This is a genomic window from Alteromonas sp. W12, from assembly GCF_001924945.1.
Classification (GTDB): Bacteria; Pseudomonadota; Gammaproteobacteria; order Enterobacterales; family Alteromonadaceae; genus Alteromonas; species Alteromonas macleodii.
The window spans coordinates 576,716-1,038,088 of sequence record NZ_LQXH01000001.1 but is presented as its reverse complement, the minus strand read 5'-3'; the positions used below and the strand labels follow the sequence as shown (position 1 = coordinate 1,038,088).

General features: G+C 44.8%; 391 protein-coding genes, 19 tRNA genes, 1 other RNA gene and 1 riboswitch (2 of these 412 only partly in view). Of the genes, 156 read left to right on the top strand and 255 right to left on the bottom strand.

The genetic code is table 11. The annotated features are described in order from the left end of the window. The 5 genes from AWH61_RS04355 to dapB form a co-directional block, all read right to left on the bottom strand. Positions 1–695, bottom strand: partial view of a methyl-accepting chemotaxis protein gene (locus tag AWH61_RS04355; protein WP_075176288.1) — the 5' portion only. It extends 76 nt beyond the left edge of the window; the window shows 695 of its 771 coding nt (coding positions 1–695); the start codon lies at positions 693–695; its stop codon lies beyond the left edge, outside the window. Between the two features lie 488 nt (positions 696–1,183). Next, positions 1,184–1,660, bottom strand: a complete 477-nt coding sequence (gene greA, locus AWH61_RS04345; protein WP_014948981.1) for a transcription elongation factor GreA — start codon at positions 1,658–1,660, stop codon at positions 1,184–1,186. A 117-nt stretch (positions 1,661–1,777) separates the two neighbouring features. After that, positions 1,778–4,999 (bottom strand): carbamoyl-phosphate synthase large subunit, encoded by a 3,222-nt coding sequence (gene carB, locus AWH61_RS04340; RefSeq protein WP_075176286.1) that lies wholly within the window; start codon positions 4,997–4,999, stop codon positions 1,778–1,780. A gap of 13 nt (positions 5,000–5,012) precedes the next feature. After that, on the bottom strand, positions 5,013–6,143 hold the full coding sequence (gene carA / locus AWH61_RS04335; RefSeq protein WP_014948979.1) for a glutamine-hydrolyzing carbamoyl-phosphate synthase small subunit: 1,131 nt from the start codon (positions 6,141–6,143) through the stop codon (positions 5,013–5,015). Positions 6,144–6,514: 371 nt separating this feature from the next. Then, a complete protein-coding gene (gene dapB, locus AWH61_RS04330) occupies positions 6,515–7,318 on the bottom strand; it encodes a 4-hydroxy-tetrahydrodipicolinate reductase (protein ID WP_014976121.1) in 804 nt (267 codons plus the stop codon). A gap of 404 nt (positions 7,319–7,722) precedes the next feature. On the opposite strand from dapB, the gene AWH61_RS04325 reads away from it, so the two are divergent. After that, on the top strand, positions 7,723–8,406 hold the full coding sequence (locus AWH61_RS04325) for a cytochrome b/b6 domain-containing protein (RefSeq protein ID WP_049586859.1): 684 nt from the start codon (positions 7,723–7,725) through the stop codon (positions 8,404–8,406). On the opposite strand, the gene AWH61_RS04320 is transcribed toward AWH61_RS04325, so the two are convergent. From AWH61_RS04320 to AWH61_RS04310, 3 genes are all read right to left on the bottom strand, one after another. After that, the gene (locus AWH61_RS04320) at positions 8,407–10,311 is read right to left on the bottom strand and encodes a propionyl-CoA synthetase (protein ID WP_075176285.1); all 1,905 of its coding nucleotides are present in this window, start codon (positions 10,309–10,311) and stop codon (positions 8,407–8,409) included. A gap of 189 nt (positions 10,312–10,500) precedes the next feature. Beyond that, entirely contained in the window at positions 10,501–13,089 is a 2,589-nt protein-coding gene (locus AWH61_RS04315) for a bifunctional diguanylate cyclase/phosphodiesterase (RefSeq protein WP_075176284.1), read from the bottom strand. Between the two features lie 305 nt (positions 13,090–13,394). Then, complete coding sequence (locus AWH61_RS04310) at positions 13,395–14,657, bottom strand: hypothetical protein (protein ID WP_075176283.1); 1,263 nt, start codon at positions 14,655–14,657, stop codon at positions 13,395–13,397. A gap of 101 nt (positions 14,658–14,758) precedes the next feature. Here AWH61_RS04310 and AWH61_RS20085 point away from each other — a divergent pair, with 101 nt between their 5' ends. Further along, positions 14,759–14,911, top strand: a complete 153-nt coding sequence (locus AWH61_RS20085) for a hypothetical protein (RefSeq protein ID WP_155279855.1) — start codon at positions 14,759–14,761, stop codon at positions 14,909–14,911. Between the two features lie 115 nt (positions 14,912–15,026). Here AWH61_RS20085 and AWH61_RS04305 read toward each other — a convergent pair whose 3' ends face one another. From AWH61_RS04305 to grpE, 4 genes are all read right to left on the bottom strand, one after another. Next, a complete protein-coding gene (locus AWH61_RS04305) occupies positions 15,027–15,512 on the bottom strand; it encodes a c-type cytochrome (RefSeq protein ID WP_075176282.1) in 486 nt (161 codons plus the stop codon). A 311-nt stretch (positions 15,513–15,823) separates the two neighbouring features. Continuing rightward, entirely contained in the window at positions 15,824–16,954 is a 1,131-nt protein-coding gene (gene dnaJ / locus AWH61_RS04300) for a molecular chaperone DnaJ (protein ID WP_014948973.1), read from the bottom strand. Positions 16,955–17,154: 200 nt separating this feature from the next. Continuing rightward, positions 17,155–19,083: a molecular chaperone DnaK gene (dnaK, locus tag AWH61_RS04295; protein ID WP_014948972.1), complete on the bottom strand. Its 1,929-nt coding sequence runs from the start codon at positions 19,081–19,083 to the stop codon at positions 17,155–17,157. Between the two features lie 119 nt (positions 19,084–19,202). Continuing rightward, positions 19,203–19,826, bottom strand: coding sequence for a nucleotide exchange factor GrpE (gene grpE / locus AWH61_RS04290; RefSeq protein ID WP_075176281.1), 624 nt, complete (start codon positions 19,824–19,826; stop codon positions 19,203–19,205). 401 nt (positions 19,827–20,227) lie between these two features. Between grpE and AWH61_RS04285 the strand changes: the two genes are divergently transcribed. Then, on the top strand, positions 20,228–23,743 hold the full coding sequence (locus tag AWH61_RS04285; RefSeq protein ID WP_075176280.1) for a hybrid sensor histidine kinase/response regulator: 3,516 nt from the start codon (positions 20,228–20,230) through the stop codon (positions 23,741–23,743). 80 nt (positions 23,744–23,823) lie between these two features. On the opposite strand, the gene AWH61_RS04280 is transcribed toward AWH61_RS04285, so the two are convergent. The 3 genes from AWH61_RS04280 to AWH61_RS04270 all read right to left on the bottom strand — a co-directional run bounded on the left by AWH61_RS04280 (position 23,824) and on the right by AWH61_RS04270 (position 28,208). After that, the gene (locus tag AWH61_RS04280; protein ID WP_075176279.1) at positions 23,824–24,717 is read right to left on the bottom strand and encodes an aspartyl protease family protein; all 894 of its coding nucleotides are present in this window, start codon (positions 24,715–24,717) and stop codon (positions 23,824–23,826) included. A 200-nt stretch (positions 24,718–24,917) separates the two neighbouring features. Beyond that, positions 24,918–25,586, bottom strand: a complete 669-nt coding sequence (locus AWH61_RS04275; RefSeq protein ID WP_014948967.1) for a response regulator transcription factor — start codon at positions 25,584–25,586, stop codon at positions 24,918–24,920. Between the two features lie 243 nt (positions 25,587–25,829). Beyond that, positions 25,830–28,208, bottom strand: coding sequence for a TonB-dependent receptor (locus AWH61_RS04270; protein ID WP_014948966.1), 2,379 nt, complete (start codon positions 28,206–28,208; stop codon positions 25,830–25,832). Positions 28,209–28,471: 263 nt separating this feature from the next. Here AWH61_RS04270 and AWH61_RS04265 point away from each other — a divergent pair, with 263 nt between their 5' ends. The 4 genes from AWH61_RS04265 (at position 28,472) to AWH61_RS04250 (ending at position 33,135) form a co-directional block, all read left to right on the top strand. Then, positions 28,472–29,767: a GntP family permease gene (locus AWH61_RS04265; RefSeq protein ID WP_014976110.1), complete on the top strand. Its 1,296-nt coding sequence runs from the start codon at positions 28,472–28,474 to the stop codon at positions 29,765–29,767. 104 nt (positions 29,768–29,871) lie between these two features. Continuing rightward, entirely contained in the window at positions 29,872–31,308 is a 1,437-nt protein-coding gene (locus AWH61_RS04260) for an E22 family MetX-like putative esterase (RefSeq protein WP_075176278.1), read from the top strand. After that, positions 31,305–32,375 carry an extracellular catalytic domain type 2 short-chain-length polyhydroxyalkanoate depolymerase gene (locus AWH61_RS04255; RefSeq protein WP_075176277.1) on the top strand — a complete coding sequence of 357 codons (1,071 nt, stop codon included), beginning with the start codon at positions 31,305–31,307 and terminating at the stop codon, positions 32,373–32,375. Before AWH61_RS04260 ends, AWH61_RS04255 begins: the two co-directional genes overlap by 4 nt. After that, positions 32,368–33,135, top strand: coding sequence for a 3-hydroxybutyrate dehydrogenase (locus tag AWH61_RS04250; protein ID WP_075176276.1), 768 nt, complete (start codon positions 32,368–32,370; stop codon positions 33,133–33,135). Before AWH61_RS04255 ends, AWH61_RS04250 begins: the two co-directional genes overlap by 8 nt. 88 nt (positions 33,136–33,223) lie before the next feature. On the opposite strand, the gene AWH61_RS04245 is transcribed toward AWH61_RS04250, so the two are convergent. Continuing rightward, positions 33,224–34,411 (bottom strand): iron-containing alcohol dehydrogenase, encoded by a 1,188-nt coding sequence (locus AWH61_RS04245; protein ID WP_249922599.1) that lies wholly within the window; start codon positions 34,409–34,411, stop codon positions 33,224–33,226. Between the two features lie 210 nt (positions 34,412–34,621). Between AWH61_RS04245 and AWH61_RS04240 the strand changes: the two genes are divergently transcribed. The 6 genes from AWH61_RS04240 (at position 34,622) to tmpT (ending at position 42,026) form a co-directional block, all read left to right on the top strand. After that, complete coding sequence (locus tag AWH61_RS04240) at positions 34,622–36,964, top strand: fatty acid cis/trans isomerase (protein ID WP_075176275.1); 2,343 nt, start codon at positions 34,622–34,624, stop codon at positions 36,962–36,964. Between the two features lie 90 nt (positions 36,965–37,054). Next, positions 37,055–37,930 carry an NAD(+) kinase gene (gene nadK, locus AWH61_RS04235; RefSeq protein WP_014948959.1) on the top strand — a complete coding sequence of 292 codons (876 nt, stop codon included), beginning with the start codon at positions 37,055–37,057 and terminating at the stop codon, positions 37,928–37,930. Between the two features lie 259 nt (positions 37,931–38,189). Beyond that, positions 38,190–38,699 carry a DNA starvation/stationary phase protection protein Dps gene (gene dps / locus AWH61_RS04230; RefSeq protein WP_014976104.1) on the top strand — a complete coding sequence of 170 codons (510 nt, stop codon included), beginning with the start codon at positions 38,190–38,192 and terminating at the stop codon, positions 38,697–38,699. Positions 38,700–39,100: 401 nt separating this feature from the next. Beyond that, positions 39,101–40,786 (top strand): DNA repair protein RecN, encoded by a 1,686-nt coding sequence (gene recN / locus AWH61_RS04225; protein ID WP_039225597.1) that lies wholly within the window; start codon positions 39,101–39,103, stop codon positions 40,784–40,786. A gap of 124 nt (positions 40,787–40,910) precedes the next feature. Then, the gene (locus AWH61_RS04220; protein ID WP_012517879.1) at positions 40,911–41,267 is read left to right on the top strand and encodes an outer membrane protein assembly factor BamE; all 357 of its coding nucleotides are present in this window, start codon (positions 40,911–40,913) and stop codon (positions 41,265–41,267) included. 105 nt (positions 41,268–41,372) lie between these two features. Further along, positions 41,373–42,026 (top strand): thiopurine S-methyltransferase, encoded by a 654-nt coding sequence (gene tmpT / locus AWH61_RS04215; protein ID WP_075176274.1) that lies wholly within the window; start codon positions 41,373–41,375, stop codon positions 42,024–42,026. Between the two features lie 133 nt (positions 42,027–42,159). Here tmpT and AWH61_RS04210 read toward each other — a convergent pair whose 3' ends face one another. Beyond that, a complete protein-coding gene (locus AWH61_RS04210; RefSeq protein WP_075176273.1) occupies positions 42,160–43,446 on the bottom strand; it encodes a DUF445 domain-containing protein in 1,287 nt (428 codons plus the stop codon). Between the two features lie 12 nt (positions 43,447–43,458). Further along, positions 43,459–43,953, bottom strand: a complete 495-nt coding sequence (locus tag AWH61_RS04205) for an arsenate reductase family protein (protein ID WP_075176272.1) — start codon at positions 43,951–43,953, stop codon at positions 43,459–43,461. 550 nt (positions 43,954–44,503) lie between these two features. Here AWH61_RS04205 and AWH61_RS04200 point away from each other — a divergent pair. Further along, on the top strand, positions 44,504–45,175 hold the full coding sequence (locus tag AWH61_RS04200) for a DUF4097 family beta strand repeat-containing protein (RefSeq protein WP_075176271.1): 672 nt from the start codon (positions 44,504–44,506) through the stop codon (positions 45,173–45,175). 40 nt (positions 45,176–45,215) lie between these two features. Beyond that, complete coding sequence (locus AWH61_RS04195) at positions 45,216–45,779, top strand: sugar O-acetyltransferase (protein ID WP_039225718.1); 564 nt, start codon at positions 45,216–45,218, stop codon at positions 45,777–45,779. Positions 45,780–46,002: 223 nt separating this feature from the next. Here the strand turns inward: AWH61_RS04195 and dkgB (AWH61_RS04190) are convergent, their stop codons facing one another. From dkgB (AWH61_RS04190) to AWH61_RS04165, 6 genes are all read right to left on the bottom strand, one after another. After that, the gene (gene dkgB, locus AWH61_RS04190) at positions 46,003–46,806 is read right to left on the bottom strand and encodes a 2,5-didehydrogluconate reductase DkgB (protein WP_039225720.1); all 804 of its coding nucleotides are present in this window, start codon (positions 46,804–46,806) and stop codon (positions 46,003–46,005) included. A 228-nt stretch (positions 46,807–47,034) separates the two neighbouring features. Further along, a complete protein-coding gene (gene rluB / locus AWH61_RS04185) occupies positions 47,035–47,931 on the bottom strand; it encodes a 23S rRNA pseudouridine(2605) synthase RluB (RefSeq protein ID WP_014948949.1) in 897 nt (298 codons plus the stop codon). Between the two features lie 40 nt (positions 47,932–47,971). Next, positions 47,972–48,565, bottom strand: coding sequence for an SMC-Scp complex subunit ScpB (gene scpB, locus AWH61_RS04180; protein WP_014948948.1), 594 nt, complete (start codon positions 48,563–48,565; stop codon positions 47,972–47,974). Next, on the bottom strand, positions 48,552–49,415 hold the full coding sequence (locus AWH61_RS04175; protein ID WP_075176655.1) for a segregation and condensation protein A: 864 nt from the start codon (positions 49,413–49,415) through the stop codon (positions 48,552–48,554). Before AWH61_RS04175 ends, scpB begins: the two co-directional genes overlap by 14 nt. Before the next feature lie 224 nt (positions 49,416–49,639). Next, on the bottom strand, positions 49,640–50,260 hold the full coding sequence (locus AWH61_RS04170) for an L-threonylcarbamoyladenylate synthase (protein WP_014948946.1): 621 nt from the start codon (positions 50,258–50,260) through the stop codon (positions 49,640–49,642). A gap of 226 nt (positions 50,261–50,486) precedes the next feature. Continuing rightward, positions 50,487–51,344, bottom strand: coding sequence for a PHP domain-containing protein (locus AWH61_RS04165; RefSeq protein ID WP_075176270.1), 858 nt, complete (start codon positions 51,342–51,344; stop codon positions 50,487–50,489). A 278-nt stretch (positions 51,345–51,622) separates the two neighbouring features. On the opposite strand from AWH61_RS04165, the gene AWH61_RS04160 reads away from it, so the two are divergent. The 7 genes from AWH61_RS04160 to AWH61_RS04130 are packed head-to-tail and all read left to right on the top strand — an operon-like array spanning position 51,623 to position 58,729. Next, complete coding sequence (locus AWH61_RS04160) at positions 51,623–53,359, top strand: anthranilate synthase component 1 (RefSeq protein WP_075176269.1); 1,737 nt, start codon at positions 51,623–51,625, stop codon at positions 53,357–53,359. Continuing rightward, the gene (locus AWH61_RS04155) at positions 53,356–53,988 is read left to right on the top strand and encodes an aminodeoxychorismate/anthranilate synthase component II (protein WP_014976092.1); all 633 of its coding nucleotides are present in this window, start codon (positions 53,356–53,358) and stop codon (positions 53,986–53,988) included. The genes AWH61_RS04160 and AWH61_RS04155 overlap by 4 nt, the downstream gene beginning before the upstream one ends. After that, entirely contained in the window at positions 53,981–55,012 is a 1,032-nt protein-coding gene (trpD, locus tag AWH61_RS04150) for an anthranilate phosphoribosyltransferase (protein WP_014948943.1), read from the top strand. Before AWH61_RS04155 ends, trpD begins: the two co-directional genes overlap by 8 nt. Then, on the top strand, positions 55,005–56,414 hold the full coding sequence (trpCF, locus tag AWH61_RS04145; protein ID WP_075176268.1) for a bifunctional indole-3-glycerol-phosphate synthase TrpC/phosphoribosylanthranilate isomerase TrpF: 1,410 nt from the start codon (positions 55,005–55,007) through the stop codon (positions 56,412–56,414). The genes trpD and trpCF overlap by 8 nt, the downstream gene beginning before the upstream one ends. A gap of 20 nt (positions 56,415–56,434) precedes the next feature. Beyond that, positions 56,435–57,616 carry a tryptophan synthase subunit beta gene (trpB, locus tag AWH61_RS04140; protein WP_014976090.1) on the top strand — a complete coding sequence of 394 codons (1,182 nt, stop codon included), beginning with the start codon at positions 56,435–56,437 and terminating at the stop codon, positions 57,614–57,616. Beyond that, positions 57,616–58,425 carry a tryptophan synthase subunit alpha gene (trpA, locus tag AWH61_RS04135; RefSeq protein ID WP_075176267.1) on the top strand — a complete coding sequence of 270 codons (810 nt, stop codon included), beginning with the start codon at positions 57,616–57,618 and terminating at the stop codon, positions 58,423–58,425. Before trpB ends, trpA begins: the two co-directional genes overlap by 1 nt. Before the next feature lie 4 nt (positions 58,426–58,429). Beyond that, positions 58,430–58,729, top strand: a complete 300-nt coding sequence (locus AWH61_RS04130) for a YciI family protein (protein WP_039225734.1) — start codon at positions 58,430–58,432, stop codon at positions 58,727–58,729. Positions 58,730–59,127: 398 nt separating this feature from the next. Here AWH61_RS04130 and AWH61_RS04125 read toward each other — a convergent pair whose 3' ends face one another. Beyond that, the gene (locus tag AWH61_RS04125) at positions 59,128–59,592 is read right to left on the bottom strand and encodes a pyridoxamine 5'-phosphate oxidase family protein (RefSeq protein ID WP_075176266.1); all 465 of its coding nucleotides are present in this window, start codon (positions 59,590–59,592) and stop codon (positions 59,128–59,130) included. 631 nt (positions 59,593–60,223) lie between these two features. Between AWH61_RS04125 and AWH61_RS04120 the strand changes: the two genes are divergently transcribed. From AWH61_RS04120 to AWH61_RS04110, 3 genes are read left to right on the top strand one after another with little or no spacing between them, the layout of a single operon-like run. Next, positions 60,224–60,493, top strand: coding sequence for a PepSY domain-containing protein (locus AWH61_RS04120; RefSeq protein ID WP_014948937.1), 270 nt, complete (start codon positions 60,224–60,226; stop codon positions 60,491–60,493). A 1-nt stretch (position 60,494) separates the two neighbouring features. Beyond that, a complete protein-coding gene (locus AWH61_RS04115) occupies positions 60,495–61,169 on the top strand; it encodes a response regulator transcription factor (protein ID WP_014948936.1) in 675 nt (224 codons plus the stop codon). Next, on the top strand, positions 61,166–62,497 hold the full coding sequence (locus AWH61_RS04110) for an ATP-binding protein (protein WP_075176265.1): 1,332 nt from the start codon (positions 61,166–61,168) through the stop codon (positions 62,495–62,497). Before AWH61_RS04115 ends, AWH61_RS04110 begins: the two co-directional genes overlap by 4 nt. A gap of 249 nt (positions 62,498–62,746) precedes the next feature. Here the strand turns inward: AWH61_RS04110 and AWH61_RS04105 are convergent, their stop codons facing one another. Continuing rightward, on the bottom strand, positions 62,747–63,787 hold the full coding sequence (locus AWH61_RS04105) for an AI-2E family transporter (protein ID WP_014948934.1): 1,041 nt from the start codon (positions 63,785–63,787) through the stop codon (positions 62,747–62,749). 73 nt (positions 63,788–63,860) lie between these two features. On the opposite strand from AWH61_RS04105, the gene folX reads away from it, so the two are divergent. Together folX and AWH61_RS04095 are read left to right on the top strand one after the other, a co-directional pair. After that, positions 63,861–64,229 (top strand): dihydroneopterin triphosphate 2'-epimerase, encoded by a 369-nt coding sequence (folX, locus tag AWH61_RS04100; RefSeq protein ID WP_012517852.1) that lies wholly within the window; start codon positions 63,861–63,863, stop codon positions 64,227–64,229. 23 nt (positions 64,230–64,252) lie between these two features. After that, positions 64,253–65,149 (top strand): TIGR01777 family oxidoreductase, encoded by an 897-nt coding sequence (locus tag AWH61_RS04095; protein WP_075176264.1) that lies wholly within the window; start codon positions 64,253–64,255, stop codon positions 65,147–65,149. 145 nt (positions 65,150–65,294) lie between these two features. Here the strand turns inward: AWH61_RS04095 and AWH61_RS04090 are convergent, their stop codons facing one another. Then, positions 65,295–67,817: an ABC transporter permease gene (locus tag AWH61_RS04090; RefSeq protein ID WP_075176263.1), complete on the bottom strand. Its 2,523-nt coding sequence runs from the start codon at positions 67,815–67,817 to the stop codon at positions 65,295–65,297. Further along, the gene (locus tag AWH61_RS04085) at positions 67,818–68,516 is read right to left on the bottom strand and encodes an ABC transporter ATP-binding protein (protein WP_075176262.1); all 699 of its coding nucleotides are present in this window, start codon (positions 68,514–68,516) and stop codon (positions 67,818–67,820) included. Between the two features lie 16 nt (positions 68,517–68,532). Here AWH61_RS04085 and AWH61_RS04080 point away from each other — a divergent pair, with 16 nt between their 5' ends. From AWH61_RS04080 to AWH61_RS04070, 3 genes are all read left to right on the top strand, one after another. Next, positions 68,533–69,189, top strand: coding sequence for an arylesterase (locus AWH61_RS04080; protein WP_049586851.1), 657 nt, complete (start codon positions 68,533–68,535; stop codon positions 69,187–69,189). Between the two features lie 45 nt (positions 69,190–69,234). Next, entirely contained in the window at positions 69,235–69,417 is a 183-nt protein-coding gene (locus AWH61_RS04075) for a hypothetical protein (RefSeq protein WP_075176654.1), read from the top strand. 286 nt (positions 69,418–69,703) lie between these two features. Beyond that, positions 69,704–70,678 (top strand): transposase, encoded by a 975-nt coding sequence (locus AWH61_RS04070; RefSeq protein WP_075176261.1) that lies wholly within the window; start codon positions 69,704–69,706, stop codon positions 70,676–70,678. A 29-nt stretch (positions 70,679–70,707) separates the two neighbouring features. On the opposite strand, the gene dusC is transcribed toward AWH61_RS04070, so the two are convergent. The 10 genes from dusC to gltX all read right to left on the bottom strand — a co-directional run bounded on the left by dusC (position 70,708) and on the right by gltX (position 76,195). Next, positions 70,708–71,646 (bottom strand): tRNA dihydrouridine(16) synthase DusC, encoded by a 939-nt coding sequence (gene dusC / locus AWH61_RS04065; protein ID WP_075176260.1) that lies wholly within the window; start codon positions 71,644–71,646, stop codon positions 70,708–70,710. A gap of 393 nt (positions 71,647–72,039) precedes the next feature. Further along, positions 72,040–72,228 (bottom strand): DUF1289 domain-containing protein, encoded by a 189-nt coding sequence (locus tag AWH61_RS04060; RefSeq protein WP_075176259.1) that lies wholly within the window; start codon positions 72,226–72,228, stop codon positions 72,040–72,042. After that, on the bottom strand, positions 72,225–72,446 hold the full coding sequence (locus AWH61_RS04055; RefSeq protein WP_075176258.1) for a hypothetical protein: 222 nt from the start codon (positions 72,444–72,446) through the stop codon (positions 72,225–72,227). The genes AWH61_RS04060 and AWH61_RS04055 overlap by 4 nt, the downstream gene beginning before the upstream one ends. Before the next feature lie 59 nt (positions 72,447–72,505). Further along, positions 72,506–73,411 (bottom strand): M14 family metallopeptidase, encoded by a 906-nt coding sequence (locus tag AWH61_RS04050; protein ID WP_075176257.1) that lies wholly within the window; start codon positions 73,409–73,411, stop codon positions 72,506–72,508. A 348-nt stretch (positions 73,412–73,759) separates the two neighbouring features. Next, a tRNA-Glu gene (locus AWH61_RS04045) sits at positions 73,760–73,835 on the bottom strand. Positions 73,836–73,992: 157 nt separating this feature from the next. After that, positions 73,993–74,068, bottom strand: a tRNA-Glu gene (locus AWH61_RS04040). A gap of 156 nt (positions 74,069–74,224) precedes the next feature. After that, positions 74,225–74,300: transfer RNA gene (locus AWH61_RS04035), tRNA-Glu, on the bottom strand. 156 nt (positions 74,301–74,456) lie between these two features. Further along, positions 74,457–74,532, bottom strand: a tRNA-Glu gene (locus AWH61_RS04030). A gap of 92 nt (positions 74,533–74,624) precedes the next feature. Continuing rightward, positions 74,625–74,700, bottom strand: a tRNA-Ala gene (locus tag AWH61_RS04025). Positions 74,701–74,785: 85 nt separating this feature from the next. Continuing rightward, positions 74,786–76,195: a glutamate--tRNA ligase gene (gltX, locus tag AWH61_RS04020; RefSeq protein WP_014948924.1), complete on the bottom strand. Its 1,410-nt coding sequence runs from the start codon at positions 76,193–76,195 to the stop codon at positions 74,786–74,788. 889 nt (positions 76,196–77,084) lie between these two features. Here gltX and AWH61_RS04015 point away from each other — a divergent pair. The 5 genes from AWH61_RS04015 (at position 77,085) to AWH61_RS03995 (ending at position 79,369) form a co-directional block, all read left to right on the top strand. Further along, positions 77,085–77,160: transfer RNA gene (locus AWH61_RS04015), tRNA-Val, on the top strand. A 38-nt stretch (positions 77,161–77,198) separates the two neighbouring features. Further along, positions 77,199–77,274 (top strand) — tRNA-Val (locus AWH61_RS04010). Positions 77,275–77,311: 37 nt separating this feature from the next. Then, positions 77,312–77,387: transfer RNA gene (locus tag AWH61_RS04005), tRNA-Val, on the top strand. Positions 77,388–77,424: 37 nt separating this feature from the next. Next, positions 77,425–77,500, top strand: a tRNA-Val gene (locus AWH61_RS04000). Between the two features lie 246 nt (positions 77,501–77,746). Next, positions 77,747–79,369: a response regulator gene (locus AWH61_RS03995; RefSeq protein WP_075176256.1), complete on the top strand. Its 1,623-nt coding sequence runs from the start codon at positions 77,747–77,749 to the stop codon at positions 79,367–79,369. A 45-nt stretch (positions 79,370–79,414) separates the two neighbouring features. Here the strand turns inward: AWH61_RS03995 and AWH61_RS03990 are convergent, their stop codons facing one another. Together AWH61_RS03990 and moaA are read right to left on the bottom strand one after the other, a co-directional pair. Continuing rightward, complete coding sequence (locus AWH61_RS03990) at positions 79,415–79,942, bottom strand: GNAT family N-acetyltransferase (protein ID WP_014948922.1); 528 nt, start codon at positions 79,940–79,942, stop codon at positions 79,415–79,417. A gap of 126 nt (positions 79,943–80,068) precedes the next feature. Continuing rightward, positions 80,069–81,037, bottom strand: coding sequence for a GTP 3',8-cyclase MoaA (gene moaA, locus AWH61_RS03985; RefSeq protein WP_014976074.1), 969 nt, complete (start codon positions 81,035–81,037; stop codon positions 80,069–80,071). A 324-nt stretch (positions 81,038–81,361) separates the two neighbouring features. On the opposite strand from moaA, the gene AWH61_RS03975 reads away from it, so the two are divergent. The 3 genes from AWH61_RS03975 to AWH61_RS03965 all read left to right on the top strand — a co-directional run bounded on the left by AWH61_RS03975 (position 81,362) and on the right by AWH61_RS03965 (position 83,787). Further along, positions 81,362–83,182, top strand: a complete 1,821-nt coding sequence (locus AWH61_RS03975; protein WP_075176254.1) for an ABCB family ABC transporter ATP-binding protein/permease — start codon at positions 81,362–81,364, stop codon at positions 83,180–83,182. Next, positions 83,183–83,398, top strand: a complete 216-nt coding sequence (locus AWH61_RS03970) for a DUF3820 family protein (protein ID WP_014948919.1) — start codon at positions 83,183–83,185, stop codon at positions 83,396–83,398. A 65-nt stretch (positions 83,399–83,463) separates the two neighbouring features. Further along, the gene (locus AWH61_RS03965) at positions 83,464–83,787 is read left to right on the top strand and encodes a hypothetical protein (RefSeq protein ID WP_075176253.1); all 324 of its coding nucleotides are present in this window, start codon (positions 83,464–83,466) and stop codon (positions 83,785–83,787) included. On the opposite strand, the gene AWH61_RS03960 is transcribed toward AWH61_RS03965, so the two are convergent. The 4 genes from AWH61_RS03960 to AWH61_RS03945 are packed head-to-tail and all read right to left on the bottom strand — an operon-like array spanning position 83,784 to position 87,499. Further along, complete coding sequence (locus AWH61_RS03960; RefSeq protein WP_075176252.1) at positions 83,784–85,148, bottom strand: TrkH family potassium uptake protein; 1,365 nt, start codon at positions 85,146–85,148, stop codon at positions 83,784–83,786. The genes AWH61_RS03965 and AWH61_RS03960 overlap by 4 nt on opposite strands. Next, positions 85,145–85,801: a potassium channel family protein gene (locus tag AWH61_RS03955; RefSeq protein WP_014948916.1), complete on the bottom strand. Its 657-nt coding sequence runs from the start codon at positions 85,799–85,801 to the stop codon at positions 85,145–85,147. Before AWH61_RS03955 ends, AWH61_RS03960 begins: the two co-directional genes overlap by 4 nt. Then, positions 85,801–86,496, bottom strand: coding sequence for a response regulator transcription factor (locus tag AWH61_RS03950; protein ID WP_075176251.1), 696 nt, complete (start codon positions 86,494–86,496; stop codon positions 85,801–85,803). Before AWH61_RS03950 ends, AWH61_RS03955 begins: the two co-directional genes overlap by 1 nt. Positions 86,497–86,500: 4 nt before the next feature. Then, positions 86,501–87,499, bottom strand: coding sequence for a sensor histidine kinase (locus AWH61_RS03945; protein WP_075176250.1), 999 nt, complete (start codon positions 87,497–87,499; stop codon positions 86,501–86,503). 312 nt (positions 87,500–87,811) lie between these two features. Here AWH61_RS03945 and AWH61_RS03940 point away from each other — a divergent pair, with 312 nt between their 5' ends. Next, positions 87,812–88,012 carry a hypothetical protein gene (locus AWH61_RS03940; RefSeq protein ID WP_014978804.1) on the top strand — a complete coding sequence of 67 codons (201 nt, stop codon included), beginning with the start codon at positions 87,812–87,814 and terminating at the stop codon, positions 88,010–88,012. Next, positions 88,009–88,410, top strand: coding sequence for a hypothetical protein (locus AWH61_RS03935; protein ID WP_075176249.1), 402 nt, complete (start codon positions 88,009–88,011; stop codon positions 88,408–88,410). The genes AWH61_RS03940 and AWH61_RS03935 overlap by 4 nt, the downstream gene beginning before the upstream one ends. A 154-nt stretch (positions 88,411–88,564) precedes the next feature. Here AWH61_RS03935 and AWH61_RS03930 read toward each other — a convergent pair whose 3' ends face one another. The 4 genes from AWH61_RS03930 to AWH61_RS03915 all read right to left on the bottom strand — a co-directional run bounded on the left by AWH61_RS03930 (position 88,565) and on the right by AWH61_RS03915 (position 92,549). Further along, a complete protein-coding gene (locus AWH61_RS03930) occupies positions 88,565–89,908 on the bottom strand; it encodes a class II 3-deoxy-7-phosphoheptulonate synthase (protein WP_069944011.1) in 1,344 nt (447 codons plus the stop codon). A 178-nt stretch (positions 89,909–90,086) separates the two neighbouring features. Next, complete coding sequence (locus tag AWH61_RS03925; RefSeq protein ID WP_014976066.1) at positions 90,087–91,022, bottom strand: ABC transporter ATP-binding protein; 936 nt, start codon at positions 91,020–91,022, stop codon at positions 90,087–90,089. 15 nt (positions 91,023–91,037) lie between these two features. Then, positions 91,038–92,015, bottom strand: a complete 978-nt coding sequence (locus AWH61_RS03920) for a FecCD family ABC transporter permease (RefSeq protein WP_014976065.1) — start codon at positions 92,013–92,015, stop codon at positions 91,038–91,040. Positions 92,016–92,072: 57 nt separating this feature from the next. Beyond that, the gene (locus tag AWH61_RS03915) at positions 92,073–92,549 is read right to left on the bottom strand and encodes a low molecular weight protein-tyrosine-phosphatase (protein ID WP_014948910.1); all 477 of its coding nucleotides are present in this window, start codon (positions 92,547–92,549) and stop codon (positions 92,073–92,075) included. A 93-nt stretch (positions 92,550–92,642) separates the two neighbouring features. On the opposite strand from AWH61_RS03915, the gene pepE reads away from it, so the two are divergent. Beyond that, the gene (pepE, locus tag AWH61_RS03910; protein ID WP_075176248.1) at positions 92,643–93,365 is read left to right on the top strand and encodes a dipeptidase PepE; all 723 of its coding nucleotides are present in this window, start codon (positions 92,643–92,645) and stop codon (positions 93,363–93,365) included. Here the strand turns inward: pepE and bioD are convergent. The 4 genes from bioD to bioB are packed head-to-tail and all read right to left on the bottom strand — an operon-like array spanning position 93,336 to position 97,673. Then, complete coding sequence (bioD, locus tag AWH61_RS03905) at positions 93,336–94,106, bottom strand: dethiobiotin synthase (protein ID WP_075176247.1); 771 nt, start codon at positions 94,104–94,106, stop codon at positions 93,336–93,338. The genes pepE and bioD overlap by 30 nt on opposite strands. Then, positions 94,103–95,185: a methyltransferase domain-containing protein gene (locus AWH61_RS03900; RefSeq protein ID WP_075176246.1), complete on the bottom strand. Its 1,083-nt coding sequence runs from the start codon at positions 95,183–95,185 to the stop codon at positions 94,103–94,105. Before AWH61_RS03900 ends, bioD begins: the two co-directional genes overlap by 4 nt. Before the next feature lie 2 nt (positions 95,186–95,187). Then, positions 95,188–96,549: an aminotransferase class I/II-fold pyridoxal phosphate-dependent enzyme gene (locus AWH61_RS03895; RefSeq protein WP_075176245.1), complete on the bottom strand. Its 1,362-nt coding sequence runs from the start codon at positions 96,547–96,549 to the stop codon at positions 95,188–95,190. Next, complete coding sequence (gene bioB / locus AWH61_RS03890; RefSeq protein ID WP_014976059.1) at positions 96,549–97,673, bottom strand: biotin synthase BioB; 1,125 nt, start codon at positions 97,671–97,673, stop codon at positions 96,549–96,551. The genes AWH61_RS03895 and bioB overlap by 1 nt, the downstream gene beginning before the upstream one ends. A 98-nt stretch (positions 97,674–97,771) precedes the next feature. On the opposite strand from bioB, the gene bioA reads away from it, so the two are divergent. The 3 genes from bioA to AWH61_RS03875 all read left to right on the top strand — a co-directional run bounded on the left by bioA (position 97,772) and on the right by AWH61_RS03875 (position 100,469). Next, the gene (bioA, locus tag AWH61_RS03885) at positions 97,772–99,037 is read left to right on the top strand and encodes an adenosylmethionine--8-amino-7-oxononanoate transaminase (RefSeq protein ID WP_075176244.1); all 1,266 of its coding nucleotides are present in this window, start codon (positions 97,772–97,774) and stop codon (positions 99,035–99,037) included. Between the two features lie 172 nt (positions 99,038–99,209). After that, complete coding sequence (locus tag AWH61_RS03880) at positions 99,210–99,731, top strand: DUF2937 family protein (protein WP_014948903.1); 522 nt, start codon at positions 99,210–99,212, stop codon at positions 99,729–99,731. A 456-nt stretch (positions 99,732–100,187) separates the two neighbouring features. Beyond that, entirely contained in the window at positions 100,188–100,469 is a 282-nt protein-coding gene (locus AWH61_RS03875) for a hypothetical protein (protein ID WP_170870494.1), read from the top strand. A 125-nt stretch (positions 100,470–100,594) separates the two neighbouring features. Here AWH61_RS03875 and AWH61_RS03870 read toward each other — a convergent pair whose 3' ends face one another. Both AWH61_RS03870 and AWH61_RS03865 read right to left on the bottom strand, forming a co-directional pair. Next, positions 100,595–101,869 carry a GNAT family N-acetyltransferase/peptidase C39 family protein gene (locus tag AWH61_RS03870; protein WP_014948901.1) on the bottom strand — a complete coding sequence of 425 codons (1,275 nt, stop codon included), beginning with the start codon at positions 101,867–101,869 and terminating at the stop codon, positions 100,595–100,597. Beyond that, positions 101,866–103,353, bottom strand: coding sequence for a RimK family ATP-grasp domain-containing protein (locus tag AWH61_RS03865; RefSeq protein ID WP_014976055.1), 1,488 nt, complete (start codon positions 103,351–103,353; stop codon positions 101,866–101,868). The genes AWH61_RS03870 and AWH61_RS03865 overlap by 4 nt, the downstream gene beginning before the upstream one ends. A gap of 252 nt (positions 103,354–103,605) precedes the next feature. Here AWH61_RS03865 and AWH61_RS03860 point away from each other — a divergent pair, with 252 nt between their 5' ends. Next, the gene (locus AWH61_RS03860) at positions 103,606–104,574 is read left to right on the top strand and encodes a calcium/sodium antiporter (RefSeq protein WP_014976054.1); all 969 of its coding nucleotides are present in this window, start codon (positions 103,606–103,608) and stop codon (positions 104,572–104,574) included. A gap of 182 nt (positions 104,575–104,756) precedes the next feature. On the opposite strand, the gene AWH61_RS03855 is transcribed toward AWH61_RS03860, so the two are convergent. Beyond that, the gene (locus AWH61_RS03855) at positions 104,757–105,245 is read right to left on the bottom strand and encodes a hypothetical protein (RefSeq protein WP_014976053.1); all 489 of its coding nucleotides are present in this window, start codon (positions 105,243–105,245) and stop codon (positions 104,757–104,759) included. Between the two features lie 325 nt (positions 105,246–105,570). Here AWH61_RS03855 and asnS point away from each other — a divergent pair, with 325 nt between their 5' ends. Beyond that, positions 105,571–106,968, top strand: a complete 1,398-nt coding sequence (gene asnS, locus AWH61_RS03850; RefSeq protein WP_014948897.1) for an asparagine--tRNA ligase — start codon at positions 105,571–105,573, stop codon at positions 106,966–106,968. A gap of 89 nt (positions 106,969–107,057) precedes the next feature. On the opposite strand, the gene AWH61_RS03845 is transcribed toward asnS, so the two are convergent. Then, the gene (locus AWH61_RS03845) at positions 107,058–107,831 is read right to left on the bottom strand and encodes a hypothetical protein (RefSeq protein ID WP_232379133.1); all 774 of its coding nucleotides are present in this window, start codon (positions 107,829–107,831) and stop codon (positions 107,058–107,060) included. 413 nt (positions 107,832–108,244) lie between these two features. Between AWH61_RS03845 and AWH61_RS03840 the strand changes: the two genes are divergently transcribed. The 7 genes from AWH61_RS03840 (at position 108,245) to AWH61_RS03810 (ending at position 118,005) form a co-directional block, all read left to right on the top strand. Continuing rightward, positions 108,245–109,387: a paraquat-inducible protein A gene (locus AWH61_RS03840; RefSeq protein ID WP_139308972.1), complete on the top strand. Its 1,143-nt coding sequence runs from the start codon at positions 108,245–108,247 to the stop codon at positions 109,385–109,387. Then, positions 109,384–111,036: an intermembrane transport protein PqiB gene (gene pqiB, locus AWH61_RS03835; protein ID WP_014948894.1), complete on the top strand. Its 1,653-nt coding sequence runs from the start codon at positions 109,384–109,386 to the stop codon at positions 111,034–111,036. The genes AWH61_RS03840 and pqiB overlap by 4 nt, the downstream gene beginning before the upstream one ends. 177 nt (positions 111,037–111,213) lie before the next feature. Continuing rightward, positions 111,214–111,825 carry a PqiC family protein gene (locus AWH61_RS03830; RefSeq protein WP_039227330.1) on the top strand — a complete coding sequence of 204 codons (612 nt, stop codon included), beginning with the start codon at positions 111,214–111,216 and terminating at the stop codon, positions 111,823–111,825. Between the two features lie 2 nt (positions 111,826–111,827). Next, positions 111,828–112,943 carry a GGDEF domain-containing protein gene (locus AWH61_RS03825; RefSeq protein ID WP_075176242.1) on the top strand — a complete coding sequence of 372 codons (1,116 nt, stop codon included), beginning with the start codon at positions 111,828–111,830 and terminating at the stop codon, positions 112,941–112,943. 139 nt (positions 112,944–113,082) lie between these two features. Then, positions 113,083–114,231, top strand: coding sequence for an efflux RND transporter periplasmic adaptor subunit (locus AWH61_RS03820; RefSeq protein ID WP_014948891.1), 1,149 nt, complete (start codon positions 113,083–113,085; stop codon positions 114,229–114,231). A gap of 9 nt (positions 114,232–114,240) precedes the next feature. Further along, entirely contained in the window at positions 114,241–117,420 is a 3,180-nt protein-coding gene (locus AWH61_RS03815) for an efflux RND transporter permease subunit (RefSeq protein ID WP_075176241.1), read from the top strand. 93 nt (positions 117,421–117,513) lie between these two features. Then, positions 117,514–118,005: a GNAT family N-acetyltransferase gene (locus AWH61_RS03810; protein WP_075176240.1), complete on the top strand. Its 492-nt coding sequence runs from the start codon at positions 117,514–117,516 to the stop codon at positions 118,003–118,005. A 94-nt stretch (positions 118,006–118,099) separates the two neighbouring features. Here the strand turns inward: AWH61_RS03810 and AWH61_RS03805 are convergent, their stop codons facing one another. Then, positions 118,100–120,181 (bottom strand): TonB-dependent receptor, encoded by a 2,082-nt coding sequence (locus AWH61_RS03805; protein WP_075176239.1) that lies wholly within the window; start codon positions 120,179–120,181, stop codon positions 118,100–118,102. Positions 120,182–120,690: 509 nt separating this feature from the next. Beyond that, positions 120,691–121,305, bottom strand: a complete 615-nt coding sequence (locus AWH61_RS03800; protein WP_014976048.1) for a TetR/AcrR family transcriptional regulator — start codon at positions 121,303–121,305, stop codon at positions 120,691–120,693. A 209-nt stretch (positions 121,306–121,514) separates the two neighbouring features. Here AWH61_RS03800 and AWH61_RS03795 point away from each other — a divergent pair, with 209 nt between their 5' ends. Together AWH61_RS03795 and AWH61_RS03790 are read left to right on the top strand one after the other, a co-directional pair. Continuing rightward, positions 121,515–122,597, top strand: coding sequence for an efflux RND transporter periplasmic adaptor subunit (locus AWH61_RS03795; RefSeq protein WP_075176238.1), 1,083 nt, complete (start codon positions 121,515–121,517; stop codon positions 122,595–122,597). 3 nt (positions 122,598–122,600) lie between these two features. Further along, the gene (locus AWH61_RS03790) at positions 122,601–125,642 is read left to right on the top strand and encodes an efflux RND transporter permease subunit (RefSeq protein WP_075176237.1); all 3,042 of its coding nucleotides are present in this window, start codon (positions 122,601–122,603) and stop codon (positions 125,640–125,642) included. A gap of 103 nt (positions 125,643–125,745) precedes the next feature. Here the strand turns inward: AWH61_RS03790 and AWH61_RS03785 are convergent, their stop codons facing one another. Together AWH61_RS03785 and AWH61_RS03780 are read right to left on the bottom strand one after the other, a co-directional pair. After that, on the bottom strand, positions 125,746–126,165 hold the full coding sequence (locus tag AWH61_RS03785) for a CBS domain-containing protein (protein ID WP_014948884.1): 420 nt from the start codon (positions 126,163–126,165) through the stop codon (positions 125,746–125,748). Positions 126,166–126,278: 113 nt separating this feature from the next. Next, complete coding sequence (locus AWH61_RS03780; protein ID WP_014976045.1) at positions 126,279–126,776, bottom strand: M48 metallopeptidase family protein; 498 nt, start codon at positions 126,774–126,776, stop codon at positions 126,279–126,281. A gap of 332 nt (positions 126,777–127,108) precedes the next feature. Between AWH61_RS03780 and AWH61_RS03775 the strand changes: the two genes are divergently transcribed. Genes AWH61_RS03775 through AWH61_RS03765 form a run of 3 tightly spaced genes read left to right on the top strand, consistent with a single transcriptional unit; the run spans position 127,109 to position 130,397 of the window. Further along, positions 127,109–128,353 (top strand): hypothetical protein, encoded by a 1,245-nt coding sequence (locus tag AWH61_RS03775; RefSeq protein ID WP_014948882.1) that lies wholly within the window; start codon positions 127,109–127,111, stop codon positions 128,351–128,353. Between the two features lie 9 nt (positions 128,354–128,362). Next, positions 128,363–128,806, top strand: a complete 444-nt coding sequence (locus tag AWH61_RS03770) for a hypothetical protein (protein WP_014948881.1) — start codon at positions 128,363–128,365, stop codon at positions 128,804–128,806. Next, positions 128,799–130,397 (top strand): sensor domain-containing diguanylate cyclase, encoded by a 1,599-nt coding sequence (locus tag AWH61_RS03765; RefSeq protein WP_039227315.1) that lies wholly within the window; start codon positions 128,799–128,801, stop codon positions 130,395–130,397. Before AWH61_RS03770 ends, AWH61_RS03765 begins: the two co-directional genes overlap by 8 nt. A gap of 137 nt (positions 130,398–130,534) precedes the next feature. Here the strand turns inward: AWH61_RS03765 and AWH61_RS03760 are convergent, their stop codons facing one another. Next, positions 130,535–131,101, bottom strand: coding sequence for a cytochrome b (locus AWH61_RS03760; RefSeq protein ID WP_075176236.1), 567 nt, complete (start codon positions 131,099–131,101; stop codon positions 130,535–130,537). 480 nt (positions 131,102–131,581) lie between these two features. Between AWH61_RS03760 and asd the strand changes: the two genes are divergently transcribed. Beyond that, positions 131,582–132,706: an aspartate-semialdehyde dehydrogenase gene (gene asd / locus AWH61_RS03755; RefSeq protein WP_075176235.1), complete on the top strand. Its 1,125-nt coding sequence runs from the start codon at positions 131,582–131,584 to the stop codon at positions 132,704–132,706. Positions 132,707–132,824: 118 nt separating this feature from the next. On the opposite strand, the gene AWH61_RS03750 is transcribed toward asd, so the two are convergent. After that, positions 132,825–133,184: a VOC family protein gene (locus tag AWH61_RS03750; RefSeq protein ID WP_069943988.1), complete on the bottom strand. Its 360-nt coding sequence runs from the start codon at positions 133,182–133,184 to the stop codon at positions 132,825–132,827. A 125-nt stretch (positions 133,185–133,309) separates the two neighbouring features. Here AWH61_RS03750 and AWH61_RS03745 point away from each other — a divergent pair, with 125 nt between their 5' ends. Continuing rightward, a complete protein-coding gene (locus tag AWH61_RS03745; RefSeq protein WP_249922598.1) occupies positions 133,310–135,835 on the top strand; it encodes an ATP-binding protein in 2,526 nt (841 codons plus the stop codon). A gap of 4 nt (positions 135,836–135,839) precedes the next feature. Here AWH61_RS03745 and AWH61_RS03740 read toward each other — a convergent pair whose 3' ends face one another. Beyond that, positions 135,840–137,030 carry an OprO/OprP family phosphate-selective porin gene (locus tag AWH61_RS03740; protein WP_249922597.1) on the bottom strand — a complete coding sequence of 397 codons (1,191 nt, stop codon included), beginning with the start codon at positions 137,028–137,030 and terminating at the stop codon, positions 135,840–135,842. Positions 137,031–137,193: 163 nt separating this feature from the next. Beyond that, positions 137,194–138,210 (bottom strand): 2-dehydropantoate 2-reductase, encoded by a 1,017-nt coding sequence (locus tag AWH61_RS03735; RefSeq protein WP_075176232.1) that lies wholly within the window; start codon positions 138,208–138,210, stop codon positions 137,194–137,196. Positions 138,211–138,430: 220 nt separating this feature from the next. On the opposite strand from AWH61_RS03735, the gene AWH61_RS03730 reads away from it, so the two are divergent. Further along, positions 138,431–139,600: a patatin-like phospholipase family protein gene (locus AWH61_RS03730; protein ID WP_075176231.1), complete on the top strand. Its 1,170-nt coding sequence runs from the start codon at positions 138,431–138,433 to the stop codon at positions 139,598–139,600. A 236-nt stretch (positions 139,601–139,836) separates the two neighbouring features. Further along, positions 139,837–140,271 (top strand): hypothetical protein, encoded by a 435-nt coding sequence (locus AWH61_RS03725; protein WP_039233464.1) that lies wholly within the window; start codon positions 139,837–139,839, stop codon positions 140,269–140,271. 188 nt (positions 140,272–140,459) lie between these two features. On the opposite strand, the gene AWH61_RS03720 is transcribed toward AWH61_RS03725, so the two are convergent. The 17 genes from AWH61_RS03720 to aspS all read right to left on the bottom strand — a co-directional run bounded on the left by AWH61_RS03720 (position 140,460) and on the right by aspS (position 152,783). Continuing rightward, a tRNA-Ser gene (locus AWH61_RS03720) sits at positions 140,460–140,550 on the bottom strand. Positions 140,551–140,672: 122 nt separating this feature from the next. Next, positions 140,673–141,728, bottom strand: a complete 1,056-nt coding sequence (gene nadA, locus AWH61_RS03715; RefSeq protein ID WP_075176230.1) for a quinolinate synthase NadA — start codon at positions 141,726–141,728, stop codon at positions 140,673–140,675. Positions 141,729–141,972: 244 nt separating this feature from the next. Next, positions 141,973–142,048, bottom strand: a tRNA-Lys gene (locus AWH61_RS03710). Between the two features lie 38 nt (positions 142,049–142,086). Further along, positions 142,087–142,162 (bottom strand) — tRNA-Lys (locus AWH61_RS03705). A gap of 24 nt (positions 142,163–142,186) precedes the next feature. Then, a tRNA-Lys gene (locus tag AWH61_RS03700) sits at positions 142,187–142,262 on the bottom strand. A 292-nt stretch (positions 142,263–142,554) separates the two neighbouring features. Further along, complete coding sequence (gene ybgF / locus AWH61_RS03695) at positions 142,555–143,349, bottom strand: tol-pal system protein YbgF (RefSeq protein ID WP_014948871.1); 795 nt, start codon at positions 143,347–143,349, stop codon at positions 142,555–142,557. Beyond that, on the bottom strand, positions 143,349–143,915 hold the full coding sequence (gene pal, locus AWH61_RS03690) for a peptidoglycan-associated lipoprotein Pal (protein WP_014948870.1): 567 nt from the start codon (positions 143,913–143,915) through the stop codon (positions 143,349–143,351). Before pal ends, ybgF begins: the two co-directional genes overlap by 1 nt. A 40-nt stretch (positions 143,916–143,955) precedes the next feature. Next, a complete protein-coding gene (gene tolB, locus AWH61_RS03685) occupies positions 143,956–145,311 on the bottom strand; it encodes a Tol-Pal system beta propeller repeat protein TolB (protein ID WP_014948869.1) in 1,356 nt (451 codons plus the stop codon). 4 nt (positions 145,312–145,315) lie between these two features. Further along, on the bottom strand, positions 145,316–146,209 hold the full coding sequence (tolA, locus tag AWH61_RS03680) for a cell envelope integrity protein TolA (protein WP_014978756.1): 894 nt from the start codon (positions 146,207–146,209) through the stop codon (positions 145,316–145,318). A 7-nt stretch (positions 146,210–146,216) separates the two neighbouring features. After that, positions 146,217–146,636 carry a protein TolR gene (tolR, locus tag AWH61_RS03675; protein ID WP_014948867.1) on the bottom strand — a complete coding sequence of 140 codons (420 nt, stop codon included), beginning with the start codon at positions 146,634–146,636 and terminating at the stop codon, positions 146,217–146,219. 29 nt (positions 146,637–146,665) lie between these two features. Further along, on the bottom strand, positions 146,666–147,355 hold the full coding sequence (gene tolQ, locus AWH61_RS03670) for a protein TolQ (RefSeq protein ID WP_014948866.1): 690 nt from the start codon (positions 147,353–147,355) through the stop codon (positions 146,666–146,668). Then, on the bottom strand, positions 147,345–147,743 hold the full coding sequence (ybgC, locus tag AWH61_RS03665; protein WP_014948865.1) for a tol-pal system-associated acyl-CoA thioesterase: 399 nt from the start codon (positions 147,741–147,743) through the stop codon (positions 147,345–147,347). Before ybgC ends, tolQ begins: the two co-directional genes overlap by 11 nt. A 587-nt stretch (positions 147,744–148,330) precedes the next feature. Then, complete coding sequence (gene ruvB / locus AWH61_RS03660; protein WP_014976035.1) at positions 148,331–149,335, bottom strand: Holliday junction branch migration DNA helicase RuvB; 1,005 nt, start codon at positions 149,333–149,335, stop codon at positions 148,331–148,333. 68 nt (positions 149,336–149,403) lie between these two features. Then, positions 149,404–150,024, bottom strand: a complete 621-nt coding sequence (gene ruvA / locus AWH61_RS03655; RefSeq protein WP_014948863.1) for a Holliday junction branch migration protein RuvA — start codon at positions 150,022–150,024, stop codon at positions 149,404–149,406. Positions 150,025–150,060: 36 nt separating this feature from the next. Then, on the bottom strand, positions 150,061–150,579 hold the full coding sequence (gene ruvC / locus AWH61_RS03650; RefSeq protein WP_014948862.1) for a crossover junction endodeoxyribonuclease RuvC: 519 nt from the start codon (positions 150,577–150,579) through the stop codon (positions 150,061–150,063). Continuing rightward, positions 150,579–151,019, bottom strand: a complete 441-nt coding sequence (gene nudB, locus AWH61_RS03645) for a dihydroneopterin triphosphate diphosphatase (protein ID WP_014948861.1) — start codon at positions 151,017–151,019, stop codon at positions 150,579–150,581. The genes ruvC and nudB overlap by 1 nt, the downstream gene beginning before the upstream one ends. A 3-nt stretch (positions 151,020–151,022) precedes the next feature. Next, entirely contained in the window at positions 151,023–152,783 is a 1,761-nt protein-coding gene (gene aspS / locus AWH61_RS03640; RefSeq protein ID WP_075176229.1) for an aspartate--tRNA ligase, read from the bottom strand. A 199-nt stretch (positions 152,784–152,982) separates the two neighbouring features. Between aspS and AWH61_RS03635 the strand changes: the two genes are divergently transcribed. Both AWH61_RS03635 and AWH61_RS03630 read left to right on the top strand, forming a co-directional pair. Further along, positions 152,983–153,882: a DUF72 domain-containing protein gene (locus tag AWH61_RS03635; protein ID WP_249922596.1), complete on the top strand. Its 900-nt coding sequence runs from the start codon at positions 152,983–152,985 to the stop codon at positions 153,880–153,882. 124 nt (positions 153,883–154,006) lie between these two features. Beyond that, entirely contained in the window at positions 154,007–154,492 is a 486-nt protein-coding gene (locus tag AWH61_RS03630; RefSeq protein ID WP_075176228.1) for a GAF domain-containing protein, read from the top strand. An 86-nt stretch (positions 154,493–154,578) separates the two neighbouring features. On the opposite strand, the gene AWH61_RS03625 is transcribed toward AWH61_RS03630, so the two are convergent. From AWH61_RS03625 to AWH61_RS03590, 8 genes are all read right to left on the bottom strand, one after another. Next, positions 154,579–155,919 carry a sigma 54-interacting transcriptional regulator gene (locus AWH61_RS03625; protein ID WP_014948857.1) on the bottom strand — a complete coding sequence of 447 codons (1,341 nt, stop codon included), beginning with the start codon at positions 155,917–155,919 and terminating at the stop codon, positions 154,579–154,581. After that, the gene (locus tag AWH61_RS03620) at positions 155,916–156,500 is read right to left on the bottom strand and encodes a hypothetical protein (RefSeq protein WP_014948856.1); all 585 of its coding nucleotides are present in this window, start codon (positions 156,498–156,500) and stop codon (positions 155,916–155,918) included. Before AWH61_RS03620 ends, AWH61_RS03625 begins: the two co-directional genes overlap by 4 nt. A gap of 1 nt (position 156,501) precedes the next feature. Beyond that, positions 156,502–157,899 (bottom strand): sensor histidine kinase, encoded by a 1,398-nt coding sequence (locus tag AWH61_RS03615; protein WP_014948855.1) that lies wholly within the window; start codon positions 157,897–157,899, stop codon positions 156,502–156,504. A 60-nt stretch (positions 157,900–157,959) separates the two neighbouring features. Then, entirely contained in the window at positions 157,960–158,241 is a 282-nt protein-coding gene (locus AWH61_RS03610) for an EF-hand domain-containing protein (RefSeq protein ID WP_223866688.1), read from the bottom strand. Between the two features lie 298 nt (positions 158,242–158,539). Next, the gene (locus AWH61_RS03605; RefSeq protein ID WP_075176227.1) at positions 158,540–160,612 is read right to left on the bottom strand and encodes a putative bifunctional diguanylate cyclase/phosphodiesterase; all 2,073 of its coding nucleotides are present in this window, start codon (positions 160,610–160,612) and stop codon (positions 158,540–158,542) included. A 181-nt stretch (positions 160,613–160,793) separates the two neighbouring features. Beyond that, positions 160,794–161,234 carry a tellurite resistance TerB family protein gene (locus AWH61_RS03600; RefSeq protein ID WP_014948851.1) on the bottom strand — a complete coding sequence of 147 codons (441 nt, stop codon included), beginning with the start codon at positions 161,232–161,234 and terminating at the stop codon, positions 160,794–160,796. Between the two features lie 251 nt (positions 161,235–161,485). Further along, a complete protein-coding gene (locus AWH61_RS03595) occupies positions 161,486–163,162 on the bottom strand; it encodes a fused response regulator/phosphatase (RefSeq protein ID WP_075176226.1) in 1,677 nt (558 codons plus the stop codon). Between the two features lie 43 nt (positions 163,163–163,205). Continuing rightward, positions 163,206–163,511: an STAS domain-containing protein gene (locus tag AWH61_RS03590; protein ID WP_069943977.1), complete on the bottom strand. Its 306-nt coding sequence runs from the start codon at positions 163,509–163,511 to the stop codon at positions 163,206–163,208. Positions 163,512–163,682: 171 nt separating this feature from the next. Here AWH61_RS03590 and yciH point away from each other — a divergent pair, with 171 nt between their 5' ends. The 3 genes from yciH (at position 163,683) to pheA (ending at position 166,416) form a co-directional block, all read left to right on the top strand. Beyond that, complete coding sequence (yciH, locus tag AWH61_RS03585; RefSeq protein WP_014948847.1) at positions 163,683–164,015, top strand: stress response translation initiation inhibitor YciH; 333 nt, start codon at positions 163,683–163,685, stop codon at positions 164,013–164,015. Positions 164,016–164,078: 63 nt separating this feature from the next. After that, positions 164,079–164,879, top strand: a complete 801-nt coding sequence (locus AWH61_RS03580) for a response regulator (RefSeq protein WP_014948846.1) — start codon at positions 164,079–164,081, stop codon at positions 164,877–164,879. A 283-nt stretch (positions 164,880–165,162) separates the two neighbouring features. After that, positions 165,163–166,416: a prephenate dehydratase gene (pheA, locus tag AWH61_RS03575; protein ID WP_170870493.1), complete on the top strand. Its 1,254-nt coding sequence runs from the start codon at positions 165,163–165,165 to the stop codon at positions 166,414–166,416. 58 nt (positions 166,417–166,474) lie between these two features. Here the strand turns inward: pheA and tyrA are convergent, their stop codons facing one another. The 4 genes from tyrA to AWH61_RS03555 form a co-directional block, all read right to left on the bottom strand. Then, a complete protein-coding gene (tyrA, locus tag AWH61_RS03570; RefSeq protein WP_075176225.1) occupies positions 166,475–167,629 on the bottom strand; it encodes a bifunctional chorismate mutase/prephenate dehydrogenase in 1,155 nt (384 codons plus the stop codon). Between the two features lie 75 nt (positions 167,630–167,704). Beyond that, positions 167,705–168,793 (bottom strand): 3-deoxy-7-phosphoheptulonate synthase, encoded by a 1,089-nt coding sequence (locus tag AWH61_RS03565; RefSeq protein WP_014948838.1) that lies wholly within the window; start codon positions 168,791–168,793, stop codon positions 167,705–167,707. A 259-nt stretch (positions 168,794–169,052) separates the two neighbouring features. Then, positions 169,053–169,316, bottom strand: a complete 264-nt coding sequence (locus tag AWH61_RS03560) for a hypothetical protein (RefSeq protein WP_249922595.1) — start codon at positions 169,314–169,316, stop codon at positions 169,053–169,055. After that, complete coding sequence (locus AWH61_RS03555; protein ID WP_039233408.1) at positions 169,297–169,596, bottom strand: hypothetical protein; 300 nt, start codon at positions 169,594–169,596, stop codon at positions 169,297–169,299. The genes AWH61_RS03560 and AWH61_RS03555 overlap by 20 nt, the downstream gene beginning before the upstream one ends. Before the next feature lie 218 nt (positions 169,597–169,814). Here AWH61_RS03555 and AWH61_RS03550 point away from each other — a divergent pair, with 218 nt between their 5' ends. Then, positions 169,815–170,531 (top strand): enoyl-CoA hydratase/isomerase family protein, encoded by a 717-nt coding sequence (locus AWH61_RS03550; protein ID WP_014948837.1) that lies wholly within the window; start codon positions 169,815–169,817, stop codon positions 170,529–170,531. A 32-nt stretch (positions 170,532–170,563) separates the two neighbouring features. On the opposite strand, the gene AWH61_RS03545 is transcribed toward AWH61_RS03550, so the two are convergent. The 6 genes from AWH61_RS03545 to AWH61_RS03520 form a co-directional block, all read right to left on the bottom strand. Beyond that, positions 170,564–171,208 carry a trimeric intracellular cation channel family protein gene (locus tag AWH61_RS03545; protein ID WP_039233402.1) on the bottom strand — a complete coding sequence of 215 codons (645 nt, stop codon included), beginning with the start codon at positions 171,206–171,208 and terminating at the stop codon, positions 170,564–170,566. Between the two features lie 174 nt (positions 171,209–171,382). Next, positions 171,383–171,742, bottom strand: coding sequence for a 50S ribosomal protein L19 (rplS, locus tag AWH61_RS03540; protein WP_024015986.1), 360 nt, complete (start codon positions 171,740–171,742; stop codon positions 171,383–171,385). 18 nt (positions 171,743–171,760) lie between these two features. Further along, a complete protein-coding gene (gene trmD, locus AWH61_RS03535; protein WP_014948834.1) occupies positions 171,761–172,522 on the bottom strand; it encodes a tRNA (guanosine(37)-N1)-methyltransferase TrmD in 762 nt (253 codons plus the stop codon). Beyond that, complete coding sequence (gene rimM / locus AWH61_RS03530) at positions 172,523–173,044, bottom strand: ribosome maturation factor RimM (protein WP_039233395.1); 522 nt, start codon at positions 173,042–173,044, stop codon at positions 172,523–172,525. A gap of 23 nt (positions 173,045–173,067) precedes the next feature. Then, positions 173,068–173,319: a 30S ribosomal protein S16 gene (rpsP, locus tag AWH61_RS03525; RefSeq protein WP_014948832.1), complete on the bottom strand. Its 252-nt coding sequence runs from the start codon at positions 173,317–173,319 to the stop codon at positions 173,068–173,070. 291 nt (positions 173,320–173,610) lie between these two features. Beyond that, entirely contained in the window at positions 173,611–174,285 is a 675-nt protein-coding gene (locus AWH61_RS03520) for a DsbA family protein (RefSeq protein WP_075176651.1), read from the bottom strand. Positions 174,286–174,476: 191 nt separating this feature from the next. Here AWH61_RS03520 and AWH61_RS03515 point away from each other — a divergent pair, with 191 nt between their 5' ends. The 3 genes from AWH61_RS03515 to AWH61_RS03505 all read left to right on the top strand — a co-directional run bounded on the left by AWH61_RS03515 (position 174,477) and on the right by AWH61_RS03505 (position 180,584). Then, positions 174,477–176,285, top strand: a complete 1,809-nt coding sequence (locus AWH61_RS03515; protein ID WP_075176224.1) for an ABC transporter transmembrane domain-containing protein — start codon at positions 174,477–174,479, stop codon at positions 176,283–176,285. Between the two features lie 131 nt (positions 176,286–176,416). Continuing rightward, positions 176,417–177,475, top strand: a complete 1,059-nt coding sequence (locus tag AWH61_RS03510; RefSeq protein ID WP_014948828.1) for an efflux RND transporter periplasmic adaptor subunit — start codon at positions 176,417–176,419, stop codon at positions 177,473–177,475. After that, positions 177,468–180,584, top strand: a complete 3,117-nt coding sequence (locus AWH61_RS03505; RefSeq protein ID WP_049585860.1) for an efflux RND transporter permease subunit — start codon at positions 177,468–177,470, stop codon at positions 180,582–180,584. Before AWH61_RS03510 ends, AWH61_RS03505 begins: the two co-directional genes overlap by 8 nt. Positions 180,585–180,786: 202 nt before the next feature. On the opposite strand, the gene AWH61_RS03500 is transcribed toward AWH61_RS03505, so the two are convergent. The 7 genes from AWH61_RS03500 to ffh form a co-directional block, all read right to left on the bottom strand. Next, positions 180,787–182,043, bottom strand: coding sequence for an alpha/beta hydrolase (locus tag AWH61_RS03500; RefSeq protein WP_061094604.1), 1,257 nt, complete (start codon positions 182,041–182,043; stop codon positions 180,787–180,789). A gap of 34 nt (positions 182,044–182,077) precedes the next feature. Further along, positions 182,078–182,470 (bottom strand): TerB family tellurite resistance protein, encoded by a 393-nt coding sequence (locus AWH61_RS03495; protein ID WP_039227263.1) that lies wholly within the window; start codon positions 182,468–182,470, stop codon positions 182,078–182,080. Between the two features lie 469 nt (positions 182,471–182,939). Beyond that, entirely contained in the window at positions 182,940–184,157 is a 1,218-nt protein-coding gene (locus AWH61_RS03490; protein WP_075176223.1) for a phosphoenolpyruvate carboxylase, read from the bottom strand. Further along, on the bottom strand, positions 184,154–184,789 hold the full coding sequence (locus tag AWH61_RS03485; RefSeq protein ID WP_014976014.1) for a condensin complex protein MksE: 636 nt from the start codon (positions 184,787–184,789) through the stop codon (positions 184,154–184,156). Before AWH61_RS03485 ends, AWH61_RS03490 begins: the two co-directional genes overlap by 4 nt. Continuing rightward, entirely contained in the window at positions 184,786–188,508 is a 3,723-nt protein-coding gene (locus AWH61_RS03480; RefSeq protein ID WP_075176222.1) for an ATP-binding protein, read from the bottom strand. The genes AWH61_RS03485 and AWH61_RS03480 overlap by 4 nt, the downstream gene beginning before the upstream one ends. A 352-nt stretch (positions 188,509–188,860) precedes the next feature. Then, positions 188,861–190,927 carry a YncE family protein gene (locus tag AWH61_RS03475; RefSeq protein WP_075176221.1) on the bottom strand — a complete coding sequence of 689 codons (2,067 nt, stop codon included), beginning with the start codon at positions 190,925–190,927 and terminating at the stop codon, positions 188,861–188,863. Between the two features lie 186 nt (positions 190,928–191,113). Then, complete coding sequence (gene ffh / locus AWH61_RS03470) at positions 191,114–192,553, bottom strand: signal recognition particle protein (protein ID WP_014948819.1); 1,440 nt, start codon at positions 192,551–192,553, stop codon at positions 191,114–191,116. A gap of 298 nt (positions 192,554–192,851) precedes the next feature. Between ffh and AWH61_RS03465 the strand changes: the two genes are divergently transcribed. Continuing rightward, entirely contained in the window at positions 192,852–193,643 is a 792-nt protein-coding gene (locus AWH61_RS03465; RefSeq protein WP_014948818.1) for a cytochrome C assembly family protein, read from the top strand. A 175-nt stretch (positions 193,644–193,818) separates the two neighbouring features. Beyond that, the gene (locus AWH61_RS03460) at positions 193,819–195,114 is read left to right on the top strand and encodes an HlyC/CorC family transporter (RefSeq protein WP_014948817.1); all 1,296 of its coding nucleotides are present in this window, start codon (positions 193,819–193,821) and stop codon (positions 195,112–195,114) included. 37 nt (positions 195,115–195,151) lie between these two features. On the opposite strand, the gene AWH61_RS03455 is transcribed toward AWH61_RS03460, so the two are convergent. Both AWH61_RS03455 and sixA read right to left on the bottom strand, forming a co-directional pair. Next, a complete protein-coding gene (locus AWH61_RS03455; protein ID WP_014978722.1) occupies positions 195,152–195,346 on the bottom strand; it encodes a hypothetical protein in 195 nt (64 codons plus the stop codon). 121 nt (positions 195,347–195,467) lie between these two features. Then, positions 195,468–195,983 (bottom strand): phosphohistidine phosphatase SixA, encoded by a 516-nt coding sequence (gene sixA, locus AWH61_RS03450; protein WP_014976012.1) that lies wholly within the window; start codon positions 195,981–195,983, stop codon positions 195,468–195,470. A gap of 171 nt (positions 195,984–196,154) precedes the next feature. Here sixA and AWH61_RS03445 point away from each other — a divergent pair, with 171 nt between their 5' ends. From AWH61_RS03445 to AWH61_RS20080, 3 genes are all read left to right on the top strand, one after another. Next, positions 196,155–198,902, top strand: a complete 2,748-nt coding sequence (locus AWH61_RS03445) for an insulinase family protein (protein WP_075176220.1) — start codon at positions 196,155–196,157, stop codon at positions 198,900–198,902. Positions 198,903–199,127: 225 nt separating this feature from the next. Continuing rightward, positions 199,128–203,684 (top strand): EAL domain-containing protein, encoded by a 4,557-nt coding sequence (locus AWH61_RS03440; protein ID WP_075176219.1) that lies wholly within the window; start codon positions 199,128–199,130, stop codon positions 203,682–203,684. Positions 203,685–203,984: 300 nt separating this feature from the next. Next, positions 203,985–204,152 carry a hypothetical protein gene (locus AWH61_RS20080; protein WP_170870492.1) on the top strand — a complete coding sequence of 56 codons (168 nt, stop codon included), beginning with the start codon at positions 203,985–203,987 and terminating at the stop codon, positions 204,150–204,152. 100 nt (positions 204,153–204,252) lie between these two features. Here AWH61_RS20080 and AWH61_RS03435 read toward each other — a convergent pair whose 3' ends face one another. The 3 genes from AWH61_RS03435 to fadI all read right to left on the bottom strand — a co-directional run bounded on the left by AWH61_RS03435 (position 204,253) and on the right by fadI (position 208,129). Next, on the bottom strand, positions 204,253–204,450 hold the full coding sequence (locus tag AWH61_RS03435) for a hypothetical protein (RefSeq protein ID WP_014948811.1): 198 nt from the start codon (positions 204,448–204,450) through the stop codon (positions 204,253–204,255). Between the two features lie 207 nt (positions 204,451–204,657). Next, positions 204,658–206,799 carry a fatty acid oxidation complex subunit alpha FadJ gene (gene fadJ / locus AWH61_RS03430; protein WP_075176650.1) on the bottom strand — a complete coding sequence of 714 codons (2,142 nt, stop codon included), beginning with the start codon at positions 206,797–206,799 and terminating at the stop codon, positions 204,658–204,660. 19 nt (positions 206,800–206,818) lie between these two features. Further along, positions 206,819–208,129, bottom strand: a complete 1,311-nt coding sequence (gene fadI, locus AWH61_RS03425; RefSeq protein WP_014948809.1) for an acetyl-CoA C-acyltransferase FadI — start codon at positions 208,127–208,129, stop codon at positions 206,819–206,821. 429 nt (positions 208,130–208,558) lie between these two features. Between fadI and AWH61_RS03420 the strand changes: the two genes are divergently transcribed. The 17 genes from AWH61_RS03420 to AWH61_RS03340 all read left to right on the top strand — a co-directional run bounded on the left by AWH61_RS03420 (position 208,559) and on the right by AWH61_RS03340 (position 230,023). Further along, positions 208,559–209,515 carry an AAA family ATPase gene (locus AWH61_RS03420; RefSeq protein WP_014948808.1) on the top strand — a complete coding sequence of 319 codons (957 nt, stop codon included), beginning with the start codon at positions 208,559–208,561 and terminating at the stop codon, positions 209,513–209,515. A gap of 3 nt (positions 209,516–209,518) precedes the next feature. Next, a complete protein-coding gene (locus AWH61_RS03415) occupies positions 209,519–210,493 on the top strand; it encodes a DUF58 domain-containing protein (protein ID WP_075176218.1) in 975 nt (324 codons plus the stop codon). Beyond that, on the top strand, positions 210,493–211,155 hold the full coding sequence (locus tag AWH61_RS03410) for a DUF4381 domain-containing protein (RefSeq protein WP_075176217.1): 663 nt from the start codon (positions 210,493–210,495) through the stop codon (positions 211,153–211,155). Before AWH61_RS03415 ends, AWH61_RS03410 begins: the two co-directional genes overlap by 1 nt. Next, entirely contained in the window at positions 211,148–212,224 is a 1,077-nt protein-coding gene (locus AWH61_RS03405) for a vWA domain-containing protein (protein WP_075176216.1), read from the top strand. Before AWH61_RS03410 ends, AWH61_RS03405 begins: the two co-directional genes overlap by 8 nt. Further along, on the top strand, positions 212,224–214,269 hold the full coding sequence (locus AWH61_RS03400) for a vWA domain-containing protein (RefSeq protein WP_075176215.1): 2,046 nt from the start codon (positions 212,224–212,226) through the stop codon (positions 214,267–214,269). Before AWH61_RS03405 ends, AWH61_RS03400 begins: the two co-directional genes overlap by 1 nt. After that, positions 214,270–216,090, top strand: coding sequence for a BatD family protein (locus tag AWH61_RS03395; protein ID WP_075176214.1), 1,821 nt, complete (start codon positions 214,270–214,272; stop codon positions 216,088–216,090). 205 nt (positions 216,091–216,295) lie between these two features. Continuing rightward, positions 216,296–218,149, top strand: a complete 1,854-nt coding sequence (locus AWH61_RS03390; RefSeq protein WP_075176213.1) for a DUF885 domain-containing protein — start codon at positions 216,296–216,298, stop codon at positions 218,147–218,149. Between the two features lie 116 nt (positions 218,150–218,265). Next, positions 218,266–218,823 carry a sigma-70 family RNA polymerase sigma factor gene (locus AWH61_RS03385; protein ID WP_039233340.1) on the top strand — a complete coding sequence of 186 codons (558 nt, stop codon included), beginning with the start codon at positions 218,266–218,268 and terminating at the stop codon, positions 218,821–218,823. Next, complete coding sequence (locus AWH61_RS03380; RefSeq protein ID WP_075176212.1) at positions 218,816–219,520, top strand: DUF3379 family protein; 705 nt, start codon at positions 218,816–218,818, stop codon at positions 219,518–219,520. The genes AWH61_RS03385 and AWH61_RS03380 overlap by 8 nt, the downstream gene beginning before the upstream one ends. A 413-nt stretch (positions 219,521–219,933) precedes the next feature. After that, on the top strand, positions 219,934–221,694 hold the full coding sequence (locus AWH61_RS03375) for a GGDEF domain-containing protein (protein ID WP_249922593.1): 1,761 nt from the start codon (positions 219,934–219,936) through the stop codon (positions 221,692–221,694). 116 nt (positions 221,695–221,810) lie between these two features. Continuing rightward, the gene (gene putP / locus AWH61_RS03370) at positions 221,811–223,316 is read left to right on the top strand and encodes a sodium/proline symporter PutP (RefSeq protein ID WP_075176210.1); all 1,506 of its coding nucleotides are present in this window, start codon (positions 221,811–221,813) and stop codon (positions 223,314–223,316) included. A 265-nt stretch (positions 223,317–223,581) separates the two neighbouring features. Then, positions 223,582–224,496: a sulfate adenylyltransferase subunit CysD gene (gene cysD, locus AWH61_RS03365; RefSeq protein ID WP_014948797.1), complete on the top strand. Its 915-nt coding sequence runs from the start codon at positions 223,582–223,584 to the stop codon at positions 224,494–224,496. Continuing rightward, positions 224,496–225,092 carry an adenylyl-sulfate kinase gene (cysC, locus tag AWH61_RS03360; RefSeq protein WP_014948796.1) on the top strand — a complete coding sequence of 199 codons (597 nt, stop codon included), beginning with the start codon at positions 224,496–224,498 and terminating at the stop codon, positions 225,090–225,092. Before cysD ends, cysC begins: the two co-directional genes overlap by 1 nt. Next, positions 225,092–225,883, top strand: a complete 792-nt coding sequence (gene cysQ / locus AWH61_RS03355) for a 3'(2'),5'-bisphosphate nucleotidase CysQ (RefSeq protein WP_075176209.1) — start codon at positions 225,092–225,094, stop codon at positions 225,881–225,883. Before cysC ends, cysQ begins: the two co-directional genes overlap by 1 nt. Before the next feature lies 1 nt (position 225,884). Next, a complete protein-coding gene (cysN, locus tag AWH61_RS03350; RefSeq protein WP_014948795.1) occupies positions 225,885–227,300 on the top strand; it encodes a sulfate adenylyltransferase subunit CysN in 1,416 nt (471 codons plus the stop codon). A 16-nt stretch (positions 227,301–227,316) separates the two neighbouring features. Beyond that, positions 227,317–229,041, top strand: coding sequence for an SLC13 family permease (locus AWH61_RS03345; RefSeq protein ID WP_014948794.1), 1,725 nt, complete (start codon positions 227,317–227,319; stop codon positions 229,039–229,041). 277 nt (positions 229,042–229,318) lie between these two features. Further along, positions 229,319–230,023, top strand: coding sequence for a YIP1 family protein (locus AWH61_RS03340; RefSeq protein WP_014948793.1), 705 nt, complete (start codon positions 229,319–229,321; stop codon positions 230,021–230,023). Between the two features lie 478 nt (positions 230,024–230,501). Here AWH61_RS03340 and AWH61_RS03335 read toward each other — a convergent pair whose 3' ends face one another. Next, complete coding sequence (locus tag AWH61_RS03335; RefSeq protein WP_075176208.1) at positions 230,502–231,371, bottom strand: DUF3025 domain-containing protein; 870 nt, start codon at positions 231,369–231,371, stop codon at positions 230,502–230,504. A gap of 70 nt (positions 231,372–231,441) precedes the next feature. On the opposite strand from AWH61_RS03335, the gene AWH61_RS03330 reads away from it, so the two are divergent. Together AWH61_RS03330 and asnB are read left to right on the top strand one after the other, a co-directional pair. Continuing rightward, a complete protein-coding gene (locus tag AWH61_RS03330; RefSeq protein ID WP_075176207.1) occupies positions 231,442–233,109 on the top strand; it encodes a M28 family metallopeptidase in 1,668 nt (555 codons plus the stop codon). 391 nt (positions 233,110–233,500) lie between these two features. After that, positions 233,501–235,171, top strand: a complete 1,671-nt coding sequence (asnB, locus tag AWH61_RS03325) for an asparagine synthase B (RefSeq protein ID WP_014948790.1) — start codon at positions 233,501–233,503, stop codon at positions 235,169–235,171. Positions 235,172–235,238: 67 nt separating this feature from the next. On the opposite strand, the gene AWH61_RS03320 is transcribed toward asnB, so the two are convergent. Both AWH61_RS03320 and queE read right to left on the bottom strand, forming a co-directional pair. Continuing rightward, positions 235,239–236,135: a type 2 periplasmic-binding domain-containing protein gene (locus AWH61_RS03320; protein WP_014948789.1), complete on the bottom strand. Its 897-nt coding sequence runs from the start codon at positions 236,133–236,135 to the stop codon at positions 235,239–235,241. Between the two features lie 76 nt (positions 236,136–236,211). Then, positions 236,212–236,886 carry a 7-carboxy-7-deazaguanine synthase QueE gene (queE, locus tag AWH61_RS03315; protein WP_075176206.1) on the bottom strand — a complete coding sequence of 225 codons (675 nt, stop codon included), beginning with the start codon at positions 236,884–236,886 and terminating at the stop codon, positions 236,212–236,214. 95 nt (positions 236,887–236,981) lie between these two features. Here queE and queC point away from each other — a divergent pair, with 95 nt between their 5' ends. Then, the gene (gene queC, locus AWH61_RS03310; protein WP_014975995.1) at positions 236,982–237,638 is read left to right on the top strand and encodes a 7-cyano-7-deazaguanine synthase QueC; all 657 of its coding nucleotides are present in this window, start codon (positions 236,982–236,984) and stop codon (positions 237,636–237,638) included. A 96-nt stretch (positions 237,639–237,734) separates the two neighbouring features. Here queC and AWH61_RS03305 read toward each other — a convergent pair whose 3' ends face one another. The 3 genes from AWH61_RS03305 to AWH61_RS03295 all read right to left on the bottom strand — a co-directional run bounded on the left by AWH61_RS03305 (position 237,735) and on the right by AWH61_RS03295 (position 242,429). Continuing rightward, complete coding sequence (locus AWH61_RS03305; protein ID WP_014948786.1) at positions 237,735–238,661, bottom strand: LysR family transcriptional regulator; 927 nt, start codon at positions 238,659–238,661, stop codon at positions 237,735–237,737. A gap of 273 nt (positions 238,662–238,934) precedes the next feature. Next, complete coding sequence (uvrB, locus tag AWH61_RS03300) at positions 238,935–240,950, bottom strand: excinuclease ABC subunit UvrB (protein WP_014948785.1); 2,016 nt, start codon at positions 240,948–240,950, stop codon at positions 238,935–238,937. A gap of 96 nt (positions 240,951–241,046) precedes the next feature. Then, positions 241,047–242,429 (bottom strand): MATE family efflux transporter, encoded by a 1,383-nt coding sequence (locus AWH61_RS03295; RefSeq protein ID WP_039226571.1) that lies wholly within the window; start codon positions 242,427–242,429, stop codon positions 241,047–241,049. A 998-nt stretch (positions 242,430–243,427) separates the two neighbouring features. Between AWH61_RS03295 and AWH61_RS03290 the strand changes: the two genes are divergently transcribed. The 9 genes from AWH61_RS03290 to AWH61_RS03250 all read left to right on the top strand — a co-directional run bounded on the left by AWH61_RS03290 (position 243,428) and on the right by AWH61_RS03250 (position 251,278). After that, positions 243,428–243,504: transfer RNA gene (locus AWH61_RS03290), tRNA-Asn, on the top strand. A gap of 27 nt (positions 243,505–243,531) precedes the next feature. Continuing rightward, positions 243,532–243,608: transfer RNA gene (locus AWH61_RS03285), tRNA-Asn, on the top strand. 193 nt (positions 243,609–243,801) lie between these two features. Continuing rightward, positions 243,802–244,383 carry an electron transport complex subunit RsxA gene (gene rsxA, locus AWH61_RS03280; protein ID WP_014975993.1) on the top strand — a complete coding sequence of 194 codons (582 nt, stop codon included), beginning with the start codon at positions 243,802–243,804 and terminating at the stop codon, positions 244,381–244,383. Continuing rightward, a complete protein-coding gene (gene rsxB, locus AWH61_RS03275; RefSeq protein WP_014975992.1) occupies positions 244,383–244,964 on the top strand; it encodes an electron transport complex subunit RsxB in 582 nt (193 codons plus the stop codon). Before rsxA ends, rsxB begins: the two co-directional genes overlap by 1 nt. 5 nt (positions 244,965–244,969) lie before the next feature. Beyond that, positions 244,970–247,861: an electron transport complex subunit RsxC gene (gene rsxC, locus AWH61_RS03270; RefSeq protein WP_075176205.1), complete on the top strand. Its 2,892-nt coding sequence runs from the start codon at positions 244,970–244,972 to the stop codon at positions 247,859–247,861. Continuing rightward, positions 247,861–248,943 carry an electron transport complex subunit RsxD gene (gene rsxD, locus AWH61_RS03265; RefSeq protein ID WP_061485157.1) on the top strand — a complete coding sequence of 361 codons (1,083 nt, stop codon included), beginning with the start codon at positions 247,861–247,863 and terminating at the stop codon, positions 248,941–248,943. The genes rsxC and rsxD overlap by 1 nt, the downstream gene beginning before the upstream one ends. Then, positions 248,943–249,827: an RnfABCDGE type electron transport complex subunit G gene (locus tag AWH61_RS03260; protein ID WP_075176204.1), complete on the top strand. Its 885-nt coding sequence runs from the start codon at positions 248,943–248,945 to the stop codon at positions 249,825–249,827. The genes rsxD and AWH61_RS03260 overlap by 1 nt, the downstream gene beginning before the upstream one ends. 1 nt (position 249,828) lies before the next feature. Then, positions 249,829–250,521, top strand: a complete 693-nt coding sequence (locus tag AWH61_RS03255; RefSeq protein ID WP_039233136.1) for an electron transport complex subunit E — start codon at positions 249,829–249,831, stop codon at positions 250,519–250,521. A gap of 34 nt (positions 250,522–250,555) precedes the next feature. Next, on the top strand, positions 250,556–251,278 hold the full coding sequence (locus AWH61_RS03250) for an endonuclease III domain-containing protein (RefSeq protein ID WP_014975990.1): 723 nt from the start codon (positions 250,556–250,558) through the stop codon (positions 251,276–251,278). A gap of 78 nt (positions 251,279–251,356) precedes the next feature. Here AWH61_RS03250 and AWH61_RS03245 read toward each other — a convergent pair whose 3' ends face one another. Further along, positions 251,357–252,166 carry a hypothetical protein gene (locus tag AWH61_RS03245; RefSeq protein WP_075176203.1) on the bottom strand — a complete coding sequence of 270 codons (810 nt, stop codon included), beginning with the start codon at positions 252,164–252,166 and terminating at the stop codon, positions 251,357–251,359. A gap of 203 nt (positions 252,167–252,369) precedes the next feature. Here AWH61_RS03245 and AWH61_RS03240 point away from each other — a divergent pair, with 203 nt between their 5' ends. Beyond that, entirely contained in the window at positions 252,370–253,788 is a 1,419-nt protein-coding gene (locus AWH61_RS03240) for a M20/M25/M40 family metallo-hydrolase (protein ID WP_014948778.1), read from the top strand. Between the two features lie 105 nt (positions 253,789–253,893). Here AWH61_RS03240 and AWH61_RS03235 read toward each other — a convergent pair whose 3' ends face one another. Together AWH61_RS03235 and cspE are read right to left on the bottom strand one after the other, a co-directional pair. Next, a complete protein-coding gene (locus AWH61_RS03235) occupies positions 253,894–254,073 on the bottom strand; it encodes a hypothetical protein (RefSeq protein ID WP_039233139.1) in 180 nt (59 codons plus the stop codon). A gap of 168 nt (positions 254,074–254,241) precedes the next feature. Beyond that, the gene (gene cspE, locus AWH61_RS03230; RefSeq protein ID WP_014948776.1) at positions 254,242–254,454 is read right to left on the bottom strand and encodes a transcription antiterminator/RNA stability regulator CspE; all 213 of its coding nucleotides are present in this window, start codon (positions 254,452–254,454) and stop codon (positions 254,242–254,244) included. A 337-nt stretch (positions 254,455–254,791) separates the two neighbouring features. Here cspE and AWH61_RS03225 point away from each other — a divergent pair, with 337 nt between their 5' ends. From AWH61_RS03225 to glpQ, 3 genes are all read left to right on the top strand, one after another. Beyond that, complete coding sequence (locus tag AWH61_RS03225) at positions 254,792–255,502, top strand: SDR family oxidoreductase (RefSeq protein ID WP_075176202.1); 711 nt, start codon at positions 254,792–254,794, stop codon at positions 255,500–255,502. A gap of 266 nt (positions 255,503–255,768) precedes the next feature. Then, entirely contained in the window at positions 255,769–256,164 is a 396-nt protein-coding gene (gene gloA, locus AWH61_RS03220; RefSeq protein WP_014948774.1) for a lactoylglutathione lyase, read from the top strand. A 135-nt stretch (positions 256,165–256,299) separates the two neighbouring features. Continuing rightward, positions 256,300–257,496 carry a glycerophosphodiester phosphodiesterase gene (gene glpQ / locus AWH61_RS03215; protein ID WP_075176201.1) on the top strand — a complete coding sequence of 399 codons (1,197 nt, stop codon included), beginning with the start codon at positions 256,300–256,302 and terminating at the stop codon, positions 257,494–257,496. A 37-nt stretch (positions 257,497–257,533) separates the two neighbouring features. On the opposite strand, the gene AWH61_RS03210 is transcribed toward glpQ, so the two are convergent. Further along, positions 257,534–258,406, bottom strand: coding sequence for a flagellar protein MotY (locus AWH61_RS03210; RefSeq protein WP_014975986.1), 873 nt, complete (start codon positions 258,404–258,406; stop codon positions 257,534–257,536). A gap of 341 nt (positions 258,407–258,747) precedes the next feature. On the opposite strand from AWH61_RS03210, the gene rnt reads away from it, so the two are divergent. Next, positions 258,748–259,383: a ribonuclease T gene (gene rnt / locus AWH61_RS03205; RefSeq protein ID WP_075176200.1), complete on the top strand. Its 636-nt coding sequence runs from the start codon at positions 258,748–258,750 to the stop codon at positions 259,381–259,383. Between the two features lie 73 nt (positions 259,384–259,456). On the opposite strand, the gene AWH61_RS03200 is transcribed toward rnt, so the two are convergent. Continuing rightward, entirely contained in the window at positions 259,457–260,062 is a 606-nt protein-coding gene (locus AWH61_RS03200; RefSeq protein ID WP_014948770.1) for a peroxiredoxin, read from the bottom strand. A gap of 275 nt (positions 260,063–260,337) precedes the next feature. On the opposite strand from AWH61_RS03200, the gene AWH61_RS03195 reads away from it, so the two are divergent. Next, positions 260,338–260,532: a bacterioferritin-associated ferredoxin gene (locus AWH61_RS03195; RefSeq protein WP_014948769.1), complete on the top strand. Its 195-nt coding sequence runs from the start codon at positions 260,338–260,340 to the stop codon at positions 260,530–260,532. Positions 260,533–260,793: 261 nt separating this feature from the next. On the opposite strand, the gene AWH61_RS03190 is transcribed toward AWH61_RS03195, so the two are convergent. The 5 genes from AWH61_RS03190 to AWH61_RS03170 all read right to left on the bottom strand — a co-directional run bounded on the left by AWH61_RS03190 (position 260,794) and on the right by AWH61_RS03170 (position 268,992). Next, a complete protein-coding gene (locus tag AWH61_RS03190) occupies positions 260,794–263,727 on the bottom strand; it encodes a TonB-dependent receptor (protein ID WP_075176199.1) in 2,934 nt (977 codons plus the stop codon). A 219-nt stretch (positions 263,728–263,946) separates the two neighbouring features. Beyond that, on the bottom strand, positions 263,947–265,002 hold the full coding sequence (locus tag AWH61_RS03185) for a FecR family protein (RefSeq protein WP_014948767.1): 1,056 nt from the start codon (positions 265,000–265,002) through the stop codon (positions 263,947–263,949). A gap of 1 nt (position 265,003) precedes the next feature. Beyond that, the gene (locus AWH61_RS03180) at positions 265,004–265,636 is read right to left on the bottom strand and encodes an RNA polymerase sigma factor (protein WP_014948766.1); all 633 of its coding nucleotides are present in this window, start codon (positions 265,634–265,636) and stop codon (positions 265,004–265,006) included. An 82-nt stretch (positions 265,637–265,718) separates the two neighbouring features. Next, complete coding sequence (locus AWH61_RS03175) at positions 265,719–268,307, bottom strand: TonB-dependent receptor plug domain-containing protein (protein WP_014975983.1); 2,589 nt, start codon at positions 268,305–268,307, stop codon at positions 265,719–265,721. Positions 268,308–268,641: 334 nt separating this feature from the next. Beyond that, positions 268,642–268,992, bottom strand: a complete 351-nt coding sequence (locus AWH61_RS03170; RefSeq protein ID WP_014948765.1) for a Grx4 family monothiol glutaredoxin — start codon at positions 268,990–268,992, stop codon at positions 268,642–268,644. 349 nt (positions 268,993–269,341) lie between these two features. Here AWH61_RS03170 and sodB point away from each other — a divergent pair, with 349 nt between their 5' ends. The 4 genes from sodB to AWH61_RS03150 all read left to right on the top strand — a co-directional run bounded on the left by sodB (position 269,342) and on the right by AWH61_RS03150 (position 275,008). Further along, on the top strand, positions 269,342–269,923 hold the full coding sequence (sodB, locus tag AWH61_RS03165) for a superoxide dismutase [Fe] (protein WP_014948764.1): 582 nt from the start codon (positions 269,342–269,344) through the stop codon (positions 269,921–269,923). Between the two features lie 241 nt (positions 269,924–270,164). Continuing rightward, positions 270,165–272,087: a PrkA family serine protein kinase gene (locus tag AWH61_RS03160; protein WP_075176198.1), complete on the top strand. Its 1,923-nt coding sequence runs from the start codon at positions 270,165–270,167 to the stop codon at positions 272,085–272,087. Positions 272,088–272,172: 85 nt separating this feature from the next. Continuing rightward, entirely contained in the window at positions 272,173–273,459 is a 1,287-nt protein-coding gene (locus AWH61_RS03155) for a YeaH/YhbH family protein (protein WP_069943940.1), read from the top strand. A 1-nt stretch (position 273,460) separates the two neighbouring features. Continuing rightward, a complete protein-coding gene (locus AWH61_RS03150) occupies positions 273,461–275,008 on the top strand; it encodes a SpoVR family protein (RefSeq protein ID WP_014978686.1) in 1,548 nt (515 codons plus the stop codon). Between the two features lie 28 nt (positions 275,009–275,036). Here the strand turns inward: AWH61_RS03150 and AWH61_RS03145 are convergent, their stop codons facing one another. The 3 genes from AWH61_RS03145 to prmB all read right to left on the bottom strand — a co-directional run bounded on the left by AWH61_RS03145 (position 275,037) and on the right by prmB (position 278,450). Continuing rightward, positions 275,037–276,254: an MFS transporter gene (locus tag AWH61_RS03145; RefSeq protein WP_075176197.1), complete on the bottom strand. Its 1,218-nt coding sequence runs from the start codon at positions 276,252–276,254 to the stop codon at positions 275,037–275,039. Between the two features lie 153 nt (positions 276,255–276,407). Next, positions 276,408–277,505, bottom strand: coding sequence for a chorismate synthase (aroC, locus tag AWH61_RS03140; RefSeq protein WP_075176196.1), 1,098 nt, complete (start codon positions 277,503–277,505; stop codon positions 276,408–276,410). A gap of 9 nt (positions 277,506–277,514) precedes the next feature. Continuing rightward, the gene (gene prmB / locus AWH61_RS03135; protein ID WP_039226525.1) at positions 277,515–278,450 is read right to left on the bottom strand and encodes a 50S ribosomal protein L3 N(5)-glutamine methyltransferase; all 936 of its coding nucleotides are present in this window, start codon (positions 278,448–278,450) and stop codon (positions 277,515–277,517) included. A 152-nt stretch (positions 278,451–278,602) separates the two neighbouring features. Between prmB and smrB the strand changes: the two genes are divergently transcribed. Then, on the top strand, positions 278,603–279,253 hold the full coding sequence (smrB, locus tag AWH61_RS03130) for an endonuclease SmrB (protein ID WP_014948757.1): 651 nt from the start codon (positions 278,603–278,605) through the stop codon (positions 279,251–279,253). 29 nt (positions 279,254–279,282) lie between these two features. Here smrB and AWH61_RS20280 read toward each other — a convergent pair whose 3' ends face one another. From AWH61_RS20280 to AWH61_RS03105, 6 genes are all read right to left on the bottom strand, one after another. Continuing rightward, positions 279,283–279,408 (bottom strand): hypothetical protein, encoded by a 126-nt coding sequence (locus AWH61_RS20280; protein ID WP_012517787.1) that lies wholly within the window; start codon positions 279,406–279,408, stop codon positions 279,283–279,285. A gap of 178 nt (positions 279,409–279,586) precedes the next feature. Beyond that, positions 279,587–280,000 carry a hypothetical protein gene (locus tag AWH61_RS03125; protein WP_014948756.1) on the bottom strand — a complete coding sequence of 138 codons (414 nt, stop codon included), beginning with the start codon at positions 279,998–280,000 and terminating at the stop codon, positions 279,587–279,589. 98 nt (positions 280,001–280,098) lie between these two features. After that, the gene (locus tag AWH61_RS03120) at positions 280,099–280,557 is read right to left on the bottom strand and encodes a hypothetical protein (protein WP_075176195.1); all 459 of its coding nucleotides are present in this window, start codon (positions 280,555–280,557) and stop codon (positions 280,099–280,101) included. A gap of 294 nt (positions 280,558–280,851) precedes the next feature. Next, positions 280,852–281,490: a transglycosylase SLT domain-containing protein gene (locus AWH61_RS03115; protein WP_075176194.1), complete on the bottom strand. Its 639-nt coding sequence runs from the start codon at positions 281,488–281,490 to the stop codon at positions 280,852–280,854. 67 nt (positions 281,491–281,557) lie between these two features. Then, positions 281,558–283,156 (bottom strand): glutamate--cysteine ligase, encoded by a 1,599-nt coding sequence (gene gshA / locus AWH61_RS03110; RefSeq protein WP_083605849.1) that lies wholly within the window; start codon positions 283,154–283,156, stop codon positions 281,558–281,560. 74 nt (positions 283,157–283,230) lie between these two features. Continuing rightward, the gene (locus AWH61_RS03105) at positions 283,231–286,116 is read right to left on the bottom strand and encodes a M16 family metallopeptidase (protein WP_075176192.1); all 2,886 of its coding nucleotides are present in this window, start codon (positions 286,114–286,116) and stop codon (positions 283,231–283,233) included. Between the two features lie 337 nt (positions 286,117–286,453). Here AWH61_RS03105 and AWH61_RS03100 point away from each other — a divergent pair, with 337 nt between their 5' ends. The 3 genes from AWH61_RS03100 (at position 286,454) to AWH61_RS03090 (ending at position 288,806) form a co-directional block, all read left to right on the top strand. Continuing rightward, complete coding sequence (locus tag AWH61_RS03100) at positions 286,454–287,020, top strand: Hpt domain-containing protein (protein WP_075176191.1); 567 nt, start codon at positions 286,454–286,456, stop codon at positions 287,018–287,020. Next, positions 287,020–287,772 carry a pseudouridine synthase gene (locus AWH61_RS03095; RefSeq protein ID WP_075176190.1) on the top strand — a complete coding sequence of 251 codons (753 nt, stop codon included), beginning with the start codon at positions 287,020–287,022 and terminating at the stop codon, positions 287,770–287,772. Before AWH61_RS03100 ends, AWH61_RS03095 begins: the two co-directional genes overlap by 1 nt. Positions 287,773–287,864: 92 nt before the next feature. After that, positions 287,865–288,806: a ketopantoate reductase family protein gene (locus AWH61_RS03090; protein ID WP_075176189.1), complete on the top strand. Its 942-nt coding sequence runs from the start codon at positions 287,865–287,867 to the stop codon at positions 288,804–288,806. Between the two features lie 40 nt (positions 288,807–288,846). On the opposite strand, the gene lysS is transcribed toward AWH61_RS03090, so the two are convergent. After that, positions 288,847–290,415 carry a lysine--tRNA ligase gene (gene lysS / locus AWH61_RS03085; protein ID WP_075176188.1) on the bottom strand — a complete coding sequence of 523 codons (1,569 nt, stop codon included), beginning with the start codon at positions 290,413–290,415 and terminating at the stop codon, positions 288,847–288,849. 23 nt (positions 290,416–290,438) lie between these two features. Further along, a protein-coding gene (prfB, locus tag AWH61_RS03080) for a peptide chain release factor 2 (protein ID WP_101563798.1) occupies positions 290,439–291,537 on the bottom strand; the annotation gives its coding sequence in 2 pieces (ribosomal slippage) (positions 290,439–291,461 and positions 291,463–291,537; 1,098 coding nt in all). 311 nt (positions 291,538–291,848) lie between these two features. Between prfB and AWH61_RS03075 the strand changes: the two genes are divergently transcribed. Further along, entirely contained in the window at positions 291,849–292,067 is a 219-nt protein-coding gene (locus tag AWH61_RS03075) for a hypothetical protein (protein ID WP_014948746.1), read from the top strand. Between the two features lie 225 nt (positions 292,068–292,292). Here the strand turns inward: AWH61_RS03075 and AWH61_RS03070 are convergent, their stop codons facing one another. After that, positions 292,293–293,378 carry an alkene reductase gene (locus AWH61_RS03070; protein ID WP_075176187.1) on the bottom strand — a complete coding sequence of 362 codons (1,086 nt, stop codon included), beginning with the start codon at positions 293,376–293,378 and terminating at the stop codon, positions 292,293–292,295. Between the two features lie 289 nt (positions 293,379–293,667). Between AWH61_RS03070 and AWH61_RS03065 the strand changes: the two genes are divergently transcribed. Together AWH61_RS03065 and AWH61_RS03060 are read left to right on the top strand one after the other, a co-directional pair. Continuing rightward, positions 293,668–294,726 carry a flavin reductase family protein gene (locus AWH61_RS03065; protein WP_249922592.1) on the top strand — a complete coding sequence of 353 codons (1,059 nt, stop codon included), beginning with the start codon at positions 293,668–293,670 and terminating at the stop codon, positions 294,724–294,726. Then, positions 294,723–295,877 (top strand): fatty acid desaturase family protein, encoded by a 1,155-nt coding sequence (locus AWH61_RS03060; RefSeq protein WP_083605847.1) that lies wholly within the window; start codon positions 294,723–294,725, stop codon positions 295,875–295,877. The genes AWH61_RS03065 and AWH61_RS03060 overlap by 4 nt, the downstream gene beginning before the upstream one ends. Here AWH61_RS03060 and AWH61_RS03055 read toward each other — a convergent pair. Next, positions 295,855–296,292 (bottom strand): DUF2177 family protein, encoded by a 438-nt coding sequence (locus tag AWH61_RS03055; RefSeq protein WP_075176185.1) that lies wholly within the window; start codon positions 296,290–296,292, stop codon positions 295,855–295,857. The genes AWH61_RS03060 and AWH61_RS03055 overlap by 23 nt on opposite strands. 143 nt (positions 296,293–296,435) lie before the next feature. Continuing rightward, positions 296,436–297,293, bottom strand: a complete 858-nt coding sequence (locus AWH61_RS03050) for an SDR family oxidoreductase (protein ID WP_075176184.1) — start codon at positions 297,291–297,293, stop codon at positions 296,436–296,438. Between the two features lie 107 nt (positions 297,294–297,400). Between AWH61_RS03050 and AWH61_RS03045 the strand changes: the two genes are divergently transcribed. Next, positions 297,401–298,312: a LysR family transcriptional regulator gene (locus tag AWH61_RS03045; protein WP_075176183.1), complete on the top strand. Its 912-nt coding sequence runs from the start codon at positions 297,401–297,403 to the stop codon at positions 298,310–298,312. 230 nt (positions 298,313–298,542) lie between these two features. Beyond that, positions 298,543–298,914, top strand: a complete 372-nt coding sequence (locus AWH61_RS03040; protein WP_014975967.1) for a hypothetical protein — start codon at positions 298,543–298,545, stop codon at positions 298,912–298,914. A 69-nt stretch (positions 298,915–298,983) separates the two neighbouring features. Here AWH61_RS03040 and AWH61_RS03035 read toward each other — a convergent pair whose 3' ends face one another. Further along, on the bottom strand, positions 298,984–299,442 hold the full coding sequence (locus tag AWH61_RS03035) for a hypothetical protein (protein ID WP_075176182.1): 459 nt from the start codon (positions 299,440–299,442) through the stop codon (positions 298,984–298,986). A gap of 263 nt (positions 299,443–299,705) precedes the next feature. Here AWH61_RS03035 and AWH61_RS03030 point away from each other — a divergent pair, with 263 nt between their 5' ends. Then, on the top strand, positions 299,706–300,584 hold the full coding sequence (locus tag AWH61_RS03030; protein WP_075176181.1) for a DUF417 family protein: 879 nt from the start codon (positions 299,706–299,708) through the stop codon (positions 300,582–300,584). A gap of 61 nt (positions 300,585–300,645) precedes the next feature. Here the strand turns inward: AWH61_RS03030 and AWH61_RS03025 are convergent, their stop codons facing one another. After that, positions 300,646–303,504: a ligand-binding sensor domain-containing diguanylate cyclase gene (locus AWH61_RS03025; protein WP_349642591.1), complete on the bottom strand. Its 2,859-nt coding sequence runs from the start codon at positions 303,502–303,504 to the stop codon at positions 300,646–300,648. A gap of 102 nt (positions 303,505–303,606) precedes the next feature. Further along, a complete protein-coding gene (locus tag AWH61_RS03020) occupies positions 303,607–304,821 on the bottom strand; it encodes an endonuclease/exonuclease/phosphatase family protein (protein ID WP_075176180.1) in 1,215 nt (404 codons plus the stop codon). Positions 304,822–305,129: 308 nt separating this feature from the next. On the opposite strand from AWH61_RS03020, the gene AWH61_RS03015 reads away from it, so the two are divergent. The 5 genes from AWH61_RS03015 (at position 305,130) to AWH61_RS02995 (ending at position 311,041) form a co-directional block, all read left to right on the top strand. Continuing rightward, positions 305,130–306,179, top strand: coding sequence for a PLP-dependent cysteine synthase family protein (locus AWH61_RS03015; protein ID WP_075176179.1), 1,050 nt, complete (start codon positions 305,130–305,132; stop codon positions 306,177–306,179). Between the two features lie 36 nt (positions 306,180–306,215). Next, entirely contained in the window at positions 306,216–307,472 is a 1,257-nt protein-coding gene (locus tag AWH61_RS03010) for a DUF2891 domain-containing protein (protein WP_075176178.1), read from the top strand. A 105-nt stretch (positions 307,473–307,577) separates the two neighbouring features. Further along, complete coding sequence (locus tag AWH61_RS03005) at positions 307,578–308,213, top strand: response regulator transcription factor (protein WP_014975961.1); 636 nt, start codon at positions 307,578–307,580, stop codon at positions 308,211–308,213. A gap of 243 nt (positions 308,214–308,456) precedes the next feature. Further along, the gene (locus tag AWH61_RS03000) at positions 308,457–310,307 is read left to right on the top strand and encodes a methanol/ethanol family PQQ-dependent dehydrogenase (protein ID WP_061485122.1); all 1,851 of its coding nucleotides are present in this window, start codon (positions 308,457–308,459) and stop codon (positions 310,305–310,307) included. Between the two features lie 65 nt (positions 310,308–310,372). Continuing rightward, positions 310,373–311,041 (top strand): pentapeptide repeat-containing protein, encoded by a 669-nt coding sequence (locus tag AWH61_RS02995; RefSeq protein WP_075176177.1) that lies wholly within the window; start codon positions 310,373–310,375, stop codon positions 311,039–311,041. 42 nt (positions 311,042–311,083) lie between these two features. On the opposite strand, the gene AWH61_RS02990 is transcribed toward AWH61_RS02995, so the two are convergent. The 3 genes from AWH61_RS02990 to prfC all read right to left on the bottom strand — a co-directional run bounded on the left by AWH61_RS02990 (position 311,084) and on the right by prfC (position 315,292). Beyond that, on the bottom strand, positions 311,084–311,650 hold the full coding sequence (locus AWH61_RS02990) for an NADPH-dependent FMN reductase (protein ID WP_014978661.1): 567 nt from the start codon (positions 311,648–311,650) through the stop codon (positions 311,084–311,086). Between the two features lie 288 nt (positions 311,651–311,938). Further along, positions 311,939–313,669 carry an arginine--tRNA ligase gene (argS, locus tag AWH61_RS02985; RefSeq protein WP_075176176.1) on the bottom strand — a complete coding sequence of 577 codons (1,731 nt, stop codon included), beginning with the start codon at positions 313,667–313,669 and terminating at the stop codon, positions 311,939–311,941. 33 nt (positions 313,670–313,702) lie between these two features. Continuing rightward, on the bottom strand, positions 313,703–315,292 hold the full coding sequence (prfC, locus tag AWH61_RS02980; RefSeq protein WP_014948726.1) for a peptide chain release factor 3: 1,590 nt from the start codon (positions 315,290–315,292) through the stop codon (positions 313,703–313,705). A gap of 346 nt (positions 315,293–315,638) precedes the next feature. Between prfC and AWH61_RS02975 the strand changes: the two genes are divergently transcribed. The 7 genes from AWH61_RS02975 to AWH61_RS02945 all read left to right on the top strand — a co-directional run bounded on the left by AWH61_RS02975 (position 315,639) and on the right by AWH61_RS02945 (position 326,150). Then, complete coding sequence (locus AWH61_RS02975) at positions 315,639–317,132, top strand: carbon starvation CstA family protein (protein WP_075176175.1); 1,494 nt, start codon at positions 315,639–315,641, stop codon at positions 317,130–317,132. Positions 317,133–317,254: 122 nt separating this feature from the next. Beyond that, positions 317,255–318,946, top strand: coding sequence for a sensor histidine kinase (locus AWH61_RS02970; protein WP_039233207.1), 1,692 nt, complete (start codon positions 317,255–317,257; stop codon positions 318,944–318,946). Positions 318,947–318,948: 2 nt separating this feature from the next. After that, on the top strand, positions 318,949–319,677 hold the full coding sequence (gene btsR / locus AWH61_RS02965) for a two-component system response regulator BtsR (protein WP_075176174.1): 729 nt from the start codon (positions 318,949–318,951) through the stop codon (positions 319,675–319,677). Positions 319,678–320,315: 638 nt separating this feature from the next. Next, positions 320,316–323,300 carry a TonB-dependent receptor plug domain-containing protein gene (locus AWH61_RS02960; RefSeq protein ID WP_075176173.1) on the top strand — a complete coding sequence of 995 codons (2,985 nt, stop codon included), beginning with the start codon at positions 320,316–320,318 and terminating at the stop codon, positions 323,298–323,300. Positions 323,301–323,583: 283 nt separating this feature from the next. Beyond that, positions 323,584–324,039, top strand: a complete 456-nt coding sequence (locus AWH61_RS02955) for a MarR family winged helix-turn-helix transcriptional regulator (protein ID WP_014948722.1) — start codon at positions 323,584–323,586, stop codon at positions 324,037–324,039. Then, entirely contained in the window at positions 324,036–325,109 is a 1,074-nt protein-coding gene (locus tag AWH61_RS02950; protein ID WP_075176172.1) for an HlyD family secretion protein, read from the top strand. Before AWH61_RS02955 ends, AWH61_RS02950 begins: the two co-directional genes overlap by 4 nt. 9 nt (positions 325,110–325,118) lie before the next feature. Next, positions 325,119–326,150 carry a DUF2955 domain-containing protein gene (locus tag AWH61_RS02945; RefSeq protein ID WP_020743114.1) on the top strand — a complete coding sequence of 344 codons (1,032 nt, stop codon included), beginning with the start codon at positions 325,119–325,121 and terminating at the stop codon, positions 326,148–326,150. Between the two features lie 266 nt (positions 326,151–326,416). On the opposite strand, the gene AWH61_RS02940 is transcribed toward AWH61_RS02945, so the two are convergent. From AWH61_RS02940 to AWH61_RS02925, 4 genes are read right to left on the bottom strand one after another with little or no spacing between them, the layout of a single operon-like run. After that, entirely contained in the window at positions 326,417–327,352 is a 936-nt protein-coding gene (locus AWH61_RS02940) for an alcohol dehydrogenase catalytic domain-containing protein (RefSeq protein WP_075176171.1), read from the bottom strand. Between the two features lie 30 nt (positions 327,353–327,382). After that, positions 327,383–328,219, bottom strand: a complete 837-nt coding sequence (dkgB, locus tag AWH61_RS02935; protein WP_014978653.1) for a 2,5-didehydrogluconate reductase DkgB — start codon at positions 328,217–328,219, stop codon at positions 327,383–327,385. Positions 328,220–328,240: 21 nt separating this feature from the next. Beyond that, positions 328,241–329,149 (bottom strand): TIGR03571 family LLM class oxidoreductase, encoded by a 909-nt coding sequence (locus AWH61_RS02930; protein ID WP_075176170.1) that lies wholly within the window; start codon positions 329,147–329,149, stop codon positions 328,241–328,243. Between the two features lie 10 nt (positions 329,150–329,159). After that, entirely contained in the window at positions 329,160–330,359 is a 1,200-nt protein-coding gene (locus tag AWH61_RS02925) for an MFS transporter (protein WP_075176169.1), read from the bottom strand. A 192-nt stretch (positions 330,360–330,551) separates the two neighbouring features. On the opposite strand from AWH61_RS02925, the gene AWH61_RS02920 reads away from it, so the two are divergent. Beyond that, a complete protein-coding gene (locus AWH61_RS02920) occupies positions 330,552–331,448 on the top strand; it encodes a LysR family transcriptional regulator (protein WP_014948715.1) in 897 nt (298 codons plus the stop codon). Between the two features lie 7 nt (positions 331,449–331,455). Here the strand turns inward: AWH61_RS02920 and AWH61_RS02915 are convergent, their stop codons facing one another. The 10 genes from AWH61_RS02915 to AWH61_RS02870 form a co-directional block, all read right to left on the bottom strand. After that, entirely contained in the window at positions 331,456–332,385 is a 930-nt protein-coding gene (locus AWH61_RS02915) for a DMT family transporter (protein ID WP_014948714.1), read from the bottom strand. A 228-nt stretch (positions 332,386–332,613) separates the two neighbouring features. Continuing rightward, entirely contained in the window at positions 332,614–332,910 is a 297-nt protein-coding gene (locus AWH61_RS02910; protein WP_014975948.1) for a 2OG-Fe(II) oxygenase, read from the bottom strand. Between the two features lie 128 nt (positions 332,911–333,038). Continuing rightward, on the bottom strand, positions 333,039–333,539 hold the full coding sequence (rimI, locus tag AWH61_RS02905) for a ribosomal protein S18-alanine N-acetyltransferase (RefSeq protein WP_014948712.1): 501 nt from the start codon (positions 333,537–333,539) through the stop codon (positions 333,039–333,041). Positions 333,540–333,547: 8 nt separating this feature from the next. Further along, on the bottom strand, positions 333,548–334,276 hold the full coding sequence (locus AWH61_RS02900) for an alanine acetyltransferase (RefSeq protein WP_075176168.1): 729 nt from the start codon (positions 334,274–334,276) through the stop codon (positions 333,548–333,550). A 329-nt stretch (positions 334,277–334,605) separates the two neighbouring features. Next, a tRNA-Trp gene (locus tag AWH61_RS02895) sits at positions 334,606–334,682 on the bottom strand. Positions 334,683–334,893: 211 nt separating this feature from the next. Beyond that, a complete protein-coding gene (locus AWH61_RS02890) occupies positions 334,894–335,745 on the bottom strand; it encodes a phosphotransferase (RefSeq protein WP_249922591.1) in 852 nt (283 codons plus the stop codon). Further along, positions 335,702–336,346, bottom strand: a complete 645-nt coding sequence (gene pnuC, locus AWH61_RS02885) for a nicotinamide riboside transporter PnuC (protein WP_014948709.1) — start codon at positions 336,344–336,346, stop codon at positions 335,702–335,704. The genes AWH61_RS02890 and pnuC overlap by 44 nt, the downstream gene beginning before the upstream one ends. Beyond that, positions 336,346–336,609 (bottom strand): hypothetical protein, encoded by a 264-nt coding sequence (locus AWH61_RS02880; RefSeq protein ID WP_014948708.1) that lies wholly within the window; start codon positions 336,607–336,609, stop codon positions 336,346–336,348. Before AWH61_RS02880 ends, pnuC begins: the two co-directional genes overlap by 1 nt. 17 nt (positions 336,610–336,626) lie before the next feature. After that, a complete protein-coding gene (locus tag AWH61_RS02875; RefSeq protein ID WP_075176166.1) occupies positions 336,627–338,717 on the bottom strand; it encodes a TonB-dependent receptor in 2,091 nt (696 codons plus the stop codon). A 55-nt stretch (positions 338,718–338,772) separates the two neighbouring features. Further along, positions 338,773–338,876: riboswitch (TPP riboswitch) on the bottom strand. Positions 338,877–339,006: 130 nt separating this feature from the next. Continuing rightward, entirely contained in the window at positions 339,007–339,432 is a 426-nt protein-coding gene (locus tag AWH61_RS02870; RefSeq protein WP_012517742.1) for an acyl-CoA thioesterase, read from the bottom strand. Between the two features lie 59 nt (positions 339,433–339,491). On the opposite strand from AWH61_RS02870, the gene AWH61_RS02865 reads away from it, so the two are divergent. Further along, the gene (locus tag AWH61_RS02865) at positions 339,492–341,753 is read left to right on the top strand and encodes a tRNA(Met) cytidine acetyltransferase TmcA domain-containing protein (RefSeq protein ID WP_075176165.1); all 2,262 of its coding nucleotides are present in this window, start codon (positions 339,492–339,494) and stop codon (positions 341,751–341,753) included. 229 nt (positions 341,754–341,982) lie between these two features. Here AWH61_RS02865 and AWH61_RS02860 read toward each other — a convergent pair whose 3' ends face one another. From AWH61_RS02860 to AWH61_RS02820, 9 genes are all read right to left on the bottom strand, one after another. After that, the gene (locus AWH61_RS02860; RefSeq protein WP_014978640.1) at positions 341,983–343,248 is read right to left on the bottom strand and encodes a tetratricopeptide repeat protein; all 1,266 of its coding nucleotides are present in this window, start codon (positions 343,246–343,248) and stop codon (positions 341,983–341,985) included. A gap of 2 nt (positions 343,249–343,250) precedes the next feature. Next, positions 343,251–343,862: an energy transducer TonB gene (locus AWH61_RS02855; RefSeq protein WP_014948704.1), complete on the bottom strand. Its 612-nt coding sequence runs from the start codon at positions 343,860–343,862 to the stop codon at positions 343,251–343,253. 1 nt (position 343,863) lies between these two features. Beyond that, positions 343,864–344,262 carry an ExbD/TolR family protein gene (locus AWH61_RS02850; protein WP_012517737.1) on the bottom strand — a complete coding sequence of 133 codons (399 nt, stop codon included), beginning with the start codon at positions 344,260–344,262 and terminating at the stop codon, positions 343,864–343,866. Positions 344,263–344,273: 11 nt separating this feature from the next. Beyond that, on the bottom strand, positions 344,274–344,798 hold the full coding sequence (locus AWH61_RS02845; RefSeq protein ID WP_012517736.1) for a MotA/TolQ/ExbB proton channel family protein: 525 nt from the start codon (positions 344,796–344,798) through the stop codon (positions 344,274–344,276). 1 nt (position 344,799) lies between these two features. Then, positions 344,800–346,158, bottom strand: a complete 1,359-nt coding sequence (locus tag AWH61_RS02840) for a MotA/TolQ/ExbB proton channel family protein (RefSeq protein ID WP_075176164.1) — start codon at positions 346,156–346,158, stop codon at positions 344,800–344,802. A 6-nt stretch (positions 346,159–346,164) separates the two neighbouring features. Then, entirely contained in the window at positions 346,165–346,926 is a 762-nt protein-coding gene (locus AWH61_RS02835) for a DUF3450 domain-containing protein (RefSeq protein ID WP_014948702.1), read from the bottom strand. 321 nt (positions 346,927–347,247) lie between these two features. Then, positions 347,248–348,162 carry a class I SAM-dependent methyltransferase gene (locus AWH61_RS02830; RefSeq protein ID WP_075176163.1) on the bottom strand — a complete coding sequence of 305 codons (915 nt, stop codon included), beginning with the start codon at positions 348,160–348,162 and terminating at the stop codon, positions 347,248–347,250. Positions 348,163–348,265: 103 nt separating this feature from the next. Beyond that, a complete protein-coding gene (locus AWH61_RS02825) occupies positions 348,266–350,908 on the bottom strand; it encodes a TonB-dependent receptor domain-containing protein (protein ID WP_075176162.1) in 2,643 nt (880 codons plus the stop codon). Positions 350,909–351,411: 503 nt separating this feature from the next. Continuing rightward, positions 351,412–352,500 (bottom strand): tryptophan 2,3-dioxygenase family protein, encoded by a 1,089-nt coding sequence (locus AWH61_RS02820; RefSeq protein ID WP_069943926.1) that lies wholly within the window; start codon positions 352,498–352,500, stop codon positions 351,412–351,414. A 236-nt stretch (positions 352,501–352,736) separates the two neighbouring features. Here AWH61_RS02820 and AWH61_RS02815 point away from each other — a divergent pair, with 236 nt between their 5' ends. Further along, positions 352,737–353,018 carry a late competence development ComFB family protein gene (locus tag AWH61_RS02815; RefSeq protein ID WP_014948691.1) on the top strand — a complete coding sequence of 94 codons (282 nt, stop codon included), beginning with the start codon at positions 352,737–352,739 and terminating at the stop codon, positions 353,016–353,018. 15 nt (positions 353,019–353,033) lie between these two features. Here the strand turns inward: AWH61_RS02815 and ffs are convergent. Both ffs and AWH61_RS02805 read right to left on the bottom strand, forming a co-directional pair. Beyond that, an RNA gene (ffs, locus tag AWH61_RS02810) (signal recognition particle sRNA small type) lies at positions 353,034–353,130 on the bottom strand. Positions 353,131–353,216: 86 nt separating this feature from the next. Beyond that, positions 353,217–354,275 (bottom strand): Glu/Leu/Phe/Val dehydrogenase dimerization domain-containing protein, encoded by a 1,059-nt coding sequence (locus tag AWH61_RS02805; protein WP_014948690.1) that lies wholly within the window; start codon positions 354,273–354,275, stop codon positions 353,217–353,219. Between the two features lie 308 nt (positions 354,276–354,583). Between AWH61_RS02805 and AWH61_RS02800 the strand changes: the two genes are divergently transcribed. Further along, positions 354,584–355,051 (top strand): Lrp/AsnC family transcriptional regulator, encoded by a 468-nt coding sequence (locus AWH61_RS02800; RefSeq protein ID WP_014948689.1) that lies wholly within the window; start codon positions 354,584–354,586, stop codon positions 355,049–355,051. A 45-nt stretch (positions 355,052–355,096) separates the two neighbouring features. On the opposite strand, the gene maiA is transcribed toward AWH61_RS02800, so the two are convergent. The 7 genes from maiA to pspA all read right to left on the bottom strand — a co-directional run bounded on the left by maiA (position 355,097) and on the right by pspA (position 361,550). After that, complete coding sequence (gene maiA / locus AWH61_RS02795) at positions 355,097–355,750, bottom strand: maleylacetoacetate isomerase (protein ID WP_075176161.1); 654 nt, start codon at positions 355,748–355,750, stop codon at positions 355,097–355,099. Between the two features lie 155 nt (positions 355,751–355,905). Next, positions 355,906–356,916, bottom strand: coding sequence for a fumarylacetoacetate hydrolase family protein (locus tag AWH61_RS02790; protein ID WP_014948687.1), 1,011 nt, complete (start codon positions 356,914–356,916; stop codon positions 355,906–355,908). Positions 356,917–357,332: 416 nt separating this feature from the next. After that, positions 357,333–358,889 carry a transcriptional regulator TyrR gene (gene tyrR, locus AWH61_RS02785; RefSeq protein ID WP_075176160.1) on the bottom strand — a complete coding sequence of 519 codons (1,557 nt, stop codon included), beginning with the start codon at positions 358,887–358,889 and terminating at the stop codon, positions 357,333–357,335. 215 nt (positions 358,890–359,104) lie between these two features. Then, on the bottom strand, positions 359,105–359,905 hold the full coding sequence (gene phhA / locus AWH61_RS02780) for a phenylalanine 4-monooxygenase (RefSeq protein WP_014948685.1): 801 nt from the start codon (positions 359,903–359,905) through the stop codon (positions 359,105–359,107). Between the two features lie 203 nt (positions 359,906–360,108). Continuing rightward, on the bottom strand, positions 360,109–360,555 hold the full coding sequence (gene pspC / locus AWH61_RS02775) for an envelope stress response membrane protein PspC (protein ID WP_014948684.1): 447 nt from the start codon (positions 360,553–360,555) through the stop codon (positions 360,109–360,111). After that, positions 360,552–360,791, bottom strand: coding sequence for an envelope stress response membrane protein PspB (pspB, locus tag AWH61_RS02770; RefSeq protein ID WP_014948683.1), 240 nt, complete (start codon positions 360,789–360,791; stop codon positions 360,552–360,554). Before pspB ends, pspC begins: the two co-directional genes overlap by 4 nt. A 75-nt stretch (positions 360,792–360,866) precedes the next feature. After that, positions 360,867–361,550, bottom strand: a complete 684-nt coding sequence (pspA, locus tag AWH61_RS02765) for a phage shock protein PspA (protein ID WP_014948682.1) — start codon at positions 361,548–361,550, stop codon at positions 360,867–360,869. Positions 361,551–361,772: 222 nt separating this feature from the next. Between pspA and pspF the strand changes: the two genes are divergently transcribed. The 6 genes from pspF to AWH61_RS02735 are packed head-to-tail and all read left to right on the top strand — an operon-like array spanning position 361,773 to position 368,369. After that, positions 361,773–362,894: a phage shock protein operon transcriptional activator gene (gene pspF / locus AWH61_RS02760; RefSeq protein ID WP_075176159.1), complete on the top strand. Its 1,122-nt coding sequence runs from the start codon at positions 361,773–361,775 to the stop codon at positions 362,892–362,894. A gap of 3 nt (positions 362,895–362,897) precedes the next feature. Then, positions 362,898–364,658 (top strand): ABC transporter substrate-binding protein, encoded by a 1,761-nt coding sequence (locus AWH61_RS02755; RefSeq protein WP_075176158.1) that lies wholly within the window; start codon positions 362,898–362,900, stop codon positions 364,656–364,658. A gap of 59 nt (positions 364,659–364,717) precedes the next feature. Continuing rightward, positions 364,718–365,686: an ABC transporter permease gene (locus AWH61_RS02750; RefSeq protein WP_080752378.1), complete on the top strand. Its 969-nt coding sequence runs from the start codon at positions 364,718–364,720 to the stop codon at positions 365,684–365,686. Next, positions 365,673–366,566 (top strand): ABC transporter permease subunit, encoded by an 894-nt coding sequence (locus AWH61_RS02745; protein WP_014948678.1) that lies wholly within the window; start codon positions 365,673–365,675, stop codon positions 366,564–366,566. The genes AWH61_RS02750 and AWH61_RS02745 overlap by 14 nt, the downstream gene beginning before the upstream one ends. A gap of 1 nt (position 366,567) precedes the next feature. Beyond that, on the top strand, positions 366,568–367,563 hold the full coding sequence (locus tag AWH61_RS02740; RefSeq protein WP_014948677.1) for a peptide ABC transporter ATP-binding protein: 996 nt from the start codon (positions 366,568–366,570) through the stop codon (positions 367,561–367,563). Continuing rightward, the gene (locus AWH61_RS02735) at positions 367,563–368,369 is read left to right on the top strand and encodes an ATP-binding cassette domain-containing protein (RefSeq protein ID WP_014948676.1); all 807 of its coding nucleotides are present in this window, start codon (positions 367,563–367,565) and stop codon (positions 368,367–368,369) included. Before AWH61_RS02740 ends, AWH61_RS02735 begins: the two co-directional genes overlap by 1 nt. A 170-nt stretch (positions 368,370–368,539) precedes the next feature. On the opposite strand, the gene AWH61_RS02730 is transcribed toward AWH61_RS02735, so the two are convergent. From AWH61_RS02730 to AWH61_RS02685, 10 genes are all read right to left on the bottom strand, one after another. Further along, entirely contained in the window at positions 368,540–369,670 is a 1,131-nt protein-coding gene (locus AWH61_RS02730) for a sodium ion-translocating decarboxylase subunit beta (RefSeq protein ID WP_014948675.1), read from the bottom strand. A 3-nt stretch (positions 369,671–369,673) separates the two neighbouring features. Beyond that, positions 369,674–371,494 (bottom strand): sodium-extruding oxaloacetate decarboxylase subunit alpha, encoded by a 1,821-nt coding sequence (gene oadA, locus AWH61_RS02725; RefSeq protein ID WP_075176157.1) that lies wholly within the window; start codon positions 371,492–371,494, stop codon positions 369,674–369,676. 19 nt (positions 371,495–371,513) lie between these two features. Next, complete coding sequence (locus AWH61_RS02720) at positions 371,514–371,801, bottom strand: OadG family protein (protein WP_014975922.1); 288 nt, start codon at positions 371,799–371,801, stop codon at positions 371,514–371,516. A gap of 219 nt (positions 371,802–372,020) precedes the next feature. Further along, complete coding sequence (locus AWH61_RS02715; RefSeq protein WP_039223004.1) at positions 372,021–372,497, bottom strand: acyl-CoA thioesterase; 477 nt, start codon at positions 372,495–372,497, stop codon at positions 372,021–372,023. 141 nt (positions 372,498–372,638) lie between these two features. Next, positions 372,639–372,715 (bottom strand) — tRNA-Arg (locus AWH61_RS02710). Positions 372,716–372,768: 53 nt separating this feature from the next. After that, a tRNA-Arg gene (locus AWH61_RS02705) sits at positions 372,769–372,845 on the bottom strand. A 37-nt stretch (positions 372,846–372,882) separates the two neighbouring features. Beyond that, positions 372,883–372,974 (bottom strand) — tRNA-Ser (locus tag AWH61_RS02700). Between the two features lie 565 nt (positions 372,975–373,539). Further along, complete coding sequence (csrA, locus tag AWH61_RS02695) at positions 373,540–373,731, bottom strand: carbon storage regulator CsrA (RefSeq protein WP_012517705.1); 192 nt, start codon at positions 373,729–373,731, stop codon at positions 373,540–373,542. A gap of 134 nt (positions 373,732–373,865) precedes the next feature. Beyond that, positions 373,866–376,463 carry an alanine--tRNA ligase gene (gene alaS, locus AWH61_RS02690; protein ID WP_039223010.1) on the bottom strand — a complete coding sequence of 866 codons (2,598 nt, stop codon included), beginning with the start codon at positions 376,461–376,463 and terminating at the stop codon, positions 373,866–373,868. 297 nt (positions 376,464–376,760) lie between these two features. Beyond that, complete coding sequence (locus AWH61_RS02685) at positions 376,761–377,219, bottom strand: regulatory protein RecX (protein ID WP_014948670.1); 459 nt, start codon at positions 377,217–377,219, stop codon at positions 376,761–376,763. Between the two features lie 118 nt (positions 377,220–377,337). On the opposite strand from AWH61_RS02685, the gene AWH61_RS02680 reads away from it, so the two are divergent. Both AWH61_RS02680 and AWH61_RS02675 read left to right on the top strand, forming a co-directional pair. Further along, a complete protein-coding gene (locus tag AWH61_RS02680; protein ID WP_075176156.1) occupies positions 377,338–378,651 on the top strand; it encodes a GNAT family N-acetyltransferase in 1,314 nt (437 codons plus the stop codon). After that, positions 378,641–380,716, top strand: coding sequence for a M13 family metallopeptidase (locus AWH61_RS02675; protein ID WP_075176155.1), 2,076 nt, complete (start codon positions 378,641–378,643; stop codon positions 380,714–380,716). The genes AWH61_RS02680 and AWH61_RS02675 overlap by 11 nt, the downstream gene beginning before the upstream one ends. Before the next feature lie 228 nt (positions 380,717–380,944). On the opposite strand, the gene betI is transcribed toward AWH61_RS02675, so the two are convergent. The 4 genes from betI to AWH61_RS02655 all read right to left on the bottom strand — a co-directional run bounded on the left by betI (position 380,945) and on the right by AWH61_RS02655 (position 386,573). Beyond that, the gene (gene betI / locus AWH61_RS02670) at positions 380,945–381,520 is read right to left on the bottom strand and encodes a transcriptional regulator BetI (protein WP_069943918.1); all 576 of its coding nucleotides are present in this window, start codon (positions 381,518–381,520) and stop codon (positions 380,945–380,947) included. A 73-nt stretch (positions 381,521–381,593) separates the two neighbouring features. Beyond that, the gene (locus tag AWH61_RS02665) at positions 381,594–384,017 is read right to left on the bottom strand and encodes a TonB-dependent receptor domain-containing protein (RefSeq protein ID WP_014948666.1); all 2,424 of its coding nucleotides are present in this window, start codon (positions 384,015–384,017) and stop codon (positions 381,594–381,596) included. Between the two features lie 253 nt (positions 384,018–384,270). Then, a complete protein-coding gene (locus AWH61_RS02660) occupies positions 384,271–385,908 on the bottom strand; it encodes a SulP family inorganic anion transporter (protein ID WP_014948665.1) in 1,638 nt (545 codons plus the stop codon). 11 nt (positions 385,909–385,919) lie between these two features. Next, entirely contained in the window at positions 385,920–386,573 is a 654-nt protein-coding gene (locus tag AWH61_RS02655; RefSeq protein ID WP_014948664.1) for a carbonic anhydrase, read from the bottom strand. A 158-nt stretch (positions 386,574–386,731) separates the two neighbouring features. Here AWH61_RS02655 and AWH61_RS02650 point away from each other — a divergent pair, with 158 nt between their 5' ends. Both AWH61_RS02650 and AWH61_RS02645 read left to right on the top strand, forming a co-directional pair. After that, the gene (locus AWH61_RS02650) at positions 386,732–387,700 is read left to right on the top strand and encodes a hydrogen peroxide-inducible genes activator (protein ID WP_014948663.1); all 969 of its coding nucleotides are present in this window, start codon (positions 386,732–386,734) and stop codon (positions 387,698–387,700) included. Between the two features lie 17 nt (positions 387,701–387,717). After that, a complete protein-coding gene (locus AWH61_RS02645) occupies positions 387,718–388,614 on the top strand; it encodes a LysR family transcriptional regulator (protein ID WP_075176154.1) in 897 nt (298 codons plus the stop codon). 1 nt (position 388,615) lies between these two features. Here AWH61_RS02645 and AWH61_RS02640 read toward each other — a convergent pair whose 3' ends face one another. The 20 genes from AWH61_RS02640 to flhA form a co-directional block, all read right to left on the bottom strand. Beyond that, complete coding sequence (locus AWH61_RS02640) at positions 388,616–389,626, bottom strand: M48 family metallopeptidase (protein ID WP_075176153.1); 1,011 nt, start codon at positions 389,624–389,626, stop codon at positions 388,616–388,618. A 5-nt stretch (positions 389,627–389,631) separates the two neighbouring features. Further along, complete coding sequence (locus AWH61_RS02635; RefSeq protein ID WP_249922590.1) at positions 389,632–390,855, bottom strand: YjgN family protein; 1,224 nt, start codon at positions 390,853–390,855, stop codon at positions 389,632–389,634. Between the two features lie 202 nt (positions 390,856–391,057). Further along, entirely contained in the window at positions 391,058–393,079 is a 2,022-nt protein-coding gene (locus AWH61_RS02630) for a methyl-accepting chemotaxis protein (protein ID WP_014948661.1), read from the bottom strand. Positions 393,080–393,567: 488 nt separating this feature from the next. Further along, the gene (gene ppnP / locus AWH61_RS02625) at positions 393,568–393,852 is read right to left on the bottom strand and encodes a pyrimidine/purine nucleoside phosphorylase (protein ID WP_039224887.1); all 285 of its coding nucleotides are present in this window, start codon (positions 393,850–393,852) and stop codon (positions 393,568–393,570) included. 34 nt (positions 393,853–393,886) lie between these two features. Next, the gene (locus AWH61_RS02620) at positions 393,887–394,477 is read right to left on the bottom strand and encodes a DUF938 domain-containing protein (RefSeq protein ID WP_061485050.1); all 591 of its coding nucleotides are present in this window, start codon (positions 394,475–394,477) and stop codon (positions 393,887–393,889) included. 23 nt (positions 394,478–394,500) lie between these two features. Continuing rightward, positions 394,501–397,125, bottom strand: coding sequence for a methionine synthase (metH, locus tag AWH61_RS02615; RefSeq protein WP_075176152.1), 2,625 nt, complete (start codon positions 397,123–397,125; stop codon positions 394,501–394,503). 9 nt (positions 397,126–397,134) lie between these two features. Continuing rightward, complete coding sequence (locus AWH61_RS02610; RefSeq protein WP_075176151.1) at positions 397,135–398,202, bottom strand: homocysteine S-methyltransferase family protein; 1,068 nt, start codon at positions 398,200–398,202, stop codon at positions 397,135–397,137. Between the two features lie 3 nt (positions 398,203–398,205). Further along, positions 398,206–399,144 (bottom strand): homoserine O-acetyltransferase MetA, encoded by a 939-nt coding sequence (gene metA, locus AWH61_RS02605; protein WP_039224879.1) that lies wholly within the window; start codon positions 399,142–399,144, stop codon positions 398,206–398,208. 111 nt (positions 399,145–399,255) lie between these two features. Beyond that, the gene (locus AWH61_RS02600) at positions 399,256–399,690 is read right to left on the bottom strand and encodes a DUF2802 domain-containing protein (RefSeq protein WP_075176150.1); all 435 of its coding nucleotides are present in this window, start codon (positions 399,688–399,690) and stop codon (positions 399,256–399,258) included. A gap of 59 nt (positions 399,691–399,749) precedes the next feature. Next, positions 399,750–400,241: a chemotaxis protein CheW gene (locus AWH61_RS02595; RefSeq protein WP_014948654.1), complete on the bottom strand. Its 492-nt coding sequence runs from the start codon at positions 400,239–400,241 to the stop codon at positions 399,750–399,752. A 17-nt stretch (positions 400,242–400,258) separates the two neighbouring features. Further along, positions 400,259–401,065, bottom strand: a complete 807-nt coding sequence (locus AWH61_RS02590) for a chemotaxis protein CheW (protein ID WP_014948653.1) — start codon at positions 401,063–401,065, stop codon at positions 400,259–400,261. A 7-nt stretch (positions 401,066–401,072) separates the two neighbouring features. After that, positions 401,073–401,837 (bottom strand): ParA family protein, encoded by a 765-nt coding sequence (locus tag AWH61_RS02585; protein ID WP_014948652.1) that lies wholly within the window; start codon positions 401,835–401,837, stop codon positions 401,073–401,075. Between the two features lie 28 nt (positions 401,838–401,865). Then, the gene (locus tag AWH61_RS02580) at positions 401,866–402,996 is read right to left on the bottom strand and encodes a protein-glutamate methylesterase/protein-glutamine glutaminase (protein ID WP_014948651.1); all 1,131 of its coding nucleotides are present in this window, start codon (positions 402,994–402,996) and stop codon (positions 401,866–401,868) included. Positions 402,997–403,024: 28 nt separating this feature from the next. Beyond that, positions 403,025–405,259 (bottom strand): chemotaxis protein CheA, encoded by a 2,235-nt coding sequence (locus AWH61_RS02575; RefSeq protein ID WP_075176149.1) that lies wholly within the window; start codon positions 405,257–405,259, stop codon positions 403,025–403,027. A gap of 12 nt (positions 405,260–405,271) precedes the next feature. Further along, positions 405,272–406,027: a protein phosphatase CheZ gene (locus AWH61_RS02570; RefSeq protein WP_014948650.1), complete on the bottom strand. Its 756-nt coding sequence runs from the start codon at positions 406,025–406,027 to the stop codon at positions 405,272–405,274. Positions 406,028–406,061: 34 nt separating this feature from the next. Next, positions 406,062–406,445 carry a chemotaxis response regulator CheY gene (gene cheY, locus AWH61_RS02565; RefSeq protein WP_012517682.1) on the bottom strand — a complete coding sequence of 128 codons (384 nt, stop codon included), beginning with the start codon at positions 406,443–406,445 and terminating at the stop codon, positions 406,062–406,064. A 36-nt stretch (positions 406,446–406,481) separates the two neighbouring features. Next, a complete protein-coding gene (locus AWH61_RS02560) occupies positions 406,482–407,213 on the bottom strand; it encodes an RNA polymerase sigma factor FliA (RefSeq protein WP_014948649.1) in 732 nt (243 codons plus the stop codon). After that, a complete protein-coding gene (locus tag AWH61_RS02555) occupies positions 407,210–408,076 on the bottom strand; it encodes a MinD/ParA family protein (RefSeq protein ID WP_014948648.1) in 867 nt (288 codons plus the stop codon). Before AWH61_RS02555 ends, AWH61_RS02560 begins: the two co-directional genes overlap by 4 nt. A 5-nt stretch (positions 408,077–408,081) precedes the next feature. Beyond that, a complete protein-coding gene (gene flhF / locus AWH61_RS02550; RefSeq protein WP_061485040.1) occupies positions 408,082–409,491 on the bottom strand; it encodes a flagellar biosynthesis GTPase FlhF in 1,410 nt (469 codons plus the stop codon). Positions 409,492–409,520: 29 nt separating this feature from the next. After that, positions 409,521–411,620, bottom strand: coding sequence for a flagellar biosynthesis protein FlhA (gene flhA / locus AWH61_RS02545; protein WP_075176148.1), 2,100 nt, complete (start codon positions 411,618–411,620; stop codon positions 409,521–409,523). Between the two features lie 242 nt (positions 411,621–411,862). Between flhA and AWH61_RS02540 the strand changes: the two genes are divergently transcribed. Together AWH61_RS02540 and AWH61_RS02535 are read left to right on the top strand one after the other, a co-directional pair. Continuing rightward, positions 411,863–413,470, top strand: a complete 1,608-nt coding sequence (locus AWH61_RS02540) for a L,D-transpeptidase family protein (RefSeq protein ID WP_075176147.1) — start codon at positions 411,863–411,865, stop codon at positions 413,468–413,470. Next, positions 413,463–414,437: a D-Ala-D-Ala carboxypeptidase family metallohydrolase gene (locus AWH61_RS02535; protein WP_075176146.1), complete on the top strand. Its 975-nt coding sequence runs from the start codon at positions 413,463–413,465 to the stop codon at positions 414,435–414,437. The genes AWH61_RS02540 and AWH61_RS02535 overlap by 8 nt, the downstream gene beginning before the upstream one ends. A 69-nt stretch (positions 414,438–414,506) precedes the next feature. Here the strand turns inward: AWH61_RS02535 and flhB are convergent, their stop codons facing one another. The 19 genes from flhB to AWH61_RS02440 all read right to left on the bottom strand — a co-directional run bounded on the left by flhB (position 414,507) and on the right by AWH61_RS02440 (position 433,948). Further along, positions 414,507–415,631: a flagellar biosynthesis protein FlhB gene (gene flhB / locus AWH61_RS02530; RefSeq protein WP_075176145.1), complete on the bottom strand. Its 1,125-nt coding sequence runs from the start codon at positions 415,629–415,631 to the stop codon at positions 414,507–414,509. A gap of 6 nt (positions 415,632–415,637) precedes the next feature. Continuing rightward, on the bottom strand, positions 415,638–416,417 hold the full coding sequence (fliR, locus tag AWH61_RS02525; RefSeq protein WP_014978604.1) for a flagellar biosynthetic protein FliR: 780 nt from the start codon (positions 416,415–416,417) through the stop codon (positions 415,638–415,640). A gap of 12 nt (positions 416,418–416,429) precedes the next feature. Beyond that, positions 416,430–416,699 (bottom strand): flagellar biosynthesis protein FliQ, encoded by a 270-nt coding sequence (gene fliQ / locus AWH61_RS02520; RefSeq protein WP_012517675.1) that lies wholly within the window; start codon positions 416,697–416,699, stop codon positions 416,430–416,432. Positions 416,700–416,707: 8 nt separating this feature from the next. Further along, on the bottom strand, positions 416,708–417,463 hold the full coding sequence (gene fliP / locus AWH61_RS02515) for a flagellar type III secretion system pore protein FliP (RefSeq protein WP_014948641.1): 756 nt from the start codon (positions 417,461–417,463) through the stop codon (positions 416,708–416,710). Beyond that, on the bottom strand, positions 417,456–417,908 hold the full coding sequence (gene fliO / locus AWH61_RS02510; RefSeq protein WP_014975907.1) for a flagellar biosynthetic protein FliO: 453 nt from the start codon (positions 417,906–417,908) through the stop codon (positions 417,456–417,458). Before fliO ends, fliP begins: the two co-directional genes overlap by 8 nt. Before the next feature lie 28 nt (positions 417,909–417,936). Next, entirely contained in the window at positions 417,937–418,344 is a 408-nt protein-coding gene (gene fliN, locus AWH61_RS02505) for a flagellar motor switch protein FliN (protein ID WP_014948639.1), read from the bottom strand. 17 nt (positions 418,345–418,361) lie between these two features. Beyond that, the gene (gene fliM / locus AWH61_RS02500; RefSeq protein ID WP_014948638.1) at positions 418,362–419,420 is read right to left on the bottom strand and encodes a flagellar motor switch protein FliM; all 1,059 of its coding nucleotides are present in this window, start codon (positions 419,418–419,420) and stop codon (positions 418,362–418,364) included. A gap of 27 nt (positions 419,421–419,447) precedes the next feature. After that, positions 419,448–419,987: a flagellar basal body-associated protein FliL gene (gene fliL, locus AWH61_RS02495; RefSeq protein WP_075176144.1), complete on the bottom strand. Its 540-nt coding sequence runs from the start codon at positions 419,985–419,987 to the stop codon at positions 419,448–419,450. A gap of 228 nt (positions 419,988–420,215) precedes the next feature. After that, complete coding sequence (locus tag AWH61_RS02490) at positions 420,216–422,531, bottom strand: flagellar hook-length control protein FliK (RefSeq protein ID WP_075176143.1); 2,316 nt, start codon at positions 422,529–422,531, stop codon at positions 420,216–420,218. Positions 422,532–422,882: 351 nt separating this feature from the next. Continuing rightward, positions 422,883–423,329 (bottom strand): flagellar export protein FliJ, encoded by a 447-nt coding sequence (gene fliJ / locus AWH61_RS02485; protein WP_014948635.1) that lies wholly within the window; start codon positions 423,327–423,329, stop codon positions 422,883–422,885. A gap of 72 nt (positions 423,330–423,401) precedes the next feature. Beyond that, the gene (gene fliI / locus AWH61_RS02480) at positions 423,402–424,736 is read right to left on the bottom strand and encodes a flagellar protein export ATPase FliI (protein ID WP_075176142.1); all 1,335 of its coding nucleotides are present in this window, start codon (positions 424,734–424,736) and stop codon (positions 423,402–423,404) included. Continuing rightward, complete coding sequence (gene fliH / locus AWH61_RS02475) at positions 424,729–425,511, bottom strand: flagellar assembly protein FliH (protein WP_075176141.1); 783 nt, start codon at positions 425,509–425,511, stop codon at positions 424,729–424,731. The genes fliI and fliH overlap by 8 nt, the downstream gene beginning before the upstream one ends. 39 nt (positions 425,512–425,550) lie before the next feature. After that, positions 425,551–426,591, bottom strand: coding sequence for a flagellar motor switch protein FliG (fliG, locus tag AWH61_RS02470; protein ID WP_014975903.1), 1,041 nt, complete (start codon positions 426,589–426,591; stop codon positions 425,551–425,553). 12 nt (positions 426,592–426,603) lie between these two features. Further along, entirely contained in the window at positions 426,604–428,298 is a 1,695-nt protein-coding gene (gene fliF, locus AWH61_RS02465; protein WP_075176140.1) for a flagellar basal-body MS-ring/collar protein FliF, read from the bottom strand. Between the two features lie 12 nt (positions 428,299–428,310). Further along, positions 428,311–428,646: a flagellar hook-basal body complex protein FliE gene (gene fliE, locus AWH61_RS02460; protein ID WP_014948630.1), complete on the bottom strand. Its 336-nt coding sequence runs from the start codon at positions 428,644–428,646 to the stop codon at positions 428,311–428,313. Positions 428,647–428,887: 241 nt separating this feature from the next. Further along, the gene (locus AWH61_RS02455; RefSeq protein WP_075176139.1) at positions 428,888–430,225 is read right to left on the bottom strand and encodes a sigma-54-dependent transcriptional regulator; all 1,338 of its coding nucleotides are present in this window, start codon (positions 430,223–430,225) and stop codon (positions 428,888–428,890) included. A 16-nt stretch (positions 430,226–430,241) separates the two neighbouring features. Then, a complete protein-coding gene (locus AWH61_RS02450; RefSeq protein WP_039224851.1) occupies positions 430,242–431,384 on the bottom strand; it encodes a sensor histidine kinase in 1,143 nt (380 codons plus the stop codon). A gap of 136 nt (positions 431,385–431,520) precedes the next feature. Then, positions 431,521–432,984 carry a sigma-54 dependent transcriptional regulator gene (locus AWH61_RS02445; RefSeq protein ID WP_075176138.1) on the bottom strand — a complete coding sequence of 488 codons (1,464 nt, stop codon included), beginning with the start codon at positions 432,982–432,984 and terminating at the stop codon, positions 431,521–431,523. Positions 432,985–433,147: 163 nt separating this feature from the next. Further along, on the bottom strand, positions 433,148–433,948 hold the full coding sequence (locus tag AWH61_RS02440) for a flagellin (RefSeq protein ID WP_075176137.1): 801 nt from the start codon (positions 433,946–433,948) through the stop codon (positions 433,148–433,150). 233 nt (positions 433,949–434,181) lie between these two features. Between AWH61_RS02440 and pseB the strand changes: the two genes are divergently transcribed. Then, positions 434,182–435,183 (top strand): UDP-N-acetylglucosamine 4,6-dehydratase (inverting), encoded by a 1,002-nt coding sequence (pseB, locus tag AWH61_RS02435; RefSeq protein ID WP_014975898.1) that lies wholly within the window; start codon positions 434,182–434,184, stop codon positions 435,181–435,183. Beyond that, the gene (pseC, locus tag AWH61_RS02430; protein WP_075176136.1) at positions 435,180–436,349 is read left to right on the top strand and encodes a UDP-4-amino-4,6-dideoxy-N-acetyl-beta-L-altrosamine transaminase; all 1,170 of its coding nucleotides are present in this window, start codon (positions 435,180–435,182) and stop codon (positions 436,347–436,349) included. Before pseB ends, pseC begins: the two co-directional genes overlap by 4 nt. On the opposite strand, the gene pseI is transcribed toward pseC, so the two are convergent. The 15 genes from pseI to AWH61_RS02355 form a co-directional block, all read right to left on the bottom strand. Next, positions 436,330–437,355 carry a pseudaminic acid synthase gene (gene pseI / locus AWH61_RS02425; RefSeq protein WP_014975896.1) on the bottom strand — a complete coding sequence of 342 codons (1,026 nt, stop codon included), beginning with the start codon at positions 437,353–437,355 and terminating at the stop codon, positions 436,330–436,332. The two genes, pseC and pseI, sit on opposite strands and share 20 nt — an antisense overlap. A 3-nt stretch (positions 437,356–437,358) precedes the next feature. Then, complete coding sequence (locus AWH61_RS02420; RefSeq protein ID WP_014975895.1) at positions 437,359–437,586, bottom strand: acyl carrier protein; 228 nt, start codon at positions 437,584–437,586, stop codon at positions 437,359–437,361. Continuing rightward, positions 437,576–438,514, bottom strand: coding sequence for a ketoacyl-ACP synthase III (locus AWH61_RS02415; protein WP_014975894.1), 939 nt, complete (start codon positions 438,512–438,514; stop codon positions 437,576–437,578). Before AWH61_RS02415 ends, AWH61_RS02420 begins: the two co-directional genes overlap by 11 nt. 1 nt (position 438,515) lies before the next feature. Next, the gene (locus AWH61_RS02410; RefSeq protein WP_014975893.1) at positions 438,516–439,106 is read right to left on the bottom strand and encodes a hypothetical protein; all 591 of its coding nucleotides are present in this window, start codon (positions 439,104–439,106) and stop codon (positions 438,516–438,518) included. Then, on the bottom strand, positions 439,106–439,750 hold the full coding sequence (locus tag AWH61_RS02405) for an acetyltransferase (RefSeq protein ID WP_075176135.1): 645 nt from the start codon (positions 439,748–439,750) through the stop codon (positions 439,106–439,108). The genes AWH61_RS02410 and AWH61_RS02405 overlap by 1 nt, the downstream gene beginning before the upstream one ends. Positions 439,751–439,759: 9 nt before the next feature. After that, complete coding sequence (gene pseG / locus AWH61_RS02400) at positions 439,760–440,881, bottom strand: UDP-2,4-diacetamido-2,4,6-trideoxy-beta-L-altropyranose hydrolase (protein ID WP_075176134.1); 1,122 nt, start codon at positions 440,879–440,881, stop codon at positions 439,760–439,762. A 2-nt stretch (positions 440,882–440,883) separates the two neighbouring features. After that, positions 440,884–441,579, bottom strand: coding sequence for a pseudaminic acid cytidylyltransferase (pseF, locus tag AWH61_RS02395; RefSeq protein ID WP_075176133.1), 696 nt, complete (start codon positions 441,577–441,579; stop codon positions 440,884–440,886). Positions 441,580–441,657: 78 nt separating this feature from the next. Beyond that, on the bottom strand, positions 441,658–445,020 hold the full coding sequence (locus AWH61_RS02390) for a motility associated factor glycosyltransferase family protein (protein WP_075176132.1): 3,363 nt from the start codon (positions 445,018–445,020) through the stop codon (positions 441,658–441,660). Then, positions 445,020–445,337, bottom strand: a complete 318-nt coding sequence (locus AWH61_RS02385) for a hypothetical protein (RefSeq protein WP_075176131.1) — start codon at positions 445,335–445,337, stop codon at positions 445,020–445,022. The genes AWH61_RS02390 and AWH61_RS02385 overlap by 1 nt, the downstream gene beginning before the upstream one ends. Continuing rightward, entirely contained in the window at positions 445,334–445,762 is a 429-nt protein-coding gene (fliS, locus tag AWH61_RS02380) for a flagellar export chaperone FliS (protein WP_014975887.1), read from the bottom strand. The genes AWH61_RS02385 and fliS overlap by 4 nt, the downstream gene beginning before the upstream one ends. Positions 445,763–445,783: 21 nt before the next feature. After that, on the bottom strand, positions 445,784–447,214 hold the full coding sequence (gene fliD / locus AWH61_RS02375) for a flagellar filament capping protein FliD (protein ID WP_014975886.1): 1,431 nt from the start codon (positions 447,212–447,214) through the stop codon (positions 445,784–445,786). Positions 447,215–447,225: 11 nt separating this feature from the next. Next, positions 447,226–447,726, bottom strand: a complete 501-nt coding sequence (locus tag AWH61_RS02370) for a flagellar protein FlaG (RefSeq protein ID WP_014975885.1) — start codon at positions 447,724–447,726, stop codon at positions 447,226–447,228. Positions 447,727–447,814: 88 nt separating this feature from the next. Beyond that, on the bottom strand, positions 447,815–448,654 hold the full coding sequence (locus tag AWH61_RS02365; RefSeq protein ID WP_014975884.1) for a flagellin N-terminal helical domain-containing protein: 840 nt from the start codon (positions 448,652–448,654) through the stop codon (positions 447,815–447,817). Between the two features lie 773 nt (positions 448,655–449,427). Next, positions 449,428–450,276: a flagellin N-terminal helical domain-containing protein gene (locus AWH61_RS02360; RefSeq protein WP_014975883.1), complete on the bottom strand. Its 849-nt coding sequence runs from the start codon at positions 450,274–450,276 to the stop codon at positions 449,428–449,430. A gap of 706 nt (positions 450,277–450,982) precedes the next feature. Further along, the gene (locus AWH61_RS02355) at positions 450,983–451,828 is read right to left on the bottom strand and encodes a flagellin N-terminal helical domain-containing protein (RefSeq protein ID WP_039224827.1); all 846 of its coding nucleotides are present in this window, start codon (positions 451,826–451,828) and stop codon (positions 450,983–450,985) included. A gap of 239 nt (positions 451,829–452,067) precedes the next feature. Between AWH61_RS02355 and AWH61_RS02350 the strand changes: the two genes are divergently transcribed. Beyond that, complete coding sequence (locus AWH61_RS02350) at positions 452,068–453,042, top strand: hypothetical protein (RefSeq protein WP_075176130.1); 975 nt, start codon at positions 452,068–452,070, stop codon at positions 453,040–453,042. A gap of 6 nt (positions 453,043–453,048) precedes the next feature. Here AWH61_RS02350 and flgL read toward each other — a convergent pair whose 3' ends face one another. The 8 genes from flgL to flgE form a co-directional block, all read right to left on the bottom strand. Next, a complete protein-coding gene (gene flgL / locus AWH61_RS02345) occupies positions 453,049–454,272 on the bottom strand; it encodes a flagellar hook-associated protein FlgL (RefSeq protein ID WP_075176129.1) in 1,224 nt (407 codons plus the stop codon). 7 nt (positions 454,273–454,279) lie between these two features. Further along, positions 454,280–456,322 carry a flagellar hook-associated protein FlgK gene (flgK, locus tag AWH61_RS02340; protein WP_083605846.1) on the bottom strand — a complete coding sequence of 681 codons (2,043 nt, stop codon included), beginning with the start codon at positions 456,320–456,322 and terminating at the stop codon, positions 454,280–454,282. 16 nt (positions 456,323–456,338) lie between these two features. Further along, positions 456,339–457,289: a flagellar assembly peptidoglycan hydrolase FlgJ gene (gene flgJ / locus AWH61_RS02335; protein ID WP_075176127.1), complete on the bottom strand. Its 951-nt coding sequence runs from the start codon at positions 457,287–457,289 to the stop codon at positions 456,339–456,341. 59 nt (positions 457,290–457,348) lie between these two features. After that, positions 457,349–458,461, bottom strand: coding sequence for a flagellar basal body P-ring protein FlgI (locus AWH61_RS02330; RefSeq protein WP_014948600.1), 1,113 nt, complete (start codon positions 458,459–458,461; stop codon positions 457,349–457,351). A gap of 22 nt (positions 458,462–458,483) precedes the next feature. Next, positions 458,484–459,164: a flagellar basal body L-ring protein FlgH gene (gene flgH, locus AWH61_RS02325; RefSeq protein WP_014948599.1), complete on the bottom strand. Its 681-nt coding sequence runs from the start codon at positions 459,162–459,164 to the stop codon at positions 458,484–458,486. A gap of 11 nt (positions 459,165–459,175) precedes the next feature. After that, positions 459,176–459,964 (bottom strand): flagellar basal-body rod protein FlgG, encoded by a 789-nt coding sequence (gene flgG / locus AWH61_RS02320; protein ID WP_014948598.1) that lies wholly within the window; start codon positions 459,962–459,964, stop codon positions 459,176–459,178. A 46-nt stretch (positions 459,965–460,010) separates the two neighbouring features. Further along, positions 460,011–460,754 carry a flagellar basal body rod protein FlgF gene (locus AWH61_RS02315; protein WP_012517630.1) on the bottom strand — a complete coding sequence of 248 codons (744 nt, stop codon included), beginning with the start codon at positions 460,752–460,754 and terminating at the stop codon, positions 460,011–460,013. 224 nt (positions 460,755–460,978) lie between these two features. Then, on the bottom strand, positions 460,979–461,373 hold the end of the coding sequence (gene flgE / locus AWH61_RS02310; protein WP_075176126.1) for a flagellar hook protein FlgE. The gene runs 985 nt beyond the window's last position; 395 of the gene's 1,380 nt are visible here — the last part of the coding sequence; its start codon lies beyond the right edge, outside the window — the gene reads right to left on this strand; it ends in the stop codon at positions 460,979–460,981.

The window sequence follows — 461,373 nt, the reverse complement described above, 5'->3', positions numbered from 1 at the left end:
AATTGTTGTCCAATGTGAAGTTCGTGCCGCGCCGCGTCCTCAACCGCTACTACATCTTTAGCTACCACTTCCGTGGTCACTGACTGTTGCGCGGCCGCAGACGACATATTATTCGCCATAAGCTCGAGCTCGCACGCTGCTTCTTTCACCTTTTCCGCAGTTTGCCGCCCTTCAATAGTTGTATTCATTGACGCTTCTATAGATACAACATTCTTGTTGATATCATCGACAACAATTACGCTGGCGTCCTTTAGGCTCACTAACAGCGTAGATATTTTATCTGACGATTCCCTGCTACTTTGTGCAAGCTTTCTTACTTCGTCAGCAACGACGGCAAAGCCTCGGCCATGCTCCCCTGCTCTAGCAGCTTCAATTGCTGCATTAAGTGCGAGAAGATTAGTTTGGTCGGAAAGGGTATTGATAGTTTCCAGTATATTTCCTATTTCGCTGACTTTCATTTCCATTTGAGCGGCATTAGATTGAACATTTCGAATATCATCAGAAAGCACTACCATGCTCTTTCGTATATTGTCGTTGGCTAAGAGCGAATGGTCAGCTAAACGATCTAGGCTTTGACTCGCATTAAGCGTTGCCAACGAAGAACTGGCAATCTCACGGCTTGTTACCGCCACCTCTTCAACCGCCGATGCAATATTAGTGGTGAGTTGCTGAGTACTCCCAGCGTCACCTAGCATTTCAGCGCACGCCGTTTCTAAATTGTTTGATAATCGAGAGCTTGTGCTTATCGACTGGCCTAACCCCCGAATAAGGTCACGTAAAGCTAAGATGGTTGTGTTAACAGTACGAGATGCATCACTTCTTTCGAAGCAACGGATTAATGAAAAGGTGATAAAACCGATACATCTACAACTGGTTCCAGAGCTAAGTATAGGCCTCTTTGTAAAAGCGCTGGATTTTTATACTAAAAATCGCATGTATTTTGGGATAGGAAAACGCAAAAGTGAGCTAACGGGACAGCGTCATCACTTAATTTTATTCTTAAAGTACGAGCGCAGCAGGAACTGGGCTAACCGTTGAGTTCAATCAATGCTTATTAAACAACAATACACAGGCAAGAAAATTAAAAAACGCTTTGGCTTAACAGATTACAAATCCATGATCGGATTCAGAAGTTTTGTGACGGAAAATATAGCCAGCAGAAGGACTCTGCTGGCTAGCGTAGTTAGATATATTCTACTTCGATGATTTCAACTTCAACTGCGCCGGCTGGCGTTTGAATCGTTACCATGTCATCAAGCTCTTTGCCTATTAGACCACGAGCGATAGGTGAATTAACCGAAATCAAGTTGTTCTTAATATCAGCTTCGTCATCACCAACAATACGGTAGGTGGTTTCTTCATCGGTATCGACGTTTAGAATGGTTACGGTAGTACCGAAAATAACCTTACCCGTATTTTCCATTTTGGTAACGTCGATAATCTGTGCATTTGATAGCTTGCCTTCAATATCTTGAATGCGGCCTTCACAGAAGCTTTGCTGCTCACGGGCCGCGTGATACTCAGCATTTTCTTTTAAGTCACCATGTTCACGTGCTTCGGCAATAGACTCGATAATACGTGGGCGTGTTTTGGTTTTTAGCTCATTTAATTCGTCACGCAGCATTTGAGCGCCGCGCGCTGTCATTGGATACTGACTCATGAATACCGTCTCACTTAGCTAGTAATTTAAACAGAAAAGTGCGCCGCGAAGGCGCACTTTTTATTCGTTCACACAAATGTAATATTGCTAGGATACCTCGTATCCTAGCGTATGTCATTAGTGTTTGAGTCTAGCGTGTAGTTCTTGAACTGACGCCACTTTATTGCGGTCATCAGCAGACTTAGCACGGATAGTTGCGAACGCTGCGTTCATTGTCGTGGTGTAGGTTACCTTGTTTAGCAAGGCTTCACGACGAATGTACACTGAGTCGGTGATGGCTTGACGACCTTCTGTTGTATTAATCAAATACGCGTATTCGCCATTTTTGATTGCATCAACAATATTAGGGCGGCCTTCAGACATCTTATTAACCACAGTACTCATGATGCCTGCATCATAAAGCTCGGTAGCTGTACCGCGGGTAGCTTCAATGCTGAAGCCCGCTTCAACCAACGCTTTTGCCAGAGCAATCATACGAGGCTTGTCGGTATCACGTACTGAAATAAGCGCTTTACCTTGCTTAGGTAGTGGCGCACCCGCACCTAAGTTAGCTTTAGCATAGGCTTCTTCGAAGGTATCGCCAACGCCCATTACTTCACCCGTTGAGCGCATCTCTGGGCCTAGCAGTGGATCAACACCTTGGAACTTAGCAAATGGAAGCACCACTTCTTTCACAGAGTAGAAAGGTGGAATCACTTCTTCTGTTACGCCCTGCTCGGCTAGGCTCACGCCAGCCATTACACGTGCTGCAACTTTAGCAAGAGGTACACCCGTTGCCTTAGAAACGAATGGAACGGTACGTGCTGCACGAGGGTTAACCTCGATTAGGTATACTTCACCATCTTTAATCGCAAACTGTGTGTTCATCAGACCGACTACGCCAAGTTCAAGCGCCATGGCTTTAACTTGTTCGCGCATGACATCTTGAATCTCTTTTGAAAGCGAGTGTGGAGGTAATGAACACGCAGAGTCACCAGAGTGAACACCCGCTTGTTCAATGTGTTCCATGATGCCGCCAATCACTACGTCTTTACCGTCGCAAATAGCGTCGATATCAACTTCAATAGCATCATCCAAGAAACGGTCTAGCAATACTGGCGCGTCGTTGGACACTTTAACCGCTTCATTAAGGTAACGCTTAAGATCTTTGAGGTCATACACGATTTCCATCGCACGACCACCTAGCACGTAGCTTGGACGAACCACTAGCGGGAAGCCAATCTCTTCAGCCATAGTTAGCGCTTGCTCAACGTTAGTTACCGTGGCATTCGCCGGCTGCTTGAGGTTAAGCTTGTTCACCATTTGCTGGAAGCGCTCACGGTCTTCGGCACGGTCAATCGCTTCTGGTGAGGTACCGATAACCGGTACACCCGCCGCCTCTAGAGCACGGGCAAGTTTAAGTGGCGTTTGACCACCATACTGCACGATAACGCCTTTAGGCTGCTCTTTAGCAACGATTTCAAGTACATCTTCCAACGTTACTGGCTCGAAGTACAGACGGTCTGATGTGTCGTAGTCGGTAGATACTGTCTCAGGGTTACAGTTAACCATAATGGTCTCGTAACCGTCTTCACGCATTGAAAGCGCCGCGTGAACACAGCAGTAGTCGAACTCAATACCTTGACCAATTCGGTTTGGACCGCCGCCCAAAACCATGATCTTGTCTTTGTCAGTTGGCGCTGCTTCACACTCTTCGTCATACGTTGAGTACATGTAAGCTGTACTGGTAGAGAATTCTGCTGCACAAGTATCTACACGCTTGTAGACAGGAGAAATACCAAAGTCACGACGAGTTTCACGAATATCGCTTTCTGCCACTTTGGTTAGCTCAGCAAGACGCGCATCAGAGAAGCCTTTACGCTTAAGTGCGCGCATAAAGTCAGCATCAATACCTGGTAAACCAAGCTCTGCTACTTTAGCTTCAAGAAGAATAAGATCTTCAAGCTGTACAAGGTACCAGCGGTCGATATTGGTAAGGTTAAATACCTCTTCAACCGTCATGCCCATACGGAATGCATCACCGATGTACCAAATGCGCTCTGCACCAGGCTGACGAAGTTCATAAACCACTTTATTGCGTGATTCAGGGTCTTCAAGGTCAACCATTGGGTTAAGGCCTGTCGCACCTACTTCAAGACCGCGAAGGGCTTTTTGCAGTGATTCTTGCTGGTTACGGCCAATGGCCATCACTTCACCTACCGACTTCATTTGAGTAGTCAGTCGGTCGTTAGCACCGGCAAACTTCTCAAAGTTAAAGCGTGGGATCTTAGTCACTACGTAGTCGATAGACGGCTCGAAAGATGCTGGCGTTAGGCCACCTGTTATGTCGTTTGCTAATTCATCTAGCGTATAACCTACCGCAAGTTTCGCTGCTACTTTCGCAATTGGGAAACCTGTTGCTTTCGAAGCAAGCGCTGATGAACGCGATACGCGAGGATTCATTTCGATGATTACTACACGACCAGTTTTCGGATCTACACCGAACTGTACGTTTGAACCACCGGTTTCAACACCAATCTCGCGCAGTACAGCCATCGCTGCATTACGCATTAGCTGGAATTCTTTGTCAGTCAGGGTTTGTGCTGGAGCAACTGTGATTGAGTCGCCGGTATGCACGCCCATAGGGTCGAAGTTTTCGATAGTACATACAATAATGCAGTTATCTGCTTTATCGCGTACTACTTCCATTTCATACTCTTTCCAACCTAGCAACGATTCATCGATAAGAAGCTCGTTGGTAGGAGAAAGGTCTAAGCCACGGTGACAAATTTCATTAAATTCATCAATGTTGTACGCGATACCGCCGCCGGTTCCACCCATGGTGAAAGACGGACGAATGATACAAGGGAAGCCGATGCGGCTTAGTACATCGTGCGCTTCATCCATGCTGTGCGCGATTTCCGCACGTGGACATTCAAGGCCGATGTTTTTCATTGCTTTGTCAAAGCGCTCGCGGTTTTCTGCTTTATCGATTGCATCTGCCGTTGCACCGATGAGCTCACAACCGAACTCTTCAAGTACGCCGTGCTTGTCTAGCTCTAGCGCACAGTTAAGCGCAGTTTGTCCACCCATTGTAGGTAAGATGGCATCTGGACGTTCTTTTTCAATGATCTTGCGAACTACTTCCCAGTGAATAGGCTCGATATAAGTCGCATCTGCCATTTCTGGGTCGGTCATAATGGTTGCTGGGTTAGAGTTAACCAAAATAACACGGTAGCCTTCTTCTCGAAGGGCTTTACACGCTTGCGCGCCTGAATAATCGAATTCACAAGCCTGGCCGATAACAATAGGGCCAGCACCAATGATAAGAATACTTTGTATGTCGGTACGTTTTGGCATAGCGGGCTAATTCCTACTGCTTGTGTTGTTCAATAAGTTCGATGAAGTGGTCGAATAACGGTGCCGCTTCATGAGGACCTGGGCTGGCTTCAGGGTGACCCTGGAAGCTGAACGCAGGCTTGTCGGTGCGGTGAATACCCTGCAGCGACTTGTCGAACAACGAAATGTGAGTTACTTCTAGGTTATCTGGCAAGCTAGACTCATCAACTGCAAAACCGTGGTTTTGGCTAGTGATCATAACTACATTGCGCTTAAGGTCTTTAACCGGGTGGTTTGCACCGTGGTGACCAAACTTCATCTTCACTGTCTTCGCACCACTTGCGATAGCAAGTAGCTGGTGACCAAGACAAATACCAAATACAGGCGTACCGGTTTCGACGATAGTTTTGATTGCGGTTACTGCGTAGTCACATGGCTCTGGGTCGCCCGGGCCATTTGACAAAAATACACCATCAGGATTCATGGCTAGTACGTCTTCAGCAGGCGTTTGCGCTGGTACTAACGTAACTTTACAACCGCGGTCAGCTAACATGCGAAGAATATTATTTTTAACACCGTAGTCAAAAGCAACAACGTGATATTTGAACTCGCTTGGTGTTACATAACCTTTACCAAGTTCCCAACTGCCTTCTGTCCATGTTTTTGGCTCAGTAATACTTACTACTTTTGCCAAATCCATGCCTTTAAGACCAGGGAAAGCTTTTGCTTGCGCTAGTGCGCTAGACTCGTCTAATTCATCAGAGCAAATAATGCAGCCGTTTTGTGCACCTTTGTCTCGCAAGATACGCGTTAAGCGACGTGTATCAATGTCGGCAATACCCACAACGCCTTTCGCTTTAAGGTATTCAGACAAAGTTTGCTGTTGACGAAAGTTACTAGCAACAAGAGGTAGGTCACGGATGATTAGACCTTTCGACCAGATTTTATCTGCTTCGACGTCTTCTTCGTTAGTGCCGGTGTTGCCAATGTGTGGATAAGTAAGGGTGATGAGTTGTTCAGCGTAGGATGGGTCGGTGAGAATTTCTTGATAGCCGGTCATGGAAGTATTAAAAACGACTTCCCCAACGGCGGAGCCTGTAGCGCCTATCGCCGTACCTTTAAAAACAGAACCATCCTCTAACACCAAAAGGGCAGAATTAGCCAAGTCAACCTCCAGATTAAGGATAACTATGTGTTTGTGCAGTTTTCTGCACAAACCCCACAAAAAACGGGAGTTATTGATAACAATACATCCCGTTTTACGATCTTTGCAGCTAATAAAACCGCACTCTTCAGCCATTTTGGCGGCCTCAGAATACGAAATTCTGGCAAATTCCGGCGAGTATACATCACTGACCGAAAATGGCAAATTTATTTGTAATAATTTACTAAAATACCGCTTATACCACCATTTTTGCGCAGAACCACCGAAAGTACGGCTTATTGCTCATTTAAAGTGCAACTTTAGTTTAACACTTTGATAACGCCCTCAAGCTCGCCTGCTAATTTAGCTACAGCATGCTGGCATAAAAACGCCTATAGCTTTAAATCAAGTACATCAACCATGGAGTATAGACCAGGTTCTTTTCCATACAACCACTTCGCTGCATGCACTGCGCCTTTCGCAAAAGTAAGTCGACTTGATGCCTTGTGCGTAATCTCCAGGCGCTCACCAATATCTGCAAATAAGGCTGTGTGTTCACCGACGATGTCTCCGGCTCGAATTGTTGCGAAGCCAATAGTACCTTGGTCGCGTTCAGGCTCTTTTCCTTCTCTGCCGTATACAGCGCAGGTTTTTAAATCACGGCCCAATTCGTCGGCAATGGCTTCACCAATGGCCATGGCTGTACCAGAAGGCGCATCTTGTTTAAATCTGTGATGTGCTTCTGTTATCTCGATGTCAGCCGTTTCACCCAGCACACTTGCAGCTTGTCGAACTAGGGAAAGCATTAAATTTACGCCCACACTGTAATTAGCCGCAAACACGATAGGTATATGCTTTGCTGCTTCGTCGAGTGCCGCCAACTGTGAATCGTTTAATCCAGTAGTTCCAATAACAACAGGCATTTTATTTTTAACGCACCACGTAAGATTACTTTCAATAACTGAAGGCAGAGTGAAGTCGATCATTACATCTGCATCATTACCACTTAAATCTGATAGCGCAGTACAATCAACGTCTTTTTTGCCAATGCCTGCAAGTTCGCCTACATTTAGTCCAACCCAAGGTGAATCATCGCGTACCGTTGCCACGCTAAGTTGTGCATCGTCACTTAAATCTAGCGCTTCAACTAAAACCCGTCCCATACGCCCGTTGGCGCCAAATAATCCTACTTTCATTTTTTCGTTTTACACTTTTTTAAACCTTCAACTGTGAGGCATTTTGCCAAATGCCGTCACTATTGCAATGTGAGATTCATATTAAATAGGCATAACAAGGAATCGGTAAGATTTAACCACTACCAATCTGCATAGTCCTTTGCCAAAACTTCAGGCTCGGATGTAAAAAAAATTCAGTACACGATGCTTAGGACATGTTGAGCTTTACTGCGCATTTTTGATGTAAAGATCAACATGTCCTAATTGCGACACTAAGACAAACAGAGGTTTTCTGCCGTTGGGCCTACTTGTTTTATAGAGTAAGTTAAGCGACGCTATGTCAATTAACAGATGACCGAGTACTTATGCGTCACCGCTGAACGGCGAGTGTGGATAAGTCAGAATACAACCCAACTAAATTTACTATGCAAAAAACTCTTATATGGGATATTCCCACCCGGCTTTTTCACTGGCTTATTGTAGCGAGCCTTTTAGCGCAATATGCAACAGTAGAATGGCTTGAAAACAAAGTGCAATGGCACTTTTACATTGGGTACTTCACCTTATTCCTTATCGTTTTCCGCATAATCTGGGGATTTGTTGGTACGCAACACGCCAAGTTCAGTAGCTTTATTACTGGTCCCAGAAAGGTTTTCAATTATATAAAAACCTTATTTAATAGGCAGTCCGAACCCGCTATTGGCCACAACCCTTTAGGCGGATGGTTTGTGGTCGTTATGCTAGTGTTGCTTGCCATACAAGCGGTATCGGGATTGTTCATGACCGATGATATTTTCTTAGACGGTCCCTATCGCCAGCTAGCCGGAGAAGAAACACTAGCGCTAATGAACACTCTGCATCACCTTGCCTTTGATGTGTTACTTTACGTTATCGCACTTCATATAGGCGCGGTAATATTTTACAGCGTGTATAAGAAGCAAAAATTGGTTCCCGCCATGGTGCATGGCAATAAGGAGTCAGCAACAGCAGGTATTACTGACTCGCGAATTCTACGTGCTTTTGTTGTGGCGCTCATCGCCGCAGCAGCTGTATATGTGGCTATTGAAGTATACCCGCCAGCCCCACAGGCAGATGAATATTACTACTAGCTAAACAGCCGTGGGCTTGTTGACCAAGCCCTTCTCTCGCATGAGCGTCTCAATCTCACTTACGCTTGACGGATCATCGATGGTTGAGGGTACGGCAACAGATTCATTGGCTGCAATTTGACGCAGCAGTTTTCGGAGTATTTTACCTGACCGTGTTTTGGGTAAACGATTGACGACGATGGCTCGCTTAAAGCACGCCACTGGCCCAATTTTATCACGAACCCGTTGAACCAAATCTTGTTCAAGTGCCTGTTCATCAACGGTAACGCCGTCTTTTAGCAGTACCAAGCCAACTGGCAATTGCCCTTTCAGTGCATCATGGATGCCTATTACACTACATTCAGCAATGGCAGGATGTCCTGCAAGCACTTCTTCCATTTCACCGGTAGATAACCGGTGCCCGGCAACGTTTATGACATCGTCGGTGCGACCCATAATAAATACGTAGCCATCTTCATCTACGTACCCGTTATCTCCGGTACTGTAATACCCTTCGAATTCTCGTAAATAGCCATCGACAAACCGTTGATGGTCTTGCCAAATCGTTGTCAAACAACCTGGGGGAAGCGGTAACTTGATAGCAATAGCGCCTTTTTCACCGGTTACTTGCTGTTCATCAGCACCTTGCAATACCTTTACGTTAAACCCAGGTGTAGGCACGCTTGATGAACCGGGTTTCGTAGCCATTGGCTCAAGCCCCATCGGGTTTGAACAAATTGGCCAGCCAGTTTCGGTTTGCCACCAATGGTCGATAACAGGAACACCTACTTTCTCGCTCGCCCAGAAATATGTTGGCGGATCTAGACGTTCACCCGCCATAAATAAGGTACGCAAGCTCGACGTATTGTATTTAGATAAAAACTCAGCATCAGGGTCCGCTTTTCGTATCGCTCTAAATGCTGTTGGAGCTGCAAAAAGCACATTCACTTTGTGAGACTCTATCATACGCCAAAATGCACCGGCATCAGGAGTGCCAATGGGCTTTCCTTCGTACAGTACCGTCGTTGCGCCTTTTATGAGCGGGCCATAGACAATATATGAATGACCGACCACCCAACCAACATCCGATGCAGCCCAAAAAATATCGTCCTCACTAATACCGTAAATCGCGCCCATTGAATAATGAAGAGCAACCGCGTGCCCGCCATTATCTCGAACGACTCCCTTGGGTTTACCGGTTGTACCTGAAGTATAAAGAACATAAAGCGGGTCAGTTGCATCGACGGCAACAGGAGAAGCTGGCACGCTAGCTTCAACCAGAGAGAGCCAATCGTGGTCAGTTGCTTCATTTAACTCAGCAATTAGCTGAGGGCGTTGATACAACACGCATGCCTGTGGTTTGTGCTCTGCCAATGATATTGCTTCATCAACAAGAGGTTTGTACGGTAGAACTTTATTGCCTTCAATGCCACATGACGCAGTAACAATAACTACCGGTTTTGCGTCATCTATTCGTACTGCAAGCTCATTTGCGGCAAAGCCACCAAACACCACAGAGTGCACAGCCCCCAAACGAGCGCAAGCAAGCATCGCGATCACTGCTTGCGGGATCATGGGCATGTAGATAATCACGCGGTCGCTTTTCGTCACACCCAAGCGGGATAAGCCGCCTGCGAACTCGGCAACACGGTTCAGTAGCTCTTTGTAAGTAAAGTGCTGAGTGGTTTGTGTAACAGGTGATTCATAAATAAGCGCGGTTTTATCGCCACGACCATTTTTTACGTGATGATCTAGCGCTAAATAGCTGGTGTTAAGCTGCCCTCCCCTAAACCAGTCGAAGTAGCCATTATCTGTAGGTTGGCATCCTTTTTGAGGAGGTTGAAACCACGCTAGCTTTTGTGCTTGTTCTAACCAAAACTCATCGGGGTGCTGGGTCGAGGCAATATATTCATCTTTATAAGTCATAACCATGTCCTGAGTAGGGTTTATCTTCACCCTACGATAGTTACATGACATCTACTAATAAGACTTCAGGCGTAGATCGACTAACAAATTGATTTACATAAATTTAAACTTTACCTCCCTATTTGATAACAAGAGGTACCGAAGCGGTTGTTTCAACGCATACTTGAATAAGCCCTCGACTGCGTAAGGTTAACTACCTTCTTTATATTGCTTCTCACTAATTTTACTTTTCCAATCATCTACACTCATGGGTTTATCTAAGTAATATCCCTGAAATGCTCCGCAACCACATGCCTTAGCTTGATCTAATTGACCCGTTGTCTCTATTCCCTCAGCTACGGTATTTATGTGTAACGCTTTGGCCATGTTGCAAATACTTGTAACCAATAATGTTTTTTCCTGCGAGCCTTCCATCGCTTCGACAAATACTCTGTCTACTTTCAGTTCGGTAATTGGCAAATCTTGAAGATAATTTAAATTTGAGTCACCAAGGCCAAAATCGTCGATAGACAAACTAAACCCTTGTTCCGCTAACTCTCTAACGCGACGTTGAATAACGCTCACCCCTCTTATCAATGCACCTTCAGTGAGCTCTAGAGTTAAATTTTTGTGTGACACGCGCCACTTATTTACTATTGCGACGAACTTCTTCACAAAATCAGCTCGCGCTAAGTGCTTTGCACTGATATTAACAGACAACTTAGTGTTAATTTTCTTTGACTGGCATTCACTAAGTAACCCGCAGGCTTCGTTACACACCCACAGCCCGAGTTCAGCAATAAAATCATTCTCTTCGGCAATAGGAATGAATTCAGAAGGGCTTACTGTACCCATATGAGGATGCTTCCACCTTAACAACACCTCTGAGCTTATAACGTTCTTCGTTGCATCGTATTGAGGTTGAAGCTCAATATATAACTCGTTGTTAGAAATAGCCCTGCTCAGAGAGTGTTTAATGTAATTGTACCGCTCGATATCAATTGCATTAACATGAAAATACTCGTGCTCCGACTTAAAAGTAGAAGTATTTTTTACCTCTCTTAAAGGTTTTCTCGACAATAGTTCTTTTATCTTTTTAAACGAAAAATGCTTCGTTGGAACCGTGCAACTTATGGTTTGCGTTTCAATATTTAAGAGGCTGTTGTGCAGGGTTATTGGCGCTAGCACGTGATCGTGGATAAGAATAGCGCAATCGTGTGCAGCATTTAGAGACTGTGCTTCTTCACTAAAATATTGATGAAGATGAATATAAAAAGCACCTCTCTCACATTTGAATATACTGGCTGAATTGCGCTTGTTAATTTCGAATATGCGAATGAAGCGACTGGCCAAAATTCTCAGAATATAGTCTATCGTTGGCTCCCCAAACGCATTTTCGTATTCTTTTATGTTACAGATAGCAACGCGCATAAACGTGGCAAATGGTTTTGATGACTTGTCGTCATGAGCTTTATCGCCAAGGTATCGCTCAAATTGGTGTAAGTTCGGAAGACCTGTCACCGTATCGATTAAAGCGAGTTGTTTGTAATGCTCAATTTCGTGGTTTTGATTAGTGATATCGCGCACTGAGGCGATAATTAATTGTTGATTATGTACAGAGCATTTCGACAAATTAACTTCACAGGCAATACGTTTACCACTTTTATGGCGAAGACATTCGTTTACCGAGCCATTTTCGCTACACCATGCTAAACCCGCTGGTATGTTTATGAAACAAGAAGGCGCATCGGTATTTTGCACCTTGGTTGATATTAATTTTATATCTTGCCCAATCAGCTCTTCGGGCTCAAAGCCTAATACAGAATAAACGCGTTCATTTGCAGTTAGAATAGTGCCATGTTCATCTATGCTTAACACCACGCTATCCACATTATTCAATAAACTGGTCAGATAATCTGTGTAGTTATGTTGTGAATCCGATAGACGCTGTATTTCCGTTTCATCCTGCACTGCGCCATAAAGCCGGGTTAATTTAATTCCGCTAGCATTTCCTCGCTGAACCTGTAAGAACACGGTTAGTTTTATACTTTTTCTGCGACCTTGCTTGTCGTGAAATTCAAAGTGCTTTACGAACTCTCTATCTTCTTTAAGCGCTTTAAAAACGCGCTGCTTTAAGTCTCTTCTATCACTCGAGGTAAGCATATCGAGCACTTCATTAAGGCCGACGCTTTTTACACGAGGTAAGCCTAATAAGGCTTTCATCACCTCAGTCAGAGAAAGTACGCCTGTGAATCTGTCAATCTCCCACGCGCCCACTTTAGAAATTGAACTCACCTCTTCTAACAAGGCAAGCTGTTCGGATAACTTGTCTGAATAGGGATGACGCGCCAGCTCGTATTGGTAACTAAGCTCTACTTTTTGGCGCGTAATATCTATCAATGTGTGTTGTAGAGGGCTCAATACACAGTGACGTACAAAAGTGAGAACAACACCCATTACTTCATTTTGCATATCTCGCACGGTAGCAACTACTACATAGCTATCAGCATAATGTTCGAGTGAAGGGGGAAAGATAAAATCTTTGCAAGGTATTGGAGCGCTCAAAGGTGTAAGCGGGAGCATGAGCAATACATGTGAAGGAAAAACAACACTCTCGGCTTCTAATGATAGGTGGTTTACGTCGCAAGATAATACCGTTGCTCTTCCATTGCTAGGGTTTACCGAGGCAAGTAATATACACAGAGCCTCTGTTTTCGTTCGACTTTCATTGAGCAACACAGAAATGTTTTGCTGTGTTGTGCGCATGGTTGACAACATGCGTTCACTGCGTAAATCCATCTAAGCAAACCTTTTGATATCTCTTCGAATTCAGCACAAACGATAGCAGCACGACAATAAAAGGATGAAAAGTTGTGTCGTGGTTTAAGCGCTTTACAAGTTTTGCTGTTTCAGTTGTCTACGAGCTGTTTTATATTTTTTAAAAGCAGGACCTGCGAAGATTGGGTACCTAAACGCGTACCTTCAGTCGAAGAAAATTATCGCCAAGCCTGAGTGTTTAACATAGCCAAGAATTGTACAAATTTCCAGCAAAAACCCGTTGAAACGTTTCGAACCCGTGGAAAGTTCTTATTATTACGAATTAACTATTTGAAATCCGGGATAGTACTTGCGAGCTCTTTTATCTGAACAGGATCTAACACTACTGAGCTTAGCGCGCTAGAAACAGTTTGCGTGGGAAGTGGTGTATTTTTGCTAAAAAATTCACGGTCACGCAGCTTGAATTTACGCGTTATTGTCGGATACAAGTAATTTTCTGTCAGCCAAAGGACTGCCGCTACTTCTGGACCCGCCGCCATAAGCCCCGCAGCAAAAAAGCCTACGCCAATAGCGACCCTCGCGACTGCAGATTCCGATTGCTTTTCACCAAACAACGATGACAACTGCTTCGAATAGGCACGAGCCTCAGCAGTTAAACACTCTTCTGTACCTTGCCCAGAAAAATAGTCATCTTGAGCTTGACGGTATGCTCTCAACTGTTTGCCGACATCGCTAAACGGAGATACTAGTTCCGCCCATTTTGGCCCGCTATTCATTGATATATTTTGCGGTACACGCAATCCGGGTATTGAAACGTGCTGCATTTGTAACTCTTGATCTACTTTGGATAAATCAGCAAACGCTGAGCTAAACCGTGTTTCGACCAAAATTTGCTGTTTCGACAAAGACGTCTGGCTGCCCAAGCAAACACCGAAATTGTAGTGATACGCCTCACAGGCCAGGTGCATCATAGCTAAACGCCCTTGATGGTTATCAGCTAAGCACTCAGTGACCGCAGACTCCCAACGGGTTCGGGTAGCCTCTTTGTCGTATCGATTTGATTGTTCATACAAATCAAACACTCGTCGCCACTGGTCATGACTGACACTGCCAATTGATAAGTCTTCTGGTGTGCGTTCAGCCAACCGCATGATCATTTGATCAAAGCCATGACTGATGTGTTTTTCTGGCCAAGGTATAAAATTATCCGTTTCTTCTAACAGTGGCTGCCACTTACGTAATTCTCGCTTCAAACTTGGCCATTCGGCAGAATTTTTCAAAACGTTGAAACTGGCAACACCTTGATCCGCCATTTTCTCTGGTAAGGAGACTAAATCGGCGTTCCGCGATAAGATCCTTACAAAACCTTGCTCGATTAGTGACGTGAGCGGAGAACAACTGGGGTTTAGAATAGCTTGCCTTGCCGCACTATTATTAAGTAAATACCCATCATTGATAAGTATCTTCTCTCCTAATATAGCCTTCCTCACTAGCAATTGATTAAAGTAGTTTATATCAGCGTCGAATTGCCAAGGAAAACGCTCTACAACATCGTCCAGTGTACCTACATACGTTAGCGAGGGTCGCATCTTATCTCCATATTAAAAATCTGTTGTTAAGCACTTATGAATATACCACAGCGTATGGGCCTTAACGATGTACTCTCGTAGACACGTTCTACAAGGCTATAATGAAGTCAATTTCTGAGGTGGCTAAGTGTGTGGCGATGCCTGATGCTTATTACCTACAAAGCCCTGGACGAAAAAGTACACTACTGTTTGAGGAAGGTTGCGAGTCTGCGCTTCAGCGCCACTCTCAATTTATCTGTATGATTGAATTATAAAATACTAATTAACACATCGAAGTACTAATCGAGGTTTTGGGTCAGTAAAATGCAATAGTACATTCTTACTGACCCGATATTAGAGCGCTTTCACGTGTTGAAAAACAAGCTTGGGCTAGTCCTTCTTATAGTCGTCATGGCATGATTTACAACTTGCACCAATTTTACCGATTGCACCTCTGTACGCGCTTTCATCACCCGCTTTAACAGCTGCTTGAAGCCCTTGTGCTGCCGTTTTAAGTGCCATCACTTTCTTTTCTACATCTGAGAAATTTTCCCAAATTTCATCTTTTGCGCCAGTTTCAACGTCAAACTTACGGGTATCAACTGATAAATAATCGCCCATCATGTCAGCAAGTTGTTCTAGACGTACGGCATTTGTTTCCATAACGCTTTCGTCAAATGGTAGAGCACCTTTTGCCATGCCACCTAACGGTCCCATGTTACTGCGTACTAACTGAAAAACGGCCTGGCGATATTGTGTTGCAGCTCCCGCGTGTTTTTCTGACGTTGCTTCTGTCACGTCAGCAGCTAATACCGAGCCTGATAAGATTGCGCCTGTCGTGGCAGCGCTCAGTAGCAATTTACTTGAAAATTTCATGCCTGTTCCCTTGTTAGATAAATATTATTCATTGGTCTCAAACGGGCTTTTAAGCCTTGTAATCAACAAGCTAAAAGTCCCGATACTTGGGTTATCGTGACGAATAGTCGGATGATGCGCAAGATTTTTAGCGGTAAAAGTAAGTAAAGAAAAGACTAACTCCCCCTTTCCTTCTTAAAGTGAGCACTTTCTATTACAAATAACAATCTGCATGGATAATTGGCCACTCATAAGAGCGCGTTTAAATGCCTTTCAAAAACAAAAAAGCCCTCAACTGAGGGCTTTCAAATGAAGTATGTACTACTAAGCAATTAGTTCGTTAAATCGTCAAAGAACTTTTTAACGCCGTCAAAGAAGCCTTGCGCTTTCGGGCTGTGCTTACTTGACGCTTTACCCATCGACTCTTCAAGCTCTTGAAGTAGTTCTTTTTGGCGAGATGATAAGTTTACTGGTGTTTCGACCACAACCTTACACATTAAGTCGCCCATGGCACCGCTTCGCACTGATTTAACACCTTTACCACGTAGACGGAACATTCGGCCAGTCTGCGTTTCAGGGCTGATTTTCAGTTTTACTTTTCCATCTAGCGTTGGCACTTCTAGCTCGCCGCCAAGGGCTGCCGTAGTGAAGCTTAACGGTACTTCACAGTACAAATTGTTGCCATCGCGCTTAAAGATATCGTGCTCACGTACGTGGACCTGAACGTATAAATCACCTGGAGGTGCACCGTTCTCCCCAGCTTCACCTTCGCCTGATAGACGAATACGATCACCGGTATCTACGCCAGCTGGAATTTTAACGTTAAGGGTCTTAGTCTTTTCTTTACGACCGTGGCCATGACAGCTATTACAAGGGTCTTCAATGATCTTGCCTTTGCCCGAACACGTTGGGCAAGTCTGCTGAACAGCAAAGAAACCTTGGCGCATTTGAACTTGGCCATTGCCGTGACAGGTTGGACAGGTTTTAGGTGAAGAGCCTTTCTTCGCACCAGAACCATCACAGACTTCACACTCGACCAAAGTTGGTACGCGAATATCTACGCTCTTGCCACGAACCGCTTCTTCAAGCGTTAGCTCTAAGTTGTAGCGAAGGTCTGAACCTTGACGTGCGCGAGATTGACGACCTCCTCGGCCACCGCCGAAGATATCACCAAATACATCACCAAAAATATCGCCGAAATCGGCACCACCACCGAAGCCACCGCCACCACGGTTAGGATCTACTCCCGCGTGGCCATATTGGTCGTATGCTGCACGTTTCTGCGAATCTGACAGAATTTCGTAGGCTTCCTGGATTTCTTTAAATTTATCTTCCAGGCCTTTATCGCCTTGCGTACGGTCAGGGTGATATTTCATCGCCAGCTTCTTATACGCCTTTTTAATTTCGCGTTCGCCTGCGCTTTTATCTACCCCGAGTACTTCGTAGTAGTCTCGTTTCGACATATCGTTTACATATCCTACTTTTTGTCGATAAGCATTTTATGCTCATCGAATCTACATCTGACTGTTGTGAAAATAACCTGAACACACATTCAATAAAGCCAAGTCATTTACACAACAAAGGCGCAACAAGAAATTCCTGCTGCGCCTGAACTGCTTACACGGCCCGCTAACATGCTAAGTAACGGGCCTGACACAACAGTTTACTTCTTGTCGTCGTCTTTCACTTCTTCGAATTCAGCGTCAACAACGTCATCGTCTGCTTTACCAGAAGATGCTTGCTGCTCTGCACCTTCTGCGCCACCGGCTGCAGCTTGCTGAGCTTGCGCCGCTTCCATCAGCTTGCTAGATGCTTGGATAAGCTCTTGCGTTTTCGCTTCGATGTCCGCTTTGTCTTCGCCTTTAACTGCAGTTTCAAGTGCTGAAAGTGCTTCTTCGATTGGCGCTTTGTCTTCTGCACTTAGTGCATCGCCAACTTCTTCAAGCTGTTTACGTGTGGCGTGAACCATACCGTCAGCTTGGTTACGCGCTTGAATCAGCTCTTCAAACTTCTTATCAGACTCTTTATTCGCTTCCGCGTCGGCTACCATTTTTTCTACTTCTTCATCGCTTAGGCCTGAAGAGGCTTTGATAGTGATCTTCTGCTCTTTACCTGTGTCTTTGTCTTTCGCAGACACGTGTAGGATACCGTCAGCATCAAGATCGAATGTTACTTCGATTTGCGGTACACCGCGTGCTGCTGGACGAATACCTTCTAGGTTGAACTGACCAAGAGACTTGTTGCCACTTGATTGCTTACGCTCACCCTGTAGTACGTGTACTGTTACCGCAGACTGGTTGTCTTCAGCAGTTGAGAACGTTTGCGACTTCTTCGTTGGAATTGTCGTGTTCTTCTCGATAAGCACAGTCATCACGCCACCCATAGTCTCGATACCTAGAGACAGAGGTGTAACGTCTAGAAGTAGTACGTCTTTAACGTCACCTGACAGTACGCCACCTTGAATTGCTGCGCCTACTGCAACTGCTTCGTCAGGGTTTACGTCTTTACGTGGCTCTTTGCCAAAGAATTCAGTCACGTACTTCTGTACTAGCGGCATACGAGTTTGACCACCAACTAGGATGATGTCGTTAATGTCGCCTACAGAAAGATCTGAATCAGCTAGTGCCTTCTTAAGCGGCTCAAGTGAATTCTTAACTAGGTCTTCAACCAAAGACTCAAGTTTTGCACGAGTAAGCTTAATAGCTAAGTGCTTAGGACCTGTTGCATCAGCAGTGATGTATGGCAGGTTAACTTCAGTCTGTTGTGAAGAAGAAAGCTCAATTTTTGCTTTTTCACCGGCTTCTTTAAGACGCTGCATAGCAAGCGGGTCTTTACGAAGGTCGATGCCTTGGTCTTTCTTAAACTCTTCGACTAGGTAGTTGATAACACGGTTATCGAAGTCTTCACCACCAAGGTGAGTATCACCATTAGTTGCTAGTACTTCAAACGTGTGTTCGCCGTCTACTTCATCGATTTCGATGATAGAGATATCGAACGTACCACCACCTAAGTCGTATACTGCAACAACGTTGTCGCCTTGCTTTTTGTCCATGCCGTAGGCAAGAGCAGCAGCAGTTGGCTCGTTGATAATACGCTTAACTTCAAGACCAGCGATGCGACCCGCGTCTTTAGTTGCTTGACGCTGAGAATCGTTGAAGTAAGCAGGAACAGTGATAACTGCGCCAGTAACTTCTTCACCAAGATAATCTTCAGCTGTCTTTTTCATTTTCTTAAGTACTTCAGCAGAAATCTGCGGAGGCGCCATTTTCTCGCCTTTCGCTTCTACCCACGCATCACCATTATCAGCACCTACAATTTTGAAAGGCATGATGTCGATGTCACGCTGTACTTCTTTATCTTGAAAGCGACGACCAATTAGACGCTTAATTGCGAATAATGTGTTAGTCGGGTTCGTTACCGCCTGACGCTTTGCAGACTGACCAACTAATGTTTCACCATCGTTTGTGTAAGCGATGATTGAAGGGGTTGTACGATCGCCTTCCGCGTTTTCAATTACGCGAGGTTTGTCGCCGTCTAGAACTGCGACACATGAATTCGTTGTACCTAAATCGATACCAATGATTCTACCCATTTCGTGTCTCCGAAAAAGTTTCTTAATTCTGTACTTTTAGTGGGGTTATTCCCCAGCCTTTTCAATAGATGCCAGTAAAAAAACTGACATTTTTGTGTGTTTATCGCAAAAAGCGTGACTTACACTTGCGTGTCCACACCACCACTTGGCGCACGCGATACCATAACCATGGCAGGGCGTAACAAGCGGCCGTTAATTTGATAACCTTTCTGCATGACCGCCATCACCGTATTTGGCTCGTGGTCTGCACTTTCTTGCATAGACATTGCCTGATGCAAGTCAGGGTTGAAGGTTTCGCCCTGCGGATCAATAAGGCTTAATCCAAATTTCTCAATAGTGCTTAAGAAAGTTTTGTGGGTCATTTCCACACCTTCTAGAAGCGGCTTAACCGCTTCATTGTCGCCATCGGTCATTTCGATAGCACGCTCTAGGTTATCGATAACCGGAAGCAACTCGCCAGCAAAGCGTTCAAGGGCAAATTTACGCGCCTTTTCTACTTCACCTTCAGCACGACGACGTGCGTTGTCAGCATCTGCACGCGCGCGAAGCACGCCATCTTGCTGCTCTTTGATTGTGGCTTGCGCCTCAGAAAGTGCCGTTTCTAGCTCGTAAATGCGTTGTGCATTTTCATCAAGCTCTACGCCTTCTGCTTGTGACGCTTCTACTTGCGCTTCTTCAGCATTTTGTACAGTTTGATCAACTGTATTTTCTTGTTCTGCCTGCACGTCGCGATTATCGCTCATGCCTACCTCCAAACGTTTTTCTTAATTAGGCATTGCCCAATAACGTTAAAATTATTGGGAATAAGTCTGTTGCGCTTAGTTATGGGGCTAGATTTAAGGTGATCAAGGGTATCCACAATATTTTTGTGGATGTAATGCTAAAAAATCTATAAGTAGGGAAATGAGACTAACGTACTCATGTTAATTCGCTAGCGCCAAGCTCAACCTAGGTACATTAACTCCGGCTCAAATGCGGTTCATATCAACCCGCTATTAAACCTATTGTTTGCCCAGAGAGCTCCAATATCTACTGCCCTGTTCCATGAACCTGTGACGAGTGTAAAAACCGTGTTAATGTAATTTCTAGATAAAAGCGCACTACTACCATTTCAACTCATTGAGCGCAACGACACGGAATATCTATGCTAAGTATTTGGACGGTTGGCACTATTGTTGGTTTTTACCTCCTCGCACTTTTCGCTTTAGCATTTTGGGGTGATAAGCGTTTGCGTGACAACCGGCAACATCCAATACTGTACAGCCTTGGATTGGGCGTGCATTGTACATCTTGGGCATTTTTTGGCACTACCTCGCAAGCGGCACAATATGGCTGGGCAGTCATCCCTACTTATTTAGGAATTATGCTAACTATGGCATTTGCGTTTCCTGTGGTGCTTCATATAAGCAGACTGTGTCAACAACACAACATCAGCTCTTTAGCGGACCTCATCTCACTCAAATACCAGCACTCCCACTTGATTGCCGCGCTTATCACTTTACTGTGTTTTTTCGGTGTAGTGCCCTACATTGCCCTGCAGTTAGACGCCATTACGAAATCAATAAATTTGTTGACTGACGACGCACATACAAGCACGCCATGGTTAAGTATCTACGTAGCTATCTTGCTCGCATTATTTGCCATTATCTTCGGTACCCGTACACTCAACTTGACCGACAAACACCCCGGCCTGCTACTTACTATAGCGTTTGAATCGGTTATAAAGCTTGTTGCCCTGTGCGCTGTAGGTGTTTTCGTTTGCTTCTATCTGTTCGATGGTGTGTTGGATTTGGTGTCTAACGCCGCTTCAAACGCCAGTGCTCGAGAAGTCATTTATGCTGATAGCGCACCCTGGGTTTATGTATCACATGTTGTTTTGGGCGTTTGCTCTATGTTCGTTTTGCCACGACAGTTTCATATGAACTTCGTTGAGCAGAACGGTGAGGGGGAGCTTAGAACAGCAAGGTGGCTATTTCCCCTCTATTTATTTGGCATGACCCTTTTTATTATTCCTATTGCACTTGCAGGAAAAATGCTGCTGCCAGTGGATACGAGCTCTGATGCGTATGTGCTTGCCCTACCTTTACATGCTGAAAATATCGCGCTGTCGTCATTTGCTTTCATAGGAGGCCTTTCTGCAACCACCAGCATGGTGATTGTTGCAACCTTGGCGCTGGGAATAATGATCTCGAACAATGTTGTTACGCCACTTTGGCTAAAAGCGCGACTAAAGACTTCGCCCAATCGTTCAATGCAGCCAAACAAAATACTGTCTATACGTCGTATTACCGTTGTGGTCGTACTTAGCATTGCGCTCTGGTATCACTTGAATATAAGTCAGGCTGCACCTCTGGTTAAAAGTGGGGTGATTGCTATAGCATTATTAGCACAGTGCATGCCTGCACTTATGTTTGGTCTTTACTGGACGAAAAGCAACAAAGCTGCCGCTATTTGTGCCTTATTAGTAGGGTTTACATGTTGGGCAGCATTCCTCCTCTACCCAAGCTTACTGTCGAGTTATTATTTCAACCCAGCACCCACTGACCAAGCGCTTGGTTTGGGCTTTGCCTTTTCCTTGTTGGCTAATTGCCTAACATTCGTTACGGTTGCATTGATTACATCAAGACGTGGCATGAAGCCAAATGATACGCTCCTCACAGATCACGACACACCTCGTTTACTGGTAAAAGTGAGGGACTTAATTGCACTCACCGAACGTGTGCTCGAAAGTGCCACGCACTCTCAACTGGTTAAGCAGCTATCAGTTGACGTCAATCGCGCCGCTAGCAGTGGTTATGCCAGTCAGGCGCTTATCGACAGGGTAAATAAGTTGCTTGCTGCACAAGTAGGAGCACCTAGTGCTCGTATATTACTGGGTGCCATAGCAGATACAGGCAGCGATAGCTTTCCAGAACTGGTTGACTGGGTAGAAGAAGCTTCTCAGTCATTTCAGTTTAACCACGAGGTACTTCAATCGTCAGTGCAAAACATTGAGCAAGGCATAAGTGTGCTTGATGACAAACTGCAGCTACTGGCGTGGAACGAACGTTACGTGGAGTTATTTGCCTACCCTAAAGGATTTCTAAAAGCGGGCATGCCCATTACCGATATACTTAGCTACAACGCAAACCGGGGGTTGTTTAGCCCCTCATCTATCGAAAAGCGCGTTAGCTACATGCTGGAAGGCACCCGTCATAAACATATTCGCAAACAGCCTGACGGAAAAGTGATAGAGCTCAACGGCGCGCCGCTGCCTGGTGGCGGCTACGTGACTACCTATAGCGATATCACTGAGTACATAGCCATTCAAAAAGAATTAGAAAGTGCAAAAGAAGACTTGGAGGCAAGGGTTGCGCAGCGTACAGCAGAATTAGAAGAAGCCAAACAACGCGCTGACAAAGCTAACGAGAGCAAAACCAAATTTCTGGCCGCAGCTGGGCACGATCTCATGCAACCCTTCAACGCCGCAACATTATTTGCCAGCATGCTCAGCAAAAAGACGCAAGGCAGTGAACTGGCCACACTATCTGAAGGCGTGGTGAATTCTTTGGACAATGCTCAGAGCTTACTTTCAATGCTACTTGATATGACGAAATTAGACGCTGGCGTGCTTACCCCTCAAAAGACTGAATTTCCAGTCAGTGATATGTTGTCTTCATTGGTGCAGGAATTTAGTGTCATTGCAAAGCAAAAAGGTATTGAGCTCAAGTATGTACCGACCAAAGTTATGGTGTACTCGGACAAAGTGCTACTGCGACGGGTGCTTCAAAACTTGCTGTCCAACGCAGTCCGCTATACCGCAAAAGGCCGTATTTTGGTGGGCGTGAGACGCACAAGAATCACAAATACCAAGCAGGTAATAAAGCTTTGTGTTTACGATACCGGGCTAGGTATCGCCGACCACCAACAGCATGAAATATTTAGTGAGTTCCATCAGCTAGAGAGCAACAACAAAGGCGAAGGAATTGGATTAGGCCTGACTATTGTAGATAAGATATGTCGACTACTCGGTCATGAAGTCGGACTGAATTCATCGCCAAATAAAGGAAGCTGCTTCAGTGTGGCTGTATCTAGAGCATTTCAAAGGGAAGCCTCGATACCCTCCGCGCACGTAAGCAACACTAACCATGTTGACTCTTTTTTTAATAACTCGGTATTAACGAAGAACCCAGCTAGTGCGCCAAATAATTCAGTAAGCGCTCAAAAAAGCGCATTAGACAGCCGTTCTCGCTCTGTCTCCTCGCGCTCCCATCAAATGCCCTCTTTAGACTCAGCGAATAAAAACAACAATTCATTTTTGAAAGACACCCGTTTTCTACTTGTAGAAAATGACGAGCAAGTGGCAAATGCAATGTGTACCTTACTGAGAGATTGGGGAGGGAGTACAACATTGATAGCGGGCGGAACTGAAGTATCGAGTATTTCACAAGAACACTTTGATGTGCTCGTCGCCGATTATCACCTAAATTATGGCGAAACCGGTTTTGACGTTGCAGCGATTCTTTCTGAAAATAACGTGAGTTTTGCCTTAAAGATTTTAGTCACTGCCAACAGAAGTAACGACATCAGAGAAGAAGCGGCGGAGCAACAATTTAGCTACCTGCCAAAACCCTTAAAGCCTGCGGCACTTAAGCGACTGCTAAAGCAATCGCTTGTTTAATAGAGAACTCGTGATCGCATTTGTAGTACGGCAATAAATATTTCATCTTCTTTTGGTAGTGGGTTTGCACAAAATACTTTTTACTTTTGCGGTAACGCGATGTGAAGCTTCCCGTAACGATAGTCGAGTGTTACCACGAAGTCTTTCAATAAATCATAGCCAATTAAGCCTACTACCCGCTTTCCTGCAATCCGGCTGCCTGTCCGTTCATACTGACTTTCTAAGTTTGTTTTTTGTCCTTCAGCAGGAAAGCTAACTTTCACATCGCCAATTTCATATGGGCCAAACTTCACTACATCAGACGTAGCGAACTCATTAACCCCAGAGCTATTCGCACCGAACGAGGTACTTGCGCCTTCCACTTTGTCAAGCAATCCAGCCTTTGATGCTGCGCGTCGGTCAATTAAAATTGTGCCTGAGTTACCCGTGTCGACAAGCAACCATAAAGCTACACCGTTAATCTCTATTTGAGCGATAGGCATACCGCTTCCTTGTTGGGAGTCTGCACGAACGTTCGCTACCTCCGACATATCCAGTGAATCACGTGTCACCAAACGAATTTTTTTGTGCGGGTAATCTAATTGAACAATGAAGTTATTGAAAAAACCTGCGCCTAATAACATACCATTAGAGTGATGGCCTAACCTGGATTCGACAAGTGAATCTAGCTCGAAACCAGTACCAAAGATTTCAACGTTTACATTATTGTAAGCGTTACGCCTTTCAACATCGTACACCCCTTTAACGGTTACAGGGCGTCCTTTATCAGGGTCTAAATCGTGCTTCCCTATAAACGCGCGGTTGATACTGTTTATTTGCGCCCCTGAGTCCAGCATGACCCGAGATTCGATGCCTTCTATAGTAACAGGCAAAAAAACGTGGCCGTTATCCAGAGTGAAATCTGTCCATGCTGTAACGGCACTAAACGCATTGAAAGAACTAAAAAGAAGGGAAAGTAAAATAAATCGCGTCATAAATATCCTTTTATGCCAGTAAGTTAATCCTTTTAACTTTTACGCTATCACAGGAATGTAAGAAGATCGATTGAACACGACGAGCTGCATTGTAAAAATGCCTTTTCAAAAAGGAAACAAGGCAAGTACGGGTGACTAACCGCGCACTCCTTCTCAAAAAATATGGGCTGTCTCGGCTTACTTCATGTTTTGCAGTGAGCTCAACTTAAATGCATTGCATTTTTGAACGCGATACCGGCCTTGGTTCTGTTAATAACACCAAGCTTTCTCAATACTGCAGATACATGCTGTTTAACGGTGGACTCAGAAATGGCCAGTTCGTAAGCAATCTGCTTGTTAAGCAAGCCGTCTGATACCATTCGCAACACTTTAAGTTGGTGAGGGGTAAGTTGCTTTAATCGGTTTGTGAAATCATCTTGGCCAGAGTGGCCATTCGCATTCGATGCAGTGGCATTTGGCATCGTAGCTGATGCATTGTGAACTGAAGGCGGGATCCAAGTTTCACCGTCTAACACCGTATTTACCGCGTCAATAATGCAATCGACCGAAGCTGATTTGGGTATAAAACCGCTTGCGCCTAACGCAAACGATTTTGCCATAACATCAGGCTCTTCTTGTGCGGTAATAACAACAACAAGTACATCAGGATAGAGCGCATGTACCTCAGCAAGGCCATTTAACCCTTCATTGCCTGGCATAGTAAGATCTAAGAAAAGCAGATCGATGTCGTCATTTTCTTCAAGACTAGTGAGCGTATCGGGGAACGTGGAGGTTTCTACAAGTTCGATATGCTCCACACTAGCTAACGCATGGCACATCGCAGCCCTGAACAGAGGGTGATCGTCAGCAATCAAGATTTTCACAGACATAATGCTATCAACTTGTAACTACCTTGTTAATCAACATACTACCACGCCGATAAAAAAAGGTTAATCTTATTGGCGTATCTGTAATTGCGTATCTGTAATTGGGTAAGGGTCCGCACCACGCCCTTCACTGCTGGAAATATCCGCCGGCCAACCCAATCGAAAGAGGTCGAGCAAACGTGAGCACGCCTAAGCGCAATGGCCTAGGCGTGAAACGTGTTGCTGGTCTTCTTCAGAACATACCTTTTAGAATCGATAACCTACCGTAAGGTGAACTGTACGTGGGTCACCGTAATAACCGATAAGTGTCGTATCGCCACCTAGGCCCGGACCAAAGTTACCTTCATCGTCTTGCGTGACAAAGTCATAACCACCAACCAAATACTCTTCATCGGTCAGGTTTTTGACGTGTAGTCCAGCATACCAGTCGCCTTCAACGCTTTCCCAGCGCGCGCTTAAGTTCACCATACCATAGGCATCTTGTTGAATAAGATCGCTGGTTTCAAAGATAAGATAATCATCGCGATAGTAGTAGTTGGCGTTGAAAGTAATATCCCCAAAACTCGTTTCTAGTAGGTAGTTGGCATTAAGATTAAAGGTATTCTCTGGCGTACTTGCTAGACCAATCAACGGAGGGATTGCATTGTTTTTCTTAATCTCAAAGTCAATATAACCATAAGCAACGTCAAACTGAAGGTTATCCGTGGCTACCCACGTCATCTCCAACTCGGCGCCTTTTGCAGCCGTTTCTGCAGCATTGCGCAGTCGCTGGTCAAGGGCTGTTGGATCAGACAAATCTCCTTCTACACCAATATACTGACGATCTTTGTGGTCGTAAGAGAACAATGTGATATTCATACGAAGTGCGTCGGTTAAGTCACTCTTCACACCCACTTCGAAGCTGTCAACGACTTCTGGTTCAACACCAGGCTCGTTAGTCTGAGCACGAGGGTTAAACGTGCCCGATTTGAAGCCTTGTGAATAGCTCGCGAAGAACATGGTATCGCGGTCCATTTGATACTCCACGCCCACTCGCGGGGTAAAGCGCGACCAACTTTCTACCGCTGGCGCGTCTAACACTTCATCGCCATCGGTGTCTGTCCCAAGTACTTGAGGTACTAATTGTCCGTCGGGACGCACGTACCCATCAATCCAGTCGGTATAAGGATAAACATTGGCGAATACCAGACCGTTATTTACAAACGCGGTCTTTTCTTCATCGGTGTATCGGGCACCAAGCGAAAGCGATAGTTTATCGGTTACGTCATAGTTCATCTGCGCATAGGCAGCCCAGCTTTCTGAGTTATTACAACCCGTCACTTCCCGCGTTAACCCTGAGGCACCAAGCGATTGACCTAACACACCTAAAATGGCATCAAAATTACCGCAACTCTCACCATCGTAAAAATAGAGCCCTGACACTAAGCTAAACGCGTTCCCGGTATAATTCGCTTGAATCTCGTGAGTATCATTACTGTCGTCATACTCTGCCGGTACATCAAAAATAGGCAGAGGCGTATTGTCAAAATCAATGTTGGTAGGTGAATAGCTCTCTCTATGCGAACCAATATATTTAAGCTCTAAATCATCATTCACTCTGTATCGTGCCAGCCAGTTATAGCCTTCTAACTCGACTTTATTCCATGTAGGTAAGCTGGTGTACGAATCGAAAACTGAATCAGGCACGGGCGCATCAGTTAATATACTTGGGATTAAACGGTAGCCGCCTTTCGCATTTGATGTGTCTTCGGTCTTATCCCACCCAATACGGAAAAACAAATCTTCACTCGGGTGAACTTCTAGCGTTACACGTGCTGCCCAGAGATCTTTGTTATAATTCTCTTTATCTTGATTGGGCAACGCGCTTACCAGATATTCGCCGAAGCCGTCGCGGTTTAAGTTGGCATAACCCACGCCTAGATACACCGTGTCTTCAATCAGCGGTATTTGACCTGTCACTTTGATATCACGCTGACTGTAACTACCTACCGTAGCTTCAACGTTCATCTGCGTATCGCCGGTCATTTCTTTCGTAACGTATTTAACCGCGCCACCAATGGTATTCTTTCCGTAAAGCGTCCCCTGCGGGCCACGTAACACCTCAATACGCTGTACGTCTAACAAATCAAGTACGGCCCCTTGTGGGCGAGCAATATAAACATCATCAACATAAATACCCACGCCTGGTTCATAGCCCCAAAGCGGGTCTTGCTGACCCAATCCGCGAATAAACGCCGTCAAGGTGGAATTGGTACCGCGACTAGTTTGTAGCGTAGTGTTGGGCGAAAACTGCTGCACTTCAGTCAGCACGCTAATCCCTTTTTCTCCAAGTTCAACCGCACCAATAGACGTGATAGCTACCGGCGTTTCCTGTAGCGACTCTACAGTTTTTCGCGCTGTCACCTCAATGCGTTCTAATTTTCCTTTTTGCGCTTCGGCATCGGCATCAGCTTGACTATCCTGAGCAAATACTGGCGCTGTGCTTAAAACGCTAGCCACCGCTAGGGCACAAAGGCTGCGAATGGGGAGCTTAACTGAATCGCTTTTGCGTTCTACTGTACTAACAGAGGCTGAATGTGATTGGTAGGGTAAAACCAAGCCATTTGTGTGTATTGATTGAGACATAGTGAGTCCTTGTTGTTCTAAGTTCTGGTCACTGCCGGATGTATTGCCTACGGTCAAAATCACTTTAGTTAATTATTTGTTAATAGTATGTAGTACCATCGTACTATGGGATTTTGATAAAAGTAACGTCAAACTTTATGTCTGTTATGAACGCTTTTTATCTGATTTGTATACACTTTGTGGTTTTGAGTGTAAGCAAATCTTAAATCGACTTAACTGTTTAGGATCATCTGCGGTCACAGATTTTTTAAGGAATAATAACTATGTTAAGTATGATTGGCTTAGTAGGCGGTCTGTTGTTGCTTATTGTTTTGACAATACGCGGAATGAACCTCTTTATTGCTGCACCTTTGTGTGCGCTTGTAGTTGCCATTACCAACAATATCGGCGTCTTCACCGGCGACGTAAACTTCGTTCAAACCTATATGAGTGGTTTCTCTGGCTTTATCGCCTCTTGGTTTTTCATGTTTTTACTTGGTGCGTTATTCGGTAAATTCATGGAAGACACAGGCGCAGCAGATGCTGTTTCTCGCTGGATTATCACCAAAATTGGTTACAAGCGTGCCGTATTAGCTGTTGTGCTAGCTTGCGCTATTTTGACCTACGGTGGTGTAAGCGTGTTTGTGGTAGCGTTTTCTGTTTACCCTATGGCGGTGAGTTTGTTTAAAGATGCCAACCTACCCCGTCGCTTCATACCTGCTGCCATGGCATTCGGGTCGGTAACATTTACGATGACCTCCGCGGGCTCGCCAGAAATCCAAAACTGGATCCCTATAAAGTATTTAGGTACCTCCCCTTTTGCCGCGTGGGAAGTTAGCCTTGTCGTCGCCATATTCATGGCATGCTTCGGTTACTGGTGGCTTGCTAAGATGATCAGAAAAGCCGTTAATAACGGCGAGGTGTTTGAAGCCAGAGCAAGCGACCCTGAAGTGCGAGACAGAGCGCTACCCCACCCGCTTACCGGAATTGTGCCGTTAGTCGTGGTGTTAGTCATTTCGTTTCTATTCCATGAAGAACTCGCTCAGCTTGCGCTTATTCTGGCGTTAGGCGGCGGCGTACTGTGTTTGCTGGCTATTAACTACAAACATTTTCACAGTTTACCTGTTGCCATAAATGCGGGTACCACCGGCGCATTGATCGCCATAGGTAACACCGCCGCTGTTGTAGGTTTTGGCTCTATAGCAAAAAACACCGAAGCGTTTCAAACAACAGTAGCGCTTATGACCCAAATTCCTGGTAACGAGCTTATTGGTGCCGCCATTGCCGTAAGCGTGATTGCAGGATTAACAGGAAGTGCATCTGGCGGACAAGCCATTGCCTTACCCTTGGTGGCTCCGCATTACCTTGACCAAGGCGTAGAGCCAGAACAGCTACATAGAATTGTGTCTATATCATCAGGCGCATTAGATTCGTTACCTCACAATGGCTATGTGGTTACTACCATACGCGCCATTTGTAACGAAACCCATCAGGCTGCCTACTGGGCGGTTGGTGCGCTAACAGTTGTGGTGCCAGTTATTGGGCTTGCTATGGCCATTGGCCTGTTTAGCATTATGTAGCATTAGTCAAAGCCAACGATATAGTCGAAGACCGCATGACAAATAGGTCACTCTTGCAAAATATTGCCATCTGAAAATGCGGTCTGAGAAAAGGATAAGAAAGTATGAATTGGAACAAGACGCTTGCTTCCACGTTAGTGTGGAATAAGAGCAAAGGAATCAATAAGCTATTGAAACAGCTCAGCTCACAACGAGTACAGAAACCGTTAGCATTAGCAAACTTGGTTGAGGTGTTTTTAGTTAAAAAACAGCGCTCATTGGTGGGATTATTTGCCACACTAATGTTGACGGTACATTGCCAGGGCATTGCTGGCGAATCCGACGATACATCGTCATTGCTCAGTTCTTCAAAAGCACCTACTTCTGAGCCCGTTTCTTCCTTGCCAAGCGCTTCGCATTCCAATGCTGCGCTGATGGTAGAAAAACGCGTTTTTGAAATGCCTCATTTCACAACCTTTGGCGGTAAAAAAATTAAAAACGTAAAAGTTGGCTGGGAGGCGTACGGAACACTAAATGATGCTAAGAGTAACGTTATACTGATTACCCACTATTTTTCTGGATCTTCTCATGCCGCTGGAAAGTACGATGAAAACGATCCAGCGCCAGGTTACTGGGATAGTATTATCGGCCCCGGCAAGGCGATTGATACAGACCGCTTTTATGTAATAAGCGTTGATACGCTGGCCAATCTAAACGCTTACGACCCGCACGTTATTACAACCGGTCCTACGTCAATAAATCCAGATACAGGTAAACCCTATGGCTTAGACTTTCCCGTCGTGACAATACGTGATTTTGTCAATGTTCAAAAAGCACTTCTCGAAAGTTTAGGTATTAGCAAACTGTATGCGGTTATTGGGCCTTCTATGGGCTCTATGCAAGCTATCGATTGGGCGAGCGCTTACCCAGACTGGGTTGAACGTATGATTTCAGTTATCGGCGCAGGTCAAAGCGATGCATGGACTACCGCGGCATTGGAACACTGGGCAACGCCAATCACTCTAGATAAAAACTGGAACAACGGCGCTTATTCCAAAGAGCAAGCCCCCCTTAATGGCTTAGCTGCCTCGCTCATGTTAATTACGCAAAATGCCCTTACCCCTTCTTTTTTCAACCAAACCGGCAACACGTTAGGGTATAAAAATGTTGAGTCGGCGCCGCTTAATGATATACGTCAATCACACAGTATTGTGAATTGGCTACGTGAGCGAGCAAAGACCCGGGCAAAATCCATGGACGCAAACCACCTTTTGTATTTGGTTCGAGCTTGCCAGCTCTTCGTTGCTGGGCATCAAGGTAATCTTGAGCAAGGGCTGGCGTCGATAAAGGCGAAAACGCTGTTTATTCCAGCCCAAACTGATTTGCTTCTTATGCCCTACTTATCGCAAAGTGCACACCATGGTTTAACTTCAATGAATAACGACAGCACATTGGTTACGCTAAATGGCAAATTAGGTCATTTGGAAGGCGTGACGAATGTATCCGCTCAGGCTCAGGCTATTCGCCAATTTTTAGAAAATGATAAGGCAGCAATGCAATGATGAAATCTACCCCCTTTTTACGCCACGCGCTTTGTCTGTCTGTATTAAGCGCACTTGCCGTTAGTGTACCGGTATTCGGTAACGAGTCATCTGCGCAAGACGCGCTTCCGTCACTCACTCTTGATTTAAAGAACGTTACCGTATCTGGCTTATCCTCAGGCGGTTACATGGCAACACAATTTCAGTTAGCACACAGTGACTGGGTAAAAGGCGTTGGCGTTATTGCTGGCGGCCCGTATTTCTGTGCACAAGGTGATATAACCACTGCCCTGGCACAGTGCGTGAACAAGGTAGAGGGAGAAATTAACCTTGAAGCGCTGAATGAAAAAGCCAAACAGTATGAAACTGAAGGAAAAATTGCGTCGCTTTCCAATATGAAAGACACAAAAGTCTGGCTTTTTCACGGTACGCAAGACACCAGAGTGATTGCACCAGTGAGCGATTTATTATTTGAGCAATACAAATTGTGGACAGACACACAAAATATTGCCTATATCAATGACAAACCGATGGCTCACCTTTTTCCCACCAAAAACAATGGGGTTAACTGCATGAAATCAGAGAGCCCCTTCATTGGAAACTGCGATTACGATGCAGCAGGTGCTATGCTCTCTCATCTTGTTGAAGATGTTTCGACACCCGACGAGTCACTGTCAGGGCAAATTCATTCAATTGATCAGCAAAAAATAGCGGGTGACGATGCCAAAACATTAGCAAGTGAAGGCTTTGTGTATGTGCCTGAAAGCTGTGCACAAGGCGAGCCATGCAGAGCCCATATTAGTTTCCACGGCTGTAACCAGTATGCAGATGCTGTAGGCGATGCCTACACTACCCAAACGGGGCTGAATGAATGGGCTGATGACAACAATATTGTTGTGCTTTATCCGCAAACTAAGAAGTCGTTATTCATGCCGTTAAATCCACAAGGCTGTTGGGATTGGTGGGGCTATGCCTCTGGCGATTACGCCAACAGGAACGGCGCACAAATAAACGCAGTAAAACAGCTGCTGTTTTCATTAAATAGTGCACCTTCACTAAATAAATCCAACGGAAGTAACAATGACTAAGCGCACAATATTTATCACGGGTGGAGCAAGCGGCATTGGCTTTGGCATTGCTGAGTCAATGGTGAAACAAGGGCACCATGTGATCATCGCCGACATAAACGAACGGGCAGCAAAAGAGGCTGTGACTCGACTTGCGCATTTAGACGGATCGGCCAGCGCAGTAGCGGTAGACGTATGCAATGCAGAACAAGTCGCAGCGCTACCTGAGGTACTAGGGAAGCATACCGTTGATGTACTTATAAACAATGCCGGTATTCAGCACGTTTCACGCATAGAGGATTTCCCTGCTGATAAGTGGCAGCAGCTTATAAATATCATGCTTGTTGGCCCTGCTCTGTTAACCCAAGCTTTTTTGCCAGCCATGCGCAAGCAAAATTATGGGCGCATTATCAATGTAGGCTCTATTCACTCGTTGGTAGCCTCACCGTATAAATCAGCTTATGTGGCGGCAAAGCACGGGCTCTTGGGTTTTGCAAAAACCATCGCCCTTGAAACGAGTGACTGTGATGTGACTATCAATACCCTTTGCCCTGCCTATGTGAAAACACCATTGGTGGAAAAACAAATTGCAGCTCAGGCAAAAGAAAACAATCTTACCGAGGAAGAGGTAATAACAAAAATAATGCTAGAGCCCATGCCTAAAAAGCAATTTGTTAGCGTTGAAGAGCTTGCCGATACCGCAAGCTTCTTAATGTCACCCAGTGCCCGCAATATAACTGGGCAAACCATGGTGCTTGATGGGGGCTGGACGGCACGATAGCCCGCAAGCTTTTTACACAATATTTCTTTTCACATAAAAAAGACTGCAATAAGCAGTCTTTTTTCATTTAGTGTTTTCGCAAAAAGCGTTATTCCCAAAGAGATACGTAGATGGCAACCATTTCTTCAATGGTAGGGATGCGTGGATTATTACCGGGAGAACCTGATGCCAGAGCTTGTTCAGCCATTGTTGACGTCGCTGCAAAAAATGCCTCTTTATCAATACCGAAGTCGGCAGGCGTAGGTACCTGCAAATCTGCATTCAGTGCTTTTAGTTCGTTGATAAGCTTTTGATTCGCCACCTGATCTGAATCACTTTGGGTAGCAACACCCATAGCGCGAGCGCATTGAGCATAACGCACAGAGGCACTAGGAATAGAAAAGGCGGTAACCGCGGGCAACAACATGGCATTCGACAAGCCGTGGGGCACATGAAAAGCAGCGCCAATGGGTCGACTCATTCCATGAACAAGGGCCACTGAGGCGTTTGAAAAAGCAATGCCCGCGAGCGTTGAACCCAGCATCATTGATTCTCTCGCCGTTTCATTTGTTGGGTCTGCAAAAACAGTGCGTAGATTAGGCGCAATTAACGCCATGGCTGATAACGCCTGTGCATCACTGTAAAGATTGGCTTTGCGGCTAACAAACGCTTCAATAGCGTGAGTAAGCGCATCAATGCCTGTATCGGCTGTCACGCGGGCAGGCAAACTTTGCGTTAATGAATAATCGACTAAGGCTGCCGTTGGCATAAACCCTAAACCAACACACAACATTTTTTCTGTGGTATCTTCGTCGGTGATAATGGTAAATCGCGTTGCTTCTGAGCCCGTTCCCGCTGTTGTGGGAATAGCAATGATCGGCAGCCCCGCTTCATCTACAACCCGCGGGAATTTGTAGTCTCGCATTTCGCCACCGTACTTACCCAAAATAGCGATGGCCTTTGCGCTATCGATGGGGCTTCCACCACCTAAAGCAATGATGCTGTCATAAGCGTGGGTTTTGAATGCATCCACACCGCGATAAATAGACCTCACCGTGGGCTCTGGCACCGTATCTGAAAATACATCGGCGCTTATTCCTGCCTCTTCCAGCACCTGTACTATGGCAGCACTATATCCCAACTCAACCATAACTTTATCGGTAACCAGTAAAGGTTTATGGCAGTTGAGTCCTTTTAGCGTTTCAGCAACCCGCTGACTCGCCCCTTTCCCTATGTGCATCACTCTTGGCAGAATAATTTGATGAGACATGTTTCCCTCGCTGCGAATTCTTTTCATCAGCATACCTAGTACAACGCCCAAAGCAATGACAATGTAAAAATAATGTTACCGCCCCACTACCTCTCCAGCTTTCCTCCAAATACTTACAAATACGTGGTTGTTTCCATTGCCAAGAGTTAATGGTTAATTATTAACATCACCGTACGTGAAATGAGTGATAAACTGATTAGAACTTTTCTGTGGACTACGATTATGAAGAAACTCGGTATGATTTCGTTGCTTATAGCAATTATCGCTATAGCGATATGGCAATGGCCGAAACCTGACGCACCTTTACTTTCATCAAACAACGTCATGCCCGCCATGGAGAATTTGCCCGACAATTTCTTTGACACACAAGTAAACCCAGTACTAACGCAGCGCTGTGTTGTCTGCCACGCCTGTTACGATGCGCCATGCCAACTAAAGATGTCATCTCCAGAGGGTATAGCCAGAGGTGCTAACAAAGAAAAAGTCTATGAAGGGACACGACTCACCGCTGCCCAACCCAATAGAATGTTTCTCGACGCCCACAACGTAGACGCATGGCGAGAGCGTGGCTTTTTCGACGTGCTCGAATCGAAAGAAAAACCTAACGCTTCGCCGACCCAATCTTCGGTGCTAGCGCAAATGCTTTTGTTAAAAAAACAGCACCCTTTGCCCAACACCGCTCATTTAGGTGACAATTTCGATATAAGCTTAAATCGACAAAACCAATGCCCAACAATAGATGAAATGGGCGGGTACATAGCAGGCCAGCCCCTGGGAGGCATGCCCTACGCACTGCCAGCCCTGTCGGATGCAGAGCACACGACACTCATTCAGTGGTTAAACCATGGTGCGCCGTTACCTTTACCCAAAGCGCTCTCACAAGAACTGAATGAGAACATACTTGATTTGGAAGTGTGGCTTAATGGGGATAGCAACAAGATGCAGCTTTCCGCACGCTATATTTACGAACACTTGTTTACGTCTCACCTCTATTTCGAAGATATTTCAGAAAAAGGTAAAACGCCTCAGTTTTTTAATCTAGTGCGCTCGCGTACACCACCCGGACAAGCGTTAGATATTATTGCTACTCGCAGACCCTTCGACGATCCGGAGGTCGAGCGCGTTTACTATCGTCTACAGCCAGTGCATTCAACTATTGTGAGTAAAACACATCAAGCGTACGCCATTAATAAAACACTGATGGATAAATGGCAATCGTGGTTTGTCGACGCAGAATTTTCTGTAGAAACATTGCCATCATACAAACCCCAAGTGGCGGCCAATCCATTAACGGCCTTTACCTTATTGCCAGTAGAAAGTCGTTATCGATTTATGCTTGAGCGCGCGCAAAACACTATTATGGGTTATATCAAAGGTCCCGTGTGCAGAGGCCAAGTCGCGCTTAACGTCATTAACGATCGATTCTGGGTGTTCTTTGTCGACCCAGACATTGCAGCATCTGAAAAAGTGAATGCTTTTTACGCTTCTCAAAAAGAAAACCTTCACCTTCCCGCTGAAAAAGATAGCTCGGCCCTTGCGGTAAACTGGGTTAAATACGCAAAGCGCCAAGGCGAATATATGCGTGCAAGAACTACCTTTTTAAATAGTGAGTTTGAAAACGGTGAGCACCTAAACATGTCGAGCATTTGGGATGGCGACGGCAACAACACAAATGCCAGCTTGACCGTATTTCGTCATTTCGATAACGCCACTGTAGCAAAAGGAATGATTGGTAAGCCGACCAAAACGGCATGGGTGATTGACTATGCCTTATTAGAGCGAATTCACTATTTACTCGTGGCGGGCTTCGACGTTTACGGCAACTATGGTCACCAACTAATGACCCGTTTGTATATGGATTTCTTGCGCATGGAAGGTGAATCGAACTTCCTTAATCTACTTCCTCCAACTACCCGCCATGACCTTCTCGACGATTGGTATCAAAACGCAAGCCCTGAACTTACCGATTATTTGGAAGGTGATATCAACAGTTTCGAACAGCCTTCTGGCATAGCGTTCGAAACAGATAATCCTCAACAAGAACTTTATCAATTGTTATCGCAATACTTGGCTAAAGTTCAACCGAACGCCTCAACCTACAATAAACGTTTGCTATCAGCTGAACAGTTCGAAGCATTAGAGCGCTTAGATTCGCTTCCTGCTCAACAAGCGACGTTGATGCCTGAAACTACCATGATTGTGATTCAAGACGACAAAAACCCAGACAACATTGATGTATTCACTGCCCTTAGAAATAGCGCGCATTACAATGTAAATAGCCTATTTGCAGAAGAGGAAAACCGGGAGCCTTCTAAAGATTCAATCACGCTAGTTCATGGTTTGTTGGGCAGTTACCCTGACGCATTCTGGTATATCAATGCCTCAGAGATAACGTCTTCGATTGAGAAGCTTAAATCCATTAAAAGCGAAGCCGATTACAAAGCCCTGCTCGACGATGTTGGCATGCGCCGAACCAACCCTAATTTTTGGGCGTTTAGTGATAAATTAATGCAATGGTCTAGCGAGCGCTATCCTATTGAAGGCGGTCTTCTCGACTATAATCGGTTAGAAGATCGCTAAACCTTGCGCTGTGTGCCGTTTTACGCTTTTCTTTTGCAAAAAACCTGTGCTAATGTCCAACCATTGGAAATGAAAGGACATTAGCATTCCATGCCCTATCAAACCGTTGCTTTAATTGGAAAACCTCAGCACGCTGCAACCCACGACAGCCTAAACATTCTTGCCGAATATTTATTGGCAAAAGGCTGTAAATTATTGGTTGAGGAAAGTATTGCTGAAGAGCTTGAAACCGAAAACTTCAAAAGCTGTAACCTTGTCACTATTGGCAAAGAGGCTGACCTTGCCGTTGTGGTAGGCGGTGACGGCAGCATGCTTGGTGCAGCACGTGTGCTCGCTCGCTTTGACATTCACGTTGTCGGTGTAAACCGCGGGAATCTCGGCTTTTTAACTGATATCCACCCCGATGATATTGTTCAACAACTTGACCTTATCTTTAACGGTGAATGCGTAGTAGAAGAGCGCTTCTTACTTGAAGTAGAAGTTTATCGACACGAAAAGCTTAAAAGTAACAACTCTGCTGTAAACGAAGTGGTGCTTCACCACGGAAAAGTTGCCCATATGATGGAATTTGAAATTTACATCGATGAGCAATTTGTATTCAGTCAGCGCAGCGACGGATTAATAGTAGCCACACCTACAGGTTCAACGGCTTACTCTTTATCAGCGGGCGGACCGATTATTATGCCTAAGCTAGATGCACTTACGTTGGTACCCATGTTTCCTCACACACTGAGCAGCCGTCCAATCGTTGTTGATGCTGACAGTCAGGTATCGATGAAAGTATCAAAGGTTAATAGTGACTCGCTACAAGTGAGTTGCGATAGCCATATTGTTCTGCCGGTGCTACCTGGTGATGAAATTCGAATAAACAAAAGCGTAGACAAGCTTCATCTTGTTCACCCTAAGGGCTACAGCTACTTCAATGTACTTCGTAAAAAGTTAGGTTGGGGTAGTAAGCTTTACTAACCTCCCTGCTCCATTTAGTCGATTCCATGTGCATTTATTACATAAGCCTGTAGCATTTTCTTGATTGCTACAGGCTTGAAAAATAAAGATTTTTTAATCTTCTCTAATTTCCTTAACGAAAACCAAGACTTATAGAAATATAAGACTTCGGCATACCTGTTGCACCTATTACTTCAAGTCGTCAGCACAAGGCCTTTGTTATTTGGCCTAAATGATGTTTCGCATCCCGCTGACTTATTTGCATTCAATAGGAGATATCATGAGTAACACCAATATCAAATTTACAGCCCCTGGAATGGATAACGATGCAGCTGCCAAAACAATCAAGGTATTGGATCAGCGATTGGTTGCACTATTAGATTTACAGTTAACGTTGAAGCACATTCATTGGAATGTAGTAGGACCAAATTTTATCGGTGTGCATGAAATGTTGGACCCGCAGGTAGATGCGGTACGCGAAATGACCGACACAATTGCAGAGCGAATTGCCACGTTAGGTGGCGTACCGAAAGGTACACCAAAAGCCATTGTTGAAGGTCGCAGCTGGAACGATTATGAATTGGGTAAAGGTTTAGTACTTGACCACCTTAAGGCGCTGGATGCCGTATATGACGGTGTAAATGGTGACCATAGAAAAGCGTTAGAGCTTTTAGGTGAAATTGACCCAGTATCGGAAGATATGATCACCGGCCAACTTGCAGATTTAGAACAGTTCCAGTGGTTTGTGCGCGCGCACATTGAGTCTGGCAGCGGTGAGCTACAGCAATAATGTATAATTGCTGGTAAGCCACATAGTTATTCGGACTACCTGCTATTTAATTGAAATTGAATTTTAAGGAGAGCTTACGCTCTCCTTTTTGCTATCAGGTTCTCTACTGCGTTGTGGAATTGTTTACCGCTAGCTTTTGAGTTATTCAGCTACTTAGCATTGAGCTAATTTACTACTGTATAACCACTGTAACGAACGCATCTAGCGCAGCCTATTATTAATGGGTTACTCATAACCACTCCTTTTCAAACGCTCTGTACAATATTGATTTCTTTAATCTTTTCACAATCCACTTTAATTTTTAAGTAAAATATTTACGACTTAACTTTACACAGAAAAAATACTGTATATATTATCAGTTATTGTATATATCATCATGTTCAACTTATTCGAGTGTGGTTATGTTAGCGCATCTTTCTATTTCTAATTTTGCTGTTGTAAAACAATTATCAGTTCAACTGGAAAACGGGTTGACTGCTATAACCGGAGAAACCGGTGCAGGTAAATCAATTGCTATTGATGCCTTAAGCTTGTGCTTAGGCGAGCGCGCTGATGCCAATGCGGTGCGAAAAGGCAGCGCAAAAGCGGAGATCATTGCTCACTTTTCTCTAAACGGCAATGTATTAGCTAAAGCCTTCCTCGATGAACATGAGCTCACCTCAGATGAAGATGAGAATAGCTGCTTTATTCGCAGAGTTATTTCAAAGGAAGGCCGTTCAAAAGCTTTTATCAACGGTATTCCCGCCTCACTTCAGCAGTTAAAAGGCTTAGGCCAGTTTTTGTTGGCCATTCACGGTCAAAATACTCACCTACAGTTGCTGAAAGAAGACCATCAAAGGGAATTAGTCGATGGTTACGCTAAGCACAACGACATATTAGTGCAGGTTAGAGAAACCTACTCTCTTTGGCGTGATAAGCAGCGCACGTTAAAGGCGCTTCAAGAACAAGCCCAGCAGCGCGAAGACAGAATTCAGCTGTTAACTTATCAGGTTCAAGAACTTGATGAATTCGCCATTGAAGAGGGTGAATTTGAAGAGTTAGAAATAGAGCACAAACGCCTGAGTAACGGGCAAAGCCTTTTAGAGCAAGCACAGACTAGCGTATACAATTTATATGAAAGCGATGAAGGCAACGCACTGTCAGTTATACAAAGCAGTATTGAACGTTTAGGCGAATTAGAGGCGCACGACGCTAGTTTAACGCCAATCATTGCAATGCTTAATGATGCAGCAATTCAAGTAGAAGAAGCGGCAGGAGAGCTACGTAGCTACTGCGATCACTTAGAGATCGATCCACTTCGCTTACAGCAAGTTGAGGCGCGCTATGCGAAGGCGATGGAACTTGCCCGTAAACATACTGTGATGCCAGAGGGACTTTATCAGCATCACCAAGAGCTAGCCGCCGAATTCAATGCTTTATCGGAACAGGAAACACTGTTAGGTACGCTTGAAGGCGAAGTAGAAGAAGCACGAGCAACGTATTTAACCGCGACCAAAGCGCTTTCCGAGAGCAGGCAACGTGCTGCTGGTAAGCTAAGCGAAGATATTGAAGTGCAAATTCGCCAAATGAATATGCCCCACGCAAAAGTGGATATTCAGATTCAATACGACGAACTTAAGAAGCCGGTGAGCACAGGTCTAGATACCGTAGAATTTAAAGTGTCTACCAACCCTGGTCAAGATGCAGACAAATTAGAAAAAGTCGTATCAGGTGGTGAACTTTCTCGTATAGGACTGGCTATTCAGGTTATCGCGAGCGGCCATCACGCTACCCCTACTATGATTTTCGATGAAGTCGATACGGGCATTAGCGGCCCAACAGCATCAATCGTTGGCGGGCTTTTACGTAAATTAGGTAAACAATCGCAAGTAATGTGTGTTACCCATCTACCTCAAGTAGCGGCACAGGCACATAATCAATTGTTTGTTACCAAGCTTACCGACGGGGAAAGTACTGAAACCCAGATGTTGGCGTTGACGAAGCAAGACAGGATCGATGAGCTTGCAAGACTATTAGCCGGTGATAAAGTAACCAAGTCGGCGCTAGCGAATGCAAAAGAACTGCTTAAAAGCGCAGCATCGAACTAAAATGCAGTTGATTGGTCATAGTTGTCAATGTAGCATGCCTTCGCGCTTGCAATAAAACAGTCTCGAAATTCGCTTTAGCGAAGTTCATTGACACTAACAAAGGCAATACTGGACAAATTAACGCATGAAGTTGCAACACCTATTAGTAATTCTTGGTATCACACTAACATCAACCGCTTGCTCGAACTGGATTTATCGAATCGACGTTCCTCAAGGAAACTTCCTTGATCAAAGAGATGTGGAAAAGCTGCGCGTTGGAATGACAAAAGAACAAGTTATTTATGTACTAGGTAACCCTGTTGTTCAAGACTCATTCGACGATGACACTTGGTACTACGTTTACGATATGAAGCGCGGTATGAAAAAGCGTGGTGAAGATTTTCAAAAGCAAATGGTGATTAACTTTGTAGACAACAAAGTGACAACGGTTGAAGGTGACTTCGAGTTATCTGAAGACTTCAATACACCGCTTGATAACTAATTTTGTTTAAAAGGTAGCGTTTCTCGCTACCTTTTTTGTTTCTAATACCCTTCATAAAAACGTCTGTTTTTTTAGAGATATATCGCTTACTTACTTGAGGTTTATATGGAACATAGTTTTTGGCACAGTAAATGGCAAAAGAACGAGATTGGATTTCACGAACCTGAAGGGAATGCACTTCTGGTAAAGTATGCGTCTTTTCTGTTTGGCGACGATAGTCCTAGCACATCTTTAAAGCGCATTTTTGTACCACTATGTGGAAAGACCCGAGATATTGGTTGGTTACTCTCCAAGGGTTGTGAAGTGGTTGGTGCTGAGCTAAGCGAAGTGGCTATTATACAGCTGTTTGAAGAGCTAGGTGTAGAGCCTACTGTTACCACTACTTCCAACGGTAAAATTTACGCTAAAGACGGTTTAACCATTTACGTAGGTGATATCTTTAAACTTACATCAAGCGACTTAGGTGACGTTACGGGCATTTATGATAGAGCCGCTTTAGTCGCGCTGCCTAGCCCGCTTCGCGAGCAATATGCTGCGCATTTAATGGCCATTACTCAATGCGCCCCCCAGCTAATCATTTCTTTCGAGTATGACCAGAATGAAATGGCCGGCCCTCCCTTTAGCGTAAACGAAAAAACCGTCGACGCTCTTTATTCAGCGGACTACAACATTCAAAGGTTAGAGCGCTCGGTGCTTGAAGGCGGTTTGAAAGGCAAAATAGACGCTGATAATTTGGTATTTGCACTAACGGCGAAGTAGACTTTTTTAAGATTTGTTGCCAATAGAAAGCGTTGAAATGGTTGCTTTATAGTTTGCGTTTTAGCGCTGATTAACAGCGACACTAAAGCTATTCATACCCACACCAGCTAATGCGACTTGCTTAAATAAATGACTAGAGGCCAAGCAGTGCCTCTATGCCAAACAATATTGCACCTATCAACCCGCCTACGATCGTGCCGTTTATGCGAACTTTTTGAAGATCGCGGCCAATATTCAACTCTACCTGCTCAGCCATTTCACGTTCATCCCAACTATTGATGGTGTCGCGAATGTGACGGGTTAGAAATTCAGCCAACTCAGGCGCCATATATTTAGCCGCTTCTCCAATGTGCTTATTGAACGCTTTTGCTAGCTCACTGTCTTGCGTTAACGTGGTACCCAAATCGTTTAAAAGGCTCGACACCTTTGTTTCTGCTTTACCATTTTGCTGTTCAAGAGACGTTAAAAGCCATTGATGAAACTTGGCCCATGATTGCTGAACATACGCGTTTAACGCTGGGTCATTAATAATTTTTTCCCGATAGCTGTTTACCTTTTTCTCCATTAACGGGCTGTGCTGTAGTTCGTAGAGGAATTCGTGTACTTGCTCATCAAATGCATGGCGAATGGGGTGATGCTCATCTTCGTATACATCTTCCAAAATACTTGAAACCGCTTTAACAGCAATGAGTGCCCCCTGCTCGCTTAGCCAACTAGACGGCAATAGCTTTTCGATACGACTGTATTCAGTTTTTAGCCAGACTACTAACGTATCTGCTATGTAGATTTGGGTTTCTGGCTCTGCAAGCAGTGAGGCCAATTTCCCTAACACCCTATCAAGCACTACCTGATGCTGGCGCTCTTTCGTAACGGCGCTTAACGAGGTTGCCATCAATTGCCTAAGATCAAGTTGGTTAATGCCCTTCTGTGCGGTTTTAGCGATAAACGCTTTCACAGGTTTGTCATCGAGCACACGCAGAACGCCTGCAAAAGCATCGCATAGAAAGCGACTTAGACGGGTAGCGTTTCTATCCTGTGACAACCACCTTCCCGCGCCCTTTGCAGGGTCGCTGTCCCGAATTAGCTTCTCTATTGCTTCAGGATGAAAGAACTTTTCTTTAACGAACAATGACAGGTTATTAGCAATAACAGACTTGTTACTAGCCACGATATTGGTGTGCGGAATGGGGTACTTCGCTGGAATTGGCTTAAATAATGCCGTCACTGCAAACCAGTCAGCTAGACCACCGATGAGCGCCGCCTCACTGGCCATCTTAATAAGCCCCAACCACCATGCTCCTTGCAAGTTTGGATAAAACTTAGGAAGTAAAATCGTTAAAACAAATACACTTGCGGCAAAAATTAAACAGGCCAATGCAAGCCTTTTAGCCTTATTCAATTGCGTGTACTTGTCCTGCATAAACTACTCCGTTTAAATTACTCGTTTACCATCTTGGTCTATAAGTGGTGTGCCGTCTTCTTTAGCAAAAGGGCCTTGTGGCCATACAGGCAAAATATCCAGTACAGCTTCACTTGGCCGGCATAATTTCACTGTTTCTTTCGCGTTATTCGAATAGGAATTACCTTCAACTCTCCCAAGAGGTAAAGAAACTGCTTTTTCGTGTTCACCTTTGGGAATGCAAACAATAGGCCTATTCACTAAAACGGGATGTTCCAGCATCAATTCAAAGATGATTTCGTTACTCACTGTTTCATCAAGTAACCCTAATTCAGCAGCAGGCGACTTTGTTGTGCGAAGCGCTTGTCGAGGGTTAAGGTTAGCTGCATTCAATAAATAAGTTAGTTGTTCACGTTCCCACCCAACACGTAAATACTCAATAACCTGCACCTCATACCCAGCGGCCTTGATCACCGCCAGTACATTCCTAGACGTGCCGCACTCTGGGTTGTGATAAATCTTTATCATCGCCACCTAACCTCACTAAAAAGTAAAAACCACATATACCAACATACTATTAAAATTCGAGGACAGACACTCGCAAAGGCTAAAACCTTGCCTGTACTCGTTGGACACACACTCAAAAAAGCAGCTTGTAACCAAATACAGTTCGAGGACGGACACTCACATAGGCTAAAACCTTGCCTGTACTTCTCGGACACACACTCAAAAAAGCAGCTTGTAACCAAACAGATGTACTCACATTGAGTGTCTGTCCATTTCTTTAAAATAATTTCTTCAAGCGAGTGTCTGTCCCCTTCTGAGCTTAGGGCCATGTGGTACAAAATGGTCAAATTCGCCATCCGGTGGCAGATGAAACTATAAAATTAGTTATTACACCATTGATGCAGTCTCCCCCCTTTAGCATATTAAACTAACCTTTTGATTTTAAATGCTTTTTAAGAGTGGCATGATACGTGAAATGTATTTTATAAATACACAACAAAATTTGTGTTTGATATCAATACCGTTAAAGCGTGTTATTAAGTATTTATGAAACAATCAAGGATATAAGAATATGAAAAAGTCTATTATTGCTAGTGCAGCTATGTTGCTTTCAGCCTCTTTGCTTACTGGCTGCGTTATCCATGTTGGCGACGCTAGCGCATTAGAAGGCAGCGATTTCAGTTCTATTCTAGGCAATATTGACATAGCTGAAGGGAAACACGCTGGTGATATTTCTTCTGTTAATGGCAATGTGGAAATTAGCGATCATGGTGGCGCGGATGAAGTCAGCATCGTTAACGGCAATCTTGAAATGGGTAGCCATGTGTCTGTCCGAAATATCGATATTGTAAATGGCGATGTAAGTGCAGCTTCACACCTCAATGTGCTTAAGGGTGTAGAGACCGTGAATGGAAATGTTACGCTTCCTACGCAAAGTGCAATTGGCGGTAGCGTTGAAACAGTGAATGGAGACATAACAGCCGTCGATACAACCATTGAAAAACACATCAAAACACTCAACGGCGATATTACTTTGTCTGGCTCTTCTCACATTTTAGGCGATATCGTATATAAGGAAAGTGAAAGCGCTTGGGGCAAGAAATCAGACAACAAACCTACCCTATCGATTAGTGCATCGGTTACTGTGGACGGCAGCATTGTTTTGCACCGCCCTGTCAACTTAGACATTGAAAGCGATGAACTAAAACAAAAAGTCATTGTAAGCTACGGCAGTGCACAGTAACGTATTGGCTTAATCATTTAAGCTTACCTACTGGAAATGCATGACTGAACAAGAAAAGATGCTTGCTGGCGATTTATACTTTCCGTCAGACAAAACATTATCGGCATTGCGCAAGCAATGCCGTATGCAATTAGACGAGCTCAACACAACTTGTCAAAGTGACCACAAAAAGCGTACAAGACTACTAAAAGCGCTGTTTGGTAGTACTGGAAAAAGGCTTTACATTGAGTCTTCATTCAAATGTGATTACGGCGAAAATATTCACGTAGGCGAAAATTTTTTCGCTAACTTCAATTGTGTGATTTTAGATGCAGCGAAGGTCACGATAGGTGATAACTGCATGATTGCGCCTCAAGTCGGTTTGTACACCGCTACGCACCCATTAGATCCTGTACAAAGGGCAACCGGCATCGAGTTCGCCAAGCCCATTACTATTGGCGATAATTGCTGGATTGGTGGTATGGCGGTCATAAACCCTGGCGTAACGTTGGGAGACAATGTGGTTGTGGCCTCTGGCGCGGTGGTAACTAAGTCTTTTGGCGACAATGTGGTCATAGGTGGTAACCCCGCCAAAGTCATCAAAGAAATAGAGCAAGCCGAATAGAGCATGTGATGTTTTCGGTATCACATGCCTTAAAAAACACCTTTACACGAGTCCATACCAAGTCACATCTATCGATTTAATCTGAACCGGTAATTCAAAGACTCTTCAATGGCCGCCATTAGTACCTCAAAGGCGGCCCCTGACTTTAGCCTAGTACACAGAGCTAGGTAAAATTAAACGCTATCTCGTTAGTAGTCTAAAGACAAACGCGCTCTTTAAATCGTTAATCCCAGTCTGGAGCAAAATCTGGGTTTACAATTCGGTCGCCGTTATCTAGGTCATCAATAAGCGCGAGCTCTGAATCAGTTAAATGTACACCACCGTAAGCTAAATTCTCTGCCAAGTGTACTTTACTGGTTGATGAAGGGATTGCGTAAATGTGACGTTTCTCCATCCACGCCAGAACAACTTGCGCTGGCGTCGCATCGTGGTTTTGCGCTATTCGCAATAACGTTTCGTCCTTCATTACTTTTCCTACCGCAAATGGCATATATGCAGTCGCTTTTATGCCTTTTTCCTTACACGCTTCAACAACTTTCTTATTTTGCATGAAAGGATGGATTTCAATTTGGTTGGTGTAAATCTCGCCTTTACCAAGAACCTTTTCGGCCTTATCTAACAAATCAATAGTGAAATTAGACACCCCAATATGACGAGTAAGCCCTTGCTCTTTCGCCTTCGCAAGATTGCCTAAGTAACTTTCGAGTGAAATATCATTGCCAGGATATGGCCAATGGATAAGAAGCAAATCAACATATTCTAGCTTCAGCTTTTCTAAGCTTTCGTGAACACTTGGAATAAAATGAGCATCGCCCAATGACTCGTGCCACACCTTGGTGGTGACAAACAGTTCGCTTCTATCAAGGCCGCTGGTTTTTATGGCATCACCAACTTGTGCTTCGTTGTCATAAAATTGTGCGGTATCAATGTGTCTGAAACCAACCTCTAGCGCTTTACTGACTGACTCACGGGCCTCGTCACCTTTCAACCGAAACGTTCCCATTCCTAACTGAGGCATATCTTTCATTACTCTCTCCTTTTCCGTGTTTGTCTTACACTACTTGACGTAGCAGCTTCACACTTTGCTACGCCATCGCTTAGAAAGAAGATCGTAATCATCGTGACTGAAATCAGAATTAAATTGGAGACAAACCTAGTGATTACGTTGAAGAATGCACGTCACTGAAATAAAAAAGCCGCTAGCGAACGCTTGCGGCTTTGAGTAATCACTTACACGTGAAGAATAAATTAAGTATTACTTACGTTTGGCGGGACGTCCAGCTCGTTTATTTAAGCCTTGTTGCTTACGCACTTTATGCTTTTTAACCGAGCGACGCATGCGACTTAAACGAGCGTGGTCAAGTTTACCCTGGCGTACATTAACCATAGTTTGCGTTTCATCCGGCAATTGAACATGGCTACGAAGCGCGTTTACGTCTTCTAATCCTAGTTCTACCCACGCACCTTGCGGTAGACGCTTCTGCAGTTCAATTGGACCATATTTAACGCGGATCAAGCGGCTAACTTGCACGCCTTGCGACTCCCAAAGACGACGCACTTCGCGGTTACGCCCTTCTTTCAACGTTACGTTGTACCAACGGTTCATGCTTTCATCTTCAGCATGCTGCGGCGTAGGCGCACCTGAAATTGTCAGGAACTTTGCTTCGCCGTCTTCCAGCTCTACACCTTTTTGAAGGGTATGTAGTGTTTTGCCTGTTACCTCACCGAATACACGTACTGCGTACTCGCGTTCTACTTCACATTTTGGGTGCATTAGGCGGTTAGCTAGTTCACCATCGTTAGTGAATAACAGCAGGCCACTGGTGTTCATGTCTAGACGACCAACGGTGATCCAGCGCCCTAGTCGAATAGCGGGTAGACGGTCAAATACCGTATCGCGACCTTCAGGGTCGTGACGGCTACACAATTCACCTTCGGGTTTGTTGTACATCAACACTCGGCAAATTGGCTGTTCTGTTTGACGAGATAGCAAATGACCATCAACACGGATTTGTGCGGTGTGGTCGACTCTATCTCCTAATGTTGCTTTGGTGCCATCGACCGATACTCGGCCTTCTTCAATCCAACGTTCCATTTCTCGTCGCGAGCCTAGCCCTTGGTTAGCCAGTACTTTTTGCAACTTTTCAGTCATGGGTTTTCACTCTTTAATTGCTTGTTTACGGTCGCACGGTCTATTCAGACGGTGCCTCATTTAACACCTTAAGCGGCGAGTCTGACGCAACGCTTTCAGCCATGTTTTCGAAAGCATCAGCATTGGGCAAATCGCTCAACGACGTCATCGAAAAATAGTCTAAGAAGCCTTTGGTAGTTGCATAAAGCGCTGGTCGCCCAGGCACTTCTTTGTGACCTACTACCTTTACCCAGTCTCGTTCTGTGAGTGTCTTTATAATATTACTGCTTACCGCCACGCCCCTTACCTGCTCTATTTCTCCGCGGGTTATAGGTTGACGATAGGCAATGAGTGCCAAGGTTTCGAGCATTGCTCTAGAATACTTTGGCGCATTTTCCTGCCACAATTTGCTTAACCACGGGCTTAACGCATCTAACGATTGAAAGCGATAGCCACTTGCTACTTCCACCAGTTGAATGCCTCTTGGCTGATAGTCTAACTTTAGCTCGTTAATCACCTTACTCAAGGTTCTATCAGCGACGGTAAACTCATTGAGTACCGTTTCTTTTAAATGCTGCTTTGAAATAGGCTTATCAGCAACAAATATTGCTGCCTCTACCAATTGTTTAAGCTGCGCCGTGTTAATTTTCTTCATGGGCACCTAATTTTACATGAATTTTTGCATAAGGACCTGCCTGAATGCATAAAATTAGCTGTTCTTTTACTAATTCTAAAACTGCTAAGAAGCAAACCACTACCCCAGCTTTACCTTCTTCAACCGTAAATAGGCGTTCAAGTGGCGTATATTCTGTTGTTGTGAGTAACGACAAGATGAGCGACATGCGCTCTCGCGTGCTCAGTGCTTCCCGTGCAATGGTATGGTGTTCAAACGCTTCAGCGCGCTTCATGGCCGCACTGAATGCCAATACAATTTCAGCTAAAGATACATCGGGCTCAATGCGGATTGGCGCCACATTCTCACTTAGTTCAACGTGAGTGGTGAAAATATCCCGTTCAAGCCTAGGCTGAATATCTAAATCTTCTGCCGCTTGCTTTACTAGCTCGTATTCTTTTAATCGGCGAATAAGCTCTGCTCGAGGGTCTTCTTCTTCGTCGGAATCGTCACTGCGTTTAGGAAGTAGAAGCCTAGACTTAATTTCTGCCAATATGGCTGCCATCAGCAAGTACTCTGCCGCCAACTCTAATTTTAGCGACATCATGGCATCCACATACTCCATATACTGCTTGGTAACATCAGCGATGGGCAGTGTGGTGATATCAAACTTTTGTTTTCTAATCAGATAAAGTAGTAAGTCGAGCGGCCCTTCGAAGGTTTCTAATATGACCTCTAGTGCATCGGGGGGAATGAAGAGATCTTCAGGCTTTTCAATTAGCGCTTCGCCATTAATAAACGCAAGTGGCAACGGCTGCTGAACAGGTGTCGAAAGCCCCTTCTCAATAGAGGCGTCATTATCGTTATTATTGTCTTCAACAAACTCTGACACAGTTCCACAACCGTTTTTACGCGCTAACAAAGCGGCGATTATTGATATTATTATTTACGCGTTCACACGAGAACTTGCAGCGCTTCGCTGCAAACTGAAGCGCTACAGGCCTTAGAAACTTAGCTTACGGTTTCCTACTATAACTTTCACCTGCAACTAGCAAAAGAAGCTATTTAAAATAACCTATTTAAAACAGTCTCTTCAAAAAGTCAGCCTAACGAAAGTTATTCAAAGGGAGACGGATCACCCGTGCCATGTCGCACAATAACTGGTGTGTCTTCCGACAAATCAACCACGGTAGTGGGCTGCTCACCAATGTAACCACCATGAATAATAAGCCCTACTTGCTTTTCTAAGTTGTCGCGAATGACATCTGGGTCTGATTCAGCCATGGTATTGCCTGGCAAAATCAAAGACGTAGACATCAATGGTTCGCCCAGTTCTTCCAATAATGCAAGTGCAATGGCGTTATCGGGCACGCGAATACCTATGGTTTTACGTTTAGGATTTTGCAAACGCTTTGGTACTTCGCGGGTCGCTTTCAACACGAAGGTGTAACGCCCTGGTGTGTTGTTCTTAATTTGCCTGAACGCCGTGTTGTCTACCTTTGCGTAAATTGATAGCTCAGACATGTCTCGACACATTAAGGTAAAGTTGTGGTCTTTATCGATTTGACGAATACGACACAACTGCTCAAGCGCCTTTTTGTCTTCCATTTGGCAACCTATGGCGTAGCCTGAGTCTGTCGGATACACCACCACTGCCCCCTCTCGAATTAACTCACAAGCCTGACTAATTAGGCGCTTTTGCGGGTTGTCGGGGTGCACATAGAAAAATTGACTCATAATTACTTCCTTTTCTTAAACGCGCAGAGCGATACTACTTTGCCAACGAGGTAAGTGTCTGTCCACTCGTAAAGCTTGCTGGTTAAGCTCGATGGTAAAACTCGCTTTTAAGCTTTTTACTAACCAACTCTCGGCATTTTAATTAGCTATAGCGCTCATCAACCGTACGTGAACCATTTGCCTTACCTTGCCCATTTATACCGAGAGCGTTGCAAATTAGATTTTTTTAGCTCTCAACCATCTGCCCTTCAAATTGTTTCCAATTATGCCATACGGGTGTGAGCTTACTGCTAATGCCGAGGTTCTTACCCAGCTCAGTCCAACGAGACGGAAAGTGAAAATCAGAGCCCGCCGATGCTAATAACTGATGGGTTTCTGCAAGCTCATTAATAAGCTCTTGTTTGGTTTTATTGATACCTGGAAATGCGGTTTCAATGGCGTCGCCACCGGCTTGTTCGAACAAGGCCACCAAGCGCCGTAGCCACTTCGCTGTCATATCATAATGAGCAGGATGAGCCAGTACAGCTTGTCCACCTGCATCGTGGATCCACTCGATAGCCGTTTCGATGCTTGGCCACTCTGCTTTAACTGCAGCTCGTTTGCCTTTGCCAAGATACTTTTTAAACGCGGCGTCCATACTTGGCACACCGTAGTTGTTTACCAATACGCGCGCAAAGTGCGCCCGTGTCACCTGGCCAACGCCCGCCAGCGCTTTTGCTCGCGTAAGAACACCTTCAAACCCACACTTTTCGAGCTTATCAGCAATTTTTTCAGCTCGGGCTTCTCGGGTTTGAGACTGGCCTTGCAGCCGCTCAAGAAACGTTGGGCAGTGTCTGTCCACATTTAGTCCAACTATATGGATATCGAAACTGTGCCAAGTGGTAGAAATTTCAACACCATCAATAATGGTTAATGCACGTTTTTGCTTCGATTGGGTAACATGTGCTTCTTCCAAACCGGCTACGGTATCGTGGTCGGTAACGGCAAGCGCATCCACCTGCATGGTGTGCGCGCGAAGGATTAATTCTTCTGGCGTTAGGTGGCCATCAGAAAATTTTGTATGACTGTGTAGATCTATTTTCAATGTCTTATGCAAATTTTAGGTTGACACAAACGGCAATTTGTTTTCTTCTATACACACAAAGTATACGTACTAACCGCTTCAAATCCTATTGAAGTTTGGAAAAACAACGAGTAATTCATGCATTCATACAATATTTCAACAGCAGTGACAGTTGCAGCTTGGTGGTGGCACTCCCTAACTTAACGGGCGGTGTGCACTGTAGTGCGTGAATGAATACACATAAAGGCCCGTTTATACGGGCCTTTTTTTTGTCTTTTTGCAGTTGGAGAGTAGCAAAAATGAGTTTAGCGGAACTGGGGATTTCTCCAGGTAAGGTAGAGACAATTGAGCAGGTGGGACACTATGTCGATGATCCACTTGCCGCGTTTGCCCACCTTTGTGGCAATAAAAATAACGCATTGCTTTTAGAGTCGGCAGAAATTGATTCTAAAGACGATTTACAAAGCTTGTTAATGGTTGACGCAGCACTGCGCATGGAATGCCGGGGCAACCGCGTTGAAGTGAAAGCACTGACAGGCAACGGCGCTTCAGTGTTACCTTTATTTGTTGACCACGCCCCTGAAGGCTTACACATTAAAGAAAGGACAGACACTTCAATTACGTTGGTGTGTGATGAAGCCGACGGTGAACTTGACGAAGACAGTCGATTAAAGGCCGCAAGCGTAATGGACGCGCTTCGCATTGTTATCAATAAGATAACGCCAATTCGCCAACATCCCCACGCCGTTTTCTTAGGCGGTGTTTTTGCCTATGACATGCTAGCAGGCTTTGAAAAATTACCCGATGTTGCAGAAGGTGAAAATGACTGTCCAGACTTTGTGTTTTACTTGGCAGAGACCTTAATTACCGTTGACCACCAAACCCGCGAGACCCATTTAATCGGCAGTGTTTTTAGCGGACAAGACGTTGCCCAGCAATATTTTGCCATTGCTCAGCGCTTAGAAGCCATTCATCAGCAGTTACACGATATGCCTGCTAAGCCCGTGCTAGTAAGTACAAATGGAGCGAAGATTGCTGATGTAGAAAGTGAAGCACAAAGCGGACAGTCACTCGTTTCCGACTCAGAAAACTCAAACGAAACTCAAAACGGACAGTCACTTTCTTCTTTTGACCCAAGCGTCGAAGTTAGCGTTAATTTAAGTGATGAACAGTTCTGCAACCATGTGCTGGACTTAAAACAGCACATTTTAGCCGGCGACATTTTTCAGGTTGTGCCCTCGCGCACATTCTCTCTCCCCTGCCCGTCGCCGCTACTTGCTTACGCTAAACTTAAAGAATCAAACCCAAGCCCTTACATGTTTTACATGCAAGATGCCACTTTCAGCATATTTGGTGCCTCTCCTGAATCAGCGCTTAAATACGAAAGAGAAAGCAATCAGGTAGAGATTTACCCGATTGCGGGTACCCGTCCGCGCGGCAAGCGCCCTGATGGCAGTATCGACAGAGATTTAGACAGCCGTATTGAGCTTAACCTTCGCGAAGACACCAAAGAAAAGTCTGAGCACATTATGCTGGTTGACCTTGCCCGTAACGATGTGGCAAAGGTGAGTCGCCCAGGTACGCGCTATGTGAAAGATTTGCTAAAAGTTGACCGTTACTCTCACGTGATGCACTTGGTGTCACGCGTGGTTGGCCAGCTACGTGACGACTTAGATCCACTGCACGCTTATCAAGCCTGCATGAATATGGGCACCCTAGTCGGCGCACCAAAAGTAAGCGCAGCGACGTTAATTCGCGAAGTAGAGAAAAAACGCCGCGGCAGTTATGGCGGCGCGGTTGGCTACTTGAATGGTCAAGGCGATATGGACACTTGTATTGTCATTCGTTCAGCGTTTGTGAAAAACGGTACGGCCTATATTCAAGCGGGTGCAGGTGTAGTATATGACTCGGTTCCACAAGCTGAAGCTGATGAAACTCGCGCTAAGGCACAAGCGGTAATTGGCGCAGTAAAAACAGCGCTACAAGAAGAAGCTGAAAGTATCAACGTTGCGTTAAATGAAGGAGGCAACGCATGAATCAGCAAGTGACCACCCTATTTTTGCTCGACAATGTAGACTCATTTACCTACAACCTTGTGGACGAACTGCGCACCTTAAACCTAGACATTAAAGTCTATCGCAACACGGTTTCAGCAAATGCTCTGTTTGAAAGAATGCAGGAACAAGCAACGAAAGGCCCAGTGCTTCTTATGCTGTCGCCAGGCCCAGGCGCACCAAGTGAAGCTGGCTGTATGCCTGAGCTACTTAAAAAAGTACACGGCGTGTTCCCCGTAATTGGTATTTGTTTAGGCCATCAAGCTATTGTTGAGCATTACGGCGGCACCGTAGGTCGCGCCAACCAAGTTATGCACGGCAAATCTTCTGCCATTACTCATTCTGAAGATGCTATGTTCAAAGGCTTACAGCAGCCCTTACATGTGGCACGCTACCACTCTTTAGTGGCACATTCATTGCCTGAAAACCTTACTGTTTGCGCATCTACAATAAACGATGACGGCAGTGAGGCCGTAATGGCAGTTTACAATAGCGAAGATCGCATGTTGGGTTTCCAATTTCACCCAGAATCTATTTTAACAGCCCACGGCAGTTTGCTGTTAAAGCAAAGTATTGACTATTTAACGTTACAGGGAGCGAACCATGCTTAACGCAGGCCCTCTACTAGAACAAATTATGTTGCGAGAATCACTGTCGCAAACCGAAGCATACAGCTTGTTTAACAGCATCATGCACGGTGAGCAAAGCGAAGTGATGATTGCTTCAGTGCTGACTGCGCTGAAAATGAAAAAAGAATCTCCTAGCGAAATTGCAGGTGCAGCGAGTGCCATGGTTGCCAATGCACTACCCTTTCCCACACCGTCTTATGAGTTTGCAGATATCGTTGGTACAGGCGGAGATGGCCACAACACCATTAATATTTCCAGTGCAGCCGGTGTAGTTGCCGCATCTTGTGGCGTGAAGGTGGCGAAACACGGTAATCGCAGTGTATCGAGTAAGTCTGGCTCTGCTGATTTGTTTCGCCAGTTTGGTCTTAATTTAGAAATTAGCCCAGAAACATCCCGCAAGTGCTTAGATGAAGCAAATTTCACATTTCTTTTTGCACCGGTTTATCACGCCGGTATGCGCCACGCAGCCCCCGTGCGCGCTGCGATGAAGACCAGAACCTTATTTAATATACTGGGGCCGCTGGCAAACCCGGCGGGTCCAACTCATGGGGTTTTCGGCGTATACTCTCCTGAACTGCTTGAACCTTACGCAAAAACCCTTATGCTGCTTGGCCAACACCGCGCAATGATAGTGCATGGCGATGGCTTGGATGAACTGGCGCTTCACGGCGAATCAATGATTTACGACCTTGAGCATGGCGATATTCGCAAGCTTACCGTTACCGCCGAAGACTTCGGTTTACCTCATTATCCTCTTTCTGCGATTGAGGGCGGTGAACCTGAAGAAAACAGACAATTTGTTGAAGCAGCGCTAAACGGCGAAGGTAAAGAGGCGCACCGTGCCGCTATCGCCATGAACTGCGGGGCACTGTTGAAAGTAACCGGCAAAGCCTCAACCTTCAAAGAAGGGGCTGAAATGGCGATGAACGCTATGGCCGAAGGGTTACCCATGCAGTTATTAACGAAGGTTGCCAAAATTACTCAGGAGGTAAGCACGAATGGCTAATGTGCTTGAGAAAATTGTTGCAGACAAACGAGAAGAAGTGGCCGCACGCAAAGATGCACTGCCGCTGGAAAGCTTCAAGACGAACCTAGTTCCTTCCGAAAAGAGTTTATTTGCCGCACTTAGTGAGCCAAACGCAGGCTTTATCTTCGAATGCAAAAAAGCATCGCCTTCAAAAGGCCTTATTCGAGAGCATTTCGATTTAGACGAGATCTTAGCGGCTTACACGCCTTATGCTGCCGGTATTTCTGTGCTGACAGACGAGAAGTACTTTCAAGGTAAATTTGAGTACTTAGCTTATGTTACTGAGCGTGTTGCTCAGCCTGTGCTTAACAAAGATTTCTTCGTTGATACCTATCAAGTGTATCTAGCCCGTCACTATAATGCCGACGCAGTGCTATTAATGCTTAGTGTGCTAAATGATGACGAATATCGCGAGTTGGCAAGCGTTGCCAATGCTCTGTCATTAGACATTCTTACCGAAGTAAGTAATGAAGAAGAAATGGAGCGCGCTATTGCCCTTGAAGCCAACATCATTGGTATCAATAATCGCAACTTACGCGACCTTTCTACCGATTTAGCCACAACCGAACGCCTTGTGCCCATGCTTGAAAAAGCCACGCACGACTACGTGGTTATTTCAGAGTCGGGCATATACACACATCAAGACGTGCTTCGTTTAGCGCCTGTATCCCAAGGCTTTTTGGTGGGCAGTGCGTTAATGGCCGAGGCTGACCTACCACGCGCTGTGAAAACATTAGTGAATGGCGCAGTTAAAGTGTGCGGGCTTACCAACTCCGAACAAGCGCAAATGGCGTTTGATAAAGGCGCTAGCTTTGGCGGGCTTATCTTCGCTGAAAAATCGCCACGCTGTGTGAGCGAAGCACAGGCTTTGACTATAACGCAGAGCATTGAGGGTGCTTTTGTTGGTGTGTTCGTTAATCACGACATTGATGAAGTGGCATCACTCGCCGCCTCGCTCAACCTTTTTGCCGTGCAGCTTCACGGCAGCGAAGATGAAGATTACATTTCAGCGCTTGCTGCCAAACTTCCAGAAGGTTGTGAAATTTGGAAAGTCGAAGGTGTTAAAGCAACCTCTTCTGACGAACTACCAGAATCAGTGGACAGACACTTAAATAATAGCCTTGTAAGCCGTGTTCTTCTGGATTGCCAAGTGGGTGATGCCAAAGGCGGTACAGGCGAAGCGTTCAACTGGCAGCTATTAAACGATATCGAAGCGAAGCATAAGTTAGTGCTTGCTGGCGGTATTAACGCCCAGAATGTTGCAGAAGCTATTGCAACCGGCTGTGGTGCTATTGATGTGAATTCAGGCGTAGAAACTGCACCCGGCGTGAAAAGCGAAGTAAAACTCGACGCGCTTTTTGCCATTTGCCGCCGTTACTAATTTAAATACAGGACAACGTAATGAACCAGTTAGATACAAAATTTGGTGAATTTGGTGGCATGTACGTGCCCGAGCTACTTATTCCAGCGCTAGACCAGCTGGAAAAAGCATTTTTGGATGCCAAGGACGACCCGACATTTAACGAAGAGTTTTTATCTCTGTTAAAAGATTATGCCGGTCGCCCAACGTCAATGACGTTAACTCGCAATCTGGTAAGTAACCCAAAGGTAAAGTTATACCTAAAGCGTGAAGACTTACTACACGGTGGCGCTCACAAAACTAACCAGGTGTTAGGCCAAGCGCTGCTGACTAAGCGAATGGGTAAAAAAGAAGTTATCGCCGAAACAGGCGCGGGCCAACACGGTGTTGCAACCGCGTTAGCATGTGCATTATTGGGGCTAAAAGCACGTATTTATATGGGTGCGAAAGATGTTGAGCGTCAAGCGCCAAACGTGTTCCGTATGAAGCTTATGGGCGCAGAGGTTATTCCTGTAAATGCCGGTTCTGGTACGCTTAAAGATGCCGTAAACGAAGCCATGCGCGACTGGTCGGCAAACTATGATAAAGCCCACTATTTGTTAGGCACAGCCGCGGGCCCACACCCGTTCCCGACTATTGTTCGTGAATATCACCGTATGATTGGTGAAGAAACTCGTGCACAAATTATGGAAAAAGAAGGTCGCTTACCTGACGCAGTAGTAGCATGTGTGGGCGGAGGCTCAAATGCTATCGGTATGTTTGCAGACTTTATTGATGAGCCATCTGTACGCTTAGTGGGCGTTGAGCCTGCGGGTAAAGGTGTGCACACCAAAGAGCACGGCGCAACTATCGTGACGGGTACAAAAGGTATTCTTCACGGCGCTTACACCTTCATTATGCAAGACAAAGAAGGCCAGATTGAAGAGAGCTACTCAGTATCTGCTGGTCTGGACTACCCTGCTGTTGGCCCTCAGCATGCTTATCTTCACGACATTGGCCGAGCGGAATACGTGGCTGCCACCGACGAAGAAGCGCTGAACGCATTCCAATTGCTTGCAAGAAAAGAAGGTATTATTCCTGCCCTTGAATCGTCGCATGCCTTAGCGCACGCGCTTAATATGGCAGATGAAGCGGAAGAAGAAACCATCATCGTAGTTAACTTATCAGGTCGTGGCGACAAAGATTTAGCGCACGTTATCAACATTTTAGGGGACGATTTATAATGGATAGATATGCACAAATGTTTGCCGGCCTTGATGAAAAGAACCAAGGCGCTTTTGTACCTTTCGTAATGGTTGGTGACCCCGATTTAGCGCAATCTGAAGCCATTATTTGCCAGCTAGTAGAAAGCGGTGCTGACGCACTTGAGTTAGGTATACCTTACTCTGACCCCATTGCTGATGGCCCCACAATACAAGCTTCTGCCATTCGCGCGTTAAGTAATAAGGTGACGGTAGCAGATTGCTTGGGTGTTATTTCACGTGTTCGCGCAAAATATCCTAATGTGCCTATCGGCTTGCTACTGTACAGCAACTTAGTAATGGCCCAAGGCATCGAAAATTTTTACAATAAAGCGCAAGAGGCAGGCGTTGACTCAATTTTGGTCGCTGACGTGCCAATTCGCGAAGCGGCACCTTTTCAAAAAGCAGCCGAAGCCACTGGCATTTCACAAATTCTGATTGCTCCACCTAATGCTACTGACGAAACCATGGAAAAAATCGGGGAATACTCGAAAGGTTACACGTATTTGCTGGGTCGTGCGGGCGTTACTGGCGCAGAAACTGCCGCAAACGTGCCTGCTTCAGAACTTATTGAGCGCTTGAACAAACACAAAGCAGCGCCAGCATTGTTAGGCTTTGGTATTTCTACACCGGAACAGGTTAAATCTGCTATTGACGCAGGTGCCGCTGGCGCAATTTCAGGCTCGGCGACAGTGAATATTATCGCAGCCAATTTATCGGACAGTCACAAAATGCTAAGCGAGCTCGGCAGCTTTGTTGAAAACATGAAAGCAGCTACGGCAAAAGGATAAACGTATGCTATATATGATTTGTGCAACCGATGTGGCGGACAGTCTAGAAAAACGCCTAGCGGCGCGACCTGCTCACCTTGAACGTTTGAATGCATTAAAAGATGCGGGCCGTTTAGTTATGGCAGGCCCCTTCCCTGCTGTTGATAGCCCAGATCCTGGTCCAGCCGGATTTACTGGTTCGCTAGTAGTAGCAGAGTTTGATTCACTAGAAGCTGCTCAAGCATGGGCAGACGCCGACCCGTACATCGAAGCTGGTGTTTACGAAAGTGTTGTAGTTAAACCTTACAAAAAGGTTTTGCCTTAACTTTTAGCTAAACGCTATGTAGTAAACTGCGATAAATAACAAAAGCCCCTTAAGACCGAATAGTTCCGGTTTTAAGGGGCTTTTTTGTTGCTTCAACAGTAACAAAGCTAACACTTATTTATCGAACTAGTGTGGACAGACACTCATTTACTAAACTAATGAGGACACACACTCGTCAACTAGTGTGCAACTAGTGTGGACAGTCACTCATTTACTAAACTAATGAGGACACACACTCGTAATTATTTGCCAAGCTTCATACTGTTGATAATGGACAGTCACTTAATAATCAGCCAACATTCGCAATAAACAATCCCTTGTGGACAGACACTCGCTCCTCTGAGTAAGTGTCCCAGCGCCTCAAAACTTCGTCATAAAATTGGCCCATTATACTGCGTTTAAAGATCGACCTTTTCGTGTTCACCCATCTCTTCTGGCTTTACGGTTTTACCAGTAAGCATTTTAAACATGCCTTTGAGTGAAGGGTCTGCATCCCACACTTCTGCATCTATAAGTTCGAAGCGAAGCATTAATAAAGAAGGATCATCTTTACCTTTCTCGAACCATGCTTCTACTGGATTAGACCAGTATTTAGCAATCACCTCTTTACGTGATTCAACAGTGAGATTGCCTCGGATACAAGCAAATACATCATGACCTTTGGATGCAAAATGAACCATGGCTTTTCCACCTTTAGCAATGCGGTTGTCTCGACTAGTGTAAAACCAAAACTCGCTATCAGCGTCTTTATCAAGCTGGGCGTACATAGGCTCGGCATGCATATCCTCGCCTACCAGACTTACCATTACTTTTGGACTATCTGACATTGCTTTCCACATTGTTTTCTTAATATCGCTAGACATAGCTCCTCCTTGTTGAAAATAAGTGTCTGTCCGACGTTACTATTGAATTGAGCAGTTGAACTAAACGCCTTATTTTCATTTTATTGATTCATCTGAAGCTTATGCCTCGCACGTGGCATGCCAAAAAAGTCAATATCATCCCGCTCAGCTGCCAAAAGAGTTATTGAGAAACGTAAGCTCTTCACTACACGCCAGTTAGGTACAGCTTTGGACACACTTTCGTAGATCCAAATGAGCGTTGTGAACTATTTTACAAAAACCGTGGACAGTCACTCGTTTGCACAATAAACATTGATCTCCCTTATTAACAATCAACAAAGTGGACAGACACTTTTTCAAAGTAGGAGTAAAGATTACTCAATATGACTTACTAACGAGAGCACTTAAATATATGCGTCACTTTGAAGCTTAGAAATAGACTTGTGGACAGACACTCTCATTTTGACTTGTGGCCTCTTAGCAACTAAGTGTCTGTCCACAATATTTGCTCTTTCGTAAATGCCATTTACTTAAGGCTTATATACAGCTTTTGCTCCGCAAGGTAGACTAAACCTAGTTCAGAATGGGTTCAGTTAACCAAGTTATACTTATCTGTAGTTTGGCCTGAGTGGGATAATAATTGTGAGGTTGTATGAAATTATCGCTTCGTGTTGCAGTAGTTTGTTTAGTGTTAGCTTTGTCTAACACAGCGCCAGCTTTGGCGTTTCAAGACTCTGGCGGCGATATATCAAAAAGCGAAGCTGCTGAGCGTGCTCGCGTTGCTGTAAATGGACGCGTCTTAAAAGTTGAACAGACCTCAAAAAACTACCGGGTAAAAGTACTTAAAAAGTCAGGGCGAGTAGTATCAGTAGATGTAGACAAACGCTCAGGCAAGGTAAAAACAAATAAAGATAAGGACTAACATGCGTATCCTCGTAGCCGAAGACGATAGCAGATTATTAACCCAGCTTGATGCGCTCCTTCAGCAAAATGGCTATAGCGTAGACCTCGCAGATAATGGCGAGCACGCGCTTTTTCTCATTAAAGAATATAGCTATGACCTGGCTATCGTCGACATCGGCATGCCAAAGCTAGACGGATTTGAGGTCATACGAAAAGCCCGTCAAGCTGATATTTCCTGCCCTATACTCATTTTAACTGCTAGAGATAGGTGGCAAGAGAAAGTGGAAGGCCTTGATGCCGGAGCCGATGACTACCTCACCAAACCCTTTCATAACGAAGAGTTACTTGCTCGAACAAAAGCACTAATTCGACGAGCTTCAGGACAAGCGAACCCAACCATTCAGTTCGGCCCTATCTCACTAGATACCGTTAGTGAAGAACTATCGTTAAACGGTCAAGCTCTGGATCTAACAGCTTACGAATACAAAGTCATGGAGTACCTTATGCTTAACCCGCAAAAGGTCATCTCAAAAACAGAGCTAACCGAGCACATTTATGACCAAGATTTCGATTTAGATAGTAATGTCATAGAGGTTTTCGTTGGAAGACTGCGGAAAAAGCTGGACCCGACCGGTGAGTTAAAGCCAATCGAAACCCTTCGAGGTAGAGGCTATAGGATAAATAGAAGTTTATGAGGCAATTGTCGCTACGTCTTCGGAGTATCTTTCTAGCGATTGTTCTTCTAGCGTTATTTGCGCCCTTTACTGTTGTCATTTTAGACGAGGCATATACTGATAGCCTTACGCAAGCCAAGATGAGTGAGCTTAGGTTGATGAACTTAGGTCTGTTATCGGCTTTCGAGTTAGATGGCGACCTGCCCTATATGCCTGAAATTTTATACGAAGAGCAGTTAAACCTTCCGGGATCAGGTTATCTTGGCGTGATTGTGTTTCGAGACGAAGTAATTTGGCAGTCAGCCTCAGCTCTTGAATATACCTTTGCACCACCTGAGATAGACGTTGCAGTCGGTAACGAGTTATTTTTGGATTCTCATACACCTAAGTTTGAAGAAGATTCCGAGTTTTTTGTATACGCCTTTACTGCGGAATTTGCTTCAAGTAGAGACTTCGAGCCTGTTCGGTTTTATATATTTAACAGTAAAGCACTTTTTGAAGCAGAGCGGAATACATTCTTAGACACGACGTGGCAGTGGATTTTCACGCTCTGTATAGCGCTCCTAATTTTTATTATTATCGGGATTAGCCTAGTACTTCTTCCTGTTAGGAAGTTAATTGACGAAATTTCACAAGCCTCAAGTGGACATAAACGCCAGTTAGAATCACGCTATCCCGTTGAATTCGATTCCTTAAAACAATCCATTAATGGTTTGCTTCAAACTGAGGCCGCCCAAAGGGCGAGATATAAAAACAGTTTAGGAGACTTAGCACATAGTTTGAAGACGCCTTTGGCAGTAGCATCGGGCACTAGCGATTTACCTACTGAGGTAAACGAAGCATTACAGCAAATTGACCGAATCATCAAACGCCAGCTGAAAAGAGCGAGTGCTGGAAAATCTGGCTGGCAACAAGCTATCTATATATTACCCATTTTGCACAAGCTTGCCGATGCAATGGACAAGGTCTACCAAGATAAAGCCCTTACTATTGAGTTTGAACTGGATGAGGATACTCAGTTTAAAGGAGACGAGACCGACTTCATGGAACTATGTGGCAACCTTCTAGACAATGCATGTAAAGCAGCGACCAATAGAATTATCGTATCAGTGACGAAAAGTGATGGTTGGCTAACAATTAAAGTAGAAGACGACGGCCCTGGTATTCCTGACGACAAAAAAGTGCTTTTGTTAGAACGAGGAACTCGACTTGATACCTATACAGAAGGCCACGGAATAGGCATGGCGTTGGCGGCCGATTTAGTTTCAATCTACGAAGGTAGAATGCTCATCGAGGACAGTTCGCTTGGCGGTGCTCGTATCGTTATTCAATTTCCCAATCACGAATAGTGCTTTAAAAAGTACAACGAAGTTTGTGCATGACCGTTAAATCCTTGAGCTTTCAATTGCTCTAGTATGAAAGTGGACAGACACTTGAGTTCCTACAAAAATTTGGTGCGTATGGAAAGTGGACACACACTTAATTTTGCCCAAAAGTTTGGGGCAGACAGACACATTCTCAATTGACTGTTTAGCTAGAGACCAATGAGAGATTTTTTTAATCGATTGAATGTCTGTCCACTTTCTACTTCCACTAAGTTACGACGCAGACTTCTCACCTTCACTCGATAACAGCACAGCAAGCCACTTGCTCTCTTCGCGAGACTCTAATGCTATTTTTACCACCATGGTTAACGGAACTGATAGCAACATTCCAACGGTGCCTAGCAGCCACCCCCAAAATATTAACGAAAGGAATACTACAAGTGTAGAGAGCCCCATGCCCTTACCCATCAATCGAGGTTCCACCATATTACCCATGATGGTATTAACAAGCACAAAGCCAAGCGCTGCGAAACCTGCTGAGGCTGGCCCAAGTTGAACAAAGGCTATCAACACTGCGGGCACAGCAGCGATAATTGAGCCAATGTTAGGAATAAAGTTGAGCATGAAAGCCAACACAGCCCAAAGCATGAAATGATCTACTCCCATCACATACAGCCAAATACCAATAATCAGACCTGTTCCTAAACTGACCACAGTTTTTATCGCTAAGTAACTGTTCACAGAGCGAATAAATCTGTCGATATGCTTTAGTTTCATTCCTGGATCGGCAAGGGCAATATGCAACCGGCGTGGAATACTGTCTGCTTCAAAAAGCATGAAAATGACAGTAAGAAGAATAAGGAAAAGGTTTGAAAGTACGCCGCCCATTCCGCTGATGAAATTTGTTGCTACAGACATAGCCGTTGCGGGGTCAAGGTGCGAAGCGATTAACTCTCTATTGATGTGAATATTAAATTCAGCCAATTTGGACACAACCCAGGCAAACTCTGTATCAAGCTTACTTCTATATTCTGGCAAATTTTCTCGAAACTCGGTCATAGACTGGCCAACTAAGCCAGCTAAAAGAAAACCAAAAACAACGATAAGCAGTATAACAAAAGTTATAGAGAGCCATTTAGGCACGCCAAATTTCGAAGTCCAACGTATTATTGGGCTACACGCGATCGCTATAAAAATAGAGAGAAAAAACGGTACCATGATCGTACTGGCGGCTTTAATACCAGCCATTACCACTACTAAACATGCTAAAACGATTAGAATTTTTGCTGTTGGCGAGCGTAGTTCCATTGACATTTTGTGCTACATTCCTGACTGAAACGACAACACTTTACAACGACTTATAAACAACTACAAACAAGAGACTTCAATGAACTTTAATCTTGCCACTATTAAAATTAAAAACTTAAGACTACGCACATACATCGGCATCAATGAAGATGAAATAAAAAACAAGCAGGACGTTGTTGTTAACGTGAAAATTGATTACGACGCTGAAAAAGCGACGAACACCGACGATATGAGTGATGCGCTTAACTATAAAACGATTACAAAGGCAATCATCAAGCTTGTAGAAGACAACCGTTTTTCTCTTCTGGAAAAACTTACCGCCGATGTGCTAAGCATTGCCGCAGAACATTCTTCGGTGCGCTACGCTGAGGTTGAGGTCGATAAGCCCCATGCCCTCAGATTTTCTGATTCCGTGTCCCTGACGCTATCTTGCAATAAGACGGGATAAGGTCATACCTCGAGGAGCTAATTGTGAACATTCTTTTGACCGGTGGAACAGGGCTGATAGGAAGCGAATTTATTCGTCAATATTCTCGAGAACATGAATTTACGGTGATTTCTCGCGACTTTGCAAAGGCAAAGAGCAAATTGGGGGATAACGTCAAAATCGTCGAGAACGTTTCTTCGATAGAAAATTTTGAAAGTTTCGACGCAGTAATTAATTTAGCTGGTGAGCCTATCGCCGATAAGCGGTGGACAGACACTCAAAAGAAAATAATTTGCAATAGCCGCTGGGACATCACTTCTGAGCTAGTCTCAAAAATAAATAGTTGTGATGCGCCTCCGCCTGTTTTCTTATCGGGCTCCGCGATTGGTTACTACGGCAATCAAGGAGACAAGCTTGTAACTGAAGAAACTCCTCCTCATAACGAGTTCACCCATGAACTGTGCGCTAAATGGGAGACTATTGCCCAAAGTGTAGATCAAGCTAAGACACGTGTCGTAACGCTTCGAACTGGTGTAGTTCTCACCGAAAAAGGCGGAGCGTTAGGAAAAATGGCACTACCGTTTAAATTGGGGGCCGGAGGTACACTTGGGAGTGGTAGTCAGTATTTGGCCTGGATCCACTTACAAGATATGGTGCGTGCTATCTCCTTCTTGCTCGAGAATAGTGCATGTTCTGGTGCATTTAATTTAACGGCACCAGAACCAGTGACGAACAAGGAGTTCTCTAAAGCGCTCGCAAAATCACTTAACCGACCTTGCCTGTTCAATGTCCCGGGCTTTGTTATGAAAGTAGCAATGGGCGAATCGTCGACGATGATACTTGAGGGGCAAAGAGTCATTCCTCAAAAGCTTACTACCGCCGGCTTCAGTTTTGAATTCCCTTCTATCGACGAGGCGCTAAGAGAGATATATCACGCTTAAATGAATTACTGAAATTCGTTATGTGCCTTTTGGACAGACACTCATTTGAATTGAGTGACTGTCCAATGCCCTTAATCCAAACGGCACTTAACCGAGTGTCTGTCCGTTTTGTATTAAAGCGCATTTTAAACTAACGCAACAATACCTAAACCATATTCCGCAGCATCTGACTGGTATTAAGTGTAAGCAAACGCCAGCATCCAAACGCACCTAATATGCCTACAACGACAGCGCCAACACTTGGCGCTATTGCCCAGTATTCTGGGTGTAAGCTTGCTTCCATTTGAAATACTGAGGTTTGAAGTAAATAAAGGCTCAACTCATTGGCCATTGCTGCCATAAAGCCTGCTACTACACCAATGATAACAAACTCGAAAATAACACTTTTTCTTATCAATGCCCCCTTTGCACCGAGTGTTCGAAGTATGGCTATTTCCTGTCTGCGTTCATCCATGCTCGCCTGTACTTGAGCAATCAATACTAAGCTGCCCGCTAACAATACCAGCACCAAAATAAATTCAACGGCAACAGACACTTGATCCACAATCTCTCGCAACTGATTAATTCGAGCATCAACGTCGAACATAGTTATTGATGCAAACGGTTTAAGTAGGTTAGTTAACTCTGCCTTTCTCTCGGTAGGAAGGTAGAAACTAGTAATATAAGTTGGGCTAAATGCAGTCATCGCCTCGGGATGAATGACGAAGAAGAAGTTGGGCTGCATGGTTTGCCAATTCACCGTACGGATACTGGTTACTTTCGTTTCGACAATCTCGCTGCCCACATTAAAAGTAAGCCGATCGCCCATCTTAATGTTCAACCTTTCTGCAACGCCTTCTTCAACGGAAACCGGGAACCATCCTTCGCTGTATTGTTTATCCTCATCGCCATGCCAGTTCCCATCAATAACCTCGTTTTCTTTTTGAAGCGTGTTACTCCAAGTTAGGTTCGCTTCTCTGCCTAAACCTCTTCGGCCTTCTCGATTCGGCTCATCTTCTTTAGAAACCTCGGTGTTTACCCCTTCTCCATTTACCGAAACAAATCGACCTCGAATGACAGGATAAAACTCTTCGATTTTTACGCCATTGTCAGCGAAGTGTCTGTCCAACTCGGGTTGAATATCCGGCGTAATGTTAATTAAGAAGTAATTCGGTGTACCTTCTGGCAATTGCGAGCGCCATTGCGAAACCATATCGTTGCGCATTACCAGCACCACTAAAAGCAACATAATGGTGACGGAAAAGCTAATAAGCTGCACGCTGTTGTCCATTGCACGTCGCTTAATACGTGCCCATGCCAACTGCCACGCCCCCATTCTTCCACTGCCCAGCTTGCGACCTACTGCAATTAAGATATACGTAGCACCAAGTAATCCGAGCACCAACGCAGCGCCGGAAACGAAAAGAATAGCGCTAATTTTTAAATCGCGGCTATACATCCACATCAATAAAAATATCGCACCACCTGATGCCACGAACTGAATGCTTCTGGAACGTAAATTCGCTGATATGTCCTTTCTTAATACGCGAAGCGGGGGAACTGAAAATAGCTGCAAAAGCGGATATAAGGAAAAAAGCAATGCACACGTAGCGCCTGTAGCAACTGCGATTAAAAGCGGTCGCCAATGCCACACGTCAAGAGATACATCCACTCTGTCCGCTACAAGTGAAACCACCACTTGCTGACCGATAAAACCTATAACGAGGCCAATAAAAATACCAAGCCCAGTGATAAATAAAATTTGGAACAAATAGACTTTTCGAATGGTGCTGCTTGTTGCTCCCAAGGTCTTCATTATTGCAACAGGGTCAAAGTGACGTTGAGCATAACGCTGAGCAGCAACAGCAATGGAAACGGCCGCTAATACTATTGCTAACAAACTCGCTAACAGAAAATAGCGCTCAGCACTTGCGACAGAACGCCCTATCGCTGACTCGTCATCTTCGACTGTACGCCACGAGTGTAAATCGTCATTTAATTGGGGCAATAACCAGGTATTGAAGTTTTCTATGTCACCCGCATCACCGGCAAAAAAGCCCACATAACGAGCGCGACTCCCTGGCCCGGTTATCGCAGTTTTTTCCAAGTCGTTTAAGTTAATTAGCGCAATAGGGTCAGTATTAAACACGCTGAATCCTGCATCTGGAATATCTACCAGTACATGCGTAACGGTAAAAGTGCCGTCGCCAATTTCGATACTATCGCCAATAGAAAGCCCCAAGCTCTGAAAAAGCCGAGACTGTACCCATGCTTCGCCAGATTTTGGTAACTCTGCAGTATTGCGTTTTTCTCCGAACGGCTGGTCAGTAATATTGACTGTCCCTTTCAGTGGATAAGCTTCATTCACAGCTCGCAAATCAACAAGCGACATCTCGTCGCCTTTAAACACCATTGAACGTGTTGCCACCTGCTTTGCCGTCGCAAGGCCCTCTTCTTGGGCTCTAGCCAACCACTCTTCGTTTATAGGATCGTCTGAGCGAAGTTGAGCATCTGCTGCAATAAACGCAGCAGAGCGAGACTTGAGAGCGCCCTGTAAACGCTCACTAAAAAGCGAGAGCGACAACACGGCCGCCACAGATAGCACAATGGCCAGCAATATAATGGTCAGTTCACCACGTCTAGCCTCATGCTTGAAAAGCCGCCAAGCTAAATTAAAAGACGTCGACATCTAAACCGCCTCTTTTTTATTCATTGTGTTCGCGCCGGTTGTTTCAATGAGTTCTCCAGCATTCATAGTGAGTTGCCTGTCACAATGTTCCGCAAGCTCGTTATCATGAGTTACGAGTACGAGAGTTGTGCCTTTTTCTCTATTCATCTCGAACAACAGCGCTTCGATTTTTTCACTATTTTTGGCGTCTAGATTGCCGGTAGGCTCATCGGCGAAAAGAATTTTGGGAGAGGTAATAAATGCTCGCGCTATAGCAACGCGCTGCTGCTCGCCCCCCGACAACTGATTAGGGAAGTGATGCGCGCGATGTTTCAAACCGACTTGCTCTAGAATATCCAAAGCTAGTGCCTTTGGGTTATCAAGTCCTGCAATTTCTGCCGGTAGCATCACATTTTCCAAGGCTGTTAAGCTTTGAACTAACATAAAGCTTTGGAAAATAAAGCCTACTTTATTTCCTCTTAAAATTGCGCGCTCTTCTTCATTCATACTGTGAAGTGCTTCACCATCTAAGAAAATTTCTCCTTCTGTAACTTGGTCAAGCCCTGCTAACAAGCCCAAAAGGGTTGACTTACCCGAGCCTGACGCGCCAATAATGGCAACGGACTCACCAGACTTGACTTCAAAAGAAATAGGACGAAGGATCTGCAGTGAACCTTCACTCGTATCCACTACTTTGGTTACAGCATTAGCTTTTATCATAAGAGGTCATCAATTCGTGTTTGTTAAATTTCGTTATTTGTTCGCTTTTTTACTTATTCTTTTAATACCCTTTCAAGCGCTATCAGATCAAGCAGAGCAGAGCGACACAAGCGAAAATGCGGTTTTACTTATCTTAGGTGACAGTTTATCCGCGGCTTATGGATTACAGCAACATGAGGGTTGGGTCAGTTTGTTACAAAAGATGTGGCAAGACGACAACATTCCGATTGATATTGTAAATGCTGCGGTAAGCGGAGAGACTACTGACGGCGGTTTAGCGCGATTTCCCCGTTTATTAGAGCAACACAACCCTACCCATGTATTGATTGAACTGGGCGGTAATGACGGCCTTCAGGGCCATAATATCGGTAAGATTAGGGATAATTTAGATTCGCTGGTAAGTGTTGCGAAGGAGAGTAATGCCGTAGTGTTTCTGCAAGAAATGCAAATTCCTTCTAATTATGGCAAGCGCTATACGCAGATGTTTACTCAAAACTTCAATAAAGTAGCGGAAGCTCAGGACGTTCAAAAAATTCCCTTTTTCCTTGAAGAAATAGCTTTAAATAAGGATTTAATGCAAAACGATGGTATTCATCCAAATGCTGAGGCACAGCCTTTAATCGCTAATTTTATGGACAGACACTTAAGAAGTTTAATTCTTAGCGCTCAATAATTGTGCTAATCTTATTAAGTGATTTTTTAAATGCGAGGTTTGTTTATGGACGTTTCTTCTGTTAATTCGTCTCCTGTTTCCACTGTCTTAGAATCGCCACAGCGACCTACTCAACAGGTTGAGCCCCGTAATGTGCAAGAAAGTCGCGAGCCTCAGCCTCAGAGCACACAGCAGACCTCAAGCACTAACGATGGGCGTGTGGGTTCTAGAGTTGATGTATACGTTTAAATTCCATCTTATTGAAAACTGTTGGGGACAGACACTCGCTAAATAAGAGTGTCTGTCCTTTTTCCTTTTAGTCTATTTGACGCAACGATGGATTTTATCCGTTGTTAAGCTCGAGTGTCTGTCCACGATTTTCAGTTCTATTTATTCAACTTCGATTGATACTCATAATGAGGTTGAATTGAATGAGCTCTCATTTGAAGTAACCGTCCCTAAAACTGTCCCAAAGACCACTTAAAATTGACGCCGTAAATCTCATAATGTCAATAAATAACTATGGGATACGGATATGCCTCTACCTCGATACAAGCAAATAAATACTGATGTTACACCTTATTACCATTGCATTTCTCGCTGCGTGAGGCAATCTTACCTTTGTGGTCGCGATGCCCGCACTGGCATAAACTATGAGCATAGAAGAAAGTGGATTCAAGACAGGCTCCATAAGCTTTCTCAAGCTTTTGCCATCGACTTATGCGCCTACGCTGTTATGCACAATCACATTCATGTGGTCTTGCATATAGCAAAAGGCAGAGCTGAAGGCTGGACGATGGATGAGGTCTTGCTTCGGTGGAGGATGTTTTATAAATGCCCGCCCGTAGTGCAGCGATATTTAGAAAACTTTGATTCTGTAACGTTAGATGAGCTAGCAGAATTAAAATCACTATCTGTTATATACCGAGAGCGACTTCAAAGCATTAGCTGGTTTATGCGTATGCTCAATGAATACATTGCTCGAAGAGCAAATAAAGAAGATGAATGTAAAGGCTATTTCTGGGAAAGAAGGTTCAAGTCACAAGCTATACTCGATGAGAAAGCACTGGCTAGTGTAATGGCTTACGTAGATTTAAATCCCATTCGAGCAAAAATAGCAACGACGCTAGGCAACTCTCACCATACTAGTATCCAATATCGCTTGAATGCCAAACGCTCGAATAAAACGCCTAAGTTTTTGATGCCCTTTAGCGATAGTCACTACAAGAGCACGGTGCCGTTGCCCTTCGCATTCAGTGATTATTTGCAGCTTATAACTGATACACTTAACGCGGAGCGCAATAACGATACCTGCATAACCCCAAAGCTTCCTAACCGCTTGCTAAGTAAGCTTGGCATGACAAAAGAGAACTGGCAGCTAGTAACCAGTAATTTTGAAACACTTTTTACTGGGCCTGTCGGTTGCCCCGAGATGATGGAGAATTTCGCCAAATGCTGCAAAAGAGCATGTCGTCCAAACGTTGCAAATGCCCAAAGGTATCTGTCGTGAACCTCTAACGCCATTGCAAAAATGCTTGGCTAAATATCGGCTTGGCGTGCAAGCACATCAACAATGTCCTGAGATTTCGTTAGGCGCCTTATGTCGTTGAACAGAACTTCAGCTTCAGGGTATTGTCTTTTCAGATAGCCGCACCATTGCTTAATTCGGTTGGGGTAATATTTGCCCTTATCACCAAAAATTTCGTAGCCAGAGTACTGAATCAGCAAAGCAGCCAGTTCAGACCATGGCATAGGTGCAACCCCCTCCTTAATGCTCAGCGCCAAATTAGGCATTGCCAATGCACCTCGTCCAATCATAAGGTTGGTACACTCTGATTGGCTCTGACAACGCTGAGCGTCTTCAGCGTTCCAAATCTCACCATTTGCGACAAGTGGAATATCGGTGTGTTGCTTGATCTTCGCTATCCAGTCCCAATAAGCCGGTGGTTTATACCCCTCCGTTTTGGTCCGCGCATGAACAACGAGCTCAGAAGCGCCCGCTTCAGTGATAGCTATAGCATTCTCGACAGCTAAAGATTTGTCTTCAAAACCTAGTCTGATTTTGGCTGAAACTGGGATTTCTGCAGGAACAGCATCCCTAACAGCTTTCACAATGTCATAAAGGGTTTGGGTTTCTTTCAACAAAACCGCCCCGCCCTTACTTTTATTAACTGTTTTGGCAGGGCAACCAAAATTTAGGTCAACACCAGGAGAGCCCAGCTCTATTGCTGTTTGTGCATTCTCTGCAAGCCACTGTGGATGTTGTCCTAATAATTGAACTCGGACAGGCACACCTGCCGGAGTTTTGCCTCCATTGTGAAGCTCAGGGCAAAGTCTATAAAACGTTTTCTTTGGTAACTTTTGATCGACCACTCTTACAAATTCAGTAACGCACTGATCGAAACCACCCACGCGAGTGAGCATATCTCTCATTAAGTGGTCGACAACGCCCTCCATAGGGGCAAGCATTACTTTCATTGCAAAAATCTCAGTTTATAGAACATAAAATCGGCGCGGGAGTTTAGCAAAAAGCACTTATATCAGCCAGGCTTTGATGCTTAGTTTTTCAACTTCTGTGACTGTCTATTTAAGGTGCATTTAAGGTGGTTTTAAATTGCAGCTATTTAAATTTAGTAAGTGTCTGTCCGCTAGACACTTTAATTCATGTGAGAATGATGCTGGCTTCTAATTTTGTACGAATGGAGAAAGCTTGTGTGTCTGTCCGTTCGTTCGTTTAAATTTAGTAAGTGTCTGTCCGCTGAACACTTTAATTCATGTGAGAATGATGCTGGTTTCTAATTTTGTACGAATGGAGAAAGCTTGTGTGTCTGTCCATACGTAGAAAGTTCTTGATAGAAGTCCGCACTTAGCCTATTTACGAGGCTGTAACTGGGTAGCGGCTTCCTTTTCTAAATTTTCAAGGCGAGTGAATACGGCCTTCTTTTGATTATCTGTGTATGTCCGCCAATTAATGATTTCTTCAATCGTACGTTTACACCCAATGCAAATGTCTTCGTCGGTTAATTTGCACAAGGCTACACATGGGGAAATTAAGTTCATAAAGCTTCTGTTTTATCCAGACCGTCTTTTTTACTCTCTACTCGCGAAGCTACTATAGCTGCCATTGTAGCTTCTGATAGCTCTTTATTGGACCACAAACAAACATGACAACCAAAGCGCGATTCAAGATATGAGGAAAACTCAGTGTCTGTCCCACAGTCATACCTCACTAAATTTTGCTTTTTACCGTCGTAAATAACCGCAGAATAAGTAAACACAAAGAGCCTCCTAAAAAAGAGGCCCAAATATACATCTAGACGTCTAAACGTTCAAGCGTCTAATTTAAATAATCGAGTGCAGCGCAAATTGCGGCCACCTGAGCATCATTGCAATTCTCGGGTGTCGCATTATCGCTATCGGGATAGACTTCTGTGGTTGTGACGTACTTAGCATCTGTCATACCTCCACAAAGGTACAACGACTTCTTGTCATAGCAAATTACACCTTCACTCACCACATCTGCACCTATAATCTTTCCGTTTTCATCGGCCGGTGCGATATGCGTTACTTTTTTCACAGCCTCAATAACTGCTTTTTGAAACTCTATTTGGGGGCTTGGAGTATTAGCAACCGTATAGAAACCATCTGGAATGTTCCAGTTATCATCGCTCACCCCATCCCGTGCAGCTAGTGCTGGTCTAAACTCACTATTGTCCGTGTCTGTCGTTTCATGCAAATCAATATGAAGCGTAAGAGATAACGCTAAGTCAGATACTAATTGCATAAGCTGAGCAGACTCAGGTGCAGGAGAATCACTGTAAAACGAGCGATTCGGATCTAATGCCATTGGGTTCCATCGATTTATCGACTCGTATCCCCAGGGACTTACACATGGCACCACAACTATATTTACTTGCTCTGCGTACTGAGCCAACTTTGTTTCAATAAATTGAAGCGCTCCTTGCACACCACTCGTTTCGTAGCCGTGAACACCGCCTGTAACGAGTGCAGACGGCTTTTCAGCGTCAAAACTCTTGGGAATCACAACATATAGTGGGTAACGCGCTGTATCGTAAGGAAGTGCGCCATACTGCTTTAACTCAAAGCCTTCAGGGATAATGTTGAAGAGTTTATTAAGTACTTCTTCCTGATAACTTCTTTTCACAGTCTGCTGTGCTTTCCATTGGGCTTTTTCTTCTTCGCCCCACGGCTCACCAGGAGTTCCAATTGGATAATTCTGCATATAACACCTCTTTTGTATTTTTTAGATCATAACAGTTCAACAAGCTCACGTATCTATCACACAAAAGTTTCTTAAAGGGTTGTGACATGAGTTCTTTACGCATTGAACCTCTGAAAAGTGCTTGCGCGAAGGCATTGACGCCTCTTTTGTAAGAATTGCAAATTCCGATGAAAATGATCGGTGTATGTCTAGGTAGATGGTTTAAAGAGGGAAAGGAGAGTGTCTGTCCACTGAAGCTTTCTTAAAATGGCTTTGCATCTATTTGCTTACAGATTTAATTGCAGTGTCTGTCCACAAAGTTTTAAGCCAGAAACAAAAAAACCAGCCGAATGGCTGGTTTTTTCGATATGGCGTCCCCTAGGGGATTCGAACCCCTGTTACCGCCGTGAAAGGGCGGTGTCCTAGGCCTCTAGACGAAGGGGACTGAAAATTTTCTTTCGAAAGCAACGCTTTCGAGATTTTCAGTTAGGAAAAGTGAGTCAGCGAACTGAGCGACTTTTCCTTACCGAAACTTTCAGTCAGAAGTTGAATAATCAACTCCAGCCTATTTCACAGTTTTAACCGACTGTGACGCGATAAAATGGCGTCCCCTAGGGGATTCGAACCCCTGTTACCGCCGTGAAAGGGCGGTGTCCTAGGCCTCTAGACGAAGGGGACTGAAAATTTTCTTTCGAAAGTAACGCTTTCGAGATTTCAGTTAGGAAAAGTGAGTCAGCGAACTGAGCGACCTTACCCTACCGAAACTTTCAGTCAGAAGTTGAATAATCAACTCCAGCCTATTTCACAGTTTTAATCGACTGTGACGCGATAAAATGGCGTCCCCTAGGGGATTCGAACCCCTGTTACCGCCGTGAAAGGGCGGTGTCCTAGGCCTCTAGACGAAGGGGACTGAAAATCTTCTGTCGAAAGCACCGCTTTCGAGATTTCAGTTAGGAAAAGTGAGTCAGCGAACTGAGCGACCTTTCCTTACTGAAACTTTCAGTCAGAAGTTGATTAATCAACTCCAGCCTATTTCACAGTTTTAATCGACTGTGACGCGATAATATGGCGTCCCCTAGGGGATTCGAACCCCTGTTACCGCCGTGAAAGGGCGGTGTCCTAGGCCTCTAGACGAAGGGGACTGAATTCTTTCTTCGAAACTAAGTTTTCGAATTTTCAGTCCGAAGCTGCGTTAACAACTTCAGCCTATATCAAACCACATCTCAATGTGACTTGGTGGAGCCAGGCGGGATCGAACCGCCGACCTCCTGCATGCCATGCAGGCGCTCTCCCAGCTGAGCTATGGCCCCATCATGGTACCAGTCATTTTGTGTGACTGTTCCGTGACAGCGGGGCGCATTCTAGGCATCCCCCCCTGTCATGTCAACGCTTTTTTTATGAATTTTCTCTGTTTGCTATAAAAGTAAGCGCTTTGTCGATTCTCTCGCCAATTTTCTCTTTTGAGATAAGATTCAACGTGATATCTAACGACGGTGAATTACCACCACCTGTCACAGCTACACGCAGCGGCATACCTACTTTCCCCATGCCCACTTCCAATTCTTCGGCTGTACTATTTATAGCAGCCTGAATATTTTCTGGGTTCCACTCTTCAATTGCCATTAATTTATCTTTAGCAAGCTCTAATGGGCCGCGAGCGACTGGACGAAGGTGTTTTTTCGCTGCGTTCGCATCAAAATCTTCATAGTCTTGATAAAAGTACGTAGAAATCTCAGCTAATTCTTTAAGCGTTTTTACTCTATCGGCCTGAATAGCGATAATAGATTCGAGCGCAGGGCCTGTCGTTAAATCAACATTCAACTCTTCAAAGTGCCATTTAGCGTGTGACGCAACTTCACTTGCTGGTAATGTCTTAATGTAGTGTTGATTCAACCAGATTAGCTTTTCTGTGTTAAATGCCGATGCAGATTGCCCAATGGCATCTAAGCTGAATTTCTCAATCATTTCATCAACTGAGAAAATTTCTTGGTCGCCGTGAGACCACCCCAACCTAACAAGGTAATTAAGCACAGCTTGCGGTAGGAAACCATCATCGCGATATTGCATCACGCTTACAGCGCCATGACGCTTAGATAACTTCTTGCCGTCATCACCCAAAATCATAGAAACGTGAGCATATTCTGGAACTGGTGCACCAAGCGCTTCAAGAATATTGATTTGACGTGGCGTGTTATTAATATGGTCTTCACCACGAACTACGTGAGTAATACCCATATCCCAATCATCAACAACTACACAGAAGTTATATGTAGGGGTACCGTCAGAGCGCTGAATAATAAGATCGTCTAGCTCAGTATTGCTAATCTCGATTTTTCCACGCACGTGATCATTGATTACCACTTTACCTTCTAGAGGGTTTTTGAAGCGGATAACAAAAGGCTGACCTTCTGGATGATCCGTTCTGTCTCTCCACGTACCTGGGTAGCGAGGCTTCTCACCACGTTCTTTTTGCGCTTCACGAATCGCATCTAACTCTTCAGAGCTCATAAAGCATTTATACGCTTTACCTTCATCCAAAAGCTGCTGAATAAGTTCTTTATATCTATCGAACCGCTCAGTCTGATAGATTGGCCCCGTATCCCACGTTAAACCTAACCATTGCATTCCGTCTAGAATGGCCTGCTTTGCTTCTTCAGTTGAACGCTCGATATCTGTATCTTCAATACGAAGAACAAACTCGCCGCCTTTGCTTTTAGCAAGAAGCCAAGAATAAAGCGCAGTTCGTGCGCCGCCAACGTGAAGATAGCCTGTTGGGCTGGGTGCAAATCGTGTAACAACCGACATGGTCACTCTCTATTGTTAATGTATTTCTAAAGTTGGGCGCATTCTACCAGTGTAAGCGCGACTTCAAAAGTAAGATAAGAATAGAAGGAAAAAGAAATCTCTTGAAGTAGTTTAGATGGTACGAAGAAAGTGAGCTATAAAGTGGACAGACACTTATTGTTGAAGCCCACTTTTTCAAAATTCATTTCTTACTGAAGTGGACACACACTCAAAAAAGTCCAATGATCAGAGAGTGACAGAACCGATAATAGCTTCAAAAAAGTAAGTGGGTGTCCGAAAAGACCAGGTACTTTAAATAAAAAGATTCTGCACGCACTTTATCAGGTTTACGTGAGTGTCTGTCCTTTCTCCTTCTCTCCTTTTTTTTTCGTTTCGTGTTTTATAAGTGACTGTCCACTTGGTAATTCAATTGATATTTCAAGAATAAAGTAAGCACCACTTTTATTTGGTTAGGTTTACTAGCGTTTAGCTACGAAAAAAAAAGTGGGTGTCCACTTTGCTCTTGTTTGCCACTTCTTCTTTTAAAAAATGAGTGTGTGTCCATTGTGCGAAGCCCCATTGTGCGAGGCCAATTTAATTATATGTTTGTGGTAAATAAGTGACTGTCCACTTCAATTCCAGCCAACCTCTATTTCAACTCTTAGTAAGAAGCGAGTGTCTGTCCACCCAAGCTCCAGCTTTTTCGTGTAAACCCACGCTGCAGTTTTTGTCTATCGATGGATTCAAAACGCGATTAAAAACGCTGTTCTTTTCATCAATTTAGTTAAGATGCAGCCAGAGTGTCTAAAATTCGGGCACACAGTCATTTTTCTTTAATTTTATTGTTGACACTAACGGAACCGACTCTATAATACCGCCCCACTTGCTTAGGCAAGCTTTAAAGAAATATGGACGCTTAGCTCAGTTGGGAGAGCATCGCCCTTACAAGGCGAGGGTCACTGGTTCAAGCCCAGTAGCGTCCACCACTTCCTCACCGTGGTTAAACAGTGAAATCAAAAAATATGGACGCTTAGCTCAGTTGGGAGAGCATCGCCCTTACAAGGCGAGGGTCACTGGTTCAAGCCCAGTAGCGTCCACCACTTCCTCACCGTGGTTAAACAGTGAAATAAAAAATATGGACGCTTAGCTCAGTTGGGAGAGCATCGCCCTTACAAGGCGAGGGTCACTGGTTCAAGCCCAGTAGCGTCCACCACTTCCTCACCGTGGTTAAATAGTGAAATTAAAAATACGGACGCTTAGCTCAGTTGGGAGAGCATCGCCCTTACAAGGCGAGGGTCACTGGTTCAAGCCCAGTAGCGTCCACCATCCCTCTCAATATATCTCAATCTTTAGAAACACAACAATCTAACTCTGTCTTAGTCGTTGTCACGTTAAAGCATTTTGGCTACTCCTACACCAAATCCAGCAATCATTATCAATAACCAGTACTGAAATTCAGCTACGAGCAGCTTCCATTATGCGATAGTCTCCATAAAGAACTATACTTAAGGTGTACTTACCGTGATATGGTAAGAAAAATAAGGGTTCTCATGTTTCAGAGGCAACTAATTGATGAAACTACACTTAGCTAGAAATACTAAGTTGTTAATTGCTGAAGACCAGGTGCTGGCGAAAAGCCATATGCACTATGCACTTGAGCAGTTAGGTTTCAAGAACATGAACTATGTTGATAGGCCCTCTCATGCCCTTTCCGCACTGCAAGAACATGATTATGACGCCATTATCTGCTCTTATAATTTGCGCTCTGAACAAGGCGGTTATTTTTTACTTGAGCAACTAAACGAAACTCAATCACTACCTCTTACCAGCGCATTCATCTTCACCAGTGCAGATACCTCAGCAGAAGTCGTCCACGCCATCATAGAGTTACAGCCGGATGAGTTTATCGCTAAGCCCTTTTCGGTTAACGAGTTAGACAGGCGACTTTCCAGAGTTTTATCAAGGAAAAAAGCGCTAAAGAATATCTATTCATTCATGGATAAAAAGGACTACGAAAAAGCCCTGGCTGAAGTTGAGTTCTTTTTATTGCAGCCTGAGCAAGCCGAACACTTTCCGCTAGCGATGAAGATTAAAGGCGATTTATTGATAATCACAGAAAGGTTTCAAGAAGCCGTAGCCTTTTTTGAATCGATAATTAACGTTCAAGATTTTAGCTGGGCAAAAATGGGGATCGCGAAGAGTCTGTTGGCACTCAATGAATTGGACGATGCCGAAAGAGAAGTTATCCAGTTAGCAATGCGACCTGACTCTGCGCTTGAGGCCTATGACTTACTCGCCAAACTGCAAATTAAGCAGTCAGCTTTTGACGAAGCGCTGGAGTGTACATCGCTTGCGTGCAATATCTCCCCTCAAAACATTGCTAGACATAAGTTAGCGATAAATTTAGCGCGGATCACCCATGATTACGAAAGTCAGTTTAACAGCGCTAAAAAGGTGGTCCGCTACGCGAAAGACTCTATCCATGACAAGCCAGATATTTATTTAACTGCCGCAAGAGCGGGTGTTGATTTTGCTATGACATCTGAGCCCGAACACGTAAACAGCATAGTTAAACAAACTAATGAGTATTTGCGACAGCTGAAAAAGGCTCACCCGAAAGCAGCCTTAAACGATGAGCTGACGGTGATTGACGCGCGTCTTCATTATTTGAAAGACGACACAGTGAAAGCACAAATGCTGTTGTCAGATTTTCACACAGATCATGCCCAACACCACTCCACAGAAGCCTTGCTTGATAGAGCCAAAGCCCTTCATGAAGTAGGAATGAAGAAAGAGTCCCTTGCGATCTTAGACGCCATTTCATCAAGGCAGGATGAGGAGAACGATGAATTAAACCTCATGGCCACCTACTTAAAACAAGAGAAAGAAGAAAAAGAGGCGATTACGCTAAGCCCTAAAATACTTAACAACACCGCCGTTGCGCAGTATAAACGAGGTAATTTAGAACAGTCTTACACAACATTTGCTCAAGCGTTCCGCGTTATGCCTAAAAATCCCTCTATTGCGCTTAACTACCTTCAAGCAATAGTAAGGGCCCGAAAAGCTAACGCGCCTATGCTTCCCGACACCCTTTCGGCCATCAAAAAATGCAGAGAAACACTCGAGTCGGCAGCTTTGTCAGAAGATCAGTATTCTCGCTACGAGAACGTGAAAAGCATTCTAAAGAGCGAATGATAACGTCAGTTATTCCCCTCGCCCTTCTTATACCAATACGCTTACTTAATTAGAGTAGACGACTACTGTCTCGTGATAGAGTTTGTCTTTATACTCAAGCTCGTGACTAAACGTCATTCCTAGCTTTTTCATAATATTGATAGACGCACTATTTTGCGGATTAGCAATAGCAGAGAATTTTTCAACACCTATATCATACAGCGCCTCTTTAACAGACTCCGCAGCCTCTGTTGCGTAGCCCTTGCCCCACGTATGGCGCTTAAAACGCCACCCTAGTTCCATATTGTCACTTTCGGGGTGTTGAGTAAAAAAGCCAAAGGGTCGAACCAAAATCCAACCAATGCTTTCCTTTTCGACTAGCGTTTCCACGCGCCACAGTCCCCACCCTAGAGCTGGATTGGAATAGGCTTGGAAACGAGGAACAAAGATTTCCCGAATATCTTCCTTAGAAGACTTCTTGCCACCGTTGATATATTTCATGACAAGCTCATCTTGGTCGAGCTCCCATAAAAAGTCTGCGTCTTGTTCGGTGATATAATGGTAGGAAAGACGCGCACTGTCCTTGATATGCATATACTTCCTTTATCGTTATTATTTTTAATATACTTACACCGCTGAATATAGCTCATTTTTACAACAAACCAAACTTATTCGATATATTTTTTGCCCTACATTTTCCTTTAACGTAGAGCCAATTAACTAGCCTCCCAGCATGGCAAGGTGCTTGGTTGCCCCCGTTTTACCTTCATGCAAATAGTGTGTTTCGTGTTTTTGGCCGAGCACATCTTGTAAAAAAGCGACCACTTCATCCACATTTCCAGTGGCAAGAAGATGTCTCATGTCTATCCCGTTTTCACTAAACAAGCATAGGTGAAGCTTTCCTGGGGCAGAAACACGTAGTCGATTACAAGTTTTACAAAAATCTTTGCTGTAAGGCATGATTAAGCCAATTTTACCGGCATAGTCAGGGTGGTAAAACTCTTGCGCTGGCCCCGCATCTTTTCTACGCAACAAAGGCTGCCAGCCCATGTCTAACAACGTACTTTTTAGCGGCGTACCACTTTGATGTTGCTTATTGAAAAACTGATTTAAGTCGCCTGTCTCCATTAGCTCTATAAACCGGAGCGTTACTGGCATATCTTTTAGCCAAGCAAGAAACCTATGGAGACGGCTATCGGAAAAATCGTTGAGTAAGACAGAGTTCACTTTCACGTCTAAGCCGGCATCAATCGCTGCGTCTAACCCTCTAAGTACAGCTTTAAGCTTGTCTTGTCCTGTTATAGCGGCAAACTGACGGGGATCTAAACTGTCAATACTTACATTTACTTGGTGTAACCCTGCTTCTTTCCACTGATGCGCAAACTTTTCCATTCGCGCTCCATGTGTTGTCATCGCTACACGTTCGATACCAGGCGTATTACTTGTTAGCTGTAAAATATCAAGAAAGTCTCTTCGCAGCGTTGGTTCGCCGCCTGTTAGGCGCACTTTCGACGTACCTAGCTTAGCGAACGCTTTGAGCAAGGTATCAATTTCGTTTAGCGTCATAAACTGATCGCTCGTCGGGCCTTCATATCCGTCTGGCAAACAGTACTGACAACGAAAGTTGCACGCTTCGGTCACTGACAAACGTAAATAATGAAACTGTCTACCGAAACTATCTTCTAACAAACTAACTCCTTAATCCTGTGCTGCTTAGTCATTCAATTCACGGCTTTCTCAATCTAACAAAAGCCAGTAAAACATTGAGTAAATAACAAGGTAACTAAATTAAACTACCTCTAGTGTACGCGCGGTGAAACCAAAATTAAACACATTCATCGCTATAAATAAGACCATTTTAATCTCTAGCCTATTTCAAAACGTACTTCAAAAAGCGAAAATCGCCCTACACGAGCAGGTTAGCTCAATATCTATTACAACGTTTACGAAAAGCGATTTTTTAAATCAGCGCGTTCATAACACTGTAAACACAATAATAAAGCACACTATAAAATGAGAAAAAACCGTTTTCCTACCAATGTCGACGAACCTGTTAAATGGCACGTTCTCTCACAGCTTTGGCCTTATCTCCTAGAGTTCAAGCACCGTGTATTTCTTGCTCTACTCTGCCTAGTAGCAGCAAAACTTGCCAGTATCGGCCTACCCTATGTATTGAAATACACTGTCGATAGCTTAAATGGCGACCTAACCACGCTTGCATTAGCGGTACCTATCAGCCTTATCGTTGCCTACGGAACACTGCGTTTACTGAATGTTTTGCTCGGCGAAGTACGCGATACGCTATTTGGGCGGGTTACAGAGCGTGCCATGCGCCGCCTTGGCCTAAAAGTCTTTAAACATTTGCACAACTTAGACTTGGGCTTTCATTTAAATCGACGCACAGGCGGATTGTCACGAGATATAGAACGCGGTACCAACGGCGTAAGCTTCCTTATGCGTTTTATGGTGTTTAATATTGTTCCTACCCTATTAGAGATCACTCTTGTTGTAGGCTTACTCTTGTTTCAGTTTGGCGTATCTTTCGCGTTAATTATTGTAGTTAGCGTGGTGGCTTACATTGGCTTTTCGATGAAAGCGACGGATTGGCGCACTCGCTTTGTTACTCAGATGAATGAAGCTGACTCGACCACCAATTCCCGGGCGGTAGACAGCCTGCTAAATTTTGAAACCGTTAAATACTTTAACAACGAATCCTTTGAAGCCAATCGCTACGACACGGATTTAGCTGCATGGGAAAAGGCACGAAGAAAAAACCGCTTGTCGCTATTTGCATTGAATGGCGGCCAAGCTGCCATTATCGCTATCGCCATGACATCTATGATGGCAAACGCCGCCTTTGGCGTCATGAATGGCGAGATGACCATAGGTGACTTTGTTTTGATAAACGCGTTCACTATGCAAATTTTTATGCCCTTAAATTTCTTGGGGTTTGTGTACCGTGAAATTCGAGGGAGCCTTGCGAATATCGATAAGTTGTTTGACCTTCTCGCCCAAACTCCGGCCATAAAAGATGCCCACGACGCTACAGAATTAACCTGTGCGAACCCTGCACTGCGATTTAACAATGTTCATTTTGCATACACTGATAATCGACAGATACTTAACGGCTTAAGCTTTGATGTACCGCCAGGCTCAAAAGTAGCGGTAGTGGGTGAAAGCGGCGCGGGAAAATCAACGCTGATGAAACTACTCTTTCGGTTTTATGAGCCTCAACAGGGCGACATCACGATAAATGGAAAAGACATCACATCGGTTACGCAACAAAGTCTGCGTTCACATATCGGCATTGTCCCTCAGGATACGGTGCTGTTTAACACTACCTTGCTGGAGAACATTCGCTACGGTAACCCTGACGCCAGCGATGAAGACATTAAACAAGTTATCAAACTCGCGCATCTTGAAGCATTTGTAGAAAGCCTACCTGAAAAGCTAGACACAACGGTAGGTGAGCGAGGCCTAAAACTGTCTGGTGGCGAAAAGCAGCGCGTTTCTATCGCAAGGGCCTTACTTAAAGGCGCGCCAATCATGATTTTTGATGAAGCCACCAGCTCGTTAGACAGCACGTCAGAACGCGCGATATTAGCGGCCCTTCGCGACGCTGCTAAGGGACACACCAGCTTAGTCATCGCCCATAGACTGTCCACAATTGTTGATGCCGACAAGATCCTTGTACTTAAAAACGGTACCATTGTAGAGGAAGGGACACACACTTATTTGCTTGAGCAAGGTGGTGAATACGCAGCACTATGGCAAGCACAACAACGTGAAGATGAAGACCTCAACGAAAATCCCAAGACAAAAGGTAATCAGTAAATGGATCCAACGCTTATTAAAGCCGCTATTAACCAAGTGATGCCCTTTGGCAAATACGCTGGAAGACGCCTATTTCATTTACCTGAACCCTATTTGGTCTGGTTTCACAAGCAAGGCTTTCCAGAAAACAAGCTTGGTGAACAGCTCGCTTTAATGTATGAAATTAAGCTAAACGGCTTAGAGTCTGTTGTAGAACCGCTATTAAATGATGACTAGCAATCACAAGGGGACTCACCGTCCCCTAATGGCAAAATGAGTAAACTCTAACCACACGAAGATTTATGCTAGCAAGACCCAGAAAGCAACGTCGAAGTGACGTAAACGAACGTATCAAAAAAATACATAATGCCATTGCCGACAAACTGATGTTGCAACCAGAACTATTCGAAGAAGTCGAAAAAACATTAGAAACCCGTTATCACAACAAAATGATGCGCTATGGAAGCTACCTTCTTTGGAAAGGAATAATTGAGGTTCGCCATCAACCAGACGTATTTAAGGCGCTTCTTTTGGCTGACGACGAGCGCACAGCCAACTTAAGAAGAGAAACCATCTTCGTCGGTATTTTAAGTGAAGATGAACGAGCCGCTATTTTTGCAGGTTAACCAATTGCTAGCTTAGCTTCTGGGTATTTAATGCGGCTTATTCGAGGGCTGGCAATAAAATAAGCCAATGTTAAAGGCCCTAATCTACCCGCGTACATCAGTAAGATAATGATCCACTCACCACTGTTTGACAGCTCGCCAGTTAACCCTCTGGAAAGACCCACGGTCCCAAGAGCAGAAACCGCTTCGAAAACGATATCCAAAAAGTCAGCTTTTTCTGACATTAATAAAAGAAAAATAGCTATCCACGTAATACCTATGGAAATCATCGTAAGCGCTAGCGCTTTGCTGATAGTGTCATTTGAAATTGTTCTGCCAAAGAGTCGTGGCGCAGCTCCCCGCTGAATATAGTTGTATGCGGCAATGATCAAAACGATGAAAGTCATCAGTTTTATACCGCTTGCGGTACTCATTGAGCCCCCGCCGATAAACATTAACAACAACATTAGTGCTGTTGTTGGATCTTCTAACGACGCTATATCCAGCGTATTAAAGCCGGCTGTCCTTGGAGTAACGGCTTGAAACCAAGATGCCCATAATGCGCTTTGAGTATCGAGGTTCGCCAAGGTTGCAGGATTATCACTTTCAATAACAAAGATAAGCAAAAAGGCGGTTACATTGACAATTAGCGTACCCAATATCATTGTCTTGGCATACACAGAGATGCGTTGCCATCTGCGCTTTTTATGAAGCTCTATCCAAACGGAAAACCCGAGACCACCAATAATAAATAATGCAGAAATAGTGATGTTGATAACCGGGTCTCCCACATAGGCGGAAAGACTATCCCCACTTAATGCAAACCCTGCGTTGTTGAACGCAGAGATGGTGTAAAAAAACGCGTGAAATAACGCTTCACTTACTCCTTTTTCCTGCATCCAGTAGGCCGACAGAATACAAAAACCCACTAACTCAACGAAGAAGGCAAAAATCAGTACCGACTTTGCTGTAGATACAAGCGTTGATAAATCTGTTTGATTAAACGCCTCCTTCACTGCCGATTGCTGCAAGAAACTGATTTTACTTCCTAAGGCAATGAGCGTGACGATGGCAAACGTCATCAACCCTAGGCCCCCCAGCTGGATTAAAACCGCAATCACCGCTTGTCCAACTGTTGTAAAAACAGAACCGGTATCGACTACCACAAGACCCGTTACTGTCACCGCCGATGTGGAAGTAAATAGGCTTTGGATCCACGAGATGGGCTCATGAGTCATCATTGGTAATTTTAGGATAACGGTGCCTAAGAAAATCACCGCCACAAAGCTTAGAGAGAGAATAAGAGGCGGCCCTACCTGAATTTTGTTGATACCTTTAGGCGAGCGCTCTATCGGTCTGTAGCCAGGATCCCATCTGTTCATTGTGCTAGCCTAGGCGCTATTTTAACAAGGTTCTCTCTATGGCCGCAGAGGATAACGGTATCTTTCGAAGTAACTTCAAAATCTAACGATGGATTATGATGTAGCTGGTGACCTCGCTTAACTAACAAACAAGAGACTTGCCCCTTACCGACGGACAGCACGTCTTTTAAGCGCTGTGAAGAAAAGTGATCAGACAAAATGACATCAACGATATAAACGCCGTGCCCTATACCCAAGTAGTCATTAACCATTGGGTAGTTAAGCGCTTGCGCCACCCTTGCTCCCATCTCTTCTTCAGGATGAATAATTTTCGACACACCCAGCTTGGATAAAATAGCGTGGTGAGCAGAGCTATTAGCTTTCACCCAAATATTGGCTACGCCCAAGTTTTTTAGTGCTAACGTACACAGTAAGCTAGCTTGCATATCCTCGCCAATAGCAACAAGCACGGCTTCGCTCTGACACAAGTTTAATTCCTTGAGTGCACGCTCATCACTGGCATCACACACAACGCACTGTGTAAACTCACCTGCATACTGTTCAACCAGCTTTTCACTTTGGTCAATTCCTGTAACGGTGTGTCCCATATGAATTAACTCTAAACTGGCCGTTAAGCCAAACTTGCCAAGCCCAATTACACTAAAGTGCGACATTAATTAGCCTCCGGTTTATCAACCGCTATTCGGTAGCCTTGTTTAGGCATTGTCTCTATTAAATCTTTCTCGAACGGATCTATCTTCTTTCTTAGCTGTCTTACAAGAACGCGGATGTAGTGGGTATCTTCACTGTGATGCAGACCCCATATTCTTCTTAACAATTCTTGCTGACTAACAAACGCCCCAGGCTGTTTTGTGAGCTCGTCAAGAAGCTGAACTTCTTTTGGGGCGAGCGCGATAACTTCGCCTTCAACGAGCAGCCGTCGCTCGGTAATATCCAATGCTATCTTGCCAATCTGTCGTGTGGGCGTTGTGGGCTCAACCACAGGATTGAAGTCTCTAAGCAGTACTTTCACCCGAGTGACAAGCTCTCTGATCCCAAAAGGCTTGCTAACATAATCATTGGCCCCCCGGGACAACAGGTCGACCTTGTCTAACTCCTGATCTCTTGCAGACAACACGAGCACTGGCAGGCGACTAGATTCTCTTATGCGTTTAAGTACTTCACTCCCCTCACCATCAGGTAACCCTAAATCGAGTATGACAAGGTCAGGACGGTGCTGATTAAACAATGACAGAGCTTCTCGAACCGAAGCAGCTTCAACACAAAGGTAGCCTTCTGCACCTAGCGCAATGCTCAGCATCTGACGAATATTCGCATCATCTTCAACAAGTAGAATGGTGTGGCTCATTGCGCTAATCCCTTTTTGGAATTGTAATACTGACGAGAAGGCCTGGTGTGGTATTCGACAGCTTGATAGCACCACTATGGGCGTGAACTATGCCTGCTGCTACGCTTAGCCCTAAGCCAATGCCGCCTTTTCCACTATCGCTGCGACGACTGGTTTGAAAAAGCTGTATTGGCGCTTTTAGCTGTTCATCGCTGATCCCTTCGCCTTTATCGGCTATTTGAAACTTAAACTCTCCATCAGAGTGGCTAACCATCAGCAATACACTGTCATCGCTGAATTTAAGGGCATTATCAATTACGTTAAATAAAGCTTGTTCAAACAGTGATTCAGACACAGTTATACCGCGACTGTCACTGTTGTTGATCACTTTTAGTCGTCCACTGTTAATACGACTTTCAAGGTTAACTAAAAAGGCAGTCAGGTTTACATGGGTTAAATTTAGCGCTAACGCGTTATGCTCAATTCGTGTGGCTTGAAGCAGGTTCTCAACGTAAACATAAAGGCGTTTACCTTCATCGTGAACCCCTTCTAACAGTGCCTGTCTCTCAATGTCATCAAGCTTATCTTGATATGTCATATAGGTTTCAACAGAACCGATAATGGTAGAGAGCGGCGTACGCAAATCGTGGGACACAGATCGCAGGACACTAGATTGTGTTTTAACAACCTGTAGTGCATGTTGTTGAGAATTGACGTAGACAGCAAGCTCGCTAATGAGGATGGCTACAATGATGAAAACGACAAAATTTATGCTGTCTTCAACTTCTGCAATTTGAAATGAGTGCAAAGGCTCGGTGAAAAAATAATTAAAGCTCAGTGCTCCAGCTACCCCTGCAAGCAAGCCGTAAAACCTTGAGGTCGTTAACGCCACAATGGCACACGCAAGCTGTAGAATGAGCAGAATACCGCCAAGCGGCAGTAACCAGTTACTAAGTGCTAAACACCCTAAAATAGCCACAGCCATAATAAAGAGTGTATAGAAACCGTGTTTAAATTGGGTCATAGGTCAATCGTGTTTACTTCAACACAACGAGCATATCAACCTAACCTCAAATATACGCGTAAAATTTAGGTAAAAGTCTAATGAACTAACGAGAGAACTGATGAACCTAGCCCCTTTATTCAGGAGCTAAACAACTAAATGCCTTCCCATTGTATTAAGACAGTCTGCGGCTTCTATCTGTTAAACAGAAAATAAAAACTAGCCCTGGATACAGGAGATTTTCCCCTTTCCCACTGATAAGTTTCACTTGCGACGATATGTAACGTTGCTTGGAAACTCAACCAAACAAAGCAATATATAAGGAATGTAACAATGAAAGAACTAACTAACCATGAAGTAAAGCAAGTAAGCGGTGGGAACTACCTAATTGGTGTGGGGTTTGGAGTATTAGGTTCGTACGTGTATGACAGCATAGGTGGGAAGCAAGGGATCGACAACTATATTGAAAACAGTATCGCCTCAGCGAGGTCGAGCATAAACTATTGGAACAGACGTATACTTGGTAAGTCGTGACAAACGTGCTCGTTTCTTTTTTTAGCCATTATGTAAAGTCCAAAGCGATTGGTAAATGGCTTTTTAATGTCGTTTATTATGGCGGTCTCGCACTATGTAGCTACTTTACCTATCTACATACGATGGAGCTGAGAACTGATAATGGTAATTTGATACTTAACGCTGCACCCAACTTTTTGGCGGTTCCCATAACCTGTTCTTTTGCTTTCGCTGTAACGAATGGCAATAAAAAACTTACCGCGCTCTTTTGCGCATTAGGCGTTATAGGATATGAGCTTATGCAGCTTGGGATGGAAGAGCGAACATTTGATAGCTTTGATGTTTTGTTTTCGGTGTTCGGCTATCAGTTTATGCTGTTAGCCATTACTGTTGAGAGAAAAATCACATCAAGAGCTTAAAGAGTAAAAATTTTGAAGAGTGTAAGCTCTAACAACTGGCTAATGTTTAAAACGAAAAAACGGCATCTCAACGATGCCGTTTTTCTAAATTGCCAATGCGATAATGGCTACTTTGAGCATTACGCATTACGCATTACGCATTACGCATTACGCATTACGCATTACGCAAATGATCAGCCACCAAGAATGCCATTTCAAGTACTTGGTCTGCATTTAAGCGTGGATCGCATTGCGTTTTGTAGGCTTGCGCTAAGTCTTCATCGCTAATTTCATAAGCGCCGCCAGTACACTCCGTTACGTGCTGACCGGTCATTTCAAGGTGAATACCACCTGCGTGAGTACCTTCTGCTTCGTGAGCTTGGAAGAACTGCTTAATTTCTTTCAAAATTGCATCAAAGTTACGGGTTTTATAGCCGCTAGATGCCGAGAACGTGTTGCCATGCATCGGGTCAGAACTCCACACTACATGTCTGCCTTCAGCTTTCACTTTACGCAATAAGCGTGGCAAATTGTCGGCTAAATTATCGGCGCCCATACGCGTAATCAGGGTCAGGCGTCCTGGGTCGTTTAGCGGGTTAAGCGCATCAATTAAACGAATAAGCTCGTCTTCTTGCATGCTTGGCCCCACTTTCACACCAATTGGGTTGTGAATGCCACGGAAAAACTCAACGTGCGCATGGTCAAGTTGACGGGTACGCTCGCCAATCCACACCATGTGAGCCGAACAATCGTAAGGCTTACCGGTAAGGGTATCGATGCGTGTTAGCGCCTGCTCATAGTTCAACAGCAATGCTTCATGCGACGTGAACAGTGAGGTCTCGTGCAGCGTAGAACTGGTTTGCGCGTTAATGCCAATAACATCCATAAACTCAAGGGTATCTTGAATACGGTTGGCCATATCAGAATAACGTTCTTTAAGCGGATTGTTTTCAACGAACGCCATGTTCCAGCGGTTAACTTCATGAAGGTCGGCCAAACCACCTTGCGCGAACGCGCGAAGTAAATTCAGTGTTGACGCACTGCGATGGTAGGCTTCCAACAAACGGTCAGGATCTGGTCGACGGGCCGCTTCGGTAAATTCGAAGTTATTGATGATATCACCACGATAGCTTGGCAAAGTCACGCCACCGCGGGTTTCGAAATCTGATGAGCGCGGCTTGGCGTACTGGCCTGCCATACGGGCAACCTTAGTTACCGGGCAACGACCAGCAAAGGTAAGCACAATGGCCATTTGAAGAATAACTTTAAAGGTATCGCGAATTTTAGGCGCATTAAATTCGTCAAACGACTCAGCACAGTCGCCGCCTTGTAAAAGAAAGCCTTTACCCAAGCTGACTTCACCTAGCTGGCGTCTTAGCTCGCGGGCTTCAGCAGCAAATACAAGCGGTGGATAAGAACTTAATGTTTGCTCTACTTCTTTTAAACGTGCTTTATCGTCGTACTCTGGTTGCTGAAGAATAGGTTTATTTCTCCAACTGTCTACTTGCCAATTACTCAACGGTGTTCTCCTGAATAAAAAACGTAGGGCAAACGTTTTACTGAAAATATTTATTGAAGCTAGACGCTTCGAATAAAAAGACTGTAACGCGCTTAACAGTGCGTCTGTAGCGCTTTTTTCTAATCAGTTTAATGTGAAAATGTGAATCTAAAAAAATGCTGGGGGCACTTTACCACATTTATTCTAGGGAAATAGGTGCGCAAACTTGAATTTCTAGAAAGTTATCGTGCTTGCTTATAGCAAAATGGCATTCAAACACACTTTCTAAGTTTGTTTGCGTGGCCACCTCTTGTGGCTTACCGAACGCTACCATACGACCTTTTTGCATAAGCCATAAACTATCGCAATAGTTGGCACTAAGCGCGATATCGTGAGACGTCATAAGAAGGGTATTCCCTTTATCGCAAAGGAATTTTACCAAACTAGCCAGTGCATATTGATGCCTTATATCAAGTCCTTGCAATGGCTCGTCTAAAAGCACTACCCCCTCTCCGCGCTCTAACTGCGGCCATATTTGCAAAAGCGAACGACAAATTTCTACTCGCTGACGCTCACCGCCAGAAAGCTGGGTGACAATTTGGTTCAAGAAACCCGATATTTCGAGTGCTTTTTCTAAAACCGGAGGAATTAGTTCATCTTGCTGTGCTGTTGCATAAAAGCTTAGGTACTCTTTTACCGTCAAGTGAAAACCACTTTCGCTTTGTTGCGCTAATAAGGTGCGCACACTCGCAAGTGTTGCCAGCGACCAATCGTTCATTGGTTTGCCTAGCAGCATGACGGTGCCCTCATCAGCGTCAATAAGGCCCGCAAGGGTAAGCAACAGCGTTGATTTCCCTGCCCCATTTGGCCCTATAATGTGAACACACTCGCCTTTTTTTGCACGTAAACCTTCCACCGAAAGTCGCGATGCCACTTTTACATTCTGTAAGCTTAAAACGGTACGACTATCTGCTAGGTTATGGCTATTCGCTGGGCTATTGCAATCAGCAACGTCATCTTTAACGCTAACGTTTTGCTTAGGGTTAGTAATTATGGTGTCTTGCTCACTAGCATTTATTCGTTCATTGCTGCCAGAATCAGGGCGTTGCTGGGGTCTAAAATTGTTTGTCGTCATTTCATTTCCCCTCCACTACCCTTTTATTTGACCTTTAGCTAATGCCCAAATTAATAATGGACCGCCTAACGTAGCTGTTACCATAGACACCGGAAGCGTAATGGCACGGGTCATTTCAGAGCTTAACGCAACCAGCATCAGCAGACTTGCACCACTCAATGCACTTAACGGCAACAAATAGCGATTATTATGCCCGATGATCAAACGTAAGATATGCGGTACTAACAAGCCAACAAAAGCAATAGAGCCTGCCATAGACACCGCAGTACCTACAGCAATAGCACAGACAATGAGTGCGCGCTCAGTGAGTTTCTCCACATCCACACCACTACTTTTTGCTGCAAGTTCACCAGCATAGAGCTTGTTTAAATCGCCGGCGAAATAAAGCTGTAATGCGACAGCAACAGCGATTAACGGGCCGCCCACTGACAAAATTAACCAGTTAGTTTGGTACAAACTACCCATTAACCAGAAAGTAAGATTGCGCAGGGCATTAGCGTCGCTGAACATGTAAAGCCACGCTATAACGGCGCCGCTAAGAGTAGAGATGGCAATACCCGCTAGAATAACAGCCGTAGAGGAGCCCAACAGTTTTCTGGCTAAGCGGTAGATAATAAATGTAGATAACAACGCACCAATAAAACATCCCAAAGGCAGTAAATAGTGTAGGTACGCTGTAGCCCATTGTGGGGTGAGCAATAGCAAAAGCGCAGCAACCAAGCTTGCGCCACTCGTAATCCCAATAATTCCCGGATCTGCCAGGGGATTTCGCAGTACTACTTGCAATGTAGCGCCACTTGTAGACAGTGCCGCCCCTACTAAACACGCAGTGAGAATAAGCGGTATTTGAAGCTGAACAATAATATGCTGTTTTAGTTCAGCCGCCGTATCAGACAGCCCTGTCACGCCAACAATCCCTACCACACCTATGACGAGTGACAAAAGTACTGTTATTACAACCAAAGTGACGGCGGTGCGTTTAGTTCCTGTCATTGTCAATACGGGTTCTCAACGTGGGCTTTCGAGATGGTTTATCAATATGATTTGCGTTTATTGTTGTTGGGTTTGTTTAATATGCGCAATCAAACCGTCCGACGCTTCTTCGATAAGATCCAACACCAGCTCAAAGCCGCGCTTGCCGCCATAATATGGATCAGGTACTTCTTTATCGTCTGCATTTGCAAAATCAAGAAACAGCTTAATTTTATCGTGGTACTGGCTAGGCGACATACCGTGCAAATTAGCAAGGTTGCTGTTATCCATGGCAAGAATGAAATCAAATCGCTCAAAGTCGCTTTCATCCACACGTCGGCATTTTAGCCCTTTGAAACTGTAGCCTCGTTCTACGCCTGCGGCTTGCGAACGCTTATCGGGCGGGTTACCAATGTGATAGCCGTGGGTTCCCGCTGAGTCAATTTCAATATTTAATCCGGCTTGTGCAGCCTTGTGTTTGAACACGGCTTCTGCGGTTGGAGAACGACAAATATTACCCAAACACACGAACAACACCGATGTAGATTGTTTCATTCAAAATCCTATTTCAACGCAGTGACGGAGCGCGACTAAACTTTATGCCTAGTTTCACGTATGATACGCCGTCAGAAAAATTGTGGAGTTAGTATGACCGCACATGTACTTATGCTAAGTAGCTCACGTCAAGGCGACGAGGCTTACTTAGAGCACGCTAGAGCGCTTATTTTTGCACACTTAGGCGAAATTCGCGACCTTCTATTTGTTCCTTATGCCGCCGTCACTCAAACGTACGATAGCTATGTAGACGCCGTTGCAACCGCCCTGCCAGAGTGCAAGGTTACGGGCCTACATACCGTTGAAGATCCGGTTGCCGCTGTAAATAACGCAAAGAAAAACGGCCAAGCCATTGTTGTAGGCGGTGGAAACACCTTTCACTTGCTTTCTACCCTTTATGCAAACGCGCTTATTGTGCCAATAAAGCACGCCATCGCCGATTGTACGCCTTATATTGGCTGGAGTGCGGGTTCGAATATTTGTGGTCAATCAATTAGAACCACTAACGACATGCCCATTATCGAGCCGCCTAGCTTTGATGCACTAGATATCGTGCCGTTTCAGTTAAACCCGCACTACACCGATTATCAGCCGCCGGGCCACAATGGCGAAACCCGCGACCAACGTCTGGCAGAGTTCACCACGCTTAATCCAACCACGCCAGTAGTTGCTATTCGCGAAGGCACAGCGCTGCGCCTTACTCATAATCAACTTACCCTAGTGGGTGAAAAAGACGGCTTTATCTTTTTAGGTGAAGAAAAAACATCAATTCATTCAGGTGATGATTTAACTTATTTGCTTGATAGCGGCGAATAGCGCCTCATCATTAGGCGCTACTTGGTAGGGAATTTCTGCCAGTAGCGGCTCGGGTAACATGGCTTTAAGAGAGTGCAGATTTTCTTGGTATCGCGTCATGTTACCCGTGATGTCGTTCGCAACCCATCCTTTAATGGTAAGTCCATCAGCGCGAATTGCTTCTGCCGTTAATAGCGCGTGATTTAAGCAACCCAAACGCATGCCTACAACTAAAATCACATCCATTTTGAGTGTTTTCACGACATCAGAAAGATAGTAAGTGGGCGTATACTCATCACCTACCGTTAGCGGTAAACGCCACCCACCTGCACCTTCCATTAACAAAAGATCTGGTTGATAGGCGTGCAGTTCGTCAAGCCCTCTAGCTATTCCGTCTAACGTTAACGCAACACCTTCTTCAAGGGCAGCAATATGTGGTGCAATAGCCGGTTTTAGTGCAATTGGGTTTATTTGATGCAAAGGAAGTGTCTGTCCACTTTCTTCGTTTTTTTCATTTGCGCTTTTTAGCTGGTTATTATCTGTAATTTTAATGGCTTTATTTGTGCGTATTTTGGAGCACGCTTTCTGAATATTTAGCGCATCTTCGTTAACCCACTCGCCGTTTATCTGTTCGCATCCGGCTGCAATAGGCTTGTAGCCGATGGCGCTTAACGAGGATTTTTGCGCAGCTTGTAGTAGTTGGCAGGTAACATAGGTTTTACCTACTTCGGTGTCGGTACCGGTAATGAAATACTGCTTCATCGTTTTTCCAATCTAAAATGACTCACGCGGTAGGTAAGCGGTAACTTACTTTCTACACCGCTCATATTGCTGTAAGCCATAGCTAATTTTTTAATATCTCGACGGGTGAGCGGCGGTTGTTTTCGGCCGGTCTCACCTGCCCCCACCCCTTTCACAGAGCGCAATAGCGACATAATATCGCAGTGAGTATCGACATAGTCCTTAGTAATCACTCGTTGCAAAGAAAGGCCCGACTGCTTAAAACCATTTACCCATTGTTCGGTTGTTGGCATATAGGTTTCGGCCTGTGGAAGCTGCGCTACTTTGCGCGCCGTTTTAAGCTCACTAAATGAACCCGCCACCATAATCGCCAGCTCGGCAATACCACTCTTTTCAAGCACTCGCGCTATCTCATTAGCAACAAGCCCAGTATCGCTAACCCACTGAAGCGCCATAGATGAAAATACGGTTGAAAATTGGCTATCAGAGAAAGGCAAATCAACAGCACTACCCTGAATAAAAATGGGGTCAGAGTACATTTTTCTGGCCTGCGCCAACATGCCCTCGGCAATGTCTACGCCAGTTGCAGCTGCACCTTTATTTGCAAGCGCTTGGGTATGAATTCCGGTACCACAGCCAATATCAAGAGCCGTCCCCTGTAGGTCTATCGGTAAGTTCGCTAATGCCTGCTTGGCAATAATGCGCTGAACACTTGCAATACTGTTGTACTGCGCGGCTGCTTTTGAAAAACGATGTGCCACGTCCTGCTCGTTAATTGCTGGAGTAGTATCATTGCGTTCAGCTTTTGCAGCGCCTTTAGTTGTTATAGAGCCTTCAGCTGTAACATAGCTCTCAGTCTTAGCGTTTTCCTCAGCATTCAAATGTGCCGCAGCTTTGGAAGAGCAATCAGAAGGGTAAGCACTTTTAACTGTGAGAGTCCCTTTAGCGTTGGTCGCCCCCTCAGATTCAAATGATGTCTCGGACGTAAAAGCCCCGTTTGCCTTAAAAGCCGCCTGCGCCGCGTCACGCGACAGCTTACCGTCGAAGAGACTTCTCGATTCTGCCGACATAGCAGCTTTTATAGCGGGACTTAGTGACATCGTTACATCTCTTTTTTACTTACAGAGTCAGGAGTATTCACAGCGCTGTCTGATTCTTTTTCTACTGCAGTCTCACTTAACAGAAAGTTATTAAGTGAAAGCTCTAGGGCATCAAGCAATACGTCAATATCCTGTGATGAATGATTTGACGTAAGCGTAATACGCAGCCTGTCTTGGTTTTTCGGTACAGTAGGCTGCCTGATAGCCGTTGCCCAAATGCCGCGCTGTTTTAGCCCGTCACTTAGTGCAATTGCACGTTCTGGGCTACCAACGATAATAGGCTGAATCGCGCTTTGTGATTGCCCCAAAGTGATTTCAATTGGTGCTTTGTCTTTCTCGCTTGAATTGAGTGTCTGTCCAAAACGTTTTTGAAACGAGTCTCTGAAATAGGCGATATTGTTATGCAGCGTTTCGCGGCGGGCAGTATCACTGGCGATATGTGTAAGAGAGTACAACGTCGCGACCGCTTGTGCTGGTGGCATGGCAGTGGAATACACATAATGTTTAGAAAAATTCACCAGATAATCAATTAGGGTTTGGCTTCCCGCAATAAAGGCGCCGGCCGTGCCCACTGCTTTGCCAAATGTTCCCATAACAATAGGCGCTTGTTGCTGGCTTAAGTTTAGTGCTTCTGCTGTGCCGAAGCCGTTTTCACCCAATACACCCATACCGTGTGCATCGTCTAACATGAACCATGCATTATATTTAGCGGCCAGTTCAGCGATATCTTCACAAGGCGCTACGTCACCGTCCATACTAAACACACCTTCACTGGCAATCAGAGTGTCTTGCTGGTTTGCACCAGAATTACCAACCGCATCGGGCACCTGGCTTTGACAAACGCTCGATAGCAGGCTCTCTAAATGACTTAGATCGTTATGCTTGAAACGGCGAAGCTTAGCGCTGTCAGATACACATTGCGCCCCCTCTAAAAACGAAGCGTGCATGAGCTTGTCGGCAATAATATGACCCGCACTCGCGCTTTTATTAGGGTGAGACATGTGAGGAAAAAGTGCCATGCACAGTGCCTGATTGGCGGCAAAGCCAGAGTTAAACAACAGCGTAGCTTCTCGGTTTAACCCATCGGCAATGTAGGCTTCTAGCGCCAAATGAGCCTGTGTGTGCCCAGTTACCAAAGGCGATGCACCACTGCCACCACCAAATTGCGCTAGTCCCTCAACCCAACTTTGCAATACACCCTCATGCTGGCGCATGCCTAAGTAGTCATTGCTTGAAAAATTAAGGTAGTGCTCACCGTTGATACAAATAATGCTGTCTTTTTCGTATTGTTGGCAGTGGCGCTGGCGCAGCAAGCCTTGCTCGGCACGCGCGCTCAGCGAATCGTCTAACCAGTGAAAGGCCATTACGCCTCCGTTAAATGCTGTTTCTTTGGCGCTACCTTAGGCTTGGTTGCATCAATAAACAAGTCGTTACTGTCGTCGGCTTGTTCTTGTTGCTGGGCAATTTCTTCTTCTAACACTTGTTGATGTGCTTCGTCTGAGTAATCCCTTGTACGCTCAGTATTAATACCAAGCTTTTTGAACAGCATTACATCTTCATGGGTATCTGGATTTGACGTGGTTAACAGCTTGCAGCCATAGAAAATAGAGTTCGCGCCTGCCATAAAACAAAGCGCCTGCATTTGTTCGTTCATTGCTTCGCGGCCTGCCGACAAGCGCACATGTGACTTAGGCATCATAATACGAGCAACGGCAATAGTGCGGATAAACTCAAAATAGTCCAAGTCTTCTACACTATCGAGTGGCGTACCTTTTACTTTAACCAACATATTAATAGGTACACTTTGAGGCTGCTCAGGAAGGTTTGCTAATTGCACTAACATACTAGCCCGATCGCTCACCGTTTCTCCCATGCCAACAATTCCCCCAGAGCAAACATTCATACCTGCAGCACGCACGTTCTCTAACGTATTCAATCGGTCTTGGTAAGTACGGGTCGTGATAATATCGCCGTAGTATTCCGGAGAGGTATCAAGGTTGTGATTATAATAATCAAGGCCCGCTTGCTTTAAGGCCACAGCTTGATCGCGGGTCAACATACCTAGCGTCATGCAGGTTTCTAAGCCTAAGCTTTTCACCTCTTCAACCATTTTCAAAATGTAAGGCATGTCTCTGTCGCGTGGGTTTCGCCAAGCAGCTCCCATACAAAAACGGGTTGAGCCTACTTGCTTTGCCTCTTTCGCACGCTGGATAACTTTTTCAATTTCTAGCAGGCGCTCTTTCTCTAGGCCCGTATCATACCGAGCACTTTGCGGGCAGTACTTACAGTCTTCAGGACAAGCACCGGTTTTAATCGACAAAAGCGTGCTAACCTGCACTTCATTCGGATTAAAATGCTGCCTATGCACCACTTGGGCATTAAACAGTAAATCGTTAAATGGCATGGCAAACAAAGCTTCGACTTCGGCTTTGGTCCAATCGTTTCGAATAGTTGTCGTTTGCGCAGAAGGCGCACTAGCCAGCGTCATTGACTGTCCTTTACTAATTATTATTGCTGGCTTAGTCTATGCCCCAATATCGAGTTGTCAACTCTGACCAATTTAAAACCTTTACTAACGGTTAATTTGTGAACAATATAGAATTTGATAAACAACACATTTGGCACCCTTATACCTCGGCGGTTAATCCCCTTCCCTGCTATGAAGTAGTTGGTGCAAAAGGCGCTGAACTTACCTTGGCCACAAGTGAAGTGCTAGTAGATGGCATGTCTAGCTGGTGGGCAGCTATTCACGGTTACAACCATCCTGTACTCAACGATGCTGCGCACAAGCAAATTGACGCATTTTCTCACGTTATGTTTGGCGGTATTACCCACCAGCCGGCGGTAGATTTGTGTAAATCGTTACTGAACATGGTGCCGGCAGGTTTAGAGCGTGTATTTTTAGCAGACTCTGGCTCAGTGTCTGTTGAAGTTGCGATAAAGATGGCGATTCAGTATTGGGCGTGTCAAGGGCGCTCAGAGAAGTCACGCATTGTCGCGCCGCGCAATGGCTACCATGGCGACACGTTCGCTGCAATGAGCGTGTGCGATCCCGTTAACGGCATGCATAGTTTATTTGAGGGTGTACTAAGCAAGCAGATTTTTGCGCCCGCTCCTCAAACTCGCTTTGGCCAAACGTTTAGCGAAGATGACATTCTTCCACTTGAAGAGATTTTTGAAAAGCATCACCACACGATGGCAGCCCTTATCCTAGAACCTGTTGTTCAAGGCGCGGGAGGCATGCGTATTTACCACCCCGAATACTTAAAGCGCTGCCGACAGCTTTGCGATACCTACGACGTACTTTTAATTTGCGATGAAATTGCTACTGGCTTCGGCCGTACAGGTAAGCTCTTCGCTTGCGAGCATGCAGGTATTTCGCCTGACATCATGTGTTTGGGTAAAGCGATTACGGGTGGTTATATGACACTGGCCGCGACCTTGTGTACCGAAGACGTGGCTTTAGGGGTTTGCCAAGGGGAGCCAGGCGTATTTATGCACGGTCCAACCTACATGGGCAACCCGTTAGCCTGCACGGTGGCCAATGCCAGCCTGTCGCTCATTAACGAAAATCATTGGCAGCAACAAGTCCCTGTCATTGAGAAACAATTACAAACCGAATTGGCAAAATGTGCAGACTTGCCGCGAGTCGCTGACGTACGGGTGTTAGGTGCTATAGGGGTAGTCGAGACGGTAAATCCCGTCAATGTTGCCGAAATTCAACGCCATTTTGTGAAACATGGCGTGTGGATACGGCCATTCGGGAAATTGGTATACATTATGCCTCCTTACATTATATCTTCCGAGCAGTTAAGTAAGCTGACCCATGCGATTTACACCGCCTTGAAATAGTGTGTGAGATTGTTACGCTAACTATCTTCTTGGGTGAAATATGAGTTTTGAACCACCAGTTGACGTCAATTGGCCCGAGGGTTGATGTTAGTTTTGTTATAGAGTGAACATTCAACTTTAAAGCGGGTCACTAATTAGATCATTAATGCAGAGTGTTTATAGCGAGATTTGAATGATAGTACGTGTTTTAGATAAAGTTGTATTTGCAGTCTTGTTTATCATTACACTTCAAGTCCCCATCTTGGCGGATCATTATCGTCAATACCTCAATGGTTATTATGATGCACTGAGAGATGAAGTTTCTAGTTCGTCAGCGCTCGCCAAGCAGCATGGTTTTTCTTCGGTTGAAGCCATGCTTGAAAGCTTACAGAAAAACAGTGAGCCAGTTGTGCGAGAGAATGCCTCGATGAAAGCCACACGCTTCGCCCAGATCACCACTTTAGAGCAAGGCATGAGGAAGCTAGAGCACGGTCATTACTTCGAAAAGCTTGTGTTTATGGCCTCGCCTTCTCAATATGGTACGCTCAAGCGCGTGTTAGATAATTTCAGCCCCTCTGTCCCACTAACGCCTTCGTCAATTGTGTTCAGCCTTGTTACCGCTATATTACTTAATCTGTTAATTTGGACGCCACACTTCTGCTATTGTCAGGTTAAGAAAATTAAAAATAAACCCAAACGCTACGCTTATAAATAGCACTTGGGTTTATCTTGTTGATACGTGGTTTATTGTTTTTTAAAAAGCCACTTCTACCAGTCCAACTAAACCAACACATTAGATCTTAATGAGCTGCATGGCTTTGGTATTTCATGGCCTGAGATTTCAAGGCATCATGCAAGCCATGCACTAGAATCGGTCGGGCTTTTTCTCTATCCGTCAGTCGGCTTCGCTATTTTTCGTTTTAGCTTTCCTCGCTCTCTTTTTCTCGCTCTCTTTCTCGCTTTATTGAGCCTCATCAGTTGCGATCCGCATTTAGGCACATTTGGCGTGCTCTAAATCATCATCTAGTAAGAGTTGGCATCTTTGCTGCAACACTTATTATGAGTGTGTGTTGAGATGTTGCTGAATTTACACTACGCCTATCAAAGTAAACACTTAATGCCTTTGATAAACAGCAACTTAAACACAAAAAGCTATACAGGAGATATTATTATGCCAACAGATGCACAATTATTAATCGGGAAAGTGTTGCAAATAAAAGACAAAATTATTGCAAAACGTCACTGTATTCCAAGCGACCTAAAAGCGGAATGGAACACGCTTAATGAGCAAACTGCGTGTTTTGAAAGTGAGGCGCTTTATAGAAGTGCTGTGAAAGGCCAGGAAATGAATAAGCACATTGATTATTCAGGTTCGGTGAAAGAGCTTTCTCAATTAGTAAAACAACTTAAAACGCTAAATAAAAAGGTTAATGTTACGCAAGTACATCACTAATACTTGGGTAAGCACACCAAGGTTATGGCTATGTTAAGTTTCGTTAAGTGGGTATTTATCTTTGCGAACTAATGGTATGAGGCCTCAAGCATTCTCCGTGCCTCAGGCCTAAGCAAAAATTCGTGTTACTTTTTCTTTTTAAGGAGTACCAATGTTCTTACTTTACGCGTGCCATAGCTGGCAAGCCTTAAAAAGTCTTCGCGGGCAACCGGAATGTGTTGATACTCGACAGGCTGTCCCTCACTCGCATCTGGATCGTGCAGGTAATAGCAATGAGAATCGCAGCTAGTCACCGCAACCCAGTGGGGAACCTTTTTCTTATCGAACGCGTAAGTGCTGATTAAGCACAATACTGCCCCGCCAGCTTTAAGGGTTTGATCGATAACATCAACTCGCCAGTCAGAGATTTCAACAGAAATGCCTTTTCTACGTGCCTCTGCCATAAACTGCGACTCAACATTTTCGACTATCGCTTTCTTGTTAGTATCTCTAACGCCATCAACAAAAAGCGGGACATCCTGATTGATGACCACTTTCGCTGCATAACCTTCGTTTACCGCGGCGAGCGCTAATCCAACCGGGTGGCAACCGCCATGACCTGACATCATAAATATCGTGGTAGCAGTACGCCACAACGATAGTTCTTTTTCTTGGGTCATTTCATAGCGATTGTTCAATGCACACATTGCCATCATTAATGCTGATGGACCGCAGGTAAAATCAGTCGTCTGTTGGTACCACGGATAAACCTCTGGCTTAACTGATTTACTCGGCACCAACACTTTTTGCATACGTAATGCGTCAGTGTGATCGTCGTAGTAATCGGTATACATACCAAACTGACTAAACCCTAACTTTTTATACAGAGCAATGGCGCCAGCATTACCTACTGCCACTTCCAGGCGCATAAATCGCTTTCCCCGCAAAAGCGCCCGCTCCCCCAAGCTATTTATGAGCTTTTCAGCAACGCCAAGCCCTCTCGCCTCAGGCAAGACTGCGATAGAATACAGTCTAGTGAGCTGCGTTCCACGACGCAGTAGCAACAGTCCATAGCCAACAATGCTATTTACACTCGGCTTATTTTTGTCGAGGTTAGAACTTGAAGTCGACGGCTCACGCTCGGCCACAATAAGCTCTGCGTGCTGTGCATCAATGTAAAATTTGAAACGACTTTTACTTAGCCTGTCGGTGGTGAAACAAGTTTGCTCAATGTGCTGAAGCGAAGCAAGATCGTGTAATGTCGCAATGCGCAGCACTACACTCGACTGCGTAGAAGGCACACCAACACTATTTGTCGATTTAGTATTAGATGCGCCCTCAGCTAGGCCATATGCACGATTTGCGCTTTCCTGTGGACTTGCATTATTCACTTCAATTACTCGCTCAGCCGATGTAATCATCGCCCTCTTTGCTCCAACCTGTCAGCAAATTCCTGCATAATTAATTCGTACAGTTCTTTGCCTAAATATTTGTCTTCAACACCCGAGTCGATACTTGGGTTGTCGTTCACTTCAATAACATAAACTGCATTGCCGGTTTGCTTGATGTCTACACCATACAAGCCGTCACCCACCGCTTTAGCGGCCTTGATAGCAGCTTGTAACACCGGCTTAGGCACTTCAAACGTTGGCATTGTGGCAAATCCCCCCGAAGAGAATCGGTCTCCCTGATGGTTGTATATCTGCCAATGGTTGCGCACCATAAAGTATTGGCAAGCGTAAATAGGTTTGCCACCTAATACACCAATTCGCCAGTCGAATTCAGTGAATATATATTCCTGAACCAAAACAAGTGCCGATTCAGCCAGCATTTGTTCTAAGCGCGTTTTTAACGCTTCTTTATTTTCAGCTTTATGCACGCCGCGGGAAAACGAGCTTTCTGGCAGTTTTAAAACAAGCGGCAAACCAAAGTCAGCTATGAGTTTTTCGCATACTTCATCAGTAGCGCTCGATACAAACGTCGCTTTCGGCGCTGGCACTTTCTGATAAGCAAACGCATCCTGCAAGTACACTTTGTTACAGCAGCGCAGAATTGATTGGGTATCGTCCATAACCACAATGCCTTCTCGCTCTGCGGCACGCGCTAAACGGTAAGTATGATGGTCAATCGCCGTCGTTTCACGAATGAACAATGCATCATAGTGACCCAATTCTTCTTGCGACAGGCGACTCACGACATCTGCGCGAAAGCCCACTTTTTCAGCTGCTTTCACAAAGTTTTTAATGGCGCGTTCGTCACTAGGCGGCGTGCTCTCTTCTGGGTTAACCAAAATGGCCATATCCCAACGAGTACGTTTGCTCGTTTTACCGGCTTTCCACTGTATTTTGGTATGTGCTTCTAATTGCTCAATGAAACGCGCTTGTTGCTTGGCATTTAAGTCCTTAAACGCTTTTGCCTGTACGCTTGCAAAGCCTTCAATTTGTACTTTACCCGTGGCTTTAGGCGACACTTTCGTATCGGTAACTGTTGGGCTTAACACCAAAACAGGGTACGGGTATTTTTCAAACGCTTGGCGCGCCAAACGCTTAAAGCGCTGATCTTTCACTTCGCCGAAAAGTACTAATATAGGCTCATCAGTAATTTCCGTATTGTCTTGAGATACCGACAAAGAGAAGACGATGCGATCGATACTTTTCTCTTCCGCCATGCGTAAATCGTTAATGGTATTTACAGAAGGCAATACAGAGTGATTACGTGCCTGAGCCAAAAGTGAACAATAGTACCCTTCGCTTAAGTAACGCGTAGTATCACAAATGTTGATAACGCGTGTTTTGGGCTCGTTCAACTTTGGAAACTCAGCAAGATAATCTTGAAAAGTCAGCACGGTTAAAGCTGTGTTACAAAAAGGAGTAACATCATCAGTAACAATCAGTGTATTGTGCATGTAATTCGCTTCTAAATAGTGTGTTGTCAGTTACAATTATTACTGTGTTTGTTCAATTTACAAACACGATTAAAGTAGCGCTGAGTTTACGCTTTACTCATCATTTGCATAGCATTATCAGCACGGCTTTTTTTCATCGTTAAGACAACAAAAACTAATGTGCATTTGAATAGATTGAAACGACTTTTGTTTATTGAGTTTGCCTATACATTGAAGTAAGCAAACAAGATACGAATGGTTTAAGGAGTACGTATGTTATTAGCCAGCTTGGCTATTTTAATCGGATTACCGGTTTTGCTTTGGAGCGCAGGGAAGTTTGTAGGTGGTGCCGCATCGGTAGCCAATCATTTCGGTGTTTCCCCCTTGCTCATCGGTATGCTCATCATTGGGTTTGGTACATCGGCCCCTGAAATCATCGTTTCAGTGTTTGCAGCTATTCAAGGCAACTCTGGCATAGCGCTGGGCAACGCCTATGGCTCTAATATCGCCAATATCTTGTTAATCCTTGGCCTTACCGCAATCATTAGTCCTATTGCGGTTAAATCAGAAATCATTAAGAAAGAGCTGCCTGTTTTACTTGGCATCACCTTCTTTGCCGCATGGCAGGTGTGGGACTTAAATATCTCGAAAGACGACGCATTCTCTTTGTTAGGACTGTTTGTGCTTCTGCTTTCTTGGAGTATTTATCACGGCATGAAAGGCGACAAAGACGCCCTCGCCGACGAATACGATGAAGAGATTAATAGCAACGAAGGTACTGTAAAAACCCACGTAATGTGGTTGATTGCGGGGCTTTTATTGCTAGTTGCAAGCTCGCGTATGCTGGTATGGGGCGCGGTAGAAGTCGCCACTTTCTTTGGTGTTAGCGATACTATTATCGGGTTGACGGTTATCGCAATTGGTACATCGTTACCAGAACTTGCATCATCGCTAATGGCGGTGAAGAAAGGCGAACACGATTTAGCCATTGGTAACGTGATCGGATCTAACATGTTCAACACCTTGGCAGTAGTGGGCATTGCAGGCACCATTCAGCCAATGACCGTAGGTTCTGAGTTTTTATACCGCGACGTTATGGTGATGTTCGCATCAACCATTGCCCTATTCATTTTCTGTATTGGCATTAAGCGCCAAGGACGTTTAAACCGTCTGGAAGGCGGAGCATTCGTGCTGGCCTACGCGGCCTATACGTACTGGCTTATCCAAGCCGCTTTTATCTAAGTTATTGCCGCAAGCCTTGTAATTAATAACGCTTATTATGCATCGCTCACTTGATGGGAAGCTCATAGCAACCCCATCAAGTGACATAAACGCCGTTTGTCGAAAGCGCTACTCACAAAGCTTTGTTATTTGTCCTTGAGTTATGTTTTTGTCGTGCACCCCATGTAGAGCGCTTTCACTATTTACAGGCCCAGTGTGGTAGCCAGTGTGATTAGGCTTATCGCCGCAATAGCAAATAAAATGAATAGGTTTATGCCAAAGCTATCGCTTTGACGACGGTTTCTTCTGGCACGCATAATTATGCTAACCAAACTCACTATTAAACATACCTGCAGCATGATGGTCATGGCCGATAAATGACTTTCAGACCAACTGGTATCGCCTTTTATTCCCCAGTACTGCTGCACGCCACTGATAAAGTCAGGGCGCGCATAGTGAAACAGTATGAGTACGACAACCATGCCAACCCAGCCAACGATGTTTAACCCAAGCATCACCTTATAAAAAGGCGTTTTAGAACGGGGCGTTGAACGTCGCTCTGCAAGTTGCTCGTAAGTCATAGAACTTCTCTCATTTTCGGCATCGCTAGAACGGTCAGCGTCACTTTGCGTAGCACTCGGTTCTTGTGCTTGCTGAGACACTGGCGTGTTCGAATCATTTTTATTTCCCATTTGTCACTCTGTTCTCTGGCATCCCGCTTTATGTTGGGTATACTAGCGTGCTATTGGATTGTATTTCATTGGTTATTTTTACATCACCAAGTCATGTTTCGATCTGTATTTTGCTTATACTTGGCACCAAGCGAATTGCGAAATGCCTTTTTGAAAAGCGAAAAGCTAATACAGATTCTAGTAAGTTATCGGCATGGCAATCCAAAAACATTGACCATAAAGCAAATTTTAGTGCATTTTTTCATTCACAGTTTAATGCACTGTGTTGTTGAAAATGACTCAATAGTAAGCAACAACATAAAATTAGTAAGACGGAGAAATTAACATGACGCATGCGCCCGTAGTTGACGTACTTAAAGGTAAGTACGCCGTTGGCGAATCGGTAACCGTAAAGGGTTGGGTAAGAACACGCCGCGACTCTAAAGCGGGGTTATCATTTATTGCACTACACGACGGTAGTTGCTTCGATCCTGTACAAGTTATTGCGCTAAATTCTCTGTCAAATTATGCCGATATCCAGCGCTTAACAGCAGGCTGCTCATTATCGGTTACCGGTACAGTGAAAGAGTCTCAGGGCCAAGGCCAAGCCGTTGAAATTGACGCGACTGACGTTGAAGTTTTGGGTTGGGTAGAAAACCCTGATACCTACCCAATGGCCGCTAAACGTCACAGCATTGAGTACCTTCGCGAATATGCGCACCTTCGCCCACGCACTAACGTTATCGGCGCGGTAACCCGTGTTCGCAACTGTTTGTCTCAGGCGATTCACCGCTTTTTCCATGAGAAAGGTTACTTCTGGATCTCTACGCCTATTCTAACGGCAAGCGATACAGAAGGTGCAGGTGAAATGTTCCGCGTATCAACCCTTGATATGATGAACCTTCCACGCGACGACAAAGGCAATGTTGACTATTCAGAAGATTTCTTCGGCAAGGAAACCTACCTAACGGTATCAGGTCAGCTTAACGTTGAAACATATTGCACAGCTATGTCTAAGGTGTACACCTTCGGCCCTACGTTCCGTGCAGAGAACTCAAACACGTCTCGTCACCTCGCCGAGTTTTGGATGATTGAGCCTGAAGTGGCGTTTGCTGAATTGAAAGACGTAGCACAACTAGCTGAAGACATGCTGAAGTATGTATGTAAGGCCGTGCTTGAAGAGCTGCCTGACGACATGGCGTTCTTTGCTCAGCGTATTAAGAAAGACGCCATTGAGCGTTTAGAAAAGTTAGTAAGCTCTGACTTTGTTCGCATGGACTACACTGACGCTATCGAAATTCTGCAAAACTGCGGCAAAGAATTTGAATTCCCTGTTGAATGGGGTATCGATTTATCTTCTGAGCACGAGCGCTATCTTGCAGAAGAACACGTTGGTGCGCCAATTATCATGCAAAACTACCCGAAAGATATTAAAGCGTTCTACATGCGCATTAACGATGACGGTAAGACTGTTGCAGCAATGGATGTACTTGCGCCAGGTATCGGTGAAATCATCGGTGGTTCACAGCGTGAAGAACGCCTAGACGTTTTCGATGCACGCCTTGACGAAATGGGCCTATCGAAAGAAGACTACGCGTGGTATCGCGACCTTCGCCGCTACGGCACCGTACCTCACTCAGGTTTCGGTCTTGGTTTCGAGCGCCTTGTAGCATACGTAACTGGCATGCAAAACGTACGTGACGTGATCCCATTCCCACGTACACCGGGCAACGCTAGCTTCTAAGCAGTTGTTCGCTAGATTTAAAAGCCCGCATGTAGATTGCTACATGCGGGCTTTTTTACTTCTTGAACCGTTATTATCTCAGCGCTAGTTTACGGACTTACTGAAATTCCAATTGCAGCAGAGCGACAAGGTTCAACCGTGTAAACAAATCCCTCTTCCACTTCATCTGTCTTTTCAATCTGCAAAATTTCGTAGTCGTTAAGCTCTATAACGCGGGTTCCCTCAGGATGAGCACAGCGTGAGAGTGAGTCAGCTTCAAACTCATAAATGAAATAGGCTAAGGCACGTCGTTGTGACTTTTTGTAATCAACACTCTTTTGTTTTGCGTTAGTCAGTAGCGTGGTTAAGTCCTTTTCTAACTCAGAAATATCTTCCGCTTGTTCCTTAGTAAGTTGCGCTTCACCATTTTCAAGCTCATTTTCCGTTACGTTTTCTATGCTTATTAAAGGGTTAGCACTTTCACTACTAAATTCAGAGAGTAGCCCAACTTGCCCAGCTAAAACTCCCAGCTGCAGCGCCACGCCCAATGTCCATGCTAATCTTGCCAATGTGGTAGAGGTAGCAAACCGATAGTGTTTTGGATGCCAAAACCGCGCAACGCCAAACGGCTTCAATAGCAGTAAGAAAAACAGATAGAAAATAATAAGAAGCATGCCACCCACGAGCCCTAACATGGTGGTAACAAAGAACCAGCTTGGCACCATAAGAATAAGCGCAAAATTGTGACTGTAGGGCAAGGCGTTTGCTGATACGCCAGTTATGCTATTCACTAATCCACTTGCAGAGGCGAGTGCAAAGTTTGCGATGATTGCGTATACAAACAGAATCACAGCTTTACCTGGTAAGCTGTTCCAAAGTGTCATGAACCTGGGCCATGTCTCGCTAACAATGCCCGTAAGAGCAAAACCAAACATTATTGCTTCAAACAGTCTACTTTCTATGTTCAGAAATATTTGCAACAAAAGCATGCTGGTTGCTAAAAAATAACATCGCTGAGCAAAGGTAATACTCATCCAAAAACGTAAAAAACCAACACGCCTTTTCAGGAATAAACGACTTACCTGCTTCTTAATTTTTCCATATACACTACGAATTTCGTTTGCTATTTCCATCACTTAATCGTCAATTATTGTTGTTATACTGCTAAATACGACTGGCTATACTTCCCGACATGCCTGCAATAAGCTATGCTGTTGATTCTAAAAATCAACGGGTTATACCTCTAGGCTGCTATCTATCATACAACGAGCATACAAAAAGTGGCGTGCAAAAGCATATGGCTGAATCAAATACGTTATCTATAGTTTGTGAGCAATGCCATACTCAGGTACACATTCCCGTCCTAGCACACAGGCAACGGGCCGTGTGCCCAGTATGTAACCACACACTAATATCTCATCGCGATGGCGCAAGCGAAAAGTTGCTCGCTTATACTTTCAGTGCCCTGATATTTTTATTACTTTCGTTACCTTTTAACTTTCTGACATTTAAAGCAAGCGGTCAAAAGCACAGTATTGACTTGCCCACCGGCATTACCGTACTCATTGAAAACGATTATTTATCGCTAGCAATAATAACCAGCTTAGCGACGTTACTGCTGCCCGGAATGGTACTCGGCGGCCTGCTATTGTTATCGTTAGCTCAAATACAAAACCGACGCCCCTTTTACTTGCCGCGGCTTTACAAACTTGTGAAAGCCCTCTTACCGTGGAGCATGGCAGAAATTTTTCTTGTTGGTACCTTGGTTAGCCTTATAAAAATTACCGAATTGGCCGACGTTTCCATAGGCCTATCATTTTACGCATTCGTTGGCTTTTCAGCGTTCACGGCTCTTTGTATATCCCAATTTGATCCCACACGCTACGCCATGTGGATGTCTCAAGGCCAACCACCACAACCTAAACCACTGTGTGAAGCACAAGCGCAAGAGAGTATTCAGCGCACGTGGGCGTTGTTGATCACCGCTTGTATCTTATATATTCCTGCTAATGTACTGCCAATTATGTATACTGAATTTTTTGGCCAAGAGACGCCCAATACCATTATTGGTGGTGTCATATCGTTGTGGGAATCGGGCTCGTATCCAGTGGCGATTATTATTTTAGTTGCCAGCGTGGTAGTGCCAGTAGCAAAAATTATTATTCTTGCTTGGCTCAACTTTTCCGTACAGCGAGAGAAAACCACTTCAAAACAATTACGTATACGTTACTACCGCATCACTGAGGCGATAGGCCGCTGGTCGATGATAGACGTTTTTGTTGTAGCAGTGCTGGTATCCCTTATTCAGATGGGGAACACCATGTCTATTTATCCGGGCCAAGCGGCACTCGCCTTTTGTGCCGTTGTATTTGTAACGATGATAGCCGCGATGACGTTTGATTCGAGGCTAATTTGGCAGCAGTGGAAGCAATTACCATGACCACAAACGATCCGAACATTAATGAAGCTAAGGTCAAACCGACCTCGTCCATTTCTCGCATTTGGATTATCCCAATTCTTGTTATCGTTATTGGTGGCTGGATGGTGTACTACCAATGGAAGAATCAGGGCCCTCTTATTACGATAGAGCTGCATTCGGCAACAGGTATTGAGGTAAACAAAACACCAATAAAAGTGCGCGACTTAGATATTGGACAGGTCAAAAAGATAACGCTAAAACCTGACTTAAACGGCGTACTTGTCACGGCCAGAATTGATGCAAGCGCGGCCCATCTACTCAATGAAAATGCAAAATTTTGGGTTGTCGCCCCCCGTATAAGTTTTTCTGAAGTTTCAGGGCTCAACACCCTCTTGTCTGGCAGCTATATTGCTATGTCAGCCCATGATAAAGGCAAAGAGCAACTCCATTTTACGGCACTTGAACGCCCACCGGTTACGCCTCCTGGCACTCCAGGGCTGCATGTTATGTTAAAAAGTGACGACGAATTTGCCTACAAACCTGGCGATCCTATTATTTATAAAGGGTTTAAAGTTGGCGAGTTTGAAGACGCTACCTTTAATATTGAAGAACGTGTGGTGTATTACGACGCATTTATTGAAGCGCCTTACCATAAACTCATAACCAACACGACACGTTTCTGGGATGTCAGCGGCGTTAAATTGTTGCTTGAATCGAACGGTGTAAGCGTTGAAACAGGCAGCTTGGAAACCCTATTAGCGAACGGTATTACCTTTGGGATCCCTGACGGCGTGCCAAAAGGTGAACAAGTGCTAGATAACGCCTTTTTCACAATTTATGGGGATAGCACATCCGCCTCAGATGCACGTTATAAAGTCGCCGCTGAATACTTGCTACTTATCGATGAAAGTGTGCGAGGTCTAACCGTTGGCGCTCCGGTTGAGTACCGTGGTATTGAAATTGGCAACGTGACTGCTATCAACTCCTTCCCTGCTTTGGATGGCAACATTTTGGAGCGAGATTATCCCATCCCCGTGCTTATTAATATTTACCCTGGCAAAGCAAGGCAGCCAGATACTAAAGAAGGCCTTAGTGCAATCAAGCAAACCATTCGAAACTGGCTTGAGAGAGATCTTCGGGCGTCGTTACGCATGGGCAATGTTTTAACCGGTGGCTTGTACGTTGATTTACAGCATGTACCCGACGCTGACAGTAACAGCGGCATTGAAGTGATTAACGGCTACGAAGTAATTCCTACTGTTAGTAACGAGTTCACGCAATTGACGCAAAAGGCCGACGCAATTTTAGACAAAATCAATCAGCTTCCGCTTAAGGAAATGGTGGAAAATGTACAGTTAGCCGTTGAAGACATGCGTTTAGCTGCTGAGTCTGTGGAAACGGCAAGCAGCGACTTTGATGTACTTATTGCTGATATTGATGCGAAAGCATTAAATAGTAATCTTAATCAGGTTCTTGTTAGCCTTGATGGCCTGCTTAAAAATTACAGCGAGGGTGGTTTTAACCAGTCTGAGATAAAAGAGACCGTTGATGCGCTGCAAGAAACCATGCGCAACATTCAGCCTTTATTGTTAAAGCTAAACCAGTCTCCGAATAGTTTAATATTTTCAAAGGATGATGAAGCGGACATTCAACCTAAAGCGAAGAATTAGCGCAGTAGAGTCAAACAAATGCGCGGTTAATTTTCGAGCAACAATGGTGTGAAAAATGAATGCTCTTTATCCTTGATAATTAGCCGATATTAAGAAAGTAATACGCTACAGTGAATGTCAATTGACAGTATTGCCATAGCGAAACATCCAAAAACAAGGATGGAAGGAATAAATAGAATGATACAGCAGTTTAAGGTTTTCCCATCTCAACCTACAGGTAAAGCACTGTTTATCGGTGCGTTTGCGCTTTTCACCTGCGTATTATCGGCGTGTAGTAGCGCGCCTCGTTCGCTGACATACTACTTACTTCACACCACAGGTGACAGTGCATATACCGTAAACAAAGCATCAACGGCTGTTGTAATAGATAAGATAACCCTACCGGAATATCTCAAACACCGTGGGCTGGTGTACCAAACCAGTGACACCAACTTGCATATCTCAACCAGTCACTTATGGGCCGAACCTGTAGACGAAGGGCTTACTAAGGCGCTAACCAGCGCGTTAGCATCAAAGCAAGTGTCATTGCTTCGCCCCGATCACTACGCAAGTGAAGAAGCCGTTCATATGGCGTTGCACCTCAATGATTTTGTCAGCACGTATGAAGGGGAAGTTATTCTATCTGGCCAATATGTGATTACTCACGTGAAAGGCCAAACGCAAAGCTACCCATTTTTATTCAAAACGCCCCTGGAAGATGATGGATTTTCTCCAAGTATCAAAGCAATGAGAAATACTATCCAACAACTCGCAGAAGATATTAGAAAAACTGTGACAAAATCTGCTTAATCATGTTCGGCTCTCTCAAGCAATACGTATTTAGTGGTGTAAGCCGTCACTACAAAGATGAAACCAACAGACGCATTATGGTGGTGAACCTTTTTGCGGCAGTGGGTATGTCTATCACGTTCTTGCTTGGCTCCAGGGCTTTTATTGAAGGTGAATATTCTCTTTCAACTACGCTCTATACTGCCAGTGTAGTATTTGCTATTTCACAGCGCTTACAAGTTCGGTTTGCATCAGCCAAAGCTCGTACATGGTCTATAACACTTCTCATTATCTGTTTAATGGTACTGACTCTCCTGCTGCTGATTACCGGTGGTAAAGACAATACCGGTCCCCTTTGGATTTACTTGGTGCCGCCAGTCACTATGTTTTTTGCAGGCTTTGTCAGAGGCCTCATCGCACTTATTGCCTACACGCTAGTTAGCGCCATCGTGCTGTTTGGCTTCAACGACGCTTCATTTGTAGCAAACTACACCTACGCGTTTAAAACTCGTTTACTGTATTCTTTTTTAACCGTTTCATTTCTGTCGGCGTTTTATGAGTACAGTAGACAAAAGAGTTACGACACCGCGCTTTATTTAAGTGAGCAGTTTGAGCGCCAGGCCAAGCATGACCACTTAACTCAGTTGTTAAACCGGCGAGGCGCGCAGCAGTGTCTAGAGCGCGAGTACGCAAGAATGCTGAGAAGCAAACGTAAATTTTCGGTCGCCATTGCAGATATTGACCGCTTTAAAAGTATTAATGACACCTTAGGCCATGAACAAGGTGACGAGGTCCTTCGTCAGATTTCAAAAGTGTTTAGTTCTCGTCTGCGAGGACAAGATATTCTCGCACGGTGGGGTGGCGAAGAATTCATGTTCATCTTTACCGACACTGATGAAGCAGGTGCTGTAAATGCTTTGGAAAATATTCGAGATATTTTGAACAACGCACCGCTTAATATTAACGGTAGCGAGATCCATGTAACGAGTAGTTTCGGGGTGAGCGAAGTAAATCCCGATATAGATATTTCCTGCGCCGTTCGTCGAGCAGACCAAGCACTTTACTATGCCAAAGATAATGGTCGAGATTGCGTGTGCGAATTTTCGTCGTTGAGCTCCCCCTCTTTTTCAGGAAACTAAACCAATTTCCCTGCTTAAATCAGTACGGTTAACTGACTTTACACAAAATTGACTCATGTTTAGTTACATTTGCGCTGTATTCCTGAAACACTTTAGCGCTACACTATGTAAAGTATTCGCTATAAAAGTAGATTTAGCCATGAAATGGATGAAAGTTGCACTGCCTATTGGTGTTTTATTAGTAGGCTACTTAGGTATGAAAGGAATCGAAGCCTCTGCCTCTGACAATACTATTACAGAAGAAGTTGATACCCGCCCAACGGTGACCATTGAAGCTTTATCGCCAGAAGACGTGCGCGTTCAACTTACCTCGTATGGCGAAATAACGCCCCTTGAAACCACAAACCTTGCAGCTCAGGTATCGGGAGAAGTTGAGCGCTGGAACCCTAAGTTTGTGAGCGGCGGTCTGGTTCGACGTGGCGAAACCTTATTTGAAATAGAAGCTGACGCATATGAAGCGGCACTATTGCTGGCTGAAGCTAACCTCGCTAGCGCGCAAGCACAGCTTATCCAAGAGCAAGCCCAAGCTGATGTCGCTGCCAAAGAAGCGAAAACGATGCCTAACGCACGGGTTACTGACCTTTACCTTCGCAAACCTCAAGTAATGAGTGCGCAAGCTGGCGTAAAATCAGCAGAGGCGCAGCTTAAAATCGCCAAGCGTGATTTAGACAACTGTAAGGTAAAAGCACCATACGATGCACTTATAGTATCTAGAGATATCAGCACTGGTGACTATGTAACTCAAGGCACGCCAGTCGCTGTCATTAACAACATCGAATACGCTGAAGTAACCTTCCCTGTAGCCGGCTTTGACCGTGTTTTTCTAGCAGACAACACCATTGGTAGTGAAATCGCCATCGAAGTAGATGATGTGCAGGGCGCTACTGTAAAAGGTACCATTCACCGTGATACGGGTGTGGTAGATAACACCACGCGTATGAGCTATTTCGTTGCCCGTATTGAAGATCCTTACGCCATCAATTCGTCGAAGCCTATCGTGAAGTTTGGTTCATATAGCACAATCGCATTTGAAGGAAAAACCCTTAGCGACGTATACCGCGTACCTCAAGAGTTGGTAACCAATCGATTGTTATGGACGTTAGATGACGAAGACAGATTAAAATCGCAAAAGGTTAAAGTTGTTCGCGAAGAAAATGGCGACTTCCTTATTCAAGGCGATTTCAATGCCAAAAAAGTCGTGATGAGTTTGCCCGAATATCCTCAAAACGGTATGCCTGTTAAGGTCATTGAGACCACGACCGAAATTGTGACAGCAAAAGCGAACTAAGGAGCTGTCATGGAAAACCACAACGATACACAAACCGGCATAATTTCTTGGTTCGCCAGAAACTCCGTGGCCGCCAACCTACTGATGATTTTTATCATCATCATGGGGATAGCGAGCTATTTCACTATTCAGCGTCAGATGTTTCCAAATATCGAAATAAACTACATCACCGTTGAAGCCAACTACCCTGGTGCTTCACCTCAAGAGATTGAAGAGAGTATTTTCATTAAAGTTGAGGAAGCAGTAAAAGACATTACTGAGATTAAGCGTACGGTTTCACGTGCATTTCGCGGTGGCGGTGCAGTTACACTGGAAATTGACACTAAAGCTGAATTAACAGATGTACTTGATAAGGTGAAGCTTCGCGTTGACAGTATTGCCACCTTCCCCGCTGGCATGGAGCCGGTTAATGTTTCCCAAGTAGAGTTCCAGCAGCAAGTTATTGAAATGCCTATTGTCGGTGACTTGCCTTTATCAGAACTCAAAGTGCTGGCAAAAGAGGTGGAAGATGAGCTTCTACAACTTGGCTCTATCTCTTTGGTTGAAGCCAATACGCCGGACGATGAAATTGCCATTGAAATTAAACCTGATACGCTTAGGAAGTACGGCTTAACTATTGCCGATGTCACACAGGCAATTAATAGTTACTCTGCCAACATTTCCGCAGGTCAGCTTAGAACTAACTCAGGTATTGTATCGGTACGTGTTGAAAACCAGTACTACAGCGGCGATGAGTTTAAGCAAATTCCCATTAAAATTGGGGCGGGCGGCGCGAAGGTAACCTTGGGCGATGTCGCTTATATCAACGATGGATTTGTTGAAGGCGAACGCTACTTTAAATACAACGGCATGAACGCTATCTATATTGCCGTTAAAGCCACTAAAACCCAAAACACCATTCCTGTAGCCGAAACCGTAAAAGCCTATATTGATCAGAAAAACGAAAGCCTTCCTCAAGGAGTAAGTCTAGAAATTCTGGTTGATATGACCTATTACCTTAACGCTCGTTTAGACATGATGTTGTCGAACCTGGTTCAAGGCTCAATTCTAGTGGCGCTAATGTTAACCCTGTTCTTGCGTTTTAGGCTTGCCGTGTGGGTTATGGTTGGTTTACCGGTATGTTTCCTTGGTGCCATGATGCTAATGCCTCTGTTTGGTGTAAGCATAAACATCCTATCGCTGTTCGCATTTATCATGGTACTAGGTATTGTGGTTGATGATGCCATTGTTATTGGCGAGAGTGCTTACACCGAAATTGAAAGCAAAGGTGGCGGTGTTGACAATGTAATCCGCGGTGCAAAGCGCGTAGCTACGCCCGCCACATTCGGTGTTTTAACCACTATCGCCGTGTTTGCTCCGTTTACGCTAAGCAGCGGGCCTGAAGGCGCATTCTTCTACAATATCGCTGTTGTCGTAATCTTGTGTTTAGCATTCAGTCTAGTTGAATCTAAGCTCATTCTGCCGGCGCACTTAGCCCACACTAAATTTTCCCCAGTCAAACAAAATAGCTGGCGGGCGCGTTTTAACAAGCGATTCTTTGCTTTTGTTAACGGTCCTTACAAGCGTTCTCTAGCAAAAGCGATTGAATGGCGCTGGGCTGTACTCATGATGTTCGTCGCAATGCTAATGCTAAGTATGGGGCTTATTGGGGCTAATTACGTAAGAATGGTTCCCAATCCGAAAGTACCTCATGACTTCCCAAGCGTTAAAATAGAGATGAATGAAAACGTCTCAGATTTAGCAACCATTAACGCGTTAAAAATTGTTGAGCAAACAATCTTAGACGTTGAAGAACAAATCATCGATGAGTTTGGTCAAGGCATGATAAGAGACCGCCTTGCGTTTAACGATGACAGAACTGAAGGCCGTATTTTAACGCCGTTAGTTAATGAAGAAGACCGCCCTATCGACACGTTTGAGCTTGCTCGTCGCTGGCGCGAAGCCATTCCTGAAATTACCGGCATGAAATCATTTACCGTAGTTGATGACGTAAACGGTGATGGTGATGACGGCGAATTTGGTTATTTACTCTTTGGCCCTGATATCGACACTCTAAACGCAGCAGGTCTTAAGTTTATTGAAATGCTGCAGCAGCAAGAGGGCTTGTTTGACGTTAGCTCAACTATCGACCCTCCAAGCAAAGAAGTACAAATGACATTGCTTCCAGTTGCGTACGACTTGGGTCTTACTCTATCTAATATCGCTTCTCAAGTAGGTGCAGGCTTCTACGGCGGCGAGGCACAACGTGTTATTCGAAACGGTGAAGAAGTGAAAGTAATGGTGCGCTACCCAGAACTTACCCGCGAACGCTTCGCCGACTTGAAGTACTCTTTGATCACCACGCCTAATGGTGAGGAAGTTATGCTGGGTGATGTTGTGGCCTTAGAGGAGAAACCAGGTATAAGCTACATTCGCCGTGAAGGTGGATACCGTAGCGTTTACATTTGGGGCAATATCGATGAAGAAAAGATTGAGCCAAACGAAGTGGTCACTGAAATTAGAGAGAAGCTACTTCCTCAATTAAAAGAGTCGTTCCCGTCGGTTATGACTGAACTTGGTGGTGACATTGAAGAGCAGCAAGCGCAACAGAATGAGCAGATATTGTTTTTCTTAGCTGCCATGATCATGGTGTATATCCTTCTTGCTGTACCACTTAAAAGTTATGGGCAACCACTTATTATCATGTCGGTTATCCCATTTAGCTTTACAGGCGCAGTCTTCGGCCACTTTGTGCTGGGCTTAGACTTATCTATGATGTCTAACTTTGGCCTAATCGCTGCCGCAGGGGTTGTTATCAATGACTCACTAGTTATGACTGACTTTGTGAACCAGCGCCGTGCACAAGGCTACAGCATTAAAGAAGCGGTGACCGAAGCTGGTACCGCGCGCTTCCGAGCGATTACGTTAACCTCAATCACTACGTTTGTGGGCGTACTGCCCATTATGTTTGAAACAAGCCTACAGGCAGCGTTTGTTGTACCAATGGCTGCTGCACTCGGTTTTGCTGTACTTTACGCTACGCTTGTAACGCTTATATTGGTGCCGTGCTTGTACTTAATACTGCTTGATTTACGTGGTCCGTTTACGTTTATTAAGCGCAAGATTGTACGCAAAAAGCCTACTAAGGATAACGACGGCAATAGTACTTCTCATACACATGTACCTCAGCCAAGTGCATCGATGGACTAGCTTTTATCGCTGAGAAAAGCTACAAACACCTAACTGTTTTAAAATGAGCCTTTATTGGCTCATTTTTTTTGATTATTTATGATGGGAGTCACCATGACCAACACCATTTCAATAAGACCAGCCACGCCTGAGGATATTTCACAAATTCGCCAGTTCATTCTGGAACTTGCTATTTATGAAAAAGCAGAGCATGAAGTAGAAGCAGATGAAGAAGCGCTATTAAAAACATTATTCGGAGAAGGCGCAACCGCGCATTGTGTAATGTGTGAAAGCGCTGACGCGCCTATTGGTTTCGCTGTGTATTTCTTTAATTACTCTACGTGGCAAGGACGCAATGGACTCTACCTTGAAGATTTGTATGTTTCACCAAAATCACGTGGCCTGGGTGCAGGGAAAGCGTTATTGCAACACTTAGCTAAAACAGCGGTAGAAAACGACTGCGGGCGTTTCGAATGGAGCGTATTAGATTGGAACAAACCAGCTATCGATTTTTACGAGTCACTTGGCGCTAAACCAAAGAGTGAATGGTTAGGCTATCGTATGGATGGACAGACACTTATCGACTTTGCAAAGCAAGGCGAATAGAGCACAAAGCCTCTAAATACAAAGTGCAAAGATAAAAAAAGCCACTCGCTTTCGCGAATGGCTTTTAAACAATATTTTAAAACTGACGGTTAGTTTAGAAAGAACCAATCAGTGATAGACGCGCATTAATTGGCGCACCTACTGTTACCTGATGCGTAGAGTGTGCATTCGGGAAGTAAAGCGTATCAGTCAAGTTTTCAACGTTTAACTGAAGGCGCATTTTGTCGCTAAGCGTGTAGTAAGCAGACGCATCAACACGCGTATAGCTAGGTAGTACAGGCGATGAAGCACTTGTCGATACCTTACTTTCGTCCTGATATGTAGCACCAATGCCGAAGCCAAATACTTCATTCACTTCGTAGGTTGTCCACACAGACATCGTATTTTCAGGCAGCTCACGAAGCTCTACGCCACTTGCGTTTTCGCCGTCAAGGTTGCTGTAGTTTGCAGTAATATACCACTTGTCTGTGATATAACCTTGCAGCTGTAGCTCAAAACCAGATACATCTGAGTCAACTTCAACAAAGCTTTCAGGGTCATTCGGGTCGTTATCCAATGACGTCTGCTCGTTCTCAAAGATAGCTGCTGTAAAGCTCATGCTGTCGTTGAAGTCCCACTTAATACCAATTTCTTGGTTAGTGAACGTGTCTGGATCTAGCGCGTTTGCGTCGCCATTAATATTCGCATATTGCTCGCCGCTGCGTGGCAAGAATGACTCACTGTAGCTAGCGTATATAGAGATATTTTTCTGTGGCTTATACACTAGGCCAGCACGCGGTGACACTTCTTCGTCTTTTCTGCTGCGTGTCTCTAAAACTTCAGGGTCCGCGTTGAATACTTCAATATCGAAGCTGTCAAAACGTGCACCTAGTACAAGGTCGAAGTTGTCTGATAGTGCAATTTCATCTTGAACATAGAAAGAGTATACATCTAAGTCTACATGCGTATCGTCGTTCAAGTCAGAGAAGTCTGCTGTAACTGTTACGCCTTCAGCATTTGTACCAGTTAAACCACGGAAGCTTAACGGACGTGAAATATTAAACGTTTCTCTATCACCGTCAGTGGAATCAAACACAGGGTTGTAACGATCTTGGTTTGACTTGGTATTAATAACCTCACCACCGAAGATAACCGTGTGCCCAATGCTTCCCGTTTCAAACTCGCCAACTAGGTTAGAAGACAAGATCATGTTTTCACGCTGCGTAGTATCAACGTATCCGTCTAGCGTTACTTGCTCAGTCTCAGCGTTATAACCTGCCGCATAAAAGTTCGAGTAAACTTTGTCATAGTCACCGTAAAAAGCGTTGAAGTTACCTTTCAGGTTATCTGAGAAAGTGTGCTCAACGTTTGCACGGAACACGTCAGCGCCCAATGTTTGGTAGTTGTTATCTGGATCGCCAAACACGATTTCTTCAAACGCTTCTACTGGTTCACCGTTGGCAGTTGGCACACCGCGGTCAATAAAGCGCTCGTGGTCGATATATTCATATGACACATCAACAATTGTGTCATCGCTTAGCTCAAAGCGTGCCGTTGGGTTGAAGCCGTAACGGTCTCCGTAGAAGAAGTCGCGATGGTTGTCTAGGCTTTCGTACATGGCGTTAATGCGCAGGGCCGACTTATCGCCCGTGTCAACATTGGTGTCTAACTGTAAGTTATATGCACCAAACGTATTAGCAGATACGTTGTAGTTTACAAACTTATCGCTCGTTTTCGCTTTCTTAGATACACGATTTAAGATACCGCCCGTACCACCGCGACCGAATAGCAACGCATTTGGACCACGAAGAATCTCTACCTGCTCAACATTGTAAAGTGCACGGTAGTATTGAACGTCATCACGGTTACCATCTAAGTAGAAATCTGCAGTAGAGCGCACACCACGGAATACTACCGAGTCGCGGTGACCTTCACCTTGCGATGTATTAACACCTGGTGCGTAGTCAATAATTTGTCCAATGCTAGTAATACCGCGAGCCGTTATTTCTTCAGCCGTAATAATCGACAAGCTCTGTGGAACGTCGATAATTGGTGTAGGGCTTTTAATTGAGTTGGACTGGTTAACCGAAAGGTACTTCCCTTTCACCGTTAGTCTCTCAATATCTTCCATATCAGCAGCAAAAGTTGCTGGGCTTAGAATTATCGCAGCAGCAATACTCGTAAGTTTGAATTTCAAAATTGCTCTCCAAGTGTTCTGTAAGTGTTGTGTGTTTACTTTCAAAAATCTGTAAAACCCTATTATCACGACCCGGCTTTCTGCCGAATTTTGCAATTGCAAATAATAATAGTTGTTATTTTTGGTCGGGATATTATAAAAATTTAGAACAAATGACGAGAGCAAAAGCGACAAAATTTAAAAACTCTTTATAAATTTTCTTAATTTATTAGACAAATAAGACTCAAATCGCGCCAAAATAGACTAAAGAATAAGCAGGTGAATATATTTCGTACGATTGTAGAGGCGCATATTGCAGGTGTCGGAGGACGAGCGACAGGGAGAACAAACAGCTAAGTGAAAAGGTATTTACTGGCTACATCATCTGAAGTGTAGTCCGTTTGAATCAAGAGGGATCTGTGAAGTTAGCGCGAAGACGGATAAGCGGAAAAAATGTTTGGGAAGTAAAAGTTCAATGGCCCTTCAATACTGAAAGAGCCTTGAACAAACTCATCGATATAGCCTGCCAACTACACAACAGCATAGCGGCTTAAAATCAAAGCCACTGTGTGTTTTGCTAAGCTCTTCTTATCGTTATCGCTGAGGGAATCTTCAATTTTGAACAGCTGAGGCCAAAAGCACTGCCCTTTTACTAAGCTATCAATTTCATCGACAACCCGATCCAAGTCGTCAAACGCTAGTTTATTGTCGGCTTTGGCATCCTTTAACCAGCGGTGCATAGCCGTCTCTTGGGCTTTTAATTGCGCAACTTCATCTTTTAGCTTTTCCGGCTCGTAGAAGAAGTGGCCAATCGCAACCCGAGCTAAATCGAGGTGTGATTCACTCACCATAAACTCAATGTCTTGCAAAATAAGGTCTTCTAGCTGCTCGTCTAGCGGAAGCGTAGCATCGTACTTTTTATTTATATTTAAAATAGCCGTTTGCCACTGTTGCGTAACCAAATGCATCACCAGCTCTTCTTTTGTAGAAAAGTGGTTGTACACAGTGCGCTTTGACACATTTGCCAGTTCAGCCAGCTTATCCATGCTTGTGCCGTTAACGCCAAACTCTTGGAATGCCTGTGTTGCCGCCTGAATAATGGCTTCGCGTTTGATGTCGCTACGCGTACGTGTGTTGCCTACCATATGGAAATTCTCAAAATTAGTTATCCGCTACATTAACCCGATCATTTTACACCGAACAGTTTACTTTTCAATGCGACCGCACTAAAATGCACTCACCAGTTTACTTTAGGTAATGACTATCTTTGCTGCCGTTGTGCATACCATCACTACCTTGGTTTACACATCTATACTTTAATTACCCTGACTATGGATTACATACACCTATGTCCATGATGCGATTCTCCCACATTTTATTTCTAAGCGTTTTATCGGTTTCCACTTTAAGTGCATGTTCTTCCGAAGAGCCTGCCGAGCAACAAGCAAACGTTGCACCTCGTTATGTCAAACTCGCTACGGTTAGCAACATTCCAGATTTTGACGAATTCACCTTCCCTGCCGTTGTATCGGCAGTGAAAACCGTCGATTTAAGCTTTGAAGTTTCAGGCCGCCTTATCCAGACTGACTTGGTGACAGGCAGTGATATCAATAAAGGCAAGTTACTGGCCACTATTGATCGTAAACCATTCGAAAGACGCGTGGACGAGTCTACGACACGACTTGATCAGGCCAAACGAGAGCTTGATAGAATTGAGAAAATGTTCGCTCAAAAGCTAGTTGCACAGAGCTCTCTGGATACTGCAAAAACATCTTACGAACTAGCGGTTATCGACTTAAAAAATGCAGAGCAAGATTTGAGCTACACACAGCTATATGCCCCTTTTGATGCAAAGGTATCTCAACGACTTGTTGAAAATAACAGTTTTGTTGCCGCAGGTACGCCGATTGCTCGCCTGCAAGATGTGTCTAAAATATACTTCAACATTAATGTTCCTGAGCGCTTACTTACTGCCAATATTGGCCGTGGGATAAAACAAGCCAGCGCCACACTAGCCACCAATCGCAGTCAGTGGTATCCGGTGAACTATGTAGAGCACTCTACCCAACCTGATCCTGTGTCGCAAACTTATGAAGTGGTGTTTGCCATGGAGCCTCGCGAAGAACTCCCCCTAACACCGGGCGCGCGCGCAGTGGTAAAAGTCAGCCTACAAGGTAGCCTTTATCCAGAAGGCTTTGTTGTGCCAGTAAGAGCACTTGTAGGTGACAAGGACTCAGGCTTTGCAGTGTGGGTATATAACGATGAAACAAGTTCAGTGACCAAGCAAGCTGTAAACGTTAAGCATATTGAAAATGAGCTAGCGATTATTGAGGGTAAAAGCCAAGGCGAAATCACCCTTGGCCAGCAAGTGGTTGCTGCTGGAGCAACACAAATGCGTGCAGACATGAAAGTGCTTCCTTACCAAGGAGAGAAGTAATTTATGGATATCGCACGCTATTCAATTGATAAGCCCGTCAACATTTGGCTAATGGTAGTCATCCTGCTTTTAGGCGGCATTTTGGCTATGAGCAAAATTGGTCGCTTAGAAGACCCTGCGTTTACCATCAAACAAGTAAAGGTATACACCAACTATCCTGGAGCCAGTGCCGAAAAGGTAGAACGTGAAGTCACTGAACGCTTGGAAATTGCCATTCAGCAAATGCCGCAGTTAAAGGAAGTGACGTCAGTTTCATCGCCGGGCCTTTCCGAAATTACCGTTGAAGTTAAGAGTACCTACGACAGTAACCTCTTGCCACAGATTTGGGATGAGTTGAGAAAGCGACTTCGCGACACCGCAAGCTCGTTGCCAACGGGGGCACAAAACCCTGTGGTATTTGATGATTTCGGTGACGTTTACGGGCTTTATTACGCGTTAAGTGCACCTGATTTCGATACTCGGGAGCTTCGAGAATTCGCCCGAATTATTCGACGTGACCTGCTGACTACAGAAGGCGTTGCCAAGGTAAATGTAACTGGCGTTCAAAAAGAACAAATAGTGGCCTATATCAACCCTTATCAACTCGCGGGCTTAGGCATTTCATTTCCTGATCTCGCCTCTCTTTTTGAAGACAACCTGCGCCCGTTCAACGGCGGTCGTATTAAAGTTGACGAAAAAAATGTGCGCCTAATTGTAGAGCGCGCACCAGACAGACTAGAAGAAATATCTAATCTGTCAGTGGTAGTGCCTGGCACAAACCGTTCCCTTCGGGTTGCTGATATTGCCACGCTAAAGTTAGAGCCTGCCGACATACAGCCCGTTCATGTACGCTACAACGGCGAAGAAGCACTTACGCTTTCAGTATCAGCGTTGACCGACGTTAACATTGTTGATGTGGGCGAGCGCGTTAACGCAAAAGTAGAAAAGCTGCTTCAAGAACTGCCTGTCGGTATTACGCTTACGCCTATTTACGATCAGGCCTCAGTCGTCGACGAATCGGTTACTGGCTTTATTAATAACCTCGTTATGTCGGTGGCGGTTGTTACCTTAACGCTATGTTTGTTCATGGGATGGCGCTCAGGCGTGGTAGTTGGCTCTGTGCTACTTGTCACCGTACTAGGTACTATTCTAATCATGTGGCTTATGGATATTCAGCTTCAAAGGATATCACTTGGTGCCATGGTTATCGCCATGGGTATGCTGGTAGATAACGCTATCGTAGTTGCTGAGGGGATGATGCTGCGCATGGCCACGGGCTCTACAGCCAAAGAATCAGCCAGCTTTATTGTTAAGCGAACGCAGTGGCCTTTACTTGGCGCAACCGTTATCGGTATTGCGGCTTTTTCAGGCATAGGCCTTTCAAACGATGCTACAGGCGAGTTTCTTTATTCATTGTTTGCCGTAGTGTTGGTCTCCCTCATGATAAGTTGGGTATTAGCGGTAACCTTGGTGCCCGTGCTTGGCGCATATTTTTACCGCAAAGGTATTGGGCAAACCACAGGTAACGAACTTTCTGCATCGCAACGCTGGTTTAAGCGTGCACTTTTAGGCGCACTTAAGCTTCGTTGGGTAACCATTGGTGCACTGTTTGCTATTACTATCGTGGCTTATGGAAGTTTTGGCATGGTAAAACAAGGCTTCTTCCCTCCGTCAAACGCGCCGCTGTTCTTTGTGCATCATTGGGGCCCGCAAGATAGAGATATACGTGCCACTGAAGTCATTGCAAAAGAAGCTGAAGCTCGTATTTTGGGAATGGAAAACGTCACGGCTGTAACCACCTTTATAGGGCAAGGCGCCGATCGTTTCACCCTCACTTATGCGCCTAAAAGTGCTAACGAAAACTATGCCTTTTTCATGGTTCGCGCGAATGAACTTGATAATATTCCGGCTATTCAAAGTGCACTTGCGAGTAAGCTTACCGACCTGGACTTCGACGCTAGCTTTTATATGGAGCGCATGCAGTTTGGCCCTGGCTCTGGTGCAAAACTTGAGACCCGTTTTTCAGGCCCAGATACTGAAATACTTCGCGAACTGGCGGATGAAGCCAAAGCACTGCTTTTTGCTGATGGACAAGTGAAAGACGTTCGACATAACTGGCGTGAAAAAGGCTTTGCCATTAATACGCAATTTGACAACTACAACGCAGGGATTGCTGGCGTTTCGCATAGTGACTTTAGCCAGACCATACAGTATGCAAGTAGCGGCGTTCAGCTAGGTACGGTGCAAGACGGCGATTATGCTTACAACATTATTGCAAAAATGGGTAAGGCTGAAGATACCGAGCTTCAATCAATACGTGAATCACAAGTATGGTCTACGCAACAGCGCCAATATGTGCCTTTCACACAGGTATCTCAGGGCTTGGAGTTAATGACCGAAGAAATGCGTATTCACCGTCGCGACCGCGTTCGCACCATTACGGTAGAAGCTGAGCCGGGTGACGATGAAACTGCTGCCAAAGCGTTAGCGAGAATCCGCCCACTTATTGAAGACATAGAGCTTCCAGCTGGATATTCATTAGAATGGGGCGGCGAATTTGAAAGCTCTAGCGATGCACAAAAAGCGCTGGGCGCTGGCTTGCCTGCTGGCTTCCTAGTCATGTTTATTATCTCAGTATTGCTATTCGGTCATGCTCGTCAGCCGCTGATTATCTGGCTTGTAGTACCCATGGCTATTGTTGGTGTAGTCTCTGGTCTATTAGGTACCGATATGCCGTTTGGCTTTATGTCGCTACTCGGCTTCTTAAGCTTGTTTGGCATGCTTATTAAGAACGCTATTGTACTTATTGAAGAAATTGACCTTCAGATAGAAGAAGGATTAGCCATTCGCCAAGCGATTGTTGACGCTACTATCAGCCGTGTACGCCCTGTTTCACTGGCGGCGGTAACGACCATTTTAGGTATGGCGCCGCTGCTGTTCGACGCCTTCTTTGCCGATATGGCAGTGACCATTATGGGTGGCCTGGCCTTTGCGACGGTACTTACACTTATCGCTGTGCCCGTACTCTACAGTTTGCTGTTTAAAGTCAGCTACCGCAAAAGCTAACGCTTTAAAACTAACGGTCTCTTTACCGCAATTTATAAACGCAGGTAGAGAGACCACTCCCCTTTAAAGCGGTGTTCACTATTAATAACATACGAGTACCGACCTAACGCTTTGCCTCTACCCTACTTTGCATAAACTTCATCACATCGCGCCACGACACCATTCCTACTGGATGCCTTTTCGTGTCGATAATAGGAATGCAGGAAATTTTATGGGTATTAAAAAGCTCAATAGCCGAATAAACAGAGTCACTTGGGTTAAGTGTAATGACTTCACGAGTCATGATTTGGTGCGCTTTTTTATCCAATGTAGCGCGATCAAGCTTTCGTTCGCTTAGGGTATCTACAAAAGGACTAATCGATTTCATCAAGTCTCTGTCAGATATAATCCCCTGCAGCTTATTGTCATGCACGACGACCAAATGATGAAACCCCGTAGCAGCAAAGAGCTCGCGCAATGACTGTAAACTGTCATCCATGTGCACGCTAACCACCCGCGTAGACATAATTTTAGCAATGCTCATTAATACTCCTCGTTAATTCCAGCGCTTGGGCTTTAATTTAGTTATAGCAAGCACACGACAATTGTACCCAACACGGGTTTAAACATTGCAACACCTTATGAGGCGTTCACATGTTACGTGTACGGGTTTTCTCCCATTGATACGGCCACACAGAACAAACGTAAATCCAGCTCTAGTTGATGATAATCTGGCTCCATATAGCAGCAAAGTTTATAGAAGGCTTTGTTGTGGTCTTTTTCTTTAAAGTGCGCCAGTTCATGCACTACAAGGGCTTTTAACAAGGCCTCTGGGGCATAGAGTAAATCGTTATTAATGGCCAAGTCGTGTTTGCGCGTTTTACCCTGCATACGGTAAGTATGCGTACCTAGCGCGTTAGTTATCATATCACCTTGCTTTTTAAACGCGGCGCGCCCAAACGGTGGCGCATTTTTTAAGTATCGCTTTTTTAATTCCGTCGCGTACTGATACAGCAATTTGTCGGTGGTTATATCATGGGCCTCTGGGTATTTTTTTAGTAAATAACGCTGTAGCCGATTGCTGGAAATGAGCTGTAAGGCTTGCTCCACAATAGTTGAAGGGTAGCCGTTAAAATACCGAGCATATTCATTCACGTTTTTTCTCCTTTACGTCAGGAATTATAAAGCAAATTGGAGCCGTAGACAGTGAAAGCCGCTTACAAACATTTCTGTTGAAAATAAAAAAACAGCAGTAACAATAAGTCATATTAGGAATCCCCCCTACAGTAACGACAAGCTAAATGATATGCTGGTCAAACAACGCTCGAAGATACCACTCGCATTTATCAAGCGCTCGGTTAAAAAAATAAAAAAAGCTGACTTTTCATACGTTTTCCTGTTTCTTTACTATTCTTACTGTAACCAGCAGCTCGAAAGTATGATTTTTAGGTGTTAGCAAAGACAAGCTTGAATTTGGATACGCATTGATGATTAAAAAGCCCTTCTCAGTTATCGCTATGGTGATGAGCTTCCTCATTGTTAATAGTGCGTTTGCTGAAAAAGAGAACGTAAAGGTTAGTGGTTTTGGCACCGTTGCAACAGCAACTTCCGATTCTGACAGGTATCAGTTTCGTTCAGACCGGTCTCAAGCTGAATCGGCGAAAAAAGGCGGCCTTGCATTCAAGCCTTTGAGTTTAGTTGGCGTACAGCTTGATTACAGCGTTTCTGATAACTTAGACTTTGTGGGTCAATTCGTTTATCGAGAGCAAGATGAGCAAAACCTGGATTCGATAACCCAGATGGCTTTTCTAAGATACGATATAACCCCATCGTGGCAAGTAAGAGCAGGAAGACTTGCGGCCGATATTTTTCACTTCAGTGATACCAGAGACGTGTCGATAGCCTATCCTTGGGTGAAAGTCCCCACCGAGGTTTACGGTATTGTTCCCGCAAGAAGCTTTGATGGAGGAGACATTAGCTACACTAAGCCTTACGACAACTTTAATTTATTGATTAAAGGCTTTTGGGGAAGCGGAGAAAGTGACTTTTCTAGTGACGATTACAACCCGATTAGGTTTAATAACTTACGTTCAATTGGTGTTGAATTTGTCTCATTCGACTGGAGCCTTGCTCTTAAACACACCCAAACCGAAGCGGACAATGACGACGAAGATTTAGCAGTTGTCGCTGCTTCCGTTGCGCAGCTACAGCCATTTTGGAGCGGCGCCATAGACTTTGCTAAAGAAGTAAGCCTTAAAGATACAACCATTCACTATACGTCCGTTTACTTCAACCGTTATTTTGATGCGTGGGAGCTTTCTGGCGAGCTATCATATATCGATTCAAATTCAATTGCGTTGAGACCCTCTTTTAATGGCTTCCTCAACCTCAGCTATCTTTATGGTGCGCATACATTCTACGGTTTATACTCATTTGCAAAGACAGACACATACTTTCTTAGCCAAGAGCAACCTGGCTTCCCAATAAACGAGAGCACTGCTCAACTAGCCGTTTTTGTAGAAGAAGTAGCGAGTAGCTTGGCACATCATCAACAAACACTTTCTCTCGGATGGCGTTGGGATTTGCAAGAAAACCTAGCCTTTAAAGTGCAGCTTGAGCGAACTGATGTTGAAGCTAGAGGAACTGGCCTACGCGCCAGAGATGGTCTTGTTGTAGATGATGAAGATGGGGTTGTTCACACTCTCTTTGTTGCGTTAAGTTTCAGCTTTTAGGGGGAGGAGATGACTTTTTATAAACACTTCTCACCCCTACTGGCTGTCGTGCTTGCCTTGTATAGCTTTTCCTCTGTAGCGCAATCACAAGAGAAAATCGTTGTTGTTACTAACTTAAACAATGATGTGCAGGTTTTAGATAAGAAAGGGATTATAGATCTCTTCATGGGCAAGTACTCGGCTTTCCCTAACGGTAGGCAGGCAACGCCAATCGATATAGAGCTTAATGACGAGCTAAAAGGTCAATTTTATAAATCGCTGGTGGGCCTTCCCCTTGCTCGCGTTAATGCGTATTGGTCTAGACTGAAGTTTTCTGGACGTGTTAAACCACCTGCGATAGAACAAACTATAGAAGATGTTAAACAACGGCTAGAAGACGATGAGTCAGCCTTAGCCTATGTATATGAGTCGTACGTCACCGACAAAATGAAGGTAGTGTACCGCTTTGATTAACATCCATGGCTTAGGGTTTCGTTTTTCACTCATATTAGTAGCTGCTGCTATGCTGGTAGTACTTACGACCGCCGAATTTTTTTATCGCGCTACGTATGAGCACGAAATTAGTGAAGCGAACAACGATATTCAAGAACTTTACCAAACCGTTGCCGCAACGGCGTCTATCGCTGCTTTTTTAGAAGATGAAGATCTGGCAAAAGAGGCGATCAACGGCTTGGTTAAAAGTGAAAAAATACTCGCAGCGTCTATTAAAAGCGATGCAATGTATTATCAATTCAATGTGAACGATGCCATCAGCAAAGACGTCAAGCCTCGGGTATTTTTGGTGAGGCACCCATTCATTCCTGAAGACACCTTGGCTGAGGTCAATGTTTACCCTAACTTTGCCCACATTATTGAACAGGCGAAAAAAATAAGTACTGACAATAATTATTCATTGTATGTTGAAGCAGTGGTTGTCGGCATTGTTGCGTTGATAATTACCTACTACATCATAATCTCTCCTATGCTTCGCGTGGGTCGTTCACTGCATAAGATTACTCCAGGCACAAAAGAAAGAATTGAAATGCCGGAGTATCACTCCCGAAGTGAAATAGGCGAGCTGGTGCAGGACACCAATCAACTGTTAAACAAAGTCGAAGAGCAATTCACTCAAGAGCGTCAACTTAGGGAAGAAATCGAATTTCTGGAAAAGCGTTTCAGAATGCTTTTTGAAAACGCAAAGTCTGCCACTGTGTTAATGGCGGAAAATGGAATTATCGAGCTTAGAAATAAGGCCTTCAACGACTTGGTAGAAAAGATTGGCCTAGAGATAAAGCAAGGTTATGGCGAGCTACTTGAGGAGCTATTTGAAGCGCCTACTGCAATGAAAACTTCGCTTTCGGAGGCATTTGCACGCAATGAGTTTGCAACAGGTGAATATAAACTAAAATCAGAGAAAACTGACGACGCCACATGGGTTCAACTAATCGCCAGCCCTTTAGTCACTGATGATGGCGAACGCTACTATCAGCTGACGCTGAATGATATTTCTAGTCGAAAACACGAACTCCAGAAACTGGCCTTACAGGCAGACTTCGATGCACTCACAGGTATTTATAATCGCAATGGCGGTGAAAAGCTGATTGCGAAGTTAATGAGAAAAGACCACCACTTCGCTCTCGCGTTAATTGACCTGAACGGCTTCAAAGCGGTGAACGATATTTTCGGTCATGATGCGGGCGACGAAGTACTCATCTTTGTGGCTGAACAGTTACAGGAAAAAATTCGCAAAAACGATGTAGCGATACGTTGGGGCGGCGATGAGTTTGTATTATTACTTCAAGCTGAAGACGAAGTTTCTGTGAAACGCGCCATAGAAAAAGTGAATGACGGGGTGAAGCAACCTTTCTACTTTAACGGCGACCCAGAGCCAACCTTTATTTCAATGAGTGTGGGCGTTTCCTTTTTCCCTGCCATGAGCGATGACATGAGTACGTTAATAAAACTGGCTGACATTGCCATGTACAAAGCGAAACAAAACAAGGTCTCAGCGCCCAATGACTATCTCTTCTTTGCTGACTCAGCATCACGTAATGGCAGCCAATAAATGTTGAAGAAAAAAAGCCGAGCAAAAATAGCTCGGCTTCTACGTGAAAGTTATCTACCTGTTCTCCCAAGGTGCAAACTTCAGTCAAAATACTTTTACGATGACGAAGGTATACACAAAAACTAGGATATTAAGCACTACTCCCCAATGGTTTTGCCTAGCATGCGCTTCAATGTGCCATCTTTATCAACGAAATGATGCTTAAGAGCGCCAGCAATGTGTAGCAAGAGTGCGACAATAACGGTATAACCAAGATAGAAGTGTATAGCGCCACCTGCTTTGGAAAGCTCGTAATTTATCGGTAGCGTTTTCTCAGGATCTTCAACACTATAATTTGGCGCGAAAACCTCCAGACCAAAAACTGACAGCCCGTGCCCACCCAATACCGACGCCATCAAGCCTGAAATTGGCATTAAGAGCGTGGCGATAATTAACACCCAGTGCACAACTGACGCTAATTTATGCTCTATTGGCTTATAGTTAGCAGCAGCGCTAGGCCAACCATTTTTCATGCGCCATACCACACGTGCTAGTGCGACAAAGAATACAAGAAAACCAATCGCTTTGTGCCAGGGGTATAGTGCATACACACCGTTTTCCGACATGTAAATCCCAGTGGCAAGCAAGCCAATAATGGTTAATCCAACCAACCAGTGCAAAAATACCGTAGTGGTAGCAAATTTGTTATGACTATCGTACTGCATGCGTTCCTCACTTTTATTTTCATATTAAGAACTACGTTTTCCTTAAAGCGTATCTCAATATTGTATATCTCCTCACACATTGTGAGGGATTAATTCTATTTATAAAGCAATTTTTAGACCGTAAGCAGTGCATAGACACAATGAGGGGTTAATACAGGTTCACTCTCTACCCTGCGATTTGATTGCTCCTTCAAGTGTTTTATTTAAATTTTTTGCCATGAACTAGCCGTTTCTAAAATGCTTATATCAGCGATAGATTATTTATAAAAACCATCTAGCCAGCGGGATAAATAACACTTAGACTGCAAAGACAAAAATAAAAACGACAGGTATTGCGCCAGCACAATAAAGCAGCGGCGTTCGACATCATTCTACGTTCAATTGATAGACACGTTAATTCATAAGTACATGTGTTAGCGTTGAGCAAAAGGCGTAGGTGGTGAAGTACTTTTCATTTTAGTAACAAGGGTTCTCAATTTAATGTCACAACAAAAAGTAGGTTTAGTGGGCTGGCGCGGTATGGTTGGCTCAGTATTAATGCAGCGCATGCAAGAAGAGCAAGATTTCGCGCACATTGAGCCCACCTTTTTCACTACCTCGCAAAAAGGTAGTGCAGCACCAGATTTTGCTGGAAAGGATGCTGGTGTTCTAGAAGATGCGCACGATATCGAAGCGCTATCTAAACAGGATATCATTATTACCTGTCAGGGCGGCGACTACACAAAAGCCGTGTACAACGATTTAAGAGCCACTGGCTGGAACGGTTATTGGATTGATGCTGCGTCAGCGCTTCGTATGAAAGACGATGCCGTAATTATTCTAGATCCAGTAAACCGTAAAGAAATTGATAGTGGCATTGAAAAAGGCATTCGTACCTACGTAGGTGGAAACTGCACGGTTTCCCTTATGCTTCTGGCACTCGGTGGCCTGTTTGAGAAAGACTTGGTTGAATGGGCTTCGCCAATGACCTATCAAGCCGCTTCAGGTTCAGGTGCACAGCACATGCGTGAGCTAATTAATCAAATGGGTGCAATTCACAGTAATGTGAAAGCTAAAGTTGAAGATCCTGCTACCGCGATTTTAGAAATTGACCAGCAAGTGTCTGAGTTTATTCGAAGCGCAGACTACCCTAGTGAACAGTTCGGTGTTCCGCTTGCGGGTAGCTTAATTCCGTACATCGATTCGCAACTACCTTCAGGTCAAAGCCGCGAAGAGTGGAAAGCCCAAGCGGAAGCCAACAAGATTTTAGGCATTAAAGGCAGTGAAGTGCCGATAGACGGTATTTGTGTACGTGTTGGCGCCATGCGCTGTCATAGCCAGGCTATCACACTTAAGCTAAAGAAAGACTTGCCTCTAGCCGAAATTGAAACAATCTTGGCTAACCACAACGAGTGGGTAAAAGTGATTCCTAACGATCGCGACGCGACGATGCAAGAACTTACGCCAGCGAAAGTGACCGGTACACTGTCTATTCCCGTAGGCCGTATTCGCAAGCTTAACATGGGTCCTGAATATATCTCGGCATTTACTGTCGGCGATCAGCTATTGTGGGGTGCCGCAGAGCCGCTTCGCAGAATGCTGCGCATTGTGCTTGAGCAAAAGTAACGACAAGCTTATAGCTAATTAATCTGAATTTAGAGCGCCTTGCTGTGTCATTACACGCAAGGCGTTTTTTATCAGACTATAAAAGCCAGAATCACTAGACTTCGTTGACACGATAGCGCTATTTTGCCGACTCAGACCAAACAGCAAGCTCATTACCACCTGGCTCGACAAAATGAAAGCGACAGCCCCCCGGGAAGTCAAACAACGGTTTAGTAATTGCTCCACCTGCTTTTTCTACACATTCTTGCGATTCAGAAATGTTATTGGAATACAGCACCAATAAAGGCGCACCACTTTCTGCCTTCATCACACGTTGTGCAGAAAAAATCCCTCCGTCCATGCCAGCATTGCTAAACGCACTGTATTCACTGCCATAATCGGTAAAAGACCAGCCAAACGCACTTTCAAAAAACGCTTTTGAGCGGCGAATATCTAGAGATGCAAATTCGACATAGTTGAGTTTGGTGCTTTCTTGCATGTCACTCTCCTCTTTTTAAAAAATGATGAGCTCATACTATCACCAACTTTAGACTTATTGATTAAATTCTAAACGTGCTTAATCGTTTAACATAAGACAAATAGCATTTATTCGGGTCACTTAGTTTGCAGCATTTTATTAGTTTGGCTTTATTGCTTGCCCTAACTTGGAGTATGGGAACGGTTAGTGCTCATGCATCTATCTCAGACAAGGTCAGCGAAATTAAAGTGGACGTTGAAACCTTAGTGCCTATGCCTATAGGGGCAGCAATAAAAAAGCTTGAAGCTTGGTTGTTATCTGACACATTAACGCAAGATGAAAAAAGAAAAGTGGGCGCGCTTTATGTTCAGTACCAACTCTCGATTCACCAACGCCCTTCCGAAAAAATCTTAAATTCGCTGATTGCGTTGCAAGACAACTCGAGTGAAGGGCTTACAATCGCTACTGGTGTAGCAAGAATGTATGGTATTTCAGCAGACTACGACAAAGCCTACGAGCACTTTAACCGCGTTGTTGCAACGCCTGATATTCCACCAAGCGTAAAGGCATACGCGCTTATTTACCAGGTATTAACTTACAGCGAGGGGCAGGTTTTTGCGCCTAACGCTGAGCTTATCAACACGGTAAACGATATACTAACCAAACATACGCTTACCAAGCTTCGACCGTTGTACTATGCAATTGTGGCAGACTACTATCAATCAGTCAGCGCTTATGACATTGCGCTGTCTTACTATGAGAAATCGCTTGATGGCGCCAAAGTTGAAAACCAGCGAATTTTGGTCAGTGACAACCTATACGCCATTGGTATTCTGTATAGAAATCTAGGAAACTATAGCAAGGCCATCGACTACTTTGAGCGCGCCATAGAATTCGATTCACAAATTGATATCAACTATTCTGAGTTCCTTGCCACTTACGGTATCGCCACCACCTATTATCGTTCAGGTAATCTTCAGAAAGCACTGACACTGTCTGATATCGTTCTTGCTCACCCTCTCTCATCTTCTTTTTACAATAGCGAAATTTACCGTTTAAAAGCGGAAGCTCACCTTAGTTTAGGAGAACTGGATAAGGCGACAAACGCGCTCAATAAAGCACGTGTACTCTACGATGAAAACCGCGAAGCCGAGCAAACGACTTGGCGCGCACAGCTGGACAAAACAGAAGCCTACATTACTGCTGCGAAAGGTGATCACGCGCTGGCATTCAAACAATTTGAGGTTTTCCATGAAGCCTATTTGAATGCAAAGAAATATGAAGACTTAGAGCTAATAAAAAGCGCCAACTTAATTGATCAGATAACCCAAGAGAAAGACAGAGCAAATCAACTTGAGAATGAGAATAAAGCATTCGAGGAAGCGCTTTTGTTGAAAACAGAGGCTCAGCGCACCCAATCACTTTTTTCCACGTTGCTCGTCATACTTATCACACTCACACTAGTAACAATTGTTATCATTCTGATTTTATTGAGTAAATCAAGACAGGCTAATGCGCTTTACTTAACGGCGAAAGAAAAAGCAGAATTAAACAATCGGTTGAAGTCTGAGTTTATTTCTAATATTAGTCACGAGATTCGCACGCCTTTAAATGCCATTATTGGTTTTGGACAATCATTAGCGAGCCGCGCAGCAGACGTGCAAGCAAAGGATCTTACCAAGAAAATCGTCAATGCATCTGAAATGCTGCTTCAACTTATTAACGACCTACTCGACTTTTCGAAGATTGAAGCGGGCAAGCTAACGTTGGCTATCAGGCCTCACGACATCAATGAAAGCCTGTGTACATTAGTCGACATATTTTCAGACCAAGCGGAACGCAAAGGATTAGTGCTCCAGCTTCATATCGACAAAAACCTTAATAACGATTTGATGTTTGACGAACTTAGATTTAAGCAAATATTGGCAAACCTAATAAGCAATGCCATCAAGTTTTCTGATAAAGGAATTATAGAAATTGGATTATCCGTATCAGAGTCGAACGATAGTCATTGTGCCCTGCACTGCTGGGTAAAAGACAACGGGATTGGTATTTCGAAAGAAAACCAAGTAAAGCTGTTTACGCCTTTTACGCAAGCTGAAAGCTCCATAGCGAGAAAGTATGGCGGCACAGGCCTAGGGCTTAACATCAGTAATAATCTGCTTAAGCTAATGGGCTCTTCACTAACGCTTGAAAGCGAATTAGAACGAGGCTCTACTTTTTCTTTTGATGTCACGTTTGCTGTTGCAGCAGATATTGATGTTCCGCTGTCTGAGACAACTCAGCAACACGTTACGCTAGAAGGCGCTCGTGTCCTCCTTGCAGAAGACAACGACATTAATGTTGAAGTAATAAAAGCGCTTCTTGATGAATTCCATTTAGATTTAACACACGTATCAAACGGACAAAAGGCCATTGATGCATTGAAAGCGTGCACTTATGATTTGGTACTAATGGATATTCAAATGCCTGAAGTTGATGGGCTTAGCGCCACACGGCATATAAGAAATGTGCTTAAGTTAAAAACCCCCATTATTGCCCTGACGGCTAACGCCATGCAGCAAGATATCGACAACTGTCACGCGGCAGGAATGGATGCCCATGTGGGCAAGCCCGTAGACAAGGCTCGCCTTGTTAACACACTAGGTGAGTTTCTTGCTCGCCCGGCGTGAGTAGTTAAAAACTGACGTCCCACTGCAGAGAGTAGATGGTCTCGTCCCCTACTTCAGTATCGAACTGATCCAGTGAAACCCTGCTTACCTCTGCGGTTAGTTTGTTTTCGTGGCCGTTAAAAAAATAGTTGAATGCTACTGTCTTTTCAAAAAAGCGTTCGTCTTGTTCACTATCTCGGGGCGAATAGGTCCCGAAGCGTGCAGCCATTTCAAGGGGCTCTGGCCACCAGCTGATTGATTCACTCAAAAAATAACCCGCCTGCACATAATAGCCGCGCAGCGTAGTTTCTCTATTGTTGTCCGCTAAATCCACGATATCTTTTTCATGATATTCCGCTTGAGCATTAAACCCTTTATAAAAATAGGCACCATCAATCACAAACTGCTGAATGTCGTACTGACCTTCGATCTCGCCCACACTAAAGTTGGCTAAATTACCAGCGCCAGACGATGAAAAACGCGTAAACTGGCTTTTGAACTTCGCACCTGCTATTGCTAGAGCGGCTTTGGGCGTAGCTGTTCGTTTAATGTCACTGTTTTTAAACCCGACAGACTCACCTAAGAAATTCCACTGTAATCGCCCTGTATACATATTCTCGCCATCGTGATTGCTATAATCACCACGGCCCGAGCCATTGAATACTCCTACCCAGTAATTGAAATTGGCCGCGCCTGGGCCATCAAAATTACCGTACAGGGATGCCCCCATTTGCCTATCTAGCGTAAATATTCTGTTGATGATTGAACGATCCATCATTTGCTGGCCGCCACTGCTTACACTGCGTTCTCTGGAATACTCGACTTTCCACTGACCAACCTTAAACCGAAGCGCGTCATACTTTTCAAAGGATAATGTAGCGGTGAGCGTGCGCTGGTCGACAGCATCATATTCCACACCATATTTAATCCAAGGCAAACCAATGTGACCATCTAATTTGACCCGCGCTCTGTTAACGCCAAATTGATTACCGGCGTTATGCTCAAAGTCAGCAAGCTCGGTAGGCTGGCTTATACCGGGATTGGCATAGCGAAACTGAAATCTACCGCGCACGCGAAGCGAGAAGGTATTGTTGTCGCTTTGAAATGAAAGGCCGTTGCCATTGTATTGAGAGAACGTTGCGCTAGATTCGCGCTCGACATCAACCTCAGACGCTACAACCGTCGTATGGAAAAGCGACGCCCATAAAGCACTCAACAGAAGACAAGAAGAAAAACGATTTTGAAAAAGCAAAGCACACTAAATATAACGGAAGTTTGCGCGCAGGATATATACTTTAGTATAAGAATCAAGTGCTCTGACACAAAAATGACACAAAACTGTAATATTTAACGTTGAAATACACCGTTAGATAGATCTGTCACTTTAACAGTAAAGCATTTGCTGGTAAGTGAGGACTTCCTTTCTGAGCAACTTCATGTTGTTTGATCAGGTTAACAATATGCTTATTCACTGGCGTAGCTATGTGATTTTTTTCACCTAGCCTGACTATCTCGCCGTTCAAATAATCAATCTCCGTTCGTCGCCCCAGTGCCAAATCTTCATACATTGATGAACGTGCTTCGGGATCTATTTTAAGCGTAGATGAAGCCACCACATTGAATAAAAAATTAGGTAGCTTCATAATTTTTGGCATCAGTTTGGGAATGACCTTACCGGTTCTTGCTGGTGCAATTCCTTCCGCTTTTAATACTGCTAACGCCTCGGACAACACCTTTGCCATAACCAACCTATATTGCCTATCCCCTAGCTGTGATTTCAGCGGTATACCCGACAGTGCATTGACCGCGTTATTCAAGTTCATAATAAGTTTGCCATACTGTACAGCTTTCATATCGTTATAAACCGTAACGGGCAACGACGCGTTGTTAAGCGCTTTTATGATGTCACTACATTGGTTATTGGGGTCTTCAAGGGCAATATTACCTTCAGTACCACTGTGAAAATGGCCGTTGCCTTTATAAAAAACATTGAAAGGCACCATGCCTGCAATTACGCATTGCTTTATGTGCTGGCGAAGCAGGTGTGCATTACCCACTCCGTTTTGAAGACTGACTACGACTGCTGGTTGCTTTGCATTCTGATTGATTATCGCAGCAGCCTGCTCGGTATCTTGGCTTTTAACGCAAAGCAAAATGACGTCAGCATGACTTAAACTATCGTTCTCAATCGAAAAAGCTATATGCTCAGGCTTTGTTAGCTGCTCACGCCCTTGCCAATCCGTTACTTTAAGACCATTGGCAGTAATATCATCATATAAACGCTGACGGCCAATGAGCGTAAGCGCATTAGCGACGCTCAATGTGGGGTCAGAGGCTAACAGGCAGCCCGCTACATAACATCCAATGCTTCCCGCACCTAACACGGCAATTTTCATTATTGACTCCCAATGAAAGTTTAGCTTTCAACACCTTGTTAGACTGCGATTAAATGATCAATATGTAAACACAAAAATCACAATGAAATAACAAAAAGTGTTTCAGTATCAGTTATTTCCTATCAGTCCGATTTATTCTTTCAATTTTCTCCTGCGTCGTGATCTCCCTACAATTAGACCAAGTAGTCAATTTATAGTAATGGTCAAATAGAGGGTTATCATGTCGGGTCAACAATCTGCTCCTTCTCTCGCTTATTCAAAAGCACGCAATGCTGAAATGTCGAACAATGGCAAAGTTGCCTTGGTTGCGGAAGGTGGTGGACAGCGAGGAATTTTCACGGCAGGCGTACTCGATACATGGTTAGACGCCGGACACGACCCTTTCGATATTCTTATTGGCACATCAGCAGGTTCACAGAACTTAACGAGTTTTGTGGCGCGTCAAAAAGGCTATGCAAAGCGTCTTATTCGCGGCTTAACTCGACACAAACGCTTTTTCCAAATGGGAAGAGGTTTAATGGGAAAGCATATTGTCGATTTAGATTGGTATTTTGACAAAACCCAAGAAGCGAACCGTTTACTTGATCTTGATACTGCGAAGGCTAATGTTGCGGACAGAGAAATTTTATTTACCGCCACAAATTCCAGAGACAGACAGGCGTATTTTCTCGATCCAATGAAAAGTACTCACAACTGGGTCGATCTTATCAAGGCTTCGAGCGCCCTCCCCTTACTTTACAAACAGGGCGTACCGCTGCACATTGATGTCGAGACAAAAAAGGCAGCCAATACCGATTTCTTTCTAGACGGTGGTTTGGCTGCACCGTTGCCTGTTACCGAAGCGTACAAGCGCGGCGCGACGAAAATCGTAGTTATTCGCACCGTAGATAGAGGCTTTCAAGTACAGTCGCCTTGGCTACAAAAATTAAGCGCGGTAATGTGCGCAACGGGCACGTGCCCAAAGACCATCGACTATCTGCTGCAGCACGAGCAAGCGTATCAAAAAGAGCTGGCGTTTATTGAAAACCCGCCAGAAGGCGTAGAGGTTATTCAAATTTTTGCGTCAGATAAGCTTCAAAGTAAATTGTTAGGTAGTACAGACGCACAGCTTCGTCATGATTATAAACTCGGTAAGCAAGCTGGAAGTGCCTTTTTAGAAACCGAAAACAAAGCAATTGCTTACCAGCTAGAGGTAAACAGACAGCCTGTTGCTCCGTTTTTCGATGTAACTGATACACCCAAGGGCATGCATAGTAAAGACAGCGCTAGTTATAGTGTGAAATCAGAACATGCTGCATTAAATGGTGAACGTCCAATTAAGTTGCCTTTCCCAGCACGTCGAACAGGCAAGATAGATAAAGTAGACAAAGAGAATAGGATCTCCGCGTAGCCCGTTTACTCATTTGATAAAGGGTGCTTGGCAGCAGGTGCCTTTTCTCTATTTTGCTACTCTTTCAGTAATATTTCTGTGTTATTTCGGTGCTATTTCGGTGCTTTGTTCGCCATGTTTACATCATGACTTAGTAAGCTCCTCTCCCGTTCTTGCCTTTATTGGCGGCAAACGGGTTGACATTGTCTGGCAGAATATTTATAACGCGCTCACCCACATAATCTTTAAATGTAACCATGTCAGAATTATCAACACCCGTAAAACAAACTGAAGCCCATAAACTTATCGACAGCCTATTGAAGTCGAACGACCCAACTGCTGATCTAGATAAGATTGCTGAAGAATTCAATATTGCGAACTGGGGACAGTCTAACGCTGTTTCTGCTGATTTATACTCAGCAGTTAGAGACTTGCTTGGCAAAGGCGTTGTGACTGGTAATGACCTAGTTTCTGGAAAAGACACCATGGACCCGATTGTACACAAAGTACAAGCGGAAACAGAAAAGCTTATTGCTAACCCAAGTGATGCAGACGCTGATCGCGTTCAAACGTTTGTACTTGGCTTCCTACGCACGTTCGTGAGCCAATTACTTCACCCAGGTACAAAGAAAGCGATTTACGCGAAAAAGCTTCCTGACCTAATCAAGCTTCACCAGCAGGTTGCGAAGTAATTAGCAGCGGCGCGACATCACGAATGAAAAGCCATTAGCTTTAGCATACCAGCGTCGCAACAATCGCGTTTAAAAAGAAACCCGCTTCATAGCGGGTTTCTTTTTACGTAAGCGAAAAGTATCCGCGCATCATCCAGCGCTGATCGGTAGGCACAAAAAAACCGGCCTAAAGCCGGTTTTTTTGTATTTGGCGGAGAGAGAGGGATTCGAACCCTCGATACGCTATAAACGTATACACACTTTCCAGGCGTGCGCCTTCAGCCACTCAGCCATCTCTCCAAATTTTGTATCAAGAAGATTTCAACGACGAAAACCCTTGAGCGCGCGTATAGTAGGTAAAGCCGCGCGCTTAATCAAGGACTTGCTGGAAAATATTCAGCAAGTGCTTATAAAACGTGCGCTTATAGCCCGCCTTTCGCTTTTAACTCGGCTGAGAAGTTAAGCATGCGATCAAGTGGAATGAGTGCACCTTTACGCAATTCATCATCAACAAAGATTTCATGCCCATCAGTTTCGCCCGTTAAAGACGCCTTAATCGCTTCTAAGCCGTTCATTGCCATCCAAGGGCAGTGAGCACAGCTTTTACACGTAGCGCCGTTACCGCCCGTTGGAGCCTCTATAAACGTCTTCTCTGGAGTAAGTTGTTGCATCTTGTAAAAGATGCCTTTATCGGTAGCAACAATAAAGGTGTCGTTATCCATGGTTTGCGAGGCTTTTATTAGCTGACTGGTTGAGCCAACTGCATCTGCCATCTCTACCACACTTGCGGGTGATTCAGGGTGAACCAGAACTGCTGCGTTTGGATACAGTGCTTTCATGTCTGCTAGTTTCTGTGCAGAGAACTCGTCGTGAACGATACACTCGCCCTGCCACATTAGCATGTCGGCACCCGTTTGCTTGGCAATGTACGAGCCTAAGTGTCGGTCAGGGCCCCAAATGATTTTCTTGCCCTGGCTGTCTAAGTGCTCAACGATTTCAAGCGCGATGCTCGACGTTACTACCCAGTCGGCGCGCGCTTTTACTGCCGCTGATGTATTCGCGTAAACCACGACGGTGTGGTCAAGGTGCTGATCACAGAATTCGCTAAACTCTTTTACCGGGCAACCAATATCAAGCGAACACGTTGCTTCAAGTGTTGGCATTAGTACGGTTTTTTCAGGGCTAAGAATTTTTGCCGTTTCGCCCATGAAGCGAACGCCAGCAACAATTAAGGTTTGTTCTTGTGCATCTCTACCGAAACGCGCCATTTCCAATGAGTCTGCCACGCAGCCACCAGTCTCTTCAGCGAGTGCCTGAATTTCATGGTCGGTGTAATAGTGTGCGACAAGCACAGCGTTACGGGCTTTAAGTAAAGCTTTGATCTCAGCCTTTAATTCAGCTTTACGTGCTTCTGACAATGGCTGTGGTTTTGCTGGGAACGGGTACTCTACCTGATCCACTCGAAATGCTAATGACATTAACCTACATCTCTGTTGCGACAAGGGTGCGGATTATACCCAACTGTCATAAAAATTACACACTACCTAATCAACATAAGGGGAATTAAATAGTCGTAGTTATGCTTACCTGTTCTACTACATGGGGTTAGGTAAACCAGATCAAAGTGCAAATGAGACGAGTAGCGTTTTAAAACGCAATAAGCATTGGTGTTTTGTACTGAGGAGATTATTTAAAAAAGGAATATTTGAGCTTGAGACTTGATGGTGGGTCGTGCTGGATTCGAACCAGCGACCAATTGATTAAAAGTCAACTGCTCTACCAACTGAGCTAACGACCCATCAAGTGACACACAGATAAGTTTCGCAATTCAAATGATGGTGGGTCGTGCTGGATTCGAACCAGCGACCAATTGATTAAAAGTCAACTGCTCTACCAACTGAGCTAACGACCCATCATTTGATGCTAGGAGAGAAAGTGGTGGGTCGTGCTGGATTCGAACCAGCGACCAATTGATTAAAAGTCAACTGCTCTACCAACTGAGCTAACGACCCTTTCTTTCCTGTTGTTGCCTGTGTCTTGGCAACGGCGGCATATAATACTCAGATTTTTATTCGACGCAACCCATAACGTCCTTTTATTTTCATTTTTCTGTCAAATTACGACTAAACGGTCAAAATGAAAACAAATCGCTGAGTATTTATACCAGTACTAATTGAGTTTAGTCAGGTTTCTACGAAATACAGTGAAATTTGGTGCAGAAGTTTTATGCACTCTAAATGGAATTTTTTGAAAAAAACTTTTCTCTAACTCATAAAAAAGCCTCTTTAAAAGAGGCTTTGTTCATTACAAGTTATTTAACCGAGATTCAGCGAGGCGTTTTGCCGAAGAATCAGGGTAATCATTTACAACTTGTTGGAACAGCTGACGTGCTGTTGAACTGTCTCCCGTTCGCTCAGCGATGACACCTAGTTTCAATAAGGCATCAGGACGCTTGGAAGAATCGGTAAAGCGATTAGCTACAATATTAAATTGTTCACTTGCTTCGCTCCACTGCTGCTTATTAAACAACAGTTGCCCTAACCAATAGTGCGCATTTGGTGCGTAACCACTGTTGGGAAAGCGTGAAATGAACGATTGAAACGCAGGAATGGCTTTATCGTACTCACGAGACTTAAGGATCAAATTCACCGCATTTTCGTAGGCTTCATCTTCACCTGCTTGCGGAGCTTGCGTTGGCGTAGATGCTGTTGGAGAGCTCACAGAGCCCGAATCAACACCTGCACTAGGCATGGCACTACCTTGTAGCGCGCCGCTTTGCTTAAGTGCTTCCACCCGTTTATCTATTTCAAGGTAAAGCTCACGCTGACGCTCAAGTACTTTTTGAAGTTCATTGGTATTAACTTCAACCGCACCACGCAGCTGGTCGACTTCCATTTGCATATTGTCTAGTTGCGTTTGAAGCCTGTGTTGCATTTCGGTTCGGCTCTTAACAATACGCTCTAGCACAACAATACGCTGCTCTAATTCACTGCCGCCATTGGCGTCTACCACAGGCGCTTGCGCAAATGCGGTAGAAACAGCAAGGGCGGCACATAAAGTGACGCCCATTTTTAATGTCTTATTCGTTAGAATAGTCATTAGCGGTAAACAACCACTCCGCGACGGTTTTGAGCAAATGCATACTCAGTAGAACCCATCACTGCTGGTTTTTCTTCGCCGTATGAAACTACTGTTACTTGGCTGCTGCTTACGCCAGCATTAAGTAGGTAAGTTTCAACAGACTGTGCACGACGTTCGCCTAGCGCGATGTTGTACTCAGGCGTACCACGGCTGTCAGTGTGACCTTCAATAGTCACTTTAGTGCTTGGGTTTTTCACCAAGAACGCCGCGTGCTTGTCTAGAATACGCTGGAACTCTGGCTTGATGCTTGAGCGGTCAAAGTCAAAGTAAACGGTTTGTTCGTTTTTCAGCGCTTCCATTTCTTGCTGAACCATTTCTTCCTGACGCTTCATACGCTGTGCAGCTTCTGCTTTAACGCGCTGTGCTTCTGCTTCACGTGCTTCCGCTTCTGCAGCCGCTTGTTCTTGTGCAAGGCGGTTACGCTCTGCTGCCAATTCTTCTTCGCTAGGGCCTGAAGAACATGCCATCATTGTCACTACTGGCAATGCGATAATGAAGCTCTTCATCACTTTATTCATTTGCATCCTACTAATCCTTAAATTTTATTGTTTAGTCGTTAAATTGTTAGAACAAAAATGGTGACCAACTTGGCGATTTAACTTGCCCATTGGCTGCTGGTAACCTAGCTTTAAAACGCCCATCTAAAGAAACCAGTGACAACACTTGGGTTCCCTCGTGAAGGGTGCTGTATATAATCATGCTTCCATTCGGCGCTACGCTTGGTGATTCATCTAAGTACGTCCGTGTCAGTACTTGAGGTGATCCACCATCCAAAGACTGCTTAGCAATGTGATAGTTCCCATTAGTTTGGTTTACCATAATCATTTGCTTGCCGTCTGGGGAAATCGTACCGCCAAGGTTCTGTTCACCTACAAAGGTAACTCGCCTTACTTTCCCAGAATTTAAATTTACGCTATATATCTGGGGTTTACCACCCCGTTCCGAGCTAAATATTAACCCACTGCCGTCTGGTAGCCACGCGGGCTCCGTATCAATCGCTCTATTTCGTGTTACTCGGCGAAGATTTTTTGTCGCTAAGTCCATCACATAGAGTTCAGGGTTTCCATCTTTCGATAAAACCATTGCAAGTTGCTTGCCATCTGGTGAAAACACCGGGCTACTATTTATTCCAGGGAAATCAGTAATGCGCGTACGCTCGCTGGTGTAGATATTCTGAATGAATATTTGCGGTCTACGATTTTCAAAACTAACGTAGGCAAGCTTCTCGCCATCAGGCGACCACACTGGCGACATAAGCGGCTCTGGCGAAGACAACAAGCGCGTTTCGTTCTCACCATCGTAGTCTGCAATGACTAATTGGTAAGGTTTTTCTACCGTGTCACGGTCGCGAACAATGACGTAAGCAATTTTCGTTAAAAACGCACCGCGAACACCGGTCAATTTTTCATACACAATGTCGCTAATTCGATGCGCATACTGGCGAAAATCTCGACCGTTGATCACTGCCTGACGGGCAGCTAGTACGTGATCATTACTCGATACCAAATTGCCGTCTTTGAGTACTTTAGCTTGCCCATTGTCAACTTGCCCTTTAAGTACATCAATCAACTCATAGGATACAAGGTAACGGTCGCCTCCTTGTGGCTCAATACTTCCTACTAAAACCGTGTCCACACCTAAGGTTGCCCATGCAGTGAAAGACACTTGTTCCGCTGTCTCCGGGTACTGTGGCATTTTGTCGACAGATACCGGATTAAACTTACCACTACGCATTAAGTCGGCCATCACCACTTTAGAAATATCGCCAGGCATACTGCCCTGACCTTTCCATTTAAATGGCACAACCCCGATTGGACGTGCACTATCTACGCCCTCGGTTATCACAATTTCTAAGGATGCAAACACTTTGGCACTGAATGCCATCGTAATAAGCGCTATCCATAAACCTAGTTTTTTCATACCACTATAATTCCACTTTTAAAGTAATGTCTTTTAACTGCTCGTAAACGTCTGGCGCATCAGACACCGGTAACTTTTCGGCCCTGCGAACCGCGCTTTCAGCCGCTCTACACAGCGCATCGTTGCCGCCGAGTACACGAATACTCGTAACAAACCCTGTCGTTGCTAACCGAATATTCAATCGACAGGTTTTGCCTTGATAGCTGTCGTCTGAATACAAATTGCGCTTAATGGTTTGCTGAATAAGCGCGGTATAGCGCTCTACTTCAGTAAGTACCTGTTTTCGCCTACGTTCTTGCTGAGCAGCTTGTTCTTTTGCAAGCTGCTCTTGCATGATCCTTTCCATTTCAGCGCGTTCAGCAGCTTCTTTTTTCTTTCGCTCAGCCTCAGCTTTCGCTTTTGCTTCGCGCTCCTTACGCTCTTGTTCCTTCTGCGCCGCTAAGCGCTCCAAGTCTTTCTGACGTTTCGCTTCAGCCGCTTCTGCTTCACGCTTCTCTTTCGCACGCTTGGCTGCTAGCTGCTGCTGGCGTTTTTTCTCTGCCGCGGCTTCTGCTTTCCTTTGCCTTTCTTGCTCTTCGGCTCTTGCTTGAGCTTCAGCTTGTGCCTGCTCCCTTTTTTGATCCGCAATCGCTTGCGCATCAATAAACGTCGCTTCTATCACAGGCGCATTCGACGGCATACTTGGCAACGGGTCAGGAGAGAAACTGACGCTAATTAGCAACAGCGCAGCAATAAAAAGATGCAAACCAATGGACTTGTACAAGCCTACTTGTTCTGGGCTTATACTGTTGGCTTGCTTGGCACTTTTGCCGTTCTTTTTATCACCACTTACACCGTTACTCGCGTTGTTTGAGTGGCTAGCGGTTGACGTGCTTTTCGACACTTCAGGTTTCGACATATCTATATTACTCAACCGGATCCGTCATTAACCCTACTGAAGGCACACCCGCCTGCTGTAATAACACCATTAGCTGTATCACTTCGTTATACGCTACTTGTCCATCGCCTTTTACCACTACGGGCGTATTGGGCTCTTTGGTCAATTGTGCTTTTACAATAGCGCCAAGCTCTTCTTCGCTAATTGGCGATTCCTGGTCTTCGCCTACATTAAGGAAGTAGCGACCTTTAACATCCACTGACGCAATAATCGGTGGTGTATCTTCTTGCTCTATCGGGTTGGCACTTGCTTTAGGCAAATCTACCTTTACCCCTTGAGAAATAAGCGGCGCCGTTACCATAAAGATAATAAGCAACACCAACATCACGTCGATGTAGGGCACTACGTTTATCTCTGATACCGGCCTGCGGCGTTTTCTTACATACATAACAAGTCCTCCGTTTGGAATGTAAACGCTTAGGCTTGTTGTTGTGCTTGCGCAGCAACGGCTTGGCGATGAAGGATTGCAGAGAACTCTTCCATGAAGTTGCCGTAGCTATTTTCTAGCTTCTCAACCTGATGGCTGAAACGGTTGTAGGCAATAACCGCAGGAATAGCGGCAAACAGGCCGATAGCAGTTGCAATAAGTGCTTCTGCAATACCCGGCGCTACCATAGCAAGGGTAGCTTGCTGCACTTCACCTAATGCGATGAAGGCATTCATGATCCCCCACACAGTTCCAAATAGACCGATGTAAGGACTAATTGAGCCCGCCGTGGCTAAAAAGGGTAGACGACTTTCTAATTCTTCGACTTGACGAGACATAGAAACGCGCATGGCACGGTATGTACCATCAACTATGCCGTTGGTAGCGGTGTTAGACTTGCGCAGGCGAACAAACTCTTTAAAGCCTGAGCAAAAGATGCTGCCCATGCCTGTGAGGTTAGTTCTGGCAGAAAGCTCTTGATAAAGACGGTTAAGGTCAGCGCCTGACCAGAACTTATCTTCAAACTGACGCATTTCGTTGCGTGCCGCCGACAACGCTTTACTGCGTTGGAAGATAAACGTCCACGACGCTATCGATACGCTTAGCAACAAAAGCATAACTAGTTGAACAATAAAACTCGCTTGTAAAAACAAGCCAATAAAAGTGAGATCAGATGACACGCGAAATTTCCCCTAACAAAGTACGTGGTAATCTTTTTGGCTTCATAACGGCCAAATCGACGCAGGCAACCTTGATATCTCCAGATACCAATGTAACGCCTTGTTCATTTTTAATAATTTGTTGAAACGTCATACTAGCGCCTTTCAATTCTACAACGCGAGTTTCAATACTCAACAGTTGATTGAACCGTGCAGGCGCATAGTTATGCATTTCAACGTGTTTGACGACGAAAGCGATGGATTGTTCCATCAGCGTGTCTTGTTCAAAACCTAGCTCGCGAAGCCACTCTGTACGGGCTCGCTCCATAAACTTTAGGTAATTCGCATAATAGACGATACCGCCTGCATCGGTATCTTCGTAATACACTCTTACCTGATGTAAATGCATAACTATTCCTTCACCCAAAAATTTAATAATCCAAAGCGGAGTTAAAATAACTAATTAGCGCGACAAAATGCAGAACAAAAACACTCCACAAGCCCCACCAAAGCTAACATTTAATCAAAAGTAAACCAATATTAAACACCCAGTTAACACATTAGTTTTTCTAATTCAAAACAACAATTTTACTCAATTGTAGTTTTTTCTGCTCTCCCTATAATGCACAGCATCAGTCGTACAGAGCGTGATGGTGCTTAGCACGGTCATGCAAGAGTTATTCTCCTGTTAGACATGAGTTCCCTGGATTTATTTCCTTCAACACTTGTTGTTTTAGCCCGCTCAATGAGCGGGCTTTTTTTTTGCCTGTAATTTAGCATCGGTACAAACCAAAATATTGGCGGCCCATGCTTAACTTGCGCTATGCAATAATTCGCCATCCAATCTCAATGCTCTGAACTTAAAGCTTCCCCCATACGAGCATTTACTTGTAGCGTTTGAAACGGCTTCTGTATTTTCTGTGTTGCCAAAAAAAGCCCAGCAATCCTGCTAGGCCTTTAAAACGAATCTGTACCTTCTTACAAAGGGACGGTAAATTATTCAGACGGAGCGAAGCCAAAATGAAGATAAGCGCGCTGCGACACAATACGGCCTCGAGGCGTGCGCTGTAAAAAGCCCTGCTGAATAAGGAAGGGTTCAATCACGTCTTCTATGGTTTCTTTTTCTTCACCAATGGCTGCTGCCAAATTGTCTAAGCCTACTGGCCCACCATCAAACTTTTCGATAATAGCAGTAAGCAATTTACGATCCATGTAATCGAAACCTTCTTTATCAACGTCAAGCATATCCAGTGCCTTCGCTGCCGTATCGGCTCCCACCGTGCCGTCTGCTTTAATTTCTGCGTAGTCTCGAACACGGCGTAACAAACGATTAGCAATACGCGGTGTGCCACGCGAACGACGAGCCACTTCTTGCGCACCTTCATCGTTCATGTCTAAATTCAGATAGCTCGCGCTTCTTGCCACAATACTGGTAAGGTCTTTTACGTTGTAAAACTCTAATCGTTGAACAATGCCGAAACGATCGCGTAATGGCGACGTTAGCGAGCCTGCGCGGGTGGTAGCACCTACCAGCGTAAAAGGAGGAAGGTCTAGCTTAATTGAACGGGCGGCAGGCCCCTCGCCTATCATAATATCAAGCTGATAGTCTTCCATGGCAGGATAAAGAATTTCCTCTACCACTGGGCTTAAGCGATGTATTTCGTCTATGAACAATACATCATTGCGCTCAAGGTTGGTAAGAAGTGCAGCCAAGTCGCCAGCTTTCTCAAGCACAGGGCCTGACGTGGTTTTAATGTTCACGCCCATTTCATTTGCCACAATGTTCGCAAGCGTGGTTTTACCCAGTCCTGGCGGACCGAAAATAAGTAGATGGTCTAGCGCATCGTCGCGATTACGCGCAGCTTGAATAAAAATTTCCATTTGCTCACATACGTGAGGCTGCCCCGTATAGTCTTCCAGCATTTTAGGGCGAATGGCGCGGTCGATGACCTCGTCTTCGGTGCTGGCTTCAGGCGTAATCAGTCTGTCGGCTTCAATCATGATAGTTCTACTTTAAACGGTGACGTGAAGACAGGCAGACTAAGAACCGCTGTCTTCGTTGAGCGCCATTATATGGCCGCTTTTAATGATTCGCGAATAAGGGCTTCACTTTCCATGCCCTCTTTATATACGCTGTCGACTAGCTTGCTCGCTTGAGCAGGTTTATAGCCCAGTGCAATAAGCGCGCTTTGTGCTTCTTCCCGAGCGTCGTTTACAGCAACAATAGTGTTGGTGGATAGCAAGTCGCCACTTGGAGGTGGTACAGCAATACTCTGCGCCTTGCCAAATTTTGCTAGGCGGTCTTTAAGCTCTACCACTAAACGCTCTGCGGTTTTCTTACCTATACCCGGTAAGCTGACGAGTGCAGAAACATCTTCATTTTGTACACTTGCCAAGAACTGGCTTGCCGACATTCCAGATAAAATAGCAAGGCCTAACTTTGGGCCTACACCGTTGGCTTTGATCAATTCTCGGAAAAGCCCTCTTTCCATTTTATCAGCAAAACCAAACAGCAATTGGGCGTCTTCACGAACCACAAAATGTGTGTACACCACCACTTCTTCACCCACCGCGGGAAGCTGGTAGAAACTGGTCATAGGCATGTGAATTTCGTAGCCAACACCGGCTACATCTACAAGAATTTCTGGAGGCTGTTTCTCAGCCAACGTACCGCGAATTCGTCCAATCATGAATTATCTCTGTAAAAGCGTGAGCTTCGAGCAGTATTAGCGCAAACGACCACGAACGGTTTTTCGGGCTTGCCCTGCCATGTTTATCAGGCTCTGTTCAGTGTGTGCATGACACAAGGCAACGGCTAATGCATCGGCAGCATCGGCCTGTGGCGTGCCGCTTAAATTCAGCAGGTGTTTTACCATGTGCTGAACTTGCGTTTTATCTGCGCCACCTTTTCCAACTACCGACTGCTTAATTTGCCTTGCGCTGTATTCAGCAACAGGAAGTTGCGCTTGGGTGGCTGCCACAATGGCGGCACCTCTGGCCTGACCAAGCTTTAACGCTGAATCAGGGTTTTTCGCCATAAATACTTGCTCAATAGCAAACTGGTCGGGTTTATATTGACGAATAATATCGCCAACACCGGTAAAAATATTAGCAAGACGAGAGGGTAAATCTGCCGTTCCAACGCGAATGCATCCGCTTGCTACATACACCAGTTTACCTTGCTTGCGTGCAATTAAACCGTAGCCTGTGATCCGAGAACCTGGATCTATACCCAGTATAACCATTAAGGCACACTCGGTACAAACAAAGATACCGCTTCTTTATTAGAGGGAGACCATAAACGCGCGAGCGCTTCGTCTTTCGACACCCATTCGTACTGCAAGTGCTCTGTTAAGACAAGGGGTAAATCGCTGTTTATTTGAAGGGAAAATACGTGTTCTGTGTTGTGCACAGTACCAGGAGGATAACGATGTAGCCAGCGGCTACGAATTTCATATTGGTTTTGCTTATCGTGGTCGTTAACCACAAAGCCGTGTGCTTTGGCATCGATGCCAATTTCTTCACACACTTCACGATATGCCGTTTCTAAGGGTAACTCCCCCTCTTCTAACGCGCCGGTTACCGACTGCCAAAAGGTGGGGTCGTCTTGTCGTTGCAAAAGCAGCACTCGGTAGTGTTGGTCGTACAACACTACCAGTGCAGATTCAGGCTTCTTATACGCCATAAATTACGATTGCTTTTTCACCGTTGCAATAGCGAGCTCTTCAAGCTGCTGTGGGTTCGCAGGGCTAGGCGCCGATGTTAACGGACATGCCGCTGTGGTCGTTTTAGGGAATGCCATAACATCACGAATAGACGTCGCGCCAGTCATAAGCATTACCAGACGGTCTAGACCAAACGCAAGACCTGCATGCGGCGGCGCACCAAAGCGCAGTGCGTCTAGCAAGAAGCCAAACTTGTTCTTCGCTTCTTCATCGTCAATGCCAAGAATGTTGAATACCGTAGACTGCATGTCTTCATTGTGAATACGTACAGAACCACCGCCTAATTCAACACCGTTCAATACCATATCGTAAGCGTCAGATAAGGCTTCAGCTGGGTTAGCTTTAAGTTCTCCTGGCGTTAAACCACGTGGCGCGGTAAACGGGTGGTGAATAGCATGAAGCTGACCGTCAAACTCTTCAAACATTGGGAAGTCAACAACCCAAAGTGGCTTCCACTCGCCTTCAAGAAGCTCAAAGTCTTCACCAAGCTTAAGACGAAGTGCGCCCATCGCTTCGGTAACCACAGTATAGCTGTCTGCACCAAACAATAGAATATCGCCACTTTGTGCGCCAGTGCGCTCTAGCATGGCGTTAGTGATGTCTTGAGTTAGGAACTTAAGGATTGGCGACTGTAGACCTTCAAGACCTGCACCAGCATCGTTAACTTTAATCCAAGCCAGACCTTTCGCGCCGTAAATACCTACAAATTTGGTGTATTCGTCAATTTGCTTACGCGAAAGCGACGCCCCACCGGGTACGCGAATTGCCGCAACGCGACCTTTAGGGTCGTTTGCCGGGCCGCTGAATACTTTAAAGTCAACGTTAGCAAGCAAGTCGGCAACGTCTGTTAACTCTAACGGGTTACGTAGGTCTGGCTTGTCGCTACCAAAGCGCGTCATGGCTTCTTTGTACGTCATGCGCGGGAAGTCGCCAAGGTCAACGTTTAGCATTTTGTTGAACAAGTCGCGGATCATGCGCTCGGTAATAGACATTACGCCATCGGCATCTAAGAACGTGGTCTCAATATCGATTTGGGTAAATTCTGGCTGACGGTCGGCACGTAAGTCTTCGTCGCGGAAGCACTTAACAATTTGATAGTAACGGTCCATGCCCGACATCATCAGAAGCTGTTTGAAAAGCTGTGGCGATTGCGGAAGTGCGAAGAACTCTCCTTTATGCGTGCGGCTTGGCACTAGGTAGTCACGTGCACCTTCTGGCGTTGCCTTAGTAAGAATAGGGGTTTCAATATCAAGGAAACCTTCTTCTTCTAGAAATCGACGTACAGCACCGGTTACTTTTGCACGGAATTGTAAACGCTGGCTCATTACAGGACGGCGAAGATCTAGATAACGATAGCGAAGGCGCTGTTCTTCTGAGTTTTCTTGGTTCCAGTCCAGTGGAAGCACGTCAGATTTGTTGATCACTTCAAGGCCTGTGCCTAGGATCTCAATCTCGCCAGTGCGCATGTCTTTGTTAACTTGACCTTCAGGGCGCGCACGCACTTTACCCGTTAGCTTTACACAGAATTCGCTACGCAACGTGTTAGCTACCGATAGCACGTCTGGTAAATCTGGGTCGAACACCACTTGTACGATACCTTCGCGGTCGCGTAAGTCGATGAAAATTACACCGCCTAAATCGCGACGCTTATTAACCCACCCGCAAAGGGTAACTTCTTGTCCAATGTATGATGAATCGATATTCCCACAGTAATCTGTGCGCATGGTCCTTGACCCCTGATGTTTTTTCTTGCTTCGCATGCAGTGAATTGGCGTTCAAAACCGCTTACTTTTGGGCTTAAGACTTTGCCAAAAATCGCGTAAACTTGCTGGCCAATTAGCTGGCCCGCCCACAACATGCATAATGTAATGATTTAAAGGCCGCATAGTATAAACAAATGCTTGATAAAGCCCAATGACAAATATGCACAAATCAGCCATATCACAAGGAAATCTCTATATTGGATTGCCAATGTGGCAACACAGCCATTGGCCAAGCACGTGGTTTGCTAATTATCCCAAGTCTGATAATGGATTGTCGCTATATGCTAAGGAGTGTAATACGGTTGAAGGGAATACCACATTTTACTCTCTTCCCCACCAAGACGCTGTAGCAAGATGGTGCAATTCAACACCCGATCACTTCAGATTTACTTTCAAGTTTCATCAGAACATTACTCATGTACATCAATTACAGCATTGTGATGAAGAGGTTGCCCAACAGCTTGCTTTATTAAGCCCTTTAAAAGAAAAGCTAGGAGTCATGATGCTGCAACTGCCCGCTTCTTTTGGGCCAGAAAAGCTATCCATTTTGGATACCTTTTTAGCGGCGTTACCTCAAGAATTAAACATAGCGGTTGAAGTGCGCCACTTGGCGTTTTTTGCAAAGGGTGACGAGGAAAAGGCGCTTAATCAACTTTTGATCCGCCACGGTGCGAACAGAATCATTATGGACACCCGAGCGCTTTTCACTGGCTCTTTAGACGCAGGGGGAACAAATAGACGTGCGATGCTAGAGGAAGTGCGAGAGAAAAAGCCTCGTGTACCAGTAAATGTTATTGCTACAGGCCATACTCCCATTGTGCGCTTTGTAGGCAATGATGTTGATGATGACAACCAACGCTGTTTATTACCTTGGGTGAAAAAAGTGAAGATTTGGCAAAGTGAAGGAAAAGACGTGTACTTTTTTTGTCACCGCCCAGACAACAAAGATGCTCCCTGGTTAGCGCAGCAGTTTATCGATTTGTATAACAACACTACTCCATCACTCGCGCTAAATAACCTGTCTATTAAAACTCAACCAGAGCAGAATTCACTGTTTTGATGACGAGCAACTGACATTGAGCCTATCAATATTTTTTAATAGATAGCGTTTTTCTAATTCAGCGGTAAACTGCTGCTCTTATCTATTTTGGTACTACACCATTATTTACCGTGAAATAACCTCAATGAACCATGAATATGAGAAAGCGCGTATTGCTGCGCTTGAATCGTTAGATATTTTAGATACTTCCCCAAGCGAACAACTTGACGAGCTCACCAAAGCTGTACAAGAAGAATTTAATGCTAAAACCTGCTTGGTAAGCCTTGTTGCAGAAGATCGCCAATGGTTTAAGTCTCGCCAGTGTATGGATGCTACCGAAACACCGCGTAATATCTCGTTTTGCACCTACGCGATAGCCGAAGAAGAATACTTGATTGTTCCCGACGCAAAAGCCGATAAGCTATTTGCTAATAACCCGCTGGTTACTGGCAGCCCTTACATAAGAGCCTACGCAGGTGCTATCTTGCGCAACAAAGATGGCTATGAATTGGGTACGTTATGCCTTCTGTTTGATGAACCACGTGAATTTTTAGATGTTGAGATAGAAAGCTTAAAAAGCCACGCCAGCACAGTTGAAGCCATTATTTTTTCAGAGCACCTTCCAGCATAACTCCAGCCCTACGCTTTTCGTATCGCAAAACAAAAACGCATCACTAAAAAGTGATGCGTTTAATAACTCTTCAAGCTCGACTATGTCTATCTGAAATCAGCTGCGTCTAGCTCGTGCTTTTTCATAAGCTTGTGCATATCAGTTCTATTTCTACCAGCAAGCTCTGCCGCGCGCGTTACGTTGCCGTCGGTCATTTTAAGAAGCTTGTGCAAGTATTGCTGTTCAAAGGCATCGCGCGCTTCTGTAAGCGTTGGCCAGCTTTGCTTAGTGGCTGACAAGGCTTGCTCTACTAAGTGAAGCGGAATAACCGGCGTTTGCGTTAACGCAACACACTGCTCAACCACGTTAACAAGCTGACGTACGTTGCCTGGCCAAGATGAGGTTACCAGCTGTTGCATCGCGTCATCAGAAAATTGGCTTACATTCACGCCATGACGCTGTGCGCTTTGCTGCAACAGCGAGCGAGCCAGAAGTGGAATATCTTCACTTCGCGATTTCAGCGACGGAAGTTTTAGGTTCACCACGTTTAGACGGTAATATAAATCTTCGCGGAAGGTGCCTTCTTCCATTTCTTTGTGCAAGTCTTTGTGCGTTGCAGAAATGATACGCACATCGATATCTACGTGCTTGCTACTACCTACTGGGCGAATTTGACGCTCTTGTAATGCACGCAGCAGTTTTACCTGCAGCGTCATCGGCATATCGCCAATCTCATCCAAGAACAAGGTACCGCCGTCGGCTTCTCTAAACAGACCAGGGTGAGCAGCTACAGCACCGGTAAACGCACCTTTGGCATGACCAAATAGCTCAGACTCAAGCAAGTTTTCAGGCAATGCTCCACAGTTAATAGCTACAAATGGTTTGTCGCTGCGGTTACTGGCTTTATGAATGGCATTAGCAAGTAACTCTTTACCTGTACCGCTCGCACCGCTAATAAGCACAGACACTTCACGCTGAGCTATGCGGAACGCCTGGTCTAGTACATTTAGCATTTCTGGAGAACGGGTGATGATGTCCTTTGCCCAATCCCCAGGCTGTGCAGCTTGAGACTGGCTAAGTGCTTTTTGCAGCAGCGCGCGTAATTCGTCGTGATCGACAGGTTTAGGCAAAAAACCAAATACACCACGCTGAGTGGCTGCTACCGCATCAGCAATGGTGCCGTGGGCCGTCATCAGAATTACAGGAATATCTTTTCTAATTCCCATAATTTCTTCAAACAAACTCAGACCATCTAAGCCCGGCATACGCAAGTCACTTAATACTACATCGTAGTTGTCGTTTTGAAGCTTTCTTAACGCTGATTGACCGTCTTCCACTGCGGTCACCTCATAACCTTCGCCTTCCAGACGAATGGTTAATAAGCGCAATAAGCTCTTATCGTCATCTACCAACAATAAGTTAGGGTTACTACTCGCCTTTTCGCTCACTGTTGTGTACTCCTGTTTTTATCCATCAGTGTTGCTTCAATCTGCAACAATTCTTCTAGTTTTTTGCGCAGGTTAACTGCTTCAATTTCAAGTGCTTTTACTTTCTCGCCACGAGAAGTATTTTCTTGCTCCAACACCACCATGGCAGATTCAAGCTGCATGATCTGATTGTTGTGCGACGCAGCAATAACAGTCACCACTTCTTGCGCAGTGGGTGTAAATGTTCCAGCAATATCATTTAACGCAAGCTGCGCGCGCAACCTGTCTTGATAAGGTGTATCTGTTGGTAGTGTTAAAACGTAGGCGTGAAGCGTGTCAGATGCTGTATCACCTAACGCTTTTAATGCTTGCTTACGCTCTAACCAAGGTTGGTTGGCCGCGTCAATCCACGCGTTAAGCCAATAGGTTGCATCGCAATTGTGCTCGAACCCCTGTGGAGGCTCAACAAATAAACAAAGGCCACGTTCTATTTTAGCTACAGGCGTCACCTTTTCTGGCTCACCTGCGTTGTCGTTGTTTCTGGTTAAACTCTGACATCCTGTCAGCACCAGTAAGGCGACAATTAAACCACTTATTCTCATTTTATTTTTCCTGTTGCCCAATGGTCACTCTAAAGCAAACATCGGCATAGTCTACATCTACAACACGCACATCACCATGCATCAGTCGAGCGCAATCGGCAACAATTGATAACCCTAAACCCGTCCCAATGACATTGTCGTTTCTCGGCTCGGTTCCTCGGATAAAAGGTTCAAATAAAGTATGTACTGACTCTGGAGCAATACGCTTACCGCGATTGGCAACATCCAGTACAAGATTATCGTTTTCGTTATAAAGGCTAATATTTATCGGTCTTCCCACTGCGCCATGCGCGACTGCATTGGACACCAAGTTATCAAGTATTCTTCTAAACAGCTCCTCGTCTATACGCACCTCGGACGCAGTTATCTTTACTTCCACTTCTCTATCCTGAATGGCGAGCGCGTAATCTTCTAAACAAGCAGAAACTAACTTACTAACGTCACTTTGTACCATTTTTGGCTGAGCTTGTTGCAACAGCAGGTTGTAGTCGAGCAACTTTTCCACCAGCGTGTTGAGCCTTTGCGTGCTAGCAGTAAGTAGCGAAAGTACTTCGCGTTGACTGTTATTCAACTCGCCCACCACGTTTTCAGACAACAAGCTGCAGCCTTCTTTAATACTGGCAAGCGGAGTTTTGAGCTCGTGAGCAGCGTGTCGCAGCAAGGCGGTTCTAATATGCTCCAACTGCTGTAGTCGATCATAAAGCCAATGTAAATCTTTCTCTACATCAATCAGTTCTTTTGGCGCTTGTCTTGAAAGGGGTGGAAGCTGACCATCGCTGTGGGCCATGATCCTTATAATCTTTTTTAAGTTGTTAACGGGGTTCACAATAAGCTGACTCCCCATCAATATTAGCAATAACGAAACGCTTACAAGCATGGCCGTAGACCAAGCTTGTTTTGCTTGCATGGCATTTAAATCATCTTGCTGGACTTTGACACGTTCAGTAATAGCGGCTTCTACATCGTCGCGAAGCTGGTCGACGCTATCGCCCACTGACGCAAGGTAGGCATTAAGTAAAAGCTGGTCTTCAATCGCTCGATATTCGGCTAATTGATTTAGCTGTTCTGAAAGTCGTGTGCAGGTAGTTGGTACCGAGAGAGCCTGACATAGATTGTCAGCGGCCACGGCAAATTGATCGATGGCGTTATCAGAAAGAGATGCCACCCTATCATTTCTCAACACAGCAAATTGGCGAATGCTGCGCTCTACGTCAACGACCGCGTTATCGAGTCTTTGCATGTCGCTAACAACATCGACAACAAACCGTGTTTCAAGTGTTGTCATTTGACCCACTTTGGCTAAGTCGCTTTGACTTTGCCAAAGTAAGGCTATAAGAGGGATAAGGGCCAGTACAAAACTACCTAGCGTCAATTGCCTTAGTGAACCAAGTTGTACCAAGCGTTCACCAAACGAAACCTTGTTTATCAGAACCTTACCCTCTTAAATATATTATTTTATCTACTCACTTGCTGTGAGCTTTTCATTGCCTGGCGTCAACTTGCTTTTTGCCAATTCGGCTTCGGAAAGTTTGCCATCTTCGTTGTCATCAATCAGCCCAAAGTTACGCAGTAGACCTGTGTGTCGAACCGCTTCTTTAAGTGATATCAGACCATCTTTATCTGTGTCTAATTCCTGCATCAACGAGCGCGCTGGACTTGCGTACGCGTCCGCTACTGAAATGGCTTGTACTGCAGCAACAGCACAAAGTGCTAAGAAAACTTTTTCGAGACGTTTCATCATGAATCCTCCGCTAAACGCTTTTAAAATCCTTCTCAATCCGCTTTGATACCAGCCCTGTGTTATCAGGTTATGCTGCTATTAAAGCTCATGGATACTACCACTAGTCTTCAATTAACCACTATCATAATTGCATTCAAACTGCTTATGCGATTTTCAGACCAAAAAGAAAAAGCACATTAAAAACAGTAGCATATGCAAATAAGCGTACTATCAACCACTCAGCATACAGGTTAAATGTTGCAAAAAAGAAACACCACTTTGAAACACTGTATGTCAAAGTGGTTTTATCGATACCTTGCTATATAGAGAAACTGCTATCGCTGTAATGGGAGGGAGAGCAAGTGAGCTCCGATAAGGGGATGGGCTTGCTAAACATAAATCCTTGCACATTGTCACATCCATGCTCTCTAAGGTAATTCCACTGTTCAAGGTTTTCTATGCCCTCAGCACATACCGAGAGTGACAGTCTTTTCGCCAAATCAATAATTGCCCCAGTCACAAGACGGCTTCGTTCTGAAGTTTGAATTTCCATTACAAACTGTCGGTCAACTTTTAGCGTGTCGATATTGATTTGCGTCAGGTAACTTAACGAGGAGTAACCCGTTCCAAAATCATCTAGAGCTATGGCGCACCCCATGTTTCCGATGCGTCTGAAGAACTTGTTTGAAAGAGTAAAGTTTTCTAGGTACGCACTTTCTGTCACTTCAAATTCAATGTTTTCTGGGTTGATGTCATAGAGCTTGAAAGTATTGTAGATGTAGTCAAACAGCTGCGAGCTTCGCAAATCATGTCCAGATAAATTGATTGAGGCTCTAAACGGAGACGTGGCCCATTGTTTTAAATCTGGCATATCAATACAAACGCGCTTAATTACCCAACGGGTAATTGCAGTGATCTTACCGCCCTGCTCTGCAATGGGGATAAACTCGTTCGGCATGACCAAGCCAAATTCAGGATGTTGCCAACGAATAAGCGCTTCTACGCCGATTACGTTCCCTTCGTTGTTAACTTTAACCTGGTAATAAACAACAAACTCATCGTTGCTGATTCCTTGCTCAATACCGTTAGCTAAGTGGAGTTTACGCTTATGCGACTCAACCATATCAGGTGTAAACAGTGTGTAGCTGCCTCGCCCTCGCGCTTTTGAACGATACATTGCAAGGTCTGCATTGCTCATCAGCTCGCTTAGGTCGTAGCCCGCATCGGAAGCCGTAGCGATTCCAACGCTTAAACCTACCGTTAGTGATAAGCCACGCAGTTCAAAAGGCTCATCAAATGCGGTAATAAGTCGCGTTGCCAAGCTTTGCGCTTGGTCAGTAGTCACATCTCTATCGGGCAGTACTAAGAACTCATCCCCTCCCAGTCGCGCGAATAAATCGCCGTCGCGCAGCAAACACTGAACTCTGTCAGCAACCTCTATGAGAATGAGATCCCCGGTTTCATGTCCTAAAGAATCATTGATGCCCTTAAACCCATCTAAATCAAAAAACAGGAGCAGTAAGTCTTCATCATTTCTTTTGGCTCTGGCTAGCTCAAGTCTTAAGTTATCGAGAACAAACTGTCGATTGGGAAGACCGGTTAAACTATCGAAGTTTGCCAGACGAGACATGGTTTCTTGTTGATCAACCAATGTTTGCTTTTGCTCAAAGTTGATGAGTAACTCAACTTCAATGGTATCCAATAAACTATTAATGTTATTCGATAACTGTCCAATTTCATTAGATGTATTAAGTGAACTGCGCAGCGCATAGTCTTTTGACTCAAATACTTCTTGAGTAAACTGCCTCAGCGACCCAATAGGAGAAATCAAACGGTATAAAATAAAGACACAAGTGCCAGTGCAAAGCAGCCAAACCGCGATAACGATAGGCACTTGCTTAATGAGCTGGCGGGCTGAACTTGCCGCCATGGTGTCTTCAATGTCCACATAAAGAACAACATGTCCAAGTGGGTATAGGCTACTACCTACAATTTGATGGGCAGTGATAACATTGTCGTATTGCGTAACACCAAATGGAATTTCTGCAGGATCAAGAGGAACAGATTGATTGGAAAGCTGGCTTAAGGAATCAGGTTGAATGGTGGAAATGACTTGATAGTCGTTGTCATATAGCGTGGCGGAAATAAGATTATCGTGTTCTTTTATCGGTTGAAAAAGAGAGGAAAATAATACGTTATCACCGGGACTTCGCTCCATGACAACCGATAACTGCAGCGACAAAGCGTTACTTAACGTCGCGGTATTGCCTTTAACCACATCCACCACAGAAGCGTTGTGTTCTAATTTATTAACAATTACCACAGAGAGCGCCAGCACCGACATCGTCAATGCAATGACAAGCCCAATTGGGATTTTCAACGTTCTAAACACTCAACTACCCTTACTTCAGTACTGCAAGCTGTTGTAAGCAAGTGATGCCATAGGCTCTGAAACAGCACTGTCACCGCTAAGCTTTTATTATTATTTGTTCACAATAGTAAGGTACAGGTCGCTAAATTTGAATCCATTTTTTTAGCTAATACAAAAAAGACTAACTGAGTGATGATGAACGCTATGTTCTTTCAACTACTTCAAGTTTAGTTTTAATGTATTGGCTATGAGGAACGTACAATAAATCAGCTATTTGACGAATAGTACTCTCTTCAAGAGGCGCTAAAGATTCATCCGCGTATGCAATAGCCCAGAGGCTCTTTATCACATCTCTTTTCTCATCAGCGCTGCAGTGTTTATTTAGTACTTGAGTAAAACGCACTAAGTCAATTGAATCGTCAGCCGTCTCTTGTCCTCTTTCAAGCAACAACGACATCGCTTCCTCATCTATGTTTACATGCTTTCTGAGCTGTTTCTCGTATTCACTTCTCTCGCTATCCGTTACCTCATTATCAGCGTTAACAATTTCACTAAGTAATGCAGCAGTCGCCAATTCAACGGTATACGTTGGCTCTGTACGCTTATGCGTGTCTTCGAAAAGTTTAAGAAATGATTTCAGCATGGGGCCCTACTTCTTGTGTCACCGCAGAAACGCCCGCGGTTAATGAAATTTGAGTATCGATAAAACTTTTACTCGGTAAAAGCTAAATTCGATTAATTGCTGGATTAGATGGACAGATTTACAGCGATGACCAAGGAAGCAAGTCTATGTAAACTGTACTCAGCGACTAGAGCTGTAAAGTGAGAGTTTAAAAGCCCTCAGAGAAACATGAATATGAACATTTTGCTCGTAAAGATATTGTCTAAAGGCGCCTAAATTTTAGTATCAAGTAAGCAAACCACTTTACTCCCGCCATTTTCGAACCACACTCGTTCGCACAGCGCGTGAAGCAAAGGGAGCCCACGCCCAAAGCTTTCGTCATGAACGGAATGACGCCGGCCTACCGTACTTGCCTTATTCCACTCAAAGCCTTCACCACTATCTTCAACCGCTATCAGCACCTTACCTTTAAGGGGTAAAGACTCTATCCTAATATTAATTCGCCCGTGACTAAGCGCTTTTAGTGAAGCCTCGCGGTTTTCGTAATATTGATGGAACCCTGTACTATCAGCTTTGAGTTTTGAGTCGAGTTTCAAGATCCCATGCTCTAACGCATTATTAAACAGTTCCGACAACACGGTATAAATTATCGAACGCACCGTTTGAATGCCCTCACATTGCCCCGCAAGCTGTAGCACGCGTTGAAGAATGTCAGGCTGTTTCAAATGTTGTGCGTCAAGCGCAACTTCATGCACCGATGGCAATCCAAAATCCATCTTTGGTGATACGGGCGTTTTAATGGGTTGAGAGGTAAACACGACTAGCGTGACATCATCGTGAAATGAAGAGGCTGCGCAATGCTCTTTCGCCTTAAGAAAAAGTGAATTGGATTCTATTTTCCCATGCGTCTGCATTTGCTCTTTTACTATTCTTACCAAGCCTTCCTCAAGAAGCATTTCTCCCTCTTGATTAGTACTCTCAATTAGCCCGTCGCTACAAATTACAAGCTGTTCATTGCATCCTAATTGAATGGTATCGCAATCGGTGTTGAGTTCATGCTCGTCTAGGATCCCTAATGCCATGTGACGTGAGGGGATGCAGCGCAGCGCTAAATCAGTTTTCGCAGGAACAATGACAGCCGGCATTCCACCCTGCCATAAGTTGATTCTATTGCCCCCCGCGTTAATTTCGCCCACCACTGCGGCCATAAACATGTCACTTGGTAGAAACTTAATTAAAATTCGATTTAATTCTGAAATAATCTCAGAAATAGATACCCCTTGCTGGCTGAGTTCCTGAAAAGCTCGGGTTACAGGCAACGCACCAATTGCTGACGCCAAACCATGACCTGTAAAATCTCCCACCACAAAATAAATACCACCACTAGGGCTTGATTCGCATAGAAAGAGGTCGCCATTAAAGGTTTCAGCTGGCTTTAGGAAGCAGTCGAAATGCGCCATTACTTCGGGTCGATTGACAATAGCGTGGCTAAAAATATGTTCCACAATGGCGTGCTCTCTCGCCACTCTTTGATTGAATAATCGAAGTGCTTTATTTTGCTGTTCTATGTGTTCACTCAAAGCACGTATTTTTAAGTGGGCTCGAATTTTGGCAATTAGAATGTGTCGGTCGAAGGGCTTTGTGGCAAAGTCGTTCCCGCCAACTTCCAGACACCTCACTAAGCTTTCTTTATCTTCTAAAGCGGTGATAAAAAGAATAGGTAGATACGGCCCTTTCGCAAGCTTACGTATTTTGGGTGCAACGTCAAAACCACTGAGCCCAGGCATCACAACATCCAACAAAACCAAGTCGGGTTTTTCGTGCGTAAATTTTTTGATAGCTTCAACACCATCCACCGCTTCGATACACTCTTTATAGCCTGCGTTATAAAGCATGTTAGTAAGCAATGTACGGTTGATAGCCTCGTCGTCAACAATGAGGATCTTCACGTATGTCTCTTCGATAAAATGTTAATTTAGCGACTTGCTTTTCTTACTTAATGTCGAACTTTTTATCGAATCGAGATATTTTCAGGATTTTAGCAACCTGAGGACGGGCATTTTCGATACTGTAGGTTAATTCTCTTTCAGCGAGTGCCTTTTGCATGTTTAACAACATACCTAAGGCAGAGCTATCCATGTATTCAGTACGCGATAAATCTACGGTGATGTGAGAGACATCGGCGCCCAGTTCGCCATAGGCGTTTCTAAAGTCTTCTACCTTACTAAAGTCAAACTTAGTGCCTACATCTACCACTAGTACTTTCCCTTGATTTTGATAGCTCGACGTTATTTCCATATTCGCTCCTTAAAAATGTAAGCAGAAATGCTTCATCACATGCTTTTAACTTTGCTATTCTTATACTAGTTGAACTTTTACACATCGCCATGAAAGTCATCTTAAACTTTCGTATGGTAATGCTTTTTTTATCGCCATTTAGATGGAAAGACGCAATTTATTGAGGTATGTATGCAAGACTGGCAAGACGCCCTTTTGGTCTATAGTACTGAAAGCGGCAAAATAAAGCCTGAGCCAAAAGAGCAAGCGCGTTCGGTGTCTTCTGACGGCGTTGTTCGTATTCACAGGGAAACTAAAGGTCGCAAAGGAAAAGGGGTGTCTCTGATTAAGGGATTAGACCTCGCGTCTGATGAGCTGAAAAAGCTAGGCTCTGAGCTAAAGAAAAAATGTGGTTGCGGCGGCGCAGTGAAAGACGGTGTCATTGAAGTACAAACTGATGACAGAGAAAAGCTCCGCACACTACTTACCGATAAAGGGTATAAAGTTAAGCTTGCTGGGGGCTAATGTAACGCTAGCCAGCTAGCGAGCTCTCACTTTTTCATAAACATATAACAAAAAGAGTCTGAAATGGAAAAGCTGTCAATTTCTGATCTACACATTATTTTAGTTGAGCCTTCTGACACACAAAGAAAGATCATCACCACTTTGTTGTTAAAAGAACACGTAAAGGAAATTGACCCCGTCAGTACCCTTTCCGAAGCTCGTTCAGCGGTAAAAGCGCACGGTGCTGACCTAATCGTAAGCGCGATGTACTACGAAGATGGAACCGCACTAGAACTACTTAAATTCATCAAAGAAGACGACGCATTTAAAACAATTCCCTTCATGTTGGTTTCCAGTGAAAATCGTTTGAGCAAACTAGAAGAGTTTAAGCAGGCGGGTGTTGCGGCAATTCTTCCTAAACCATTTGAACCCCTTCATTTGTCTCGTGCGTTAAACGCAAGCTTAGATTTAATCAATCACGATGAACTAGAATTAGAACTATTTGACGTACACGATGTTCGCGTACTACTTGTTGATGACAGTAAATTAGCGCGTAATCATATTCGACGCGTACTAGAAGGCATGGGGCTTCAACGCATAAAAGAAGCAGAGAATGGCGCAATGGCGCTAACTTATATAAAAGATGAACCTTTTGACCTCGTGGTTACCGACTACAATATGCCCGAAATGGATGGCAGGGAACTATCGGAATTTATCCGCTTTAATCCAGAAACCACACATATACCGATTATCATGGTAACGTCAGAGTCAGCTGACAGTGCACATATGGCTAATATTCAGCAAACAGGTGTGAACGCGCTATGCGATAAGCCTTTTGAGCCCAACGAAGTAAGACAAATGCTTTCAGCACTATTAGGTAACTAAGCGCTAAAATATTAAACGGCGTTCTCAAATTACCCACCGGCAGGTGTATATTTACGGCACCTGCCAACGCTTCATGCCCTAACCGTTTGGCTTTTTATAAAGCCAACAGCGCATTTTAATTACTTTTTCAAGCCCTCCACATTAAAAACAACTATTCAATTTGTAAAAATGGGTTGACACACATAGGCGTTCAACATACATTCAAACCTATGAAACAGAATACTATGCACGTAGCACTTTTCTTTTTTGCGTTTATATCCTTTAACTAGGGAGGCGCGGCTACATGCATGAAAACCTCCCAACTGGGAGGTTTTTTTTTAGCAGAATTTTCTTATACGATAAGCACGGGAATGATATGTCAGACAATGCATTAGATACTGTTAGAGAGCGGATTACCGCTTTAGACAGTGAGTTACTTACTTTACTCTCAGAACGCAGAAAGTTAACCAACGAAGTGGCTGAGACGAAAATAAAGCATCACATTCCTGTGAGAGATCAAAAGCGAGAAGAACAGCTATTGGTGCGCCTAATAAAAGAAGGCCAAAACATCGGCTTAGACCCTCATTATGTGACACAAATTTTCCACGTTATTATTGAAGACTCTGTTTTAAACCAGCAGGCTATGCTTGCTGAACGCGCTAACCCTGGCAGTACATTGCCCTTAAACCGAGTGGCATTCTTGGGCGACAAGGGCTCTTACTCTTATCTAGCAACGCAAAAGTACTTCTCTCGTCGCCCAGGCGAATTGCTGGAAATTGGCTGTCAGAGCTTTGCTGAAATTATTCACAAAGTTGAAAGTACAGAAGCCGATTACGCGGTATTGCCTATTGAGAACACAACGTCTGGCAGTATCAATGAAGTGTATGACCAACTACAGCATACCCAACTTAGTATTATTGGTGAACTCACCCACCCTATCCGCCATACATTGTTAGTGGGAACCAACACCAGTATCGATAAAATCAAAACGCTTTACGCTCACCCTCAAGTGTTCACTCAGTGTAGCCATTTCTTAGCAGAACTAGGGAACGTAGAAGTGAAAACCATGGACAGCACCTCGTCTGCCATGTTGACAGTTAGTGAGCTTAAACGCGATGACGTAGCCGCAATAGGCAGCGAAGCGGGTGGTAACTTGTACGGCCTAATGGCTATAAAGAGTAACTTAGCAAACCAAAAAGAAAACCATAGCCGTTTTATCGTTGTTGCGCGCAACCCAGTAGTGGTTCCACTTCAAGTTCCTGCTAAAACAACACTTGTTATGTCTACCATCCAAAAGCCAGGTGCACTTGTAGAGGCCTTGTTGGTGCTACGAGAGAACAGCATCAATATGACGAAGCTTGAATCGCGTCCTATTCCAGGTAATCCATGGGAAGAGATGTTCTACATTGATGTAGAAGGCAATGTAGAAGATGGCCCTGTACAAAATGCCCTTGATGCATTGCGTGGTATTACCCGCTACATCAAAGTATTGGGCTGCTATCCAAGCGAAGAAATTAGCCCGACCAAAGTGGCCGCGGCGAGTGCGCTGGCTGATTAACACGAAAAAGGTGAGCTTTGAAGCTCACCTTTTTACCAATTAACCGCTTTATTGAAAACTACTTGTCTCTCAAAAGCTGACCATCATCCGCTTTTAACAACATCTGTTTGCTGTCTACTAAACACTTCTTCGCATAATCTCCGAACCACGCGCCGACCTTCATGAACTGTTCTACAAAGCCTTTTTTGTCGCCATTCTCAAGTAATGACAATGCAATCCCAAAACGTTCGTAAAAGCGACGTAGAAGTGCAAAGTTATCAGGGTTATTGAAAATAATATCGGCATAAAGTTGTGGTGACTGAGCGAATAACCTGCCTACCATTGCGAGTTCTAAACGATAAATAGGTGAGCTAAACATGGTGAGTGATTCCAGATTAGGATCTTCACCTTTTAAGTGTTGCCCGTACACAAACGTGTTGAAGTGACGCATTACCTGAATATAAGCCATGGCTTGGTCATGTTCTTGTGCGCTGGAGTCGTGAATGGTAGCACCCCAAATCCGCATTTGCTCAATGAGCCAACTGTATTTCTCACTGCCACGTCCGTCGCACACTACCACTACCTGTTTAATCATGCCAGGCGCGTCAGGACCAAACATGGGGTGCAGTCCAACAACCGGACCATTGTGTGCGGCAAGCATCGCCTCAAGTGGCTTAGCTTTAATACTGGTTATATCTGCAAGCACGCAATCCTCTGGCAGCATAGTAAGCTTGCTAATCACGGCTTCGGTTAGATTAATAGGCACTGCAACAACAACCAGTGAAGCACAGCTTAATAACGATGTTGCTCTACCACTTTCCCAGTCGCCTTTTTCAACAACTGAAACGTTGTAATTACTTCGTTCGAACAAGCTCACAAACACACGGCCAAGTGCCCCTGCTCCACCAATTACAACAACGTTGTCGACATCAGGTTTCACACAGCGATATTTGTTGTTTTGCGTGTGATAAGACTCTCGCATTACTCGACGTAATAAGTCTTCGGTGAGATCGGGCGACACCCCAAGTGCTTCTGCCTGAGCACGGCGGGATGCGATCAACGCTTTTTCACGCTCTGGTACATAAACGGGCATACCAGCTTCAGCCTTAATTTGACCGACCTGGGTTGTAATTTGATTGCGTTTTGCGAGTAATTCGACAAGCTGGGTATCCAGCTCGTCGATACCTTCACGCAGCGTATCTAACTTTTTTAAGTGCTGCGATAAATCGGCCATTCTGTCTTATCCTTGAATCAAATGGCACGGGGCTTATTGGCAAATTTTTCTTGCCACTTTAGGCGTTGCTTGGATTTATGCCACCGTGCGCTTATTTTGGCGTAAGGGTAACACAGTTATTAACTTATCTCTGGTTTGAGATATTAAGTTCTCTGTTGTTTCCCAATCAATACATCCGTCTGTGATTGAAACACCATACTCAAGTTCTTCTGGCTTTTTACCTTCAGCTTTTTGATTACCCGGTTTCAAGTGACTTTCCAACATAACGCCAATGATAGACTGATTGCCTTCTAGAATTTGATTGACCACGTTCTGTGCAACCAATGGCTGACGGCGATAATCTTTTGAAGAGTTCGCATGGCTGCAATCTACTACTAAGCCCGCTGTTAAACCAGCATCCTGCAGCTCAATCTCGCACTCTGATACGCAAACCGAGTCGTAGTTAGGCTGCTTTCCACCGCGCAAAATAATGTGGCCATCTGGATTACCGCTGGTCCCGATAATACTTACCTGGCCTTGCTTATTGATTCCCATAAAGCGGTGACCCGATGCCGCCGATTTAAGGGCGTTTATGGCAATATCTAGGCTTCCATCTGTACCATTTTTGAATCCTACAGGCATAGACAGGCCGCTGGCCATTTCACGGTGGGTTTGCGATTCAGAGGTACGCGCACCGATAGCAGCCCAGCTAAATAGCTCAGCAAGATATTGTGGACTAATTGGATCCAGTGCTTCTGTTGCAACAGGCAGCTCTAATTCTGCAAGCCAAATTAACAACTCTCTTGCCTTACGAAGACCTGTTTCAATATCAAACGTACCGTCGATATGCGGGTCGTTAATTAAACCTTTCCAACCTGTTGTGGTACGCGGCTTTTCGAAGTACACACGCATAACGATAAATAGTGTGTCTTTGCATGATTCATGAAGCTCTTTAAGCTTAAGTGCGTACTCTTTCGCGGCTTCAACGTCGTGTATAGAACATGGTCCACACACTACAAGCAATCTATGGTCGCGACGATGAATGATATCTGAAACAATCTTTCTAGACTCAGAAATAGCCGCTAACGCTTTGTCTGACACAGGCAATTCAGCACTAAGCGCTTCAGGGGTTATAAGTACATCTTCGGTACTTACGTGAACATTATTTACGGTGTCCTTGATCATGGGAGCTCTCTTACTCTCTTAACTACAAATAAAAAACGGAAAATTAAACGCCAAAAGAGTGTGCAATCTGCATGTAAACTTTATTGTACAACCAGCTTTTTCTATATTTCTTTAACGTCATTGACTTTTTAGCAACTCAAGCGTAATAGCGCAAGTAATAACGAATAATACTTTAATCTAGGGTAGATTCGAAGCGAATGAGCATGACTGAATGGCAATAGCGCATAGAGTTAGCACAATTTTTAATCGACAGTGAGGTTTAATCTACTTTACCTGTCTCCCCCAAACTAAAAGCGTCATTCATAAGCGTATTGCCGGCCATCGCACTTGATAATATTGTTATTACAAACAACATTTCTCTGGCGTTCTCAATCCCACCAAATAAGCTCCAGATTACAAACATTAGCACCGTTAATCCCAATTGAGTGGCTATAAACTTTATATATATTTTTTGCATCTTTTTGGCCTCGAAAAAGGAAGGCAAGCCTTCCTTGCTGAATTGTCTACTCTTCTTTTGTTTCAATCGAAGCGTCCACTATCTGTTGAGTAGCACCACCGAGCGCGGCTCCATTTCCGGCCAAAACAGCTCTCCCGATACTACCAACAGCCGCAGCCCCTCCCGCTAGCGCCGTCATTCCACCGGTGAATGCGCCTGCTACGGTAGCTCCTGCCAAGCCTCCCCAAGAAAAGCCCCCATTAAAAGCAGAACCTAATAAATAGGCACCAGCACCTAACGCTGCTCCATGTAAAAATGCCCCATTTACTTCTTCCAATTCATCATGAGTTAATTCCACAATATCCATTACAACCTCCTTTACTGTTTAATTTACATTCCAACTTCTTAAATTGTGCTCTAGCACGCTTATAAATTACTAAAGTTGTTGGGAAGCGGTAACTGAACAATATGCCAGATCTACATGCCTATCTTGCTTAAATAATTGACCAACATAAATAAGCTAAATTTCTCATTTATTGTCAGGATTTTGTATCATTGCGACAATGGAATAATAATGAGAACACAATGCAAAATTTAGCCCTAACCTACACTGGCGACGTCGCCATTCTCACCATGCAAAATGGAGAGAACCGCCACAATCCTCTCTTCGCAAAGGAGATGCTTTCAGCGTTAAATACCATTAAAAGTAATGAAAGCTGTAAAGCACTAGTGATCACATCAAATGATGAAAAATGCTTTAGTCTAGGTATAGACACAGACTGGCTAATGCCAGCGATGAAAGCAGCTCGCACTGAGGAAATAAAGCAATTTATGTACGGTATGGATGACGTGTTTAAAGCGCTGCTTCTGTTCCCTCTTCCCGTTATTGCTGCAATCAACGGACACGCCTTCGGAAACGGAGCAATTTTGGCGTGCGCTTGTGACTTCAGATTTATGCGCGCAGACAAAGGCTTCTTCTGTTTCCCTGAAGTAGATTTATCAATCCCCTTTCTGCCCGGTATGATTGAATTCGTTAAAAAAGCGATGCCGTATTATAGGTTCAACGAAATGAAGCTTTCCGGGAGACGTGTATCTGGTAAAGAATTAGAGCAAGATCACGTGGTAGAAAAGGCGTACGATACGCAAGAGAGCTTGATGGAAGGTGCACTGAACTACGCTAAGACCTTTGATAAAAAGCGTGGCATTTTTGGCGAACACAAAAAGCGTCTACACAAACATATCATCCACACTATCGATAACGAGAACAAACCGTTAATAGAATCGCTTTCACTGATGGCGTAGCTAGTCAGTTAACACTCACGTTGGTTTGAAAATTAGCGTAAGCGAAAGGCGCGCTTCTTATGTGTCCGCTTGTGGAAAAGGTCTATATTCCAGTTCCAATAAACCGAACCTAGACGCAAGAAGACGGTAACAAGTAGCGCGCCCAAAATACACCAGAAATAAGCTACGTCCATTGCGAATAAAGCTGCGTAGGTTAAACCACCGGCTAGACAGGTACTCGCGTACAAGTCTCCTTGCATTACAAGGGGCACCTCTCGACAAATAACATCGCGCATTAACCCGCCAAAAATTCCGGTAACAACGCCCATAGTGAGAGCTATAAGCATACCCGTGCCCTCAATAAGTGCTTTTTCTATCCCAACAATATTAAAAATAGCGAGTCCAACTGCATCCATCATTATGAAATAGAAATTTGCAGGTGATGGCATATATCTGACAAAAAGAATCGTGACTAAAATAGCGGTGTAGGTTGCAAATAGATAATCAGATACCTCAACCCAGAAGATAGGTTTCCCTAACATCAAGTCGCGAATGGTTCCTCCACCAATCGCGGTAATAGCACCCACAACGACTATTCCAAAACCGTTGATTTGTTTTTGATGGCCCATTAAGGCGCCAGATATCGCGAAAAACGCAACACCCACAATATTTAAAAATAGAAAGTAGTCAGAACTCATAGCTAATTAACAACCTGTTGTGTTCAAGAGAACACTTATTACCGCTTTATTGCCCTATTACGTTGCCAACTATTATTAAGGAATTGAGCCGAAAAAAGATCGAATTTCAGGCACAAAAAAGCCCGCTTAAAGCGGGCTTTTTCGAAGTTAACAATAACGCAAGGATTAGTAATCTTAGTTAAGCTTCTCTTTGATACGTGCAGATTTACCTGAACGCTCACGTAGATAGTAAAGCTTAGCACGACGAACCGCACCGCGACGTTTCACTTCAATTGAAGAAACTGCCGGGCTGTGTGTTTGGAACACACGCTCAACGCCTTCGCCGCTAGAAATTTTACGCACGGTAAAAGACGAGTGCAGACCACGGTTACGTTTAGCGATAACAACACCTTCATAAGCCTGAAGACGCTCTTTGTCACCTTCGGTAACGCGAACTTTAACAACTACTGTGTCACCTGGACCAAACGCAGGAACATCAGTCTTTAGCTGTGCTTCTTCGATTTTTTTGATGATATCTTGACTGACTTTGCTCATCATATCCTCTCGTCCTAGTTAACTGTCATCTTGCTGCAGTTGCGCTTGGAATAATTCAAGCAAACGCTGCTGCTCCTCAGTCAGAGCTAGGTGATTTAACAATTCAGGGCGACGCTGCCAGGTTCTACCTAATGATTGCATCAATCGCCACTGCCTAATTTTTTCATGGTCCCCACTTAACAACACATCAGGTACCTTTTGACCATCGAGTATTTCGGGCCGCGTATAGTGCGGGCAATCCAAAAGACCGTCAGTGAAAGAATCTTCAACTGCTGAGGCTTTATGCCCCAACACGCCAGGAACTAATCGAGCAACCGCGTCCATAAGGACCATTGCTGGCAGTTCACCGCCGCTTAGCACGTAATCACCAATAGAGACTTCTTCATCTACATGGCTTTCGATTACTCGCTCGTCGATGCCTTCATATCGACCGCAAATTAAAATTGTGCGGTCAATGTTAGCAAGGCGCTGTACGCCTGCTTGGTCAAGGGGTTTCCCTTGTGGTGATAAGTAGATCACCTTACTTTTTTCGCCACCCACTTTCTTGGCAGCTTGTATTGCGTCGGTTAGCGGTTTTACCATCATCAGCATACCGGGTCCGCCTCCGTAGGGGCGATCGTCTACTGTACGATGGCGATCATGTGTAAAGTCACGGGGGTTGAAGGTGTCAACCGATAACGTTCCAGACTTAACTGCTCGACCTATAACACCCTGTTGGGTAAAAGGGGCGAACATATCTGGAAACAGGCTAACAACGCCGAACCACTTTTCCGGTGTCACTTAAAACCCCGGGTCCCAGTCAACTTTAATGACCTTCGCTTCCTTATCCACCTCTTGTACGACTTCGTCGAACACAAAAGGTAATAGTCTTTCTTTTTGACCAAAAGCATCGCCTACATTCGCTTTAACGTGAATCACGTCGTTAGCACCTGTATTAAACACTTCTTTCACCACACCCAAGTCGTAACCTTGCGTTGTTACTACTTTCATGCCGGTGAGCTCACGCCAATAAACCCCTTCGTCGCCTAAATCAGGCAGCTGTGAAGCATTTATGTTGATATCCAAGTTTTTGATGCGCTCGGCATCATCTCGACTATCAACGCCCACAATTTTTGCAACGAGGCTTTTACCGTGCGGTCGCCACTGGTCAATTTGGTATTCCTTTTCATCGCCAAGAAACCATGGCGCGTACTCAAAAATACCTTCTGGCGTTTCTGTATAGCTGTTGATTTTGACCCAACCTTTAACACCGTACGGTGCGCCAATTTTGCCAACAATCACTTTGTCAGACGCTAGACTCATCTATACCACCAGTTAATAACAGCTTACGCTGCAGATTTTTTCGCTTCTTTTACCAAGCTAGAAACGCGATCTGATAAGCTCGCGCCTACGCCAACCCAGTATTCAACACGCTCTAGATCTACGCGAAGACGTTCCGCTTGACCTTGTGCAGTTGGGTTGAAGAAACCGATGTTTTCAATGAAACGACCGTTTCTTGCACGACGGCTATCAGCCACCACTAGTTGATAAAATGGACGCTTTTTCGCGCCACCACGCTGTAAACGAATAGTAACCATAAATGCCTCAAACTCGTTGTAGCGTTACCGTTAACTTAAGCCTTCAAACTACGACTAAAAATTAGACGCCAATTAGAAGGCCGCCGAATTATACGGATATCGCCACTCAATGCAAGTAAAAGTCTTGCTTAACTTATAATTAGCGCGTGCTCGGTGACATTACTTTAATCATTGTCGATAGCAGCACTTTAATCATCGTCGAAAGGAGCACCACAACTAGCAAGGTTCAACAAACAATTAACGGCAGCGTTTTTGTTGTCTTCGCATTGGGGAAAGGTAATCTCGTGAAATTTAAAGACGACGCAGGGTTACACTTGCGTCGTTATAGTCGTAGGGAACGTTATGCCATTGTGGCTTTTTAAGCGCTTGTGATTTTGTCTCTTCTGCCCCGGCAAATTTGTTTGATTTGAGTATTAAGCTGGGAAAGCCTTGGGCGCCTATGCTACGCGCCATATGCATTTCTTCGTTTAATTTCTCAATTGTACTTTCACTATTGAGTGCTATTTCAAAGCGTTCGACATCAAGCCCTATTTCTTCAGCAAATGCTATCAAGGTATCAAAATCCGACGGGTTTTTCGCATTCAGGTAATACCCTTCTTGAATTGCCTTGATCATTGCCTTCTCTAATGCTTTTGCTTCATCGCTATCTCTAGCCTGCGCTTTTGCTGCAAGAACTGCTCGACACGAAGGATAGGTCGAACGACGAGGCTGACACTTTGTCCAAAAATCATAGTTGAATTGTGTTCCAGGCACACGATCTTGAATAGTTTGCCAATAGCCTGCAATAGTAAGTTTCATTTGTTCCGGCATAGGTAAATCACTATCCGGTGCGAGCCCGCCAAGCAAGTAGACAACCTCAATGTCGTTGGGTAACTCACGCTGTATTTGCTCCCAAGTAGGAACGAATGCCCAACACCAACTGCACATTGGATCATGAACATAATACAAAGTACGTGTTTCACTCATCATAATTTTCCCGTTTTAACTATTTTGCTTTGCTTCTGCGACGTTAACTTTCATCCCAGCGTAAATACTGCCGCTGTAATCGCATTGCCTACGTCCAATGTACATGCTTTGCCGTATAATCCAAATAATGAATTTTAATAAGCGTAGCGAAATCAACGCTATGAATTAGTTATGCGCATGAAGAGGTAATTTTGACAACACCACTCGCTAGTGTATCAACCAAACAAGTCTTACAGTGGATTGGCTCACATTTACTTCGCTACAAAGCGCGCGTTGTAGGTGCAGTTATAGCACTTTTCACGGCCGCAGTTGCATGGCTTTTACTTGGGCAAGGCATTAAGTACGCTATCGACAGCGGCTTCATAGAAAACGCAGCGGATACCTTAAACAAAGCCACAGTATTAGTGCTAGCCATTACTATCGTGGCCTGTTTAGCGACATATGCGCGCTTTTACTTAATGACTTGGCTTGGCGAGCGCGTTAGTGCTGATATCAGAAACCAGGTATATGCGCACTTGCTGTCTCTTCCGCCTTCATTTTTTGCAGAACTTAGAACTGGCGAGGTCATTTCTCGATTTACCAGCGACACTACAATTATTCAGACTGTAGTGGGAATGAGTTTGTCGATGACCCTTCGCTCGGTCGTGACTTTCGTTGGTGCCTTGGCGCTTATGACGTTTTCTAGTCCCCTTCTTACCTTCTGTGTAATTGTTGCAGTACCCGCTGTGCTGGTTCCTATCAAGGTACTGGCGCCTCAAGTGCGCCGTTATGCCAAAGAAAGCCAGGACAAAGTGGCAGACTTGGGTGCACGCATTGATGAAAGTCTCCATGAAATTATGACCGTACAGGCCTATACCGCTGAAAATGCCGAACGAATGCATTTCTCTAAAAAGGTAGAGCTTGCCATGGACGTAGCTAAAAAGCGTATTCACTATCGCTCACTACTTATTGGCTGCATCATGTGTATCAGTATGACGGCCATCATCTTTATCGCTTGGGTGGGGGCAAGACAAGTATTAGACGGCACTATGACCGTAGGTGAACTCTCCGCTTTCCTTTTCTATGCCGTAATGGCTGGCGGCAGTGTGGCCACAATCAGCGAAGTCATTGGTGAAGTACAGCGAGGAGTTGGTGCAAGTGAGCGTTTGTACGAGCTATTTACCACTGAGCCTTCTATTCGATCTTTGAATGGTGACACAGCTGAAGCCTCTGCTTCTTCAACGTACTCAGCATTAAGAGGAGCAAGCGCTAAACCGATAATCTCCAAAGCGGCACCAAAAATAGAATTGGAAAATGTCAGCTTTGCTTACCCCAACAGCAAACCTTTGTTTGATAATTTAAACATTAACATTCAAGCAGGAGAACGTCTTGCTCTGGTAGGAGCAAGTGGCGCAGGCAAAACAACACTATTTCAATTATTAATGCGCTTCTACGACCCAAGTGCCGGACAAATACTGTTCAATGGTGCGCCAATCAACAAAATGCCTGTAGACGTTCTGCGCCAACATATTGCGATAGTTACCCAAGAGCCCGTGGTCTTTGCTGATACCGTGTTGGAAAACATTCGCTACGGCAGCCCACATGCAAGTGACGACGCCGTGATAAATGCAGCGAAGCAGGCATTTGCCCACGAATTTATCGATAACCTAGATGAGCGCTACAACACACAGTTAGGCGAACGAGGCGTAAAACTTTCTGGCGGTCAAAAACAACGTATTGCTATTGCTCGCGCTATTTTGGCCGACCGCCCAATTTTACTCCTCGATGAAGCGACGAGTGCGCTTGATGCGATGAGTGAGCGTATGGTTCAACAAGCGATAGATAGATTAATGGTAGGAAAAACCAGCATTGTGATTGCTCACCGACTTGCGACGGTGCAGCACGCCGATCGCATATTAGTTATGGATAAAGGTCAGGTCGTAGGAAGCGGCGACCATGCATCGTTAATGAAAAGCGATACCCTGTACAGGGAATACGCCGAACTGCAATTGCTTAGCTGAACCGCCTGTGGTGCTATACGGTACAAACAACGAGGTCGACCAATCGACTACAAAACATACGTTTTGGTAATACAAAAATAAAGGGCCAGCAGCTTTTTCTGCACAGGTTCCAATAACGCTACGGGTTTAAAATGAAAAATTCATTCTATGGTGCAATGAAGACATGGACAGGTCTTTGCGCTCTTTTTTTAATGATGGTGCCAACTGCAAATGCGCAGTTTATGGGAGACAGGCAAGCAAAGCTTGTAGTAACCAAGCCCATTGAATTTATGAACGAAACGCGAAAAGTGGAAGCAGTAGGTAGTGCTGAAGCCGTTCGTTCAATTGTGTTGTATCCTGCCGTCGCTGATGAAGTAACAGAAATTAACTTTGTCCCTGGGCAAACAGTAGAAAAAGGAAAGGTGCTTGTTCGTCTTGATGATAGACGTCAGCAAACGGCATTAAAACGCGCCAAACTCACTTTGGAAGACGCACAGCGCACCGTAGAACGATTAGCATCAAGCTATAAGCAAGGCGCTGTACCGGTCAGTGAATTGGACTTAGCACGCACTCAACGTGACCTTGCAGAAGTTGCATTGGAAGAAGCTCAAGCCGATTTACAAGACAGACACATCGTAGCGCCTTTTGACGGTGTTGTGGGCATAACTGACGTTGAAGTAGGCGATCGCATTAACGAGCAGACGGTTATCACTACACTGGATAACAGAAGCAAACTCTTTATTAACTTCAGAGCGCCTGAAGCAGCATTGCCCGTTTTACTGAATGCGCCAAACGTAACGCTTGAGCCATGGAGTGACAGAGAGAAACTAGTAAGAGCCGAGATAGCTCAGGTTGATTCTCGTATCAATGAGGCAGATAGAACGCTTCGCGCTAGAGCATTACTCGACAACTCTTCTGATCAATTTCGCCCTGGCATGAGCTTTCGGGTTAATTTAAGCATTGAAGGCGATCGCTTTGCTGCCATTCCAGAAGCCGCACTTTTGTGGGGAGCTACTGGCGCTTACATATGGCTTGCCGAAGACGGTAAGGCTAAACGTGTTGACGTGAGTGTTCATCAGCGTCTTAGAGGAACTATCCTTGTTTCGGGCGATATTGAAGAAGGTGACACACTAATTTCTGAAGGTGTACAACGCTTACGTACCGGACAAGAGATTACTACCGAACTGGCCGGAGGGCCTCAAGGTGAGTGATCCAAACCTATCTTCGTCAGTTAGCGACTTACCATCGCTATCTATTCGACGCCCGGTTCTTATTGTTGTACTAAACCTACTTATTGCTATCGCTGGGTTTGCTGCATTGAGCGGTCTTGAAGTGCGCGAGCTGCCCGATGTAGATACACCTCAGGTAACCGTTACAGCGGAATTTCCCGGCGCATCTCCTGAAACAGTAGATGCCGAAGTAACTGGTCGCCTTGAAGGTGCGGTTGCGCGTGTGAGTGGCGTCAAAGACATCTATGCGCAAAGTGAAGAAAACTCGGCCCGTGTTCGGGTTGAGTTTCGCCCCGGCGTTAACTTGGAAGACGCGGCTAACGAAGTACGTGAGTCGGTCAGTCGAATTCAGCGACAGCTTCCGGAAGATGTCGAACAAGTATCGATCATTCGGGCCGACAGCGACGCTCAGGCGGTTGTAAGCCTTGCCATTTCAAGTGATACCTTGGACATGGAGACGCTCACCGAACGTGTCGACACCGATGTAGCACCATTGTTTTTAAGCATTCCTGGCGTTGCCGACGTTATGTTAGATGGAGAAAGAGAGCGTGTGCTGCGCGTTTCTGTGGATCCTCTACGATTAACCAGTTTTGGCCTATCGATGAGTGACATTGCTAATGCACTATCGCTTGCGCCTTTTGATGTACCCGCTGGCAGTATTCAATCTGCCGAACAAGCGTTAATCGTGCGAGCTGATGCAACTTCGGTATCGGCAGAAGATGTGGGTAACATTGTTGTAAGCGGTGACATTCGAATTAATGATGTTGCCAGTGTGTACTTCGGCCCTGCCGACACCACCAGCGTAGTTCGTTTGGATGGAACGCCAGTCATAGGCGTTGGCGTAATACGTCAAGCAAGCTCTAATACGATCGAGATTTCAGATGAAGTGCTGGCCATGGTCGCAGACCTCGACAAGCGTTTTACTGATATGCATATCGTAGTAACGTCCGATGATGCAGAGTTTATCCGCGACTCGGTTAAAGAAGTGGTCGTCTCTCTCAGCCTGACCGTGGCGTTAGTCGTGGTCACACTCTTAGTGTTTATTGGTTCATGGCGTGCCACCATCGTCCCAGCCCTTTCGATACCCGTTTCACTAGCGGGTGCACTGGCTATTATTTGGGGCATGGGCTTTTCCATTAATATTCTTACCCTCCTCGCTCTTGTATTGGCCACGGGTATGATAGTAGACGACGCTATTGTGGTTTCTGAAAATATACAGCGTCGTAGAAGTATGGGTCTAGGTGCCCGTGCGGCTGCCGTGGTGGGCACACGAGAAGTATTCTTCGCAGTGGTAGCAACAACCGCTGTACTCGCCTCAGTATTTATTCCCATCGCATTCCTTCCTTCTACTGCAGGGCTTTTATTCAGGGAGTTTGGAGGCGTATTAGCTGGCGCTGTTATAATCTCATCTTTCGTCGCCCTTTCCTTGGTTCCTGCACTTACCGCCCGACTGAAGGTGAAAGAAGCGAAAGAAAGCGGTTTGTTTAGCAAGACCTTTGGCCGTTTTGGCAACGCTTGTTTGCGCCTGTATCAGGCGTCATTATTAAAAGCGCTCAAATATGGCTGGGTAGTTGGTGTGTTAAGCTTAGCAGCAGGCGGTGGCGCTTATATTTTATCGCAAAATATCGATAATGAATTACTGCCAAGCGAAGACAGAGGCACAATTCGTATTTTTGCACGAGGTCCAGACGGTGCTGGCCTAAACTTTATGGACAGACAAGCTGAAAAGATGGAAGAACTGCTGCTTCCCTATGTGGATAACGGCACCATAGATTCCATTTACACGGTAGTCGGTTCGTGGGATCCCAACATCGTCTTTATCACAGCGCCTTTGAAGCATTGGGATGACCGAGACAAATCTCTGCAAGAAGTAGTAAATGAAATACGCCCTAAGCTTCAGCAAATTCCTGGTGCGCCAGGCAGTGCCTTTGGCGGCAATAGTTTGAACCTTCGCGGTCAAAGCGGCGGGCTTGAAATAGCTTTAACTGGCGACACTTATGAAAACATTTTCGAAGCTTCACAAGCGTTCTCTCGTCAGATTGAAGATGCACTACCTGAACTAGGTAGACCGAGAATAAGCTACGACCCTACCCAACCTCAGATGAGAGTAAATATTGACAGACGCCGTGCTGAAGAACTGGGCGTGCCGCTTACCGATATAGCAAGTACCCTGCGCGCCGCAGTGAACGGCGATGATATCGCAGATTTGAATGTGGGCGACCAATCTATCCCTATCATGCTGCAAACTAATAATCGCAGTACATTAGATCCATCTGAGCTTACTAGCTTATATGTGAAAAGTACCGACGGAAACTTGGTGCCTCTTTCTAGCGTAGCTTTCATCAGTGAAGAAGGTGTTGCCGCTGAATTAGAGCGTCAGGCACAGCGCCGCGCAATTAAGCTGGAAATGGAATTGCCCGAAGACGTAGCGCTTAGTAATGTAGTAGAGAATATTCGCAATCTAGCAGCAGAATCATTACCGAACGGTATCGGACTTGTGTTTCTTGGCGAAGCACAAACTTACGAAGAAACGTCTAAGCAAGTAGCGCTTACCTATGTGTTGGCTTTTGTCATTGTACTGCTTGTATTGGCTGCACAATTTGAAAGTGTGAACAGTGCGGTTGTGGTTATGCTTACCGTTCCTTTTGGTATTGCCGCCGCGGTCTATGCCCTGTTTTTAACCGGCACCAGCATTAATATTTACTCGCAAATTGGCTTGGTAATGTTGATAGGCCTTCTCGCCAAAAACGCGATTCTTTTGATTGAATTTGCCGACCAGCTTCGCGATAAGGGTTATGATATTTACGATGCTATCGTTGAGGCTGGTAGAGTGCGATTACGCCCTATTATGATGACGCTGGTTTCAACTATCCTAGGTGGCCTGCCGCTCATTCTGTCCACAGGCGCTGGCGCAGAAGCTCGTAATGCTATTGGCTGGGTCGTATTTGGTGGATTGGGTATTGCCGTAGTATTTACCCTTTACCTGACACCGGTTTTGTATCTTGCACTTGCCAGATTTACCAAGCCACGTGCAGACGAAAGCGCTAAGCTTGAGAAGGAAATGGAAGAAGCCAACGCACAGCATTCCTAGGATTTTCCCGCTTAAGTAGGCACTATGCCTATTTAAGCGGCATCTAAAGACTGTGCGCTAGGTTTGCTTTGAGAATTAAGAGAGACGCCCAAGCTACGTGTGTTGTAACAACAAGTGTTACTACTCGCGTTAAGGCTTGGGCGTTTTTTTATTAAAAAACGGCTGATGCTAGAGCTTTCAAATGGATTAAGAACCTACTGCCCTAGTAGGTTTTACAGAACGCTTTGACTTTGGCTTTACCTGTAAAGGCGAGTAGTTGATCGACCATCCTATCAAAGTAAGGGTTGTAGGTTAGCCTTGCATACACCTTGTCTTTCTTATTAGTTGCTAACTCTTCATCAGCGTTATCGGGCTCAAATCCCCACGGCCCATACCACACTTCTTCGCCGGCTTTGCAGCGCGCTTCAGCGTCACTACCTTGACCGTTATCACATATGCGAAAGTCACTCGCAGTACCATATAGCGGGTTCTTATCTGAAAAAAGTGTACTCATATGAGAGGCTGCGCTAATACGCTGCTCCGGGACTTTCATGGTTTGCATGATGAGTGTATTTTCAGGTACATCGGGTTCGTCCTCACCCTGCCACAATAAACACTTGTGTGGATGAGTAAAATTATCTCTAAACTGTTCAGCTACTTTTTTTGTGTCAACCACACTGTCTTTTTCTGCCACCACCATAAGCACAGGTAAATTCAACGCACGCTTTTCTTTTTCCGATTTAGAGAATAAATCTTGAAGCACATTTACGCTTTCTTGATAGGCAGCGAACCCTGGCATTGCAGTGGAGTTATAGCGGCTTGGGTTATCTTCTTCTTCAACATTAGGCCAGGGAAATAATGAGTCAATATAAGGCGCTAAACGGGACACAAAGAAGCGTGATTTAAAGGCTGGTGAAAAATGCATTAGCCCTTTTATATCAAGCTCTTCAGCCATCGAAAAACTTGCTATTGTGGTCAAGTTAGCGCCCGTCGAAAAGCCACCAATGTAGAGGTTGTCTACTTCTTCGGAAAATAGTCGTATGTGATGATTAGTTTCTGTCTGCCACTGCTGATAGCTAACATTTAGCATGTCTCCGGGTTTTGAGCCGTGTCCCGGCAACAAGATGGTTCTAACGTGAATGCCCTCACTGCACATGGCGTTGGCAACATCACGAAAAAAGTAAGGTGAATCGCCCAATCCATGAACTAACAAGACGCCAATATTGCGGTATTGTGTGCCGCATTCAAATGGCATATTCATGGACATTTCTTGTGCTTTGTCGTCAGAAATAAATGCCCTATGTTCAAGCAAGTAACGTTCAACTTCATTTAGGTAATTATCGAAAGGCTGCACACCAACCGGGAAGGCCTGTGCACTGGCGCTGAACTGAGAACTGTGCGACGAATGGCAGCCGCTCAATAAGAACAGCGCGAGAGAAGCAGCACATGCGTGTGCTGCTTTAACGGTAAAATTTGGCATTGTTAACGTTTAGGTCTGTGGCAATAAAAAGCGATTATTGCAGTGTATCTTTACCCGAAACTAAAGCTTTGGCGAGTAATTTATGGGTAAGTAATGATAGAAGTTCGGTTTCTTCCTCGCTTCGCTCGCCATCAACGCCCGTGATCGCCATTGCAACCTCTAACGTTTTCTCGGCATCAAACGATAGGTCGTGCTTCAAACTGCGTAAAAACGTCATGGCATCGCCGGTGTCAATGGCCTTTCGCGTTTGGTATATCGTGTCGTTTAGAAATGCTTCGCGACAGATTGGGCTTTGCCAGTCTAAAGACTCAACCATTGCATTCAGGTAGTCTTGTTCCGACAGTGTGACCATTCCGTCGACTTGATAAAGTAATACTGAAAGCTTGATAAGGGCTTGGTTAAAACTTTGTTCTTCTGATAATTGCATAACACTCTTCCTCTTCGTACTGTACGCGGCAGTACCACAACATGCTCTGCGTCCTAGCAGTAGCGATAATTTTTTTGTGTCTACACCGAGCTATTTAACACCCAAAGCATCAATAACGCGTCGTTGTTGAACTACGATAGGACCTATAAACCTTTAACTTGGTTCAAAGGTTTAACAGGGCTAATAATGTAGACCGCTGAATTGACGATAGTGTTACGCCGCGATGAAGCTTTTAGTTCACAATGTTAAATAAGTGTAAACACCTATTGCATTATAGGTGTTTTTTGACAGGTTCCAAGTGTCACACATCGCAAAAACTGGCGTGAAAAAGAAAAGAACGAAGTTAATCAACATTGTTAACTTACGTTTAAATTTGAACCGTTGACGTTGTATGAAAGCCTGGCACACCCTTGATAAACGTGGGCCAGACTTTACCTTGATAGACGATGGGTAAAATTAAGAAATGACGTTAACGCAAGCCCAACGTGATGTCGTTGATGTAGAAATTGCCCGTATAGACTTTATCGTTATTACCGTGGGATTCTAATGCAAAAAACTGCTTATCTTCATCGTTTAGGGCTTGATACCCCCCGATCACCTGATAAATCCACACTTCAGGGTCAAAGTCTAAAGCCTGTTCTTCAAAGTAATCCAGCGCCGTTTTAGGCTGACCAGAATCGATGACTTCACAGAAATACGCTTCTACCGCTTGCTGCAATGGATCTTTTTCAAGTGACAAGGTCGATTGCTCAGTCACATCAATGTCGACTGGTTTCGTGTCTTCGTGCTTAGTCTGACGTTTGTGTACGTGGGTTAACGACGCCACTATATTTTGGTAATCGGCTTCATGCTCAACATTGTTCACGTCTGGGGCAGCGTTAGCAATAATCGCGTCCGATTGGTTAAACAACACAGGTACGTTAGTCAGGTTAGCGTAGTTGCCTGGCGCAAAATCAGGCTGCTGCTCCATGTGTAGCAAGAAGCCTTTAAGCAAGCGTGTTCGACCTTGGAACTCTCTAAACCGGCCTAACAAGTCTAATAAGCGTGCTTGTACTACTGACAGCTCCTGTGCAGCTTTAGCAAAGCGCTGTTGTAGCGACACCACCAGCAAGTGACGAAGTTCACGGTTAGAACCTGCCAGTTCACTTAACTCATCGAAGCGGAAACACTCAAGCTGGGCAAGTAAGTCGGTTACCTGTCCTTGCGCTAACTCATTTTCGCGAATTTTAGCTTCAACCGAAGACACGTAGCCAAACTCATTGTTAATACGGCCAAACATGACACGCACGCTATTACTCAATGATTCTGAAAGTTGATAGACATGCTCGGTTAAATCGCCCATGTGGGCTGCCGCTTCATTGTACTTGTTGTAGTGAAGGGCTTCTTTATAGTGCTCGGTTAGGGTTTTAAGGCTTGCCAGCGACGCACCAATATTAGCGTTGATAGTTCGGTTGCGTTCGTCTTGTAAGCTCCCCTCTAAAAGGGTTCTCACCGCGCTTTTCAAACGCAGTTCGCTTTGCGCTTCCGGACGCCACAATACGCCTAGTTGAACAAGCTGGTCTAATACCTTAGGGCTGTGATCGCGCTCTTTTACCGAACCATTAATGTACGCCTGCATGATAAGGTCGCTGTGACGACCCAATGCGTTTAATAGTTTAGTCCCTGCCTGAATTAACACCTGGCTCATATCAAGCTACCTTGCGAAATAGCGGCCTCCGCCTGCTCAGATAAACTCAGCGCTTCAGTTTCATCAATGAAACGTAGCATTTCGTAAAGGTGTTCAATTTTGCCAGTGCCCAGATAAATCTGTTTATCTGGGTTTGGCTTAATCAGATAACCCATTTCAGTTAAGCGTTTAAACACCTGCTTTAGCTGACCATCCAAATTCACACTGGTAGAACCAAACATGCGATAACGCGATATTTTCTCTAACTGCTCAGCATAGGCGGGGGTGTCTTCAATGGTAGTTTGCAGCTCGTTTAATCGAATCGCGCTACCCATGGTAATGGGCATATCAGATTCATTGGCTTGCTGAACTAGCAGCAACCACTCTACCAGAGGCACTAGGTTAGATGCTGTATCTTGGAACTGCTGTGTAAGCACTTTGCGCTCGTTCTCACCAATGGTGAGGAAGCTGGCAAAGAATACGTCACCCTCAGCGGTGGTCGATAATGTACGATTTAATAACGCTAAATGAGGTTCTAACTGCGCAGCGTTGTCTCTTGATTTAAGATAACGCCATGCCTCTTCATCGGTCACCTGACATATAAACGCGCCTTGTAAAAGTGCACTCAGTACACGGCCTTGTTCTGTCATCATGCTGATGTCTCCTCACCTGCTACTTCACTGTTCTTTTCTGCTTCTTTTTTCTGTTTAATGCGCGCCCCTATAGAGCTTGCTTTTGGCTGAACCACCTGCAGTTGGCGGGTTACCTTATCTATCAAGTAGCGGTTTTCAAACAACGTCAATACTTCTGACTCTGGGTTAGGGAATGCGCCGACTACACTAATGTTATTGTTTTGACACGCTTCAAAGATTTTCTTCACGTTGTTTTGGTGAAGTGTACCTAGTTCATCGATCGGCCAATGCACTGTGGCGTCGGCATCGCCGCGCAGCAGACGGGTGAAAGCGAGTAAGAATTTACACAGAATAAGGTAGGCCATACCGTGGCTTGATGACTCGTTAAGCTGGCGATCAGTACGAATGACAAGATCACTTTTACCCTCACGAAGGTGTAGCTCGATATCAAGTAGCTTGCTAATGCCGCCCGTAAGCGCTGCACGGCCAAGAATATCAAGAACCCGGCGCATACTTTGACCGTACTCTTCCTCTGGTAACTCGTTAGCCCCCTCTTCCATCCAGTGCTCATAGAGCTTTCTGAATTGCTCAAGTTCGGGCCAGAATTCAAGTTCACTAATACGTGAGCGAATTTTAACAGCCGAGTCTGATACACCATCAAGAGAAAGGTCGCCGTCGACCTCTTGGGTAATACGGCGGCTTTGCGACACAATGCGTTTGTCGATATCGGCAAGTACAAAGTAGTATTGCGAAAGATCGGCACCAAAGATACGGCCTTGCTCACGCAAGCCCTGTAGCTTCTGCGGAACAATCACGTTTAGAAGCTGTGCTAAATGCGACACCATACGGCGATGATCAAAGCTCTTCACGCCGTGGGCGTTCAGCGTTGCACACTCTTCACGGGCGCGCTCCCACGTATCAGATAGCCCTGTGCCCGCTTGCGCGGCAATAAGCTGATCGAACCGCTCTACATAGGCGCGAATATCGCTTAGTAAGTTTTCGCGCTCTTGAAGCTGGCTTTGCACTTCTGAAATACGCTGACCAATACTTACATCGTCGTGCTTAATTTCAGCCGTTTCATCACCTGCCTGAAGCGTAAGCTTGGCAAGAGATTTACTTAAGGTTTTAACCTGTTCTAGGTGCTCACTGGCAGTTTTAAGCGTAGTTTCAAGCTGTCCGTGCTGCTCTTGAAGCTGTTCGCGGTTAGCTTTATAGGTTGCTTGTTTGCTGGCTAAATTACGCTCAGATTCGCCCAATAACTTACGTGACTTAGACAAGCCTTCCTGCCATACCACTTTTTGCTTGGTAAACACGTTAGTGTACCAACGCTCGTAGTCGGCTACTTTATGACGGTGGGTTTCAGTGCGCGTAATGTCTTCTTTAAGCTTATTGATTTGCTTTTTAAGCTGACCTATTTCATCAACATCCACACCGCGATTGCTCAATTCGCTTTCTAGCCAATCCTGCATATCTTTGCGGTCTTGGGCAGCATTGTCTTTCGCCTTACGCATGTCGCTATCAAGCTGAGATATACGTGCTTCACTGTCAGCAATAAGCTGCTGCCAATGGAATTTGTGTTCGGTTTCCGCTTCGCGCTGCTGATCTTTGATTTCGTCACGACTAAGCTCAAACTGCGCCTTCGCTTGCTTTTGCGACTGCTGATTCGCTTCAAGCTTAGTTTTGGCTTTTTGCTTACGTGCAGAAAGCGCCTGCTGATATTCGCTAAGTACCGTATCGCGGTCTTGCTGTGCACGTTTACGGCTGGCTTCGGCACTTTTAACGGCGTTGTCTTTTTGGGTAACCACAAGCTCGGCGTTGCGCACATCTTCGTTCGCTTTCGCCAAGCGCTGTTCGCATTCGTTTTGCGCAGCAAGGGCAGCGGCTTGACGAATTTCAGCTTCTTGCAGTTGCTGCTTAAGCGCTTGCTCGGTAAAGGCATAGTCTGGGGTATCAAGTTCAGTAAGCGCTAACTTGACGCCCATAAAGGTATGGCTGGCGCCTTGTGCGTCCTTTGCCATAGCAGGCGCTAAATCAGTGCGCTCTAGTAGCTCAGGGCGCACAACTTTACCTAAGGATAACTCCCAGTCATCGACATTGGCGCGCAAGAACTCAAGTAGCGAGCCTTCGCCAGGATAAAGAAGCGCATTAATCTTGTTAACCGCTTTTTCTTCTTGTTGAAAGGCGTTGCGTGCTTTATCTAAGGCATTTGAACATTCTTTGCGAAACTCAACTGATTTACTGTGCGCCTGCTGCGCTTGTCGCAGCTCACCGCGCGCTGCATCTTCATTGATAGATGCTTCTTTAATGGCCGCATCAAGAATATCTAGCTGAGATTGTTCAAACTCGTTGTAGCCTGCGTTACTTAGTGAAGCTTTTAGTTCAGCTTCAGCAACTTTTAGCTCATTCAAACTATTTTGGTAATCGTTCTGAAGCGCGCTTAGCTGGCTATTGTAGTCGCTCTGAATGCGACTTAATGCTTCACGCTCGCTTTGCTGCTGCTCAGCTTTATTCTCTGCGGCTTCTTGGCGTGCGGCCGACATTTCTTCTAGAGTAATTGACAGCTTTTCACCTAGCTCAGCCAAGCGCTTATTGTAGGCCGACTCAATATCTTGGTGTTTTTCAGTAAGCAGTACATAGCGACTATCGGCCATAGCCTTTTCATTTTGCCACTGCGCTAGATTTGCCACGTCTTCTTTAAGCTGCTCAATATTTTCGTCTTGCCATTTATCGAATTCACGCTCTACGGTATCAAGTTCACTGGTGAACTTCTCAACATCAGCGCGAGCAGATGAAATAACCTGATTTAGGTGATCGCGGGTATCACCCCACTCGCTGTCCTTTTGTTTGCGCTGGAAGCTATTCTCATCCAGTTCATTCTTTGTTGTTTCAACGCGCGCAGCCAAGTAGGTCTTATCAAGCTCGAAGCTATGCTTAAGGTTAGCAAGCACTTGCTCTGTTGTGGTTAGCGCCATGTCAGCTTGTTCGAGTTTAGAAAATTCAGGGCGAATTTTGTCGAACTGTTTAATTAAGTGACATTCTTTAATCCAGTCATCGACGCGGTGGCGGCTTAGGCCTGAAGTAGGTGGCGTAACACCATCCTCTTCTAAAATGGCGGCAATCATGGCCTTGATAGTTTCCATCTTGCCTTCTTTAGAGTGAACCGCTTTAGCCAACTTCTCAATGTGGCGCATGTGTTTCGACGGTTCGCAAAGGCTAAAGATTTTAGCGTAGCCTAATAGCTCACGGGCATTGTTACTCTGGTTAAGCACCCCGTGGTCGTTTTGAATGATTGCACGGAAGTCTTTCGTATTAAGTAAGCTCGTAACCAATATGTTGTTACGCTTCATGGCGCGTGCAAGCTCGGCGCTGCTTACACTAGCGTGTTTGCCGTTCTTTTGCTCTATTAAGTAGTCACTGATTTCAAATGGCTTGCCGATTAAACGATAATTGACGCCAGTACCATTTGAGCTTAACACTGCTTGGCACAGGTCACCTTCAGCACGCGTGTATTCATAAATAATAAAGCTAGATAAACGAGGCAAATACCAGCGTTCAAAGCTGTCACGGGTTGCCGGTACCACGCGACTTGGGTACTCGCCGTAAAACACGGGAATAAGTCGTTGAAGCGTGGTTTTACCCGACGCATTGGTACCACAAATATTGGTGTGTCCATCAAGCTTTAGCTCGACCACGCCTGGTAAATGCGTGTCGATAAGAATAATACGTTTTAAGCCTGCCATAGTGTTCCTGTATCAATAACTCTGCCGCGTGAACGCTCACACAGCACAAAACTGTACCTGCTTTGAAAGGGTAAAAATTGCCTACCTGAAAGAAAGCGAGCACATGCGCACGATGTAGCCCGTCAGTGTATTATGAATTCACGAATTTGCACAGATGCGCGGCGATTTGTTGGTTATAAAGCATGCTATTGTTTAAAAGTTAAGTTGGCAAAGCTTTTAAATATCCCAATAACGCCACATAAATATAAAGCGACACGTACTGATTAGGTACGTGCCGCTTTAGCAAAAGCATTGAGCTTTCATAGAACAGCGATGAAATGAACTGTTTCTGTAAAGCTGTCTATCAGCTGTTTTACTTCACTGACAATACATTTACCGACTCTGGTGCGGGATACATCATGCTAAAGCTGGGCGTAATATCACCCGAGGCTGCATTTAGAATATTGTCAAAGCGCAGGATCATGCCATTTGATTTTTCAGCAACATATACATGACCATTGCTGAGCATCAAGTCTACCGGATTACCCAACATTGAGTTCGGTCCTGCAATATTGACGGATACATCCGTTATGCCATCGGCACTGCCTGCGCCAGGAATCACGTACAATTTACCGTCAGCAGCATCCGCTGCGCTGCCTACATCAGAAATGACCAAACTATCGCTTTGGCTATCATAGTCTATGCCATGGATGTTGGTTGGCGCGGCAAATGCTGTCCCACCACTTGCAGGGACAATCAGTCTATCTTCACCCGTAATTACGGTTTCACCGCTTTCCATTTTGCGCATCACTTCTTCAAACACGGCAACCGAACCGTTAGTTAACGCCAGATACGCGCTATCAGTTGATGGGTCGTAATCCACATCCCAAGGGCGCGCCCCGTTGGCCGCTTCAAGTGTTAATAGAGGCGCAACATTGCCTGACGCACAAGGCGAGAATACGCGAACGGCAGGAGTAGCTTCGTTAACATCTGCCACAAATACCACACCTGCTTCTGAGGCAATATCTAACCCTTTAGGTGCAATCAAGCCTGTATCGCCACCCGCAATCATGTGGTCGAAACTATCGCTATACATCATACCGTCTCTCATGGTTTTGAGGCGATTAATCACGAGTAAACCACCCGTTGAGGTTTCAACATCATCGAAGGTAATGACGCCATCACCGCTAGCCGTGAAAGCGGCACTCTCAATGCTCATACCAGCGTCAAAAGTGCTTAGCTCACTGGAAAGTACAGCGCTGTATTGCGCTACTTGCCCCGTGGTTGCACCTTCGCTTGCAGGGTTACTTGATACCGAAAGGCCCATAATAGGCATGGTAGTTATGCCATCGTCCGATGCGTCTTTCATCTCGTTCAGCTGAGTTAACTCGGCCAACGACTCTGGTTTTACTGAAGGCGTTGATAGTGTTGGTGCAACGTCGCCACTAGCACCGTTGAATATGTTTGAGAACACCAAAATGGCGTCATTGGATTTTTCCGCCACGCGAAGATCAGAACCGGTTAAAACAATGTCTACTGGATTACCAAGCTGGGTCGATGCGCCGCCAATCACTCTACTTGGTACAACAGCCCCGTCAGCCGTAGAGACATTTTCTAAAACAAAAATTTGACCATCATCAGCAATTGCAGCATCGCCAACGTCTGACAATACCATACGATTAGACATAGGCTCGTAAGCGATACCGTGCAGATTAATCGATATTTGATTTCCGTCTGCATCTGAAGGCACCACTGAACGCATAACTGTGGGCGCAAAATCAGAACCAGCGACATTATCGTAAACCGCGAGTGTCCCATCGGTCAGTGCAACAAACAACCTATCGCTTTGTTCGTCATAGGCCACATCCCATGGTTTTGCTGAGGTCATTATTTCTGCAATCGGTGCAACATTGCCTGCTGCTTGGCCACCGAATACGCTAACCTTTTGACCGTTAAAGTCAGCCACCATAACTAAACCTGCATTTTCAGCAAAGGCAATACCTTTCGGGTTAACAAGGCCCGTAGTTGCGCCCGTTATCTCGTGCCCTGTACTCATCATGTAGTCGGCTTGAGCTTCAAAATTACAAAGCGTTCTTAATAACGGTAAATCACTGTCGCCAGCTTGTACCAAGCTTCCGCTTTGCGTGAATACAATCCCCTCATTGGCTCCTGTGGTTACCGTGGATAAGACGTTCGCGTTTTGGTCAATCGAGGTAACCGTATTGCGGTTGTCATCGCCATTGTTTGCGACCAAGAAAGTCGCTGACGCAAAGCCTGGGGTTCCATCCTGACCGGGTGCACCATCTTGGCCAGGCGCGCCATCAGTCCCATCGACACCATTTGTTCCGTCGTCACCGTCGCAGGCACTTAGCGCGAGAACCATTGCCGTCGCCAACAGTGACAGTTTTAATTTTTGCTGTGATGTTTTATTGAATTCCATCTTCATCTCCGTACTTGTTGATTCGTGAAGAGACGTCACTTAAACGCGCGATGCGATAAGTACTGCTCACGTCCTGTTCAACAAGCCAAACGATTGATGAGTGATACTGGATGCAAAAAAATAAAAAAAACCTCAATCCATTGCTGAGATTGAGGTTTTTTAGCGTTATAAAATTATGCGATAGCCTTAACGTGGTGGGAAGCCACCGCCTCCGCCAAACCCGCCAGGACCGCCGAATCCACCTGGGCCGCCTGGACCACCAGGGCCTCCAAAACCGCCACCCGGAGGCATCATGCCTTTCATCTGACGCATCATCTTCTTCATGCCGCCGCCAGACATTTTCTTCATCATTTTCTGCATTTGCGTAAACTGCTTAAGTAAACGGTTTACGTCTTGAATTTGCGTACCTGAGCCTGCTGCAATACGGCGCTTACGCGACCCCTTAATCATATCTGGGCGCGCACGTTCAGCCGGTGTCATTGAATTAATGATGGCTTCCATTTGGTTAAACTGCTTGTCGTTTGCCTGATCTTTGATTTTATCAGACATACCGCCCATGCCAGGAAGCTTATCAAGCATTCCCATCATGCCGCCCATGTTCTTCATTTGCTCAAGCTGATCTTTAAAGTCTTGCAGGTCGAAGCCTTTTCCTTTCTGTACCTTCTTGGCCAGCTTTTCCGCTTTCGACTTATCAACTTTACGCTCAACCTCTTCGATAAGGCTAAGTACGTCGCCCATGCCCAAGATACGAGACGCAATACGCTCAGGGTGGAAAGGCTCAAGTGCATCAACCTTTTCGCCCATACCGATAAACTTGATAGGTTTACCCGTGATGTGACGAACCGACAGTGCAGCACCACCTCGTGCATCACCATCTGCTTTGGTCAGTATTACACCGGTAAGCGGTAGCGCGTCGTTAAACGCCTTTGCCGTATTCGCAGCATCCTGACCAGTCATGGCATCAACCACGAACAGAGTTTCAATTGGCTTAACGGCAGCGTGAAGCTCTTTAATTTCGTCCATCATGTCGTTGTCGACATGCAAACGACCTGCTGTATCCACTAGTAGTACATCGAAGAAATTCTTCTTCGCTTCAACAATGGCATCGTTAACGATATCAATGGGCTTTTGTAAAATCGTTGACGGGTGAAAAGCTACATTCACTTCACCGGCAAGGGTTTCAAGCTGCTTGATAGCGGCCGGACGATAAACGTCGGCACTCACTACCATCACTTTCTTTTTCTCGCGCTCAGTTAGGTATTTCGCAAGTTTACCTACAGACGTAGTTTTACCCGCACCTTGTAAGCCCGCCATAAGCACAACAGCCGGAGGTTGAGTTGCGAGGTTAAGCTTTTCGTTCGCTTCCCCCATCACCGACTCTAGTTCAGACTGAACGATTTTAATAAATACTTGGCCAGGCTTGAGGCTTTTGGTTACTTCGGTACCAACTGCACGCTCTTTTACCTGTGCAACAAACGCTTTTACTACGGGTAGCGCAACGTCGGCTTCAAGTAGCGCCATACGCACTTCGCGTAGCGTTTCTTTAATATTGTCTTCAGTAAGACGCCCTTTACCACTGACATTTCGTAATGTCTGGCCTAAGCGTTCTGATAAATTCTCAAACATAGTATGAAACTTCTTTTTATTTCAGACGTAATGCCCGCATTGTAACGTAAAAGCGAACGGTAACGTACCCACAATTGCGGTTAAATTTTTAAACTTTTGCGTTAAGGGTTGTCGAAATTTGATGTACGAATTTCGAAGTCGATATGGAGTAAAAATTGTCCTTCCATGATCCTATACCCACACTAAAAGTGGGTGTGAAACAAACAAAATCAAGGAGATGGTTGAATTTACTTGCAAGTTGCAGTATCAATACCGACTCAGTCGGTGAAGACGTCACCTACCTATTACAGGACGCATCATGAACACCCTTTTCGCCATTTCTGCTGCTTTACTCTACGCATTAGCTGCGGCAGTACTTATTGGCAAATTCGTACACCAAGACGGCCCGAATAAGCGATTAGGGCTATCCATCGCTAGTGTTGGGGCAATTGCACATATCGCTTTTCTCACCAACGTTATTATTGTCGCGCCTGGGCAAGACATGAGTGTAACCAACGTACTTTCATTAGTGTCGTGGATAATCACCGTGTCCATGCTTATATTTGCCCGCGCCATTCCTAATCTTATTTTACTTCCTGTTGTCTTCGGCTTTGCAAGTCTTACGGTACTCGCCTCACAGTTTATTCCCGTGTCATACATCATGCACATAGAGCTGCAGCCGGGCTTAGTTATCCATATTAGTTTGTCATTGTTTGCTTACTGCACTTTGGTCATTGCATTCTTATACGCACTGCAAATGTCCTACATTACCTACCGGTTAAAGCAAAAAGGTGCTGCGTTACTACATTCATCACTACCGCCTTTAATGCTTGTAGAAAACATTTTGTTCAAGCTGTTGCTTGCGGGAACTTGTTTACTAACCGTCTCACTAATTAGCGGGTTTGTTTTCTTAGAAGATATGTTTAACAAAACTTACGCGCATAAAACGGTGCTATCAGCGGCCGCTCTCGTTGTTTTTCTCATTCTTTTAATAGGCCAGAAACTTCGAGGTTGGCGCGGGCGACAAGTTATTGTGATGACAGTCTTGGGAGTGACGCTACTGTCCCTTGCCTATTTTGGTAGCAAATTAGTTCGCGAATTTCTTCTTTAAAACTCCCTGTATTTATTGCTGAGCTCGCTGCCGGGCTGGCTTTTTAGGCGGCTCGGCGGCGCTTGTCACTTTTTGGTGTTATTTAGTTAATTAGGGGCATATCAGCAATTTTCCCTTGAAACTCGCACTTCAAATCAATACATTTGAAGCCTAAGTTAAGACAGGAACCCATTAATTGGACGACATATCAACGAGTACGCTGTTTATCGCGCTCGGCGTACTCATATTACTATCTGCGTATTTCTCTAGTTCAGAAACTGGCATGATGTCGATTAATCGTTATCGACTCAAGCATTTGCAAGGAGAAGGCAACCGCTCAGCTATACGTGTTGCTAAACTTCTAGAACGACCTGATCGCCTTATCGGCCTTATTCTCATCGGAAACAACTTAGTTAATATTGCAGCATCCTCGCTTGCAACCATACTTTGTATTCGTTTATTCGGTGACTATTGGGGGCTGTTTGCTGCTACCTTTGGCTTAACGCTGGTCTTACTTATTTTTGCAGAAGTAACGCCGAAAACACTGGCTGCACTGTATCCAGAAAAAGTGGCATTTCCGAGCTCCATTATTCTGCTTCCACTGCTTACCTTGCTGTACCCTTTTGTGGCAGCGATTAACGGTATCACAAACGGCATTCTAGCTTTGCTAAGAATTAGTCCTGCAAGTGGAAGTGACGACTCGTTAAGTCGAGAAGAGTTAAGAACCGTGGTTTTTGAAGCTGGTGCCATGATCCCTAAGCGACACCAAGATATGTTGGTGAGTATTTTGGACTTAGAAAGCGTAACGGCCGAAGATATCATGGTGCCACGTGCTGAAATTTTTGCTATCGACATTAACGACGATTGGAAGAAAATTCAAAAAGCGTTAACCCATGCTCAACATACCCGTGTTTTATTATACCGAGACAGTGTCGACGATGCGGTAGGCTTTGTGCATGTGCGTGACGCCCTGCGCCTTCTATCAAAAGACCAGTTTACTAAATCAAGCTTGCTTCGCGCAGTTCGTGAGATTTACTACACGCCTGAATCTACCCCGCTGCACACGCTGATGTATAAGTTTCAAGCGGAAAAAGAGCGCATTGCTCTGGTTGTTGATGAGTATGGCGACATTATGGGTCTAGTCACTCTTGAAGATATTCTTGAAGAGATTATCGGTGACTTTACCACCAGTATGGTTCCAGACCACAGTAAGGAAGCACATGTACAACAGGATGGTTCAGTATTGGTTGATGGTAGTGCCAACGTCCGAGAATTGAACAGAGAAATGGATTGGAACCTGCCTACGGAAGGCCCTAAAACCCTTAATGGTTTATTACTTGAGTATCTTGAAGATATTCCTGAGAACAAAGTAAGCGTGCGTTTGGCGGGTTATCCGTTAGAAATTGTAGACATTTCAGAAAGCATGATAAAAACCGTCAGAATCATGCCGGAATACTATGTTGCACCTAAAGAGTCGAATAACGACCACTAAACGTTTTGGTAGTTAACCTGCCTTTCGGCCTTATCAGCTAACCTTTTGATTCGTCAGCTAGACGCTGTGCTCTATTTGCCAGCGCTCTAGCTTTCGCAGCAGCGACCTTATCTGACAATTCAGATAATTTGGCAATAATATCCTGCGTCTCCTTATCTTCACGTAAATCAGCCTCCGCCATATGCGATTGCAATGAACGTTTAAGGAGCTCAGGAATAGATTTGCTGTCCATTTCCCAACCCTTCAATAGAATAAACTTTGACACTCTCAAAGAGTCTATCGACCATGTGGGAATATACTTAACGATTAATTGTTCAATTTCCGAAATTAATCGCTAAGAAGGAGCAAGGCGTTTACAGCCCTTGATAATGCGTTACCAGCGTGCCTTTGTGCTCTTTTAAAGAATACTTGATAACAGCAATTGAGGCCGTAGAAAACAAACTTGTGGTGTAAGACTGGCACAGTTCATCAACGAGATAGCTAACTAGCGGCATGTGACTAACAACAAGAAGTTTTTTGATTGGTTTTTTGGAATTGACCGCGGCGTGAAGAAGTCCATCAATATAATCACTCACCAGTCTTGGCGAGCCTTCCGGAACAATATCTTCATTATTTTCAACTTTGTTCGCAATGATATCAAGCGATACCATATCATGGGTCTGTTTGGCTCGACGATAAGGGCTCACAAGCGCTAAGTCCACAATGCCTTTCTGGCAATACTGGTCTTTTAACCATAAAGCTGCTGTTTTGGCTTGCTCTCTACCTAATGGTGTAAGTTGCCTGCTTTTATCATCGAGTCTGGGCGCTTCTGCTTCACCGTGACGCATAATGAAAAGATAAATGTCGTCGTTGCTACTTTGACCTGACATAACATTGCGCATAGTATTAATGAAAGTATGCTAACGATATCAGAGAGCTGATACTACGCCTAGCGCTAAACCGCGAATAGTGAGAATTTTCGTACATTATTTAACGTTTTGTGAAGTTTCTCTTTATAGACGCTCCAGCAGTAAGGTGCTCTTGACCAAAAACGAGACAATGTGAACAACACCATAAATTTAGAAAACGCACATCACGTTACTTTACCTAATGGGTTGCGTGCCATGTTATGTCACACGCCAGAAGCGAGTGAATCTTTTGTTTCAATGGCGGTAAGAGCCGGACACTTTTATGACCCAAACGATTGCCAAGGGTTAGCCCATCTTCTTGAACACATGCTTTTTATGGGTAGCCGTCATTTGCCCAAACCCAATGCCATAAATGGATTCATTGAGCAACACGGCGGCACAATCAATGCGTGGACAGGTACCGAGTACACAAATTACCATTTCAATTGCAGCGGTGACGCTATTGCGCAAACATTGCCTGCATTTGCAGATATGCTTAGGCAACCCTTATTTGAAGAAGACGCGCTAACCAACGAAATAAAGAACATTCATGCTGAATTTGAGTTTAAGAAAAAAGACGACCTTCGCCGCCTTTATCAAATTCATAAAGAGACATGTAATCCAGAGCATCCTTTTGCAAAATTTTCTGTAGGCAATTGCGATACCTTTTCTCAACACAAATGTACAGAGCTTAAACGTCGCCTGAAGGCACTGCACCAATCGTATTACTGTGCGCTTAATATGCGCTTGTGCATAGCCAGTCCTATGCCAATACGTCAACTCGAGGCGTTAGTGAATCAGTGTTTTGGGACATTGCCAAGTGGACAGTTAGCCTCTGACGACTGGCCTTCGCTTTACACAGAAAATGAACTTGGCATTCAAATCAACATTCATCCGCTGCAATCTGCTAGACGTATGATAGTGACATTTGCCCTCCCCGCTTTACAGAACGACTACAAAACCAAACCGCTGAACTACATCAGCCATTTGATTGGTGACGAAGGTGAAGGAAGCCTACTTGCCTATTTAAAAGAAAAAGATTGGGCGTTAAACCTGATAGCGGGCTCTGGCATAGAAGGCGACAAATTTAAAGATTTTAACGTGAGCTTTCAGCTTACCCAGGAAGGCCTTAAACACAAAGCGCAGGTGTTAGAGGCACTATTTAGCTACATCGAATTAATTAGAGAAGCATCGACTGAAGAGTGGCGCTTTCACGAAAAGTCGCAGCTAAACGCGCTGGCTTTAGAGTACGAAGAAAATGTGAAGCCGCTTGGGATCATAACTGAGTATGCACAGCATCAATTTATATTCGAACCTGACGAATTAAATAGACTTCGCTCTACTATTGGTAGTTATGACAGAAGCATAATTGAGCATGCACTATCTTTTTTCACGCCCAAGAACCTTCGTTTAAAGGTTATATCAAAAGATGTTAAAACCACTCAGGTTTGCGCATTTTATGAGGCTGAATATAGCGTTGAAGGCATCGACGATGCGCTAATACATTCACTTGAAAGCGCAAAGAAAATTCCAGAATTGTGTCTTCCCCCACCCAACCCTTATTTGGCGAGCGAATACACGCTTATCCTCCCTGAAACGGGGTTTAATGTTCCAAATAGGTTGGTAGATAATGGTGGCTATCGATTTTGGTTCGCTCAAGACCAACAATTCCATAGCCCTAAAGGCGATATTTATATCTCTTTCGACGCAGCTCAGTTTTCAGACTCTTTGACCTCTGTTGCGGCCAAGCGAATTTGGCTCGGCGCACTTAACGATCATCTCCAAGCTAAATACTACCGAGCTGAAATAGCAGGACTTCACTATCGGATTTATGGGCATCAAGCTGGATTTACCCTACACACCCGTGGTTTTACGAATCAGCAGACATTATTAGCAAGTCAACTTCTTGACGCCGTTCTCGGTTTTATTCCCGACGAAAGAGCCTTTGAACATCACAAAGCACTTCAAATTCAAAGCCTTCATAATTCACTGTTAAATAAGCCGACTAACCGTTTATTCTCTCGTTTAAGTGTTCTTATTCAACGCAACACGCAAGCGCCAGTTGAATTGTTAGACGTGATAGAAAACATCTCTTATAACGAGATGCTAGGCTGTCGCAGTGCAGCCTTTGAGCATTATTTTGTAGAGGCATTTATGCATGGCAACTGGGCAAGCGAAGAAGCAAAGGCATTTTCGACGTCGCTTCATAGCCATTGCAAAAATGCAGGGGGAGCTCCCCTTTCTCGTGCCGTATCTAAGCTGCCTGTAGGCGGAACTCTTTATCATGAAGTGTTGTGTAATCACGATGACTCAGCGGTCGTACTTTATTTACAAGCACCTTCTCCTAGCCTCACCGACACCGCATTATGTATGGTTCTTGAACAGATGCTGGCAGCACCGTTCTTCAATTCGTTAAGAACAGAACAGCAATTGGGATACATAGTCGGTACAGGCTATGTGCCACATAATCAACACCCCGGAATGGCATTTTATATACAAAGCCCGCAATGCAGTCCAAAGCAGTTGCTAGATGCAATGACCGCCTTTTTGTTCCAGCAACTCAATGAAATAGAGTTCTATCGTTTTTATTGGCCTACTATCCAACAAAACCTTATTAAGCAGTTAGAAGAGAGAGACCTTACTCTTTCGATGAAGTCACAGCGTTTATGGGTAAGTTTGGGTACGCAAGATTTAGAGTTTAATAGAAATGCAAAGCTTGCTGAAAGGATCAAAGGCTTGAGTTTCGAAGAGATTCAAGACTTCGCGCATCAACTCGCTAAACGAGAGCGCTGCGGGGAATTGGTGCTGTTCTCTCGTGGAAAATTTGAGAGTATTCCCACGCAAGAAAAACGAACGATTAACAGTATTTCTGAATTCAAAAAAGAAATTCCTTACTACTAACGCTGCATTGTAGGCACGTGCCACGGTCGTTAAGATTTTAATCAATCTGCCGATACCCAGTGGTATTCGCAGACAAGGTTGGTTAATAAGTAAACCATCATTCTTGTTATTACTAAAAAGTCCTTGTAGAGGCTTAGTTAATTCGGCATATTTATTATTCTGGCTGTTAGGGATGCCGCCAGTGAATTAAAAAAATAATAAATGGCGTATGCCAAAGGTGTGTAGGTGCGCTCAACCCTAATTTATTCAATTTCTCTTCTTTTGTTGGCTTTGTCAGAAATTCTTTTTTCTTCTGCAAAGGCGATAGAGGTTTCTGATCTTCATTTTAAAGAATTAAACCGTCGTCATGGCCTATCAGATAATTCTGTTCTTGATATTGTCGAAGATGATAAGGGTTACATTTGGCTAGCAACAACAGCTGGGCTGAACCGTTACTCTGGTGATTCTATAAAAAAATACTACCCATCAGATTCGGACGACTCCTCAATCCCCCCAGGCTTTATTCAAGATCTATTTTTAGATTCGAATGGACAATTATGGATAGGAACACACGAAGGATTAGCAAAATATATTCCAAAAACAGATAACTTTGTGGTTTTTAATAGTGATAATTCTGTTATAAAAACTAACCATATAACTGCAATAGGTGAATCAACCGAAGGCGATATTCTGTTTACTGACAGAAAGTTTCTCTATAAAGTTCTTAAAGGAACATCCTCAATACGGGTTGTTTCACAAATTTTCGAAAGTGAAACTCTTATAAAGGTCATCATTGACGAGCCCAACAGGACATGGGTAGGTTCTAAGAATTTAGGCGCTAGATTCATCGACAAAGAAGATAATCAGGTCTTCGATATAGCTAAAGTGAACCCTTTCGGAATTTCAATAGATCTTGTAGCACTCCATGATATGAAAGTTATAAATGGAAATTATTGGCTTGCCACTGAAAATGGAGTCAAAGTAATTGGAGCTAATGGAAAAGTAATCAAGGAAATTAATGGTTCATCGCTAGATTCGAGTGGAAATATCAATACTTTGTCCATAGAACTTATAGATGATAATTTGTGGATGAGTACAACTTCTGGTCTCTATATACTTGAAAGCGTGACACAAAGCTCATTCTTAAATAACGAGACACCGAATTACTTACATCTTAATTCTGACACCTATGATTCCACAGGTCTTCCATCTGCCATTATTTTAAAAGTTGTAGAAGATCGAACAGGTTCAGTGTGGGCTGCCACTTTCAAGCAAGGCGCATTTAGATATCACCCTGAATATGCCAGCGTGTATTTTAAACCAACATATAATTCTGAGCGGATGTCGATAGACAATCACACTGCTGTTTGGGCGCTTGCAGAATCTGAAAGCAAAGAGATTTTTTTAGTTTCACAGACTAGAGGGTTAGGGAAAATCCAAGATGGTCTTAGAGATGTAGAATTTTATGATCTGGATAGAGATTTTGATTATCCTATAAGCTTTTGGGATTTAAAAATAGACTCAAATCAAATGTTTTGGGTCGCTTCATCTAACGGTCTACTAGTATACAAGTTCTCTAATGATAAACCCCACCTCGTCACACACCTGTTCGAGGGTAAATTTATCGACCGTGTTCATATTGACAATGATACGGCTTGGGTTTGGGTTGACTCAGAAGGCACTCTATCAATTGATCTTAATTCTGTGCTCGATGGGAATGAAGTAGAAATAGCCTCACTTTCTAGCGAACAACTCGGAGAAAGGTTAATACCTATTTTCACGGACTCCGAACATAGACTCTGGTTGAGAAACAACCATAAAGTAGTTATTTACTCGAGAGAAACCGGCAAAGTTTTCAAAACTATAGAACTATCGGACGGAATTTTTTCTACTGTATATGGAGTCTACGAAACCAACGATTTTTATTGGTTAACAACGAGATCAAATGGAATTATTTCTCTCGATAAAAACAACTTTACTATCAGTGACAAACAGCCCAGAAACGATAATCAGAATGGAATAATAACTTCAACACTCGGAGATGGAAATAGTATCTGGTATTCGGATGAAGTTGGTGTGCACCAAATTCACCTCCCTTCTTTGAGAGAAGAAACTACTATTCCAAACTTTGAACTTGAATACAATTCAATGGGAGAAGGCGCAGTTTTAGCAGCTTCCAATAATTCTATTTATTTTGGGGGTAATAAAGGCTTCAATAGAATAACCAAATCAAGTTCTAAAGAAGATAAGAGTCCATTAACCACACTACCACCTCAATTATCTGAGTTCAGTATTTTTGGAATACGTAAGAATAAGGACAAAAAGAAAGATGTAGAAGATTTTGATAGTTTTCTGCTTACAGAAAATATCAATCATGCTACTAATAAGGTTCTTGCTTATGACGAGTCAAGATTTAGCATTTCATTCGAGCTAGTCAATCCGATATATCCAAATCAAGTCTTTTATCGCTACAGGTTAAACGGATACGACAATGACTGGATTTACGTCGGTCAAGATTCATCAAAAACTGCTCAGTTCAATAACGTAAGTTTTGGTAAATATTTATTTGAAGTTCAAGCCAAGGAACCTAGAAAAGATTGGTCGCAGAGCAGAGGACTCTCTATTGAAGTCACACGCCCCCCGTGGCTACACACAGTAGCTCTAGTTTTCTATACTCTAATGGCACTTGCCGTTCTGAGTTTCATTGTTCGCCAATATCAAATAAGAAAAGCCAACCAACTTGCCATCAAAGAGTCCGAAGAACGCCTTAAACTGACGCTATGGAGTTCAGGTGATGAATTGTGGGACTGGGACGTATACAGAGGCCAAGTTTACCGTGCAAATACATGGGGCACACTCGACTTCCCTCAAGATGATATACGCACCACAGGCGCTTACGATGCAAATATACACCCCAACGACGTAAGCCGTGTTAAAACTGCTCTAAGAGAGCATCTTGAAGGTAATAGTGACTTCTACGAACTCGCATACCGTGCCAAGACATTTAAGAATCAGTGGATTTGGATACTTGACCGTGGAAAAGTGGTTGAAAGAGACCATAACGATCAGCCAGTACGAATGACTGGTACGCTTAAGAATATTCATCACTTAAAAGAAGCTGAAGAGCAGCTAAATCTATTTAAGCGTTCAATTGAGAACATCTCTGAAGGTGTATTCATAACGAATACCCAATTTAAATTCATAAGTGTAAACAATGCATATTGCGGTTACACCGGCGAAACCCGTGATCAAGCTTTAGCAAGCTATATGCATTTTCATCTATATCCAGACGCGTTTACCGAAGAAATTAAGAAAACGCTAAAAGCGAAAGGTAATTGGTCAGGGGAAGTAGAAAGTGTGCGAGTGAACGGTGAGCGCTATGAAATGGAATTAAACATAGACGCCGTCCATGACGATGACGGAAAAATAAGCCATTTTGTAGGCGTATTTAGTGATATCACGTCAAGAAAAAGTACTGAAAAAGAACTATTGAAACTAGCTAATACTGACCCGCTCACAGAGCTTCCGAATCGGTCGTTCTTCCAAGCTAGCCACCAGAACTTGGTGCGGAAAGGAGCACAACATACTCTGCTCTGTTTGGATATGGATAACTTTAAGAAAATAAACGATTCTTTAGGTCACCAAACGGGCGATATATTAATTAAACAAATAGCAAAACGCTTACAGAGAATTACCGGTAAGAGTGCGACCTGCTATCGTTTAGGTGGCGATGAATTTAGCGTGTTAATGGAAGACAATGCCGATATCCACACGGTAACGCATTACGCACAGAACCTATTAGACACGTTATCTCGCCCCTTTATCATTAATAAGCAAGAGTTTGTATTGGGTGCCAGTATTGGAATTGCATTCTTCCCTGACGACGGCACTTCTCCACAGGAAATGCTGAAAAACGCTGACACAGCCATGTACTTCGCTAAAAACAACGGCGGAAACAGCTACCAGTTCTTTAGCGGAGAGATGAATCAAAACGCTGTTAGGCAACTGCAAATTGAAAACCTGATAAGACAAGGCATTAAAGATGACTTGTTTACTGTTTACTACCAGCCGAAAGTAGATATAGCCTCTGGTAAACTAGTCAGCATGGAAGCTTTGGTGCGTTTTGAGCACCCACAAAAGGGCATAGTAAGCCCAGGACAATTTATTCCTTTGGCAGAACAAACGGGCCAGATTATAGAAATTGGTGAACAAGTGCTAAGAAAAGCTTGTGCAGATACCAAACGCTGGGTAAACCAAGGTTTGTTTAGTGGCCGTGTTGCCGTGAATATCTCTGCAAAACAGTTCGAATTACCTGACTTAGACGACAGAATAAACAAGATCTTAAGTGATATCGGTTTGTCGCCACTACATTTAGAGTGCGAAATAACTGAGGGTACGCTGATGGAGAGCCCTGAAAACGGCCTTCAGATGATGACTCGCCTTCGCGAAAGAGGGATTCACCTAGCGCTAGACGATTTCGGTACAGGTTATTCCTCCCTAGCCTACTTAAAGCGTTTCCCACTTAACACGCTTAAAATTGACAAGGCATTTATTGACGATATAGCAAAGAGTAATGTGGACCGTCACATGGCCGCTGCCATCATAAATATCGCCCACAATCTAGGCTTGAAAGTTGTGGCGGAGGGCGTAGAAGAAGAAGCGCAGCTAGATATTCTACGTCGCTACGATTGTGAGATGTTGCAAGGCTTCTTATACAGCCGACCATTAAATGCAGAGCGCTTCGAGAAGCTTCTCACCGAGAATCAAAAGCTTCATACGTTGCTTGGCCAATCGAATTTTTAACCGCCCTTACCTTTTACTCGCGTATAGGGCGCGTACTTTCCCCTGCCTAATGCCATTCATTGCAGCTTTAGGCAAAGTCATGCCTATTCAACCTTAGTTTATTAGACTTTAGTGCCATTAAAATGGCGCTTATGAACATCGACAATCCTCCACACCAAAAATAAAAGCTAATCCTTTGAATACATTAGATATTTTAAAAAATATCATTTCTGGCACACATTTAGCTAACTATTAGATACCGATGAAAAATATAAAAAATCGGTTTTGTTTGTTCGTTCAAAATAATCAGAGGAAATTAACATGTTAAAAGAGTACGCAGTTGCACTAGTACTTTCTACCGCTACCCCAGTTGCTGCCGACAAGCAAGAAGGCGCTAAACAAGCTCCTGAGTCGCAAAAAGAAACGATTACACAGCCAAAAGCTGTTAAGCCACAAACAGGCGGAAACGGCTGGGGCGTTGGCTTCTAATCTGAGGCACAGTATTTCCAAAAAAAGAGAGCAACGCTCTCTTTTTTTATACCTGTATTTTACGCCCCACTTACTTATTTCAGCAAACCGCTAGGAAAGACTACGCAGAAATATAAAGGTTGTTAAACCCTACTGCATTGCGCCAATGTATATGGCGAGAGATTGAGAACATGGGCAGTAAGATTGGACCTAACACAAAACCCGCTATCGCCCACTTTTTCGCGCTCATTCCCCATTTAAACGCTTCTACATAAAAATATAGAGAAAAGATAACGCTTAATACTACGAGTGAAATCACACTGCCTCCGCCTGTTTGACCTAGTTACGTGGGGTTACTTGTCCCCATCAATTATTCAATTTAACTTACTGATAATTGACGCCAACAATTTGACGCGTTCATTTTTTAACCGCAGGAATTCTACCCAATATAGAACAATAAACCAGCAAAAATACCCATTAGACATAAAAAAACCGGGCAATGCCCGGCTTTTAACATTTTATAAACTTAGCTGTAAAACTTTTGATCGTTTTCTGCCATTTTTACTAACACTTCAGCAGGTGCAAATTTATCACATACAGCAGTAGCATAATGGTTTAAACGAGCAACAACGTGTTTAATTCCCAGTGTATCCATATAGCGGAACGGGCCGCCTAAGAATGGAGGGAAACCAATACCGAAGATAGCGCCAATGTCGCCGTCGCGGGCATTACGGATAACGCCTTCGTCTAAACAGCGCGCTGCTTCATTAAGCATCATTAATACACAGCGTTCAGCAACTTCTTTTTCGCTTAGTTTGGCAGAAGGCGATAGCCCAAGTAATTCGTAGATTGATTCATCCACTTCTTTACCTGGTTTTTTGCCTTCATAAGAATAAAACCCTTTTTGGTTTTTCTTACCCTTTCTGCCGTCTGCAAGTACTTTATCGAAAGCACTTGGCGCAGTGAAGCGCTCGCCGAACGCCTCTACAAGAAATGGGATGATCTTAGTACCAACGTCAATGCCCACTTCATCAAGTAGTTTTACAGGACCTACAGGGAAACCGAACTTAACCAACGATTTATCAATATGCTCAATAGGCTCACCGTCAAGTATAAGGTTTGCCGCTTCATTCATGTAAGGTGCCAAAATACGGTTTACGTAGAAACCCGCACCGTCTTTAACAACAACCGGTGTTTTGCCTTGCTTTTTAGCAAATTCAACCGTCGATGAAATGACTTGGTCAGACGTTTTATCGTGAGCAATTACTTCGGCCAATGGCATTTTGTCTACTGGCGAGAAGTAATGCAGACCAATCACGTTTTCAGGTCGTGCTGCTTTAGCTGCAATTTGTGTAATTGGAATAGACGACGTATTAGACGCGAAGATCGTGCTTTCTTTGCAGTTCTCTTCAATATCCGCCACCATTTTTTGCTTAAGATCTAAATCTTCAAAAACCGCCTCAACCACGATATCAGCATCTTGGTAGCCACTATAATCTAGCGTACCGGTAAGAAGCGCCAACTGTTTCTGCATTTCACTATTGCGCATGAAACGCTTCTTCACCTTTTTGTTTAAGATGTCATAGCTATATTTCATTGCATTGGCTATGCCTTCAGCACGCACGTCTTTAATACGGACAGGTACACCGGCTTTGGTCGACGTTACATAGGCGATACCACCACCCATTAAACCACCGCCAAGCACACCGACTTTCTTCATTTTTTCAGGTTTAACACCTTCAACGCCGTTTTCTTTCTTCATTTCTGTCGTAGCGAAGAAAATCTGACGTAACTGGAAAGATTCCGGCGTCATAACAAGCTTACCAAAGGCTTCAGCTTCGGCTTTAAGGCCCGCTTTCATCCCTTCGTTCATGCCCGTTTCAATAACATCAATAATGTAACCTGGCGCTGGATAATTACCTTTGGTTTTGGCAAATGTCGCTTCGCGCGCTTTTTTGAACATCATGTTACGGCCCGGGCCGGTTTTCTCTAACACTTTGTCCATCACACTCTTTTGCGGCGCTTCTCTTTCTGGTTTGCGTTTAAGCGCAAACTGTTCAGCTACCTTTAGCAAAACGCTGTGAGGTACCACATCATCTACAATACCGTACTTTTTAGCTTGCTTAGCGCGTGCTGGAGACCCAGTAAGCATCATTTTCATCGCTTGCTGAATGCCGATTAGGCGAGGAAGGCGCTGAGTACCACCACTGCCTGGCAACAAGCCAAGCTGCACTTCCGGTAGACCTACCTGAGTACTAGGTGAATCGGTACATACACGGTAGTGACACGCTAATGCTAGCTCTAAACCACCGCCTAACGCTGGGCCGTGAATAGCCGCAACGAAGGTAGCCTTCATGTTCTCAACTCTATCGAAAATGGCTTGACCGCCAGCGGCTATGGTTGTGGCATCTTCCGCAGTTTTACACGCTGCTAGCATGGTGATATCGGCACCTGCTACGAATGAGCTTGGCTTGCCGCTTGTTAACACCACACCTTTGATGCTGCTGTCGCGTTCAATATCATCAAGCATGGCAGATATCTCATCGCCAAACTCAGCTTTAAGCGTATTCATGCTCTCGCCAGGTACGTCCATGCTAAGAATAGCAACGCCATTATCTTGCTTAGTTAACGTAAATGCGCCTGATGTTGGCTGAACTTCATTTGTCATTTCTTGTTCCTGACTCATATTATTCTGTCTCCACAATCATTGCGGCACCAAGACCACCCGCAGCACATGCAGTAAGAAGGCCTGTACCACCGCCACGGCGATTTAGTTCGTTAAGCATTTGCGTAATCATGCGTGTACCGGTTGCAGCAAACGGGTGACCATAAGCAATTGAACTACCCATTACGTTGAATTTGTCCATATCAATTTCGCCCGTCGCTTTGTCGCGGCCAAGTTTCTCTTTAGCGAACTTGTCACTTGCGAACATCTTAACGTTTGCCAAGGTTTGCGCTGCGAACGCTTCGTGCATTTCAATTAGCGTTAAGTCGTTTAGGGTCATGCCTGCGCGATCTAGCGCAATAGGTGTCGCGTACGACGGCCCCATTAGCATGTCTTCCCACACGTCGATTGCCGAGAACGCGTAGCTCTTAATGTAACCAAGCGGCGTATAACCTAGCTCTTTCGCTCGGCTTTCTGTCATCATAAGCACTGCAGAAGCACCGTCAGTAAGCGGTGTAGCGTTTGCCGCAGTTACCGAGCCGTACTTTTTATCGAATACTGGGCGAAGTTTCGCGTAGCCTTCAAGCTTAGAATCGAAACGTACGTTGTTATCGCGCTCAAGCGCACCTTTATACGGTTCAGCATAAGCGGTCATCACTTCGCTAGACAGCTTGCCTGCTTCCCAGCTTTCAGCAGCTAGACTGTGCGAGCGATGTGCAAGTTTGTCTTGTTCTTCACGAGAAATTTGATGCGTTTTCGCCATTTGCTCTGCTGTCTGTCCCATCGACAAACCGGTTGAGTACTCTGCTACCGCAGGAGGAACAGGCGCTAAGTCTTTTAGGCTCAAACGCTTAAAGATGTTTAGCTTTTGACCAAGAGTCTTGGTTTTCTGTAAATCTACCAGCGCACGTGCAAGATTCTTAGATACACCGATAGGCGATACTGATGTTGAATCTGCACCACCTGCAATCCCCACCTGAACCGTACCGGCCATCATGCTTTCAGCGATGTTAACCGTAGATTGAAAACTCGTCGCACATGCGCGAGATACGCTGTAAGCGTCGGTATGAATATTCATGCCTGTACCAAGCACGATTTCGCGCGCAATGTTTGGCGCTTCAGGCATTTGCACTACTTGACCGTAGACAACTTGGTCAACCCACTCTTTTTGAACACCATGGCGAACGAGAAGTTCGTTTACGACCATTTTACCTAGATCAACAGCCGGAACACCGTGGAAATATGTAGCCATCTTCGCAAACGGAGTACGCAACCCCGCGACAATGGCGATGCGATCACCCTCTCGGGTAGTAACTGATTGTTTTGTTGCCATAATGCACCTAAATTTATGACCAGCTTCACCTTTTGCTCATTGCTAACGAAGTGGTCTGACCTGTAATAAACCCGATTTTTACAAACAATGAACAAAATAGCAAATAATGCAGGGGTAAGCGCAATATAAATGAAACTAAAGTTTGCACCGTTCGTGGAGTTTGCCTGCTGAAATTTTTTCAAATTAAAGAAAGCACGTTTTGCCTCACACCACATATCGCATTTTTATTACTGTTTGACGACTTGAAGAAAGATAGAATGAACCTTATATGGAAATGAAAGTCTGTTTTGTGTCATTGTGACGGGCTAAAGCTATCTAATTAATATGTAATTTACTTTTTAGCTAAGCGATCACTTTATAAGAGATTTATAAATCTATCGTTCAAATGACACTTCCTGATAACGAGAACTCAAACGGAAATTTTGCATTATGGCAGCAGCGCAATTTCAACAGTTACACGCTTATTTAGACCAACAGATTATCGGTCAGCATGCGTTAACCAAAAGCCTTCTAATCGCTCTTTTGGCCGACGGCCACCTTCTGGTAGAAGGTCCTCCAGGGCTTGCAAAAACACGCGCAATCAATGCACTTGCTAATGGTATTGACGGCGACTTTCATCGCGTACAATTTACCCCAGACCTTTTGCCTGCCGACTTAACCGGTACAGACATATACCGTCCCGAAACCGGTGAGTTTGTTTTTCAAAAAGGGCCGCTTTTTCATAACTTAGTGCTAGCCGACGAAATCAACCGCGCACCAGCAAAAGTGCAATCGGCTTTGCTTGAGGCCATGGCGGAACGTCAAATTACGGTAGGCAGTAAAACCTACCCTCTTCCTCCGCTATTTTTAGTAATGGCAACGCAAAACCCGCTAGAACAGGAAGGAACTTATCCACTACCTGAAGCACAGCTAGACCGATTCTTAATGCACGTGGACATCGATTATCCTGGCGCCGAGACAGAATTAGAGATATTGCGTTTAACCCGAGGTGAAGCCCTCTCAGAACCGCCTGTTACGCCACCAACGCTAACTCAAGACGATATTTTTACGTCGCGTAAAGAAGCGTTGTCTTTGTATATGGCGCCTGAGTTAGAACAGTATTTAGTTCAATTGATTATGGCCACACGTCAGCCTGCAAATTTTGACGCGGAATTAGGCCAGTGGATAGCGATGGGAACAAGCCCTCGAGCAACCATCAGTCTAGATCGCTGTGCACGCGCTCACGCATGGCTTAGCGGCAGAGACTTTGTTGGTCCTGATGATATTCAAGCTGTGGTTCACAACGTGCTTCGCCACCGTATTATTCTGTCATATCAAGCCGAGGCTGAAGGCGTAACGATTAACGACGTACTTGATAAGATTGTTGCAACTGTCGCAGTCCCTTAAGCTATGGTGAATGTACAAGCGCAGCTAAACAAGCTGCAAAGTAATGGCGTCTCGTTGTCTACAGCAGAATTATTACGCTACCAGCAGTTAGCTAAGCTGTTTAGTTTGGCGCCTAAACGTATGCCACAAGCTAAACTTGCTGGAAGTTATCTCACCAAGCACAAAGGCCGAGGCATGGAGTTTGATGAGGCCCGGCATTATCAGCCCGGTGATGATATTCGCGCTATTGATTGGCGCGTTACTGCGCGCACGGGTAAAACTCACACTAAAGTGTATCGGGAAGAGCGAGAGCGCCCGGTTTTTCTATTCTGTGACTACCTACCTTCAATGGCATTTGGCACGCAGCTGCTTACTAAAGCGGTGCAAGCCGCGCATGTATCTTCATTAATAAGCTGGTCTGCTGCCGCTCGCGGCGATAAGGTAGGCGCGCTAGTATTTAATCAGCAACAGCACAAAGAAATTAAACCACTAACTCGCAAAAAAGCCGTGTTGCACGTGTGTCATGAACTTATGGCATTGCACGAACAGAGCGCGCAATCTGAGCCGAACAAAGACAAAGACGAACAAGCTTTTGCCGATGCGTGTGCTAGGGCAAGACGACTAGCAAGGCCAGGGAGTCTAGTTTATCTCGTGTCAGACTTTCAGCATTTAAGTACCCAAGCTATTCAACACTTGAGTCACTTAACACGACACTGTGAAGTAAGAGCTATCGTAATTAACGATCCAATAGAACACGCCTTGCCACAAACCAGTTCATTACAAACCGTCAGCGTTTCTGATGGCCGAAACCAACAACGCTGGGTGTTAGGCGACAATACCGAGCAACAGCAATATCAAAAATGGCGCAGTGAACACAACAGCGCGATTTATAGCACCTTGCGCAAAAACAATATCGCTCGATTCAGTGTTTCAGCGGGTCTTCCCCTAGACGAACAGCTTCAAAGTATGCAACAAGAACAAAGGTTGGAGCTTAATTAATGCAGAGTAGTATTCTTTCAACCCATTTTTTATCAAACTTTCTATCTAGTTACACAAAATCAGCTGCTCAATCGATGCCGCCGGCAAATCAAATACCAGTGCCCCCTCAGCAGCAAGATCCACTTGCTCAGCTGCGCGATATACACGTACCTACAGAGGTCAACATTTGGCCATTAGATTGGGGTTGGTGGGTCGCTATCGCAGTGTTTTTACTTGCCCTATTTTGCCTATATAAAACTATCACTGCTCACATACGTCACAACAAGGCGCGCAAGCAAGCTTTAGCCTTACTTGAATCGATTTCAGCACAACAAAGCAATTGGCCCGTGGCGTTAAACTCAATTCTAAAACGCACGGCTATGAGCTATTACCCAACTCAGCAAGTAGCCGGGTTATACGGTAAACAGTGGCAAGCGTTCTTAACCTCTGCCTTGAAAAGTAGTGATAGCAAACTTGAAAGTGATTTAGGTTTGTTAGTAAGCAATGTTTATCAAGCCACCCCCACCCCTAGTGATTTTGAAACCTGCAAGGGGGCAGTAAAAAACTGGCTTTCAAAAGCCAAACTGCCAAAAAACAAGGGGGCTTACGGCGATGTGAATGATGGCGGTCTATACGATGGCAGCCCTCATGATAAACAAGCCAAGGAGCCGCATCATGCTTAATTTTGCTTGGTGGTGGGTCTTTTTTGTACTCCCCTTGCCTATTATCGTACGCCTGCTTTCTAAAAAAGCACAAGACATGCCTATGGCTGCATTGCGGGTTCCTAATTTGCGACCTGGCGATGTGTCAGAGCAAACCCAGTTGAAACAAACCAAAATACCGCTGTTGGTAAGTAGCTTGATATGGCTGCTGCTAGTGACGGCTGCCGCACGCCCTCAATGGTTAGGAGAGCCTGTCAGCATACCGAATGAAGGTCGAGAAATGATGTTAGCGGTGGATTTATCTGGCAGTATGAAGATAGATGACATGCAGCTAAATGGCCGACAAGTTAACCGTTTAACCATGACTAAGTCGGTGGTTTATGACTTTATTCAGCGTCGCGTTGGCGACAGAATTGGCCTTATCTTATTTGCCGATACCGCGTACGTTCAAGCGCCGCTTACCTATGACAGAGATACCGTTTCTACACTTCTGAGTGAAGCTGTCATTGGGTTGGTTGGCGAACAGACGGCTATTGGCGATGCGATAGGTTTAGCGGTGAAGCGCTTTGACGAACGGGAAGAGTCTAATAACGTATTAATTCTTCTTACCGATGGGCAAAATACTGCAGGGAATATTACACCCGAACAGGCGAAAGAGTTGGCAATTAGTAAGGGTGTGAAGGTTTACACTATTGGTGTGGGCGCAGATAAAATGCTGATCCAGAGCTTTTTCGGCAGCCGACAAATAAACCCGTCGCAAGAACTTGATGAAGGCATGTTAACCGACATTGCGACTAGCACTGGCGGCCAATATTTTAGGGCTCGGAATGCCCAGGAACTTCAGGCTATTTATCAACAACTTGACGCGCTTGAGCCTATTGAAGGTGAAACGCGCAAGATGCGTCCATTGAGCGCACTGTTTTACTATCCCCTTGGTGCTGCGATATTACTGTCAGCACTATGGGCATTCTTGACGGTTCTTTTATCAACATTTCGTTGGTTCGCACAAAGACGAATTAACTCGTCCCAGCAACACCCGAATCCAGCTGATTCTATACAATCAGCTCAAACAAATAGGGAGACGAAGTAATGGAATTCGACTTCTTAAACCAATTTCATTTTTTACGCCCCGAATGGTTTATCGCGCTCGCACCCTTGATACTGCTTGTGTTTTTAATTAGAAAAACCACGGCTAAGCAATCTGGCTGGCAATCTGTGATCCCTTCTCACCTATATCAATACATGGTGATTGGAAAAAACGAAATGGGCGCAAAACCTCCAATGTGGATGCTTGCTTTTGTGTGGATTATAAGTGTGATAGCACTCGCTGGCCCAACATGGGAACGCCTGCCGCAGCCGGTTTACCAGTTGAAAATGGGACACGTTATAGTCATAGATATGTCGCTTTCAATGCGCGCTACCGATATGACGCCAGACAGGCTAACTCGCGCTAAATATAAAGCGATAGACTTAGTCAACGCTATTGGTGAAGGTGAAATGGGCTTGGTTGCTTACGCTGGCGATGCGTTTGTCATTAGCCCCTTAACCGAAGACGCAGGAAATATCACAACCCTGATCCCAAGCCTGTCACCGGAAATTATGCCCGTGCCGGGCAGCGACCCTCTCCTAGGTATAGAGAGTGCGTCAGAGCTTCTCACGAATGCCGGATATAACTCAGGCATGATCTACTGGATTACTGACGGTATAGAGTTAGAACAACAAAAAGAGCTTCAAGAGTATGTGGCTTCTATTCCTTTTACAGTAAATGCACTTACCGTTGGGACATCTGAAGGCGCGCCTATTCGCCAGCAAAGCGGCGAGCTCTTAAAAGACTTCACCGGCAGCATCGTTATTCCCAAGTTAAATGAAGGCGCAGTGAAAGGTGTGGTTAAAACGAGCGGCGGACGCTTTGAATCCTTTACATCAAACGACGCCGACATTGATGCCCTCGCCTCGGTATCTCTACTAGATAAAAGCGACAGCGAAGAGAACGAAGAAGAGAGTAATTTACAAGGAGACCAGTGGAAAGAAGTTGGCCCTTACTTGCTGCTTATACTTCTTCCATTTGCTGCCTTTGCATTCAAACGCGGGTTAGTTTTCATTGTGTTGGTGGGTTTACTTAGCCCCTCTATGATTAAAAACGCCCATGCTTTGCAACGTGCCCAACCCTCAGAAATTGCTGGCACGTCACAAGGCATAGGCGCAACAGAAGATACTCTAGAGATGGCAAATAAACCTGATTCACTCTCATGGTGGCAAACGCCATTTATGAATGACAACCAAGAAGCATTAAACAGCTATCAAAGAGGCAAGTACAAAGACGCCGTCAATCAGTTTAATGACGACACTTGGAAAGCAACATCACTTTATAAATCAGGTGACTACGAAGGTGCATTAAATGCCTTCAAAAGCATTCCTGGTGCCGAGAGTCTTTACAATCAAGGCAATGCTCTGGCAAAACTCGGTAAACTCGAAGACGCTATTAAGAAATATGAGCAGGCGTTGAGCGAAGCCCCCGATTTCGACGATGCAAGGACCAACAAAAAGATTGTCGAGGATTTGCTGAAGCAGCAGCAACAGCAAAATCAGGAGCAAAACCAGAACGAAAATGGCGATGATGGCGAACAGAGTGACTCGCAGGATAATGGCCAAGATAGCTCTGATAACTCTGATAGCCCTAATAGCAAACAGCAATCAGGGGACCAGAACAATCAGGAAGGTTCAAACGAGCAGAATGGTCGGCAAGACGATAATGAGGGTCAACAGTCTGACCAAAGCCAAGCTAACGATGAACAGCAAAGTGACGGAGATAACTCACAACAGCCTGATGATTCCGAGATGAACAGTCAGAACGAATCATCAGACTCTCAGCAGCAAAATGCAGAACAGGAAGAGTCTGATCAAGGTGACAGCGCGCAAGCACAAAAAAACGAACAACAAGCAGAGCAGGAAGCACAGGCAATGCAAGGTCAAGAGACCGAGCTTACCGACGCAGAAAAAGAAGAGCTGCAGCGAATGGAGAGTTTAATGCGCCGCGTGCCAGACGACCCTGCATTCCTACTAAAACGAAAAATGCAATTAGAAGCACAAAAACGTCAGCGTCAACGTATGCCTTCAAACCGGAGTGATTGGTAGATGAGAGCCTTATTACAATCTACACGTATAGTTTTTTTATTAACCCTACTCTTAAGTACGGCGGCTTATGCCGATGTAAATTCGCTGGAAGCCACCATTGATAGAAACCCTGTCATGTTGGATGAAGCCATTCGCTTAACGGTTACCGCAGACGGCAGCGCGGACAGAGATGCATTCGACAGCTCTCCCCTGCTTAAAGACTTTGTGGTCGGAAGAACATCAGTAAGTAGCCAAACCTCAATTGTCAATTTCGACACCAAGCGTACCACCGTTTGGACCACTACGTTATTTCCTCGTAAGGAAGGCACGTTCACCATTCCTTCACTAACCATTGAAGGTAAATCAACCAAGCCTATTCAAGTTAAAGTAATACCAGTTCAAGAACAAAGTAATGTCGCACGAGACTATTTTGTTACCACTGACATCGACGTGAAAGAGGCCTATTTAAATCAACAGCTGCTTTACACGGTTAAGCTGTTTCTTTCTAGCAATATTGAGCGCGGTAGCCTACAAGCGCCTGAAATGCAAAATGCGGAAATCACCCAGCTAGGAGAAGATAAACAGTATACAGATATCGTAAACGGTAGAAGGTATCAGATTATAGAGCGTCAATTTGCCGTTGTGCCTCAAGCATCCGGTGAATTCACGCTAAGAGGCCCTATTTTCACTGGCGAAGTTATGGCTGCCAATACTAACCAACGTTTTGGCTTCTTCAACCGCACCCAGCAAATCAATCGGGTTGGGCCCGACATTACGGTGAACATTAAGCCCATTCCTCAGGGGATAGATTACCCTTGGTTGCCTTCTGAAATGGTGCGAGTGGATGAAGAATGGCCACAAGGTGATAGTTTTGTAGCAGGTGAACCAGTCACTCGTATTGTTACGCTAACCGCATTGGGCGTAGTAGAAGAGCAGCTTCCTGATATTCCTGAGTTTTATCCGCCAAACTTTAAGCTGTATCCTGATCAATCTAATACTACGACAGTCGAAAAAGACCAGAGCTTAATTTCACAGCGCCAAACGTCGCTGGCGATCATTCCAACGCAGCCTGGTAACTTTGTCTTACCTGAAATTACTATCCCTTGGTTTAATACGCTTACTCAGCAAACTGAGTATGCCACTATTCCCGCTCGTTCAATTACGGTAGCGCCAGCGAGCGGCGCAAATAATGCCAATACTCCGAATAGCTTAGACACTCCATCAATGAGTAGTGCAAGCAATGAAGATATTCAAAACGATATACCATCAACTGCAACACAGCCTAACGCTAGTGCTAGCAATGAGGGTAAACCATTAGACAGCGCTTCAGGTGAAGTCAATTCTGACGAAAATACCCAGCTTAATTGGATGGTAACTGGTGTATTACTTTTGCTGTTCATCATTGCGCTTACAGGATGGTTAGTTACCTACAGAAAGCTTAAACAGGCTCAGTTTATGGGACCTGGGATCACTAACAAAACCAGTTCTGCACAGCGCCTCCACTCTTATGCTCAGTGGGATGAAAAAGCACAGTTTCAAAACCTAATGTCAGTAATAAAGGCAAAGGACACACGTTTACTTACGCCTGCTCTTAAGCAGTGGATAAACGCGTTAACTTCGGGTAAAGCGCAACTTTCGCAGTTTGAAAGAATCAACGCTAGTGTTAACGAGCTCTATGCACTGCGCTTTTCAGCCAGTAAAGCTGACGCTAACACCCAATCTAAACAGGTCATGAAAGCTTTAGATAAACTTTCACATGAAGCTAAGCTTGCCCGCAGCGAATGGAAGCAAAAAAGTGAAGGGAACAATAACACGCTATCTGCCTTATATCCTGCTTCATAAAACGCATTTCATTTGCCAATACACTAGAATTTGCGTAATGAAAGCCCTTGCAACTAGCTAAATCACAGTGACAAGGGCTTCGTAACAGAAATGATTGCGTTCGAGAAACAGTCGAGCCTTTGAGCCTTGTTGTCCTCTTTAAGGCTTATTAACCTTAGAAGCTTTAGCTTATAAAAATAATCAATTAAACGCGACGGGGAATATAATGAAGAAAACACTAGTAAAGCTAACGCCAATTGCGTTGGCCATTACCACGCTTACGGCTTGCTCTCCTGCAAGTGAAACCGCTAAAACAGCGCCAGAACCTATTAAAACAGAACAGCCAGCCGGGCAGTCTGAATCAGAGCGCCTTAATGCGTTCTTCGAACGTACTTTTGAAGAAGATCTTAAGCGTTCGCCATTATTTCAAAGTTACTTGGGTAAAAAATGGGACTATGACAAATGGGATGACATCAGTGACGAAGAAGCTGATGCTCGCATTGCCATCGCCAAAAACCGACTAGAAAAGCTTAATAGTTTTGACACCAGTCAGTTAAGTGAACAGGAACAGCTAAGCTTGCGCCTGTACAAACTAGGTATTGAGCGCGATTTAGCTAACGACGAATTTCGACATCATCGTTACATTGTACATCAGTTCCGCGCCGCACATACACAAGTGCCTAGCTTCCTTATCAACATTCACAGCGTAAAGAGTAAAGAGGACGCTAAGGCATACATTGGACGACTAGACAATGTACGTACGTACTTTGATCAAGTTATCGAACAAATGAAAGTTCGCGAAAAAGCCGGCGTATTCCCGCCAGCATGGGCTTACGATCAAATGATTGATGCGTCAAAAAACGTGATCACCGGCGCACCATTTGATTCTAGCGAAATACCCTCAACTATCTGGGAAGATTTTCAAAATAAAGTAAATAGCCTGGATGTTACAGAGGCGGAAAAAACGACGTTATTAGGTGAAGCGAAAGCCGCTTTGGTAACTTCAGTCATGCCGTCATACGAGAAGTTTATCGAAGAACTCGCTCATCAAAGGGAAATCACGCCTGAAGGCGATGGTGTGTGGCGCTTACCCAATGGTGATCAATGGTATCAGAATCGTCTAAACTGGTTTACCACTACAGACCTAACCGCTGAAGAAGTCCATCAAATTGGCTTAGACAATGTAGAGCGCATACACGATGCAATGCGCGACATTATGAAACAAGTGAAATTTGAAGGCACCCTTCAAGAGTTTTTCGTTTTCATGCGCGAAGACGAGCAATTCTATCTACCTTCAACAGATGAAGGTAGACAGCAATACCTTGATATGGCGAAAACAGCCATAGACGACATGCGAGAAGCTATCCCTGAATACTTCGGTATTCTTCCAGAGGCGCCCATGATTGTTAAACGGGTTGAAGCATTCCGCGAACAGTCTGCGGGCAAGGCGTTTTATCAAAGCCCGGCGCAAGATGGCAGCCGCCCAGGTATTTATTACGCAAACCTTTATGACATGAAAGCAATGCCTACTTATCAGTTAGAGGCGCTGGCGTATCACGAAGGCATCCCAGGTCACCACATGCAGCGCGCTATTGCACAAGAGCTAGAAGGTGTACCTCAATTCCAGAAATTCTTGAGCTTTACCGCATACACAGAAGGTTGGGGCCTATATACCGAAGAACTTGCAAAAGATATGGGCTTTTATAAAGACCCTTATTCTGATTTCGGTCGTCTAGCCATGGAACTTTGGCGCGCTTGCAGACTTGTGGTTGATACGGGTATTCATGCGAAAAAATGGACGCGTGAAGAAGCCGTAGATTACCTTGTTGAAAATACGCCAAACCCTAAATACGACGCGCAAAAAGCCATTGAGCGCTACATTGCTATGCCAGGTCAGGCTACGGCCTATATGATTGGTAAACTGAAAATTATGGAACTTAGAGAGCATGCCCAAGCTGAACTTGGTGACAAGTTTGATTGGAAAGGCTTCCATGACGAGGTGTTGAAGTACGGTCCAGTCCCACTTTCTATTTTAGAAGAAAACATTAATGCTTGGATTACTTCCCAAAAACGTGCCTAGCTTTTCGAACTAGGTGCTCTGATCACTGGAAATAAAATGAAAACGCGCCTTTCGGCTAACGAAATGGCGCGTTTTTTATGCCATAGTGAGAAAAAATTAAGTTTTTGGATTTTTTTATGTTTGGGCGAAATAAATCTGATAATGCTCAGGTCTTATCGGGTATGAAAGCAAAACACCAAAGATATGAAGCATTAGTAAAGGCATTTCACGCCGACATCTACCGCTATGCATTTTGGCTTATTAAAGACCAGAGCATTGCTGAAGATGTTGTTCAGGAAACCTTTTTACGTGCTTGGCGCTCATTAGACGCCCTAAATGATGAAAAAGCAGCAAAGTCATGGTTAATTACCATTCTTCGCCGCGAAAACGCCCGTCGGTTTGAACGCAAACAGTTCGACACAGTAGATATTGATGATTGCCATATTCAAGATGACACACAGCATGCTGATGGGGACTTGAAAGATAGAGAGCTTCAGCGACTATTAGGTGGATTGAGTGTGGAGTATCGTGAACCCTTAATACTCCAATTGATTTTCGGTTTTAGTGGCGAAGAGATCGCCAACCAGTTAGGGCTTAACAAAAACACGGTAATGACTCGCCTTTTCAGAGCGAGGAATCAGCTAAAAGAGGCATTAGAGAAGCAAAATGAACAGAGAGGTCGTGTAAATGGATGAGTTAGAATTTAGGCGTCGTATCTACGCCGATCCAGAAACGACTGACAGTGATGTTGTAGAAGCGGCAAAAGCGGATGAAAGTAAACGCAGTTTCTGGAATGAACAAAAGCAGTTAGATAAGCAATTAAAGCAAGCATTGAAAGTCGATGTACCAGAGGATCTCGCAAGCAAGCTAATATGGCAGCAGTCTGCAGACGAATTCACCCGTTATAAACGCAGAAGTCGCTGGTATTTAGCCATGGCTGCATCGGTTGCTTTCACTGTAGGTATCGGACTTACCATGTGGTATCACCAACCGCTTAGTATTGGCGGACAAGCACTTGCCCATATGCAGTACGCAGAAATGGAACACGCTCATTCGTTGCTTCCTGTTGATTTGAACATGGTTAACGCAAAGCTAGCAAGCTTTGGTGGCAGCTTTAGCGAAATGCTCGACGGTGTAGAGGTCGCAAACTATTGCCATTTGAGCACAGTTAGAAGCCTTCACCTGATCGTGAATACGCCGCAAGGCAAGATGTCGGTATTCGTAGTACCTGAACGTGGAGATGTCTCCGTACCAAGCGAGTTTGCCGATGGTCAGTACCACGGAGAGAGTATTAAAATGAAACACGCCAATGTAATGATTGTTGGCGATAAAGACGCTGATTTAAGCGAAATGAAAAAGGCGGTGTCAGAAAGGATTCAATTCTCTGCTTAACATACGTTAATTAACTGTATAGCGTTCCAAAAAAGTGCGTATCTTTAGCACTTCCCTTCGTCGGCCCCTCCCTGGGCCGATTTTTTTCGCCCAAAATTAAGATGAAACCCTGTTCAATAAAACTTATACTCCGACTTAAAGGTTAAAACGTCCGTTTTAATTTCAGTAAATCACTTCATTCACTTACCCGCAGTAAAGAGGTCTCTATCACTATGAGCGCTTGGTTTCGTTTTACAAGTCTGATGATTTGCACACTTTTTATCGCGTGTATCAGTCCCTCTACTAACGCCTTACAAGATAAATATCCGACCAACATTCGGCAAAAAAAGCTAAATTCATATAGCCACCTTGCCGCCGTAACAATTTATCATTGGAACAGAAGCTCGGAAATAGATAACAAGCAGATTTCAACTATGATTGAGAATCTGAACATACAAGATGATATTAGTAGTGAAGGGATAATTTTTAGACACATATTGGCTACAGCCACGGCAAACGAAACTCTCGAACCACGAGTACCAATTTTTGTAAAATCCCCCCTTTTGGATTCTCACTGGGAAGAGTTAAAGGCGCTCAACCCTGAGTTATTCTCAGCTGCGAAAGCGTATTACATATATGCTAGAGCCGTTAATGACTTTGATGGTTCTCCACTGCGCATAAATTCAACTGTTCCAGCACTAAGAAGATTGAAGTTAGAAGCGCTAGATACAGGAAACCGAGTCGCTACAGCTATAGCTAGTATTTGGCTTTCAATGGAACTCACTCTAGCAAGCCCAATACAGGCAATTAATGAAATTGAATATTCATTGCTCTATTTACCAACGCGTTCATCAACGCTTTCATTGGAGAACGCGCTTGACCGGGCGACTGCTCATCAATGGCTTAGAGCAGCATACATAGAGTTATCTGTGCCTAGCAGAGCGTATTTTCATGCTATGAGTATCATTGAGGAAAGTAACAAAAACGATCAAGCCTTAACGCTAGCTTACTTCGCTGCTATAGACGCGCTGATGTTTCAGTCCGAATACTCAAGAGCATTAGAGCTTGCGAACAAAGCGCTGATTACCGCTCAAAACCGCAATTCAGAACATGAAAAATTCATAATTCTATTTCAAAAGCTTAAGGTCTTGCTTCAAGGCTTTCGAGGAGCGCAAGAGAGTGAAATAAATTCGACATTAGATCAATTGAATTCAATAGATATTGACGTAATTGAATCTAAATCCAAAGAGCTCTCCTACCTATTTCAATCCTATGAAGCAGCCTTGCAAAATAGACAGAGTGTTTTAGAAACCGCCATTAGCAATTATAAGCGATCGTTAAACGACTCTTTACAATCGTCCGAATTCAAATTAGAGCGAATGATACGGGGAGAACTTGAACTTTCCAGACTTTACGATTTTATTGGTGACTACGAAAAAGCATATGAGCATTCGAAAACCTACAATAGGCTTCTTGTTGAAAAAAACACTGAGCAATTCAAGCTATCAAATTCTTCGTTTACCGACGGTATTGCGAAAGATATCGAGTTAGCGCGATATCGACAAAAAGAACTCACTGTGCTCAGAAGTGAAAAAGATGGCCTTTCTACCGACAAAGAAGCAATGAAAACCACCATTTTTGCGTTGATTATCACAATTCTCATCATTCTTGCACTTTGGCTATGGATTTCAAAACGACAGAGCGACTTGCTAGCTGAGCGTGACTCACTTACCGGTGCTCTCACGCGACGAGCCATGCTAAACAGTTTGAAAAAAGCACTGAAAGGCAATAAAGCGTCCTGTATTGCTCTACTTGATGTCGACAACTTTAAAAAGATTAATGACAAATACGGCCACGTTGTCGGTGATGAAGTGTTGACTACCTTTACGCAGATTATCAAAAACCGAATTCGTAAGTCAGACAAGCTCTGCCGATATGGCGGCGAAGAGTTTTTGATTTACTTTTCCGACTCCGATCAAAAGTCTGCTAAGCGAATTCTGGACGAGCTGAATTTCGCGCTTTCTCGCCAGAAACACTGGAGCAATACAAAAGAAATGTTTTCCGTGAGTTTTTCTTCGGGTCTGTTAGACGTCAACGGAGAAACCAACCTAGACACCATTATCAAGATGTGCGATGAGCTTCTCTACAGAGCCAAAAGAGAAGGTCGAGCGCGCGTTGCATCTTTTCCAATTTAACCTTTCGCCAAACTTTATTTACGAATTACCGTATAGAAAACATGCAAGGTCGCTGACTGACATAGAGACTCTATGTCATAGGTGTTAGCATGAAAGAAAAAACATAGGGAATTTATATGGCTACTGGCACGATAATCTCGTTGGGTTTGTATTTTGTTGTAATGTTAGGGATAGGCCTTTTCGCTTATCGGCAGACAGACACCAACGTAGAAGGCTATATGCTTGGCGGCCGCCAACTAGGCCCCGCGGTAACCGCGCTTTCAGCAGGTGCATCGGATATGAGCGGATGGATGCTCATGGGCTTACCTGGTGCAATGTATGTATCAGGCTTATCTGCTGGCTGGATTGCCGTTGGTTTGACACTCGGTGCTCTGGCAAATTATATGTTAGTTGCTCCACGCCTTCGCGTTTACACTGAAGTAGCCAACAACTCCATTACCCTCCCCGACTATTTTGAAAATCGCTTCGCTGACAACACGCGTTTATTGCGCGTTATAGCCTCTGTGGTTATCGTTGTCTTCTTTACGCTTTACACCTCTTCTGGTGTGGTAGCTGGCGGAAAGCTCTTTGAGACATCATTTGGATTAACTTATGAGACCGGCTTATACGTTACCGCGGGTGTCGTCGTAGCTTATACCCTCGTAGGCGGTTTCATGGCAGTAAGCATGACCGACTTCGTTCAGGGGTGCATCATGTTTGTATCTCTCATTATGGTACCTGCCGTTGTTATTAGCGAGTTGGGTGGAATCGGCGCGTCAATTGACGCCTTAGATACCATTAATCCGGCGCTTTTCGATGCATTTATGGATGCGTCTACCAATGAAGCACTAAGCGTAATAGGCATTGTTTCACTGATGTCATGGGGCCTAGGTTATTTTGGTCAGCCTCATATCATTGTGCGTTTTATGGCGATACGTTCTGTTAAAGATATACCAACTGCGCGCAATATCGGTATGAGTTGGATGATTGTGTCGATTATTGGTGCGTTAATGACGGGGCTTTTTGGCCTTGCCTATGTAACAGGTAACGAAAACGAAATCGATCCAGAAACCGTCTTCATCTACTTATCTCAAATTCTATTCCACCCGCTCATCGGTGGCTTCCTGCTCGCTGCGATTTTAGCGGCGATCATGAGTACTATTTCTTCTCAGCTGTTGGTAACCTCAAGTTCACTAACCAGTGACTTTTATCAAGCCTTCCTAAGACGTGATGCGTCAGATGGCGAGCTCGTTATTGCTGGTCGAGTCAGCGTAGTAGTTGTCGCGCTCGTAGCAATCTATCTAGCTTATGATAGAGACAGCACCATTTTAACGCTTGTAAGTAATGCTTGGGCTGGCTTTGGTGCAGCCTTCGGACCGCTTGTACTATTTAGCCTGTTTAAGCGTGAAATGACTCGCCGTGCTGCATTAGGTGGTATGATCGTTGGTGCAGTGACGGTGTTACTGTGGATTTATCTTCCTATTGAAATCGGCGGCCAAAAGCTTGGTGACTGGATGTACGAAATTGTCCCTGGGTTTATTTTATCTAGCTTAACCATCATGATTTTAAGTAAATCTGGCTCGCCAAGAGAAGGTGTGGTTGATACGTTCGACGCTTTCCAGACCAAATTGACTGAAAGGTAAGCGAACGATACGAAATAAGTCATTCGCAACGAAAGTGAATAACAAGCCCTGTTTATGTTACTAAACAGGGCTTTTTTCTTTTTATAGGCCTTGAAAAAAGTGGCTTATGCTTCAATTGCATGACAGTTTTATTTATTGGAATAAGATAGCTATTTTAAATAGCAAAATCGCATACTACTTTTGAAATTAAATATGTTATCGTTCTATGCAGAAAAATAACCCATATATAACTTTTTTGTATATAACATAAAATTCGGACTTCAAAATGACTGCTAGTATCCCGTCTGTAACGCATTTGAAACAACTCGAAGCCGAGAGTATCCAGATTTTCCGTGAGGTTGCTGCTGAGTTTGAAAACCCAGTTATGCTTTACTCTGTAGGAAAAGACTCTTCTGTACTGCTTCACCTTGCCCGTAAAGCGTTCGCGCCCGGCAAAATTCCTTTCCCATTATTACACGTAGATACCACGTGGAAGTTTGGTGAAATGATTAAGTTCCGTGACGAACAAGCTAAGAAACACGGTTTTGATTTGCTTGTTCACATCAATGAAGAAGGTGTTGAAGCTGGCGTTGGCCCATTTAGCCACGGTTCAGCAAAACATACTGACATCATGAAAACCCAAGCACTTAAGCAAGCACTGAACAAATATAAGTTCGATGCTGCATTTGGTGGCGCTCGACGCGACGAGGAAAAATCACGTGCCAAAGAACGTGTTTACTCATTCCGCGACAGCAACCACCGCTGGGACCCAAAAAACCAGCGTCCAGAGCTTTGGAATATTTATAACTCTCAGGTTAATAAAGGCGAAAGCATTCGTGTATTCCCAATGTCTAACTGGACTGAGCTAGATATCTGGCAATACATCTACCTAGAAAACATCGATATTCCGCAACTTTACCTTTCTAAGCCTCGCCCTGTCGTTGAGCGCGACGGCGTTCTTATTATGGTTGACGACGACCGTATGCCGCTAGAAGAAGGTGAAGTACCAGAGATGCGCTCTGTGCGTTTCCGTACTCTTGGCTGTTACCCACTTACCGGTGCGGTAGAATCAGAAGCAGCTACCCTACCTGAAGTTATCCAAGAAATGCTGCTTACCAAGACGTCTGAACGTCAGGGCCGAGTTATCGACCATGACAGCGCAGGCTCTATGGAGAAGAAGAAAATGGAAGGGTACTTCTAATGGCCACCGACAACGTTGTTTGGCATAAACACGAAGTAAACAAGACCACCCGCTCTGAAAAGCTTGGTCAAACGCCTCGTGTATTCTGGCTAACGGGTTTAAGCGGCTCTGGTAAATCGACATTAGCCAACCTGCTTGAGAAAAAGCTTCACGAGCAGAACAAGCACACCTATCTGCTTGACGGCGACAACGTGCGCCACGGTCTGTGTGGCGATTTAGGTTTCAGCGATAAAGATCGCGTTGAAAACATTCGCCGCATTAGCGAAGTCGCTAAACTTTTTGTCGATGCCGGTACCATTGTGCTTACCGCTTTTATCTCGCCTTTCAAAGCCGACCGCGATTATTGCCGCAGCTTAATGGAAGACGGAGAGTTTGTAGAAGTGTTTATCGATACACCTCTTGAAGTGTGTGAAAAACGCGACCCGAAAGGGCTATACAAGAAAGCGCGTAGCGGTGAAATTAAGGACTTCACAGGTATTGATTCAGCCTATGAAGCACCTGAAGCGCCAGAAGTACACTTAACCTATCAGGATGAACCAGCAGAGCAAACCGCTGAGCGATTGTATGCTTTGCTTCAAGAAAAGGGATTGGTGTAATGACACAGCCTTTAAATAGTCTTGCACAGAAAGTGCTAGCTATCGCCAAAGAAGCCGGCGATAAGATAATGGCCATTTACGAGAAAGACTTCGCCATTTATGAAAAGCAGGATACCAGCCCGCTAACAGAAGCTGACCTTGCCGCACATAACGTAATCGTTAACGCCCTTGAAGCTGAATCTGACCTGCCGATTCTTTCTGAAGAGTCAGCAGATATTTCATGGGAAGAGCGCAAAACGTGGTCGTCATACTGGCTGGTAGACCCGCTAGACGGCACTAAAGAGTTTATTAAGAAAAACGGTGAGTTTACGGTAAATATTGCACTTATCGAAAACGGTAAACCGACCATGGGTGTGGTTTACGCGCCAGCACTAAACAAAAGCTATGTAGGTATTGTTGGTGAAGGTGCGTGGACTGAAGTAAATGGCGAATTTTCCGCTATTTCTGCGCGCAAGCACGATGGTGCCGAAGTGTGGAAAGTGGTAGGTAGTCGTTCTCACCAAAGCCCAGAAATTCAGAATTTATTGGCACAGCTTAAAGGTGAAACCGAGCTTGTGGCGATGGGCAGCTCACTGAAGCTTTGCTTGGTGGCTGAGGGCGAAGCACATCTTTACCCTCGATTAGGCCCAACATCTGAATGGGATACAGGTGCAGCGCACGCAGTCGCACTCGCAGCAGGCGCAAACGTCACCGTACTAGACCCTGAAAACCCATTAGATGACAACGCTGACGCTCTTACGTACAACCAAAAAGAGTCTGTGTTAAACCCCTTTTTCCTTGTGAGCGCATAACATGAACAATGAAAACGAATTACTAAGACAGGACATTCTGTCTTACCTAGAACAACACGAAAAGAAAGACATGCTACGTTTCCTTACCTGCGGTAGCGTAGACGACGGTAAAAGTACCCTAATTGGTCGCTTGCTTCACGATTCTAAAATGATTTATGAAGACCAACTTGCAGCTATCACTAAAGACAGTAAAAAAGTGGGCACTACCGGCGAGAAAGTTGACCTTGCCCTTCTTGTAGACGGTCTTCAGTCTGAGCGTGAGCAAGGGATTACTATCGACGTAGCATACCGCTACTTCTCTACTGACAAGCGTAAGTTTATTATCGCAGATACTCCGGGGCACGAGCAGTACACCCGTAACATGGTAACCGGTGCGTCAACGTGCGACCTTGCTATTATTCTTGTTGATGCTCGCGGCGGCGTTAAGGTACAAACGAAACGTCACTCGTTCCTGGTTTCTCTTCTAGGTATAAAACACGTTATTGTTGCTATCAACAAAATGGACTTGATGGACTATTCAGAAGAAGTGTACAAGCAAATTCAGGAAGACTACCTGAAGTTTGCTGAGCAGCTTGATATTCCTGACATTCAGTTCGTACCTATTTCAGCACTTGAAGGCGACAACGTAGTAGGCAAGAGCGAAAAGACACCATGGTTTGACGGCACGCCACTTATGGAAATGTTGGAAAACATTGAAATTGGTGAAGACGATAACTTAGAAGATTTTCGCTTCCCTGTACAATACGTTAACCGCCCTAACTTAGATTTCCGGGGCTTTGCGGGTACCGTGGTATCTGGCCAAGTTGCACCTGGTGATGAAGTAACGGCACTTCCTTCTGGTAAGAAATCAAAGGTGAAGCAAGTCGTTACGTTTGAAGGCGACCAAGAGCGCGCTTATGTACCTCAAGCAGTAACGTTAACGCTAGAAGATGAAATTGACATCTCTCGTGGCGATATGATTGTAAAATCAGACAACTTGCCACTGCTTAACACGCAATTTAAAACTCACCTTGTGTGGATGTCTGAAGAGCCGCTAATGCCAAACAAGCAATACTTGTTTAAGTTCGCGACTAAATCAACGCCAGGGGTAGTTGCTCATATCGATAATCAAATTGATGTGAACACGCTGGAAGAAACGGATGCCATGCACTTAAATCTTAACGAGATTGGTGTAGTAGACGTTAAGTTTACTCAACCTGTTGCCTGCGACCCGTATAAGCGCAACCGCCCTACCGGTTCATTCATCGTCATAGATCGCTTGACCAACGGAACCGTTGGTGCAGGTATGATCATTGACGAAATTGCGGGTGACGCACAGCATACATCACCAAACTTCTCTGAGTTCGAGCTTGAATTCAATGCACTAGTACGCAAGCACTTCCCGCATTGGAACTCTGTGGATATCAGTAAACTTTAAGCAGGACTGGAGCAATATGGATGTGACCCAGTTCATCGTACTGGCAGTATTTGCCGGTACGATATGCGCGCTGATCTTTACCAATCAGCGCCCTTCCACTGTGTTTTCTGGTGCAGTGTTAGCTTTACTGGTTACCCAGCAGTTATCTCTTGATGACATCTTGCTAAATTTAACAAACAAGGGTCTTATTACCCTTGTTTTGTTGCTTTTGGTAAGCAGTGCAATTGATAAAACAGCGTTAATAAAACGCCTAGGTAGGAAACTAGTAAGTGCTAACTTTACTCAATCCTATTGGCGCTTGTTTTCACTGACCTTTTTATCGTCTGCGCTTTTGAACAATACTGCTATTGTGGCAAGCCTTATTGGTCCAATTAAGCAAAACCAATATCATCCTGCCTCTCGATTACTAATCCCTCTCTCGTACGCAGCTATTTTAGGCGGTACGGTCACCTTAATCGGTACGTCTACCAACCTGATCGTAGACAGCTTTTTGCAAGAGCACGGGCATCCAGGCTTTAACTTTTTTGACTTCACACTTTATGGCACCGTAGCGGGTTTAAGCTGTGGTCTACTCATGTTTTTGCTACTTCCTTTGCTACCTCATATTGGCAATAAGAGTAATAACTATCACGAGTATATGGTTGAAGCCGAAGTGGAGTCTGGTTCAGAACTCATAGGCAAAACCGTAGAACAAAACCATTTACGTAACTTACCAGAACTCTTTTTGGTAGAAGTGGTGCGCAATGGCAACCTGATATCTCCTGTTGGGCCTGACCTGGTCATTCTGGAAAACGACAAACTTATCTTCTCTGGCAACGTTCAAAAGCTTGATAACCTTAGCCACATAAAGGGGCTAAGCATGTTTGCTGAGACCGATGGGGTATTGCGTGAGAGCTTAACCGAGGTAGTTGTTGCCAATCGCGCTCAAGTTATTGGGCAAACCATTAAAAAACTTGGCTTTAGAGCCCTGTTTGATGCGGCCGTTGTAGCCATTCGCCGCGATGGAGAGCAGCTGTCAGGCAAGTTAGGAGAAATTAAGCTTCAAGCAGGTGACTTCTTACTTTTAGCTACAGGCCCAGACTTTGCGACTCGTCAAAATTTAAATAAAAACTTTTTTATTTTGTCAGAGCAAAAAATAGCCCGCCCACTAACCAACAAGCAAGAGTGGATTACCCTTGGCGGCTTCCTTTCCACGGTGTTATTAGCTGCAACTAATGTCATTTCACTGGCTATTGGTCTGCTGTTTTTAGCCGCTGTGCTAATTGGCGTAAGAGTAACGTCAAACGGCGAAATGAAGCGAAACTTACCGTTGAATTTGATTGTTGTGATTGTAGGCGCGCTAAGCCTGGCAACCGCATTAGAAAATTCAGGGGTTATTAATATAACCACTGAGGCACTTATGCCGGTGTTGTCGGGTACTGACTGGTTCATAGCATTGTTAGTCATCTACTTGCTAACACTGGTTTTAACAGAGTTCGTTACCAACAACGCTGCTGCAGCGTTAATGTTCCCGTTTGCCTACGGGTTAGTGCAAATCATTGGCGCACCGCTAATGCCATTTGCATTAGCGGTAGCATTTGCAGCAAGTGCCAGTTTTATTTCACCATTCGGCTATCAAACCAACTTGCTTGTTTATAATGCGGCGAATTATAAGTTTTCGCATTTTATAAAAATTGGACTGCCTATTTCGCTGTTGTATAGCACCATAGTTTTGACACTGCTTAATATTACTTATTTGTAAGGTCTTGCGGCGCGTTTTGAGAGGACATAGAAAATCACCAAAGATAGAGCAGCAATCAGCAGTATTACGTAAAGGGAAGCGAACGCTTCCCTTTTTTTATTTATAACCTTTCAATACATTCATTTTCTCTTACAAATATCAAGATGTTGTGCTGTACAACACCTGTAGCCAACAGTAATCTATAACTCAATTTATTGCCTGCCTGTTGGCAAGCTAACAATGACTCATGGCTTTAACCGAAGCCAGAGTAATAAGAAAAACGAAATAGGAGCAAGGGATGCACAATGTAACGAACCCCTTTCAAGCGTGTAACGATATTTTCTTCAAGCCTAATGGCGTATTTAAAGCAGTAGGTGAAAACAACAATTGGAGCTGGATGCCATTTATTTTGATCATGGCTATTTCGCTTGTTTCCCAGTACTTGTATGTAAACTTCGTTGACATTGAATGGTTCGCTCAGATGAATATTGCCGCGCAAGGGGATATGAGTCCGGCAGAAGAAGAGCAAATGAAGGCCTTCTTCACCAGGGATGCTTTGCTTTGGTCATCGGTTATAGGTGCCTTTTTTATTCCTATTATCGTAAACGCCATTTACGCCGTGTACGTGAATTTAATGACCCGTTCTGACGACAGCCATGTGTATGGCTTTACTGACTGGTATGGTTTCGCTTGGTGGCTTTCAATGCCTTATGTGCTTACTGGTTTAGTGGGTGTTGCTTTGCTGTTGTTCGCAGGCGACCATCAAGTAGCGCCATCAATTTTATCGCCAGCGTCCCTTGGGTATATTGCGAATATCCCGATGGACTCGCCTTGGTACGCTTTCGGCCAGGCGTTAAGGGTAGAGCTATTCTGGGGCATTTATTTAGCCACCGTAGGTATTACTCAATGGACCGCCTTTTCTCTTAAAAAGGCGGCATTAATTGCAAGTGCACCTTATATTGTTATCTACGGCATCTGGTTGATTGCCCTCGCCTTGTTCTAATTAACCTTGCGAATGTAACGCGCCCACTATACGAAAAGTGCGCTGTGCTATTAATACAGTAGTTATGAATATAATGTTTGTGATTACAGTGTTTTAGTACAGCGTTTCTATAAACTGGCCGCGCAGCCTTACTTTAAAAAGACGCACCCTTTCATTTCTTTCACTACCCATGAATAGCATCATTGCCGCTTTTGTCGTCACACGAAGTATCATTATACCAATCCGCATAGATCATTACCCACTCAGCGAGAGTTAAAATGTTCGTAATCGCGGCGTGTTACCGCAGGTATAGTGGTTCTACATCAAGGTGACACAACAAAGAGTACGGACATTTTAAACTCGCCCTTCGGGAAGGTCTGGCAAGCTTCCTAGCTTCATTCTGGGAATTTGAAAGGGAACAGCCATTCCTGCATTCCCACGCTTTGCTAGGAAACTTGCCAGCGCCTTCTGAGTGGGCAATGATCTATGCGGATTGGTATTACACCCACAGCGGCAGCTGTTTAGTTGGCTTAGCCCCTTGTCGTAACGGCCTGAAATAATCTTTATTTTGATAAAACTTCGCATCCTGCGGTGAATGCCATAAAGGCACGCCTAACAAAGGAAGGGGCTTTAAGAGCGGTGTGATCTGAAAAGCATCGAGTGCTGAAATTCGGGCTGACATTGCATCGTCGAGTACGGCGCGTTGTTGCCATTTATCGAGCTCATTAAATCCTTGAGGCACTGAAACCGCGAGCCACTTTCCAGTAAGCCCAATAAACGGGTTCAGCATCATTTCTAAATTCGCATGCCCAAATACATAGGGCGTTACTTCAGCATGCCAACGCCCTCGATTTGCTAGAAATACCTGTTCCCATTCATGGGTGGCCAGTTGCTGTAGGAAAACTTCTAGCGATTCAACGCCACTTGGTCTGGGCTCTTCTATCGCCAGCACCACGCCACATTCATCAAAGTGGGTAATCCGATTGCGACGTGCGGTGCGAGGGTTTACGCCGTACGCCTCGATATCGCTTATATGCAGTTCATTTAATAAGGATTTTGTTTTGGGAAATTGCAGCCAGATCAGTGCATTAAACAAATCGTGCCAGCTTTGCTCTCTGGTAGGGACAACCCCATCTTCACTAATAATCGTTTCATAGTAACGCTGTTCATCTTCTGAAAACTGACTCTGTCCTTTAAATACAGGCCCCGTCCATTGCTTGTGATATCTAGATGTAAGTTCATTAAGCACATCAGGAGATGGAAACTTACTATGACTCATTAAACCGAGTTCATCTAAAAGAATGGTTACAGGATAACTTGCGTGTTTTTTTAAGTAGTCTTTACAGAAAGGGATTGAGTCTGATTGCATATCAACTATTGGTTCGCTCTGGGGTTTTCTCTATACTGAGCAAGTATTGTAGAGCAAACAGAGACTAACAATGAAAAAAATGTTTTTGCCATTGCTTGTACCTACCCTTCTGGGCGTAAGTGCTTGCACACCTAACAACGACAGCGCGTCACAAGATCAGTCTGCGAAAAAAGAGATGCCTGTGGCGTCTAACTTTGACAGTGTTTACAACAATATTTCAGACGCCGATATTCGCGAGCCATTAAAGATACTGTCTTCAGATGAGTTTGAGGGCCGTTTACCGACGACTGAAGGCGAAAAGAAAACCATTGAATACTTGGTTAGTGAATTTACCAAAGCGGGGCTTAAACCGGGAAATGGCGAAAGCTTTTTACAAAAAGTAGCCCTTATGGAAATTACGGCTGACCCAGATATGACCATGACTATTGGCGACAATAACTTCGCGTATAAAGAGCAAATGGTTGCCTCTTCTAAGCGTGAACAGAGCTCGGTGTCGCTCGAAGATTCAGAGTTAGTCTTCGTTGGCTATGGTGTGAATGCACCAGAGTACGACTGGAACGACTACGAAGGGTTAGATGTTGAAGGCAAAACAGTCGTCATGCTAATTAATGACCCGGGATTTGAAAATCCAGAAAGTGGTCAGTTTCAAGGCACAACGATGACCTACTACGGTCGTTGGAGTTACAAATATGAAGAAGCGAGCCGTCAGGGCGCTGCTGGCGCCATTATTGTTCACGAAACTGCCCCTGCCTCTTACGGCTGGTCAGTTGTTGCTAACAGCTGGAGTGGTCCGCAGTACGGCCTAGTAAGTGCCGACAAAGGAGCAAGTCGTGTGGCTGTTGAAGGTTGGTTAACGTTAGATGCGGCGAAAAAAGTGTTTGCTGATGCAGGGCTCGACTTTGACCAAGAGAAAGCAAACGCCATGCAAGGTCCTTACAACAAAGCAATGGATATCAAAGCATCGGTTACGGTTAACAACACCTTCAAAAAGTCAGAGAGCAACAACGTTATCGCGACTCTGCCGGGCGCAGAGTTTCCTGATGAGCATATTATCTACACGGCACATTGGGATCATTTAGGTAAAGATGAGAGCAAAGAAGGCGACCAAATCTATAATGGCGCTCATGATAATGCCACGGGCACTGCGGCTATTCTAGCCATGGCCAAAGCATACTCAGAGTTGACGCCTGCACCAAAACGCTCGGTATCATTTTTAGTAGTAACTGCTGAAGAGCAAGGGCTGTTAGGCAGTAAATATTATGCAAGCAATCCTGTTATTCCGATTGAAAATACGGTTGCTAATATCAACATGGACGCAATGAACGTATTAGGTAAGACCAAAAACGTTGCCGTTGTAGGCATGGGTAAGTCAGAAATGGAAGACTATCTTGAAGCCGCTGCGGCTAAGCAAGGTCGTACACTGACTCAAGAAGACAGACCAGAAGCTGGGTACTACTACCGCTCAGATCACTTCAGCTTTGCCAAGCAAGGTGTTCCAGCACTGTACGCTGAAGGCGGAAATGAACCAGCAGATGAAGAGACAGCCAAATACAGAAAACGTATGAATGTCATTGTTACGGGCTGCTATCACCAAGTGTGCGATCAGTATCGTGACGATTGGGATTTAAGCGGTATCGTGCAAGACACAAAAATGCTGTTTGATGTGGGTGTAGGTGTTGCAAATGCAGAGGCTTGGCCGAAGTGGAATGAAGCAAGCGAGTTCCAGCGCCAAAACTAAAACACTTTGACGTAAAAACACAAAGAAGGCCGCGTCTTCTTTATCGTTAATAAAGGGTTTCTTCGTGAAACCCTTTTTTATTGACCCGCATTAATTTACTACCCTCTACATTTGAACTCACTTCCCTCTATATTAAGCACTGCTTACCGCATTCATAAGCTTACCTTTGCATGGAATTAGGATAAAAATGTTAATAAACGGCTATTTTGGGATAAATGGAATAAGAATTTCCATTTTCTCATCATAATGTACTTGCAATTTCCTGTCAGACTGGCACATTCAGGGGCACGCGAATAAGAATAACAACAAACCATCGCCCACTCGTACGCGAGTACCGACAGAAAAAACTTCTATTATTTTTTTCAACAAGTGAACAGAGAGAATCCGTTATATGTGTGGTATTTTCGGTATCCTTGATATCAAAACCGATGTGTCTGAACTCAGAACCCAAGCCCTCGATTTATCAAAACTTTTGCGCCACCGTGGCCCTGACTGGTCGGGTATCTGGAATAATGACAATACCATTCTTTGTCACGAAAGATTGGCGATTGTCGACGTTGATACAGGGGCGCAGCCTCTTATCAGCCAAAACGATAAACAAATTCTTGCCGTTAACGGCGAGATATACAACCACAAGCAACTTGCTGCTAATCTAGATGAGCCGTACCCATTTAAAACCCGTTCTGATTGCGAAGTTATTCTTCCGCTTTTTCAGCAAAAAGGCATCGACTTTATCGATGAACTAGAGGGTATGTTTGCGTTCATTCTATACGATGAAGAACAAGACGCTTACCTTATTGCCCGCGACCATATTGGTATTATTCCGCTTTATACCGGTTACGATGAACACGGTAACTTCTATGTTTCATCTGAAATGAAAGCGTTAGCAGGCGTATGTAAGACAATCAGTGAGTTCCCTCCTGGCCACTACCTGTGGAGCAAAGAAGGTAAAATCACCAAGTACTACAAACGCGACTGGATGGAATACGACAACGTAAAAGACAACACCAGCAACCTAGAAGAGCTACGTGTAGCATTCGAGAAAGCTGTGAAGTCACACATGATGTCTGACGTTCCATACGCTGTACTTCTATCGGGCGGTTTGGACTCTTCATTGGTTTCAGCTGTCGCAGCGCAGTACGTTGCAAAGCGCGTTGAAGACGAAGACAAGACAGATGCATGGTGGCCTCGCCTGCACAGTTTTGCTGTAGGTCTTGAAGGAGCACCTGACCTTAAAGCAGCGAAGAAAGTGGCCGACATGATTGGCACCGTACACCATGAAATTCACTTTACCATTCAAGAAGGTTTAGATGCCATCCGTGATGTTATCTATCACTTGGAAACCTACGATACAACAACGATCCGCGCCGCTACTCCAATGTACTTAATGACACGCAAGATTAAAGCGATGGGCATTAAAATGGTGCTATCGGGTGAAGGTTCTGATGAAATTTTTGGTGGTTACCTGTATTTCCATAAAGCGCCAAACGCCAAAGAATTCCACGAAGAAACGGTACGTAAACTTGATCGTCTACATATGTTTGACTGTGCGCGTGCTAACAAAGCCACATCAGCATGGGGTGTAGAAGCTCGTGTACCATTCTTAGATAAGAACTTCATTGACGTAGCTATGCGTTTAAACCCACAAGACAAAATGTGTCTAGATGGAAAAATGGAGAAGTGGATCCTTCGTAAAGCGTTTGATAACGGCGAAACCCTTCCAGCAGAAGTACTTTGGCGTCAAAAAGAGCAGTTTGGTGATGGTGTAGGTTATTCGTGGATTGATTCAATTCGCGATTTCGTTGAAAACGAAGTGACTGATCAGCAACTTGCAACAGCGGAATTCCGCTTCCCAGTTAACACACCAGACACCAAAGAAGGCTACTACTACCGCACTATTTTCGAGAGCTACTTTCCTCAAGAAAGTGCGGCGCGCTGTGTGCCAGGCGGTAAATCTATTGCGTGTAGTACAGCAGAAGCACTTGAGTGGGATGAGAGCTTTAAAAACAACGCAGATCCTTCTGGCCGTTCGATGAAAGGCGTCCACGCTGGCGAGTCTTAATAGACAATCGTACAAGCAGAGCTAACATTAAAAAAACGCGGCCTAAGCCGCGTTTTTTATTGTCTATTTATTCTTTTGAATCTTCTGTTTTTGGTTTATACCATAAAGCAGAATTAGTAAGAGGGGTCTCAATGGGTAATAACGGGTTTTCGAGAGTGAAAATTTTACGCTCATTAACCCCTAAAGACGCTAAGATTGGGGCGTACGTAGATTCAAATAACGCATCAAAAGACCCATCTTCAATGGCTCTGTTAAGGCCTGTTTCAATGAGATTCGCTAACGTCTTGTTACTTGAACTTACAAAGTAATACATAGCGGTGGGGTAATACAGCGCCATTGAAGGCTCAAGGTAAAGGTTGTTACGACGACCTTCCACCTCCAGCTCTGCGTCCACTTCCATAACAGAACGAGGAAAAAAGTCCCCTTTACCTTGTTTAATCATGTCATACGCTTCGCGAAACTCAGGCACAGTAAACACGTTAAACCCGTTGGCTTGAAGAATTTTGGTGTCCGGCCATTCTTCACCCTGAATGGGTATAAGTTTACGCATGTCAGTCAGCGATAATACATCATCGAACTTCGTCTTTTTATTTTCGTTAATAACGAAAACACGAAGACCTATAAGCCCTTTTGCGATTGGAATACGAATGGGGGTCAATTCCTTTTCGCGTTGGCTGTCCGTCATACTCCATACTACGTTAACTTCTCTGTTTTCACGTAGCTGACGCATCGCTTTGCCCGTCAGCAATATACGATCAGAAGGGCGTAGCTCATAATTTACGCCGGTTTTATCGAGCGCAAGTTTAAGCAGTGCTATCGGATATTGAGCACGGGCATCTGAGTCGTCAATAGGACGCGGATAAGTGATTGTCCAAGTAGCGGCCTCAACCATCGATGCAGCAGTAAAAGAACACAAAGCGACGGCCGCTATTACGGCTTTTTTTAGCAGATTAAAGCTATGCATCTTCTTTATGTCCTTTGTTAATTTGATTACTTAAGCGCAAGACGTGTTTGCCACAAAGCCGGCGCGTTTCAAACACTTATTCAATACCAATGTATTTATGTGTTTGTAAAGATAGCCGCCAGTTACGTTCAATACAAGTACGCACTGCAAGTTCTGTGGCTCTCTTTTGCTGGCTAATTGGTTGTAAACAAACCTGTTTTCCGTCTAATGACGATACATTAGTAAGCAGCGCATCAAGCTCGTCAATATGCTTTTGCATTGCGATGGGGTGCTTGATTTCATTCGCTCTTTCAAGCGCACTTACTAAGACGTCATATCCGCCTTTCATGTTTATTTTAGGAGAAACCGTCACATACGTACGCGTGTCACAAAGTACTTCAAAAGTACCGCTGGTCTCTATTTGTGTTGTGTATCCGTTGTCGTGAAGTAGGCTCGTCAGAGGACGTAGGTCGTACATACATGGCTCACCGCCGGTAATAACCACATGCTTTGCCACATAGCCTTGTTTCCCAAACTCAGCCAGCAAAGCCTCCTCACTGGAGATGAAATAGGTTTCAGACTCTTCGCCTTTTGTGATCACAGCTTGTGGCGACACACTCAAGTCAGGCTTAATTTCCCACGTATGTTTTGTATCACACCATGGACAACCCACAGGACAGCCTTGTAAACGAACAAAGATAGAGGGAATACCAGTGTGAGCACCTTCACCCTGGATAGTTTCAAACATCTCATTGATGTTTAATGTGGACATTACAGACAATTTGACACCCTTTAACGATTGTATGTTGGGATTTTACCAAGGATCACATAAAATTCGGGCATAATTTCTTAAATCTTCGAAAAACTATGTCAGAAAACGTTGTTGTTATCTATTCAGGAGGCATGGACTCCTTCACAGTGCTGCATAAAGCGCTAAAAGCAGGCAAAAAAGTTCATGCACTGAGCTTTAACTACGGACAACGCCACAAGAAAGAACTCGATTATGCTGCCAACGTGTGTAACTCGCTTAACGTTCCCCACAAAATTGTAGATATTAGCGCCATAAATACGCTCATAGGGGGTTCAGCGTTAACCTCAGATATCGAAGTTCCAGAAGGCCACTATGAAGAGCCAAGCATGAAACAAACCGTGGTGCCCAATCGCAACATGATTTTGCTATCGCTGGCCGTTGGCTACGCGGTCAGTTTAGACGCTAACGAAGTATACTATGGCGCTCACTCTGGCGATCATGCCATTTACCCAGACTGCCGCCCGGAGTTTGTTCATAAAATGAATGATGTGTGCGGCATTGCGAATTATACACCGGTTACGATTATGACGCCTTATATCGACGACAGCAAAACCGCTATCTTGACCGATGGTCTGTCAATGGGACTGGATTACGGCCAAACGTGGACCTGTTACAACGGCAGAGAAAAAGCATGCGGAAAATGCGGTGCGTGCGAAGAGCGCTTAGAGGCGTTCAAGGAAAATAACGCCGTCGATCCTCTAGAATACGAATAGCGTAATCTGAAATAAAAACACCTCTTATTGTTTATAAGCGCTTTAACCCAAGCGTTTATAAACAATAAGAGGTGTGATCTAAGGTGCTTGTTGCTACTACTTTTGACTCTCTGAAATGAAGTAGCTCAATTCTTTAATACAGTGGCGTAATACAGGGTTTAATCGCGTATTTTTTCCATTCATTACAAACAGTTCGTGACTAAATTTAAATAAGCTCCCTTTTGCAATAGGTACAAGCCCAAGTGCGGCGCCCTGCTCTTTCGCCATATAGTCTGGCAGCAAACCAACATACTCGCCGGTCATAATCGCAGACATCGCTGCATCAAATGAATCTGAGAAAGTTTGAATCGATAATCTGGTTTCATCTTCAATGTAGTTTGCCGACGACAATCCAGAAATACCAATGGCAGGATAATCACCAATTTTTACGCCTTCTGGTAAATCAGTATCGCGATACTTTGCCAGAGGATGTGTAGGCGCACAGTACAATCGCCCTTCAGTTTTAATGCCGACAGGATGAAAGGTTACTGATTCAGGTTTGACCATGTCATAGGTTGAAACAACGAGGTGGCACTCACCAGATAAAGCGACATGCTCAACTTCATTGTATAAACGAGTTTGGATATTAACGTGAATATCGTCAAACTTCTTCATAGTACTTTTAACCGCTTTACTTACGGCCAAGTGCATAGAAAGTGGAAGGCCAGCCATTAAGACCAAAGTGATATGGCCTGAGTAGTCATCATGAAGCGATTTCAGATTGAATACAAAATTGTCGAAGGCATTAAAGATGCGTTTGGTTTCTTGGAAAACCACCTCACCCTCTTTTGTCATTTGAAAGCCACCACGACCGCGATGACATAACACCAAATCTAAACGTTCTTCCAGTTTTTTGATGGCTGCACTGATGTTGGGTCGTTGCATACGCAACACGGGTTCTGCCGCAGTAAATCCGTTGCAGCTCGCTACAGCGTAAAACACACGCAGTAGCTTTATATCTGACTCCTGAAGACGATTAAGCATATTAGCACCTGTTTATAGGTATAGTTATCGATACTCAACTTAGAACTATATTCAACTAATTGTGCTATTACAACGACATTTTGCGGCTTTTCATCTCATTTTTTATTAAAAATTTGAGTTTTGTGCTACCCAAAAACTGACGTCAAGTCGTATTGTCCACAGGAAAAAAGGGGGATTTTCTTACATCAAAAGGAAAAGTGCTGTAGTGAGTTATCCGGTTTTATACGGAAAGAACCCACATACAGCCTCAGCTAGCGGGACACATCGCCATTTTTAAGAGAGTGTAACAACTTGCTTTCGAAGTGCTTCAATATCGTCACGCAATGATGCTGCTTTTTCAAACTCAAGCTCACGCGCATATTCAAACATCTGCTTTTCAAGCTCCGTGATTTGGTCCATTAATTCAGTAGCACTTGCTGTTTTCTGTTGCTTCTTCTTCTCTTCAACTTTGCGCAGTCTGACTTTTCCAGACGCAGGGTGCGCGCTGTCGCCTAAGTCCATAATATCGGTAATAGGCTTGTTAAGTCGCATCGGCGTTATACCATTTGCCTCATTATGCGCCATTTGCTTCTCACGACGGCGCTCAGTCTCGTCCATCGCTTTTTTCATCGACTTGGTAATACTGTCAGCGTACAAAATAGCTTTACCATTCACGTGACGCGCGGCTCTACCAATAGTCTGAATTAATGAACGCTCGGCTCGCAAAAAGCCTTCTTTATCGGCATCTAAAATCGCCACCAGCGACACTTCCGGCATGTCTAAACCTTCACGTAAAAGGTTAATACCTACCAACACGTCGAATTTACCCAGTCGCAAGTCTCGGATTATTTCAATTCGCTCTACGGTATCGATATCCGAATGCAGATAACGAACTTTAACGCCGTGCTCATTTAAATACTCGCTTAAATCTTCAGCCATACGCTTGGTTAAGGTAGTAATAAGCACACGTTCGTCAAGCTCTACCCGCTTTTGAATTTCAGACAGGACATCATCTACCTGAGTGGCTACAGGACGTACTTCAATAACAGGGTCTAGCAGACCTGTTGGACGCACAACCTGCTCCACTATCTCACCGTCAGTTTTCTTTAATTCATAATCGCCAGGCGTCGCAGAAACATAGATGGTTTGAGGGCAAATCTGTTCAAACTCTTCAAACTTAAGCGGACGATTGTCCAACGCCGACGGCAGCCTGAAACCAAACTCCACCAAGGTCTCTTTTCTAGAGCGATCCCCGCGATACATTGCCCCTACTTGAGAGACAGTTACGTGAGACTCGTCGATAAACATTAGGCCATCTGCTGGAAAATAGTCCAATAAGGTTGGAGGTGGTTCGCCCGGTGCTCTTCCTGAAAGATAGCGAGAGTAATTCTCGATCCCAGAACAATAGCCAAGCTCCATCATCATTTCGATATCGAACTGGGTGCGCTGTGAAATACGCTGCTCTTCAATCAGCTTATTCGCCTCTTGAAGTTGCTTTTTGCGATCGCCAAGTTCTTCCTTGATATGCTCAATAGCATTGAGAATTTTCTCTCGAGGGGTTACATAGTGCGTTTTAGGAAAAACCGTTGCTCGAATAACTGACTTATCGACAGCCCCAGTTAGCGGGTCGAACAGACTAATTTTATCTATCTCATCGTCAAAAAGCTCGACCCTTACGGCTTGCTTTTCAGAGTCCGCAGGGAAGATATCTATAACATCCCCTCGCACACGAAACGTACCCCTTTCAAACGCTAAATCGTTACGCTTGTACTGCAGTTCTGCAAGGCGACGTAAAATGTCACGTTGGTCCATGGTGTCGCCCTGGCGAAGGTGCAATAGCATCTTCATGTAGGATTCAGGGTCACCCAAACCATAAATAGCCGACACACTCGCTACAATGACTACGTCTCTGCGCTCCATCAACGCTTTAGTGGCGGACAGTCGCATTTGTTCAATATGATCATTGATTGACGCGTCTTTCTCAATAAAGGTATCTGTACTTGGAACGTAGGCTTCTGGCTGATAATAATCGTAATATGAAACGAAGTACTCTACGGCGTTATTGGGGAAGAATTCTTTCATCTCACCGTAAAGCTGAGCCGCTAATGTTTTGTTGTGTGCAAGAATAAGCGTTGGTCTCTGCACTTCTTTAATGACATTAGCCATGGTAAAGGTTTTACCCGACCCCGTAACACCAAGCAGTGTTTGGCCGGCCAAGCCACTTTCTAGGCCATCCACCAAAGCTTCTATTGCTTTTGGCTGGTCGCCTGCTGGCTTGTATTTAGAATGAAGCTCAAACCCTCTACTCATTTACTTAACCTTTTCTTTAGCTTACTGCTTAACATCTTGCTTGCGGTCAAACTACTCAACGTTAAAAACGCACAATCTTAAATAACCGCTCTGGTATTAGCTGTGCTCAGACGTTTCTTTATCTGATTCAAACTGAGTAATCGCACGTTTGAAAACAACAAATGAAACACACGCCATTGCAATATTGGCAATGACCGTTCCTGCAAATAACCCTTTCAGTTCAAATAGAAAACTACCCGCGACGCTGATAGGTACGAAGAAAACAAATAAGCGGATGACACTTAACGTTAATGCCGTCATTGGACGATGCATGGCATTCAACGATGAGTTAGTCAGAATGATAATGCCTTGCATGCCATAACCCAGCGGTACAATCATAAGAAACAGCTGTATTAGTACGCTTACCTCTGCTTCATTAGCAAAGGCGACGGCTATCCAGCTAGATAGTCCCCACATGACAAGAAAAATGGCGAACTGCCAAACCAGAACAAATTTCAATGTAAGCGAATATGCCGTTTTTACCCGTTCTACTTGGCCTGCTCCAACGTTTTGACTGATAAATGGAGGCAGTGTCATGGAAAGTGCTAGCACAACAATACTTGCAATAGACTCCATTCTATTTCCCACTCCCCACGCTGCAACCGCTTCGGCACCGTAACCAGCAACTACAGCTGTCATCACGCCACCGGCAACAGGGGTAAGCATATTTGCACCCGCCGCAGGTAGTCCTATTTTGAGAATTTCACGGCTGCTATCACGCAGCTCGGCAAGTGTCAGCAGTCGAGGCAACATCAACTTTCGACGAACGGCTAAAATATAAAGAATCCATAATGCACCAACTATCCACGCTATAAAAGTAGCGAGTGCCGCACCTTTTATTCCCATTGCCGGAATGGGCCCTAGTCCGAAAATGAAAATAGGATCAAGCAACGCGTTTAATCCGCCGCCTGCCGCCATAACAATACTGGGTGTGCGGGTATCGCCACACGCTCGCAGCACACTATTGCCAACCATCGGCATGGCAAGAAAGATGCTCGACAAGTACCATAGCCCCATATAGTCAGATATGTACGGCATTAGATTGTCTGTTGCATTAAGCAACTTAAACACAGGCTCTATGGTGAAAAAGCCAATTGCAGCTAGTGCACCCACAAGCAAAACGGACAGCATTAATGAACCCGTCGCATAATGTTGAGACTTGGTTATTTCTTTACTGCCCTGTAACTTGCCTATAATTGCAGAGGTACCAATACCTAAACCTATGTTTAGGCTTATTACGGTAAAAGTAACGGGAAAGGTAAAACTAATAGCGGCTAAAGGGTCGGTGCCCAACAAGCTCACAAAAAAGGTATCGATAAGCCCAAAGCTCATCATCATTACCATTCCCAGTATCATGGGAATAGTCATACGCTTTAACGTAGTACCTATATCTCCTTCCAATAAGTCGGAAGTACGTTGTTTAGCGTTACTTTTTATCACTTGAGCTCCGGCAAACTAAAATCCCCTCATCAATTGCGCGTTAGTGTAAAAGAGTGAACACTATTTAGCTATGCGTATTCGACAAACAAAACAAAGCATAAGAGGGTTGTATGAAAAGCGATGTTTTTGACAAAAGTACGTGCGATGAACCATTTCGCTGGCTACGCCACAAAACTACGAGTTTTTTGTAAAAATAAATCAAAACACGTGCGTATGTGTTCATTACAGTTTAATTTCTATCCTGTTTCACTTTTAATATGCAGGCAAAACGTCTCGGGCGCATCTAGCTATCCAAATAGAGCGTTTAAAAGACACACAAAAATGTTAACAAAATGTAAGACATTGAGAATTAAGATGGATTTCATTGAATAGCATTTAGGCATTCGTTGAATTAACACACAAGCTACTTTTTGTTCAACCGATCTATTTCGATCGAGAAACAAGATCAAAAAAAACACCCTAACCCTCTGTATTAAAAAGATTATCCACTCAATAACGCCATAACCTGATTAGATCAATACGTACGCGATCTCGTAAATAACTACAGCGATTCTAAGCTATCAACATAGTTATCCACAGATTTAGTGGATAACTAACGCCAGACCATATTCGGCGGGATTTCGTGCTCGATTAATTTCTCAGCACGTAAGTGGTGACTAACCTTTTAATCCTCAGGTACAGGTTACAGATTTATTAAAGCCTGTACATAATACCAGTATGGAAGCGCTTTTTTATTCTATTTAGTTATACCCTTTAACTTTAGTGAGATATATAAGAAAACGAGATGGGTAAAACTATCAATTACTAAAACAACCTCTTGTTCATAAGCAATGAGGGAATAATGTGCAGTTATTAACCATCATTTTCTCAGCATTGACGACAAAATGAACATAAAAGCCGTAAAAAGCTATTTTTTGCGCAGTCAGCACAAATATTTCATTTATGTTGTTGACAGTTCCTAAGTACGTCTTTAATATTCGCCTCCGTTGAAGCGCAGGTCCCCCTTAGCTCAGTTGGTTAGAGCGACGGACTGTTAATCCGCAGGTCCCCCGTTCGAGTCGGGGAGGGGGAGCCAACTTCAGCAAACAACTTAGGTGTCGATTCCCCCTTAGCTCAGTTGGTTAGAGCGACGGACTGTTAATCCGCAGGTCCCCCGTTCGAGTCGGGGAGGGGGAGCCACTTAGTTGGCTCTTAATCGCCTCACCCACTTCATTCTATTTTAATTCCTAAAACAACGCGTTTAGACATTAAATAACCCTAATTCAATCAAGTTGTTAAACCCGTTCTAAAAAGGGATAATAGACCTAATCTGTTTTTCTTTTTAATTCGCGGGCATTGTCCGTCAAAATTCCTCGAAGGAATTGCGTTATTCATGACTGAATTTTTACTGCTATTGATTGGTACAGTACTGGTTAACAATTTTGTGTTGGTTAAGTTTCTCGGCTTATGCCCGTTTATGGGTGTGTCTGGCAAACTTGAAACTGCCATGGGCATGTCTATGGCCACCACATTTGTACTCACCCTTGCCTCTGCATCGAGCTACCTAGTTGAAACCTATCTACTTGCTCCACTGGGCATCGGTTACCTTAGAACGCTTGCTTTTATTCTTGTTATCGCGGTGGTGGTTCAGTTCACAGAAATGGTCGTGCACAAAACCAGCCCTACCTTATATAGATTGTTAGGTATATTCCTTCCTCTTATCACAACCAACTGTGCCGTGCTTGGTGTAGCGCTATTAAACCTTACCGAACAGCATAATTTCATGCAGAGTCTTATTTATGGTTTCGGCGCTGCTGTGGGGTTCTCTCTTGTACTGGTGTTATTTGCGGCCATGCGTGAGCGTTTAGCTGCTGCTGATGTACCTGTATCTTTTAAAGGTGCCTCAATCGCTATGATAACCGCTGGTCTCATGTCCCTAGCATTTATGGGCTTTAGTGGACTGGTGAAAGTGTAATGACGATATCTACCGCAATTATATTCGCCGTTGTTGCCATTGGCGTCCTTGCGCTTATTTTTGGCTTGGTTCTAGGCTACGCGAGTATTCGCTTTAAAGTTGAGGGCGACCCGCTTGTTGAGCAAATAGATGCCGTACTACCACAAACTCAGTGTGGCCAATGCGGATATCCGGGCTGCAAGCCTTATGCTGAGGCTATTGCTGAAGGTGATGATATTAATAAGTGCCCACCTGGTGGCGAAGCAACGATTAAAAAACTCGCAGACTTGATGGGAGTTGAACCTAAACCCCTTGATGCAGCTCATGGCGAAGAAGACGTTAAAAAAGTCGCGTTTATACGCGAAGACGAATGTATCGGCTGTACCAAATGTATTCAGGCCTGCCCTGTCGATGCCATTTTAGGTGCCGCCAAACACATGCACACGGTTATTACTGATGAATGTACAGGGTGTGACCTATGTGTAGATCCCTGCCCTGTCGACTGTATCGACATGGTGCCAATTGCTCAAACAACTTCTACATGGAAGTGGGATTTTGAATCATCGCCTAAAGGTGATATCCCCATCAAAATGGTGTCGTAATTGTGATGTATCCAAGTTTTGATTCAATTATAGAAACCCTTGAAGCGGGAAAGATGTACTCATTTCCAGGTGGCGTACATCCCGACGATAAGAAATCTCTATCTAATACATCAGTAATAAAGAAACCGTCGTTACCCGAATTATTGATTGTTCCTTTAAGGCAGCACATTGGCTCAGACGGTATCTGCTGCGTAGAAGTTGGCGATACCGTATTGAAAGGCCAAATTCTTTCGCAAAGCTCATCGCCTTTTTCTGTGCCAGTTCATGCGCCAACCTCGGGCGAGGTTGTTGCGATTGCTCCGCATGTTGTAGCGCACCCTAGCGGCCTAACAGAAATGTGTATTTCAATACGCCCTGACGGAAAAGACACATGGTGCGACCTGTCACCTATCGCTAACTACAGCGAGCTTGATAAAAACAAACTTATTGAAGCCATTTGCCAAGCTGGTATTTCTGGAATGGGTGGTGCCGGTTTTCCTACCCATATAAAAACCTCTACGTCCAAACCCGTCGAATTCCTTATCCTCAACGGCATTGAGTGCGAACCCTATATCACGTCTGATGATCGATTGATGCGTGAGCACGCCTGGCAAATACGCCAGGGTCTAGACATTCTTACTCACCTTATTGGACCGAAGGCCATTGTTGTTGCGGTTGAAGACAACAAGCCCGAGGCTTTCGAAGCACTTAATATTGCCTGTCAGGACAAGAAAGACTATCGCGTTGTTAGCGTTGAGACTAAATACCCTGCCGGCGGCGAAAAACAGCTGATTCAGGTACTGACTGGCCGAGAAGTTCCAAGAAATGGATTGCCTGCCGACGTAGGCGTGATGATGTTCAACGTTGGTACCTGCTATGCCATTGCAGATGCTATTTTACACGGCAAGCCACTGATTGAACGGGTTGTTACCGTAACTGGTGAAGCCGTTGAATCACCAAGCAATTTTAGAGCGTTGTTGGGTACGCCCGTCTCTCATCTATTGGATGAAGCAAACTACAACCCGAAAAAACAGAAAGCACCTAAAGTGATTATGGGCGGGCCTATGATGGGCTTTACCTTATCAGACGCTACGATCCCCGTGGTTAAAACCACAAACTGTTTGCTGGTTCCTGCAAAAAAAGAGCTGGTAGACGACAATGCAGAGCGCCCCTGTATTCGCTGTAGCGCATGCGCCGACGCATGCCCTGCGTCGTTGCTCCCCCAACAAATGTTTTGGCACGCCAAAGCAAAAGAATACGATAAAGCCGAAGAATACGACCTTTTCGACTGTATAGAGTGCGGCGCATGTGCTTACGTTTGCCCCAGTGAAATTCCCTTGGTGCATTACTACCGCCAGGCTAAATCCGAAATACGCATTCAGCGTGATGAAAAGAACAAGGCTGAGAAGGCTAAACAGCGTTTTGAAGCACGTAAAGAACGTTTAGAGCGCGAAAAGCTTGAGCGCGAAGAAAAACATAGAAAAGCAAAAGAAGCACGATTAGCCGCCAACAAAGCCAAAGAAGACAATGCTGTAGCCGATAATGCGAATAGCGCTGTTGATGCTGGCGCAACTGAGGCCAAGGACAAAGTAGCGGCGGCGCTTGCGCGTGCGAAAGCAAAGAAAGCGGCTATGCAGGCCAACGCAAAGGATGAAAGTAATACAACAAATACCAACGAACCAAGCACTGCGGCAGACGATAAAAAAGCACAGGTAGAAGCAGCTATAGCCAGAGCTAAGGCGAAAAAAGCCGCACAAGCCCAGAATGAAGCTCAACTTGAAAGCGCGGATAAGCAAGTTGAGCAAGCGTCATCGCCAGAAGATGATAAAAAGGCAAAGGTTGCTGCAGCAATCGCCAGAGCAAAAGCGAAAAAGGCCGCGCAAGCTCAAAACGAAACGCAAGATGAAAGCGCTGTCGAACCATCAACCACAGAACAGCCAAGTAACCAGTCATCATCACCAGAAGATGAGAAAAAAGCTAAAGTTGCTGCCGCTATCGCTAGAGCAAAAGCAAAAAAAGCCGCGCAATCCAGCCAGTCTGAGGCGTCTTCAGCAGAAAAACCTGCGGGCTCTCTAGACGAAAAGCAAACTGAACTTTCCGATACTGAAGCTAATTCAGAGCTAAACGCTGAAGCGCAGAAAAAAGCGCGTATTGCCGCGGCAATCGCTAAAGCTAAAGCGCAAAAAGCTGCTAAAAATAGTGAAGACGGGCAGCCTGATAACTCAGTTTCAGGGCAAGGTGCGCCAACTCAATTAGATGAGCAACCAGACAGTCACTCCAAAGAACAGCTAGATGAAAAGCAGGCTAGGATCGCAGCGGCGGTAGCGAAAGCGAAAGCTAAAAAGGCCGCTTCGCAAAAAACGCAAGCATCTAGCCCTGATGGCGAGGCTGGTATTGAGAATCAAGACGCTAACTCGCCAGAAGAAGCCAGTTTTCAAAGCGTCAGCGAACAAAACAGTAGTGCTCAGAGTGATAGCGCATCAGATCCTGCTAACAACTTGAGCGAAGCGGATGAAAAAAAAGCGCGCATTGCTGCTGCGGTGGCGAAAGCGAAAGCCAAAAAAGCGGCTAAGCAGGAAGAACATCAAGGAAGCGAGCAAACTGATGCTAATGACGCTGCCTCGACAAATGAAGCTGACGAGAAAAAGGCGCGCATTGCTGCCGCAGTGGCAAAGGCCAAAGCAAAGAAACTTGCTCAAGACAGTAATGGCAATTTAGCGACCTCATCAAATACTGCTGAACAGGAAAGTAGTAAAGCGCATGAGCAGAGCGAATCGTCTAGCCGTGTAGGTCAAGCAACAAGCACGCAAGCTCCTTCTCAACCGACAGCACAAGATGAAAAGAAAGCGCGCATTGCAGCTGCAGTAGCAAAGGCTAAAGCAAAAAAAGCAGCAGCTGAACAAGAGAAAGAATCATAATGAAGTTAAGTTTATCGAGTTCACCACACCAACGGGTTAAACGCGATACTGGCCAAGTCATGCGTATGGTTATTTATGCCATGCTCCCTGGCATGATTGCACAATCCTTCTTTTTTGGCTGGGGAATGCTCATTCAAGCCATTATTGCAGTAGTGAGTGCACTGGTCATTGAAGGCGTGATTTTATTTTTAAGAAATCGCCCCATCGAGCGCACATTAACAGATTACAGCGCAGTATTAACCGGCTTACTCATCGCAATTAGTATTCCTCCTACCCTACCTTGGTGGATGACGGTAACGGGTGTTTTCTTCGCTATTGCGGTGGCTAAACAGGTTTACGGCGGGCTTGGCTTTAATATTTTCAACCCTGCCATGATAGCGTATGTGGTGCTGCTTATTTCATTCCCTGCGGCTATGAGCCTATGGCTGCCTCCTGCGACTCACGCTGGCATTACGCCAAGTTTCTTTGATTCGGTATCACTTATATTTACTGGTTTTACTACTAGCGGATACGATGTCACTCAACTCAAAACCATTGCCGATGGTGTAACCATGGCTACACCGTTAGACACATTGAAAACCGACCTAACGCAAGGCGTAACATACTCAGAGTCATTGGCGAAGCCAATCTTCGATGGCGGGGTATTCGAAGCTGCTGGAGCAGGGTGGGGAATGGTGAGTCTTGCGTATTTACTTGGTGGCCTCTACCTTTGGAAGACCCGCGTTATCAGCTGGCATATCCCGGGAGGTATGCTGCTAAGCGTTTTTGTTTGTGCATCACTGCTTCATTTAGCAAACGCCGATTACTACGCTTCACCGCTATTTCACCTGTTTAACGGTGCAGTAATGGTAGGCGCCTTCTTTATCGCCACCGACCCGGTTTCAGCATCAACAACACCAAGAGGCCGCATTATATTTGGTGCAGCGATTGGCTTTTGGGTGGTAATAATCCGTACCTTTGGTGGTTACCCTGATGCCGTAGCGTTTGCGGTTATTATTATGAATATGGCGGTGCCTTTGATTGATTACTATACCCGTCCTCGCGTGTACGGCAAAAACGTTAAAGGTCGAGGTAAACACTAATGATGAAAGAAAGCCTGGCCAAAAACGGCCTTATGTTAGGTGCGTTTGCCGTTGTTACCACAGCATTAATAGCACTCACATTTTTTGGCACCCAAGATAAAATTGAGCAACAAAAGCAGCAAAAACTGCTAAGCGTACTTAATGAAGTCGTGCCTAGCGAATTCCACGACAATGCCCTTTACGCCAACTGCACAGAGGTCAATGCACCTGAACTTGGCAACAAAAAAGCCCACAAAATATATCGTGCGACGTTAAATGGCCAACCTAGCGCATTAGTATTAGAAGCCACTGCTCCAGACGGATACAGTGGAGATATCGATATCGTTGTTGGTGTAAAAGTGGATGCACACGTTGGTGGAAACACACAAGGCGGCTCGAGTACTGACTCGCTCGACGGTGAGAGCGAAAATCTCAATATCACCGCGTTAGCGCTCTCGGAGTTGGCCGAGCTTGACTCAACACCTCAGAAGTCATCTGAGCAAGACGAGAATGCGTCCGATATTTCTGCGCCCAACACTAATAGAATCAGTATGAGGGTGCTTGGCGTGCGCGTTATCGAACACAAAGAAACCCCTGGGCTTGGCGATAAAATAGAGCTTGCCGTTAGCAATTGGATAACGACGTTCAGTGACAAGCCTTTTTCACCCGACAATTTGGCGCCTTGGCAGGTCAAAAAGGACGGTGGTGAGTTCGATCAGTTCACTGGCGCTACCATCACGCCGAGAGCAGTAGTAAGAGCAGTACGCGAAGCCTTGCTTTACGCACAGGCCAACCAATCTGCACTTTTCAACGCTCCAAACACCTGCGCAATTACAGATTCCGTTGAAACAATTGATGCGATTAACGTGAATGAGGCTCAACCTCATAGTGTAGAGGAGCTATAACGTGACTGATTTTCGCGACCTGTCTTTACAAGGGCTTTGGAAGAACAATCCTGCGCTGGTACAACTGTTAGGTTTGTGCCCGCTATTGGCCGTTACCGCGACGTTTATCAATGGTCTCGGGTTAGGCCTTGCTACCATGTTGGTACTCATTGGCAGTAACGTTACCGTTTCACTCGTTCGTAATGTGGTAAGAAACGAAATCCGCATTCCCGTTTTTGTTATGATCATTGCTGCGTTCGTTACCATTGTTCAGCTATTAATGAATGCATACACCTATGACCTTTACTTAGCGCTAGGTATTTTCATTCCGCTGATTGTAACTAACTGCGCCATCATAGGCCGCGCAGAAGCCTTTGCGTCGAAAAACGGGCCGCTCGCCTCTGCCTACGACGGATTCATGATGGGACTGGGTTTTACCGCAGTGCTGGTCATTTTAGGTGGTATGCGTGAGATATTGGGTGCAGGTACATTGCTAGCTGGTGCAGACAGACTGTTTGGCTCAATTGCTGAGAACTGGACCATAACGCTTTTCAACACTGAAAATCCGTTTTTGCTTGCGATACTGCCGCCTGGTGCCTTTTTAGGTATGGGTCTTCTCATTGCTATCAAAAACAGTATTGATGCAAAGTTAGCCGCTAAGCAAACATCGCCTGCAGTGAAGGCTGAACGGGTACGCGTTACAGCTGAAAGCTAAACGCTAAAAATCAAAAACAAAAAAGTATTTAGAAATGAATGATGTAGTTAAGCCGGCCAAGCCGCTTTCTAAGCAGGAAAAAGTAAAAGAAATCATGCGAATACTGGATGACCTTTATCCGGAAATTCCTATCTTTTTAGATCATAAAGACCCATATACGTTACTCATTGCGGTTCTCCTATCGGCGCAATGTACAGACGAGCGCGTTAACCAAATTACGCCAAAGCTCTTTGCTCGGGCAGATAACCCTTACGACATGGTATTGATGAGTATTGAAGAAATTCAAGACATTATCCGTCCTTGTGGTTTATCTCCCATGAAGTCCAAAGGCATTTGGCATTTGTCTGACATGATCATCAAGCAGCACAACGGTGAAGTGCCTGCAAACTTTGAAGCGCTGGAAGCCATGCCCGCAGTGGGTCACAAGACTGCCGCTGTGGTTATGTCTCAAGGCTTTGGCATTCCTGCTTTTCCCGTAGATACTCATATCCACCGATTAATGTATCGCTGGGGTTTGTCGAACGGAAAGAGTGTTGAGCAGACAGAACGTGACGCAAAACGCTTGTTCCCAAAAGAAAGGTGGAATGATTTGCATCTGCAAATCATCCTATATGGCAGAGAATACTGCCCTGCCCGCGGTTTCGACTTAAACAAGTGTGTTATCACACGTGAGTTCGGCAGAAAGAGTTTTATTAACGAAGTGCTGAAAGAACAAGAGAAGAAGCAAAAATTGGCGCTTAAGAAGAAGCGTAAATAGAGCTTCAGTAAGAAACACAATATACGCAACTTCTATTGAAAAGGAGTCTTTGGACTCCTTTTTTCAAATCAAATAAAGCTAATCTTGAGGGCTAAACTGGCGAAAAGCGAAAGCTTTTGAAGAGTCTTCTGCTGCTATGACAATTCCCTTTCTCTCATTAATTGAGTTTTCGAACTCAAAAGGAAACGCGCCATAGGCAAGAAGCCCCTCATACTCGAAGTCATCAAAGCAAACATCTGCTTTGACCGTTATATTGAAAAGTGCGCTCATTCCACTGATAGGTTCGACGGCGCCTGAGTATGAACACCCATTAGAATCTGAACCACTGATTATACCGTCTGCATCAATAGCGAATGAGCGAGTATAAGAGCCCTCTGCCCGAGAGGTAGAATAATTGCCCGCTATATCAGTAAGAGAAACATCCTCGCTAGAGCCGACTTTGTCAGCGGAAAAACCCAAAATAAGACCAGATACCGTTGCAGAGCCCTCTAGTGAATCTTCTGTTGCGGTAGCCTGCATTGATCCATGCATTGTCATATTCGCTCCTGGATACAACATCGTATCTTCTGACGAAAAGACATTCTCGCTTACAGAGCCATGAGCAATTAGCGTGTCGCGAGACGCCTCAGAAAACATTGTGGTCTTACCTTCAGGTGAGACTGCGATTAAGACCATTTCTTGCCCGCCTTCAACCGTTGTCGCTTGCCCAAACCATATACCTAGCACTGAATCCGGTCTTACAATACTGTCGTTATCATTTGAGCTACTACCACCGCACCCCGTAAGTAGAACCGCACATGCTATTGCACTGACGCCAGAACTGTTTTTGATAAATTCTAACAATGTTGACGTTTTACTCTTGCAATGAGAATAAGGAGATATGTTCATATTTACTTTCCTTGTAGTCTTAATTCCTTTTTTAAAAGGTAACATTAATCCCGACACGCTAGTAGAGGAATTTTGCGACTAACACACGACTTACGCTTGTGGTTTGCCTCGAAAGAGACAATCAAATTGGCTATGATGGATGAGTTAGAGTTTTGCTCGCGCAAATAAAAAAAGAAATATAAAAATAAATCCATGGAGAACACATGTCTCGATTGAATACTATCGCTAGAAGGCTAGCGTTTGGTGCATTAGTAAGTGCATGCAGTTTTGGTGTTTTTGCAGAAACTTCCCCCATTACTGACGAGCAAAAGAAAAATGCGGAAGCATTAATTCAAAAAGCCCTGAAAAGTGATTTAGGCTATAGCATTGTTGAATCCCTAACCACTGAGATTGGCCCTCGCCTGGGCGGCTCTGAAGCAGAAAAGCGAGCTAGAGATTGGGGCGTGGTGGTAGGAGAGCGTCTAGGTTTTGATAAAGTCAGCATAGAAGAATTCACTATGCCATTTTGGGATAGAGGCCACCTACACATTTCACTCACGGCGCCTTATGCCCAACCGCTTTACGGCACAGCCCTTGGCGGCGCAGCGCCTTCTGAAAGCGAGATCAATGCAGACATCGTTTATTTCAGAGATATTCACGCGCTAACCGCAGTTAAAGATGGTGCCCTTAAAGGCAAAATTGCATTTGTAGACGGCGACGCCATGGTAAAAAGCCAAACAGGAGCAGGCTATGGTCAAGCGAACCAACGTCGCCGAATTGGTTGGCAACATGCTCAACGCGGCGGCGCTGAAGCGCTGGTCGTGCGCTCAGTAGGATCTGACTCTCATCGTTTTCCTCATTCAGGCATGATGAGCTCAGACGGCGATAATTGGGCAGATATCCCCGTAGTCGCTATCTCTAACCCTGACGCAGACCATTTACGACGTTTACATAACTTAGGTAAACCGCTGTCATTGTCGCTTCACTCTGAATCGAAATGGAAAGGCGAAGTAAACAGCGGCAACGTAATACTGGATTTAGTGGGCAGTGAGAAGCCCGAAGAAATTATCCTTATTGGCGGCCACCTAGACAGCTGGGATTTAGGAACGGGTGCAGTTGATGACGGCGCAGGCGTTGCTATTACCACGGCAGCGGCTGCGTTAATTGCTTCTTTACCAGAGCGCCCAAAACGCACCATTCGTGTGGTCATGTTTGGCGCTGAAGAAGTGGGCCTATTAGGCGCCTTTGCTTACGCTAAACAACACGAAAAGAACCTTGAAAATCACGTTCTGGCCACAGAGTCTGACTTTGGTGCGCAAACTATCTGGCAAGTAGTGTCAAATGTGAATCCCGAAGCGACTGTGCTAGTCGATGAAATCGCGAAGATTTTATCACCGCTAGGCATAGTGCGTGGCGGTTCAGACATTGCTGGCGGCGGCCCTGACATTATTCCGCTAGCAGCGAAAGGCGTACCAACGATTAGGTTAAATCAAAACGGTAGAGATTACTTTGATCTTCACCATACGCCAGATGATACCTTAGATAAAATTGACCCCGATGAGCTTGCGCAAAACATTGCAGCCTACGCAGCAAGTATATACTTGTTAGCCGATTCGGACGTTGACTTAAAAGCTAAACAGTAGTTACACGTTAGTAATCATCAAACATTGGTCAGTGCATCTCGTGCTGGCCAATGCTTACCAGTACTCTGCTTACCCTCGCCTCTGCTAGTCCGAAATGCTTACGTTTTATTGCGCTTGAATAAGCTGGGCAACAAATCGCTTCGCCTCTTGCCTTGATGGCAGCTCTACATGCCGATACGTATTCGCATGTTTAAAAGCAACGGTTGTTTTATTTATGGAGATATTTGAGATTAACGCACCTGACATGGCGCTATTAAAGGTAGAGATAGAATCTTGAAATTGCATAGTAAATACTTCTTTATTAATGTTGTTTGTTTTGAATTCCTCGCAGGTTGGGTAAAGAAATCGAAAAACGATAATTAGGCTCTAGCGTGAACATAGCGTTTCAGAAAGAGCCCATTTTTTTGAGGTCACTTCAGAAAAGAGAAGTGACCTTAGATAAGCATAGAGGTCTTATCGAACTACTACGTTAGCAGCTTGAGGACCTTTTTGGCCTTGTTCAACTTCGAAGCTAACTTCTTGGCCTTCTTTCAACGTTTTGAAACCGTCAGAAGCAATTGAACGGAAGTGTACGAATACGTCTTTGCCGCCAGCTTCAGGAGTGATGAAACCAAAACCTTTTTCTTCGTTGAACCACTTAACTGTACCGTTTACAGAATTAGACATAATAAAAACCTTTTAAAAAAAATTGATGTGATGGTGGAAAACCACCGAATAGCTATAGACATCTCCAAGCTAGTAAAGCAGTTGTATATCTATATAAAACTTCAATTTGAAGGATTTAAAAAAGAGGTACAGCGCAGTATTAGGTAAAGCAAATAACATATCTAGAGCGATGCGAAAGGTACAGGTTATTGCGAGCAATGTCTACTAGTTTCCCGTTTATTTTTTAACCAAAACACAACTTTTTTACAAAAATGTTTATTAGAAAGCTGAATACGTATGTTTGTTCAAGGCAGTTGAAAGCTAGGTTAACCTTGCTTTTTTGCTATAGGTTTAAATTATGACAGATACGTATGAGTTAGCAGGTAAAACAGCCATCGTTACCGGAGGCGGAAAAGGGCTAGGTAAAACTCTCGCTCAATTTCTACTAGAAGCAGGAATGAACGTGGCCATTTGTGGGCGCACTGAAACTGCGGTCATGCAGACTGTAGAGCAGTTCGACGCCCTATTCCCAGGTAATGTCATTGGCCAAGTTTGTGATGTATCGAAAAGCGCTGATGTTGCCAGTTTTGTTAGAAAGGTCAAAGATACATTTGGCGAGCTACACGTCCTAATTAATAACAGTGGCTTTGGTAAGGAGACCCTTATTTGGGAAACCTCAGAGAAAGCGTGGGACGAAGTAATGGATACTAACGTAAAAGGGACCTTTCTCATGTGTAAAGAGGTCGTGCCTCACATGATTAACAACAAGGAAGGCTACATTATCAACATCGCTTCTCAGGCGGCATTGAACGGCTATGCCAATGCAGGCGTTTACTGTGCATCAAAATTTGCGATGGTGGGACTTGGAAAAGCGTTGCAAGAAGAAGTTCGTCCCTACGGTATTCACGTTCATTCCCTAAACCCTGCACTGATACAGTCGCAGAAAGCAGAAACAGAGAAAGTGGACGATGGCCTGATTCAAAATGAAGACTTAGGCAACATGGTGGTTTACCTATTGAGCCAACCTCGCCGTCTTAAAATTGATAATATCGGCCTATGGGGCTATTAATACCAGTCCGCATAGATAATTACCCACTCAGCGAGACTTAAAATGTTCGTAATCGCGGCGTGTTACCGCAGGTATAGTACGTTTAACTAGAATTGTAATCTTGTCTTAAAGCGTTAACATTTCCTAATTAACATAAAAGCGTGTTGTTTGCGTTTACTCAAATAAAGTACTCATCGTATTTATGTGTACAAAAAGTAACGGCCAACACGCAAACACAGTGCAGTGTGCCATCGAGTAATTCCGATGGCTCAAAATAGGAATCTCTTATGCGAATGCTTCACACCATGCTTCGAGTTGAAAACTTAGAGGCCTCTCTTCACTTTTATACCTCACTGATGGGCATGCGTCTTCTTCGCCAGTCTGAAAACAAAGAGTATGAATACACGCTAGCTTTCGTGGGATATGGCGATGAAACCGAGAGTACCGTCTTAGAACTTACCTATAACTGGGGCGACAACACCTACGATAAAGGTAACGCGTATGGTCATATTGCGATTGAGGTCGATGATATCTATCAGTTTTGTGAAAACTTAGAAACAAACGGCGCTGATGTATATCGTAAACCGGGGCCAGTAAAAGGCGGCTCCACAGTTATTGCTTTTGTTCGCGACCCCGATGGATATGCAATAGAACTCATACAAAATAAATCGATTTCGCTATGAAATGGCTCAAAAACAAGAACTGAAGATGCAGCCAGCGTAGTCAAAGCGATTTGAACGCTTAAGTCGCCAAACTATCAATTTAAAAACGTGCGGCACTGGAAAAAAACGATGAAAAACCACATGGAGTGACACGACATGCTACGTAACCGCTTATTATTTTCGCAAAATGATAAAAACAAAAGCCAAGCTCGAACAGCGATATGTCGGAAGCCTCGAGCAGCGCACAATATAGGCTTGCGCAGTCAGCCAAAAGCAAAACTGGCCGCTATTCTGCCAGCGTTGTTTATCGCTTTTACCGGTGCAGTTGCTGCTGGCAGTGCGTTTTCGGCCATGGCTGCAAATAACGAGAGTGCGCAAACACACGCTGACACAAAAGAAAATGTTGAAACGCACTTTACCGTGATAGCCCATCGCGGCGCGTCGGGCTATTTACCTGAGCATACCCTCGAAGCTGCTACCCTCGCCTTTTCTCTGGGCCCTGATTTTATTGAGCAAGATGTTGTTATCACCAAAGACGACATACCCGTTGTGCTACACGACATCCACTTAGAAACGGTCACCAATGTAGAAGATGTGTTTCCTGCACGCCACCGCGATGACGGACGCTATTACGCGCGTGATTTTACTCTTGAAGAACTGCGACAACTGCAGGTACACGAGCGCGCTAACAGTGACGGGAAGCAAGTTTTTAAAGATAGGTACCGCGGCACGCATGCTAATTTTAAAGTTGCCACGTTAAATGAACACTTTGAGCTAATCAGCGAGCTAAATCGCCAATTTGGAACGTCTGTAGGGGTTTATCCTGAGGTAAAGTCCCCTGCCTTTCACATTAAAGAAGGCGTTGATGCCAGTAAAATCGTTGTAGATGCCTTAAATGCTTACGGGTTTGGTGGAGAGAGCGGTAATAGCTACCTGCAATGCTTCGATTTTAACGAAGTTAAGCGCATTCGAGAAACCCTGGGCTATAAAGGCAAAGTTGTGATGCTGATCGGTGAAAACGACTGGGGCGAAAGCGACACAGATTATAACTGGCTGCGCACTCAGGAAGGCATGCAGCAGGTTGCGTTATATACCGATGGCATAGGCCCTTGGTTAGGCCATTTACTCGATAATGAAGCGATGACTCAAGGAAAAATAGAAGCCGCGGCATGGATTGCCTACGCCCACGAAAATAACCTGACAATCCACCCCTACACCTACCGACATGATGCACTACCAGCAGGTATGAGTTCAGAACAAGTCTTGGAAGTTTTAGACAAGGTGGTAGGTGCTGACGGTGTTTTCACCGATCATTTAGTACCGGTATTAAGGTGGCGAGAAAAATTAAACTAACGCATTTTAAAGCGAGTGTAGGCGCGACAATTAGCGCCTAGGATTTTGAAAGTCGCACCACCACGCGTCTGTTTTGGGCGCGGCTTTCTCGTGTATCGTTTGGCGCAATATGGCGTTTCTCACCGTGGCCTGTTAACTGAATTCGATCTTCAGGTACACCTAGCGTAGTCAAATAGCTTTTTACTTCGTTAGCACGTCGAATAGACAACTGTTCATTATTATAGCGACCGCCGTAGCTATCGGTGTAACCATCAAGAAGCACAAGCTCAAGCTCGCTGTCTTCTTTTAAGTATTCACCTATCATGGTTAAGCGCTTCTGCGAATATTTGGTTAGCTCTGTACTGTTGTTTTGATACGACAATACCGTGTAGGCAATGTCATCAAAACCGAAGGGCAATAAGTTCGATACACACTTCACAAATTCACGATACACACCAGAGAAGTTGCTAGCGTTTAATGCCACACTCACTTGGTCGTATTTGTTATACCAATCTTGGTAATAGATTGTGGGCCAAAAGCCTTTTTCTAATTCAGACAACATAGTCCAAGCCGCATCCTGCGGAAGGTCGCCATTGTACTGTTTACGAATAGACATGTCGGCAATGGTTTTAGGCGCAACACCGGGCATCCATTTAGGTGGTACAGAATAAACAGCAGCCATATCAAATTTGCTTGGCAGCAAATACATGTCCAGTTCAAATTCCATATTAAGCTGCTTCGACGCTGAGCTCGTGAACATGGCTTCGCCATAACCGGGTAGTTCGTGGTTCAAGGTACACTGAAGTCGCGTGTCTTTGTCTATTCGCCAGTTGGAGCTTTCTATGGTTGCAGAATATTGCCGCATGGCAGCGTGGGAAGACAATGACCCTAGCATCCCCAATAAAGCGATGTATTTTAATTTCGACACCATTTCGACACCATAACGAAAATCAGACTAACACAGGTAAAAGACAACACTACGTGCACAAATTACCGAACATAATGAATCAAATTAGCTCACACAAAAAGAAGAAATGTGCCTAATGATTTTTTCACGCTTAATTTGATTATCGTCCAAATTGTAGAAAAGTTTAGCGTTTAATACCATTCGCGTTTTGTACTTTTGCTAGCCCCCTGATTTAACAGTTTATAAATTGCAACTGGCAACTCGAGAGTATCCTTGCGATAATTCTTTTACGCAATATGCTTCGCAGGTTGGTACGCATTTTAGTCACCAACCAATTAACGCAATCGAGTCTTACAAGAGTGTTTATGTCTGCCAACCCGCCCCATCTCTCCCAGCGCTTTCGAGGTTACTTTCCCGTTGTTATCGACGTTGAAACAGCCGGATTTAATGCAGGCACTGACGCCCTGTTAGAATTAGCCGCGGTAACGGTGAAAATGGATGAAAACGGTATACTTCATCCCGATCAAACTTTTCATTATCACATTGACCCCTTTGAGGGCGCTAACCTAGAGCCAGCAGCCTTAGAATTTAATGGCATCGATCCTAATTGTGCATTGCGAGGGGCTATTGAAGAAAGCGAAGCCATGAAGGACTTATGTAAAGGCATCCGCAAGGCGCAAAAAAATGCAGACTGCCAACGTTCAGTTATTGTTGCTCACAATGCAACGTTCGATCAGAGTTTCGTCAATGCCGCGATAGAACGCTGCAATATAAAACGCACGCCGTTCCATCCGTTTGTTTCATTTGACACCACCAGCCTTGCTGGATTGGCCTTAGGCCAAACGGTTTTGGTAAAAGCATGCCGTGCAGCGGGGATCGCATTTGACCAAAGTGAAGCGCACAGTGCGCTGTATGACGCCCAAAAGACCACCGAGCTATTTTGCTATATGGTAAATCGCTATAAAGCGCTAGGCGGATGGCCTGTAGAAAATAAAGAGTAGTTTTATTCAAACTGATATAAACAAAAACAGCGCCAAAAGGCGCTGTATTTTTATAATCTTTAAACAGTTTAGCTTATAGCTTGTCTGCTTCTTCAGATAGGTACTTAGCAACACCTTCAGGCGACGCATCCATACCAGCTTTACCTTCAGTCCAACCCGCTGGGCAAACTTCACCATGCTCTTGGTGGAATGCTAGTGCATCAACCATGCGTAGCATTTCATCAACGTTACGGCCAAGTGGAAGGTCATTGATTACCTGATGACGTACCATACCTTCTTCGTCGATTAGGAATGAACCACGGAACGCAACGCCATCTTCTGGGTGCTCAACATCGTATGCCTGGCAGATGTCGTGCTTAACGTCAGCAACAAGGGTGTACTTAACCGGACCAATACCACCTTGATTTACCGGAGTGTTTCTCCACGCATTGTGTGAGAACTGAGAGTCGATTGAAACACCGATCACTTCAACACCACGCTTTTTGAACTCGTCGAAACGCTTGTCAAAGGCGATAAGCTCTGACGGGCAAACAAACGTAAAATCTAGTGGGTAGAAGAATACAACAGCTTTCTTGCCCTTGATTGCTTCACTTAATGTGAAAGTGTCAACAATTTCACCACTACCAAGTACCGCTGCAGCAGTAAAGTCAGGTGCTGGACGGCCAACTAATACACTCATGAGTCTCTCCATTTATATTTGGATTGTAATAATAGAAGTGATTACGTTGCGTAACCACTTTGATAAGAAATTTCCTTCAAAGAAAATAGGTACGAATATGGAAATAACAATATTAAACAAAGAGTTTTTTTACTGATCATACCAATAACCGCTTAACATCCCCCCACACTGTTCAGTCTTTCTTCAATTACCTTGTATTAAATTTGTCATTATCCACTTGCTAAAGCAAAGAATAACAATTATTATCATTTACAGATTCATTTGGAGTACGTTTAATGTTTGTTTGCATGTGCTATGGGGTAACTGATAAAAGCATTCGCGCAGCGGTTGAAGAAAACGGTGTGGGAAATATGCGAGAGTTACGTCAACATTTAGAGCTTGGCTCACAATGCGGTAAGTGCATCAACATGGCGCAACAGATCATTGACCAAACTATCGTCGATGAGTCCCTATTCAAAGACGTTGGCTAGGCAATTAGCCAACCCGCGTATTCTTAACACGCAACGTCATCGCTCTTAGCATCCTTGGCTAGACTTTAAACACCATATTTATTATCACGATTATTCCTTTAAGTGACCTAAGTCATATTCTAGTTTAATTACCTAAGTAACATTCACATCGTCACCTAAAACGATAGGTTGTTGTCCTTTCAAACTCAGAGCTAGGCTCATTTCCTTACTTTCAATGAGTGCAGCGCGCCATTTAACTACGTAGCTTTGCTGAAGCATGCCCTAGTTAAAGGTGTACTCAATGCCTGCATAATAGAAAGCCCCATTGATACCGCTAGGCGATGTAGGTGGGTAGAGTGCGCCAACTTCACCTTGAAAAGGATTTTCATTAGGCAGCGAATCAAACAGATTTTGGGCGCCGAGGGTAACTTGTGTTTGAGGCAGTACTTTCCATGCAACTTGGGCATCGAATGTGGTTAACGCATTGCCGTATATGTCCATGCCTGCGGACGCATCAAGATGGTCTTCATAAAACTCACCGTAATAGTTAAGTCGCCAAGTAAATGCCCAATTTCCTTTCGATTGCTCGAGCGTGATACTGCCTCGATGAGCAGGCAAGTTATCTTCCAGCATACGAATTCTTGCCTGTGTTAGATTAGGTAGAAGCCGTATTTCGTCCCCCACTTGCGCAGGATAAAGCGTAACCCGCTCTACTTGTGTGTCTGTCCAGTTGAAGGCAAGAAGTAAAGAATTTGACCAATCAGCTAGCGCAAAATTGTAGTTAACAACTAAATCAACACCCTGAGTTTTTGTGTCAAAGTCATTTGTAAAATACTTTGCAGCATTATATTTCGCCGCATCTGGACGCCCTTGGGCAATAAGCGCACTAATGTCGTCGTCGGTTAACGGGATTGCAGATGTCGTACTAATGCGATCAGAAAGGCGAATATTGAAATAGTCGAGCGTCGCAAAAAAGTTCTCGCTTGCCTGCATAACAAGCCCGAGGCTAAAGTTCACCGATTCTTCAGGCGTAAGTGGAGTTGCGCCTAGTTGCAGTGAGATAAGATCAGTTGGAGGTAGCGTTGCTTGGTCTTCCAAACCGTTAACACCGTAGGCGGTTGTTACGTTGATAACATTACTCTGCCCTACTGTTGGCGCCTTAAAACCGGTGTTTACAGATCCGCGTAATGCAAAAATATCATTTAATTTATAGCGAGTACTCAATTTCCCATCGAATGTCGAGCCGAAATCACTGAAATGCTCTACACGAGTGGCCACGCCAAACTGCCATGCTTCGGTAACATAAAATTCCAAATCGGCGTACACAGCCCAATTGCTTCTGCTCCAGTGCCCAGCACTTTGAGGCTGATACCCCGGAAAACCGTTGGAACCGATGGAAAAGCCTTGGTTCAACCCAAGTGGCGGCTCTAGAGCGAAAGGGCCTGCAATATATGACGCTTCATCGCCGGACTTTTGAAAATAGGTTTCTTTGCGCCATTCTAAGCCCACGGCAATGCTAACCGGATCGTCGAAAATAGTTTGAATGAGTTTGTTAAAATCTAAGTTAAGCGTTCGCTCTACTTGCGACACACCACCGGGCGAAAACGACGTTGGCGTTTGTGGCCCTAACGATGGATTAACCGTATTGGAGATGGTGTACTCAATGTCACTGTAGCCCAATGTCGCACTGGCATCCATCGCCCAGCCATTAGGTAACTCATGTTTAACGCCCATCGCAACAGAAGCGTCCGTTATCGTACCCCCAAATTTTGGTGTGAAACCGCCAGGGAACCACTCGTTGAAAGCAAAACAGTTGGCACCAAGCGCCGTTGTGTTATCTGCAATAAGTTGATACGTGGGGTCCAGCAATACACTATTGCTGGGCAAGGTTATAGAAGGGCAAGCAATTCCACTTTCCAATCCATCGAGATCGGCTACAATCAGACGACTTTCCCCTGTATTTGGGTCGGTACGGCTGAACACCCCTTCTCGGGTTTGCGGATTTCGAAAGTAAAAACCACCGTTTATTTCTCTTCTTGCTGCAGTGGCAAAGCTGTAAAATTGTGATTTAGACGAAATGTCTGCGCCCGCATTTAGCGCAAGTTTAATATCTTCGTTAACATCAAGCGCTCCCCATACTTGGGACGGTGACGCGATGAACACATTCCCTTGGTCAATCAAGTTCTGCGCATCAATCCGCTGTACAGAGCGCGACGTGCCATTTTGCTGACGATACTCTGCCGTTGCATTTAAAAAGCCGTCTTCTCCAATAGCAAAGCCCTTATTCAACTGCACTTGAAACAGTTCGCCGTCACCTTCACTGTATCCGCCCACTTTCAGCGCAACATGCCCTCCTTCACGAGCATCCTTAAGTACGAAGTTAATCACGCCTGCAATGGCGTCTGAGCCATACTGGGCTGCTGCACCATCTCGCAATACTTCGACTTGCTTTAACGCATAGGCAGGAATAACCGATATATCAGGCCCTTGTGCACCGTCAGATAAACCTCCGCCTAAAAACGTGATTACCGCAGAGCGATGGCGTCGCTTTCCGTTAAGCAGCAAAAGCGTGTGATCCGAGGACATGCCTCTAAGGTTCGCCGGCCTTACCAGGCTACTGGCATCATTGATGGGCTGATCGTTTACGTTTAACGAAGGAACCATCACGCTTAACATAGAAAGCACGTCTGAATTTCCCTGTGAGTTAAGGGTTTCAGAACCAATCACATCCAGAGGAACTGGTGAGTCAACAGCACTTCGAGGCGAGTTACGAGTACCGACGACCGCAATTTTTTCAAGTCCATTGCCTCCCTCGTCTGTTTTCTTTTCGGTATCTTGTGGCTGTGTTTCCTTCGCCACTAACGATGAACGAGAACGAATACTTACCGCACCGCTTTCATCAGTCACTACCGCCAATTCTGTTCCTTCAAGAAGCTGTGCCAGCGCTTCATTCAGTGTGAACGTACCTTCCAATGCGTTTGTTTTCACTTTTTTTGCTAAATCAAAAGGAAAAAGCAATGTGGTATTTGCCTGTTTAGCTAGTTCGGTTAGCGCTTCATTAGCATTTTGTGCGGGTATTGAAAAGCTGTAAGCACCCAATTTTGGTTCGGTTTGGTCGGGTGATTGCGAAGGGCTGTCTGTTTGTGCATGAAGCGTTGGCGCTGGTGCTATGAAAAGAAAAAAGCCGGACGCTATGTGTAGTGCCGAGAGGGACAAAATACGGGAGAATTTGCACATTCTTTTTTGCAAAAGGCATTGGGCCGAACACGCTAGGGCATGCAGCTTTTCTATTGCCTTTTCGGTTTGCCTGCTTATCGCAAAATTGCTGTATTGCAAGATATAAAATCGATGTGCTTATTATTTTAATTATATTGTCACATTAAAGAAATTGATGCCAACTACGAATAGTAGAAAGCACCTATCTTTCAGAAATATTTAACTTTTCGCTAGCTTAAGCTCAATACTTGTTTCTGTGACTTTCTCGTAATTGATATTAAAGCTGCTCTTAAGTGCTGACAACAAACCGTCTATATCGCCTACCTTAAAGTAGCCCGCTACACGTCGCTTGCGCAGACTTTCGTCCGAAATGTTAAAGCGAACGGGCGTATAGCGGCCAATCTCAGCTAATACGGCCTCCAGCGGCTCACCTTTAAATACAATCATACCTTGTTGCCACGCTAAATCGTCATCAATGTCATTTTGAGACATGCTTTCACGGGCTTCCACTTTACCTTGCACTGTGGCTTTTTCACCTGCGAACATGAGAAGTCCTTCTTCAGCAACAGGACGTTTCGTGAAGAGCGACTCATTTGAGGATGAAGCCTTAAAGCGATCTTTCACCAATACCTTTCCGTCGGTCACCACTAACTCAAACGCATTATCATCCACATATTGCATATTAAAAGCAGTTCCAACAGCGGTAACGGTGTTGTTGCCTGCAGTCACAGAGAATGGGCGAGACGTGTCGTGAGCCACTTCAAAGTGTGCCTCCCCTTTCAATAAAACGATATTGCGCGCCGTTGATGAGAAGTCTACGGTAACGACAGAGTTTGTATTTAGATGAAGTTTAGAGCCATCGGCTAGCGTCACGTTTTTCTGTTCGCCAACACCGGTTTGTACCTTTTGTGTTACCGCTGCGAATTCAGGGGTGCTATTCAGCCACGTGCGCTGAACTACTACCCCAACAGCAATTGCCATCACTAAGAATGTGGCCGCAATGCCCCAAACCGCTGTTTTAGGCATATTGCGTTTTTTCGACGACTGACGTGAGGTAGGCTGCGGGAATAAACCGCTCAATTCATTTAATACCGACATGTCGTCCCACAAGCTAGCGGCGTCGAGCAAAGCTTGACGATGCGCATTACTTTCCGACAACCAAGCATCTAGCTCCGTCTTTTCGTCACTGTTTAAGCCGCGATCGAGACGGCTTATCCATAAGCATGCTTGCTCTTGGATATCTTCTTTGCTTGAAAACTGGCGAATATTATTCATGTTAACTACGGCTTATGTCCTGAGTCGCGTTAGCAGTGGCACGGGGGGATGCACTGTCCTTTGACAGCTCGGCTAAGTACCTAGAGCACATCATTAAACCTTTGGCGACATGCTTCTCAACGGTGCTTTCGCTTAGCCCCACAAGCTCTGCAATCTCTTTTTGTCGCATGCCATATACTTTTTTCAGCAAAAATACGCGTTTTACATCAGCAGACAATGTATCTGTCGCTCGGCAAAAATGAATAAAACGCTCTTTGCTTTCTACATTTTTTTCTAAACTGTGCCCTACAAGTTCATAAGGCAAAATATCCATGTCATCGAGCTGCTGCTTATTTTTGTTTTCAGCTTTCGCAACATGGTTCAGCGCTAGATTACGCGCTGTCTTGAGCATATAGGTACGCTCATACTGTATTTCTTGTTTTAACTCTGCTTCGTAGCTTTTAATAAAAGCTTCTTGCACGATGTCTTCAATGTCGTCGGCGCCAACAATAGAACCTACCGCACGCATTAGCTTTGAGCGGTATTTTAAAAAGGTTTCAGCTACTGTCGACTTTCTCGTCATAATATTAAATGTTGTGTGTTTCGATTTGCTTACATTGGCATCAATAATGCCTGCTTTTTCGTTCTTTTTCACCTAATAAAATAAAAGGGGGCTAATGCCCCCTTAACTTTGAAACATTAAGTGAAAGTTTGGTTTATAGGTAATTGCTTACCTATTAAAAAGTGTAAACACCTCTTAGGTAGTAGAAGCCACCGTTAATACCAATTGGAGATGTTGTCGGATACGCTGAACCGGCAATCTGTGCGTAGGTGATACCACCTGCATCAGTGTTGTTTTCGTCAGGGTATTCATCAAACGCGTTCTTAGCACCAACAGTTACTGTGAAATCTTCAGTGAAGTTATATGCCACTTCAAAGTCGAACGTAATTTCAGAACCTACTTTGTCAATCGGCAATGCAGAGTCTAGGTGATCTTCGAAGATGCTACCGTAGTAGTTCATTCTCGCAAGGAAGCGCCAGTCGCCATTAGTGTGGTTAGCTGTTGCACTGTAACGTACCGCTGGAAGGTTATCTTCTAGCATGCGAATACGGAAATCAGAGATATTGTCCGACGCGCGGTCAACTTCTGTAGACGTCCAGTTATATGCAAGTGAGAACTTAGTTTCACCGCCCATCATATCCATCGAATAGTTCGCTACTACGTCTACACCTTCAGTGGTGGTGTCGAAGTCATTAGTAAAGAAGCTGATTTCAGAGAAGCTAGACGCATCGTTGATACCTTGCTCAAGCAGCGTGGCAATGTCTTCTTCAGTCAGCGCAATACCAGAGGCAGTACTGATACGGTCAGTCAGTTCGATGTTGTAGTAGTCTGCGGTAATGAATAGACCGTTATCGAAATCGGCTACCACACCAAACGTGATACTTTCTGACTCTTCAGGCGTTAACTGCTCACCACCTTTAAGTTGAGACACTGGATCTGTCGGAGGCAGTGTTGCACGGTCAATAAGTTCACCACCTGTACCAAACGCGGTAGTTACGTTACGCACGTTGCTTTGACCAAGGGTAGGTGCTTTAAAGCCTGTTGAGAACGCACCACGGAAAGCAATGTTCTCAAGTGCTTGCCAACGGAAAGCAATCTTACCTTTCGTTGTGTCACCGAAATCAGAGAAGTCTTCATAACGTAGCGCACCGGCTAACATGAAGTTTTCAGTGATATACGCTTCTGCGTCAATGTACAGTGCGATGTTGTTGCGGGACACACGACCTTGGCTATTGGCCGCCAAGCCAGGGAAACCATTTGAGCCAATGCCAAAGCCTTGTGTCGCCAGCGGACCTATTTCATAAGAGGCAGTATCACCTGCAAAGCTCTCATAACTTTCGTTGCGATATTGGAAACCAGTTGCCACGAATAGTGGTTCATATAAACCAACATCGAACGGCTTAGTGAAATCAATATCAAGGGTTTGCTCAGACTGCGTATAGCGACCTGGGCTAAATTCTGTAGGTGTTTCTGGACCTAAAGACGGGTTGATGGTGTTGCTAATAGCAAAGTCAACTTCGTTTTGGCCAAGGTTCAAGCTCACGTCATACGTGATATCGTGGTCAAGTTCGCCTTTCGTACCAAAGACAAGTGACATATCTGTAACCGTACCACCGAAACGAGGTGTGAAACCACCTGGCAGCATTTCGTTGAACGCCCAACAGTCAGGATTGTTCTGAACTTCGTTAATATAACGCGGGTTCTCTAGTACGTTATCACCAACTACGATGTCGGTTGGACAGTTACCTGACATATCGCCGGTTAAATCACCAACAAGCAGTAGTTGCTCGCCATCGTCATTTGTACCACCATCGTTCACACCACCACGATTGTGTGGGTTACGGAAGTAGAAACCACCTTCAACTTCACGCTCGGCGTAGTTACCAAACATGTAAGCTTCTGAGGTAGCAGAAAGCTCTATACCTGCATTAGCGAAAAGTTTGATGTCGTGTTTGATTTCAGGTGAGCCCCAAATTTGCGCAGGATCTGCTACAAAAGTGTTCCCAGCCGCTATCAATGCAGCAGCGTCTGCACGCTGTACACTTCGAGATGTGTCGTCTGCAGTACGGTATTCAGCTGAAAGGTTAATAAAGCCTTTGTCAGATAGAGGAAGACCTACGTTACCCGACATCTGAATCATGTCGCCGTCGCCTTCGTAGAAAGAGCCGTAACGGGCTTCAAACGAACCGCCTTCTGATGCATCGTTAAGTACGAAGTTAATTACACCCGCAATCGCATCAGAACCGTATTGTGCTGCTGCACCATCACGAAGTACTTCCACTTGCTTTAATGCCGCTGCTGGGATAACAGAAATATCAGGACCTTGTGCACCGTCAGAAAGACCACCACCAAGGAAAGTGATAACCGCAGAACGGTGACGACGTTTACCATTTACAAGCACAAGCGTGTGGTCTGATGCCATACCGCGAAGGTTAGCAGGACGAACAAGCGTTGAAGCATCGTTGATCGGCTGGTCGTTTACGTTAAAAGACGGAACAACAGTCTGCATCATAGATACCATATCAGTGGCACCCTGCTGCTTAAACTCTTCGTCAGAAATAATATCAATTGGCACCGCTGAGTCAGCGACCGAGCGAGGCGCTGCACGTGAACCAACTACCGCAATTTGTTCAAAATCTTCGGCCTTAGCACTCTCTTCAGCTTCTTGCGCATAAACAGGTGCAGCGGCCATTACTGAAAACGCAGCTGATGCGGCTAATACGCCACGCACGTTTTTGGTCAATAAAGACAAGGTTGTATTCATGGTGGTTTCCCGGAGTTTCTCTAAGACACCTTCAGCGTTTTAAACACATTAAAAAAATGCTCAGAGTAGTTGTTATTTTTTACCTTCAACACTGACTCATTTGCGGTCAGATGGTGTTTTTTATAGAACGCAAGATATTAAAAAACAAACCTTTTTCGACAAAATAAAAATATTTTTTCACTCCGTAGAGGATTTTAATTTCTGACCTGTCTATATAATTTTTACGGGAATAAAAGTGCGGGATTTTTGGCGGGTTTTAATAAAAAAAGCCGACTATAAGCCGGCTTTTAAATCGTTTTTTACAAACCTAAAAATTTGTACATGGAAACAAGATTTACTCTGCTTCTTTGTACTTTGCAGCCGTTTCTTTAATAAGCGGTTGAAGCTCGTTTTGTTGGAACATTTCAATAATGATATCGCAACCGCCTACAAGCTCACCTTCAACCCATAGTTGCGGGAATGTCGGCCAGTTTGCATATTTTGGTAGTTCTGCGCGGATGTCTGGGTTTTGAAGAATATCTACATAAGCAAATGGTTCGCCACATGACATCAACGCTTGCGATGCTTGTGAAGAAAAGCCACAGCTAGGTAGTTTAGGAGAACCCTTCATATACAACAAAATTGGGTTTTCTTCGATTTGCTGCTTGATTCTATCTAGCGTTGATTGATTTTCAGTATTATCCATTTGATTCCTCTGAGCACAAAAGTGTATTCCCAGTTAGATGGGAATGCATGAATGATTTATCAAGGGAAAGGGTATCATAATTTTATGTTTAATTACCCATAGCTAAATTGATCTTTTCAACTTCTGAATCGTTATCTACCCATACATTGCAATACAAATTAGTGTCACATTTTAACTTTTGAAAAAAAATTCACATTTTTGTCATTGAGTTATAGGACTTTATCCCCACATTTGGGATATGCTTTAGCGTCTAGAGCAGTATATTGAACATAGAATTAATATGCACTTATTGAACAGGCGAAGATAAGTGGGCTTTAGACTACAATACTAAACCAACATGGAGACCGTCATGGCTTTTGAATTACCAGCATTACCATACGAACAAAATGCACTAGAACCGCATATTTCTGCTGAAACGCTTGAGTACCACTATGGCAAGCACCACGCTACTTATGTAACTAAGCTTAACGGCCTAGTTGAAGGTACTGACATGGAAAACAAAAGCCTAGAAGAAATCATCAAATCTTCTGACGGCGGTGTTTTCAATAACGCAGCGCAGGTATGGAACCACACGTTCTACTGGCACTGTCTAAGCCCGAATGGCGGCGGTGAGCCAACAGGCGCGCTAGCAGAAGCTATCAACGCGAAGTGGGGCTCATTCGCAGACTTCCAAGCAGCATTTAACGATAAAGCTGTTAACAACTTCGGTTCAAGCTGGACGTGGTTAGTTAAAACTGCAGACGGCAGCCTAGATATCGTTAACACAAGCAACGCGCAAACGCCTATTTCTGGCGACGACCTTACGCCAGTGCTTACTGTTGACCTTTGGGAACACGCTTACTACATCGACTACCGCAATGCGCGTCCTAAGTACCTAGAAAATTTCTGGGCGCTGGTTAACTGGGAATTCGCAAGCAGCAACTTTGCATAAGCAAAAGACTGAAGCGTTAAGCGCCTTGCGCTCTTAACAGCGTAAAGTATCAGTTATAAAAAGCCCCGCTTCCAAGCGGGGCTTTTTTTATGCACTGTTGTTCATTAAGTGACACTAAATTCTTATTAAAGTTGCATTTTTCATTAGACGAAAAGATTAAAAACTATACACAATAATTACTATCGTTTTCCCAAATACCTACTAAGCTGAAATTACGGGGTTCCGTATTTAAGGGGTATTCATGGGTATTTTTGAACACTATCAAAGTCGCTATGAAGAGCGAAAACAGGAAGAGTTCACCATTGGGGAGTTCCTTGAAATTTGTAAAGAGGATCAAACCGCTTATGCAAATGCAGCAGAACGTTTGCTACAAGCTATTGGTGAGCCTGAATTAATCGACACTGCCAACGACCCGGCACTTAGCCGCATTTTCTCAAACCGCGTTATTTCTCGTTATCCAGCTTTTTCAGAATTCTATGGCATGGAAGAAGCCATAGAACAAATCGTTTCTTACCTTAAACACGCCGCACAAGGTCTTGAAGAGAAGAAACAAATTCTCTATTTGCTCGGCCCAGTGGGTGGCGGTAAATCGTCTCTGGCAGAGAGACTTAAAGAACTGATGCAGCATGTACCTATTTACATGCTGAAAGGCTCGCCTGTTAACGACCATCCATTCTGTCTGTTTGATATCAAAGAAGATGGCGACATTTTACAAAAAGAGTACGGCATTCCTAAGCGCTACTTAAAAACCATTATGTCGCCGTGGGCACGCAAACGCCTGCATGAATTCAATGGCGATATTACCCAGTTCAAGGTGGTTCGCGTTTATCCATCAGTGCTCGACCAGGTGGGTATCGCTAAAACCGAACCCGGTGACGAAAACAACCAAGATATTTCATCTTTGGTGGGTAAAGTTGATATTCGCCGCTTAGAACAATATGCACAAAACGACCCTGATGCTTACAGTTATTCAGGTTCACTATGTAAGGCCAATCAGGGCTTAATGGAATTTGTGGAGATGTTCAAAGCACCGATTAAAGTGCTGCATCCACTATTAACCGCAACACAAGAGGGTAACTACAACCCAACAGAGGGCTTCTCTGCCCTTCCCTTCGATGGGCTTATACTTGCGCATTCAAACGAATCTGAGTGGCAATCGTTTAGAAACAATAAGAATAACGAAGCCTTCCTAGACCGTGTCTATATTGTAAAAGTACCGTACTGTTTGCGAGTACGTGAAGAAATTAAGATCTACAAAAAGTTACTAGACAGCAGCGAGCTTAACGGCGCGCCCTGTGCGCCAGACACGCTAGAGTGTTTAGCGCAGTTTACGGTGTTATCGCGCTTGAAAGAGCCAGAGAACTCCAGTCTGTTTTCTAAAATGCGCGTGTATGATGGCGAGAGCCTGAAAGACACCGATCCGAAAGCCAAGTCTTATCAAGAGTACCGCGATTACGCCGGTGTCGATGAAGGCATGGAAGGGTTATCCACCCGCTTTGCATTTAAGATTCTCTCTCGGGTTTTTAACTTCGATCACCAAGAAGTGGCGGCAAACCCAGTCCATTTGTTTTATGTACTGGAGCGTCAAATTGAACGGGAGCAGTTCCCTCAAGAAACCGCTGATAAGTATTTGGAGTTTTTGAAAGGCTACCTCATTCCTCGCTACGTGGAATTCATTGGTAAAGAGATTCAAACGGCTTACTTAGAATCGTATTCTGAATATGGGCAAAACCTGTTTGACCGCTATGTAACCTATGCTGATTTCTGGATCCAAGACCAAGAGTATCGCGACCCAGAAACCGGACAGCTGTTCGACAGAGCGTCACTGAATGCTGAATTAGAAAAAACAGAGAAGCCTGCGGGAATAAGTAATCCGAAAGACTTCCGTAACGAAATCGTTAACTTTGTTTTGAGAGCCCGTGCAAATAACGGCGGCAAAAACCCAGCATGGACCAGTTACGAGAAACTTCGCACCGTGATTGAGAAGAAAATGTTCTCTAACACGGAAGACTTACTGCCGGTTATTTCTTTCAACACCAAAGGCTCTGCAGAGGAGCAGAAAAAACACGACGACTTTGTAAATCGTATGACCGAGAAGGGATATACGCAAAAACAAGTTCGGTTGCTGTGTGAATGGTACCTGCGCGTACGTAAAGCGTCTTAGCGCTAAACGCATGTGGTGCTGAAGCGCGTGTAATGCGTGCTTCAGCACGGGTATTTGTAGTTCACAACAAGACAAGCAGGTGTGTATGGCGCATTTTATTGACCGAAGGTTAAACAGCAAAGGTAAGAGTACGGTAAACCGCCAGCGCTTTATTAAGCGTTACAAACAGCAGATAAAGCGCGCTGTTTCTGATGCAGTGGGTAAACGTTCTGTTACCGATTTAGATTCTGGCGAGCAAATTAGCATTCCAGCCAGAGATATCTCTGAACCTATTTTTCATACCGGCCGCGGCGGCAGTAGAGATATTGTCCACCCCGGCAACGACCAATTCACAGCGGGTGATAAAATTGATAGGCCGCCAGGCGGCGGTGGCAAGGGCGCAGGCGAAGGCGACGCTAGCAATGAAGGCGAAGGCCAAGATGAGTTCGTATTTTCTATATCCAAAGACGAATATTTAGACCTACTTTTTGAAGATTTAGCGCTTCCCAACTTAAAGAAAAATCAATTTGATAAAGTCACCCAATACGAAACTTATCGCGCAGGTTATCAGACCGATGGCGTGCCAAGTAATTTAGATATTGTTCGCTCACTCAAAGGCTCTGTGGCAAGGCGTATTGCCTTAAGCGGAAGTGATAGAAAGAAACTAAGAGAGCTTGAAGAAAAACTTGCCCTGCTTGTAGAAGACAAGCACGACAATACGTTAGCCATAAATGCATTAAAAGAAGAAATTGAAGCACTTAAAGCCAAAATAGCCCGAGTGCCTTTTATTGATACTTTCGATTTGCGCTTTAAGAACTATGACAAACGCCCGCTTCCCTCAAGCAAAGCCGTAATGTTTTGCTTAATGGATGTATCTGGCTCTATGGACCAAGCCACCAAAGACATGGCTAAACGGTTTTATATCTTGCTGTATCTCTTTTTGACGCGAACCTACGAAAATGTAGACGTGGTGTACATTCGTCATCACACGCAAGCAAAGGAAGTAGACGAGCACGAGTTTTTCTACTCTCAAGAAACCGGCGGCACTATTGTTTCAAGTGCATTGAAGTTAATGGATGAAGTTGTCCGCGAGCGCTACAGCGATGGAAATTGGAATATCTATGCTGCACAAGCGTCAGATGGCGATAACTGGGCTGATGACTCGCCGCAGTGTCGTGACTTGCTTACCGCTAAACTGCTGCCCGCAACCCGTTACTATGCCTATATCGAGATAACCGAGAGGCAGCACCAAAGTTTGTGGCGAGAATACGAGAAAGTGGCCGCCACTCACGACAACTTCGTATGTAAGCACATACAAACACAGGCCGACATCTATCCTGTGTTCAGAGAGCTATTCAAACGCTCTGAACAAGATGCGCAGCAAGGAGCCTAATATGACAACCGACGCTATGGCAAAAGAAAACAGCAAGCCTGAAACATCAAAACGCCACTTATTAAGCGATGGGCCCGACTGGACGTTTCCACTTATCGAAGAGTATGAGCAACACATCGACCGAATCGCCAAAAAGTTTAAGCTAGACACCTATCCCAATCAAATTGAGGTGATCACCGCAGAGCAGATGATGGATGCTTACGCCAGCATCGGCATGCCGCTTAACTACACGCACTGGAGCTTTGGCAAAAAGTTTATTCAAACTGAGCAACAATACCGTCGTGGACAAATGGGGCTGGCTTACGAAATCGTCATTAACTCTGACCCCTGCATTGCGTATTTAATGGAAGAGAACACCATTACCATGCAAGCGCTCGTTATGGCTCATGCGTGCTACGGTCACAACTCATTCTTCAAAGGCAACTACTTATTTAAAACCTGGACCGATGCCAGCTCTATCATCGACTACCTAGTATTTGCTAAAAACTACATTGCTAAATGCGAACAAAAATATGGATTTGATGAAGTCGAAAATATGCTCGACTCGTGCCACGCGTTAATGAATTACGGCGTTGACAGATACAAACGCCCGCAGAAAATTTCGTTACAAGAAGAGAAAAACAGACAAGAAGAGCGCGAGGCCTACCTGCAATCGCAAGTGAACGAGCTTTGGCGCACCCTGCCAAATAGCCCGCATAGCAAACACAAAGAAAAAATTCGTTTTCCACAAGAACCGCAAGAAAACCTGCTTTATTTTATTGAAAAAAACGCACCTTTACTTGAACCTTGGCAACGTGAAATTGTGCGTATTGTACGGAAAGTTTCGCAGTATTTTTATCCGCAAAAGCAAACCCAAGTAATGAATGAAGGATGGGCCTGTTTTTGGCACTACCACATTCTAAATGAGATGTATGACGAAGGTTTGGTCAGCGACCGCTTCATGATGGAGTTTTTGCACAGTCATTCAAGCGTCGTTATGCAGCCAGAGTACAACAGCCCTTATTACTCTGGCATCAATCCGTATGCGTTAGGCTTTTCCATGTTCATGGATATTAAACGGGTGTGTCAGTCTCCCACTGAAGAAGACTATAAATATCTTCCAAGTATTGCGGGAAAAGACTGGCTTGAGACCGTGCATTTCGCCATGGAAAATTTTAAAGACGAAAGTTTTATCAGTCAGTTTTTATCGCCTAAAGTTATTCGCGACTTTAAGTTATTCGCCCTTGAAGATGACACCACCAAGCCCTTTATTGCGGTGAGCGCTATTCATGACGAAATGGGTTATCAAATTATTAAAGAGAAGCTGTCTGCTCAATACAATTTGAGTAATTTAGAACCCAACATTCAGGTACATAACGTTGATGTAAGAGGCGACCGTTCGCTTACTCTTCGCTATATTCCTCAGCGAGGAATTCCGCTAGGCGATTCAAAAGATGAAGTTATGCGCCACCTGCACAGGCTGTGGAAATTTGATGTACGTTTAGAGCAAGACAATGGTGATGATGGTATTGACGTGATATCAGAGTGTAAACGTGCACCGCAGGCGTAAGCCTGCGGTCAGCCATCAGAACAAGATTTTAAGCCGCCTTTGCACTTTCCATTTCTTTTCTGGAACACAGTAGCAGTGACAGTGCGCCTATTGCTGCAAAAACGGCTGCGGTAACGAACGTCTCATAGGCGTTAGTGCCTTGCTGCCACTGCTGCCCTGCCATGTAGTTTCCAAATGCGCCACCTAATCCAAACGCTATACTGATGTATACCGCTTGCCCTCGGCTTTGATACGCCTTCGGCAGGAACTGGTGGATAAAATGCACCGATACTGCATGCGTTAAACCAAAGCTTAACGCATGAATAAGCTGACTCAACACAATCACCATAAAGGTATCAGCGAATGCCGCCATGACATACCAGCGAAGCCCTGTCAGTGCGATGCTCACAAACAATAAATTCCACACGCCAAACTGGCTAATCAGACGGCGGGCAATAAGAAATATCCCCACCTCGGCAAGTACCCCAAGCGCGATAAAGATGCCAGTTTGTTGGCCGCTGTAATCAAGGTCGCGCATGTAAAGTGCGAAAAATCCGTAATACGCACCAAAGCTAATTTGCAAGCACGCTGAAGCGAATATAAAGATGGCGAAAGGTTTTTGTTTGACGTATTTCCAAATACTTCCCGCCGTAGACGTTTCAGGTGCAGCTTCTTTGGGCGCACGTATGAACAAGGTACTGATGAACAGTAACGCGAGTACACCAATACTGGCGTGCACTGGCGTATCGGTAGAAAAAATATCTAGGGCTTTACCCACACCGACCGTCAAACAAATAAAGCCAACGCTCCCCCATAGCCTTACCTGCCCATACGTGGCATTGGTTTTCGCCACCGTATTCATGGTAATAACTTCAAGCTGAGGTAACACCGCTGTCCAGAACATCATCATTAACCCGAAAGCCAACGTAAGCCCCCAAAAACTGGTGAAGTAAAACACCGAACTGAAAGTTAGTACGGTGAGCAAGCAGCCTAAACGCATTACGCCAATGGCATTACCCGTTTTATCGGCCACGCCAGCCCACAGGCCAGGCCCTAAAATACGCGCTAGCGTTATAACCGCAAAGAGTTCACCGATTTCGGCAGAAGAAAATCCCCGCCCATCAAGGAAGATACCTAAATAAGGCACAAGCACGCCAAGCTGACCGAAGTAAAGCCAGTAGGTGATAGCAAGAATAAAGAGGCCGGTTTTGCTGCTTGCTATGCTCGCCGCAGTATTGTTGGCATCGTTTAGGCCATTTGGTGACAATTCACATCTCCATATGCAAAAACGCCACTAGCGCAGAACCGGCAGTGGCGAATGATAAAATTAATTAGCGCAACATGCGCTCATGCTGCGTGTATCTTTAATCCGCGTTAACGTCGCAGTCTTGGCATTGCGGTCTTACGATTTAAAAAACTGCTATGCCTGACCCGCAATTGGTTTCGTGGTCGACTGCACACCGGCATTTTGCGCGCGGTGGCGCAGCAGATGATCCATCAATACCAGTGCCAGCATGGCTTCGGCAATAGGTACAGCACGGATACCCACACACGGGTCGTGACGACCTTTGGTGACGATATCGATTTCCTCATTGTCTTTATTGATAGTTTTACCGGGAACCGAAATACTTGAAGTCGGCTTAAGCGCCATGTGTACTTCAATATCCTGACCGGTAGAGATGCCGCCTAGCACGCCACCTGCATGATTAGATGTGAATCCTTCAGGAGTCAGCGTATCGCGGTGTTCACTGCCTTTTTGATTAATAACATCAAAACCATCACCAATTTCCACGCCTTTCACTGCGTTAATTCCCATCATGGCGTGGGCGATTTCAGCATCTAGCCTATCGAAAACAGGCTCGCCTAGGCCTACAGGCACATTCTTCGCAACAACCGATACCTTCGCGCCAATGCTGTCGCCTGACTTTTTAAGGTCTCGCATGTACTCGTCCAGCGCGTCTAGCTTAGAATCATCAGGACAGAAAAACGGGTTAGTGTTGGTTACGCTGTGATCAACCTTATCTACTGTTACCGGCCCAAGCTGAGACAAATAGCCTAATACCTCAATACCGTGCACTTCTTTAAGGTACTTTTTCGCAATACCACCTGCGGCTACGCGAATAGCCGTTTCACGTGCAGACGAACGACCACCACCGCGATAGTCACGGCTTCCGTACTTTTGATCGTAGGTATAGTCAGCGTGGCCTGGACGAAAGCGGTCCTTGATATTGCCGTAATCTTGGCTTCGCTGATCTTTATTTTTAATCAATAAACCAATACTGGTGCCAGTAGTTTTACCTTCAAATACGCCAGATAGAATTTGTACTTCATCGTCTTCTCTTCGCGCCGTAGTATAACGAGAGGTGCCGGGCTTACGTCTGTCTAAATCAACCTGAAGATCTTCTTCAGTGATCTCAAGTCCTGGAGGGCAACCGTCTACTACACCGCCAATTGCAATGCCGTGGCTTTCACCAAACGTGGTTACAGTGAAAAGTTTTCCGAAGCTGTTACCTGACATAATTAACTATTAATCCTTACTACTAAAATACTGTACTAGTGTGTCTTTGCGCACGGCGAAAATACCTGAACCACCGTTATCGAATTCAAGCCAAATCACTTCTAACCCGGGGAACCTTTCGCTCATGTGCACTTCGCTATTTCCAACTTCAACGAATAACCAGCCACCGTCATTAAGGTAAGTTGGCGCCTCTTTAAGCATGATATCAACCAGTTCCAGACCGTCTTCACCTGCGGCAAGTGCAAGCTCAGGCTCGTGGTGATACTCTTCAGGCAAGTCAGCCATGTCCTCTGCGTCAACATAAGGCGGATTAGACACGATAAGGTCGTATTTCTGCCCTTCTAAACTTGAAAACAGGTCAGACTGAATGGGATAAACACGGTGACTAAGACCATGCTCCTGAATATTAATATCGGCCACTTCCAATGCATCTGTGCTGATATCAACGGCATCTACCTGCGCCTCTGGGTATGCATGAGCAAGCGCAATAGCAATACACGCACCGCCCGTGCACATATCAAGAATACTGTTAGGCGTCGATTCTACAAATGGCGCAAACTCTTTTTGAATGAGTTCAGCAAATGGAGAGCGAGGAATGAGCACTCGCTCGTCTACGTAGAACGGCATACCGCAGAACCAGGCTTCGTTTGTGATATAAGGCAATGGCATGCGAGTTTGCACGCGCTTTAAAACAAGCTCTGCAATCTTCTCTCGCTCGCTTTTCGTTAAGCGAGACGTCATTACGCTGTCCCCAACTTGTTCCAATATAGGATGAGGCAAATGTAAGGCTTGCATAACTAGGCTTGTCGCTTCATCCCATGCATTGTCAGTACCATGACCAAAATACAAAGCCGCATCGTTAAAACGGCTGGTTGCCCATCGTGTCATATCTAACAGGGTATGCAGATCTTCAATGGCTTCTTCGAGGTAAAACTTATCGGTCATGGCGTTTGGGTACATCAAAAATTTCAAAGCTGGTATCATACCCAAACTTCATACCGATTCACATAATTAACTACGTACCGAATCTTTCTATTCGTTATAATTTAGGCGTTTTGAATCGTTAAACTCGAGTGTATTTATCCAAGCTATCGTTGATGAAAACCTTTAAAAAAGAACTCAAAGCATTGAAGAAGCAACTTTCTGAACCTCATCGCCATAAAAGTCAGGCGAGACAGGAAGGCGCCCGTAATGGAAATATGTCTACGAATACCGAGGAAGAGACCTTTTCATTTGCCGATGCAATGCAGGGAGTGACGCCTTTATCACAAGATAAAGTTGAGCCTGATAAGCAAGTTGAGTTATTTAAGAAGTCACAGCAGGTAAAAGGTAAACATCTAAAACACAGTAAGCAATTAGCGGCAAGCTTCGACTTTTCTGATATGTACCAGGCAGCGTTGCCGCAAGAAGGACCCATGCGCTTTTGCCAAGAAGGTGAGTCTACGCATATTTTGAAGCAGCTGCGCCGTGGCGACTACTCGCCAGAAATGACTTTAGATTTACATGGCCTTACCCGAGAGATGGCAAAAGCCGAGCTTGCCGCACTTATTCACACGGCAAGAAAAGAACTGATAGATTGCGTGTGTGTAATGCATGGTTTTGGTCAGGGCGTGCTAAAAGCCGCCCTGCCCCATTACTTAGTTCAGCACCCACACGTACGTGCATTTCATCAAGCGCCCCTCGAATACGGTGGACAAGCAGCACTATTGGTACTCATCGACATACCGCTTCAAAACAACAAGCGTTAATTTGCACCTGGACAGCCATACATGGTGACTTATTTGTCTTCATCTGCACTGTTGTGCATAAACAAATAAGTGTAATACATCATCATCGCTACAATAATGCCTATACCGAGTAGTGAGCCCCATACTACGGGGTCTTTCATCATAGTCCACAACATAAGTAATCTCCTCTTCAACTAAGTAAATAGTAGAAGAGGCGTTAGATAGAGGATGTGATCCAGATCAAATTCGATTTCTAGTCGTTAGCTGTCGGCCTAATTATTTGATCCAGGTCAACATACAGTTAATACCAATCCCCATATTTGTCGCGCCAACACAATTGGGGCTTTGCCATACTTAGTTGTAACGATTGAATATGTTCAGGTTACCCTCATAACCAAGCAACGCCTCCGCATTACGGCACAGCTGCTCCATCGACTCACTAACTTGTATATCAAAATTGGGGGGTGTTGCTCGAAGACTGTGTTGAAAGATTTTGGCGTTTACATGGTTCGCAAGCAAAAGAAAACCCAAACATCCATACGTTCTCAGAAAGGGAAGCCGTGAGCAAAGTTGAGATGCGGCAGTATGTGTAATCGTTAAACTTTTGTCGGGAATAGATAGAATTACCCACTTATCAAGTTTCTGACCCTCTCTTGCGATATTCCTAAACCATCCGTCGACAACGCTATCGTCGTATACATTGCTTGGTATATCGAATAGAACATTGTTGACGTTGAAAAAACGGTATTGATGCTGACTACCTACCATGGCTACCTCCTGTTATGCCTTCATTCAATTGGTAGAGTGGAGCACTGAGCAAAGATCAGTTTTGACATGGCGAGTTCGCCTAGTTAGGACTGTTATGGCTATCGTCTGGCATTATTGAACTGATTAACACTGTGGGCCTGCAGACAAGCAAGTACTTTTTCACTCAACCACAGTGTTGCCTGAGCAGTGTCGTCAAAGTATTCGAATGCTAGTGTTGAAGATTCATAAACACGAGACCAAAACTTTTTTTGCATTGCCACACCTTCTGGTTCATGAAGCACCACTGCCGTGGCAATTAGCCCCAATGCTACGGCTTTACTAACAATTTCTTGCCCAGCGTTAGTAGCCTCCATGGGCGCAAGTGCCAGACCATGCACATTTACTAAGCTTCCCCAACACGGTGTATCAATATTCTTTCTTTGTGCGCCAACCACACGCTCATACTTTTGCATGAACTCAAGATTAAACGGACCTACTAAGTCTATATGTAGAATATTTTGCTCTGCTTGAAAATGAGCGTGAACCTCTCCATGCGCACTAAACTTGTCTATATCCATACGTTCCTCCACTTGAAAAGTATAGAACAAGATCAGGGCCAGATAAATTTGTTGCATATTGAGGGATAGAATTAATTTACAAAAAGGTATTGCAAATCATTCTCATTTACACTATCTTGTAAATGCCTGTTCGACGTTGGGTAAAAAACGGTCTTGGCTTAGCGTCGCTGAGGGATAGACGCCCGTCTATCCCTCAATTTTTTTCTTCAATATATTTTTCTACTTATTTTAATCAACGTTCATAGACGCATAAAAAAAAGCGACTATCACGTCGCTTTTTCTCGCTTCTTTAATTTAGCTAAACAGCTTCATAAACCAACCTTTTTGGAGATCTTCCTCACAGGTTTTAAGTTGCGTAGCATAGCGCAGCGAGCGCGCTTTAACTTTTGACGCCACTTTCTTAAGCCACGGCTTTCTATCATAGCTTCTGCGTTTGTACCCGCCCCATCCTTCGTGATAGTTAAGGTATTGCGCGTAGGCGTCCCATTTAGAAATACCGTTCACTTTTTGCGACTTGTAAATAAACCATCCCATAAAGTCGATAGCGTCCTCGAAATCATCACGATCTGCACCACCGTTATCTGTTTCTCTCATATAGTCAGACCAGGTAGGTGTTTTCGCTTGTGAATAGCCATAAGCCGAACTAACACGCCCCCAAGGAATAAGCCCGAAGAAAACGTAATCACGCGGTGGAAGCGCATCGTGGCGGAAGGAACTTTCTTGATACATCATGGCCATTGGAACATGTATAGGAACACCCCATTTATCGCGGGCATCAGCAGCTGCATCATACCAATCGTCCTTTTCGTAGAATATTTCGCACAAATTACTGATGTCTTTAGGAGGCGTAGTTGCACACCCAGCGATAAACAGCGGAAAAAGAACGATGAGAGTTGATAAAAAAACAACCAATTTTTTGAACTTTTGGTTCATAGCTTGTCTTAACTAATGTTCTAGTAAAATGTGTGTTTCCCTGGAACCCTTCGATGCCTGACCTATGTCAGGCATTTTTTTTTGCTGGGGCCTCAGCGAAATAATCACGAATAAATGTATCAAAGTCTTTAACATCAGCAGCTTCTATTTCTTTTTGAGCAGCAAACGACACGTCAGCTTGGGCAGCAAAACCAGCAGCATCCGTATCCGTGTATTCAAAAGACTTCATCTCAGCTTGATAAGCTTGTGCCAGTTCTAAGCCCAACACGCCATTATCTTTGTCGCTTTCTAGCAAAGTAGCAAGTAGTTTACCTGACGGTGTTAGCGCCGGATCCGCCACTTTTTCAGCCTCGACGTTCACCGCTTGTGTATAACGCGACGTATCATTGGCTAAATCGAGTAATTCGGCCGCTTGCTCGAAGGACTTAAACAGAGAGGCACACCATTTAGGTAGTGAAATATTTTCTCCGCCATTTTGCAGGAGCAAATCAGGGTTTCGCCCTTCTAACACCACTTTATTCATATTCTCTTTAGCTTCTTTAAGCTGCGCTTCGTCAAGTTCTGCACTTGGCATTAGTAAGCACGCAACTAAGAAAACATCTAAGAAATCGAATTGCGTCTGTAAAATACCAATTGCCGAAAATGGATTTACATCTAGAGCGCGCACTTCAATGTAGCTGATACCGCGTCTAACCAAAGCGTCTGTTGGCTTTTCCATTGACTGAGTGGGCTGCTTAGGGCGTATAGGCGAGTACAGTTCATTTTCAATTTGAATGATGTTGCGACTTAACTGTTGATAATTGCCCTCTTCGCCTGCAGCAAACTGGCTGAACCGGGATGACGGCGTATTCATCGCATCGCGCAGCAAGGTGACATAGTTGTCTAGCTTGTTGTAACAAATCTTAAGCGACGATTGCTCTGCACTTGTGTAGCCTAAATCACTCATGCGAAGTGATGTCGCGTATGGCATGTATACCGTGCCCCTACCTACCTTTTTAAAAGGTAACGCATGCTGCTTTCCTTTTAAAAACGATCCACATAATGCAGGGGATGCACCGTACAAATAAGGAATAAGCCAACACAACCTGCGGTAGTTTCGGATAAGCCCAAAATAATCGGCTGAAGTCTGCTCTTGAGAATGTTCTTTTCCGTTCAGTTCAGCCCATAGCTTCCAAAACGTTTCGGGAAGAGAAAAGTTGAAATGCACGCCGGCAATTGCCTGCATCATACTGCCGTAGCGGTTTTTAAGACCAATGCGATATACACGCTTCATCTTGCCCACATTTGACTCACCAAAATAGGCGATGGGAATGTGCGCTTCATCATCTATAAAGCATGGCATACTTAGCGGCCATATTTGCTCTTCACCAATATTATCAATAACGAATTTATGGATATCTTTTAACTGAGAAATCGTTTTGGCAGCACTGTTTTCTGGCGGCGTAATGAATTCAAGCAACGATTCAGAAAAGTCTGTGGTGATTGAATCATGGGTTAGCGCAGATCCCAGCGGTTTAGGATGGGGTGTTTGTGCCAACGTACCGTTCGGGTTTATACGAAGGGCTTCGCGCTCAACGCCGCGCTTAATATCTTTTAGCGCAGCGAGAAATTCGGGTGACTTAAGCGCAGCAATGCGCGCTTCAAAACGGGATGAGTCTACAGTCAAAATGGTGGTCCGTTATGTCAATATAGCCCCCTGTTATGGGGGGCAATAATGTAAATTCAACAAAAATCAATCTATCAGTTTAACGTTTCTCGGGTATTACTCTCTACTGATAACTCGATAATTGGCATCGATAGCGCGTTTAACTGAGGCAAAATTTTAGCTTTATCGCCTACTACAATAATTTGCATCTTATCAAGATTCAAATATTGCTTTGCCAAGGTATCCATCGTTTTCTTATCAATATTGTTGATAATAGCAAGCTGCTCTTCACGATAGCCTTTATCAAGACCATAGCTAAGCAATTGCCTTAAAAAGCGCGCTTTACTGGTAGGTGTTTCAAATTCAAGTGCGTCGCTTAACGTAAAGGCATTGCGCATGAACGCAATTTCTTCCTCGGTTACACCTTCAGTGCGGTAGCGATTAATCTCTTTTAAAATTTCAGCGATACCTTCACCTGTGTTAGCAGCAGTGAGGTCGGTACTTGCTTCAAACCAGCCAAGGGTTTTGCCACCAACGAAACCACTATTTGCTCCATAGGTGAAGCCTTTATCTTCTCGAAGGTTCAGATTTATGCGGCTATTAAATGCTCCCCCTAATGGAAAGTTCATAAGGCGAGACTTAAAGTGATCGCCTGTCGCATCAAAAGGTAAGCTTCTATCAACAATAAATACTACCGACTGAACCGCTTCTGGGCTATCCACTAGGAAGATTTGGTTTTCTTCGTACTTGGGAAAGTCGCTGTAATCAGCAAATTCATAGGTATTCCCCTTCCACTGACCAATAAAGTCTAGTGTATTCACCATGTCTTTTTTCGGTAAGTTACCAACAACGACGATACTCGCTTTATCTGGCGAATAGTAATTGGCATAAAACGTTTTAACATCTTCCAACGTGATATTCTGCACAGTTTGCAGCGTGCCTTCATCCGGCAGGCTCACGCGGTTATCTTCACCAAAAAGAACGAGGTCACGCGCGCGGCGAGCTAAGCTAGACGGCGTTTTCGCTTGCTGCTGCAAGCCTTGTACAACACGCTCTTTCATGCGGTTGAAATCTTCTTGAGTGAACGCAGGGTTGAACAGCTTTTCTTTTAACAGTGCTAGGGTTTCATCTAAATGCTTGGTTAAGGTAGAGACGTAAACTTGTGAGTATCTACCTGCAGTACTAAATCGGATAGCGCTACCCAGTTTTGCAAGTTCGCTGGCTAATTCTTCGTTGCTGTAATGCTTTGTAGTTTCATTCATAAGTAACGCGGTTAAGTAGGCCGTACCCGCTTTACCCTCAGGGTCTAGCAACATGCCTCCATCCATACCTAATGTAAGCGTTACCGTTGGCGTTTCGGTGCTGGTTACGCCAAGTATTTCAATGCCGTTAGCAAGTTCAGACTCCCAATAATCAGGAACTTCCACAACCGGTGCCTCACCGGCTTTCGGCATTACGCTTCTATCAAAGCTAGGGGCGGTATTGGTAGATGGGGCACTGGTAACAGCTTCATTTTCAGACACTTCTACCGTATCGATTTCAATATTTCTCACCGGACGTTCAAAGGTCTGCTCAGCCGCAGCGAGCTGAACCTGCCCTTTGGGCACCACGCTTAATACAACGCTATTGGCGTCTTTAATGTATTTATTGTAAACACGCATAACGTCTTCAGCAGTTACGGCGTTATAGCGCGCAATATCTTCGGCAATCAAATCTGGCGTTTGGTAAAAGGTTTCGTTAGCGGCGAGGGCTGACACTTTGCCAGACACACTTTGTAAGCCAAATACCGTACGCGCTTCAATTTGTCCTTTTGTACGCGCTAAATCATCTGCCGTTACACCACGTGTCTCAAACTCTTTTAGGGTTTCATTCAGTACGTTCTGGAGAGTAGAAAGTGAAGTAATTTTTGCAGGGTTAGCCAAAGCGAGTAGCTGGAATTCACAGGCAAGTTCGCGGCAAGGGTGAGACACCACGGCTTGCACCGCCATGCCTTCTTTCACTAGGTTTTTGTAAAACAGTGAGGTTTTTCCACCGCCTAAAATATCGGCCAATACGTCCAGTGGCGCTTCGTCTTCATGGCGACCATACACTGTAGGATAAGTTATTTGCAGAAGCGGAAGATGAACTTTATCTTCTAACGTTACATAACGGGTTTCGTCTAGCGTTACTGGCTGAGGCTCAGGCTCTTCTACTTTAGGTCCTGTTGGGATTTCCCCAAAGTACTTATTCACCCACGCTTTGGTTTTGGCTACGTCGATATCGCCACCAATAGTTAGGACCGCATTGTTCGGGCCATACCAGCGCTTAAAAAAGGCTTTTAGGTCATTGACGTCAACGCGGTCTAAATCTTCTACATAGCCGATAGTCATCCACGAGTATGGATGCCCTTCGGGATATAACGCTTCACCATTAAGCTCGAAACGCAATCCGTAGGGCTGATTGTCCACACGTTGTGCACGCTCATTTTTAACCGTTTCTCTTTGGTTTTCAAACTTAGTTTGGTCTACGGCTTCTAACAGATAGCCCATTCTGTCAGATTCTAGCCAAAGGACTTTCTCCAATTGGTTAGCCGGTACGGTTTCAAAATAGTTTGTGCGATCGGTATTGGTTGTGCCGTTTAAGTTACCGCCCGATTCCGTAATAACCTTAAAATGCTGCTCATCGGCAACGTGTTTTGAGCCTTGAAACATCATGTGCTCAAAAAAGTGAGCAAAACCCGATTTACCTACCTCTTCTCGCGCAGAGCCAACGTGATAGGTAACGTCAACATGAACCAGTGGATCAGAATGGTCTTCGTGGAGAATGACGGTAAGTCCGTTTTCTAATGTGTACTTTTCGTAAGGAATAGACACGGTGTTCGACGAATCAGCTACTGTGTTTAGTTGGTTATTCGTCTTCTCTTCCTGTACGTGCTGACACGCTGTTACTGCAATGACGCCTATGGTCATAACGAAGGTACGTAGGGTCAGTTTTCCTGACATGATGATTCCTTTTAAATTACTACACATTCTTCACTCTGCCTTTTCACTCTATATTCACTGAGTGGTACTTGGCTTATTGGGTGAAAACAGAGGTTGCTATCTCTATAGCGCAAGCGAATTTTCGAAGACTACCAGACTTTTTAGCGCTTTACTTGCTTCGACTTTGCTATGATTGTATTAATTTGTGTATTTCTGAAATACACTTACACTTCATAGTCTTTTGTAAAATAGGCTTTAGCCAGTTGAATTCGCTAAGTGGTACGAATGAACTGACAAACGGTTTCCATTTGGAATAGAAATAGCCCAATAGAAGTTGCGAAATAAAAAGGATAGTTGCATGGATCAGTCAACAACAGTAGTCGATATTGATTTTGGAATGTCACAGCTAAGTGGTAACAAAAAACTGTTGTTCACCCTACTTGGTAAGTTTACGGACGAATACCGTTCTCTTGATGCTGACTTGCAGGCGCATGTTGCTAAGGGTGATTTTAATGAGGCTTACTCTCTTGTTCACACACTAAAAGGCGTGACAGGAAACCTAGGGCTTTTTGCTTTGCACAATGCGAGCAAGCCTGTAGAAAGCGGCTTTAGAAACGACAAACGCGTTGCTGAACAATACCCTGCTTTTATCGCAGTACTAGATGAAACCATTGCTGCGGTTGATGCGTTGTTCAAAGAGCCAGAAGTCACAGCTTCTGCCCCGGCACCGGCGAATGGAGCAGCAGCTGAGCAAGCGCGAAAACAGTTAATGACAGCGCTGAAAGCGAGCGAGTTTATCGCCCAGGACAAACTGGATGAATGGCTAGATGCCCTTGCCCTACCACAAGAAAAGCGCTCGGCTATTATCGATGCGGTAGACGAACTTGACTATGAAGAAGCCATTTCAGAGTTAGAAAATAGCTAGTGCAGCCGATCCCCGTTCTCTTTGAAAATACAGACCTCATTATTGTTAACAAGCCTATTGGCATTGCTATGCACGATGCCACCAGTGAGGCAGATGTTAGAGAAAATATTGCCGAAAACGGCGAACCAGAAAAAATAGACGGCATTGTCACCCGATTAAAAAAGCAGTTAGCCGTAACAGAACTGCATCTATGCCACCGCTTAGATACGGGCACGTCGGGCTGCTTGTGTCTTGCTAAAAATGCAGCTGTAGCCGGAGAAATTGGCGTGCTTTTCTCATCACGACGTGTGAGCAAATACTACTTGGCGCTAAGTGATCACAAGCCTAAAAAGAAACAAGGCATGATAATGGGCGATATGAAAAATCGTCGAGGCGGCCAGCGGATTTTGCTAAAAACCACAGAAAACCCGGCTATCACTCAGTTTTTCAGTAGCGCGGCTAAGCCCGGTACCCGAGGGTTTATCGTTAAGCCTCACTCGGGGAAAACCCATCAAATTCGTGTGGCGCTTAAAAGCATTGGCGCACCTATTTTGGGTGATACACTTTATGGGGGTGAGACATCAGACAGGCTGTATCTTCATGCATGGCATTTGCGCCTACCTTTGTCTTCTGGTGAATTATCGGTTACTGCACCTTTCGATACAGGTGAAGTCATAAACGAAGCCGATGTGCAGACTTGGTACAATGGGCTTAATGCGCCTGGGACTTATCCATGGCCTTCCCTGCCCGCACGCTTTTTGCCGGCGTGCTAGGGGAAAACGCGAACGGCCTAATAGGTGCTAACCTAATAGGTGCTAATAGTCATAAGAAAATAGAAGCTACTTTGAATGTTTAATAGGTGCTAATGGGTAAACTACATATAGTTGGCGGCGGTGCCATAGGAAGCCTCATTGCTGCAAGCTCCCAGAAAAATGGCGTGCCGTATGACTGCTACCCCAGAGACATGAAAACCATGCCCTCTTGCGCACACTGGCAAAACGGCCAAACCACTGCGCTAAAACCTGCGAAGCCTTCACCTATCGTGTTACCTAAAAGTGATGTACTGATAATCCCCTTGAAAGTATATCAACTTAAAGCAGCCCTATTGCAATGGCTTCCCTATCTCACACAACAATCTACCGTTGTGCTGCTTCACAACGGTATGGGCGGACTTGAGATCGCAAGAGATTTACTAGGCGGCGATTATCCGTTGCTTCTTGCTACAACCAGTCATGGCGCGTTAAAAGTAAGCGCGTCGAGCGGCGATTTTCATGTTAAGTATACTGGCGTTGGCGCAACGCAAATTGGCGCGCCTAATGTAGATAAGCCATCACCTCAAACATTGGCCGCCCTCTCACAAATAGCGCCACAGCTAGCCAGCGCAATTGCGACGTTAGATAACGCACTTCCGCCGGTGCAATACCAAAGTAATATTCTAAAAGCACTATGGACGAAGCTTTCCGTTAATGCTGTGATTAACCCACTAACGGCGCTTCACAATATCCAAAATAAGCATATTGCTAAGCCTGAATTTGAACAAAGCCGTATTTCAATTTGCAATGAGTTTACTCAGGTAGCGGATGCTTACGGGCTAGATTTTGATGCACTGTCAGTTCATGAAAATGTGCTGTCTGTAGCCAAGGCGACCGGAGAAAACTACTCAAGTATGCATCAGGATGTTGCTCACGGTAGACAAACAGAAATAGACGCCATCAACGGTTACATTGTAGATATGGCAACAAGAAAGGGTATTTCCGTTCCCGAGAATACCCTTTTAGTAGAGCGTGTTAAGGCGCTGAAGCTTTAACAGCGCCGAGCACCTAAATCACGCAATTTAAGGATTAAGATTATTCTTGTTCACCCGCTTCTTGCGCGTCTTTTGGCGCCTGAGGCTTCATGTGTGGGAACAAGATAACATCTTTAATTGTTGAGCTATCAGTAAATAGCATAGCTAGACGGTCAATCCCGATACCTTCACCCGCCGTTGGCGGCAAGCCATATTCAAGGGCGCGGATGTAGTCATCGTCAAAGTGCATGGCTTCATCGTCGCCAGCGTCTTTCTCTTCAACCTGCTTTGCAAAACGTTCCGCCTGATCTTCTGGGTCGTTAAGCTCGCTAAAGCCATTCGCTAATTCACGTCCACCTACAAAGAACTCGAAGCGGTCTGTAATGAATGGGTTGTTGTCGTTACGGCGCGCAAGCGGCGATACTTCCCACGGATATTCTGTAATAAACGTAGGTTGGATAAGCTTCTCTTCTGCTGTTGCTTCGAAGATTTCGCAAAGGTACTTACCCGCCCCCCAAATGCCGTCAACTTCAGGCTCTTTAATGTGAAGCTGTTTTGCCATTGCTTTAAGCGCGTCAAGGTTCGCCTCTGGGTCGCGAATAGCTTCTTCGTTAGCTTCTGGCCAGTACTTAAGAATAGCTTCGCCCATACTTAAGCGGTCAAACGGCTTACCAAAATCGTATTCAACTTCAGACGTTACGTTACCTTCAGCGTCTTTAGTTGTGTTTTTGATAATGCTTGTACCAAGAATATCTTCTGCCAGCGTGCGCAGCATATCTTCGGTAAGGTTCATCAGGTCGTTGTAGTCTGCATACGCTTGATAGAACTCAAGCATAGTAAACTCTGGGTTGTGACGGGTTGATAAGCCTTCATTACGGAAGTTACGGTTAATTTCGAACACACGCTCAAAACCACCAACCACTAGGCGCTTAAGATAAAGCTCTGGTGCAATACGCAGGTACATATCGATGTCTAACGCATTGTGGTGAGTCACAAACGGCTTCGCCGTCGCGCCGCCAGGAATAACCTGAAGCATCGGTGTTTCTACTTCAAGGTAGTCACGTTCGGTAAGATAATTGCGAATACCGTTTACGATCTTGCTACGGATCATGAACGTTTTGCGCGTTTGTTCACTTGTGATCAAATCAACGTAGCGCTGGCGATATTTCGTTTCCTGGTCACTCAAACCGTGGAATTTTTCTGGCAATGGACGAAGTGCTTTGGTTAGCAACTCGTATTGCTCCATGTTCACGTAAAGGTCGCCTTTACCTGACTTATGCAGCTCACCCGCCACGCCAATAATGTCGCCAATATCTAGTGCGCCATATTTTGCTTTAAGGGCTTTTTGCGTGTCTTTATCTGCGTATGCCTGAATGCGGCCAGTCATATCTTGAAGCAACATGAAAGGACCACGCTTTGCCATAATACGGCCAGCGATGCTTACTTTGTTACCCTGCTCTTGTAGCGTTTCTTTGTCGAATTCACCGAACTTAGCTTGAAGCTCATCCGCATAGTTTTCGCGACGGAAGCTGTTTGGGAAACCGTTTGCACGGCACTGCTCGCGAATAGCGCTTAGCTTAGCACGGCGCTCTGCAATCAATTTGTTATCGTCTGTTTGTTGGTCAGTCATAACCTTTCACTTCGTTGTTCGGTTTACAGCCCGGATTTCAGGCTGGCTTCAATAAATTTGTCCAAGTCGCCATCCAGCACGGCTTGAGTGTTGCGTGTTTCCACGCCAGTACGCAAATCTTTAATGCGGGAGTCGTCCAAAACGTAAGAGCGTATTTGGCTTCCCCAGCCGATATCAGACTTGCTGTCTTCCATCGCTTGTTTTTCAGCGTTTTGTTTTTGCAGTTCAAACTCATAAAGTTTGGCTTTTAACTGCTTCATCGCCTGATCTTTGTTTTTGTGCTGCGAGCGGTCGTTCTGACACTGCACCACAATGCCCGTAGGTTCATGGGTAATACGTACCGCTGAATCTGTTCTGTTTACGTGCTGGCCACCCGCGCCCGATGCGCGATAGGTGTCTATACGTAAATCAGACGGGTTGATTTCAATATCGATGTCGTCATCAATTTCAGGATATACAAACGCAGATGAAAACGACGTATGACGGCGGTTGCCCGAGTCAAACGGCGATTTACGTACTAAGCGGTGTACGCCTGTTTCTGTGCGTAGCCAGCCAAACGCATATTCGCCCTGAACGCGCAGCGTAGCACTTTTAATGCCCGCGACTTCACCTTCCGACACTTCAATAAGTTCCGTTTTGAAACCGTGCGCTTCGCCCCAACGCAAATACATGCGCAGCAGCATATTGGCCCAATCTTGTGCTTCTGTACCACCAGAGCCCGACTGAATATCAATATAGCAGTCGTTTTCGTCGTTAGGGCCAGAAAACATGCGGCGAAACTCAAGCACTTCTAGCTGCTCAATTAAGCCTTCAAGCTCACTTTGGGCCTCAACGAAGGTATCTTCATCTTCGGCTTCAACAGCCAATTCAACGAGACCTTCAACGTCTTCAGTTCCCTGATCGAGCTTGTGGATCGTCTCTACGATTTGCTCCAAGGCCACTTTTTCTTTGCCAAGGGCCTGCGCTCTGTCTGGCTCGTTCCAAACGTCAGGACTTTCTAACTCTCGGCTAACTTCTTCTAAACGCTCTGACTTTGCATCAAAGTCAAAGATACCCCCTAAGCGCTTCAGTGCGCTCGCGGATATCTTTTATCGCATTCATAACGGGGTTTATTTCAAACATAGTCCGCTTATTTCGTTAAAAATTTAAGACCGCGGATAGTACCGAATTTGAAGGAATTTTGATAGGGGTTGGCGCAAATATTGCGACACTGAGCTTGTGCTAATTTTCGTATGGATTTTAAGCACCTTCGTTGAAGCGAGTATTTTCACCGTTCAATGGCGCGCACATACTGTTGGGTAGGCTGTCTTAACCCATACAAATAGAGTAAACGTTTTTAAAGGCAGCCTACAGCTGCACTAGTTTGGGGCATTATTGCTTAGTGTCGCGTGCGTTTAGAGTGCGAATTGTTTGGAAAATCTTTTAGGAAAAGTATGTCGTTCAATAATTTGTCTTATGCCGTTATCGGCGTACTTCTCGGTCTTTTTGTATTGGCCTTGGGCCAACTCGTCGATTGCCAGAACCTTGCGGGGGCAACGATGGCGTTGCAGTGCCCCAACGGCACGCCCATTTCTAAATTGTGGCTTGCCACGTCAATGTTAATAGCGGGAAGCGGAATTTTCACTTGGCTATATCGCAATCGTAAATATTAACCGTAAAGTGCAGAAATGACTCGTTGAGTATCAACGGTGTTAACACATCACTGCGTATAACTGTTACGTAATGAGTCTAACTGCTGACTGACGAAAGTAAGATTTAGAACGAACAACATGTTTTAAGTGCTGTTCGTTCTGGTAAAAAAGAGCCATGCTCATTTTTAATGGATTGCCCCTTTTTCCTGAGCAAAGTGTTTTTTACACACCCGCTGGAATTTCCGGCTATTTAGCAAAAGAATAATCTGTGTAGCCCTTCTCACCACCGCCAAATAACGTATCGGGGTTGTGCTCATTCAGGGGTACATTATTCGCTAGTCTGTAGGGTAAATCTGGGTTCGCCACGAAAGGTCGACCAAAACCAATCATATCTGCCCACCCTTCAGTTAGAGCTTGTTCGGCACGCTCTGTGTCGTACTTTCCGGCATAAATGAGCAGACCGCTATAGGCTTCACGAATAGCCATCTTGAATGATATTGGCATTTGCGGCGCATCATCCCAGTCGGCTTCAGCAATATGCATATAGCCAATCTTGAAACTATTAAGCATGGAAGCAATCGCAAGATAGGTCTCTTCGGGATTGTCGTCGACCGTCCCGTTTAATGTTGTTAGGGGCGCCAAACGTACACCTACTTTATCAGCGCCAATTTCCTCAGACACAGCCTGCACCACTTCTTTCAAGAATCGAATACGGTTCTGTACACTTCCGCCGTATTCATCAGTTCTTGTATTACTTTGAGAATCAATAAACTGGTTAAGCAAGTAACCATTAGCCGAATGCAATTCAATGCCATCAAACCCAGCATCTACGGCATTGCGCGCCGCAACGCGATACTCTTCTACCACGGCTTTTATATCTTCAATGCTCATTTCTCGGGGCATGACCGACTCAACAAAGCCAGGGTTGCCGCCTTCATCAACAAATACTTTTACGCCTTTTGCTTGAATCGCCGATGCGCTAATAGGCTGCTTCCCCTCTGTATTTGAAGGATGGGATACGCGACCCACATGCCAAAGTTGCGCAAACATCACACCACCCGCTTCATGGACTTTATCTGTTACCAACTTCCAGCCATCGATTTGCGCCTTGGTATAAATCCCCGGCGTCCACGCATAACCCTTACCGAGTGCCGAAATTTGTGTGCCTTCACTCACAATAAGCCCTGCACTTGCGCGCTGAGCGTAATATTCAGCCATAAGGTTGTTGGGCACATCTCCCGGCTGTGTTGAGCGGGAGCGGGTCATTGGCGGCATAACAACCCGATTGTTCAGCGTTTTTCCAGCCAGCGATAGGGTTTCAAATAGTTTCATAATACAGTCCTTTAAACTTTATTCTTGCAATTTACACGTTTGGATAACGGTAGATATAAGGCCCTAAAGCTGGGTTAGAACCCGTATTTTTAACAAAGCACTTTTACATTTTTCACAAAAGTACCGGTGTATTTCGACGACGTTATCCCAAATTTCATGCATCTCCTCTTGACGCAGAAAAAATTAAGCTTACACTTGTGCGCTGAGTTAGCGTACAAGTGTAAGCTAAAATATTTTCATCCTTTTTGTATTTAAGATATTCCGACGAAATACAGGTGTGATTTCTACATTGAGACTATTACTAGATAAATTCACTGATCGCATTTTTCACCATGCCTCTTGGAAGGGCTACTGGGAAGTGCTGATGCAGCAAGTTAGACCCGCGTGGCGCGATGGGTATTTCAGAGCTAGGGTTGTGACCGTAAAAAAACTGAGCACGGATATGCTCGAGGTGTTACTTATACCAGAGAGGTCTTGGCCAACGCATGTTGCAGGGCAACATATCGCATTAACCATAGAAATTAATGGCAGGCTCACCACTCGCGTGTTTACCATAGCGAGTGGTGCTAACACCCGACAAAAAGAAAAGCAGATTCGTCTTGTAACCAAGGTTAAAGCTCAGGGCGCATTAACACCTTATCTTCACTCTTGTGTGCCTAATCAATGGGTAAATATCTCAGCCCCTATGGGGGAATTTATCTGGCCGAAGGTTGAAAAGCCCCTACTTATGATAGCGGGCGGCTCGGGTATAACTCCTTTCATTGCCATGCTTGACGATGCCGTCAACAACGCGCAGCTAAACCATACACCGGTACACTTACTTTATTTTGCTAAGCCAGACGAGCATGTATTACTCAATGAATTATCAGCGTTCAGTCAGCGCTGTGAGCACTTCACCTATGATATTTTGAGCAAGCAAAAAGACGGAGACGTAGAAGCGCATTTGTGTAACTTTGCCAATTCACACTGGTTAGTGTGTGGTCCACATGCCATGTTCGAGCAAGTTGAAAGTTATGCAAAAGCGATCAACGTGCCTGTTTCGAGCGAGCACTTCGCTGCGCTTCCTGTGGTGAGCAACACCAGCCTTACCGAAATCGAAACCTTTTCCCTGGTACACAATGGCCAATCTTTGGCTATCGACAATCAGCAAACCCTACTTATACAACTTCAGCAAGCAGAACAACCTGTGACTTATGGCTGTGGCATGGGAATTTGTCATCAATGCCAATGTGTTAAGAAACGGGGCGTAGTGAGAGATACCCGCACGGGTGAGCTTTCAGATAGCGCAGAGCAACTTATTCAGCTGTGTGTATCACAAGCCGTTACTGATTTGGAGATTCAACTATGAACACCAGCGTTGCAATAGACAACCAACACCGTGAAGAAGCCATCGAACAAGCGCATTCTCCGATAAGTGAAACCAAAGCTATTCGGTCAACGAGCACTAAAGAGAAACCGAACTACGAGTTACTTGCCGCTCAGCTTGATGAAATTAAAGCTGACATTAAACGAAAAGTGGGCGCTGAAGATGCGGCCTATATCCGACGTATTATTCTTGTTCAGCGAATTTGCGAGTGGAGCGGACGGATACTTTTAATGTTGGGGTTCATTCAACCGCTGCTCTGGGTTGCCGGCGTATTGAGTTTAGCTACAGCAAAAATTCTCGATAATATGGAAATAGGCCACAACGTAATGCACGGCCAGTACGATTGGATGAACGACAAACACATTAATTCGAAAGGCTATGAGTGGGATATTGCCTGCGATGGTGCGAGCTGGAATCGCGTTCATAATTACGAGCATCACACGTATACCAATATTATTGGGAAAGACAGAGACTTTGGCTACGGCTTGCTTCGCCTGTCTAACGATTTTAGATGGCGTGTAAAAAACCTATGGCAGTTTGCGACTTACATCGTACTTAGTGTTTTATTTCAGTGGGGTGTGTCGTATCACGAAATGGCCGCTGAGCGGGTCTTTTTTGGAAAAAAGAAGGACAACCGTAAGAACCAAGTTACCAATAATGAACTTAAGAAACGCTTTTTTAGCAAAGGCGCACGTCAGTTAGTAAAAGATTATGTAATATTTCCTTTGTTAGCTGGGCCGTTATTTTTATGGGTATTTACCGGCAACCTTATCGCCAATTTGCTACGCAATTTATGGACATCTACTATTATCTTTTGCGGCCATTTCACTGGCGACGTGGAAACGTTTAAACAAGAAGATTGTGTTAATGAAACCCGAGGGCAATGGTACTACCGACAAGCGCTGGGCTCGTCGAACATAAAGGGCGGAAACCTGTTTCACGTGCTTACTGGGCATTTAAGCTTTCAAATTGAGCACCACCTGTTTCCAGATATCCCAGCCAGACGCTACCGAGAGATGGCCCCCAAGGTAAAAGCCGTATTCGAAGAACACGGCATGCACTACAACACTGGCAGCTTTTTAAAACAATACGCCAGCGTGTTAAAACGCATTATTCGCTACTCTTTCCCTTAACCAGTTGAAACCCTAACCAGCCGGCCATGGCGCTTGCGCTGGTTAGGCACGTGCCCCACGCCCAGTCAATCAACATAATAAACAAAGTAAAACCTTCAATAATGCTGTACGCCGTTAAATTGTAGGCGCCATAACTGGCCAACCCTAGAAGCGCGCCATCGATCCCTGCATAAAGTAACGACTTATCTCTGTTCGCCACCACAGCAAGTACAAACACCACACATCCATACATGAGGTAAAAAACCACCCAAGGCCACGTGATAAATTGACTTCTAAGCAAAGAAGCCATTTCACTTTGATACCAGCCATCTGCAATAACGCCAAGCCACAAGAAGTCGAGCACACCAAAACACACAAAGATTGCAATTAACGACACGACGATGTTTTTCGCAAAGCGAATGAGGTTGGAAAGCATGGAACCTATCCCTGTAAATAAGCAAATTGCGGATGCAAGTGATTTAAAATATGAATACGCAAGTGTTGCACAATAAGCGCATCACTTGAATGATATTTCAAGATAATGCGCATGGGACGGTAACTTACTTAACTTTCAGATACTCAGGTTTTCATTTTTGCAACGAGTGTTTCTCGCAGAGTTGCTGTTGGGCGGCCAAGTAGCGACGATAAGGTGCCGCTGTTGTTTTCAAGCCACCCAGATGCTGCATAATGCTCTGAATCTGCCAATGCAGCGGCCATCCCCTCAGGTAAGCCCATGTTAATCAATGCATCTCTAAAAGCGCTCTCGTCTAAATCTATGAAGCCAATGTCTTTGCCAGTAATTTCAGATAGGGTGGATGCGTACTCCATAAGCGTAAAGCCCGTGTCGCCAGCAAGCTCGTAAATTTTGCCAGCTTGATTTTCCGATGATAGAAGAACGGCCGCTGCGGCATCAGCAAAATCTTGTCGGCTAGCAGTGGACAAAATCCCCTGCTTTGCAGCGCCCGCTACCGCTCCCATTTGCAGTACGCTGTCTACATTATCGGTATAATTTTCCGTGTACCATCCATTTCGAAGAAACACAAAAGGCGCTGACACAGCTTTAAAGTAAGCCTCGGTTTGTTTGTGTTCTTGTGCTAACAGTAGTGGGGATGAATCTGCTTGCAACATGCTGGTGTAAGCAATAAGCGAGACGTTTTGTTTCATTGCTGCATCAATTACCGCTTTATGCTGCTCAAAACGTTTGCCAAACTCTGTACCTGAAATTAGCAACAGCTTCTCAACACCCTCAAAAGCTGTCTTAAGCGTTTCCGGGTTATTATAGTCGGCCTGCCGTACTACTACTCCCAACTGCTTTAATGCGTGTGCGTTATCAGTGTTGCGCACTAGTGCAACAATTGTGTTTGCCTTCTCTGTATTAAGCAGTGTTTGAATAACTTTTTGACCTAATTGTCCGTTAGCGCCGGTTACTGCAATCATAATCTATCCTCTATCAATTAAATGAGTACTGGTTGAACACAGAGGTGATTATGTGCGTGGAACACTGTTATGATAAGTAGACACATACAGAACGAATTGTTACGAATATGAGTACAATTAACTATTCACATCTTAAGGCACTCGCCATATTTGCCAGCGTAGTAGAATGTGGAAGCTTTGCGGAAGCTGCCCGCCGTTTAGGCACCAGTCGATCTAGAGTTAGCGAGCAAGTGGCAGGTTTAGAAGCATCTCTTGACGTGCGATTACTGCAAAGAACTACTCGACAGCTCATGCTTACTGACGAGGGAAATGCTGTATTTTCCCATGCGAAAAAGTGCCACGAGATTTTGCATGGTATTGATGAAGAGCTGCGTCAAACAGCGCCAAAAGGAAGAGTATCAATAACAGTCACCAACGACATTGCACACAAGTTTTTATTACCGTTGCTGCCTGAGTTCAAGCGCCGCTATCCTGAAATAGATTTACACATAGTGAGCAGTGACGATAAGCTCGACCTTATCGCTCAGAATATTGATGTAGGACTTCGAATTGGTTTGCCACGAGACGACTCGCTCGTCGGTAGGGTCTTATATCAAGAACAATTCGCCTTATATGCTAGCCCTGATTATCTCAAGAAATATGGTGAACCTAAGACTATTGCAGAACTGAATAATCATACCTGGATTTTGCTATCTCAGTTAAATTCACGAATCATGCATTACCTAATGCTGGACAACACACCAATCGACATTACACCCAAACATTACGAGCTGTGTAATTCTCCTCACCTTGTTCAAGAAATGGTCAAAGCAGGGTTGGGAATATCTACGCTGCTACCTTCAACTGTGCAAAAAGAAGTCGCATCCAACGAACTGGTACGAATTTTCCCTACACTTGGAAGTGAAACCCTGTTGTTTACCTTGATTTATCCTTCTCGTAAGCATGTGCCAAGCCGTACCCGAGCACTTATTGACTATCTGGTTGAGACTTGTCGCTTCGGCAATGCCGCTTCTTTTTGACGTAAAATGCATAACGTATTGAGTGTTGCTTGTAACGATACGCTCTTTATGACGTTTGCATACCGAAATGCTTTACTTAAAACTTACACTGGGTGCTGCAACTAAAGAGGCGTTTGAATCTCAAAGTGACGTGGTTCAAATAAGCGTTAAATAAAATGAATAAAACACTATTAGTAATAACGACCTCTTTGATTGTCAGTGCGTGCGCTCATAGGCCACCACCTTTAGACATGGATGAAATATTTTTTGAAACGAAGATCAAGCAAGACGGTACCAAGCTCTTCGCCTTTAGCATTCCGTTAATGCAGCATCGTGACAGTGCCAAAGGTGGCGGTAAAGGCGGCCGTGGTCAGGGAGGCGAACGAAGTGGTCGTGGCGGTCGCCAAGGACAGGAAAATCGCGAAGGCTCGTCACATAGCAGCGATAGAATGACTGAGCAACTTTATACATCTCTAGATGAGAAACTGGATGAGACCGGTTACTGCCAAACGGGCTTTCTAGAAATAGATACACACCAAACCGAAGATAGGCTTCACCTATTAGGTGAGTGCAATGAAACGGCGAGCGAACTGGACAAAATCGAGTTCCCCAACGTTAATTAACCCGCGTTGTTGTGAAGCGCATTGCCGATGGCGTGCGCTTCATTCAACGTTCGTTTGCTAAACAACCTCTTAGTCAACACACAAGGTATGCTCCACAACGCCGTTAGACACATAGGCTCTACAGCCGAATAAGTCCGTACTTTCTAAACACACGCCGCGCGCCTTTTCTCCCGCTTCCATATTATTGTTTTCCGTAACACAAGCCACTTCGCACTCGCTGCTGTCATTACACGTATTACCGGCATCGTTTGCTGGGAGCACACAAGCATGCGCCTGCTGTCGGCCTACTTTCTTCCAGTTACCACCGTGTTTACCGCACACTTTTTCGGACTCAATGGAATAGGCCTGCTGTACCAAAGGCAATGAGGTATCAACAACTTGCTCTAATCTTTCGACGTCTTCAACACTCGCGATTGGCTCATCAATAGGTTCTGGGGACTGAGCGCCACAAGCAGACAACGCTGCACACACGCCTGCTATTAACCAGATCCTAAAACGCTTCTGTGCTCTACTGCTTGCTTGTTTCATTTTTTCTCTCAATTTATTTTACTTTTTAAACCACTACTATTTAAAAGCCAAACTATTTAAGCCCCACATTACTTAAGACCTAATTTATTTAAGACCGCTGCTACTTATGACAACCGCTATTAGATAAGTTCTTATTTTGTCGATAAATCCTTATTTGCTTATTGCGCTATGCCTAATAAATTATCAAACCTATGAAATTTTAGTGCTACCTCGACGGGTCTCTACATACACTTCGCAAAACTAGCAGTATTTACGGACGCTTTATGACACTAAACCAAACCGAAAACATGGTCACCGCATTGCTCACTTTTAGCTTCGCAGTTCTTGGCCTAACATTTTTATTGGGTGCAAACCCCAATGCACTTATCGCTACATTTAATTTCTACTCGTTAGACACTGTGTTGAGCGAGAGTGCCCTTGGTGCTTTTTCTGGTATCGCATTGCTGTTACTACCGTTAATGACCATTGCAGCACGTTTTGACCTTGTATCAGCAAAAGCAGTAACACTATATGCCGCTTTTGTAACTGCCATTCCATTGCTGACGTTATTATCACCAACAAGATGGATGGCCGATTTAGGGGGCTTCCCGATTATTGGCAGCGGTCAAGGCATCATCAAGTACTTCGCAGTATTACCGCTTTTCCTATTCTTGTTTTATCGCGAAAAATTTTCGCACAGGCAACTGACATACCTCAACTTTGCTCCTGTAGCCATGGTCTTATTATGGATAGGAGGCATGAAGTTTTTCGAGTTTGAAGCTAATGCAATTGTGGGGCTAGTTGAAACATCACCGTTTATGTCGTGGCTATATGCTGTGTTTAGCATACAGGGGGCATCGAATGTAATTGGTGGGTTTGATGTCCTCTTTGCACTGCTATTGGGTGCGGGCATCTTTACTAAGAACAAGCCGATGATCATTGCGAGCGGACTGGCTTGTTTATCGGTTTTTCTGATGACACAAACGTTTTTGTTTACTGTACCGGATACCTTTAACAGCACGACTATCGTCAACCGCCTAGGTCAGTTCGTTATTAAAGACCTTTGGTTTGTCGCTAATCTTGCTGTGGTGGCTTACTTTACGCTGTTCGAAGCAGTTTCACGAGAACGCGAAGAAGCGCAGTTGGGCCAATCGCCACAGTAAGGCTTTACGACAAAGTCAGGTTAAAGATGTTGTAGTAATTAACCACTACCCCACTTATCGTTTATTCGAAAATGGTCACTTGGTTGCGGCCATTTTCTTTTGCAGTGTAAAGTGCTTGGTCGGCATGGGTTAACATTCTGTCGTGATCTCTCGCGCCATCTGCACTTGCTACACCAATACTGATTGTGACTTTCAGCGTTTGCGCTATAAAACTGAAATCATGTGCTGCCACGATTTTTCGAACATGATCCATAGCTACCCTTGCATTTATCAAGTCATATTCGGGTAACAACACAGTAAACTCTTCGCCGCCCCACCTTGCACATTTAGCATAATGCGGAACTTCGCGATTTAATATACGGGCCACCTCAGTAATGACTTTATCTCCTACTAAGTGAGAGTACTGATCATTTACCTGTTTAAAATGGTCGATATCGATAACGGCAAGACATAGAGGAGATTGTTTCGCTTTAGCCTCTTCAAAATATTGTACAAGCCAGCGGTCGAATGCTCGTCTATTTGCAATACCGGTTAGATCATCATGAGTTGCTTGGAACTCGAACCGCTTGGTTTGTAATTCTAATGACCTGGTTTGTTCATCGACCCTTTGTTTTAAAATCATTTCTGATTTTTTCAAGTGATGAAAACGTACTTTATAAAGTGCATAGATAACAAAACAGAAGAAAAGAAAAACCGAGAATTTAAAAGCAAATGTCTGATAAATACTGGGTAACACGCGAATAGAAAATGGTGACGTAATCTCTTGCCAGGGACCACCAATATAACGAGCACGTACTTTAAACTGATAACGACCAGGTGCTAAATTAGTGTATTCAGTCATTCTAAATTGATGACGGTTAACCCAATCTTGGTCATATCCTACTAACATAGCCTGATACTCTATACGCGAAGGCATAGCGAAACCCAACCCTGCATACTGAAACGCAACTCGCGTTGTTAACGGCGTTACGTCTACTTCCCTTTTATCCGTATCAAATTGCTGGTCAGCACCGTCCAGTAGTACCGCCTCTATACTTACCGGAATAGGGAATTCACTCAACATGGCAAGGTTTGCAGGCGTTACTGTGGCAAGCCCTTTCGCAGTAGGAAGCCAAACATTTCCGTCTACATCGACAATCTGAGATGGCTGTGATCCACCATTGATTTGAATACTCGCCAAGCCATTTTCTTCCTTAAAATGTTCAAATTCCAATAATGCACTTGGATATGTCAGACACTCCTTAAGACTTGATAGTGAAGTGAGAATGACCCCTTGGTTTGAACTTAGCCATACACCGCTGTTGTGATCTATACCGATTGAAAACAGTTTATCTACGGGAAGCCCCTGCGACTTTTCGATTACACTAAGTGCCTGAGTAGCATTGTCAAAATACGCAAGTCCTCGATCGGTTGTAATCCAAGTTCCCTTTTCAACAACGCTAAAACTGAACGCGTGCTGCGCATCTGAATGTTCAGGAAACGAAACTACGTGCACAATACCCTGTTGGATATAGGCGAGTCCTATCCCTGTAGCAATCCAGATTCGTCCTTCACGATCTTCTGCCAAGCCCATCGAAAAATGGGCAGGTAGCCCATTTTGTTCATTAAAATGGCTTAGCTTTCCATCTGGTGTTTGTTGAACTACACCTTGCGCCGTGGCATACCAAACACTGTTATCACTCGCTAAAAGAATGGCCCTTACTTCATTACTCGGTAACCCTAAATGTCTATTGAGGTAAGGAGTAAGTTGGTCATTTTCATATCGCAGCACACCTTTTGTGTAGGTGCCGACTAACGTTACCTCTTCAGTTACCGCTGCCAAACTGAGTACAGAGAAAGCTTCACCTGTAGTGAGCGATGCGCTGGAAAACGCATCATTGGAAAATATATCTAATCCAGCACTTCCACCTGATAAAAGTTTGCCATCAGACGTTTGCAAAACAGTTCGCAAAAAGTCTCCACTCATTCCTTGGCTTTGCGAGAATGTGGTGAATAGCGCACGACGCAGCCTAAACAAACCACCATTAGTGCCAATCCAGATATTTTTTTCCAAATCTTCAAGCAGTGAAAAAACGCGGTTATTGGGAAGACCTGCTGTCGCATCCAGTTTTTCTAGACCTAAGTCACTTAGACGATAAAGGCCATGATTGATGGTGCCTACCCAAATGCTATTTTGATGATCAAGCAAAATACTACTAATTGATTTGTCGGCAAGTGAGCTGTGAAGTAGCGCAAAGGTACCGTTTTTTTGCTGCCAAACACCGTGTTCCGTGCCAACTAAAACACGTTTTTTGCTATCAAGAGCGAGAGTAAATGATGGACCAGAGAGTATGTTGTGGTCGGGTACAGCTAGCTGAAATTTATCGTTTATGTATTTGAACAAGCCTTGATTTGTTGCAAACCAGATTACGCCAAATCCGTCTTCGATTATGCGGTAAGCACTCGAATTTACAATGTATTCTTTTTGCGTGCCGTCAGGCGTTCTCATTGCAATCCCCGTGTCTTCCAGCGCAAACCACAACACGTTATTACTGTCTCTGAATGCATGATTAACCATTGAAGACAGGGGCGCTTGAGCATGCCACTGCTCTGCGATAAGCGACGTTACACCGCCTCGGTTTCCTGCCACAAGTAGCTCGTCGCGGGGCTTGTTGTAATACAAGCTTCGAATGCCGGAGTCTGGTAATCCTGTTTGCGCGCCGCGGGTAAATACAGTGAACTGCTGACCATTAAACCGAGCTACACCTTCCCAGGTACCCGCCCATAGATACCCATTGGACGTTTGTGCTAATGCGTGAATACTATTGTGAGGAAGCCCGTCTTTCGTTCCCCACGACTGAGGGAAATACCGGTTGAGCGGCATGAGCTGAGAAGACTCTACCGAAAAGCCATCTATGGGTATCACCCACAGCAAACACATCACAAAAGTGAGAGACACAAACTTCAATGGCTTCTCGGTACATTATTAGATAGACGGTGTAATAATACCTCTATCTATTAACTAACACAAAAATTGTGGTTTTTAGTTATCTTCGGTCAACGACAAGCTAACCCAGACTAACCTGTGATCTGAGCTGGCTTCACGGTCTTTAACTAATCGATATAGGTCACTGGTTTTTGCAGGCCAGAAAACGCCAGCATCGTTCACATCGAAGCCAAATCGAGATGGCAAAACATAGTCAGCTCTGGCTCCCCAATAGGCAGTAAAGCGGTTACTAAACTCTGCACCTGACGCGCCTGCACCGCCTGCGCTTGTTGGAATGATGTCGTTATTAACTAACGGGTGCTCGGTCAACTGTTCAATAACACCCTCGCGATGTTTATCTCCAATATCCGCCGCGTTAAAATCACCAACAAGTACAAAACGCGCGTTCTCTGACAGGCTGACTTTCTCGCCATTATCATCGTAGATGTAGGCTCCTTTATCCGGAGAAAGGTAATCTGCCATAAGCCTAATTTCGTCAAAGTTGCGCTTGCCGTTGCGGTCCTCGCTCCCATCGAAATTAGGTGGTGTTGGATGCATAGCAAGTATGTGTACGGTTTTACCTCCTACTTTCACCGGCACATCCCAGTGAGACTTAGAACTCAACCTTAGCGCGGCCCACTCTTCTACGTCGTACCATGGCTTGCCCTTATCAGTACTTCCGCTCTCATCGGGAATAATAGGAACCTGTGGATGAGGCATGTGATGCCATTTAAACGTCTGAAAGGTGCGAATACCATCAACATCAATAGGGTATTTTGACAAAAGCGCCATACCATATTGCCCGGGATAAAGCCCAAAACCATATGCATCGCCACCAAAACCTTCTGCTTTGCCATTGTTATCTAAGTCGAATTTCGTGGGCTCCCCTGTGTTGACTGTGGCCACATACGTATACGGGTAATCCACAGGCTCAAGGCCGTCTTGTGAAACATTCAGGTAGTTCTTAACAAATGCTTCTACCCCTTTACGCTTATCTGCAATGTAGTCAAATTCATTCAACATCAAGATATCGGGGTTAACGCGTTGAATAATTTCAGCAATGTTTTTAACTTGGCTATGCTCACCCGTTGAAAGAACGTGTTGAAGTACCTGATCGCTTGGCTTCATACCCAACGCTTTGTAGTTAGTGGCTTCCATACTTACATTAAACGTTGCGACTTTAAGCATTTGCTCTTCTTGCGAGCTAGCCAGCGTAGATACGAATAATGCGGGTAAAAGAGCTATCGCACAGAAAAGTGCCCTATTTTTCATGTTGTTACCTGTAAGTAAAAGCGAAATGCAAAGATAGCAACTTTAGCGGCTTATCTGAACTTTTTTGTTTTATTAAAGATCGTTGTATCAACAAGATGGTCATGGTCATGCTCTCGCCCTTACATAAAAACGGAATTTATTTTCATAAATGAGACCTATTAAAGAAATATTTTTTACTATAAAGCACCAACACTAAAATAATAGAATCAAATACTCGCTCTTAACTGATATTCTAATTTTGTTTTATACAGCTAGCGTCAAGCGAACTACGCTTAACGTTTCGCATTTTGGGTGAATGAGAGAAAGTTATGAAAAGCTGGGTTTCAAAAGCGATCAATATTATCAATGCAGATTATCAACGTTCGGCTGATACGCACTTAATCAAATTAGAGCAGATCGCTTTTAGAGATATTGATATCTACCTTAAAGATGAAAGCACCCATCCAACAGGCAGCCTAAAGCACCGTCTAGCCCGGTCCCTTTTTCTGTACGCCCTTTGTAATGGAAAAATTGTAGAAGGAACTACTGTGGTTGAAGCCTCGTCAGGCAGTACAGCGGTGTCTGAAGCTTATTTTGCTAAAATGATTGGCGTTCCGTTTGTTGCGGTTATGCCTAAGTCTACCGCCCAAAGTAAAATCGCGCTTATTGAGCGCTATGGCGGGCAGTGTCACTTTGTAGATTGCCCTACGCAAATGCACAGCGAAGCAACCAAAGTAGCTCACGAGCTTAATGGCTACTTTATGGATCAGTTCCTTTTCGCAGAGCGCGCTACAGATTGGCGTGGCAATAACAATATTGCTGAGAGCATCTTTGAGCAAATGAAAGCCGAGCCCCACCCTATTCCACACACCGTGGTTATGAGTGCAGGTACAGGTGGAACATCAGCCACCATAGGGCGTTACATTCGCTACAAAGGTCTCTCTTCTCAGCTTGTCGTGGTAGATCCAGAATTCAGTGTGTTTTTTGATAGCTTCAAAAACAACGATCATACACTTACTGCTACCCGTGGTAGCCGCATAGAAGGGATAGGACGCCCTAAAGTGGAAGCCTCTTTTCAACATGACGTAATAGATGACATGATTGCCGTTCCCGATGCCGCCAGTATTGCAACCATGCATTGGTTAAACAACACCATGGGAATTAAAGCCGGCCCGTCTACCGGCACTAACCTATGGGGCGCATTAAGTATTGCTGAACAAATGAAGCAGCGAGGAGAAGTGGGATCGATCGTAACGCTTATGTGCGACAGCGGAGAGCGGTATAGTGAAACTTACTATAATGCTGGTTGGGTAGAAAAGACCATTGGCTCATTCGCTGAATACACCACCAAACTAGAGGCCATCGGAGCCCCTGTTTAAATAGCCTGTTTCTGCTGTTTAAAGTGCTGGGGCGTTATGTATCGCGCAGCACTTTATTCAAAGCGTTTATCTCTATACATTGGCGATATACTTCTCATTGATAAAGCGCGCAAAATTATGATCAAAATAAAAAACGTTGTTAGCTGTACAGTTGCATTTGCCACAGCGTTTGCTGCACACACTGCCTTTGCTACCAGTACGTCGACTGTTGAAACTGCGAACACAAGCAACACTAGTATTAACCGAGCCGCAGACGCGACCGCCAACACTGACATTCCTAACAACAATTACGAAAGCGTTTTTGCTAACCTCGCGCTTCATTGTATTCATCAAGAGTTTCCAAATGTAGTGAAACACATGATGAATAACGGCGATGACGTTAAGGCACCCAATCAACTCTACCCTTCATTTTATGGTTGTTTAGACTGGCACTCGTCGGTTCATGGCCATTGGCTTTTAGTAAGAATGCTAAACACTGCGCAAGATGCAGTGGATAAGGATGAGATCATTGAAAAGCTCAACATCAGCTTTACGCCTAAAAATATCCAAGGTGAATTGACGAGCCTTAAGCGTGAAAACAATGCCTCATTTGAACGCCCCTATGGTCTTGCTTGGTTCCTGCAGCTAACCGCTGAACTACGTCAATCTTCCCTTCCTGAAGCAACAAAATGGCTAAATACTTTACGTCCTCTCGAGGACGAAATTGTAGCCAGAGTAAGCGCATGGTTACCCAAATTAGCTTACCCAATCCGTACGGGTGAGCATAGCCAAACCGCCTTTGCTTTTGGCTTAATGTTGGATTGGGCGAAAACAGCAGGTAATAAGGAGTTTGAAGCGCTGTTAACGTCCAGGGTGAAAGACTACTATCAGGACGATACACAGTGCCCTCTTGCCTACGAGCCTTCGGGACAAGATTTCTTATCACCGTGTTTGGCCGAAGCTGATTTAATGCGAAGAGTAATGTCTAAAAAGGACTATAGCCAATGGCTTTCAGCGTTCTTTCCAAGCCTCACAGCTAGAACATCAAATTGGCTAGCTCCCGCTACAGTGACTGACAAGACGGATGGTAAACTCGCTCACCTAGACGGGCTGAACATCAGCCGAGCGTGGATGATAGAAGGCATAATGCAAGCTTTGCCTGAAGGTGACAAACGCTTACCTGTGCTTAAGAAAGCATTAAGTTCACATCGTGAGGCCGGGCTCAACGCGGTGTTTGGTGACATGCACTATATGGGCAGCCATTGGCTTGGCAGCTTTGCCAGCTACTTAGAAACACAGCGCGGTTTGAATTAACTTATATCCTACTAAAGTGTGAGATGAATGAGCACTAAAGTGCTATTCGTCTCACACGCCTACCGTGGCATGCTCATTCTATGGTGATATGAATAAAGCGCAGCTATGGAAATTTTACTTGTTGATGATCACGCAATAGTGAGAGAAGGCTTTTCTACACTGTTATCTTCGGTACTCGAAGGCGCTGTCGTCACCAATGCAAAAAATGCGCAGCAAGCCACAAATGCACTTCGTGCCAACCACTTCGACCTCATTATTTTAGACATTAATTTAGGAACCACCAGCGGACTAACGCTAGCGGAATATATTGTTCAGCGCTGGGAGCACGCAAAAGTACTTATGTTCAGCATGTTCGATGATATTTCCATCATCGATAGAGCTATGAAACTAGGGGCAATGGGCTATGTTAGTAAACAAAGTGAACCTGATGTACTGATAAGCGCGGTGACATCTATCATTAAAGGCCGCCGTTATTTAGAACACAATACTGCCATTGAGCTCGCTACATTCAACCTGTCACATTCCGGAGGCAACTTAACAGATCTGACACAAAGAGAGTTGGATATATTCCTTGGTATAGCGAACGGGCTTTGCCGAAAACAGGTCGCTGAAAGCCTCAACATTTCTGAAAAGACGGTCTCAAACGTTATCACCCAGCTCAAGCGAAAACTTGAGCTACAGACAAATGCCGAGTTTGTTCACCTTGCCATAAAGCAGGGTTATATCAAAATTGCCAGCTAAACAAGCGCCACTAAACAAGGTCGGGAAAACTTCCCTGTACTTTCGTATCTTTTTTATACCCCTTTGGTACTAACTTTGTCTCATGATAAAGATACCTCATGTAAATCAATATATTAGCGTTTTCATTACACTTCAATCTAAGGGAATTTTTCCCGTATTTTGAAGGACGGAATCCGTTTATCAGGGCCTCTACTTAGTTACATACTGTTAACACAACATCAAGGTAACAGTGGAAATAAAACTATGGCTAAGTTCTATTCAAAGGCTTCATTGGCCTTAAGCGTAATTATTGGTTTAGGTACGAGTTCACATTTATTTGCGGACGATGGCGTGACATGGGCAGACATTGAAAATGATGCCAAGACGCCTGAGAACGTGCTGATGTATGGTATGGGTCCAGAAGCTCAGCGTTACAGCGGACTTGATCAAATCAACAAAGAAAATGTACACATGCTATCTCCGGCTTGGGTGATGAGTTTTGGTGATGAAAAGCAACGGGGTCAAGAGTCCCAAGCAATTGTGTACGACGGTATTGTCTATGTAACCGGTAGCTACTCCCGTATCTACGCCTATGAGGCAAAAACAGGTAAGAAGTTGTGGGACTACGCCCACCGCCTTCCAGAAGGGATTCGACCGTGTTGTGACGTGGTAAATCGCGGCGCAGCAATTTATGGTGACTTAGTCTTTTTCGGTACGCTGGATGCTGGCGTTGTTGCCCTTGACCGGCTAACGGGCAAAGTAAAATGGAAGAAGCGCTTTGAAGACTATCGTGCAGGCTACACCATGACGGGGGCACCTACGATTGTTAAAGACCAAAAGTCAGGAAAGGTCATGCTTATTCACGGTTCATCAGGTGATGAGTTTGGTGTTGTAGGAAAACTGTTTGCACGCGATCCTGAAACCGGTGAAGAGATTTGGATGCGTCCATTTGTTGAAGGGCACATGGGCAGGTTAAATGGAAAAGACAGCACGCCTACTGGTGGTTCATACGAAGTGACAACGTGGCCGAAGGATGAAAACGGCGAAATGGTTGAGGCTTGGCACCACGGTGGTGGCGCACCATGGCAGAGTGCAAGCTTCGATGTTGAAACTAACACCATCATTATTGGTGCAGGTAACCCCGCTCCTTGGAATACATGGAAACGCACCGCCAAAGGCGGCGATCCACGAGATTGGGATAACCTTTATACTTCCGGACAAGTGGGTGTAGATGCAACCACTGGTGAGGTTAAATGGTTCTATCAACATACACCTAACGACGCATGGGATTTCTCTGGCAACAATGAACTTGTTCTATTTGACTATTACGATAATGGAAAGCTCATAAAAGCGACGGCTCATGCAGACAGAAATGGCTTTTTCTATGTAGTTAACAGACAAAACGGTGAATTCATCAGAGGCTTTCCCTTTGTAGATAACATTACGTGGGCCACACATATAGACCCTGACACGGGTCGCCCAGTTGAAGTAGACGGACAACGCCCACCACTGCCTGAGCCGGGTGAAAAACGAGGAAAGTCAATAGAGGTATCGCCTCCATTCTTGGGCGGAAAGAACTGGAACCCGATGGCCTACAGCCAGAATACCGGCTGGTTCTATATGGGCGCAAACCACTGGAAAGAAGACTACTGGACGGAAGAAGTGACCTATAAAAAAGGTGCCGCTTACCTAGGACAGGGTTTTAGAATTAAGCGCATGTATGACGACCACGTGGGCGTACTTCGTGCCGTAGACCCCATTTCAGGTGAAATTAAATGGACACACAAAGAGAAACTTCCTATGTGGGCTGGGGTACTGGCGACGAAAGGCGGACTCATTATTACCGGAACGGGCGATGGCTATGTCAAAGCTTTCGATGAGGAAACCGGTGAAGAACTTTGGAAGTTCCAAACGGGCTCGGGCATCATTTCATGCCCTATAACCTGGGAAGAGGATGGTGAGCAATACATCGGCTTAGCGTCAGGGTATGGTGGTGCAGTACCTCTATGGGGAGGAGATATGGCTGAACTCACCAAACCTGTCGCGCAAGGTGGTTCGTTCTGGGTATTTAAACTTCCTAATCACAATAAAAAGCAAAACGTCGCTAAACAATAGCTTTATCTTTGCAACAAACCAAACCGAGAGGCGGTGAAAACGCCTCTCGGCATTAAGGAGCTCTCATGCGCTTACGTTTTCAAGCAACCAAACAACTCCCCATATTATTAGTTGTCCTATATTCAGCAACTGCCAGTGCCATTCCCGATTTCGAAGATGACGTGGAAATTATCAACGGATGTGAAATAAAACCAAAGACAGTGTGTAGCGACACAGACTTAAGCGGTGCTGATTTGAGCCATGCAAATTTGCACGGAGCAGTATTCACCAACGTTAAGTTCAACAAAACAGATTTAAGGCACGCCAACTTAAGCTATGCGACGTTTAAGAAAAGTAACCTGGATCACGCTGATTTAGCTACCGCCAATTTAAAACACGCAGATTTACGCAGCTCAAAAGTTCGCAACGCTAACTTAGAAGGCGTAGATGGCTGGGCGCTTTTCGGTCAAGGGGTTGATTTCACTAACTCCAACTTTTCAGGTGCTAACCTGGACCAAGCGCGTTTATCAGGTGCGACAATGGTAAGCACCAACTTACGTGCCGCACGCTTAGAGCGGGTTTGGATGAACAAAGCAAACTTTGAAGGTGCTTCACTGATTAACGCCAATATTCAGGAAGCAAAACTGAACGATGCAAGTTTGTATCGAGCGAACCTAACCGGCACGCGCATCCACTACGCAACATTTCAGGGCACTTTCATGGACGAATGTATAAACTGTCCTATTGACTGGTAAGCTAGAGCCCCCTTGGGGTTACTCTAGCAAGGTCGCTTTCGTCTAAGACACTTTACCTGCCAACTCAGCCGTTTCTTTACCCAAATTTTTAAGCTGCTTAATCGTCTTTTCATCCGTAATTGCGCCATCTTCCATAAGCGTATTTACCTTCGCAATAGCTTTTTGGTTCGGCAGCACCATAGTACCTAGATTTTCAAGTAACATTCTCAGTACCACCAGCACGCGCATGCCGCCTAGCCCACCAGCAGACGCAGCCATAATTCCAGCCACCTTACCGCGATATGCTTGTAATGGCTTTTCGCCTTCCCCCATGCGCGATGCCCAGTCGATTGCATTCTTTAGCAGTGCGGGATAGCTTGAGTTGTATTCTGGTGAAGCAATAAGAAAACCATCATGGCTCATTAGCAATTCTTTGAACGCCTGTGCTTTTTCAGGCATACCAAACTCGGCTTCCTCATCTTCATTAAACAACGGCATTTGAAAGTCAGCGAGGTCTATAACGGTAACCTCTGCGCCAGCTTCTCGTGCGCCCTCTGCGGCAACTTTCATAATAGCTTGGTTGAATGAACCTTTACGGGTACTACCTGCAAATGCAAGGATCTTAGTCATTTGAGTTTCCTGTCGTTAATTTAAGTAGTGTTCTAGTTGTCTGATTTATAGGAAGCTATCGCCCTATCGGTTCTAATCGAAATGTTATACCACTGTACCTGCGGTTACACGCCGCGATTACGAACATTTTAAGTCTCGCTGAGTACGCAATAATCTATGCCCACTGGTATAACGATCACGATTAGCGCAAACGAGCGTTGTAGGGTTGACGCTTATGTTTCGCATAAAAAAAGGCTGACAATCAATGTCAGCCTCTTTGTTATCAATATGTATGTTGTACCGCGAACACTACATTTTTTCTAGTGTTTCGATGCCAAGTAGAGTTAATCCTTGCTCTAGCGTCTTGGCAACCAGAGCTGACAACGCTAGACGGCTATCGCGTACAGCTGGCTCAATACCGTCTTTTAACATCGGGCACGCTTCGTAGAATGACATAAACGCTGAAGCCACATCATAGAGGTAAGTACACAGTACATGAGGCGTGGCTTCACGAGATACTGTACCAATCACCTCTTCAAACTGCATAAGTAATACAGCTAGCGCGTGCTCTTGTTTCTCAGCAATATTGATATCTACTGGCATGGTGGCCATATCCACACCCGCTTTTCTGAACAAGCTTTTCACACGGGTATAAGCATACTGAAGGTAAGGCGCCGTGTTACCTTCAAAGCTTAGCATGGAGTCCCAGTTAAACATGTAATCAGTTGTGCGGTTTTTAGATAGGTCAGCGTATTTCACAGCGCCAATACCCACCTTGTGAGCGACTTCTTTAAGCTCGTCTTCGCTTAAATCGTTGTCGCGCTCGGCGATAAGTTTGCCCGCACGCTCAACGGCTTCATCAAGCAATTCGACCAGTTTAACTGTACCGCCAGTACGGGTTTTAAATGGCTTACCGTCACTGCCTAGCATCATTCCAAATGGGCAATGCTCGTAAGTTTGCTCTTCTTTCATAAAGCCCGCTTTACGGCCCACAATTTCAGTTTGCTTGAAGTGCAGTGCCTGACGCGCGTCAGTAAGAATCAGCGTACGGTCAGCGTTTAACTTGCCGCTGCGATAGCGCATTGCCGCAAGGTCTGTCGTTGCGTATAAATAGCCGCCACCCGACTTTTGAACGATGTAAACCGCAGGGTTACCTTCTTTATCAGCAAGCTCAGGTATAAATACTACCTGCGCACCTTGGTCTTCTACTGCAAGGCCTTTCGCTTTAAGGTCACTGATTACGTTGGCTAAATCGTCGTTGTAAGCCGACTCACCCATAATATCTTTACGGGTCAGGCTTACGTTTAGCTTGTCGTACACTTCTTCTGAGTGGGCAATAGACACGTCAATGAACTTTTCCCATAGCGCCAGACACTGAGCGTCACCGCCCTGCAGCTTAACTACGTATTCACGGGCGCGGTCGGCAAAACCTTCTTCTTCGTCAAAGCGTACTTTGGCTTCGCGGTAAAAGTCTTCAAGATCAGAGAGTGCAGTTTCAGCCACTTCATCTTGTAGCTTGTCTGAAAGGTGCGCAAGCAACATGCCGAACTGTGTGCCCCAGTCGCCCATGTGATTTTGACGAATAACGTTGTGGCCCAAGAACTCAAGCACTTTAACCACAGCATCGCCGATGATAGTAGTACGCAGGTGGCCCACGTGCATTTCTTTGGCCAGGTTAGGCGATGAGTAATCAACAACAATGTTTTGTTCTTTTGACTTAGCAATACCTAAACGTGGGTCGGTTAGCGACAACTCACACTGATTAGACAGCCATTCGTCATTTAAATGAACGTTGATAAAACCAGGGCCCGCCACTTCTAGCTTGCTGGCAATATCGTCGAGCTTTACAGTCTCAACAATTTTATCTGCAATATCGCGCGGCTTTTGCTTAAGCTGCTTGGCTAGCGCCATCGCGCCGTTAAACTGATATTCACCAAATTCAGGTCGAGCGCTGCGCGAAACTGGCACTGGCGCATTTTCTACGCCCATTTCTTGTAGAGCTTCAGTGAAACGGTTAACTAATAGTGCATGTATATTCATAATATATTGTGTCTTTGTTTAATCTTTATTAGCTTAATTTTCGCGCGTGTTCTTGAACTGAATATCAGGGTAGCGCTCTTGCGCTAGCTGTAAATTCACCATAGTAGGTGCGATGTACGTCAGGTTATCGCCGCCATCTAGTGCAAGGTTTTGCTCACCTTTACGGCGGAATTCATCAAGCTTCTTCTCATTGTCAGAGTAAACCCAGCGGGCAGTGCTCACGTTAATATGCTCATAAAGCGCGTCTACGTTGTATTCGGCTTTCAAGCGAGCGACTACCACGTCAAACTGAAGCACACCTACTGCGCCCACAATCAAATCGTTGTTGGCAAGCGGTCTAAACACCTGTACCGCCCCTTCCTCAGAAAGCTGGATCAGTCCTTTAAGCAGTTGCTTTTGCTTAAGCGGATCTTTCAAGCGGATGCGTTTAAATAGCTCAGGCGCAAAGTTTGGAATACCCGTAAAGCGGTAGTTATCGCCTGACGTGAAGGTGTCCCCTATGCGAATGGTTCCGTGGTTGTGCAAGCCGATGATATCGCCGGCATAGGCTTCTTCTAGCAATGAACGGTCACCAGCCAAGAAGGTCAATGCATCCGAAATACGCACATCTTTACCTAAACGGCTGTTGCGCATTTTCATGCCTTTTTCGTACTTGCCCGACACAATACGACAGAATGCGATGCGGTCACGGTGTTTCGGGTCCATGTTGGCCTGAATCTTAAATACAAAGCCACTGAACTTACCGTCGGTACTTTCGATAGTCCCTTCTTCGGTTTCGCGGCCAAGTGGCGCAGGTGCCCACTCAACCAAACCGTCAAGCATATGATCAACACCGAAGTTACCTAATGCTGTACCGAAAAATACTGGCGTTAACTGGCCTTCCAAGAAAAGCTCTTGTTCAAATTCGTTAGATGCACCGCGTACAAGCTCAAGCTCGTCACGCAAGGTTTCAGCGAGGTCACTTCCTACTGCAGTATCTAACTCAGGGTTATCTAACCCTTTGATGATGCGCACGTCTTGGATAGTGTGACCCTGGCCGCTTTGATACAAAATAGTTTCGTCGCGGTGAAGGTGATATACACCTTTAAAGCTCTTACCACAGCCAATTGGCCAAGTAATTGGTGCACACAGGATATCAAGCTCGGTTTCTACTTCATCGAGCAGTTCCATAGGATCGCGAATATCACGGTCAAGCTTGTTCATGAAAGTCACAATCGGCGTATCGCGCAAACGGGTGACTTCCATAAGTTTACGGGTTCGGTCTTCTACACCTTTCGCTGCGTCGATAACCATAAGGCATGAGTCAACCGCCGTCAGTGTTCGATAGGTATCTTCAGAAAAGTCTTCGTGCCCCGGAGTATCCAGCAGGTTTACTAAGTGATCGCTATATGGAAACTGCATGACCGAGGTGGTTACCGAGATACCACGCTCTTTTTCCATTTCCATCCAGTCAGATTTAGCATGCTGACCTGACTTTTTACCTTTAACGGTACCGGCAGTTTGCAGGGCGCGTCCGAATAACAATACTTTTTCGGTAATCGTGGTTTTACCCGCATCCGGGTGCGATATGATTGCGAACGTACGTCGCTTTTTAATCTCTTCTAGAAGCTTCTTATCTGACATCAATACTTATCTTCGTTATCTATTATCCCTGTAAATCAATTGCTTACAGGCGCGTTTCATAACGGATAAGCAATGCTTTTCCGCGCAAATTCAGTATTGCGGTAAAACGCTTGATACGGCTTGGTAATTAATTGCGCGGATTTTAGCATTTTACTGCACGTAACAGTAGAGCGAAATTACATACTCCCTACCGCTTAATTTGCTATGCGACCACTCACTGCTTTTTTTCATGCATACACACTTTCACATCGTTAACCTATTTCAAACATTGTTGTACACACCGTTTACAACACAAGTGACAGACCCTTTTTATAAACCCTATTTATAAAAATAAGGACAACGCCCTGTGATATTGTTTCTAATTTGCGTAGCCGCGCTTATTGCTGGCTACTTTATATATGGCGCCTTTGTTGAGAAGGTATTTGGCGTCACACCAGCACGCCCCACTCCTGCACATAGCCAAAAAGACGGCGTAGACTTTGTTCCCATGTCTACACCGAAGGTGTATCTCGTTCAGCTTCTGAACATTGCTGGCGTAGGCCCTATATTTGGTCCTATTATGGGTGCACTATATGGCCCAGCTGCCATGCTTTGGATTGTATTAGGGTGCATTTTTGCCGGCGCTGTTCACGACTATTTCTCAGGCATGCTGTCAGTTCGCAACAATGGCGAATCTGTGCCTAGCTTATCTGGCCGTTATTTGGGCCGAGGCGCTAAGCACTTTATGAACTTGTTCGCTATTGTGCTGCTTCTACTGGTAGGTGTAGTTTTTGTCTCAGCGCCCGCAGGCATGATCACAAATCTCGTTAATGATCAGACATCATGGCATGTTGAAGTTGGCACTATGGTCGCCATTATTTTTGCCTACTATATTTTGGCTACCATTGTTCCTGTAGATAAAATTATTGGTCGTTTTTATCCGTTTTTCGGAGCCCTTCTTATTTTCATGTCGGTGGGATTATTAGCCGCGGCCAGCTATTCTGACCAGCACTCGATACTTAGCAAATTCACGGCAAGTGATATGCTGACGAATTTAAATCCTAACGATATGCCTCTTTGGCCAGCGCTCTTTATCACTATCGCTTGTGGCGCTATCTCTGGATTTCATGCCACCCAGTCCCCGCTTATGGCTCGCTGTATGGAGAACGAGAAGAACGGACGTTTTGTGTTTTTTGGTGCGATGATAGGTGAAGGTGTGATTGCCCTTATCTGGTGTGCCATTGCCCTTTCTTACTTCGACAATTTAGAAGGACTATCGGCAGCTATTACCAATGGTGGCCCTGGAAACGTTGTCTATGCCTCATCATTCGGTCTTTTAGGTGTTGTTGGTGGCGTACTGGCTTTTCTTGGCGTGGTTATTCTTCCTATTACGTCTGGCGACACCGCATTTCGCTCAAGTCGTCTTATCATGGCCGAGTACTTTAACGTTGAACAAAAAGGTATACGTAACCGCTTGTTCATGGCCGCCCCATTGTTTGTGCTTGGCGGTATTCTTACCCAAGTCGATTTCGGCGTTATTTGGCGCTACTTCGGATTTGCCAACCAAGCAACAGCCGTCATGATGCTGTGGACCGCGTCTGCATACTTACTAAGACATAATAAACTGCACTGGATAACTACAGTACCAGCAATATTTATGACGGCCGTTTGCGTTACCTTTATTCTAAACAACGACACCTTGGGTTTCGGTATGGCGATGAATGTATCGACAACCATCGGGCTTATCGCATCGCTAATCACCACGGTTTACGTCATTCGAATTTCCAAGGGGAAAGGTGAAGCGCCGCTTGAGCCATCATCTGTGAATGTTGAAAAACCTTCCCAACCGGTAGACGCGTAACTACCTACACTAAACACGTGTAATATGATGAGCCGCCCTTTATATAGGGCGGCTATTTATTTTGTACTTTTGACATGGGTTATAATGAGGCTCATTTTTAATCGGCGGTAATATTGGCAAGCATGGAACTCATACTTTCGCTACTTCAACAAATGTGTGTGTATCTTGTGCTTGCATATATGCTGAGTAAAACACCGCTTTTTCTTCCTATTCTCAGCATTTCTTCTCATCGCAAACACCGGTACTTGGTGTATGTAGTTTTTTCTTCCTTTTGTATTCTGGGCACGTATTTTGGTCTGCAAATAGACGACGCCATTGCCAATACCAGAGCCATTGGGGCAGTTATAGGAGGATTACTAGGCGGTCCAGTAGTTGGGTTTGCCGTAGGATTGACCGGCGGCCTCCATCGTTACTCATTGGGTGGTTTTACTGATGTTGCCTGCGCTATTTCCACCACGCTGGAAGGTCTTATCGGCGGCCTCATGCACGTTTACTATGTTCGCCAGAACAAAAGTCTAGATCTTTTCAACCCATGGAAAGTTGGTGTCATTACCTTCATAGCAGAGTTGTTTCAGATGGCTATACTGCTTACCGTTGCTGAGCCTTTTGAAAAGTCTTACGCACTGGTCAGCGCTATAGCCGCACCTATGGTTATTGCAAATTCTGTGGGGGCCGCACTTTTTATCAGTATCTTATCTGACAAAAAAACGATTTTTGAAAAGTACTCTGCCACTTTTTCACGACGTGCACTATCCATAGCAGATCGCTCAGTGGGCGTGCTCACATCTGGATTCACCCCAGTTAATGCAGAAAAAGTAGCACGTATTATCTATGAAGAAACGAATGTGGGTGCGGTAGCGATTACTGATAAAGAAAAGATTCTGGCGTTTATCGGAACGGGTGCCGATCATCACCTACCAAACACCCCCATATCGTCATCAAGTACGATGGAGTCACTGAACAATAACAAAATAGTCCATTTAGATGGCGCTGAGCGCCCATATCAGTGCACATTAAACAAAAATTGTCCGCTGGGTTCAGTGTTGATTATTCCACTTCACTCTGGCTCTGAGGTGGTAGGTACTATTAAGCTTTACGAACCCAAACGGAAGTTTATGTCGACGGTTACCCTGTCAATGGCAGAAGGCATCGCTCAATTGCTGTCTAGTCAAATTGTTTACGGCGCATATCAGCAGCAAAAAGATCTGCTCTCACAGTCTGAAATCAAACTGCTACATGCACAGGTCAATCCTCATTTCCTATTTAACGCGCTCAATACGATTAGCGCTATTATTCGTCGCGATCCCAAAAGGGCCAGAGAGCTCGTGCTAAGCTTGTCACGCTTTTTTAGAATAAACCTAAAGCAAAACACCGCGGTGGTGACACTAAAAGAAGAGATTGACCACGTTAATGCTTATCTGGCAATCGAGAAGGCGCGTTTTGCCGAACGCCTACAGGTTGCCATCAAGTGTGACGATGCTGCCATGTCAGCGCTTCTACCAAGTTTTACGTTACAGCCACTGGTAGAGAACGCGGTTAAACACGGTATCGCCCAACGAATAGAGGGTGGGCATTTAACTTTGAATGTACGATGTACAACAGATAACCATATTCACATTCTCGTTGAAGATAATGCTGGCTTGTATAAACCCAAAAAAGAGCAACACGCAGGTTTAGGGATGGATATTGTAGATAAACGGCTTATTCATCAGTTTGGTCAACAAGCAGGCCTGGTGATCGAATGTCGAACTAACCAGTTCACTCGGATGTCCTTTTCCATTCCACACACTCATTACCATTCTCATCAGGGCTAACAATGACTAAGAACTCAGCATTTCGCGCGCTTGTTATTGACGACGAACCGCTCGCCAGAGAGGAGCTTTGCCAGTTACTCAACGAAACCAATGAAGTACAAGTCTTAGCCGAGGCCGCAAATGCCATAGAGGGGTTGGCATTAATTAAACAACACCGTCCGGATGTTATATTTCTTGATATAGAAATGCCCCAGCTCTCTGGACTCGATATGCTGGCTATGCTTGATTTAGACACCATGCCTTATGTTGTACTGGTCACCGCTTTTGAACAGTATGCCCTTCAGGCATTTGAAGATAACGCATTTGATTACTTGCTCAAACCTGTGGAACCAGAGCGGCTTGATAAAACACTTGCTAGGCTTAAAAAGAGAACTCAGCCCCAAACTGACATTGACGCTATTGCCTCCCCCACGTTAGTACATATTCCTTGCGTAGGTCATCAGCGCATATTACTGCTACCCGAATCTGATATTCAGTTTGCTTATAGCGATGTGGCGGGCGTACATGTTAGATCGCTAGAACAACAAGCAGACACGCAGCTCACATTGAAAATCTTAGAAGAGAGAACCGCGCTTGTTCGGTGTCACCGGCAATACTTGGTGAGGTTATCATGCGTTGCGGAAATTAAACTCTTGGATAATGGCCTTGCTACGCTTCTAATGAAGACGGGAGATTCAGTTCCCGTGAGCCGTCGATATCTCAAAAAGTTAAAGTCGCTGTTGCAGTTGTAAACTGTTTGAAATCTGCATTTTAAAAATAGAAACTAGCGTTGCTTCTTTTTTTTTTCACCCGTCTGAAAGCACGTCAGCGGGCTTGCTGTTAGCTTTCTCATTTAACTCAATTTTTTCGGTAGTATTCGCAATTGTTAGTTGTTCGTTCCACGCTCCAAGCCCGATTCTTTTCAAGCTAACTGATGGATAGATTCTGTCGGACCCAAAAACGTTTAAAACCCGCTAAGTGTAAACTGGGTCCACCACGCTGAAAGTAGGGTTTGCAAATTTCGCTTCGCTTTGTCCCACCCAAACTCCACGCAAATAATGCCTTTTTTGCCTCCTTTTTGCCTCTTCGGTTGTTAGCGCGACTTGCCCGAACTTCTCGCCAAACCTCGCCTAAAGCGTTGCTGAGCACTGCCTTTTCTAGAGTTAAAGCTACTACACGAAGTACATAAAAAAAATGCGACGAAAGTATAAAAATAAAATTTTATGACGCATTTTGCTGTACCAAATCAAACAATTTTTCAGCATGTCCATGAATTTTCCAGACCACACAACTGTACAGAAAAAATACAAAAAAACACGAAAAATTAAACTTTTTCTAAAAACACACTAAAAATAATTAAAGCAATAAATCAAAGTCTAGGGAGACTACAATGTTTACAAACCACAAACTGGCAAAGTCGGTGAGACTTGCCTGCGCCTTTGGCGCTGCCGCATCGTTGGCATTTTCTGGTAGTATTTATGCCCAAGATGACGTCGAATCAGAGGAAGAACCGGTTGAGAAAATCGAGGTTACTGGTTCGCGTCTACTTTCTAACCCAAATGTTGCAGCAGCAACTCCTGTACTGAGCGTATCAGGCGCTGAAGCAGCTGCTCGCGGTAACTTACGTGTAGAAGATTTCGTTAACGTGCTTCCGCAGGTGTTCGCAGGCCAAGCATCAGAAGTTTCGAATGGTTCAACAGGTACTGCAACACTAAACCTTCGCGGTTTAGGTGCGAACAGAACGTTAGTACTTATCGACGGCAAACGTCTCCCCTATGGATCCTCGGGTACCAGTGCTGCTAACGTCGACTTAGTTCCAACGCAAATGCTAGAACGTGTTGATATCCTAACTGGTGGTGCATCAGCGGTATACGGCTCTGACGCCGTCGGTGGTGTTGCAAACTTTATTCTTCGCGATGATTTCGAAGGTGTAGAGTTTGGTGGTCAGTTCAGCACAAACTACGCTGACAACGATAACGGTCTGTACGAAGGCGTGCTAAACGCTGCGCAGCAGCCTATTCCTGGTTCAACCATGGACGGCGATGAAACGCTTATTTACACAATGTTTGGCGCATCTTCTGCTGACGGTAAAGGCAACGTAACCATCTACGCATCGTATGAAGATCGTGAGGAAATTGTCCAGGCTGACCGAATTTTCTCAGCGTGTACGCTGGGTCAAAGCAATGGTGCATCAAGCTTCGAAGGCTTTGGTTGTGTAGGTTCAGCAAACTTCCGCTTGTTTGGTGGCCCGGGTGGTTTTGCGTTCCAAGAAGAAAATGGAAACATCATCTCTTACGCTGGCGGCCCAACACAAACCTATAACTTTGGTGCAACCAACTTCTTCCAACGCCCTTCTGAGCGTTACCATTTCTATGCGAAAGGTGACTATGAGCTTGCAGACGATTTAGAAGCTTACGCAGATTTTTCATACATCAACAACACGAGTGATGCTCAGATTGCACCAAGTGCCTCGTTTGGTATTGGCGCATACGACATCAACTGCGGAAACCCATTCATCCAAGGTAACAGCGGCATAGCGTTCACTGACATTTTCGGTTGCTCGGCTGACGATATTGCAAACGATGTGATCGTTAGCGGAATCACTGCATCTCACCGTAACGTTGAAGGTGGCTCACGTAATTCTCGTTTAGAGAACAGCGCATGGCGCTTCGTTGGTGGCCTAAATGGTTTCATCGATGACATCTGGGCGTGGAACGTATTCGGTCAAATCTCTGAAACTCGCGACCAGAGTTCAGCAACGAACGATTTTGTTGTTGCGAATTTACAACAAGCCCTGTTAGCAACCACTGACGAAAACGGTAATGTTGTTTGTCTTGACCAGTCTGGCGGCTGTGTACCTTACAACATCTTCCAACGCCCTGGCGGCGAGAGCTCTGTCACGCAAGACCAGTTAGATTTCATCCAAGGTATCGGTATCGTAAACGGTGAAACATCACAAAAAGTTTTTGGCGCGGATATCCAAGCTAACTTAGGCGATTACGGCATTAAGATCCCTACTGCTGATGATGGTATTGGCGTGCTGTTTGGTGTTGAGTATCGCAAAGACGAACTTGCTTCATCACCTGATGAAATCAGCCAAGTTCAGGGCGGTGGTTTCACCGGTGTAGGCGGTGCAACACTTGCCGTTTCAGGTAAAATCGAAGTTCGCGAATTCTTCACAGAGGTTCAAGTACCACTTGTTTCTGGCGCAGAGTTCGCGGAAGAGTTAGTACTAAGCGCGCAGTATCGTTTCTCTGACTATGACGCAGACGGTAACGGCACGACTAACAGTTTTGACACCAATGCCTACGGTTACCAATTAGCGTGGACACCAGTAGATGATGTTAAACTACGTGCACAATTCCAGCGCGCTGTTCGAGCGCCTAATGTAATTGACTTGTTCACGGGTCAAAACACTGGTCTACCTAACTTAAGCCCAGCGGGTGTTGATGCAAATGGTGAGCAGCTATACGATCCATGTGCGGGAAGCAACCCTATCGCGACGCTTGAGACCTGTGCAAGAACAGGTGTGACAGCAGCGCAATACGGTAACATCCTTGACGTTATCTCTGGTCAAACACAATCACTAACAGGTGGTAACCCACAACTATCTCCTGAGACTGCAGATACCGTAACCTTTGGTGTTGTAATTACACCAGCAAGTATCGAAGGTCTTTCGATTACGTTGGATTACTTTGATATTGAGGTAGAAGATGCGATTTCTGCTGGTATTCCAGCTCAAACAATCTTCGACAACTGTCTAGATTCAGGTGACCCAACCTTCTGTAATCTAATCACGCGCTCTTCAGCTGGTTCACTTGCAGCAGGTACGTTTGGTGTTGGTTTCCAACAAACAAACTTAAACATTGCCACACTTAAAACTTCGGGTCTAGACGTCCAAGTAGGTTACAATTTCGACACAGAGCTGGGTGATGTGAGATTTGACTACGCGGCAACTATGCTAGATGAGCTAAGCACCGTACCATTCCCTGGTGGTGATACTGTTGAGTGTGCTGGCTTCTTTGGTAACGCGTGTGGCGCTCCTAACCCTGAGTATCGTCATAGATTTATGGCAACGTGGAATACCAACCTAGACGTTGATATTACTGCGACTTGGAGACACTTCGGTACAACTGATAACGATGATGACGGTGATACACTAGAAACTGGATTCAAAGCTATCAACTATCTTGATATCTCTGCTACTTATTTCATGAACGATAACTTAGAGTTCACGCTAGGTGTTCTTAACCTTCTTGGTGAGCAACCTCCAGTTTACTCTGGTGCAGGTCCAGCTCTTGGTAACGGTAACACGTACCCAACAGTTTACGACACTAGCACAAACTGGTTTGCTTCATTCCGAGGTAAATTCTAAATCCAAATCTCCCTTTGGACCTAAGCAAAAAGCCGTTTATGTTTAATAAACGGCTTTTTTATTTGGCCTAGTTTTATGAATCCCTCATTTACTTGTTAAGGGCTTCATCTCCCCTCATTTGAAGTATAAATATTCGCAAAAAGCGCAGGCTTATATTCGTATCTGACACTTTTCTCATAATAAGCACTCAGCTTGCAAAATCTCTTTCTCATCTCAATGCCATTTACTTAGCATGCTAAGCAAATAAAATAGTTAGCATGCTAAGTAAATCAACGGTTTTTACATGTCATTTTCAGAACCTATGCCACTCCAACTTATTGCGCTTTTTGCCCGCACTGCGCAAAAGTGCAGAAGAACTGTCACTGAATCGGTCGCTCATCTCGATCTTACAGAGTCTAGATGGCGCGTAATGATTCACATGTCATTACTTGGTGAGGGCTGTACGCAACAGATGGTGGCTGAAAGCTTGGAAATAGAAATGCCTAGCTTAACTCGCACAATTAAACAGCTCGAAACTACCGGGTTAATCAAACGCGTTACCGATACTAACGACAAACGAAGTCGCTTACTTTACTTCACAGATATGGGCAAAGGTCGAATGAATGATATCGAAAGTACATTGATGGCGCTGCGAGATGAAGTGTACGCAGGAGTATCTGAAGAAGAGTTACGCATTATGGCTAAATGTGTTCAAAAAATTGAAGTTAATGCCGCAAAATTATTGGAGTCACTTAAGTGAGTCAACGAACCCCAGATCAGGAATTTGCTAGGTACATAAAGCTGGCTTTGGTCGCTTTTGCCATCTGCTTTATCTACTTTATTATTGCAGATATACGCATGCCAATGACACCACAGGCGAGAGTCTATCATCAGGTCACGCAAATCTCTCCTCAGATAAATGGGCCGATAAATGAGGTGCTTGTCAAAAATAACCAAACCGTAAAGGAAGGGCAGGTTTTATTTGTCATTGATGAGACACCTTACCTAATTGCGCTAGAAAAGGCGCAAATTGATTTGGCAAATGTGGAGTTAGAGAACGCTCAGATAGATGCGAAAGCGGAAGCGATTAGAGCAAAGATAGAGGCTGCATCGGCGGTTTACGACGAACGCAACAGTGAATTTCAACGACTTAATTCCTTAGTTCAAACTAAAGCGGTATCTCAACAAAACGTGGACAAAGCGTACGCGCAACTTAAAAGCGCTGAAGCTGAAATTAGTGCGCTTGAAGCCGATCTAAACCAGCAAGTTGTTGCAAGAGGTAAGCAAGGTGACAAAAACCTAAAATATCTAGAAGCGGTAAATGCGGTTAAACGGGCAGAGTTGAACTTAGCCTATACCAAAATTGAAGCACCGCATGACGGCATAATGGCAAACATGCAGGTAACTCAAGGCACTTATGCTAAACAAAGTACGCCCCTTGCCTCAGTTGTCGATAACACACTAGATGTGGTTGCGGATTTTCGAGAGAAATCACTCGCCAATGTAAAAGAAGGCATTCGCGCTAACGTCGTTTTTGATGCACTACCGGGCAAAGTATTTGAAGCTAAAGTGGAAGAATTTGAAGCTGGTGTCAGCGACGGCCAACTCGCCGCCAACGGTACCCTTGCAAGCGTTGAAAAGTCGAATCGATGGGTACGAGATGCGCAGCGCCAACGTGTCCACATTAAGCTTGAAGAACAAGACATATCGTTAAACCACCTCACCAGTGGCGCTCGCGCTACCGTGCAGATAGTTCCAGACAACCCTATTGAAAGTGTGGCAGCGAACATTCAAATTCACTTTATAAGCCTGCTGCACTTCATTTATTAGACTTAAATTATGGATTCACAGCTAAGTAAAAATGATGTCCAGCAGATGCTTAGGATCGCCTCCGGCGCCACGTTGGGCTTTGCTATATCGAAAGCGCTGGATTGGCCTAATCCGATATTTTTTACCTTGTACCCTATTTTGTTGCTTGGACTGGTAGCCGTTTTAAATGGTCACATTATTCGACAATTTCTTGCCGCAACTATCTTTCCGGCGGCGGCTGTTTTAGTGGTATACGGCTTGTTCGGAAGCCACCCATTGCTGATCACGCCGCTAATCGCCATCACTTTCGCTTTTCTGTTTTGGCAAATGAGTAAAGGTACGCTGTATTTATTCGGTGCGTTTTCCCTTGTAGGACTTTCGCTGCAGCTACACTTTGCCAGCTACAGCAGCGATGGAATAGATATCTACGCATTAGTGATATCAAACATCGGTGCAATTCTGTTGGCATTAATAATTGCATTCGCTTTGCATATTGTTTTTCCCGATGAAGAGCCGCGCACGCCTTTGCCCAAAGCGGCAAAAGATAAAGCAAGTATTCGCCACGAAGTCATATTATGCACCACTGTCGCCACGCTATCGTTTGCTGTATTTCAAACCTTCGACTTAGTAGATTCGATATCAGCACAAGCTGCAAGTGTATTGATTCTTTTTCCACTGTGTTGGAAAGGAGCCACATTGAGTGGCTGGCAGCGAGCGCTGGGCACGCTAATTGGATGTAATCTTGCCCTGCTCGCCCAGCTTATTTTGCTCAATTACAGTGACACGTTGTTTTTCGCAAGTTTCAGCTTATGGATATTGGTATTTTTCATCAGCCGCCAGCATGTGCTTAGCGGTGGTGGTGCTGGCACTGGCTTTGGCGTACTTACCACATTTGGCATTTTGTACGGCCAGTCACTCTCTCCACAACAGGATATTATTTATAGTGCGCTGTATCGCTTTTCATCGGTAGTCGTAGCTATTGCACTTAGCCTGTGCGTTATTTATGTCGTACACAGTCTACTTAACAAATTCCAGCCTACACGACACCACACGTTTACTTAAAAGACCTGTAGTTATAACGCTTACTGGTTAAAATTTGTGGACGAAAAGTTGATTTGCTACTTCTAGGGCTTGTTGACCTTTGGTGTACAAATTTTGGTCTAAATGGAAGCCTTTTAATCGCGAAACAGTCCTGCAAGCCTAGCGGGCTAGGTTAAAGGACTGTGACAAAGAGTAAAAGGCTTCGACGATATCGTCGAAGCCTTTAGGCGAGCAGAGGAAGCCCTTTAGATCGCTAAGGATAGAGAAGGACCTTAATCATTCCGGCTCTATGAAACCGCAACCACTGCCTTTCGCTTGTCTTCTTTTGAAAATTGCAGCGCGTTGTTCAAATTATCGAATTCAAACACGTTAGGTATTTCGACAACCAACGTTTGCGCAGCAACTTGCTCAAGTAGAGCCTCACCGTCTTTCACCAAACGCTGCCACTGTGACAAATCGCCATAATCATGCAGCGCGCCTAGCGCTATCTCATGATAAGAAATAGTACGCGTGAAAGGCGCATCAACAGGCACTTCAATACGACCTAGAATACTCACTACGTGACCATTAGCTTCAAGAAGCGGTACAAGTGACGCCGCATAGTCTGGCCCGTTTGCGTCAAAAAGCGCGTAAAAGGTTTGCCCTTCAGGCTTACCGCGATGGATGGCTTTTACGCCCATCTCATCGGCTTGCTCTTGCGAAAAGCTCCTTGAGATAACATGTACATTAAAACCGGCCTGAGAAAGCATTTGCGCCAGCAATTTGTTAACGGCGCCCATACCGCTGACTAACACGTCAGCCCCCTTTCGGACCGGCACTTTACTGAACGCTTGCCAGGCAGTAAGCATTGGACATGGCAACGCAGCAGCTAGTGCAAAATCAACGCTTTCCGGCACGACTATTACACGGCTAGCATACACTTCACTATGATCGGCAAAACTTCCGTTTTCACCTAGGCTATGATGGTAAGCCACACGCTTACCCAATAGACTGTTATCAACGCCCTCACCTACAGCGACAACAACACCCGCACCGTCCACACCGGGAATATGCCCTTTTTCCCAGTCGCGCGGGTTATCATCGATAAACTTCCAGTCAACTGGGTTAATGCCAATAGCATAGTTGCGCACGACAATACGCCCTGCCTTCGGCTCAGAAAACTCGCGTACCTGCTTTACCAGCGATGCGCCAGCTTGTTCAAATTGCCAAACGTTAGCTTGCATAAAAGCTCCTTAATACAGTGATTTTTCCGATTAGTCCCACGCAGGTGAAAAATCTGGGTTGGCTTGACGGTCGCCACAATCTAGCGCGTCAATCTTTGCGATATCGTCAGCGCCTAAGGTAAGTTCAAGCGCTTTGAAATTGGTTTCCAGATTCTTGCGCTTAGTCGACGATGGAATAGTGACTAAACCATGGGCCAGCTCCCAGGCTACCACTACCTCAGCAGTGCTCACGCCGTGCTTATCTGCTATTGCAATGATGGTCTCGTCTTTTAGCACTTTACCAACAGCAAACGGCATATATCCTGTCACTGTGATACCGTGTTTCTCACACGCTGCACGCACTTTTTCATTAGTAAGATAAGGGTGTACCTCTACCTGATTCGTGGAAATAACGCCCTCGCCCAAGATACTCACCGCTTCTTCAATTTGTGCCACGGTAAAGTTAGAAATACCAATTTCTTTTGTGAGTCCCAGTTCCTTAACGCGCAGCAATTCACCTAGGTACTCTTCCATGCTTTCGCCGTTTTCCGGTGACGGCCAATGAATAAGTAGCAGGTCAACGTACGACAGTTGAAGCTTTTCCAAACTCTCTTTTACGCTATCCACAAAGCTTGCTTTATTCAGCTTGTCATTCCACACCTTGGTGGTGACGTAAAGGTCTTCACGTGCAACAAGATTATTTGCAATAGCGTCTTTAATAGCGCGACCTACCGCTTCTTCATTGCCGTAAATTTGCGCCGTATCAATGTGACGGAAACCCACTTCAAGTGCCATTGTCACGCTGTTATAGGCTTCATCGTCTTTTAAGCGAAACGTGCCTACACCTAGCGAAGGAATTTTAGATTGTGACTGATTTACATTCGGCATGATGCCTCCTTGTTGGTTCCGTTATTTATGAAAGTGAGGTAATACGTTGTCAGCAATGCGCTGCATCGCGTCTTCTACTGGTTGCGTATTACGTCTGAAGTGCAGGCCAATATGATCAACCCCCGCTTCTTTCATTGCATTGAGTTCTTTGATAAGCCCATTTACACCAGTTTCAACCCCGAATCGGTGGCGTTTTATGGGCGCTTCATCGTCTTCAACCAAATTAAGATGAATAAAGCTAACGTACGGCTTGTTGCCCGCGACATTTCGCCATAGTTCTACGCGCTTTGCATGGTCGTTCGGTGTACCTGGATACGCCAACCAACCGTCCATATTTTCTCCAACCCACTGAGGGCTTTGCTGAGCGAGCCCTGCAACGTACAAAGGCGGCGTGGTTGAGCGCGGTAACAGCGACATGCCAGGCTTAAGGGAATTCTCACCGTGCTTTACAATTTCCAGTGACTGCCTGAATTGCTCGCCGCGACTGTCAAAATCGACATCGAACAACGGATACTCAACCGGTCTATCCCCACTGGCTACACCGAGTATAAGGCGGTCGTTACTTAGCTGCTGCACCGTTGCTGCCGCCTTTTTAACAAGCCATGGCTGCCTAAGAGGTAAAACAACGGCGGCTGTGCCTAATAGAATATTGTCTGTGATACCTGCTAAATAGCCCAAGTAAGTGAAGGTTTCGAAAACCTGAGCCGCATCACCAAAGCTAGGGTCATAAACTGGCACATCTCGTACCCACGCTGCTTTAAACCCTAGTTTGTCGGCTAGTTGAATACGGCTGTGATGCTCGGTCATATCAGGTACGCCGAATGGCGTACCTCTTGTGGCGTCGAAATGCGCCCAGTCGTTATCTAGCGGAAGCTCTACACCTACTGAGAACGTATGTTGTGCAAGCTTATCAAAGGTATTTGTCGTCATTGTGACCTCCCTACGCGCTCGTTGCATTATTCGCCGTATTCGCAGTACTGAGTGCGCGCTTGTCTAAATAGCCGCTGTAACGTGTAACAAGTAACGCTGCAACAGAAATAATTGCACCAATCCACGCGGTATCAGATAACTGCATACCGTCTACAATGGCACCGCCTAGAATTGAGCCCACAGCTATTCCAATGTTAAATGCCGCGATATTTAAACCTGACGCCACATCAACAGCATTAGGGGTAAACTTCTCTGCTAATTGAACAACGTACACCTGAAGTCCTGGAACATTGCCAAAGGCAAAGGCGCCCCACACTAAAACGGTGATCACTGCGGCAACCTTACTGCCCATGGTAAACGTCAGGGCAAACAAGATGACTGCAAGGGCTGAAAAGATGATAGTTAACGCGCGGATTGGGCCTTTTTTGTCAGCAAGCTTGCCGCCATAAATATTGCCTACCGCGACAGATACACCGTAAACCAGCATAATTAAGCTGATGGCTGAGGGCGCAAACCCCGCCTCTTCCTGCAATATAGGAGCGAGATAGGTGAATGCCGTAAATGTGCCGCCATAGCCCAATATCGTCATTAGATACACTAATACCAGACGAGGCTGAACCAACACCTTCATTTGTTCACTCAAGGTGGCCGGTTTACTTTGTTTAAGGTTGTTCGGTACCAGCAGCGCACTGCCTATTAGCGCAAGTGTGCCAAGCGCGGAAACCACAAGGAAGGTTGCTCTCCAACCGAAGTTTTGACCAATCCAGGTACCCAAAGGTACGCCAGTAACCAAGGCTACGGTTAAGCCCGTAAACATAATGGCAATAGCACTGGCTTCTTTTTCTTTCGCCACTAGCCCTGTAGCAATAGTTGACCCTATGGAAAAGAACACACCGTGCGCTAAGCCTGTCAAAATGCGAGCTAAAATTAAGCTCTCGTAGCTAGGCGCTTGCCAAGCGAGAATATTACCAGCCACAAATAGCGCCATTAAGCTAAGCAGAACATGCTTTCTATTCCACTTTCCCGTAAGGGCGGTAAGAACCGGTGCGCCAACGGCAACACCAACGGCATACAAGCTTACAAGTAAGCCTGCGCTCGGTAACGTAACGCCAAGATCAGTAGCAATGGTGGGGACAAGCCCCACTATCACGAACTCTGTTGTGCCAATAGCAAACGCACTTAACGTTAACGCAAATAATGCAATAGGCATTTCAATTATCCTCAAAAAGTAATTAACGAGATGGCTTGATTAACAACGCCACCATTGGCTTCTAGAACGAACAACTACACCGTTTTTTGAAAGCCATTAATAAAGTGTGTACAGTTTGACGATAAATTTATTTGCAAAAAACAGCACTAATGACAAAATACTTTTGCGATATTTGAAAATATAAGGTGTGCGATGCCAGTCTCATCAAAAACTGAAGATTTAGAAGCGTTCCTAACCGTTGTGGATACAGGTAGTTTTTCCAGTGCTGCCAATCTACTCAATCAGCAGGTTGCAAAAGTGAGTAGAGCAGTTACCCGTCTTGAAGATGGCTTAGATGTAACCCTATTGAATCGCACTACCAGAAGGCTGGAATTAACAGAAGAAGGTGAGCTTTTCCTGCAATATGCCAGAGACGGGCTAAATATATTAGAAAAAGGTGAAGAAGCATTACGGCTATTAAAACGCGCCCCTTCTGGAAAACTTCGGGTCGATGCTGCGAGCCCGTTTGTGTTCCACCAGCTAGCGCCGTTAGTGGGTGAATTTCGAGAAGCATTTCCTGACATAACACTCGATATCACCAGTCACGACAGCATTATCGACCTGTTGGAACATAAAACCGATATCGCAATACGTATTGGTGATTTAAGCGACTCTAACTTGCACGCTCGACGTTTAGGAAAAAGTAAGCTGCATATTGTGGCAAGCCCACAGTATCTTGAAAAATATCCCATATCTGAAGGTGAGGATGGAATTAGCACGCTAAACAAACACAAACTGATTGGCTTTAGCGACTCACCAAGTCTAAATAAATGGCCGCTCAAGCAAGATATTAACTTGCAGTACAGTCTTCGTGCGTCAAGCGGCGAAACTATTCGCCAGCTGTGCTTGGCAGGTCAAGGTATCGCGTTACTTTCTCACTTTATGGTACACAAAGATATCAGTGCAGGCTCGCTGGTAGCGCTATTTCGCGACGATATCGTCAGTCCAAACCGTAGAGAGTCGGTACAAGCAGTGTACTACAAAAATAGTGCAGTATCGTCTCGTATCTCTGCGTTTTTAGATTTTATACAGCCTCGACTAACTCTTTAACTTACCTTTATTTCGCGTGGCCTTTACCTAATATTTTTTTAAGTGTGCTTTGGGGGAGGCCATTTACTATTAGCGCGGCTATCATCAATATTGCGCCGGCCATAACCATAGGCAGCAGCGTTTCTTTAAGCAATATCACAGAGCTTACATAACCCACTATCGGCGTAAGTGTACTAATAAGTACAATTTTATCTGGTGGCAATTTAGGCCCCGCTGCTACCATAAGCCCAAAGCCGAGACCCGTTGCCACTGGCCCAATGTACGCCAATAGTAACCAATCGCTTATATCGTAAGCCCCAAAATTAGGTGTTGGTTCAACTATCAGTGCAATAGCAAGCATGGCGAAACCTGCGATGGTAAACTGCCAGAAGACAGCTTCAATGACGCTTCCCTTCCACTTATGAAAAGACACTCTTCGAATAGCGACCGCCCACAATGCAGATGCCAGCAACATACCAAAGAGCGGTAGCCATGCGCCCGGTTGTCCCGAAGCAAATAAAATCATTGCACAGCCAATGGTAGATATACCGGTTAGAATTAATCGCTTAGAAGGCGGACGTTGCCGATACCATAGGGTGTCGATAAGCAGCATCCAAAGCGGTGTAGTGTAAATAAGAATACTGGCCGTGCCGGCAGGAATAAACTGCAGTGAGACAGTAATAAGCCCCATTGATAGGATAAACTGGAAAAAGGCAACGACAAACACCACCGAGCGATCTTTACGATTGAGCACCGGTAAACGTTTTTTGGTGATAAGTACAAACAGCGCGAGTACGGGAAGGCTTAACAAGAAGCGCAAGCACACCATCCATACAGGCCCTACAATCTCAAGCCCTAATTTCATGCCTGGCCAGTTAAGTCCTAAACACAACACCGCAACCAAAAGCATTTTAATGCCTTTTGATTGCTCTTTTTCCGCCACCGATGATGAAGACATGCGTTTTAAAAAATCCAATTACACGAACTGCGTTAAGAGAAGTTTCTACCGCCTGGTAAGCTGAATGTAGGCGGAGAATTTTGAGGGCGCAAATATAAGTGAATTAGCAAGGGATTAAAACCTTCCTGACCGTGTAATCACGCCAATTTATCGACCAAATGGTCAACTTTTTAAAACCTTGTGGAAACTTTGCTATACGGGTGGTTAATCACTGATAAACACTTTGACTTACAGGTACAATGCAACAGACAGCAGCTTCCGCTCCCCTTTTTCTATTTTGCTAACGCTGTGCATGTACTTATCTGGCCGAAAAAAGTAAATGCGGTTAAAGAGATTAAAGATGACTTTCTCTGCCCAAAATTGACCGCCGCGCTTCGGCTTTTTTAGTACTACATTAAATTTAAAGTAACGCCCGCTGCCCATAGGGTCATTATGTTCTAACACGCTATGACCCTCTTTGTAGGTAACCACATTTATGGCAAATCGTTTTGATGAGATTAAAGCCTTGTTGAGCACTTTAGCCATGCTATTTATACCTTGATTGATGGGGACGTGTTCTAATTTAAACACGCACGGCTATGGTCTGGAAGCGTATACTGAGTTCAGATAATGCTTTGATATACGCGAAACGTATATGCCTAGGAATACAAAAACTAGGCTAAGGTGGGATTTGTCCACTTCATGATTTTAGCGTTTTCTTTTTGTGCGCTGTTTCCATTACTCTTGTCATGCCCGTCATCATTATTTTTTACGGTGTAATAATTTTTGCGGGTTTCTATATGCTCAAACCCCGAGCTCTCATAAAGCGCAATAGCAGTATGGTTACTTTCACGCACTTCTAGCCACATTTCACGCATTGCATTTTTTACCGATGTCTCAATGACAAAATCAACTAAAGCGCGACCTACACCCTTGCCTCTTGCGCCACTGTCTACCGCAATATCCATCAGCGTAGCTTCATCAACGACCTCAAGCATGATGGCATAGCCAACAATCTTGTCATTTTCAAAGGCAAACACCCCGTAATAGGGTTTGGTGAAACAGTCTGCGAAGGTACTTAGTTTCCAAGGCGACACTTGTGCCTCTTGATGGATAGCATGCGCAAGTTCAATGTGCTCGTTAAAGCCTTGTGGCGGTACGATTGTTAACTTCATCGACGCGACTACTGGCCGTTAGCGGAGTGGTTTAATTCGCGTGCTGCGCTGATAAGCTGCGCCCACAGTTCCCGTTTTTGCACAGCTGTGAGTTTAAGCGGTGTGGCTGGCAATATAATGGCCGTTTCGGTTACCGATAGCGTACGGCCAATCATTATGGTGCTAGCCCACTGTGACGGTATACCCAACTGAACACAGGCTAGCTGCAAGTCCTTCAGCCATTGCTGTGATTTAGCTTTCTGTTCGGCACTTAACGGGATACCTTCAGGCGATACCGGCCCTTTTGCGCCAATAGACTTTGTTAAAGACTCTTGCGAGGTAACCGCATTGTCGAAAGACGGCGAAATGTTGTGTGACTGTGAAGCACCTGTTTCGGTTTGCCCTGCTTTCCCGTCATTGTGCGACCCGCCAGGTGTGGAAAGTTTTGCTGCCCCGCCGTCTTTAGGCTTAGCCTTATCTTTCGTGCTACTGCCAACATTTGCCCGCAACTGAGCAAGCCGTGATTGCTTTTCTTCTTGAGATATTGGCTTTGAAGGCGGCTTATTGGTTTGAGCGTTTTGGCTGTAGGGTAACTGTGTCGATGAACTATTTGTACTGCCGACGTTGCGTTGTGCTGCATTGGCGTTGTTTTGTTTCGCTTGGTCTTCCTGCTTTAGCTCAGTGTAGGCGTCTTTGGTGATCCAAACCGGGATCCCCATTTCCTGTAAAACCGCCTGCTGATATGAAGTAAGAGACATTGCGCAAAAACACCTAACGTGGATAGTTCATTGTATTTGTTTAGTTTACTAAAGTTGCAGGCTTGGTTGAATAACTATCGCGTTCTTTTGCTCGGATTGTACCTGCTGTTTAATGCTCAAGCGTTAATTCATAAGCGTTGATTCTTAAGTATTATTCGCGAATTTATAATGCCTAGCCCTTGGTATAAGAGGAAATAAAACAGCTGCAGCAAATTAAGCACTAGCAACAGAAACCAAAAAAATTTAAGAAGAATTTAAGAAGAATTTAAGAAGAATTTAACAAAGAAACGATTTAGGATTTGAACGTAAACGTTCACAAGAAGAGAAAGTGGCAGGGGTGGAGGGACTCGAACCCCCAACCATCGGTTTTGGAGACCGCTGTTCTACCAATTCGAACTACACCCCTAGCGCGCTGTGCATTATACGGATGACATTAAAAAGGTAAAGCCTTTTTATCACTACCATGCACTGCATGCTTAATTAACACGCAATGCGCTGTTTTTTCAATCGAATAACACCAAATAGGCTTTATCCATCACCTGTGTTTTGTCTTATTGCCCGCTTTTAAACCGACTTCTATGCAGCGTCACTTTTAAATGCGGAGCAGTTTATGACCATTAAACTTTATTGGCGTTAAGCGCAGCAAACCACAGGTCATTAGTGATAGCGACAATCTCGGTGTGCAGATCAAATTTCGCTATCGCGTCGTGCTCATCGCTATTCATTAGCTTGGCGTAATGCTTAACGAGCTCTCTACTTTCATTGATTTCAAGTTTATTGATAAGGCAGCAACTTGCTAAATCGAAGTAGCGGTTTCCCATGGCGGCATATTCCCAATCAATAATTTTGAGTGAGTTATCTACGCTCAGTAATAAGTGATTAGTTAGCAAGTCATTATGACATAACACATAGTCGTCATCGTCTTGTTCACTTTTTATTACTTGTTTCCGCAATGATTGGGCTTTTAGATAAAGCTCACTGCTCATATCGAGCTGTGCAACATTAATATAATGCTGCCATCTTGATGCTAAATCTAATGGCCTAGCGGTAATGGGCAAAGAATGAATACGAGCGAGGGTGTTGGCCAGCTCAAGCATTGAAAGCGTCGCACTGTCACTGTGCTCTAGCCACTGCTCAACCCAGATGGTTTCATCATCGCTCAACCATATAGGTTGCGGCGCTACTCCCAACCTATAAAGCTGTTGCTGCAAAGCAAATTGGTGCGCACGACTAACCCCACTAAAGTCATCATCGCCCATCCATTTCACCGCTAAGTCGACAGGGTTATGATCCGACTTTGGTTGCCCACAACTTTGAAGGTTATTTGCAGTCAAGGGTAACTGACTATCTGCGAGCTCTTGAACGCGGTAAACGTGATTTACCGCTCCAGCAGGGTGTGACGAAATTTTCGCACTGTCGCTAAGATTAAGCGCCTTTTGCAGCGTGGCGATGATATCCAACCTGTTCACCTTGTTTTTTATATTGTACTAGCCACTGGTAATACCCAAATACCGCAAAACCAACATAGCCTAAGAACAGGCAAGCAGATAATGCATAACCCACTTGCAGGTATAAATAGGCGGACGCTAAATTGATGAAAAACCAATAAACCCAGTTTTGCAGGATTTTATGCGCCACCATAAATGTTGTGACTACACTCAATAAATTAATGCTCGCATCTAATAGTAGGTACTCACTATTGAACTGTGAGCCTGCCACCTCAGACAGAACCCAAGCGAGCAATAACATACTCGGCACAATGAGCAAATGAGCCCAGAGAGGCCAATGAAGCACTGGCTTAACATCGCCGTCTTCCGCCCCTTTCGACCACTGATAATAACCGTATCCCGCCATTATCATATAAAAGAAGTTAAGCGCAGACTGAAATGGCAAAGTCACCTGCCAAAATAGCCAGGTGTAAATTGCGGTACTCACAAAGGCGCACAGCCAACACCAGCTGTTCTGTTTTGCGGCTAACAGCACATAGGCAATAGCGAGGACAACCGCTACCCACTCTAACAGTGAAGTAGCGGCAATTTGAGAAGTGAACTCAGAAAAAAAGTTAGCCATTAAGATGATTTTCTAGATTGCATGGCATCAAAATTTAAAAACTTAGCAACGAAAATAGCCTGCCCCACTTCTTCATGGGTCCTTTGCATTTCTTCACCAAGTACTTTCATAACCACACCATAGTCACCTGTAACCTGCGTGCTGGTTGAACTTGTTGAAACTGCAATATCACTATAGCTATTTAACCTATCAATGAAATCTTGAATAGGTGGAATGTATTCGTTAACCAATGGGTACAACGACAGTTCAACCATAACTTGCATGTCTGTTTCCTTTTATTTTAAAACGCGTACTTAACAGTAACGCCAAACTGACGACCGTTACCTATTTGGTAATATGGCTCATCGAAGGCATACTCATCGCGAGGGTCGTTGCTGAAACCACCGAATCCACGGGTGTAGTACTCACGATCAAACGCATTTTGTACCCACAGTGATGTCTGCCAATCACCGTGTAACACCACAATCTCCGAATTAACCAGCGTAGTACTTGGCGAGGTTACATCATGGCCGTCAGAAAAACGGTATTCGCTTTTGTAATCTACATCTACACGCAAAAGCATGTTATCTGTAAGTGCGTACTCACTATACAGGTTTGCGGTCCACTTAGGTGATTGAGCCTGTCTTTGCTCAGACACTTCAGTACCGTCTGCAAGCGTATACCCTTCAAAGGTAGCGCTTAGGTAACCAACGCTTGCATCTAGCTGCCATGCATCACTAGCAATCCAGCTAAGCTCCAGCTCGGCTCCTTTGTTTGTTCCTAAATCAGCATTATCAATAATGTCTACGAACCCTGCCGTACCGTCATCACGAGTGATAACGTCAAAATCGCTCACCTGAGTATCTTTTCTATCCATATAGAAAATTGCAGCACGAGCAATTAGGTCAGGCGTAAGTAATGGGCCCTTTACGCCTATTTCGTAGTTCCAGTTATATTCTTCGTCGAAGAATCGCTGATTGTCATTCACGCGGCTGTCGGGGTTAAAGCCTGCACCTTTATATCCGCGTGAAATACTGCCGTAATAGAAGTGATTGCCCTGCGTATACTGAAGCGCGACTTTCCCGCCTACCATGGTGGTGTCGAACGCGCGAGTAAGTTGGTTGTTATCAGCGTAATCAAAATCGTAGTTTTCGACTCTTAACCCTGCTACAAGTACTAAATTTTCGTTCAAACGACTTTCAGTCTGAGCATAGATAGCGGTCGTCGTAGGCGTGTATTCACTGGCAAAGTCACTATCCAAATAAGTGTATTGACGTAGCAGCTTTTCTTCCGTGCTTTTATAAAATACGCCTATTGTCCAGTCAGTCATACCATCAAAAAGTGCGGCACTGTCAGACGACACGAAACGCATCTCGCCGGTCTGTGTTTCTACATCGCGATAATAGGCGTCAAAAGACGTGTAACCCCACGGGTGAAACCCTGTGAATGTCCAGTCTTCATCGTAGCCATAAGCAATATTGTGAGAAGCATGGGTGGCAATTAGAATAAAGTCGCCCGCTGCTGTATTGGTTGTAGAGCGCGCGCTAACAGCGTGGGTTTGGTGTTCGTCAAATCCAGGTTCATCAGACAGCGTTTTGTTGTCATTGTCTAGCGAGAATGCATCGTAACCGTTATCGATATCGTACCAGCGATAAGTAAGCGCAAGTGTGGTTCGCTCATCTACACTACCTTCAACGGCAAAGCGCAGTGCGGTTTCATCGATATTCGCGGTGTCGCTTCTATTTAAGAACGTATTCTCTACAAAGCCATCACTGCGATTATGAACCAGCGCAACACGATAGCCCCAATCCGTGTTGATATCATCACCAGTGGCGCCTTCAATACGGTAACTCTCTTTGTTCCCAATGCGGGCTTCAACGTAGTCAGGGGCGTCGCTACCCACGTCATTACTGGAGAGTTTAACCGCTCCGGCCAATGCACCTGTGCCGTATAAGGTAGCCTGAGGTCCGCGATACACCTCTAGTTGTTTAGTATCAAAAATAAGACCTGCCGCAGCAAGGCCTGAAAAATCAAATTCATCGACGATAAAGCTTACCGAAGGATTGATAGGCTCGGCGAACTGACTACGCTCTCCAATACCGCGAATTTGCACGAAGCGGCCGCGAGACGCACCAGCTGCAAAGTTCACGTTTGGAATACTGTTTAGCACACTGTCGATATGGCTCGGCTGTCTACTGCGAAGACGCTCTTGATCTAAAATGGTCGCGCTAGCACTTAACTGGTCGAGTGTAGTTTGACGAAAATCACCAGATACGATGACGCGCTCAATATCTGATGGCGTGCTATCTGAAGTGTTACTTACATTGGTTTGTTGCGCATAGGCCGCAACGGAACTAGCAAGCAGTGAAAGTGTGAAAAGTGTTTTATACATGGGATCTCTTATTCTTATTTAAGAAAAAAGATCCGGGTCTAACGGCAGGTGATAAGGCTATATTGTGAACCATCCCTACGCCGGTATTATCCGGATCAGGTTTAAGGGTTCCCACGAATGTGGATCTCAGACCGAAAACGGACACCCCTTGGTATAGTGTTGCGCTGCTAAAACTAGCAAACTCAACTTCTGCGACGGAGTCTACCAGTTCGATACACGCCGTCAAGCAGATAAGACGTTAAGCTAACGTAAGGTTTTATATATGATATAAGGCGTTAAAAGCTTAGGGCTATTCAGCGTCAATATTCATATTTAGGCGACGTACTTCATCGTCAGTTTGTGCTTTTAAACCTTCCAACGTTTTGCCGTGTGCGGTTGGTTGACGCGTATCAGGGTCAACTTTTACAAAAACGATATCGTCTGCAAAACAGATGGTTTTCTTGGTTGCTTTGTTGCGTACCAGGCAGCTTACGGTAATAGACGTACGGCCCACAGCTTTAGTTTCTAGACCAAACTCTACGATATCACCCTGCATAGCCGGTGATTCAAAACTAATTTCACCAATATGCTTAGTTACCAAGCAATTAGTCTCTAACTGACAAATAGCCCAAATTGCAGCTTCTTCGTCTATCCATTCTAACGCGCGGCCACCGAACAAAGAATTGGCGTAATTAAGGTCGTTTGGCATAACTAGACGCCGAGAAAGAAAGCGCATTCGAATTCCTCATTATAAATCGCTACTATAGCGTTAGATTATACCGAAAAAACTGATTCATGGCGCTAACTCAATTACGCGAATGGCTATTAGCCCCCTATTTTGAAAATAGCGGCGAAAATGGCTGCAAAAAAAGCTCTCACGCTTCACACTTATCAAACGTGACTTGCCCGCTTCACCGGAGAATGCTTGTAATATCTGGCAATGATGATTTTTGTGAAGCTGCCATACGTAGCGTTCAAGCCTTTGCAGATGAAGTTTCATCTATAAGCGTTGTGAATTTTGCTGGCGATACACTTAAGGGAAAGAACCGCAAACAAGTACTGGGGAGCGAATGTGACATTGCCACATTAGACTGTCGCGATACGTTCAAACCTGGCGACGTGATGGCAGTGGCGGGTATCGTTAAACGCAGTGGTTGTTTAATACTTATTTGCCCTGCTTTGAGTGAATGGGTTAACAATATTTCGGTCTCGTTCCTGTCGGAGGGGTTTACGCTTACACAAAGTCGATACCTCGAACGCTTTATAAAGCACCTGCGTAACAACGACTACGTGGCATTTCACACTGAAGAAAAAACCACACTTCCAGATACGGCTATGTACCGCATTAGCCAAGGCGTAACATCAAACGTCTATAGAGGCTCACTATTTAAATCAGAAGAGCAAGAGCAGGCATACAGTCGTTTATATCAAGCACACTCACTTAATAAACTAAACGCGCTGATTACCGCCCCAAGAGGCAGAGGCAAGTCATCATTATTAGGTATATTCATTGAAAGCCTAATCAGACAGGGTAAAAATGTACTATTAACCAGTGAACGCTATGATAATGTGAAGAACGTGCTTTCACGTATTCAACAGTACGAAATAGCAGGTGTCAGAACACAACAACCATCCACCGCTAACATTCAAACCCAACTAATCCTTGGTGATAAGAATGAGGCAGCGACGTTTGGCAGTGTAAAATGGGTGCCCCCTGACAGTGCCTTGTTATATACCACAGAAGATGAAAAGTACGACGTTGTAATTGTTGATGAAGCGGCTTCAATCCCCCTCCCGGATGTATACCGGATCATAGCCAACCACAAGCAGTGGGTGCTTAGTACTACGCTTTTGGGTTATGAAGGTTCAGGCAGTGGTTTTATTCACAAACTCATCCCTAGTTTACCGCCATCAGCTATCCATTTAAGACTATCAACGCCGTTACGATGGTTCGAACATGATCCCATTGAAGCCTTTTTCAAAACGACTTGTTTATTTGAGGACAGAGATGCGGCGCGCAATATTGGCGAGATTAATTTCAAAAACAGTATTAACCCACCGATAGATTACGATTTTTCCATAAGTTCGTTTAAAAGCATTTCCGAAGAGGCGCTTCAGCAAATAATGTCGCTACTTTCATTAGCCCATTATCAAACTACGCCCGATGATTTTATGCGCTTGATGGATAGCCCGGATGTACTTGTTGCCATACTTAAATTGAACGACAACGTGATAGGTGCTGCAATCATAAACGCTGAAGGTAGCGACTACCTGAACGATACCGCATTGGGGATTGCGTCTGGAAAGCGTCGTCCTAAAGGGCATTTAGGTGCACAGCGACTTACTCTGTTGTCTGCTGATGCAAAAACAGCAACGTTTAGATATTGGCGTATTAACCGTATTGCCGTCGATACGCTTGCGCAGAGTAAGGGTATGGGCAGTTACTTGCTACAAAGAGTTAGTGATGAAGCCAAGAAGCAAAGTATTGACGCTATCTGTACTTCTTATGGAACGACACTTAAGTTAGACAGTTTTTGGACAAGAAATGGATTTGAGATTGTAGACTATGGGCGAAAGCCTAATAAAGCCAGTGGCGAAACCAGTGCACTAGCGTTATATCCTCATTCCAACAGAGCAAAAAAACTGCTTTCTGAATTGGTAGCGCTAAAAGAGAGCTTTAAATTCGATAACCAGTTAGACAACGTGCCCATTAGCATACTGACAATCTATGTAGAAAAGTTAGTACATTTTACCCAAGGCACACGCACTTTAGATGATGTTTGGCCGATATTACATAAAATTGCGCGTTATGCAGAGACTCAGCCTACACCAAGCGCAAATACTCAACTGAACAAGCCAAATAACACAATACTGTATACGCTATGGCGTCTTGTTGAAATCATTAACACGAAGCGCTTTCTCAGAAAAGTACTTACACATTCAGATATGAATGCGAAGCAACTTGTTTCTACATTCAACGAAGAAAACCTAAAAGCAAGTGGGTTAAAAGAAGTCACTATTGTTATAAGAGAAGCACTTCTGCCTGCTTTCAAATAATAGAAAGTCTGTAGCCTGAAAGTACAAATAATCAGCTTGGCGTAGAGCCACTATACCTGCGTTAACAAGCCGCGATTACGAACATTTTAAATACCACTGAAAGGCTAATGATCTATGCGGATTGATGTTAAAGCCCTATAAATATAATCCTATTCGAGAAAAGCTCACTTACTAAATTGAGGGCAAAAAAAAGCCTCCCGAAGGGAGGCTTTTTTGCTAAAACCACATATTAGATACTAATACCGCGGTTCTTCGCTTTTTCCTTGATATAAGGTTCCCACGCTGCAGCGTTGCGGCGTAGTGAGCGATCTTTCTTAGCTTCTAGTACATGTTTGTAAGCAGACTTAAAGTTACCTGCGTAGAAGTTCGCTTCCATTAACGTGAAGTGAATCTTCTCAGGGTCTTCAGCACCACGCTCTAGAGCATTCTCTAGTGCTTTGATAGCGCCTTTATAGTCTTCAGCTACAAGAAGAAGTGTACCTTGCTTACGATAGTGCTCAGGATCTGAACTCTTTGCGGCAGCCTGTGCGTACAGGTTTGCTGCAGTTTTAAAGTTCTTAGCCTGGTGATATGCGTTAGCAATATTAGCAAGCATATCGGCATCGTTCTTCAACAAGCCTTCTTTCATGTGCTTTTCAAGTAACTTCGCAGCCTTGTAAGGCATGCCGTTACTTTGATAAAGCTGAGCAAGCGTTTTGATTTCTGAATCTTTTTCTAGATAGCCCTGCATATAAGCAAGTTCTAGCGTTGAAAGACCTTTTTTGTAGTCTTCAACTAAGATATAGAAAAAGCCTAGACGCGACCACCAAGTCTTCTCTTCAGGAAAAGTTTTAACTAACTCTTCCGCGACAGAAACCGTCTCAGGGTACATCTTACGCTCGTAGTAAGAAGTTAACTTAAGAACATAAGGGTTCTTGTTTGGCTCTTCATACAAAGCAATTGCCTTGTCTGCTGGCTCAACCATTTTAGCTAACTGCTTAGACTCAAAGTACGCCTGTGCCAAGCGTGTATACACATCAGCATCTTCTTTACAGGTAAATTCCATCCACTTGTTATACCATTTGATGGCATCAGTGTACTTCTCTTCCTGCATGCTCAAATCACCTATCAATTTAAGTGTTTGAGAGTGCTCAGTGTCGTTAAGTACTTTTGGTTCAACAGAGTCGACCAAGTAGTTTAACGCCTTACCGCCCTCACCTTCTTGTGAAGCCAATAAGTTACCGATAAAACGCTTAACGTATGCTTTATCAAAATCGTCTGAAGGATCGATTTCATAAAGTACATTTAACGCTTCTGTGAGCTGGTCTTCATTGTAAAACTCAAAAGCTTTTTGAACTTTCTTACCGGTACGCTCACCTACTAGCGTTGTTTTTCCCTTCTCATATCCAGGACAAACAACAGGTGCTGACTGCGCCAGGGCAGCGGGTGCTGAAAGCACCGCACCTGCACCTAGCACTAAAGCAACGGCTGACATTTTGAATGTACGTTTCATCATGATCATTGCTCCAGTTTAAAGTCTAGCTGTACGAACATGCCAGGTTGTTTAACCGGCTTGCCATCAACGATCTTAGGCTTGTATTTCCACTTACGTAGAGCACGACGTGCTTCACGGTCGAATACGCGCTTAGGTTCAGCTTCGATAACTTCGATATCTTCAACACCACCAACTTCGTTGATAGTGAAAGACAGTCTTACCCAACCTTCACGTCCATCACGGGCTGCATCAGGTGGATATTTCGGATCGATACGAACGATAGGTGTTGCTTCACCATCACGCTGCATTGCACCAACACCACCGATGTTTACACCAACACCACCTGTGTCGATAGCTGGAATAGCTAAGCTAAAGCCATCTGCATCAGGTTCCGCTGTTTCCGGCTCAACTTGCTCCATTTTAGGAGGCTGTGGCGGCGGAGGCGGCGGTGGTGGTGGAACACGAGTACGCGTCTGCGTCTGGTCGTCTGGTTCCTGCATTACAATATCGATAACCGGTGCAGGCGGTACTTCGTCTGCTGGTCTAGATGAATTTTCAATCAACTTGGCCATTAGAACGAAAAGGGCAAATGCAACACCAGCACCTAAAAGTATAGATACAATTATACGTAACATCTTATCCCCTTGCCGCTACCGAGACTCGGTTAACGCCAGCGGCTTTAACCTGATCCATAATCTCAACTACTAAACCATGCTTCGCTTTTACGTCAGCTTGAATGATTACGTAGTCAGTAGGCTGCTCGGTAAGCAGTCTTTCAATATTCGCTCTTACGCTGTCCGGCGCAACTTCACGCTTATCTAGCCATACATTTCCATCTTCAGTTACGGCGATGAAAATGTTTGCATTTTTGTGAAGAATCGCCTGGCTCGCATCTGGCTTGTTGACTTCGATCCCTGCTTCTTTAACGAAAACAGTGGTAACGATAAAGAAGATCAGCATGATAAACACGATATCCAACATGGGCGTCATGTCGATCTGTGCATCTTCTTCCTCGGTTCTGACTTTTCGAGCCATAATCTCTCTCTCTAATGATGTGGCAGGCTATCAACTAGCCCTTCTCTTGCCAGCTTCACTTTCGCTTCAAGACGTGAACTGATGAACAGTCCAGATAGCGCGGCTACCATTCCCGCCATAGTCGGGATTGTTGCCATAGAGATACCAGCTGCCATTAGACGAGCGTTGCTGGTGCCCTGCGTTGCCATTGTCTCGAAAACACTGATCATACCGGTTACTGTTCCAAGTAGACCGATTAATGGACACATTGCAATAATGGTTCTGATAATCAGCATTCTAGCGTTAAGATCGTCTGACGCTTGAGAAATCCACGCGTCACGGATTCTATGCGCATACCATGATGTGGTATCTGCTCGGGCATCCCAATTCGCGATGATGTTTTTCTTCACCTTTGGGAAGACCGAGGTTAAATACCAGTAACGCTCAATCATTAAAACCCACATGAGAAAGAGCGCGGCAGCAACGAAGTATAGTACGTCACCGCCGGTAGCGATAAAGTCCCTGACCGATTCGAATAATCCAATCAGGTAATTCATATTACGCTTTCTCCGACTCTGAGTGAGCAGCTACGATACCCGCAGTTTGCTCATCAAGAATGTGGATGATTGATTTGCTACGAGAAGCTACGATGCTGTGAGTAAGGATTAGAGGCAGAGCCGCGATAATACCTTGAGCTGTAGTTACAAGAGCCATTGAGATACTTCCTGCCATCATACGTGGGTCACCTGTACCGAATAGAGTGATGGTTTGGAATGTCTCGATCATACCTAGTACTGTACCTAGTAGACCTAGTAGAGGAGCAATCGCTGCGAAAATCTTGATAACGTTGATGCCGCTTTCAATTTTTGGAAGCTCGCGAAGAATCGCTTCATCAAGTTTAAGCTCAAGGTTTTCTGCATCGGCAGTCTTGTTCTCTTGGTAAACTTTAAGGATACGACCTAGTGGGTTACCTTCTGAAGGATTGTTTACGTTCTTAAGCTGTGAACGCATTTTTCCACCAGTGATCGTTAGCGTGATCATTTTGTAGATACCAATTAGTAGGCCAATCGCAAGCATAACAGTGATTGTGTAACCAACTGGACCACCCGCGTGATAACGCTCAGCCATTGTCGCTTTCTGCTTCAATAGACCAAGGATTGCACCTTGAGAAGGGTCAGCAAAGAAAGGAACAATACCAGAAGTAGCGTCGATTAGATCGTTAGCAGAAGCTACGAAGTGACCATCTGGTTGACGACCAAGAGGCTGAACAACTTCAGCTTCAGCGTCATACGCTAGGTAACCTGCTTCACCAACAAGGTTGAAAGTACCAACACGAACAACTTCTTGCTGTGAAGAACCACCGTCAAGGTTAACTACTTCTGTAGTGAACTTAACTACTTCACCGCCTTCAGTCATTTCTTTTTGAAGAGCAAACCATAGGTCTTCTAGTTCTTTAATGTTTGGAAGACCTTTAGAGTCTTCTGACATTTCAGCAAGGAACTGACCGCGGCCTGGGAATTGTGCACTTACGATTGATGTAGAGATACGGCCGTAAGCTTCAGAAGATGCTTGACGTACCACACCGAACATTTCACCAAGTGTACCTGTAGCTTGGTCTAGCTCAGCTGCTTTTTCGTTTAAGGTAACTTCGTTGTCAGAGAATTGCTTCTGTAGACGGTCACCACGAGCTTGTTCAGCTTTAAGGTCTGATTGTGCTTTGCGAAGTAGTGCTTGTTTGTCAGCACGTGCTGATTGGAATTCAGCTTCGCGTTGCTTGTCTAGGCGAGCTTCAGAAACGCGGTTCTGTTGAACCTGGTCTAGAAGATCTTTCAGGCTCTTTGCTTCCTGAGCCTGCGCTCCGGTTGCTGCAACTGCAACTGTCGCAGCGGCTAAAAGAGATTTGAATACTGGTTTCATTAACAATTACTCCGCTGCGCTAATTGGTAGTTTAATCAGATCCGCAGGAATGACGTTATTAGCCATTTTAACTGCGTCAACAACTGAAGACAGATACTCGTCACCCAGTTTTTCCCATGCGCGGCTTTCGTTGTTCCATACCCAAGCGTGGGTTTGGTCAAGAGAAAGTGCAACTAGCGCCGTACGACCTAGGTTAAAGAAGTCAACAGTAACTTCTGTGCCTGCGTCGTCGATAGTACCTTGGTAAGAGTTGATCTTAGTACCGTATTCAACTTCTACTAGGTAAGCTTCTAGTACCTGACGGAACTGCTCTGAAACAGTTACGTTAGAGTTAGCCATAAGGTCACGAAGACGCTCAACGCGCTGAAGACGCTCGTCTAGGTGAATTGGACGGTCTAGCTTGATGAATTGCTCAAGGCTATCGATCATGCGGAACATAAGAGGAACGATGCCCTGCTTAGTTTGTTCGATGCTGTCGATTTGACGTTGCAACGAATCGATACCGCGCTGCTGATCTGCAACTAGGCTTGCGATGTAATCGTTGTAGATTTTAAGGTTTTCTGTCTCATCTACTGTTTGACGATACTCAACAAGTAGTTCTTGAGATTGTTCAAACAACGTATTGATTTTTTCTTGAGATTTCGCTGCAGCCGCGTGGATTTTCGCTTCTTCTTTATGAAGATCTTCTAGCGTATCTGCAGAGACTGCGCTACCTGTTAGTGCGAATGCACCCATAACAGTAGAAGCAATAAGAGTTCTCTTGCTCATTTTGGACATAGTTCCCAACCAAATTTCTTATTTGAATCCTCGCCGATAGGAAAATATTCGGGCAAGGGGCGTATAAAACTTTCACAATTTTGTTTCAGGAATGTAGTAATGATATGAAAATGCACTACTACGAACGTGATATATTCACATGGATTACTCGGTAGAGTCAAGTTAGCAAAGCACTTGTACTTGAGAAGTGGAGCTTAATTGTACACTCAGCGCACAATTTATCACCTTTTATGCAATTGGAATGTTAACAATTTAACTTGTGAGATACGTCATGCATAAAAATTCACAGTTAGCGACTACAAACACGTCGGATTACTTCTTTTTTTCTGCCTGAATTATTGTGCCGATTAAGCCTCGTTTATCAGTCACGTCTGAAAGGGTGATATCAACAAAATCATTACACACTAATTTACTTTTGAGTAACGTAACTTCACTAGCATTTCTCGCTGCGTTGGTTAAATCAGATAATCTAACACCGTGAGATTCTAATTCTTTATCGTATTCTTCAAAGATAGCCTTTTTCCGTTCAAACGACACATTTGGATTCATAACCGTCTTCAAGAGCTTGGGGAAATTAGTATCGTACAAGGCTTGTTGATATTCACTGACAAGGTTTCCGACTTTTTCATTCAGCTCTAATCGAATACTCTCTCTATCCTGAGCGGTCTTTTTAGCGTTGCTTAAAGCGCTTACGAGCCGCTTGAGGGCATCTAGCGGACTCTTCTCTTCCTGTAATGCACGGATCACTTTTAAAATTTGAAAATTCGGTGCAACAATTGCGCTCTCCTTTCGGTGAACCACAACTCTTAATTTTCCGCCTGGTCGTAAAACTCGACTTACTTCACTTAATGTTAGGTCCAAGTTACTGTATTCGATACCGAATTGAGAAACGACAGCGGTTACTTCATTATCTTTAAACGGCAGAGACTCAATATTCTGTTCTTGCAAAAAATTGATCTTTGGCTGTTTAAGACTATCGCCTATTTTTAAGGTCGCGTAGTCAACACCAATGTATTCAGGTTCGCAGAAATTGCCAACATTTACTGCAAGGTCAATGAGGGCGCCGTTTCCTGTCGCTAGATCAACAACTTTTCCACCCTGAACGTTTGTCTCGTTAAAAAACGCCAACCATTGTTCTGCAAGCTCGCCTTCATAATTACGACTTGTTGAATCGGCAAAAGAGTTAACGTGGCCCTGCTGCCAGTATTCACTCCAATAACTATTCATGAAAAGTTCTCTTTATTGGTGCTGTGCACTTTAGAAGGTAAATTTATTTATCCACATATAAAAAAAGGCCGATTACTCGGCCTTTTTTATCTAGATTCTACAATTAGAAGCTAATTTGGTAGTTAAGACGGTAGTCACGACCAAAGTTGTTATATAGGTCTTGGTTGTCCCACGTACCGTTAGATGAGAATACTGGATCTTCATCTGTTACGTTGTTAACCGCAAGAGTGATTGAACCGTAGTCAGCCATATCAAACGTGTAAGTTACGTTGTGGATTAACCAGCTATCAAGCTTACCAGCGATGTCGTATGGACCAACAATAGTGTTGCCATCTGCATCTTCAGGAGCTGTTTCAAACTCAGACGTGCTGTCTGTGTAAGTCATGTTCCAAGCAAGAGTATGCTCTTCGAAGCTCCAAACCGCAGTAGCAACTGACTTGAACTCTGGGCTACCAGACCAACCAGCGATATCCTGAACGATGCCGCCAACTTCTTGGTCGTAAGAAAGTACGAAAGAGTTAACGTTCTGGAAGCGGAAGTTACCGAATTCAGTTTCTAGGTTCGCATTAAGAGTAAAGTCAATACCTTCAATTTCAAAACCTGCACCGTTGAAGTAAGACGTACCAGCTTCAACTAGAACACCAGACGCCGCACGCTTAAGGTAGAAAGTCTCGTCTGAAGTATCAGTATCTACTGAAACCGCAGTGATTAGACCTGCAGCCTCGTCAGAAAGTAAGTTTTGAAGCGTTTTCGCTTGGATTACGTTATCAATCGATAGGTTGAAGTAATCAAGTTTAACACTTAGGTTGTCGTTTACATCGTAAGCAACACCAAGGTTGATGTAGTCAGATGTTTCTGCGTCTAGTTCAGCGTTAGCTGTGTAGTACGTGTCATACTGACGTTCAACAGTTGAACCATTGTTGTAGTCAATTGCGTCTTCTGCAGAGAAAGTACGTGCAGCGTTTAGAAGGTCAAGACCTGGCGCACGGAAAGACTCAGAGTAAGAACCACGAAGTACTAGGCCATCTGCAACTTCCCAACGAGCAGATACTGCTGGAGATAATTTGCTACCAAAATCAGAGTAATCATCGTAACGTGCTTTGATGTTTAGCTCTACAGTGTCAGATACTGGAAGTACAGATTCGAAGAAGAATGCTGTTACGTCACGCTCACCCATAGATGAGTTACCAGCAGAACCACCGATTAGACCAGCTTCAGACTGACCGTCATAGATGTCAGCATAAGTTTGTTCAAAGAATTCAGCACCGAAGTAGTGTGCAACCATACCACCAGGTAGTTCGAACATGTCGAAACCGATACCTGCATAGTACTGGTGGAAGCGTGAGCTAGACTCTTGAAGGGTTGTTGCTTTCATGTTTGCAACGCCTTCGTCTGAACCTAGGTCAATGCCATTTTGCTCATTGTAAGCTAGACCAGAGTAAGATAGGTAATACTGACCAACTGACTTGTTATCAGCCATGTTGAAGTGGTAGTAAACTTCCCACTCAGCATTGTTCCAATCAAGCATACCACGAAGACCAGTTGTATAATCCTGGTTGTAGTCGTCTACGTTACCGTCACGAGTACCGATACCAACCCAACGGAATAAACCGTATGCGCCATCAACACCGTAAGGGTTGTGTGGGTTGTCAGCTGACATATTTTCCCATGCAGCAGCAGGTGGAGCGTAACGACCAAATGATGAGTTTTGAACAACCATTGCTTGACCAAACCACTCAACATCTTCCATTACTTCGTAATCAGCACTTACATATAGTGTGTTACGGTCAATTGATGCAGTGTTGTAAGACACGTTAGCAAACGCGTACATACAGTACTCAGAACCTTCACCCCAGTCTTCGTCTGCGTCAACGCGACGGAATGTATCTTCACCGTACTCAGAGATCAGGCTGTCACAAAGAAGTGAAGGCTGAGCTTCTGCAAAGTCAGGAGACAATACAGTAGCACCGAAGTAAGACCAACCTACAGTATCTGCCGTGTAAGCTTGGATATCGCCGTCGCCGTCGAAGTCACCGATTTTTGCTTTGGTGTAATCACGGTCTGCATCAGAAATACCTTCACGACGCTGGTGATCGAATGAGAACGTTACGTTACCTTTGTCGTTAGAGATACCACCAACAACAGAGAATTCAGATGAAGTAGTACCTTCATCCTGCTCACGCATACCAGCACCAACGTTGAAAGTTAGACCTTCAAAGTTGTCTTTAAGAATGATGTTTACAACACCAGCCATTGCGTCAGAACCATAGATAGAAGAAGCACCTTCAGTCATGATATCGATACGCTCAACCGCAGCCATCGGGATGGCGTTAAGGTTTGCAGAAGCACCACCTAATGTAGGTGAACCTGGGAAGCGACGGCCGTTAAGAAGTACTAGAGTACGACGAGAACCAGCACCACGAAGGTTTATAGTAGCTTGAGACTGTGCAGAACTACCTGAACGTTCTGAGAACGAACCGAAAGAGTTTAGTGAGCTTGAACGCAATGCGTCAGCAACCGTGAAGTCACCTTCTAGCTTGATGTCAGCTGCAGTAATAGAAACAACTGGAGCAGCGCCCTCTAGGTCAGTACGCTTGATACGTGAACCCGTTACTTCAATCTTTTCAACAGCAACAGCTTCTTGCTCTTCTTGTGCTTGAACAGCACCTGAAAATGAAAAAGCGGACGCAGCACTAAACGCGCACGCTAGCTTGACTGATTTAGCCAGCTTAGAATTTGTAAACATGTATTGTCTCCCTGGACTTGAAAATACGTTTTAGCATTTCAGCATCGTCTTTATAACGATTTATTATTAGTAAGGTTTGGACCTCATAATGATAATAAACACAAGCTCAATTCAGGGTCAACAAGGATCAGATAAACGGTCCTGAAAAGTTCAATTTTTTTTTTGATATATTAAAGAAAGTTGTAACAAAATAGCTACAAAATACAAATAAATCCTTTTATAACAATAATATAAATTATAAAAAAAACACCAAATTTATTTTTGATTGTTTTTTATACGGCCCTTTTTGATCGGTTATTATTCAACCTTTAAAAGGTTAAATTTTGTACCGATAATTAAAAAACCATTTTATTAAAATAACTCTTTATTTTTACTTAAATATGGTAGATACGAATTTAAAGGGCCAGACAAACCTGAATATTTCTTTTTATTATAGCTCTACAACATGTGCGAAAAGATGTTGAAGGAATTATAAGATAAAATTAATAAATAAGGTTTACTCACTATTGCAGATAAAACCCCAGTCGTCTTCTTACAGTTTCAGGCAATTCTGGCAATGCACTTTTGGGAAGTAAGAAGGTTGCCATGTTAAAAAAGTCTAAATAGATACGATTAGACTCAGTGGTTTTCTTGAGGTAATGATGTCCTGACGATCCACCAGTGCCAATTTTAGTGCCCAGCATGCGCTGAACCATCATTGCGTGACGATAGCGCCATATAGTGAGTTGCTCGTCTATCTCTGTGAGTGCGGTAATAAGCTGGAACGGCAGGTTAAAGATAGGCTCTTCAGAATACTGCTTTATAAATAATGCAGAAAGCAATGCTTTATGACTTAAGCGGAATTTGCCCTCGCCTCTTAACTTTTCAAACTGCGTATCATCAAACAACGCATCAAAGTTCTCCATCGTTGCTTGTAAGTCTTTTAGCTCTTGTCGCCGCTCTGTATCAGATAGCATGTCACTGGTTGAAATTGTATGGTGGTCGTCTTTCAACATTTCGTCTGCCGCATCTTTATAATATTGCCAAAAATCGAAACCTTCCGTTTTTAGAAGCGGCATTCTTGAAAGCCATTTGTCGACCAACTCAAACAAACTAGGTTTGCTTTCAAGGGTTTCCAATAACGCTCTATCTTTATCTGTCAGACGGTTGTAAAAGCTTTGCTTATCAAAGTCGATTCTGAAATCACGCTTTAGGCCCAGTGATATTTCTAAACGCTTGAACTGTATACTTTGGAAGCCCGACGCGGGCACCAGGTAGTCCCTAAACGACAAAAACTGCTGTGGCGTCATGGTTTCCATGATAGCAATTTGATCGTTCATTAACTTTTGAATTTGTATGACTCGCTGTAAGCGATGCACCACTAGCGTTAGCTGCTGATCTTTAACTGTTTCTTGATTAAACGTATCAATTACTGCATTTAATTCATGAAGAACCTGCTTGAACCAAAGCTCATAAACTTGGTGAACAATAATGAACAGCATTTCTTCGTGCGCCGCGTCACCGTACTTCTCACTCTGTAAGTCCTGCGCCCCCAAAATCTTATCAAGCTGTAGGTAATCGCCGTAGTAGCAGGGCTCTATATTTTTTTTCATGTCGTTCTTGCCTTATTGCTTTGTTTAACTTCGTAATTCTATCACCGTCGACTCGACATCCACAGAATACAAGCTATACATTATAAGGATATATAGCCAAGGTTCGTGTTGTGCCATTTAGCTTGTATAAAAATGTGTCCAATTAATTGGACAAGTGCTGTATTTTCCGCACAACATATTTGCATACCACAGCACTTTTACGCAGGGCGCTAACAACAATTATAAGGGGAATGAACATGAAACTAGATGACGACATCCATAACTATTATGAACACCTGGTTTTAGAAAGAATCAGTAAGCTGGGGCTCGATACCACGAAAAGTCCTGATTACTTAGCAGACTTGTGCTGTCTTGCCTTAAATCAGGTTCCACCACGTTATATCCGCTACGAAGTAGACATGGCGTTTTACCTGCCTCAGAGCGAACGAAATCAAATGGAAATGAATGTTGAGCATGCTATTAGTAAAGCACTCAAGTACTTAGATGAAATAGAAAAGACTAAAAAAGAAGACGAATAAGGAATTTGGGTGGCGGGCCTCCAGCCACATCCCGGCACATGAGTCGTCTGCTGCGGCTGCTCCCTTCCAGGCCTGACCGGGTTCACAGAGTATCATTGCGGGAGGACCAAAAGCCCACCATAGAAAATCGCATTCAAAGCAAAGTCATTCGCCCCTGCCTGAGTGCGGGGCGCATTATGACTATTTGGTTGAGAGTTTTCAACCCTTTAAAGAAAATCTCTCTTCGGCAATAAGGTTGGCAACGCGGTTTGTCGCCGCCCCTTCTTGCTCTGCACGGGTATAAATTTCTTTTAGCGTTTCGCCGATTTGCTCAATATGTGCGCGAAGCGCTTCATTAGAACTCGATTCCATACGCTGATGGAAGATGTCGATAACGCCACCCGCATTGATCACGTAATCTGGCGCATACAGAATGCCGCGCTGTTGAAGCAATTCACCAATATCTTCACGTGCAAGCTGGTTATTTGCAGCGCCTGCAATTACTTTGGCTTTGATTTCAGGCAATGACAAATCGTTAATGGCTGCACCCAACGCACATGGCGCTAACACATCCACATCTAAGCTCAATATTTCTTCCGGCGCCACAGCTGTCGCACCAAATTCAGATACTGCTTTTTCAACACCCTCGGGATAGATATCCGCAACATAAAGCTTGGCACCGTGCTCATGCAAGTGCTTTGCAAGACGGTAGCCAACGTGCCCCATACCTTGTATAGCAACACTGACGCCATCAAGGCTGCGCTTCAAGCCGTACTCTACCGTCGCCTTTAGACCCACAAACACACCGTATGCTGTAGACGGAGCCGGGTTTCCGTCAGGTACTTCGCCCGCATAGTGGTATTTAGCATTAACACCAGCGATGTAATCCGACTCGGTTGCCATGGTTTGCAAGTCCGTTACTGAAATACCTGAATCTTCAGCAGTGAAATACTTGCCGCCCAATGATTCAACAAACTTGCCCATTGCCTTCATCATTTCTGGCGATTTAGCCTTACGAGGGTCGCCGATGATCACAGATTTACCGCCGCCAAGCTCCAAGTTAGCCATGGCTGCTTTATACGTCATCCCCTTTGACAGTCTCAACACATCGGTCAATGCCTCACCACTATTTACATAGGGCCACATGCGACAACCGCCAAGTGCTGGCCCCAGATTGGTATTGTGTACAGCAATAATGGCGCTCAAGCCCGCCTTCTCGTCATGATAAAACGCAACGTGTTCGTGATTATTGAACTCCGGGTGATCAAAAACTGACATATTTTCCCTATTAATACTGTGATGAATTAAAGCCTACCCAAGGTCTAGCTGTCACGAAAACGAAACGCCGCTCATTTGGGATGATGTGAGAGTCTGAAGATGATTTGCGGTACACTTATGGGCCTCGCAAAGATCAGCAACATTTTGCCAAGTGTATCCGATTGTTTTGAGGACAGGCCTTGCAAAGTTTGTTAATGAAATTTACAAACTGAAACGCAATAGAATTGATTACAATTTTTCTAGGACAGCTATCCTAGAATTTTTTTTGATATATAATAAACATCATAAAAACGACGGAAACAGTGTTAATGAAATTGGATAAATTTGACCGTGAGATTTTGCGCGTACTTCAGCAAGACGCCACGGTGTCGATGGCAGATTTAAGCCAGCGTGTAGGATTGTCGCATACTCCGTGTTGGAGACGTGTCAAACGAATGGAAGCCGACGGCATCATTCTTGGTAAAGTCACATTACTAAACAGCAAAAAACTGAATTTAGGTGTGTCGGTCTTTATCTATGTCACGTTGAAAAACCATGACGGTGACTCGCTAACCGATTTTGAAAATGCCGTACAAAACATCGATGAAATCGTGGAGTGTCATACCACCAGCGGTGAAAAAGATTACTTACTAAAAGTGATAGTGGAAAGTATTGAAGAGTACGAATTCTTACTTAAAACGAAATTAACTCACCTGCCTCTCGTCGATCATTTAAGCTCAACCTTCGCCTTAAAGCAGGTGAAAAACACCACCGAGCTACCGATTAAACGCCAATAACTCAAAAAATGGGGTCAGAGTACATTTCTACTCTCCCCCGTCAGTCTAAGTGGCGTCTATTTGATTTTCGGGCTTAGCCCGCTCAAAAGCATCTAACTCGTTACAGTTCTTCGCTATCTTACTAATTAAAGGGTAGCGACTCATATCGACGTTAAAACGTTGCGCATTATACACTTGGGGTACTAAGCAAATATCAGCCAGCGTAACATCGAAATCAAAGCAGAACTTTCCAGCTTGGGTCTGAAGACGCTTTTCAATGCCCTCGAACCCCAGCGTTATCCAGTGGGATGCCCACTTCGCCACATCATCTTGTGACGCCTCAAAATTCCCTTTTAGCGCATTCAGTACACGTAGATTACCCAAAGGCTGAATATCACACGCGATATCTTGTGCTAGCGCTCTGACTCTGGCTCTCTCTGTTCGATGTTCAGGAACCAGCTGGTGTTCGCCTTCATACCGTTCATCAAGATATTCGATGATTGATAACGATTGATTCAGAATAATATCTTCGTCTTCGTCAACCAAAGTAGGGACAAGGTGCGCAGGATTGAGACGCGTATATTCGCTACTATGCTGCTCGCCACCGTTGTTTACAAGATGTACAGGTACATACTCGTACTCAACCCCTTTCAAATTCAGCGCAATCCGCACGCGGTAAGAGGCGGTCGAACGCCAATAGCCGTAAAGTTTTATACTCATGGTACTACCACACCTATTAAACGTTTTTGGTAGGAGTGCAGGGCTTTGATGAATCTAAACGCTCTACTCTCTCTTGTAATGATAGTGGGGAAAACAGCAACATGCCTACTGAGTAAACTACGTTATTACCCCACACTACTTTTCATTTTAAAATTTTAGCTAAGCGGTTTAACTTGCTGTTCAATGGCGCCAAAAACAGAGTGGCCTTCTTTATCTAGCATTTCTATGCGAATACGATCGCCAAACTGCATGAAAGGAGTAGAAGGTTTACCGTCTCGAATAGTCTCAATCATGCGCACTTCTGCAATACATGAATAACCCACACCGCCTTCAGCGATGGCAGAACCATGATCTGTACCCTGTTTATTAGACACTGTACCCGAGCCGATGATAGCACCTGCACCTAGGTTTCTGCTCTTGGCGGCATGCGCGACTAGCTGACCAAAATCAAACGTCATGTCCTGACCCGCTTCAGGCTTACCGAATAGTTCACCATTGTAGGTTGAACGCAAAGGCAAGTGCACTTTGCTATCTTTCCACGCATCACCTAATTCATCTGGTGTTACAGCAACCGGAGAAAAGCTAGACGCAGGTTTTGATTGGAAGAAGCCAAACCCCTTCGCCAGTTCGCCTGGGATTAACCCTCTAAGTGATACGTCGTTAACTAACATAATAAGTCGAATGCGCTCTGAAGCTTGTTCAGGCGTACACGCCATAGGAACATCATCGGTAACAACAGCGACTTCACCTTCAAAATCGATTCCCCAATCATCACTTGGAAGTATGATGTCATCCTCGGGTCCAATAAAGTCATCGGAACCACCTTGATACATCAATGGGTCAGTCCAAAAGCTTTCCGGCATTTCTGCATTACGCGCCTTTCGCACCAATTCCACATGGTTCACGTAAGCACTTCCATCAGCCCATTGGTAAGCTCTAGGCAGAGGCGACTCACAGCGAGATGCGTCAAACGGCACGCTGTCACACGCATTGTCATTTAGCGCTTGGTATTTCATCTGTAGCTGAGGGGCAATCTCTTTCCAATTATCCAGTGCGTCTTGCATCGTTTTCGCAATGTCCTGTGCACTGCATGCTCGAGAAAGGTCCTTCGACACTACCATTAGGCAGCCATCTCGGGTTTCATTCTTATAGGTTGCTAGTTTCATTGTTCTTTCCTCGAAAAATTATTCATCAGCTTGGCGCTCTTGCCTTTTATTAATACGTTCTGAATAAAAGACCTATATCTTTTTACGCGGCAGCATCACACACAATTCCATGATTATAGTTATGCCACTAGTTGGTGTGCGTTGAGAAGTGATCTGTTGACGAAGTTTTATTTGGCTGTAAGAAAGGATGTACGCTAGTAAGCCTCTGTTGAGCAGGTATAGCGCTGCCCGCTTGCTCCGTGGGCGATGTAAATTTATCGTAACAGATGAATTGATATTGCTCTGAAGCACAAAAACGCATTAACGATATAAAAATTGGCGTAGACCATTTGCCATTTTTACTTCGCTAAACGACGTCAAATATACTTGGTCACATTGACCTTCACCCTATGACAAAGGTCAATGCTCCCATATAATTAAAGCTTTACCGTTGCCTTGTTAATGCCGTACTCACGTAACTTATTTGCAATTGCCGTATGACTTAATCCCAGTTTTTTAGCCAATTGACGGGTACTTGGGTAGGAAGGATATAACCGCTTGAGCAAGTCCTTTTCAAACTTCTTCACTTCTTCGTCTAATGTGCCGTCAAAGTTTTCGTCAATATAAGTGACGCTTGGCGCACAACTTGGAAGCTGAATGTCTTCCTTGGTAATCTCCTTACCATCAAGGAGTGATAACGCGCGATATAACGCATTCTGTAACTGTCTCACATTACCCGGCCACGGGTACTGCTGCAGAAAATCAACACAGGATTTACTGAGTTTCGCAGGACGACGACCTAACTTGGTACTGTGTTGAACGATGAAAGACTCGGCAAGAGGAACGATATCCTGCCTTCTGTCTTTTAAAGAAGGCATAACCAAACTTAGTACGTTTAAGCGGTAGTACAATTCTTTTCTAAATCGTCCTTCTTCTACAAGTTGACCTAAGTCACGACAGGTGGTGCAAATAAATCGCACGTCTACCTTAACTGGCTCAGAATCCCCTACTCTTCTAAATTCGCCGTCTTCCAGAACGCGGAGCAGTTTAGCTTGAAGCTGAGAAGACATATCAGCAATTTCATCGAGAAGAAGCGTACCGCCTTTTGCTTGCTCTAATAGCCCCACTTTTGCATTAGGCTGATTGAACGCCCCCGCTGCGTAACCGAATAATTCGGTTTCTGCCACGCTGTCAGGTAAAGACGCGCAGTTTAAAGCTAAAAATGCACCTTCACTGCGACGGCTAGACTGGTGACAGGCTCTGGCAATCATTTCCTTGCCTGTGCCTGTTTCACCAAAAATTAAAATAGGTGCATCCAAATCAGCTATTCGCTTGGCTTCATGAACGATTCGCTTCATAAACGGAGATTGAGTGACAAAGCGGTCAAAGCTATCAGTGGGAGACTGATGGAACGCGGTAAATTGTTGCCCTAGTCGCATCTCTGATTTTAATATCACCACAGCACCTGCCATGATCATATTCTGCTCGCCGTCAGGTACGGTAATAGGCAGCATATCGGCTAGGTAATCCTGTTGAATAAACTTCACTTTCGAAGACTGAGGGCCAGGCGATTTACCGTCCATCCATTTAGTAAAGTTAAAGCCTTTCACAACTTCGCCAATTTCAATGCCTTCTATTTCGCTACTCGGAATTTCTAGCCCCGCGCATACCGCTTCATTGCATAGCAAGATATTGCCTTTGGCATCGATAGAAAACACAGGGTCGGGCAACGTTCTTAAAATAGCGGAAAGCTGATTTTTTTCACGCTCTCCTGGCATGAAAAGCGTCGTCTTCACATCGTCGATACCATCGATGCGGCGAATTTGAGGCATGAGGTGTTGAAAATCTGCAAATTCGATATTGGGAAAATTAAGGAAAATTTTCCCCGCAGGGTCAATTTCAATACCGCGTAAATCTATTTCTTTAGTAACGAGAATATCTAAAACATCTTGAGTGATACCAAGACGGTCCTGACAGCTTATTTCTAGACGCATAGGGTGTTATAGCTATTTTGTAAACATATATGTACAGAATATCATACTTTTACAAAAAGATAACAAGATAAATGTTACAGATGGTTAAATTTGCGATGAATCACACATTTAAGAACGCGCAGAGAGCATGATTAAAAGGCCGTGCATACCAAATAAAAAAGATGCCGCTTCAGTGAGCGGCATCCTATATAAAACACATTTAATTAACAATAGTGTTAACTGGCTTTTTTCTCTTTAGGTGGGAAAAGTGGGGAAAATAGCCCTAAAGACTTCGCTTCTTCTACGAGTGCCATAATATCCATTTCCGCTAATTCAAACAGATGGTCGAATTCCGGTAAGATATAATAAAGAGGCTGCATAATATCGATACGATAAGGTGTTCTTAATGCATCAATAGCAGTGAGCGGGTTACGCAGAGGTGTGTCGCTGTCTAACGCGTATATTGTCTCGCCAGGAGAAGATAAGATGCCTCCACCGTATATCTTCAATTCATCTTTAGCTCTAACCAATCCAAACTCTACGGTGAACCAATAAAGACGAGCGAGATAAACTCGGTCTTCTTTGCTGGCAGCAAGACCCAACTTTCCGTAAGTGTGAGTAAAATGAGCAAATGCAGGATTCGTTAGTAGCGGACAATGACCGAAAACTTCATGGAAAATATCCGGCTCCTGCAAATAATCGAATTCTTCTCTGGTGCGAATAAAGGTGGCAACAGGAAATTGCTTATTCGCCAGTAATCTGAAAAATTCGCCAAAATTAATTAACGCAGGCACTTCAGCTGTTTGCCAACCCGTTTTCTCCATCAGTACTTTGTTGATGTCGGGTAGCTGAGGAATTTCCTTTTCATTTAACTTCAACAAATCAAGCCCGTCCAAGTATTCTTGGCACGCTCTTTCTTTCACCAGCGGAATTTGTCTCGCATAGAGTTCAGACCAAATTTGGTTCTCTTCGTCTGACCAATGGATAATGCCATTCTCGTCAGATTGTCTCGACTGGTATTGCGTTGATTTTGGCATAACTTCTGTAACCAATAAGAGTTAAAAAACTTGTCTATCAGTCTAATGAAATTCGCGACGTCGAAAAGTGTAAGCCCTTACGAGCGACTCGATTTTGCTGTAACAGGAATTTTACAAAACCAAGTAAACACATTGTTTTATATAACAAAAAGCCGCTCATTACGAGCGGCTTCATTCAAGTTTGCTTGGTGCGCCATCGCTAATTAAAGACGGCTAATTTCTTTATTGAGTTGATATTCGCGAGACGTTACATAAGTTTCCATTTTACGAAGTCGAACTTCTGCTTTTTCAAAACGATTACGAATATCGTGAAACGCTTGTTTTGGTGGCTCGCCCGCCTGCCAAACTTTCGTTTTCACTTCCACTTTTGGGCTTTTTACCTGACCACCGTTGGGATTTGTCCATCCCTTACCTTTTGAGAAAACAGGTTGCGTTGGTGCATTTTTTAACCCAACAGGTTTTTTATCGAGAATGAACCAAGCTGCAATGTATGCAACGAAGATGAAAGGTCCGGCTAACAAGAAGAAACCTGTTACAACTAAAATCCTTACTAACCAAGTTTCTAAGCCGAAATATTCAGCTACACCCGAGCACACGCCTGCAATTCTTGCATTTTCTGGGTTGCGATAGAGCTGCTTACCGTTTCTCATGCTCTATTCCTCCACTCAGGTGCCTCGCTGTCTAAAATGGCCTCTAGAGTTTCAATGCGTTCGCTCATTTTCTCGGCTTTCTCGGCTAAGTCTTGCAAAGATGCGTGCTCTTCTGCACTCAATCCCTGATTCACTTGCTTCTTGCTTCGATAGTGTAATATTAGCCAAATTGGAGCAACGAATATTGAAAACACCACAAGGGGCATCACCAACATTGCAATCGTACCTTCATCCATCTCAATCTCTCCTACAAACTCTGATGTAATTACCCTCCTTCCGATTTCACATCCGGAGGGTACACCCTATTCTTATTATTCTGATTTTTCGGTGCTTGTGTTTGCACCTTTTACTTTCGCTTTAAGCGCAGCAAGTTCGTCTTCAACTTTGTCACTGGCCTCTAGTTCAGCAAACTCATCCTGTAACGTTTTCTTACCTAGATCGTAAGCTTCAACCTGCGACTCAAGGTCATCGATTTTACGCTCATATTGCTCAAAGCGTCCCATCGCATTATCTACTTTAGTGCTATCCAGCGTCTTTTTCACTTCAAGACGAGAGCTTGCAGTTTTCTGGCGCATAATAATCGCTTTTTGGCGACTCTTCGCATCCGCTAGCTTTTCTTGAAGCTGACCAATTTCATCCTGAAGTTTGCTGATTTGCTCATCAACAATAGCCAGCTCTTTACTTAACGCTTCAGCAGCTTCTGCAGACTTCTTCTTTTCCTGCAGCGCAGCACGCGCCAAATCTTCTCTGTCTTTGCTCAAAGCAAGCTCAGCTTTGGCTTCCCAGTCGCTTGCATCGCTTTCATACTTTGCAATTTGATTAACAATTTCTTTTTTGTTGGCTAAGGTCTTTGCTGATGCTGAGCGCACCTCAACCAATGTGTCTTCCATTTCCTGAATGATTAATCTAACCATTTTCTCAGGATCTTCCGCTTTATCTAAAAGCGCATTAATATTCGAATTCACAATATCTGTAAAACGCGAGAAGATACCCATAATAATTACCTCTTGCTAAAAATGGTAAGTGTTTAAAAAACACCACACTTGATAAATAGGTTACTCTTGGTATTAGTTGTATTCAATATGCTTGCCAACTTTATAACTGTGCTAACCTGCTATTTTTCATACACTTTTTATAAGTTCAAATAATACTCGTTTCTCAATATGTTTTGTTCTACACTATTAATTGGTCGAAATGACTAACTTTTGAGGGATTTAATGAGTAGGTATCGACAGCAAGACAATTTACTTGGCCAAGCGAATAGTTTTCTAGAAGTTTTAGAGCAAATTTCACAAATTGCACCGCTAGATAAACCTGTGCTGGTAATAGGTGAGCGAGGCACAGGTAAAGAGCTTATTGCCGCGCGACTTCACTTCTTATCTAAGCGCTGGGATCAGAACTATATCAAGCTTAATTGTGCCGCCTTAAGTGAAAGCCTATTGGAGAGTGAATTATTCGGTTATGAAGCAGGTGCGTTCACCGGTGCCTCAAAACGCCGCGAAGGTCGCTTTGAAGTGGCCCACAACGGCACCTTATTTCTTGATGAACTGGCTAATACTTCTGGCCTTATTCAGGAGAAGCTACTGCGCGTTGTCGAATATGGCGAATTTGAGCGCGTTGGCGGAAGCAAGTCAGTAAAAACTGACGTACGCCTTATTGCAGCTACAAACGAAGACTTGCCCGCGCTTGCCGATGCAGGTGAATTTCGTGCAGACTTACTCGACCGACTTGCCTTTGACGTAATTACCATTCCTCCGCTACGCGAGCGTAGGGAAGATATCATGATGTTGGCAGAAAACTTTGCTATTAATATGGCCCGTGAAATGGAAATGGAATTATTCAGCGGCTTTACAGAGAAGGCAAAGCGGACCCTTCTTGACTACGATTGGCCAGGCAATATACGTGAACTTAAGAACGTGGTCGAACGTGCAGTATATCGAACAAATAACCCTCATCTGCCCGTACATGAAATCGTTCTTGACCCCTTTGAGTCAGCTTATCGCCCGAAAGGTAGAGTGAAGACCAATGACAGAGTGAATACGTCCGACTCACCCGTTTCTCAATCCCCTTCAGAGGCCGCTGCCACCAATGAACGCATTGAAAGTGCAGACATTACGCCACTGGCACCAGTGAAAAAGCCAGAAATTGTTGAATATCCCATAGATTTGAAAGAACGTTCTCAACAACATGAGATAGATATGATAAAACAGGCACTTGCTGACAGTCAGTTTAATCAGAAGAAGACTGCTGAAAAATTGAGCCTGACGTATCATCAGCTGCGAGGCTATCTCAAAAAATATAACTTACTAGATTCTTCCGCGGAAAGCGTCGAGGCGTAAAGCATGTCCCATGGTTTGGTAAAGCGTTTGTCATTATGTATATGTACAGCGCTTCTTGTTGCATCCTGTGCTAAGCAGAACAAACAAGCGTTTTACAATACGGGTATTATATACTGCTCTGAAAGCAATCCAGTTACCTTCAATCCGCAGCTAGATACATCAAGTACAACGTCAGATGCATCTTCACACCAACTCTACGACAGATTGCTCGATTTCGACCCTGAGTCTGGCCGCATCGTGCCTAGTTTGGCGAGTAGTTGGTTAGTGAGTGATGACGGTCTTACCTACGCTTTTCAACTGAGAAAGGATGTATGGTTTCACAATACGCGCTACTTCACGCCAACACGAAACTTTAACGCCGACGATGTTATCTTCAGTATAGACAGATGGCGCCTACGCTCCCATCCATACCATTACGTATCTGGTGGGCGCTATCCCTACTTCGAAAGCATAGGCCTTGCACAAAATATCGCGTCGGTAGAGCGCGTAAACGGCTACCGCGTTGAAATTACACTTAAGCGCAGGGATAGCTCATTTTTGGCAAATCTAGCAACCGATTTCGCCGTTATCTTATCAGAAGAATATGCTAACCAGCTGGCACAGACCGGCACGCCGGGCAAAATCGATGAGCTTCCAGTAGGTACTGGCCCCTTTAAATTCGATAGCTATCGCAAAGATCATTTCATTAAGTTCCTGCGCCACGACAACTATTGGCGTGACCAAATGGAAGATGCGCCTACGAGTGATGAAGTCCTAAGCGATAACAATACTGTAGAGAGTGCCAACCAAGAAGTTGAAAATGGCCAAGGTGGCGAAGATACTGTTCAAGATGGTACAGCACAAAACGATGACGAAACGCGCCCTGTTGTAGAGCAGCTTATATTTGACATTACGCCAAGAAGCTCACTGAGACTGGCTAAATTAATGACAGGTGAATGTGACGCTACCGCTTTTCCTGCACAGACTGAACTTGAAGTGATTCGGGCAAAAGAAGATCTGACGCTAGCGGAAAAACCAGGACTAAACATTGGATTTTGGGCGTTTAACACTCAACGCCCTCCTTTTGATAACCCAGATGTAAGACGTGCGCTAGCGGCCGCAATCGATAAGAACACATTGCTAGAAGCGGTGTATTTTGACAGTGCTACTAGAGCTAAGACCCTGCTGCCTGCGGCAAGCTGGGCGTTTCAAAATGACGCAGACGATACCGCCTACAATCCAGTTCTAGCGCGCAAATTATTAGCTGACGCCGGAGTTAAGGCCGGCTTTTCTATGACGATATGGGCTATGCCTGTTGAACGCTCTTACAATCCTAACGCAACAAAGATGGCCGAGCTCATTCAGCGTTATTTGCGTGATGTAGGCGTAGAAGCAACCATTGTCAGTTACGATTGGACTACCTTCAGACGCCATCTTCAGGAAGGCCTGCACGACTCGGTATTAATTGGTTGGTCTGCCGACAACGGAGACCCAGATAACTTCTATCGTCCGCTATTGAGCTGTGGCGCTATCCCCTCAGGTACAAATCGTGCCATGTGGTGCAGTGAAGACTATGATAAGTTACTCAACGACGCTCTTCAGACAGATGATATTGAAGAACGCACAGCCATATACCGGCAAGTTAACCGATTATTATACGAACGCCTTCCTCTTGTTCCCATAGCACATGCCTATCGCTATCAGGCATACAGGAATGAACTAGAAGGAATGACCATTAATCCCTTTGGCGGTGTACGCTTTGGTGGAGTAAAAAAAGCACTGTGATCCAGATCCTCGTAAGATACTGCACTTTATTTATATTAACGCTTTTGGTGTTAGCGATTATGTCGTTTTCACTCGCCTACCTTTTTCCAGGCGATACACTTGAAAACCTAACAGGACTCGTGCCGCAAAATGAAATTCAACGCGCGGCATTGGAGCGGCAATTTAAACTAGATCAGCCCTATATTTTTCAGTTTTTCTATTATGTAGGCAATTTGCTCACTGGTGACTGGGGATACAGCTTTACGTCAGGCCTGCCGTTAAGAGAAGAGGTAGGTATTGCGATGCCAGCCACAATAGAACTGGCAACCTATGCCATGTTGATGGCGTTATTCATTGGAATACCGCTTGGTTATTATGCGGGGATTCGCAGCTATTCAACGTCTGATCACCTAATAAATAGTGCAAGTATAACAACCTATTCTTTTCCTGTTTTTTGGTTTGCGCTCCTGCTTATATTGGTTTTCAGTTTGCAGCTAGACGCTGCACCGCTGTCGGGTCGTATCAGTTTGCTTTATAACATCGAACCCGTGTCAGGCTTTATTCTCATTGATATATTATTGTCTGACGTAGAAAACAAGACCTTAGCCTTCAAGGATGCGTTATCGCACTTAGCATTACCTACGTTTGCCATTGGTGCTATCGCCACCGCTTCGATGATACGTATAACAAGACGTTCTGTTATAGACGTGAAACACCGCCCCTATATCGCTGCAGCAATATCTAGAGGCCTTTCAAGTTGGCAGATATTCTTTCGTCATATTCTGCGCAACGCATTACTGCCCATTTTACCGCTAATGGCGATACAAATTACGACATTAATAACGAACGCGATGATTGTCGAAACCTTGTTTTCTTGGCCGGGGATCGGTAATTGGCTGATTCAAGCTATTTATCAGCGAGATTACCCTGCCCTTAGAATTGGTATGATGGCAGTATCCACGGTAGTAATTACACTCACGATTCTCGTTGATTTGTTTAACCGAATGATTGACCCAAGCAGAGAGAAATACGAACGTGCCACAGTTTAGTTTATACGACGAAGAATTCCATCCGTCGCCGTGGCAACGGACTTGGGCATCATTTAAAGCGAGCCACATCGCCATGCTTGGCCTGATTATGCTGGCGTTGTTTGTTGTTTGCGCGCTGTTCGCACCAATCATCACTCCCTATGATGCCGTGGAACAAAATATCGACGGACTGTTAATACCGCCTAGCTGGTTAGCTAATGGCTCAATATCGCACATTTTCGGTACTGATGCGTTGGGTAGAGACCTATTTACCCGCATAATTTATGGGTGTCGCATCACACTAGGCTCCGCATTCATTACTGTTGTGCTTGCCATGTTAGTCGGCGTTAGCCTTGGGACCTTTGCTGGCATGCTGCGAGGTGTTCGCTCAAGTATCGTCAACCACTTACTCGATGCACTTATGGCCATTCCCACGCTACTTATTGCGATTATTATCGTTGCAATATTGGGTACCGGTCTGGTTAACAGCATGTGGGCAATTACCCTTGCTCTTATTCCACAGTTTGTGCACCACACAAGAAGTTTTGTGCGCGCCGAAATGAAAAAAGAATATATAGTGGCGTCTAAATTGGACGGTGCCAGTAGATGGCAACTTTTTGTTCATTCTATACTACCCAACATGACCGAAATGCTAGTTGTACAGGGCACGCTTGCACTTTCTATTGCCGTTATCGACATATCTGCACTTGGTTTTCTGAATTTAGGCGCACAGTCACCGCTTCCTGAACTTGGCGTTATTCTAGCTGATGGGCTAGATGTTGCTTATCTAGCACCGTGGAACGTTGCCGTCCCCGGCATGGCAATATTCTTCATGGTGCTATCTATCAACATTGTGGGTGACGGTTTGCGTTCAGCACTTAGAAAAAGAGTGAGTCATTAATATGCCAATGCTTGATATTAAAAACCTCACCTTGGAAATGCAGAGCAGCGATGGCGCAATTAAAGCGTTGGACAAGGTTAACCTGTCAGTTAGCAGCGGGGAGATTCGCGCGCTGGTAGGAGAATCTGGCTCAGGCAAAAGCTTGATCGTGTCCGCCATTTGCGGAGCCCTTCCTAGCCAATGGAATTTAACGGCTGACCGCATGAGTTGGAATGGTGAAAACCTGCTGAGTATGTCTGTGCAGCAGCGTCGTGAGGTAATGCGCCGAGAAATAGCGGTCGTGTTCCAAAACCCACAGGCAAGTTTAGACCCATCGGCAACGCTTGGCGAGCAGTTGGAAGAGAGCATTCCCGATGAATTTGTTGAAGGTAGCTGGTTCTGGCAACGAGCACAACACCGCAAAAAGATCGCAATAAGCACCGTTCACAAAGTAGGAATAAAGTACCACAAGCATTATTTAAGCGCTTTTCCTCATCAAATACCGGCTGACATAGGTCAAAAATTCATGATTGCGATGGCCTTGGTTTCACAGCCTAAATTGCTCATCGCCGATGACCCAACTCGGGGAATGGAACCTACAACAAAAACACAAATTCTGAAGCTCTTCACGCGTTTGAATCAGACCCGCTCGCTCTCGATCTTGTTTGTTAGTCACGACCTACTGGCAATTGCAAGTATGTCTCACTCTATGACGGTGTTGTATGCAGGGCAGACTGTAGAGTCAGGTAGAATGAAGCACATTAAGAAGCGCCCTCTGCACCCTTACACAAAAGCATTACTAGACAGCGCGCCGAGCTTCAGAAAAGATTTACCACCGAAATCGCTGCTACCCACGCTTGGTGGCTCAATTCCCACTCTACAGCATTTGCCTATTGGTTGCCGATTAGGTCCACGCTGCCCTCGTGCACAGCGCGCCTGTGTACAAACGCCAGCCGTGCGTAAAATTCACGATCACAATTACAGCTGTCACTTCCCTCTACATATGGAGAAGCTGTAATGGATATCATGCAGGTTAAAGATCTCACGTTTATTCATAACGAGAGGAAACGTTGGCTAAAACGTCCTGAAGTTTTTCAACTTGGTCCAGTGAACTTAAGCGTAAAGCGCGGTGAAACCATTGCAATTATTGGTGAAAACCGCTCAGGTAAATCCTTGTTGGCTAAGCTCTTGGTAGGTGCACTGCCTGCTGATGCAGGTGAAATTGAAATTAACACGCACAAATATTTAGCCAAATACCAGTCTAAAGATAGCCAGCAAAAACGTACCCATGACATTCGTATGATCTTGCAGCATAGCTCCGAGTCGATGAATCCATCGGTTCCTGTGGGAAAAATTTTGGATGAGCCATTGCGTTTGAATACAGGTCTAAGCGAAGCAGAACGCAAACCAATTATAGAAGATATGTTGGTGAAGGTAGGCCTCTTGCGCGAACACTATTACTTTTATCGACATATGCTTTCTGATGGACAGCAGCAGCGCGTAGCGCTAGCCAGAGCCATTGTGTTAAAGCCCAAAGTGTTAGTGGCTGATGAACCCTTTGCAGCGTTAGACCCTTCCATTCGTTCGCAAACGGTGAATCTTATATTGAAGCTTCAGCAAGAACTTGGCTTGGCGTTTATCTTTATTAGTCACAACTTGGGTATTGTACGACACATTGCAGACAGGATTATTGTGATGGAAGGCGGTGAAATTGTAGAAGAAGGCAAGACCGAAACTATCTTTAGGTGGCCGCAGCATACGCGCACTAAGAAACTCGTTACCGCCTACCAATCACTGGTACCACAAAACACAATTCGAGAATAAAGAGCTTATCGTTTGGGTGGTGTTTTCTTTGAGAAGCGCACTTACGTACCTAACTGGCACGCTCGACTCGTCACAAAAAGAAAACCCTAGAAAGCCTTTTTTGAACAAACGCCATGCAATAAAAAAAGGGCAGATAAACTGCCCCTTGTACAGCAATGCATTCGTGCTTTCTAGCCAACCAGAGCCAAAAGTATACCTGCGGCAACCGCACTACCTAGCACGCCAGCCACGTTAGGCCCCATCGCATGCATAAGTAAGAAGTTATGAGGGTTAGCTTCTAGCCCAACTTTGTTCACCACTCTGGCTGCCATCGGCACAGCAGAGACGCCAGCTGCGCCAATCAGTGGATTTATACTGCCACCCGACAGCTTACTCATTAGCTTGGCCATGAGTACGCCTGCGGCAGTGCCTATACCAAACGCGATAGCCCCAAGCCCCAAAATACCTAAAGTCTCGACCGTAAGGAATGCTTCAGCTGATAACTTTGATCCTACTGCTAAACCAAGGAAAATGGTGACCGTATTGATGAGCTCGTTTTGGGCTGTTTTGCTCAATCTGTCTACCACGCCACACTCTTTCATTAAGTTGCCGAAGCAGAACATACCGACAAGCGGCGTAGCGGCAGGTAAAAACAAGATAGTCATAAACAGCACTGCGAGCGGGAAAATAATCTTCTCTCGCTTTGACACAGGTCGTAGTTGACCCATTTTTATCTCGCGTTCTTCTTTTGTGGTCAACGCTTTCATGATGGGCGGCTGGATAATAGGCACCAACGCCATGTAAGAGTATGCAGCGACTGCAATCGCACCAAGCAAATCAGGTGCAAGCCGTGAGGCAAGGAAAATAGCCGTCGGCCCATCCGCGCCACCTATGATAGCAATGGCGCTCGCGTCCTTTAACGTAAACTCAAAGCCAGGTATAAGGTTTAACGCTATCGCGCCAAACAAGGTAGCAAAAATACCGAACTGCGCAGCTGCGCCAAGTAACAACATTTTGGGGTTAGCAATAAGCGCACTGAAATCAGTCATTGCGCCTACCCCCATAAAGATGAGCAGAGGAAATACCCCTGTATCTATGCCGATTTTGTATATGTAGTGCAGCAAGCCCCCCGCTTCTGAAAAACCAGCAATAGGGATGTTAGTAAGCAATGCACCAAAACCAATGGGCAGTAAAAGCAATGGCTCAAACTTTTTAACAATGGCCAAGTACAACAAGCCGAAACCCACTGCCATCATTATAAGCTGGCCGGCTTCAAAGTGCGCAAGCGCGGTACTATCCCAAAGTACCATTAACTTATCCATGTACTACCCCAATAAGATTAACGGTTGACCACTGGTTACGGCATCGCCTTCACTAACAGTAATGTCGGTGACCGTACCGGTGTATGCGGAGCGGATCTCTGTCTCCATTTTCATGGCTTCAAGGATCATCACCACATCGCCTTCTGACACGCTGTCGCCGTTTCTCACCAAAACTTTAAATACGTTACCTGCAAGCGGTGCATCAATAGACTGAGAAGAGTTAGAGTCTGATGGCGCAGCACTCTTAGTTTGAGGCTGTGCTTGCGTCTGAGAGCCACTAGCAGGTGTAACACTCGTCAGCGTACCTGAAGGTGCCACTTCTACGCGATACACTCTTCCATCTACGTTTACGTCGTAAGTTTCACTCGCGGTAGCCCCTTGTGAGCTTGACTTGGCTTCAGCAGGCTTAGGCGCACTCGAGCTTTGCGACTCTTGCGCGCTAGGTGCAGGTTCAAACGCATCAGGGTTGCCGCGGTTTTCGATAAACTTTAGGCCTATCTGCGGGAATAAGGCATAAGTCAAAACATCATCAATTTTATCGTCTGACAGCGATAGTTGCTTTTTCTCAGCCAGTTCATCAAGCTCTTTACTCAGTGTATCCAGCTCTGGTGCAATATTGTCAGCAGGCCGGCATGTCACGGGCTCTGCGCCATCAAGCACACGCGCCTGCAACTCCTTGTTTACTGGTGCTGCGGTAGCGCCATATTCACCTTTAAGAACGCCTGCGGTTTCTTTTGTAATGCTTTTGTAACGCTCGCCGGTGAGTACGTTAAGCACTGACTGCGTGCCCACGATTTGTGAGGTTGGCGTAACAAGAGGAATGAACCCAAGATCTTCCCTTACCCGTGGAATTTCTTTTAACACTTCTTCGAATTTGTCTTCAGCGCCCTGCTCTTTAAGCTGACTTTCCATGTTGGTTAGCATTCCGCCCGGTACTTGAGCCAAAAGAATACGTGCATCTACCCCTTTGAGACTGCCTTCGAACTTGCTGTATTTCTTTCTTACTTCCCTGAAGTAACTGGCAATTTCTTCTAGTTCGGGTAGTGCAATACCCGTATCGCGCTCTGTACCTTCTACGATAGAAACCATGGTCTCAGTTGCGCTATGACCATAAGTCATGCTCATTGAAGAAATAGCCGTGTCCAGCATATCAATGCCGGTATCGATAGCTTTTTGATACGTCGCCGTACTCAACCCTGTTGTGGCATGGCACTGCATGGCAATAGGTACATCAACCGTTTCTTTTAATCCGGTAATCAATGCCTCGCACTCGTACGGTTTTAAAAGCCCAGCCATATCTTTTACGCAGATAGAATGAACCCCTAGGTCTTCAAGCTGTTTCGCCATTTCGAGCCAAAGCTTAAGATTGTGCACAGGGCTTACCGTATAAGAAATTGTTCCTTGCGCGTGAGCGCCACTGTCTATGGTCGCTTTTATTGCGGTTTTCAAATTTCTAATGTCATTCATGGCATCAAAAATTCTAAATACATCTACGCCACTTTCGTGAGCACGCTCTACAAAGCGAGTGACAACATCGTCAGCATAATGGCGGTAACCCAATAGGTTTTGACCACGCAACAGCATTTGCTGTTTCGTGTTAGGCATGGCTGCTTTTAGCTTTCTGATGCGCTCCCAAGGGTCTTCCCCTAAATAACGAATACAGGCATCAAATGTAGCACCACCCCAAGATTCAACTGACCAAAAGCCAGCTTTATCTAGTTTTTCCGCTATGGGAAGCATATCTTCAATACGCATGCGCGTAGCAAGAAGGGATTGGTGGGCATCACGCAGAACCAGCTCGGTAAGGGCCAGAGGCTTAGACATGGTAACTCCTGATTAGGCTTTATTTTTTAGAATTTTGGCGATGGGTATGAATTGCGGCAGAAATAGCTGCGATAACGTTTCCGTCTATTCCTGGTTGTACCGCTTGATTGTTTCGACTCAAATTAGCTGAAGGCCCTTTTAAATGAGCTGTAGGCTCTGCTGTTTCACCGGGAAAGGCTTCACAAAATCGGGCAATGAGATGAATCCCCACAATAAGAAGCCCTAAGAATGAGAAAACAAATACCATTCCTATAAGCATAAGAGAACCTGCTTCAAAGAGCAGGCTAGCGACGGATCCCGAATCCATATTCAATCCTGTTGTTATTTTGTACCTGAATAAGTATCACGTGGTTTTTCAAAACACAACAAAGCAGCATAAAAAACCACTTTAAAATGAATAAAACCCGCCAAAATGAAACTTAATGCATTATTCTTTAATAAATTTGCAACAAAAGTATATTTTAGGAATTAGCATAAGCGTTGCCGATGCCAGCAATCTACATTTACGTTCATTTATACTCACGCCTTAATGAAAGCCTATATTTTCCGTAAAGTCACTGTCTAGCTGTTTAGCGAAATCTTTCGCATGCATCGCCACTAATTCTAGCTGCATATGTCGTTCATCCTCGGGTACGTAAGCAGGCACATTTACTGGGCTTCCCTCACAGTCCACCGCCATAAAAGTTATAAAACAGCGATTTGCGACAGACGTAGTGTTTTCCGTGGCGTCGCCCGATTTAACCACAACATAGATATGCATACTTGACGCTCCAGTGTGTACCAACGATGCGGTTATCTCAACTAGCTGACCTACTTTTATAGGTTTTATGAAACGTATGCCATTGGCAGACACCGTGACGCAGTAACATTTGGACCACTGCGCGGCACAGGCATAGGCTGCTTGGTCAATCCATTTCATTACAATGCCACCGTGAACGTTACCGCCAAAGTTTACGTCGGTAGGTTCTGCTAAAAATCGAAAAGTAGTAGATGGATGTGCCATAGCGTACCTCGCGCTTTACTGCTGTTAGACACATTAAGTTTAGCTTAAATTTTGAACAGCGCGCTTAGACGAAAGTGGAGAGAACAAAAATAAAAGGAGTAGAAATGAAAAAACCCACCTAAAAAGGTGGGTTCTTCAATATGGCGCGTGTGGAAGGATTCGAACCTCCGACCGCCTGGTTCGTAGCCAGGTACTCTATCCAGCTGAGCTACACACGCGTAAACTTGTGTACTTTTGAATTCTACCTCAAAAGGTGACGCTTTAAAATAAGTGGCGCGTGTGGAAGGATTCGAACCTCCGACCGCCTGGTTCGTAGCCAGGTACTCTATCCAGCTGAGCTACACACGCGCAAAACTTGTTGTTGGCCGTCACTGCCAACGAATAATGGCGGAGAGGGAGGGATTCGAACCCTCGATACGCGTATATGCGTATGGTTCCTTAGCAGGGAACTGGTTTCAGCCACTCACCCACCTCTCCTTGACTGCGGGGTGCATTTTACGGATTCATTGGCCTGAGTCAAACCTTTTTTATAAAGAAATTGTTCACCCGCTGCCATTTTAAACGATTCGAGCAAAAAACCAGTAATTTGTTCGCAATACAAGCAATTAAACCGAATTTTATTTAACGATGCTCGTTAATTTGCATTTGAATATGCGCAGCTTCATTGCAGTTTTAACTGACCCGCCTTAATAATTTAGTCAATTTTTCAAAAATAATATCAAAAAGTTTTGAATTTATTTGTTCAAAACCAAGTACGCTGATTCGTATTACTTACTTAAGTTATTTAAAAGCGCTCCAAAATCTCAGATAAAGCGGTTAATGTCTCGATTTAAAAATCGTCCACCCAGAAGGCATTGTGCTAGAAAAAAGCTGTGCACGACCCAGAGACTTAACTTGGTCGTTAGCGCGAGACATCACAACGTCATTTCTGGCGAAATAGAACAGAAACAATAGACTTGCGCTAAAGCCCGATAAGATTTACTCACTTAAAACAAAAAAGGCCAGCGTAAGCTGACCTTTTCCAATGAAGCGTATAATGCAATTATTCTGCAGAGCCTGGCTGACCGCCTTTTTCTGCTTGAATGCGCATGTATATCTCTTCACGGTGCACAGAAACTTCTTTTGGTGCATTCACACCGATACGTACCTGATTCCCTTTTACACCTAGTACGGTAACGGTTACATCGTCACCAACCATAAGCGTTTCACCAACTCGACGAGTCAAAATAAGCATTCGCTTGCTCCTGTTCCTTAATACTGAACATCATCCATTAAGATTTGCCAACCCATCGGCACGACCCGATGGAAGCGACAGTGATTCCATGTTTCTGCGTCACTTCAAAAACTCACTGTTATACACAAAAATAATTATAGCTTATCTTGTAACCAAGCGTTAACCGAATCTAGCGCCTGGCCCAAGTTTTCAGGCTGGTCACCGCCTGCCTGTGCCATATCTGGACGACCGCCCCCTTTGCCACCTACTTGTGATGCAACAAAGTTAACTAGCTCGCCCGCTTTAACTTTACTAGTGAGGTTTTTAGTAACGCCAGCAATAAGATTCACTTTCGCGTCATTAGCCACACCTAATACTACGATCCCTTCACCAATTCGGTTTTTGATGTCATCCATCATTGAACGCAATGACTTCGCTTCAACACCTTCCAAATTCGCAATAAGAACTTTAACGCCATTTATCTCTACTGCATTACTAAGCATATCAGCACCTTGCTGACTCGCCAGTTTTTGTTTCGCAGAATTGAGTGCTTTTTCTAGTTCTTTAGTCTGATTTTGTAGAGAAACTACGCGATCAAGTACATTTTGGCTGTCTGTTTTCAATAACGCAGACAATGAAGACAGTGTCGCTTGTTGGGTTTGCACGACTTCAAGTGCATGCTCGCCAGTAACTGCTTCGATACGTCGAACGCCCGATGCAATACCCGCTTCACTGGTAATTTTAAACAAGCCAATATCACCAGTACGTGTAACGTGAGTACCACCACATAGCTCAACAGAGAATGGCCCCATGGTTACCACGCGAACTTTTTCGTCGTACTTTTCACCAAATAGCGCCATTGCGCCTGATGCTTTGGCTTCATCCAAATCCATTAGTTCAGTTGCTAACGTGTGGTTTGCACGTATTTCTTGGTTAACTCGTCTTTCAATCTCAGCAAGTTGCTCAGCCGTTACTGCCTCAAAATGCGAGAAGTCAAAACGCATGCGCGGCGCTTCAACCAATGAACCTTTCTGAGTTACGTGCTCACCTAAAATTTCACGCAGTGCTGCATGAAGTAAATGCGTTGCGCTGTGGTTCTTTTTAATGGCTTCACGATTTGCTGCATCAATCGCTGCGGTTGCCGTATCACCTTTAGATACCGAACCTTTAGCAATACCTTTGTGTGCAAACGCATTACCCATTTTTTGGGTGTCAGTAACGATGAATTCACCGTTTGCCACGCGAAGCACACCTTTGTCACCTGCCTGACCACCGCTTTCAGCGTAGAACGGTGTGCTGTCTAATACCACAACGCCTTCTTGACCGTCTTCAAGCTTCTCAACAAACGCATTGTCGGCAATAAGTTCAACCACATTCGCCTGGCCTTCTACATCGGTGTACCCAGTAAATGAGGTTGTGTGGTCAATGGCGAGTTTACTATTGTAGTCTGCACCAAAGTTGCTAGCCTGCTGTGCACGGGCACGCTGTGCTTGCATAGCAGCTTCAAAACCTTCTTCGTCAATCTTAAGGTCGTGCTCACGTGCTACATCATTGGTTAAGTCAGTAGGGAAACCATAGGTGTCGTAAAGCTTAAACACTACGTCACCCGGCACTGTGTCGCCTTCTAGAGTTTCTAGTGTATCGTTTAGAATAGCCATACCACGGGCTAACGTTTTGCTAAACTGCTCTTCTTCAACACGCAGTACTTTTTCAATAACCGGTAGCTGGTCTACAAGTTCTGGATACGCTTCACCCATTTCTTTGGCAAGTGATGCCACAAGTTTATAGAAGAAGATATCGTTTGCGCCAAGCTGATAGCCGTGGCGAACAGCGCGACGAATAATGCGACGTAATACGTATCCGCGCCCTTCATTTGATGGCATAACGCCATCGCAAATTAAGAAGCTGCACGAACGAATGTGATCGGCGATAACCCGTAGCGATTTATTTTCTAAATCTTCGCTTCCAACAATTGATGCTGCTGATTTGATCAAGTTTTGGAAAAGGTCGATCTCGTAGTTGCTGTGCACGTTCTGCAAGATAGCGGAAATACGTTCTAGGCCCATACCGGTATCGATTGAAGGCTTAGGGAGTGGCTCCATTGTACCGTCAGCTTGTTTGTTAAACTGCATAAATACCAGGTTCCAAATTTCGATAAAGCGGTCGCCGTCTTCTTCTGGTGTTCCCGGAGGACCTCCCCAAATGTGCGCACCGTGATCGTAAAAGATTTCAGAACAAGGACCACACGGACCGGTATCGCCCATAGACCAGAAGTTATCTGACGTGCTAATGCGAATAATCTTTTCTTTTGGAACACCAATATGCTTTTCCCAGATGTCGAAAGCTTCGTCATCTTCAGAATAAACGGTGACTAAAAGCTTTTCTTTTGGCAAACCAATTTCTTTGGTAAGGAAATTCCATGCAAACTCTATCGCTTCTTTTTTGAAATAATCGCCAAAGCTGAAATTACCCAGCATTTCAAAAAAGGTATGGTGACGCGCAGTGTAACCTACGTTCTCAAGGTCGTTATGCTTACCACCTGCGCGAACGCAGCGCTGTGACGATACCGCACGGGTATAGCTGCGTTTTTCCGCACCTAAAAAACAGTCTTTAAACTGGTTCATGCCCGCGTTGGTAAAAAGAAGTGTGGGATCATCTGCCGGAACCAGTGACGAGCTCGCCACCGCTTGGTGGCCATGGCTTTTAAAATAATCGATAAACTTGTTACGTAAGTCAGCAGTTGATAATGTCATTGAAAACCTAACTTCCTTTATTCTATTTTTGAAACGTGCGATTTGCCTGTTCTAATGAGCTTTATAATCGGGGCAGTTTGCGAATACGCAATACGCTCATCCTCGCTATAATTCTCTGGATAATTAAAATGCACACAAATTTGCGCAACAATACCATGGATAACGCAATTTTGTTAAGTGTAACGGGGAGAAGATAGGCTCAAATTTCACTTTAAGTAGACGAAAATAGCCAGTATTCATAAAACGAATCGCCAACGGCATCTATTTGTCGGTAAACATGAGCATAAACCAGCCGTTTTAGCTAGATTCGTTTGCGCTTACCGCATATTCAATGTGATCTTGGTAAAAGCCACGATATTGAAGAAATTGTTTCTGCTTTTGTCTCAACGCGAATTCGGTTTCATAAAACTCGCCAAACTTTTTCTCTTTTACTTTTTTAGCACTTTCAAACCAGTCAGCGTCAATCTCTCTCATTGCGTGTTCTGCAGTACTTTCATCTACACCGTATTGCTGTAAGTCCAATTTAATTGCGCGGGGTCCCTTCCCTTTTAAATACAGTGCGCGAGCTCGGCTTTCTGCAAATCTAGCATCGCTTTGGATATCAGCATCTTTGAATTCCTCCAGAATAGGCATGAAAGCATCACTCGCTATTCCCTTCTGCTGCAACTTTCGCATAATCTCGTTAAAGCTATGCTCTCGTCGTGCCAGCATGCGAGTAATCGCGTCGGTAATGATTTTTCGGTCGAACTCTGACATTTTTGTAAACTTACTCTTCTGTATTAAACGTAGAAACCGCGTTATTTTAGCGTTAATTACTCGTACATTGCGACTATCTAGCGTTTTACGCACTTAACCTCTACATGATGTAAACTGCATGACAGCATCCAACTATCGCATAACAATAATAGATTCGATTGAACAGATCTCTAAAGAGCGCTGGCAATACCTCGCAAAAGAATCGGGTCCTTTCGTTTCTTATGAATTTTTACATGCGCTAGAACGCAGCGGCTCGTGCAGCAATGAATCTGGGTGGCAGCCTTGCCATATTGCTATAGCGCAGAGCCAGCATGGGGCTGTTAATCTCGTTATTCCCGGCTACCTGAAAACTCACAGCTACGGTGAATACGTGTTTGACCACGCATGGGCTAATGCTTATGCACAGCACGGTCTCGACTATTATCCTAAATGGATATCGGCCATCCCCTTCACGCCCGTAACAGGTTCTAGACTACTTTCTGATGGACACATTGCGCTTACTCCGTCGCTTTTAAGTGAACTAGAAAATACATTGACAGCGTATGTAGAGTCCGTATTTGGTGAGGCTTTATCTTCTTTTCATTGGCTATTTCCCAATGAAAGCACCTCGGCTCAAATCACCTGTAGCGGTACCCCCAAGGCAAATGACTTATCCATTGAACAACTTCGAGATCAATCCGACACGCTAAACCGTTACCTGACCCGATACGCGGTTCAGTTTCAGTGGCATAACTACGGTTATGGTGATTTCGACGATTTTCTTAACGCGCTTACCTCCCGCAAAAGAAAAGATATCAAGAAAAGTCGACGTAAACTGAACGAGCAAGGCGTCCGCTTTACCCATTATACCGGCAGTGAGATTAGTCCAGAGACACTGCAGTTTTTCACAAAGTGTTACAAAGCAACCTATTTAAAACGAAGCGGTCACGTGGGATATTTGAATGATGTGTTCTTTGAGCAGCTTGTCGAGACCATGAGCGAGAACATGCTTATAGTGACGGCAATAGAGAATGAGGTAGCAGTAGCCAGCGCCCTCTTTTTCTACGATGATACAGGACTGTATGGCAGATACTGGGGAGCACTGAAAGAAATAGACGGGCTACATTTTGCCTGCTGTTATTTTGAAGGCATTGAATTCGCCATTGAGAAAAAGCTATCGCTTTTTAATCCCGGCACCCAAGGTGAACATAAAATACTTCGAGGCTTCGAGCCCATTTATTGCCGTTCTCATCACAAATTACAACATCCGTCGTTTCACACTGCTGTAGCAGACTTTTTACAGCGAGAAACGCCACATATCGCAAGCTATTTTAATCAGGCACGGAATGCTTTACCGTTTAACAAGGAATTTGTGCCTACTTTAAAAACAACGAGTGTCACTGCACCTAACGACGACACTTATAATCACAACGAGAAAAACGATGAAATATAAACTTCTTGCCGTAGCGATTGCGGCATCTTTAGGCCTTGCAGGTTGCGGTCAGCCTGAAAAAGCCCAAGAACAAACCAGCAATATTGAAGCGCCAGAAATGAAGGGCGAAGCGGAACTAGGCTCTTTTGGCGTAGACTTGACCGCTCGTAATGAAGCGGTAAAACCTGGTGATGACTTCTTCATGTACGCGAGCGGTACATGGTACGACAACTACGAGCTGCCCGCTGACAAAACTCGCTACGGCGCGTTTACGGGTCTTGCAGAGCGTAGTGAAGAGCAAGTTAAAAACATCATTGATGGGCTAATGGAAAAGTCTTCGCTTAATGCAGAAGAGAAGCTTGTTCACGACTTTTTCGTTGCTTATATGGATACAGATACCATCAACGAAAAAGGTATTGAGCCAATTAAAGACGTACTCACGTCTATCGATAGCATTGAAAACAAAACTGACCTAACCAAAGCATTTGGTAACAGCTGGTTAGTAGGCTCAACCACGCCAATTGGCGGCGGTATGTGGTACAACCGCCTTGACCCAAATGAATACCAATTAAGTGTTGGTGTTGGTGGTTTAGGCCTTCCTGATCGCGACTACTACCTGAGCGATAGCGAACGTTTTGTTAAAATTCGTGAAGCTTATGTAGCACACATCGAGCAGATGCTAAATTTTGCAGGCGAAGAAAACGCAGCTGAAAAAGCGGCTAACATTCTTGCCCTTGAAACACAAATTGCAGAAATTCAGTGGCCTCGCGAAAAACGCCGTGACCGCGATCTTACTCTTAACCAGATTGAACGTAGCAAGCTGTCTGACGAGTACCCTGGCTTTGATTGGGATACGTATTTTGCTCAAACCGGTTATAAGGTACCTGAGCTAAATATTACACAGCCTGAGCCAGTAAAAGACGTTATTAAAATTATTAACGAAGCTGATCTCGCTGATTGGAAGTCGTACTTGAAATATCACACTATTTCAAACAATGCGGATTTCCTTTCTGAAGATATCTACCTAGCCAACTTTGACTTCTTTGGTCGTACACTAAGCGGTCAGCAAGAGCCTCGTCCTCGTTGGAAACGCGCAGTGAGCCAAATGTCTGGTACTGAGTCACTTGGTTTTGCTATCGGCAAGATCTACGTAAACGAATACTTCCCAGAAAGCTCAAAAGAGCAGATGGCAGAGCTGGTTGAAAACTTGCGTACAGCACTAGGTGAGCGTATTGAAAACCTAGACTGGATGAGCGAAGAAACCAAGGTAAATGCCAAAGAAAAGCTAATGGCATTTAACCCTAAAATTGGCTACCCAGACGAATGGCAGTCTTTCGACGGCGTAACCATCAGCAACAAAGACTTAGTAGGCAATGTTCGAAACCTACGCACATTCTTCCAAGACCAATCGGTAGAACGTGAGCTAGAGAAAACGGATCGCAATCGCTGGGGTATGACACCGCAGCGCGTTAACGCCTACTACAATAGCTCGTTCAACGAAATTGTATTCCCAGCGGCTATTTTGCAACCACCATTCTTTGATCCAAACGCCGACGCAGCAGTTAACTACGGTGCAATCGGTGCGGTAATTGGTCACGAAATGGGACATGGTTTTGACGATCAAGGCTCGAAGTCAGATGCAAACGGTATTCAGCGCAATTGGTGGACCGATGCTGACCGCGCAGCGTTTGAAGAAAAAGCGGATATGCTAGCCGAGCAATACAGCCAGTACGAGCCTATCGAAGGTAACTTCGTAAATGGTCGCAACAGCTTGGGTGAAAACATTGGTGACGTGGGTGGTCTAGCCATGGCTTACCACGCCTACAAACTTAGCCTTAACGGCAAAGAAGCGCCGGTAATTGATGGCCTAACAGGCGATCAGCGTTTCTTCCTTGCATGGGCACAAGTGTGGAAAGAAAAACGCACTGAAGAAAGCATGCTGAATCAACTTCGCGCAGGTACACACGCGCCAGGTCGTTATCGTGCACAAGCTCCAAGAAACCATGATGCATGGTATGAAGCGTTTGACGTGAAACCAGGTGATGCACTTTATCTTGCGCCAGAAGAGCGCGTAAGAATTTGGTAACTCATTGAGTTAAGCACTTAGTGAGCACATGCTAGCTTCTCGCGCCGGATAGCGATTTGTATCTGGCGCCAGCTAATACCAGTCCGCATAGCTCATTTAGAAAGTGTAGATAATTAAAAAGGGCGGTTCGACTTATCTCGAACCGCCCTTTTTATTTTTCTAATAAGTATTCGATCAGTGGTACTTATACGCCAGCCGCGAGTACTTGTTTAACTTCCGTTTGCTTATTTATCTTCCGTATTGGGCAACTAAATCGCGAACGTATTGCTTACAACGGGCTACAGCTTCCGAAAAATCACCGTTACCCACACTGCCCATGGAATAACGAAGCCAATACCCATCAATTAATGCAGCGGTAGACGCAGCGGCGTTTTTGACCTGCTCAGGTTTAAGTAGCTTGCGGTAACTAAACGCTAAATTACGCTCTAAGCGTTTGTGGTTAATACACTGCAAACGATGCAAGCCTTCGTTGTGAAGTGACAACGCCCAGAAGTTGAACCAAGTATTGGTGGCGGAACTCGCCCCTTGCGTTTGTGAAAAGTTATTTTCAATAATGAAATCAATCCGCTCTAGGGGATCGTCAATACGCTGCGTGATTTTTAGCGCATCGAGAAGGTGGCGCATCGTTGCTTCAATTAAACCTTGCTTGTCACCAAAATAGTGACTGATTATCCCTGAAGAAAGCCCAGCTCTTTTGCTAATTAAGCTAATCGTTGTACCGTGATAGCCAACTTCTGCCATCACTTCTAGCGTTGCTTCTATTAATTGCTTCTTGCGAACTGGCTCCATTCCCACCTTGGGCATGCTACAACTCCAAACCTTAAATCTAAAAAATAACCTGCGACAGCACAATGCCGCCGCAGGCATGATATCACGATTAAAAGGTTAAGCGTGCGTTGACTGCAACAGCGCGAGGTGCGCCAATCCAAAATGCACCTGGTGCAATGGTAGACGCATAGTCTTCATCAAACAGGTTGTTTACTGTTAAACGCACTTCTAGCTCTTCAGCACCTGAACCAATGTTTTCGATAAAGCCGCCAATATAGAAGTCGCTAACGATATAGTCATCAACTTGTGCTGCATTATCAATATCCAGGTAGCGGCTATCAACGTACTTGGTAGACAGGCCTGCAAAGTAGTTATCGCGTGCCCAATCAAGGCTAATTACCGCCATAGTGTCAGGCGTACCGATAACCGTATTACCTTCAATAGCTACCAGTGACACTTCAGGGTTTTCAGGATCAGCGATGGCTGCCAGCGCATCGTCAAGTGTATCGTATTGCGTACCTGAACTACCTACAGTCGCAACATATTCTGACTCGCTTAAGGTAATAGAAGTGAACAACGAGAACTCTTCGGTTAGCATAATGTCTGCTGAAATTTCAAAACCGCTAGACTCAATACCGCCCACGTTTTTGTATCCACCCGCGGCTGCTTCAAGAAAGTCTATACCCTCTGAGGTTTCGTTACTGGTAAATTGAATACGGTCATTAAACTCAATATTGTAGTAGGTCACGCTGGCATTGAAACCAGGTGAAGAGTAGCGGAAACCTACGTCAATGTTGTCAGCGGTTTCTGGCTTTATAAAGCGAAGGTCAGTATCGTTGCGCTCTAGTTGTGCATCTTTGATTGCCGCAAAGTTCTCACCGTAACCTGCGAAAACTTCAACTCCTTCAATGGGTAAAGGTGCAACGATACCGGCTGAGAATAAGGTATCTGAGTCAGTATTGACCGCTAAGTTGTTGGCTGAATCAAAGTTGTCCGTTTTCTCGATATCTACGTTAAACTTCTTGGCACCAGCGCGAATGCGGGCAAAGCCTAGATCAAGCTCATCTTCCACATAGTACATCAAGGTATCAACTGGGAAGGTTCTGTCGTACTGCACCCAGTAAGGCACGTTGTCATAATCGACGCTAATAGACGAGTTGGTAATTTTATGCCAATCGCGAGACTCGCCACGCTCATAGTCTTCCCACCAAATACCAAAACGTACGGTATTATCAAAATCACCAATTTTGGTGTACCACACAGCATCAGCATTAATGCCAAAACGCTCTTTATCATAATGGGTGTGACGATATGAGCCCACGGGAATAGCGCCTTGCGCATGACAGCCTGGGTCATATTCTGCACCTGCACCACCATAAGGGAAGGTCAGTGAGCTTTGACAACCCTCGATAGGGCTTAGCTGGTTACCTTGTCTATCAACAAAGTAGATTTGTCCCAGCTCCTCTCCACCGAATACCGTATTTCCAACAATAAGTTCTGAGTGCCCTTCTGCTCCATCATCAGTGATATCAACAATATAGGGGGGAACCCATTCGCCGCGTCCTTCATTGTCGTGATAATACACGTTGGTCATAAAATCGACCTGGCCAATAGTAAAGTCTGCCTGTAAATAAGCGAAAAGGTTTTCGCGTAGGGTAGACCAACCTCGACGATACGCCTGATCTTGATAAGGCACGCCTGTCCACTCGTCAGTTAACTGGTCCCAATCTGGATTTTGCTCATATTGTGCCAGCCCGTATATGCGCTGGTAGTTATCTTCGTGGGTATCGTCGTAAGACAGGTAACCTGTAAGAGACACGTCGTTAACGGTAGAGATAAACTTCATAGCTAAATGATCACGGGTGTTCTCTGCTGCCTGCTGCATAAAGTCGGAACTTTCTTGACTTGAAAGGCTTATCCACGCGTAAGTATCTTTAAAGATTTCGCCTGTTTCGTAGCGTACATAATATTTTGACGCATCAAATGAACCCGCAGTTACACTGGTTATTAAGCCCTGCTCCGCAGACGGGTTAATGGTGGTGAAATTCAGTGTGCCGCCCAAGGCTTCGTGTGAACGGGAAGCGATATCCGCCGTACCCTGAGAAACTTCAACGCCTTTTACGTTTTCGGTATCGATATAGCGATTCGCTTTCGCGCCACCACCGTAATTTGAGTTACCGTTGGCGATGCCATCTACCGTCATACCAATTTGCTGCTCATTTAGATTTACTTGAAAGCCACGAATCACAATAGACGTTGACCAGTCATCAGCCCCAAAGGTATCACCTTCGTTAATAAGCACACCCGGCAGGTTATCAACCGCGGCTAACACACTGCTAAGATTAGCCTGTTGTTTAAACATATCGTCGCTCGTTGCGTTATTCGCGTAAGAAACGCTTCGCCCAACAACGGTAATTTCTTCTATGCGCTCTTCGTCAGCACGCTCTGCTTCCTCTGCCCACGCCACTGTAGGTGTAGTCATAGACGAAAGTGCTGCAAGTACAGCTAACGAGAGTTTATTGTGTGTTTTCATGTGTTTCCCAAAGTAGTTGTGTAATGTTTACTCACTACTCTAGGGAGGAATTGTTACAGTAGCGTTAAGTTTAATTGAACAATCAATTAATAAAACATTTTTCATGTTTGTTTACTCAATGACATCCAAGTAAACACGCACCAGCTATAAACGGACCCAGAAATTTAGCAAAGAAATCTTTGCCTAACAGACACAAAAAAGCCCTCACTAAGGAGGGCCAAAAGGGAAAGGTTTATCTTACCTTGATATTACTTTACGACTGCGTTGCGGCTTGAAAACGGGTGTTTTTGCTTTCAGTCCCGGCTACTTGCTTTTCTGCGTAAAGCAAGGCGTCGTGTAGCGTGTCAAAGTTGGGGATACCTGGGTGCGCTTCGTTTACGCCCTCAAGCACCTTATTGACTTCTGCATTAGCACCACAAATAACCAGCTGACGACCTGCCGCTAGTGCATCTGAGGTAACTGTATCAACTGCCATCGCAGCTGAAACATCCATAAGTGGAACGCGCGAGAAATCTAAAATGGTGACTTTAGAACCCGGTTTCACTCGCTCACGAACGTGGTGGCCCAGATCGGCAGCCGCACCAAAGCTTAGTGGTCCGCCAAAACTAAAGATTGATACTTTGTCTTTAAGAGACTCCAGAAGCTCATTTTCTTTAGGATCGTTTAACGACTCAGGGATTTTCTTAAGCTCTTCAATTTGCAGCTGTGCGATTTGCTTAACGTAAGCTAATGCTGCGAATACCACGCCAACACCAACTGCTGTGATCAGATCTACAAATACCGTTAGCGCAAGCACCATAATCATGAGGCCGAAGTCCCAACGTGGGCCTTTGTGAGCGCGCTTCAAGTAACTCCAGTCGATGATATCTAAACCAACTTTAACCAAGATACCAGCAAGAACAGCGTGAGGAATTTGCGCCGCTAGCGGACTAAGACCTAACACAATTGCTAGAAGAACTAGCGCGTGTACCATGCCTGATATGTTGTACTTACCACCGCTACGGATATTAACAACAGTACGCATCGTTGCGCCTGCACCTGCGATACCGCCAATAAGACCAGCAAATGTATTTCCAATACCTTGGCCGATTAGCTCTTTGTTACTATCGTGACGGGTACGCGTCATGTTATCAGCAACAAGAGAGGTAAGTAGACTATCGATGGCTCCCAGCACAGCTAGAATAAACGCGGCTTCAAGAATAAGCAGTGCTTTGCTTTGGTCAAATACTGGAAGGTGAAGGCTAGGTAAACCCGTCGGGATATCACCAAGAATTGGCACAGACAGCGCTAAACTTACAAGCGTGCCAATGATAAGTGCAGCCAGTGCGCCAGGCACATACTTGCCTAATTGCGGTGGCCATTTGTAGGCAATAACCAAGGTACCAAGGCCTAACGCCAAGGTTGCAAAATCAATATCGGCAAGCGCGGTTGGCAAGTATGTCAATGCGCCGATTGTTCCGCCTGGCGGCTCATGGCCCAGCAAGCGGCCGATTTGAAGAATGATGATGATTGCACCGATGCCCGACATAAAGCCCGATATTACCGGGTAAGGCACCAGGCGAATGTATTGACCAACGCCAAGGACACCAAAAACAATCTGGAATATACCGGCCAATATCACAGCTGTGAATATAAGGCTGGCGTCGCCTGATAGACTTGCGAACAAGCCTGCAAGAACAACAACCATAGGCCCCGTTGGACCAGAAATCTGTGCTGGTGTACCACCGAAAAGTGCGGCAAAGAAGCCAACCGCAATAGCACCGTACAGACCCGCCATTGGGCCTAAGCCTGACGCTACACCAAGTGCAAGCGCCAGTGGTAAAGCAACGATACCGGCTGTTAAACCGCCGGTAAAATCGCCTCGTAGGTTTGAAAGGTTAATTTTTACCATAGTTATAGACCTTATTCACCGCGAGCAAGTTGTGCTTCGGCAGTAGACTCGTCCATTACATCGAATTCACCAGACTCAGTGTTGTAGTAAAGCACTTCACCTGAACCAATGTTATAAACCCATCCGTGAAGTTTAACCTGACCTGTTGCAATTTTTGCAGCAACAGCAGGGTGAGTGCGAAGGTGCTGAATTTGCTGAACAACGTTCTCTTTCGTTACCGCTTCTAGGTCGTCAATAGAAAGGTCTGAATGGCCACAGCGCTCTTTAACAACTTCAGTTGCAACACGGCAATGACCTAGCCACTCTTTTACATGCGGAAGCGCACTTAAGCCTTCAGGGTTGATGGCGCCTTTCATTGCACCGCAGTCAGTATGGCCACAAATAACAATGTGAGAAACGCCCAGTGCAGCAACTGCAAACTCAATAGACGCTGTCATGCCACCAGTTTGGTTGCTGTGAGGAGGTACGATGTTGCCCGCATTACGGCAGATAAATAGCTCACCCGGATCAGTTTGTGTTACTAAGTTCGGGTCGATACGTGAATCAGAGCACGTAATGAAAAGCACTTCAGGGTTCTGCCCAGTAGCTAGTTTTTGAAACGTAGCTTTTTTGTTTGGGTAAACTTCTTTCTGGAATTTGGCAACACCTGAGATAACGTGATCCATATATAACTCCCAATTTTTTAATAATTGTAATGATTATGTAATTACGCCAGTTTCACCTGATAGATTAATAGTTTAATATACTAACTCGCGATAGCTAAATACTATCACTGCTTACGTAACACTACCCATAAGCATAGTAAGAGAGAGCCATTTTCACCATGCAATTCAACGGAAAGACCCCGTCAATTAACCAAATCCGCTATTTTGTTGCAGTGGCTAAATACCTAAGCTTCAGGCAAGCAGCGGGAATACTGGGAATTAGCCAGCCTACTCTGACCAGTCAGATCAGTGCGCTAGAAAACCTTTTAGGGCTAACGCTTTTTGAACGATCACGCACGGGAACGCTGTTATCTCCCCAAGGTAAAGCCTTGCTAGATGCAGCGGAAGAGGTGCTGCAGGCCTCTCAACGGTTCAGCGAAATTGCACGAGACTTGTCCGAGGGTGAAGTTGTAACCTACCGGTTAGGGATACCGCCAACGCTAGGGCCTTATTTACTTCCCTTTGTGCTACCAGATCTGCACAAACGGAAGCCCGGCTTGCGCTTCTATGTTCGAGAAGGCGCCCCTAACGCATTGCAACACGGTCTACTGCGTGGTGAATATGACCTAATTCTTTCCCCACTTTCAGGCGAAAACTCTCAATTGATCACGCAACCACTCTTCAAAGAGCCTTTAAAATTCGTCACGCCTTCTGATCACAAATTGTCAGGAAAAGCCTATGTTAAACCAGAAGAAATAAGCGGCGAGAAAGTGTTAACACTAGAAGACCGACATCACTTTCATCATCAAGTGCAGCGCATTTGCGATGAGATTGGGGCAGATTTACAGCGAGATTATGAGGGCACCAGCCTAGATACTTTGCGTCAAATGGTGGTAATGGGCATGGGTGTAGCCTTCCTACCCGGGCTTTATATTCATTCTGAGTTGCACAAGCCTGAAGCATTACACGTGTGTGAGATTGCCGATATGCCTATTGAGCGTCAGCACTCATTAGCGTGGAGAAACACTGCGCCTGGACGAAAGACCTTTAGAGAAATATCAATTATCATAAAAGAGATAATTGAAACTCGCCTGTCGGACGCCGTGACTATAGTCAGTGCTGCCCCAAGCCCTCTTCAAAAACGTTAAACTGGTTGTAATTTATTATGATTGATAGACAACATTTACGAATAGTAAGAGCGATAGATGCTGAAGGCACGATGACAGAAGCGGCAAAATCGCTTTTTCTAACCCAGTCAGCGTTAAGCCACGCAATGAAAAAGTTGGAAGCCCATTTTGACGTACCGCTTTGGAAAAAAGACGGCAGAAGACTCACGCTGACTCAGGCGGGTCAGAGTGTATTGGGCTTAGCTCACCGAGTTTTACCCCAGTTTGAGCATACTGAAGCCCAATTACGCAGATTCGCCGATGGTAAACAGGGCATATTACGCATTGGGATGGAGTGCTACCCGTGTTTTGAATGGTTGCTCAAAGTAGTGGCGCCTTTTTTGAAAGCCTTTCCAGATGTTGATGTAGATGTACGCCGCGCGTTCTCTTTTGGCGGTTTACAAGCACTTCACGGGTACGATATTGATATATTGCTCACGCCAGACCCTCTTTCACTTGAAACCATTACCTACACGCCAGTGTTCGAATATGAGCAAGTATTGGTAATGGATAAGCACCATCCTTTGGCAGAGAAGCCATTTGTTACACCGAAAGACTTAAGCAATGAGACCCTTATCACCTACCCCGTAGAACTCAGTCGACTGGACGTATTCACGCATTTTCTTACTCCTGCCAATTGCACAGTGAGGCAACATAAAACGATTGAAACCACAGAGATCATCTTACAAATGGTAGCAGCGGGACGTGGTGTTACTGCTTTACCAAAGTGGCTTGTTGAAGAAGCAAAGGAAAGTGAGCTTCTATGCACAAAATCTATGGGTGAAGCGGGCGTGACTAAAACCCTTTATTTAGGTCATCGAAAAGCTACTGACGCGCTGGGGTTTGTAGATGACTTTATCACAATGTCTCAAACCCTTTCGCTTAGCACCTCATAGGTTATTTTGTCCTTCGTGCATTATCAATACGGTCTGTTACAAGTGGATGGGAGCTAAACCAGCTATCAAGGTCTGACTGCTCTGTAGCTAACGTTTGGAATGCTTCCATAGCAGCCGCGAAGTCAGCGGGATCTTTACCCAACGCTTTTAATTGACCAATGGCGTAGTTGTCCGCTTCCCATTCGTGAGCTTTGCTAAATTGATTTTGAACTACACTTGTTCCTACGCCTAAAACACCATCTAAAACGCCACTTAAATCGCCAAAAAAGTAACTTATCGCAAGGGTTGCGAATAGTGACTCTGCAATGAGCTGCATGGAATGATTGTTTTCAACATGCCCTACTTCATGCAGAAAAATAGCGTTTAATACGTCTTGGTTTTCCTCGACCAAAGCGATAAGTTGATCGGTAAACACAATAGTGCCATCAGGTAACGCAAAAGCATTGGGACCTAATACGTTAGAGTGGCGAAAGTGCACGCGATAGTTTTTATTTTCCGTCTCTATTTGAGCCAATAGTGAATAAAAACTGTTAGCGTGCAATTCCTTTGATTCGGTACTAAGTTTAGATGGCTTAAGTAAAGTACTATCGAGCGCGGCCAAGGTATGTTGAGAACCGATTTCTTTTATACTGTAGGGAACATATTGAGAAAACGACACGGCAATTCGAGGAAGTGCTTGGGTGAATAGTCCATAAAGAAGCAAAGGCACAAGTATTATACTTGCCATTAAGTACGGCTTTTTCGACTCTAATTTACTCACTCCTACCAATTGATTTTTATCAAGCCAGGCATCTTCCTCTGGACTAGACGACCACATAAGTAAATCACCGCCATCCAGAGACACTTCTCGTGGTAACCCCGCAAGTTTTGTGCGAGTAGTCATCTCTGACCTATGTACTCGTTTAGAAGTGCCATTTTGGTCAAAGAAAATAACCAGCTCGTCGCCCTCAATATTACAGGTCACAATATCTGAACGAACACCGCTTGCGTAATAGTAATGAGATACCAACACGGCATTTAACCTAAAGCAACGTCAACATCAAATAAAGTCGCAGCTTCCTCTGCCACCGCACCAGCAGAACCAGAGCTGCCAACAAGTACCTGATCAAAACCTTCAAGCACTTTTACTTCAGTGGCGTCGGCGAATAATTTTGCACTTCTCACTTTTGCCCAAGGAAACGCCATTCCTAAAGTTAGAACAATCGCTAGCGCATTGACTAAGCGCAGTTTGATGAGTGCACCTGCTGCCAGCGATGAATTAAACTGAGCAACGTTTTCAAGTTGTGTGTTTTGGAAAATGTGATTCCTAATTCGAGCATTGTAGTAACCTGATATTACAGCGTAAGTGACTAAGTAAAACAAAACTAACAGTATTGTAGCTGGAGCTGAAACAGACGACGGTTCACCGTTAGACATTGCCACAGCGCCAATACCTAACACAAAAGACGAAATTAGCATCAAGCATAGAGAGATAAACAGCACACCAACTGATGTTCGATAGTATTTGCCCGTATCCAGCGTGGTGGAAAAAGATTTATTGCCAAAACATGATTCGTTTACTAAAAACGCATCAATCTTTTTTAATACCCAAGGCATAAGCAAGTACAGGGTGAATACGCTTGCAATAGGCAAGAGTACAAATAACGCAAAGGCTTCTCCCCACCGGCCTTTGAAAGAAAATCTAACGTTTCTATATGCCGTCATACGAAGCCTAAAACGCATACTCATAATAATTAAAGCAGGCGTTAATGTCATAAGTACAAGTGCGAAAATAAGCGCAGCAACGGGATTTATCGTAGTTAGAAAAAAATAACCACCGAATAAAATTACCGCAATTACCCGCCCCTTTAAAATTTGTAGCGGTTCAGCAAGGTAAGAAAAACGATGACCATCAAGCTCTGTATTGCTATAGAAATAGCGTTTGGTACGCACCGTCGCCCATGCAGAATAAACTCCAAAGGTAACAATACTCAGAAGTAAATTAACTATCCATATAGAAAAAAACTCACCTGCTTTACCATGAAACTTAACCTGCTCGGAACGAATTATTTTGTTATTCGCTTTGCTAATTGCTTCGTGTGATGCGGGCAGCTTACTCTTTCTTTCAGCGATAAAGGCCGAAATCTTGGCAGCGCGTTCTGGATACTCAATAGCGTCTATGGAATTTAACGCTTGGGCAAGTTCTTCTAGACTATAACGTTCGTAGTCGGGCATGGGGGTATATGCATTGTCATCCTTCATGGCGACGTTTCATCCTTGATTTGTTTTTTATAAAGCTACGCAATAATGATGTAGAAGGCAAGGTCGCGTAGCTATTTACCTTAAACGATAAAAGCAAAGGAAAGCGGTAGAAGAGACAGCTTTACCACCACTTTCACTCGCTGTTTGTGCGAAGCTACCGTTTCAATAAGTAGCTTCATTTATGGGCCTTTTATAATTTGCGCTAAATTTTAAACTGCCCCACCAATTCTTTTAAGTCACCAGAGACGGCACTTAACTGCGTAGCTTCCACAGCTAACTCTTCTGCATGCTGACTAGTTTTATCACTTAAACCAGTGATAGCTACGAGCGACTTATTAATATCTTGCGCCACCTCCGTTTGCTGCTCGGTCGCCAGTGCTATGTGAGTACTTTGCTCGTGAACCAAACCTATAGACTGGGTAATGTCTTTAAGCGTTTCGACCACTTTCTCTGTCTTATCGACACCAGATTGAGAACGGGTTTGTCCTTCCTGCATAACACTGTTGGTCTGCTCAGACATCGCCTGCAATCGCTCTACCATTTTTCGTATATCAGTCGTCGATTCTTGTGTACGACTTGCTAATGAGCGAACTTCATCTGCAACAACGGCAAAGCCGCGCCCCTGTTCACCGGCTCTCGCCGCTTCAATGGCTGCGTTTAATGCCAGTAAATTAGTTTGTTCAGCAATGCTGTTAATTACATCGACTACAGCACCGATGCTATCTGACTCTTTGCTCAATCCGCCCACAACTTCAACACCCTGACTGATGGCGTCAGCCAGCGCGCGAATTTCCCTCATGGCATCTTGCACTTGCTCACTGCCGGCTTGTACCAATTCATCTGCTTTAGTCGCAGCGTCACTGGACTGTGCCGCATTTTTTGAAATTTCAACGACGGTAGCAGCCATCTGCGTGACTGCCGTAGACACATTGTCCACCTGACTACGCTCTTGGTTAATTTCCTTGCTAGTCGCGTGACTCACATCTCGAAGGTGATCCGCTGCATCAGAAACAGCCTTAGTGTTAGCGGCAGTATCTTTTAGCAATGATCTTAGTTTATCGGTGAAGGTATTAAACTCTATAGCAAGCGCACCGATTTCGTCGTTACTCTTAACTTCCAGACGCTTGGTTAAGTCGCCGTCGCCATGCGCTATTTCCGCCATAGCGTTGCGCATTTCGACCAAAGGCTGAGTGACTTTAGCACTCGCAAAATAAGTAATAAGCGCTATTAATCCAATAATCACAAAGGCGACGATAATTGCCGTAGTAATTGCATTATTTATAGGGCTATCAATGATGCTTGCAGGGATAAGAATGCCCAGCGACCAATTCATTTGTGGGTTAGTTAACTGAGCGTGCTCAAAAACCGCAACATAGTCTTCCCCCTTCCAGGTTACGTGCACAATACCAGATTCATTAGCCGCTATATTACTTGCCAACTTGCCAAACCCTTCAGTGCTATCAAACACGCTGTCAAAGTTGCGAATAGAGGAGCTTAGTGGCAACGCTTTGCTCTGTTTTGGAAAGTAAACAATGTTTTGGTTTTCATCGAGTAAAAACGCCGTGCCTTGTTCTTCATAACGAATGGCATCTATGACCTTACCCACCGTGCTAATAAGAATATCGACACCGCCAACGCCTAGTAACGCTCCATTTTTGTATATTGGGGTTTGTACTACTGCAGATACGCTTCCATCTTGGGAATCGACAGCAGGAGGCGTTACATATAGCTTTCCTTTTTCAACGGCAGTAGTAAACCACGGACGCTTAGTTGCAAAGTAACCGGCGTTAGGATTGCCAGCATCAGGACCCGAAGTGTCGACGCCGACTCGGCCCTCTTCATAGAAGTATTCACCCGTCTTAGCTGAACCAAAGAACGCCGATTTAATAATGGGATCTTGACTGCTGATGCCCTCAAATGTGGCATAGATATCTTTGGATTGAGTCAGTTGGCTTTCGGGCGCCCCTCGCGTGTTATGGCGCGTAAAAAAATCTTGTAGAAAAGGACTACTTAGGAATGCTCTAGCAACGCCGCCATAGGTTGCGAAGAAGCCTTCAACGTCATTGGCCTCACGTGCAACTAAGGATTTAAGCTCTTTTTCTACGCGACTGCGGGTGTTATCTGCAACGGTATTGACTAAGAAAAACGCCGTAATGAGTAACATCAAAGCTATGCTACCGCCAACGATAAGCATGAACTTTTTTTGGAGTGATATGGATTTCATTTGTACTTCTCATTGTTTACTAAACGCCACAACGTGTGAAAAGTGTATTCCAGCACTAGGGCCCCTTGACCTTTGTTGTACATTTTTGCAGCGGTCTTTGTGCCATCTAGACAAGGCGGATGTTTGACGGTTTAGTGGTTCTAAGTCGAAAACATTCAACGCAGTATAGATGGCACAAAGGCGCTGCCCGAAGGGGTCGTTATGGAAGCCTTTTACTCTTTGTCACAGCCCTTTAACTTAGCCCACTAGGCTTGCAGGACTGTTTCGCGATTAAAAGGCTTCCATTTAGACCAAAATTCGTACATCAAAGGTCAACAGGCCCTGATAATTCGCACACATTTCAGGTTTAGTTTTATTAGTATAAAAGCGCAAGTGAGCCAAGCTCGCTTGCACTTCTAATACTTTGAGATATACAGAGAAATTTTACAACCTCTGAAAGTCAATTCTACGAAAGTTTAAATACAGAGTGAATTAAACGCTTTTAAGAATTAGCTGTAAAAGCAAAGATAAGCGGTAGGCGTAGACACTTTTACGTCAAAAGAAGCATCGGCGGGTACATTAAAGCTGCTGCCTGTAGCAAAAGATTGCCATTCGTCACTTCCCGGAAGCTTCACAACTAGCTCACCTTCAACCACTTTCATTAGCTCTTTTTGTGATGTAGAAAATGTATATTCACCCGGCGACATCACGCCCGAGGTGCAGGGGCCGTTTGCAGATTCAAACCCAATCGAGCTCACTTTATTGTCGAAATAATGGTTTACTTTAAAGCTCATAGCTACTCCTTTCATTGATGCAAGAGATGCTTTTCTAGCGTTTTTGCCAAATAAGCATATGGTTGTTGGCGGGCATGTCGATTATTTCTTGCAAGCTTAACTCGCCTGCCCAAGCAGTAAGCTCATTGATATCGCGGTAGCCACCATAACCACGCGCTAAAAGCGAAGTATGGAAGGCTTGGTTACTTTCAGAAGTAAACTTACCACTATGTGTAAAAGGGCCATACTGACAGAATACGCCCCCTTTGGGTAAGTGCAACGCTACTGATTCCATGAGTAGCTTCGCCTCTTCTTTTTGCATGATATGCGCGGTGTTTGCCGTAAAAATCCCGTCTATGTCGAGGTTGGGAAAGTCATCTTGCCCAACGGTGAATGCAATGGGAGGTTTCACATTCCCCGTATTTGAATCACTCAGCCACGCGGCAATGCCTTCGTGATAGTGTGGTTGGTCGCTTGTGTGCCAAATAAGATGGGGCAAATGCTCAGCCAAAAATACGGCGTGCTGACCTGTTCCACTCCCTATCTCTAATACCTGTCGGCAATTGGCAAATTTACGTTCAAGCACGCTCAAAATGGCGCGCTTGTTGTTCTCACAAGCCTGACTAAAAGGCTTTTCGATTTGCATACACGTTACCTGCCTAATCAGCATTAATCACTTAAGTTTGGACCCAACCACTTTTCAGCCTCTTCTAAGGTCCAGCCTTTACGTGTGGCGTAATCTTCTACTTGGTCGGCTTGAATTTTGGCGACAGCAAAGTATTTGGCATCAGGGTGAGCAAAATACCAACCCGATACTGACGCCCCCGGCCACATGGCGTAACTTTCCGTAAGCTTCATACCTGTATGCTGCTCTGCTGACAATAAATCCCAAATAAGCTGCTTTTCAGTATGCTCGGGACACGCGGCGTAGCCTGGTGCCGGTCGAATGCCTTGGTATTTTTCGCGAATAAGTTCTTCGTTACTTAGTGATTCGTCAGCGGCGTAACCCCAGTAATGCTTACGCACTTGCTCGTGCAGATATTCCGCAAACGCTTCGGCAAGCCTGTCTGCCACCGCTTTAACCATAATGCCGTTGTAGTCATCGCCAGTCTGAATATAGCTATCAGCAAGCTCGTCTTCACCTATACCGCCGGTGACGGCAAAAGCGCCCACATAATCATTTATGCCACTCGACTTTTCAGCTACAAAGTCTGCTAAACAATAATTAGCGAATTTGTCTTTTAGGGTTTGCTGACGCAAGTGATGGGCAACACCTTGAATCTGGTTTCTCGACTCATCGGTATAAATTTCAACATCGTCATCAACGCGGTTGGCAGGAAACAAGCCGATAACGCCTTTCGCCTGAAGGCTGTTCTCTTCGATAATTTTATCCAGCATGGCGTTGGCGTCGTTAAACAATGACTGTGCCTGCTCTCCCACCACCTCATCTTCAAGTATACGTGGGTACTTGCCTGCCAAAGACCAGGTTAAGAAAAATGGCGTCCAATCAATGTAGTTGCGCAGCGTAGCCAAATCGGCGGTTACCGGTGTTACACCTAGGTTCGCAGGCTTTACTGGTAAAGTCGTAAAATCTGGCTTAAAAGCGTTTTCTCTGGCTTGAGCTAATGTCACCGGCTTGCTGCGCGGCTTTTTACGGGCGTGCTGTTCACGTACCGTATCGTATTCTTTTGCCAATTCCTGCGCGTAAATCTCGCGGGACGTTTTGTTTAGAAGGCGCTGACATACGCCTACTGCTCTACTAGCATTTGGAACATAGGCTACAGGCGCATGGTAGTTTTGTTCAATTTTTACCGCAGTGTGCGCTTTAGACGTAGTCGCCCCGCCAATAAGCAGCGGGATATCAAAGCCCTGACGCTCCATTTCTTTGGCAACGTGAACCATTTCATCTAGTGAAGGTGTAATAAGGCCCGACAGGCCTATCATATCAACGTTTTCATCTTTAGCGGTTTGTAAGATTGTCGCCGCTGGCACCATTACGCCAAGATCAATCACTTCAAAGTTATTGCACTGAAGTACCACGCCTACGATATTTTTACCGATATCGTGAACGTCACCTTTTACCGTAGCGAGAAGAATTTTACCGTTGCTTTTCGCATCGTCTGACTTTTCTTCTTCAATGTATGGCTGTAAATGGGCTACCGCCTTTTTCATTACACGGGCCGATTTTACTACCTGAGGAAGAAACATTTTTCCTTCGCCGAACAAATCCCCTACTACGTTCATGCCGTCCATTAACGGCCCTTCAATAACATGTAACGGACGCTCAGCTTGTTGACGCGCTTCTTCAGTATCTTCAATGATGTAATCGGTAATGCCTTTAACAAGCGCATGCTCTAAGCGCTTATTCACTTCTTGCTCGCGCCAGGATAAATCTTCCTTTGCGGCCGCTTTACCGTCGCCTTGATAGTTCGGTGCAATATCGAGTAAGCGTTCAGTAGCATCACTTCTGCGGTTTAAAATCACGTCTTCAACCGCATCTCGAAGTTCAGCCGGTATTTCGTCATATACCTCTAGCTGACCTGCATTCACAATGGCCATATCCATACCGGCTCGAATAGCGTGATATAGGAATACCGAGTGCATAGCTTCACGTACCGGGTTGTTACCTCTGAACGAGAACGAAATATTAGAAAGACCGCCGGAAATATGAGAGTACGGGCAGGTTTTACGAATCTCACGGGTAGCTTCAATAAAATCAACCGCGTAGTTATCGTGCTCTTCAATACCCGTCGCTACTGCGAAAATGTTAGGGTCAAAAATAATATCTTCAGGTGGAAAGCCGACTTCTTCTGTCAGCAGCTTGTAGCTACGCTGACAAATCTCAACTTTGCGGGCTTGTGTATCGGCCTGACCAGTTTCGTCAAACGCCATCACTACGGTTGCTGCACCGTAGCGCTTTATTAGCTTGGCTTGGTTTAAGAAGAGCGCTTCCCCTTCTTTTAAGCTGATAGAGTTAACAATCGCTTTGCCCTGTACACACTTAAGCCCTGCTTCGATAACATCCCATTTAGACGAGTCAATCATAATGGGAACTCGGCTAATATCAGGCTCAGAGGCGATGAGGTTCAAAAAGGTGATCATGGCCTGCTTAGAATCAAGCATGGCCTCATCCATATTGATATCGATGATCTGCGCGCCGTTCTCTACTTGTTGCCTTGCGACATCAAGTGCAGTTTCATAATCACCTTCAAGAATAAGTCGTTTAAAACGAGCGGAGCCTGTTACGTTGGTACGCTCACCGATATTAATAAATGTAGAAAATTCTGCGCTCATAATGCCCTCCTAGTGTACAAACGGCTCTAGGCCTGACAAACGCATTTTGGGTTCAAACTGTGGCACTTTTCTTGGCGCAATTCCATTGACCGCGTTAGCAATATCGCGAATGTGTTCCGGCGTACTGCCGCAGCAGCCACCTACAATATTCACTAGCCCAGACTGCGCCCATTCTTTGATGTGCTCGGCCATTTCAGGGCCTTCCATGTCGTATTCACCAAACTCGTTGGGTAAACCAGCGTTAGGGTGCGCTGAAATTAAGCACTCACTAACAGAAGCCACTTCATCCACGTATTGGCGCAGTAAGTCTGGTCCAAGAGCACAGTTTAAGCCGAATGAGAATGGACTGATGTGTCGCATGGAATAATAAAACGCTTCCGCGGTTTGACCAGACAGCGTGCGCCCTGAGGCATCGGTAATCGTGCCAGACACCATAACGGGTAGCGATATACCCAGCTTTTCAAAAACCGACTCTACCGCATAGGCTGCCGCTTTCGCATTAAGTGTATCGAAGATGGTTTCCAGCATGATTAAATCTGCACCGCCTTCAATTAGCGCTTCGGTAGACTCGCTATACGCTTCCACGAGTTCGTCAAAAGTAACATTGCGTTTGCCTGGGTCGTTAACGTCAGGCGAAATTGAAGCAGTGCGATTTGTTGGGCCAAGTACACCTGCCACGAAACGGGGTTTGTCGGGTGTCTTTGCTGTGAACTCATCGGCAGCTTTACGTGCCAATTTAGCTGCAGCTAAATTAATATCACGGGATTGAGCCTGCATATCGTAATCTGCCATAGCGATAGTCGTAGCATTAAACGTATTCGTTTCAATAATGTCCGCACCAGCTTCAAAGTAATCACAGTGAATTTGATAGATGATATCGGGCTGAGTAAGAACCAACAAATCGTTGTTACCCTTAACATCGCAGTGCCAGTTGGCAAACTGTGTTCCGCGATAATCTTCTTCTTCTAACTTATGGCGCTGGATCATGGTGCCCATGGCGCCGTCTAATATAAGGATGCGCTTTTTAGCGGCTTCTGTAAGCGTTGCTTGCGCGCTAGAATTTGGTCTTTGGCTCACGTGCTACCTCTTTGGCTGTGACTTTTCAGCAAGCTGACTTAAATCGTAAGGCGTGGTCTGATAGACATAATAATTCAGCCAGTTTGTAAACAATAGGCTGCCGTGTGAGCGCCACTGTACAATAGGAGACTTGGCTGGATCATCCCCTTCAAAATAGTTTTTTGGAATTACTGGCGTTTGTCCCGCGGCAATATCTCGAAAATACTCGTCTTTAAGTGTATCTGGATCGTATTCCGGGTGACCCGTTACAAATACCATGCGCTTATCTTCTGACGCCACAATATAAGCGCCTACATCGTCAGACTCTGCAACAACACTAAGTCCATCGACGCTGTTATACAACGAGGTGTTAATATGCCCATAACGGGAATGTGGTGCGTAAAAAGAAGGATCAAAGCCTCTTAATAGCTCATTGTTCGGGTCATTCACTTTATGTTTAAAGACACCTGAAAACTTTTCGTCTCTAAGCTCTCGTGTAATGCCGTAAAAGTGATACATGGCGGCGTGAGCAGCCCAACATAAGTAAAGGGTTGAGTTCACGTGACGCTGCGCCCACTCCAATATGGTGGTCATGGTTTCCCAGTACTTTACTTCCTCGTAATCGATAAGCGCGAGAGGCGCACCGGTGACAATGAGGCCATCGTATTTCTTATTCGCTACCGCTGAAAAGTCGTGATAGAAAGCATCCATGTGCGATTGCGGGGTATTCTTCGGCGCTTGATTATCAATTCGAATTAAATCCACGTTTATTTGCAGTGGCGTGTTCGATAACAGGCGAAGTAACTGTACCTCGGTTTCTATCTTGTTCGGCATTAAATTAAGAATACCGACTTCAAGAGGACGAATATCCTGATTGGCAGCCCTGTCCATGTCCATGGTAAAAATATTTTCACCTAGTAGTACATTCTGCGCGGGTAATTGCTCAGGAATACGAATTGGCATAGAGGGCTCCAGTGATAAATTACAATATCTGTATTGTGTCTATAACTGGCGATATGTCAACATCTTTACGTCTAGACGTCTAAACGTTTTTTTCTCTGGTGCTCAAAAATACTAATTATTTTGTTTATGCACCATTACCAACATCTCAGCTTCGGCACGAGGAATGTCGCAGGCTTCAATAATTTCATCAATGCTAGCGCCTTGCTTGACTAAGTCCGCCGCACGCTGATATAGGCGTAGGGAAGGATCTTGAAGCTTGAGTTCTCGAAGCTGGTTTTCAATATCAGTTTGCTTTTCGTCTAACTCTTGAAGGTGTCGAGTGATCACCAAGGTGCGTGCTTGCGCCTCAGTTTGTTGATTATTTGCATTTTTAGCAAGGGCTTCAGTGCGGGCAATAGCCTCTGCGTTAGCATGTTCGCTTTCGCTTAATGCAGAACGCAACTGCTTAACGTGTGAATACAGCACACCCATCGCGGCGATGAGTATAACTACAAGAATACACAGTATGAGTTCTAATAAGGTAGGTGCAGCAAGCTGCCAATCCATGGACATAACCCTTGGGGAAATGTAGGCAGTATTATATTCAATACCGCCTATTCATTTATTTAGATGTTGCTAAGCTCATCCCACTCTTCGTCGCTTAACAATTTATTAAGATCTACAAGAATAAGCAGTTCGCCGTCGCGGTTACTTACACCTTGGATAAACTTAGCACTCTCTTCAGTACCTACGTTAGGGGCACTGTCAATCTCTGAAGATTTCAAGTAAACCACCTCAGCGACACTATCCACAAGAATACCAACCACCTGCTCGTCAGACTCAATAATAACGATACGGGTATTGTCAGTAATTTCTGTTGGCGGTAATCCGAAACGAGCACGTGTATCGATAACCGTTACTACGTTACCACGCAGATTGATAATACCAAGTACATAGTCAGGTGCACCGGGTACAGGGGCTATTTCGGTATAACGCAAGACCTCTTGAACTTGCATCACGTTGATACCGTAAGTTTCTTCACCTAAGCGATACGTTACCCATTGAAGGACTTCGTCGTTGCTGTCGGTGGCGTTATTATTTATTCTTTCGTCGCTCATGAACCTGGCTCCCAATACTATGGCGTCTGGTCGTTACTGCCTAAGCCTTTGTTAAGCATAGATATTAATTCTTCAACGTCAATTAACGCGCACATTTTTTCTTTAACCATCCCTGCTAACCAGGGACGCTTACCTGTGGACTCGCGCCATTTAACATCATCGGTAGTCAAATTGACCGTATTGACTAGCTTTTCACTAGCCAGACCCCACGCACTTTCCCCTAACATTATAAGATATCGGTAGTTAAGCGATTGTGCGAGGTTTTCGTCATATTTTTCTGGCATTACCCATTTTGCAGAGTCAACAACACTTAGTTTAGACTCTCTGTGCAACATTACACCCATAAACCAATCAGGTTTTCCAAATAAAGGGCCAATCTTCTCAATTTGGTGGATCCCACCTAGCGACGTCAAAGGCACCGCAAGTGTTAACCCTGCAACCTCAAAGAATAGCGCCTGAAAGCGAAAACCGAGAGTATCCTTTAGTGGAACTTTTGTTTTTTCAGCGCGGTTTAACGCAGCTTCTTGTTCATTTTCTACTAAAGTTTCTGCGTGAGACTGTTGCTGTTCATCTTCAATTGTCTCTGCTTTTTGCGTTTCAATTAACGATGTAACCTTTTCCGCTATCGCTTCTTGTTCATTCGATTGCGGCTCACTTTCATTGGCGGTAGAAGCAAGTGCCGTTTCAGCCATCTGCTGAGAAGCCTGCTCGAGCAATTTTGCCGTGCGCGCAGTCACATCTTCCGGTGCTTCTGGCTCTTTGAGGAGGCTATCAAGGTATGCCTCCATCACTTCTTCACGGGCAAAAGGCGATTGCTTGCTCATGTTCTCGTTATTTCTCCAATACCGCTAATAGTTTCTCGTACGCAGACACACCACGTGTTTTGGGGTACGCTGCGGAAATGGGAAGCTGTACTAAACTTGCATCCCTGAAGTGCGTGTCGACGGGAATAACCCCTTCCCACACGCGCTCACCATAGTCATTCATTAAGCGCTTTCGCGATGCAAGCGCCGCGTTAGTGCGCTTATCAAACATAGTTGGAATAATCACAGTATCAAAGGATTTGTCCAACGAACGTCCCATGATTTCCATGGTACGAATCATTCTGTCTAGCCCTTTAAGCGCCAGATATTCCGTTTGGGTAGGCACGATAACCTTGTCACACGCTGCAAGAGCGTTAACCATCAGCACCCCAAGCACTGGAGGGCAATCGATGATAGCAACATCAAATTCTCCTGCGATTTTTGCCAACGCTTTTTTTAGGACTAAGCCCATACCTTGTTCGCTACCCATCGTTCTATCTAAGGTCGCGAGCGCCATTGTTGCAGGAAGCACATATAAGTTGTCTAACTTTGTCGGGCACAGACAATCCATAACATTATCGGCCGTAATGTCATTAGACTTAATAAAAATATCGTAAACTGAATGACTTGACGCTTCTGCATCGATACCGAAGTAATAACTCAGCGATGCATGTGGATCAGTATCAATCATGAGCACTCGCTTGCCTTGCTGTGCAAGCAAGCCGCCAAGGCTCACCGTAGTGGTAGTCTTTCCTACACCACCTTTCTGATTCGCTACTGTCCACACTTTCATATTTGCTGTTCCATTACTGTTCAAACTGCTATCGCATTTCGGTTTGAACGCAACTGCTCATATCATCAATGTTTATATTTTTACTGGATATATTGGCAACGGCTACAGCTTGAGGCATACCATACACAACACAGGAATCTTGGTCTTGAGCCCAAATCGTTGCGCCTTTTTCCTTGAGCATTCGGCATCCTTCTCTGCCGTCAGCCCCCATACCCGTTAATATAATTCCTAATACATCCCCACCATAAGCTTTAGCCAGAGAACTGAAAGTGAGATCAACACTGGGCTTATAATTCACCTTGTCACTCGCACTTGCATCAACAATGGCAATGCGTTTATTCGCACCTATGGTTTCTAGCAACATTTGCTTCCCACCGGGAGCAAGATACGCATGACCTGGTTTTAAAATGTCGCCGTGCTCGGCTTCTTTTACTCTAATCTTACAGTTTGTGTCTAAACGCTGTGCAAATGCCGTAGTAAATGTTCCAGGCATGTGTTGTACAAGCAAAATGGGGTATGGAAACTCTGCAGGTAAAGGAGACAGCACCTTTTGAAGCGCCACAGGCCCGCCTGTAGAAGCCCCAATTGCCAAACACTTGTAGTGCTTTCCCGTCGCTCTTACAGACGAAACGGTTGGCTGTTTGGCTGCGTCTTTATGCCCTGATAGCAACCCTGATGTTTTAAAGAACGCCTGCTTTGGCGCATTATCAGGAAGCTTTCTTGCCTCTGTAGAGCGAAACGACGGACGCTTAAGACCAATACCACGACGCGCTATTAAGCGTACTTTTGTACACAACAAGCGCGATGCGTCTTTTCTGTCCTGCGCGATATCTTCAAATTTCTTCGGTAAGAAATCGAGCGCGCCCGCTTCTAACGCATCTAATGTCGCTTGCGCACCATGGTGCGTAAGCGAAGAAAACATAAGAATAGGTGTAGGCCGTTTGTCCATTATGGCCTTTACAGCTGAAATGCCGTCCATGACAGGCATTTCAACATCCATCGTTATCACATCCGGCTTAAGCGCTTCTGCTTTTTCAAGTGCATCGCGCCCATTTCTCGCTTCCCCAACAACTTCAAGTTCCCTATCGCCATCGAGTATTTCTTTTACTCGACGACGATAAAAAGTCGAGTCGTCCACGACAAGGACTTTAAAGACCATGGATTATTATTCCTGTTAATTCATCGCCTTACTTGATGGGTTTACGCGCATACCGTTTAAGCAGGCTCGGAATATCTAAAATTAGTGCAATTCCACCGTCTGATGTAATCGTGGCTCCCGCCATACCAGGCGTGCCTTGCAATAATGCATCAAGCGGTTTAATAACCACTTCTTCTTGGCCTATTAGCGCGTCTACTACGAATCCTACTTGTTGTGTACCAATTTGCACTACAACAACGTGTCCCTTTTCTCTATCGATGTTTTTGGGACCTCGAATCAACCATTCACCAAGGAAGAACAACGGAATTGCTTTTGAACGAACTATCATTGTTAGCTGGCCATCGACCGTGTTGGTCTTTTTGATGTCCATATTTATTATTTCGTTCACCGCACCCAATGGTAACGCAAAGGTTTGTTTGCCTACAACAATCATTAGCGTCGGAAGAATGGCTAGCGTTAGCGGAACTTTGATATCCAGTCGCGTGCCTTTTCCTAGCTGTGAATCAATGTTCACGGTGCCGTTGAGTTGGTTAATTTTGGTCTTAACCACGTCCATGCCCACACCGCGACCAGAAATATCACTAATTTCTGTTTTGGTTGAGAACCCTGGCGCGAATATCAAGTTAAACGCTTCAACATCCGACATACGTGCAGCTGCGTCTGCGTCTAGTACACCGCGACTAATGGCAATTTCTTTAAGCTTTTCAGGATCCATTCCTTTACCATCATCTTCGATGGTTAGAAGAATATGATCGCCTTCTTGAGATGCCGATAGCTGAACCGTACCCATGCGCGGTTTACCCGCTGCAGCACGATCATCAGGCATTTCAATACCATGGTCGACGGAGTTTCTCACCAAATGCACAAGTGGATCGGCCAGTGCTTCAACCAGGTTTTTGTCTAAATCAGTTTCCTCACCCACAAGCTCAAGGGTTATTTCTTTTTTCAAGCTTCTAGCGAGGTCTCGAACAACGCGAGGGAAACGACCAAACACCTTCTTGATAGGTTGCATGCGGGTTTTCATTACCGCACCTTGCAAGTCGCCCGTTACCACATCTAAGTTGGCAATGGCTTTGGACATGCTTTCGTCGTTACTGTTGATACCCAAGCTTATTAGTCTGTTTCTCACTAGTACGAGTTCACCCACCATGTTCATAATTTGGTCAAGGCGCTTGGTATCTACACGTACTGTAGTCTCAGCAGGAGGCGCAGCTGGTGCCGCCTTCTTCTCATCTTTTTTAGGCGCTGCTTTTGGTGCAGCAGGTGCGCTTGCTTTAGCTGGCGCTGCGGCGCTAGGAGCAGGCGTCGCTTTTGGCGCAGCTGGCGCTGCTTGTTTCGCTTTTTGAACCGCTTCTGTTGCTGCCTTATCTACAGGAGGCTCTGGCGCCTTTGAAACGGCTCCTTGCTTGGTAGGCCCTTGCCCTGAGCCATGCAGTTGGTCAAGCAGTGCTTCAAATTCGTCATCGGTGATTTCTTCATCACCAGCTGCACTCGGCGTAACTGGTGCTGGAGCTGGTGTATTTGCCGTTGGCGCAGCTTCTTCACCACCAAACTTGCCTTTGCCGTGTAAATCATCGAGCAACGCTTCAAATTCTTCGTCGGTAATATCGTCGTTATCACTAGCGGCAGCTGGTGCAGCAGCCTTTGCAGGTTCGCTTTTAGCCGCTGAGGACTGTCCTGGTGCCCCAGAGCCATGAAGCTCATCAAGCAGCGCTTCAAACTCATCTTCAGTGATTTCGTCAATACCGCCGCTATCACCAGAACTTGGTGCCTGTGCAGTAGGCTCTTCAACAACTAATTCTGGCTCTTCAATCGCGGGCTCAGGTTCTGACGCCGGCGCGCTTTGTTCACCAAAAATATTCTCATCTGGAGATTCCGGGCGACTTAGTTTGTGTAATAAGTCTACTAGGTGTGCATCTGCTGGCTCTAATGGATCCCGAGCTTTCACTCGTTCAAACATTTCAACCACCACATCTGTGGCTTGCAGAATAATATCCATCAGTTCAGGGGTTAGTGTTCGTTGACCGTTACGCATTACGTCAAAGACGTTTTCCGCTCCGTGACAAATTTCTACTAACTCGGTAAGAGACAGGAACCCTGCTCCCCCTTTAACTGTGTGATAACCACGGAAAATTGCATTCAGCAAATCCGCATCTTCAGGATTGTTCTCAAGATCAACGAGCTGTTCTTGTAATTGTTCAAGTATCTCTCCAGCCTCAACTAGAAAGTCCTGTAATATATCCTCGTCAACATCAAACGACATGCGCCCGCTCCCCTAAAAACCTAAGCTAGACAGAAGATCATCTACATCATCTTGGCCTGACACGACGTCGTCGCGCTTATCGGCATCAATGATAGGGCCTTCTGCCTCTACACCATCAACCTTATCGGCCTTAACGCTGGATGGTTTAGTTTGTTCTGCACCGTCGCGTTCACCAAACATGGTAAGCATGTTAACTAAGCTGTCTTCCACTTCTTTAACCAAGTCGATAACGCGGCGAATAACCTGACCAGTTAAGTCTTGATAACCTTGAGCCATCAATACTTCTGTAAGTAACTGTGTAAGTTTAGCTGACTGTGCCGAACCTTCTTCCAACAATTCGTCTAAGTCTGCGCATAAAGCCTTGAATTCACCCAACTCTATCTGGCGATTCATCAGCTTCTTCCACTCAGGCATAACCTTTTCAATGCGCGCCGACAGCATTTCAGCTATAGGCATACTCGCTTCAACGGCATCCATAGTAGTATTAGCAGCTTTTTCAGTTTCTTCAATTACGTAGGTTAGGCGGGATTGTGCATCGGGAATATCATCGGTCGCGAGATTTTTAATGCGGTCGTCTATTTGGAAATTATTCAGCGCGTCATGAAGCTGACGCGTCAGTTTCCCTACTTCGGCAAATAACTCAACGTTTTCTTTCATTGAGGCCGCTTCTAATAGGGCATTGGCTGAAGCGTTGTCACCCTCTTCAAGGTAGGTGACAAGCTGTTTTGCTTCTTCCAACGAAATTGGAACGTTTACATTCGTTGACATCCAGTAAACCTCATTTCTCTGGTGAGCGTCTGGATCAACCTAAACGTTCGAATATTTTATCTAATTTTTCTTTAAGTGTTGCTGCAGTGAACGGCTTAACAACGTAGCCATTAACACCTGCTTGCGCGGCGGCAACAATTTGCTCTTTCTTCGCTTCAGCAGTAACCATAAGTACTGGTAGGTGCTTGAGCTTGTCATCGGCTCTAATCGCGCGAAGCAAGTCAATACCCTGCATTCCAGGCATGTTCCAATCGGTAACTACGAAATCGAAATCACCTTGCTGCAACATAGGCAATGCAGTACTTCCGTCATCCGCTTCCTGGATGTTGGAAAAACCCAAATCTTTAAGTAGGTTTTTGATGATACGTCTCATGGTAGAAAAATCATCGACCACGAGAATTTTCATGCTTTTGTCCAAAATAGCCTCCAGTGAGGGGTTAATTGTTATTAATTTCTATTCTTCGTCAGCTTGCCACGACTTCATTCGTGATTTGAGTTTTAACATGGCCTGACTGTGAATTTGACTGACTCTCGATTCACTTACATCAAGAACCTCACCAATTTCTCTTAGGTTCAGCTCTTCATCATAATACAGCGAAAGTACAATCGCTTCTCTTTCAGGTAATGTCGTAATTGCATGGGCAAGCGCTTTTTGGAAAGCGCCTTGCATCAAATCTTCCAGTGGTGCGTCGCTACCTCGATTTTGCTCTGTCGAAATAACATCTTCTGACACACCTAAATCTTCAATACCTACCAGCTTTCCGGCATTTACTTCATTAAGCATTTGGTGATAGTCCTGCAAGCTTACATTAAGCTTATCAGCAATATCAGAATCTCTAGCATCGCGGCCTGTTTCGCTTTCTACTTGCGAAATTGCTTCAGTGATCGCTCGGCCATTTCGGTGGACTGAACGCGGTGTCCAATCCCCTTTGCGAATTTCATCTAGCATAGCACCGCGAATGCGAATACCGGCAAACGTTTCAAAGCTGGCTCCTTTTGAACCATCAAAGTTTCGTGCGGCTTCTAATAATCCAATCATGCCTGATTGAATTAAATCGTCTACGAGAACACTAGCCGGCAATCGCGCTATCAAGTGATGCGCTATACGCTTAACCAATGGCGCATGTCTTTCGACTAACTGCGCTTTATCGGTTTGTTGTTGATAAGCGGCTGCCTTGCTGTTCAACGCTGACTTCCTACGGCTTTTTCTGCAACTAACTGTTCAATAAAGAACTCTAAATGGCCACCTGGCTGCGCTGGAATAGGCCATGTTAAGGCTTTACTCGCCAACTGTGTTATTGCAACGGCTGCAGGTGAACCTGGGTAAGCATCGACAATGGCTGTTTGTTTACGCACTGCTTTACGAATGTTCTCGTCAAACGGTACTGTCGCCACTAATTCTAGTGCAACATCTAAAAAACGCCCTGTCACTTTGCTTAATTTACTAAATAACTCTTGGCCTTCTCGCACGTCGCGCACCATATTAGCCACAACTTTGAAGCGGAAAACACCGTGCTCTCTATTCAGAATTTTTATCAATGCATACGCATCTGTCAATGAGGTAGGCTCGTCACACACAACGACCATGATGTCTTGTGAGGCTTTTGAAAAGCTCAACACCATGTCTGAAATACCTGCCGCTGTATCAACGATAAGCACGTCAATCTGCGAGCGCAGCTCACTAAAGGCACGAATTAGGCCAGCGTGTTGCGTTGGCGACAATTCTGCCATCGACTGCGTGCCTGATGTGGCAGGGGCAATCTTTATTCCGTGCGGACCGGTCACTAGTACTTCATCAAGTGTACATTCGCCGGAAAGCACGTGGGATAAGTTTTTCTCAACACGCAAACCTAACATAACGTCTACGTTAGCAAGACCGAGGTCCGCATCGAGAACCATTACACGTTTACCTTGCTTCGCCATGGCGATAGCGGTGTTCAATGTAATGTTTGTTTTACCTACGCCACCTTTGCCACCGGTGACGGCGATTACTTTGATTAACCGTGATTGCTTCATTTTTCTTAAGCTACTCGCTTGGTCGTCAATCATACTGCTTATGCTGTTTTAATTGCGTTGTTACCACTAGTATGATTCAAACCGTACTTTTTATAAAGCTTTGCAGCAGCGGAAACCAAAGATTTCGCTTCTGCAATCTTAATGTCTTCAGGTACTTTTTGACCATCGGTGACATAACTAACCGGTAATTGGTATTCAACCGCTGCACTAAGCACCTCTCCTAAAGAGTAGCACTCATCTAACTTTGTGAAAATACAGCCACTTAGTTCAATATCATCATACGCTTGAATGATTCTCTGCAAAGCAGGATATTGCGTATTTGCTTGCGCTACCAAATATTTTTTAACATTTGGCATTTGTCCGTTATCAAACTGCTTAATTTGTTTAATTAATCGACTGTCTCTTTGACTAAATCCAGCCGTATCAATCAATACTAGTCGCTTATGACGAAGTTGGAATAATAAATCCGCAAGTTCTTCACTAGTCTGCGCTTTTCTCACCGTGCAGCCAATAATCTTTCCGTATGTCGCTAGCTGCTCATAGGCGGCAATTCTATACGTATCGATGGTAATCATCGCAACCGACTCTGCACCGTATTTTTGCGCATAGCGGGCAGCAAGTTTCGCAACGGTAGTTGTTTTACCGGTACCTGTTGGTCCTACTAATGCAACAGCACCTTGTGCGCTAAGTATATCGTTTCCTGTCACATTTATGCGATTAGCCAATAGGTTAAGAAGATATACCCATGCATCTCGTTCGTTGTAATGTGACGGCGTATAGCTAATAAGCTGTTTCGCTAACGCGTTGCTTAACCCCATATCGGTTAAACGGGTGATTAGATATTGATGAACAGGTTTTTGACGTTTGTTTTTAGCTTCCATCAAGTCGGCCACTTGATATTGCAATACATCGCGAAGAGACGCTAGCTCTTCCTTGATTTGCGCAAGCTCCGCTGACTGCGTCACAGCGGTATCATCCATACTCGACGCTTGATGCTCTGGGAAAGCGTTCTGACGAACTGGTTCATGAGAAGACTGCTGGGCTTCTACGTCGTCAATAAAGGCTTCTGAGAAGTCTAAGTGCGAAGCAATTTCATTGGCGTGCTTAGCATTTGCTGTCATTGGTTGGTTAGGTTGCGCGGGACTCGCTACGCCATTATTTCCACCGTGCTGCTTTTCTAGCAGTGCTTTAAGGCTATCAGGACCGTCGTCACCAATGATTTCGCTCAAGCTAGGCACTGCCTTTTGACCAGGTGTTTTTGCAGCGGCTTGTGGAGACGCTTTCGGCGTAAACAACTTCGCTTCAGGTTCTTTGTCGTAGGCTGCGACAAGCTCAATACCGTCAGCGACTTTGCGATTTGACATGATCACAGCGTCACTGCCCAATTCAGCTTTAACTTGGCTTAACGCCTCACGCATATCTTTGCCGAAGAAACGTCTAATTTTCATTGCAACCTCTCCAATCACCCAGTGTCAGATTATTGACCGACCGAACTGACTATTTTTATTTGTTTGTCGTCAGGCACTTCTTGGTAAGACAGAACATGAAGCCCAACAACCGAATATTTTAAGAAGCGAGACAGAACGGGTCGTAGCATGCCTGAGGTAAGGAGTACTGCAGGCTCTCCTTCTAACTCTTGCTGCTGACTGGCTTGCTGCAATGATTTTTGCAGCTTGTCTGCCAGACCTGGTTCTATGCCAGCGCCATCTTCGCCACCTGCTTGAAGTGACTGGTGCAACATCTGTTCCAACTCTGGCGCCAAGGTTATGACAGGTATCTCTTTTGCACCTTGAGTAATTTCTTGGACAATTAAACGTTTAAGGGCAATACGCACTGCAGACACTAAAACATCGGGGTCTTGGCTGCGCGTGCCGTACTCACTGAGTGTTTGAACGATTGTACGCATATCGCGAATAGGCACGCCTTCAAACAATAAGGTTTGCAGTACTTTCACGACGGTGCTTAGCGGAAGAATGTCTGGTACTAATCCTTCAACCAGTTTCGGATGCTGCTTGGCAAGCATATCAAGAAGTTGTTGAGCTTCCTCGTGCCCTAATAATTGATATGCATTGTTAGAGAGTAATTGGCTTAAATGGGTCGCTACAACGGTCGCAGCGTCTACTACTGTGTACCCAAGGGTTTGTGCATGCTCCCGTTTATTGGGCTTAATCCATACTGCGTCTAAGCCGAACGCGGGGTCTTTAGTGGCACGCCCTTCTAATTTACCGAACACTTGCCCTGGATTAATAGCAAGTTCTTCATCGTGACTGATGATGGAATCGCCTATCGTTACGCCTAGCATAGCGATGATGTAAGTGTTGGGCTCTAAATCCAAGTTATCGCGAATGTGGACAGGCGGAATAAGGAAACCCAGTTCTTGCGATAGTTTCTTACGTACGCCTTTAATGCGCGTCAACAACTCGCCACCTTGGGATTTATCGACAAGAGGAATTAAGCGATAGCCCACTTCCAATCCGATGGTATCTACCTGCTGAACATCATCCCAGCCAAGCTCTTTCACTTCAGGCGCAACCGATTCATCTTTTACCACATTGTCTGGCACTTTGGGCTCTGCGGCCTTTCTCTTTTCTTGGACCGACTGCCAGTAAGCAAAGCCTGCAATCAAGAATGAGAACCCTAAGAATGCGATATGAGGCATCCCAGGAATGATACCCATCACAAATAGAACCCCCGAGGCTATATAGAGGGCTTGATTATTACCAAGCTGACCGCGGATTTCTTTGCCCATTTCCTGGGTCTCGTTTTCACGAGTAACGATAATGGCTGTAGCGACCGAAAGTAACAATGAAGGAATTTGCGCCACCAAACCATCACCGATGGTCAATATGGTGTAGATTTCTATAGCGTTACCGAATGAAAGCCCGTGCTGAATCATGCCAATAAAAAGACCACCGACAATATTAATCAGCATGATGAAAAGGCCTGCGACCGCATCACCCTTTACAAATTTTGACGCACCGTCCATCGACCCGTAAAAATCCGCTTCTGCGGTAATCTCTTCACGGCGTTTACGTGCTTGGTCTTGATCTATATACCCTGCATTTAAATCAGCATCTATGGCCATTTGCTTACCAGGCATAGCATCTAACGTAAAGCGAGCGCTTACTTCTGAAATACGTCCTGCGCCTGCGGTTACAACTTTGAAGTTGATAATAAGAAGAATGGCGAAAACAACAATACCTACGGCGTAGTTACCACCAATCACGACCTCACCGAAGGCTTCGATAACTTTACCTGCTGCATCGCCGCCTTCATGTCCGTAAAGTAAAACAACGCGAGTAGAAGCCACGTTAAGCGCTAGTCTCAAAACGGTAGCGATAAGTAACACCAAGGGGAAAATGCCGAAATCTACTGGACGCTGGGTAAGTACAGCCACCAAGATAATGACTAGCGACAACGCAATATTAAAGCTAAACAGCACGTCCAGTAAGAATGGCGGCATAGGCAATATAACCATGCCCATAATTGCTAAAAGGACGATGGGTGCGCCTAAACCACTGGTAAAATTTTGCAGCTGATTTTTATCGAATCGCTGAAGATAACCGGATAACTGCATGGCTTGGTGTCTCTCTATCAGAAAATTGACGCTTTATGTGAATCTTCTAGTGAGTTTTCAACTAACGTGCCAGCTTTGTGTTTTACGCAAAAGTTATCCAAATCTGAGCTGTAATCATGCGTGATTACTGTCTACAGTGACTTGTATAGAGCGATTAAGATTTTGTATCCGAGGGACATACGAACAGTTTATAATTACGTCACTATTCCTAGGGCCTACTCTTCGTTTTAAAAGGATTATTCATGGTAGTACTACAAAACCGTGTTGCAACGTTTTGTTGGGTCAGCCTTGTCATCATGCTGACTTTTAGTCATGTAGCTCATGCATCTAAACAACCTAACTTACGACAGCGTGTGGAGAATTTGCTAGTTGATTCAGTGGAGATATACGGTTCACAAAATAGTAACCCATCTCGTGTGCACAATAGAGTTTTGGTAAGCGAGGTCTACACTCAACAGGGCTACCAGCTTATATGGTTTGGTACTAGTGATGCTGAAAACCGTCTTCAGGAACTCCTCCATGAAATTGCTGATTCAGAGTTACATGGCTTCTCGCCCGAGTATTACCACGCATCTATGCTCGAAAGTCGCGACGCCAATACGGCACTCTTAGATGTACTAGCAACCGATGCCTTCATCAGTCAAACTCTGCATCGATTAAATGGGCTTGTTAGCCCCGCCAATGCAGATTCGCAGTGGTTCCTTAAGCAAAGAGAAGCGGATCCTGTGGCATCGCTAAATCACGCATTAACTAACGGTGTTTCTGCAACATTGCGGGCCATGTGGCCATCACACCATGAATACCAGTTACTGTTAGAAAAAAAGCGTAGTTTACTCACGGCAGTTTCTACAGTTACCACACAAATTCCAGTTGGCCCAACACTTAAGCTGAACTCAACGAGCGAAAGAGTTGTGTTGCTGAAGTCTCGTCTTTTAGGGCCAGGCACCTATTCAGAGTTATTCGATAAAGATTTACTGGACGCGGTTAAGCAGTTTCAGATGTCTGCGGGCTTAGAGCCAGATGGTATTGTGGGAAGTTCCACTTTAGAAGCATTAAATGCCACCACGTTTTCTTGGTTAGAAAGAATCGATGCAAACTTAGAGCGTTGGCGCTGGCTTCCTCATCAAACTTGGTCGACATATTTACGCGTTAACATTGCGTCGTTTCAGTTGAGAGGGTTTACTGAAGGTGAAGAAACACTGGGAATGCCTGTGATTGTCGGTACACCAGTGAGACAAACGCCCGTTTTCGCTGAATCAATGAAGTATATGGTGTTTAACCCCTACTGGACCGTGCCTTTCAGTATAGCCACTAAAGACAAGCTGGCGAAATTAAAAACCAATCCTTCTTTATTGGTTGAGCAAGGTTACGAAGCCCAGCCCGCCGGCGTCAGCGGCTTCAGCCCTGTCGATAAGTTTGATTGGACAAATGTTAGCCGTGGTACGTTTCACTATACACTCAGACAAAAGCCCGGGCCGCACAATGCCCTTGGTAAAGTGAAATTCATGCTTCCAAATAAGCATGCCATTTATCTTCACGACACGCCCGATCACAGCCTTTTTTCGAAATTAGAAAGGAACTTCAGCTCTGGCTGTATCAGAGTCTCTAATCCTTTGAAGCTGTCTCAATGGGTACTCACTCATTCAGGCCAGACAGAGTCAATACCGCAAGCTGAGCAATTACTTCAAAGTGAAGAGACCAGTACACTGTATTTGAAGAAACCGATACCGGTTCTTATTGTGTACTTCACAGCGTTTGCAGATGAAGCAGGAACCATTGTATTTCGCCGCGATGCATACAATCGGGACAGCCATATTATTGAGAAGTTGAAGGAGTTTAAACGTGCGTAAGTGTTTGTTAGTGCTGATTGCTCTTTTAACTGTAGTGCGCGCCGGTGATGCGTGCTCCTTTGACAATGACATGCTCAACTCTAAGCTTGCTATTAATGGAAATATGGTTCCCTACCCTATTTTCTCTATTTTTGTAATGCCGAATAAAACGTTCACTGTTGAGTTTGACAACAAAAGCCATACTGGGAACTTTCAATTTCACCATGCGAACGGTGAAGCACTAAAGACGAGTTCGAACCTTCCAATAGTTAGCGGGGTTGTGGGGAAAGCGCCAATAATGGCACCTAAGAAATCAGGGCACTATGTACTTAAAACCACCAACGCGCAGTCAGGTGAAACTGCGACGCTCAACGTCTTTGTGATGACATCTTTGGAAAAGGTAGACAAAACAGGTAAGTTAAACGGCTACACAATTGGTAAATATCCTGATAAGCCTTTAAAAGACAATCCCATTTATTTACCCCCATCAGGACTTATTGAAGTATCGCCAGAACAAACGGACGTAAGGTTGTCGCCCAATTTCACCCTAGGTCAATTTCTATCCAAGCAGCAACAAGGATTTCCCAAATATGTACATTTGCGAGCAGGCCTTTTGTTGAAACTGGAAAAAATACTGCACACCTTAAATGACGAAGGGCATGCTGTTGAAGGATTAACCATAATGAGTGGATATCGCACTCCGTTCTACAACAAAGCTATTGGCAATGTTCAGTACAGCCGTCACGTTTGGGGTGGCGCAGCGGATTTCTATATCGATCAGTCACCGAAAGATGGGGCGATGGATGACCTCAATAAAGACGGTGTGGTAAACCGCGAAGATGCGGTATGGCTCGCGAACTTTATATCAAACATGTCTAAACAAGGCGCTTTCGGTCCAAGAGTCGGTGGGCTTGGTATTTACGGTGCTAATGCGGCGCACGGGCCTTTTGTTCATGTGGATGTGAGAGGAACCCTAGCGCGCTGGTAGAATTGTTGGTTCGGGGCACATACCTATGCCCCACCTTCAAAGTCAATTTTCACCCATTTAGCGGTTGGGTTAGTGTCGGTACTCTGGTGGGATAGGCAAATCCCGTTTAAGTGGCTTAGGACGTTTACCCTTACCTGCTCTATGCGCTTTTAACTGATAAACATGTGCGAGCACCTGCGCTACCGCCATAAATAAGGCGTTAGGAATTTCATCGTCCACTTCAGTGGAGTAGAAAATGGCGCGGGCAAGCATGGGAGAAGGGATCAGCGGCACGTCATTAGCGGTAGCAATTTTTCTAATATGTATGGCAAGTTCGTCAGCACCTTTAGCGACCACAACCGGCGCCCTCACTCCCTTCTCATCATACTTGATAGCAACCGAGAAATGGGTCGGGTTAGTCACCACTACGTCTGCTTGTGGTACTTCCTGCATCATGCGCTTGGTTGCAGCCTGATATTGTAGACGGCGAATTCGGCCTTTAACCATAGGGTCGCCTTCCGCATTTTTCCGTTCGTCTTTAACCTCTTGCTTGGTCATCTTCATTTCTTTGTTGTGCTTATACATTTGATAAGGCACATCAATGAGCGCGATAGGGATCATGCCGCACACCAGAATAAGAAACGCCCACTTAAGCATGTCGAGTGCGTGAAAGATGTTTCCCGGATAAAGCTCCATATCAAGGTGGAGCGCTTCATCTTCAAAGAACAGTAACGCTCCGATGGCCATGCCAATTATGACCACCACTTTCGCTATAGACTTGAGTAACTCAACCAAGCCGTTCATGCCGAACATACGCTTGAAGCCTTGAATAGGGCTCATTTTTGAACCCTTAGGTTTTGCACCTTCCCAGGTAAAGTTAAAACCGCCAAGGGCGATAGAGCCATAAATACCCGCTATCATTGCCACAACCATGTATAGCAGCACGGCAGGACCTACTGCCGAAAAGGCTTCACCCCATGCGCCAAACATGTGGGTGATATCATAGGTTTCGTCACGAGAGAGAATGAACATTCTCTGAGTAAGTTTAAAAACAGATTCAGCAATCCACCCGCCCACAAACAAGAACATAAAAGCACTGACGATAAGTACTAGGGTCGTAGAGAGTTCACGGGAGCGGGCTAGCTGCCCTTTTTTTCGGGCATCTTCGAGTTTTTTCCCCGTGGGGTCTTCTGTTTTTTCGCTTGAATCTGCCATGTTTTCCTACGAACAAATATTCAATAGTTCACACATAAACTGTTCGGCTCTAAACCATTGGGTTTCGAAGTGTGCAGTAAAGTTATCAAGTGTTATCCAAATAATCAGTAATCCCATTACCTGAGCAATGGAAAAACCAATACTAAAAATGTTTAGCTGTGGTGCAGCTTTGGTCATTACGCCAAACGCCAAGTTCACGATAAGCAACGAGACGATTGGCGCAAGGGAGAGGGTCACTGCCGATATGAACATCCAGCCGGCCCAATGGGCAATATCGCGAAACTGTTCACCGGTCCACCATGCTTCGCCTATGGGAAACGCCTCAAAGCTCATGACTATCATTTGGATCATGGACAAATGCCCATCCAAGGTCCAAAACAATAAGGTCGCTAGTATCAGATAAAACTGGCCGACTGCGGGCACGTTAATACCGTTTACCGGGTCAACGATTGACGCAAACCCCAAACCGGTTTGCATTGCTATAATTTGACCTGCAAGCACGAAGGTATTGAGCACCATCATTGATATAAAACCAATAGCAATGCCTATTAGCAACTGCTGAATAACGATTAAAAATGTGCCCACATCCACCAAATTTTCTATGGGTGACGGAGGCACTACCGGCATGATGATGAGCGTGAGCATTATACCCAACAAGGCTCTTACCTGCGGAGGAATTGATTTAGCACTCAAGCCAATCATTGCCACAAACAAGCCGCTAATGCGCATAAACGGCAGCAGCATGTCTGCAAGGAATTGATTGATGGTCGCGAGTTCGACTTCCACAGCTTTAGCCTTCTATCCCACAACCTGCGGGATCATATCAACCATTCTGAAAGTAAAGTCCATAAGCTGTTGCACTAACCAGTTTCCGCCCCAGCTCAATGCGAGAAGTGTAACAAGCAAGCGGGGCAAGAAACTCATGGTTTGTTCATTGATACTGGTAGCGGCCTGAAATACAGCGACGACTAAGCCCACGATCAAGCTTGGAACAATAACCGCAGATACCAACACGATAACCATGAACATGGCTTCTCGCAGTATTTCTACAAAGACTTCTGGTGACATAAGCCCTCCTAGACGCCCATACCGAAACTGGTCGCCAACGTACCGAATATCAGGTTCCAACCATCAACTAACACGAACAGCATGAGTTTAAACGGCAAGGATACAATCATAGGTGAAAGCATCATCATACCCATGGCCATCAATATAGACGCTACCACCAAGTCAATAATAAGAAAGGGAATAAATAGCATAAAACCAATTTGAAACGCGGTTTTAAGTTCACTGGTTACAAAAGCCGGAATTAGAATGGTTAGCGGAACTTCATTGGTATCGGCATATTTTCCTTCATCTCCAGCTATCCGTACAAACGTTTCTAGGTCTTTTACCCTTGTTTGTGAAAGCATAAACGCGCGCATAGGGCCTTTGGCTTGCTCAAGAGCGTCTAAACTGGTGAGTTGCTCGTTAAGATAGGGCTGTAAAGCTCGCTCGTTCACCTCTTCGAATACCGGCGCCATAATAAACATGGATAGAAACAAACTAACGCCAATGAGTATCTGGTTTGACGGTGATTGTTGTAAGCCAATCGCCTGACGCAAAATAGACAACACCACAATAATACGCGTGAAAGAGGTCATCATCATGATAAACGCAGGAATAAGGCTTAGCGCTGTCATGATAAACAGCGCTTGAAGCGTCATGGTGTAGTCTTGAGAACCATCTTGATTGGTTGTCACCGTGACTGCAGAAATCCCCTGTTGAGCATAGGCGGGCTCAACGAGAAGTAATAAGGGCAGTATTAAAAGTAGCCAGGCAAACTTACGCATCTCTCGACTCTTCCTTTGTTTTATTCTTTTCTATGTTGGGATTGAGCTTTTCCGCCATGGCAGCAACGAGCTTTTGTTTAAACGCATCGGCGCCATTTTGCTGCTCGCCTGTGGTTTTGTTCACACCTTTCACAGGCACATCGAGATTTTTATCTAATTTGCTTAAATGAGAGATGTTGTGACTGGTCACGCCAATAAGGTGCTGTTCTTCACCTACCTGAATCACCATGATCTTTTCTTTTGTGCCAACAACCATGCTGGCCGCGACTTTCATTTGATTTCCCCCCATCGCAGTGACATTAAATCGACGCATCACATAAGCAAGGGCGAAAATCACGCCAACAACGACAAGTAAAGAAAGGAAAATTGACAGTACCGACGTGGGATTTGTGATTGACTGGGTCGACTGCGCGACGGCTATCTGGCTAAATAAAAGGGGCAGCATTGCGCAACCCCTTATTTTATAAGAAGTTTTATCTGAGCTTCTTGATTCTCTCAATTTGACTAATAACATCCGTTAATCGAATACCGAATTTGTCGTTGACCACTACTACTTCTCCATGAGCAATCAACGTGCCATTAACTAATACATCTAGTGGCTCACCGGCAACACGATCCAGCTCCACCACAGAACCCTGGTTCAACTGTAGCAGATTTCGGATACTTATTTGACTACGACCGACTTCCATCGAAATAGTCACAGGAATATCTAGAATGGTATCTAGCTTTTTCTTTTCTTCTTGCGTAATCGGCGCGTCGTCAGTTAATTCGTCAAGTTCAGCAACTTGTACGTCTTCGTTATCGCCAGCCTCTTGTTCCGCTTCAGATTCGGCTTGTTCGGCCATTGCCGCTGCCCAATCGTCCATACCGTCTTCACTCATGGGAACTCCCCTCTACCTTACAGGTCTTCTTCGAGTACTTGCAGTTCTGCGTCATTATCAATAATGCGCCCACCGCGGGTTAATAACTGTAGCTCAGACTTCACTGAAGTCGGTCTTGCAATCTTCTCTACAATTTTCAGTGCCAAATTGTCGCGACTGCGACCTAATTTAGCCCTGAACGTGGGTAAATCTTCAATTAATACTGTGATGGTTTCTGGCATCTCCACAGGGATGATATCGCCAGGTTTAAACTCCATCACATCGCGAAGCGGTACATCAACGTCTAGCATATGCGTAGTTAACGCCACCTTAACGTCCATGATTTCATCGCGAAGCGCCTTACTCCAACGTAAGTCTGTATCTTCTTTATCGCTTTGAACACCTGCATCAAGCAATTCGCGAATGGGCTCTAACATTGAGTATGGCAAGGACACGTGGAAGTCGCCACCGCCGCCATCTAGTTCGATATGGAACGAGCTGATGACCACCACCTCGGTCGGGCTCACAATGTTCGCCATCGCAGGGTTTACTTCTGAGTCCAAATATTCAAACGACACATCCATGACCGGTGCCCAAGCTTCTTTATAATCTTCAAAGATTATTTTAAGCAGCATCTGGATAATACGGCGCTCCGTTGGCGTAAACTCCCGGCCTTCAATTTTCGCATGATAGCGACCATCGCCACCAAAGAAGTTGTCTACCAGAATAAATACCAAGCGGGCTTCCATGGTGATAAGTCCCGTGCCTTTAAGCGGACGGAAACGCACCATGTTCAAACTCGTTGGAACGAATAATGTGTGAATATATTCGCCAAACTTGATCATCTGGATACCGTTAATCGATACTTCAGCTGATCGTCGCATCATGTTGAACAAACTCACACGCATGTGACGTGCGAAACGTTCATTAACTATTTCAAGCGTAGGCATACGCCCACGCACAATTCTGTCTTGCGAGGAGAAGTCGTACTCGAGCGTAGAAGCATCAGAGTCGCTGCCGCCGACCTCTTCTTCTTCTACATCATCTACCCCGTGTAATAGGGCATCGATTTCATCTTGAGATAATAAATCACTCACCGTCTTCTACCTTACTTAGTCAATGCATTACTGCATGACAAACCCAGTGAACAATACGCGCTCAACTACATCGCTGCCCGTAATGTCCTTTAATGCTTTTTGTACTTCAGTTACTGCCTGCTCGCGAAGCTCAATTTTACCGGCTTCGGTAACCAGATCGTCTGCGTTTGAAGTACTAAAAGCCTGTAGCAATGTCCCTTCAATTAGCGGTATATGCGTCTTCGCCAGCTCTTCATTGTCAGAACCGCGCACAAGCAACTGCACTTTTATCTGAACCAACCTGTCTCTTCCTGCGCCCGGCACGTTAAAAACAAATGGTCGCGGCATCGCTACGTAAAGCGCAGTGCCCATTTCAGCTTTCCCTGCTGCTGATGCTGGTGCACTCGCAGCTGCTGCTGCGGCATCAGTCTCGGCAAGCTGTTCGGCTGCTGGCTCATCGCCGCCTGCAAACAATAAGAAATAGGCAGCTGCTCCGCCTCCTAAAAGAACCACAGCGATAATGATGATCAACATCATTTTGCCTTTCTTTTTACCGCCTTCTTCTACTTGTAATTCTTCATCAGCCATGTGTAACTCGTCAGTAATGCTCGGAAAAAACGTATTATCAAGGTTCCGTCAAAAATGGCAATGCCATTATTTGAGTTCGGCAATATGAGCACTGTTAATTTACGCGTTTTACCGCTCTCAATTCCCAGTTAGTATCTCTTATTGCTTGTTCCCTCTTAACTCCAAACATAGCAGCGTTTACGTATTCTCTCTATGCGACCTATTGGTAATTATTTGCGCGAAGTAAGCCTACGCGTAAAAGTCTATACCGCCCTTGTCCGCACGCGAAATCGATTGCTCTATAACACGCATGCCATCTGTGTCGTCTACACCGTCATTTTCTCCACGATTTCCGGCTCCCTGACCTTGGTGATTATCTCCTGCAAGTTGCTGGCCATTATCTTGACCTGAGGAATTATCTTTCCTCACTTGAGCATCGCCTAACTCAATACCTTGTTCTGAGAGCATATCCCTTAGCTTAGGCATAGCATCGGCCAACGCATCTTTAGCTTGCTGTGATTGCACAACAAAGCTCACGCTTGCAGCGTCACCCGCCACATTTACTCTCACCTGCATACTGCCAAGCTCGGGAGGATCTAAGCGAATTTCAGCCATGGTATTTCGCGCATTAACCATCCAGCGAATTTTCTCACTAAGCTGCTGCTGGCCGTCGCTCTTATGAATATTGACCGCTTTATCAAAACCTTCAAACTGCTGCTGAGTTTTTGACGCTTCAGCGCGAAGCTGAGAGTTTTCCTGCATAACCGATTCAGTTGGATTGACCAATCCAGCAATAGCGTGTTGAGCACTTGCTTGAGTTTGCGTCATCAAATTTAAGAATTGACTGGCTTGACCGTCTACACGCGCTGTCATTGAAGCAACCACATCAGCACTTACCGCAGCATCTTTTGCGGCATCGGCTACAATAGTTGATAAATCAATGCCAGGCTCTCTACCTTGCTGGACTTGTTGCTGAAACTCGTTAATGCCAGCGATAATGTTAGCCTTCACCGCTTGTTGCTGTGCACCACCAGGCAGAGCCGCGACTACACGCTCTGCAAACGCTTCTGTTGCCTTTTGCGCGCTTTGTGGCGATAGCTCACTTATCGCTGAAAGCAGGTCGCTTGAAATTTCTGTAGCACCAAAAGAATCAACTACCTTGGTTTGCTCGCCGCTGTTATCAACGTTTGACAGCCCCTCAGACGATACTGATTTAGCGTCGTTTGATGCTGCTGTATTTACCGCCACGCTGCCGACGACAGCTGCCTCTGAAGTTAACTCGGCCAATAACTCTTGAGCCTCGGCGAGATTGTCATCAAGAGATTTGGCCTGAATATTGTTAAGTTCATCTGCTAGTAGACTTAGTACGAGCGATTCATCGGCCGATTTTTTACCGCTTTCAGATAGCCCATTTAACGTTTCTAACATACCGCTTAATGCATTTGCGGCTTCAGTGTCTGACGCTAGACCTTGTTCGGGATTTTCTGTGTGCTCAGTCTGCATGAGCTTGGCAATTAATGCTGAAAGCTCATTGTCATTTTTTACTTTTTTATCTGAATTAGTATTGATATCGGTTTGCGCATTTGAAGACGCATTGTTTGCTTCACTATCACTTCCACTCTGTTGATTGTTAGCGTTGCCACCAATAAGAAGTGAAGTTAGTGCAGTGAGTGTTTGTTGTGCTTCAGACGACAGGGATTCGATGGCTAATTCACCATCATTGTTACTATTAAGTTGCGACAAAAGATGAGCCATGACCGATGGCATATCGCTCGCATCCACATCCTCCGGAAGCTTCCATAGTTTTCCGCTTTCTTTTATAGATACGACGTTAACTGCCTCGCCTGCAGCTTCAGAGAGACCCTTATCTTCTGTGGTACCTGATTCACCTGAAGATTCATCACTTTTTCCAAAACGATTGGCTACCGTCTCAACGTAGGCAATCCAGTCTGGCTCGCCATCGTCTTTGCTTGGCTTTCCATCTGGCGTGCCAGGTGAGGTAATAACGCCAGCCTCGGCATCTTTCCTGCCGCCTTCTCCAATGACATACTGCGCGTCGGTCACGTTTTTTTGTTCAACGGCGCCTTCAGCGTCGTCAATAACGAGATTGGTATTTTCACCGTCAGTTGAAGGCTGCGTTGTCGTTGCTGAACCTTGCGCAACCTCGTGTGCACCAAGCGTTGCATTTTCTTCTTGATTTGCATTATGAGAGTCAGCTTCAGACTCAGCTGGAATATCTGTCACTTCGTCACGAACAGGTAAATCCGTATGTCCCGCATCGCGGTCTTTACCATTTTTGATCGTGTCACTGGAGACTGAAGATTGGGGAACCGCGCTGTCCGAACGGTTTGCTGTTCGAGATTGAGCAACCTGATCTTCTTTTTCGTTTAAAACAAAATCTGACTTGGTCGTTTTCGCGTCTTGATAAAGTCGGTTAAATGCTTGGTTATTTTCATTGTTCGCTTGTTGCTGAGTTCCGATACCCGTTCCAACGGCTTTCGCCGTACCAGAAGCAGAGAATGGTAATGCGGCAATGTCTGTTTTATGTGCGGCAACTTGTTGCATATTGTCCTACCGTCCTACATTTAAATCGTCTTTCACCAAGAAGACGTATCGTGATGCGAATGATTCACGTGGCGTTTTATTACAAAAAACTTGATGCCATTTCATCGCAAACCCACCAACGCTTACTTTATTTACAATCACTTAGCATTACTTAGTCAGCATGTATCGCTATGATTTTTCGCTACGGCCCTTAGTCGCCCTCGCTGAATTTCAAACGCTATACTGTGTGATGAAACTCAAAGAAACGGTGATTTACCGTAGTAGCGATTGCAAAGTAATTACGTCGCGCTAGTACATTATGAAATGGTTTTTGCAAGGGTTGAGCCAAAGTGGCAGAGGCTCGACTAATTATCAGAAAGGCGAGCGCTTAGCTCTGAAAAATCGTTGGGTAGCGAACTCATCCATCATGGCCTGCTCAGCTCTGGCTTCTTTTTTCTGCTCTGCCAACTTTTTCTTATCTAGCAACAAGGTAACAGCTTTCACTTTTTGTTGTTGCTTTAGCCAAAGTTGCTTTCGCTGATCCGCCGCCATTTGTGCACGAGCAATCACTTGCATCTGTTGTTCGCATGCTTTATCCAGTTTTCCAACGAAGGATAAATGCTGCTGATAATAGGTGGCGGTAACACCTGCTTGACCAGTTTGTTGAATACCTTTTATGTAGTCAATGCGGTACTGCTCAAGACTGGTTAGCTTTTGCTTTTGCTGGTTAACGTTCTGTTGGGCCTGTTTGTAGTATCGGGCTTCTCGCTGCTCTTTTTCGCGCTCGAATTCGGCTAAACGTTCTAGTTGTTTAGACATTATGCGATACCTTTTGGAAAGTTGATGACTTCTGGATCATAGGCAAGCCAACTTGCATCGCAGCACTATACATTAGCCTTGTCCCAGCCCTTTAGCCAGTGCAGCCATGCCTTCTAAGCTCTCGTCATACGGTATGACTTGTTTCATCCCTTGCTGCAATAAAGCGTTGATTGCAGGCTCTGCGCGAATAGCCAGATCAATGCGCGGGTCTGATCCTTTCGCATAAGCGCCAATAGAAATGAGGTCTTGGTTTTGTTTGTAGTTTGAATAAACTTGTCGAATACGGCGCGCCATCAATTGATGTTCTTCGCTCACGACCATGGGCATAACACGGCTTATTGACGCCTCAATATCAATAGCAGGGTAATGACCGCTATCGGCAAGGGTTCGCGACAACACCACGTGACCATCTAATATAGCGCGAGCGGCGTCGGCAATGGGGTCTTGCAAATCGTCACCTTCGGTTAGCACCGTATAAAAAGCCGTTATAGAGCCCTGTCGTTCGCTGCCGTTACCTGCACGTTCTACTAGTGCGGGCAGCCGAGCAAACACCGAAGGCGGATAACCTTTTGTGGCTGGTGGCTCACCCACAGCCAACGAAATCTCGCGCTGCGCCATGGCATAGCGTGTTAAAGAATCAATCAGCAGCAGTACTTTCATGCCTTTGTCGCGGAAGTACTCAGCAATCGTTACCGCAGTCTCACATCCTTTCAATCGCATGAGCGGTGAAGTATCGGCTGGCGCTGCCACTACAACCGCCCGTTGGCGTTCTTCTTCTGTCAGTATTTCGTGGATAAACTCTTTTACTTCTCGGCCACGCTCACCTACAAGCCCAACCACGACCACATCGGCTTCACAGCCTCGGGTCATCATGCCAAGTAGCACACTTTTACCCACGCCACTTCCTGCAAAAAGCCCCATACGCTGACCAACGCCAACCGTATTTAACGCATTGATGGCACGTACGCCAACATCCATAGGGGTGTTGATTGGACGGCGAATGAGCGGGTTCATAGGAGGACGCGTGGTGGGAGCTCGCGCTTCGGCATTGATTTCACCCAGTCCGTCAAGGGGCTGACCGTTGCCATCGACCACACGACCCAACAGTCCCATACCTACCGGCAAACCGCTTTGCCGGTTTAACGGCATAACGCGACTCCCTGGCACAATACCGCGAACCGCTTCAGTGGGCATCAAATAGGTAATATCATCACCAAAGCCAACTACTTCAGCTTCTATTTCGCCTTCGATGGTTTGCACTAAACATTGACTGCCCACCGGCAGCTGGCAACCTACAGCTTCAAGGGTAAGCCCTATGCCCCGGACTAATTTTCCCGCCGCAACAACGGGTGGCGATGTCACTTGTTTAGTAAGTGATTCAAAATGGGCATGCCAAGGGCTAGTCATCTGACAAACCTTGGTTTAGTAGAAATTTATCAATAACGTCGCGGCATCGGCGCTCAATCGACACATCAACCGCGTTTTGCGCAGTGGTAATATCGCAGCCACCGCGTTCCATTGCTGGAGCTTCAACCAAATTCCAGCCTTTTTTGGTAATTTCCTCTTCACCAAAATGCTCTTTAACCAATTCAATATCTTCAGGATTCATATGAATTTGATAGTCAGCTTGATTAATTGGTAGCGCTTTAATACCTTCGCTTAACGCCTGCATTATAACCTGTTGGTTAGTACTTACCTCTGTTTTAATAACTGCTTTTGCAAGAGTTACGGCGAGTTTTACCAATTGATCTCGGGTTTCATCGTTGGCTTGCGAGAGTGGGTCGTGAAATTTTTCAGCAAGCATTTGCCACACTTCGGCTTGTGCCGTCATTTGCTGGCGGCCTTCTTCAAGCCCTTGTTCAAGTCCTTCGGTGTGACCTTGCTCTTTACCTTCCGCTAAACCTGCTTCAAGGCCTTGCGCTTTTCCTTCTTCAAAACCTTTTTCTTTACCTTCCTGATAACCTTCATCATAAGCAGCCTGACGTATAGCTTCTATTTCTTCAGCGGTAGGCGGCTTAATCTCTTCCTCAACTTCAGGCGGTTCATACTTCCAGTCCGAACGTTTGTTTAACGCGTTGGTCGGCTCGTTTTCTCGGGGTGCAGTGGGGTCATCAACGAAAGGTAGGTCCCATTTTTTAGCTTCATTTACTTCGTTTTCGCTGAAACTTTTTTTGGCAGTCATATATTTACCTAGGCTAAATGAGTGACGGGACTAGCGTTCCTACAGGAACTCTTCGCCACCGCCACCACCAAGCATGATTTCACCAGAGTCAGAAAGTCGACGGGCAACAGAAAGGATCTCTTTCTGCGCTGTTTCCACTTCACTGATACGCACAGGTCCGAGCGCTTCCAAATCATCATTAAGCATTTCAGCAGCACGCTTAGACATGTTGCGCATAATTTTGTCTTTAAGCTCTTCGTCAGCACCTTTAATGGCTTTAAGCAGCGCGTCTTGCTGTACTTCGCGCAGTATGGCCTGAATACCCTTGTCGTCTACATCGACTAAATTGTCGAATACAAACATCAGGTCTTGAATTTGCTGGCTCATCTCTTCATCTTGCTCGCGAATAGCATCCATCAACTGACCTTCTATCGCAGTATCTAGGTAGTTCATGATGTTCGCCGCCGACTTCAAGCCGCCCATTTTGGCTGCTTGTGTACCCGCTTGACCTGCAAACTGTTTCTCCATGATTTCGTTCAGCTCTTGTAGTGCAGCCGGCTGAACTTCCTCTAGATTTGCTATACGCATTAGCAAGTCGAGTCGCACTTTTTCAGGGAACTGCGCCAATATTTCAGCACTTTGTTCAGGCTCTAAATAAGACAATACGATAGTTTGAATCTGCGGGTGCTCATTGCGAATAATGCTGGCTACTTGCTTAGAATCCATCCACTTCAATGAGTCTAGGCCTTTTGCACCGCTTCCCATCAGGATTTGATCAATTAGGTTTGCGGCCTTATCTTCACCTAACGCGGCTGTGAGCGCACGTTTAACAAAGTCTTGGCTTTGGAAGCCAATGGTACTGTAATTCTGAATTTCTTCGATAAAGTGCTTATGAACCGCCGTAATTTTGGTTTGCGTCATATCGTCCACTTTTGCCATTTCAGTACCGAGCTTTTGTACTTGCTTGGGCTCTAAGTGTTTCAATATCTGGGCGGCGTCTTCTTCAGAAAGACTCAGCAGCAAGATGGCCGCTTTTTCTACGCCTTCTAATTTACTGACGTCGTATGACGGCTCGTCAACATTGGCAAGTTCTTCAGCCATAATCTTATCTCACTACTCGTCTTGCATTAACCAGCCCTTCACTACTTGGGCTGATAACTCAGGTTCATTGGCCACAAGGGCACGTACAGCTTTAAGTACATCTTCATCTTTGTGCAGGTCAGGCAGCATGAGTGAACCATCTGGCGCAAAACCTACCTGTCCTTCGTCAAAGTCAGACGTTAACATGCTAATGGTGTCGTCGCCTAAATCTAAGCCCTCGTCTGCATCAAATTCATCGGCGTCGTTCGACTCATCAGGATTAATAAGACGACGTAACATAGGACGAATCACGAAGATGATAAGCACTATTATAACCAAGCCACCAACAACTAGCTTAAGAATTGGTAGAAATCCGGGCTGCTCCCAAATAGGCGCGTCTTCAATTTCCCCTGCGTCCATCCGAGTAAAGGGTACGCTTACAACTTCTAACGAATCACCACGGGTAACGTCAAAGCCAATGCCGCCTTGTAAAAGCCTACGTATGTTGAGAATCTCTTCTTGTTTACGCGGTGTTGGCGTCATCGCACCGTCTTCACCCGCAACTTGGTTATAGTCCACCGCCACAGATACACTTAATCTGCGAATAACCCCTGTCTGTTTCTTGGTATGACTGATAGTGGTATCAAGTTCGTAGTTGCGTGTTGATTCTTTCGCTGTGCGCCCCGGCATAGTTTGTTGACTGCCGCCCACAGCATTTTCTGGAATATTAGAATCTAACGGAGGCTGATTAGACAGTGCACCAGGAATACCGCCAACACCGCCACCTACGCTGTTTTCTTCCATTATCATTTCACTGCGAACCGCAGGTAAATCAGGGTTGTAGCTACGCTGTGTTTGTTCCATAGCTGTAAAGTCCATGGTAACGTCAGCTTGTGCTGTGTAGTTACCTATGCCCAATACTGGAATCAGTATCGCGTCAATTTTTTCTAAGTACTCTTGCTCACGCTGGCGCTCAATCTCGTATTCTTTTCTGGCACGAGCACTCATAGAATCTTGAGAGCCTGAGTTAAGCAGACGACCATTGCTGTCTGTTACGGTTACCTTAGACGGCTCCATGTTTTGCACTGCAGACGCAACGATATCGACAACAGCATCAACCTCTTCACCTGCAATAACGGCACCGCGCTTAGCCGTTAGCACAACAGTTGCCGACGCTTTCTTCTCTCTTCGCGCAAATACGTTCTCTTTAGGCATAGCTAACAAGACACGGGCTTTTTGAATGCTTGCGATATCTTCGATGGTAGCCGCGATTTGTTGCTCGCGGGCGTGTTTTAGACGTTCCATCTCAACACGCTGGCTCACACCAAACCCCATATCCTGCATAATGATATCGGTACCGGCATCAGAGGCCTTTGTTAACCCTTGGCGGGTCATGCCTAAACGGATGTTTTGGAATTCGTCACTTCTTACGTAAACAATATTGCCTTCAAGCTTATAGTCGATTTGGTTCGCATCCATATAATCGAGGGTTTCAATAAGCTCTTGGGTTTCCATTTTCGCAAGTGGACGGTAATCAGGTTCTTGCGACCAGATAAGAATAAAAATAGCGATGGCGACGCAGATTACCAAAACAACCACAAGGGCCATTTGGCGCATCATATCTGCGCTACCTAAAGTGTCCATAAAACCAGATTTGTTTTCTGGCTCATTGTCCACTGCTTGATTTTGATCAGGAACCGTAAGGTTTGTACCTGTAGCTTCAGCCATAACCTACTCCACCTACACCGGCATATTCATTATTGTTTTATAGGCTTCAAGTACTTTGTTACGCACTTGAACAGTGGCTTCAAAAGCAATGCCTGCCTTTTCTTTCGTCAGCATAACTTGAGCTAGGCTTAAGTTAGGGTCGCCCATTTCAAAACGCTGCTGCGCGTCTTTAGATTCGAGCTGCATGCCGTTTACACCATCTACCGCATTCTTTAGCATGGTCGAGAAATCACTTGCCGAGCTATTAACTTCACTAAGCGGCTGCTGTTGAGGCTCATTAACTTGAAGACGAGTTTGCCCAATCATGTTCTGCATTTCTTGATACAAACTATTGGCTTTAACGTCCATAACCACTCCTAGTGCTTTTTCGAGACCGCCTGAACATCGGCGTATAACTTATGTATAGAGGGGATTTAGCAAAGGGCTTGCCAACTTTAAAAAGCTATATATATCAACAGGATATATTAAAAGGGAGAGGGTTAGCCAAATTTATGGCGTTTGACTTAGTGTGAGCAACAAAAAACCGCCGCCTTCTTTACTACAGAGGCGACGGATAAGGACGAGGAAACCGAAAGTGTAGAAAGCGACCTTATGCGGGCACTTCAATACCGTCTTCGCGCATGCGCGCTAATTTGTAACGAAGGGTTCTTGGACTAATGCCGAGCTTTTCTGCCACATCTTTACGCTTGCCGTTACACGACACCAATGTATCGAGGATAATTTGGTGTTCTTGGTAGCGCAGCTCAGACCCTAACCTATTTTCTTCAACATGCTCTTGCAGTGTTTCAACAGGTGCCGTCATGTCTTCGTCAATCATTAAATCGCTGGCGTCGATTTCATTGTGTTCACATAAAATAAGCGCCCGTTGAACCACGTTTTCTAGTTCGCGAACGTTCCCTGGCCAGCTGTATTGTGACAGCTTATTGCGTGCTGCTGCGCTTAACCTGATAGTACCCAGCCCTTGAGAACTAGCGTGACGCTGAACTAGATGCTCTGCGAGAGGGACAATATCACCCGGACGTTCCGAAAGCGGGCGCCACTCGATAGGGAATACATTTAAGCGATAGTACAAATCTTCTCTGAACTCTCCCGCATCCACTGCTTTTCTCAAATCTCGGTTACTTGTAGCAATAACGCGGACGTTGAGCTTAACGGTTTTACGTCCGCCAAGACGCTCTACTTCGCGCTCTTGTAACACGCGTAGCAGTTTAGCTTGAAGCGCCAAATCCATCTCGGTTATTTCATCAAGTAACAGCGTACCGTCTTGGGCTTGTTCAAATTTACCCGGGCAAGCTTGGATTGCGCCGGTGAACGCACCTTTTTCGTAACCAAACAAAGTCGCTTCTAGCATGTTCTCTGGTATGGCTGCACAGTTGATGGCGACAAATGGCGCATCACTTCGCGGCGACTGATCGTGAATATAGCGAGACAGCACTTCTTTACCCGAACCGCTTGGTCCCATTACCATCACAGTGGCGTCGGACTTCGCGACTTTGCGAGAAAGCTCAAGTAACTTCAAGCTTGAAGGGTCAGCAACAATAGGCGTGCGTGACTCTATTTTTTGAGCCGGCGCGTAGCGTCCCACTAAATTAAGCAGTACTTCTGGGGCAAACGGTTTTGATAGATAGTCTGTAGCGCCATCGCGCATTGCCTGCACGGCATCATCAATAGTGGCATAGGCTGTCATCAATAGCACCGGCATATTGGGGTACTTAGTTTTGATACTTTTAAGTAGCGTTAAACCGCTCATTTCGCCCATTTGAATATCGCTTACCACTAAATCGACGGAGCGCGAAGACAGCACCATTAACGCTTCTTCAGCACAGTCAGTGGCAACAACCTCATAGTTACCTAACAGAAGGGTGTCTAGGAGTGCTTCGCGTAATCCTGCGTCATCTTCAACAATTAAAATGGTAGTTTTAGACATTATTCTCTCCTATGACCTACGCAACATGAGTCAATGTTTGTGAAGATTGAGCGTTCACCACACACGGCAAAGACACACTAAAGCACGCCCCACCTTCTGGCATATTTGATACGCTAAGCAAACCGTTGTGGGCGTTTACGACGGATTTAACCACCGCAAGACCAAGGCCCGTGCCATGAGTTTTAGTTGTGAAAAACGGTTCAAAAATTTTGTTTTTGAGTTTATCCGGTACGCCAGGACCTTTATCTATAATGGCCACATGCAAACGTTCATCAGACACTGCAGTTTCTACGTGTACGCACTCCCCTTTCGGAGTAACTTGGCTCGCGTTGTGAACAAGGTTTAATAACGCGCCTTGAAGCGCTGTAAGATTACCGGTAATAGATACGTTTTTATCGAAGCCGCTAAAAGTTAGCGTTTGCTGTGCTTGAGCCGTCATGGTTTGGGCACTGCCTTCAATTGAAGTAAACAACTCTCCCAAGCTAATTTGGCTGACCACTTGTTCTTCCCCTGACTTAGCGAAAAGCAGCATGTCGTTAACCTGACTCTCTAGCTCTTTAAGCCTGTCAGTTAGCTTGTTTGCAAATTGAGTTTGTGCTTCTTGTCCCAAGCCTTTGCGCGTTAAATTAGACGCATAGAGCATGGCCGCAGAGAGAGGCGTACGAATTTGGTGAGCAAGGGATGCTACCATTTTTCCCAAAGAGGACAGGCGCTGCATATGACTCACGCGTGCTTGCAGCTGCCGCGTTTCGGTTAAGTCGGTAATAACAATTAATTGTCCAGGCTCATTTTCTAACGGCGTGATAGAAAGCTTCACTCGGCGACCGTCAACAAGTGAGACTTCATGGCCGTCATCAGCGCGGGGCTTGAATGAGCGCGTGATAATACTTCGCCACACTTCCTCTTCCAGCGGTTCACCCAACAGTGCTTTCGCTTGTTCATTGGCTTGGCGTACGATCCCTTTGCCGTCTATAACGATAACGCCCGCAGGCATTACCTGAAGTAAGTGTTCAAGTCGACTCGCCTGCAACCGTAAAGACGAAATATCGTCACTGCTTGAGGGGTCGTATTCATCACGAGATATCGCATTATCAATACTATCTAACGCATAGCTTGATGCTGAGTACTCAGTTGATTGTGGTGTGCTGTCAAAAGCCATATTGCCCTCGTCAAATTGCAGACGCTGTTAAACTATGACTTAGATAAAGCAGAAGATGTGCCAATTCATCATTGACTTATTTTTCAGTTAGATAGGATGAAATTATAGAGGAAAGCGCAACGTCAATTACCTGACATTACGCTTCTTCAGTACGTTGAATATCGTACTTCCGCATTTTCTCGACAAGCGTTGTTCTGCGCATACCAAGTTTGTCGGCAGCTCGAGCCACCACCCAATCTTGATTGTCTAACGCCTGTCGAATGAGGTTTACTTCCAACTCAGAAAGGTACTCTTTGAGATTAACCCCTTCCTCAGGTAAAGATGAAGAAACCATTCCGTTCAAACCCTCATGGCTTTGCTCGTTAAGATCTTCTTCAGGCTCTTGCGCGGCCGCTTCAGCAAAGAGTGCATTGAATGCTTCACGCTCAAGAATTTCTTCGGGATAATCAGGCTCGTAAGCCTGTATGTCACCGTATTGATATTTCTCAGGTAAATCGGCGATATCAACGATTTGACCAGGATAAAGAATTGTTAAGCGTTCAACCAAGTTAGACAGCTCACGAACGTTGCCCGCCCATTCGTGCTCCATTAACGAGGCGATCGCTTGCTCGGTAAAGCGCACACCTTCCACCCCATCACCTTGGATACGACTATTTAGCTCTTGGAGCAGTAAGGGGATATCGTCTTTTCTTTTTCTAAGTGCAGGGCTATCAATTGGGAACACGTTGAGTCGGTAATACAAGTCCTCACGGAACTTGTCTTCACTGATCATGGTTTCCAAATTGCGGTGCGTCGCGGCGATGATGCGTACGTTACACTGAAGGGGCTTGTTGCCGCCTACGCGCTCAAAGGTACGCTCTTGCAACACGCGCAATAATTTAACCTGCATCTGAAGCGGCATATCGCCGATTTCATCCAAAAACAACGTACCGCCTTCCGCTAACTCAAAACGGCCTTTACGCGCGCTGATTGCGCCAGTAAATGCCCCTTTTTCGTGACCAAATAGCTCGCTTTCTAGCAGCTCGCCAGGAATGGCACCGCAATTTACCGGAATAAATGGCCCGTCTTTGCGTTCAGATAAGAAGTGAACATTACGTGCAACGACCTCTTTACCTGTTCCAGACTCACCTAGAATCAAAACAGTGGCATCAGTTGGAGCAACCTGTTCAACTAATCGACGAACTATTTGTATTTGTTCGCTTTTACCAATAAGGCTTCTAAACAGTCGCGTCTTTGTTCCCGATGTACGAGACAAGCTCGGTTTGCGCCTTGAGTATTCTTGGCAACGATGGATAGCTTGGGTCAAAACGGGATAGGTTAATGGCGTTGCAATAACGCTAACGAGATTACAACCTGCTGATGCTTGGCTATTATTTTCAACCAATGCTACAAATGGTATGTGAGGAAACTTCTCAACCAGTCCGCTGACTATGGCTGGCGATATGTGCTCTATAAGAACAGCATCAGCCCCACTATCTTGCAAATACCGTTCGCAATCACTAAAGCCTCGCGATTGACACGACTCTCCCATGAAGGTAACGATAGTTTCCAAGTTTTGAATAAGTTCCTGGTTGTCACTAACCAGCAAAATGTTCTTCATCAATTCCCCGAGAACGCTTTGTTATTATTTACAGTTTAGCGCATTTATAAATTGTAACGACAAAAGATCGGAGCGCAACCGCTGTTTTCGGAAATGTATCAATAAAAAAAGCAGGTTACCCTGCTTCTTTCGATTAATTTTAGCAAAATTAACGTATGTTGGTTTAACTCAACAACGATAAAACCTGACTTTGCTGCTGATTCGCTTGCGCTTGAACGGTTAGCGCCGCTTGACCTAGCACATCGTTTGAAGCCTGCTGTGACACAGCTTGAGCAAAATCAAGATCTTGAATGCGGCTACGCGCTTCAGCGGTGTTCACGTTAGCTTGAGTAAGAGAACGCGCCGCACTTTCGAAACGGTTTTGGGTAGCACCTAAATCGCCTCGCGCGCTACCGATCGTTTCAATTGCAGCATCAGTTGCACCTAGCGCATCTTCAATGCTAGTGCCAGATGTAATATCGATAGCCAGTACATCATTTAATTGAGCAGCAACATCTTGTGTATTGACGCTTATTGATTGACCCGCACTTGAACCTGATTGAAATTCAAGTGAGCCATTTTCAGATAATAACGGCTTGCCAGCAAAATTCGTCTGCTCAATGGTTTGAGAGATATTCTCTTGTAATTGCGTAATTTCAGATTGAATAGCACGGCGATCGCCACTGCTCAAAACACCATTACCAGACTGTAAGGTAAGTTCGCGAATGCGGTTTACATCGTCATTGATGCTGCCTAAACCACCCTCTGCAACCTGCGCCACCGAAATGCCGTCGTAAATGTTGTTGATAGCCTGGCGGTTGCCTTCTACTTCTGAAGTTAATCGGTCGATGATTTGCTGAGCTGCAGCGCCGTCAGTTGCATCGTTAACTTTCTTACCACTGGCAAGCTTCTCAAACAGGTTATTTTGCTTTTCTTGGATTTGACCAATAAGCGAGTTACCTGAATCGGAACCTATTTTAATCATGAGGCTACCCTATTAAACTTTCACTTAATATAGTGTAGTAAATAGACAGAAGAATAACGAGTGACTGTTTTTTTAAAGAGTATGAAAATGAATACCCAACGGCTCAACGGTATCGTTACTGTTGAGTATTTCACTTTTTATTTAAGGAAGACTCGTTAAAAACTAATGGTTTATGGCATTGTTGCCGACACATGATATATTTAAACGATAATCATAAAAATCGTGGGCGTTCTATGTTTGACGGCAAGTCTATATTGATAACAGGTGGTACAGGTTCGTTCGGTCATAAATACACCGAAAATTTGTTATCACGCTATAACCCCAAGCGCTTAATTATCTATTCGCGTGACGAGCTAAAACAGTTCGAAATGCAGCAGAAATTTAATGCTCCCTGCATGCGCTACTTTATCGGTGATGTGCGAGATAAAGACCGCCTTACGCGCGCAATGCAAGGGGTAGACTACGTTATCCATGCTGCCGCCATGAAACAAGTTCCGGCTGCTGAATATAATCCCACGGAGTGCATCCGCACTAATATCGATGGCGCTGAAAACGTTATAAACGCAGCTATTGATAATTCGGTAAGCAAAGTTATCGCGCTGTCGACCGACAAAGCAGCTAACCCCGTTAATTTGTACGGTGCGACTAAGCTCGCTTCCGATAAGCTGTTTGTTGCAGCAAATAATATGGTTGGCGCGGGCAGACCTCGATTTTCTGTAGTGAGATACGGGAATGTAGTGGGCTCTAGAGGCTCGGTTGTTCCGTTTTTCAATAAGCTCATTGAAGAAGGCACTGACCATATTCCGGTTACGCATAAAGATATGACGCGATTTTGGATAACACTTCAGCAGGGCGTCGACTTTGTTTTGAAGAATTTCGAGCGCATGATGGGTGGCGAAATATTTGTGCCCAAAATACCGTCAATTAGAATTACCGATTTAGCCGAAGCCATGGCACCAGGTGTACCCATTAAGATAGTGGGTATTCGACCTGGCGAGAAACTTCACGAAATGATGTGCCCTGGCGACATGGCCTTTCACACTTTCGAATATGACGATCACTTTGTCATTGCACCATCCATCAAGTTCTTCCACAGGAGTAATAACTTTACTTCAAACGGACTGGAGGAAGTAGGTAAGCCAGTTTCAGATGGTTTCGAATATGTATCTGATACAAATCCACATTTTCTCACGGTAGAGGAAATAGTTTCCTGTAATAAGGATGCGGATAAGTGATCCCATACGGACGTCAGTCGATTGATGAAGATGACATTAACACCGTCGTTAATTCACTAAAATCCAACTGGCTAACGCAAGGCCCAGCCGTACCAGCATTTGAAGAAGCTCTGACTCTGCAGAGCGGTGCTAAGCATGCTGTAGCGGTTAACAGCGCTACGTCAGCCCTGCACCTCGCTTGCCTTGCTCTTGGAGTAGAGAAAAACGATACGGTATGGACCAGCCCCAACTCCTTCGTTGCCTCTGCGAATTGTGCACTTTACTGCGGTGCCGAGGTAGACTTTGTTGATGTAGAGCCCACAACAGGCAATATGGATGTAAGTGCATTAGCCGCAAAGTTAGCGCAGGCTAAAGAGCATGGGACCCTTCCCAAAGCTGTCATTCCCGTGCATTTCGCAGGTCAATCATGCGACATGAAAGCTATTGCGGCGCTCGCTGAAAAATATCACTTTCGTATTATCGAAGATGCTTCTCACGCTATTGGCGCGAAATACCGCGATCAGCCAGTTGGAAGCTGTCAGTATTCAGACATTACGGTTTTCAGTTTTCACCCCGTTAAGATAATCACTACGATGGAAGGCGGCGCGGCGTTAACCAACAACAGCGAGTTAGCTCGAAAAATTCAGCTGATGCGAAGCCACGGCGTTACGGCAGTTCAGGACGAAATGACAGAAGTTTCTCATGGACCTTGGTACTACCAACAGGTGCTATTGGGCTTTAACTACCGCATGAACGATGTAGAGGCTGCACTAGGCACAAGTCAGCTAACAAAACTGGCTCAATTCGTTGAGCAAAGAAACGTACTCGCGGCTTTTTATGACAATGCATTCGAACATCAAGCCAATATCACGCCTCTGGATGTAAAAAGTAACTGCTACAGTAGCTATCACTTGTACGTTGTAAGAGCCACAAGGTTGAACTCTGAAACGCATAAAATTGCTATAGAGACCTTGAGAGCAAAGGGAATTTTTGCTCACGTCCACTACATTCCCATTCACCTTCAGCCGTTTTATCAAAAATTAGGCTTCAAAAAAGGTGACTACCCGCATGCCGAACAATACTATCACCATGCTATTACGCTACCTCTTTACCCGTCATTAACGCAAGAAGAAGCGCGATACATAGTCGATACGACAATTGACGTTGTTAATCAATTATCGAGTTAACTTCAAGTTCTAATATAGGCTCGCCAATGTTGTAATGTTTAGACGCATCACGACTAAGAAGTGCGTCTAAATGTTGCGGTGCTAAGCCAAACCCAGTTCTAAGTGACTTAACATTATCGTGGGTAAAGGGCTGCCCTTTTTGAATGGGTGCACTGGCGTAAAGCGAACGACGTCTTAGCTTATCTTTTTCGCTTACCGCATAGGTGACTTTACCTAAAGTCTGCTCTACTTGGCGAACGCTTTCTACCATATCAGAAAATTCCCTAGGCTCCATCGAAAACGCTGAATCTGGCCCACCAAGCGATCTGTCTAAAATGAAGTGCTTCTCTATTACTCTCGCTCCCAATGCGGTAGCTGTTATGGGTACAATAGAGCCCATGGTATGGTCAGAAACACCTACAGTCACATCAAATCTAGCGCGCATATCGGCCATGGTTTTCAGATTAGCATCAGCAAGAGTGGAGGGATAATTCGAGGTGCATTTTAGTAGTGTTACCTGATGGTTGTTTTCCCTATGACAGGTTTCCAATGCTAAGGAAATATCCGCCTCTTGAGCAACTCCCGTAGAAATAATTATGGGTTTCCCCGTTTTTGCTACCGCCCTGATTAAAGGAATATCTGTGATTTCAAAGGAGGCTATTTTGTATAGGGGAACGTTCAGTTGCTCTAGAAATGCCACGCCATCTACATCAAATGGACTAGAAAAAAACACCAAGCCTAGCTCTTGAGCCACTTTCTGCAGTGGCTCGTGCCATTCGTAAGGCATAGACGCTTCTTTGTATAAATCCCACAAAGTACGCCCTTTCCACAGCCCTTCTTTGCGCTTTCCAAAAATGTCATTATCAACATTGATAGCTAGCGAATCTGCGGTGTATGTTTGTACTTTAACCGCATTGGCACCTGCTTTCGCCATCGCCTTTATCGTATCGACGGCCAAATCAAAATCGTTATTGTGATTGGCAGACAGCTCGGCAATGATGAAGACTTGGTCGTTAAATGGATACATCTGCTAAGACTTATTAAAATATACAAGCACGTCGTTAATAGACGTTAACTTATCGAGATCTTCATCTGGGACAGTAACGCCAGTCTTACCTTCAAGTTCAACAAATAGATTGAATAGATCTAAGCTATCTAACCCATACTCAGAAAATGCTTGTTCGCTGCCTAGGTTGCTTACATCAGTAGTCACACCAGAGTCAGTCATTGCTTGTTTTACATCTGCTTCAGTTAACATATTCTTCATTCCTCTTTAATAGGCATGTGGCCCACGAAAACCCGACCCCAAACCCGCTTAAAACGAGTCGCGCTGAGTTATCGTTAGACAAATAGTTTTTCAATATTAGGGGGATAGACGAAGAAACGGTGTTACCCGTATTTTCCAGTGCTTTAATAAACTTAGCTTCACTACCTTTGAAGCGTCTTGCTATGGCGTCAACAATAGCTAAGCTTCCTTGGTGTAAAATAAACGCGTCCACACTCTCTTCGGGCCAATCGTTCTTTTCTAATAACGTTTTTATTGCAGGAGCAACGTTCAACGAGGCAAAGTTAAAAACTTGCCTACCATTCATATAAAGCTCGCCTTGTTCAACCTTTAAATGTTCAGCGCCTTTTCCATCAGTACCAAATGAGCAGTCTGACACCACAAGCTGTGGATTTTCACCCATCCATGTGGCAGTAGCGGCGTCGCCGAACAGCATAGAGGTTGTTCTATTAGGCGTTGTAATTACTTTTGAATACGGATCAGCGGTTACCAATACACCATTCTTTTTGCCAGAAGCCGCTAAGAAGCCTTGTAAAATCGATAACCCATATACATACCCTGAGCACCCAAGTGAAACGTCAAACGCCGCAACATGAGTAGGTAGTGCTAACTTTTTATGAACTAATGCCGCACAGTGAGGCAAGCCTTGCCCGTCGGGGTTTTGTGTTACAACAATAAGGGCATCGATGTCTTCTTTGGCAAGATCAGACTCACACAGCAACGCATCAACCGCTTTTACCGCTATATCAGAGGTGTCATCACCTTGTTCTAACCTTGGCAAAAAGCGCGCGCCAAGCTTAGTCTCAACAAATGATGCCGACTCCTCGAAGGTCTCTGCTTGTTTGAAGTTATCGACACCTTCTTTCGGTATGTAACTTGAAATAGCTTTAATGCCTATCATGCTATTCTCCAACAATGAACTGTACGGTTCCAAAACGTTTTCCATCGATAACAACGTCGTTAATTGAAAACTTGTTTTGCATTATCCGCGTGGTTTTAATTGAAAGACTTTCATAACCTATCGGCAGTTCATCAAAAAAGTTAAGCTGCCCCACTAACCACTTGCCCGTCTTTAGACTAAAGAGTGTGTTATGGAGTTTTTTCGTCAAGGCAACCACTAGTTCTACAGTTGTGCAGTCGTTACGAAAAAAAGAAGTCGCCTGCTGCTCATCAGACATGACATCAGCACGTTGTACTAGTATATCTTCGTCAAATGGGTAGGATTCCTGTACTTGCCCTTCTGTCTCAACAATCACGCCTCGCGTTCTTTCTTGTGTGTTCTTATCAAGAAGCTCAACTGTACCAACAATGTTTTTTTCAACATCATCTTCGAGCTGCCCAAACAAAACCTCACACTGCCGATGAATCAATTGTTTAAACACGAGTTTGGTTACGATTTGATTTTCTTCACACACTGCAGTGCTAAACCACGTATAAAAGTCGGTACTATGGAGGTAGTTTCTCGAGCCTTTAAATTTGAGCTGTGTTTTCATTATCGAATCCTCTTAGCCGGATTTCCCAACATGGTAGACTCAGGGGCAACGTCCTTAAAAATTGCTGCTCCTGCTGCCACTGTGCTGTACATCCCAACACGCACGCTGTCTCTCACAACGGAATTTGGCGCTAGTTGTACACCTTCCTCAATGTGTGCATAGCCACACAGTGTTGAATTAGGGCCTATATCGACTAAATCATCAACCGCAACATCATGCCCTAAATTAGCATTAGCGCGAATAAAGCAGTTGTCACCCACTCTTGTACCGGGCTGAAGCACAGTATTTGCTGCAATGACAACACCGCAACCGAGTTTAACGTTAAAACCGATGTTCGCTGACGGATGTACCAGCGTAGCTAACCGGTGCTGTGGAATGTTGAGACGCTTAAACTTTTCTGCACGGGCTTTCATTTTTCCCACGGACAACAGTGCATAAACGAATAACGTATCTTCGTCTAAACTTTCCCATTCATGGGGCGCGCCCAAAACTGGCCATCGCTCTATATATTCACCTGCAGGAATATTGTCATTCAAAAAGCCGACTAGCTCTAAAGGCTCGCCAATCTTTATTAGATCAAGCACGATTTGTGCGACAACCAAGCCGTTACCGCCACCACCTATAATCACTACCTTTTTCAACACATCCTGCCTTTATTTGATAATTTCATCTACCCACGGTTGATTGTGGTTGTATGCTTCCATAATCGATAACGCGCTTTGTGACATTGTTTTCAATGTATCTGGAGAGCATCGCAAATTCTCAAGCACATTGACAACGCGTTGTTGAATTTTTTCTAAGCGCTTCGACTCTGTGCTGTAGTCCCCAACATAGACCGCGGCCCCCTTTTCTTCTAATGCGATCGCTTGCGCAACTTGATTTTGTGCAATAGCGAGGACAAGGGTCGGTAGCCCCATTTTACAACGCTCCCAGGACATGGTGCCACCACCACCAATTGCCAGGTCAGCCTGCGCCATTAATGATGAAATATTCGAAGCTTGCACATGTAATTTAAAGCCGTGCTGAGTACAAAATGCGTGTATTAGCGGCTTGAATGGGTGATGCTCTCCAATGATGACGTCAACGCTAACGGGTTCATTTAAGCTTGTGCACCACTTTGCGAGCAGCTCGCAGATAAATAGAGTGGCATTGTCTTTATCCATTCCTCCAAAGCATACAAAAATGCGCTTTAGTGCTTGAGGCAATGTAGGGGGGGAAAATGCAAACTCTTCTCGCAACGGAAAATACTGGGGACCGATCATGAGCTTAGTATTATTTTGAATTTTTCCATCCCATTTTTTCTGAGCATCAAGTACTAAATTAGGGTCAATCAATACATCACATTTTAGTGTTCGGTCGGCCAGCCCATCAATAACGACAACTTTTGCATTTAGGGCTTCTTTTAACGCAATGTGCCACTGTGAAGTCAAAGAAAAATGATCTACAACAACAATAACGCGCTCGTTTAATGTTGTATGGTGCAATGCCGCTAATGACTCACGCGCATCATTGGATTCTGTTCCACCTAACCAATGAGCGTGAGGACACCAGTTTCCTGCGTATTCTTGAGCGTTGGAAGTCGGTAACTCGATTACCTTAAAATCTGCGCGTCTGATTTCATCTAAACAATGCCCCTTGTGAGGCTTTGAAATAAAGTATATTGAAATACCGCGCGCTCTTAATAGCTTTGCCAGTGTAAGGCAGCGCATAACATGGCCAGTTCCTATGTGTTCACCACTGTCTACGCGCACCAACGCTGTAATCGAGTTGTTCATTTTCACAGCCCTCGAGACTGGATCGCTCTGAATAGAAGCTCTGCGGTTTCCCAATCTTCTTCGGTATCGATATCTTGCACGCGGTATCTTGGCATCAGAAACGCGGTGGCGTGATGAGAATACATTGGCAAATTCTTTAGAAAAGCGTCAGCCTTGCCCCAGTAGAATTGCCCTGCGTCATGGTAGGCTTCCAGCAGATCCTGAGAGCGTGTTTTCATGTGCTGTTTATCAAACATTTCAATATCACCTTGCGGCGTAAAATGGAAAGCACGTTGAATAGGAAAAGGAAAGCTTGTTGCAGAGAAACAGAAGTCCTTCTTCGAACTTTTTAATTTTGCAAACGCATTCACTAAGTCTTCCGATGTAACAAAAGGTGCGGTAGCGTAAAGCACACAACAGTAATTTGCTGGTTTTTCGTTGTCGGCCAGCCATGTCAACGCGTGATTAACAACATCGCGAGTTACCGCATGGTCATCAGACAATTCAGCTGGACGAACAAACGGAACGAAAGCCCCTTTTTCAATAGCAAACTGCGCAATTTCGTCATCGTCAGTACTTACAATAACCTTATCAAATTCCTTTGAGGCTAGAGCAGCTTCTATAGACCAGGCAATAATAGGTTTATTGCAAAAAAGGCGGAGGTTTTTTCGCAAAATGCGTTTGCTACCACCTCGCGCTGGGATTATTGCTACATTCATAAGTGTCTCTGCTGTTAGCGTATATCGGTTTAGCTACTTCTGACGCTAGTGGCACGGTGATTGAGTAATTTGCTCACGCTAAGACGACTTCTTTTTATTAAAAATGATCTTTGTTTTACAAAGTGATGCTTCTAACGGTCTTGGACATAACCAAAATCTATCACCGGCTTCATTGGTCATCTCTTTATCGGCAAGAGGCTCAGAAGCTAAAGCAAACATGCTGTACGTTTCAAAAGACGTCATACTATTTGACAACTTGTGGAAGTAATCATCGAAAAAACTCCCCCAATCCTCTTTCTCAAGCTTAGGAAACACCAATTTCAGTTTATTGCTCGAAACTAGCGCGAGTACCGCAGTAAACACGGATTTTTCCACGCCTTTTTTATCCGAATTGTTAAAGGGACTGAATACCAAAACGTCGGTTTCCGCTGTGTTGAAACCTTCATGTAATTCTAGCAAGAGTTCAGGTTCGTTTGTTATGAATGCCGCTCGGCTAACTTCAGGCTTGCGCTTTTTCAAATCAGCAGCACTTGAGATAAATTCAAGTTGATAGCGATGTTGACTGTTATCAATATTTTCGTTTAGGCCAAGAGTCTCAATAATATGGCTAGCAGAATCACTAATAAAGCCCACGTTCTTACTCTTTACGTATTCTGATAAGGTGATCTCTTGTCTTTCTTTTGTGAAACTTGAAACTGAGTCAAAAGCATCAGGATACATCGAAACACTCGTTAACGCGTCATCAAGAAAGTTGTGCCAACACGATTTAATAGCTTCGAATTTCTCCATCACTAGTTCGTCATTTTTGAAATGCGTTAATTTACTGAAAATGCTGTTTATGTAATTCGAAGTACCATTGAAGTAAAAAAATAAAATGGAGCTTTTACGCAAATACGCCTCGACTAAGAACTTGCGCTGATCGAACACCAGTTTATCGATATCTTCGCGCCCATTAAATTCTTTGTCAGATAACGCTTTAAAATTGGTGATGTCCTCTATTAGCGCATCATGATTAAACCGTTTAGCAAAACGTTGTTGGAATTCAGCTACCGGAATAGGAACATGAGCCTGAGTTTGAATCCAGCTCATCGCAGCCTGTTTGTCTTCCAATGAATTAGTAATAATTAACGCGTCTTGCTCTAATGGAGGACTTCCAACGATTTTTGCGCCATCGTTTAAATTATAAACGTCAGCATCACTGAAAGCAGATAAGGTTTTCTCAATCACCGACTTTGACATGTTGAATTCAAACTTGGTATTTACATAGGGTCTAAAGTTCCCTCGCACTACCAATGAAGTGTCTATGCGCTCTGCGTGATTAAACAGTTCGCCGCCATCTTTTTTATAATAGCCTGAGGATTTAGAGTGATGGTGATTAACATCAACCATCCCCAAGTCAACGCCGAATAGATAAACTTGTTTAAAGCCCAGTTCTAACACGTAGTTAATGACAAAATTCGATACGGTAGGATAGGAAAAATGAAGGAATGGCAATTCTAACTCAGGAAAGAGTTCCTTCATAAAAACCGTTGACGACTCACCTTCTTTGAAAGCGAGAAAGGTGTCTTTATAGAGCTTTACCGTATCAGGGTGAACACCATTACAGCTGATAAAATTGATCTGCTTTAAATAGTCTTTATCGCCTATACGCGATGCCCAATCGAAAGACGCTCGGTTCGACTCTACTTCTGCGTGAAAGTCAGGAACAATACCATTACTGTGCATTGCCTGTAAGGCTGTGCCGCAAGATATGACTATAGCTCGCTCCCTTTCTTCCTTCAAAAGGGGCAGTAAATTATCAAGAGAGGGGCCATTTCCGACGATAAATACCGCTACCTCACTTAAATTTCTACTGAGCTCCGGCACGCCAGATTTGCGATAAAAGCCTATATTATTTTCTACCGCCCATTTCGTATGCGTCGTGCCAAAGCGAGAATGCTCGAAGTATTCCCCCATGGCGACAATTAAACGCAGGTCTTCTCTTAGCTTATCAACCGCAGGAAGAAGTACCTCGTTATCATAGCCGAGTGTTAAGTAGGTATTGGCAATGATATGTGTTCCGATAGAGTGGAATTGACTTAAAAGGTCCCGTACGAGGTTAGTTCCGTCATCCCCGATGTTAAGGTAAATACGGTGCCGTTTTTCTTCAACTTTGTTCAGAATTGCCGCCCAATCTATCGCAAACAGAGAAGCAAAAAAGTAGTCTCGGTTGGGTTCGCAAACAAAGAGTTTTTCTATATCTCGCGAGTCACTGAGCGCTTCTAACTGATATCCTGCTCCCATGCCAAAAAGGAGCATCGATTTAACGGTTTCCGGTAGCTTACTTTCTTCCTCTTCCATTCCCGCCAAATGTTCTTGGATTTTCCTTACCATTTTATGATGCGAATAATGAATGAGTTTTCCCCCTGCGTAGCCTAATATTAGGTTATCGCGGTTGGGCTGCTTCACAAATGCTTCATAAGCTAGTTCAGACTCGCGTTTTGGGCTGTCACCGTAAAGCGGTGTGCAGGTCTCTATATGGAAGAGGTTTACTTCACCTGATTGATTAGCTTTTGGCTCCCACTTGACCGGCTTGTAGTCGCTGAATTCTTTAGCTATATCAGGGTAATACTTCGCAAACGCTTCAATGTTATTATCAAAAACGTCTTTACTAAGGTTACTGGTCGCCCAATCATTGGATGTAACCACCGGACTCCAAGGAACTAAATAGTCGTCAAATGGCTGCGAGGAAGAAAATGAAAATAGCCGCTTTTGCACGTCTTTAATTGTTAGCCCAGATAGACTTTTAAGTACTGAGTCAAAGCTCGCACTATGATAATGCTGATAAAAATGAACTGAAGCAAAAGGACTTACCTGCTTTAATTCACTTAAATCTTCTAATACAGAACTACCGTCTAACTGGCTTTGAAAATAAATTGCCGTTCCCTTCTCTGCAGCAACTTTGAAAATTTCTGGCCAAACACCGGTGAGCATAGAGCAATGTGTGAATTCAAAATTAGGCTCGTAAAGGACGATACTTTTGAAGTTAGTTTCATTTACCAATTTAAGTAGGTGAATTCCAAGAGCCAACCCCAGTACAACTAACACTTCTGCATCGTCTTCGATGGGCTTGGATTGCCGAGAAAACCCGTTTTTGTCCAATACCCAAGGAGAACTTATAAACGAGTCCACATGTTGATGAATACTTGCGGTTACCTGTTCCCCGTAAAAGACCTTGCCGCTATTAAAGTCGACAATATCGAGTTCTTTATCTTTGTTAACGAAAACTGAGGTGGATGTGCTTCTCGCCCGAATGAGCTGAGTAAAGATAGCCGGCATTACGCGCTTGAAAGCTATTAAGCTTTTTTCTTTGTTCTTTTTAATCGCGTACGCAGATTCAACTTCTAGCGATGTTTGTTTATCTTCATCATCTAAAAGGTAGAATTTAATAGCTTTAAGCATTATTTTTTATATCTCTTTGCCGCTTTTTGCGCTCTTGAAAAGCCAACTATCTCCTCTTTTGCAGCTAACTTCAACTTAAGCGCAAGTTCTTCTAATTCTTGATTAATAATTAGTTCATTTTCAGCGAAGGTAGTGCGTTCATTTCCAGAGAGTCTGCTTAACTCGCGAAGAACCAACGAATGTCGCAGGCTGATTAGATGACGGAAAGTTTCAGTTGAAAGCGCGGCAGGCTCTGCTGCCACGCAAACCGCAATTGCTGCGTTGACTTTGCTTAGGAAAAGAGGTGTAGATGAATGGTTTAACTTATCGACGTTCAAATCGCTTGCTTACTTTCTCGTTGCGCTCGAAACGCCTCTTCTTTTGCTTCTTGGGGAATCTGCACCCAAGCATCTCTAATCGGCGATAACAGTGAAGATACCTCATCTAACAACTTAATATCATTGTTAACATGAGCCTCGTTCAGTTTCTCGATCATAAATTCATAGAGGGCAAACATGTTTTCAGCAACTTCGCCGCCCACTTTTACATCTAACGTATCGCGCAGGTGAATAATAATGGCCGTTGCTTTCGAAATAAATGTCGCCTTCTCTTGCAACTCTTTTCGTTCCATTGCACCTTTCGCATATGCAATCCTGTCTAACGCGCCTTGAAGCAGCATCAAGGTCAACTTGTGAGGATCTGCATTGGCAACATCTTGCTTTAAATTACCTTTTTTGTAGGCATTAATACCTTTAAGAGACATACTTTCTCCGAAACTCGTACGTTATAGTGCGGCTAATAATGCCGAGCTTGTCTGATTCAACTGTGCCACAGTCTGGTCTAAGTTAAGGTACTTGCTTCGTAAGATTTGCTCATAGTTGAACATACGAAGCTCCAAAGTTTCCCTTTCAGAATAAACACCCTCTCTATTCTCTTTCGCCGTTTTTTCGCGCAGAGAAATAAGGCCTCCAGATGACGTAAACTCATCAACGAAATCGTATAAGCGAACCGCTATACCTTCATTTTCGTCTGTAAACAATGTAGCGATATCGTCGAAATTGTCTTCCAACGCATCTTTTAATCTGTCTTCCCCAGACCCAATTCCAAAGTCTGACGAACTAATTTCTAACTTTCCATCTTCGTCTAGCTCTATACCAAGTCTGAATAACCCACCGAGCTGTGAAGTAGACACGTTATCGCCAATGATAGATGATAGTCCAGACTGGATTCCTCTTAGCAATGAGTCTCCAGCAAGCGCACCATCTTCTTCCAACTCAGATTCACCATAGCGCGTCAACGTTCCAATTTCGTCAATAATCGCATTATAGTTATCTACAAAATCCCTAATTTTCTGTTCAAGACCTTCTTTGTCAAAACCGATTTTCAGCGTCGTCGACAAAAAGTTGCCCGCATTATCTTTGGGTGAGATCTCGTTAACATCAAAAGTGACGTTTTGAATTGTGTTTTCAAACTTATTTGACTGGCTTTGAACTTCAATTCCGTCAACAAATGCAATTGCGTTTTTGGCAGATTCAATGTTGGCAGCGCTAATGTTATTAGTTCCACCCGCAGTTGAAAGTCTGTCTAGTTCTGCAGCGCCTGTATCATTGTTGATAACTAGATCATTGCCATCACCGGTCTCTTCAGACAGAAACACCAGGCGAGGCCCTTCGGCAGTACCTGTATCAATAATATTTGCGGTTACACCGAAATTATCGTCTGCGCTGTTGATCGCTTCTCTGAGGTCTACAAGAGATGTGCCAGAATCAACGTTGATAGTAAATGAATCACCACCAGGAATGCTAAAGGTCAAAGAACCCGTTCCAGAACTTAAAACAGGATCTGAACTTGAAGTGAAAGCACCCGCGTCTGTAGTTATGCGACTTCCCGATGCAAGTTGTTGCACGGTAATATCGTAACTTCCGCGTAATGCTGAGCTCGACGCATCAGCAGATAAAACGTCGTCATCTTCTGAAGGATTAACGATTGTAGGCTCTCGACCGTTAATATCAGTATCGCTACGTAAGTCATCGACAGCATCTTTAAAATCTGACAACTTAGACTTTATCTGTCCAAGACCAGAGATTTCTGCTTCGATCTTTTCTTCTTTTGTGTTGAGCCTTTCCTCTTTAGGCAATCTCTCAGCATCTAAAAGCTGCTGGACAAGATCATCAAGAGCTAAACCTGAACCTACACCTAGCGACTGAATAGTCATAACCTACCTCATTAAACCTGATTGTTGATAAACACCCCTACGCTATTCCCTACATCCTGCTGTAATTCCTGAATTCTTTCAGCAAGCTTTAAAAGCTCCTCGGAAGGAATCTGCCGAATAACGTCTCCAGATTGACTATCTTTAACTGTCACAACCGAACGATTGGTATTTTCGTCGATTGAAAAAGTTAAATCCCTGTTTTGAACAGTTAGAAATGACTCAACTTTTGCTACCGCCTCTTCAAGGTCAGCAACATTCCTCTCTCCACCTTGGTTATCGACTTCTCCAGATAAACCTTGAGATAAATTTTCATCTTCCACCTCAACGCTGTTGCTTTGAGATGAAGAAGACTTAGCAAGCTCATCTATACGATTTGCGTCACTGTTAACTTCTTTAGGTGAACTTAAACTGTCTCTTACCGACGATGCTGTATTTGGTGCTGTACCTGTTGAAGTACCTATCGCTGTACTTGATGCAAAAGGCTGACCATTTTGAATATTCGGTATTTCCACGTTTCTACCCCCTTCTGAAACGACAAAACGGGAACCTGCCTAAGCAAGCACCCGTTACATCTCAACTAAGGCTAAATTGTATTATAGCTTATCCAAGCAACGATAGCGCAGTTTGTGGACGCTGGTTGGCCTGGCTCAGAACTGAAACAGATGCTTGCTGAATAATCTGGTTACGCGTTAATTCAGCCGTTTCCGCAGCAAAGTCCGTATCTCTGATTTGAGAGCGTGCCGCAGACAAGTTCTCACTGATGTTACTCAGGTTACGAATAGTCGACTGGAATCTGTTTTGAAGCGCACCTAAATCAGCACGAACGCCCCCAACACCAGATATTGCAGCATCGACCGCACTTAATAGCGCAGCAGCACCTGAAGCAGTTTCAACACTATCACCATCAATACCAAGACCGGCTGTACTAAAGCCAGTAATTGATCCTAGGTTACCGGTTGAAAGGTTTACTGAAATCGTTTGACCTGCGTTAGCACCCACTAGGAATGAAGCAGAAAAGTTACCATCTAAGATGTTAACGTTACCAAACTGAGTATCCGTTGCGATACGTGAAATTTCAGTTCGTAGCGCTGATACTTCTTTTTGAAGCGCCAAACGGTCAGCAGAAGAGTTGATGCCGTTTTGCGATTGAATTGATAGCTGGCGAATACGCTGTAGGCTCGTAGTAATCTCACTGATCGCACCTTCAGCTGTTTGTGCTAAAGAAATAGCATCGTTCGCGTTGCGTACTGCTTGGTTCAAGCCTTCAACTTGCGAAGTAAGTCTGTCAGAAATTTGAAGACCTGCAGCATCATCTGCGGCACTGTTAATTCTAAAACCTGAAGACAATCTTTCGAACGACGTGTTAAGACGATCATTTACGTCAAAAAGCTGACGTTGTGCGTTGATCGAAGACACATTTGTGTTAACGAATAAACTCATTGGAATACCTCCTAGGGACTCGTCGACCAATGTGGTACGATCAAATCCTTCCAGTTCAAATTAGCTTGGTCACTACTCCGAGCTAACGCCTCTGTTAAAAGTAAAGTAAATTACCCCTCAACTATTGGTATCGGCCAACCCTTTAGGTTCTTTAGTTTTTTTTTCGTTTTTTTTATCTTTTTTCGAAACAAACAGATAAGCCACTGAATTAGTTGACAAATAAATTTATAAAAATTTAAAAAGATCACATTTATTCGGTTGATTTATCAAGCAATGATTAAAACGACTTAAAGCGTTTAAGAAGGTTTGTCTTTTTCGCAACAAAGCGGCAGTACCTACTTCTCATACGCAAGACAGAATCAGCTTGTTAATTGAACGGCAAAGAATTGGAATGAGAGTACCACTGCATGTCTTATCAATAAGACAGGCGAAATCTTTTACTCTAAATTTAAAGTTGGCATTGATGCTGCAAGGTATATTTTGAACAAATTGTCGTGCTCTGCAATTTGTTTGAAATTGGCGGGATGTTTCGGTATTACTAAAAAAAAGGCCGAGACTATTTAATCTCGGCCAATTTGCTCACGTTAGGAGATTGAGCAAATTCAGTTTCTGTCGGCTGGCAGGTATTTAGTAGGATAAACTGGCCTCTCAACCAACACTTCTACACTCTCAGTCCTGTTAGTCGACGCTTTCTCAAAGGGGCGGCCTTACGGCCGCTATCCTTTTTCAGGGGATGGCCTCTCAACTCCTTCCCAACTTCAAGCGTCTTTTAATTAACCACCTAGTAGTGAAAGTGCAGCCTGTGGACGCTGGTTAGCCTGTGCCAGGATAGTAGTACTAGCTTGCTGTAAAATCTGGTTGCGGCTTAGTTCTGCCGTTTCGGTGGCAAAGTCTGCATCTTTGATTCGCGATCTTGCCGCTGATACGTTCTCTGAGATATTGCTCAGGTTTCTAATCGTAGATTGGAATCTGTTTTGAATAGCACCCAAATCTGCGCGAAGGCCACCAATTGCAGAGATTGCTGCATCTACATCGTCAAGAAGAGCAGACGCACCCGCTGCGGTCAAAACGTCGGCAGATATAATTCCAAGCCCTGTAGCACTGAAGCCGTTAACACCTGCTGCGGTTAATGCTTGAGTCGATAGGTTCACTGAAATTGTTTGTCCAGAGTTTGCGCCTACCAAAAAGCTAGCAGAGAACACACCTGAAAGAATACTAACACCAGCAAACTCAGTTGTTGTTGCGATACGTGAAATTTCAGTTCTCAATGCAGAAACTTCTTTTTGCAGCGCCGCTCGGTCAGCTGAGCTATTAATACCGTTCTGCGATTGAATCGCCAACGTACGAATACGTTGTAGAGCAGTGGTAGTTTCAGCCATCGCACCTTCAGCAGTTTGTGCTAGTGAAATACCGTCGTTAGCATTTCGTACCGCTTGATCCAAACCTTGAATTTGCGAGGTCATACGGTCAGTAATTTGCAGTCCCGCGGCATCGTCTGCAGCACTGTTAATTCTAAAACCAGATGAAAGACGTTCAAACGCGGTGCTCAAGTTATTACCGGTAGTGAACAATTGACGTTGTGCATTCAAAGATGACACGTTGGTATTAACAAATAGACTCATGGGTCTCTCCTAACAGTTTCGAGTGTTGCGCTATTGGTTTTATTATTTGCGCGATTAGTTTAAATATTTGGCATAGCCTGTGCTTTGAATTACATGTCAGTTCAATCTGACGTTTCATTGGCACACTACCAATGGAACTTGCTAAGTAGAGAAGTTACTTCTCTTTGCTGGTCGGTGGGTTTGGTGTTCCAGAACCTCAAACCTCTCACTACCTCCTGGCTCTAATCTCGCCGGTCAGCAGCTCTAACCATTCATCAGCAAACTCCATTTTTTATCGACCTTTACTTGAATTTACTTTAGTAATTTTTTCAAATAATTACATTCGATTTAAAGCACTGTTTTTCCTAACTTTTAAATACAGTTAATTTAAAAAAACTTGTATTCAAACTGTGCTTTTTACGCTCTTAAACATTAGCTTTAGAAGCATAGAGAAAAGAAACATGGTTTATCTCCCCTTTGTAATAGTTATCGTCAAAGATCGAATTTTACTTTAGGTATTTTTTGCTAAATTTTAGAAAAACGGCGGATATAAATTAAAAATCTATATATTCCAGAGTGTTAGAGGGTAATTTTACGTGCACGAATAGTATAAATGAGGGGAATGACGCGTTTGAAAGGTCGGTATATAGAAAAGCTGGTCTTCAAAAGACCAGCTTTGAACGCACGTGAACTAGAGCACTACCTCCTGGCTTCACGTTAATGGCGATTAGCCTAGAAGCTGTAAAGCAGCCTGAGGACGCTGGTTAGCCTGAGATAATACAGTAGTACTTGCCTGCTGAATGATCTGGTTACGCGTCAAGTTAGCGGTTTCCGTAGCAAAATCTGTATCTTTAATCTGTGAACGTGCAGCCGACACGTTTTCAGAGATATTGCTTAGGTTACGAATAGTTGACTGGAAGCGGTTTTGCAAAGCACCCAAATCAGCTCGTAAGCTACCAATAGCAGAAATTGCGCTGTCCACATTATCAAGAATTGTAGAAGCATTTTCTGCTGAAAGAACATCACCAGTGCCAATACCAAGACCCGATGGGCCAAAACCTGAAACACCCGCAGCAGTAAGCGTAGGTGAAGACAAGTTAACAGAAATTGTCTGACCCGAGTTTGCACCTACTAGGAACGAAGCAGAGAACGCACCTGAAAGGATACTTACACCAGCAAATTCAGTGGTTGTAGCTATACGTGAAATTTCTGTACGTAGTGCAGATACTTCTTTTTGAAGCGCTGCGCGGTCTGCAGAACTGTTGATACCGTTTTGTGATTGAATAGCTAGAGTACGAATACGTTGAAGTGCTGTTGTTGTCTCAGACAACGCGCCTTCAGCAGTTTGCGACAATGAAATCGCATCGTTAGCATTACGAACGGCTTGGTTTAGACCTTCGATTTGTGAGGTCATACGATCGGTAATCTGAAGACCTGCAGCATCATCAGCAGCGCTGTTGATACGGAAGCCTGAAGATAAACGTTCAAATGAAGTACTCAATGAATTGCTTACATCAAAAAGCTGACGCTGGGCATTCAATGAGGATACATTGGTATTAACGAACATAGACATAAAGTCTCTCCTACACTCTCAGTCCAGCGTGCGCTGGCTGTCGGGATTTCCGACGTTTTGTTTTAGTAGTCATCAAGACCTGAGGGGTAATTGATGAACTGGCTCTCTCAGAAACTGTATCGACAACATATAAATTCTCTTTAGAAAAAATTACGATATTTGCCGATTAGCGGTAATATGTTGCCGCTCGACGAGACAAGAACTTTCAGTAACCATCAGATTTTTAAAGGAGATTTCAATTGAAACAAAAACTTCAAATAGTTGAAATTAGTCGTGTATCACCACCTGCAGTTCATGCAGCCTTTACTGATTTGATGGAGAATCCCTTCGACAAAAGTAGCAGTTCACTGCTGTGCTGCTATCGCCAAGCAACAGATCATGTGAGCAGAGATGGCGCTATTGTTATCCTTACTTTGCGTAAAGAAACGTTAGAAGTGATCAACAAAGTGTTGATTAAAGAGCTCGGTACCGATTTAAGAGATCCTAAATTGATGTACGACGGTCAAAGAGCAATAGTAACGGCCTTCGCTAAGACAATTGATGAAAATGAACAAGCACATACTAAGATGCTAAGTGTTTTCTCCACAACTGGACAATCTTGGTCTAGCAAACACTGGTTCGGCGATGATGGCTGGTGGATATGGAAGCCGCAATGGATAAACAACAAGGCATTCGGCTTTGCTTATCACCGCCCCGCTGATTACATTTCGCTTTACGAAGGCGACCCCACCCGCGCAATGCGCGTCCACAAACCAAACGTTTTCGGTCTTGCTAAAAATAACAAGGGATTCCCAAATGAAAGCGCCCTCTTGTTTGACCACGACGGTGAAGCAACAGTATTTTTAAGACGAGATGCCGATACATTTTCTGCTCAATTTGGCACATCTACGCCTCCCTATACAAAGTGGTTCTGGCATGACTTGGGAATTTATATTGGTGGGCCTTGTGCCATAGCGCTCACTAAAACAACATTCCTTGTTGCTGGTCGGCATGTGAACTGGGAAACCAGAGAGTTTTCGACACGACTTTGGCATTTCGATAAGACAAATAAAACACTAACCGAAATACTAACAATGCCCAGTAGCGGTGATACAAGTTATCCTGGCCTGATATTAGATAATGATCTACTTTACATGTCTTACTATTCAAGCCATATAGATAATCAGGCTAGGGTCTATGTAGCCAAAATTGGTGGGGTTAAGTCGTTACTTTAACCCGGACTAAATGTAGTTAAATAAGGAAAGGTTGGAAATTTGCGGAAATGTTGCTAGTGCCGCACTTAACGCGGTTTCCTGTTTCGCAAATTCAGTCGATGCTTCAGCGTAGTCAACATCTTGAATTGAAGAGCGCTGGGCTTTCGCTGCAATTTCCATGTCTAGGTTACTTTCATAAGTACTTTCAGCGATATTCAAGCGACTTCCCAAGGAAGCGCGCTCTAGAGATATTTTCTCTAGGCCGTTATCCAGACCTACCAATGCATCGGCGATAGCATCCTGTAGCGCTCCATGATTAATTGAAGTGTCTGATAGTAAAGACTGCACTTCATGGATTGTTTGTGCCATGCTTTTTTTCTCAGGTTGATCTAGAGAAAAACTGATCGAGTCGCCTGGTGACGCAACAGCTTCAAATTGCATACCTTTCAGCGTAAAGGGCTCTCCTGAGGTGTAGCCTACCGTTTCAATAACTGCACCACTGTTTTGATTAACAAGCTGAGCCTGACCTGTTCCGAGAAAATCTACCCTAAAGTCGTTGTTTGTTAGGTTAGCATTATCATAATTATTATTAAAAAAGGTATCGAAAGTACCTTGTTCCTTAATTGTCGCTCCCTCTAACGAGGTTACTGTATTCGCTGTTACTGAAAAGTTGAAACGAGATAGTACGTTCTCAAAAACTTCATACCCGTTACTGGTAGACTGAATCTTCGAGCTATTTGAAAGCTGAATGAAGTTTACGCCGGCATCGCCTGAAAAGGATATTGCATTACCTCCCGAAGCCGGGTTAAAAGTAAATGCTTGATTGCCAGATTGATAACCTGCGTACAGGTAATTACCATCTGCATCCTGCGTGTTCATCAAATCAAATATTTCGAGCTTAATTTGCTCTAACTCTGACCCGATAGCTCGTTTGTCAGGATCATCCAAAATGCCATTTCCCGCCTGAACGATTAATGTTCTAGCACGGTTAACCGAATTGGTAATATTCGTCAATACCGCTTCCTGCTGTTCGAGCGAACCTGTTACTAGATCATTGTTGCGCTGAAATTGGGTTAGCTCATCGATTTCTTCGGTTAAACGTAATACTTTTGCCGCACCAACGGGGTCGTCACTCGGAGTGATAATGCGTTTTCCAGAAGCTAGCTGCTCTTGAGTCTTTGCCAAATCGCCCTGATTTTGCATAATCGAGCGCATGTTTTGATCATAAATTTGATTCGTTGATATACGCATAACTCACCTACCTTGCTGACTGCAAAATGGTATTAAACAATTCTTGCGCCGTAGACAAAATTCGCGCTGCGGCAGCATAGCTTTGTTGATACTTTATTAAATTTGCGGCTTCTTCGTCTAAGCTAACGCCAGAGACAGACTCAAACCAATTCTGCGATTGAACCTTCATGGCTTCCGCTGAAGCAAGTGTTACTTTTGCCATCGAGGCATCTTCACCAATTCGGCCAACCATAGATGCATAAGCATCTTGGAAGGTACGTGGTGTATTCGTTGCCTCACTGCTCACTTGCACCGTATTTTCGTTTTGAATAGCCGCTAAATTAAGCGCATTACTGTTATCGTTAAAGCCATCTGTATTATAGCTGATCGAGAAACTATCCCCAGCTTTTGGCACGCCATCCAAACTCAAATCAAAGCCTGGATCTGGGCTTATTCCCGCTTGACTAATGAGGTTAGTTAAATCAGTTGTGCCAGTTACTGTAGCTAAAACATTACCGCTTCCATCTACAACGTCGTATGTATCTGCGGCCGTAAAGTTAATTTGAGCTGGCGCTGAATTTAACAGCCCACCCGCTCCGTCAAAAGCAGAAGCGCCGACTTCTGTGTTAGATACCGTAACGTCAATGACATTTGCGCTTCCCAAATTTGTATTATTTGCTCCTGCTCTCACCGGGCTTGCAAACGCTAAATCTTCAGGGCGATTTGTCTCTAGTGTAATCTTAGACGCGATATCTTTAGTTGGCTGAATGAGAAACTCATTACCCACGGTATAGGGATCGGTTCCTGAGAAATCAACTTCAATACCACCGGGCAATTCATTAAACCCAGCTGTAACCGCGTAATTGGAATAGATAATATCATTGCCAGAAGCGTCTTTTTTCGGTGTGCCATCTGCATTTAATAGCGTAATTTCTATTTGGCTAGGCACGCCCGCAGTTACTGCCGTAACCTCAATTTTGTAGTCAGCATCCGTTAGCTCTGCACCTTTTCCTTCGGTAATTTGTGCAGTTACAACAAAGTCACCATTGGTATCGCTATATGCTAATCCGCGAAACGAAGGTATATCGAAAATATTGCTACCAAGTTGGCCGTCTAAGTCCATCCCCAATTTATTTTGCGTATTCATTGCATCGGCGAATGCTACTGATAGCTGACCAACATCCCGCATTGCAGGGCCTAAAATTTCGTTTCTGTACCCGAATAAACCGCCAAGTGCGCCACCTAAATCATCTTCTACGATACGTATTGAGGCATCAGCTTTTGTCTGTGAGCCAAAGTTTGTTTCTAGTTTAAGCTGCTTGAACGTTAAGTCAGCATTGGTATTCAGTTCAAATAAATTAAATGCGCCATTTTCTAATACCAACGACTCACCAGAAGTCAGGTTAATTGTTACCGCTCCATTTTGCGTGGTGCTTTCTTTAACTGTTATTCCCATGATTGAAGCGAGCTCGTCTATCGCTTGATCTCTCTCATTAAGCAATGCGCTAGGCTGGTCGCTAGTATTGTTACCATTGGCAATAACAATATTGCGGTTTAGATCGCCAATATTGCCAATCAAGGTGTTCGCTCGGTTCACCATCGACGTGAACTCTAGGTTTAATTCTTCTTCTTTCTCCAACATATAATCAGACAATGTCTTCATTCGTTGGTACAAAGACTCAGATTTCCCTAACACTTGGTCGCGAGACGCCAGGTTAGTAGGATCGTCAGCAGCTGTTTGCAACGCGGCGAAGTACTCGCTCAATCCTTGGGAGATGGAGTTAGCCTCACTCGCTAATAGATTGTCAATGGCCGCTGTTTTACTAGAGAATGCCTCAAGCTCGCCGACAGAAGTAATGTCCCTGCGCAATTGGTTTTGAGCGAATACGTTGATGATACGTTCGGTATTGCCGATTTCTACACCAAAGACTTGGCTGTTTTGAAGCTCAGTGCGCTCGCGAACATAGCCTGGCGTGTTGACGTTGGCAATATTGTTACTGGTCGTTTGTAATAGCTTACTACTGGCGTTAACACCACTGGTGGCTAATGAGAATAAATCGACAGAACTCACAATGTAATCTCCAATGCTATGGCATTAACGTGCTGAGACGATCGCTGTTATACACTGCCATTATCTTGCGCGCGTATTCAGGGTCGGTAGCGTAGCCCGCTTCTTGAAGCGCCTGGGTATAGCGCGCCGCGTCAGAAGCATTCTCGACAGCATGGCTGTAGCGAGGCTGTGATGTGATAAAGCGTCCATAGTCTTCCATTGCGTCTTCTACTGACGAGTAGGACCTAAAAGCAGCCTTTTGTTTTTGGGGTAGTCCATTGTTAAATTCCAACGTGTCGACTACAGCCTGCTCTCCTTGCCATCCCTTATTTGCTTTGATGCCAAATAAGTTGTGCGAGCTTTCCCCATCCGCTTTATGGATAACAAATTTGCCCCACCCGGTTTCAACCGCGGCTTGGGAAATTATTGCTTTAGGATCCATTCCGTATTTTGCTGCCACTTTCTCAGCTATTGGCATTAGGCTCTCTACAAACTGCTCGGGACTTTCGAACATGGCATCTTTTTGTGCTGACTGGCTGCGAATAGACTGTGAAGAAAGGGCAATATCCTGCGCCTCAGTTACGTTGTACACACGGTTTCTGTTAAGTGATGATAAGTCTCCGTCACTTCTGATTACACTGGCAGGCGTATAGCTATCCTCAGTTTGACCTAACTGTTTAACAATGACATCAGCGAGACCTAAACCGCCACCGGAAGTGAGGTCTGTCGCTAGCTGTTGGTCGTGCATATCACGATAAAACTTAACTTGCTGTGAATTAAATGGGCTATTTTCGTCAGCAAGGGCATCTTGTGCTTTACGCATTGATTTCAACATCATTTGCACAAATATCGCTTCAAACTGCTGGGCAGCTTCTTGCAATACCGTCTCGTCGCCCGACGCAATGGCTTCACGCATTTTGTTTATGCTGCCCATATCGTGGACATTGCGAGCCATATCAAGCTGACTTTTTGTGCTAAGTGATTCCATCGTGCTTATTCCGCTGTGACTTTATTTTACTAACGTCTCGTAAATGCTCTTTGCTCGTTTTAAATAATAACGAGCTCTCCACGCAATGCGCCTGCTTGACGTAATGCTTCCAAAATTGCCATTAAATCGCCCGGCGCAGCGCCCACCTCATTTACCGCGCGCACAAGCTGGTCCAGAGTAACGCCTGGCTCAAACTTAAACATGCGGCTATCTGCCAAATCGACATCAACAATCGACTGAGTGGTAACGGCAGTCTGCCCTTCACCAAACGCGTTAGGTTGAGAAACTTGCTGATTTTCAGAGATGGTCACCGTTAGCCCGCCGTGAGTAATTGCTGCTGGTAACAAGCGAACGTCACTGCCAATAACAATGGTGCCTGTGCGGCTGTTTATTACCACACGCGCTGGCGCATCAGCTGGTGTAAATTCGAAGTTTTCTAAGGTAGCCAAAAAGCCCACGCGCTGACCGACATCTCGCGGGGCCGACACGCGAACAGACGCTGCATCAATGGGCTTAGCAATAACATAGCCATTTTCCGGCTGTGCACCTAAGCGCTCGTTGATCGTATCTGCAAGCGACTTGGCTGTTGAGAAATCTGGATAATGGAGGTTAAGCGTTAACGTATCGCCATTGGCAAAGCCTGTTGGTACAGATTGCTCTACCATCGCACCGTTTGGAATTCTGCCTACCGTTGGCGTATTAACGACAATACGAGAGCCATCACCGCCTTGTGCGCCAAACCCGCTCACGACTAAGCTGCCTTGCGCTACAGCGTAGACTTTACCGTCAACACCGCGAAGAAACGTCTGGAGCAGCGTTCCGCCTTGAAGACTGGCCGCCTCGCCAACTGAAGAAACCGTAATATCAATGGTTTGTCCGGGTTTTGCAAAAGCAGGCAGGTCGGCGTGTACCGCCACTGCGGCCACGTTTCGTATTTTTGGCTTGGTGTTAGCGTCAAGACTGATACCAAAGTTGCGCAGCATGGTTCTGAAACTTTGTTCGGTAAACGGGCTTTGCTCACCCGTTCCAGGCAAACCTACAACAAGACCATATCCCACTAATTGGTTACTACGTACGCCTTGAATACTCGCTACATCTTTAATGCGCTGCGCACCTGCCTGTAAAGATAAAAGCATTGTGAAAACGGCTAATACTACTGAAAACAAACGCATGTTCACTCTCCTATCCTAAAACCTAAAGAGGCCACCAAGCAGAATCAAAGAACTTGGTTAACCAACCCTTTTCTTGTGCTCGCGCAAAACTTCCCGTACCCGAATATTGGATACGCGCATTTGCAACCTTAGTGGACACGATTTCATTCTCGGGACTAATGTCTGCCGGACGAATGATGCCGGTAAGACGGATATATTCATCGCCCTGATTCAGGGTTAGCCACTTTTCGCCACGAATAACAAGGTTGCTGTTAGGAAGTACGTCGACCACAGTAACGGAGATAGCACCGTTTAAGCTGTTGCTTTGATTAGCTGTGGCATCACCGGAGAAATCTCGGGATGAACTTATTCCCAATTGTACGGACTCTCCGCCAATATTTATCGCTTGCCCAGCAAGCCCGGTAATAGGGTTAAGATTGACGTTTGAATCTTTCGCTGTGCTAGTGTCGGCTGATTTGCTCGCTTGGGTATTCTCGCTTAACGTTACAGTGATGATGTCACCGACTCTTCTTGCAGTAACGTCAGAATATAAGTTGTTAGCAAGCTGCGAACGAAAAAGCGAGCCATCCTCTACTACCGTTTCACGCGGGTAATCTGGCACTACCGGTGCAAACGACGGGTCGTTTGCCTGAACGGGAGGCTCGTTTGTACTGGCGCAACCGCCAAGTATCAGAAGTGCAGCAGATAAACCTAAAATACGCATGATGCTACCTACTAAAGTTGCTGAATAACCTGACCAAGCATTTGGTCGACCGATGAGATAACCTTTGAGTTCATCTCATACAAGCGCTGGCTTTCGATAAGGTTTACTAACTCTTCGGTCACGTTTACGTTAGACGTTTCCAACGTGCCTTGTGAGATATAACCCAAACCTTGCAGACCAGGGATCCCCTGAATAGGTGCACCGCTTGACGCTGTCTCTACATAAAGGTTTTGTCCGGTTGGTTGTAATCCGGTTGGGTTAACAAAGTCAGAAATATTAAGCTGACCGAGTACCTGCGGTTCAGCTTGGCCCCGTATGCTCACGCTAATTTCACCATCTTGAGAAATTGTGATTTGTTGCGCATCTTCGGGAATAGCCACTTCAGGCTGAAGCAAAAAGCCCGCGCCCGAAGTAACAATTTGGCCTTGGTCGTTCAGTGAAAACTGACCATTTCTTGAATATGCAATGGTGCCGTCTGGCTGCAATATTTCAAAGTAACCACGACCTTGAATTGACATATCAAGCGCGTTTTCAGTGGTTAACAGGTTACCTTGCGTGTGTGCTTTTTGAGTAGCAACGACCTTCGAGCCTGAACCAAGCATAAGCCCAGAAGGTAGCTCTGTGTCAGCAGACGAACGACCGCCTGGCTGATTGATATTCTGATAAAGCAAATCTTCAAACACCGCGCGGTCTTTTTTAAAGCCCACTGTTGACGCATTGGCTAGGTTGTTAGATACCACTGCCACATCGGTCTGTGCGGCGTCTAGTCCGGTTTTACTTATCCATAGTGCTGGATGCATGTTAACCTCCGACGTTGCTCATGGGGCAACGATGATAAAAATTCGTTTACAGAATGCGTAATAACGCATTGCCACTTTGATCTAGTTTCTCTGCTTGCTTCATCATTTTGACTTGAAGCTCGTAGTGACGCTGCAGACTTATCATGTCCACCATTTCGTCAACCGCATTGACGTTGGAACCTTCAAGCATGCCCGACATTACTTTTACGTTGGCATTGGCTGGCGCTATTGAGCCATCTTCCATTCTAAATAAGCCGTCGTTCCCACGTTCCATGTCTGCATAGTTTGGACTAACTAATTTAAGCCGCCCCACTTCTTCAATAACATTGGCAGGGGCACCTAACTGTCTCATCGACAACGTGCCATCGGCGGCGATATTGAGGTTATCTAAAGGAACAGGAAGGAATATTGGCCCATTGTCACCAAGCACGACGCGATCGTGGATATCTGTCAAAATTCCGTCATCGCCTAACTTGAAATTTCCATCACGCGAGTAAGCTTCTTGACCATTTTGATCTTGTACAGCGAACCAACCATCACCTTGGATGGCTACGTCTAAGTCGCGGTCTGTTTTAATCATCGGACCCGACTCGTAATTATTCGACGGGCTTTCTGTCATGGAAAACACGCGAGTCGGCAAACCTTCGCCGTAGGCCGGCATTGACCTTGCCTGCTCTAACTGCGCTCTGAATCCCGTTGTCTGTGCATTAGCCAAGTTATTGGCCCTAATCCCTGTTCCGAGTAGGTCTTGGGAGGCGCCACTTGCTGAAATATAGAGAAGTTTGTCCATGACTGACTTTTGACTCTGATTAAACCTTAAACAAGATTTTGCAAAGGCAGTGCCAATCTGTAGATATTTAGTCTAATTGAAAAATAAGGGCGGTATTGAATTGATATATATAGAAAAATAAAAAGGTCGCATTGTTGCGACCTTTCTAAATCGGGTCAAATAGGTACGGTTTTCCGCGCCTAAAATTTGCCGCTTAGCAACCTGCTAATGTAGCTTACTGCAAGCTATCGAATGTTAAGGATAGTCTGGTTTAGCGAGTTGTTCACTTCAAGCGCACGCGAGTTTGCCTGGAAGTTACGCTGAGCGATAATCATGTCGATGAGCTCAGTGGTAAGGTTAACGTTAGCTTGTTCTAGCGCCGAAGAGTTAATTTCGCCGAAAGTACCGGTTGTTGCTTCACCCGCTAGTGCCTCACCAGAAAGAATACTTTCCTTCCACTGAGTACTGCTCTCTTGAGTTAGGCCTTGTTCATTAGAAAAGCGAACCAAAGCGACACGAACAATAGGTTCAGACGTACCATTAGAGAACGTCGCGCGAACCAAGCCATCCGGACCAATGTCGATACCTGTTAATCGACCTACAGGCAAACCGTCCTGTTCTAATGAAGTAACTTCAAACG

Excerpts from the sequence above, each read along its gene's own strand:
- greA (WP_014948981.1), bottom strand. The coding sequence starts at position 1,660 with ATGAGTCAGTATCCAATGACAGCGCGCGGCGCTCAAATGCTGCGTGAC.
- carB (WP_075176286.1), bottom strand. The coding sequence starts at position 4,999 with ATGCCAAAACGTACCGACATACAAAGTATTCTTATCATTGGTGCTGGC.
- dapB (WP_014976121.1), bottom strand. The coding sequence starts at position 7,318 with ATGAAAGTAGGATTATTTGGCGCCAACGGGCGTATGGGACGGGTTTTA.
- AWH61_RS04325 (WP_049586859.1), top strand. The coding sequence starts at position 7,723 with ATGCAAAAAACTCTTATATGGGATATTCCCACCCGGCTTTTTCACTGG.
- AWH61_RS04320 (WP_075176285.1), bottom strand. The coding sequence starts at position 10,311 with ATGACTTATAAAGATGAATATATTGCCTCGACCCAGCACCCCGATGAG.
- AWH61_RS04315 (WP_075176284.1), bottom strand. The coding sequence starts at position 13,089 with ATGGATTTACGCAGTGAACGCATGTTGTCAACCATGCGCACAACACAG.
- AWH61_RS04310 (WP_075176283.1), bottom strand. The coding sequence starts at position 14,657 with ATGCGACCCTCGCTAACGTATGTAGGTACACTGGACGATGTTGTAGAG.
- AWH61_RS20085 (WP_155279855.1), top strand. The coding sequence starts at position 14,759 with ATGAAGTCAATTTCTGAGGTGGCTAAGTGTGTGGCGATGCCTGATGCT.
- AWH61_RS04305 (WP_075176282.1), bottom strand. The coding sequence starts at position 15,512 with ATGAAATTTTCAAGTAAATTGCTACTGAGCGCTGCCACGACAGGCGCA.
- dnaJ (WP_014948973.1), bottom strand. The coding sequence starts at position 16,954 with ATGTCGAAACGAGACTACTACGAAGTACTCGGGGTAGATAAAAGCGCA.
- dnaK (WP_014948972.1), bottom strand. The coding sequence starts at position 19,083 with ATGGGTAGAATCATTGGTATCGATTTAGGTACAACGAATTCATGTGTC.
- grpE (WP_075176281.1), bottom strand. The coding sequence starts at position 19,826 with ATGAGCGATAATCGCGACGTGCAGGCAGAACAAGAAAATACAGTTGAT.
- AWH61_RS04285 (WP_075176280.1), top strand. The coding sequence starts at position 20,228 with ATGCTAAGTATTTGGACGGTTGGCACTATTGTTGGTTTTTACCTCCTC.
- AWH61_RS04280 (WP_075176279.1), bottom strand. The coding sequence starts at position 24,717 with ATGACGCGATTTATTTTACTTTCCCTTCTTTTTAGTTCTTTCAATGCG.
- AWH61_RS04275 (WP_014948967.1), bottom strand. The coding sequence starts at position 25,586 with ATGTCTGTGAAAATCTTGATTGCTGACGATCACCCTCTGTTCAGGGCT.
- AWH61_RS04270 (WP_014948966.1), bottom strand. The coding sequence starts at position 28,208 with ATGTCTCAATCAATACACACAAATGGCTTGGTTTTACCCTACCAATCA.
- AWH61_RS04265 (WP_014976110.1), top strand. The coding sequence starts at position 28,472 with ATGTTAAGTATGATTGGCTTAGTAGGCGGTCTGTTGTTGCTTATTGTT.
- AWH61_RS04260 (WP_075176278.1), top strand. The coding sequence starts at position 29,872 with ATGAATTGGAACAAGACGCTTGCTTCCACGTTAGTGTGGAATAAGAGC.
- AWH61_RS04255 (WP_075176277.1), top strand. The coding sequence starts at position 31,305 with ATGATGAAATCTACCCCCTTTTTACGCCACGCGCTTTGTCTGTCTGTA.
- AWH61_RS04250 (WP_075176276.1), top strand. The coding sequence starts at position 32,368 with ATGACTAAGCGCACAATATTTATCACGGGTGGAGCAAGCGGCATTGGC.
- AWH61_RS04245 (WP_249922599.1), bottom strand. The coding sequence starts at position 34,411 with ATGAAAAGAATTCGCAGCGAGGGAAACATGTCTCATCAAATTATTCTG.
- AWH61_RS04240 (WP_075176275.1), top strand. The coding sequence starts at position 34,622 with ATGATTTCGTTGCTTATAGCAATTATCGCTATAGCGATATGGCAATGG.
- nadK (WP_014948959.1), top strand. The coding sequence starts at position 37,055 with ATGCCCTATCAAACCGTTGCTTTAATTGGAAAACCTCAGCACGCTGCA.
- dps (WP_014976104.1), top strand. The coding sequence starts at position 38,190 with ATGAGTAACACCAATATCAAATTTACAGCCCCTGGAATGGATAACGAT.
- recN (WP_039225597.1), top strand. The coding sequence starts at position 39,101 with ATGTTAGCGCATCTTTCTATTTCTAATTTTGCTGTTGTAAAACAATTA.
- AWH61_RS04220 (WP_012517879.1), top strand. The coding sequence starts at position 40,911 with ATGAAGTTGCAACACCTATTAGTAATTCTTGGTATCACACTAACATCA.
- tmpT (WP_075176274.1), top strand. The coding sequence starts at position 41,373 with ATGGAACATAGTTTTTGGCACAGTAAATGGCAAAAGAACGAGATTGGA.
- AWH61_RS04210 (WP_075176273.1), bottom strand. The coding sequence starts at position 43,446 with ATGCAGGACAAGTACACGCAATTGAATAAGGCTAAAAGGCTTGCATTG.
- AWH61_RS04205 (WP_075176272.1), bottom strand. The coding sequence starts at position 43,953 with ATGATAAAGATTTATCACAACCCAGAGTGCGGCACGTCTAGGAATGTA.
- AWH61_RS04200 (WP_075176271.1), top strand. The coding sequence starts at position 44,504 with ATGAAAAAGTCTATTATTGCTAGTGCAGCTATGTTGCTTTCAGCCTCT.
- AWH61_RS04195 (WP_039225718.1), top strand. The coding sequence starts at position 45,216 with ATGACTGAACAAGAAAAGATGCTTGCTGGCGATTTATACTTTCCGTCA.
- dkgB (WP_039225720.1), bottom strand. The coding sequence starts at position 46,806 with ATGAAAGATATGCCTCAGTTAGGAATGGGAACGTTTCGGTTGAAAGGT.
- rluB (WP_014948949.1), bottom strand. The coding sequence starts at position 47,931 with ATGACTGAAAAGTTGCAAAAAGTACTGGCTAACCAAGGGCTAGGCTCG.
- scpB (WP_014948948.1), bottom strand. The coding sequence starts at position 48,565 with ATGAAGAAAATTAACACGGCGCAGCTTAAACAATTGGTAGAGGCAGCA.
- AWH61_RS04170 (WP_014948946.1), bottom strand. The coding sequence starts at position 50,260 with ATGAGTCAATTTTTCTATGTGCACCCCGACAACCCGCAAAAGCGCCTA.
- AWH61_RS04160 (WP_075176269.1), top strand. The coding sequence starts at position 51,623 with ATGAGTTTAGCGGAACTGGGGATTTCTCCAGGTAAGGTAGAGACAATT.
- AWH61_RS04155 (WP_014976092.1), top strand. The coding sequence starts at position 53,356 with ATGAATCAGCAAGTGACCACCCTATTTTTGCTCGACAATGTAGACTCA.
- trpD (WP_014948943.1), top strand. The coding sequence starts at position 53,981 with ATGCTTAACGCAGGCCCTCTACTAGAACAAATTATGTTGCGAGAATCA.
- trpCF (WP_075176268.1), top strand. The coding sequence starts at position 55,005 with ATGGCTAATGTGCTTGAGAAAATTGTTGCAGACAAACGAGAAGAAGTG.
- trpB (WP_014976090.1), top strand. The coding sequence starts at position 56,435 with ATGAACCAGTTAGATACAAAATTTGGTGAATTTGGTGGCATGTACGTG.
- trpA (WP_075176267.1), top strand. The coding sequence starts at position 57,616 with ATGGATAGATATGCACAAATGTTTGCCGGCCTTGATGAAAAGAACCAA.
- AWH61_RS04130 (WP_039225734.1), top strand. The coding sequence starts at position 58,430 with ATGCTATATATGATTTGTGCAACCGATGTGGCGGACAGTCTAGAAAAA.
- AWH61_RS04125 (WP_075176266.1), bottom strand. The coding sequence starts at position 59,592 with ATGTCTAGCGATATTAAGAAAACAATGTGGAAAGCAATGTCAGATAGT.
- AWH61_RS04120 (WP_014948937.1), top strand. The coding sequence starts at position 60,224 with ATGAAATTATCGCTTCGTGTTGCAGTAGTTTGTTTAGTGTTAGCTTTG.
- AWH61_RS04115 (WP_014948936.1), top strand. The coding sequence starts at position 60,495 with ATGCGTATCCTCGTAGCCGAAGACGATAGCAGATTATTAACCCAGCTT.
- AWH61_RS04110 (WP_075176265.1), top strand. The coding sequence starts at position 61,166 with ATGAGGCAATTGTCGCTACGTCTTCGGAGTATCTTTCTAGCGATTGTT.
- AWH61_RS04105 (WP_014948934.1), bottom strand. The coding sequence starts at position 63,787 with ATGTCAATGGAACTACGCTCGCCAACAGCAAAAATTCTAATCGTTTTA.
- folX (WP_012517852.1), top strand. The coding sequence starts at position 63,861 with ATGAACTTTAATCTTGCCACTATTAAAATTAAAAACTTAAGACTACGC.
- AWH61_RS04090 (WP_075176263.1), bottom strand. The coding sequence starts at position 67,817 with ATGTCGACGTCTTTTAATTTAGCTTGGCGGCTTTTCAAGCATGAGGCT.
- AWH61_RS04085 (WP_075176262.1), bottom strand. The coding sequence starts at position 68,516 with ATGATAAAAGCTAATGCTGTAACCAAAGTAGTGGATACGAGTGAAGGT.
- AWH61_RS04075 (WP_075176654.1), top strand. The coding sequence starts at position 69,235 with ATGGACGTTTCTTCTGTTAATTCGTCTCCTGTTTCCACTGTCTTAGAA.
- AWH61_RS04070 (WP_075176261.1), top strand. The coding sequence starts at position 69,704 with ATGCCTCTACCTCGATACAAGCAAATAAATACTGATGTTACACCTTAT.
- dusC (WP_075176260.1), bottom strand. The coding sequence starts at position 71,646 with ATGAAAGTAATGCTTGCCCCTATGGAGGGCGTTGTCGACCACTTAATG.
- AWH61_RS04060 (WP_075176259.1), bottom strand. The coding sequence starts at position 72,228 with ATGAACTTAATTTCCCCATGTGTAGCCTTGTGCAAATTAACCGACGAA.
- AWH61_RS04050 (WP_075176257.1), bottom strand. The coding sequence starts at position 73,411 with ATGCAGAATTATCCAATTGGAACTCCTGGTGAGCCGTGGGGCGAAGAA.
- gltX (WP_014948924.1), bottom strand. The coding sequence starts at position 76,195 with ATGTCGGTTGTTACACGATTTGCACCCAGCCCAACAGGCTATCTTCAC.
- AWH61_RS03995 (WP_075176256.1), top strand. The coding sequence starts at position 77,747 with ATGAAACTACACTTAGCTAGAAATACTAAGTTGTTAATTGCTGAAGAC.
- AWH61_RS03990 (WP_014948922.1), bottom strand. The coding sequence starts at position 79,942 with ATGCATATCAAGGACAGTGCGCGTCTTTCCTACCATTATATCACCGAA.
- AWH61_RS03975 (WP_075176254.1), top strand. The coding sequence starts at position 81,362 with ATGAGAAAAAACCGTTTTCCTACCAATGTCGACGAACCTGTTAAATGG.
- AWH61_RS03970 (WP_014948919.1), top strand. The coding sequence starts at position 83,183 with ATGGATCCAACGCTTATTAAAGCCGCTATTAACCAAGTGATGCCCTTT.
- AWH61_RS03965 (WP_075176253.1), top strand. The coding sequence starts at position 83,464 with ATGCTAGCAAGACCCAGAAAGCAACGTCGAAGTGACGTAAACGAACGT.
- AWH61_RS03960 (WP_075176252.1), bottom strand. The coding sequence starts at position 85,148 with ATGAACAGATGGGATCCTGGCTACAGACCGATAGAGCGCTCGCCTAAA.
- AWH61_RS03955 (WP_014948916.1), bottom strand. The coding sequence starts at position 85,801 with ATGTCGCACTTTAGTGTAATTGGGCTTGGCAAGTTTGGCTTAACGGCC.
- AWH61_RS03950 (WP_075176251.1), bottom strand. The coding sequence starts at position 86,496 with ATGAGCCACACCATTCTACTTGTTGAAGATGATGCGAATATTCGTCAG.
- AWH61_RS03945 (WP_075176250.1), bottom strand. The coding sequence starts at position 87,499 with ATGACCCAATTTAAACACGGTTTCTATACACTCTTTATTATGGCTGTG.
- AWH61_RS03940 (WP_014978804.1), top strand. The coding sequence starts at position 87,812 with ATGAAAGAACTAACTAACCATGAAGTAAAGCAAGTAAGCGGTGGGAAC.
- AWH61_RS03925 (WP_014976066.1), bottom strand. The coding sequence starts at position 91,022 with ATGACGACAAACAATTTTAGACCCCAGCAACGCCCTGATTCTGGCAGC.
- AWH61_RS03920 (WP_014976065.1), bottom strand. The coding sequence starts at position 92,015 with ATGACAGGAACTAAACGCACCGCCGTCACTTTGGTTGTAATAACAGTA.
- AWH61_RS03915 (WP_014948910.1), bottom strand. The coding sequence starts at position 92,549 with ATGAAACAATCTACATCGGTGTTGTTCGTGTGTTTGGGTAATATTTGT.
- pepE (WP_075176248.1), top strand. The coding sequence starts at position 92,643 with ATGACCGCACATGTACTTATGCTAAGTAGCTCACGTCAAGGCGACGAG.
- bioD (WP_075176247.1), bottom strand. The coding sequence starts at position 94,106 with ATGAAGCAGTATTTCATTACCGGTACCGACACCGAAGTAGGTAAAACC.
- AWH61_RS03900 (WP_075176246.1), bottom strand. The coding sequence starts at position 95,185 with ATGTCACTAAGTCCCGCTATAAAAGCTGCTATGTCGGCAGAATCGAGA.
- AWH61_RS03895 (WP_075176245.1), bottom strand. The coding sequence starts at position 96,549 with ATGGCCTTTCACTGGTTAGACGATTCGCTGAGCGCGCGTGCCGAGCAA.
- bioB (WP_014976059.1), bottom strand. The coding sequence starts at position 97,673 with ATGACGCTGGCTAGTGCGCCTTCTGCGCAAACGACAACTATTCGAAAC.
- AWH61_RS03880 (WP_014948903.1), top strand. The coding sequence starts at position 99,210 with ATGATAGTACGTGTTTTAGATAAAGTTGTATTTGCAGTCTTGTTTATC.
- AWH61_RS03875 (WP_170870494.1), top strand. The coding sequence starts at position 100,188 with ATGCCAACAGATGCACAATTATTAATCGGGAAAGTGTTGCAAATAAAA.
- AWH61_RS03870 (WP_014948901.1), bottom strand. The coding sequence starts at position 101,869 with ATGATTACATCGGCTGAGCGAGTAATTGAAGTGAATAATGCAAGTCCA.
- AWH61_RS03865 (WP_014976055.1), bottom strand. The coding sequence starts at position 103,353 with ATGCACAATACACTGATTGTTACTGATGATGTTACTCCTTTTTGTAAC.
- AWH61_RS03860 (WP_014976054.1), top strand. The coding sequence starts at position 103,606 with ATGTTATTAGCCAGCTTGGCTATTTTAATCGGATTACCGGTTTTGCTT.
- AWH61_RS03855 (WP_014976053.1), bottom strand. The coding sequence starts at position 105,245 with ATGGGAAATAAAAATGATTCGAACACGCCAGTGTCTCAGCAAGCACAA.
- asnS (WP_014948897.1), top strand. The coding sequence starts at position 105,571 with ATGACGCATGCGCCCGTAGTTGACGTACTTAAAGGTAAGTACGCCGTT.
- AWH61_RS03845 (WP_232379133.1), bottom strand. The coding sequence starts at position 107,831 with ATGACACTTTGGAACAGCTTACCAGGTAAAGCTGTGATTCTGTTTGTA.
- AWH61_RS03840 (WP_139308972.1), top strand. The coding sequence starts at position 108,245 with ATGGCTGAATCAAATACGTTATCTATAGTTTGTGAGCAATGCCATACT.
- pqiB (WP_014948894.1), top strand. The coding sequence starts at position 109,384 with ATGACCACAAACGATCCGAACATTAATGAAGCTAAGGTCAAACCGACC.
- AWH61_RS03830 (WP_039227330.1), top strand. The coding sequence starts at position 111,214 with ATGATACAGCAGTTTAAGGTTTTCCCATCTCAACCTACAGGTAAAGCA.
- AWH61_RS03825 (WP_075176242.1), top strand. The coding sequence starts at position 111,828 with ATGTTCGGCTCTCTCAAGCAATACGTATTTAGTGGTGTAAGCCGTCAC.
- AWH61_RS03820 (WP_014948891.1), top strand. The coding sequence starts at position 113,083 with ATGAAATGGATGAAAGTTGCACTGCCTATTGGTGTTTTATTAGTAGGC.
- AWH61_RS03815 (WP_075176241.1), top strand. The coding sequence starts at position 114,241 with ATGGAAAACCACAACGATACACAAACCGGCATAATTTCTTGGTTCGCC.
- AWH61_RS03810 (WP_075176240.1), top strand. The coding sequence starts at position 117,514 with ATGACCAACACCATTTCAATAAGACCAGCCACGCCTGAGGATATTTCA.
- AWH61_RS03800 (WP_014976048.1), bottom strand. The coding sequence starts at position 121,305 with ATGGTAGGCAACACACGTACGCGTAGCGACATCAAACGCGAAGCCATT.
- AWH61_RS03795 (WP_075176238.1), top strand. The coding sequence starts at position 121,515 with ATGATGCGATTCTCCCACATTTTATTTCTAAGCGTTTTATCGGTTTCC.
- AWH61_RS03790 (WP_075176237.1), top strand. The coding sequence starts at position 122,601 with ATGGATATCGCACGCTATTCAATTGATAAGCCCGTCAACATTTGGCTA.
- AWH61_RS03785 (WP_014948884.1), bottom strand. The coding sequence starts at position 126,165 with ATGAGCATTGCTAAAATTATGTCTACGCGGGTGGTTAGCGTGCACATG.
- AWH61_RS03775 (WP_014948882.1), top strand. The coding sequence starts at position 127,109 with ATGATTAAAAAGCCCTTCTCAGTTATCGCTATGGTGATGAGCTTCCTC.
- AWH61_RS03770 (WP_014948881.1), top strand. The coding sequence starts at position 128,363 with ATGACTTTTTATAAACACTTCTCACCCCTACTGGCTGTCGTGCTTGCC.
- AWH61_RS03760 (WP_075176236.1), bottom strand. The coding sequence starts at position 131,101 with ATGCAGTACGATAGTCATAACAAATTTGCTACCACTACGGTATTTTTG.
- asd (WP_075176235.1), top strand. The coding sequence starts at position 131,582 with ATGTCACAACAAAAAGTAGGTTTAGTGGGCTGGCGCGGTATGGTTGGC.
- AWH61_RS03750 (WP_069943988.1), bottom strand. The coding sequence starts at position 133,184 with ATGCAAGAAAGCACCAAACTCAACTATGTCGAATTTGCATCTCTAGAT.
- AWH61_RS03735 (WP_075176232.1), bottom strand. The coding sequence starts at position 138,210 with ATGAAAATTGCCGTGTTAGGTGCGGGAAGCATTGGATGTTATGTAGCG.
- AWH61_RS03730 (WP_075176231.1), top strand. The coding sequence starts at position 138,431 with ATGTCGGGTCAACAATCTGCTCCTTCTCTCGCTTATTCAAAAGCACGC.
- AWH61_RS03725 (WP_039233464.1), top strand. The coding sequence starts at position 139,837 with ATGTCAGAATTATCAACACCCGTAAAACAAACTGAAGCCCATAAACTT.
- nadA (WP_075176230.1), bottom strand. The coding sequence starts at position 141,728 with ATGTCATTAGCATTTCGAGTGGATCAGGTAGAGTACCCGTTCCCAGCA.
- ybgF (WP_014948871.1), bottom strand. The coding sequence starts at position 143,349 with ATGACTATTCTAACGAATAAGACATTAAAAATGGGCGTCACTTTATGT.
- pal (WP_014948870.1), bottom strand. The coding sequence starts at position 143,915 with ATGCAAATGAATAAAGTGATGAAGAGCTTCATTATCGCATTGCCAGTA.
- tolB (WP_014948869.1), bottom strand. The coding sequence starts at position 145,311 with ATGAAAAAACTAGGTTTATGGATAGCGCTTATTACGATGGCATTCAGT.
- tolA (WP_014978756.1), bottom strand. The coding sequence starts at position 146,209 with ATGTCGAAACCTGAAGTGTCGAAAAGCACGTCAACCGCTAGCCACTCA.
- tolR (WP_014948867.1), bottom strand. The coding sequence starts at position 146,636 with ATGTATGTAAGAAAACGCCGCAGGCCGGTATCAGAGATAAACGTAGTG.
- ybgC (WP_014948865.1), bottom strand. The coding sequence starts at position 147,743 with ATGCATTTACATCAGGTAAGAGTGTATTACGAAGATACCGATGCAGGC.
- ruvB (WP_014976035.1), bottom strand. The coding sequence starts at position 149,335 with ATGATTGAAGCCGACAGACTGATTACGCCTGAAGCCAGCACCGAAGAC.
- ruvA (WP_014948863.1), bottom strand. The coding sequence starts at position 150,024 with ATGATTGGACGAATTCGCGGTACGTTGGCTGAGAAACAGCCTCCAGAA.
- ruvC (WP_014948862.1), bottom strand. The coding sequence starts at position 150,579 with ATGGTTATACTGGGTATAGATCCAGGTTCTCGGATCACAGGCTACGGT.
- nudB (WP_014948861.1), bottom strand. The coding sequence starts at position 151,019 with ATGGCGTATAAGAAGCCTGAATCTGCACTGGTAGTGTTGTACGACCAA.
- aspS (WP_075176229.1), bottom strand. The coding sequence starts at position 152,783 with ATGCGCACAGATTACTGTGGGAATATCGATTCATCATACATTGGACAA.
- AWH61_RS03635 (WP_249922596.1), top strand. The coding sequence starts at position 152,983 with ATGCACAAATCAGCCATATCACAAGGAAATCTCTATATTGGATTGCCA.
- AWH61_RS03630 (WP_075176228.1), top strand. The coding sequence starts at position 154,007 with ATGAACCATGAATATGAGAAAGCGCGTATTGCTGCGCTTGAATCGTTA.
- AWH61_RS03620 (WP_014948856.1), bottom strand. The coding sequence starts at position 156,500 with ATGAGAATAAGTGGTTTAATTGTCGCCTTACTGGTGCTGACAGGATGT.
- AWH61_RS03610 (WP_223866688.1), bottom strand. The coding sequence starts at position 158,241 with ATGATGAAACGTCTCGAAAAAGTTTTCTTAGCACTTTGTGCTGTTGCT.
- AWH61_RS03600 (WP_014948851.1), bottom strand. The coding sequence starts at position 161,234 with ATGCTGAAATCATTTCTTAAACTTTTCGAAGACACGCATAAGCGTACA.
- AWH61_RS03590 (WP_069943977.1), bottom strand. The coding sequence starts at position 163,511 with ATGGAAATAACGTCGAGCTATCAAAATCAAGGGAAAGTACTAGTGGTA.
- yciH (WP_014948847.1), top strand. The coding sequence starts at position 163,683 with ATGCAAGACTGGCAAGACGCCCTTTTGGTCTATAGTACTGAAAGCGGC.
- AWH61_RS03580 (WP_014948846.1), top strand. The coding sequence starts at position 164,079 with ATGGAAAAGCTGTCAATTTCTGATCTACACATTATTTTAGTTGAGCCT.
- pheA (WP_170870493.1), top strand. The coding sequence starts at position 165,163 with ATGCATGAAAACCTCCCAACTGGGAGGTTTTTTTTTAGCAGAATTTTC.
- tyrA (WP_075176225.1), bottom strand. The coding sequence starts at position 167,629 with ATGGCCGATTTATCGCAGCACTTAAAAAAGTTAGATACGCTGCGTGAA.
- AWH61_RS03565 (WP_014948838.1), bottom strand. The coding sequence starts at position 168,793 with ATGATCAAGGACACCGTAAATAATGTTCACGTAAGTACCGAAGATGTA.
- AWH61_RS03555 (WP_039233408.1), bottom strand. The coding sequence starts at position 169,596 with ATGGATATTGTGGAATTAACTCATGATGAATTGGAAGAAGTAAATGGG.
- AWH61_RS03550 (WP_014948837.1), top strand. The coding sequence starts at position 169,815 with ATGCAAAATTTAGCCCTAACCTACACTGGCGACGTCGCCATTCTCACC.
- AWH61_RS03545 (WP_039233402.1), bottom strand. The coding sequence starts at position 171,208 with ATGAGTTCTGACTACTTTCTATTTTTAAATATTGTGGGTGTTGCGTTT.
- rplS (WP_024015986.1), bottom strand. The coding sequence starts at position 171,742 with ATGAGCAAAGTCAGTCAAGATATCATCAAAAAAATCGAAGAAGCACAG.
- rimM (WP_039233395.1), bottom strand. The coding sequence starts at position 173,044 with ATGAGTCTAGCGTCTGACAAAGTGATTGTTGGCAAAATTGGCGCACCG.
- rpsP (WP_014948832.1), bottom strand. The coding sequence starts at position 173,319 with ATGGTTACTATTCGTTTACAGCGTGGTGGCGCGAAAAAGCGTCCATTT.
- AWH61_RS03520 (WP_075176651.1), bottom strand. The coding sequence starts at position 174,285 with ATGAGTGAAACACGTACTTTGTATTATGTTCATGATCCAATGTGCAGT.
- AWH61_RS03510 (WP_014948828.1), top strand. The coding sequence starts at position 176,417 with ATGAAAAATTCATTCTATGGTGCAATGAAGACATGGACAGGTCTTTGC.
- AWH61_RS03500 (WP_061094604.1), bottom strand. The coding sequence starts at position 182,043 with ATGCCAAATTTTACCGTTAAAGCAGCACACGCATGTGCTGCTTCTCTC.
- AWH61_RS03495 (WP_039227263.1), bottom strand. The coding sequence starts at position 182,470 with ATGCAATTATCAGAAGAACAAAGTTTTAACCAAGCCCTTATCAAGCTT.
- AWH61_RS03490 (WP_075176223.1), bottom strand. The coding sequence starts at position 184,157 with ATGAGCCAGGTGTTAATTCAGGCAGGGACTAAACTATTAAACGCATTG.
- AWH61_RS03485 (WP_014976014.1), bottom strand. The coding sequence starts at position 184,789 with ATGATGACAGAACAAGGCCGTGTACTGAGTGCACTTTTACAAGGCGCG.
- AWH61_RS03480 (WP_075176222.1), bottom strand. The coding sequence starts at position 188,508 with ATGGCAGGCTTAAAACGTATTATTCTTATCGACACGCATTTACCAGGC.
- AWH61_RS03475 (WP_075176221.1), bottom strand. The coding sequence starts at position 190,927 with ATGGAATTCAATAAAACATCACAGCAAAAATTAAAACTGTCACTGTTG.
- ffh (WP_014948819.1), bottom strand. The coding sequence starts at position 192,553 with ATGTTTGAGAATTTATCAGAACGCTTAGGCCAGACATTACGAAATGTC.
- AWH61_RS03465 (WP_014948818.1), top strand. The coding sequence starts at position 192,852 with ATGAACACCCTTTTCGCCATTTCTGCTGCTTTACTCTACGCATTAGCT.
- AWH61_RS03455 (WP_014978722.1), bottom strand. The coding sequence starts at position 195,346 with ATGGACAGCAAATCTATTCCTGAGCTCCTTAAACGTTCATTGCAATCG.
- sixA (WP_014976012.1), bottom strand. The coding sequence starts at position 195,983 with ATGTCAGGTCAAAGTAGCAACGACGACATTTATCTTTTCATTATGCGT.
- AWH61_RS20080 (WP_170870492.1), top strand. The coding sequence starts at position 203,985 with ATGTTAAAAGAGTACGCAGTTGCACTAGTACTTTCTACCGCTACCCCA.
- fadJ (WP_075176650.1), bottom strand. The coding sequence starts at position 206,799 with ATGACAAATGAAGTTCAGCCAACATCAGGCGCATTTACGTTAACTAAG.
- fadI (WP_014948809.1), bottom strand. The coding sequence starts at position 208,129 with ATGGCAACAAAACAATCAGTTACTACCCGAGAGGGTGATCGCATCGCC.
- AWH61_RS03420 (WP_014948808.1), top strand. The coding sequence starts at position 208,559 with ATGGCAGCAGCGCAATTTCAACAGTTACACGCTTATTTAGACCAACAG.
- AWH61_RS03415 (WP_075176218.1), top strand. The coding sequence starts at position 209,519 with ATGGTGAATGTACAAGCGCAGCTAAACAAGCTGCAAAGTAATGGCGTC.
- AWH61_RS03410 (WP_075176217.1), top strand. The coding sequence starts at position 210,493 with ATGCAGAGTAGTATTCTTTCAACCCATTTTTTATCAAACTTTCTATCT.
- AWH61_RS03405 (WP_075176216.1), top strand. The coding sequence starts at position 211,148 with ATGCTTAATTTTGCTTGGTGGTGGGTCTTTTTTGTACTCCCCTTGCCT.
- AWH61_RS03400 (WP_075176215.1), top strand. The coding sequence starts at position 212,224 with ATGGAATTCGACTTCTTAAACCAATTTCATTTTTTACGCCCCGAATGG.
- AWH61_RS03395 (WP_075176214.1), top strand. The coding sequence starts at position 214,270 with ATGAGAGCCTTATTACAATCTACACGTATAGTTTTTTTATTAACCCTA.
- AWH61_RS03390 (WP_075176213.1), top strand. The coding sequence starts at position 216,296 with ATGAAGAAAACACTAGTAAAGCTAACGCCAATTGCGTTGGCCATTACC.
- AWH61_RS03385 (WP_039233340.1), top strand. The coding sequence starts at position 218,266 with ATGTTTGGGCGAAATAAATCTGATAATGCTCAGGTCTTATCGGGTATG.
- AWH61_RS03380 (WP_075176212.1), top strand. The coding sequence starts at position 218,816 with ATGGATGAGTTAGAATTTAGGCGTCGTATCTACGCCGATCCAGAAACG.
- AWH61_RS03375 (WP_249922593.1), top strand. The coding sequence starts at position 219,934 with ATGATTGAGAATCTGAACATACAAGATGATATTAGTAGTGAAGGGATA.
- putP (WP_075176210.1), top strand. The coding sequence starts at position 221,811 with ATGGCTACTGGCACGATAATCTCGTTGGGTTTGTATTTTGTTGTAATG.
- cysD (WP_014948797.1), top strand. The coding sequence starts at position 223,582 with ATGACTGCTAGTATCCCGTCTGTAACGCATTTGAAACAACTCGAAGCC.
- cysC (WP_014948796.1), top strand. The coding sequence starts at position 224,496 with ATGGCCACCGACAACGTTGTTTGGCATAAACACGAAGTAAACAAGACC.
- cysQ (WP_075176209.1), top strand. The coding sequence starts at position 225,092 with ATGACACAGCCTTTAAATAGTCTTGCACAGAAAGTGCTAGCTATCGCC.
- cysN (WP_014948795.1), top strand. The coding sequence starts at position 225,885 with ATGAACAATGAAAACGAATTACTAAGACAGGACATTCTGTCTTACCTA.
- AWH61_RS03345 (WP_014948794.1), top strand. The coding sequence starts at position 227,317 with ATGGATGTGACCCAGTTCATCGTACTGGCAGTATTTGCCGGTACGATA.
- AWH61_RS03340 (WP_014948793.1), top strand. The coding sequence starts at position 229,319 with ATGCACAATGTAACGAACCCCTTTCAAGCGTGTAACGATATTTTCTTC.
- AWH61_RS03335 (WP_075176208.1), bottom strand. The coding sequence starts at position 231,371 with ATGCAATCAGACTCAATCCCTTTCTGTAAAGACTACTTAAAAAAACAC.
- AWH61_RS03330 (WP_075176207.1), top strand. The coding sequence starts at position 231,442 with ATGAAAAAAATGTTTTTGCCATTGCTTGTACCTACCCTTCTGGGCGTA.
- asnB (WP_014948790.1), top strand. The coding sequence starts at position 233,501 with ATGTGTGGTATTTTCGGTATCCTTGATATCAAAACCGATGTGTCTGAA.
- AWH61_RS03320 (WP_014948789.1), bottom strand. The coding sequence starts at position 236,135 with ATGCATAGCTTTAATCTGCTAAAAAAAGCCGTAATAGCGGCCGTCGCT.
- queE (WP_075176206.1), bottom strand. The coding sequence starts at position 236,886 with ATGTCCACATTAAACATCAATGAGATGTTTGAAACTATCCAGGGTGAA.
- queC (WP_014975995.1), top strand. The coding sequence starts at position 236,982 with ATGTCAGAAAACGTTGTTGTTATCTATTCAGGAGGCATGGACTCCTTC.
- AWH61_RS03305 (WP_014948786.1), bottom strand. The coding sequence starts at position 238,661 with ATGCTTAATCGTCTTCAGGAGTCAGATATAAAGCTACTGCGTGTGTTT.
- uvrB (WP_014948785.1), bottom strand. The coding sequence starts at position 240,950 with ATGAGTAGAGGGTTTGAGCTTCATTCTAAATACAAGCCAGCAGGCGAC.
- rsxA (WP_014975993.1), top strand. The coding sequence starts at position 243,802 with ATGACTGAATTTTTACTGCTATTGATTGGTACAGTACTGGTTAACAAT.
- rsxB (WP_014975992.1), top strand. The coding sequence starts at position 244,383 with ATGACGATATCTACCGCAATTATATTCGCCGTTGTTGCCATTGGCGTC.
- rsxC (WP_075176205.1), top strand. The coding sequence starts at position 244,970 with ATGTATCCAAGTTTTGATTCAATTATAGAAACCCTTGAAGCGGGAAAG.
- rsxD (WP_061485157.1), top strand. The coding sequence starts at position 247,861 with ATGAAGTTAAGTTTATCGAGTTCACCACACCAACGGGTTAAACGCGAT.
- AWH61_RS03260 (WP_075176204.1), top strand. The coding sequence starts at position 248,943 with ATGATGAAAGAAAGCCTGGCCAAAAACGGCCTTATGTTAGGTGCGTTT.
- AWH61_RS03250 (WP_014975990.1), top strand. The coding sequence starts at position 250,556 with ATGAATGATGTAGTTAAGCCGGCCAAGCCGCTTTCTAAGCAGGAAAAA.
- AWH61_RS03245 (WP_075176203.1), bottom strand. The coding sequence starts at position 252,166 with ATGAACATATCTCCTTATTCTCATTGCAAGAGTAAAACGTCAACATTG.
- AWH61_RS03240 (WP_014948778.1), top strand. The coding sequence starts at position 252,370 with ATGTCTCGATTGAATACTATCGCTAGAAGGCTAGCGTTTGGTGCATTA.
- AWH61_RS03235 (WP_039233139.1), bottom strand. The coding sequence starts at position 254,073 with ATGCAATTTCAAGATTCTATCTCTACCTTTAATAGCGCCATGTCAGGT.
- cspE (WP_014948776.1), bottom strand. The coding sequence starts at position 254,454 with ATGTCTAATTCTGTAAACGGTACAGTTAAGTGGTTCAACGAAGAAAAA.
- AWH61_RS03225 (WP_075176202.1), top strand. The coding sequence starts at position 254,792 with ATGACAGATACGTATGAGTTAGCAGGTAAAACAGCCATCGTTACCGGA.
- gloA (WP_014948774.1), top strand. The coding sequence starts at position 255,769 with ATGCGAATGCTTCACACCATGCTTCGAGTTGAAAACTTAGAGGCCTCT.
- glpQ (WP_075176201.1), top strand. The coding sequence starts at position 256,300 with ATGCTACGTAACCGCTTATTATTTTCGCAAAATGATAAAAACAAAAGC.
- AWH61_RS03210 (WP_014975986.1), bottom strand. The coding sequence starts at position 258,406 with ATGGTGTCGAAATTAAAATACATCGCTTTATTGGGGATGCTAGGGTCA.
- rnt (WP_075176200.1), top strand. The coding sequence starts at position 258,748 with ATGTCTGCCAACCCGCCCCATCTCTCCCAGCGCTTTCGAGGTTACTTT.
- AWH61_RS03200 (WP_014948770.1), bottom strand. The coding sequence starts at position 260,062 with ATGAGTGTATTAGTTGGCCGTCCAGCACCTGACTTTACTGCTGCAGCG.
- AWH61_RS03195 (WP_014948769.1), top strand. The coding sequence starts at position 260,338 with ATGTTTGTTTGCATGTGCTATGGGGTAACTGATAAAAGCATTCGCGCA.
- AWH61_RS03185 (WP_014948767.1), bottom strand. The coding sequence starts at position 265,002 with ATGAATAATATTCGCCAGTTTTCAAGCAAAGAAGATATCCAAGAGCAA.
- AWH61_RS03175 (WP_014975983.1), bottom strand. The coding sequence starts at position 268,307 with ATGAATACAACCTTGTCTTTATTGACCAAAAACGTGCGTGGCGTATTA.
- AWH61_RS03170 (WP_014948765.1), bottom strand. The coding sequence starts at position 268,992 with ATGGATAATACTGAAAATCAATCAACGCTAGATAGAATCAAGCAGCAA.
- sodB (WP_014948764.1), top strand. The coding sequence starts at position 269,342 with ATGGCTTTTGAATTACCAGCATTACCATACGAACAAAATGCACTAGAA.
- AWH61_RS03160 (WP_075176198.1), top strand. The coding sequence starts at position 270,165 with ATGGGTATTTTTGAACACTATCAAAGTCGCTATGAAGAGCGAAAACAG.
- AWH61_RS03155 (WP_069943940.1), top strand. The coding sequence starts at position 272,173 with ATGGCGCATTTTATTGACCGAAGGTTAAACAGCAAAGGTAAGAGTACG.
- AWH61_RS03150 (WP_014978686.1), top strand. The coding sequence starts at position 273,461 with ATGACAACCGACGCTATGGCAAAAGAAAACAGCAAGCCTGAAACATCA.
- aroC (WP_075176196.1), bottom strand. The coding sequence starts at position 277,505 with ATGTCAGGTAACAGCTTCGGAAAACTTTTCACTGTAACCACGTTTGGT.
- prmB (WP_039226525.1), bottom strand. The coding sequence starts at position 278,450 with ATGACCGATAAGTTTTACCTCGAAGAAGCCATTGAAGATCTGCATACC.
- smrB (WP_014948757.1), top strand. The coding sequence starts at position 278,603 with ATGAAAACCTTTAAAAAAGAACTCAAAGCATTGAAGAAGCAACTTTCT.
- AWH61_RS20280 (WP_012517787.1), bottom strand. The coding sequence starts at position 279,408 with ATGTTGTGGACTATGATGAAAGACCCCGTAGTATGGGGCTCACTACTC.
- AWH61_RS03125 (WP_014948756.1), bottom strand. The coding sequence starts at position 280,000 with ATGGTAGGTAGTCAGCATCAATACCGTTTTTTCAACGTCAACAATGTT.
- AWH61_RS03120 (WP_075176195.1), bottom strand. The coding sequence starts at position 280,557 with ATGGATATAGACAAGTTTAGTGCGCATGGAGAGGTTCACGCTCATTTT.
- AWH61_RS03115 (WP_075176194.1), bottom strand. The coding sequence starts at position 281,490 with ATGAACCAAAAGTTCAAAAAATTGGTTGTTTTTTTATCAACTCTCATC.
- AWH61_RS03105 (WP_075176192.1), bottom strand. The coding sequence starts at position 286,116 with ATGTCAGGAAAACTGACCCTACGTACCTTCGTTATGACCATAGGCGTC.
- AWH61_RS03100 (WP_075176191.1), top strand. The coding sequence starts at position 286,454 with ATGGATCAGTCAACAACAGTAGTCGATATTGATTTTGGAATGTCACAG.
- AWH61_RS03090 (WP_075176189.1), top strand. The coding sequence starts at position 287,865 with ATGGGTAAACTACATATAGTTGGCGGCGGTGCCATAGGAAGCCTCATT.
- lysS (WP_075176188.1), bottom strand. The coding sequence starts at position 290,415 with ATGACTGACCAACAAACAGACGATAACAAATTGATTGCAGAGCGCCGT.
- AWH61_RS03075 (WP_014948746.1), top strand. The coding sequence starts at position 291,849 with ATGTCGTTCAATAATTTGTCTTATGCCGTTATCGGCGTACTTCTCGGT.
- AWH61_RS03070 (WP_075176187.1), bottom strand. The coding sequence starts at position 293,378 with ATGAAACTATTTGAAACCCTATCGCTGGCTGGAAAAACGCTGAACAAT.
- AWH61_RS03060 (WP_083605847.1), top strand. The coding sequence starts at position 294,723 with ATGAACACCAGCGTTGCAATAGACAACCAACACCGTGAAGAAGCCATC.
- AWH61_RS03055 (WP_075176185.1), bottom strand. The coding sequence starts at position 296,292 with ATGCTTTCCAACCTCATTCGCTTTGCGAAAAACATCGTCGTGTCGTTA.
- AWH61_RS03050 (WP_075176184.1), bottom strand. The coding sequence starts at position 297,293 with ATGATTGCAGTAACCGGCGCTAACGGACAATTAGGTCAAAAAGTTATT.
- AWH61_RS03045 (WP_075176183.1), top strand. The coding sequence starts at position 297,401 with ATGAGTACAATTAACTATTCACATCTTAAGGCACTCGCCATATTTGCC.
- AWH61_RS03040 (WP_014975967.1), top strand. The coding sequence starts at position 298,543 with ATGGATGAAATATTTTTTGAAACGAAGATCAAGCAAGACGGTACCAAG.
- AWH61_RS03035 (WP_075176182.1), bottom strand. The coding sequence starts at position 299,442 with ATGAAACAAGCAAGCAGTAGAGCACAGAAGCGTTTTAGGATCTGGTTA.
- AWH61_RS03030 (WP_075176181.1), top strand. The coding sequence starts at position 299,706 with ATGACACTAAACCAAACCGAAAACATGGTCACCGCATTGCTCACTTTT.
- AWH61_RS03025 (WP_349642591.1), bottom strand. The coding sequence starts at position 303,504 with ATGTGTTTGCTGTGGGTGATACCCATAGATGGCTTTTCGGTAGAGTCT.
- AWH61_RS03020 (WP_075176180.1), bottom strand. The coding sequence starts at position 304,821 with ATGAAAAATAGGGCACTTTTCTGTGCGATAGCTCTTTTACCCGCATTA.
- AWH61_RS03015 (WP_075176179.1), top strand. The coding sequence starts at position 305,130 with ATGAAAAGCTGGGTTTCAAAAGCGATCAATATTATCAATGCAGATTAT.
- AWH61_RS03010 (WP_075176178.1), top strand. The coding sequence starts at position 306,216 with ATGTATCGCGCAGCACTTTATTCAAAGCGTTTATCTCTATACATTGGC.
- AWH61_RS03005 (WP_014975961.1), top strand. The coding sequence starts at position 307,578 with ATGGAAATTTTACTTGTTGATGATCACGCAATAGTGAGAGAAGGCTTT.
- AWH61_RS03000 (WP_061485122.1), top strand. The coding sequence starts at position 308,457 with ATGGCTAAGTTCTATTCAAAGGCTTCATTGGCCTTAAGCGTAATTATT.
- AWH61_RS02995 (WP_075176177.1), top strand. The coding sequence starts at position 310,373 with ATGCGCTTACGTTTTCAAGCAACCAAACAACTCCCCATATTATTAGTT.
- AWH61_RS02990 (WP_014978661.1), bottom strand. The coding sequence starts at position 311,650 with ATGACTAAGATCCTTGCATTTGCAGGTAGTACCCGTAAAGGTTCATTC.
- argS (WP_075176176.1), bottom strand. The coding sequence starts at position 313,669 with ATGAATATACATGCACTATTAGTTAACCGTTTCACTGAAGCTCTACAA.
- prfC (WP_014948726.1), bottom strand. The coding sequence starts at position 315,292 with ATGTCAGATAAGAAGCTTCTAGAAGAGATTAAAAAGCGACGTACGTTC.
- AWH61_RS02970 (WP_039233207.1), top strand. The coding sequence starts at position 317,255 with ATGGAACTCATACTTTCGCTACTTCAACAAATGTGTGTGTATCTTGTG.
- btsR (WP_075176174.1), top strand. The coding sequence starts at position 318,949 with ATGACTAAGAACTCAGCATTTCGCGCGCTTGTTATTGACGACGAACCG.
- AWH61_RS02960 (WP_075176173.1), top strand. The coding sequence starts at position 320,316 with ATGTTTACAAACCACAAACTGGCAAAGTCGGTGAGACTTGCCTGCGCC.
- AWH61_RS02955 (WP_014948722.1), top strand. The coding sequence starts at position 323,584 with ATGTCATTTTCAGAACCTATGCCACTCCAACTTATTGCGCTTTTTGCC.
- AWH61_RS02945 (WP_020743114.1), top strand. The coding sequence starts at position 325,119 with ATGGATTCACAGCTAAGTAAAAATGATGTCCAGCAGATGCTTAGGATC.
- AWH61_RS02940 (WP_075176171.1), bottom strand. The coding sequence starts at position 327,352 with ATGCAAGCTAACGTTTGGCAATTTGAACAAGCTGGCGCATCGCTGGTA.
- dkgB (WP_014978653.1), bottom strand. The coding sequence starts at position 328,219 with ATGCCGAATGTAAATCAGTCACAATCTAAAATTCCTTCGCTAGGTGTA.
- AWH61_RS02930 (WP_075176170.1), bottom strand. The coding sequence starts at position 329,149 with ATGACGACAAATACCTTTGATAAGCTTGCACAACATACGTTCTCAGTA.
- AWH61_RS02925 (WP_075176169.1), bottom strand. The coding sequence starts at position 330,359 with ATGCCTATTGCATTATTTGCGTTAACGTTAAGTGCGTTTGCTATTGGC.
- AWH61_RS02920 (WP_014948715.1), top strand. The coding sequence starts at position 330,552 with ATGCCAGTCTCATCAAAAACTGAAGATTTAGAAGCGTTCCTAACCGTT.
- AWH61_RS02915 (WP_014948714.1), bottom strand. The coding sequence starts at position 332,385 with ATGTCTTCATCATCGGTGGCGGAAAAAGAGCAATCAAAAGGCATTAAA.
- AWH61_RS02910 (WP_014975948.1), bottom strand. The coding sequence starts at position 332,910 with ATGGCTAAAGTGCTCAACAAGGCTTTAATCTCATCAAAACGATTTGCC.
- rimI (WP_014948712.1), bottom strand. The coding sequence starts at position 333,539 with ATGAAGTTAACAATCGTACCGCCACAAGGCTTTAACGAGCACATTGAA.
- AWH61_RS02900 (WP_075176168.1), bottom strand. The coding sequence starts at position 334,276 with ATGTCTCTTACTTCATATCAGCAGGCGGTTTTACAGGAAATGGGGATC.
- pnuC (WP_014948709.1), bottom strand. The coding sequence starts at position 336,346 with ATGGCTAACTTTTTTTCTGAGTTCACTTCTCAAATTGCCGCTACTTCA.
- AWH61_RS02880 (WP_014948708.1), bottom strand. The coding sequence starts at position 336,609 with ATGCAAGTTATGGTTGAACTGTCGTTGTACCCATTGGTTAACGAATAC.
- AWH61_RS02875 (WP_075176166.1), bottom strand. The coding sequence starts at position 338,717 with ATGTATAAAACACTTTTCACACTTTCACTGCTTGCTAGTTCCGTTGCG.
- AWH61_RS02870 (WP_012517742.1), bottom strand. The coding sequence starts at position 339,432 with ATGCGCTTTCTTTCTCGGCGTCTAGTTATGCCAAACGACCTTAATTAC.
- AWH61_RS02865 (WP_075176165.1), top strand. The coding sequence starts at position 339,492 with ATGGCGCTAACTCAATTACGCGAATGGCTATTAGCCCCCTATTTTGAA.
- AWH61_RS02860 (WP_014978640.1), bottom strand. The coding sequence starts at position 343,248 with ATGATGAAACGTACATTCAAAATGTCAGCCGTTGCTTTAGTGCTAGGT.
- AWH61_RS02855 (WP_014948704.1), bottom strand. The coding sequence starts at position 343,862 with ATGTTACGTATAATTGTATCTATACTTTTAGGTGCTGGTGTTGCATTT.
- AWH61_RS02850 (WP_012517737.1), bottom strand. The coding sequence starts at position 344,262 with ATGGCTCGAAAAGTCAGAACCGAGGAAGAAGATGCACAGATCGACATG.
- AWH61_RS02845 (WP_012517736.1), bottom strand. The coding sequence starts at position 344,798 with ATGAATTACCTGATTGGATTATTCGAATCGGTCAGGGACTTTATCGCT.
- AWH61_RS02840 (WP_075176164.1), bottom strand. The coding sequence starts at position 346,158 with ATGAAACCAGTATTCAAATCTCTTTTAGCCGCTGCGACAGTTGCAGTT.
- AWH61_RS02835 (WP_014948702.1), bottom strand. The coding sequence starts at position 346,926 with ATGAGCAAGAGAACTCTTATTGCTTCTACTGTTATGGGTGCATTCGCA.
- AWH61_RS02830 (WP_075176163.1), bottom strand. The coding sequence starts at position 348,162 with ATGAATAGTTATTGGAGTGAATACTGGCAGCAGGGCCACGTTAACTCT.
- AWH61_RS02825 (WP_075176162.1), bottom strand. The coding sequence starts at position 350,908 with ATGTTTACAAATTCTAAGCTGGCTAAATCAGTCAAGCTAGCGTGCGCG.
- AWH61_RS02820 (WP_069943926.1), bottom strand. The coding sequence starts at position 352,500 with ATGAAAAAAAATATAGAGCCCTGCTACTACGGCGATTACCTACAGCTT.
- AWH61_RS02815 (WP_014948691.1), top strand. The coding sequence starts at position 352,737 with ATGAAACTAGATGACGACATCCATAACTATTATGAACACCTGGTTTTA.
- AWH61_RS02805 (WP_014948690.1), bottom strand. The coding sequence starts at position 354,275 with ATGTCAGTTTTTGATCACCCGGAGTTCAATAATCACGAACACGTTGCG.
- AWH61_RS02800 (WP_014948689.1), top strand. The coding sequence starts at position 354,584 with ATGAAATTGGATAAATTTGACCGTGAGATTTTGCGCGTACTTCAGCAA.
- maiA (WP_075176161.1), bottom strand. The coding sequence starts at position 355,750 with ATGAGTATAAAACTTTACGGCTATTGGCGTTCGACCGCCTCTTACCGC.
- AWH61_RS02790 (WP_014948687.1), bottom strand. The coding sequence starts at position 356,916 with ATGAAACTAGCAACCTATAAGAATGAAACCCGAGATGGCTGCCTAATG.
- tyrR (WP_075176160.1), bottom strand. The coding sequence starts at position 358,889 with ATGCGTCTAGAAATAAGCTGTCAGGACCGTCTTGGTATCACTCAAGAT.
- phhA (WP_014948685.1), bottom strand. The coding sequence starts at position 359,905 with ATGCCAAAATCAACGCAATACCAGTCGAGACAATCTGACGAGAATGGC.
- pspC (WP_014948684.1), bottom strand. The coding sequence starts at position 360,555 with ATGAGAAACGGTAAGCAGCTCTATCGCAACCCAGAAAATGCAAGAATT.
- pspB (WP_014948683.1), bottom strand. The coding sequence starts at position 360,791 with ATGGATGAAGGTACGATTGCAATGTTGGTGATGCCCCTTGTGGTGTTT.
- pspA (WP_014948682.1), bottom strand. The coding sequence starts at position 361,550 with ATGGGTATCTTCTCGCGTTTTACAGATATTGTGAATTCGAATATTAAT.
- pspF (WP_075176159.1), top strand. The coding sequence starts at position 361,773 with ATGAGTAGGTATCGACAGCAAGACAATTTACTTGGCCAAGCGAATAGT.
- AWH61_RS02755 (WP_075176158.1), top strand. The coding sequence starts at position 362,898 with ATGTCCCATGGTTTGGTAAAGCGTTTGTCATTATGTATATGTACAGCG.
- AWH61_RS02750 (WP_080752378.1), top strand. The coding sequence starts at position 364,718 with ATGTCGTTTTCACTCGCCTACCTTTTTCCAGGCGATACACTTGAAAAC.
- AWH61_RS02740 (WP_014948677.1), top strand. The coding sequence starts at position 366,568 with ATGCCAATGCTTGATATTAAAAACCTCACCTTGGAAATGCAGAGCAGC.
- AWH61_RS02735 (WP_014948676.1), top strand. The coding sequence starts at position 367,563 with ATGGATATCATGCAGGTTAAAGATCTCACGTTTATTCATAACGAGAGG.
- AWH61_RS02730 (WP_014948675.1), bottom strand. The coding sequence starts at position 369,670 with ATGGATAAGTTAATGGTACTTTGGGATAGTACCGCGCTTGCGCACTTT.
- oadA (WP_075176157.1), bottom strand. The coding sequence starts at position 371,494 with ATGTCTAAGCCTCTGGCCCTTACCGAGCTGGTTCTGCGTGATGCCCAC.
- AWH61_RS02720 (WP_014975922.1), bottom strand. The coding sequence starts at position 371,801 with ATGGATTCGGGATCCGTCGCTAGCCTGCTCTTTGAAGCAGGTTCTCTT.
- AWH61_RS02715 (WP_039223004.1), bottom strand. The coding sequence starts at position 372,497 with ATGGCACATCCATCTACTACTTTTCGATTTTTAGCAGAACCTACCGAC.
- csrA (WP_012517705.1), bottom strand. The coding sequence starts at position 373,731 with ATGCTTATTTTGACTCGTCGAGTTGGTGAAACGCTTATGGTTGGTGAC.
- alaS (WP_039223010.1), bottom strand. The coding sequence starts at position 376,463 with ATGACATTATCAACTGCTGACTTACGTAACAAGTTTATCGATTATTTT.
- AWH61_RS02685 (WP_014948670.1), bottom strand. The coding sequence starts at position 377,219 with ATGTCAGAGTTCGACCGAAAAATCATTACCGACGCGATTACTCGCATG.
- AWH61_RS02680 (WP_075176156.1), top strand. The coding sequence starts at position 377,338 with ATGACAGCATCCAACTATCGCATAACAATAATAGATTCGATTGAACAG.
- AWH61_RS02675 (WP_075176155.1), top strand. The coding sequence starts at position 378,641 with ATGAAATATAAACTTCTTGCCGTAGCGATTGCGGCATCTTTAGGCCTT.
- betI (WP_069943918.1), bottom strand. The coding sequence starts at position 381,520 with ATGCCCAAGGTGGGAATGGAGCCAGTTCGCAAGAAGCAATTAATAGAA.
- AWH61_RS02665 (WP_014948666.1), bottom strand. The coding sequence starts at position 384,017 with ATGAAAACACACAATAAACTCTCGTTAGCTGTACTTGCAGCACTTTCG.
- AWH61_RS02660 (WP_014948665.1), bottom strand. The coding sequence starts at position 385,908 with ATGGTAAAAATTAACCTTTCAAACCTACGAGGCGATTTTACCGGCGGT.
- AWH61_RS02655 (WP_014948664.1), bottom strand. The coding sequence starts at position 386,573 with ATGGATCACGTTATCTCAGGTGTTGCCAAATTCCAGAAAGAAGTTTAC.
- AWH61_RS02650 (WP_014948663.1), top strand. The coding sequence starts at position 386,732 with ATGCAATTCAACGGAAAGACCCCGTCAATTAACCAAATCCGCTATTTT.
- AWH61_RS02645 (WP_075176154.1), top strand. The coding sequence starts at position 387,718 with ATGATTGATAGACAACATTTACGAATAGTAAGAGCGATAGATGCTGAA.
- AWH61_RS02635 (WP_249922590.1), bottom strand. The coding sequence starts at position 390,855 with ATGAAGGATGACAATGCATATACCCCCATGCCCGACTACGAACGTTAT.
- AWH61_RS02630 (WP_014948661.1), bottom strand. The coding sequence starts at position 393,079 with ATGAAATCCATATCACTCCAAAAAAAGTTCATGCTTATCGTTGGCGGT.
- ppnP (WP_039224887.1), bottom strand. The coding sequence starts at position 393,852 with ATGAGCTTTAAAGTAAACCATTATTTCGACAATAAAGTGAGCTCGATT.
- AWH61_RS02620 (WP_061485050.1), bottom strand. The coding sequence starts at position 394,477 with ATGCAAATCGAAAAGCCTTTTAGTCAGGCTTGTGAGAACAACAAGCGC.
- metH (WP_075176152.1), bottom strand. The coding sequence starts at position 397,125 with ATGAGCGCAGAATTTTCTACATTTATTAATATCGGTGAGCGTACCAAC.
- metA (WP_039224879.1), bottom strand. The coding sequence starts at position 399,144 with ATGCCAATTCGTATTCCTGAGCAATTACCCGCGCAGAATGTACTACTA.
- AWH61_RS02600 (WP_075176150.1), bottom strand. The coding sequence starts at position 399,690 with ATGGATTGGCAGCTTGCTGCACCTACCTTATTAGAACTCATACTGTGT.
- AWH61_RS02595 (WP_014948654.1), bottom strand. The coding sequence starts at position 400,241 with ATGAGCGACGAAAGAATAAATAATAACGCCACCGACAGCAACGACGAA.
- AWH61_RS02590 (WP_014948653.1), bottom strand. The coding sequence starts at position 401,065 with ATGAGCAAGCAATCGCCTTTTGCCCGTGAAGAAGTGATGGAGGCATAC.
- AWH61_RS02585 (WP_014948652.1), bottom strand. The coding sequence starts at position 401,837 with ATGAAAGTGTGGACAGTAGCGAATCAGAAAGGTGGTGTAGGAAAGACT.
- AWH61_RS02580 (WP_014948651.1), bottom strand. The coding sequence starts at position 402,996 with ATGGTCTTTAAAGTCCTTGTCGTGGACGACTCGACTTTTTATCGTCGT.
- AWH61_RS02575 (WP_075176149.1), bottom strand. The coding sequence starts at position 405,259 with ATGTCGTTTGATGTTGACGAGGATATATTACAGGACTTTCTAGTTGAG.
- AWH61_RS02570 (WP_014948650.1), bottom strand. The coding sequence starts at position 406,027 with ATGTCAACGAATGTAAACGTTCCAATTTCGTTGGAAGAAGCAAAACAG.
- AWH61_RS02555 (WP_014948648.1), bottom strand. The coding sequence starts at position 408,076 with ATGATTGACGACCAAGCGAGTAGCTTAAGAAAAATGAAGCAATCACGG.
- flhF (WP_061485040.1), bottom strand. The coding sequence starts at position 409,491 with ATGAAAATTAGACGTTTCTTCGGCAAAGATATGCGTGAGGCGTTAAGC.
- flhA (WP_075176148.1), bottom strand. The coding sequence starts at position 411,620 with ATGCAGTTATCCGGTTATCTTCAGCGATTCGATAAAAATCAGCTGCAA.
- AWH61_RS02540 (WP_075176147.1), top strand. The coding sequence starts at position 411,863 with ATGGTAGTACTACAAAACCGTGTTGCAACGTTTTGTTGGGTCAGCCTT.
- flhB (WP_075176145.1), bottom strand. The coding sequence starts at position 415,631 with ATGGCAGATTCAAGCGAAAAAACAGAAGACCCCACGGGGAAAAAACTC.
- fliQ (WP_012517675.1), bottom strand. The coding sequence starts at position 416,699 with ATGTCACCAGAAGTCTTTGTAGAAATACTGCGAGAAGCCATGTTCATG.
- fliP (WP_014948641.1), bottom strand. The coding sequence starts at position 417,463 with ATGCGTAAGTTTGCCTGGCTACTTTTAATACTGCCCTTATTACTTCTC.
- fliO (WP_014975907.1), bottom strand. The coding sequence starts at position 417,908 with ATGCTGCCCCTTTTATTTAGCCAGATAGCCGTCGCGCAGTCGACCCAG.
- fliN (WP_014948639.1), bottom strand. The coding sequence starts at position 418,344 with ATGAGTGAAGACGGTATGGACGATTGGGCAGCGGCAATGGCCGAACAA.
- fliL (WP_075176144.1), bottom strand. The coding sequence starts at position 419,987 with ATGGCTGATGAAGAATTACAAGTAGAAGAAGGCGGTAAAAAGAAAGGC.
- AWH61_RS02490 (WP_075176143.1), bottom strand. The coding sequence starts at position 422,531 with ATGCAACAAGTTGCCGCACATAAAACAGACATTGCCGCATTACCATTC.
- fliJ (WP_014948635.1), bottom strand. The coding sequence starts at position 423,329 with ATGTCTAAACAACTAGAACGTTTAGCCGAATTCGAGCGCGAAAAAGAG.
- fliI (WP_075176142.1), bottom strand. The coding sequence starts at position 424,736 with ATGACTAGCCCTTGGCATGCCCATTTTGAATCACTTACTAAACAAGTG.
- fliH (WP_075176141.1), bottom strand. The coding sequence starts at position 425,511 with ATGACTGCCAAAAAAAGTTTCAGCGAAAACGAAGTAAATGAAGCTAAA.
- fliG (WP_014975903.1), bottom strand. The coding sequence starts at position 426,591 with ATGGCTGAAGAACTTGCCAATGTTGACGAGCCGTCATACGACGTCAGT.
- fliF (WP_075176140.1), bottom strand. The coding sequence starts at position 428,298 with ATGGCTGAAGCTACAGGTACAAACCTTACGGTTCCTGATCAAAATCAA.
- fliE (WP_014948630.1), bottom strand. The coding sequence starts at position 428,646 with ATGGACGTTAAAGCCAATAGTTTGTATCAAGAAATGCAGAACATGATT.
- AWH61_RS02455 (WP_075176139.1), bottom strand. The coding sequence starts at position 430,225 with ATGTCTAAAACTACCATTTTAATTGTTGAAGATGACGCAGGATTACGC.
- AWH61_RS02450 (WP_039224851.1), bottom strand. The coding sequence starts at position 431,384 with ATGGCTTTTGACAGCACACCACAATCAACTGAGTACTCAGCATCAAGC.
- AWH61_RS02445 (WP_075176138.1), bottom strand. The coding sequence starts at position 432,984 with ATGAAGAACATTTTGCTGGTTAGTGACAACCAGGAACTTATTCAAAAC.
- AWH61_RS02440 (WP_075176137.1), bottom strand. The coding sequence starts at position 433,948 with ATGATTAAAATAGGTTCCGATTCAGGTAACTCGCTTATTGGTCAAATC.
- pseB (WP_014975898.1), top strand. The coding sequence starts at position 434,182 with ATGTTTGACGGCAAGTCTATATTGATAACAGGTGGTACAGGTTCGTTC.
- pseI (WP_014975896.1), bottom strand. The coding sequence starts at position 437,355 with ATGTATCCATTTAACGACCAAGTCTTCATCATTGCCGAGCTGTCTGCC.
- AWH61_RS02420 (WP_014975895.1), bottom strand. The coding sequence starts at position 437,586 with ATGTTAACTGAAGCAGATGTAAAACAAGCAATGACTGACTCTGGTGTG.
- AWH61_RS02415 (WP_014975894.1), bottom strand. The coding sequence starts at position 438,514 with ATGATAGGCATTAAAGCTATTTCAAGTTACATACCGAAAGAAGGTGTC.
- AWH61_RS02410 (WP_014975893.1), bottom strand. The coding sequence starts at position 439,106 with ATGAAAACACAGCTCAAATTTAAAGGCTCGAGAAACTACCTCCATAGT.
- pseG (WP_075176134.1), bottom strand. The coding sequence starts at position 440,881 with ATGAACAACTCGATTACAGCGTTGGTGCGCGTAGACAGTGGTGAACAC.
- pseF (WP_075176133.1), bottom strand. The coding sequence starts at position 441,579 with ATGAATGTAGCAATAATCCCAGCGCGAGGTGGTAGCAAACGCATTTTG.
- AWH61_RS02390 (WP_075176132.1), bottom strand. The coding sequence starts at position 445,020 with ATGCTTAAAGCTATTAAATTCTACCTTTTAGATGATGAAGATAAACAA.
- fliS (WP_014975887.1), bottom strand. The coding sequence starts at position 445,762 with ATGTCTCTTAAAGGTATTAATGCCTACAAAAAAGGTAATTTAAAGCAA.
- fliD (WP_014975886.1), bottom strand. The coding sequence starts at position 447,214 with ATGACTATTCAGTCGCTAGGTGTAGGTTCAGGTTTAGCTCTTGATGAT.
- AWH61_RS02365 (WP_014975884.1), bottom strand. The coding sequence starts at position 448,654 with ATGAGTTTATTCGTTAACACAAATGTGTCTTCGATCAACGCACAACGT.
- AWH61_RS02360 (WP_014975883.1), bottom strand. The coding sequence starts at position 450,276 with ATGAGTCTATTTGTTAATACCAACGTGTCATCTTTGAATGCACAACGT.
- AWH61_RS02355 (WP_039224827.1), bottom strand. The coding sequence starts at position 451,828 with ATGTCTATGTTCGTTAATACCAATGTATCCTCATTGAATGCCCAGCGT.
- flgL (WP_075176129.1), bottom strand. The coding sequence starts at position 454,272 with ATGCGTATATCAACGAATCAAATTTATGATCAAAACATGCGCTCGATT.
- flgJ (WP_075176127.1), bottom strand. The coding sequence starts at position 457,289 with ATGGAATCACTTAGCACAAAAAGTCAGCTTGATATGGCTCGCAATGTC.
- AWH61_RS02330 (WP_014948600.1), bottom strand. The coding sequence starts at position 458,461 with ATGCGTTTGTTTTCAGTAGTATTAGCCGTTTTCACAATGCTTTTATCT.
- flgH (WP_014948599.1), bottom strand. The coding sequence starts at position 459,164 with ATGCGTATTTTAGGTTTATCTGCTGCACTTCTGATACTTGGCGGTTGC.
- flgG (WP_014948598.1), bottom strand. The coding sequence starts at position 459,964 with ATGCATCCAGCACTATGGATAAGTAAAACCGGACTAGACGCCGCACAG.
- AWH61_RS02315 (WP_012517630.1), bottom strand. The coding sequence starts at position 460,754 with ATGGACAAACTTCTCTATATTTCAGCAAGTGGCGCCTCCCAAGACCTA.